General features: G+C 60.9%; 428 protein-coding genes, 2 tRNA genes, 8 pseudogenes and 1 riboswitch (2 of these 439 running past the window's edge). Of the genes and pseudogenes, 230 read left to right on the forward strand and 208 right to left on the reverse strand.

Going from position 1 to position 448,257, the window contains the following annotated elements:
* A protein-coding gene (gene mutS / locus RGV59_RS11785; RefSeq protein WP_026139756.1) for a DNA mismatch repair protein MutS crosses the window boundary here: on the reverse strand, positions 1–2,308 show its 5' portion. 284 nt of this gene lie to the left of the window's left edge; only the first 2,308 of its 2,592 coding nucleotides appear in the window; the start codon lies at positions 2,306–2,308; the stop codon falls past the left edge of the window.
* A 197-nt stretch (positions 2,309–2,505) separates the two neighbouring features.
* Here mutS and RGV59_RS11790 point away from each other — a divergent pair, with 197 nt between their 5' ends.
* The 24 genes from RGV59_RS11790 to recX all read left to right on the forward strand — a co-directional run bounded on the left by RGV59_RS11790 (position 2,506) and on the right by recX (position 17,827).
* Positions 2,506–3,240: a LexA family transcriptional regulator gene (locus RGV59_RS11790; protein WP_026139757.1), complete on the forward strand. Its 735-nt coding sequence runs from the start codon at positions 2,506–2,508 to the stop codon at positions 3,238–3,240.
* Between the two features lie 709 nt (positions 3,241–3,949).
* On the forward strand, positions 3,950–4,294 hold the full coding sequence (locus RGV59_RS11795; protein WP_017844641.1) for a phage holin family protein: 345 nt from the start codon (positions 3,950–3,952) through the stop codon (positions 4,292–4,294).
* 20 nt (positions 4,295–4,314) lie between these two features.
* Entirely contained in the window at positions 4,315–4,830 is a 516-nt protein-coding gene (locus RGV59_RS11800) for a hypothetical protein (protein ID WP_102617347.1), read from the forward strand.
* Between the two features lie 3 nt (positions 4,831–4,833).
* A complete protein-coding gene (locus tag RGV59_RS11805) occupies positions 4,834–5,445 on the forward strand; it encodes a phage baseplate assembly protein V (RefSeq protein ID WP_102617348.1) in 612 nt (203 codons plus the stop codon).
* Between the two features lie 9 nt (positions 5,446–5,454).
* Positions 5,455–5,787 (forward strand): phage baseplate protein, encoded by a 333-nt coding sequence (locus tag RGV59_RS11810; protein WP_017844644.1) that lies wholly within the window; start codon positions 5,455–5,457, stop codon positions 5,785–5,787.
* A complete protein-coding gene (locus RGV59_RS11815; protein ID WP_046384532.1) occupies positions 5,784–6,779 on the forward strand; it encodes a baseplate J/gp47 family protein in 996 nt (331 codons plus the stop codon). The genes RGV59_RS11810 and RGV59_RS11815 overlap by 4 nt, the downstream gene beginning before the upstream one ends.
* A complete protein-coding gene (locus tag RGV59_RS11820; RefSeq protein ID WP_104903830.1) occupies positions 6,776–7,414 on the forward strand; it encodes a phage tail protein I in 639 nt (212 codons plus the stop codon). The genes RGV59_RS11815 and RGV59_RS11820 overlap by 4 nt, the downstream gene beginning before the upstream one ends.
* A complete protein-coding gene (locus RGV59_RS11825; RefSeq protein ID WP_057005812.1) occupies positions 7,411–7,941 on the forward strand; it encodes a phage tail protein in 531 nt (176 codons plus the stop codon). The genes RGV59_RS11820 and RGV59_RS11825 overlap by 4 nt, the downstream gene beginning before the upstream one ends.
* Positions 7,942–8,060: 119 nt before the next feature.
* A complete protein-coding gene (locus RGV59_RS11830; RefSeq protein ID WP_126586115.1) occupies positions 8,061–8,777 on the forward strand; it encodes a hypothetical protein in 717 nt (238 codons plus the stop codon).
* A gap of 8 nt (positions 8,778–8,785) precedes the next feature.
* Positions 8,786–9,055 carry a hypothetical protein gene (locus tag RGV59_RS11835; RefSeq protein ID WP_057005811.1) on the forward strand — a complete coding sequence of 90 codons (270 nt, stop codon included), beginning with the start codon at positions 8,786–8,788 and terminating at the stop codon, positions 9,053–9,055.
* 90 nt (positions 9,056–9,145) lie between these two features.
* Positions 9,146–9,319: a hypothetical protein gene (locus tag RGV59_RS11840; protein WP_185833594.1), complete on the forward strand. Its 174-nt coding sequence runs from the start codon at positions 9,146–9,148 to the stop codon at positions 9,317–9,319.
* A 2-nt stretch (positions 9,320–9,321) separates the two neighbouring features.
* On the forward strand, positions 9,322–10,488 hold the full coding sequence (locus RGV59_RS11845; protein WP_017844650.1) for a tail protein: 1,167 nt from the start codon (positions 9,322–9,324) through the stop codon (positions 10,486–10,488).
* Positions 10,488–10,994, forward strand: coding sequence for a phage major tail tube protein (locus tag RGV59_RS11850; protein WP_017844651.1), 507 nt, complete (start codon positions 10,488–10,490; stop codon positions 10,992–10,994). The genes RGV59_RS11845 and RGV59_RS11850 overlap by 1 nt, the downstream gene beginning before the upstream one ends.
* A gap of 51 nt (positions 10,995–11,045) precedes the next feature.
* Entirely contained in the window at positions 11,046–11,618 is a 573-nt protein-coding gene (locus RGV59_RS11855) for a phage tail assembly protein (RefSeq protein ID WP_046384528.1), read from the forward strand.
* Positions 11,615–11,740 carry a hypothetical protein gene (locus RGV59_RS11860; RefSeq protein ID WP_260473885.1) on the forward strand — a complete coding sequence of 42 codons (126 nt, stop codon included), beginning with the start codon at positions 11,615–11,617 and terminating at the stop codon, positions 11,738–11,740. Before RGV59_RS11855 ends, RGV59_RS11860 begins: the two co-directional genes overlap by 4 nt.
* Positions 11,741–11,745: 5 nt before the next feature.
* Positions 11,746–12,948, forward strand: a complete 1,203-nt coding sequence (locus RGV59_RS11865; RefSeq protein ID WP_126586112.1) for a hypothetical protein — start codon at positions 11,746–11,748, stop codon at positions 12,946–12,948.
* Positions 12,948–13,331 carry a phage tail protein gene (locus RGV59_RS11870; protein WP_102617353.1) on the forward strand — a complete coding sequence of 128 codons (384 nt, stop codon included), beginning with the start codon at positions 12,948–12,950 and terminating at the stop codon, positions 13,329–13,331. The genes RGV59_RS11865 and RGV59_RS11870 overlap by 1 nt, the downstream gene beginning before the upstream one ends.
* On the forward strand, positions 13,324–13,536 hold the full coding sequence (locus RGV59_RS11875; RefSeq protein WP_046484907.1) for a tail protein X: 213 nt from the start codon (positions 13,324–13,326) through the stop codon (positions 13,534–13,536). The genes RGV59_RS11870 and RGV59_RS11875 overlap by 8 nt, the downstream gene beginning before the upstream one ends.
* Positions 13,537–13,548: 12 nt before the next feature.
* Positions 13,549–14,559, forward strand: coding sequence for a contractile injection system protein, VgrG/Pvc8 family (locus RGV59_RS11880; protein WP_126586110.1), 1,011 nt, complete (start codon positions 13,549–13,551; stop codon positions 14,557–14,559).
* Positions 14,560–14,581: 22 nt separating this feature from the next.
* Positions 14,582–15,139 carry a glycoside hydrolase family 19 protein gene (locus RGV59_RS11885; protein WP_126586108.1) on the forward strand — a complete coding sequence of 186 codons (558 nt, stop codon included), beginning with the start codon at positions 14,582–14,584 and terminating at the stop codon, positions 15,137–15,139.
* A complete protein-coding gene (locus tag RGV59_RS11890; protein WP_126586106.1) occupies positions 15,127–15,627 on the forward strand; it encodes a lysis system i-spanin subunit Rz in 501 nt (166 codons plus the stop codon). The genes RGV59_RS11885 and RGV59_RS11890 overlap by 13 nt, the downstream gene beginning before the upstream one ends.
* Positions 15,628–15,708: 81 nt before the next feature.
* Positions 15,709–16,209: a CinA family protein gene (locus RGV59_RS11895; protein WP_017844660.1), complete on the forward strand. Its 501-nt coding sequence runs from the start codon at positions 15,709–15,711 to the stop codon at positions 16,207–16,209.
* An 83-nt stretch (positions 16,210–16,292) separates the two neighbouring features.
* Entirely contained in the window at positions 16,293–17,351 is a 1,059-nt protein-coding gene (gene recA / locus RGV59_RS11900) for a recombinase RecA (protein ID WP_017844661.1), read from the forward strand.
* Positions 17,352–17,359: 8 nt separating this feature from the next.
* Positions 17,360–17,827 (forward strand): recombination regulator RecX, encoded by a 468-nt coding sequence (gene recX, locus RGV59_RS11905; RefSeq protein WP_017844662.1) that lies wholly within the window; start codon positions 17,360–17,362, stop codon positions 17,825–17,827.
* Between the two features lie 60 nt (positions 17,828–17,887).
* Here recX and RGV59_RS11910 read toward each other — a convergent pair whose 3' ends face one another.
* Positions 17,888–19,000 (reverse strand): TIGR00730 family Rossman fold protein, encoded by a 1,113-nt coding sequence (locus tag RGV59_RS11910; protein ID WP_104903823.1) that lies wholly within the window; start codon positions 18,998–19,000, stop codon positions 17,888–17,890.
* 379 nt (positions 19,001–19,379) lie between these two features.
* The gene (locus RGV59_RS11915) at positions 19,380–19,820 is read right to left on the reverse strand and encodes a PA3611 family quorum-sensing-regulated virulence factor (protein WP_017844664.1); all 441 of its coding nucleotides are present in this window, start codon (positions 19,818–19,820) and stop codon (positions 19,380–19,382) included.
* 198 nt (positions 19,821–20,018) lie between these two features.
* Between RGV59_RS11915 and RGV59_RS11920 the strand changes: the two genes are divergently transcribed.
* The 3 genes from RGV59_RS11920 to RGV59_RS11930 all read left to right on the forward strand — a co-directional run bounded on the left by RGV59_RS11920 (position 20,019) and on the right by RGV59_RS11930 (position 22,079).
* A complete protein-coding gene (locus tag RGV59_RS11920) occupies positions 20,019–20,738 on the forward strand; it encodes a tRNA-uridine aminocarboxypropyltransferase (protein ID WP_026139758.1) in 720 nt (239 codons plus the stop codon).
* Positions 20,739–20,990: 252 nt separating this feature from the next.
* Positions 20,991–21,641, forward strand: coding sequence for a response regulator transcription factor ErdR (gene erdR, locus RGV59_RS11925; RefSeq protein WP_102617357.1), 651 nt, complete (start codon positions 20,991–20,993; stop codon positions 21,639–21,641).
* 75 nt (positions 21,642–21,716) lie between these two features.
* Positions 21,717–22,079, forward strand: a complete 363-nt coding sequence (locus RGV59_RS11930; RefSeq protein WP_017844667.1) for a diacylglycerol kinase — start codon at positions 21,717–21,719, stop codon at positions 22,077–22,079.
* 3 nt (positions 22,080–22,082) lie between these two features.
* Here RGV59_RS11930 and RGV59_RS11935 read toward each other — a convergent pair whose 3' ends face one another.
* Entirely contained in the window at positions 22,083–23,009 is a 927-nt protein-coding gene (locus RGV59_RS11935) for a LysR family transcriptional regulator (RefSeq protein WP_017844668.1), read from the reverse strand.
* 125 nt (positions 23,010–23,134) lie between these two features.
* On the opposite strand from RGV59_RS11935, the gene fpr reads away from it, so the two are divergent.
* A complete protein-coding gene (gene fpr, locus RGV59_RS11940; RefSeq protein WP_017844669.1) occupies positions 23,135–23,914 on the forward strand; it encodes a ferredoxin-NADP reductase in 780 nt (259 codons plus the stop codon).
* A gap of 116 nt (positions 23,915–24,030) precedes the next feature.
* On the opposite strand, the gene tsaA is transcribed toward fpr, so the two are convergent.
* The 5 genes from tsaA to rimO all read right to left on the reverse strand — a co-directional run bounded on the left by tsaA (position 24,031) and on the right by rimO (position 27,971).
* Positions 24,031–24,726: a tRNA (N6-threonylcarbamoyladenosine(37)-N6)-methyltransferase TrmO gene (gene tsaA, locus RGV59_RS11945; RefSeq protein ID WP_046384504.1), complete on the reverse strand. Its 696-nt coding sequence runs from the start codon at positions 24,724–24,726 to the stop codon at positions 24,031–24,033.
* A gap of 3 nt (positions 24,727–24,729) precedes the next feature.
* Entirely contained in the window at positions 24,730–25,191 is a 462-nt protein-coding gene (locus RGV59_RS11950; RefSeq protein WP_017844671.1) for a DUF1456 family protein, read from the reverse strand.
* 68 nt (positions 25,192–25,259) lie between these two features.
* A complete protein-coding gene (locus RGV59_RS11955) occupies positions 25,260–25,970 on the reverse strand; it encodes an rRNA pseudouridine synthase (protein WP_126586104.1) in 711 nt (236 codons plus the stop codon).
* 71 nt (positions 25,971–26,041) lie between these two features.
* Entirely contained in the window at positions 26,042–26,515 is a 474-nt protein-coding gene (locus RGV59_RS11960) for a GNAT family N-acetyltransferase (RefSeq protein ID WP_126586102.1), read from the reverse strand.
* A 115-nt stretch (positions 26,516–26,630) separates the two neighbouring features.
* The gene (gene rimO / locus RGV59_RS11965; protein WP_126586100.1) at positions 26,631–27,971 is read right to left on the reverse strand and encodes a 30S ribosomal protein S12 methylthiotransferase RimO; all 1,341 of its coding nucleotides are present in this window, start codon (positions 27,969–27,971) and stop codon (positions 26,631–26,633) included.
* Positions 27,972–28,283: 312 nt separating this feature from the next.
* Here rimO and RGV59_RS11970 point away from each other — a divergent pair, with 312 nt between their 5' ends.
* From RGV59_RS11970 to RGV59_RS11980, 3 genes are all read left to right on the forward strand, one after another.
* Positions 28,284–30,185, forward strand: coding sequence for a potassium transporter Kup (locus tag RGV59_RS11970; protein ID WP_126586098.1), 1,902 nt, complete (start codon positions 28,284–28,286; stop codon positions 30,183–30,185).
* Positions 30,186–30,410: 225 nt separating this feature from the next.
* On the forward strand, positions 30,411–31,517 hold the full coding sequence (locus RGV59_RS11975) for an NADH:flavin oxidoreductase/NADH oxidase (protein WP_017844676.1): 1,107 nt from the start codon (positions 30,411–30,413) through the stop codon (positions 31,515–31,517).
* Positions 31,518–31,788: 271 nt separating this feature from the next.
* On the forward strand, positions 31,789–31,974 hold the full coding sequence (locus RGV59_RS11980) for a hypothetical protein (RefSeq protein WP_017844677.1): 186 nt from the start codon (positions 31,789–31,791) through the stop codon (positions 31,972–31,974).
* Between the two features lie 59 nt (positions 31,975–32,033).
* Here the strand turns inward: RGV59_RS11980 and RGV59_RS11985 are convergent, their stop codons facing one another.
* The 8 genes from RGV59_RS11985 to RGV59_RS12020 all read right to left on the reverse strand — a co-directional run bounded on the left by RGV59_RS11985 (position 32,034) and on the right by RGV59_RS12020 (position 42,124).
* On the reverse strand, positions 32,034–33,659 hold the full coding sequence (locus tag RGV59_RS11985; protein ID WP_026139759.1) for a glucan biosynthesis protein D: 1,626 nt from the start codon (positions 33,657–33,659) through the stop codon (positions 32,034–32,036).
* 355 nt (positions 33,660–34,014) lie between these two features.
* Positions 34,015–35,439 (reverse strand): gamma-aminobutyraldehyde dehydrogenase, encoded by a 1,425-nt coding sequence (locus RGV59_RS11990; protein ID WP_046484929.1) that lies wholly within the window; start codon positions 35,437–35,439, stop codon positions 34,015–34,017.
* Between the two features lie 80 nt (positions 35,440–35,519).
* Positions 35,520–36,329 carry an ABC transporter permease gene (locus RGV59_RS11995; protein ID WP_010563467.1) on the reverse strand — a complete coding sequence of 270 codons (810 nt, stop codon included), beginning with the start codon at positions 36,327–36,329 and terminating at the stop codon, positions 35,520–35,522.
* The gene (locus RGV59_RS12000) at positions 36,319–37,242 is read right to left on the reverse strand and encodes an ABC transporter permease (RefSeq protein ID WP_057005800.1); all 924 of its coding nucleotides are present in this window, start codon (positions 37,240–37,242) and stop codon (positions 36,319–36,321) included. The genes RGV59_RS11995 and RGV59_RS12000 overlap by 11 nt, the downstream gene beginning before the upstream one ends.
* Before the next feature lies 1 nt (position 37,243).
* The gene (locus RGV59_RS12005) at positions 37,244–38,278 is read right to left on the reverse strand and encodes an ABC transporter ATP-binding protein (protein ID WP_126586096.1); all 1,035 of its coding nucleotides are present in this window, start codon (positions 38,276–38,278) and stop codon (positions 37,244–37,246) included.
* A 120-nt stretch (positions 38,279–38,398) separates the two neighbouring features.
* Positions 38,399–39,550, reverse strand: coding sequence for a putative ABC transporter substrate-binding protein YdcS (gene ydcS, locus RGV59_RS12010; protein WP_017844682.1), 1,152 nt, complete (start codon positions 39,548–39,550; stop codon positions 38,399–38,401).
* A 73-nt stretch (positions 39,551–39,623) separates the two neighbouring features.
* A complete protein-coding gene (locus tag RGV59_RS12015) occupies positions 39,624–41,081 on the reverse strand; it encodes a gamma-aminobutyraldehyde dehydrogenase (RefSeq protein ID WP_017844683.1) in 1,458 nt (485 codons plus the stop codon).
* A 131-nt stretch (positions 41,082–41,212) separates the two neighbouring features.
* The gene (locus RGV59_RS12020) at positions 41,213–42,124 is read right to left on the reverse strand and encodes a LysR family transcriptional regulator (protein ID WP_017844684.1); all 912 of its coding nucleotides are present in this window, start codon (positions 42,122–42,124) and stop codon (positions 41,213–41,215) included.
* A gap of 168 nt (positions 42,125–42,292) precedes the next feature.
* Between RGV59_RS12020 and RGV59_RS12025 the strand changes: the two genes are divergently transcribed.
* Positions 42,293–43,003: a tellurite resistance TerB family protein gene (locus RGV59_RS12025; RefSeq protein WP_017844685.1), complete on the forward strand. Its 711-nt coding sequence runs from the start codon at positions 42,293–42,295 to the stop codon at positions 43,001–43,003.
* Between the two features lie 357 nt (positions 43,004–43,360).
* On the opposite strand, the gene RGV59_RS12030 is transcribed toward RGV59_RS12025, so the two are convergent.
* Together RGV59_RS12030 and RGV59_RS12035 are read right to left on the reverse strand one after the other, a co-directional pair.
* Positions 43,361–43,972: a hypothetical protein gene (locus tag RGV59_RS12030; protein ID WP_126586094.1), complete on the reverse strand. Its 612-nt coding sequence runs from the start codon at positions 43,970–43,972 to the stop codon at positions 43,361–43,363.
* On the reverse strand, positions 43,969–45,408 hold the full coding sequence (locus tag RGV59_RS12035; protein WP_322246951.1) for a PAAR domain-containing protein: 1,440 nt from the start codon (positions 45,406–45,408) through the stop codon (positions 43,969–43,971). Before RGV59_RS12035 ends, RGV59_RS12030 begins: the two co-directional genes overlap by 4 nt.
* 216 nt (positions 45,409–45,624) lie before the next feature.
* Here RGV59_RS12035 and RGV59_RS12040 point away from each other — a divergent pair, with 216 nt between their 5' ends.
* The 15 genes from RGV59_RS12040 (at position 45,625) to RGV59_RS12110 (ending at position 61,464) form a co-directional block, all read left to right on the forward strand.
* Entirely contained in the window at positions 45,625–47,247 is a 1,623-nt protein-coding gene (locus tag RGV59_RS12040) for a methyl-accepting chemotaxis protein (RefSeq protein WP_017844689.1), read from the forward strand.
* The gene (locus tag RGV59_RS12045) at positions 47,247–47,759 is read left to right on the forward strand and encodes a chemotaxis protein CheW (RefSeq protein WP_104903819.1); all 513 of its coding nucleotides are present in this window, start codon (positions 47,247–47,249) and stop codon (positions 47,757–47,759) included. The genes RGV59_RS12040 and RGV59_RS12045 overlap by 1 nt, the downstream gene beginning before the upstream one ends.
* Positions 47,756–49,015 carry a CheR family methyltransferase gene (locus RGV59_RS12050; protein ID WP_102617365.1) on the forward strand — a complete coding sequence of 420 codons (1,260 nt, stop codon included), beginning with the start codon at positions 47,756–47,758 and terminating at the stop codon, positions 49,013–49,015. The genes RGV59_RS12045 and RGV59_RS12050 overlap by 4 nt, the downstream gene beginning before the upstream one ends.
* Positions 49,008–49,709 (forward strand): chemotaxis protein CheW, encoded by a 702-nt coding sequence (locus tag RGV59_RS12055; RefSeq protein ID WP_017844692.1) that lies wholly within the window; start codon positions 49,008–49,010, stop codon positions 49,707–49,709. Before RGV59_RS12050 ends, RGV59_RS12055 begins: the two co-directional genes overlap by 8 nt.
* The gene (locus RGV59_RS12060) at positions 49,706–51,988 is read left to right on the forward strand and encodes a hybrid sensor histidine kinase/response regulator (RefSeq protein ID WP_102617366.1); all 2,283 of its coding nucleotides are present in this window, start codon (positions 49,706–49,708) and stop codon (positions 51,986–51,988) included. Before RGV59_RS12055 ends, RGV59_RS12060 begins: the two co-directional genes overlap by 4 nt.
* Entirely contained in the window at positions 51,985–52,995 is a 1,011-nt protein-coding gene (locus tag RGV59_RS12065; protein ID WP_026139760.1) for a chemotaxis response regulator protein-glutamate methylesterase, read from the forward strand. Before RGV59_RS12060 ends, RGV59_RS12065 begins: the two co-directional genes overlap by 4 nt.
* 51 nt (positions 52,996–53,046) lie before the next feature.
* Positions 53,047–54,048, forward strand: a complete 1,002-nt coding sequence (locus RGV59_RS12070) for a response regulator (RefSeq protein ID WP_017844695.1) — start codon at positions 53,047–53,049, stop codon at positions 54,046–54,048.
* Positions 54,049–54,288: 240 nt separating this feature from the next.
* A protein-coding gene (prfB, locus tag RGV59_RS12075) for a peptide chain release factor 2 (protein WP_098100956.1) occupies positions 54,289–55,384 on the forward strand; the annotation gives its coding sequence in 2 pieces (ribosomal slippage) (positions 54,289–54,360 and positions 54,362–55,384; 1,095 coding nt in all).
* 70 nt (positions 55,385–55,454) lie between these two features.
* Positions 55,455–56,957 (forward strand): lysine--tRNA ligase, encoded by a 1,503-nt coding sequence (gene lysS / locus RGV59_RS12080; RefSeq protein ID WP_126585653.1) that lies wholly within the window; start codon positions 55,455–55,457, stop codon positions 56,955–56,957.
* A 106-nt stretch (positions 56,958–57,063) separates the two neighbouring features.
* A complete protein-coding gene (locus RGV59_RS12085; RefSeq protein WP_017844698.1) occupies positions 57,064–57,780 on the forward strand; it encodes a TetR/AcrR family transcriptional regulator in 717 nt (238 codons plus the stop codon).
* Positions 57,781–57,795: 15 nt separating this feature from the next.
* A complete protein-coding gene (locus RGV59_RS12090; protein ID WP_017844699.1) occupies positions 57,796–58,344 on the forward strand; it encodes a hypothetical protein in 549 nt (182 codons plus the stop codon).
* A gap of 21 nt (positions 58,345–58,365) precedes the next feature.
* Positions 58,366–59,643 (forward strand): flavohemoglobin expression-modulating QEGLA motif protein, encoded by a 1,278-nt coding sequence (locus RGV59_RS12095; protein WP_017844700.1) that lies wholly within the window; start codon positions 58,366–58,368, stop codon positions 59,641–59,643.
* A gap of 104 nt (positions 59,644–59,747) precedes the next feature.
* Entirely contained in the window at positions 59,748–60,653 is a 906-nt protein-coding gene (locus RGV59_RS12100) for an alpha/beta hydrolase (protein ID WP_126585654.1), read from the forward strand.
* Positions 60,650–60,976 carry a hypothetical protein gene (locus RGV59_RS12105; RefSeq protein WP_017844702.1) on the forward strand — a complete coding sequence of 109 codons (327 nt, stop codon included), beginning with the start codon at positions 60,650–60,652 and terminating at the stop codon, positions 60,974–60,976. The genes RGV59_RS12100 and RGV59_RS12105 overlap by 4 nt, the downstream gene beginning before the upstream one ends.
* Positions 60,977–61,095: 119 nt before the next feature.
* A complete protein-coding gene (locus tag RGV59_RS12110; protein ID WP_126585655.1) occupies positions 61,096–61,464 on the forward strand; it encodes a hypothetical protein in 369 nt (122 codons plus the stop codon).
* Positions 61,465–61,511: 47 nt separating this feature from the next.
* Here the strand turns inward: RGV59_RS12110 and RGV59_RS12115 are convergent, their stop codons facing one another.
* From RGV59_RS12115 to RGV59_RS12125, 3 genes are all read right to left on the reverse strand, one after another.
* Complete coding sequence (locus RGV59_RS12115; RefSeq protein WP_017844704.1) at positions 61,512–62,297, reverse strand: OmpA family protein; 786 nt, start codon at positions 62,295–62,297, stop codon at positions 61,512–61,514.
* Between the two features lie 56 nt (positions 62,298–62,353).
* Positions 62,354–62,779, reverse strand: a complete 426-nt coding sequence (locus tag RGV59_RS12120; RefSeq protein ID WP_026139763.1) for a DUF4398 domain-containing protein — start codon at positions 62,777–62,779, stop codon at positions 62,354–62,356.
* A 284-nt stretch (positions 62,780–63,063) separates the two neighbouring features.
* Positions 63,064–63,408 carry a hypothetical protein gene (locus RGV59_RS12125; protein ID WP_017844706.1) on the reverse strand — a complete coding sequence of 115 codons (345 nt, stop codon included), beginning with the start codon at positions 63,406–63,408 and terminating at the stop codon, positions 63,064–63,066.
* 198 nt (positions 63,409–63,606) lie between these two features.
* On the opposite strand from RGV59_RS12125, the gene ppc reads away from it, so the two are divergent.
* The 6 genes from ppc to RGV59_RS12155 all read left to right on the forward strand — a co-directional run bounded on the left by ppc (position 63,607) and on the right by RGV59_RS12155 (position 70,131).
* Complete coding sequence (gene ppc / locus RGV59_RS12130; RefSeq protein ID WP_017844707.1) at positions 63,607–66,252, forward strand: phosphoenolpyruvate carboxylase; 2,646 nt, start codon at positions 63,607–63,609, stop codon at positions 66,250–66,252.
* 279 nt (positions 66,253–66,531) lie between these two features.
* A complete protein-coding gene (adk, locus tag RGV59_RS12135; protein WP_046384484.1) occupies positions 66,532–67,179 on the forward strand; it encodes an adenylate kinase in 648 nt (215 codons plus the stop codon).
* A 90-nt stretch (positions 67,180–67,269) separates the two neighbouring features.
* Positions 67,270–67,956 carry a tRNA (adenosine(37)-N6)-threonylcarbamoyltransferase complex dimerization subunit type 1 TsaB gene (tsaB, locus tag RGV59_RS12140; RefSeq protein ID WP_126585656.1) on the forward strand — a complete coding sequence of 229 codons (687 nt, stop codon included), beginning with the start codon at positions 67,270–67,272 and terminating at the stop codon, positions 67,954–67,956.
* A gap of 160 nt (positions 67,957–68,116) precedes the next feature.
* A complete protein-coding gene (locus RGV59_RS12145; protein ID WP_017844710.1) occupies positions 68,117–68,416 on the forward strand; it encodes a hypothetical protein in 300 nt (99 codons plus the stop codon).
* Positions 68,416–69,276 (forward strand): DUF72 domain-containing protein, encoded by an 861-nt coding sequence (locus RGV59_RS12150; protein WP_126585657.1) that lies wholly within the window; start codon positions 68,416–68,418, stop codon positions 69,274–69,276. Before RGV59_RS12145 ends, RGV59_RS12150 begins: the two co-directional genes overlap by 1 nt.
* Positions 69,277–69,303: 27 nt before the next feature.
* Positions 69,304–70,131 carry an isocitrate lyase/PEP mutase family protein gene (locus tag RGV59_RS12155; RefSeq protein ID WP_017844712.1) on the forward strand — a complete coding sequence of 276 codons (828 nt, stop codon included), beginning with the start codon at positions 69,304–69,306 and terminating at the stop codon, positions 70,129–70,131.
* 40 nt (positions 70,132–70,171) lie between these two features.
* Here the strand turns inward: RGV59_RS12155 and RGV59_RS12160 are convergent, their stop codons facing one another.
* Entirely contained in the window at positions 70,172–70,792 is a 621-nt protein-coding gene (locus RGV59_RS12160; protein WP_017844713.1) for a hypothetical protein, read from the reverse strand.
* 96 nt (positions 70,793–70,888) lie between these two features.
* Between RGV59_RS12160 and RGV59_RS12165 the strand changes: the two genes are divergently transcribed.
* On the forward strand, positions 70,889–71,671 hold the full coding sequence (locus RGV59_RS12165; protein WP_017844714.1) for a class I SAM-dependent methyltransferase: 783 nt from the start codon (positions 70,889–70,891) through the stop codon (positions 71,669–71,671).
* A gap of 18 nt (positions 71,672–71,689) precedes the next feature.
* Here RGV59_RS12165 and RGV59_RS12170 read toward each other — a convergent pair whose 3' ends face one another.
* Positions 71,690–72,349: a TetR/AcrR family transcriptional regulator gene (locus RGV59_RS12170; protein ID WP_046490153.1), complete on the reverse strand. Its 660-nt coding sequence runs from the start codon at positions 72,347–72,349 to the stop codon at positions 71,690–71,692.
* Positions 72,350–72,442: 93 nt separating this feature from the next.
* Between RGV59_RS12170 and RGV59_RS12175 the strand changes: the two genes are divergently transcribed.
* Positions 72,443–73,543, forward strand: a complete 1,101-nt coding sequence (locus RGV59_RS12175) for an efflux RND transporter periplasmic adaptor subunit (protein WP_017844716.1) — start codon at positions 72,443–72,445, stop codon at positions 73,541–73,543.
* 6 nt (positions 73,544–73,549) lie between these two features.
* The gene (locus RGV59_RS12180) at positions 73,550–76,621 is read left to right on the forward strand and encodes an efflux RND transporter permease subunit (protein WP_046490155.1); all 3,072 of its coding nucleotides are present in this window, start codon (positions 73,550–73,552) and stop codon (positions 76,619–76,621) included.
* A 125-nt stretch (positions 76,622–76,746) separates the two neighbouring features.
* Here the strand turns inward: RGV59_RS12180 and RGV59_RS12185 are convergent, their stop codons facing one another.
* The gene (locus RGV59_RS12185) at positions 76,747–77,202 is read right to left on the reverse strand and encodes an Lrp/AsnC family transcriptional regulator (protein WP_046490157.1); all 456 of its coding nucleotides are present in this window, start codon (positions 77,200–77,202) and stop codon (positions 76,747–76,749) included.
* Between the two features lie 406 nt (positions 77,203–77,608).
* On the opposite strand from RGV59_RS12185, the gene RGV59_RS12190 reads away from it, so the two are divergent.
* On the forward strand, positions 77,609–78,226 hold the full coding sequence (locus tag RGV59_RS12190; RefSeq protein WP_079442981.1) for a LysE family translocator: 618 nt from the start codon (positions 77,609–77,611) through the stop codon (positions 78,224–78,226).
* Positions 78,227–78,929: 703 nt separating this feature from the next.
* On the opposite strand, the gene RGV59_RS12195 is transcribed toward RGV59_RS12190, so the two are convergent.
* Genes RGV59_RS12195 through plsB form a run of 3 tightly spaced genes read right to left on the reverse strand, consistent with a single transcriptional unit; the run spans position 78,930 to position 82,618 of the window.
* The gene (locus tag RGV59_RS12195; protein ID WP_017844721.1) at positions 78,930–79,619 is read right to left on the reverse strand and encodes a DUF4197 domain-containing protein; all 690 of its coding nucleotides are present in this window, start codon (positions 79,617–79,619) and stop codon (positions 78,930–78,932) included.
* A gap of 27 nt (positions 79,620–79,646) precedes the next feature.
* Positions 79,647–80,048, reverse strand: a complete 402-nt coding sequence (locus RGV59_RS12200) for a YbaY family lipoprotein (protein WP_046384477.1) — start codon at positions 80,046–80,048, stop codon at positions 79,647–79,649.
* 50 nt (positions 80,049–80,098) lie between these two features.
* The gene (gene plsB, locus RGV59_RS12205; RefSeq protein ID WP_126585658.1) at positions 80,099–82,618 is read right to left on the reverse strand and encodes a glycerol-3-phosphate 1-O-acyltransferase PlsB; all 2,520 of its coding nucleotides are present in this window, start codon (positions 82,616–82,618) and stop codon (positions 80,099–80,101) included.
* 180 nt (positions 82,619–82,798) lie between these two features.
* On the opposite strand from plsB, the gene RGV59_RS12210 reads away from it, so the two are divergent.
* Entirely contained in the window at positions 82,799–83,008 is a 210-nt protein-coding gene (locus RGV59_RS12210; protein ID WP_017844724.1) for a cold-shock protein, read from the forward strand.
* Positions 83,009–83,089: 81 nt separating this feature from the next.
* Here the strand turns inward: RGV59_RS12210 and RGV59_RS12215 are convergent, their stop codons facing one another.
* From RGV59_RS12215 to RGV59_RS12230, 4 genes are all read right to left on the reverse strand, one after another.
* Entirely contained in the window at positions 83,090–83,467 is a 378-nt protein-coding gene (locus RGV59_RS12215; RefSeq protein WP_046490163.1) for a hypothetical protein, read from the reverse strand.
* Positions 83,468–83,538: 71 nt separating this feature from the next.
* Entirely contained in the window at positions 83,539–84,348 is an 810-nt protein-coding gene (locus RGV59_RS12220) for a putative RNA methyltransferase (RefSeq protein ID WP_017844726.1), read from the reverse strand.
* On the reverse strand, positions 84,348–85,499 hold the full coding sequence (gene dapE, locus RGV59_RS12225; protein ID WP_017844727.1) for a succinyl-diaminopimelate desuccinylase: 1,152 nt from the start codon (positions 85,497–85,499) through the stop codon (positions 84,348–84,350). Before dapE ends, RGV59_RS12220 begins: the two co-directional genes overlap by 1 nt.
* Positions 85,500–85,725: 226 nt before the next feature.
* Positions 85,726–88,317: a glycosyltransferase gene (locus RGV59_RS12230; RefSeq protein ID WP_017844729.1), complete on the reverse strand. Its 2,592-nt coding sequence runs from the start codon at positions 88,315–88,317 to the stop codon at positions 85,726–85,728.
* A gap of 218 nt (positions 88,318–88,535) precedes the next feature.
* Between RGV59_RS12230 and tcdA the strand changes: the two genes are divergently transcribed.
* Entirely contained in the window at positions 88,536–89,345 is an 810-nt protein-coding gene (gene tcdA, locus RGV59_RS12235) for a tRNA cyclic N6-threonylcarbamoyladenosine(37) synthase TcdA (protein WP_376741844.1), read from the forward strand.
* A 121-nt stretch (positions 89,346–89,466) separates the two neighbouring features.
* On the opposite strand, the gene RGV59_RS12240 is transcribed toward tcdA, so the two are convergent.
* The 4 genes from RGV59_RS12240 to RGV59_RS12255 form a co-directional block, all read right to left on the reverse strand.
* Complete coding sequence (locus RGV59_RS12240) at positions 89,467–89,874, reverse strand: SufE family protein (protein ID WP_046490170.1); 408 nt, start codon at positions 89,872–89,874, stop codon at positions 89,467–89,469.
* Positions 89,871–91,076 (reverse strand): aminotransferase class V-fold PLP-dependent enzyme, encoded by a 1,206-nt coding sequence (locus RGV59_RS12245; protein ID WP_126585660.1) that lies wholly within the window; start codon positions 91,074–91,076, stop codon positions 89,871–89,873. The genes RGV59_RS12240 and RGV59_RS12245 overlap by 4 nt, the downstream gene beginning before the upstream one ends.
* Positions 91,077–91,140: 64 nt before the next feature.
* The gene (dapD, locus tag RGV59_RS12250; RefSeq protein ID WP_017844733.1) at positions 91,141–92,175 is read right to left on the reverse strand and encodes a 2,3,4,5-tetrahydropyridine-2,6-dicarboxylate N-succinyltransferase; all 1,035 of its coding nucleotides are present in this window, start codon (positions 92,173–92,175) and stop codon (positions 91,141–91,143) included.
* A gap of 32 nt (positions 92,176–92,207) precedes the next feature.
* Complete coding sequence (locus RGV59_RS12255; protein WP_026139766.1) at positions 92,208–92,570, reverse strand: ArsC family reductase; 363 nt, start codon at positions 92,568–92,570, stop codon at positions 92,208–92,210.
* A gap of 212 nt (positions 92,571–92,782) precedes the next feature.
* Here RGV59_RS12255 and RGV59_RS12260 point away from each other — a divergent pair, with 212 nt between their 5' ends.
* On the forward strand, positions 92,783–94,426 hold the full coding sequence (locus tag RGV59_RS12260) for a Na+/H+ antiporter (RefSeq protein ID WP_046490176.1): 1,644 nt from the start codon (positions 92,783–92,785) through the stop codon (positions 94,424–94,426).
* A 196-nt stretch (positions 94,427–94,622) separates the two neighbouring features.
* On the opposite strand, the gene RGV59_RS12265 is transcribed toward RGV59_RS12260, so the two are convergent.
* From RGV59_RS12265 to map, 4 genes are all read right to left on the reverse strand, one after another.
* A complete protein-coding gene (locus RGV59_RS12265) occupies positions 94,623–95,336 on the reverse strand; it encodes a M12 family metallopeptidase (RefSeq protein ID WP_126585661.1) in 714 nt (237 codons plus the stop codon).
* Positions 95,337–95,425: 89 nt separating this feature from the next.
* The gene (gene dapC / locus RGV59_RS12270; RefSeq protein ID WP_126585662.1) at positions 95,426–96,625 is read right to left on the reverse strand and encodes a succinyldiaminopimelate transaminase; all 1,200 of its coding nucleotides are present in this window, start codon (positions 96,623–96,625) and stop codon (positions 95,426–95,428) included.
* Between the two features lie 39 nt (positions 96,626–96,664).
* Positions 96,665–99,367, reverse strand: a complete 2,703-nt coding sequence (locus RGV59_RS12275; RefSeq protein ID WP_017844738.1) for a [protein-PII] uridylyltransferase — start codon at positions 99,365–99,367, stop codon at positions 96,665–96,667.
* Between the two features lie 64 nt (positions 99,368–99,431).
* Positions 99,432–100,214, reverse strand: a complete 783-nt coding sequence (map, locus tag RGV59_RS12280) for a type I methionyl aminopeptidase (RefSeq protein ID WP_017844739.1) — start codon at positions 100,212–100,214, stop codon at positions 99,432–99,434.
* A 389-nt stretch (positions 100,215–100,603) separates the two neighbouring features.
* On the opposite strand from map, the gene rpsB reads away from it, so the two are divergent.
* The 23 genes from rpsB (at position 100,604) to ispD (ending at position 126,753) form a co-directional block, all read left to right on the forward strand.
* On the forward strand, positions 100,604–101,341 hold the full coding sequence (gene rpsB, locus RGV59_RS12285; protein ID WP_017844740.1) for a 30S ribosomal protein S2: 738 nt from the start codon (positions 100,604–100,606) through the stop codon (positions 101,339–101,341).
* A 191-nt stretch (positions 101,342–101,532) separates the two neighbouring features.
* Entirely contained in the window at positions 101,533–102,396 is an 864-nt protein-coding gene (gene tsf, locus RGV59_RS12290; protein WP_017844741.1) for a translation elongation factor Ts, read from the forward strand.
* A 209-nt stretch (positions 102,397–102,605) separates the two neighbouring features.
* On the forward strand, positions 102,606–103,349 hold the full coding sequence (gene pyrH / locus RGV59_RS12295) for a UMP kinase (RefSeq protein WP_003172271.1): 744 nt from the start codon (positions 102,606–102,608) through the stop codon (positions 103,347–103,349).
* Positions 103,346–103,903, forward strand: a complete 558-nt coding sequence (gene frr, locus RGV59_RS12300; RefSeq protein WP_017844742.1) for a ribosome recycling factor — start codon at positions 103,346–103,348, stop codon at positions 103,901–103,903. The genes pyrH and frr overlap by 4 nt, the downstream gene beginning before the upstream one ends.
* Positions 103,904–103,919: 16 nt before the next feature.
* On the forward strand, positions 103,920–104,675 hold the full coding sequence (uppS, locus tag RGV59_RS12305; protein WP_017844743.1) for a polyprenyl diphosphate synthase: 756 nt from the start codon (positions 103,920–103,922) through the stop codon (positions 104,673–104,675).
* Positions 104,675–105,481, forward strand: a complete 807-nt coding sequence (locus RGV59_RS12310) for a phosphatidate cytidylyltransferase (protein ID WP_126585663.1) — start codon at positions 104,675–104,677, stop codon at positions 105,479–105,481. Before uppS ends, RGV59_RS12310 begins: the two co-directional genes overlap by 1 nt.
* Positions 105,478–106,668: a 1-deoxy-D-xylulose-5-phosphate reductoisomerase gene (gene ispC / locus RGV59_RS12315; protein ID WP_126585664.1), complete on the forward strand. Its 1,191-nt coding sequence runs from the start codon at positions 105,478–105,480 to the stop codon at positions 106,666–106,668. The genes RGV59_RS12310 and ispC overlap by 4 nt, the downstream gene beginning before the upstream one ends.
* 53 nt (positions 106,669–106,721) lie before the next feature.
* Complete coding sequence (gene rseP, locus RGV59_RS12320) at positions 106,722–108,074, forward strand: sigma E protease regulator RseP (protein ID WP_126585665.1); 1,353 nt, start codon at positions 106,722–106,724, stop codon at positions 108,072–108,074.
* Between the two features lie 74 nt (positions 108,075–108,148).
* Positions 108,149–110,536, forward strand: a complete 2,388-nt coding sequence (bamA, locus tag RGV59_RS12325; protein WP_017844747.1) for an outer membrane protein assembly factor BamA — start codon at positions 108,149–108,151, stop codon at positions 110,534–110,536.
* A 44-nt stretch (positions 110,537–110,580) separates the two neighbouring features.
* Positions 110,581–111,084 carry an OmpH family outer membrane protein gene (locus RGV59_RS12330; protein ID WP_003172279.1) on the forward strand — a complete coding sequence of 168 codons (504 nt, stop codon included), beginning with the start codon at positions 110,581–110,583 and terminating at the stop codon, positions 111,082–111,084.
* Between the two features lie 3 nt (positions 111,085–111,087).
* A complete protein-coding gene (gene lpxD, locus RGV59_RS12335) occupies positions 111,088–112,143 on the forward strand; it encodes a UDP-3-O-(3-hydroxymyristoyl)glucosamine N-acyltransferase (protein WP_126585666.1) in 1,056 nt (351 codons plus the stop codon).
* Positions 112,144–112,253: 110 nt separating this feature from the next.
* Positions 112,254–112,694, forward strand: coding sequence for a 3-hydroxyacyl-ACP dehydratase FabZ (gene fabZ, locus RGV59_RS12340; RefSeq protein WP_003172281.1), 441 nt, complete (start codon positions 112,254–112,256; stop codon positions 112,692–112,694).
* Entirely contained in the window at positions 112,691–113,467 is a 777-nt protein-coding gene (gene lpxA, locus RGV59_RS12345) for an acyl-ACP--UDP-N-acetylglucosamine O-acyltransferase (RefSeq protein WP_046384462.1), read from the forward strand. Before fabZ ends, lpxA begins: the two co-directional genes overlap by 4 nt.
* A gap of 2 nt (positions 113,468–113,469) precedes the next feature.
* Positions 113,470–114,609 carry a lipid-A-disaccharide synthase gene (lpxB, locus tag RGV59_RS12350; RefSeq protein ID WP_017844750.1) on the forward strand — a complete coding sequence of 380 codons (1,140 nt, stop codon included), beginning with the start codon at positions 113,470–113,472 and terminating at the stop codon, positions 114,607–114,609.
* On the forward strand, positions 114,606–115,238 hold the full coding sequence (gene rnhB, locus RGV59_RS12355; RefSeq protein WP_017844751.1) for a ribonuclease HII: 633 nt from the start codon (positions 114,606–114,608) through the stop codon (positions 115,236–115,238). The genes lpxB and rnhB overlap by 4 nt, the downstream gene beginning before the upstream one ends.
* A gap of 76 nt (positions 115,239–115,314) precedes the next feature.
* Positions 115,315–118,836 carry a DNA polymerase III subunit alpha gene (gene dnaE, locus RGV59_RS12360; RefSeq protein WP_322246953.1) on the forward strand — a complete coding sequence of 1,174 codons (3,522 nt, stop codon included), beginning with the start codon at positions 115,315–115,317 and terminating at the stop codon, positions 118,834–118,836.
* Positions 118,837–118,974: 138 nt separating this feature from the next.
* On the forward strand, positions 118,975–119,922 hold the full coding sequence (locus RGV59_RS12365; RefSeq protein ID WP_017844753.1) for an acetyl-CoA carboxylase carboxyltransferase subunit alpha: 948 nt from the start codon (positions 118,975–118,977) through the stop codon (positions 119,920–119,922).
* Between the two features lie 159 nt (positions 119,923–120,081).
* The gene (tilS, locus tag RGV59_RS12370) at positions 120,082–121,401 is read left to right on the forward strand and encodes a tRNA lysidine(34) synthetase TilS (RefSeq protein WP_126585667.1); all 1,320 of its coding nucleotides are present in this window, start codon (positions 120,082–120,084) and stop codon (positions 121,399–121,401) included.
* Positions 121,402–121,674: 273 nt separating this feature from the next.
* Positions 121,675–123,306 carry a CTP synthase gene (locus tag RGV59_RS12375; RefSeq protein ID WP_026139768.1) on the forward strand — a complete coding sequence of 544 codons (1,632 nt, stop codon included), beginning with the start codon at positions 121,675–121,677 and terminating at the stop codon, positions 123,304–123,306.
* Between the two features lie 5 nt (positions 123,307–123,311).
* Positions 123,312–124,157, forward strand: a complete 846-nt coding sequence (gene kdsA, locus RGV59_RS12380; protein ID WP_126585668.1) for a 3-deoxy-8-phosphooctulonate synthase — start codon at positions 123,312–123,314, stop codon at positions 124,155–124,157.
* 152 nt (positions 124,158–124,309) lie between these two features.
* A complete protein-coding gene (gene eno / locus RGV59_RS12385) occupies positions 124,310–125,599 on the forward strand; it encodes a phosphopyruvate hydratase (RefSeq protein WP_017844757.1) in 1,290 nt (429 codons plus the stop codon).
* A 171-nt stretch (positions 125,600–125,770) separates the two neighbouring features.
* Positions 125,771–126,049 carry a cell division protein FtsB gene (ftsB, locus tag RGV59_RS12390; RefSeq protein WP_017844758.1) on the forward strand — a complete coding sequence of 93 codons (279 nt, stop codon included), beginning with the start codon at positions 125,771–125,773 and terminating at the stop codon, positions 126,047–126,049.
* Positions 126,046–126,753: a 2-C-methyl-D-erythritol 4-phosphate cytidylyltransferase gene (gene ispD, locus RGV59_RS12395; RefSeq protein WP_017844759.1), complete on the forward strand. Its 708-nt coding sequence runs from the start codon at positions 126,046–126,048 to the stop codon at positions 126,751–126,753. Before ftsB ends, ispD begins: the two co-directional genes overlap by 4 nt.
* 111 nt (positions 126,754–126,864) lie before the next feature.
* Here the strand turns inward: ispD and RGV59_RS12400 are convergent, their stop codons facing one another.
* Entirely contained in the window at positions 126,865–127,767 is a 903-nt protein-coding gene (locus RGV59_RS12400) for a LysR substrate-binding domain-containing protein (protein WP_079442990.1), read from the reverse strand.
* A 109-nt stretch (positions 127,768–127,876) separates the two neighbouring features.
* Here RGV59_RS12400 and RGV59_RS12405 point away from each other — a divergent pair, with 109 nt between their 5' ends.
* From RGV59_RS12405 to rpoS, 8 genes are all read left to right on the forward strand, one after another.
* Positions 127,877–128,989 carry an S-(hydroxymethyl)glutathione dehydrogenase/class III alcohol dehydrogenase gene (locus RGV59_RS12405; protein ID WP_017844761.1) on the forward strand — a complete coding sequence of 371 codons (1,113 nt, stop codon included), beginning with the start codon at positions 127,877–127,879 and terminating at the stop codon, positions 128,987–128,989.
* Positions 128,990–128,997: 8 nt separating this feature from the next.
* Positions 128,998–129,843 carry an S-formylglutathione hydrolase gene (gene fghA / locus RGV59_RS12410; protein ID WP_017844762.1) on the forward strand — a complete coding sequence of 282 codons (846 nt, stop codon included), beginning with the start codon at positions 128,998–129,000 and terminating at the stop codon, positions 129,841–129,843.
* 54 nt (positions 129,844–129,897) lie between these two features.
* Positions 129,898–130,371: a 2-C-methyl-D-erythritol 2,4-cyclodiphosphate synthase gene (ispF, locus tag RGV59_RS12415; protein ID WP_017844763.1), complete on the forward strand. Its 474-nt coding sequence runs from the start codon at positions 129,898–129,900 to the stop codon at positions 130,369–130,371.
* Positions 130,368–131,426, forward strand: coding sequence for a tRNA pseudouridine(13) synthase TruD (truD, locus tag RGV59_RS12420; protein WP_126585669.1), 1,059 nt, complete (start codon positions 130,368–130,370; stop codon positions 131,424–131,426). The genes ispF and truD overlap by 4 nt, the downstream gene beginning before the upstream one ends.
* Complete coding sequence (gene surE / locus RGV59_RS12425; RefSeq protein ID WP_017844765.1) at positions 131,414–132,163, forward strand: 5'/3'-nucleotidase SurE; 750 nt, start codon at positions 131,414–131,416, stop codon at positions 132,161–132,163. Before truD ends, surE begins: the two co-directional genes overlap by 13 nt.
* Before the next feature lie 41 nt (positions 132,164–132,204).
* Positions 132,205–132,840: a protein-L-isoaspartate(D-aspartate) O-methyltransferase gene (locus RGV59_RS12430; protein WP_169850588.1), complete on the forward strand. Its 636-nt coding sequence runs from the start codon at positions 132,205–132,207 to the stop codon at positions 132,838–132,840.
* Between the two features lie 209 nt (positions 132,841–133,049).
* Positions 133,050–133,886, forward strand: coding sequence for a peptidoglycan DD-metalloendopeptidase family protein (locus tag RGV59_RS12435; RefSeq protein ID WP_126585670.1), 837 nt, complete (start codon positions 133,050–133,052; stop codon positions 133,884–133,886).
* 105 nt (positions 133,887–133,991) lie between these two features.
* The gene (gene rpoS, locus RGV59_RS12440) at positions 133,992–134,996 is read left to right on the forward strand and encodes an RNA polymerase sigma factor RpoS (RefSeq protein WP_017844767.1); all 1,005 of its coding nucleotides are present in this window, start codon (positions 133,992–133,994) and stop codon (positions 134,994–134,996) included.
* A gap of 201 nt (positions 134,997–135,197) precedes the next feature.
* On the opposite strand, the gene RGV59_RS12445 is transcribed toward rpoS, so the two are convergent.
* Positions 135,198–135,407, reverse strand: coding sequence for a cold-shock protein (locus RGV59_RS12445; RefSeq protein ID WP_002554837.1), 210 nt, complete (start codon positions 135,405–135,407; stop codon positions 135,198–135,200).
* A gap of 399 nt (positions 135,408–135,806) precedes the next feature.
* On the opposite strand from RGV59_RS12445, the gene dcd reads away from it, so the two are divergent.
* Both dcd and RGV59_RS12455 read left to right on the forward strand, forming a co-directional pair.
* Positions 135,807–136,373, forward strand: coding sequence for a dCTP deaminase (gene dcd / locus RGV59_RS12450; protein ID WP_017844768.1), 567 nt, complete (start codon positions 135,807–135,809; stop codon positions 136,371–136,373).
* 107 nt (positions 136,374–136,480) lie between these two features.
* Positions 136,481–136,687, forward strand: coding sequence for a hypothetical protein (locus RGV59_RS12455; RefSeq protein WP_017844769.1), 207 nt, complete (start codon positions 136,481–136,483; stop codon positions 136,685–136,687).
* A gap of 232 nt (positions 136,688–136,919) precedes the next feature.
* On the opposite strand, the gene RGV59_RS12460 is transcribed toward RGV59_RS12455, so the two are convergent.
* The 10 genes from RGV59_RS12460 to RGV59_RS12505 form a co-directional block, all read right to left on the reverse strand.
* On the reverse strand, positions 136,920–137,684 hold the full coding sequence (locus RGV59_RS12460) for an ABC transporter ATP-binding protein (RefSeq protein ID WP_017844770.1): 765 nt from the start codon (positions 137,682–137,684) through the stop codon (positions 136,920–136,922).
* 13 nt (positions 137,685–137,697) lie between these two features.
* Complete coding sequence (locus tag RGV59_RS12465; RefSeq protein WP_126585671.1) at positions 137,698–138,816, reverse strand: succinylglutamate desuccinylase/aspartoacylase family protein; 1,119 nt, start codon at positions 138,814–138,816, stop codon at positions 137,698–137,700.
* Positions 138,817–138,825: 9 nt separating this feature from the next.
* On the reverse strand, positions 138,826–139,536 hold the full coding sequence (locus RGV59_RS12470) for an ABC transporter permease (RefSeq protein ID WP_017844772.1): 711 nt from the start codon (positions 139,534–139,536) through the stop codon (positions 138,826–138,828).
* Entirely contained in the window at positions 139,533–140,261 is a 729-nt protein-coding gene (locus RGV59_RS12475; RefSeq protein WP_017844773.1) for an ABC transporter permease, read from the reverse strand. Before RGV59_RS12475 ends, RGV59_RS12470 begins: the two co-directional genes overlap by 4 nt.
* A 57-nt stretch (positions 140,262–140,318) precedes the next feature.
* On the reverse strand, positions 140,319–141,098 hold the full coding sequence (locus tag RGV59_RS12480) for a transporter substrate-binding domain-containing protein (protein WP_046384451.1): 780 nt from the start codon (positions 141,096–141,098) through the stop codon (positions 140,319–140,321).
* A gap of 263 nt (positions 141,099–141,361) precedes the next feature.
* The gene (locus tag RGV59_RS12485) at positions 141,362–143,788 is read right to left on the reverse strand and encodes a penicillin acylase family protein (protein WP_126585672.1); all 2,427 of its coding nucleotides are present in this window, start codon (positions 143,786–143,788) and stop codon (positions 141,362–141,364) included.
* A 102-nt stretch (positions 143,789–143,890) separates the two neighbouring features.
* On the reverse strand, positions 143,891–144,091 hold the full coding sequence (locus RGV59_RS12490) for an SEC-C metal-binding domain-containing protein (RefSeq protein WP_003189235.1): 201 nt from the start codon (positions 144,089–144,091) through the stop codon (positions 143,891–143,893).
* Complete coding sequence (locus tag RGV59_RS12495) at positions 144,088–144,570, reverse strand: LEA type 2 family protein (protein ID WP_046384449.1); 483 nt, start codon at positions 144,568–144,570, stop codon at positions 144,088–144,090. Before RGV59_RS12495 ends, RGV59_RS12490 begins: the two co-directional genes overlap by 4 nt.
* A 21-nt stretch (positions 144,571–144,591) precedes the next feature.
* A complete protein-coding gene (locus tag RGV59_RS12500; RefSeq protein WP_017844777.1) occupies positions 144,592–145,062 on the reverse strand; it encodes a YchJ family protein in 471 nt (156 codons plus the stop codon).
* Between the two features lie 4 nt (positions 145,063–145,066).
* Entirely contained in the window at positions 145,067–145,564 is a 498-nt protein-coding gene (locus tag RGV59_RS12505) for a DUF6231 family protein (RefSeq protein ID WP_017844778.1), read from the reverse strand.
* Positions 145,565–145,754: 190 nt separating this feature from the next.
* Here RGV59_RS12505 and RGV59_RS12510 point away from each other — a divergent pair, with 190 nt between their 5' ends.
* Positions 145,755–146,450, forward strand: a complete 696-nt coding sequence (locus RGV59_RS12510) for an OmpA family protein (protein ID WP_046384448.1) — start codon at positions 145,755–145,757, stop codon at positions 146,448–146,450.
* Positions 146,451–146,621: 171 nt separating this feature from the next.
* Complete coding sequence (locus tag RGV59_RS12515) at positions 146,622–147,380, forward strand: hypothetical protein (protein ID WP_017844780.1); 759 nt, start codon at positions 146,622–146,624, stop codon at positions 147,378–147,380.
* Positions 147,381–147,481: 101 nt separating this feature from the next.
* Here RGV59_RS12515 and RGV59_RS12520 read toward each other — a convergent pair whose 3' ends face one another.
* Entirely contained in the window at positions 147,482–147,946 is a 465-nt protein-coding gene (locus RGV59_RS12520; protein ID WP_102617380.1) for a CopD family protein, read from the reverse strand.
* Positions 147,947–148,045: 99 nt separating this feature from the next.
* Between RGV59_RS12520 and dinG the strand changes: the two genes are divergently transcribed.
* From dinG to pdxH, 5 genes are all read left to right on the forward strand, one after another.
* Complete coding sequence (gene dinG / locus RGV59_RS12525; RefSeq protein WP_017844782.1) at positions 148,046–150,190, forward strand: ATP-dependent DNA helicase DinG; 2,145 nt, start codon at positions 148,046–148,048, stop codon at positions 150,188–150,190.
* A 98-nt stretch (positions 150,191–150,288) separates the two neighbouring features.
* The gene (locus tag RGV59_RS12530) at positions 150,289–152,586 is read left to right on the forward strand and encodes a beta-galactosidase (protein WP_126585673.1); all 2,298 of its coding nucleotides are present in this window, start codon (positions 150,289–150,291) and stop codon (positions 152,584–152,586) included.
* Between the two features lie 82 nt (positions 152,587–152,668).
* Complete coding sequence (locus tag RGV59_RS12535) at positions 152,669–153,814, forward strand: EstA family serine hydrolase (RefSeq protein WP_017844784.1); 1,146 nt, start codon at positions 152,669–152,671, stop codon at positions 153,812–153,814.
* Between the two features lie 142 nt (positions 153,815–153,956).
* Complete coding sequence (locus RGV59_RS12540; RefSeq protein WP_126585674.1) at positions 153,957–155,207, forward strand: OmpA family protein; 1,251 nt, start codon at positions 153,957–153,959, stop codon at positions 155,205–155,207.
* Between the two features lie 27 nt (positions 155,208–155,234).
* Positions 155,235–155,882 (forward strand): pyridoxamine 5'-phosphate oxidase, encoded by a 648-nt coding sequence (pdxH, locus tag RGV59_RS12545; protein ID WP_017844786.1) that lies wholly within the window; start codon positions 155,235–155,237, stop codon positions 155,880–155,882.
* Between the two features lie 54 nt (positions 155,883–155,936).
* Here the strand turns inward: pdxH and RGV59_RS12550 are convergent, their stop codons facing one another.
* Positions 155,937–156,179 carry a hypothetical protein gene (locus tag RGV59_RS12550; RefSeq protein WP_102617384.1) on the reverse strand — a complete coding sequence of 81 codons (243 nt, stop codon included), beginning with the start codon at positions 156,177–156,179 and terminating at the stop codon, positions 155,937–155,939.
* A gap of 157 nt (positions 156,180–156,336) precedes the next feature.
* On the opposite strand from RGV59_RS12550, the gene RGV59_RS12555 reads away from it, so the two are divergent.
* The gene (locus RGV59_RS12555) at positions 156,337–156,801 is read left to right on the forward strand and encodes a glycine zipper 2TM domain-containing protein (RefSeq protein WP_003189251.1); all 465 of its coding nucleotides are present in this window, start codon (positions 156,337–156,339) and stop codon (positions 156,799–156,801) included.
* 76 nt (positions 156,802–156,877) lie between these two features.
* Here the strand turns inward: RGV59_RS12555 and nhaA are convergent, their stop codons facing one another.
* The gene (gene nhaA / locus RGV59_RS12560) at positions 156,878–158,053 is read right to left on the reverse strand and encodes a Na+/H+ antiporter NhaA (RefSeq protein ID WP_017844788.1); all 1,176 of its coding nucleotides are present in this window, start codon (positions 158,051–158,053) and stop codon (positions 156,878–156,880) included.
* Between the two features lie 215 nt (positions 158,054–158,268).
* Here nhaA and RGV59_RS12565 point away from each other — a divergent pair, with 215 nt between their 5' ends.
* The gene (locus RGV59_RS12565) at positions 158,269–159,363 is read left to right on the forward strand and encodes a PLP-dependent cysteine synthase family protein (RefSeq protein ID WP_057004730.1); all 1,095 of its coding nucleotides are present in this window, start codon (positions 158,269–158,271) and stop codon (positions 159,361–159,363) included.
* Positions 159,364–159,421: 58 nt separating this feature from the next.
* Here the strand turns inward: RGV59_RS12565 and RGV59_RS12570 are convergent, their stop codons facing one another.
* The 3 genes from RGV59_RS12570 to RGV59_RS12580 form a co-directional block, all read right to left on the reverse strand.
* On the reverse strand, positions 159,422–161,035 hold the full coding sequence (locus tag RGV59_RS12570; RefSeq protein ID WP_017844790.1) for an NAD(P)/FAD-dependent oxidoreductase: 1,614 nt from the start codon (positions 161,033–161,035) through the stop codon (positions 159,422–159,424).
* A gap of 106 nt (positions 161,036–161,141) precedes the next feature.
* A complete protein-coding gene (locus tag RGV59_RS12575; protein WP_017844791.1) occupies positions 161,142–161,813 on the reverse strand; it encodes a COG3650 family protein in 672 nt (223 codons plus the stop codon).
* A 96-nt stretch (positions 161,814–161,909) separates the two neighbouring features.
* A complete protein-coding gene (locus tag RGV59_RS12580) occupies positions 161,910–162,509 on the reverse strand; it encodes a short chain dehydrogenase (RefSeq protein WP_017844792.1) in 600 nt (199 codons plus the stop codon).
* A 104-nt stretch (positions 162,510–162,613) separates the two neighbouring features.
* Between RGV59_RS12580 and RGV59_RS12585 the strand changes: the two genes are divergently transcribed.
* Positions 162,614–163,522, forward strand: coding sequence for a LysR family transcriptional regulator (locus RGV59_RS12585; protein ID WP_017844793.1), 909 nt, complete (start codon positions 162,614–162,616; stop codon positions 163,520–163,522).
* Here RGV59_RS12585 and RGV59_RS12590 read toward each other — a convergent pair.
* The 9 genes from RGV59_RS12590 to RGV59_RS12630 all read right to left on the reverse strand — a co-directional run bounded on the left by RGV59_RS12590 (position 163,519) and on the right by RGV59_RS12630 (position 171,201).
* Positions 163,519–164,004, reverse strand: coding sequence for a DoxX family protein (locus RGV59_RS12590; RefSeq protein WP_017844794.1), 486 nt, complete (start codon positions 164,002–164,004; stop codon positions 163,519–163,521). The genes RGV59_RS12585 and RGV59_RS12590 overlap by 4 nt on opposite strands.
* Positions 164,001–164,777, reverse strand: coding sequence for a DNA-binding domain-containing protein (locus tag RGV59_RS12595; RefSeq protein ID WP_126585675.1), 777 nt, complete (start codon positions 164,775–164,777; stop codon positions 164,001–164,003). The genes RGV59_RS12590 and RGV59_RS12595 overlap by 4 nt, the downstream gene beginning before the upstream one ends.
* A complete protein-coding gene (locus RGV59_RS12600; protein WP_017844796.1) occupies positions 164,774–165,652 on the reverse strand; it encodes a DUF692 domain-containing protein in 879 nt (292 codons plus the stop codon). Before RGV59_RS12600 ends, RGV59_RS12595 begins: the two co-directional genes overlap by 4 nt.
* A gap of 23 nt (positions 165,653–165,675) precedes the next feature.
* Positions 165,676–165,981, reverse strand: coding sequence for a DUF2282 domain-containing protein (locus tag RGV59_RS12605; RefSeq protein ID WP_017844797.1), 306 nt, complete (start codon positions 165,979–165,981; stop codon positions 165,676–165,678).
* Between the two features lie 223 nt (positions 165,982–166,204).
* Positions 166,205–166,906: an ABC transporter ATP-binding protein gene (locus RGV59_RS12610; protein WP_017844798.1), complete on the reverse strand. Its 702-nt coding sequence runs from the start codon at positions 166,904–166,906 to the stop codon at positions 166,205–166,207.
* Between the two features lies 1 nt (position 166,907).
* Entirely contained in the window at positions 166,908–167,675 is a 768-nt protein-coding gene (gene livG / locus RGV59_RS12615) for a high-affinity branched-chain amino acid ABC transporter ATP-binding protein LivG (RefSeq protein WP_017844799.1), read from the reverse strand.
* Positions 167,672–168,925 (reverse strand): high-affinity branched-chain amino acid ABC transporter permease LivM, encoded by a 1,254-nt coding sequence (locus tag RGV59_RS12620; protein WP_017844800.1) that lies wholly within the window; start codon positions 168,923–168,925, stop codon positions 167,672–167,674. Before RGV59_RS12620 ends, livG begins: the two co-directional genes overlap by 4 nt.
* A complete protein-coding gene (livH, locus tag RGV59_RS12625; RefSeq protein ID WP_003231100.1) occupies positions 168,922–169,845 on the reverse strand; it encodes a high-affinity branched-chain amino acid ABC transporter permease LivH in 924 nt (307 codons plus the stop codon). Before livH ends, RGV59_RS12620 begins: the two co-directional genes overlap by 4 nt.
* A 228-nt stretch (positions 169,846–170,073) precedes the next feature.
* Entirely contained in the window at positions 170,074–171,201 is a 1,128-nt protein-coding gene (locus RGV59_RS12630) for a branched-chain amino acid ABC transporter substrate-binding protein (RefSeq protein ID WP_017844801.1), read from the reverse strand.
* A 341-nt stretch (positions 171,202–171,542) separates the two neighbouring features.
* Here RGV59_RS12630 and RGV59_RS12635 point away from each other — a divergent pair, with 341 nt between their 5' ends.
* On the forward strand, positions 171,543–171,845 hold the full coding sequence (locus RGV59_RS12635) for a DUF2288 domain-containing protein (protein WP_017844802.1): 303 nt from the start codon (positions 171,543–171,545) through the stop codon (positions 171,843–171,845).
* Between the two features lie 221 nt (positions 171,846–172,066).
* On the opposite strand, the gene RGV59_RS12640 is transcribed toward RGV59_RS12635, so the two are convergent.
* Positions 172,067–174,244, reverse strand: coding sequence for a hypothetical protein (locus tag RGV59_RS12640; protein ID WP_026139772.1), 2,178 nt, complete (start codon positions 174,242–174,244; stop codon positions 172,067–172,069).
* A 313-nt stretch (positions 174,245–174,557) separates the two neighbouring features.
* A complete protein-coding gene (locus tag RGV59_RS12645; RefSeq protein ID WP_126585677.1) occupies positions 174,558–174,926 on the reverse strand; it encodes a YkgJ family cysteine cluster protein in 369 nt (122 codons plus the stop codon).
* A 253-nt stretch (positions 174,927–175,179) separates the two neighbouring features.
* Here RGV59_RS12645 and RGV59_RS12650 point away from each other — a divergent pair, with 253 nt between their 5' ends.
* Complete coding sequence (locus tag RGV59_RS12650; protein ID WP_017844805.1) at positions 175,180–176,532, forward strand: spinster family MFS transporter; 1,353 nt, start codon at positions 175,180–175,182, stop codon at positions 176,530–176,532.
* A 167-nt stretch (positions 176,533–176,699) separates the two neighbouring features.
* Here RGV59_RS12650 and rapA read toward each other — a convergent pair whose 3' ends face one another.
* A complete protein-coding gene (rapA, locus tag RGV59_RS12655; protein WP_126585678.1) occupies positions 176,700–179,546 on the reverse strand; it encodes an RNA polymerase-associated protein RapA in 2,847 nt (948 codons plus the stop codon).
* Positions 179,547–179,764: 218 nt separating this feature from the next.
* On the opposite strand from rapA, the gene RGV59_RS12660 reads away from it, so the two are divergent.
* On the forward strand, positions 179,765–180,106 hold the full coding sequence (locus tag RGV59_RS12660) for a hypothetical protein (protein WP_017844807.1): 342 nt from the start codon (positions 179,765–179,767) through the stop codon (positions 180,104–180,106).
* On the opposite strand, the gene RGV59_RS12665 is transcribed toward RGV59_RS12660, so the two are convergent.
* From RGV59_RS12665 to RGV59_RS12675, 3 genes are all read right to left on the reverse strand, one after another.
* On the reverse strand, positions 180,103–181,284 hold the full coding sequence (locus RGV59_RS12665) for an aminotransferase class V-fold PLP-dependent enzyme (protein ID WP_126585679.1): 1,182 nt from the start codon (positions 181,282–181,284) through the stop codon (positions 180,103–180,105). The genes RGV59_RS12660 and RGV59_RS12665 overlap by 4 nt on opposite strands.
* Entirely contained in the window at positions 181,281–181,556 is a 276-nt protein-coding gene (locus RGV59_RS12670) for a RidA family protein (RefSeq protein WP_126585680.1), read from the reverse strand. The genes RGV59_RS12665 and RGV59_RS12670 overlap by 4 nt, the downstream gene beginning before the upstream one ends.
* 89 nt (positions 181,557–181,645) lie before the next feature.
* Positions 181,646–182,518: a LysR substrate-binding domain-containing protein gene (locus RGV59_RS12675; RefSeq protein WP_126585681.1), complete on the reverse strand. Its 873-nt coding sequence runs from the start codon at positions 182,516–182,518 to the stop codon at positions 181,646–181,648.
* Positions 182,519–182,650: 132 nt separating this feature from the next.
* Here RGV59_RS12675 and RGV59_RS12680 point away from each other — a divergent pair, with 132 nt between their 5' ends.
* Positions 182,651–182,812, forward strand: coding sequence for a hypothetical protein (locus tag RGV59_RS12680; RefSeq protein ID WP_017844811.1), 162 nt, complete (start codon positions 182,651–182,653; stop codon positions 182,810–182,812).
* 143 nt (positions 182,813–182,955) lie between these two features.
* Positions 182,956–183,072 carry a cytochrome c oxidase subunit CcoM gene (gene ccoM / locus RGV59_RS12685; RefSeq protein WP_017844812.1) on the forward strand — a complete coding sequence of 39 codons (117 nt, stop codon included), beginning with the start codon at positions 182,956–182,958 and terminating at the stop codon, positions 183,070–183,072.
* A 176-nt stretch (positions 183,073–183,248) separates the two neighbouring features.
* Here the strand turns inward: ccoM and RGV59_RS12690 are convergent, their stop codons facing one another.
* Together RGV59_RS12690 and RGV59_RS12695 are read right to left on the reverse strand one after the other, a co-directional pair.
* Positions 183,249–184,724, reverse strand: coding sequence for an inorganic phosphate transporter (locus RGV59_RS12690; RefSeq protein ID WP_017844813.1), 1,476 nt, complete (start codon positions 184,722–184,724; stop codon positions 183,249–183,251).
* A 333-nt stretch (positions 184,725–185,057) separates the two neighbouring features.
* Positions 185,058–185,258 (reverse strand): hypothetical protein, encoded by a 201-nt coding sequence (locus tag RGV59_RS12695; RefSeq protein ID WP_003189295.1) that lies wholly within the window; start codon positions 185,256–185,258, stop codon positions 185,058–185,060.
* Between the two features lie 541 nt (positions 185,259–185,799).
* Between RGV59_RS12695 and pcaR the strand changes: the two genes are divergently transcribed.
* The 11 genes from pcaR to pcaC all read left to right on the forward strand — a co-directional run bounded on the left by pcaR (position 185,800) and on the right by pcaC (position 196,490).
* Positions 185,800–186,642: a pca regulon transcriptional regulator PcaR gene (gene pcaR, locus RGV59_RS12700; protein WP_017844814.1), complete on the forward strand. Its 843-nt coding sequence runs from the start codon at positions 185,800–185,802 to the stop codon at positions 186,640–186,642.
* Between the two features lie 144 nt (positions 186,643–186,786).
* Complete coding sequence (locus RGV59_RS12705) at positions 186,787–188,127, forward strand: MFS transporter (protein WP_102617391.1); 1,341 nt, start codon at positions 186,787–186,789, stop codon at positions 188,125–188,127.
* Between the two features lie 171 nt (positions 188,128–188,298).
* The gene (locus tag RGV59_RS12710; RefSeq protein ID WP_017844816.1) at positions 188,299–189,156 is read left to right on the forward strand and encodes a CoA transferase subunit A; all 858 of its coding nucleotides are present in this window, start codon (positions 188,299–188,301) and stop codon (positions 189,154–189,156) included.
* A complete protein-coding gene (locus RGV59_RS12715) occupies positions 189,156–189,935 on the forward strand; it encodes a CoA-transferase subunit beta (protein WP_017844817.1) in 780 nt (259 codons plus the stop codon). Before RGV59_RS12710 ends, RGV59_RS12715 begins: the two co-directional genes overlap by 1 nt.
* The gene (pcaF, locus tag RGV59_RS12720; RefSeq protein ID WP_173677806.1) at positions 189,932–191,137 is read left to right on the forward strand and encodes a 3-oxoadipyl-CoA thiolase; all 1,206 of its coding nucleotides are present in this window, start codon (positions 189,932–189,934) and stop codon (positions 191,135–191,137) included. Before RGV59_RS12715 ends, pcaF begins: the two co-directional genes overlap by 4 nt.
* Positions 191,138–191,154: 17 nt before the next feature.
* A complete protein-coding gene (gene pcaH, locus RGV59_RS12725) occupies positions 191,155–191,859 on the forward strand; it encodes a protocatechuate 3,4-dioxygenase subunit beta (protein ID WP_017844819.1) in 705 nt (234 codons plus the stop codon).
* Between the two features lies 1 nt (position 191,860).
* Positions 191,861–192,427, forward strand: coding sequence for a protocatechuate 3,4-dioxygenase subunit alpha (gene pcaG / locus RGV59_RS12730; RefSeq protein WP_102617393.1), 567 nt, complete (start codon positions 191,861–191,863; stop codon positions 192,425–192,427).
* Positions 192,428–192,614: 187 nt separating this feature from the next.
* A complete protein-coding gene (locus tag RGV59_RS12735; RefSeq protein ID WP_017844821.1) occupies positions 192,615–193,910 on the forward strand; it encodes an MFS family transporter in 1,296 nt (431 codons plus the stop codon).
* Between the two features lie 10 nt (positions 193,911–193,920).
* A complete protein-coding gene (locus RGV59_RS12740; RefSeq protein WP_102617394.1) occupies positions 193,921–195,285 on the forward strand; it encodes a 3-carboxy-cis,cis-muconate cycloisomerase in 1,365 nt (454 codons plus the stop codon).
* A 10-nt stretch (positions 195,286–195,295) separates the two neighbouring features.
* The gene (gene pcaD, locus RGV59_RS12745; RefSeq protein WP_102617395.1) at positions 195,296–196,087 is read left to right on the forward strand and encodes a 3-oxoadipate enol-lactonase; all 792 of its coding nucleotides are present in this window, start codon (positions 195,296–195,298) and stop codon (positions 196,085–196,087) included.
* A 10-nt stretch (positions 196,088–196,097) separates the two neighbouring features.
* The gene (gene pcaC, locus RGV59_RS12750) at positions 196,098–196,490 is read left to right on the forward strand and encodes a 4-carboxymuconolactone decarboxylase (protein ID WP_017844824.1); all 393 of its coding nucleotides are present in this window, start codon (positions 196,098–196,100) and stop codon (positions 196,488–196,490) included.
* Positions 196,491–196,578: 88 nt separating this feature from the next.
* Here pcaC and RGV59_RS12755 read toward each other — a convergent pair whose 3' ends face one another.
* From RGV59_RS12755 to RGV59_RS12795, 9 genes are all read right to left on the reverse strand, one after another.
* Positions 196,579–198,045 (reverse strand): M91 family zinc metallopeptidase, encoded by a 1,467-nt coding sequence (locus RGV59_RS12755; protein ID WP_102617396.1) that lies wholly within the window; start codon positions 198,043–198,045, stop codon positions 196,579–196,581.
* A gap of 137 nt (positions 198,046–198,182) precedes the next feature.
* Complete coding sequence (locus RGV59_RS12760) at positions 198,183–199,082, reverse strand: polysaccharide deacetylase family protein (protein WP_046490263.1); 900 nt, start codon at positions 199,080–199,082, stop codon at positions 198,183–198,185.
* A gap of 111 nt (positions 199,083–199,193) precedes the next feature.
* Positions 199,194–200,735 (reverse strand): M91 family zinc metallopeptidase, encoded by a 1,542-nt coding sequence (locus RGV59_RS12765; protein ID WP_260473869.1) that lies wholly within the window; start codon positions 200,733–200,735, stop codon positions 199,194–199,196.
* Positions 200,736–200,826: 91 nt separating this feature from the next.
* Entirely contained in the window at positions 200,827–202,077 is a 1,251-nt protein-coding gene (locus RGV59_RS12770) for an OprD family porin (protein ID WP_046490264.1), read from the reverse strand.
* Between the two features lie 143 nt (positions 202,078–202,220).
* Complete coding sequence (locus tag RGV59_RS12775) at positions 202,221–203,834, reverse strand: J domain-containing protein (RefSeq protein ID WP_102618811.1); 1,614 nt, start codon at positions 203,832–203,834, stop codon at positions 202,221–202,223.
* Between the two features lie 10 nt (positions 203,835–203,844).
* The gene (locus RGV59_RS12780) at positions 203,845–205,542 is read right to left on the reverse strand and encodes a molecular chaperone HscC (protein WP_046384419.1); all 1,698 of its coding nucleotides are present in this window, start codon (positions 205,540–205,542) and stop codon (positions 203,845–203,847) included.
* A gap of 166 nt (positions 205,543–205,708) precedes the next feature.
* The gene (adeC, locus tag RGV59_RS12785) at positions 205,709–207,166 is read right to left on the reverse strand and encodes an AdeC/AdeK/OprM family multidrug efflux complex outer membrane factor (RefSeq protein WP_102618810.1); all 1,458 of its coding nucleotides are present in this window, start codon (positions 207,164–207,166) and stop codon (positions 205,709–205,711) included.
* Complete coding sequence (locus RGV59_RS12790) at positions 207,163–210,324, reverse strand: efflux RND transporter permease subunit (RefSeq protein ID WP_017844833.1); 3,162 nt, start codon at positions 210,322–210,324, stop codon at positions 207,163–207,165. Before RGV59_RS12790 ends, adeC begins: the two co-directional genes overlap by 4 nt.
* A 3-nt stretch (positions 210,325–210,327) precedes the next feature.
* On the reverse strand, positions 210,328–211,476 hold the full coding sequence (locus RGV59_RS12795) for an efflux RND transporter periplasmic adaptor subunit (RefSeq protein WP_017844834.1): 1,149 nt from the start codon (positions 211,474–211,476) through the stop codon (positions 210,328–210,330).
* Between the two features lie 286 nt (positions 211,477–211,762).
* On the opposite strand from RGV59_RS12795, the gene RGV59_RS12800 reads away from it, so the two are divergent.
* Positions 211,763–212,395 (forward strand): TetR family transcriptional regulator, encoded by a 633-nt coding sequence (locus RGV59_RS12800; RefSeq protein WP_046490269.1) that lies wholly within the window; start codon positions 211,763–211,765, stop codon positions 212,393–212,395.
* A gap of 296 nt (positions 212,396–212,691) precedes the next feature.
* Here the strand turns inward: RGV59_RS12800 and RGV59_RS12805 are convergent, their stop codons facing one another.
* From RGV59_RS12805 to RGV59_RS12815, 3 genes are read right to left on the reverse strand one after another with little or no spacing between them, the layout of a single operon-like run.
* Positions 212,692–213,747: an alkene reductase gene (locus RGV59_RS12805; protein ID WP_102618809.1), complete on the reverse strand. Its 1,056-nt coding sequence runs from the start codon at positions 213,745–213,747 to the stop codon at positions 212,692–212,694.
* 27 nt (positions 213,748–213,774) lie between these two features.
* Positions 213,775–214,941 (reverse strand): MFS transporter, encoded by a 1,167-nt coding sequence (locus tag RGV59_RS12810; protein WP_102618808.1) that lies wholly within the window; start codon positions 214,939–214,941, stop codon positions 213,775–213,777.
* Between the two features lie 13 nt (positions 214,942–214,954).
* Complete coding sequence (locus RGV59_RS12815) at positions 214,955–215,281, reverse strand: ArsR/SmtB family transcription factor (RefSeq protein ID WP_017844838.1); 327 nt, start codon at positions 215,279–215,281, stop codon at positions 214,955–214,957.
* A 154-nt stretch (positions 215,282–215,435) separates the two neighbouring features.
* Between RGV59_RS12815 and RGV59_RS12820 the strand changes: the two genes are divergently transcribed.
* A complete protein-coding gene (locus tag RGV59_RS12820) occupies positions 215,436–216,020 on the forward strand; it encodes an ACP phosphodiesterase (RefSeq protein ID WP_017844839.1) in 585 nt (194 codons plus the stop codon).
* Between the two features lie 109 nt (positions 216,021–216,129).
* On the opposite strand, the gene RGV59_RS12825 is transcribed toward RGV59_RS12820, so the two are convergent.
* Together RGV59_RS12825 and olsB are read right to left on the reverse strand one after the other, a co-directional pair.
* Positions 216,130–216,921, reverse strand: a complete 792-nt coding sequence (locus RGV59_RS12825) for a lysophospholipid acyltransferase family protein (protein ID WP_057004749.1) — start codon at positions 216,919–216,921, stop codon at positions 216,130–216,132.
* Positions 216,921–217,676 carry an L-ornithine N(alpha)-acyltransferase gene (gene olsB / locus RGV59_RS12830; RefSeq protein WP_017844841.1) on the reverse strand — a complete coding sequence of 252 codons (756 nt, stop codon included), beginning with the start codon at positions 217,674–217,676 and terminating at the stop codon, positions 216,921–216,923. Before olsB ends, RGV59_RS12825 begins: the two co-directional genes overlap by 1 nt.
* A gap of 185 nt (positions 217,677–217,861) precedes the next feature.
* Here olsB and RGV59_RS12835 point away from each other — a divergent pair, with 185 nt between their 5' ends.
* From RGV59_RS12835 to RGV59_RS12850, 4 genes are all read left to right on the forward strand, one after another.
* Positions 217,862–218,944: a serine hydrolase domain-containing protein gene (locus RGV59_RS12835; RefSeq protein WP_046384412.1), complete on the forward strand. Its 1,083-nt coding sequence runs from the start codon at positions 217,862–217,864 to the stop codon at positions 218,942–218,944.
* Positions 218,941–219,255 (forward strand): hypothetical protein, encoded by a 315-nt coding sequence (locus tag RGV59_RS12840; protein ID WP_017844843.1) that lies wholly within the window; start codon positions 218,941–218,943, stop codon positions 219,253–219,255. Before RGV59_RS12835 ends, RGV59_RS12840 begins: the two co-directional genes overlap by 4 nt.
* Positions 219,256–219,354: 99 nt before the next feature.
* Positions 219,355–219,945, forward strand: coding sequence for a YceI family protein (locus tag RGV59_RS12845; protein ID WP_017844844.1), 591 nt, complete (start codon positions 219,355–219,357; stop codon positions 219,943–219,945).
* A gap of 1 nt (position 219,946) precedes the next feature.
* Positions 219,947–221,104 (forward strand): phospholipase D-like domain-containing protein, encoded by a 1,158-nt coding sequence (locus RGV59_RS12850; protein WP_102618806.1) that lies wholly within the window; start codon positions 219,947–219,949, stop codon positions 221,102–221,104.
* Between the two features lie 217 nt (positions 221,105–221,321).
* Here RGV59_RS12850 and bglX read toward each other — a convergent pair whose 3' ends face one another.
* Positions 221,322–223,613 carry a beta-glucosidase BglX gene (gene bglX / locus RGV59_RS12855; protein ID WP_046384409.1) on the reverse strand — a complete coding sequence of 764 codons (2,292 nt, stop codon included), beginning with the start codon at positions 223,611–223,613 and terminating at the stop codon, positions 221,322–221,324.
* A gap of 241 nt (positions 223,614–223,854) precedes the next feature.
* On the opposite strand from bglX, the gene RGV59_RS12860 reads away from it, so the two are divergent.
* From RGV59_RS12860 to RGV59_RS12875, 4 genes are all read left to right on the forward strand, one after another.
* Complete coding sequence (locus tag RGV59_RS12860) at positions 223,855–224,466, forward strand: LemA family protein (RefSeq protein ID WP_017844848.1); 612 nt, start codon at positions 223,855–223,857, stop codon at positions 224,464–224,466.
* A gap of 18 nt (positions 224,467–224,484) precedes the next feature.
* Positions 224,485–225,213: a TPM domain-containing protein gene (locus RGV59_RS12865; protein ID WP_017844849.1), complete on the forward strand. Its 729-nt coding sequence runs from the start codon at positions 224,485–224,487 to the stop codon at positions 225,211–225,213.
* Positions 225,214–225,244: 31 nt separating this feature from the next.
* Positions 225,245–225,862, forward strand: a complete 618-nt coding sequence (locus RGV59_RS12870) for a TPM domain-containing protein (protein ID WP_046490279.1) — start codon at positions 225,245–225,247, stop codon at positions 225,860–225,862.
* Between the two features lie 221 nt (positions 225,863–226,083).
* Positions 226,084–227,301, forward strand: a complete 1,218-nt coding sequence (locus RGV59_RS12875) for a class I SAM-dependent methyltransferase (RefSeq protein ID WP_126585684.1) — start codon at positions 226,084–226,086, stop codon at positions 227,299–227,301.
* A gap of 21 nt (positions 227,302–227,322) precedes the next feature.
* On the opposite strand, the gene RGV59_RS12880 is transcribed toward RGV59_RS12875, so the two are convergent.
* Positions 227,323–228,222 carry a DMT family transporter gene (locus tag RGV59_RS12880; protein ID WP_046384404.1) on the reverse strand — a complete coding sequence of 300 codons (900 nt, stop codon included), beginning with the start codon at positions 228,220–228,222 and terminating at the stop codon, positions 227,323–227,325.
* 187 nt (positions 228,223–228,409) lie between these two features.
* Between RGV59_RS12880 and RGV59_RS12885 the strand changes: the two genes are divergently transcribed.
* A complete protein-coding gene (locus RGV59_RS12885; RefSeq protein WP_102618437.1) occupies positions 228,410–228,991 on the forward strand; it encodes a DJ-1/PfpI family protein in 582 nt (193 codons plus the stop codon).
* Positions 228,992–229,009: 18 nt separating this feature from the next.
* Complete coding sequence (locus RGV59_RS12890; RefSeq protein ID WP_017844854.1) at positions 229,010–229,309, forward strand: ribbon-helix-helix domain-containing protein; 300 nt, start codon at positions 229,010–229,012, stop codon at positions 229,307–229,309.
* A gap of 7 nt (positions 229,310–229,316) precedes the next feature.
* On the opposite strand, the gene RGV59_RS12895 is transcribed toward RGV59_RS12890, so the two are convergent.
* From RGV59_RS12895 to RGV59_RS12910, 4 genes are all read right to left on the reverse strand, one after another.
* Positions 229,317–231,875 (reverse strand): TonB-dependent receptor, encoded by a 2,559-nt coding sequence (locus tag RGV59_RS12895; protein WP_126585685.1) that lies wholly within the window; start codon positions 231,873–231,875, stop codon positions 229,317–229,319.
* A 126-nt stretch (positions 231,876–232,001) separates the two neighbouring features.
* Complete coding sequence (locus RGV59_RS12900) at positions 232,002–232,970, reverse strand: FecR family protein (protein ID WP_046490287.1); 969 nt, start codon at positions 232,968–232,970, stop codon at positions 232,002–232,004.
* Entirely contained in the window at positions 232,967–233,506 is a 540-nt protein-coding gene (locus RGV59_RS12905) for an RNA polymerase sigma factor (protein ID WP_017844857.1), read from the reverse strand. Before RGV59_RS12905 ends, RGV59_RS12900 begins: the two co-directional genes overlap by 4 nt.
* Before the next feature lie 110 nt (positions 233,507–233,616).
* On the reverse strand, positions 233,617–234,633 hold the full coding sequence (locus RGV59_RS12910) for a DUF4917 family protein (RefSeq protein ID WP_046490289.1): 1,017 nt from the start codon (positions 234,631–234,633) through the stop codon (positions 233,617–233,619).
* Positions 234,634–234,756: 123 nt separating this feature from the next.
* On the opposite strand from RGV59_RS12910, the gene yiaY reads away from it, so the two are divergent.
* The gene (gene yiaY, locus RGV59_RS12915; protein WP_017844859.1) at positions 234,757–235,905 is read left to right on the forward strand and encodes an L-threonine dehydrogenase; all 1,149 of its coding nucleotides are present in this window, start codon (positions 234,757–234,759) and stop codon (positions 235,903–235,905) included.
* On the opposite strand, the gene RGV59_RS12920 is transcribed toward yiaY, so the two are convergent.
* Positions 235,872–237,074, reverse strand: coding sequence for an MFS transporter (locus RGV59_RS12920; RefSeq protein WP_322246954.1), 1,203 nt, complete (start codon positions 237,072–237,074; stop codon positions 235,872–235,874). The genes yiaY and RGV59_RS12920 overlap by 34 nt on opposite strands.
* Before the next feature lie 31 nt (positions 237,075–237,105).
* Between RGV59_RS12920 and RGV59_RS12925 the strand changes: the two genes are divergently transcribed.
* Positions 237,106–238,086 (forward strand): IS5-like element IS1384 family transposase, encoded by a 981-nt coding sequence (locus RGV59_RS12925; protein ID WP_010466230.1) that lies wholly within the window; start codon positions 237,106–237,108, stop codon positions 238,084–238,086.
* Positions 238,087–238,395: 309 nt separating this feature from the next.
* Here the strand turns inward: RGV59_RS12925 and RGV59_RS12930 are convergent.
* Positions 238,396–239,184 (reverse strand): annotated as a pseudogene (locus RGV59_RS12930) (aminotransferase class I/II-fold pyridoxal phosphate-dependent enzyme); the annotation flags it as partial.
* A 412-nt stretch (positions 239,185–239,596) separates the two neighbouring features.
* On the opposite strand from RGV59_RS12930, the gene RGV59_RS12935 reads away from it, so the two are divergent.
* Together RGV59_RS12935 and RGV59_RS12940 are read left to right on the forward strand one after the other, a co-directional pair.
* A complete protein-coding gene (locus RGV59_RS12935; RefSeq protein ID WP_126586189.1) occupies positions 239,597–240,664 on the forward strand; it encodes an IS630 family transposase in 1,068 nt (355 codons plus the stop codon).
* Positions 240,665–240,722: 58 nt separating this feature from the next.
* Positions 240,723–241,400 carry an NAD(P)H-binding protein gene (locus RGV59_RS12940; RefSeq protein WP_126585688.1) on the forward strand — a complete coding sequence of 226 codons (678 nt, stop codon included), beginning with the start codon at positions 240,723–240,725 and terminating at the stop codon, positions 241,398–241,400.
* On the opposite strand, the pseudogene RGV59_RS12945 reads toward RGV59_RS12940, so the two are convergent.
* A pseudogene (locus RGV59_RS12945) lies at positions 241,401–241,694 on the reverse strand (DMT family transporter); the annotation flags it as partial.
* On the opposite strand from RGV59_RS12945, the pseudogene RGV59_RS12950 reads away from it, so the two are divergent.
* The 4 genes and pseudogenes from RGV59_RS12950 to RGV59_RS12965 all read left to right on the forward strand — a co-directional run.
* A pseudogene (locus RGV59_RS12950) lies at positions 241,693–242,022 on the forward strand (LysR family transcriptional regulator); the annotation flags it as partial. The pseudogenes RGV59_RS12945 and RGV59_RS12950 overlap by 2 nt on opposite strands.
* 58 nt (positions 242,023–242,080) lie before the next feature.
* The gene (gene fos / locus RGV59_RS12955; RefSeq protein WP_017844864.1) at positions 242,081–242,491 is read left to right on the forward strand and encodes a fosfomycin resistance glutathione transferase; all 411 of its coding nucleotides are present in this window, start codon (positions 242,081–242,083) and stop codon (positions 242,489–242,491) included.
* Between the two features lie 54 nt (positions 242,492–242,545).
* Positions 242,546–243,187 (forward strand): LysE family translocator, encoded by a 642-nt coding sequence (locus RGV59_RS12960; RefSeq protein ID WP_046384396.1) that lies wholly within the window; start codon positions 242,546–242,548, stop codon positions 243,185–243,187.
* Positions 243,188–243,303: 116 nt separating this feature from the next.
* The gene (locus RGV59_RS12965; protein ID WP_017844866.1) at positions 243,304–243,831 is read left to right on the forward strand and encodes a DUF4142 domain-containing protein; all 528 of its coding nucleotides are present in this window, start codon (positions 243,304–243,306) and stop codon (positions 243,829–243,831) included.
* A 92-nt stretch (positions 243,832–243,923) separates the two neighbouring features.
* Here the strand turns inward: RGV59_RS12965 and RGV59_RS12970 are convergent, their stop codons facing one another.
* The 23 genes from RGV59_RS12970 to RGV59_RS13080 all read right to left on the reverse strand — a co-directional run bounded on the left by RGV59_RS12970 (position 243,924) and on the right by RGV59_RS13080 (position 263,594).
* Positions 243,924–244,424 (reverse strand): methylated-DNA--[protein]-cysteine S-methyltransferase, encoded by a 501-nt coding sequence (locus RGV59_RS12970; protein WP_046490294.1) that lies wholly within the window; start codon positions 244,422–244,424, stop codon positions 243,924–243,926.
* A gap of 224 nt (positions 244,425–244,648) precedes the next feature.
* Entirely contained in the window at positions 244,649–245,035 is a 387-nt protein-coding gene (locus tag RGV59_RS12975) for a type II toxin-antitoxin system HicB family antitoxin (protein ID WP_185833581.1), read from the reverse strand.
* A gap of 76 nt (positions 245,036–245,111) precedes the next feature.
* Entirely contained in the window at positions 245,112–245,417 is a 306-nt protein-coding gene (locus RGV59_RS12980) for a DUF6482 family protein (protein WP_126585689.1), read from the reverse strand.
* A 23-nt stretch (positions 245,418–245,440) separates the two neighbouring features.
* Entirely contained in the window at positions 245,441–245,965 is a 525-nt protein-coding gene (locus RGV59_RS12985) for a DUF3833 domain-containing protein (RefSeq protein WP_126585690.1), read from the reverse strand.
* Positions 245,966–246,313: 348 nt separating this feature from the next.
* Complete coding sequence (locus tag RGV59_RS12990) at positions 246,314–246,550, reverse strand: thioredoxin family protein (protein WP_017844871.1); 237 nt, start codon at positions 246,548–246,550, stop codon at positions 246,314–246,316.
* Between the two features lie 19 nt (positions 246,551–246,569).
* The gene (locus RGV59_RS12995) at positions 246,570–247,607 is read right to left on the reverse strand and encodes a permease (RefSeq protein WP_126585691.1); all 1,038 of its coding nucleotides are present in this window, start codon (positions 247,605–247,607) and stop codon (positions 246,570–246,572) included.
* Between the two features lie 27 nt (positions 247,608–247,634).
* Positions 247,635–248,714: an ArsO family NAD(P)H-dependent flavin-containing monooxygenase gene (locus RGV59_RS13000; protein ID WP_126585692.1), complete on the reverse strand. Its 1,080-nt coding sequence runs from the start codon at positions 248,712–248,714 to the stop codon at positions 247,635–247,637.
* A 225-nt stretch (positions 248,715–248,939) separates the two neighbouring features.
* Complete coding sequence (gene arsC, locus RGV59_RS13005; RefSeq protein ID WP_058410998.1) at positions 248,940–249,362, reverse strand: arsenate reductase (glutaredoxin); 423 nt, start codon at positions 249,360–249,362, stop codon at positions 248,940–248,942.
* 20 nt (positions 249,363–249,382) lie between these two features.
* A complete protein-coding gene (gene arsH, locus RGV59_RS13010) occupies positions 249,383–250,096 on the reverse strand; it encodes an arsenical resistance protein ArsH (protein WP_017844875.1) in 714 nt (237 codons plus the stop codon).
* A gap of 47 nt (positions 250,097–250,143) precedes the next feature.
* Complete coding sequence (locus tag RGV59_RS13015) at positions 250,144–250,614, reverse strand: arsenate reductase ArsC (protein WP_007247285.1); 471 nt, start codon at positions 250,612–250,614, stop codon at positions 250,144–250,146.
* A 16-nt stretch (positions 250,615–250,630) separates the two neighbouring features.
* On the reverse strand, positions 250,631–251,914 hold the full coding sequence (locus tag RGV59_RS13020; protein WP_017844876.1) for an arsenic transporter: 1,284 nt from the start codon (positions 251,912–251,914) through the stop codon (positions 250,631–250,633).
* A gap of 24 nt (positions 251,915–251,938) precedes the next feature.
* Positions 251,939–252,295, reverse strand: a complete 357-nt coding sequence (locus tag RGV59_RS13025) for a metalloregulator ArsR/SmtB family transcription factor (RefSeq protein WP_102618429.1) — start codon at positions 252,293–252,295, stop codon at positions 251,939–251,941.
* The gene (locus RGV59_RS13030) at positions 252,292–252,714 is read right to left on the reverse strand and encodes an arsenate reductase ArsC (RefSeq protein WP_017844878.1); all 423 of its coding nucleotides are present in this window, start codon (positions 252,712–252,714) and stop codon (positions 252,292–252,294) included. The genes RGV59_RS13025 and RGV59_RS13030 overlap by 4 nt, the downstream gene beginning before the upstream one ends.
* Before the next feature lie 540 nt (positions 252,715–253,254).
* Positions 253,255–253,328: transfer RNA gene (locus RGV59_RS13035), tRNA-Gly, on the reverse strand.
* A 238-nt stretch (positions 253,329–253,566) separates the two neighbouring features.
* Positions 253,567–254,451 carry an alpha/beta fold hydrolase gene (locus RGV59_RS13040; RefSeq protein ID WP_046490317.1) on the reverse strand — a complete coding sequence of 295 codons (885 nt, stop codon included), beginning with the start codon at positions 254,449–254,451 and terminating at the stop codon, positions 253,567–253,569.
* A 304-nt stretch (positions 254,452–254,755) separates the two neighbouring features.
* On the reverse strand, positions 254,756–255,448 hold the full coding sequence (locus RGV59_RS13045) for a pseudouridine synthase (RefSeq protein WP_017844881.1): 693 nt from the start codon (positions 255,446–255,448) through the stop codon (positions 254,756–254,758).
* Positions 255,448–255,660 (reverse strand): cysteine-rich CWC family protein, encoded by a 213-nt coding sequence (locus tag RGV59_RS13050; protein ID WP_017844882.1) that lies wholly within the window; start codon positions 255,658–255,660, stop codon positions 255,448–255,450. The genes RGV59_RS13045 and RGV59_RS13050 overlap by 1 nt, the downstream gene beginning before the upstream one ends.
* 59 nt (positions 255,661–255,719) lie before the next feature.
* Positions 255,720–259,343: an urea carboxylase gene (gene uca, locus RGV59_RS13055; RefSeq protein ID WP_126585693.1), complete on the reverse strand. Its 3,624-nt coding sequence runs from the start codon at positions 259,341–259,343 to the stop codon at positions 255,720–255,722.
* Between the two features lie 233 nt (positions 259,344–259,576).
* Positions 259,577–260,206 (reverse strand): urea amidolyase associated protein UAAP2, encoded by a 630-nt coding sequence (locus RGV59_RS13060; RefSeq protein ID WP_017844884.1) that lies wholly within the window; start codon positions 260,204–260,206, stop codon positions 259,577–259,579.
* Between the two features lie 9 nt (positions 260,207–260,215).
* A complete protein-coding gene (locus tag RGV59_RS13065) occupies positions 260,216–260,941 on the reverse strand; it encodes an urea amidolyase associated protein UAAP1 (protein ID WP_017844885.1) in 726 nt (241 codons plus the stop codon).
* Positions 260,938–261,702 carry an ABC transporter ATP-binding protein gene (locus RGV59_RS13070; protein ID WP_046490324.1) on the reverse strand — a complete coding sequence of 255 codons (765 nt, stop codon included), beginning with the start codon at positions 261,700–261,702 and terminating at the stop codon, positions 260,938–260,940. The genes RGV59_RS13065 and RGV59_RS13070 overlap by 4 nt, the downstream gene beginning before the upstream one ends.
* The gene (locus RGV59_RS13075; RefSeq protein WP_126585694.1) at positions 261,699–262,514 is read right to left on the reverse strand and encodes an ABC transporter permease; all 816 of its coding nucleotides are present in this window, start codon (positions 262,512–262,514) and stop codon (positions 261,699–261,701) included. The genes RGV59_RS13070 and RGV59_RS13075 overlap by 4 nt, the downstream gene beginning before the upstream one ends.
* A gap of 12 nt (positions 262,515–262,526) precedes the next feature.
* Positions 262,527–263,594 carry a putative urea ABC transporter substrate-binding protein gene (locus tag RGV59_RS13080; protein ID WP_046384382.1) on the reverse strand — a complete coding sequence of 356 codons (1,068 nt, stop codon included), beginning with the start codon at positions 263,592–263,594 and terminating at the stop codon, positions 262,527–262,529.
* Between the two features lie 60 nt (positions 263,595–263,654).
* Positions 263,655–263,756: riboswitch (guanidine-I (ykkC/yxkD leader) on the reverse strand.
* Positions 263,757–264,069: 313 nt separating this feature from the next.
* Here RGV59_RS13080 and RGV59_RS13085 point away from each other — a divergent pair.
* Both RGV59_RS13085 and RGV59_RS13090 read left to right on the forward strand, forming a co-directional pair.
* Positions 264,070–264,417: a hypothetical protein gene (locus RGV59_RS13085; protein ID WP_017844889.1), complete on the forward strand. Its 348-nt coding sequence runs from the start codon at positions 264,070–264,072 to the stop codon at positions 264,415–264,417.
* 154 nt (positions 264,418–264,571) lie between these two features.
* On the forward strand, positions 264,572–265,006 hold the full coding sequence (locus RGV59_RS13090) for a DUF3757 domain-containing protein (RefSeq protein WP_126585695.1): 435 nt from the start codon (positions 264,572–264,574) through the stop codon (positions 265,004–265,006).
* A gap of 3 nt (positions 265,007–265,009) precedes the next feature.
* On the opposite strand, the gene RGV59_RS13095 is transcribed toward RGV59_RS13090, so the two are convergent.
* Positions 265,010–266,122, reverse strand: coding sequence for an enoyl-CoA hydratase/isomerase family protein (locus tag RGV59_RS13095; RefSeq protein ID WP_017844891.1), 1,113 nt, complete (start codon positions 266,120–266,122; stop codon positions 265,010–265,012).
* A 136-nt stretch (positions 266,123–266,258) separates the two neighbouring features.
* Between RGV59_RS13095 and ung the strand changes: the two genes are divergently transcribed.
* The 4 genes from ung (at position 266,259) to RGV59_RS13115 (ending at position 273,957) form a co-directional block, all read left to right on the forward strand.
* Complete coding sequence (gene ung / locus RGV59_RS13100) at positions 266,259–266,951, forward strand: uracil-DNA glycosylase (RefSeq protein ID WP_017844892.1); 693 nt, start codon at positions 266,259–266,261, stop codon at positions 266,949–266,951.
* A 214-nt stretch (positions 266,952–267,165) separates the two neighbouring features.
* Entirely contained in the window at positions 267,166–269,133 is a 1,968-nt protein-coding gene (locus RGV59_RS13105) for a hypothetical protein (protein ID WP_126585696.1), read from the forward strand.
* Between the two features lie 297 nt (positions 269,134–269,430).
* The gene (locus RGV59_RS13110) at positions 269,431–271,392 is read left to right on the forward strand and encodes a hypothetical protein (protein WP_102651120.1); all 1,962 of its coding nucleotides are present in this window, start codon (positions 269,431–269,433) and stop codon (positions 271,390–271,392) included.
* Between the two features lie 318 nt (positions 271,393–271,710).
* Complete coding sequence (locus RGV59_RS13115) at positions 271,711–273,957, forward strand: autotransporter outer membrane beta-barrel domain-containing protein (RefSeq protein ID WP_026139779.1); 2,247 nt, start codon at positions 271,711–271,713, stop codon at positions 273,955–273,957.
* Between the two features lie 109 nt (positions 273,958–274,066).
* Here the strand turns inward: RGV59_RS13115 and RGV59_RS13120 are convergent, their stop codons facing one another.
* From RGV59_RS13120 to RGV59_RS13155, 8 genes are all read right to left on the reverse strand, one after another.
* A complete protein-coding gene (locus RGV59_RS13120; protein WP_126585697.1) occupies positions 274,067–277,630 on the reverse strand; it encodes a YncE family protein in 3,564 nt (1,187 codons plus the stop codon).
* Positions 277,631–277,930: 300 nt separating this feature from the next.
* Entirely contained in the window at positions 277,931–281,233 is a 3,303-nt protein-coding gene (locus tag RGV59_RS13125) for a YncE family protein (RefSeq protein WP_126585698.1), read from the reverse strand.
* A 146-nt stretch (positions 281,234–281,379) separates the two neighbouring features.
* Positions 281,380–284,790 (reverse strand): YncE family protein, encoded by a 3,411-nt coding sequence (locus tag RGV59_RS13130; protein WP_126585699.1) that lies wholly within the window; start codon positions 284,788–284,790, stop codon positions 281,380–281,382.
* A 146-nt stretch (positions 284,791–284,936) separates the two neighbouring features.
* On the reverse strand, positions 284,937–285,965 hold the full coding sequence (locus tag RGV59_RS13135) for an AbrB family transcriptional regulator (RefSeq protein ID WP_046490337.1): 1,029 nt from the start codon (positions 285,963–285,965) through the stop codon (positions 284,937–284,939).
* A complete protein-coding gene (locus RGV59_RS13140) occupies positions 285,958–287,472 on the reverse strand; it encodes a tripartite tricarboxylate transporter permease (RefSeq protein WP_017844900.1) in 1,515 nt (504 codons plus the stop codon). The genes RGV59_RS13135 and RGV59_RS13140 overlap by 8 nt, the downstream gene beginning before the upstream one ends.
* Before the next feature lies 1 nt (position 287,473).
* Positions 287,474–287,932, reverse strand: coding sequence for a tripartite tricarboxylate transporter TctB family protein (locus RGV59_RS13145; protein WP_017844901.1), 459 nt, complete (start codon positions 287,930–287,932; stop codon positions 287,474–287,476).
* 60 nt (positions 287,933–287,992) lie between these two features.
* Positions 287,993–288,982, reverse strand: coding sequence for a Bug family tripartite tricarboxylate transporter substrate binding protein (locus tag RGV59_RS13150; RefSeq protein WP_162231534.1), 990 nt, complete (start codon positions 288,980–288,982; stop codon positions 287,993–287,995).
* A 41-nt stretch (positions 288,983–289,023) separates the two neighbouring features.
* Entirely contained in the window at positions 289,024–290,316 is a 1,293-nt protein-coding gene (locus tag RGV59_RS13155; RefSeq protein WP_017844903.1) for an OprD family porin, read from the reverse strand.
* 234 nt (positions 290,317–290,550) lie between these two features.
* Between RGV59_RS13155 and RGV59_RS13160 the strand changes: the two genes are divergently transcribed.
* Together RGV59_RS13160 and RGV59_RS13165 are read left to right on the forward strand one after the other, a co-directional pair.
* Positions 290,551–291,222: a response regulator gene (locus tag RGV59_RS13160; protein ID WP_017844905.1), complete on the forward strand. Its 672-nt coding sequence runs from the start codon at positions 290,551–290,553 to the stop codon at positions 291,220–291,222.
* On the forward strand, positions 291,215–292,600 hold the full coding sequence (locus tag RGV59_RS13165) for a sensor histidine kinase (RefSeq protein ID WP_126585700.1): 1,386 nt from the start codon (positions 291,215–291,217) through the stop codon (positions 292,598–292,600). Before RGV59_RS13160 ends, RGV59_RS13165 begins: the two co-directional genes overlap by 8 nt.
* Here RGV59_RS13165 and RGV59_RS13170 read toward each other — a convergent pair whose 3' ends face one another.
* Together RGV59_RS13170 and RGV59_RS13175 are read right to left on the reverse strand one after the other, a co-directional pair.
* Positions 292,601–293,422: an HDOD domain-containing protein gene (locus RGV59_RS13170; RefSeq protein WP_017844907.1), complete on the reverse strand. Its 822-nt coding sequence runs from the start codon at positions 293,420–293,422 to the stop codon at positions 292,601–292,603.
* 36 nt (positions 293,423–293,458) lie between these two features.
* On the reverse strand, positions 293,459–294,400 hold the full coding sequence (locus RGV59_RS13175; protein WP_026139781.1) for a YgfZ/GcvT domain-containing protein: 942 nt from the start codon (positions 294,398–294,400) through the stop codon (positions 293,459–293,461).
* A 139-nt stretch (positions 294,401–294,539) separates the two neighbouring features.
* Here RGV59_RS13175 and RGV59_RS13180 point away from each other — a divergent pair, with 139 nt between their 5' ends.
* Both RGV59_RS13180 and RGV59_RS13185 read left to right on the forward strand, forming a co-directional pair.
* Positions 294,540–294,794 (forward strand): succinate dehydrogenase assembly factor 2, encoded by a 255-nt coding sequence (locus RGV59_RS13180; protein WP_017844908.1) that lies wholly within the window; start codon positions 294,540–294,542, stop codon positions 294,792–294,794.
* Positions 294,778–295,227, forward strand: coding sequence for a protein YgfX (locus RGV59_RS13185; RefSeq protein ID WP_017844909.1), 450 nt, complete (start codon positions 294,778–294,780; stop codon positions 295,225–295,227). Before RGV59_RS13180 ends, RGV59_RS13185 begins: the two co-directional genes overlap by 17 nt.
* Here RGV59_RS13185 and nadB read toward each other — a convergent pair.
* Positions 295,196–296,812 (reverse strand): L-aspartate oxidase, encoded by a 1,617-nt coding sequence (gene nadB / locus RGV59_RS13190; RefSeq protein WP_126585701.1) that lies wholly within the window; start codon positions 296,810–296,812, stop codon positions 295,196–295,198. The two genes, RGV59_RS13185 and nadB, sit on opposite strands and share 32 nt — an antisense overlap.
* A gap of 462 nt (positions 296,813–297,274) precedes the next feature.
* On the opposite strand from nadB, the gene rpoE reads away from it, so the two are divergent.
* The 4 genes from rpoE to RGV59_RS13210 all read left to right on the forward strand — a co-directional run bounded on the left by rpoE (position 297,275) and on the right by RGV59_RS13210 (position 301,130).
* The gene (gene rpoE, locus RGV59_RS13195; protein ID WP_003172477.1) at positions 297,275–297,856 is read left to right on the forward strand and encodes an RNA polymerase sigma factor RpoE; all 582 of its coding nucleotides are present in this window, start codon (positions 297,275–297,277) and stop codon (positions 297,854–297,856) included.
* 32 nt (positions 297,857–297,888) lie between these two features.
* Complete coding sequence (locus RGV59_RS13200; RefSeq protein ID WP_017844911.1) at positions 297,889–298,476, forward strand: sigma-E factor negative regulatory protein; 588 nt, start codon at positions 297,889–297,891, stop codon at positions 298,474–298,476.
* A gap of 16 nt (positions 298,477–298,492) precedes the next feature.
* Positions 298,493–299,455 (forward strand): MucB/RseB C-terminal domain-containing protein, encoded by a 963-nt coding sequence (locus RGV59_RS13205; RefSeq protein ID WP_126585702.1) that lies wholly within the window; start codon positions 298,493–298,495, stop codon positions 299,453–299,455.
* Between the two features lie 235 nt (positions 299,456–299,690).
* The gene (locus RGV59_RS13210) at positions 299,691–301,130 is read left to right on the forward strand and encodes a DegQ family serine endoprotease (RefSeq protein WP_126585703.1); all 1,440 of its coding nucleotides are present in this window, start codon (positions 299,691–299,693) and stop codon (positions 301,128–301,130) included.
* Between the two features lie 65 nt (positions 301,131–301,195).
* Here the strand turns inward: RGV59_RS13210 and RGV59_RS13215 are convergent, their stop codons facing one another.
* Positions 301,196–302,629: a M48 family metalloprotease gene (locus RGV59_RS13215; RefSeq protein WP_046384367.1), complete on the reverse strand. Its 1,434-nt coding sequence runs from the start codon at positions 302,627–302,629 to the stop codon at positions 301,196–301,198.
* A gap of 95 nt (positions 302,630–302,724) precedes the next feature.
* Here RGV59_RS13215 and RGV59_RS13220 point away from each other — a divergent pair, with 95 nt between their 5' ends.
* Entirely contained in the window at positions 302,725–302,964 is a 240-nt protein-coding gene (locus RGV59_RS13220) for a sulfurtransferase TusA family protein (RefSeq protein ID WP_017844915.1), read from the forward strand.
* 32 nt (positions 302,965–302,996) lie between these two features.
* Positions 302,997–304,067 carry an AI-2E family transporter gene (locus tag RGV59_RS13225; protein ID WP_017844916.1) on the forward strand — a complete coding sequence of 357 codons (1,071 nt, stop codon included), beginning with the start codon at positions 302,997–302,999 and terminating at the stop codon, positions 304,065–304,067.
* Positions 304,068–304,105: 38 nt separating this feature from the next.
* Here RGV59_RS13225 and RGV59_RS13230 read toward each other — a convergent pair whose 3' ends face one another.
* Positions 304,106–304,579: a peroxiredoxin gene (locus RGV59_RS13230; protein ID WP_046384366.1), complete on the reverse strand. Its 474-nt coding sequence runs from the start codon at positions 304,577–304,579 to the stop codon at positions 304,106–304,108.
* A 10-nt stretch (positions 304,580–304,589) separates the two neighbouring features.
* Positions 304,590–305,150: a glycine cleavage system protein R gene (locus RGV59_RS13235; protein ID WP_003172487.1), complete on the reverse strand. Its 561-nt coding sequence runs from the start codon at positions 305,148–305,150 to the stop codon at positions 304,590–304,592.
* Positions 305,151–305,423: 273 nt separating this feature from the next.
* Between RGV59_RS13235 and dapA the strand changes: the two genes are divergently transcribed.
* From dapA to RGV59_RS13265, 6 genes are all read left to right on the forward strand, one after another.
* A complete protein-coding gene (dapA, locus tag RGV59_RS13240) occupies positions 305,424–306,302 on the forward strand; it encodes a 4-hydroxy-tetrahydrodipicolinate synthase (protein WP_017844918.1) in 879 nt (292 codons plus the stop codon).
* 17 nt (positions 306,303–306,319) lie between these two features.
* Entirely contained in the window at positions 306,320–307,435 is a 1,116-nt protein-coding gene (gene bamC / locus RGV59_RS13245) for an outer membrane protein assembly factor BamC (RefSeq protein WP_017844919.1), read from the forward strand.
* A gap of 4 nt (positions 307,436–307,439) precedes the next feature.
* Positions 307,440–308,198: an MBL fold metallo-hydrolase gene (locus RGV59_RS13250; RefSeq protein ID WP_017844920.1), complete on the forward strand. Its 759-nt coding sequence runs from the start codon at positions 307,440–307,442 to the stop codon at positions 308,196–308,198.
* 27 nt (positions 308,199–308,225) lie between these two features.
* Positions 308,226–308,939 carry a phosphoribosylaminoimidazolesuccinocarboxamide synthase gene (gene purC / locus RGV59_RS13255; RefSeq protein WP_017844921.1) on the forward strand — a complete coding sequence of 238 codons (714 nt, stop codon included), beginning with the start codon at positions 308,226–308,228 and terminating at the stop codon, positions 308,937–308,939.
* An 83-nt stretch (positions 308,940–309,022) separates the two neighbouring features.
* A tRNA-Ser gene (locus tag RGV59_RS13260) sits at positions 309,023–309,112 on the forward strand.
* Positions 309,113–309,566: 454 nt separating this feature from the next.
* The gene (locus RGV59_RS13265) at positions 309,567–310,973 is read left to right on the forward strand and encodes a hypothetical protein (protein WP_322246955.1); all 1,407 of its coding nucleotides are present in this window, start codon (positions 309,567–309,569) and stop codon (positions 310,971–310,973) included.
* Between the two features lie 64 nt (positions 310,974–311,037).
* Here RGV59_RS13265 and RGV59_RS13270 read toward each other — a convergent pair whose 3' ends face one another.
* Positions 311,038–311,415, reverse strand: coding sequence for a hypothetical protein (locus tag RGV59_RS13270; protein WP_046071426.1), 378 nt, complete (start codon positions 311,413–311,415; stop codon positions 311,038–311,040).
* A gap of 962 nt (positions 311,416–312,377) precedes the next feature.
* On the opposite strand from RGV59_RS13270, the gene istA reads away from it, so the two are divergent.
* The 3 genes from istA (at position 312,378) to RGV59_RS13285 (ending at position 315,349) form a co-directional block, all read left to right on the forward strand.
* Positions 312,378–313,877, forward strand: a complete 1,500-nt coding sequence (gene istA / locus RGV59_RS13275) for an IS21 family transposase (protein ID WP_102619021.1) — start codon at positions 312,378–312,380, stop codon at positions 313,875–313,877.
* Positions 313,870–314,673 (forward strand): IS21-like element ISPsy20 family helper ATPase IstB, encoded by an 804-nt coding sequence (istB, locus tag RGV59_RS13280; RefSeq protein ID WP_029241171.1) that lies wholly within the window; start codon positions 313,870–313,872, stop codon positions 314,671–314,673. Before istA ends, istB begins: the two co-directional genes overlap by 8 nt.
* Before the next feature lie 334 nt (positions 314,674–315,007).
* Complete coding sequence (locus RGV59_RS13285; protein WP_017848706.1) at positions 315,008–315,349, forward strand: helix-turn-helix domain-containing protein; 342 nt, start codon at positions 315,008–315,010, stop codon at positions 315,347–315,349.
* Between the two features lie 370 nt (positions 315,350–315,719).
* Here the strand turns inward: RGV59_RS13285 and RGV59_RS13290 are convergent, their stop codons facing one another.
* Positions 315,720–316,658 (reverse strand): LysR family transcriptional regulator, encoded by a 939-nt coding sequence (locus RGV59_RS13290; RefSeq protein WP_017848707.1) that lies wholly within the window; start codon positions 316,656–316,658, stop codon positions 315,720–315,722.
* A 158-nt stretch (positions 316,659–316,816) separates the two neighbouring features.
* Here RGV59_RS13290 and RGV59_RS13295 point away from each other — a divergent pair, with 158 nt between their 5' ends.
* The 5 genes and pseudogenes from RGV59_RS13295 (at position 316,817) to RGV59_RS31705 (ending at position 322,631) form a co-directional block, all read left to right on the forward strand.
* Positions 316,817–318,136, forward strand: a complete 1,320-nt coding sequence (locus RGV59_RS13295) for an MFS transporter (RefSeq protein WP_046384359.1) — start codon at positions 316,817–316,819, stop codon at positions 318,134–318,136.
* A 13-nt stretch (positions 318,137–318,149) separates the two neighbouring features.
* Positions 318,150–319,379: a Zn-dependent hydrolase gene (locus RGV59_RS13300; protein ID WP_126586429.1), complete on the forward strand. Its 1,230-nt coding sequence runs from the start codon at positions 318,150–318,152 to the stop codon at positions 319,377–319,379.
* Positions 319,380–319,466: 87 nt separating this feature from the next.
* Positions 319,467–320,491 (forward strand): annotated as a pseudogene (locus RGV59_RS13305) (histone deacetylase family protein).
* Between the two features lie 514 nt (positions 320,492–321,005).
* A pseudogene (locus RGV59_RS31700) lies at positions 321,006–321,773 on the forward strand (MCP four helix bundle domain-containing protein); the annotation flags it as partial.
* Positions 321,768–322,631, forward strand: a complete 864-nt coding sequence (locus tag RGV59_RS31705; RefSeq protein ID WP_370737569.1) for a methyl-accepting chemotaxis protein — start codon at positions 321,768–321,770, stop codon at positions 322,629–322,631. The pseudogene RGV59_RS31700 and the gene RGV59_RS31705, both read left to right, overlap by 6 nt.
* A 36-nt stretch (positions 322,632–322,667) precedes the next feature.
* Here RGV59_RS31705 and RGV59_RS13315 read toward each other — a convergent pair whose 3' ends face one another.
* Together RGV59_RS13315 and RGV59_RS13320 are read right to left on the reverse strand one after the other, a co-directional pair.
* Positions 322,668–322,877, reverse strand: a complete 210-nt coding sequence (locus RGV59_RS13315) for a cold-shock protein (RefSeq protein WP_046384355.1) — start codon at positions 322,875–322,877, stop codon at positions 322,668–322,670.
* Between the two features lie 70 nt (positions 322,878–322,947).
* Complete coding sequence (locus RGV59_RS13320) at positions 322,948–323,160, reverse strand: cold-shock protein (RefSeq protein ID WP_017848713.1); 213 nt, start codon at positions 323,158–323,160, stop codon at positions 322,948–322,950.
* Between the two features lie 269 nt (positions 323,161–323,429).
* Between RGV59_RS13320 and RGV59_RS13325 the strand changes: the two genes are divergently transcribed.
* Entirely contained in the window at positions 323,430–324,332 is a 903-nt protein-coding gene (locus RGV59_RS13325; RefSeq protein WP_017848714.1) for a LysR family transcriptional regulator, read from the forward strand.
* On the opposite strand, the gene RGV59_RS13330 is transcribed toward RGV59_RS13325, so the two are convergent.
* Complete coding sequence (locus tag RGV59_RS13330) at positions 324,324–325,082, reverse strand: substrate-binding domain-containing protein (protein WP_104903764.1); 759 nt, start codon at positions 325,080–325,082, stop codon at positions 324,324–324,326. The genes RGV59_RS13325 and RGV59_RS13330 overlap by 9 nt on opposite strands.
* Positions 325,079–326,386: an MFS transporter gene (locus tag RGV59_RS13335; protein WP_046490376.1), complete on the reverse strand. Its 1,308-nt coding sequence runs from the start codon at positions 326,384–326,386 to the stop codon at positions 325,079–325,081. Before RGV59_RS13335 ends, RGV59_RS13330 begins: the two co-directional genes overlap by 4 nt.
* Positions 326,387–326,584: 198 nt before the next feature.
* Between RGV59_RS13335 and RGV59_RS13340 the strand changes: the two genes are divergently transcribed.
* The 7 genes from RGV59_RS13340 to RGV59_RS13370 all read left to right on the forward strand — a co-directional run bounded on the left by RGV59_RS13340 (position 326,585) and on the right by RGV59_RS13370 (position 333,103).
* On the forward strand, positions 326,585–326,731 hold the full coding sequence (locus RGV59_RS13340) for a hypothetical protein (RefSeq protein ID WP_017848717.1): 147 nt from the start codon (positions 326,585–326,587) through the stop codon (positions 326,729–326,731).
* A gap of 135 nt (positions 326,732–326,866) precedes the next feature.
* Positions 326,867–327,589 (forward strand): GntR family transcriptional regulator, encoded by a 723-nt coding sequence (locus RGV59_RS13345; RefSeq protein WP_126586423.1) that lies wholly within the window; start codon positions 326,867–326,869, stop codon positions 327,587–327,589.
* The gene (locus RGV59_RS13350) at positions 327,586–328,374 is read left to right on the forward strand and encodes an SDR family oxidoreductase (protein WP_126586422.1); all 789 of its coding nucleotides are present in this window, start codon (positions 327,586–327,588) and stop codon (positions 328,372–328,374) included. The genes RGV59_RS13345 and RGV59_RS13350 overlap by 4 nt, the downstream gene beginning before the upstream one ends.
* 80 nt (positions 328,375–328,454) lie before the next feature.
* A complete protein-coding gene (locus tag RGV59_RS13355; RefSeq protein ID WP_017848720.1) occupies positions 328,455–329,387 on the forward strand; it encodes a 3-keto-5-aminohexanoate cleavage protein in 933 nt (310 codons plus the stop codon).
* 65 nt (positions 329,388–329,452) lie between these two features.
* The gene (locus tag RGV59_RS13360; RefSeq protein WP_126586420.1) at positions 329,453–330,331 is read left to right on the forward strand and encodes an SMP-30/gluconolactonase/LRE family protein; all 879 of its coding nucleotides are present in this window, start codon (positions 329,453–329,455) and stop codon (positions 330,329–330,331) included.
* A 73-nt stretch (positions 330,332–330,404) separates the two neighbouring features.
* Positions 330,405–331,727: an MFS transporter gene (locus tag RGV59_RS13365; protein WP_017848722.1), complete on the forward strand. Its 1,323-nt coding sequence runs from the start codon at positions 330,405–330,407 to the stop codon at positions 331,725–331,727.
* 56 nt (positions 331,728–331,783) lie between these two features.
* On the forward strand, positions 331,784–333,103 hold the full coding sequence (locus RGV59_RS13370; protein WP_126586418.1) for an MFS transporter: 1,320 nt from the start codon (positions 331,784–331,786) through the stop codon (positions 333,101–333,103).
* Here RGV59_RS13370 and RGV59_RS13375 read toward each other — a convergent pair.
* A complete protein-coding gene (locus RGV59_RS13375) occupies positions 333,081–333,260 on the reverse strand; it encodes a hypothetical protein (protein WP_017848724.1) in 180 nt (59 codons plus the stop codon). The two genes, RGV59_RS13370 and RGV59_RS13375, sit on opposite strands and share 23 nt — an antisense overlap.
* Before the next feature lie 129 nt (positions 333,261–333,389).
* On the opposite strand from RGV59_RS13375, the gene RGV59_RS13380 reads away from it, so the two are divergent.
* Positions 333,390–334,313, forward strand: a complete 924-nt coding sequence (locus tag RGV59_RS13380; protein WP_017848725.1) for a LysR substrate-binding domain-containing protein — start codon at positions 333,390–333,392, stop codon at positions 334,311–334,313.
* Between the two features lie 55 nt (positions 334,314–334,368).
* The gene (locus tag RGV59_RS13385; RefSeq protein ID WP_017848726.1) at positions 334,369–334,731 is read left to right on the forward strand and encodes a 5-carboxymethyl-2-hydroxymuconate Delta-isomerase; all 363 of its coding nucleotides are present in this window, start codon (positions 334,369–334,371) and stop codon (positions 334,729–334,731) included.
* A 35-nt stretch (positions 334,732–334,766) separates the two neighbouring features.
* Here RGV59_RS13385 and RGV59_RS13390 read toward each other — a convergent pair whose 3' ends face one another.
* The 4 genes from RGV59_RS13390 to RGV59_RS13405 form a co-directional block, all read right to left on the reverse strand.
* Positions 334,767–335,702 (reverse strand): LysR family transcriptional regulator, encoded by a 936-nt coding sequence (locus RGV59_RS13390; RefSeq protein WP_032804835.1) that lies wholly within the window; start codon positions 335,700–335,702, stop codon positions 334,767–334,769.
* Positions 335,703–335,839: 137 nt separating this feature from the next.
* Positions 335,840–337,027: a cyanate transporter gene (locus RGV59_RS13395; protein WP_017848728.1), complete on the reverse strand. Its 1,188-nt coding sequence runs from the start codon at positions 337,025–337,027 to the stop codon at positions 335,840–335,842.
* A 141-nt stretch (positions 337,028–337,168) separates the two neighbouring features.
* Positions 337,169–338,611, reverse strand: coding sequence for an aldehyde dehydrogenase family protein (locus RGV59_RS13400; RefSeq protein ID WP_126586412.1), 1,443 nt, complete (start codon positions 338,609–338,611; stop codon positions 337,169–337,171).
* A complete protein-coding gene (locus RGV59_RS13405; protein WP_126586410.1) occupies positions 338,608–340,233 on the reverse strand; it encodes a 5-guanidino-2-oxopentanoate decarboxylase in 1,626 nt (541 codons plus the stop codon). Before RGV59_RS13405 ends, RGV59_RS13400 begins: the two co-directional genes overlap by 4 nt.
* A 111-nt stretch (positions 340,234–340,344) precedes the next feature.
* On the opposite strand from RGV59_RS13405, the gene RGV59_RS13410 reads away from it, so the two are divergent.
* Positions 340,345–341,217, forward strand: coding sequence for a LysR substrate-binding domain-containing protein (locus RGV59_RS13410; RefSeq protein ID WP_017848731.1), 873 nt, complete (start codon positions 340,345–340,347; stop codon positions 341,215–341,217).
* A 59-nt stretch (positions 341,218–341,276) separates the two neighbouring features.
* Here the strand turns inward: RGV59_RS13410 and RGV59_RS13415 are convergent, their stop codons facing one another.
* Both RGV59_RS13415 and RGV59_RS13420 read right to left on the reverse strand, forming a co-directional pair.
* Positions 341,277–341,891 (reverse strand): NAD(P)-dependent oxidoreductase, encoded by a 615-nt coding sequence (locus tag RGV59_RS13415; RefSeq protein WP_017848732.1) that lies wholly within the window; start codon positions 341,889–341,891, stop codon positions 341,277–341,279.
* 34 nt (positions 341,892–341,925) lie between these two features.
* The gene (locus tag RGV59_RS13420; protein WP_126586408.1) at positions 341,926–342,792 is read right to left on the reverse strand and encodes an MBL fold metallo-hydrolase; all 867 of its coding nucleotides are present in this window, start codon (positions 342,790–342,792) and stop codon (positions 341,926–341,928) included.
* Positions 342,793–342,897: 105 nt separating this feature from the next.
* Here RGV59_RS13420 and RGV59_RS13425 point away from each other — a divergent pair, with 105 nt between their 5' ends.
* Positions 342,898–343,803, forward strand: coding sequence for a LysR family transcriptional regulator (locus RGV59_RS13425; RefSeq protein WP_032804836.1), 906 nt, complete (start codon positions 342,898–342,900; stop codon positions 343,801–343,803).
* 99 nt (positions 343,804–343,902) lie between these two features.
* Entirely contained in the window at positions 343,903–344,079 is a 177-nt protein-coding gene (locus RGV59_RS13430; RefSeq protein ID WP_017848735.1) for a hypothetical protein, read from the forward strand.
* Positions 344,080–344,104: 25 nt separating this feature from the next.
* Here RGV59_RS13430 and RGV59_RS13435 read toward each other — a convergent pair whose 3' ends face one another.
* On the reverse strand, positions 344,105–344,992 hold the full coding sequence (locus tag RGV59_RS13435; RefSeq protein ID WP_046490390.1) for a helix-turn-helix domain-containing protein: 888 nt from the start codon (positions 344,990–344,992) through the stop codon (positions 344,105–344,107).
* A gap of 189 nt (positions 344,993–345,181) precedes the next feature.
* Between RGV59_RS13435 and pobA the strand changes: the two genes are divergently transcribed.
* Together pobA and RGV59_RS13445 are read left to right on the forward strand one after the other, a co-directional pair.
* On the forward strand, positions 345,182–346,366 hold the full coding sequence (gene pobA / locus RGV59_RS13440; protein WP_169884575.1) for a 4-hydroxybenzoate 3-monooxygenase: 1,185 nt from the start codon (positions 345,182–345,184) through the stop codon (positions 346,364–346,366).
* A gap of 65 nt (positions 346,367–346,431) precedes the next feature.
* Positions 346,432–347,949, forward strand: coding sequence for an MDR family MFS transporter (locus tag RGV59_RS13445; protein ID WP_126586406.1), 1,518 nt, complete (start codon positions 346,432–346,434; stop codon positions 347,947–347,949).
* Between the two features lie 69 nt (positions 347,950–348,018).
* Here RGV59_RS13445 and RGV59_RS13450 read toward each other — a convergent pair whose 3' ends face one another.
* Positions 348,019–348,858 carry a cache domain-containing protein gene (locus tag RGV59_RS13450; protein ID WP_017848739.1) on the reverse strand — a complete coding sequence of 280 codons (840 nt, stop codon included), beginning with the start codon at positions 348,856–348,858 and terminating at the stop codon, positions 348,019–348,021.
* 50 nt (positions 348,859–348,908) lie between these two features.
* A complete protein-coding gene (locus tag RGV59_RS13455) occupies positions 348,909–349,682 on the reverse strand; it encodes a transporter substrate-binding domain-containing protein (RefSeq protein ID WP_017848740.1) in 774 nt (257 codons plus the stop codon).
* A 410-nt stretch (positions 349,683–350,092) separates the two neighbouring features.
* Between RGV59_RS13455 and RGV59_RS13460 the strand changes: the two genes are divergently transcribed.
* The 5 genes from RGV59_RS13460 to RGV59_RS13480 all read left to right on the forward strand — a co-directional run bounded on the left by RGV59_RS13460 (position 350,093) and on the right by RGV59_RS13480 (position 354,752).
* Positions 350,093–351,463 carry a glutamine synthetase family protein gene (locus RGV59_RS13460; RefSeq protein WP_046384337.1) on the forward strand — a complete coding sequence of 457 codons (1,371 nt, stop codon included), beginning with the start codon at positions 350,093–350,095 and terminating at the stop codon, positions 351,461–351,463.
* 101 nt (positions 351,464–351,564) lie between these two features.
* Positions 351,565–352,164, forward strand: a complete 600-nt coding sequence (locus RGV59_RS13465) for a class I SAM-dependent methyltransferase (protein WP_017848742.1) — start codon at positions 351,565–351,567, stop codon at positions 352,162–352,164.
* 122 nt (positions 352,165–352,286) lie between these two features.
* Positions 352,287–353,420 carry a ribonuclease D gene (gene rnd / locus RGV59_RS13470; protein WP_046490395.1) on the forward strand — a complete coding sequence of 378 codons (1,134 nt, stop codon included), beginning with the start codon at positions 352,287–352,289 and terminating at the stop codon, positions 353,418–353,420.
* Entirely contained in the window at positions 353,417–353,710 is a 294-nt protein-coding gene (locus RGV59_RS13475) for a YcgL domain-containing protein (RefSeq protein WP_017848744.1), read from the forward strand. Before rnd ends, RGV59_RS13475 begins: the two co-directional genes overlap by 4 nt.
* Before the next feature lie 109 nt (positions 353,711–353,819).
* Positions 353,820–354,752 (forward strand): D-2-hydroxyacid dehydrogenase, encoded by a 933-nt coding sequence (locus tag RGV59_RS13480; protein WP_017848745.1) that lies wholly within the window; start codon positions 353,820–353,822, stop codon positions 354,750–354,752.
* Positions 354,753–354,797: 45 nt separating this feature from the next.
* Here the strand turns inward: RGV59_RS13480 and RGV59_RS13485 are convergent, their stop codons facing one another.
* A complete protein-coding gene (locus tag RGV59_RS13485) occupies positions 354,798–355,397 on the reverse strand; it encodes a nitroreductase family protein (protein ID WP_046490398.1) in 600 nt (199 codons plus the stop codon).
* Positions 355,398–355,550: 153 nt separating this feature from the next.
* Here RGV59_RS13485 and RGV59_RS13490 point away from each other — a divergent pair, with 153 nt between their 5' ends.
* Both RGV59_RS13490 and RGV59_RS13495 read left to right on the forward strand, forming a co-directional pair.
* Complete coding sequence (locus tag RGV59_RS13490; RefSeq protein WP_017848747.1) at positions 355,551–356,000, forward strand: YcgN family cysteine cluster protein; 450 nt, start codon at positions 355,551–355,553, stop codon at positions 355,998–356,000.
* Positions 356,001–356,013: 13 nt separating this feature from the next.
* Positions 356,014–357,234 (forward strand): hypothetical protein, encoded by a 1,221-nt coding sequence (locus tag RGV59_RS13495; protein WP_046490400.1) that lies wholly within the window; start codon positions 356,014–356,016, stop codon positions 357,232–357,234.
* Between the two features lie 65 nt (positions 357,235–357,299).
* Here the strand turns inward: RGV59_RS13495 and RGV59_RS13500 are convergent, their stop codons facing one another.
* The 4 genes from RGV59_RS13500 to RGV59_RS13515 form a co-directional block, all read right to left on the reverse strand.
* Complete coding sequence (locus RGV59_RS13500; protein ID WP_126586404.1) at positions 357,300–357,650, reverse strand: DUF2892 domain-containing protein; 351 nt, start codon at positions 357,648–357,650, stop codon at positions 357,300–357,302.
* Between the two features lie 68 nt (positions 357,651–357,718).
* Positions 357,719–358,186: an RNA methyltransferase gene (locus RGV59_RS13505; RefSeq protein WP_017848750.1), complete on the reverse strand. Its 468-nt coding sequence runs from the start codon at positions 358,184–358,186 to the stop codon at positions 357,719–357,721.
* Between the two features lie 199 nt (positions 358,187–358,385).
* Positions 358,386–358,760 (reverse strand): YajD family HNH nuclease, encoded by a 375-nt coding sequence (locus RGV59_RS13510; RefSeq protein WP_003210675.1) that lies wholly within the window; start codon positions 358,758–358,760, stop codon positions 358,386–358,388.
* A 60-nt stretch (positions 358,761–358,820) separates the two neighbouring features.
* Positions 358,821–359,507, reverse strand: coding sequence for a spermidine synthase (locus RGV59_RS13515; RefSeq protein ID WP_017848751.1), 687 nt, complete (start codon positions 359,505–359,507; stop codon positions 358,821–358,823).
* 78 nt (positions 359,508–359,585) lie between these two features.
* On the opposite strand from RGV59_RS13515, the gene RGV59_RS13520 reads away from it, so the two are divergent.
* On the forward strand, positions 359,586–359,864 hold the full coding sequence (locus RGV59_RS13520) for a hypothetical protein (RefSeq protein WP_017848752.1): 279 nt from the start codon (positions 359,586–359,588) through the stop codon (positions 359,862–359,864).
* A gap of 34 nt (positions 359,865–359,898) precedes the next feature.
* On the opposite strand, the gene RGV59_RS13525 is transcribed toward RGV59_RS13520, so the two are convergent.
* A complete protein-coding gene (locus RGV59_RS13525) occupies positions 359,899–361,953 on the reverse strand; it encodes a S9 family peptidase (RefSeq protein ID WP_126586402.1) in 2,055 nt (684 codons plus the stop codon).
* A 21-nt stretch (positions 361,954–361,974) separates the two neighbouring features.
* Here RGV59_RS13525 and RGV59_RS13530 point away from each other — a divergent pair, with 21 nt between their 5' ends.
* The 4 genes from RGV59_RS13530 to RGV59_RS13545 all read left to right on the forward strand — a co-directional run bounded on the left by RGV59_RS13530 (position 361,975) and on the right by RGV59_RS13545 (position 364,827).
* Positions 361,975–362,508 (forward strand): hypothetical protein, encoded by a 534-nt coding sequence (locus RGV59_RS13530; RefSeq protein WP_017848754.1) that lies wholly within the window; start codon positions 361,975–361,977, stop codon positions 362,506–362,508.
* A gap of 30 nt (positions 362,509–362,538) precedes the next feature.
* Entirely contained in the window at positions 362,539–363,315 is a 777-nt protein-coding gene (locus RGV59_RS13535; RefSeq protein WP_026140241.1) for a class II glutamine amidotransferase, read from the forward strand.
* 11 nt (positions 363,316–363,326) lie between these two features.
* Entirely contained in the window at positions 363,327–363,869 is a 543-nt protein-coding gene (locus RGV59_RS13540; RefSeq protein WP_017848756.1) for a DUF2937 family protein, read from the forward strand.
* Positions 363,870–364,086: 217 nt separating this feature from the next.
* Entirely contained in the window at positions 364,087–364,827 is a 741-nt protein-coding gene (locus RGV59_RS13545) for a 5-oxoprolinase subunit PxpA (protein WP_017848757.1), read from the forward strand.
* Between the two features lie 25 nt (positions 364,828–364,852).
* On the opposite strand, the gene RGV59_RS13550 is transcribed toward RGV59_RS13545, so the two are convergent.
* Together RGV59_RS13550 and RGV59_RS13555 are read right to left on the reverse strand one after the other, a co-directional pair.
* Positions 364,853–366,031 (reverse strand): vWA domain-containing protein, encoded by a 1,179-nt coding sequence (locus RGV59_RS13550; protein ID WP_046384330.1) that lies wholly within the window; start codon positions 366,029–366,031, stop codon positions 364,853–364,855.
* An 11-nt stretch (positions 366,032–366,042) separates the two neighbouring features.
* Positions 366,043–366,888, reverse strand: a complete 846-nt coding sequence (locus RGV59_RS13555; protein WP_017848759.1) for an AAA family ATPase — start codon at positions 366,886–366,888, stop codon at positions 366,043–366,045.
* Positions 366,889–367,144: 256 nt separating this feature from the next.
* Between RGV59_RS13555 and cysK the strand changes: the two genes are divergently transcribed.
* The gene (gene cysK / locus RGV59_RS13560) at positions 367,145–368,119 is read left to right on the forward strand and encodes a cysteine synthase A (RefSeq protein ID WP_017848760.1); all 975 of its coding nucleotides are present in this window, start codon (positions 367,145–367,147) and stop codon (positions 368,117–368,119) included.
* Positions 368,120–368,305: 186 nt separating this feature from the next.
* Complete coding sequence (locus RGV59_RS13565) at positions 368,306–369,244, forward strand: aspartyl/asparaginyl beta-hydroxylase domain-containing protein (RefSeq protein WP_017848761.1); 939 nt, start codon at positions 368,306–368,308, stop codon at positions 369,242–369,244.
* A 133-nt stretch (positions 369,245–369,377) separates the two neighbouring features.
* Here the strand turns inward: RGV59_RS13565 and acnA are convergent, their stop codons facing one another.
* Positions 369,378–372,119 (reverse strand): aconitate hydratase AcnA, encoded by a 2,742-nt coding sequence (gene acnA / locus RGV59_RS13570; protein ID WP_017848762.1) that lies wholly within the window; start codon positions 372,117–372,119, stop codon positions 369,378–369,380.
* A 195-nt stretch (positions 372,120–372,314) separates the two neighbouring features.
* Between acnA and rlmM the strand changes: the two genes are divergently transcribed.
* The gene (gene rlmM, locus RGV59_RS13575) at positions 372,315–373,391 is read left to right on the forward strand and encodes a 23S rRNA (cytidine(2498)-2'-O)-methyltransferase RlmM (protein WP_017848763.1); all 1,077 of its coding nucleotides are present in this window, start codon (positions 372,315–372,317) and stop codon (positions 373,389–373,391) included.
* A 27-nt stretch (positions 373,392–373,418) separates the two neighbouring features.
* Positions 373,419–373,670: a sulfurtransferase TusA gene (gene tusA, locus RGV59_RS13580; protein ID WP_017848764.1), complete on the forward strand. Its 252-nt coding sequence runs from the start codon at positions 373,419–373,421 to the stop codon at positions 373,668–373,670.
* Positions 373,671–373,828: 158 nt separating this feature from the next.
* On the opposite strand, the gene RGV59_RS13585 is transcribed toward tusA, so the two are convergent.
* Positions 373,829–375,223 (reverse strand): MATE family efflux transporter, encoded by a 1,395-nt coding sequence (locus RGV59_RS13585; protein ID WP_046490416.1) that lies wholly within the window; start codon positions 375,221–375,223, stop codon positions 373,829–373,831.
* Between the two features lie 180 nt (positions 375,224–375,403).
* Between RGV59_RS13585 and pdxB the strand changes: the two genes are divergently transcribed.
* Positions 375,404–376,546 (forward strand): 4-phosphoerythronate dehydrogenase PdxB, encoded by a 1,143-nt coding sequence (gene pdxB / locus RGV59_RS13590; RefSeq protein ID WP_017848766.1) that lies wholly within the window; start codon positions 375,404–375,406, stop codon positions 376,544–376,546.
* Between the two features lie 57 nt (positions 376,547–376,603).
* Here pdxB and RGV59_RS13595 read toward each other — a convergent pair whose 3' ends face one another.
* Entirely contained in the window at positions 376,604–376,777 is a 174-nt protein-coding gene (locus RGV59_RS13595; RefSeq protein ID WP_017848767.1) for a PA1571 family protein, read from the reverse strand.
* Positions 376,778–377,022: 245 nt separating this feature from the next.
* Between RGV59_RS13595 and RGV59_RS13600 the strand changes: the two genes are divergently transcribed.
* Positions 377,023–378,807 (forward strand): ABC transporter ATP-binding protein/permease, encoded by a 1,785-nt coding sequence (locus tag RGV59_RS13600; RefSeq protein WP_185833599.1) that lies wholly within the window; start codon positions 377,023–377,025, stop codon positions 378,805–378,807.
* 67 nt (positions 378,808–378,874) lie between these two features.
* On the opposite strand, the gene RGV59_RS13605 is transcribed toward RGV59_RS13600, so the two are convergent.
* Complete coding sequence (locus RGV59_RS13605; RefSeq protein WP_017848769.1) at positions 378,875–380,803, reverse strand: transglycosylase SLT domain-containing protein; 1,929 nt, start codon at positions 380,801–380,803, stop codon at positions 378,875–378,877.
* 213 nt (positions 380,804–381,016) lie between these two features.
* On the opposite strand from RGV59_RS13605, the gene RGV59_RS13610 reads away from it, so the two are divergent.
* Positions 381,017–382,936 (forward strand): ATP-binding cassette domain-containing protein, encoded by a 1,920-nt coding sequence (locus tag RGV59_RS13610; protein ID WP_017848770.1) that lies wholly within the window; start codon positions 381,017–381,019, stop codon positions 382,934–382,936.
* A gap of 121 nt (positions 382,937–383,057) precedes the next feature.
* Here RGV59_RS13610 and RGV59_RS13615 read toward each other — a convergent pair whose 3' ends face one another.
* The gene (locus tag RGV59_RS13615) at positions 383,058–383,495 is read right to left on the reverse strand and encodes a universal stress protein (RefSeq protein WP_102617703.1); all 438 of its coding nucleotides are present in this window, start codon (positions 383,493–383,495) and stop codon (positions 383,058–383,060) included.
* A 105-nt stretch (positions 383,496–383,600) separates the two neighbouring features.
* On the opposite strand from RGV59_RS13615, the gene RGV59_RS13620 reads away from it, so the two are divergent.
* The 7 genes from RGV59_RS13620 to RGV59_RS13650 all read left to right on the forward strand — a co-directional run bounded on the left by RGV59_RS13620 (position 383,601) and on the right by RGV59_RS13650 (position 392,085).
* Complete coding sequence (locus tag RGV59_RS13620) at positions 383,601–384,038, forward strand: hypothetical protein (protein WP_017848772.1); 438 nt, start codon at positions 383,601–383,603, stop codon at positions 384,036–384,038.
* Positions 384,039–384,531: 493 nt separating this feature from the next.
* Positions 384,532–386,679 carry a fatty acid oxidation complex subunit alpha FadB gene (fadB, locus tag RGV59_RS13625; RefSeq protein WP_126586398.1) on the forward strand — a complete coding sequence of 716 codons (2,148 nt, stop codon included), beginning with the start codon at positions 384,532–384,534 and terminating at the stop codon, positions 386,677–386,679.
* A gap of 29 nt (positions 386,680–386,708) precedes the next feature.
* Positions 386,709–387,884, forward strand: coding sequence for an acetyl-CoA C-acyltransferase FadA (fadA, locus tag RGV59_RS13630; protein ID WP_026140242.1), 1,176 nt, complete (start codon positions 386,709–386,711; stop codon positions 387,882–387,884).
* Positions 387,885–387,981: 97 nt separating this feature from the next.
* The gene (locus tag RGV59_RS13635) at positions 387,982–388,218 is read left to right on the forward strand and encodes a DUF1653 domain-containing protein (protein ID WP_010563748.1); all 237 of its coding nucleotides are present in this window, start codon (positions 387,982–387,984) and stop codon (positions 388,216–388,218) included.
* Positions 388,219–388,332: 114 nt separating this feature from the next.
* Positions 388,333–390,954, forward strand: coding sequence for a type I DNA topoisomerase (gene topA / locus RGV59_RS13640; RefSeq protein ID WP_046384322.1), 2,622 nt, complete (start codon positions 388,333–388,335; stop codon positions 390,952–390,954).
* Positions 390,955–391,144: 190 nt separating this feature from the next.
* Positions 391,145–391,666: a DUF6586 family protein gene (locus tag RGV59_RS13645; RefSeq protein WP_017848776.1), complete on the forward strand. Its 522-nt coding sequence runs from the start codon at positions 391,145–391,147 to the stop codon at positions 391,664–391,666.
* 185 nt (positions 391,667–391,851) lie between these two features.
* On the forward strand, positions 391,852–392,085 hold the full coding sequence (locus RGV59_RS13650; RefSeq protein ID WP_017254451.1) for a hypothetical protein: 234 nt from the start codon (positions 391,852–391,854) through the stop codon (positions 392,083–392,085).
* Positions 392,086–392,201: 116 nt separating this feature from the next.
* On the opposite strand, the gene sulA is transcribed toward RGV59_RS13650, so the two are convergent.
* Both sulA and lexA read right to left on the reverse strand, forming a co-directional pair.
* Positions 392,202–392,675 carry an SOS-induced cell division inhibitor SulA gene (gene sulA, locus RGV59_RS13655; RefSeq protein WP_017848777.1) on the reverse strand — a complete coding sequence of 158 codons (474 nt, stop codon included), beginning with the start codon at positions 392,673–392,675 and terminating at the stop codon, positions 392,202–392,204.
* Between the two features lie 10 nt (positions 392,676–392,685).
* Positions 392,686–393,294 (reverse strand): transcriptional repressor LexA, encoded by a 609-nt coding sequence (gene lexA / locus RGV59_RS13660; RefSeq protein ID WP_003172575.1) that lies wholly within the window; start codon positions 393,292–393,294, stop codon positions 392,686–392,688.
* A gap of 263 nt (positions 393,295–393,557) precedes the next feature.
* Between lexA and RGV59_RS13665 the strand changes: the two genes are divergently transcribed.
* Together RGV59_RS13665 and nagZ are read left to right on the forward strand one after the other, a co-directional pair.
* Positions 393,558–394,265: a TetR/AcrR family transcriptional regulator gene (locus RGV59_RS13665; protein ID WP_046384321.1), complete on the forward strand. Its 708-nt coding sequence runs from the start codon at positions 393,558–393,560 to the stop codon at positions 394,263–394,265.
* 143 nt (positions 394,266–394,408) lie between these two features.
* A complete protein-coding gene (gene nagZ, locus RGV59_RS13670) occupies positions 394,409–395,419 on the forward strand; it encodes a beta-N-acetylhexosaminidase (protein ID WP_126586394.1) in 1,011 nt (336 codons plus the stop codon).
* A 110-nt stretch (positions 395,420–395,529) separates the two neighbouring features.
* Here nagZ and RGV59_RS13675 read toward each other — a convergent pair whose 3' ends face one another.
* Genes RGV59_RS13675 through mfd form a run of 3 tightly spaced genes read right to left on the reverse strand, consistent with a single transcriptional unit; the run spans position 395,530 to position 402,260 of the window.
* Positions 395,530–398,223: a DEAD/DEAH box helicase gene (locus tag RGV59_RS13675; RefSeq protein WP_104903746.1), complete on the reverse strand. Its 2,694-nt coding sequence runs from the start codon at positions 398,221–398,223 to the stop codon at positions 395,530–395,532.
* A gap of 9 nt (positions 398,224–398,232) precedes the next feature.
* Positions 398,233–398,799, reverse strand: coding sequence for a CsiV family protein (locus RGV59_RS13680; RefSeq protein ID WP_017848781.1), 567 nt, complete (start codon positions 398,797–398,799; stop codon positions 398,233–398,235).
* 11 nt (positions 398,800–398,810) lie between these two features.
* Entirely contained in the window at positions 398,811–402,260 is a 3,450-nt protein-coding gene (gene mfd, locus RGV59_RS13685; protein WP_126586392.1) for a transcription-repair coupling factor, read from the reverse strand.
* A 340-nt stretch (positions 402,261–402,600) separates the two neighbouring features.
* Here mfd and RGV59_RS13690 point away from each other — a divergent pair, with 340 nt between their 5' ends.
* The 3 genes from RGV59_RS13690 (at position 402,601) to sthA (ending at position 406,945) form a co-directional block, all read left to right on the forward strand.
* On the forward strand, positions 402,601–404,064 hold the full coding sequence (locus RGV59_RS13690) for a glyceraldehyde-3-phosphate dehydrogenase (protein ID WP_026140244.1): 1,464 nt from the start codon (positions 402,601–402,603) through the stop codon (positions 404,062–404,064).
* Between the two features lie 287 nt (positions 404,065–404,351).
* Positions 404,352–405,362 carry an FAD:protein FMN transferase gene (locus RGV59_RS13695; RefSeq protein WP_126586390.1) on the forward strand — a complete coding sequence of 337 codons (1,011 nt, stop codon included), beginning with the start codon at positions 404,352–404,354 and terminating at the stop codon, positions 405,360–405,362.
* Positions 405,363–405,550: 188 nt separating this feature from the next.
* Complete coding sequence (gene sthA, locus RGV59_RS13700; protein WP_017848785.1) at positions 405,551–406,945, forward strand: Si-specific NAD(P)(+) transhydrogenase; 1,395 nt, start codon at positions 405,551–405,553, stop codon at positions 406,943–406,945.
* A 42-nt stretch (positions 406,946–406,987) separates the two neighbouring features.
* Here the strand turns inward: sthA and RGV59_RS13705 are convergent, their stop codons facing one another.
* Both RGV59_RS13705 and RGV59_RS13710 read right to left on the reverse strand, forming a co-directional pair.
* Positions 406,988–407,710, reverse strand: a complete 723-nt coding sequence (locus RGV59_RS13705; protein WP_017848786.1) for a glycerophosphodiester phosphodiesterase — start codon at positions 407,708–407,710, stop codon at positions 406,988–406,990.
* Positions 407,711–407,754: 44 nt separating this feature from the next.
* A complete protein-coding gene (locus tag RGV59_RS13710) occupies positions 407,755–408,339 on the reverse strand; it encodes a PilZ domain-containing protein (RefSeq protein ID WP_046490432.1) in 585 nt (194 codons plus the stop codon).
* Positions 408,340–408,433: 94 nt separating this feature from the next.
* Here RGV59_RS13710 and RGV59_RS13715 point away from each other — a divergent pair, with 94 nt between their 5' ends.
* From RGV59_RS13715 to RGV59_RS13725, 3 genes are read left to right on the forward strand one after another with little or no spacing between them, the layout of a single operon-like run.
* Positions 408,434–409,684 (forward strand): lipoprotein-releasing ABC transporter permease subunit, encoded by a 1,251-nt coding sequence (locus RGV59_RS13715; RefSeq protein WP_026140246.1) that lies wholly within the window; start codon positions 408,434–408,436, stop codon positions 409,682–409,684.
* Between the two features lie 7 nt (positions 409,685–409,691).
* Positions 409,692–410,375 (forward strand): lipoprotein-releasing ABC transporter ATP-binding protein LolD, encoded by a 684-nt coding sequence (gene lolD, locus RGV59_RS13720; protein ID WP_017477213.1) that lies wholly within the window; start codon positions 409,692–409,694, stop codon positions 410,373–410,375.
* A 60-nt stretch (positions 410,376–410,435) separates the two neighbouring features.
* Positions 410,436–411,680 (forward strand): lipoprotein-releasing ABC transporter permease subunit, encoded by a 1,245-nt coding sequence (locus tag RGV59_RS13725; RefSeq protein ID WP_017848789.1) that lies wholly within the window; start codon positions 410,436–410,438, stop codon positions 411,678–411,680.
* Between the two features lie 105 nt (positions 411,681–411,785).
* Here the strand turns inward: RGV59_RS13725 and RGV59_RS13730 are convergent, their stop codons facing one another.
* Entirely contained in the window at positions 411,786–413,141 is a 1,356-nt protein-coding gene (locus RGV59_RS13730) for a heavy metal sensor histidine kinase (protein ID WP_126586435.1), read from the reverse strand.
* The gene (locus RGV59_RS13735) at positions 413,138–413,818 is read right to left on the reverse strand and encodes a heavy metal response regulator transcription factor (protein WP_126586388.1); all 681 of its coding nucleotides are present in this window, start codon (positions 413,816–413,818) and stop codon (positions 413,138–413,140) included. The genes RGV59_RS13730 and RGV59_RS13735 overlap by 4 nt, the downstream gene beginning before the upstream one ends.
* 216 nt (positions 413,819–414,034) lie before the next feature.
* Here RGV59_RS13735 and RGV59_RS13740 point away from each other — a divergent pair, with 216 nt between their 5' ends.
* From RGV59_RS13740 to RGV59_RS13760, 5 genes and pseudogenes are all read left to right on the forward strand, one after another.
* A complete protein-coding gene (locus RGV59_RS13740) occupies positions 414,035–414,514 on the forward strand; it encodes a cupredoxin domain-containing protein (RefSeq protein WP_416152045.1) in 480 nt (159 codons plus the stop codon).
* A gap of 95 nt (positions 414,515–414,609) precedes the next feature.
* A complete protein-coding gene (queF, locus tag RGV59_RS13745) occupies positions 414,610–415,440 on the forward strand; it encodes an NADPH-dependent 7-cyano-7-deazaguanine reductase QueF (protein ID WP_046490437.1) in 831 nt (276 codons plus the stop codon).
* 115 nt (positions 415,441–415,555) lie between these two features.
* A pseudogene (locus RGV59_RS13750) lies at positions 415,556–415,777 on the forward strand (NADPH-dependent 7-cyano-7-deazaguanine reductase QueF); the annotation flags it as partial.
* 113 nt (positions 415,778–415,890) lie between these two features.
* Positions 415,891–416,112: pseudogene (locus tag RGV59_RS13755) on the forward strand (NADPH-dependent 7-cyano-7-deazaguanine reductase QueF); the annotation flags it as partial.
* 114 nt (positions 416,113–416,226) lie between these two features.
* Positions 416,227–416,448 (forward strand): annotated as a pseudogene (locus RGV59_RS13760) (NADPH-dependent 7-cyano-7-deazaguanine reductase QueF); the annotation flags it as partial.
* A 134-nt stretch (positions 416,449–416,582) separates the two neighbouring features.
* Here RGV59_RS13760 and RGV59_RS13765 read toward each other — a convergent pair.
* Both RGV59_RS13765 and RGV59_RS13770 read right to left on the reverse strand, forming a co-directional pair.
* Positions 416,583–416,849 (reverse strand): DUF4404 family protein, encoded by a 267-nt coding sequence (locus tag RGV59_RS13765; protein ID WP_017848895.1) that lies wholly within the window; start codon positions 416,847–416,849, stop codon positions 416,583–416,585.
* Positions 416,850–416,959: 110 nt separating this feature from the next.
* Positions 416,960–417,568 carry a hypothetical protein gene (locus tag RGV59_RS13770; RefSeq protein WP_017848894.1) on the reverse strand — a complete coding sequence of 203 codons (609 nt, stop codon included), beginning with the start codon at positions 417,566–417,568 and terminating at the stop codon, positions 416,960–416,962.
* 238 nt (positions 417,569–417,806) lie between these two features.
* Between RGV59_RS13770 and RGV59_RS13775 the strand changes: the two genes are divergently transcribed.
* Positions 417,807–418,445 carry a VacJ family lipoprotein gene (locus RGV59_RS13775; RefSeq protein WP_370737570.1) on the forward strand — a complete coding sequence of 213 codons (639 nt, stop codon included), beginning with the start codon at positions 417,807–417,809 and terminating at the stop codon, positions 418,443–418,445.
* A 60-nt stretch (positions 418,446–418,505) separates the two neighbouring features.
* Here the strand turns inward: RGV59_RS13775 and RGV59_RS13780 are convergent, their stop codons facing one another.
* On the reverse strand, positions 418,506–418,802 hold the full coding sequence (locus RGV59_RS13780; RefSeq protein WP_046384310.1) for a PilZ domain-containing protein: 297 nt from the start codon (positions 418,800–418,802) through the stop codon (positions 418,506–418,508).
* Positions 418,803–419,079: 277 nt separating this feature from the next.
* Between RGV59_RS13780 and rssB the strand changes: the two genes are divergently transcribed.
* Both rssB and rssC read left to right on the forward strand, forming a co-directional pair.
* Complete coding sequence (gene rssB / locus RGV59_RS13785) at positions 419,080–420,261, forward strand: two-component system response regulator RssB (protein WP_017848892.1); 1,182 nt, start codon at positions 419,080–419,082, stop codon at positions 420,259–420,261.
* A complete protein-coding gene (gene rssC / locus RGV59_RS13790) occupies positions 420,261–420,743 on the forward strand; it encodes an anti-sigma factor antagonist RssC (protein WP_017848891.1) in 483 nt (160 codons plus the stop codon). Before rssB ends, rssC begins: the two co-directional genes overlap by 1 nt.
* 125 nt (positions 420,744–420,868) lie before the next feature.
* On the opposite strand, the gene tal is transcribed toward rssC, so the two are convergent.
* Both tal and dusA read right to left on the reverse strand, forming a co-directional pair.
* Positions 420,869–421,795 (reverse strand): transaldolase, encoded by a 927-nt coding sequence (tal, locus tag RGV59_RS13795; protein ID WP_017848890.1) that lies wholly within the window; start codon positions 421,793–421,795, stop codon positions 420,869–420,871.
* A 208-nt stretch (positions 421,796–422,003) separates the two neighbouring features.
* On the reverse strand, positions 422,004–423,014 hold the full coding sequence (gene dusA / locus RGV59_RS13800) for a tRNA dihydrouridine(20/20a) synthase DusA (RefSeq protein ID WP_322246956.1): 1,011 nt from the start codon (positions 423,012–423,014) through the stop codon (positions 422,004–422,006).
* 103 nt (positions 423,015–423,117) lie between these two features.
* On the opposite strand from dusA, the gene RGV59_RS13805 reads away from it, so the two are divergent.
* Positions 423,118–424,263: a site-specific integrase gene (locus RGV59_RS13805; protein ID WP_322246957.1), complete on the forward strand. Its 1,146-nt coding sequence runs from the start codon at positions 423,118–423,120 to the stop codon at positions 424,261–424,263.
* Here the strand turns inward: RGV59_RS13805 and RGV59_RS13810 are convergent.
* The 12 genes from RGV59_RS13810 to RGV59_RS13865 all read right to left on the reverse strand — a co-directional run bounded on the left by RGV59_RS13810 (position 424,238) and on the right by RGV59_RS13865 (position 432,585).
* Positions 424,238–424,513 (reverse strand): pyocin activator PrtN family protein, encoded by a 276-nt coding sequence (locus RGV59_RS13810; protein WP_126589590.1) that lies wholly within the window; start codon positions 424,511–424,513, stop codon positions 424,238–424,240. The genes RGV59_RS13805 and RGV59_RS13810 overlap by 26 nt on opposite strands.
* Before the next feature lie 11 nt (positions 424,514–424,524).
* Complete coding sequence (locus RGV59_RS13815; RefSeq protein WP_322246958.1) at positions 424,525–424,776, reverse strand: hypothetical protein; 252 nt, start codon at positions 424,774–424,776, stop codon at positions 424,525–424,527.
* Positions 424,773–425,399 (reverse strand): hypothetical protein, encoded by a 627-nt coding sequence (locus RGV59_RS13820; RefSeq protein WP_322246959.1) that lies wholly within the window; start codon positions 425,397–425,399, stop codon positions 424,773–424,775. The genes RGV59_RS13815 and RGV59_RS13820 overlap by 4 nt, the downstream gene beginning before the upstream one ends.
* On the reverse strand, positions 425,392–427,386 hold the full coding sequence (locus RGV59_RS13825; protein WP_322246960.1) for a DNA cytosine methyltransferase: 1,995 nt from the start codon (positions 427,384–427,386) through the stop codon (positions 425,392–425,394). The genes RGV59_RS13820 and RGV59_RS13825 overlap by 8 nt, the downstream gene beginning before the upstream one ends.
* Positions 427,383–427,649 (reverse strand): hypothetical protein, encoded by a 267-nt coding sequence (locus RGV59_RS13830; protein WP_322246961.1) that lies wholly within the window; start codon positions 427,647–427,649, stop codon positions 427,383–427,385. The genes RGV59_RS13825 and RGV59_RS13830 overlap by 4 nt, the downstream gene beginning before the upstream one ends.
* Positions 427,650–427,707: 58 nt before the next feature.
* Complete coding sequence (locus RGV59_RS13835) at positions 427,708–428,019, reverse strand: hypothetical protein (RefSeq protein WP_322246962.1); 312 nt, start codon at positions 428,017–428,019, stop codon at positions 427,708–427,710.
* 62 nt (positions 428,020–428,081) lie between these two features.
* Entirely contained in the window at positions 428,082–430,880 is a 2,799-nt protein-coding gene (locus RGV59_RS13840; RefSeq protein WP_322247143.1) for a toprim domain-containing protein, read from the reverse strand.
* 11 nt (positions 430,881–430,891) lie between these two features.
* Positions 430,892–431,137 (reverse strand): hypothetical protein, encoded by a 246-nt coding sequence (locus tag RGV59_RS13845; RefSeq protein ID WP_079443088.1) that lies wholly within the window; start codon positions 431,135–431,137, stop codon positions 430,892–430,894.
* Between the two features lie 71 nt (positions 431,138–431,208).
* Positions 431,209–431,583, reverse strand: coding sequence for a hypothetical protein (locus tag RGV59_RS13850; RefSeq protein WP_322246963.1), 375 nt, complete (start codon positions 431,581–431,583; stop codon positions 431,209–431,211).
* Positions 431,580–431,873: an ogr/Delta-like zinc finger family protein gene (locus RGV59_RS13855; RefSeq protein WP_322246964.1), complete on the reverse strand. Its 294-nt coding sequence runs from the start codon at positions 431,871–431,873 to the stop codon at positions 431,580–431,582. The genes RGV59_RS13850 and RGV59_RS13855 overlap by 4 nt, the downstream gene beginning before the upstream one ends.
* On the reverse strand, positions 431,870–432,343 hold the full coding sequence (locus RGV59_RS13860; protein ID WP_079443091.1) for a YmfL family putative regulatory protein: 474 nt from the start codon (positions 432,341–432,343) through the stop codon (positions 431,870–431,872). Before RGV59_RS13860 ends, RGV59_RS13855 begins: the two co-directional genes overlap by 4 nt.
* Before the next feature lie 29 nt (positions 432,344–432,372).
* Positions 432,373–432,585 (reverse strand): DNA-binding protein, encoded by a 213-nt coding sequence (locus RGV59_RS13865; protein ID WP_079443092.1) that lies wholly within the window; start codon positions 432,583–432,585, stop codon positions 432,373–432,375.
* A gap of 86 nt (positions 432,586–432,671) precedes the next feature.
* Here RGV59_RS13865 and RGV59_RS13870 point away from each other — a divergent pair, with 86 nt between their 5' ends.
* The 3 genes from RGV59_RS13870 (at position 432,672) to RGV59_RS13880 (ending at position 433,643) form a co-directional block, all read left to right on the forward strand.
* Entirely contained in the window at positions 432,672–432,992 is a 321-nt protein-coding gene (locus RGV59_RS13870) for a helix-turn-helix domain-containing protein (protein WP_079444994.1), read from the forward strand.
* Positions 432,993–433,002: 10 nt separating this feature from the next.
* The gene (locus RGV59_RS13875; RefSeq protein ID WP_079443093.1) at positions 433,003–433,350 is read left to right on the forward strand and encodes a DUF2511 domain-containing protein; all 348 of its coding nucleotides are present in this window, start codon (positions 433,003–433,005) and stop codon (positions 433,348–433,350) included.
* 131 nt (positions 433,351–433,481) lie between these two features.
* On the forward strand, positions 433,482–433,643 hold the full coding sequence (locus RGV59_RS13880; RefSeq protein ID WP_161493716.1) for a hypothetical protein: 162 nt from the start codon (positions 433,482–433,484) through the stop codon (positions 433,641–433,643).
* A 49-nt stretch (positions 433,644–433,692) separates the two neighbouring features.
* Here the strand turns inward: RGV59_RS13880 and RGV59_RS13885 are convergent, their stop codons facing one another.
* The 17 genes from RGV59_RS13885 to RGV59_RS13965 form a co-directional block, all read right to left on the reverse strand.
* Positions 433,693–434,961: a phage late control D family protein gene (locus RGV59_RS13885; protein ID WP_322246965.1), complete on the reverse strand. Its 1,269-nt coding sequence runs from the start codon at positions 434,959–434,961 to the stop codon at positions 433,693–433,695.
* Positions 434,958–435,398, reverse strand: a complete 441-nt coding sequence (locus RGV59_RS13890) for a phage tail protein (RefSeq protein ID WP_321851134.1) — start codon at positions 435,396–435,398, stop codon at positions 434,958–434,960. Before RGV59_RS13890 ends, RGV59_RS13885 begins: the two co-directional genes overlap by 4 nt.
* Before the next feature lie 5 nt (positions 435,399–435,403).
* Entirely contained in the window at positions 435,404–438,079 is a 2,676-nt protein-coding gene (locus RGV59_RS13895; RefSeq protein ID WP_322246966.1) for a phage tail tape measure protein, read from the reverse strand.
* Positions 438,069–438,188 carry a GpE family phage tail protein gene (locus RGV59_RS13900; RefSeq protein WP_083207100.1) on the reverse strand — a complete coding sequence of 40 codons (120 nt, stop codon included), beginning with the start codon at positions 438,186–438,188 and terminating at the stop codon, positions 438,069–438,071. The genes RGV59_RS13895 and RGV59_RS13900 overlap by 11 nt, the downstream gene beginning before the upstream one ends.
* An 8-nt stretch (positions 438,189–438,196) precedes the next feature.
* The gene (locus RGV59_RS13905; protein ID WP_065945739.1) at positions 438,197–438,532 is read right to left on the reverse strand and encodes a phage tail assembly protein; all 336 of its coding nucleotides are present in this window, start codon (positions 438,530–438,532) and stop codon (positions 438,197–438,199) included.
* A 47-nt stretch (positions 438,533–438,579) separates the two neighbouring features.
* Entirely contained in the window at positions 438,580–439,095 is a 516-nt protein-coding gene (locus tag RGV59_RS13910) for a phage major tail tube protein (RefSeq protein ID WP_155003238.1), read from the reverse strand.
* 57 nt (positions 439,096–439,152) lie between these two features.
* Positions 439,153–440,328 carry a phage tail sheath protein gene (locus RGV59_RS13915; RefSeq protein ID WP_322246967.1) on the reverse strand — a complete coding sequence of 392 codons (1,176 nt, stop codon included), beginning with the start codon at positions 440,326–440,328 and terminating at the stop codon, positions 439,153–439,155.
* 132 nt (positions 440,329–440,460) lie between these two features.
* Positions 440,461–440,742 (reverse strand): phage tail protein, encoded by a 282-nt coding sequence (locus RGV59_RS13920; protein ID WP_213553647.1) that lies wholly within the window; start codon positions 440,740–440,742, stop codon positions 440,461–440,463.
* An 11-nt stretch (positions 440,743–440,753) separates the two neighbouring features.
* Positions 440,754–442,223 carry a phage tail protein gene (locus tag RGV59_RS13925; protein WP_322246968.1) on the reverse strand — a complete coding sequence of 490 codons (1,470 nt, stop codon included), beginning with the start codon at positions 442,221–442,223 and terminating at the stop codon, positions 440,754–440,756.
* A 21-nt stretch (positions 442,224–442,244) separates the two neighbouring features.
* Complete coding sequence (locus RGV59_RS13930; RefSeq protein ID WP_322246969.1) at positions 442,245–444,434, reverse strand: hypothetical protein; 2,190 nt, start codon at positions 444,432–444,434, stop codon at positions 442,245–442,247.
* A gap of 4 nt (positions 444,435–444,438) precedes the next feature.
* A complete protein-coding gene (locus RGV59_RS13935) occupies positions 444,439–445,104 on the reverse strand; it encodes a phage tail protein I (protein ID WP_322246970.1) in 666 nt (221 codons plus the stop codon).
* Positions 445,097–446,008, reverse strand: coding sequence for a baseplate assembly protein (locus RGV59_RS13940; RefSeq protein WP_213553651.1), 912 nt, complete (start codon positions 446,006–446,008; stop codon positions 445,097–445,099). The genes RGV59_RS13935 and RGV59_RS13940 overlap by 8 nt, the downstream gene beginning before the upstream one ends.
* Positions 446,005–446,349: a GPW/gp25 family protein gene (locus RGV59_RS13945; protein WP_213553652.1), complete on the reverse strand. Its 345-nt coding sequence runs from the start codon at positions 446,347–446,349 to the stop codon at positions 446,005–446,007. The genes RGV59_RS13940 and RGV59_RS13945 overlap by 4 nt, the downstream gene beginning before the upstream one ends.
* Entirely contained in the window at positions 446,346–446,918 is a 573-nt protein-coding gene (locus tag RGV59_RS13950) for a phage baseplate assembly protein V (protein WP_322246971.1), read from the reverse strand. Before RGV59_RS13950 ends, RGV59_RS13945 begins: the two co-directional genes overlap by 4 nt.
* A 194-nt stretch (positions 446,919–447,112) precedes the next feature.
* The gene (locus RGV59_RS13955) at positions 447,113–447,457 is read right to left on the reverse strand and encodes a helix-turn-helix domain-containing protein (protein ID WP_257236702.1); all 345 of its coding nucleotides are present in this window, start codon (positions 447,455–447,457) and stop codon (positions 447,113–447,115) included.
* Between the two features lie 257 nt (positions 447,458–447,714).
* Positions 447,715–448,173: a phage virion morphogenesis protein gene (locus tag RGV59_RS13960; RefSeq protein ID WP_322246972.1), complete on the reverse strand. Its 459-nt coding sequence runs from the start codon at positions 448,171–448,173 to the stop codon at positions 447,715–447,717.
* Positions 448,163–448,257 carry the end of a phage tail protein gene (locus RGV59_RS13965; RefSeq protein ID WP_213553657.1) on the reverse strand. Its footprint extends 388 nt past the window's final position, so 95 of the gene's 483 nt are visible here — the last part of the coding sequence; its start codon lies beyond the right edge, outside the window; its stop codon occupies positions 448,163–448,165. Before RGV59_RS13965 ends, RGV59_RS13960 begins: the two co-directional genes overlap by 11 nt.

Here is a 448,257-nt window from a genome sequence, read left to right on the forward strand (position 1 = left end):
TGGCCGGCCCTGGCAGCACATGGTGCAGGAACACGATACGTTCGTTGTGCTCGGTGGCATTGAGATGCACGTTGGCCACCAGCGGCTCGCTTTCCGGCAGCACGGTCAGTTCGAAGTAGTGGGTGGCGAACAGCGTATAGGCGCGCAGGTGCGCCAGGCGCTCGGCCGCCGCCCAGGCCAGGGACAGGCCGTCGAACGTGCTGGTGCCGCGACCGACTTCGTCCATCAGCACCAGGCTGCGCTCGGTGGCGTTGTGCAGGATGTTCGCGGTTTCGCTCATCTCCACCATAAAGGTCGAGCGGCCGCCGGCGAGGTCATCGCTGGAACCGATCCGCGTGAAGATGCGGTCCACCAGGGACAGCTCGCAACTGGCCGCTGGCACAAAGCTGCCGATATGCGCGAGCAACACGATCAATGCGGTCTGGCGCATGTAGGTGGATTTACCGCCCATATTCGGACCGGTGATCACCAGCATGCGGGTTTCGTCATCCAGCGACAGATCGTTAGCGACAAACGGCGTGGTCAATACCTGCTCCACCACCGGGTGGCGCCCCTGCACGATACGCATGCAGGGTTCGCTGACAAACCGCGGGCAGTTCAAGTCAAGGTTCAGCGCACGCTCGGCCAGGTTGCTCAGCACATCCAGCTCGGCCAGGGCGGCGGCGGTGTCTTGCAGTGGCGCGAGGCGGCTGATCAAGTCTTCGAGCAGTGCTTCATACAGCATCTTTTCCCGCGCCAAGGCACGGCTCTTGGCCGACAGCGCTTTATCTTCGAACGCTTTCAGCTCGGGGGTGATGAAGCGTTCGGCACCTTTAAGGGTTTGACGACGTTGATAGTCGATGGGCGCCTGCTCGGCCTGCTTGCTCGGCAACTCGATGAAGTAGCCATGCACACGGTTGTAGCCGACCTTCAGGTTGGCCAGGCCGGTGCGGGCTTTTTCGCGGGCTTCCAGGTCGATCAGGAACTGCCCGGCGTTTTCGCTCAGGGACTGCAGTTCATCCAGTTCGCTGTCGTAACCGGTCTTGAGCACGCCGCCGTCACGGATGATTGCCGGCGGGTTGTCGATAATGGCTTTTTCCAGCAGGGCCGCGAGGTCCGGGTAGGTGCCGGTGGTGACGGCCAGCTGTTGCAGGTGCGGCGTGTCCAGTTCGGTCATCGCCGCTTGCAACTGCGGCAGGGCGCCGAGGGCATCGCGCAGGCGCGCCAGGTCGCGCGGGCGTGCGTTGCGCAGGCCGATCCGCGCGAGGATGCGCTCGATATCGCCGATTTCTTTCAACTGCGGCTGCAGCTTTTCGAAGCGATAGCCGTCGAGCAGGCAGGTAATCGACGTCTGCCGCGCTTGCAGCACCGTCAGGTCGCGCAGCGGACGGTTCAGCCAGCGCGTCAGCAAGCGGCTGCCCATGGCGGTCTGGCAACGGTCGACCACCGATTGCAGCGTGTTGTCGCGCCCGCCCGCCAGGTTGGTGTCCAGCTCCAGGTTGCGACGGCTGGCGCCGTCGAGCACCACGGTATCGTCCAGGCGCTCATGGCGCAGGCTGCGCAAGTGCGGCAGGGCGGTGCGCTGGGTTTCCTTGGCGTAGCTGAGCAGGCAACCGGCGGCGCCGATGGCCAGGGTCAGGGTTTCGCAGCCGAAGCCCTTGAGATCCTGCACGGCGAACTGCTGGCACAGACTTTTCAGCGCCGAATCACGCTCGAAATCCCACGGCGCGCGACGCTTGGTCCCACGACGACGTTCCGCCGGCAGGTCCTTTGGCCAATCATCCGGGATCATCAGCTCCACCGGATTGATACGCTCCAGCTCCGCCAGCAGGTTCTCCCAGCCTTTGGTCTCCATCACGCTGAAGTTGCCGCTGGTGATATCCAGCACCGCCAGGCCGAACAAGCGCTCGTCGCCGAGCACCGCAGCGATCAGGTTATCGCGACGCTCATCGAGCAGCGCCTCATCACTCACCGTCCCCGGCGTAATAATACGCACCACCTGACGCTCAACCGGCCCTTTGCTGGTGGCCGGGTCGCCGATCTGCTCGCAGATCACCACCGACTCGCCCAGCTTCACCAGCTTGACGAGGTAGCCTTCCAACGAATGGTAAGGAATCCCACACATCGGAATCGACTGCCCCGCCGACTGCCCACGGGCGGTCAGGGTGATGTCCAGCAACTTGGCGGCTTTCTTCGCGTCTTCGTAGAAGATCTCGTAGAAATCGCCCATGCGATAGAACATCAACTGATCAGGGTGCTGGTTTTTCAGGCGCCAGTACTGCTGCATCATTGGGGTGTGGGAGGACAGATCGGAAGTGGTTTTACTCATCAGATAATTAGCGAATTCGTTAAAAAGAGTGGCAAAGGGGGCACTTGGCCCGGCTGATTTTGCGATGGCGGCAAGGTTAACACGCGAGGTCGACCCTTCGCAGGCCTGCTCAAAAGACACGGTAAGTGCATAAAAAATGCATGGTCAATGCAAATTAGCATTTGCCAAGCTTCAAATCTGTCGTCACTATCCGCTTTATGCAAAAACGCAACGTTTCTATCGTCTTAAGAGAACTGCTGGACCGCGACCGGATCTCCCCCACGGAGCTTCACCGGCGTACCGGCGTGCCTCAATCCACGCTGTCCCGGATACTCAGCGGCAAGATCGTTGACCCCTCGGACAAGCACATTTCGCGCATTGCCGAGTACTTCCGCGTCAGCACCGACCAACTGCGCGGGCGCGCGGCGGTGGGCGTTTCTCGGGATGAAGGGCGCGACCCGATGCATTCGGAACTCAAGGACATAAGCCTGTGGGATGACGACACCCCCGTGAATGACGACGAGGTGTCGATCCCCTTTCTGCGTGAGGTTGAATTGGCTGCTGGATCAGGAAGATTCGTCATCGAGGAAAGCGAGAAGGCCAGCCTGCGGTTCGGCAAGCGCAGCCTGCGGCATAACGGTGTGCAGTTCGACCAGGCCAAGTGTGTGACGGTGCGCGGCAACAGCATGTTACCGGTGCTGCGTGATGGCGCGACGGTGGGGGTGAATGCGGGCAAGAGTGCGATTGGCGACATCGTCGATGGTGACTTGTACGCCATCAATCACAATGGTCAGTTGCGGGTCAAACAGCTCTATCGCCTGCCTTCCGGGATTCGCCTGCGCAGTTTCAACCGCGATGAGCACCCGGACGAAGACTACAGCTTCCAGGACATCCAGGATGAACAGATCAGCATCCTCGGTCATGTCTTCTGGTGGGGCATGTACGCCCGTTAACCTTTTTGCGTAAGACGAAGCCCGCCAATGAGCGGGCTTTTTTTCGTCTGTAGAAAGGCATCAAACCCTTTGCCAGCAAGGCTTCCAATGCATCAGTGCATTTGTTTGGAAAAATAAATGCATTTGTGCATTGACTGTATATGCATACATGCATATTCTTTGTCTCAAGCCGGCCAACAAGGCTCGGTGGAGGCGGCAAGGATGCTGCCAGGAACGACAAGGAAGGCACGCAACATCGGCACGGACGCCATCGAAGCGATGGCAGGGATGCCAGGTAACACCGGCAAGGATGCCGACGCTCTTTAGTTTCACCGTTTTACAAGAACAGGCAGCGATGAACCGGCCTTGACGGTTCAGAGGGTTGGCAACTGACCCGGGTGTGCAGCGTAAAGCACCAGAAGCAGTTATCCGGCAGACAGGGATCGTGGTCGGAAAAACATTGAGGAAAGATCCGTACCGCGCCAGTAGCGCCGAAAGATCGAGTACCCAGCCTCACCCATACTGATCCTTTTGAAGGCGTCTTTTGTCGCCATGCGGCGTTGCCGCTCAACAACAGCCACTCCTCACAAGAGGATCGTATGGGTGAGGCTGGGCACAGGACCGCATTACTGAAAAGCCCGGGCAACCGGGCTTTTTGGAATGCCTACCTATAAATGGATTTACCCAAACGCCGGCATTTTGCCGGCATTGCTCAGCCAGGAGGCGTGACATGACAAACGAGCAGCAAGCGTTAGCGGAAATGCCTATCTGGCTGGTGATCGTACTGGCGCTGATCGGCGGAGTTTCTGGCGAAATGTGGCGCGCCGACAAGGAGGGCGCCCGTGGTTGGTCGCTGATCCGGCGCCTGGCACTGCGGTCTGGGGCGTGCATGGTCTGCGGGGTCTCGGCGTTGATGCTGTTGTACGCCGCCGGCATGTCGATCTGGACCGCCGGCGCCCTCGGCTGCCTGACAGCCATGGCCGGTGCAGACGTCGCCATTGGCCTTTATGAACGTTGGGCGGCCAAGCGCATTGGCGTCGACGAGGCCCCGCCCTCCCGCCCGGATCAGCAGTAACCGCTGCAAGGACGCGACTGATGACATCTATTGAAAAACCTTCCCAACTGCCCATCGCAATTGGCGAAGCGCTCAAGGGCGCCTTCCCACAATTGCGTGTGGGCAACCACCAGGACTTCCAGGGCACCGGGGATAAAACCGGCGTGCTGATTACCGTGGAACGCAACGGCCCCGGCGTTCGATCCCTTGAAGGACGTAAGGCCCATGCACTGTCGGTGTCACTCATGGCCAGGGTTGTCAGTGGTTCGGCGCCTTACGACGCCTGCGACCTGGCCAGTCAATTGATGGATTTGGCCCTCGATAATCGCTGGGGCCTGCCGTCGGACCAGTGTGACCTGCCAAGCGCCATCGTCGCGGCGCCGAGCCTACAGGGCAGTGCCGAAACCGACTACGACAGTTGGACAGTGTCCTTCACCCAAAACATCTACCTCGGCCCGCCGATACTCGAAGATCCCACCGGAAAACCGCTGTTTGCCTGCAGGTGGGAAGTCTCGAATATCGACGATCCTGACCAATACCGACCTTTGCAGGAGTAGTCCATGTTCGATGCTTTGTTACGCATGCAACTGGGACCGATCGTCGAGCGCCTGGCGGAAATGGAGGCCCAGCTCGAAGACCTGTACCGACGCGCTGAAAGCTTTTGTCGGATCGGCATATGCCAGCAGGTCGACGCCGCCAGCAATACCTGCATCGTCAGCCACGGCGATTTGCTTACCCCGGCGATTGGTTTTTTCAACCCCAGCGCGGGGGCGCAGACCGAAACGCGCATCCCGTCAGTGGGCGAGCAATGTTTGTTGCTCAACTATGGCGGTGGGGAAGGCGCTGCGCAGTCGGTAGCGCTTTTCGGCCTCAACAGTAGCCTGTTTCCGCCGGTCTCCAGCGTTGCATCGTTGACCCGGCGCCGCCACCAGGACGGGACGCAAAGTGACTATGACGACGCCAGCCACACATTCAACTGGACCAACGGGCCCACCGTGTTCAGCGGTTCCCGCGAACAGGTCGAGGCGAAGGTCGGCGCTGCCACGCTGCAGATGAGCGCCAAGCACATCACCTTGCAACTCGGCGCCGTCGGTGTGCTGCTGGATGCCGGCGGCGTGCATTTGAGCGGCCCGCTGGTGGATCACCAAGGCCGCGTGATCAGCACCGCATAAGGATTTGCCATGATCGGAATCGATAGGAATACCGGGGCAGCGGTCGATGACTGGCTGCAATTCGTACAGCGTGCCACCCGAGCGCTGACCACCCCCGTGGGCACTCGCCAGAAGCGCCCGTTGTACGGCTCGCTGATCCCCCAACTGCTCGGGCAGAACCTCGGCGACGACCTCTTGATCCTCGCCCAAAGCCACGCCGCCAAAGCGTTCTACAACGTCGAGAACGGCATCGCCGACTTTCAACCCCAGGTCATCGTCGCCAGTCGCCAGGGCGCCGGTCTGTTGCTGCGGTTTGCCGGCACGTGGAAAAACCGCCAACAATCCTTCGAGGTTATGACATGAGCATGCTGATCCCTGGCCAGAACCAACTGGCGGAGCCGGCTATCATTGCCGTCGACGCGTTCGAGCCGTTGCTGGCGCAATTCAAGGCGTTCGTCATCGACTACGTCGCCGCCCGCGCGCCACAAAGTGCCGCCAAACTCAAGGTCAGCCTCGATAACGAAAGCGAACTGCTGAGTCTGGCCCTGGAAGCGTTTTGCGTGCGTCTGCAAACCCACGAACGCCAGTACAACGCACGCATCAAGCAGATGCTGGCGTGGTGGGCCACCGGCAGTAACCTCGACGCACGCCTGGCCGATATGGGCCTGGAGCGCCAGGTGCTGGACCCCGGCGACCCGGCGGCCTTCCCGCCGGTGCCGCCGACATTGGAAAGCGACGACGACGCACGCTTGCGCTATTACTTGGCGCCCCACGCGCCGGCGGCGGGTTCTCGCATGCAGTATCGCCGCGAGGTGTTCACCCTCGGCGAACGACCTGCGGTTAACGTAGAAAGCGCGACACCGGGTGTGGTCACGGTCACCTATACCTTCGACCCGGATGGCTACGCAGCTCAGGTCAAGGATGGCAGCGGCCGACGCACCGCCCCCGGTGAGGTGATGGTGACGGTGCTCTCCAGGGACGGCGATGGAAGCGCTTCCGCCGATTTGCTTGACGGCGTGCGCAGACATTTCGCACGCCCCGATGTGCGGCCGGAAACTGATCTCGTCACTGTCCAAAGTGCGCAGATCCAACGCTACAAGATTCGCGTGGTGGCCAAGATCAACGCCGGCCCGGACTCGGGCCTGACCCAAGTGGCGGCGCAACGCTTGCTGCAAACCTACGCCGAATCCTGTCACCGCCTGGAAGGGCGCGTCGACCCGAGCTGGATCGACTACGCCATCCACAGTGCCGGAGCGGCGCAGCTGCAAATCCTCGAACCGCTGGCACCGATTGTCTGCTCGGCGTTCCAGGCGCCGTATTGCACGGGTGTCGAGGTGGAGGTACGCACGCTATGAGTGAGCCCAAACCGAGTCTGTTGCCCGCCAATAGCTCACCGCTGGAAAAAGCGTTGGACCTGGGGTTTGGCAGGTTGCTCGAGCGGATCATGCCGCCGTTTCCGGCCTTGATGAACCCGCTGCAAACACCCTCCGAATTCCTTCCTTACCTGGCCGCCGACCGAGGCGTCAGCGAATGGGACGCGGATGCCAGCGAAACGGAAAAGCGCCTCACCGTGGGCTTGTCCTGGCAGATCCAGCGCCAGGCCGGCACGCCCAAGGCTTTGAGTTATGCGGTGGAGTCGCTGGGTTTCAGCCCCAACATCAGCGCCTGGTATCAACAGCGGCCGCAGGGCTTGCCTTACACCTTCGATGTGCAGGCGATCATCGGGCGCAGTTGGTCCAGCGGTGACCATAACCGATTGATCCGCCGTATCGACGCCGCGAAGAGCGAGCGCGACCAGGCGACGATTACCGTGGTTCACCAGACACAAGCACGCCTTGGCCTGACCGCGATTGTCCACGCCCCGTTTAACGACAGCGAGTTAAGCCTGCAAGGCGCGTTACCCGAACTTGCCTTGGGCGCTCGACTTAACAGTGCTGGCGTTGCCCGGCACTACACCATTAACGACTACGACCTCAGGGCGCAGCCATGACAGATGACATTACGCGCCTGGTGCGCTTCACCTCCAAGGGTTTGGATGAAGTGCTGCAGGCAAAGAACCAGGGCTTGAAAGGCGAAATCACCCACATCGGCGCCGGCACCGGCCGCTACAACCCAGACGGCACGGAAGTGGCCTTGCGTGACGAGCGCCAGCGGGTGGCGATTGTGGATTACGAGGACTTGGGCGAGCGCCAACTCAGGATGGCCGCGCTGTTCGATGGCGATGGCGAGTATGAGATTGGTGAGTTCGGTTTTTACCTCGCCAGTGGGACGTTGTTGGCGGTGTATTCCGTCGCTGGGAAGTTGCTGACGTATAAAGCGGCGGCGGCTCGGGTGCTGCAGAAGTTTACGTTGGATGTTTCGCCGTTGCCGGCGGAGAGCGTGACGGTAGTTGTTGGTGTGGAAAATTTCAATGTGTTGTTAACCGAGGAGATAGCCCAACTCGCAACTGCTAGTGTTGACAATATGGCTCGGTATACGGGGCTTCTCTTTCGACTTGTCAAACTGGAGGGGAAATAGTGGCAGTGGGTGAGTTGAGCAAAAACGACACTCAGTGAGTATTTCGCTTGAGAAGTTTTCTGGGGTCAGCCGAGCTTGTGTAAAGGTGGAATTTAGATGGCTAATAGGATGAATTTAAAATGAGTTTGGAAACTACGATTGCAGGTCTTGTGGCAGCCGCAAATAAGTTGACGGATACCGTAAACTCAAAAATTTCGGTTATTGATAATGCAGTTTCTGAGGCCCAAGCTTCATTTGGGCTGTTTAAGACGTCGTCGCGCTCTGAATATCCAGCAGTAAATGTTTTGCCAAATGCGTCATTTTTTGCTGATGCAAATGCGGATGGTATCCCTGATAGTTGGGCTTTCTCTTCGGCGAATTACATGAACTTGCCTTCTGGAGCTGCTGTCTTGGTTCAAGCAAAACTTGAAACGTTGACGGCGCATCAGACAGAAATAGAGAAGCTTGGGAGGACTTCAAACTCAACCGGTTTTGTATATTTGAATGCCTTGCGTTTGAGTGTCAAAGGAGATGCGGTGAATGCTGTTTGGGCAAGGGTTCAGGCTTCTTTGGTTCAGGCGTTTGCAGGTTTGTATTCTGGCGGTTGCTTTATGAATATTACTAACCCAGGAGCGATCGTCGAGGCCGGCGTCGGTGGTGGCAACTACTATTCGCCTGGAATAACGCCTTATAATCTTTCCAAGGGGGGCTGGCAGTGGGTTAGCTCACCTCGAGGAATTGTTAGCTACCAAAAGGCACATTGTATTAATTTTAAGGTTAATCCTGGTATGAGTACAGATGTTCTCATTGCTATGCCGGTTGCTGTCGATGGTTACTTGGATCGTCCCGTTATTTGAGGTGTTGTATGGCTAGAGTTTTTTTTGAAGGGCAGGTGATCGCGCAAGGCGACATTGAACAGTTAGTCGAAATGCATTCTGTCGGTATGTTTCCGGAGGCCGCTGATCTGAGTGAGTTAAACCGTGAGAAAAGCCTTAAAGGGCGACGTAATGCTTACGCCTTAGAGTCTGACCCTCTGTATATCGAGTATCAGTACGATAATAGCGAAGAAAAGGAAAGAATCTGGCGAGAGAAGGTTCTCGAAATTAAAAAGCGATATCCGCTTACAGAAGAATGACATTCAGTTGCCGCGAAAGCGGTTTTTTTTCGTCTCCCCAAAGCCCCTCCCGCAGGGGCTTTGGTGTTTTCCACCCGGAGAATTCAACACATGCCCACTCGCCAAACCTACACCGTCCTAATCCCATTCCCCACCGGCGCCGGCCATTGGTCCACCGCCGGCCAGGAACTGGAACTGCTGGACGTCGAAGCATCCGCCCTGCGCACCGCTGGCCGCTTGGAACTGACCAACGTCCTCAATACCACCCCCAAGGAGGCTGAATAACCATGGCAGAAGTTCTGAACTTCGAGCACAACGGCATCACCGTCAATGCCACCGAATCCCCCGAGGCCATGGGCGGCCTTGGCGACAACGTCATCGGCCTGGTCGGCACCGCGCCGAATGCCCACGCGTCGATCCCGAAAAACGCCCCGTTCCGCATCAACAGCTTCACCACCCAGGCGCTGCTGGACCCTACCGGCAGTGAGGCGGGCACGCTGTTTCAGGCGGTGTACCAGATCCTCAAAGTGGTCAAGGTACCGGTCTACGTGGTGATCGTGGAGGAGGGCGCAACCCCGGCTGACACGATCAACCATGTGATCGGCGGTAACGAACCGGTCACCGGGCGCAAACTTGGCCTGGCGGCCCTGAGCAGTGTGCCGGAAGACCTGACCATCATCGGCGCCCCAGGCTTCACCGGCACCAAGGCCGTGGCGAGCGAGTTCGCCGCCTTCGGCAAGCGCATCAAGGCCCGTGTGGTGCTGGATGGCAAGGACGCTTCTGTTGCCGATCAGGTGACCTACAGCGGCGAACTGGGCGGTGCCGATCTCGGTTTCGACCGCTGCCTGCTGGTACACAACATGCCGTCGGTGTACTCCAAGGCCGCGAAGAAGAATGTGTTTCTTTCGCCGTCGTCCCTGGCCATCGCTGCACTGGCCAAGGTCAAGCAGTGGGAAAGCCCGGGTAATCAGGTGACCTTCGCCGAGGACGTTTCCCGCGTGGTCGAGTACAACATTCTCGACACGTCCACCGAAGGCGACCTGCTCAACCGCTACGGCGTGAGCTACTACGCCCGCACCATCCTCGGCGGTTTTTCGCTGCTGGGTAACCGCTCCATCACCGGCAAGTTCATCAGCTACGTCGGCCTGGAAGACGCCATCAGCCGCAAGCTGGTCAAGGCCGGCCAGAAGGCCATGGCCAAGAACCTCACCAAGTCCTTCATGGACCAGGAGGTCAAGCGCATCAACGATTGGCTGCAAACCCTGGTCGCCGACGAAACCATCCCCGGCGGCAGTGTGTACCTGCACCCGGAGTTGAACAGTGTCGAGAAGTACAAGAACGGCACCTGGTTCATCGTCATCGACTACGGCCGCTATGCGCCCAATGAACACATGATTTATCAACTCAACGCCCGCGATGAAATCATCGAGCAGTTCCTGGAGGACGTTCTCTAATGTTTACCAACCGAGTCAGACAGGCCATTGCGGCCACCCTCCAAGGCCTGCCGCTGTCCGCGACCGTGGAAGAGTTCACCCCGCCGAAGATCGAGTTCGACATGGAGTCCATGTCCGGCGGGCGCTTCATTGCCGAGGAAATGGCCAAGAGCGGCAAAGTGCTCAACGCCAAGCTGATCCTGCAAGGCGCCGGCCCGGAAATCATGCTGGCCCTGGGCGTGCGGATGGGGGACGACATTCTGCTGAACGTGCGTGAAGCCGGCCAGGACCAGGACGGCAAGACCTACTTCACCTACCACACCGTGGGCGGCAAGCTCAAATCCCTGGAGGAGGCAAAGCTGAAGATGGGCGAGAAGGCCACCACCACGCTGGAGTTGTCCTGCCGCACCTATAACCGCCTGGAAAACGGCATTTCGGTGATCGACATCGACGTGCGTACCCAGAAGTTCGTCCTCAACGGCGTCGATATTCTGGGCGACGCCCGCCGCGCGGTGTTGATGCCGTAACCCCTCGGGGGCGGGTTCGCTCGCCCCCATACTTGACCAAGGAATTGCCCCATGGCCTGGATGCCACCGCTGCACCTCCTGCTGGCCCCGATCACCGCCGACACCGGCGCGACGATCGAGCAGGTGCAACTCAAACCGCTGTACTACGCCGCGCAAAAAGACGCGCTGGCCCGGGCCGGTGATGACGAGGACGACCAGTTCTTCGAACTGGCGAAACTCGCCACCGGCCTGTCGGAAAAAGAGCTCGACCAACTCAAGCGCCCGGACTACGTGAGCATCGCCCAATACGTACATGAGATGTCGACGCGCCCGGCGTCATTCTTCCTGCAAGCGCCCGAAGCTGCGACCCACGACCAGCCCGTCCACTTGCTGTTGCCCCTCGACGCGGCCGGCCGCACCTGGACCGAGCTGCCCCTGGAAATGCCCGCCCTGCGCGCGACCAAAGTGATGAAAAAACTCGCCACCAACAAAGAGCGCGCCGAGTTCATCACCGCCCACTGCACCGGCCTGATGATCCCCGACCTGGCTGGCCTGACCGTGCCTGACTGGACGGAATTGCAGGAGCGCATCGATGATTTTTTAAACAAACCGGCGGACTTCTTTCGGAGCGCGACATCGAAGTGATCCTCGACGTGGTGCCGCTGATTTACTCGGTCAATGAAGCGGAAATCCTCGACTGGGACGCCGGAAAAGCACTGCGCCGCTACGACATCGCGATCAATCGCCTTGGCGTTAAACAGGAGTAAGCGGGATGCAAGAGACTCAATACGAGATCAGGCTCGCCGAAGAAGACAAGCGCTGGATGACCTTTGCGGCCCTGTCCAACGAGGCGACACTCAACAGTGTGCTGACCCCCCTTCCTGATAGTTTTGTCGGGCCTTCCAGCCTGGATGCCGAACCGCAGCCATCGTCGGAACTCGGCCTGGCGCTGGTCACGGTGAGCCTGGATATCAACGCCTTGACCCTTGAGCAAGTGCGGTTGCGCGAGACGTTGGAAACGCTCAACAGCACATTATTCATTACCAGTGATTCACTGGCGCTCAGGACGGTCGATAGCGCCTCGCAGGCGCAGAACAGTCAACCCAGGGAGCCGCCGCCGGCCGCCGACTCCTGGGTCGACAAAAGCCTGCAGTTCGGGGCCGATGCGGCGAAGACCATTGCCAAGGATGTGGGCTCGAGTTTGTGGGATACGGCCAAGAGCAGGGTCTCGGGCAAGGCCATCGATGCACTGGCGCAAAAGTTTCCCAAAGCCGGCAAGTGGCTTAAAGACGACAAAGACAAAGACAAAGACAAAGACAAAGACAAGGACAAGGACAAGGACAACGACAAGGACTGCTGCTGCCGCGGCGAGTCTCTTCGTGGCGCCGTTACCCCGAGCATCATCTTGCCGCCTGGCTATGAGCGTTCTGGCGGGAAAAAGACTTCCGCGAAAAAGACCGCCAAGTCGACGCGGTGGCGGGAGTTGCCCGTCCCCCGTGGCCTCGGCCCGTTGAAGTATGCCGACACCGCCATCAATGTGATCCAGGGCATACGCGATGGCGACGCAAAAGCAGTCACCACCGGCCTGTCTACGGCCGGTGGTGCCTGGGCCGGCGCCTCTGCCGGCGCGGCCATTGGCACCCTGGTTTTGCCTGGCATCGGCACGGCTGTAGGCGGCGCAATCGGCGGCTTGCTCGGCAGTGAAGCGGGCGCTTGGCTTGGGGACAAACTGTTCAGCCCCGCTGACCGCCTGCCCGCACCCAATGCCGTCAGCAAGGAACTCAACAGCGCATGCACGGACAATGTGCAAGTCACCCTGGCCCCCAGCATCCAGATCACCGGCGTCAACCCCGCCGATGCCCAGCAGGTGGTCAATCAGGTGATCCAGGCTCTGCAATTCCAATGCCTGCCGATGCTCTCCGACACCCTCGGGGTTCGGCGCAATGCGGCACTGGCCGATCCAGGAGGTGATTGATGCGACAACAGATGGTGCTGGGCGATTTTATTTTTGGGCTCGCCCGTGGGTTTGCCTATTCCTCGCTGACCCGTAACAGCGACGGCGGCTGGGCTGACCTGGCGATTATCGCGAGCAAACCGCAGTCGCGGCAGAACGGCCAGAAGCTGGAAAAACTCACCTTCAGCGGCACGGCGATGTACGGCGTGGGCATGCAACGCCTGGACGAGTTGCGCGCCCTGCAAAATCAACGCGTGCCGCTGCCTCTGGTGGATGGCATCGGCCGCAACTGGGGCCTGTGGCGGATCAATTCGGTGATGGAAACCCAAAGCAACGTGATCGATGACGGTACCGCCATGCTCATGACCTGGAGCCTTGAATTGGAGGAATTCATCAATGCGTAGAGTGCGAAGTATTGCCGGTGATTCGGTCAACCTGCTGCTCTACCGCGAGCTGGGGCGTTGCGATGACGCCGCGGAAGAAACCCTCTGGCGCTTGAACCCCACGCTTGCCGAATACGGCCCGGTGCTGCCGGCTGGCGTGTGGGTGATCGTGCCCGAAATGGCTTCGCGGCCGGCGGCGCTGCGCTTCGTTTCGGCGTGGGATTAAGAAGGAGGCTACATGGCTCAGGGATTTACGCCCATTGTGGAGTTCTATGGCGCCAACGCGGCGCTGCTCAATCAACGTCTGATGCACTGGAGCCATACCGACGCGGCGGGCCTTGAGTCCGACCGCCTTGAACTGACGCTCAACATCGAGGGCCTGGAGGGCCTGCCCAGTCTGAGTGGCAAGATCGGTTTGCGCGTCGGTTATCAAGAGTCCGGCTTGGTGGAAAAAGGCGAATTTGTCATTACCCAGCGCACGCCGGTGCTGTTTCCCATGCGCTTGCTGATCGTCGCCACCGCGGCGCCCTTCAGCGCGGGCGATGCCAGTGGTTACCGCCAGCGTCGATCCGCCAGTTATGGACCGATCACCCTGGGCGCGCTGTTTCGCCAACTGGTCAGCCGCCACGGCTATTCGCCGCGGGTGGCACCGGCGCTGGAGGGCATTGCGATTGCCCACATCGACCAATCCAATGAAAGCGACATGGCGTTCATCACCCGCCTTGCCAAACGTTATGGCGCCGTCACCAAACCGATCAACGAACTGTACGTGCTCGCCGAGGCCGGGCAGGTCAAGTCACTCTCCGGCCTGCAACTGCCGGACGTGAAACTGTCGGTTACCGAGGACAATCGCCCCGGCGATCAAGCATTCATCACCGCCAAGCTCGACGAAACCTCGCGCGCCAAATACCAGGGCAGCCGCGTCACCTGGTGGGATGCCGCCGCGGGCAAGCAGCGGGTGGTTCAGGTCGGGGTTGCGCCCTTCAAGACCTTGCGCCAGCGCTGCCAGAACGAAGCCGAGGCGCGGGCGGTGGCTGAGGGTGAATTGCGCCGCGTGGGCCGTGAAGACCTCAAGCTGCAGATCGATTGTCCGGGGAACCCGCTGTTATCGGCCGAAGGGCTGTTGCTGTTGGATGACACCTGGCCTTCCTACATGCAGGGGCGCTGGTCGATCACCAAGGTGACGCATGTCGGCGACCCGGTGACGGGCTATCGCAGTTCGGTCACGGCCGGCGGGTTGTCGGCGTAGTACCTTTTACGGAGTAGGCACCATGCTGATAACACTGCCCCAGCTTCTTTACATCATGCCGGGCGCTCGCCTCAGCGCGGGCATTTTTCTATCCCCGTTAAATGCGGCATTCGCTCGCTACGCGATCGACAATCCGAAACGCCTCGCCGCCTGCCTCGCCCAGATCGGCCATGAATCCGGCGAATTGCGCTACGTCCGCGAACTTGGCAGCGATCAATACCTGAGCAAATACGACACCGGCCCCCTGGCCGTTCGCCTGGGTAACACCGCCGACGCGGATGGCGACGGCCAGAAGTACCGGGGCAGGGGGCTGATTCAGGTCACCGGGCGTCGTAACTATTTAATCTGCAGCCAAGCGCTGTTTGGCGATGAGCGCCTGCTCCTGCAACCGGAACTGTTGGAGCAGCCGCAATGGGCCGCCGAATCCGTCGCCTGGTTCTGGCACAGCAACGGCCTGAACGAACTGGCGGACAACGACCAGTTCACCACCATCACCCGACGCATCAACGGCGGTCTCAACGGCCTGGAGGAGCGTTTGCGCTTGTGGACGCGTGCGAAGGCGGTGCTATGCGTTTCCTAGCGGCCTGGCGTCTGATCGGCGCGTGCCTGTTGAGCGCGCTCGTGTGGCAGGTGCAAGCCTGGCGTTATGGCGCGCAGCTTGAGGCGCAATCGGCGGCCCAGGCGCAGGCGCTCAGCCAGCAAAGCCAGGTAGCTTTGCGCCAGCAACAGGCGCAGCAGGACAAACGGCTGGCGCTTGAGCAACAACTCAGCGCCATCGACCAACAACATGCTCGGGAGTTGAGCGATGCACAACGTCATCAGGCCGCTCTGCGCGATCGCCTGGCCACTGCTGATGTGCGGTTGTCAGTCCTTCTCGACGCCAGCGACAGCGCCAGTGGTTGCGCAATGCCTGCCACCACCGCCGCCGGCGGCGTGGTTCATGCAGCCCCGCGAGCCCGACTTGACCCGGCGCATGCTCAGCGAATTATCGCCATCACCGACGACGCGGATAACGCCGTGATCGCCTTGCGCGCCTGTCAGGCGTATGTGCGGGCCATCGTGCGTTAGTGTCTTGATGCACGCTGCAACTTGCATGGCCGATGGGCTCATGTAGGGTAGGCCAATGCCCGCTCATTCCAGGAGACCTCCGTGAAAGAAATCACCCAACTGGCCGCTGAACTGGGTCGACGTCTACAGGTGCTCAATGCCCACGTCACCACCGCCGAGTCCTGTACCGGCGGCGGCATCGCCGAAGCCATCACGCGCATACCGGGGAGTTCGGCGTGGTTCGAGGCGGGATATGTCACCTATTCCAACCGGCAGAAAACTCGGCAGTTGGATGTGCCGGAGGCACTGTTCGGCAAAGTGGGGGCGGTCAGCCGCGAGGTGGTGGAGGCCATGGTCAGGGGCGCCCAGGAAAAAAGCCTGGCGCGCTTTGCCGTAGCGGTCAGCGGCGTGGCCGGGCCCGATGGCGGCTCGCCGGAAAAACCGGTGGGCACGGTATGGCTGGCGTTCGGCGTGGGTGACGAGGTCACGGCCGAGCGCCAGCACTTCCCCGGCAACCGCGATGAGGTCCGGCGACAAACGGTAAAGGCCGCGCTAGAGGGCTTGTTGCGACGAGCTGCAGCAGAAATAGAAAATCAGGGGTAGGCGATCTCCGATCTTTGTGGAACAATACTGTCTACTTATACAGGTGTTGGCCGTCAGGCCTTATTGATTACGTGAGGACTTTAATGGACGAGAACAAGAAGAAAGCCTTGGCTGCGGCCCTGGGTCAGATCGAACGTCAATTCGGCAAGGGTGCCGTAATGCGTATGGGCGATCACGACCGTCAGGCGATCCCGGCTATTTCCACTGGCTCTCTGGGTCTGGACATCGCGCTCGGCATTGGCGGCCTGCCAAAAGGCCGTATCGTTGAAATCTACGGTCCTGAATCTTCCGGTAAAACCACCCTGACGCTGTCGGTGATTGCCCAGGCGCAAAAGATGGGCGCGACCTGCGCGTTCGTCGACGCCGAGCACGCCCTGGACCCTGAATACGCCGGCAAGCTGGGCGTGAATGTTGACGACCTGCTGGTTTCCCAGCCGGACACTGGTGAGCAAGCCCTGGAAATCACCGACATGCTGGTGCGCTCCAACGCCATCGACGTGATCGTGGTCGACTCCGTGGCGGCCCTGGTGCCAAAAGCTGAAATCGAAGGCGAAATGGGCGACATGCACGTCGGCCTGCAGGCCCGTCTGATGTCCCAGGCGCTGCGTAAAATCACCGGTAACATCAAGAACGCCAACTGCCTGGTGATCTTCATCAACCAGATCCGGATGAAGATCGGCGTCATGTTCGGCAGCCCGGAAACCACCACCGGTGGTAACGCGCTGAAGTTCTACGCGTCGGTCCGTCTGGATATCCGCCGTACCGGCGCGGTGAAGGAAGGTGACGAGGTTGTCGGTAGCGAAACCCGCGTCAAAGTCGTTAAGAACAAAGTGGCCCCGCCATTCCGTCAGGCTGAGTTCCAGATTCTCTACGGCAAGGGTATCTACCTGAACGGCGAGATGATCGACCTGGGCGTGTTGCACGGTTTCGTCGAGAAATCCGGTGCCTGGTATGCCTACAACGGCAGCAAGATCGGTCAGGGCAAGGCCAACTCGGCCAAGTTCCTGGCGGACAACCCGGATGTCGCCGCCGCGCTTGAGAAGCAGATCCGCGACAAGCTGCTGACCCCCGCGCCGGACGTGAAAGCTGCAGCCAACCGTGCGCCGGTTGACGAAATGGAAGAAGTCGACACTGACGTCTGAAGCAAACGATGACCGTTGTGCTGGATACACTCGTCGCCGTTCGGCGCACTGCGATGGACCTGCTCGCGCGTCGCGAGCATGGTCGAGTCGAACTGACGCGTAAACTGCGTCAGCGCGGTGCGTCCGCCGAGATGATCGACACGGCCCTCGACCGGTTGACGGAAGAAGGGTTGTTGTCGGAAGCCCGTTACCTCGAAAGTTTTGTGTCCTACCGAGCGCGCTCCGGCTACGGCCCGGCGCGAATTCGTGAAGAGCTGAGCCAGCGTGGCCTGCAACGCGCCGACATCGACCTCGCCCTGCGCGAGTGCGGGATCAGTTGGCAGTCACAGCTGGAAGATACCTGGCGTCGCAAGTTCTCTGGGCATCTTCCGATTGATGCCAGGGAACGCGCCAAACAAGGGCGCTTCCTGAGTTATCGCGGGTTTTCGATGGAAATGATCAATCGGTTGTTCAGCGGTCGGGACATGGACGACTGAACAACGCAAAAAATAAAAGGCCCGCTATGAAAATAGCGGGCCTTTTTTTTTGCTCAAAAATCACGCCGGCTCCGGCGCCACCCGTTGTTGTGTCTTGCCCTGAGCCTGCGCCCAGTTCTCCGGCAAGTTGATGTAGTCCACCAACTCCCGCAACCGGCCCTGATCACGCCCGTTGAAGTTGAACACCAGTCGCGTCAGATGACTGAACTGCGGCTCATCGTGCTCTTCTCCGGTGTAGGCGAGCTGCTGAAAGTCTCCACTCAGTCGCAGGCTGGCGAACTCTTTTTGCACCTGAGCCAGCGCCCGCTCACTGAGCGGATGATTCATGCGTATCACAAACTCACGCTTCAGCCAGCGGGTAGAGTGGAAGTTGGCATAGAACTGGTTGATCTCGTCCACCGCGTCTTCAGCGCTGTACACCAGGCGCATCAGCTTCAGGTCGGTAGGCAGCACATAGCGATTGGCTTCCAACTGGCTGCGGATAAAGTCCAGGGCGCCTTGCCAGAAGCCACCACCTGGTGCATCGAGTAACACCACCGGCACCAGTGGGCTCTTGCCGGTCTGGATCAACGTCAACACTTCAAGCGCTTCATCCAGGGTGCCGAAACCGCCGGGGCACAACACCAGCGCATCGGCCTCCTTGACGAAGAACAGCTTGCGCGTAAAGAAGAAGTGGAACGACAGCAGGTTCTCGGTACCGTCGATGGTCGGGTTGGCATGCTGTTCGAACGGCAGAGTAATGTTGAAGCCCAGGCTGTGCTCCAGGCCGGCACCTTCGTGGGCGGCGGCCATGATCCCGCCGCCGCCGCCGGTGATCACCATCAGATCGGAGCGCGCCAGTGCCGCGCCCACTTCCCGGGCCAGGGCATAGATCGGGCTTTCCACCGGCGTGCGCGCCGAGCCGAATACCGTGACTTTGCGCCGCCCCTTGAACTGTTCCAGCACGCGGAAGGCGTGGTCCAGTTCGCGGATGGCTTGCAAGGTGATTTTGGCGTTCCAGCGGCTGCGGTCGTCCTGTGCCATGCGTAGCGCGGTGAGGATCATGTCGCGATAAAGGGGGATATTCGGGCTGTTGGGTGCGATCAACTGGAGTTGAGCTTCGACCTGCTGCGTGAGGTCGACCCCGTTTGCTTCAAAATGCTGGAGCAGGCGGTCATTCGGTTCGTAAGGCATTCAACTTCTCCTTCTTCACAGAGCCTGGGCGGGCGGCGAAATATTCGTCCGTGGCCACGACACTGCATGTGTCGCTGCATGCCCATGGCATTGCACAGTGTTCGCCAAGCGGCAAAGCGCGACTCTGTATGTTCCTTGTGATTTAAAAACCTTTGCACTGCACATGGCAGGAGGACAACTCTGTTTTGCCCTGAAAATGTTACAGAACAGCATGGGAACTGGGCTGAGCGGGTTGTGGGAATGAGACGATCATGGGCCGAAAAACCCTTGGCTGGCAACCGCTTATTGGTCTCACGTCACAGCGTGCAGCGTTCGGCGGCAAACACAAACGAGGGAATTGCGCGCCACTGGACAGCAGCGCGCGGGGGGCATGCGCGAGTTACTTTTTCTTCTTCGCCGCAGTCGGTGCCGGGCAGTCTGCTTCGACGAATTTCACCGAAGCCACCGGGCGGTTGGTCTTGTTTTCGGTGATCTCGTAGCGCATCACCGCGCCCTTGGCCATCAGCTCGCGGTAGCCGTGGTTCAGGCACACGCTTTGTCCGAGCTGGAAATACACCGCCTTGGGGTTGGCACGCATCTGTTCGGCACGATCAGGCTGCACGCTGAGGTGATCGATCAACTGCATGCCTTCAACGGTGTAGGCCACTTCCAGGGTTTTTTCATCGATTTCCCGGGGCAGGTCTTTGTTGCTTTCAGCCGCGACGCTTTGCAGCTTCTTGTTCATTTGGGCCTCCAGCAGCGAGGCCGCCTGGGCGCCAACAGGCAAGACCAGCGCGAGGGCGACGGATGGGGCGACAAGACGCAGCATGGAACGCAGCATGAAACTCTCCTGATTCGGTTACTGGTGCATAGACCAGCCACTGGGCTGTGCGTTCAGTGGCGCGCAATTATAGGTGAGCCCTGGCCGGTACAGCCAGGCGTATTGCTGGGAAGTGCGTGTGGCTCTGGTAAACTGCGGCCACTTAAGCCTTCCTCGAGTTCCCCCAGTGTCGATTTTCCTTTCCGTGCGGCGCATCCGATGAGCCACGCCGTCTCTCGTCTGCGTACCCAGCGCCTGGCGCGCGCCATCAGGCCTTTCGTCAATCGGGGTTCGCGTGCCGAGCGCTGCCCCGGCTGCCGGGTGATCCCCGCGTATTGCTTGTGTGCCTGGCGGCCCAAGGTCCAGGCCCGGTCTGCGATGTGCCTGTTGATGCACGACGTCGAACCGATGAAGCCCAGCAACACCGGCTGGCTGATCGCCGATGTGATTGACGACACCAGCGCGTTCGCCTGGTCACGCACCGAGGTCGACCCCGGGCTGCTCACTTTGCTGGCTGACCCGCAGTGGCAACCCTACATCGTGTTCCCCGGCGAATTCGTCGCGCCGGAACGGGTTGTCAGTGAGGTCAAGGTGGGGGAGGGCAAGCGCCCGCTGTTTATCCTGCTGGACGGCACGTGGAGCGAAGCGCGCAAGATGTTCCGCAAAAGTCCCTATTTGGAGCATTTGCCGGTCCTCAGCCTGGCCCCCGAGCAGTTGTCGCGCTACAAACTGCGTCGTTCCAAGCGGGATGATCATTTCTGCACCGCTGAAGTTGCCGCGCTGTGCCTGGAACTGGCCGACGACGGCGCGGCCAGCGAAGTGCTGGACGCTTACCTTGATGTGTTCAGCACCCATTATCTGGCCGCCAAGTTCCAGTTACCGCTGGACTCGACGGATATCGTCCATACTCGTCTAGCGCCCTACATCCCGGCGGTATAACCAGACGACGTTTGCATGATGGCACCGTAAATCCGACAACCGCTAAACTGCCCATTGGCGTAGTGCTTGACCACCCAGGCTGCGCTGGGCATGCTGGGCGCCGATCAGGGCGCAACCGTGAATTTCCAACGTCGTTTCAGGTGCTTTTGACGTTGAGCATGCCCTGTGGTGATGGCTGCCTGGCCGTTACCTTGTGTATTGGCGAACCCTGAACCCATCAGGGCTGCCATAAAAAACAGGATCATTTAATCAATGGCCACATACGAAATCCTGATAGCTGATGACCACCCGCTGTTTCGCAGTGCGCTGCATCAGGCAGTAACGCTGGGCTTGGGCCCCGATGTCCGTCTGGTTGAAGTGGCCAGCATTGCCGAGCTGGAAACCCGCCTCACCGAAAAATCCGACTGGGACCTGGTGCTGCTCGACCTGAACATGCCTGGCGCCTATGGGTTTTCGGGGCTGGTGCTGTTGCGCGGGCAATACCCGCAGATTCCCGTGGTGATGGTCTCGGCCCAGGAAGAAGCCGATGTAGTGGTGCGCTCCAAGGAGTTTGGCGCCAGCGGTTTCATTCCCAAGTCGAGCTCTATGGGAGAGATCCAGAAAGCCGTGCGCGCGGTGCTGGAGGGCGATGTGTCCTGGCCGCCGCAAGCGTTTGAAGAGATCAACGTGTCCGACGAAGCCAAGGCTGCCCGCGATGGCCTGGCCAGCTTGACGCCCCAGCAGTTCCGGGTGCTCACCATGGTCTGCGAAGGCTTGTTGAACAAGCAGATCGCCTACGAGTTGAGCGTGTCGGAAGCGACCATCAAGGCCCATGTCACCGCGATCTTTCGCAAGCTGGGGGTGCGAACGCGAACCCAGGCGGCGTTGCTCTTGCAACAACTTGAGTCAATTTCGCAGCATTAAGCTATTGTCGATTCACGCTTTTTTGACTTCGCGTGATCTAGTTTTCCCACTTCTTTGGTTCAGTTGCCTACATTTATGTCGCCTTTCAAGGGTCAAACCGGTATCAAACGTATCTTCAACGCAGGGGGCTATTCCCTGGATGGCCTGCGCGCAGCCTTCACCGGTGAGGCGGCGTTCCGTCAGTTGGTGTTGCTGAACGTCATCCTGATCCCGCTGAGTTTTTTCCTGCATGTCAGCCGCGTCGAACGGGCGCTGTTGATTGCGGTGTGCCTGCTTGCGTTGATCGTCGAGTTGCTCAACTCGGCCGTGGAAGCGGCCATCGACCGCATTTCCCTGGACCGTCACCCACTGTCGAAAAACGCCAAGGACATGGGCAGCGCCGCGCAATTCGTGGCACTGACCATGATCACCGTGGTGTGGGCCGTGATCCTGATCTAAGCCTCAGGCAATGTTCGGCAGTACGATTTCGTCGCTGCGCTGAACCCCGGCGGTGAAGGCGCGGCACAGCTCGAGAAACTCGCGCATCGCCGAGGTCTGGTACTTCTGCTTGTGCCAGATGAAGTAGAACTGCCGGGCCAGGTCCAGGTCCGGGGTTTCTACCGGCACCAGGCTGCCGCGGCGGAAGGCATCGCGCAGCGCCAGCCGGGAAATGCAGCCAATCCCCAGCCCCGACTCCACTGCACGCTTGATCGCCTCGGTGTGTTCCAGCTCGAGGCGAATGTTCAGCACGCTGCGATGATGGCGCATGGCCTGATCAAAGGTCAGGCGCGTGCCCGAGCCCTGTTCGCGCAGGATCCACGCTTCATGGGTCAATTCCTCCATGGTCGCTACGCCGCGCTGGGCCAGGTGATGCTGAGGCGCGCAAAATACCACCAGCTCATCTTCCACCCAGGTCTGCACTTCGATATCTGGGTGGCTGCAGTCGCCTTCGATTAGACCCAAGTCAATTTCATAATGCGCAACCTGGTGCACGATATGTGCAGTGTTCTGCACGTGCAGCTTCACCTGGCTCTCGGGGTGCTGCTGCATGAAGCTGCCGATCAGCAGCGTGGCCAGGTAATTGCCGATGGTCAGCGTGGCGCCGACGGCCAGTGAACCGAAGCCAGACTTGCCGTTGAGCAGGTCTTCGATCTCCTTGGCCTGGTCCAGCAGGGCTACCGCCTGGGGCAACAGCTGACGGCCGAGGGCGTTGAGGCTCAGGCGTTTACCCGCCCGGTCGAATAACTGGCAGCTGGATTGACGCTCCAGCTCGGTGATTGAGGTGCTGGCGGCGGATTGAGATAAGGCCAGAAGGCCAGCAGCGCGTGAGACGCTTTCCTGCTGGGCGACGGCGACGAAGACTTGCAGTTGACGGAGAGTAAATCGCATATCGATATAACCGATAACCCTTATCTTAATAATCCAGTTAACAGATATTGTCGCCGCCATTAGAATGCTGTGCAATTGCGCACTTATCATTTTGGCGCAGACCCATCTCCAGGAGTCCCCCGTACATGAGCAACATGAACCACGAGCGTGTCCTCAGTGTTCATCACTGGAACGACACTCTGTTCAGCTTCAAGTGCACCCGCGATCCGGGCTTGCGCTTCGAGAACGGTCAGTTCGTGATGATCGGCCTGCAACAACCCAACGGCCGCCCGCTCATGCGCGCTTATTCGATTGCCAGCCCGAACTGGGAAGAGCATCTGGAGTTCTTCAGCATCAAGGTGCCTGATGGCCCGCTGACTTCCCAGTTGCAGCATCTGAAGGAAGGCGACGAGATCATCATCAGCAAAAAACCGACAGGCACCCTGGTGCTTGACGATTTGAAACCGGGTAAACACCTGTACCTGCTCAGCACCGGTACCGGCCTTGCGCCATTTATGAGCGTGATCCAGGACCCGGAAACCTACGAGCGTTTCGAAAAAGTGATCCTGTGCCACGGCGTGCGTTACGTCAACGAAGTCGCCTACCGCGAATTCATCACCAAGCACCTGCCGCAGAATGAATTCTTCGGCGAAGCCCTGCGTGAAAAGTTGATCTACTACCCCACCGTGACCCGCGAACCGTTCGAAAACCAAGGCCGTCTGACCGACCTGATGCGCAGTGGCAAGCTGTTCCGCGATATCGGCCTGCCACCGATCAACCCCCAGGACGACCGCGCCATGCTGTGCGGCAGCCCAAGCATGTTGGACGAGACCAGCGAAGTGTTGAACAGCTTCGGCCTGAAAGTTTCGCCACGCATGCGTGAACCGGGTGACTACCTGATCGAACGCGCCTTCGTCGAGAAGTAAGCGCGGTCAAAAAAATGTGGGAGGGGCTTGCTCCCGATTGCTGAGTGTCAGTCAATGCATCCGGTGACTGACCCGCCGCTATCGGGAGCAAGCTCCCTCCCACATTGGTTTTTGGTTTATTTAGCTGCAATCACTTCCAGCACACAGATGACGCCCGCCTCGGGATAGTGCCAGCGCACATCCACGTCCCAGAACTGCGCGCCATATTCCCGCTCGGGCCCGGGCGTTTGATAGGCCGGCCGCGGGTCTTGCGCCAAACACTGTTCGATCAACGCCACCAGCGGTTCAGCAAGGCGCTGAGCGTGGCCTTGCGCCTGGTGCAGAGCCGTCTTCAGCCACTGCACGGGAATCAGTGGCGGCGTGCCATTGGCGATGCCGTTGGTGGCGTTGTCGACAATGTCGGCATACGGCACATACGGCTTGATATCCAGCACCGGCGTGCCATCGAGCAGATCGATCCCGGAGATCCACAACCGGCCCGGTTCGACCTTGTCCAGCTTCACCACCGACTGGCCAATCCCGTTGGGCCGATGGGTCGCACGGGTGGCAAACACGCCCATGGACTTATTGCCGCCCAGACGGGGCGGGCGCACTTTCAGGCGGGGTTTGTCTTCCAGGGCCTGGTGGAACAGAAACAGCAGCCACACATGGCTGACCTGCTCCAGGCCCTGCACCGCCTCGCCGTGGTCGAACGGCGCGACCAGCTCCAGCACGCCGCGGGCGGCAGGCGCCAGTTGCGGTTGGCGCGGGATGGCGAACTTCTCCTTGAAGCAGGAGCGCACGAAGCCGACGGGCGAGACCTGGTAACTCATGGCTTACGCGCGAACCCGCAGGGTCAGGCCCTTGAGGAAGTTGCGCAGCAACTGGTCGCCGCAGGTGCGGTAATTGGTGTGGCCGAACTTGCGGAACAGCGCGCTCAGCTCAGGCTTGGACACCGGGAACTCGGCAGCCTTGAGGATGGCGTGCATGTCGTCTTCCTTCAGTTCGAAGGCCACGCGCAGCTTCTTGAGGATGATGTTGTTGGTCACCGGGGTTTCGATCGGTTGCGGCGGACGGCTGTCGTCCTTGCCGCGCTTGAAAATCACCAGGCCGTCAAGGAAGTGCGCCATGACCTCGTCCGGGCAGAACACAAAGCCTTCTTCCTCGTCTTTCTTGAGGTAAGTCAGCAGGTCTTCCTTGGTCACGTCCATGCCGCCGAGTTTGATCAGCTCGACCATCTTGTTGTCGCTGATGTCGAGCATGTAGCGCACGCTGCGCAGTACGTCGTTGTGAATCATGGTGGGCAATCCTGGTTTTCAACGGTGGACACCGCCCACGCAGGCGGTGTCGAAAAAGGGGGAGTGGCTCAGAACTTCTCTTTGCCGGACAGGTAACGCCATTGGCCGACCGGCACCTTGCCGATGGACACGCCGCCGATGCGGATACGACGGATGGCGATGACTTTCAAGCCGACAGCTTCGCAGAACAAGGCGATCACCCCCGGTTGCGGGTTTTTCATCGCAAAGCGCAGGCGGTTTTCGTTCTGCCAGCTGGCTTTCACCGCCGGCAGCTCTTTGCCTTTGTAGGTCAGGCCATGGTTGAGGCGGTTCAGGCCGTGAGCAACCATGTCACCGTCGACCTCCACCACGTATTCCTGCTCGATCTTGGCGGCATCGGCGGTCAGTTTGCGCAGAATCTTCCAATCCTGGGTGAACACCAGCAGGCCGCTGGCCTTGGCTTGCAGGTCAGCGCTGGCGGTCAGGCGCAGGAAGTGGCCCTTGAGCGGGCGCTTGCTGAAGCGGTGTTCTTCCGACAGCGTTTCGGCGCTGATCGACGCCATTGCCGTCTCGGCATCCACGCCCACCGGCGCGTGCAGCAGGATGGTCACCGGCTCTGGCGCGGTGGCCTTGGCCTCGGGGTCCAGTTCGACCTTCTGGGTGGTGACCTTGAACTGTGGCTCGTCGATCACTTCACCGTCCACCGAGACCCAGCCGCCTTCGATAAACAGCTCAGCCTCCCGACGGGAGCAACCGACCAGTTCGATAAGGCGTTTGGAGAGGCGTATGGGGTCAGTCATGACAAGGGCCGTAGCAAAAGGGGGCCGCTATTGTACCTGTGTGGGCGCGGTTAATCCCGGCCCCATTTCATTTAGCCCTGACGCGCCTCTTGCTGCACCTGGCGCAAACGCATGTGCAGCAGCGGATAAGGCTGCCCCAGGCCATCATGCTCCGTGCGGCCGATGACTTCGAAGCCTTGCTTGAAGTAAAAGCCCAGCGCCTGCGGGTTCTGTTCGTTGACGTCCAGCTCATCGGCGTTCATGCGCTCGATCGCGTAACGCAGCAATTGCCGGCCGAGGCCCTGGCCACGGTGCTGCGGGTCGATGAACAGCATCTCGACCTTGCCCGCGGCCACCCCGGCGAACCCGGTGATGCGCTGGCGCGTGTCCTTGGTGCAGATCAGCATCACCGCATCGAGGTAGCGGGTCAGCACCAGGTTTTTCAGCAGCGTGATGTAGCTGTCCGGCAGAAAGTCGTGGGTGGCGCGCACCGACGCCTCCCAGATCCGCGCCAACTCGGCGTAGTCGCTGGTTTTTGGGGTGTGGATAACCGAATGCTGACGCATGCCCGCTGCCCTTTGTGGATGTTCGGTGTCGATGGGCAAAACGATAGACCCAAAAAAGCCCCGCATCTTGTCCAGAAGCAGGGCTTTTTCACTTTTTTATCCGCGCCTGATGCGATCAGTCGCGCTTTTCGGCCCACAGGTCGTATTCGTCGGCATCGGTTACCGTACACCAGACCTTGTCGCCGGGTTTCAAACCGCTGGCGTCGTCGATAAATACGTTACCGTCGATTTCCGGAGCGTCGAAGAAGCAGCGGCCTACGGCGCCTTGCTCGTCGACTTCGTCGATCAGCACTTCGATTTCCTTGCCGATGCGCAGTTGCAGGCGCGCCGAGCTGATCGCCTGCTGGTGCGCCATGAAGCGCTCCCAACGGTCCTGCTTGACGTCATCCGGTACTACGGGCAGGTCCAGCAGGTTGGCCGGGGCGCCTTCGACCGGCGAGTACTGGAAGCAGCCGACGCGGTCCAACTGGGCTTCGGTCAGCCAGTCGAGCAGGTACTGGAAGTCTTCTTCGGTTTCGCCCGGGAAGCCGACGATGAAGGTCGAACGGATGATCAGTTCCGGGCAGATCTCGCGCCAGTTCTTGATGCGCGCCAGGGTCTTGTCTTCGAAGGCCGGGCGTTTCATGGCCTTGAGCACTTTCGGGCTGGCGTGCTGGAACGGGATGTCCAGGTACGGCAGGATCTTGCCGGCGGCCATCAACGGGATCAACTCGTCCACGTGCGGGTACGGGTACACGTAATGCAGGCGCACCCACACGCCCAGGCTGCTGAGGGCTTCGCACAGCTCGGTCATGCGGGTTTTCACCGGCGCGCCGTTCCAGAAGCCGGTGCGGTATTTCACGTCGACGCCGTAGGCGCTGGTGTCCTGGGAGATCACCAGCAGTTCTTTCACGCCGGATTTGACCAGGCGCTGGGCTTCGTCCAGCACATCGCCCACCGGGCGGCTGACCAGCTTGCCGCGCATCGACGGGATGATGCAGAAGCTGCAACTGTGGTTGCAACCTTCGGAAATCTTCAGGTACGCGTAGTGGCGCGGGGTCAGCTTGATGCCTTGCGGCGGCACCAGGTCGATCAGCGGGTTGTGGTCCTGACGCGGCGGCACCACTTGATGCACGGCGTTGACCACCTGCTCGTACTGCTGCGGGCCGGTCACGGCCAGCACGCTCGGGTGTACGTTGCGGATATTGCCTTCTTCCACACCCATACAGCCGGTGACGATGACCTTGCCGTTTTCCTTGATGGCCTCGCCGATCACTTCCAGGGATTCCGCCTTGGCCGAGTCGATGAAGCCACAGGTGTTGACCACCACCACGTCCGCGTCCTGGTAAGTGGACACGACGTCATAACCTTCCATGCGCAGTTGCGTCAGGATGCGTTCGGAGTCGACCAGAGCCTTCGGGCAGCCCAGGGAAACAAAGCCGACCTTGGGGTTGGCTTTTGCGATGGTGGTGGACATGTCTAACCTCGGTATTGAATGACGCCGCCAGTCGGGCACGACAAGGCGGTAGACGGGCACTTGGCGCGCTCGTAAAAGAGCATGCTTTTGTGCCTCTGATCAAAAAGTGCGCAATTCTAGCGACGGGCAACGCACTTGACCAGCTTTATGCAGGGAAATACGACGAGTGCTGCGCTATGCTTCGCGCCGTTGCGAACGGGTGAAATCCTTGGGTCAACAAAACGTCTGTTACGAGAAGTAAAACAGCGCATGCTAAGGTCCGCTTAGATGCGTTGTTTATAAGAGACCTCAGGTATAGGGCAGGAGTGGTTGATGGGTCAGGCAAGTAGTCAGGCAGCGGGTGCCGAGCATTCCAATGCCAAGCCGATTGGCATGCTGGTGGCAGCGGTCGGGGTGGTTTATGGCGATATCGGGACCAGCCCGCTCTATACCCTTAAAGAGGTGTTCGGTGGAGGTTATGGGGTTCAGGTCAACCAGGACGGAGTCTTCGGGATCCTGGCGCTGATCTTCTGGTCGCTGATCTGGGTTGTTTCGATCAAGTACGTGTTGTTCATCCTGCGCGCCGACAACCAGGGCGAGGGCGGGATCATGGCCCTCACCGCGTTGGCGCGGCGAGCGGCGTCGCCGTATCCGAAGCTGCGCTCGGTGCTGGTGATTCTCGGGTTGATCGGCGCGGCGCTGTTTTACGGCGACAGCATGATCACCCCGGCAATCTCGGTGCTCTCGGCGGTAGAAGGCCTGGAACTGGCCTTCGAAGGGCTTGAACGCTGGGTCGTACCGCTGTCGCTGGTGGTGCTGGTGGGGCTGTTCCTGATCCAGAAACATGGCACCGACCGTATCGGCAAGCTGTTCGGGCCGGTCATGGTGTTGTGGTTCCTGGTGCTGGCGGGCCTGGGCGTGCATGGCATCAGCCAGCATCCGGAAGTGCTCAGCGCATTGAACCCGGTGTGGGGTGTGCGTTTCTTCATAGTCCACCCAGGCATGGGTGTGGCGATTCTCGGCGCCGTGGTGCTGGCATTGACCGGTGCCGAAGCGCTGTACGCCGACATGGGCCACTTCGGGCGCAAACCCATTGCGCGTGCCTGGTTCGCCCTGGTGCTGCCGGCGCTGGTGCTCAACTATTTCGGCCAAGGTGCGTTGCTGCTGGAAAACCCCGAAGCGGCGCGTAACCCGTTCTACCTGCTCGCACCGAGCTGGGCGCTGATTCCGTTGGTGGTGTTGTCTACCCTGGCCACGGTGATTGCGTCCCAGGCGGTGATTTCCGGCGCGTTCTCCTTGACCCGTCAGGCGATCCAACTGGGTTACATCCCGCGCATGCACATTCAGCATACGTCCAGCGCCGAACAGGGCCAGATCTACATCGGCGCGGTGAATTGGTCGCTGATGGTCGGGGTGATCCTGCTGGTGCTGGGTTTCGAGTCGTCCAACGCGCTGGCTTCGGCCTACGGCGTGGCGGTGACCGGCACCATGCTGATCACCAGCATCCTGGTGTCGGCAGTGATGCTGTTGCTGTGGAAATGGCCACCGGTGTTGGCGATTCCGGTACTGATCGGTTTCCTGTTGGTCGACGGGCTGTTCTTCGCCGCCAACGTGCCGAAAATCGTCCAGGGCGGTGCATTCCCGGTATTGGCGGGGATTGTGCTGTTTATCCTGATGACGACGTGGAAACGCGGCAAGGAACTGCTGATGGACCGCCTCGACGAGGGCGGCCTGCCGCTGCCGATCTTTATCAGCAGTATCCGCGTGCAGCCGCCCCATCGCGTGCAGGGCACCGCCGTGTTCCTCACCGCGCGGCCCGACGCGGTGCCCCATGCGCTGTTGCATAACCTGCTGCATAACCAGGTGTTGCACGAGCAAGTGGTGTTGCTGACGGTGGTCTACGAAGACATTCCCCGCGTTCCCGCCGCACGGCGCTTCGAGGTGGATGCCTACGGCGAAGGGTTCTTCCGCGTGATCCTGCACTTCGGTTTCACCGATGAGCCGGACGTGCCCGAAGCGCTGAAGCTGTGCCACCTGGATGATCTGGATTTCAGCCCGATGCGTACCACGTACTTCCTCAGCCGCGAAACGGTCATCGCCTCGCGCATCAAAGGCATGGCCCGCTGGCGCGAAGGCTTGTTTGCGTTCATGTTGAAGAACGCCAACGGCAACCTGCGGTTCTTCAAACTCCCGGTCAACCGGGTGATCGAGCTGGGTACCCAGGTCGAAATGTAAGCGGTTGTTGGACGGGAGCCGGCAATCGGCTCCCGCTTTGTCTTCTGAACCCTGTGCAATCCCTCGTTGTCGACTAGGCTCTAAGCACTGTTGTGTAGGAGCGGGCTTGCCCGCGAAAAACCTTAACGGTAACGCGTCGATCCTGGATAAACGCGGTGCCCATGAGGCTTTCGCGAGCAAGCTCGCTCCTACAGAAGTGCCCAAAAAGCCAAGAAGAGGTGCGCCATGAGTCAGTTGCTCGAACCGTATACCCTGCGCCAATTGACCCTGCTCAATCGCATTGCCGTGTCGCCGATGTGCCAGTACTCCAGCGTCGATGGCCTGGCCAACGACTGGCACCTGGTCCACCTCGGCAGCCGCGCTGTCGGCGGGGCGGGGCTGATTTTCACCGAAGCCACCGCCGTGACCGCCGAGGGCCGTATCACCGCCGAAGACCTGGGCCTGTGGAACGACGCACAGATCGCCCCGCTGCAACGCATCACGCGCTTTATCACTGCCCAGGGCGCCGTGGCCGGGATTCAACTGGCTCACGCCGGGCGCAAGGCCAGTACCCATCGGCCGTGGATCGGCAAACACGGCAGCCTCAAGCCGCAAGACGGCGGCTGGGTGCCGGTGGGGCCCTCGCCGATTGCCTTTGACCCGAACCACACGCAGCCCAGGTCGCTGGACGAGGCGCAGATCGAGCAAGTGATCGCCGACTTCGTCGCCGCCGCCAAGCGCGCGTTGACCGCCGGTTTCAAAGTGGTGGAGATCCACGCCGCTCACGGTTACCTGCTGCATCAATTCCTCTCGCCCATCAGCAATCAGCGTCAGGACCAGTACGGCGGCACCTTTGAAAACCGTATCCGCCTGGTGCTGCAAGTCACCGAAGCGGTACGCGAAGTCTGGCCGCAAGACCTGCCGCTGTTTGTGCGGGTGTCAGCCACCGATTGGGTGGAGGACGGCTGGAACCCTGATGAAACCGTGGAACTGGCACGTCGCCTGAAAGCTTTGGGAGTCGACCTGATCGACGTGTCCTCCGGCGGCACCGCCGCCAACGCCGAGATCCCCATCGGCCCCGGCTACCAGACGCGGTTTGCCGAGCGTGTGCGCAAAGAGTCGGGCATCGCCACCGGCACCGTGGGCATGATTACCGAGCCGGCCCAGGCCGAACACATCCTGCGTACCTGTCAGGCCGACATCATCTTCCTCGCCCGCGAGCTGCTGCGTGACCCGTATTGGCCATTGCATGCCGACGATGACCTGGGCGGGCGCAAGGCGACCTGGCCGGCCCAGTACCAGCGGGCGACCCATCGGGAGCAGCCGATTCATGAGTCTGATCTCAGGGATTGAGCCTTCTTAGGTTCCAACAAAACCCACCCTTATCCGGTGGGTTTTTATTGCCAGGCGCTGTGGGATAGGGCTGTAGGTATTTATTCCTGACCCAATTATTTAAGTGAATACTCTAAAAAAATCCCACACGTCATGAGATTGTTTCTACGCTTAGAGTACGCCTGATTTCTGGCCCAGGGAGTCAGTCGGTTTGTCTACCGAGGCATTGCGCTTCACGGCAGGCGGGTAATGGGCACACGGAGTTTTTGATCGATATCAGGAGAAACAGTCCATGGCCAAGTCCTATGGTGTAGCGGGTGTGGTGGCGTCTTTTCTGACCCGCAGGGTGTCCTTGCGTGCCCGAAGGTTGAGTTCCGATGAAGCTGAATTGCTCGCGCAGTATCGCGCCCTGACCGAGAACGATCAGGTGGCGATGCGCTATTTGATTGGGGCGATGAAGAGTGTGTCGCGGTTCTGAGCGGGCGGTTACCCCATGTGGGGGCGGGCAAGCCCGCTCTCACATGGTCGGTCACGGTGTCAGGTGTATTTACGCTGCTCCGGTGCCGGCGGGAAGTACTGATACAACCAGGTTTCACTCAAGGTGCGGTCCTGCGTGCGGATAAACAGGCGCAGTTCCACTGGCTCCACGCTGTCGCTGGTCGGGTACCAGTCGAAGAGGATGCGATAGCCCTTGATGCTGTCGAGCACCAGCACGCTGAAGTCTTTCACCTCGCCGTGGGAACAGGTCACCACCGGCTCGATCCCGGTGCCGGCTGCCAGGCGATCCAGGCCGCCGCCCTTGAAGTCCACGGCAAACCGCCGCGCCCAGACTGGCGGGTAATGTTCGCCCGGTGCCCAGCCTTCGGTGAAGCCGCCCATGCCTGAACGCGTGGCGTCGACTTGCGCCAACGGCGTGCTCACCGGTGGCAGGGCGCTCCAGTACAACTTGTAGCCATAGTTGAGCGAGTCACCGGCGGCCACGGGTTTTTTCGGGGTCCAGAAGGCTACGATATTGTCCAGGGTCTCGCCGGTGGTCGGGATCTCCAGCAGGTCGATCGAGCCTTCGCCCCACGCGGTGGTCGGTTCGACCCACAGGCTTGGGCGCTTGCTGTACCAGTCGACGGTGTCCTGGTAGCTGGCGAATTCATGGTCGGTCTGCACCAGGCCGAAGCCTTTCGGGTCGGTGTCGGCGAACGCATTGAATTGCAGCTTGGCCGGGTTGTTCAGCGGGCGGCAGATCCACTCGCCGTTGCCGCGCCACATCGCCAGGCGGTCCGAGTCGTGGATCTGCGGGTGGATGGTGTCGCACATGCGCCGCTCGTGGGTGCCGCAGCTGAACATGCTGGTCATCGGCGCGATGCCCAGTTGTTCGATGGCGGTGCGCGCATTGATATGGGCGTCGATTGCCATGACCACCTGGTTGGCCTGGCAGTCGATATCGAAACGGTAGGCGCCGGTGGCGCTCGGCGAGTCGAGCAGGGCGTAGACCACAAAGCGCGTGGCATTTTTATCCGGGGTTTCGAACCAGAACTGCGTGAAGTCGGGGAATTCCTCGCGCTTTTTCGCGTAGGTATCGATCGCCAGGCCGCGTGCGGAAAGGCCATATTGCCCCGTGGAATCCACCGCGCGGAAGTAACTGGCGCCGAGAAACGACAGCACGTCATGGCGATCCAGTTCCGGCGCCTTGAACAGCTTGAAGCCGGAGAAACCCAGGTCGCCGGTCAGTTGTTGGGTGTCGACCGTGGTTTTTTCATAGTTGAACAGCGAAGGGCGGAAATGCACTTCGCGGGCCTCACGGGTCGTGGGGTCGACGGCGTGCATGCGAACGGGCGTCTTGAAGCCCATGCCGACGTGGAAAAACTGCACGTCCAACTGGCCGTTCACTTCCTTCCACAGCGAGTGTTTGCCGTCGTAGCCGATGGCGTTGAAATTTTGCGGGGTCATGGTCGCCAGGGTGGGCGGCAGCACCTGTTTGGTGTCTTTATACGCGGTCCCGGCGAGTTGCCTGGCCTGGGTCTTTAGCGTTTCGAAATCGAACGCCACGGCCTTGCCGTCGGCGGCGCGGTTCCCGGCCCAGGCTTGCGCAGCCAACAGGCCGCTGGCTGATAAACCGGTGTAAGCCGCAATGGCCATGGACGCTTTAAGCAAATTCCTGCGGTGCATAGAGACAACCTGTCGTGAGCAAATCCCGCGCCGGCCCTGGCGCGTGCTGGATCAAAGATAACGGTTCGGACATGCCTTCGGCCAAACGCAACGGACATTAAACAGACGCCGCATAGCTTAAGCGGTTCGATGGCGTAGGAAAAATGATTGATGGCGGGATGATGGCTTGGCAAATGAGACAAGACATTTCCGGGCTTTAAGTGAGCACATTACCCAGGAATTATGAAGATCCAATGTGGGCGGGGGCTTGCTCGCGACAGGCGCCTGGACACCGCGTTTAATCGGATGCCCCGCATTATCGTTGGCGTTCTTCGCGAGCAAGCTTGCTCCTACAGTCAAGGCGTCAGGGCGAGGTTCAGTGCTTGAACATCACATGGCGCACGGTGGTGTAGTCCTCCAGCCCATACATGGACATGTCCTTGCCATACCCCGACAGTTTCTGACCGCCGTGAGGCATTTCGCTGACGAGCATGAAGTGGGTGTTCACCCAGGTGCAGCCATACTGCAAGCGCGCAGCCAAGCGATGGGCGCGTCCCACGTCGGCGGTCCATACGGATGACGCCAGACCGTAGTCCGAATCGTTGGCCCAGCCCAGCACCTGTGCCTCATCGGCGAACTTGGTCACTGACACCACCGGCCCGAACACCTCGCGGCGCACGATCTCGTCGTCCTGCTGCGCATCGGCCAAAACAGTCGGCTCAAAGAAGAAGCCGTTGCCTTCCACCGCCTTGCCGCCGGTGACCAGGCGGATATGCGGCTGCGCCACGGCACGTTCGACGAAACCGGCCACGCGGTCGCGGTGTTGCGCGGTGATCAGCGGGCCCAGCTCGGTGGTCGGGTCGTCCTGCAAGCCGTACTTGATACTGGCGACTGCCGCGCCGAGCTTCTCGACGAACGCGTCGTAGATTTCCGCCTGGGCATAGATGCGGCACGCCGCGGTGCAATCCTGGCCGGCGTTGTAGAAACCGAAGGTGCGGATGCCTTCCACCGCCGCGTCGATGTCCGCGTCGTTGAAGATGATCACTGGCGCCTTGCCGCCCAGTTCCATGTGCATGCGCTTCACGCGGTCGGCGGTGTTGGAAATGATGTTGGCGCCCGTGGCGATGGAGCCGGTCAGCGACACCATGCGTACTTTCGGGTGGTTCACCAACGGGCTGCCCACGGTGGGCCCACGGCCAAAGACCAGGTTGAGCACGCCGGCCGGGAAGATCTCCGACGCCAGTTCGACCATGCGCAATGCGGTCAGCGGGGTTTGTTCCGACGGCTTGAGCACCACGGTATTACCGGCGGCCAGGGCTGGGGCGATTTTCCAGGCGACCATCATCAGCGGGTAGTTCCACGGGGCGATGGAGGCGATCACGCCCACCGGATCGCGGCGGATCATCGAGGTGTGGCCCGGCAGGTATTCACCGCCGGCCGAGCCGCTCATGCAGCGGCTGGCACCGGCAAAAAAGCGGAACACGTCGGCAATCGCCGGGATCTCGTCGTTCAGTGCGGCGCTGTAGGGTTTGCCGCAGTTGTCCGATTCCAGCTTGGCCAGTTCTTCGCCGTGGGCTTCGATCACGTCCGCCAGTTTCAGCAGCAACAGCGAGCGATCCTTGGGCGTGGTCTGTGACCAGCTTTCAAACGCTGCATCGGCGGCCCGCACAGCGGCGTCGACCTGGGCTTCGCTGGCTTCGTTGATTTCCACCAGCACACGGCCCAACGCCGGGTTGAATACGGCCTGCGCCGGGCCTTCGCCTTCGACCAGTTGGCCGTTGATCAAGAGTTTGGTTTGCATGGTTCACTCCTCCAAAAAACTGTTGTTATTGCCCTGAAGAAACCGGCTCTGAGTGTGGGGGCACTTCTCCAATACCCACATTATTTGCCACCACTGCCTGCCACGCTTTCACCGCCGCGGGTCAGGTAATAGGCACCCAGAATCGGGAACATCGTCACGATCATCACCAGCATCGCCACCACGTTGGTCACCGGCACATCCCGTGGGCGACTCAACTGGTTGAGCAGCCACAGCGGCAAGGTGCGCTCATGCCCGGCGGTGAAGGTGGTGACGATGATTTCGTCGAATGACAGCGCAAACGCCAGCATGCCGCCGGCCAGCAGCGCCGAGCCGAGGTTGGGCATGATGATGTAGCGGAAGGTCTGCCAGCCGTCGGCGCCCAGGTCCATCGAGGCTTCGATCAGGCTGTGGGAGGTGCGGCGCAAGCGGGCGATGACGTTGTTGTAGACGATCACCACGCAGAAGGTCGCGTGGCCGACGATGATGGTGAACATCCCCGGCTCGATGCCCAGCGTCTTGAAGGTCGCCAGCAGGGCGATACCGGTGATGATCCCCGGCAGCGCGATCGGCAGGATCAGCATCAGCGACACACCTTGCTTGCCGAAGAACTCGCGGCGATACAGCGCGGCTGAAGCGAGGGTGCCGAGGACCATGGCGATCAGGGTGGCGATGGCCGCGATCTGCAGCGACAGCTTGATCGCTTCGAGCACGTCCGGGCGGGCGAAGGCCACGCTGAACCACCTCAGGGTGAAGCCCTGGGGTGGAAAGCTGAACGCCGCCTCTTCGGTGTTGAAGGCGTACAGGAAGATGATCAGGATCGGGAAGTGCAGAAACACCAAGCCGCCCCAGGCCGCGATCTTCAGGCCGATGGATGATTTCTCAGAGTGCATCGAAGGCCCCCAGGCGTTTGACGATGGACAGGTAAACCGCGATCAGCACGATCGGCACCAGGGTGAACGCCGCGGCCATGGGCATGTTGCCGATGGCGCCTTGCTGGGCGTACACCATGCCGCCGACGAAGTAACCCGGCGGCCCGACCAGCTGCGGCACGATGAAGTCGCCCAGGGTCAGCGAAAACGTGAAGATCGAACCGGCGGCAATCCCCGGCACCGACAGCGGCAGGATCACCTGCATGAAGGTCTGGCGCGGCTTGGCGCCCAGGTCGGCCGAGGCTTGCAGCAACGACGGCGGCAAACGCTCCAGCGACGCCTGGATCGGCAGGATCATGAACGGCAGCCAGATGTAGACGAACACCATGAACCGCCCCAGGTGCGAGGTGCTCAAGGTGCTGCCGCCCACGCCGGGGATTCCCAGCACGAACTGCAACAGCGGCTCCAGGCCCAGGTGCTGCACAAACCATTGCGCCACGCCGCCCTTGGCCAGCAGCAGGGTCCAGGCATATGCCTTGACGATATAGCTGGCCCACATCGGCATCATCACCGCGATATAGAAGAACGCCTTGGTCTTGCCCGTGGTGTAGCGCGCCATGTAATAGGCGATGGGGAAGGCGACGATGGCGCTGGCGAGCGACACCACGATCGCCATGCTCAGGGTGCGCAGGATGATGTCGAAGTTCGATGGCTGGAACAGTGCGGCGAAGTTGGCCAGGGTCAGGTCCGGCGTGACCGCCATGGTGAAGTCGTCGAACGTGTAGAAGCCTTGCCACAGCAAGGTCAGCAACGAGCCCAGGTAGATCGCGCCGAACCAGATCAGCGGCGGTATCAGCAGCATTGCCAGGTAGAGGTTGGGTCTGCGATACAGCAGGTTGGAAAACCTGCGCATCGGCGCTTGGGTCAGGCTCATGTCACACCTCGCCTGCGTGGTCGGTCAGGGTGGTCATGGCGGCCCGCTCCCAGCGTGCGGTGATGGGCTGGCCGACCTGATAGCCGTTGCTGATGTCCAGCCACTGGTTATTCGCCTGGCTGATGTTCAACGCCTGGCCGTTCGCCAGTTTCAGTTCGTAGCGGGTGGCGCTGCCCTGGTACTGGATGTCATGCAACAGGCCGCTGATTTCCACTTCGTCGGCCGCCAGCGGGCCTTCGGCAAAGCGCACGTGCTCCGGGCGGATCGAGAACGGCTGCGGGCTGCCGCTGAGGCGCTGGGCCAAATCGCCGCGAATCACATTGGAGGTGCCGACGAATTCGGCGACGAACGCGGTGGCCGGTTTCATATAGAGGTTGCGCGGGGTGTCGACCTGTTCGATGCGGCCCTTGTTGAACACGGCCACGCGGTCGGACATCGACAGCGCTTCGGTCTGGTCGTGGGTCACGAAGATAAACGTGATGCCGAGCTGGCGTTGCAGCTTTTTCAGCTCGCTTTGCATCTGTTCGCGCAGCTTGAGGTCGAGGGCACCCAGCGGCTCATCCAGCAGCAACACGCGCGGGCGATTGACCAGTGCGCGGGCCAGGGCGACCCGTTGGCGCTGGCCGCCGGAGAGCTGCACCGGCTTGCGCTCGCCGTAGCCGCCGAGGGCGACCATGGTCAGGGCTTCTTCGGCGCGGTCGAGGCGCTCGGTCTTGCCCACGCCTTTGACTTTCAGGCCGTAGGCCACGTTGTCGCGTACATTCATGTGGGGGAACAGCGCGTAATCCTGGAATACCGTGTTGACGTCACGCTGATACGGCGGCAAGCCGGCGGCTTCCTCGCCATGAATCCGGATCGAGCCTGCGCTCGGCTGCTCGAACCCGGCGATCAGGCGCAGGCAGGTGGTCTTGCCCGAGCCGGAAGGGCCGAGCATGGAAAAGAACTCGCCGTCCTGGATATCGATGGAAACCCGGTCAACGGCTTTCACTTCGCCGAACTGACGGGAAACGTGGGTGAATTGGACTGCAAGCGTCATGGTGCGGTGCTCCCAAAAGGCGCGGGTCGTCGCAGCGGCCCGGCCTGGACTTCTGAAAAAACAGAACATCTGTGAATGCGGTCAATGTGGGAGGGAGCAAGCCCCCTCCCACAGGGGGGATTAGCGCCCGCCCATGATCGCGATGTAATCCTGGGTCCAGCGGCTGTACGGCACGAACTTGCCGCCCTCAGCCTGCGGGGTTTTCCAGAAGGCGATCTTGTCGAACTGGTCGAAGCCGTTGGTCTTGCAGCCCTCGGCGCCGAGCAATTCGCTGCCGGTGCAGGCCGCCGGCACCGCCGGCAGGGAGCCGAACCAGGCGGCGACATCGCCCTGGACCTTCGGCTGCAGCGACCAGTCCATCCATTTATAGGCGCAGTTCGGGTGCTTGGCCTCGCTGTGCAGCATGGTGGTGTCGGCCCAGCCGGTGGCGCCTTCCTTGGGAATGGTCGAGGCAATCGGCTGCTTCTCGTTGATCAGGCCGTTGACCTGATACGGCCAGGCGCTGGAGGCGACCACGCCTTCGTTCTTGAAGTCACTCATCTGCACGGTGGTGTCGTGCCAGTAGCGGTGGATCAACGGTTGCTGTGCGCGCAACAGGTCGAGAACGGCTTTGTACTGGGTTTCGGTCAGTTCGTAGGGGCTCTGGATGCCCAGCTCCGGCTTGGTCGACTTGAGGTACAGCGCCGCATCGGCGATGTAGATCGGGCCATCGTAGGCTTGCACGCGGCCTTTGTTCGGCTTGCCGTCCGGCAGGTTCTGCGCTTCGAACAGCACATTCCAACTGGTGGGCGCGGTCTTGAACACGTTGGTGTTGTACATCAGCACGTTCGGCCCCCACTGGTACGGAGTACCGTAGGTTTGCTGGCCGACCACGTACCACGGCGCGTCTTTCAGGCGCGGGTCGATAGTCTTCCAGTTGGGAATCAACGCGGTATTGATCGGCTGCACCCGCTTGCCGACGATCAACCGCAGCGACGCATCGCCTGACGCGGTGACCAGGTCGTAACCGCCCTTGGCCATCAAGCTGACCATTTCGTCAGAGGTAGCGGCGGTTTTCACATTGACCTTGCAGCCGGTTTCCTTCTCGAAACCTGTGACCCAGTCGTAAGCCTTGTCGCTTTCGCCCCGTTCGATATAGCCGGGCCAGGCGACGATATCCAACTGGCCTTCGCCGGCGCCTACCGCTTTGAGCGGTTCGGCGGCCTGCAGGCTGGCGCTGGCCAGCAGCGCGGTGGTCAGGGCACTGAGCAGTGCGGTCTTATGCGCGGACATGGGGAATCCCTCTTCTTTAATTATGGTCGGGGCAGTTTTTTGCAGCCGGTGACGCTTGAGCTTAGTTGTTGTTTTAAAGGTGCTGGCCGTGGCGGGCCATGATGTGCCGCACCACGCTGTAGTCCTGTAGCGAATCGCTGGACAGATCTTTGCCATACCCGGAGCGCTTCAAGCCGCCGTGGGGCATTTCGCTGACCAGCATGAAATGGCTGTTGATCCAGGTGCAGCCGTATTGCAGGCGCGCCGCGACCTGCATGGCCTTGTCCAGGTTCTGCGTCCACACCGACGAGGCCAGGCCGTATTCGGAGTCGTTGGCCCAGTCCACCGCTTGTTCCAGTTCGTCGAAGCGGGTCACGGTGACCACCGGGCCGAACACTTCGCGCTGGACGATTTCATCACTTTGTTTACAGCCGGCGAGCAACGTCGGCTGATAAAAGAAGCCCGCGCCGGAATGCACGGCGGCGCCGGTGACGCGTTCGATATGCGGCTGGCCGAGGGCGCGTTCGACAAAGCTGGCGACGCGGTCGCGCTGGCGCGTGCTGATCAGCGGGCCGAGTTCGTTGTCGGCATCGCGCTTGCCGGCAAAGCGCAGGCTGCTGACCGCCGCGCCCAGGTCGGCGACCAATTTGTCGTGAATCCCCGCCTGGGCGTAGATGCGGCACGCGGCGGTGCAGTCCTGGCCGGCGTTGTAGTAACCGTAGGCGCGCACGCCTTCGACCACGGCTTGCAGGTCGGCGTCGTTGCATACGATCACCGGCGCCTTGCCACCCAGTTCCAGGTGCGTGCGTTTAAGGGTTTTCGACGCGGCTTGCAGGATCTTTTGTCCGGTGACGATATCGCCGGTCAACGACACCATCCGCACCTTCGGGTGGCTGACCAGATGGCTGCCGACGCCTTCGCCGCCGCCGCACACAATGTTGATCACCCCGCGCGGCAACAACTGGTTGAGCGCTGGAGCGAGGGCGAGGATCGACAGCGGCGTGTGTTCCGACGGCTTGAACACCAGGGTATTACCGGCGGCCAGGGCGGGGGCGATCTTCCACGCGGCCATCATCAGCGGGTAATTCCACGGCGCAATCGAGGCCACCACGCCAATCGGGTCACGCCGCACCATGCTGGTGTAGCCCGGCAGGTATTCGCCGCTGAGCTGGCCGGTCTGGCAGCGCACGGCGCCGGCAAAGAAGCGGAACACATCGACGGTGGCGCTCAAGTCATCCTGGCGGGCCAGGTGCAACGGTTTGCCGCAGTTCAGGGATTCGAGGCGGGCCAGGTAGTCGGCTTGGTGCTCGATGGCATCGGCGATGCCCAGCAGAATGTTCGAACGTTGCTGCGGCGTGGTGCGGGACCAGCCGGCAAATGCGCGGTGGGCGGCGAGGATCGCGGCTTCGACCTGTTCGATGCTGGCTTCGGCGATCTGGGTCAGCACTTCGCCCGTGGCTGGGTTGAGAATCGGTTCGACAAAGCCCTGGCCCTGGACCAGTTCGCCGTCGATCAGCAACGCAGTAAGCAGCGGGGTGGGCGCAGCGGACATTTTTCGCGATCTCTTTTCTTGTGTGGCCATGGGCGTTCTCTTACAAGGCGCCCGACTTCTCTTATGGATGCACAGAGACTAGAGGTCAGGCGCGAGGTCAACAAATACTAAATACTGAATGCAGCATTCGATTAAATAGATGGCTTGCGCGGGTGCGGCTGTTCCCGCGCCACGGTCAGGAACGGGTCGACCAGTGCCGGGCGCGCGGTGCCACGGCGCCAGGCGAGGCCGACGTCGAGGGTCTGGCTGAGGTCGGCGATGGGGCGCGCTTCGATAATGTCGCCCTCCAGGGACCAGGGGCGGTAGGTCATGTCCGGCTGGATCGACACGCCCAGGCCGGCGGCCACCAGGCTGCGCACGGCTTCGGTGGAGGCGGTGCGCAAAGTGACGTGTGGTTGCAGGCAGGCAGAGGCCCACATGCGTTGGGCGTTGTGGCCCATTTCGTCGACGTTCAGCTGAATCAACGGCTCACGCGCCACATCGGCCAGGTTGATGCTGTCGTGCTCCAGCAGCGGATGTTGCGCCGGCAGCCACAGGCGGTGGGGCGAGTGGGTGAGTACTTCGGTCTGCAGGGCGTGGCGGTCTTCGAGGTTGGAGAGGATCAACACGCCCACATCGATCTCGCCGCTGACCAGCAAATGCTCGATGTACGGGCGCTCATCCTCCATCACGCGGATTTCCACATTGGGGTAGGCGCGTTGGAAGCGGGTGAGCAGGTCGGCCAGGTAATAACCGGCCACCAGGCTGGTCACGCCGACGATCAATTGCCCGGCCACCTGGTCGGTGCTCTGCTGCAGGCTGCGCTTGGCGTTGTCGACGGTGGCCAGGATCAAGTGCGCCTGGCGCAGGAACTGATGGCCCTGGTGGGTCAGGGTCATGCCCTTGGCGTGGCGGTTGAACAGGTTGACGCCGATTTCCTGCTCCAGTTGCTGGATCGCCAGGGTCAGGGTCGACTGCGAAATAAACGCGGTTTGCGCAGCGGCGGAGATCGAACCGGTCTCGGCCACGGCGATGAAGTGGCGGATCTGACGCAAGGTCATCATGCTGGAATTACCAGTGGGGTGTTTTTATCGATTTGCTCGAGTGTATATCGATTTAACCGAAGGATAGCCGCGTTACATCTGGAAGCACTCTAGATCGGGGTTTTTTGGCGCTAAGTTTTACGCTGGGAGTCTATTGGTCTTATGAACCCTGGTGTCTGGAGGCTACGCATGAATACCCGTGGATTACTCGAACAACTGCTCAAGTCTGGTCAAGACATGTTGCAGAACAAGGCCGGCGGCCAGCGCAAATCCGACGACAAAGGCGCCCTCGGCGGCCTGCTCGGCAGTGGCGGGCTCGGCAGTTTGCTCGGCGGCGCTGGCGGCGGGGCCCTGGCCGCTGGGGCCATGGGCCTGCTGCTGGGCAATAAAAAGGCGCGCAAATTCGGCGGCAAGGCCCTGACCTATGGCGGGTTGGCGGCATTGGGCGTGATCGCCTACAAAGCCTATGGCAACTGGCAGGCGCAACAGGCCAGCGCGCCCCAAGGCGAGCCGCAGACCATCGACCGCCTGCCGCCAGCCCAGGTCGAGCAACACAGCCAGGGCATCCTCAAGGCGTTGGTGGCGGCGGCCAAGGCCGACGGGCATGTGGATGAGCGCGAGCGCGCGCTGATCGAAGGTGAATTCAACAAGCTGGATAACGACCGTGAATTGCAAAGCTGGCTGCACGGCGAGCTGAACAAACCCCTCGACCCGGCCGACGTGGCGCGGGCCGCCGGCACCCCGGAAATGGCCGCCGAGATGTACATCGCCAGTGTGATGCTGGTGGATGAGGAGAACTTTATGGAGAAGGCGTACCTGGATGAGCTGGCGCGACAGCTCAAGTTGGAGCCCGGTTTGAAGGTTGAATTGGAGAAACAGGTGCGCCAGGCGACGCTTTAGGGATCGTTCCTCCTCATAAATGTTCTTGCGCGACCGCAAGCAGGTCTCAAGCAACCACAACCCCCGGTCCTCACCTTACAAGGGCGATGGCTACTTGCATGATGCAAAAACCCCTCAAACCGCCGCCGACGGTCCCGCCAGCGGTGGTCTTGGCTCCTCGGGTAATGAAATAGCGGCGCATGCCAGCGGTGTCCTTTTGTTAGCAGGGACCAGCACGCTAGGCTCGGCGAGAAAAGCCTGGTAGTCGGACGTTGTAGGTTGGTTCTGGGAAAAGGGTGCCTCAGGCCACCCTCTAGGCATGCCTGCGCACGATGAAGATCGTTCTCACGTTCTGTGGAAACGATTTAACAAATCTATTTATGGCAGCCCCCACGGTCTGGATAATTCCAGTGTAATGAGGTACCGCTCTTCTGTGGGATGCCGATAGTCCTTGAAGCGCCCAACTACCAACATGACTTGGTATTTGTTTTCTGCCCGCCAGTAAGACTTGCCACCCCGGTTCACATTTCGCAATCGAGCACGCCATTCAGGTGTGTCGGCGAATGGAGGGTTGGAGGCGACTCGGATGGGCAGCCAGCCGGCATTGCTCCATTGTTTTTGCAAATACAGCACGACGTTGAGGGTGTCATCGAGCAATAGCGGTTCGATTTGGGGGGACATGCGGATACTGCCAACGCGCTCCTTGTCGAAACTTACCGCGAGGAAGCGGGCAGGCGGGGTAACGAATCCATATTGAGGGTCTATGAAGCGTAGACGGGCATCGGACTTTGGTAGCCTCCCCCATATTTCTCCGGGAATAGCAGGGGCGATTGCTGCACTGGAGCGCTGACGCATGTCTTCCCAAGGCTCCCCAAGCATCAGTGCGATTTCTGGCGTACTGGTGAAGAAACGTATCATTCCTACCAGTAGTACGGCAGCGAACAATACAAGTGCGGCATGTCGCCAGTTTACTTGTGAGGGCAGGTTCATCGCATGCCCCGACCTGCAGCGACGTCATCCAGCGCTTGTTCGATTCGATGCCGCTCACCGCTATTTAACAGCTTGTCAAATTGCGCGGCGGCCTTGAGCACGAAGGTCATGCGTTGATCGATATCGGCCAAGTTGGCGATGGGGTTGTTGCTGAACTCAATGGTCCTGCCGTCATCAACAGAGCGGCATTGGCTTGCCAGCGTTAGCTCAATGGCTTGCGCGACTCCGGACGGTATGCCCGTGACGTATGAAAGATGGTTGCTACGTAGCAGAGCCACTAATTTTTGGTCGGTATACATGGTTGGCTGAAGGATATTTTGCTGTTCATGCCAAGCCAGATACTTAACACTTTCGGCGATATTTCCTTCGTCAATGGCCTGAAAGGCTTGCAGAATGTAGTCGTGGTCAAGCCCAAACCTTAAATTTTCCTGCCCCACCGGCCACAACACCCGCTGCAGCCCATCCTCAAAAATGTTCTGGCGCGAGGACAGGCAGGTCTCAAGCAACCCCAACCCCCGCTCCTTATAAAACGCATGCAACGGAAACACATCCAAAAACAGCGTGGTATTGCCCATCGCCATCATCTCGTACACATGTTGATAAAGCTGCTGCACGCTCGATAGCGGTTCACCCTCGCGCCGCCAATCAACATCAGGCACCGGGTTATTACGGCTGGCCTGTTCATACTCCCGCAGGCGCCGCTCGTACTCCCGCAGCTTTGCCTGCCGTTCACGCTCCTCGGCGCTGAACAACCCCCAAACCCCTTTCCGGGCACTTCTTCGCAATTGCTCCGCCGCTTCAAATTCCGCCTGAATTTTCTCGATGGATTCTGCCGCGTGCAGCAAACCGCACCCCACTTGCTTGGAGGCAAACGCCGCAAGGCCCGCCCACTGAAAACGGTTGTCGAGGCGCCAGAGCTGGGCATACGCCGAGTTGATGAGCCGGTTGCGCAACCTGGGGTCGGCGATCAGCTTGCCGCCGGGGGCGATCACGTCTTCTGCCTGCTTCTGGTAGAAGCGCCAATTGCGCTCGCAGGCTGACTCGAGTATTTCGCTGAAAGCGGAAGGCGTTGAGCTCGGGGTAGGATTTTTCGCGGGCGCTGGTGCTTCCGATGCAGTCGCGCTTCGGCGGTGTACCGCGGAGTCTTCGGCGGTAAGGGTCTGAAACCGCTCGAACTGGTCGGCCAGCAGGCGCGGGGGCGGGTCGCATTGGCAGCGGCAGAGATCGTCCGAGAGCGCCACCCGTCGCCCTCGTGCCCACTGCTCCAGGCGCGGGCCAACACAAACTATGAGCCCGGTGGTTTTGCACACCGGGCAAAGCACCTCATGACCTTCAAGGGCGATATCCACTTGGGTGATGCGAAAGCCCGTCAAACCGCCGACGACGGTCCCGCCAGCGGTAGTTTTGGCTCCTCGGGTAATGAAATAGCGCCGCATGCCAGCCGTGTCCTTTTGTTAGCAGGGACCTGCACGCTAGGCTCGGCGAGAAAAGCCCGGTAGTCGGACGCTTCGCGGGTTTTTGTAGGTTGGTTCTGTAATTACCTTCAGGGATGTTTTTGCATTCTGTGGGCACCACGTCGAAACCCATTGATAAATGAAGGCTTGTGCTCAGCTATACTCCCCCCCATTTGAATGGCTCTTCGAGGAAACACTGTGAAGAATTGGACCTTGCGCCAGCGGATTTTGGCGAGCTTTGCGGTCATTGTCGCGATCATGCTGCTGATGGTTGTGGTGTCCTACTCGCGGTTGCTGAAGATCGAAGTCAGCCAGGAATCGGTCCGGGACGATGCGGTACCGGGGGTTTACCTCAGTTCGATGATCCGCAGCGCATGGGTCGACAGCTATCTGCTGACCATCGATATCATCGGCCTGCGCGCAGATAAAACCCTCACCAGTGCCGATAAGACGGACTTCAAGTCTTTCGAAGCGCGTATTGAACAGCAGATCGCCAATTACGAAAAAACCGTCAACAGCCAGGCTGATCGCATGGAGTTCGATAACTTCAAGGCGGCGCATATCAACTACAACAAGGCCCTCGCCGAGGTGCTGGCGCGCATTGAAGCCAATGATTTGCCGGGTGCGAGCGTCCTGGTCGAAGAGCAATTGACGCCGATCTGGATCGAAGGGCGCATGAAGCTCAATGACATCATCACCGAAAACAAGAGCATGTCTGACCGCGCCACTTCGGCCATCGACGAGTCGGTGCTGTCGGCCAAGCTCAGCATGGCGGTTTCGCTGATTATCGCCATCTTCGCCGCCGGCCTGTGCGGTCTGCTGTTGATGCGCGCAATCATGGCGCCGATGCAGCGTATCGTCGAGATCCTCGACGTCATGCGTACCGGTGACCTGAGCAAGCGCTTGAACCTGGAGCGCAAGGACGAATTCGGCGCGGTCGAAACCGGCTTCAACGACATGATGACCGAACTGACCGCCCTGGTGTCCCAGGCTCAGCGTTCGTCGGTGCAGGTGACTACCTCGGTCACCGAGATTGCCGCCACCTCCAAGCAACAACAGGCCACGGCCACGGAAACCGCGGCGACCACCACCGAGATCGGCGCTACTTCGCGGGAGATCGCCGCCACTTCCAAGGACCTGGTCCGCACCATGACCGAAGTTTCCACCGCCGCCGACCAGGCCTCGGTCGCCGCCGGTTCCGGCCAGCAAGGCCTGGCGCGCATGGAAGAAACCATGCACTCGGTGATGGGTGCGGCTGAGCTGGTCAACGCCAAGCTGGCGATCCTTAACGAGAAGGCCGGCAACATCAACCAGGTGGTGGTGACCATCGTCAAGGTTGCCGACCAGACCAACCTGTTGTCCCTCAACGCCGCCATCGAGGCCGAGAAGGCCGGTGAGTACGGCCGCGGTTTTGCCGTGGTGGCCACTGAAGTGCGCCGCCTGGCCGACCAGACCGCCGTGGCCACCTACGACATCGAGCAGATGGTGCGCGAGATCCAGTCGGCGGTGTCCGCCGGGGTGATGGGCATGGACAAGTTCTCCGAAGAAGTGCGCCGGGGCATGTTCGAAGTGCAGCAAGTGGGCGAGCAACTGTCGCAGATCATCCACCAGGTCCAGGCCCTGGCGCCGCGGGTGTTGATGGTCAACGAAGGCATGCAGGCCCAGGCCACCGGGGCCGAGCAGATCAACCACGCGCTGGTGCAATTGGGCGATGCCAGCAGCCAGACCGTGGAGTCCCTGCGCCAGGCCAGCTTTGCCATTGATGAACTGAGCCAGGTTGCGGTCGGTCTGCGCAGCGGCGTGTCGCGTTTCAAAGTCTGATGAGCGACCTCGCGGCTAAACACGGCGTCGTCCCGGCAGCAAAAAAGGCGTTGTTCCTGGTGTTCCACATCGGCCACGAACGGTATGCCCTCAAGGCCACCGAAGTGGCCGAAGTGCTGCCGCGCCTGCCGCTCAAACCCATCGCCCATGCACCGCTGTGGGTGGCGGGTATCTTTGCCCATCGCGGCGCGATGGTGCCGGTCATCGACCTCAGTGCCTTGACCTTCGGCGAGCCGGCCCAGGCGCGGACCAGCACGCGGCTGGTGCTGGTCAACTATAAACCTGAGCCCTGGCTCGAGGCGCGTTGGCTGGGACTGATTCTGGAGCAGGCCACCGAAACCCTGCGTTGCGACCCGGCGGAGTTCAAGCCCTACGGCCTGGACAATCCCCAGGCGCCCTACCTGGGACCGGTGCGCGAAGATGCCTTGGGCTTGATGCAATGGATCGGCGTCGCAGATATGCTCACCGATGACGTGCGCGCCTTGCTGTTTTCTGCCGAGCCGAGCCTATGAGCAACGACCCGCGCTTCTTTGCCTTCTTGAAGGAACGCATTGGCCTGGACGTGGCCTCGGTGGGCGAAGCCATCATCGAACGCGCCGTGCGCCAGCGCAGCCAGGCCGTCGCGGCCCACACGGCGGATGAGTACTGGCAGCACCTGCAGCACTCCCAGGACGAACAGCAAGCGCTGATCGAAGCGGTGATCGTGCCCGAGACCTGGTTTTTCCGTTACCCCGAATCCTTCGCGACCCTGGCCCGTCTGGCCAAGGCGCGCCTGGCCGAGATCAACCAGTTGCGCGCGCTGCGCATCCTCAGCCTGCCCTGTTCCACCGGCGAAGAACCCTATTCGATCGCCATGGCCTTGCTCGATGCCGGCCTGGCGCCGCACCAGTTCAAGGTGCAGGGCATGGACGTCAGCCCGCTGTCGGTGGAGCGTGCCCAGCGCGGCGTGTATGGCCGCAACTCGTTTCGCGGCGGCGACCTTGAATTTCGCGACCGCCACTTCACCGAGCAGGCCGATGGTTATCGCATCGAAGACCGTGTGCGCGAACAGGTGCGCCTGCAAGTCGGCAACCTGCTGGACCCGGGGTTGCTCGCCAATGAACCGAGCTACGACTTTGTGTTTTGCCGCAACCTGCTGATCTATTTCGACCAACCCACGCAAAAACAAGTGTTCGACGTGCTCAAGAACCTGACCCACGTGGACGGCGTGCTGTTTATCGGCCCGGCCGAAGGCAGCCTGTTGGGGCGTCATGGCATGCGTTCGATCGGCGTGCCGCAGTCGTTTGCATTCAGCCGGCACACCGAGCCGGTCAAGCCTGAGCCGGTATTCGTGCCGATACCCGCGCCCGCGCCTCGGCGCAGCATCGCAGCGATCCCGCCCAAGCCACGACCGTTCAGCACGCTCAACGCCCAGGTGGTGCCGATCAAGGCGCCGGCGTCGGAGGCCGGCGACCTGCTCAGCCAGATCGCGACCCTGGCCAACGAAGGCAAAAGCGCCGAGGCCCGTGCCGCCTGCGAGCGTTATTTAAGTCAACACCCGCCGGCCGCCCAGGTGTTTTACTGGTTGGGGCTGCTCAGCGATGTGGCCGGCAACGCCCTGGACGCCCAGGGGTTTTATCGAAAAGCCTTGTACCTGGAACCGCAGCACCCGCAGGCCCTGATGCAACTGGCCGCGTTGCTCGAAGCCCAGGGCGACATTGCGGCGGCGCGTCGGTTGCAGGCGCGGGCCGCGCGTAGCGAGCTGACAGTGAGCAAAAACCATGAGTAGCCCCAACGCGCTCGACACTGCGGGCCTGGCCCTGACGATGGACGACACCCAGGCCATCGACGATTGCTGGAACCGGATCGGCATTCACGGCGACAAGTCCTGCCCGTTGCTGGCGGACCATATCCATTGTCGCAACTGCTCGGTGTACTCCGCCGCCGCTACCCGCTTGCTGGATCGCTATGCGTTGCAGCAGGACGATCATCGCCCGGTCGCCGATACCCAGGCGAACGAAGACATCGTCACCCGTTCCCTGCTGATATTCCGCCTCGGCGAAGAATGGCTGGGGATCGCCACCCGATGCCTGGTGGAAGTGGCAACCCTGCACCCGATCCATTCCCTGCCGCACCAACGTTCCCGTGCATTGCTTGGCGTGGCGAACGTGCGCGGCGCGCTGGTGGCGTGCCTGTCGCTGGTCGAGCTGTTGGGCCTAGACGCCATCAGCCACGGCACGCCGGGCGGGCGCATCATGCCGCGCATGTTGATCATCGCCGCGCAGGATGGCCCGGTGGTGGTGCCGGTGGATGAAGTCGACGGTATCCATGCCATCGACGAGCGTACTTTGACGGCGGCGTCAGCCTCCGGCACCCAGGCCAGCGGCCGCTTCACTCAGGGCGTGTTGCAGTGGAAGGGCCGTAGCCTGCGTTGGCTGGACGAGGCTCAGTTGCTGTCTGCCGTGACCCGGAGCCTCACATGACCCCCGACCAGATGCGCGATGCCTCGCTGCTGGAATTGTTCAGCCTGGAAGCCGATGCCCAGACCCAGATACTGAGCGCGGGCCTGCTGGCCCTGGAGCGCAACCCGACCCAGGCCGACCAGCTCGAAGCCTGCATGCGCGCCGCGCACTCGCTCAAAGGCGCGGCGCGGATTGTCGGGGTGGACGCCGGGGTCAGCGTGTCCCATGTCATGGAAGATTGCCTGGTCAGCGCCCAGGAAAGTCGCCTGTATCTGCAGCCGGAACACATCGACGCGCTGTTGCAAGGCACCGACCTGCTGATGCGTATCGCCACGCCGGGCAATACCGTGGGGCCGGCGGATGTCGAGGCGTATGTGGCCTTGATGGAGCGCCTGCTCGACCCGTCGCAGCCCACCGCCAAGGTGGCGCCGCCGCCAACTGCGCCTGCTCCAGCGCCCACTCCGCTGATTGAAGCACTGCCCGCCGAACCCGAGCCTGCGCCGTCCCTCGGCAGCGAACCGCTGCGTCAGAACAAGCGCATGACCGAAGGCGGCGAGCGCGTACTGCGTGTGACCGCCGAGCGTTTGAACAGCCTGCTGGACCTGTCGAGCAAATCCCTGGTCGAAACCCAGCGACTCAAGCCATACCTGGCCAGCCTGCAACGCCTCAAGCGTGTGCAGGGTAACGGTGTGCGTGCGCTGGACCACCTCGATGGTCACCTCAAGACCCTCGACTTGAGCCTGGAAGCCCAGGAGTCCCTGGCCGATGCCCGCCGCTTGCTGAGCGAAGCCCAAGCCCTGCTGGCAGAAAAAACCGCTGAGCTCGATGAGTTCGGCTGGCAGGCCGGGCAACGCGCCCAGGTGCTTTACGACACCGCGCTGGCCTGCCGCATGCGCCCGTTTGCCGATGTGCTCGCCGGCCAGGTCCGCATGGTGCGCGACCTCGGCCGCAGCCTGGGCAAGCAGGTGCGCCTGGAGATCGAGGGCGAAAAGACCCAGGTCGACCGTGATGTGCTGGAGAAGCTCGAAGCGCCGCTCACCCACTTATTGCGCAATGCCGTCGACCACGGCATCGAAACGCCGGAACAACGCCTGCTGGCGGGCAAGCCGGCCGAAGGCTTGATCCGCTTGCGGGCCTCCCACCAGGCCGGTTTGCTGGTGCTGGAGCTGAGCGACGACGGGAATGGCGTCGACCTCGAACGCCTGCGTGGCACGATCGTTGATCGGCATCTGTCGACGGTGGAAACCGCCTTGAACCTCAGCGAGGAGGAGTTGCTGACGTTCCTGTTCCTGCCGGGCTTCAGCCTGCGCGACAAGGTCACCGAAGTCTCCGGGCGCGGCGTCGGCTTGGATGCGGTGCAGCATATGGTCCGCCAACTGCGCGGCGCGGTGGTGCTGGAGCAAGCGGCGGGGCAGGGCAGTCGTTTCCATCTGGAAGTGCCGTTGACCCTGTCGGTGGTGCGCAGCCTGGTGGTGGAAGTCGGCGAAGAAGCCTATGCCTTCCCGCTGGCGCATATCGAGCGCATGTGCGACCTGGCGCCCGACGACATTGTGCAGCTCGAAGGCCGCCAGCATTTCTGGCACGAAGGCCGGCATGTCGGCCTGGTCGCCGCCAGCCAACTGTTGCAGCGCCCGCCGGGGCAAGGTAATGACGAGACGTTGAAGGTGGTGGTGATCCGCGAGCGCGATGCGGTGTATGGCATTGCCGTGGAGCGTTTTATCGGCGAACGCACGTTGGTGGTGCTGCCGCTGGATGATCGGTTGGGCAAGGTCCAGGATATTTCCGCCGGGGCGTTGCTGGACGATGGCTCGGTGGTGTTGATCGTCGACGTCGAAGATATGCTGCGCTCGGTGGACAAGCTGCTCAATACCGGCCGCCTGGAGCGTATCGCCCGGCGCAGCCAGCAGGCCGCCGAAGCCCCGCGCAAACGCGTGCTGGTGGTGGACGATTCGCTCACCGTGCGTGAGTTGCAACGTAAATTGCTGCTTAACCGCGGTTATGAAGTGGCCGTCGCCGTCGATGGCATGGACGGCTGGAACGCCTTGCGTTCCGAGGACTTCGACCTGCTCATCACTGACATTGATATGCCTCGTATGGACGGGATCGAATTGGTCACACTCTTGCGCCGGGATGCTCGCCTGCAATCGTTGCCGGTGATGGTGGTGTCCTACAAGGACCGCGAAGAAGACCGACGCCGTGGACTCGACGCCGGCGCCGATTACTATCTGGCCAAAGCCAGTTTCCACGATGACGCCCTCCTTGATGCCGTGGTTGAACTGATCGGAGGCGCGCGGGCATGAGGATTGCAATCGTCAATGACATGCCCATGGCCGTGGAGGCGTTACGCCGCGCCGTGAGCTTCGAGCCCGCGCACCAAGTGGTGTGGGTAGCCAGTAATGGCCTGGAAGCGGTGCAACGTTGCGCCGAATTGACCCCGGACCTGATCCTGATGGACCTGATTATGCCGGTGATGGACGGCGTGGAAGCCACCCGGCGGATCATGGCCGAGAGCCCGTGCGCGATTGTGATCGTCACCGTCGACCGCCAGGCCAATGTCAGCCGGGTGTTCGAAGCCATGGGCCATGGCGCCCTGGATGTGGTGGATACGCCGGCCCTGGGCGTCGGTAATCCCAAGGATGCCGCCGCGCCGTTGTTGCGCAAGATCCTCAATATTGGCTGGCTGATCGGCCAGCGTGGCAGCCGTGTGCGCGCCGAAACCGCGCCGCCGCGCAGCACCGGCAAACGCCAGAGCCTGGTGGCGATCGGTTCTTCGGCTGGCGGCCCGGCGGCCCTGGAAGTCCTGCTCAAGGGCCTGCCCCGGGACTTTCCCGCCGCCATCGTGCTGGTGCAGCATGTGGACCAGGTGTTCGCCGCCGGCATGGCCGAGTGGCTGAGCAGCGCCTCCGGCCTGCCGGTGCGCCTGGCCCGCGAGGGGGAGCCGCCACAAAGCGGGGTCGTGCTGCTGGCCGGCACCAATCACCACATTCGTCTGTTGAAAAATGGCACGCTAGCCTATACAGCCGAGCCGGTGAACGAGATTTACCGGCCGTCCATCGATGTGTTTTTCGAAAGTGTGGCCAGCCACTGGAATGGTGATGCCGTCGGCGTGCTGCTGACCGGCATGGGTCGCGACGGAGCCCAGGGGCTCAAATTAATGCGGGACCAAGGATATCTGACCATCGCCCAGGACCAGCAGAGTTCGGCGGTGTATGGCATGCCCAAAGCGGCGGCGGCGATTGACGCTGCTGTTGAAATTCGCCCACTGGACAGAATTGCGCCCCGACTGCTGGAGGTATTTGCAAAATGATCAATATCCCCGGCGGTGCTGGTTTGCGGGCAGTAATTCAGGTGATTGCAGATGAATGATTTACAGATCGACGGCATCAAGACCGATGAAAATGCCGCCATGGTGTTGCTGGTCGACGACCAGGCCATGATCGGCGAAGCCGTGCGTCGTGGCCTGGCCCATGAAGAAAACATCGACTTCCACTTTTGCGCCGACCCGCACCAGGCCATCGCCCAGGCGATCCGCATCAAACCCACGGTGATTCTGCAGGACCTGGTGATGCCCGGCCTGGATGGTCTGACGCTGGTGCGCGAATACCGCAACCACCCGGCCACGCAGAACATCCCGATCATCGTGCTCTCCACCAAGGAAGACCCTCTGATCAAAAGCGCGGCGTTCTCGGCCGGCGCCAATGATTATCTGGTCAAGCTGCCGGACAACATCGAACTGGTGGCGCGTATCCGCTATCACTCGCGCTCCTACATGACCCTGTTGCAGCGTGACGCGGCCTATCGCGCGCTGCGCGTCAGCCAGCAGCAACTGTTGGACACCAACCTGGTACTGCAACGGCTGATGAACTCCGACGGCCTCACCGGGCTGTCCAACCGCCGGCATTTCGACGAATACCTGGAACTGGAATGGCGCCGCGCCATGCGGGACCAGACCCAATTGTCGCTGCTGATGATCGACGTGGACTTCTTCAAGACCTACAACGACAGCTTCGGCCACGTTGAAGGCGACGAAGCCCTGCGCAAGGTTGCCGCCAGCATCCGCGAAGCCAGCAGCCGGCCTTCGGACCTGCCGGCGCGCTACGGCGGCGAAGAGTTCGCCCTGGTGCTGCCGAACACTTCGCCGGGTGGCGCACGGCTGGTCGCCGAAAAACTGCGCATGGCCGTCGCCGCCCTGAAAATCCCGCACATCGCCCCGGCCGAGGGTGCGAGCCTGACCATCAGCATCGGCCTGTCGACCATGACGCCGGTGCAAGGCACCGATTGCCGCCAGTTGATCATGGCGGCGGACAAGGGGCTGTATACGGCCAAGAACAACGGGCGCAATCAAGTCGGTATCGAGTGATCCGAGGCCAGTGCAGGTCCACATGTGCGAGGGGCGGCGCGATGACTCGACTTGCCCCCCGATGGCGGTGTGACAGTCACCGGGTGTAGGGCTGACACACCGCCATCGGGGGCAAGCCCCCTCTCACAGTGGATTTTCATGGTTCTTGGGCCTGCCTTTTCGCCAAGCGGGCTGCCGTTTGCGCCTGTTTGTCGTTATACTCGTCGGCTTTCAAAAGTTCGCCAACGAGTGCTGCCCGCCATGGAAATCAACCCGATCCTTAACACCATCAAGGACCTGTCCGAGCGCTCCGAAACTATTCGGGGGTATCTTTGACTACGATCAAAAGCATGAGCGTCTGACCGAAGTCAATCGCGAGCTTGAAGATCCGAGTGTCTGGAACAAACCCGAATACGCCCAGGAACTGGGCCGCGAGCGCGCAGCGCTGGCGCAGATCGTCGACACCCTCGACGAACTGAACACCGGTCTGGCCGATTGCCGCGACCTGCTGGACATGGCTGTCGAAGAAAACGACGAAGGCGCGGTAGGCGATGTCGTCGCCGAGCTGGCCCGTCTCGAGGAAAACCTCGCCAAGCTTGAATTCCGCCGCATGTTCAGCCACGAAATGGACCCGAACAACGCCTACCTGGACATCCAGGCCGGTTCCGGCGGCACCGAAGCCCAGGACTGGGCCAACATCCTGCTGCGCATGTACCTGCGCTGGGCCGACAAACGCGGTTTCGACGCGACCATCATGGAGCTGTCGGCCGGTGAAGTCGCCGGCATCAAAGGCGCCACCGTTCACATCAAGGGTGAATACGCCTTCGGCTGGCTGCGTACCGAGATCGGTGTGCATCGCCTAGTGCGCAAGAGCCCGTTCGACTCCGGCAATCGTCGCCACACCTCGTTCTGCGCGGTGTTCGTCTCGCCCGAGATCGACGACAAGGTGGAAATCGAGATCAACCCGGCCGACCTGCGGATCGACACCTATCGCTCCTCCGGTGCCGGTGGCCAACACGTAAACACCACCGACTCGGCTGTACGTATCACCCACGTGCCGACCAACACCGTGGTCAGTTGCCAGAACGAACGTTCCCAGCACGCGAACAAGGACACCGCCATGAAAATGCTGCGGGCCAAGTTGTACGAGCAGGAAATGCAGAAGCGCAACGCCGCTTCCCAGGCGTTGGAAGACACCAAGTCGGATATCGGCTGGGGTCACCAGATCCGTTCCTATGTTCTGGACGCGTCGCGGATCAAGGATCTGCGCACTAACATCGAACGCAGCGACTGCGACAAGGTGCTCGACGGCGACATCGACGAATACCTGGAAGCCAGCCTGAAATCGGGGCTGTAAACCGCCAGCCCGACCTCAAGTCCCCCGTCAGTGGCGGGGGCAACGAACCTGTGATGGAAAATTTAAAGACATGAGCGACCAACAACTCGACCCGCAAGCCCTGCAACAGGAAGAAAACTCCCTGATCGCCCTGCGCAAGGAAAAGCTTGCTGCCGAGCGCGCCAAGGGCAATGCCTTCCCCAACGACTTCCGCCGCGATGCCTACTGCGAAGACTTGCAGAAACAGTACGCGGACAAGACCAAGGAAGAGCTGGCAGAGGCTGCGATCCCGGTCAAGGTGGCAGGTCGCATCATGCTCAACCGTGGCTCGTTCATGGTGATCCAGGACATGTCCGGGCGCATCCAGGTCTACGTCAACCGCAAGACCCTGCCGGAAGAAACCCTGGCCGCCGTGAAAACCTGGGACCTGGGCGACATCATCGCCGCCGAAGGCACCCTGGCCCGTTCCGGCAAGGGCGACCTGTACGTTGAAATGACCAGCGTGCGCCTGCTGACCAAATCCCTGCGCCCGCTGCCGGACAAGCACCACGGCCTGTCCGACACCGAGCAGCGTTATCGCCAGCGCTACGTTGACCTGATCGTCAACGAAGACGTGCGCCACACCTTCCGCGTGCGTTCGCAAGTGATTGCCCACACCCGCGCCTTCCTGATGAAGCGTGACTTCCTGGAAGTGGAAACGCCGATGCTGCAGACCATCCCCGGTGGTGCCGCAGCCAAGCCGTTCGAAACCCACCACAATGCGCTGGACATGGGCATGTACCTGCGGATCGCGCCGGAGCTGTACCTCAAGCGCCTCGTGGTCGGCGGCTTCGAAAAAGTCTTCGAGATCAACCGCAACTTCCGCAACGAAGGCGTCTCGACCCGGCACAACCCTGAGTTCACCATGTTGGAGTTCTACCAGGCCTACGCCGACTACGAAGACAACATGGACCTGACCGAAGAACTGTTCCGCGAACTGGCGCAGCTTGTTCTGGGGACTACCGACGTGCCGTATGGCGACAAGGTATTCCACTTCGGCGAGCCGTTCGTGCGGCTGTCGGTGTTCGACTCGATCCTCAAGTACAACCCTGAGCTGACCGCCGACGACCTGACCGACATCGACAAGGCCCGCGCCATCGCCAAGAACGCCGGCGCCAAGGTGCTGGGCTTCGAAGGCCTGGGCAAGCTGCAGGTGATGATTTTCGAAGAGCTGGTGGAGCACAAGCTGGAACAGCCGCACTTCATTACCCAGTACCCGTTCGAAGTGTCGCCGCTGGCCCGTCGCAACGATGACAACCCGAACGTCACCGACCGTTTCGAACTGTTCATCGGCGGCCGCGAAATCGCCAACGCCTACTCCGAGCTCAACGACGCGGAAGACCAGGCCGAGCGCTTCATGGCCCAGGTGGCCGACAAGGACGCCGGCGACGACGAAGCCATGCACTACGACGCCGACTTCGTGCGCGCCCTGGAGTACGGCATGCCGCCGACCGCGGGCGAAGGCATCGGCATCGACCGCCTGGTGATGTTGCTGACCAACTCGCCGTCGATCCGCGACGTGATCTTGTTCCCGCATATGCGGCCACAAGCGTAACCGTAGCGAAATCCGAAGCCGCCTTTTATAAGGCGGCTTTTTTATGTGGCGTAAATAAGCGTCAAGCAAACAGCGCCAGGTTTTGATCTTTTCAAGGATGTGTGTCGTGAACCGCGTAATCGCTCAGGAAGGAGCCGCTGGCATTGCCGCTGCCGTGGCTGAAAGTGTCCAGTACCAGGGCCGTAAGGCCAGTCGTCGGGGCAGCGAGCAACGCAGGCAAGATATTCTCGATGCCGCCATGCGGATCGTGGTGCGTGATGGCGTGCGAGCCGTGCGTCACCGTGCCGTGGCGGCGGAAGCTGGGGTGCCCCTGTCGGCGACCACCTATTACTTCAAGGACATCGATGACCTGCTCACCGATACCTTCGCCCAATACGTCGAGCGCAGCGCCGCATTCATGGGCAAGCTGTGGGTGCGTAACGAAGGTTTGTTGCGCGAGATGGTCGCGTATGGCGATGGCAGCCCGGAGTCGCGTTCGCAACTGGCCGATGACATTGCGCGGTTGACCGCCGATTACGTGCAGCGCCAATTGAGCAATCGTCGCGAGTACTTGATGGCCGAGCAGGCCTTTCGCCAGGAAGCCTTGCTCAACCCGCGCCTGGCCGAGCTGGTGCGTTCTCACCAGCAGATCCTGTTGCAAGGCACCGGGCAGTTTTTCCAGGTATTGGGCTCGCGCGAGCCGCAACAGGATGCCAAAGTGTTGACGGCGATTATCGGTCGGATGGAATATCAGGGCCTGCTGGACGGCGCGGAACCGCTGAGCGCTGACGACATGCTTGAGATCCTCAAGCGTTACATGCATTTGGTGTTGGCCTCGGTCTGACACCGGGAGTGTCCAATGAAAGCCTGGCGTGTCGCGGTCGTCGCCTTGTCGTTCCTCTTCCTCAGCGGTTGCCTGGTGACCTTCAAGGAACCGCTGCCGGCCAGCGAGGCGGCGCCCGCTGCGCTGGTGGGCCAATGGACGAGCAAGAATGCCTGGGGCGAGCCGCTCAACCTGCAGATCAGCCGCGCCGGCAAACACCGCTACAAAGCCGTGAGCTACCCTCAGGCCAAGCCCGGCCAGCGTGATGAGTACGTGTTCAGCGTCTCGCGCCATGGCAATCGCTGGTATCTGTCGGCGCCGTTGCCGGGCAAACTCGGTGGGCATTACGTTCTGGCGGGGTTCGAACTCGACGAAACGCACGAATTGGTGGTCTATAACCTCGACCTCGAGCAAATTCACCAGGCCATCGGGCAGCGGTCGTTGCACGGCAGCACCGTGGACACCGTGGAAGGCCCCGGTGTACTGGTCGACAGCCCGATGGACCAGGTGTTTGCCTACCTGGATGACCCGGCCAATGCCGATGTGTTCGTTGAAGCCGCGCGCTACCGGCGTGCGGATAAATAACGTTTAAAGAGGAAGTACCGGGTGGACGATTACCAGCAGACGATACGCAGTTTGTCCGATCGCATTGTGCTGGCGCAAACACCGATCCGCGTCCTCGACGCAGTGAAATGGGACGACAACATTCGCCAAGGCTTCCTCAAGGCCAAGGGCAAGGCAATGCCCGCGGTAGACCGCGATTACTACCTGAACCGGCCGCTGTCGTTCGATTCGAGCGCGGTGAAGCTGGAGTTCCAGAACATCGAGCGCGACATCACCCGCCGCCTCGGCCAGTTCAGCCCGGTGGGGCAGATCATGCGCCGCATGTGCCGGGAGTACCGCATGGTGGTGCGTATGCTCGAAGCGCGTGGCACCGAGGATTTCGGCCTGATTTCCCAGGAACTCTACGGCGCCGCCTCCGATGCCTTCCATGCCGGCGACCCGACCCTGGCCGACCTCGGCCTGATGCTCTCCGACTACCTGAACAATATCGACGTGCGTGGCGACCTGAAGGACGAGGCCAAGACCCTCACCGCCAAGGACGCGGTCAGCCTGCTGCAAACCCGTCTGAACAAGGTGTTTGGCGAGGCCGAGGAAACCATCCGCGTGTTCGAGTCCGACGGCATTGTCGCCGACGCAGCGGCGGGGGCCGACTACATCAAGATCCGCGCCGATGCGATGTTCAACGAGCGCGACGTGCGCGCCCTCGAAGTGCATGAAGGCCTGGTGCATGTGGGCACCACCCTCAACGGCCTGAACCAGCCGATCTGCACCTTCTTGTCCAAGGGCCCGCCATCGTCGACCGTGACCCAGGAAGGCCTGGCGATCCTGATGGAAATCATCACCTTCGCCTCCTACCCGAGTCGCTTGCGCAAGCTGACCAACCGCACCCGTGCCATCCACATGGTGGAAGAGGGCGCCGATTTCCTGCAGGTGTTCGAGTTTTTCCGCGAGCAAGGTTTTGAAATGGCCGAGAGCTACGGCAACGCCAGCCGGGTGTTTCGCGGCTCGGTGCCGAACGGTCTGCCGTTTACCAAGGATTTGTCCTACCTCAAGGGCTTTATCATGGTCTACAACTACATCCAGCTGGCCGTGCGCAAAGGCAAGCTGGAACAAGTGCCGTTGCTGTTCTGCGGCAAGACCACCCTGGAAGACATGCGTACCCTGCGCCAACTGATCGACGAAGGCCTGGTGGTGCCGCCCAAATACCTGCCGGAGCAGTTCCGCGACATGAACGCCCTGGCGGCGTGGATGTGTTTCTCCAACTTCCTCAACCATTTGAGCCTGGATCGGATCGAGGCGGATTACTCCAACATCCTGTAAAGGCTGAACTGACCCAACCGGTTCAACAAGGTGGGAGGGGGCTTGCTCCCACAATTGGACCTGCACACGCCTGAACATTTCGACCATCAGCGAGGCTTCAACGGATGAGAATCCTCGGCATTCTTTGCCTGTTACTCACACTGAACGGCTGCAGCTCCCTGCTGTTCTACCCGGAGCCCGGCTTGCCGTTCACGCCGCAAAAGGCGCACCTGGCGTATCGCGACGTCACGCTCACCACCGCCGATGGCGTCAAGCTGCATGCCTGGTGGCTGCCGGCCAAGCCGGGAGTGCCGCTCAAGGGCACGGTGCTGCACCTGCACGGCAACGGCGGCAACCTGGCCTGGCACCTGGGCGGCAGTTGGTGGTTGCCGGAGCAGGGCTATCAAGTGCTGTTGCTGGACTATCGCGGCTATGGGCTGTCGCAAGGCAAGCCGTCGCTGCCGGCGATCTATCAGGACGTCGACGCGGCTTTCAGCTGGATCGACAAGGCGCCCGAAACCCAGGGCCAGCCGTTGATCGTCCTCGGCCAAAGCCTGGGCGGCGCGCTGGCCGTGCATTACCTGGCGGCCCACCCCGAGCGGCAGGCCCACCTCAAGGCCCTGGTGCTGGACGGCGTGCCCGCCAGTTATCGTGATGTAGGACAATTCGCCCTGAGCACCTCCTGGTTAACATGGCCGTTTCAGGTGCCCTTGTCTTGGCTGGTGCCCGACGCCGACAGTGCGATCAATGGCATGCCCCAGTTGAGCGGAGTCCCGAAACTGCTGTTCCACAGCCTCGATGACCCGATCGTGCCGCTGGCCAATGGCATCCGCTTGTATCAGGCCGCGCCTGCACCCAGGGTGTTGCAACTGACCCGCGGCGGACATGTGCAGACCTTTGCCGACAAGACCTGGCAAACTGTGATGCTGCGTTATCTGGACGACCCGCAACACTTCAATGGCCTGCGTCGCCTGGGCGAGATTCCGAATTACCCTATTCCTAAAGTTGACTCATCAGAGAGCCCGCAATGAGCGAAGAACGCAACATGATCCCGCTGATCCTCACCGGTATCGGCACCATCATCGGCACCGTCGGCTGCCTGTGGTTTTATGGCTATCTGCATTTCGCCAAACCGGAAGACGCGTTGCTGCTCAGCGACTTCACCATGCTCAAGACCGTGCCCGGCGAGGACTACAAGATCTCCCTGACCCCGGCGGCGCAAGTGGCGCAATGCGTCGATGGCGTGCTGGTGATGTTCGATACCGAGCAAAAAGGCCTCAGCGGTGTGCTGGTGAACAACAAAAAGCAGGCCGTGCGTTGCGTCGGTCAGGAAACCCCACAGTTGCAGCAATAAACCGTTGCGCGCAGTACCGCCCGGCCTGAAATTTCTGGAACCGTTTTGCGTAAGACGCCACTGATTGGCTTGTCAGCGTTGCTGATAACAATCCTTACGAAAAAATCCGGGAGAGCGGTATGGCTATCAGTGCACTCGATAGAGCAATGGGCATGGTCAATGGGCAGAACAGCCTTGATCAGGGGGGCTTGCAAGAGGTTGGGCAGCAGCCGGGTAAGATGGGGGCCGAGCTGATCAAGAAGCTTCTGGAGAAACTGGAAGGCAGCAACGGTGCTCAGGGCGGTGGCGGTGCTCAAGGCGGTGGCGGTGCTCAGGGCAGTGGCGGTGCTCAGGGCAGTGGTGGTGCTCAGGGCGGTGGCGATTCCTCGGGCTCTGGCGGTTCCGGCGATCAACTGGATATGGAGAAATTGAAGAAGATGATGGCCGGGCGCCAAGGCATGGAAGCGATGATGCCGGACAGCGACAACGGTCGTAAGATCGGCGCCTGACAGGCAAAAAAAACCCACCGTTCAGGTGGGTTTTTTTCCAGCATCGATCAGTAAGCGACGGACGAACGTGGCTTGACCGGCTGGTTGTCGTTGGAGATGGTCACTTCAACGCGGCGGTTCATGGCGCGCCCGGAAACGCTGCCGTTATCGGCCACCGGGTATTCCTTGCCATAGCCCTGGGTCACGATGCGCGAAATGTCCACGCCTTGCTGGGCCAGTGCGCGCTGTACGGAGGCCGCACGGCGCTCGGACAGGCTCTGGTTGTACGAATCGGAACCGGTGCTGTCGGTGTAGCCTTCGACGATCACTTTACGGTCCGGGTTATCGCGCAGGAACTGCGCCAGTTTGGTGATGTTGACCAGGCCGTTGGACTTCAGGTCGGACTTGTTGGTGGCAAACAGCACGTCACCAAAGGTCACCAGGGTGCCACGCTCGGTCTGCTTGGCGTTCAGGCTGTCTTGCAGTTGCTTGATCTGCGCGTCGCGGGCATCGAGCAGGGCGCGGGCGCGCTCGTCACCGGCGTTTTTCAGTTTGGCTTCGGATTCGCGCAGCGCGATGGTGTCTTTGGCCACTTCAACGCGCTGGTTGGTCAGGTAGGCCAATTGGTCGACTTTCTTCTGGTCTTCCTTGTCGCGGTAAGCCTTGTCAGCCTTGTCCAGCCATTCGCTGGCGTCCTTGGTTTCCAGGGCCGCCACTTTGGTGGCTTGCGGGTTGGACTGCAGGGCCGAGAAGTTGGTCCGTGCATTTTCCAGGTTCGCGTTCGGCGGAGTGGAGCATGCTGCCAGAGCAACGCTCATCGCCAGCAGGGCAGGGATCATCAATTGTTTGCGCATAGTCGTGTCGTCCTTTCAATTCGATATCAGGTGCGATGCAGCCAAGGGGCGGCGGCTTATTTCTGTTGGATAGCAGCCGGGCGCATGCCTTCCTTGCGCAGTTCATCAACCGCTTTCTGCGAGTCCTTCACCGCCTGCTCGGCCTTGGCGGCCTGGGCTTTACGCTCAGCGACGCGGGCGTCCCATTCGGCTTGCTCGGCCAGGCGACGGGCTTCGTCATAGTTTTTGTCGTGCATGGCAATTTCGGCTTGCTTGAGCTTGTCCTGGGCCGACTTCATTTCCACGGCGGCGAACTCGGTGCCGCCGGCGCTGACTGCGCTGTTGACCGCAGACTGAGTCACCGCGTATTGCTCGGTCGGTGGGTTGCCCGCGCAGCCCGCCAGGACGAAGCTAGTGCCGATGGCCAACGCGGCCAGTTTGAGCCCGCGCAGGTGGTTAAACGTGGATTTGGCAGTGCTGGTCTTCATCGTCTTCAACTCCATTGGATAACGCCTCAAAAACATCAAAATCCATCGCACTGGTCAGCGGCTGCGGGCCCGGCGGTAAAGCACGAAACGCCTATTCAAACGGCCGTTCCAAGTGATGGCTTACTGGTTGTGACCTGCGGCTTTTTTCAAAAGTTCAGAGAAGATGGCTATTGGCCTGAAAAAATACCTGACTGATCGGTCAGCGCTTTTTGGCTTGAACTTTTGCCGCGCGCAGAGGTATGCCGGGCCCTTGTGAGGCCCGGAAATACGCGGGATGGAGGGTGTTTAAGAACGGCTGATCAGTGCTTCGGTTCGTCGGCGCCGGCCGACATGTCGTGCAGATAGCGGCGCGACAATGTCAGGAAGCGCGGGGTGGGGCCAACGTCTTCATACAACGGATCACCCTCTTCGTCGGTGGCAATCACATGCTGGCCCTTGATGTACGGAAAGCTGGTTTCCAGCTCTTCGAGGGCGGCGCCGATCAGCTCGCCGAGCAATTCTTCGGGGTGGCGCTTGGGGTACATCTCCGCGATGGCCGCCAGGCGGGCGGCGGATTCCACGTCCAGATGGATCGCGTACTCCGTCTTGGTCAGGCGACCCTTGGCGTTTTCTTCCCAATGCTGGGCCAGTTCTCGAATTTTCATGGCAACCTCAATAAAACCCTGGGTAACGGGCGGTGATGAGCGACCAGCCGCCAGCGTGGATAAACGCGGCGACTCACTCATGAGACTAGCTGTAAGCCACAAGGTTTAAAGTGGTTTGTGCTTGGCCTTGTCAGAAAGTGACGCGGGCGGCACTCTGGAAGGCCTGCGCGTCCCGGATTTCTGGCTGGAGATTGGCTGATGAGTGATATCGATGCACGCTTGCGTGAGGATGTTCACCTGCTGGGTGAACTGTTGGGCAACACCATTCGAGAGCAGTACGGCGATGATTTTCTCGACAAGATCGAGCAGATCCGCAAAGGCGCCAAGGCTGACCGGCGTGGCGCGGTGGCCGATCAGGCGGCGGGCGAGGAACTCAGCGCCAGTCTGAACCAACTGCAGGAAAACGAACTGTTGCCGGTCGCCCGGGCCTTCAACCAGTTCCTCAACCTGGCCAACATCGCCGAGCAGTATCAGTTGATTCATCGGCGCGATGAGTCGCAACCGGCGCCTTTCGAATCGCGGGTGTTGCCGGAGTTGTTGGCGCGCCTGCAACGCGAAGGCCACAGCAATGAATCCCTGGCCCGTCAATTGGGGCGCCTGGAGATCGAACTGGTCCTCACCGCGCACCCCACCGAAGTGGCCCGTCGCACCCTGATCCAGAAATACGACGCGATTGCTGCGCAACTGGCGCTGAAGGATCACCGTGACCTCACCACCGCCGAGCGCGAACAGATCCGCGAGCGCCTGCAACGGCTGATCGCCGAGGCCTGGCACACCGAGGAAATCCGCCGTACCCGGCCCACGCCCGTGGATGAAGCCAAATGGGGCTTCGCGGTGATCGAGCACTCGTTATGGCAGGCGATCCCGAATTACCTGCGCAAGGCCGACCATGCGTTGCAGGCCGCCACCGGCCTGCGCCTGCCTTTGGAAGCGGCGCCGATTCGCTTCGCCTCGTGGATGGGCGGCGACCGTGACGGCAACCCGAATGTCACCGCGCCGGTCACCCGCGAAGTCTTGCTGCTGGCGCGCTGGATGGCGGCCGATCTGTACTTGCGCGATATCGATCAGTTGGCCTCGGAGCTGTCGATGCAGCAGGCCAGCCCGGCGTTGCAGGCCAAGGTAGGCGACAGCGTCGAGCCGTATCGCGTGCTGCTCAAGCAACTGCGTGATCGCCTGCGGGCGACCCGCCAATGGGCCCAAGCCGCATTGAGCGCGACCATCCCGGCACCGGCGGATGTGCTGCAACACAACCGCGACCTGCTGGACCCGCTGGAGCTGTGCTACCAGTCGCTGCATGAGTGCGGCATGGGCGTGATCGCCGATGGTCCGTTGCTCGATTGCCTGCGTCGCGCCGTCACCTTTGGCCTGTTCCTGGTGCGCCTGGATGTGCGCCAGGACGCCAGCCGCCACACCGCAGCGATGACCGAAATCACCGATTACCTCGGTCTGGGGCGTTACGAAGACTGGAACGAAGAGATGCGTATCGGCTTCCTGATGAAGGAACTGGTCAATCGTCGACCGCTGCTGCCGGGCTATTTCAAGCCGTCGGCGGATACCGCCGAGGTGTTGAACACCTGCCGCGAAATCGCCGCCGCCCCGGCCGCGTCCCTGGGCTCGTATGTCATTTCCATGGCCGGCGCCGCGTCGGATGTGCTGGCGGTGCAACTGTTGCTCAAAGAGTCGGGCGTGCAACGGCCGATGCGCGTGGCGCCGCTGTTCGAAACCCTGGCCGACCTGGACAACGCCGGCCCGGTGATCGAAAAACTGTTGCTGCTGCCAGGTTACCGCGCGCGGCTGCAAGGCCCGCAGGAAGTGATGATCGGCTACTCGGACTCGGCCAAGGACGCCGGCACCACCGCCGCCGCCTGGGCGCAGTACCGGGCGCAGGAACGTCTGGTGGATATCTGTCGCGAGCAACAGGTGGAACTGCTGCTGTTCCATGGTCGCGGCGGCACCGTCGGACGAGGCGGCGGCCCGGCCCACGCGGCGATTCTGTCGCAACCGCCGGGCTCGGTGGCGGGGCGGTTCCGCACCACTGAACAAGGCGAAATGATCCGCTTCAAATTCGGCCTGCCGGACATCGCCGAGCAGAACCTCAATCTGTACCTGGCGGCGGTGTTGGAAGCGACGTTGTTGCCGCCGCCGCCACCGCAGCCGGCCTGGCGCCATTTGATGGATGAATTGGCAGCGGACGGCGTCAGCGCCTACCGCGCGGTGGTGCGGGAAAATCCGCAATTCGTCGAGTATTTCCGCCAGTCCACCCCGGAGCAGGAGCTGGGGCGCCTGCCCTTGGGCAGTCGCCCGGCCAAACGCCGTGCCGGTGGTATTGAAAGCCTGCGGGCGATCCCGTGGATCTTCGGCTGGACCCAGACCCGCCTGATGCTGCCCGCCTGGCTCGGCTGGGAAGCGGCGTTGAGCAAGGCGCTGGAGCGCGGGGAAGGCGAGTTGCTGGGGCAGATGCGCGAGCAATGGCCGTTCTTCCGCACCCGCATCGATATGCTGGAAATGGTGCTGGCCAAGGCCGATGCCGATATCGCGCGGCTCTATGACGAGCGCCTGGTGCAGCCCGAGCTGTTGCCGTTGGGCGCGCATTTACGCGACCTATTGTCGCAGGCCTGCCAGGTGGTGCTTGGCCTGACTGGCCAGTCTCAACTGCTGGCCCATAGCCCGGACACCCTGGAGTTCATCCGCCTGCGCAACACCTACCTCGACCCCTTGCACCTGTTGCAGGCCGAATTGCTGGCGCGCTCGCGTCGCCAGGAAGCGGCACAAGACAGCCCTCTGGAACAGGCGTTGCTGGTGTCCGTGGCCGGTATCGCCGCCGGCTTGCGCAATACTGGCTGAGGTTTTTTGCGTGTGCTCAACGGCTTGCAGATAACCCACGACGGCCGCCCTTAACAGGGCGGTCGGCGTTTAGGGGGGCGGGTTGCACTCAGGCACACCTCTCCTATGACGCATGCGTGGTGCGGGTTTTTCCTACTTTTGGCGGCTTGTGTGGTTAAGGCCTGCTGTGTATCTTGATCAGCCTTTGGCCGTTTGGGCGGCCTGGACCCACATTTTTACGAGATTGGCCCCCGCGGCGAATCCGAGCGTCATCTCTATAAAAAATTGAGGAGCACATCGATGCGCGTCATTCTGCTGGGAGCTCCCGGGGCCGGTAAAGGTACTCAGGCAAAGTTCATCACTGAAAAATTTGGCATTCCACAAATCTCCACCGGTGACATGCTGCGCGCTGCGGTAAAAGCAGGCACCGAGCTGGGCATTAAAGCCAAAAGCATCATGGATGCTGGCGGTCTGGTTTCCGATGACCTGATCATCGCGCTGGTCAAGGACCGTATCGCGCAACCCGATTGCGCCAATGGCTTCCTGTTCGACGGCTTCCCACGCACCATTCCCCAGGCAGAAGCCCTGGTGACGGCAGGTGTCGAGTTGGACGCCGTGGTCGAAATCGCGGTTGAAGACGAAGAGATCGTGCAGCGTATCGCCGGTCGCCGCGTTCACGAGGCCTCGGGTCGCGTGTACCACACCATCTACAACCCGCCGAAAGTCGAAGGCAAGGACGATGTCACCGGTGAAGACCTGGTGCAGCGTAAAGACGACACCGAAGAAACCGTGCGTCATCGTCTGTCGGTCTACCATTCCCAGACCAAGCCGCTGGTGGATTTCTACCAGAAGCTGTCGGCTGCCCAAGGCAAGCCGAAGTACAGCCACATCCCTGGCGTCGGCTCGGTGGAAGCGATCACCGGCAAGGTGCTGCAAGCACTGAGCTGATCGAACGATCGGCTTTACGCACAACGGCCCGCTTGCGGGCCGTTGTTGTTTATACTGGCGCACTTTTTTTCGACTTGGACACCGACACCGATGAGCACCCTGCTGGCCCTGGACACTGCGACTGAAGCTTGCTCGGTTGCCTTGCTGCACGATGGCAAGGTCACCAGCCACTACGAGGTGATCCCGCGCCTGCACGCGCAGAAGCTGTTGCCGATGATCAAGCAACTGCTGGAGGACGCCGGCACGAGCCTGTCGGCCGTGGACGCCATCGCCTTCGGCCGTGGCCCGGGCGCCTTTACCGGCGTGCGTATCGCCATCGGCGTGGTCCAGGGCCTGGCCTTTGCGTTGGAGCGCCCGGTGTTGCCGGTGTCCAACCTCGCCGTGCTGGCCCAGCGTGCGTTGCGTGAACACGGCGCACGGCAAGTGGCGGCGGCGATCGATGCGCGGATGGATGAAGTCTACTGGGGCTGCTACCGCGAAACCGACGGCGAGATGCGCCTGGCCGGCGTTGAGGCCGTGCTGCCCCCCGAAGCGGCGGAGTTGCCGAGCGATGCCAGCGGTGATTGGTTCGGTGCCGGTACGGGCTGGGGTTATGGCGAGCGCATCGGTGTGCCGCTGGTTGGCCAGGACGCCACACTGTTGCCGCATGCCGAAGACCTGCTGACCCTGGCGCGCTTTGCGTTCGAGCGCGGCGAAGCGATTGCTGCGGACCAGGCGGCGCCGGTGTATCTGCGCGATAAAGTCGCGCAGACCAAGGCCGAACGCGGGGTAATTTGACGTCAAAAATACGGGTGTTTTTGGCCAAAGCGCGCCAATCGTCAGAATTTGCCCCGGCGTTTAAACCTTTTTCCATTTATGTGTTCTAGTTATCACCAGAGCATTTGCGCGCTACGGATTGCGCCACTAAAATGCCATTACTGATACCGAGTTCGCATCGATGCGTATAGACGGCTTTTCCTCACAGTCCTACCCCCTCAAGCGTAAGCCGCGCAAGGCAAACGTCACGGTAGACGAGTCCGTCGAGGATTCGCCGGACTTCATCGAGGTCCAGTCCGAAGCGTCCAGCCCCCAAGGCGCTGCAAACGCGCGTACCAGCGGTCTTCCTGCCCGTCAGCAAGACATGGTCTTCCCGCGCTCCATGAGCAAAAGCGTTGCCACCGCCCTGGCCAGCTACCTGACCACCGCCGGCTTTGTCGAATGGGATATGGAAGTGCTGGGTCTCGACATCCACATCTAATGCGCCTGCCTTATTTCATCGGTTGCCCGTCCTGGAGTGAAAACGCCTGGCGCGAGTACCTGTACCCTGTCGATGCCCGTTCCAGCGATTACCTCGCCCTCTACTCGCAAGTCTTCAACGCGGTGGAAGGCAACACCACGTTTTATGCGCGCCCGTCAGCCGCCACCGTGCAGCGCTGGGCCGAGATCATGCCCGCGGATTTTCGCTTCACTGCCAAGTTCCCCGGTGACATCAGTCACGGTGGCGACCTGCGTGAGCAACTGCCGGCGGCACACAGTTTCGTCGACTTGATGAGCCCGTTGGGTGAGCGCGTTTCGCCGCTGTGGCTGCAATTGTCGGCCAGCTTTTCGCCGCAGCGCCTCGCTGAACTGGCCGGGTTTATCGACGGGCTGGAACGCCCCCTGGCCGTGGAAGTGCGCCACCCGCAATTCTTCGCCAAGGGTGATGCCGAGCGCATGCTCAACCGCCTGCTGCGCGACCGTGGCGTCGAACGGATCTGCCTCGACCCTCGCGCCCTGTTCAGTTGCACATCCACCTCGGCCGCGGTGCTGCATGCCCAGGCGAAAAAGCCCAAGGTACCGCCGCGTCCGGCGGCGTTGACGCTGTTTCCCCAGGTGCGCTTCATCGGCCACCCCGAGCTTGAGGCCAACGACCCCTTCCTGATCCCGTGGGTGGAAAAGATCGCCGGTTGGATCGAAGAGGGGCGCACCCCCTACGTGTTCCTGCACACCTCGGATAATCGCCTCGCCGCGCAACTGGCGCTGCGTTTTCACACCAAGCTGATGGCACGTTTGCCCGGCTTGCCCGCGTTGCCGACCTTGCACCGCGAACCCGTCGCGCAGCAACTGGGGTTACTCTAAGGCTCCTTTTCCCGCCAGGAGTCAGTCATGGATGCCCAAACCCTTCGCGCCGAAACCTTCAAGGCCCTGCATGCACGCGATCGTGCGTTTGTGATGCCCAACCCGTGGGACGCAGGCTCGGCGATCATGCTCGCCAGCCTCGGCTTCGAAGCCCTGGCCACCACCAGCGCGGGCTACGCATTCAGCCTGGGGCGCCCGGATGCCGAAGGGGCGCTGTCCCTGGAAGACACCCTGGTCAACGCCACGATGATCGCCAAGGCCACCGCGTTGCCGGTGGCCGCCGACCTGGAAAACGGCTTCAGCGACACCCCCGACGGCTGCGCCCGGACCATTTTGCGCGCGGCGGCCAGCGGTATCGTCGGTGGCTCCATCGAAGATGCCACGGGTATCGCCGTCGACCCGATCTATTCCTTTGACCTTTCCGTCGAGCGTGTGGAAGCTGCGGTCGTTGCTGCGCGCAGCCTGCCATTCCCGTTCATGCTGACGGCCCGTGCAGAAAACCTCCTGCATGGTCGCCTGGATTTGCCTGACACTATTCGCCGCCTACAGGCCTACGCCGAAGCCGGTGCGGACGTGCTCTATGCGCCGGGGCTACGCAGTGCCGAGGAGGTGCTGGCGGTGGTCAAGGCCGTGGCCCCCAAACCGGTGAATGTGTTGATGTCCGGCGGCCTGAAACTCAGTGTGGCGCAGTTGAGCGCGATGGGCGTCAAGCGCATCAGCGTGGGCTCGGCCATGGCGCTGGCGGCGTATGGCGAGTTTTACCGCGCGGCGCAGGAGGTGTACCAGTCCGGCACCTTTACCTTCACCGAGCGTTCGATGCCCTACAGCCAGGCCAGCCAATTCTTCAAGGATTAAGCGGCGCGTGTTCGCACGGCGTGGGGCGCGGCGTTGAGGCTTATGCCGCCAGGCGCAGGTTGTTGACGATCAACGGACGCGCCCAGTGGTAGTCGAAGTCCAGGGCCTTTTGTTGGGCGACCAGCTCTTCTTGCGGGAACGGCGTGGCGGCCGGTGGCAGCAGGTCCAGTTCGAACTCGGCGATCGGCAAATGTAATGGGCGCGGTTCCGGCGCAGCGCCGGGTTCCGGTAACGGTTGGCCGGCGCTCAGCACGATCGGGCGCACCCAAGTGCTTTCGAAATTCTGCTGGCGCTGCTGGGCGACGATCTCTTCTTGCGGGAATGGCGTGGCGGCCGGTGGCAACAACTCGGTTTCGAACTCGGCAATCGGCAGGAACAGCGGTTCAGGCGGGGCGATCTCGGTGTCTTTCACGTCGCACTCACGCTGGGTGAGGATCTGCGACAGCAGGTCAGCGCCAGCGCTGGGTTCCACCGCTGGGTCCAGCGGCGCTGGCGCCTTGGCCGCGAGCGCGTCCGGCGTTTCGCCGAGCTGCTCGGCCAACGCGCGGGCGAAGAAGTCCTGCCACACATGACTGACGCCGGCCAGCGCTTGAGTATTGCGCAGGCCGTAGTGGTTGTGGGTCGGCAGTACACCGATGGTTAGCGGAAGAATGTCTGACATTTTTCTCGGTCGACGCTCAGCTCTGGCAAAATACCTGATCCTTGTTTCTATCGGCCGTTGTTGGCCGATCCTTAATATTTTTGAGCGTAGCGATTCATGAGCGAACAACCAGCGGCCAGCCGCATCCAGGTCGAGGCCTTGGCCGACGGCTTCCAGGCCCGCGCCGAACAGTGGGCTGCGTTGCTGGGCTTGCCGCTACAGCTGGCGGATGCGGAGTTTTCCCTGCAAGTCGGGGAGCAGGGCCTGCAGTTGCAACAGCTCGGGCCTGACGCGCCAGGGCCGGTGCGCGTGGATTTCGTCGAAGGCGGCGCGGCGCATCGGCGGTTGTACGGCGGCGGCAGCGGGCAGATGATCGCCAAGGCCGTGGGCATCGCCCAGGGCGTGCGCCCACGGGTGCTGGACGCCACGGCCGGGCTGGGCAAGGACGCATTCGTGTTGGCCAGCCTGGGCTGCGAGATGAGCCTGATCGAACGTCAGCCGCTGATCGGCGCATTGCTCGAGGATGGCCTGGCACGCGCGGCGGAGGATTTTGAGGTGGCGCCGATCGTGGCGCGGATGACGCTGCTCAAGGGCAACTCCATCGAGGTGATGCTCAATTGGCAAGGCGAGCCGCCCCAGGTGATCTACCTCGATCCGATGTTCCCGCACCGTGAGAAAACCGCCCTGGTGAAGAAGGAAATGCGCCTGTTCCGCCCCTTGGTGGGCGACGATCCTGACGCACCGGCCCTGCTGGCGGCGGCGCTGGCCCTGGCCAGTCACCGCGTGGTGGTCAAGCGCCCGCGCAAGGCGCCGTGCATCGAGGGGCCCAAGCCGAGCCATGCGCTGGATGGTAAATCCAGCCGCTACGACATCTATCCGAAAAAGGCACTCAAGTCCTGAGCCTCGCGCTGCAAGCGGTCACCCGTTGCCGCTTGCAGCGGGTTCTCGGCGATAGGCCCGCATAAACAATCCCACCACATCCTGCACGTGGGCTTCGGCCGCTTCCTCGCTCAATTGACCGCCGCAGCCATACAGCAAGCAGAAGTTCGCCGTGCCCTTGAGCAGGCAGAAGAAGTGTTCGGCTGCGGTAAGGGGCTTGTCGATGCTCAGCGCGCCGCTCTGGTCGATGTGCCCGAGCAGACGCTCCATGCCTTGCAACATCCGCATCGGCCCGGCTTCGAAGAAGATCTGCGAGAGTTTCACGTCCTGATTGCCCGTGGTCATCATCAGGCGGTGCAGGTTCACCGATTCCTTGCTGTTGACCAGGCGATGGAAGCGGCGCCCGATATTCAGTAGCACCGTCTCCACAGGCACACCCTCGGGCAGCTCAAAGTACATCACCGGCAACTGTTCTTCGCACTTGGCCATCACGGCGGCGGTGAACAAGGTCTCTTTGTCGGTGAAGTGGCTGTAGACGGTCAGTTTCGATACGCCGGCCTCAAGGGCCACGGCATCCATGCTGGTATTTGCGTAACCGTTGCTCAAAAACAGGATTTTCGCTGCTTCGAGGATTGCCTGGCGTTTTGCCATGTCCTTGGGACGCCCAGGGCTACTGGTATTGACAAGATTGTCGGACATTTCCACCTTTAATACTGGACTGGTGAGTTTGGTATTAATAACATACTGCCCAGTATAATTATTCCTAGCATCATTTGCGAAAGGTCCTTCAGCATGCGCAGCATTCTCCTGCCCCTTGCGTTGCCTGCCAGCCTGGTCTTTCTACTCGCCGCCTGCGGCCATGAAGAATCGCCCCAGACTACCCTCCGCCCGGCCATGGTGGTGCAACCACAGCCTGCAGCGCAGATGATGGACAGTTATCCAGGCGAGGTGCGTGCCCGGTACGAGCCGGACCTGGCCTTTCGCATCGGCGGCAAGGTCAGCAAACGGCTGGTGGAGGAGGGCGAGCGGGTCAAGGCCAATCAACCGCTGGCGGAACTCGACCCTCAGGATGTGCGCCTGCAACTGGAAGCCACCCGCGCCCAGGTGGCCGCCGCCGAGGCCAACCTGCGGCTGGTGCGTGCCGAGCGTGACCGCTACAAGACCCTGATGGATCGTCAGTTGGTCAGCCGTTCCCAGTACGACAATGCTGAAAATCTGTACCGATCAGGTGAGGCGCGCCTCAAGCAGATCAAGGCCGAGTTCGATGTGTCCAGTAACCAGGCCGGTTATGCCGTACTCCGCGCTCCGCAGGATGGCGTGGTTGCCAAGCGCGCGGTGGAAGTCGGCCAGGTGGTGTCCGCCGGCCAGACCGTGTTCACCCTGGCCACCGATGGCGAGCGTGAAGTGCTGATCAGCCTGCCCGAGCAAGGCTTCGGCCGGTTCAAGATCGGCCAGCCGGTGTCGGTCGAGTTATGGAGCCAGCCGGGCCAGCGATTTGCCGGACGTATTCGCGAACTGTCGCCCGCAGCCGATCCGAAATCGCGCACCTTCGCTGCGCGCATCGCCTTCACCGGCGGTAAGGTTCCGGCCGAGTTGGGCCAGAGCGCCCGCGTTTTCATACAGGCAGACGGTGTTATTCCGCTGTCGGTGCCGCTGTCAGCCCTGAGCGCGGAGAACGGCGTGTCCTACGTCTGGCGCGTGCAGCCGGATGACACCCTTGTGCGTACCCCGGTACGTATCGGCGCCTTTGGCGAAAAAACCGTACCCGTGCTCGAAGGCTTGAGCCCTACCGACTGGGTGATTGCCGCCGGCGTTCATGTGCTCCATGAGGGGCAGCAAGTGCGCCCAGTGGATCGCTCCAACCGGGTGGTGAATCTGGCGGTCAAGGAGTAGTCCCCGATGGGTTTCAATCTTTCCGAATGGGCGTTGCGTAATCGCCAGATCGTACTGTTCCTGATGATCCTGCTGGCGGTGGTCGGCACTTTGTCCTACACCAAGCTTGGGCAAAGCGAAGACCCGCCGTTCACCTTCAAGGCCATGGTGATCAAGACCAATTGGCCCGGTGCCACGGCCCAGGACGTGTCGCGCCAGGTCACCGAACGCATCGAGAAAAAGCTCATGGAGACCGGTGAGTACGAGCGCATTGTGTCTTTCTCGCGCCCCGGCGAATCCCAGGTCACCTTCATCGCCCGCGATGCCATGCGCTCGGCGCAGATTCCCGAGCTGTGGTACCAGGTGCGCAAGAAGATCAGCGATATTCGCCAGACCTTGCCGCCGGATATCCAGGGACCGTTTTTCAACGATGAATTCGGCACCACCTTCGGCAATATCTACGCCCTGACCGGCGACGGCTTTGACTATGCCGTGCTCAAGGACTACGCCGACCGCATCCAGATTCAACTGCAGCGCGTGCCGGATGTGGGCAAGGTCGAACTGCTCGGCCTGCAGGATGAGAAGATCTGGATCGAGCTGTCCAACCTCAAACTCGCCACGCTCGGCTTACCGCTGGCCGCTGTTCAACAAGCGCTGCAGGAGCAGAACGCGGTCTCCACTGCCGGCTTCTTTGAAACCCCGACTGAGCGCGTGCAACTGCGGGTGTCGGGTAACTTCAAGAGTGTGGAAGAGATTCGCAGCTTCCCGATTCGCGTAGGCGACCGAACCTTCCGTATTGGCGATGTGGCCGACATCCACCGTGGCTTCAATGATCCACCGGCGCCGCGCATGCGCTTTATGGGCGAAGATGCGATCGGTCTGGCCGTCGCCATGCACGAGGGCGGCGACATTCTGGTGTTGGGCAAAGCCCTCGAAGGCGAGTTCGCACGCCTGCAGAAGAACCTTCCGGCGGGCATGCAACTGCGCAAGGTGTCGGACCAACCGGCGGCGGTGAAAACCGGTGTCGGAGAGTTCGTCCGGGTGTTGGCCGAGGCGCTGGGCATTGTCTTGCTGGTGAGTTTTTTCTCCCTCGGTATACGCACTGGCATGGTCGTGGCCCTGGCGATTCCGCTGGTGCTGGCGATGACCTTTGCCTGCATGTACTACCTCGGCATCGGCTTGCATAAGATCTCCCTCGGCGCGCTGGTGCTGGCCTTGGGCTTGCTGGTGGATGACGCGATCATCGCCGTGGAAATGATGGCGATCAAAATGGAGCAGGGGTACGACCGCCTTAAAGCGGCCAGTTTTGCCTGGACCAGTACCGCGTTCCCGATGCTGACCGGTACGCTGATCACGGCGGCCGGCTTCCTGCCGATTGCCACCGCGCAGTCGAGTACCGGTGAATACACCCGTTCGATCTTCCAGGTAGTGACCATCGCGTTGCTCGCCTCGTGGGTCGCGGCCGTGGTGTTCGTGCCGTACCTGGGCGAAAAACTCCTGCCGGACTTGGCGAAAATTCATGCGGCTAAACACGGCGCTGACGGTCCCGATCCCTACGGCACACCGTTCTACCAGCGTGTCAGACGTTTGCTGGAGTGGTGTGTCAGTCGGCGCAAGACCGTGATCGTGCTGACGCTGCTGCTGTTTGTCGGCTCGGTCGCACTGTTTCGTTTTGTGCCGCAACAGTTCTTCCCGGCTTCCGGCCGCCTGGAGTTGATGGTCGACCTGAAACTCGCCGAGGGCGCGTCCCTGAGCAACACCGCTGGCCAGGTCAAGCGCCTGGAAGCCCTGCTCAAGGAACACGCCGGCATCGACAACTACGTGGCTTATGTCGGCACCGGTTCGCCGCGCTTCTATCTGCCCCTCGACCAGCAACTGCCGGCCGCCAGCTTTGCGCAGTTCGTGGTGTTGGCCAAGTCCATCGAAGAGCGCGAAAGCCTGCGCATCTGGTTGATCGAAACCCTCAACGAGCAGTTCCCCGACCTGCGTTCACGGGTCACACGCCTGGAAAACGGCCCGCCCGTGGGTTACCCGGTGCAGTTTCGCGTGACCGGCGAGCATATCGACGAAGTCCGTGCCCTGGCGCGTAAAGTGGCGGCCAAGGTGCGCGAAAATATCCACGTAGCTAACGTGCATCTGGACTGGGAGGAACCGAGCAAGATCGTCTACCTCAATATCGACCAGGACCGTGCGCGCGCCCTCGGTGTGAGTACCGCCAACCTGTCGAAATTCCTGCAGAGTTCTCTGACCGGCGCCAGCGTCAGCCAGTACCGGGAAGACAACGAGTTGATCGAAATTCTCCTGCGCGGCACTGTCCATGAGCGCACTGAACTGTCGCTGCTGCCGAGCCTGGCCGTGCCGACCGACAACGGCAAAAGCGTCGCGCTGTCGCAGATCGCCACCCTCGAATACGGCTTTGAGGAAGGCATCATCTGGCACCGTAACCGCCTGCCCACCGTGACCGTGCGCGCCGACATCTACGGCAAGGAACAACCGGCGACCCTGGTTCAGCAGATCCTGCCGACCCTCGAAGGCGTGCGTGCCGAACTGCCGGACGGCTACCTGCTGGACGTCGGCGGTACCGTCGAGGACTCGGCCCGCGGGCAGAATTCGGTCAAGGCCGGTGTGCCGCTGTTTATCGTGGTGGTGCTGACGCTGCTGATGCTGCAGCTGCGCAGCTTCTCACGCACGGTAATGGTATTTCTCACGGCGCCTCTGGGGCTGATCGGGGTCACGCTGTTCCTGCTGGTGTTCCGCCAACCCTTCGGCTTCGTGGCCATGCTCGGCACCATCGCCCTGTCAGGAATGATCATGCGCAACTCGGTGATTCTGGTGGACCAGATCGAACAGGACATCAAGGCAGGGCTGGCGCCGTGGCAGGCGATTATCGAAGCCACTGTCCGACGCTTCCGGCCGATTGTTCTCACAGCCCTCGCGGCGGTACTCGCGATGATCCCGCTGTCACGCAGTGTGTTCTTCGGGCCGATGGCAGTGGCGATCATGGGCGGGTTGATTGTGGCGACGGCATTGACGTTGCTGTTCCTGCCCGCGCTTTATGCTGCATGGTTTCGTGTCAGGAAAACGGGTGACCAAGAGTAAGGAGAACAGGCGTATGTATATAAGTGCCTACGCCTGATGCACGCTGAAGAAAGTGTAAGGTGAGTGGGGAATGCCTGAAGCCGCGACAGCGGTTAATAGCGCCAGGATATCTCCCACAAGACTAATCAGAGGGCCGGCAGTTTCTTCTCGACGGTTTTTATAATCGATGTATTAGTGTCGGCCAGGGGGGCGATCTTTTGAAGGGTCAGGTCCAGGTGGGCAACTGAGTCGATATAAAGATGGCAGACAAAACTGTCGTCCCCGGTGATTTTGTAGCACACCACACATTCAGCCATTTGCGCGAGCAACTGTTCAACCTGTTGGAATTTTCCAGTCAGGGGTTTAACCCTGACCAGCGCTTGCAATGCAAAGCCCAGGGCCTGGGCGTCCAACTCCACGCTGAACCCGCTGATGACCCCCGAGCCTTCCAGACGCTTGAGGCGTTCGCTGCAGCCGGGGGCCGATAACCCCACCTGTCGGCCGAGGGCGCGAATAGACGCGCGGGCGTTCTGGTGGAGGGCGACAATCAGCGCGCGATCAATAGGGTCAAGTGTCTGGTCGCCCTTTGTAAGCTTTTTCATTAGATGGACCTTACGAATTTTGATGAAATCGCGTGAAAATCTTACATACCATACACGGATGAAAAAAGAATAGACCTTTTCAAGGTGCCCACCTATTGTTTGATCAGCGGGCCCTGCAATATTGCGCCGCTCACTTAACGCTGTGTTGTGATGTTTCTATTGCAACTTTATCTATATTGTCGAGGGCGCGAGATGAACTACATACTTGATGCAAGCTCGCTTGCAATCACTTCACAATAATAACTTCCCTGCCGAAAAAGTATTTTCGCTGCGTCATGAGTTTGCCCGACATAAGAGGATCCAATGGCGTGATCGACTTTATGAAAAACCACAGAACCGTCTACTACTGCCATGAACACGGGCTGCCTCGCTAAGCCGTCACGAATGTTCTTCAAAGGGGAAGCGTATGCCCGACATTGCACTGTCCGTTTACCAGGCGATATTTACCTTCGCCGTCGCCGCCATCGCGCTGCTTGCCAGTCCAGGCCCGGCGACCCTGGCGCTGGCGGCGAGTGGGGCTGCTTATGGCATGAGGCGTTCAACTCGGTTTTTCGTGGGGATCACGTTGGGCCTGGTGATCGCGATGGCATTGGTTGCTTCCGGCCTCTATGTGGTTCTGCACAGTTTTCCGATGCTGGCGACGGCGCTGACGGTCATCTCCATTGTTTATATTGTGTGGCTGGCCTACCAGATTGCTACCGCGCCGCCCATCAGGGATGAGCAGTCCGTGATCACGCCGGGCTGGGGCGCCGGGTTTGTGCTGGGTGTGGCGAATATCAAGGCCTATGCCGCATTCGCCGCGTTGCTGGGCAGTTTCACCCTGGGCGCCGCACCTGCCTGGGAGCAAGGTGCGAAAGCCTTGATCTGTCTGCTGGTGTGTGTGGTATTCGACGTTCTGTGGCTCTTTGCCGGCAGTCGAATGCGCAAGTTATTCATCCACCCCACTTGGAGCCGACGACTTAACGTAAGCTTCGCGATTTTGATGGTCGCGACGGTTGCCTGGTCAATCACGCTGACGCAATAGCGCTTTCGCTGGGAAGACCATTGAATAGTTCCGCCCGAGGATAGTTTTCATGTTTGGGGCCGTGTCTGCACTGCTGTTGACCCTGGCGCGGACTGCTTCTGCGGGTGGTACTTCTTCTGGCTGACGGTGATGAATCCCAATGGCCTGCTGACTGTTTCGTTTATTGCGCCGATCAACGCATTTGCCACGCTGCTACTGAGGCGCCTGGCCGATTCTATTTTCAACTGACGCGAGGCAGTATTTCACACGCAGGACGGAACCATTTTTGCCCTTGCTTCCACACAGGATTAGTCGACCGAGCGGTTCCCGCGTATGAGATGCGGGGCAGTGAGTTGGCGCTAATCTGAATAGGAAGGAGTGTGTATGCTTTTACTACCTTTGCTGGCGTTACCGATGCAAGTCGCGGGCTCGATGCTTGGGCTGGGAAATATGTTTGGACAGAATCAGCCAAACGCCAATCGCGATATCAATATTAATATCAACAACGATAGCCATAACTTCAATGCGTCGTCGTCCAGCTCTCATCACTCACACATGTCTCACGGTGGCGCCCGACGAGCGTCGCACATCCACTATTGAGCCTACTCATCGACGCTGCCGGGTGTGAGCGTGCGGCGCCTGGTTCGGGGGCCTGATAGACGGTTCGGCGAAAAAAAGGCCCTGACGATGTCAGGGCCTTTTTTTCAGCTCAGGTCGCGTGGCGTTACAGCGCGCCAAACACCTTCTTTGCCAGACTGGTCGCCGCTGCCGCCGGGTTTTTGCGAATGGTCTCTTCCTGCTGCGCAATCATCTTGAACAAACCATCCAGCGCTTGTTCGGTTACATAGTTTTCGACGTTGGCACTTTTGGCATCGACCGCGCCAAACGCCGCGGCCTTGCCGGCCAGGGCGTTGTACTGCTGCGCCACGCCGACCTTGTCGGTGGCGGCCTTGACGATCGGCAGGAACTTGGCGCGGATGGCTTCGCGGCTGCTTTTGTTCAGGTACTGGGTGGCCGAATCCTGGCCGCCGGTGAGAATGCCCTTGGCATCGCTCACGCTCATGTTTTTCACCGCGTTGACCAGGATTGGCTGGGCCTGGGTCACGGCGGTTTCGGCGGCTTTGTTCATGCTGGTTTCCAGTTGCTCGACCTGGTCACCCATGCCGAACATCTTCAGCTTGTCGGCAACTTTGCCCAGTTTTCCCGGCAGGCCGATCTTGACGTCGGGGTTGTTGCTGAAACCACCCGGTACACCCAGTTGTTTCACGGCGATCTGTGCGCCTTGGGTCAATGCATCCTTGAGGCCGCCGGCGGCGTCGCCCTGGGACAGGCTGCCAAGATCCAGGGCCATGGCGTTGGCACCGAGCAGCAGGCCGGCGCACAGGGCGGTGAGACGAAGGGAATTACGGAGCATGGGCGCTTCCTTATGATCTGGAAATAATCAGTGTGCGACCGCATCAACCCGCAGGCGCAGCGGTTGAACGTCTTGGCCATTGAGTTGCACAGGGTGCCGCTCGGTGGTGATGAACAGTAGCTTGCCCTCCACTTCGATGCGAGCGCTGACCGAGTAACTGTGGCCTGGCTTGACCTGGGCCGGGTCATAGCTCAAGTGGAACGGCAATGGCACCTGGCCTTTGACCGGGCCTTTCTGTTCGGCCAGGGTCACGGCCGGCGCGTCCATCAGCGATACGTCCTGCAGGCTGACGCTCAAGATGGCTGTCGGCGGCAGCGCGATGCGTTGCAGGTAGAACACTTCGCCATCGAGGCTGGCCTTGGGCGCGGGATTCATGGAATGGCAGGCGCCGAGCAGGGCGGTCAGGCCCAGGAGGATGATCTTTTTCATGGTGCAGCTCCTTTTCAACGGCGCCGTAACCCAGCGACGCCTTATTCAATTTAGCGGCTTTCTTCCGGTTTGCGGGCTTCGGCTTCGACCGGCGCTTCGGCCGCGCCGTCGACGCGGTGCAGGGCAACCTGGCGGATAGACAGGCGAATCTCAGCCGGCAGCACCCGTTTCGCCGCGCCTTCAGCCAGTTCGCCGAGCAGGTCGTGATAGCTCAACTTACCGGCTTCGTCGCGGCGCAGCACATCTTGCTCCAGCAACGTCTGAATAAAATGTCGGAAAAGGCTCTTGTCGAAGAACTCCGGGGCATTGAGGCCATGCAGGATCGATAGGCGCTGGGCCATGATCGTACACAGGTCTTCCAGCTCTTCGGCGCTGATGCTGTTCTGGCCGCTGTTGAGCAGCAGCGAAATCGCCATGTAGAAGCGTTGCAGGGTCTGGGCGATGCTCTTGGACAGCAGTGTCAGCAGCACAAAGTGCCGCGAACTCGGCGCCGGGCGCAGGTACACGTTGTTCTCGAAACGCAGCAGGCCTTGTTCGACAAACGCCTCCAGCCACTGGTCGATCACCGTGTCCAATTCCTCCAGCGACCAGCGGATAAACAGCTCTGACTGCAGGTATGGGTACAGCGCACGGGTGTAGCGCAGAATCTGCTCGCGGCTCATCCGCGAGCTGCTCTGGAAGAAGCTCGCCAGCAGCGCCGGCAAGGCAAAGATATGCAGCACGTTGTTGCGGTAGTAGGTCATCAGGACGGCGTTCTGCTCGTCCAGGTACAGAATCTTGCCGAGGGCATCGCTCTGTTCCGACAGCAGGTTCATGTCCTTGACGTGCTTGATCAACGCCATGCCATCCCCTTCGGGCAGGGTGGTATGCGGCGAGTAGGGCACCCGGCGCAGCAGCGCCAGGTACAGGTCCAACTGGCGGGCCATGGCCTGTTCGTCCAGGGCCAGGCGCGTGGTCGACAGCAGCGCCAGGGCCACCAGGTTCACCGGGTTGATCGCCGCCGCTTCGTTCAAATGGCGCGCCACCCGCTCGCCGAGGCGGTTGGTGGTTTGGTTGAGCCACGCCGGTTTGTAGTGCGGGCCCAGTTCCTGGGCGCGCCAGCCCGGTTGTTCGGCGTCGAGGAATTGCGCCAGTTTGATCGGTTCGCCGAAGTTGACCGCGACCTGGCCAAAGCGCTGCTTGAGCGCACCGACCACCTTGAAAATATCGAAGATCGACTCTTTCTTCTTGCTCGCGCCGCGCAGCTCACCGAGGTAGGTACGGCCTTCGAGCACACGCTCGTAACCGATATACACCGGCACGAACACGATCGGCATGCGCGAGGAGCGCAGGAAGCTGCGCAACGTGATCGCCAGCATGCCGGTTTTCGGTTGCAGCATGCGCCCGGTGCGCGAGCGTCCGCCTTCGACGAAGTACTCCACCGGGAAACCCTTGGTGAACAGGGTGTGCAGGTATTCGTTGAACACCGAGGTGTACAGCGGGTTGCCCTTGAAGGTGCGGCGCATGAAAAACGCACCGCCGCGGCGCAGCAGGCTGCCGATCACCGGCATGTTCAGGTTGATGCCGGCGGCGATGTGCGGTGGGGTCAGGCCGTTCTTGAACAGCAGGTAGGACAGCAGCAGGTAGTCGATATGGCTGCGGTGGCAGGGGACGTAGATCACCTCGTAACCCTGGGCAACCTGTTGCACACCCTCGATGTTATTGACCTTGATGCCGTCGTAGATCTTGTTCCAGAACCAGCTCAGCACCACTTCCAGGAAGCGGATCGCGGTGTAGGTGTAGTCCGAGGCGATTTCGTTGCCGTAGCGCAGGGCCAGGGCCTTGGCTTTTTCCGGGCTGATCTTCTCGCGTTCGGCTTCATCGAGGATGGCCTGGCGTACCAGCGGCATATTCACCAAGCCCTTCACCAGGTTGCGGCGGTGGGACAGGTCGGGGCCGATCACTGCGGTTTTCAGGTTGCGAAAGTGTACGCGCAGGATGCGTTGGGCCATGCGAACGGTGCGTTCGTGGCCTTTATTGTGCTCGATCAATTCACGCAGGTTGATAGGCGCGGAGAATTGTACGCGGGTCTTGCGCCCCAGGATCAGGATGCTCAGCAGCCGGCGCAGCCGCCCGGTGACGGCCCAACTGTCGGCGAACAGCAGTTTCCATGGGCTGGACTCGCTGTCGGGCGACTGCCCCCAGAACACGCTGACCGGAATGATTTGTGCATTCTCTTGTGCGTGTGCGCTGAGGGTATTGACCAGGCGGGTCAGGGTCGGCGGCGCGCCGCGTTTGTCCTGGCGGCCGAGCCAGTCCGGCTCTGGCGTGAGGTAGAAGAACGCCGCGGGTTCCAGCAACGGCCCGACCGCTACCGGCAGCACCGGGCGCGGCAGGCCGGCCTTGGTGCACTCGGTATCGACCACGGCCAATTCGGTGAGGGAGGGTGATTGCAGGACGTAGAACACCGGCCGGCTGCGGTCGAGGTTAAGGGTAAGGGACGACTGGTTGATCGTCTCTGAGCGAACCCAGAGGTACAACAGTCGGCGCAAGGTGCCAAACACCAGACGGCGGAACGGGGAGCGGGTCATAGGCGAGCTGCTTCAAGTGGAAAAAACCGAGCAGGTGCTCGGGTGGGTAGTGTGCCGTATTCACCGAAAATCGGCAAAAAAGCAGCGATGTAAAGTTGGGTTGATCGTTTTTGAGCCTGTCTTATACTCGGCAGTTCAACGCGACCGACTCGACAATAACAATCATGTGGGAGTGAACAGATGACAACGCGCGAAACCGGTAATGTGAAGTGGTTCAACGATGCCAAGGGATATGGCTTTATTCAGCGTGAAGACGGCAAGGATGTGTTCGTACACTACCGCGCCATCCGCGGTGAAGGGCACCGTTCCCTGGCCGAAGGCCAGCAGGTGGAATACGCCGTGGTGAGCGGCGAGAAGGGCTTGCAGGCAGAGGATGTGGTGGGTTTGTAATGCGGGTTTTTGTTACACCGTAGAACCCATGTGGGAGGGGGCAAGCCCCCTCCCACATTTGATTGGGTTCGCAATTGCGGATCAGGTGGTTTTCCAGGTGATCTGTTCTTCACCGTCTTCGCTGATGCGAATCCAGGTGTCGGCGCTTTCCTCGCCTTCTTCCTCAACCCAACTGCCCGGTGCGCAACGCACTTCGACGTTCAGCGCGGCAAAGGCGGCGCGGGCGCAGGCGATGTCGTCTTCCCACGGGGTCTGATCGCTTTCCAGGTACAGGCTGTTCCATTTGCCTACCGCCTTGGGCAACCAGGTGACAGGCACGTCGCCGGCCGTGCACTTGTAGGTCTGGCCGCGCTGGACCCAGGCGGTGCAAGGGCCAAGGGCAGCGCCCAGCCAGGCGGCGATGGCCTTGTGGTCGACGTCGGCGTCCTTCAGGTAAATCTCGATATCAGGTTGGCGCATGGATGTTCCTCGTTGCGGGATTCGAAAATCCATTCGCGGATTCAGGGTGGGCGGAGTGCCCGAAAAGTCGGTTATTGAAGCACGAAATAATCGTAGCGCATTGATACGCTGACCCGCAGCGGCTCGGCATGCTCGATCACTTCGGTGCGGCGCTCGGCGCTGGCGCGCCAGCCGTGAGGGGTCATGGCCAGCAGGTTGGCACGGTCTTTCGGGTCCGCCAGGCTCAGCGTGAACTCGAGGGTTTCGCTGTGCGCAAGGCTCATGCCGTCCGGCACCAGGGCCAGGTGTTTGTCGTCGGTGTACTCGCGCACTTCGTCGTACAGGCGCTCGCGCAGCTCCATCAGGTGGCCGCGGGTCGGGCCGACTTTCATCAAGCCGCCGCCGGGGCTGAGCAGGCGTTTGGCCTCTTGCCAGTCCAACGGGCTGAACACGCTGGCGAGAAACTGGCAACTGGCATCGGCCAACGGCACGCGGGCCATGCTGGCGATCAACCAGGTCAGCGCCGGGTTGCGCTTGCACGCACGCTTGACCGCTTCCTTGGAGATATCCAGGGCATAGCCATCGGCGTGGGGCAGGGCGTCGGCGATTTGTGCGGTGTAGTAACCCTCGCCACAACCGATGTCCACCCAGCGCTGCGGTGCTTGTTGCGCGGCCAGTTGCGCCAGGCGCTTGGCCACCGGGGCGTAGTGGCCGGCGTTGAGGAAGTCGCGGCGCGCCTCGACCATGGCGAGGTTGTCGCCCGGGTCGCGGCTGTTTTTGTGCTGCACCGGCAACAGGTTCAGGTAACCCTGGCGCGCGCGGTCGAAACGGTGTCCGACCGGGCACGCCACGCCATTGTCCACCGCGTGGAGCGGTGCGCTGCAAATGGGACAGGCCAGCATCAGGCGAGCAACTTGATCAGGGTCTGGTAGTAGATCTCGGTCAGCACGTCGAGGTCGCTGGCCAGAATGCGCTCGTTGACCTGATGGATCGTCGCGTTGACCGGGCCCAACTCGACCACCTGGGTGCCGAGGGTTGCGATGAAGCGCCCGTCGGACGTACCGCCGCTGGTGGACGCCTGGGTCTCGCGACCGGTGACCGCCTTGATGCTGGCGGACACCGCATCGAGCAAGGCCCCCGGTTCGGTGAGGAACGGCAGGCCGGACAGCGCCCAGTCTACGTGCCAGTCCAGGGCGTGTTTGTCGAGGATCGCGGCAACGCGCTGTTGCAGGCCTTCCACGGTGGATTCGGTAGAGAAGCGGAAGTTGAACACCGCTGTCAGGTCACCGGGGATCACGTTGGTCGCGCCGGTGCCGGCGTTGAGGTTGGAGATCTGGAAGCTGGTCGGCGGGAAGAAGGTGTTGCCGTCGTCCCAATGCTCGGCGGCCAGTTCCGCCAGTGCCGGGGCAGCCAGGTGGATCGGGTTCTTCGCCAGGTGCGGGTAGGCCACGTGACCTTGCACGCCGCGCACGGTCAGGGTAGCGCCGAGGGAGCCGCGACGGCCGTTCTTGACCACATCGCCGACCAGGCTGGTGCTGGACGGTTCGCCGACGATGCACCAGTCCAGACGCTCCTTGCGCGCGGCCAGGCGTTCGATCACGGCCTTGGTGCCGTGGTGCGCCGGGCCTTCTTCATCGCTGGTGATCAGAAAAGCCACCGAGCCCTTGTGGTCCGGGTAGTCCTGCACGAAGCGCTCCGACGCCACTAGCATCGCCGCCAGGCTGCCTTTCATGTCCGCTGCGCCGCGGCCGCAGAGCATGCCGTGGTCGTCGATCAGCGCGTCGAACGGATCGTTCTGCCAGGCCTGTACCGGCCCGGTCGGGACCACGTCGGTGTGGCCGGCAAAGCACAGCACCGGGCCGTCGTGCTTGCCGTGGGTGGCCCAGAAGTTATCTACGTTTTCGATACGCATCGGCTCAAGCTGGAAACCGGCGTCGCCCAGGCGCTGCATCATCAGCTTCTGGCAATCGGCGTCGATCGGCGTCACCGAGGGACGGCGGATCAGGTCGATGGCAAGTTGAAGGGTCGGCGAAAGGTCGGCATGAGCCGTCATGGGAAACTCCGGAAATCGAGGCGGCGACGTTCTAATTGACTGTAGGAGCGAGCTTGCTCGCGAAAAACGCAAGAGCACCGCGTTCATTCAAGATGTTCGCGTGATCGTTGACGATTTTCGCGAGCAAGCTCGCTCCTACAGTGATATGTGCAAGGCTTACAAAACGGCCGTTATCTTATAGCAAAACGGCGGCCAGAGGCCGCCGTTTAGTGCATTGCACACGTTTTTACAGCGCGGTGGCCGGCTCTGCCTTCGGCGCCGGTTTGGGCAGCGACGACAGGAACGCCATGATCAACGCCGCCACATACGGTAGCGACTGCACCAGCAGCATCACCACCCAGAAGCGCATGTCGGCGCTCGGCAGGCCCTGCACCAGGTAGATCCCCAGCGCCGCGCCCCACAACAGCAGCATGATGAACATCTCTTCGCGGGCTTCGGAAATCGCTACCCAGAAGCCGTGGTTATCCGCGTTTTTCGGTGTACGAAAGAACGGAATGCTGGTGGTGAAGAAGCCATACAGCACCGCTTTGGCGATGGTGTGGGACAACGCCAGGCCGGCCAGCGCCGCACAGAACGCGTCCTTGAGGTTTACCCCCACGGCACGGCGGTACAGGAAGATGATCTTGCCCACCTTGAACACGAACAACGCCAACGGCGGGATCGCGAAAATCAGCAACGGCGGGTCGACCCGGGTCGGCACGATGATCATCGCCGCCGACCACAACAGCGCGCCGACGGTGAAGAAGATGTTCATGCCATCCGCCACCCACGGCAACCAGCCCGCGAGGAAGTGGTAACGCTGGCCACGGGTCAGCTCGGTGTCCTTGCCGCGCAGCAGGCTGGCGGTGTGACGCTTGATGATCTGGATCGCGCCATAGGCCCAGCGGAAACGCTGTTTCTTGAAGTCGATGAAGGTGTCGGGCATCAGGCCCTTGCCGTAGCTTTCGTGGTAATACGCGGCCGACAGGCCTTTCTCGAACACGCGCAGGCCGAGTTCGGCGTCTTCGCAGATGCACCAGTCGGCCCAGCCCAGCTCTTCGAGCACCGAGCGACGGGTCATGGTCATGGTGCCGTGCTGGATGATCGCGTCGCGGTCGTTGCGGGTGACCATGCCGATATGGAAGAAGCCTTTGTATTCGGCGTAGCAGAGCTTCTTGAAGGTGCTTTCGTTCTGGTCGCGATAATCCTGCGGCGACTGCACCACGGCGATTTTCGGGTCGGCGAAGTGCGGCACCATGTGCTTGAGCCAGTTCGGCGACACGCAGTAGTCCGAGTCGATCACCGCGATCACTTCGGCATCCTTGGCGGTGTGGGGGATCAGGTAGTTCAACGCGCCGCCCTTGAAACCGGCCAGGGGCGCGACGTGGAAGAACTTGAAGCGCGGGCCCAGGGTTGCGCAGTAGTCGCGCACCGGTTCCCACACCGCCGGGTCCTTGGTGTTGTTGTCGATGATCAGGACTTCGTAGTCCGGGTAGTCGAGGGCGGCCAGGGCATCGAGGGTCTGTTTGACCATCTCTGGCGGCTCGTTGTAGCACGGCACATGGATCGACACTTTCGGGCGGTAGTCCGAGTCCCCCACGACCGGCAGGAATTCACGCCGACGTTTGTGGGTCCAGACCGCTTCCGCCAGTTCATGGGCTTCGGCCAGCAGCACGATAAACACGCCCAGGGCGCCGAGCGCCAGGAGGAAGCCGACCGTCAGGCTGAACCAGGTGCTGTATTGCTGGCTGTAGTCGTAGCCGATCCACACCAGCACCGAACCGCACAGGAACGCGATAAAGGTCAGGAAGGTCCGGCCGCGTTGGCGCAGGGCCGAGCCGTCGATCATCAGCAGGGTCAACGACAGCAGTGCAAGCACCACCGAACCGATGGCCAGCACGCGCCATTGCGGGATCGCGACCACCGGTCCTTCGAAGTTGAATTTCTGCTGACGCGCGGCGTTGTACACGCCCCAGTAGGCGCCGACCGAGCCTTCGTCGCTGGCTTTCCACGGTTGGTCGAAGGCCTCGATCACGAAGTAGTTGAAGCCCTGGCGGTTCAGCTTGTTCACCAGCGTGCGCAGGTAAATTGCCTGGTCGGCGGGAGACGCATCAGCACCGCCACGCATGCGGCCGTTGCTCGGCCAGCCGACTTCCGACAGCAGCAGCGGCTTTTTCGGGAAGGTCTTCTTCAGATCCCGTGCGCGGTCGAGTACGAATTGGCCCGCCTGGTCCACCGGAATATGTTCCCAGTACGGCAGGATGTGCGCGGCGATCAAGTCGACGTGCTTGGCCAGTTGTGGGTTGTGCTCCCAGATGTGCCATTGCTCGGAGGTGGTCACCGGCACCTTGACGGCCGCGCGCACGCGATCCAGCAACACGATCAGTGCTTCGGGGGTGATCTCTTTACGGAACAACGCTTCGTTGCCGACCACCACGCGCACGACGCTGCGCGAGCTGTTGGCGATCTCGATGGCGCGCTGGATCTCGCGTTCGTTGCGTTCCAGGTCCGGGCTGATCCAGATCCCCAGGGTGACGCGCAGGCCGAACTCTTCCGCCAGCTTGGGGATGTCTCCCAGAGTGCCGTCGACCGAGTAGGTCCGGATGTTGTCCGTCAACTTGCTCATGATCTCCAGATCGCGACGCATCTGGTCGTCGGTCGGGTACTGGTCTTTCTGTGGGTACTGGCCTTGTTGAAACGGCGAGTAGGAAAAACCGGAGATCTGTTCAGGCCAGTTGGGGGCAGTGACCGGGCGGTTGATCAGCGCCCAGAAGCCGGTGAACAGCGCGGCAATTGCCAGCACCACCACCAGGTTGAGTCCAAATTTACGCGATGACATGGCTATTTCGGGTTCCAAAAGGTGTGGAACGAAAAGAGGTGTCGGCCTACGCCGAACGGCGCGCATCCTACACCGGCCCTTCCCTGAGCGTACAGCAGACTGAGAAAAGCCGGACGTTAGTCCGCGAATCTCCAGCTAAGTTCTTTACGTGTATCGCGAAGTTTCGAACTTGTCCTGGCAAAGCCCTATAATGCGCGCCGGTTTTTGGGGTAATGGTCATGAGTACAGAAGATCCGCGGTTTGCAGGCGTCGCCCGCTTGTATGGCGTTGAAGGCCTGGAGCGCTTGAAAGCGGCCCATGTGGCGATCGTCGGCGTCGGCGGCGTAGGCTCATGGGCGGCGGAAGCCATCGCCCGTTGTGGGGTGGGCGAGATCTCGTTGTTTGATTTGGATGATGTCTGCGTCAGCAACAGCAACCGTCAGCTGCATGCCCTCGACAGCACCGTGGGCAAACCCAAGGTCGAGGTGATGGCTGAGCGCCTGCGCGGTATCAACCCGGACTGCACGGTGCATGCCGTGGCGGATTTCGTGACCCGCGAGACCATGGCCGAGTACATCACCCCCAACATCGACTGCGTGATCGACTGCATCGACGCCGTCAACGCCAAGGCGGCACTGATCGCCTGGTGCAAGCGCCGCAAGATCCAGATCATCACCACCGGCGGCGCTGGCGGGCAGATCGACCCGACGTTGATCCAGGTCTGCGACCTGAACCGCACCTTCAACGATCCGCTCGCCTCGAAAGTGCGCTCCACCCTGCGCCGTGACTATGGCTTCTCGCGCACGGTGACCCGCCATTACAGCGTGCCGTGTGTGTTTTCCACCGAGCAACTGCGCTATCCGAAGCCGGACGGCAGCATCTGCTTACAGAAGAGTTTTGTTGGCGACGGGGTAAAGCTGGACTGCGCCGGCGGGTTTGGCGCGGTGATGATGGTCACTGCAACCTTCGGCATGGTGGCGGCGACCAAGGCGGTGGACAAGATCGTGGCCGGGGTGCGCCGGCCTTCCGATCGGGTCAAACCTTCTTAAACCTCAAGGCCTTGCACCATTCAAATGTGGGAGGGGCTTGCTCCCGATAGCAGAGTGCCGGTCACTGAATATATTGACTGAACCACCGCTATCGGGGGCAAGCCCCCTCCCACATTGGGTTTTATGTACGGCTTAGTTCGCGCATGCGCTGCAGCACGGCGTTCAGGCCATTGCTGCGCGACGGCGACAACTGGCGGGACAGCCCCAGTTGATTGAACCAGTCCGGCAAGTCGACCGCCTGCAACTCGGCGGCCGACAGCCCGTTGACCCGCGCCAGCAGCAACGCCACCAGCCCACGGATCATGCGCGCTTCGCTGCTGGCGGCGAACTGCCAGTGGCCGTCGGATAAGCGCCCGACCAGCCATACCAGGCTCTCGCAGCCCTGCACCAGATTGGCCTCGACCTTGTCTTCGTCCGCCAGTGGCGGCAGCTGTTCGCCCCATTGCATCAGCAGACGTGCGCGTTGCTCCCAGCTGCCCACCGCCTGAAACGACTCAAGCGCGCCGACAGCCTCGGCCGGCAGGCTCATCGCAGCATATCCAGGGCCTGGTCCAGCGCTTCGAAGAATCGCTCCAGATCATCGGAATTGTTGTACAGCGCCAGGGACACGCGAATCGCTCCCGACAAGTGCATCGCCTTGAGCAGCGGCATTGCGCAATGATGGCCGGCGCGCACGGCAATGCCCTGCTCGGTCAGCAAGTGCGCAAGATCGGCGTTATGCACGCCTTCCACCACAAAACTGACCAACGCCACCTGCGGCGCGCCCAGTACGCGCACGCCATTGCGCGCTTTCAGCCCGCGCAACAGGTACTCGTGCAGGGCGGCTTCGTGGGCGATGAGCGCCGGTTGATCCAGTGAATTGAGGTAATCCAGGCTGGCGCCCAGGCCGATCACGCTGGCAATCGGTGGGGTGCCGGCCTCGAACCCCAGCGGCGCGGGGCGGAAGCTGGCGCTGTGGTAATCGGCCTGTTGCACCATTTCGCCGCCGAACTGCCAGTGGCGCAGCTGATGCAGGGCTTGGGTGCGGCCGTACAGCACGCCGACGCCGTCCGGGCCGTAGAGTTTGTGGCTGGAAAATACGTAGAAGTCGCAGCCCAGCGCTTGTACGTCGTGGCGGCCGTGGACGATGCCCTGGGCGCCATCGACCACGGTCAGTGCGCCCTCGGCCTTGGCCATGGCCAGCAAGGGGGCCAGTGGCTGCCAGGTGCCCAGCACGTTGGACAGTTGGCTCACCGCCAGCAGGCGCGTGCGCGGGCCGATCAGCGTGGTGGCGGCCTGAAGGTCGATCATGCCGTCGTCGCCAACCGGCAGGATCACCAGTTCCAGCGCGCGACGTTTGGCCAGTTGCTGCCAGGGCAGCAGGTTGGCGTGGTGTTCCAGGGCGCTGATGACTAGTTCATCGCCCGCATTGAATAAGTGCTCGAGGCCGTAGGCCAAGAGGTTCAGCGCCGACGTCGCGCCATGAGTGAAGACGATGTGCCCGCTGTCTCCTGCATTCAACCACTGCGCGACCTTGTTGCGACTGTCCTCGAAAGCCTGGGTCGCGTGGGCGCCCGGCAAATGCTGGGCACGGTGAACGTTGGCGGCGCCATTGGCGTAGTAATGGCTGATCGCGTCCAACAGGGCTTGAGGTTTTTGCGCGGTGGCGGCGCTGTCCAGATAGGTCTGGTCTTGCCGTTGCAGAGCGGCGATGGCCGGAAAGTCGACGCGCCAGGGAGAGGGCACAAGCATGGTGTTCAAGACTCGTATAAACGGGCCCCAGGATCGGGGCCCGCGAGTGGCATCGAGTCGCTGCTTAGTTGTGAGCGTGCAGCGCTTCGTTCAGTTCGATGGCCGACTTGTGGGTTTTGCACTCCACGGCACCGGTCTCGGAGTTACGGCGGAACAGCAGGTCCGGCTGGCCGGCCAGCTCGCGCGCCTTGACCACTTTAACCAGCTGGTTGCGCTCGTCGAGCAGGGCAACCTTGGTCCCGGCGGTGACATACAGGCCCGATTCCACGGTGTTGCGGTCGCCCAGCGGGATACCGATACCGGCGTTGGCGCCGATCAGGCAGCCTTCGCCGACTTTGATCACGATGTTGCCGCCACCCGACAAGGTGCCCATGGTGGAGCAACCGCCGCCCAGGTCCGAACCCTTGCCGACAAATACGCCGGCCGAGACACGGCCTTCGATCATGCCCGGGCCTTCGGTGCCGGCGTTGAAGTTGACGAAACCTTCGTGCATCACGGTGGTGCCTTCGCCCACGTAGGCGCCCAGGCGGATACGCGCGGCGTCAGCGATACGCACGCCGCTGGGTACGACGTAATCGGTCATTTTCGGGAACTTGTCCACCGAGAACACTTCCAGCAGCTCGCCACGCAGGCGCGCTTCGAGTTGGCGTTCGGCCAGCTCATTGATGTCGATCGCGCCCTGGCTGGTCCAGGCCACGTTCGGCAGTTGCGCGAATACACCGGCCAGGCTCAGGCCGTGGGGCTTGACCAGGCGGTGGGACAGCAGGTGCAGCTTGAGGTAGGCCTCAGGCGTGGAAGTCAGTGCGGCGTCTTCGGCCAGCAGGGTGGCGACCAGCGGGGTATGGCTTTCAGCCAGGCGGGTCAGCAGGGCTGCCTGGGTCGCGTCGACGCCTTTGAGCGCGTCAGCCAGTTGCAGGGCTTGGGCGACGGAGAAGGTGATCGCCTGGTTGCCTTCGCTGTAACCGAGGATCGGCGCGATGGCGGCGACGACTTCCGCCGACGGGTTGAGCACGGGTTGTGCGTAAAACACTTCCAGCCAAGCACCTTGGCGGTTCTGAGTGCCGACGCCGAAGCCCAGGCTGAACAGGGAATTGGACATGCTGTTACCTCTACAAAAATGGGATGGCCAGCCTACTTGAGGGCTGCCGAATAAGTATCTGGCTTGAAGCCAATCAGGGTTCTGTCTCCGAGATCAAGCACCGGGCGCTTGATCATCGAGGGTTGTGCGAGCATCAATTCAATGGCTTTCGACTGATCGAGATCGGCTTTGCGTTCGTCTTCGAGTTTGCGAAAGGTGGTGCCCGCACGGTTCAAAACCACCTGCCAACCGTGCTCGTTGCACCATTGGGTCAAGTGTTCGCGGTCGATACCGACGGTTTTGTAGTCATGGAACTCGTAGCTCACGCCGTGCTCGTCGAGCCAGGTGCGGGCTTTTTTCATGGTGTCGCAGGCTTTGATGCCGAAAAGGTGCAAGGTTTTACTTGATACGGTCAAGGAATTGCCCCCCTTTGGACCAATGAAGATGAAAGGTCTGGGATTATGCCACGACCAGCGGGTTTGGGTGCCGCTCGTCTCTAGCGTGGATTGCCCCGTGCGACTATTGTGCGAAAGCCATCGCGCAGCATAGGCGGCTAATATGGCACTTCAATGGTGAGTTGTTGCCTGATGTGTGTCGTTGCAAGTCGATTGTCCGGGAAAACCGCGTTATGCAAACCGCCTACACCGTTCTTATCTTGCTGATGCTGGTCAGCGTTTCGCGTCTGGTCTGGCGAGTCATCCCACTGCCGTTACCGCTGGTGCAGATTGTCGCCGGGGCCTTGCTGGCCTGGCCCACGTTGGGGCTGCATGTCGCGCTGGACCCGGAGTTGTTTCTGTTTCTGTTCCTGCCGCCGCTGTTGTTCTCCGATGGCTGGCGCATGCCCAAGCGCGAACTGTGGCGCCTGCGCGGGCCGATTCTGACGTTGGCAGTGGGGCTGGTGCTGTTCACCGTGGTCGGCGCTGGCTACTTCATTCATTGGTTGTTGCCTTCGATTCCATTGCCGGTGGCCTTTGCCCTGGCGGCGGTGTTGTCGCCGACGGACGCCGTGGCGGTGTCGGCCATTTCCCAGAACCGTTTACCCACGCCGTTGATGCATATGCTCCAGGGCGAAGCCTTGATGAACGATGCCTCGGGCCTGGTGACCTTCAAGTTCGCCCTGGTGGCAGCCTTGACCGGGGTGTTTTCCCTGGCGGATGCCAGCCTGACCTTTGTACTGGTGGCCATCGGCGGTCTGGCGGTCGGGATCGCGTTGAGCTGGCTGGTGGGGCGCTTGCGTGTCTGGATGATTGCGCGAGGCTGGGACGACCCGGCCACCCACGTTGTGTTCATGTTGCTGCTGCCGTTCGCCGCCTATGTTCTGGCCGAACGCCTGGGCGCATCGGGGATTCTTTCGGCCGTGGCGGCGGGCATGATGCAAAGCTGGCTGGACCTGCTGCCCCGCCAGACCAGCACGCGCTTGCTCAATCGCAGTGTGTGGTCGCTGCTGGAGTTTGCCTTCAATGGCTTGATCTTCCTGCTGTTGGGGCTGCAACTGCCGGACATCGTCAAGGCGGTGGTGAGTCATGAAACCACGCTGTGGCCGACCCTGCTGTATCGCTGCCTGGACGTGGTCGCGATCTTCCTGGTGTTGTTGGTATTACGCTTCATCTGGGTGCAAAGCATCTGGCGTCTGTCGGGCGTGCTCCGGCGCCTGCGTGGGAAAAGCGAGCTTACCCTGGTGCCGACGGCGCGTTCCTGCTGGCTGTTGACCGTGGGCGGTGTGCGCGGGGCGGTGACGTTGGCCGGTGTGATGTCGGTGCCCTTGCTGCTGGCGCCGGGCAAGGCGTTCCCGGAACGCGATCTGCTGATCTTTATCGCGGCCGGGGTGATCCTGCTGTCGCTCGTCGCTGCCTGTATTGCGTTGCCGCTGCTGCTGCGCGGCATTGAAAAAAGCCCCGATGAAAAACACCACAATGAAGTGCGCGAGGCGTGGAAAAAGACTGCCGTGGCGGCGATCCATGCGCTTGAGGTCGAAGAACCCACCGAGAGCCCTCCCGCGGACGCCGCCCAGGCCGCACTGGCTACCGAGCTGAAGGCGCGACTGATGTCGGAATACCGGCATCAGTTGGACGTCTTCAACGACTCCGCCGAAGCCCAGGCGCTGGCGTCGCAGATGGACCAACTGGAGCGAAAGCTACGGCTCAAGGCGCTGCGGGCGCAGCGCTTGGAGTTGTATAGCCTGAGCCGTCATCACCGGATTGGGGATGACGTGTTGAGGGAGGTGTTGGACGATCTGGACATGAGTGAGGCGAACCTGGGGTCGCCGAAGTAGGCAATTGGGGGCCGCCGTGCCGCCGGCGCTGAGTGTGTGGTGCCTTAAACGGTGCAGTCTGAGTCGGCATCACGAAAGCGTGGATGACGGATCACGGCGGGCATGGGGACGAGACACTGGTTGATTCGTGCCAATTGCAGGAAAGTTCCCGGCGGTGTTGAGTGAATACGTGAGCCGATGTTTACTCCTGGGCCCGCTACGTCGGGTTGACCGGGGGGTACAGCATTCTGATCGTTCGCTTGTCGCCCGCGGAAAGGGTTGTGTTTTTAGGAATGGCCTGGCCGTTGCGCCTCAATGCTGCCGGAATTTCATAATGCATCACGGACTGTGGATCGTATGGGGTGATCTGCAGGCCGGGCCGGTTGTCTGGCTCAAGGATATGCTCGCGTACCATGGCTTCGTTGAAAGAGTCGCTGGTGTAGTAGTCATACACTTGGGGGCTGTCCCAATCCAGGCTGTTCTGCGGGTGTTGGTGTTCGTGCAGTAACCCGAGGGCGTGGCCGAATTCGTGCAGAGCCGTACTGCGCAACTTCTTCGAGTCGTCGGTCCGGTTGAGGTGCATCGTGGGTTGATCTTCATCGATGCGCTTGGCCTCTGTGCCAATGGCGGACCAATTGCCCTTGAGCCCTTCATCGTCAGAAATACGAATATCGCCCGTCTTGCCTTCGACGATATTGAAGCGCAGGGCTGGCGTGTGGTGGGCCCATTCGCGGATAGCGTCCACCACCAGCGCTTTGCTTTTTTCGCTGCTCAGGTCGAGCGCAACGGTGACCACGCCGGCCGGCCAGCGCTTGTCGCTGTCGGCGATGCCTCTTTTGGTTCGCCCGGCGGATTCGGGAGGGGAGGTGTGGTTATTCGGGAGCGGCTCATAAGCGGGGGGAGGGGCGAGCGGCGGGGTGATTAGGCTCATAGGCATTACTCGTAGGAAGTTTGCCTATTGGTGGTGAGCGAGTGAACAAGGTTCCCGCACTGTGCGACACAGTGCGGGATGTGGCGAGGTTACTTCCTGCGTTGAATGAAATCGCGAATGCGCTCAGCCGCTTCCACGCACTCCGCCAGTGGTGCAACCAATGCCATGCGAACGCGCCCGGCGCCTGGGTTGACGCCGTCCACCTCCCGCGACAGGTACGAGCCGGGTACTACGGTCACGTGTTCTTGCACAAACAGATCGCGACAGAAGGCGGCATCGTCACCCTCTACATTCGGCCACAGGTAGAAACCACCATCGGGGGCTTGTACGTCCAGCACCGGCTTGAGGATCGCCAGCACGGCGTCGAATTTTTCCCGATACAGGTCGCGGTTGGCCTGGACATGGGCTTCGTCCTGCCAGGCGGCGATGCTTGCCAGTTGGGTTTGCACGGGCATCGCGCAGCCGTGGTAGGTGCGGTACAGCAGGAAGGCCTTGAGGATGTCGGCGTCGCCGGCCACGAACCCGGAACGCAGGCCCGGCAGGTTGGAGCGCTTGGACAGGCTGTGGAACACCACGCAGCGTTTGAAGTCCTGGCGGCCGAGTTCGACGCAGGCGCTCAACAGGCCCGGCGGCGGGCTTTGTTCGTCGAAGTACAGCTCGCTGTAGCACTCGTCGGCGGCAATCACGAAGTCGTATTCGTCGGCCAGGGCGATGAGCTTTTTCAGGGTGTCGACCGGGATCAGCGCGCCGGTCGGGTTGCCGGGGGAGCACAGGAACAGGATCTGGCAGCGCTTCCAGACGTCTGGCGACACGGCGTCGAAATCCGGGTTGAAGCCATTGGCGTCCAGGCACGGCAGGTAGTGCGGCTTGGCGCCGGCCAGGAACGCGGCGCCTTCATAGATCTGGTAGAACGGGTTCGGGCTTACCACCAGCGCGTCGTCACTGCGATTGACCACGGCTTGGGTGAAGGCGAACAGTGCCTCGCGGGTGCCGTTGACCGGCAGGATGTTACGCGCCGGGTCCAGCCAGCCCTTGGGTACATTGAAGCGGCGTTCGCACCAGGCTGCGATGGCCTCGCGCAGCGCCGCAACGCCCAGGGTGGTCGGGTACACCGCCATCTGGTCGAGGTTATTGCTCAACGCCTCAGCGACGAAGGTCGGCGATTTATGCTTGGGCTCGCCGATGGACAACGCGATCGGACGTTTGTCCGGGGTCGGCGTGACGCTGCCGAGCAGGGCGCGCAGTTTTTCGAACGGGTAGGGCTGCAACTGGTTCAGGGCGTTGTTCATCGGTGGATCTCGTGCAAGGCGTTAAAAACTGGGCGGGTATCAAATCGTCAGGCGCGTCAGCTCGACCCCGGGCTCCTGGTGAACGCTCAACTGCTGGACGATTGCATCCTGCAGGCGGCGGCACAGTTCGGGGTCGGATAGCGGCTGGTTGTCGGCGTCGGTAATGAAGAACACGTCTTCCACGCGCTCGCCGAGGGTCGCAATCTTGGCGTTCTGCAACGACAGGTCGAACTCCAGGAAAATCCCGCCGATCCGCGCCAGCAGGCCCGGGCGATCCGGCGCGCTGAGTTCCAGCACCGTCACCGGGCGCTGGGCGTCGTTGGAAATGGTCACCTGGGGCGCAAACGCAAAATGCTTGAGCTGGCGTGGCACGCGGCGCTGGATGATGGTCGGGTAGTCGTCCGGGTTGCGCAACGCCTCGGTCAGGCCTTCGCGGATCTTTTTCACCCGCGCCGGGTTATCGCCGATGGACTCGCCTTCGGTGTCGAGCACGATGTAGGTGTCGAGGGTGAACTGGCTGCTGGAGGTGATGACCCGGGCGTCGTGGATGTTCAGGTTGAGCTGGTCCATGGCCGCCACGGTCACGGCGAAGAAGTCGTGCTGGTCGGGGGCGTAGATGAAGATCTGCGTGCCGCCTTCGAACTCGCGTTGGGTCGTCTCTTTGATCAGCACCAGCGGGCCGCCATCGGCCGGTTGCTGCAGGATTGCATCGCTGTGCCAGGCCACGTCGCCGGCGGTGTGGCGCAGGAAGTAATCGTCGCCCAGTTGCGACCACAATTGTTCGACGTCGTCCGGGTCGTTGCCGCCGCGCACCAGGATATCCAGGGCCGCGCTTTGGGTGCGGCGGATCTGTTCTTCGCGGTCCACCGGGTTTTCCAGGCCCCGGCGCAGGGCGCGCTTGGTCTCGGTGTACAGCTGGCGCAACAGGCTCGCGCGCCAGGAGTTCCAGAGGGTCGGGTTGGTGGCATTGATATCGGAAACGGTCAGCACATACAGGTAGTCGAGACGGGTTTCATCGCCGACGATCCCGGCGAAGTCGTGGATCACCTGCGGGTCGGACAAGTCCTTGCGCTGGGCGGTCGTCGACATCACCAGATGGTTCTGCACCAGCCAGACAATCAGGCGGCTGTCCCACAACGGCAACTGGTGACGCTGGCAGAACGCCTCGGCATCGACTGCACCGACTTCCGAGTGATCGCCGTGGCGGCCTTTGCCGATGTCGTGGTACAGGCCGGCCAGGTAGATCAGTTCGGGTTTGGGCAGCTTGGCCATCAGTTTACTGGCCAGCGGGAATTTCTCTGACACCTGGGTGTACTGCAGCTTACGCAGGTGCTTGATCAGGTTCAGGGTGTGGGCGTCGACGGTGTAGATGTGGAACAGGTCGTGCTGCATCTGCCCGACGATAAAGCCGAACTCCGGCAGGTAACGCCCGAGGATGCCGTAGCGGTTCATCCGCCGCAGGTTGCGGTGGATGCCGATCTTGCACTTGAACAGCTCGATGAACAGGCTGGTGTTGCGGATGTCGTTGCGAAAGTCATCGTCGATCAGGTGACGGTTTTCTCGCAGCAGGCGAATCGTGTCGGCACGCACGCCTTTGATTTCCGGCTGCTGGGCCATCAGCACGAAAATTTCCAGCATGGCAAACGGCGTGCGGCGGAACACGTTGTCGTTGCGCGCCTCGATATAGCCGTCGTGCAGCTGGAAACGCGGGTTGATCGGCTGCGGCGGTGCTTCGTCTTCCGGGGCCAGGATCACTTCTTCGAAGTGCTGGATGATCAGGTCGCTGAGCTGGGCGATGCTCATGACCACCCGGTAGTACTGCTGCATGAAACTTTCGATGCTGGTCTTCGCATCTTCGCCCTCGAAACCCAGCAGGGTGGCGATGGAGCGCTGATGGTCGAACAGCAGGCGGTCTTCGGCACGCCCGGCGAGCATGTGCAGGGCGTAGCGCACTTTCCAGAGGAATTCCTGGGACGAGGCGAGCAGGGCGTTTTCGCTTTCCACCAGAAAGCCTTCACCGGCCAGGGCGCGCAGGTTCAGGGTGCCGTACTGGCGACGGGCGACCCACAAAATCGTCTGGATATCGCGCAAGCCCCCGGGGGAGCCTTTGACGTTGGGTTCCAGGTTGTATTCGGTGTCGTTGTACTTGTGGTGCCGGGCTTTCTGCTCGGCGCGCTTGGCCAGGAAGAACTCCTTGCTCGGCCACATGTGCGCGGTGCTGGTGACTTCGAGCATGCGTTGGCGCAGACGCTCGGGGCCGGCGATGGTGCGGCTTTCCATCAGATTGGTGATGACGGTGAGGTCGGCGCGGGCTTCTTCGCCGCATTCGGCCACCGAGCGCACGCTCTGGCCGACTTCCAGGCCGATGTCCCACAGCAGCGTCAGAAAACGCTCGATGGAATCGCGAAAGATCTCATGGTCGGCGCTGTCCAGCAGGATCAGCAGGTCGATGTCCGAGTAGGGGTGCAGCTCGCCGCGACCGTAGCCGCCGACCGCCACCAGGGCGATATCGGCGTCTTCGCTCCAGTTGAACTGTTCCCAGGCCTTTTGCAGGATGTTATCGACGAACCAGGCGCGGTCCTCGATCAGCCGACGGATGTCCCGGCCGCTGCGAAAGCGCTCGTCGAGCACCTCGCGGGCCTGGCGGATAGCCTTCTTGAAGGCGGCGATAGGGCTGGCCTTCAGCGCCAGTTCGGCCTGGAACTGGCCACGGTCGAAGAGTTCGGGATCCACCTGGGGCATCGTTCGGCTTTCCTTTCTATCTATCAGTCAGTCACAACACAGTCTGGGAAAACCAGGGCAGCCGTTACGCCGAGATGCGTGGGATGGTGTCGTCCGCGCGCAGGGTGAAGATCTCGTAGCCGGTGTCGGTGACCAGCAGGGTGTGTTCCCACTGGGCGGAGAGCTTGCGGTCTTTGGTGATGGCGGTCCAGCCGTCGCCCAGCACCTTGGTGTCGGCCTTGCCCTGGTTGATCATCGGCTCGATGGTAAAGGTCATGCCGGCTTTGAGTTCCATGCCGGTGCCGGCGCGGCCGTAGTGCAGGATCTGCGGCTCTTCGTGGAACACCTTGCCGATGCCGTGGCCGCAGAACTCACGGACCACCGAGAAGCCGTTCTTTTCAGCATGCTTCTGGATCACTTCACCGATATCGCCCAGGCGGCAGCCGGGTTTGACGATTTCAATGGCCTTGTACATGCATTCCTGGGTCACCTGGGACAGGCGCTCGGCCCAGACCGGCACGGTGCCGACATGGAACATGCGGCTGGTATCGCCGTGGTAGCCGTCTTTGATGACGGTGACGTCGATGTTCAGGGTGTCGCCGTCTTTCAGCGGTTTGTCGCCGGGAATCCCGTGGCAGACCACATGGTTGATCGAGGTGCAGATCGACTTGGGGAAGCCCTTGTAGTTCAGCGGGGCAGGGATAGCTTTTTGCACGTCGACTATATAGTCGTGGCAAATGCGGTCCAGCGTTTCAGTGGTGACGCCGGGCTTGACGTGTTCGGCAATCATTTCCAGCACGTCGGCCGCCAGTTTGCCGGCAACGCGCATGCCGGCAATGTCTTCGGCGGTTTTCAAGGTAACGGTCATACAGGCTCTCTCTCTAGCGCGAGGCGCTGAAATCAATACGGTTTACGGGTGTGCGACAAAAGGTTGCAGAATTCGCACAAGCCCTGAAAAACGCGATTCTACCAGACGCGGGCGGCAAACCATGAGCGTCTGGCCATCGGTTATCTCTATAAGGTGGGGCTATAGTGGCGCGATTCAAAGGGTTGCGCAAAAGTCGTTGGCGGCAAATGTGATTGCGGGTTTCGTTTTTTCCCTTCGTGTGGTATAAAATGCGCCGCTTTCCGGGGATACCCCGCGAAGCTTAAATCCACACACGTGTCGACACGATGACCTGGGTGCCGGAGGCCTTGATGCCGCTGGTTGGTCATTGGGATACGTGGAGGCCAAACCCGACTTATTAAGGAACTATCATGTCCCAAGTCAACATGCGCGATATGCTGAAGGCCGGTGTGCACTTCGGTCACCAGACCCGTTACTGGAACCCGAAAATGGGTAAATACATTTTCGGCGCGCGTAACAAGATCCACATCATCAACCTTGAAAAAACCCTGCCAATGTTCAACGAAGCTCTGACTTTCGTAGAGCGTCTGGCCCAGGGCAAAAACAAGATTCTGTTCGTCGGCACCAAGCGTTCCGCTGGCAAGATCGTTGCTGAAGAAGCAGCACGTTGCGGTTCGCCGTACGTCGATCACCGCTGGTTGGGCGGCATGCTCACCAACTTCAAAACCATCCGTGCTTCCATCAAGCGTCTGCGTGACCTTGAAGTGCAAGCCGAAGACGGTACTTTCGCCAAGCTGACCAAGAAAGAGGCGCTGATGCGTACTCGCGACCTGGAAAAGCTCGATCGTTCCCTGGGTGGTATCAAGGACATGGGCGGTCTGCCTGACGCACTGTTCGTTATCGACGTTGATCACGAGCGCATTGCGATCACCGAAGCCAACAAGCTGGGCATCCCTGTTATCGGCGTAGTCGATACCAACAGCAGCCCAGAAGGCGTTGACTACATCATCCCAGGCAACGATGACGCCATCCGCGCTATCCAGCTGTACATGGGTTCGATGGCTGACGCTGTCATCCGCGGTCGCAACCACGTTGCTGGTGGTACCGAGCAGTTCGCTGAAGAAGCTCCGGTAGCCGCAGCTGAGTAATTGACGCCCTGGCGTTGACTCAGTAAGCAAAAAGGGGGCTTGGCCCCCTTTTTGCCCCCTCGAAAACCATTTGTCGGCAGCGCAGCTACAACATCTGTAACGTGCAGCGGCCTACAAGGGTGATTCGGGAAGAATTGATCGCCCGTTTGATCGGGTGGAATGGTTGAAAACCTATCCAAGAGGATTTTGAAATGGCAGAGATTACTGCGGCGTTGGTTAAAGAACTGCGTGAGCGTACCGGCGAAGGCATGATGGATTGCAAAAAGGCCTTGACCAAGGCTGGCGGCGACATCGAAAAAGCCATTGATGACATGCGTGCTTCGGGCGCCATCAAGGCTGCCAAGAAAGCAGGCAACGTTGCTGCTGAAGGCGCCATCGCGCTGAAAGAAGACGGTAAATCCGCAGTTCTGCTGGAAGTGAACTCGCAGACCGACTTCCTGGCTCTGCAGGACGACTTCAAGGCATTTGTTGCTGCCAGCATTGAGAAAGCGTTCGCTGACAAGCTGACTGACGCCGCTCCGCTGATCGCCGCTCAAGAAGCTGATCGCCTGGTACTGGTCGGCAAGGTTGGCGAAAACGTCAACATCCGTCGCCTGGCTCGCGTTGAAGGTGATGTTGTCGGTGGTTACCTGCACGGCAACAAGATCGGCGTTGTGGTTGCCCTTAAAGGCGGCAGCGTTGAGCTGGCCAAAGACATCGCTATGCACGTAGCGGCCAGCAACCCTGAATTCCTGCTGCCATCGGAAGTGTCCGCTGAAGCCATCGAACGCGAAAAAGCCGTGTTCCTGAGCCTCAACGCTGACAAGATCGCGGGCAAGCCAGAAAACATCGTTGAAAACATGATCAAAGGCCGTATCAGCAAGTTCCTGGCTGAAGCGAGCCTGGTTGAGCAGGCGTTCGTCAAGAACCCTGAAGTCAAGGTTGGCGAACTGGCCAAGAAAGCCGGTGCTGAAATCGTTTCCTTCACTTACTACAAAGTAGGCGAAGGCATCGAGAAGCCGGTCGACAACTTCGCTGAAGAAGTTGCTGCCCAGCTGGCTGCCGCCAAGCAATAAGACGGTTTTCAACTGTCGCCCGAAAGAGGCTGCCCGCTCACGCGCGCAGCCTCTTTTCAAATGGGAAGGCTAATTTATTTGGCTTCCCTTCGGAACTGGCTTACAAAGCCGTGTTCCGATGGCGCTGTGATAGCGTCCAGCTAGAGTGAACGCAAGCCGTAAACGGCTCGCCAAGAATTTTTTAAAATACGCCGCAGGAGAGATTCGCAATGGCTCAGCAGGGCAGTGGTTATCAGGCTCGCTATAAACGCATTCTACTCAAGCTCAGCGGCGAGGCCCTGATGGGCTCGGAAGAGTTCGGGATCGATCCCAAGGTACTCGACCGCATGGCGCTGGAAGTTGGCCAATTGGTCGGCATCGGCGTGCAGGTCGGCCTGGTGATTGGCGGTGGCAACCTGTTCCGCGGTGCCGCACTGAGTGCGGCGGGCATGGACCGGGTCACCGGTGACCACATGGGCATGCTGGCCACTGTGATGAACGCCCTGGCCATGCGCGATGCCCTGGAGCGCGCCAACATCTCGGCGATCGTGATGTCGGCTATTTCCATGGTAGGCGTGACCGATCACTATGACCGTCGCAAAGCCATGCGCCACCTGAACGCCAAGGAAGTGGTCATCTTCGCCGCCGGTACCGGCAACCCGTTCTTCACCACCGACTCGGCCGCATGCCTGCGTGCGATTGAAATCGATGCTGACGTCGTGTTGAAAGCGACCAAAGTCGACGGCGTATACACTGCAGATCCATTCAAAGACCCGCATGCCGAGAAGTTCGATCATCTGACCTACGATGAAGTGCTGGATCGCAAGCTGGGCGTGATGGACCTGACGGCAATTTGCCTGTGCCGCGACCACAAGATGCCGCTGCGCGTATTTAACATGAACAAGCCCGGCGCCCTGCTGAACATCGTACACGGCGGCGCGGAAGGCACTCTGATCGAGGAAGGCCAACAATGATCAACGAAATCAAGAAAGACGCCCAAGCGCGTATGCACAAATCCCTGGAGTCTCTGGCCCATGCATTCGGCCAGATTCGTACAGGCAAGGCGCACCCCAGCATTCTGGGTAGCGTGATGGTGCCGTACTACGGTACCGACACCTCCATCACCCAAGTGGCCAATATCACCGTAAAAGACTCGCGCACCCTGCAAGTCGTCGCCTTCGAGCGCAACATGCTCGCGGCGGTCGACAAGGCGATCCAGAGCGCCGGCCTGAACCTCAACCCGACCAACCTGGGCGAGTTGCTGCTGATTTCCATGCCAGCCCTGACTGAAGAAACCCGCAAGGGCTTCACCAAGCAGGCGCGCAGCGCAGCAGAAGATGCACGTGTTGCCGTGCGCAACATCCGTCGCGATGCCCTGGGCGAGCTGAAGAAGCTGGTCAAGGACAAGGAAATCAGCGAAGACGAAGAGCGCCGTGCGGCGGCTGATATCCAGAAGCTGACCGACAAGGCCGAAGCTGATATCGATGCGGCCACCAAGCAAAAAGAAGCGGACTTGATGGCCGTATAAGGGTCAGGGCGCTTTCATGGAAAAGACCAAGCAGACTGTGCCCTCCGTGGTGCCGCGCCATGTCGCGATCATCATGGATGGGAATAATCGCTGGGCGAAAAAACGCTTCCTGCCTGGCGTCGCCGGGCACAAAGCGGGTGTCGATGCGGTACGGGCAGTGATCGAGGTGTGCGCCGAGGCCAAGGTCGAAGTGTTGACCTTGTTCGCGTTTTCCAGTGAAAACTGGCAGCGCCCGGCCGAGGAAGTCAGTGCCTTGATGGATCTGTTCTTCAGGGCCCTGCGTCGTGAGGCCAAGCGCCTCAACGACAACAACATCACGCTGCGCATCATTGGTGATCGCTCGCGGTTCCACCCGGAGCTGCAAGCAGCCATGCGTGAGGCTGAAGCCATTACCGCCGGCAGTAACCGTTTTGTGCTGCAGATTGCCGCCAACTACGGTGGTCAGTGGGACATCGCCCAGGCTGCGCAACGGCTTGCCCGCGAAGTGCAGGCCGGCCACCTGCAGCCGGACGAGATCACGCCCGAACTGTTGCAGACCTGCCTGGTTACCGGCGACCTGCCGCTGCCGGACTTGTGCATCCGTACCGGTGGCGAGCACCGCATCAGTAATTTCCTGTTGTGGCAGTTGGCCTATACCGAGCTGTATTTCTCCGACCTGTTCTGGCCGGACTTCAAACACGATGCCATGCGTAAAGCGCTGGCCGATTTCGCTTCCCGTCAGCGTCGCTTCGGTAAAACGAGCGAGCAGATCGAAGCTGGAGCCCGGGTTTAATGCTTAAACAACGAATCATCACTGCACTGATCCTGCTGCCGATTGCCTTGTGTGGCTTTTTTCTGCTCGACGGATCCGGCTTTGCGCTGTTCATCGGCCTGGTCGTGACGCTCGGTGCCTGGGAATGGGCGCGTCTGGCCGGCTTCAGTGCGCAGTTGCCGCGGGTGGTGTATGCCGTCATCGTGGCGCTGTTGCTGTTCCTGATGTACATCCTCCCCGATCTCGCTCCTTGGGTGTTGGGTGCGGCGGTGCTGTGGTGGGCGTTGGCGACCTTCCTGGTGTTGACTTATCCGCGCACCAGCAGCCAGTGGTCCAGCGTTGCCTGCAAGCTGGTGATCGGCTTGTTGATTCTGCTGCCAGCGTGGCAAGGGCTGGTGGAGATCAAGCGTTTTCCGATCGGCAATGAGTTGATCCTGGCGGTGATGGTGTTGGTCTGGGGTGCCGATATCGGTGCCTACTTCTCCGGTCGGGCCTTCGGCAAGCGCAAGCTGGCGCCGGCGGTCAGCCCGGGCAAGAGCTGGGAGGGCGTGTACGGCGGCCTGGCCTTGACCTTGGTGATCACGCTCGTGGTCGGTGTTGTGCGTGGCTGGTCGGTGAAAGAGCTGTGCCTGGCCTTGCTGGGCGCGGCCATCGTCGTATTGATCTCGGTCGTGGGCGACCTCACCGAGAGCATGTTCAAGCGCCAGGCCGGGATCAAGGACAGCAGTAATCTGTTGCCGGGCCATGGCGGCGTGCTGGACCGTATCGACAGTCTGACCGCTGCGATCCCGATCTTTGCCGTGCTGTTGTGGATGGCTGCGTCGTGAGCCGCCTGCAACAGGTCACCGTGCTGGGTGCGACCGGCTCGGTAGGGTTGAGCGCCCTGGATGTGATCGCGCGCCACCCGGAACGCTATCAAGTTTTCGCATTGACCGGCTTCTCTCGCCTGACTGAGCTGCTGGCGTTGTGCGTGCGCCATGCGCCACGTTTTGCCGTCGTGCCTGGGGTCACTGCCGCGCGAGGATTGCAGGATGACCTGCGCGCCGCCGGCCTGGCCACTCAGGTGCTGGTGGGCGAGGAAGGGTTGTGCCAGGTGTCGGCCGATGCCGAGGTGGATGCCGTGGTGGCGGCCATCGTCGGCGCCGCTGGCTTGCGCCCGACCCTGGCCGCCGTCGATGCGGGCAAGAAGATCCTGCTGGCTAATAAAGAAGCGCTGGTCATGTCCGGCACGCTCTTTATGCAGGCGGTGCGCAAGAGCGGGGCGGTATTGCTGCCGCTCGACAGTGAGCACAACGCGATTTTCCAGTGCATGCCTGGCGATTTTGCCCGCGGCCTGAGCCAGGTCGGTGTACGCCGGATTTTGCTGACAGCATCCGGTGGGCCTTTTCGCAAAACTCCGCTGGCGGACCTGGAGCATGTGTCTCCGGATCAGGCGTGCGCCCATCCGAACTGGTCCATGGGGCGCAAGATCTCCGTGGATTCGGCCAGCATGATGAACAAGGGCCTGGAGTTGATCGAGGCCTGCTGGTTGTTCGATGCGCGGCCCGATCAGGTCGAGGTGGTGATTCATCCGCAAAGTGTGATCCATTCCCTGGTCGACTATGTGGATGGCTCGGTGCTGGCGCAGTTGGGTAACCCCGACATGCGAACGCCGATCGCCAATGCCCTGGCCTGGCCTGAGCGGATCGATTCCGGTGTTGCACCGTTGGACCTGTTCGCGATTGCACGCCTGGACTTCGAGGCGCCGGACGAGCAGCGCTTTCCATGCCTGCGCCTGGCGCGGCAAGCCGCGGAGGCGGGCAACAGCGCGCCGGCGATGCTCAATGCGGCTAACGAGGTGGCGGTGGCGGCGTTTCTCGAACAGCGCATCCGCTTTCCGCAGATCGCGAGTATCATCGAGGATGTTCTGAGTCTTGAGCCCGTGGTGGCTGTGAATGATCTGGGGGCAGTGTTCGAGGCGGATGCCAAGGCCCGTGCCCTGGCCGAACAATGGTTGAACCGCAACGCGCGTTAGTCTTTGGGCGTGTTTGCGTCTTCAGGCACTGGATTGGAATGCGGAGAAATTAGATGAGTGCGCTTTACATGATTGTCGGCACCCTGGTTGCTCTGGGTGTGCTGGTTACCTTCCACGAATTCGGCCACTTCTGGGTGGCGCGTCGTTGCGGCGTCAAGGTACTGCGCTTTTCCGTTGGTTTCGGCATGCCGTTGCTGCGTTGGCACGACCGCCGTGGCACCGAGTTCGTGATCGCGGCCATCCCCTTGGGCGGCTACGTCAAGATGCTCGATGAGCGCGAAGGCGAAGTGCCGGCGGATCAACTGGATCAGTCCTTCAATCGCAAGACCGTTCGTCAGCGCATCGCTATCGTCGCCGCCGGCCCGATCGCCAATTTCCTGTTGGCCATGGTGTTCTTCTGGTTCCTGGCCATGCTCGGCAGCGAACAGATACGTCCGGTGATCGGCGCGGTTGAAGCGGACAGCATGGCGGCGAAGGCGGGATTGGTCGCCGGGCAGGAAATTGTTTCCATTGATGGCGAACCAACTACCGGTTGGGGCGCGGTCAATTTGCAGTTGGTACGTCGCCTGGGCGAAAGCGGCACCGTCAAGGTGGTGGTGCGCGAGCAGGATTCTTCCGCCGAGACCCCGCGTGAACTGGCCCTCGACCATTGGCTCAAGGGGGCCGATGAGCCGGACCCGATCAAGTCCCTGGGTATTCGCCCATGGCGCCCGGCCTTGCCGCCGGTGCTCGCCGAGCTCGACCCGAAAGGCCCGGCCCAGGCCGCAGGTCTGAAAACCGGCGACCGCCTGCTGGCCCTTGATGGCCAGGCGCTGGGCGACTGGCAGCAAGTGGTCGACCTGGTGCGTGTACGGCCTGATACCAAAATTGTGCTGAAAGTTGAGCGCGATGGTGCTCAAATCGACGTCCCCGTGACCCTGGCGGTTCGCGGGGAAGCCAAGGCGGCCGGGGGTTACCTCGGTGCCGGCGTGAAAAGCCCGGACTGGCCGCCGTCGATGATGCGCGAGGTCAGTTTCGGGCCGTTGGCGGCAATTGGCGAGGGTGCGAAACGCACTTGGACCATGAGCGTGCTGACTCTCGAATCGCTCAAGAAAATGTTGTTCGGCGAGCTCTCGGTAAAAAACTTGAGTGGGCCGATAACCATTGCTAAAGTGGCGGGCGCTTCTGCCCAGTCGGGTGTCGCGGATTTCCTGAATTTCCTGGCTTATCTGAGTATTAGCCTTGGGGTTCTGAATTTGTTGCCCATTCCAGTATTGGATGGGGGGCATCTGTTGTTTTATCTGGTCGAGTGGGTGCGTGGTCGCCCCTTGTCGGATCGGGTGCAGGGTTGGGGGATACAGATCGGTATCAGTTTGGTGGTCGGGGTGATGTTGTTAGCCTTGGTCAACGATCTGGGACGACTGTAACGCTTCGCTGAATTGCGAATCTGCCGCATTTTGCGGCAGTTTGTTTATTGCCAGTTGGAATAAGAAAGGACTTCATGAAACGTCTGCTGCTAACTGCGGTTCTCACCGTATTGATGATCGCCGAAGTTCACGCCGAGTCCTTCACTATCTCCGATATTCGCGTCAACGGCCTCCAGCGGGTTTCCGCGGGTAGCGTCTTTGGTGCCTTGCCGTTGAACGTCGGGGAACAGGCTGATGACCGTCGCCTGGTGGAATCCACTCGTGCGCTGTTCAAAACCGGGTTCTTTCAAGATATCCAACTGGGTCGCGAAGGTAACGTCCTGGTCATCACCGTCGTCGAGCGACCTTCCGTCGCCAGTATCGAGATCGAGGGTAACAAGGCGATCTCCACTGAAGACCTGATGAAGGGCCTCAAGCAATCCGGCCTGGCCGAGGGCGAGATCTTCCAGCGCGCCACCCTCGAGGGTGTGCGTAACGAGCTGCAACGCCAGTATGTTGCCCAGGGCCGCTACTCCGCGACCGTGGAAACGGAAGTGGTCCCGCAGCCTCGTAACCGTGTCGGCCTCAAGGTCAACATCAACGAAGGCACCGTGGCGGCCATTCAGCACATCAACGTGGTGGGCAACACGAAGTTCCCTGATGAAGACCTGATCGGCCTGTTCGAGCTCAAGACCACCAACTGGCTGTCGTTCTTCAAGAACGACGACAAGTACGCCCGTGAAAAACTCTCCGGTGACCTGGAGCGCTTGCGTTCCTACTACCTGGACCGTGGCTATATCAACATGGATATCGCTTCGACCCAGGTGTCCATCACCCCTGACAAGAAGCACGTGTACATCACCGTCAACGTCAACGAGGGTGAGAAGTACAAGGTCCGCGACGTCAAGCTCAGCGGCGACTTGAAAGTGCCTGAAGACCAGGTCAAGGCCCTGTTGCTGGTGCAGAAAGACCAGGTGTTCTCGCGCAAGCTGATGACCACCACGTCCGAACTGATCACCCGTCGCCTGGGTAACGAAGGTTATACCTTCGCCAACGTCAACGGCGTGCCGACCCCGCACGATGACGACCACACCGTGGACATCACCTTCGTGGTCGACCCGGGCAAGCGTGCCTACGTGAACCGCATCAACTTCCGTGGCAACACCAAGTCTGCGGACGAAGTGCTGCGTCGTGAAATGCGTCAGATGGAAGGTGGCTGGGCGTCGACCTACCTGATCGACCAGTCCAAGACCCGTCTTGAACGTCTGGGCTTCTTCAAGGAAGTCAACGTCGAAACCCCGGCCGTACCGGGTGTGGACGACCAGGTTGACGTGAACTACGCCGTTGAAGAACAAGCCTCGGGCTCGATCACCGCCAGCGTCGGTTTCGCACAGAGTGCCGGCCTGATCCTCGGTGGTTCGATCACCCAGAACAACTTCCTCGGTACCGGTAACAAGGTTTCCATCGGCCTGACCCGCAGCGAATACCAGAGCCGCTATAACTTCGGTTATGTCGACCCCTACTGGACCGCTGACGGTGTGAGCCTGGGCTACAACGCCTTCTATCGCACCACCGACTACAAAGACCTCGACGTTAACGTTGCCAGCTATGCGATCGACAGCCTGGGTGCCGGCGTCAACATCGGTTACCCGATCAGTGAGACCTCGCGTCTGACCTTCGGCCTGACCGCGCAGCAGGATGAGATCAAGACCGGTGTGTACACCGTGGATGAGATCTTCGACTTCACCCGTCGCGAAGGCGACAAGTTCCTGAACTTCAAGGCGTCTGCCGGCTGGTCCGAGTCGACCCTGAACAAAGGCGTACTGGCCACCCGCGGTCACTCCCAGAGCGTGACCCTGGAAGCCACCACGCCGGGCAGCGACCTGTCGTTCTTCAAGCTCGACTACCGTGGCCAGCTGTTCCAGCCTTTGAGCGACAACTACACCATGCGCCTGCACACTGAGCTGGGCTATGGCGACGGTTATGGTTCGACCAACGGCTTGCCGTTCTATGAGAACTACTATGCAGGTGGTTTCAACTCGGTTCGCGGCTTCAAGGACAGCACCTTGGGTCCTCGTGGTACCCCTAGCCGTGGCGCTGGCGTGACCGGTAACACCGGTACCGTGGCGGATACGGACACTAGCGCACTGCCATTCGGTGGTAACGTGCTGATCCAGGGTGGTGCCGAGATCCTGTTCCCACTGCCGTTCGTGAAAGATCAGCGGTCCCTGCGTACTTCGGTTTTCTGGGATGTGGGTAACGTATTCGACTCCAAGTGCGATCAGGTCACTAACCCGACTGGCGTGAAGTCCAATACCCAGTGTAACGAAGTAAGCCTCAGCAACCTGGCGAGCTCCGTAGGTGTTGGCGTGACGTGGGTGACTGCGCTTGGTCCGTTGAGCTTTGCTCTGGCTATGCCAGTCAAGAAACCGGATAACGCTGAAACCCAGATTTTCCAATTCTCCCTCGGCCAGACGTTCTAAGCGTCTGACCCAAGATAACGACAACGGATCTGTAGGAGTACATCGTGCGTAAGTTGACTCAATTGGTTCTGCTGGCCACTGTGCTGGTAACCACCCCGGCCTTCGCCGAGATGAAAATCGCCGTCCTGAACTATCAGATGGCCCTGCTGGAATCCGACGCGGCCAAGAAGTACGCGGTGGATGCCGAGAAGAAGTTTGGTCCGCAACTGACCAAGCTCAAAACGTTGGAAAGCAGTGCCAAGGGCATCCAGGATCGTCTGGTAGCCGGTGGCGACAAGATGCAGCAAGGCGAGCGCGAGCGCCTGGAGCTTGAATTCAAGCAAAAGGCCCGTGACTACCAGTTCCAGTCCAAGGAGCTGAACGAAGCCAAGGCTGTTGCCGACCGCGAAATGCTCAAGCAGCTCAAGCCGAAACTCGACAGCGCTGTGGAAGAAGTCATCAAGAAAGGTGCCTTTGACCTGGTGTTCGAGCGCGGCGCCGTGATTGACGTCAAGCCTCAATACGACATCACCCGCCAGGTGATCGAGCGCATGAACCAGCTGAAGTAAGCCATGACCGCGACTATCAAGCTCGGCGAGTTGGCCGAGTTCCTGGGAGCCACCTTGCGTGGTTCCCCGGAGAAAGAAATCACTGGGCTAGCCACCTTGCAGGAGGCTGGCCCATCTCAGTTGAGCTTCCTCGCAAATCCCCAATACCGTAAATACCTGGCCGATAGCCAAGCCGCAGCCCTGCTGCTGAAGGCTGCTGACGCCGAGGGTTACGCCGGGGATGCGCTGGTGGTGCCTGATCCGTACCTCGCTTATGCGCGGGTATCCCACCTGTTCGATCCGAAACCCAAGGCGGCTGGAGGGATCCACCCGACGGCGGTGATCGCCGATGATGCCCAGGTTGATCCTGCGGCGAGCATTGGCGCCTTTGCCGTGATCGAAAGTGGCGCGCGCATTGGCGCCGGTGTCACCGTGGGCGCTCAGTGCTTTATCGGCGAACGCTGTGAAATCGGTGCCGATGGCTGGCTGGCGCCCCGCGTGACCCTGTACCACGATGTGCGTATCGGGCAGCGGGTGGTCATTCAGTCGGGCGCGGTGATCGGTGGCGAAGGCTTCGGTTTTGCCAATTCGAAAGGCGTTTGGCACAAGATTGCCCAGGTCGGCGGCGTATTGATCGGCGACGATGTGGAAATCGGCGTCAATACCGCTGTTGATCGCGGGGCTTTGGCCGATACCGTGATCGGTAATGGCGTGAAGCTCGATAACCAGATCCAGATTGCCCACAACGTACAGATTGGCGATCACACCGCCATGGCGGCCTGCGTAGGCATATCCGGCAGCACCAGGATCGGCAAGCATTGCATGCTCGCCGGTGGCGTAGGGCTGGTTGGGCACATCGATATTTGCGACAACGTCTTCATCACCGGCATGACCATGGTCACCCACTCGATTACCGAGCCCGGTGCCTATTCGTCCGGTACCGCCATGCAGCCTGCGGCTGAATGGCGCAAGAGTGCAGCGCGTTTGAGGCACATCGACGACATGGCTCGACGTCTCAAACAGCTGGAAAAGCGTGTTGGGGACGTGACCCCTGGCGGTAATGCTTCATCAGAAGGCTGATACCATTTCCATATCAAGTGTGCACAGCCGCTAGACTGCCTCCTTGATTTGCTAGCGGGGCGTGCGTTTAGTCGCCCGCCCCCAATCTTTATTACAGGCTTCCCCCCGAAATGATGGACATCAACGAGATTCGCGAATACCTGCCTCACCGTTACCCGTTCCTGCTGGTGGACCGTGTAGTGGACCTCAATGTTGAGGAAAAGCGCATTCGTGCCTACAAGAATGTCAGCATCAACGAACCGTTCTTCAATGGTCACTTTCCCGCGCATCCGATCATGCCGGGCGTGTTGATCATCGAAGCAATGGCCCAGGCTGCCGGTATCCTTGGTTTCAAAATGCTCGACCTCAAGCCTGCCGACGGCACGCTTTATTATTTCGTGGGCTCCGACAAGTTGCGTTTCCGCAACCCGGTCACCCCGGGTGACCAGTTGATCCTGGAAGCCAAGTTCATCAGCTGCAAGCGCCAGATCTGGAAGTTCGAATGCCAGGCCTCGGTGGATGGCAAGCCGGTGTGCTCCGCCGAAATCATCTGCGCGGAACGCAAACTATGAGTTTGATTGACCCTCGCGCAATCATCGATCCGTCGGCCGTACTGGCCGCCGACGTTGAGGTCGGCCCTTGGTCGATCGTCGGCGCAGGTGTGGAAATCGGCGAGGGGACTGTCATCGGGCCGCACGTGATCCTCAAGGGACCGACCCGCATTGGCAGGCACAATCGCATCTATCAGTTTTCCTCGATAGGCGAAGACACCCCCGACATGAAGTACAAGGGGGAAGAAACACGCCTGGTAATCGGTGATCACAACATCATTCGTGAAGGCGTGACCATTCACCGTGGCACCGTGCAGGACCGTGCCGAGACCACGTTGGGTGATCACAACCTGGTCATGGCTTACGCGCATATCGGCCACGACAGCGTGATCGGCAACCACTGCATCCTGGTCAACAACACCGCGTTGGCAGGCCATGTACACGTTGACGATTGGGCGATCCTGTCCGGTTTCACCCTGGTGCATCAGTACTGCCACATCGGCGCCCATAGTTTTTCCGGCATGGGCACGGCTATCGGCAAGGATGTCCCGGCGTTCGTCACGGTGTTCGGCAACCCTGCCGAAGCCCGCAGCATGAACTTCGAAGGCATGCGCCGTCGTGGTTTCAGCGACGATGCGATCCACGCCCTGCGTCGCGCCTACAAGGTGGTTTACCGCCAGGGCCTGACGGTTGAGCAGGCATTGGCCGAACTGACCGAGCCGGCAATGTTGTTCCCGGAAGTCGCGGTGTTCCGTGACTCGATCCAGGCGTCGACCCGCGGCATCACGCGCTGATCATGGCCAATCTGCGTATCGCATTGGTCGCCGGGGAAGCTTCCGGCGATATCCTGGGCGCGGGGCTGATGCGGGCGCTCAAGGCCCAGCATCCGGCGGTCGAGTTCATTGGCGTGGGCGGCCCGTTGATGCAGGCCGAGGGCCTCACCTCCTACTTCCCCATGGAACGCTTGTCGGTCATGGGGTTGGTGGAAGTGCTGGGCCGTCTGCGTGAGCTGCTGGCACGGCGCAAGCTGCTGATTCAGACCCTGATCCAAGAAAAACCTGACGTGTTCATCGGAATCGACGCGCCGGATTTCACCCTCAATATCGAGCTCAAGTTGCGTCAGGCCGGGATCAAGACCGTGCATTACGTCAGCCCGTCCGTGTGGGCGTGGCGGCAGAAGCGCGTGCTGAAGATCCGCGAAGGCTGTGATTTGATGCTGACCTTGCTGCCGTTCGAAGCCCGTTTCTACGAAGAGAAGGGCGTGCCGGTGCGGTTTGTCGGGCACACGCTGGCCGACACCATCCCGCTGCACGCCGATCGTGCTGCGGCGCGTGCCGAACTGGGCTTGCCGGACGGCCCGCTGGTCGCGCTGATGCCGGGCAGTCGGGGTGGCGAAGTGGGCCGCCTGGGCGCGCTGTTTTTTGATGCCGCCGAGCGCCTGCTGATCATGAAGCCTGGCGTGCGCTTTGTGCTGCCGTGTGCGAGCCCGCAACGTCGCGCACAGATCGAAACCTTGCTGCAAGGGCGCAACCTGCCGTTGACCCTGCTCGATGGTCAGTCGCACCTGGCCCTGGCGGCGTGCGACGCGGTGCTGATCGCCTCGGGTACCGCGACCCTGGAGGCGTTGCTGTACAAGCGTCCGATGGTCGTGGCTTACCGCCTGGCGCCGCTGACCTTCTGGATTCTCAAGCGCATGGTTAAAAGCCCCTACATCTCCTTGCCCAATCTGCTGGCCCAGCGCCTGTTGGTGCCGGAATTGTTGCAGGACGATGCAACGCCCGCAGCCCTGGCGCAGACGCTACTCCCCTTGATCGACGGCGGCGAAGAGCAGACCCGCGGCTTTGACGAGATCCACCGCACCCTGCGGCGCGATGCGTCAAACCAGGCGGCGGATGCCGTGTTGACCTTGATCGGCCATAAACAGGAAGCCCTATGACGACGCAAATGGGGCTGGATTTCAGCCTGGTCGCGCAAGCCCACGAACTGGTGGCCGGCGTGGATGAAGTCGGGCGCGGCCCGCTCTGTGGTGCCGTGGTGACGGCGGCGGTGATTCTTGACCCGAACCGGCCAATCCTCGGCCTCAACGACTCGAAGAAACTCACCGAAGCGCGTCGGGAAAAACTCTTCGACGAGATCTGTGAAAAAGCCCTGAGCTGGCATATCGCCCGGGCCGAAGTCGAAGAAATCGACGAGTTGAATATCCTCCACGCCACCATGCTTGCCATGCAGCGCGCCGTCGAGGGCCTGCATATCACCCCGAAACTGGCGATGATCGATGGCAATCGCTGCCCGAAACTGGCGATGCCGGCTGAAGCGGTGGTCAAGGGTGATAGCAAGGTGCCTGCCATCGCGGCCGCCTCGATTCTGGCCAAGGTCAGCCGTGACCGTGAAATGGCTGCGTTCGAATTGATCTACCCCGGCTACGGCATCGCGGGCCATAAAGGCTACCCGACGCCCGTTCATCTGGAAGCACTGGCCCGTCTCGGCCCGACGCCGATCCACCGCCGCTCGTTCGCCCCGGTGCGCCTGGCTTACGAACAGCGCGAGAGCCTCAGCGAGGTTTAGTCGCGAGGCTGATGTTTTTGCCCAGGCCCGGTACAATCCCGGGCCTTGTTGTTTCTACGTTTAAGACAGGATCACTATGCCGGCTTCATTCGTTCACCTACGCCTGCACACTGAATACTCCCTGGTCGACGGCCTGGTACGGATCAAACCGCTGGTCAAAACCCTGGTGGGCATGAACATGCCTGCCGTCGCGGTCACCGATCAGAACAACATGTGTTCCCTGGTCAAGTTCTACAAGAACGCCATGGGCTCCGGCATCAAGCCGATCTGCGGCGCCGACCTGTGGCTGTCGAACAAAGACCCGGATAACCCTCTGAGCCGCATCAGCCTGTTGGCGATGAACGGCGTCGGTTATCGCAACCTCACCGAACTGATTTCCCGTGGCTTCATCGACGGCCAGCGCAACGGCGCGGTGATCATCGAGCGTGAGTGGGTGGCCGAGGCCAGCGAGGGCGTGATCATGCTCTCGGCGGCCAAAGAGGGCGAAATCGGGATCGCGCTGCTGGGCGGCAACCCGCAGGAAGCCGAAGTGCTGGCCCGCGAGTGGATGGCCGTGTTCCCTGACCGCTTCTACCTGGAAGTCCAGCGCACCAACCGCCCCAACGATGAAGAACATCTGCACGCCGCCGTGGCCCTGGCCGACAAGCTGGGCGCGCCGCTGGTGGCGACCAACGATGTGCGCTTCATCAAGAAAGAAGATTTCGAAGCCCACGAAACCCGCGTGTGCATCGGCGAAGGCCGGGCCCTGGATGACCCGCGCCGCTCGAAAAACTACAGCGAAGAGCAATACCTCAAAAGCGCCGAGGAAATGGCCGAGCTGTTCAGCGACCTGCCCGAGGCCCTGGAAAACTCCGTCGAGATCGCCAAGCGCTGCAATATCGAAGTGAAGCTGGGCAAGCACTTCCTGCCCAACTTCCCGATTCCCGAAGGCATGACCATCGATGAGTATTTCCGCAAGGTGTCGTTCGATGGCCTGGAGGAACGCCTCTCGGTCCTGCTGCCCAAGGACACCACCGAAGATTACGAAGCCAAGCGCCAGGTCTACGTCGACCGGCTGAATTTCGAGCTGGATATCATCATCCAGATGGGGTTCCCCGGTTACTTCCTGATCGTGATGGACTTTATCCAGTGGGCCAAGAGTAACGGCGTGCCGGTCGGTCCTGGCCGGGGCTCGGGTGCCGGCTCGCTGGTTGCCTATGTGCAGAAGATCACCGACCTCGACCCGCTGGAATATGACCTGCTGTTCGAACGCTTCCTTAACCCGGAACGGGTCTCCATGCCCGACTTCGACGTCGACTTCTGCATGGACGGTCGCGACCGCGTGATCGAATACGTGGCCGATAAGTATGGCCGCAACGCCGTGAGCCAGATCATCACGTTCGGTTCCATGGCGGCCAAGGCGGTAATCCGCGACGTGGCCCGGGTGCAGGGCAAGTCCTACGGCCTGGCGGATCGCCTGTCGAAGATGATCCCGTTCGAAGTCGGCATGACCCTGGAAAAGGCCTACGAGCAGGAAGAAATCCTGCGCGACTTCATCAAGGTCGACGAAGAAGCCGCCGAAATCTGGGAGATGGCGCGCAAGCTCGAAGGCGTGGTGCGTAACGTCGGTAAACACGCCGGTGGCGTGGTGATCGCGCCGACCAAGCTCACCGACTTTTCGCCGATCTATTGCGACGAAGAAGGCGATGGCCTGGTGACCCAGTTCGACAAGGACGACGTGGAGGCGGCCGGCCTGGTGAAGTTCGACTTCCTCGGCCTGCGGACTCTGACAATCATCGACTGGGCGCTCAAGACGATCAACCGCGACCGTGCCAAGGTCGGCGAAGCACCGCTGGACATCGCGTTTATCCCGCTGGATGACAAGCCGACCTACAGCCTGCTGCAAAAAGCCGAAACCACGGCGGTGTTCCAGCTGGAATCCCGCGGCATGAAAGAGCTGATCAAAAAGCTCAAGCCCGACTGCCTGGAAGACTTGATCGCACTGGTCGCCCTGTTCCGTCCGGGCCCGCTGCAATCGGGCATGGTGGATGACTTCATCAACCGTAAGCACGGTCGCGCCGAACTGGCCTACCCGCACTCGGACTACCAGTACGAAGGCCTCAAGCCGGTACTGGCACCGACCTACGGCATCATCCTGTACCAGGAACAGGTGATGCAGATCGCCCAGGTCATGGCCGGTTACACCCTCGGCGGTGCGGACATGCTGCGTCGCGCCATGGGTAAGAAAAAGCCCGAGGAAATGGCCAAGCAGCGCGGCGGTTTCATCGAGGGTTGCGCCACCAACAATATCGACGCCGACCTTGCCGGTAACATTTTCGACCTGGTGGAAAAATTCGCCGGTTATGGCTTCAACAAATCCCACTCCGCTGCCTACGGCCTGGTGTCGTACCAGACCGCCTGGCTGAAGGCCCACTACCCGGCGCCGTTCATGGCCGCGGTACTCTCGGCGGATATGCACAACACCGACAAGGTCGTGACCTTGATCGAGGAAGTGCGAACCATGAAGCTGCGCCTCGACGCGCCGGACGTGAACGCCTCGGAGTTCAAGTTCACCGTGAACGACGAAGGCCGCATCATCTATGGCCTGGGGGCGATCAAGGGGGTGGGCGAGGGCCCGGTGGAAGCGATCACCGAGGCGCGCCAAAACGGCCCGTTCAAGGATCTGTTCGATTTCTGCGCGCGGGTCGACCTCAAGCGCATCAACAAACGTACCCTCGATGGCTTGATCCGCAGCGGCGCCCTCGACCGTCTCGGCCCGTATTTCCATGATGAGCCGAAGGCCTACCAGGCGAATATCGACCGCAATCGCGCGGTGCTGCTGACCGCCATGGAAGAAGCGATCAAGGCCGCCGAACAGACCGCCCGCACCCACGACAGCGGTCACGCCGACCTGTTCGGCGGGTTGTTCGTCGAAGAAGACGCGGATGTCTACGCCAACCATCGCAAGGCCAAGGAGCTGACCCTCAAGGAACGCCTCAAAGGTGAGAAAGACACCCTGGGCCTGTACCTCACCGGTCACCCGATTGACGAATACGAAGGGGAAATTCGTCGTTTCGCCCGTCAGCGCATCATCGACCTGAAACCGGCGCGCGACACCCAGACCGTCGCCGGCATGATCATCGCCCTGCGGGTGATGAAAAACAAAAAGGGCGACAAGATGGGCTTTATCACCCTCGACGACCGCTCCGGCCGGATCGAGGCGTCGCTGTTTGCCGATGCGTTCCATTCGGCGCAGTCGCTGTTGCAGACCGACGCCATGGTGGTGGTGGAGGGGGAGGTCAGTAACGACGACTTCTCCGGCGGCCTGCGCCTGCGGATCAAGCGCGTGATGAGCATGGAAGACGCGCGCACCAACCTGGCCGAAAGCCTGCGCTTGAAGGTCAAGACCGAGGCGCTCAAGGGCGATCAGCTGCGCTGGTTGGGGGACTTGCTCAAACGCCACCGTGGCGCATGCCCGGTGACCATGGAATACACCGGTAACGACGCCAAGGCCATGCTGCAGTTCGGCGAGACCTGGCGAATTGATCCCGCTGATGGCTTGATTCAAGCATTGCGTGACCAGTTCGGTCGTGACAACGTCTTCCTCCAATACCGTTGACGATCAGGTGATGGCAAATAGCCTGATCTCGACCAAACATTTAATCTCGACCTAGACGCGCCTCTCCCTTAAGGTAGGGCGCGAATAGACAACCGGCTGGCCAGGCACTCCTTGGCCGTCGACCCAAGACGGACGCTTATGAACCCGAATTTTCTTGATTTCGAACAGCCGATCGCTGACCTGCAAGCCAAGATCGAAGAACTGCGCCTGGTCGGCAATGACAACTCGCTGAATATCGGCGATGAAATCGCTCGCCTGCAAGACAAGAGCAGCTCGCTCACCGAAGACATCTTCGGCAAGTTGACCAGCTGGCAGATCGCGCGCCTGGCCCGCCATCCGCGCCGTCCGTACACCCTGGACTACATTCAGCACATCTTCACCGAGTTCGACGAGCTGCACGGCGACCGCCACTTCTCCGACGACGCGGCCATCGTGGGCGGTATCGCTCGCCTGGACGACCAGCCGGTGATGGTGATCGGTCACCAGAAAGGCCGTGAAGTGCGCGAGAAAGTCCGCCGTAACTTCGGCATGCCGCGTCCGGAAGGCTACCGCAAGGCTTGCCGCCTGATGGAAATGGCCGAGCGCTTCAAGATGCCGATCCTGACGTTCATCGACACCCCGGGCGCGTACCCGGGTATCGACGCCGAAGAGCGCAACCAGAGCGAAGCGATCGCCTGGAACCTGCGCGTCATGTCCCGCCTGAAAACCCCGATCATTGCCACCGTGATTGGTGAAGGTGGTTCCGGCGGTGCGTTGGCCATTGGTGTCTGCGACCAATTGAACATGCTGCAATATTCGACCTACGCGGTGATCTCGCCGGAAGGTTGCGCTTCGATCCTGTGGAAAACCGCCGAGAAAGCGCCGGACGCTGCCGAAGCGATGGGCATCACCGCCGATCGCCTCAAGGGCCTGGGGATCGTGGATAAAGTCATCGCCGAACCATTGGGCGGCGCCCACCGCGACCCGGCCGCCGCTGCCGCGACCATCCGTGCCGAACTGGGTTCGCAACTGGCGATGCTCAAGAAGCTGGATACCGAAGCACTGTTGGCCCGGCGTTACGAGCGCCTGATGAGCTACGGTCTCTAAACCGCAGCCGTAAAAAATGTGGGAGGGGCTTGCTCCCGATTGCTGAGTGTCAGTCAATGCATCTGGTGACTGACCTGCCGCTATCGGGAGCAAGCCCCTCCCACATTTGCTTTGTGTATGCTTGGCCAACGTATTCCAGGTTTGCGGCGGTAACATCTGATGAAACCATTACTTTCCGCCAAACTCCTGCAAACCCTGGCCCCCTGGCGCAACGCTCCGGCCTGGCATATCGCTTTTTCCGGCGGGCTTGATTCCACCGTCCTGCTGCACCTCCTGGCAAATCTCGCCAAAACCGAGAAGCTTCCTACGCTCGGCGCTGTTCATGTCCACCATGGCCTGCAAGCTGCAGCCGATGCCTGGCCCGCTCATTGTCAGTCGGTCTGTGACGCCCTTGGCGTACCCTTGAAGGTGATGCGCGTGCAGGTGCGGGCTGGCGCAAGCCTGGAGCGCGCGGCCCGTGATGCGCGCTATCAGGCATTCAGTGAGGTGGTCGGGGCAGGGGAAGTGTTGCTCATCGGCCAGCACCGCGACGATCAGGCCGAAACCTTGCTGTTTCGTCTGTTGCGCGGCGCGGGGGTGCAAGGGTTGGCGGCCATGCCGATGCAGCGTGCGCTGGCGGGCGGTCATCTGCTGCGGCCGTTGCTGCGCAGTTCACGCGCGCAGCTGCAGGTCTACGCCGAGGAGCACCAGTTGACGTGGATCGAAGACCCTTCCAACGCCGATCCCCGCTTTTCGCGCAATTACCTGCGCCATCGTGTATTCCCGCGGCTGACCGAGCGCTGGCCCCAGGCCGTGGCCAACCTGGCCCGCGCCGCTGAACATTTGAGCGAAGCCCAAGGCCTGTTGGACGAGTTGGCGCACATCGACCTGCAAGCCGCCGAGCAGCCTTCGCCTTTTCCGTGGCTGCCCTTGCCGTCCTTGGTCCTGGCGCCGCTGTGTGAGCTTTCCGACGCGCGTCAACGCAACGCCCTGCGCCATTGGCTGAGCCCGCTCACGCGTTTACCCGACAGCGACCACTGGGCCGGCTGGCATTCCCTGCGTGACGCCAAGCTCGATGCGCAACCCCTGTGGCGCTTGGCCAACGGCGATCTGCACCGTTGCGGCGAGCGCATCTGGTGGCTGCCCTCCAGTTGGTCGGAGTTTTCCGACGCATCGGTGAGCTGGGCACAGCCGCAAAACCCGCTAGAGTTACCGGGTAATGGCCAACTCCGGTTGATCGGTCGGGTTCCCGAGGGCGTGTTGCAGGTTCGCTATCGCCAGGGCGGCGAAATCATCGACATTCCGGGGCGCGGTCGGCGCGATTTGAAGCGTCTGCTCAACGAAAGTGGGCTGCCGGGTTTTGTCCGTGGCAGATTGCCGCTGCTGTATCGGGGCGAGCAATTGCTGGCTGTGCCCAGCCTTGCAGGGCTTTGGAAGACGTCGAATGACGGCTGGCAATTACATTGGATGCCACAGACCTGCGATCAAGGTTTGAGCTGATAGCGCCTTTCCGGTAGACTACGCTCCCTTCTTGATACAACTTCTGTGGATTCGCCTGAATCGCAGCAGTTGCCGATTACCAAGCAGTCTTTGCTGGGCGATTCCAAAAAATGTGTAGCGATCAACGTACCGGTGTTTCATTGCTGGTCTGTCACCACGCGGCGGTTTTTTTGAAAGGTGCACTGTGATTAATGCAGGTGATCGGGGGCTTCGGCCTTCCTTCGCTTTCCCCGGCGGCTCGGACCGCTTTAACGCAGACTTCTAGGGTTTTTCATGACGCGCTACATATTCGTCACGGGCGGTGTTGTTTCTTCATTGGGGAAAGGCATTGCCTCCGCTTCATTGGCGGCCATCCTGGAGGCGCGGGGACTTAAGGTCACCATGCTCAAGCTGGACCCGTACATCAACGTTGACCCGGGCACCATGAGCCCGTTCCAGCACGGTGAAGTGTTCGTCACCCACGACGGCGCCGAGACCGACCTGGACCTGGGCCACTACGAGCGGTTCATCCGCACGACCATGACCCAGAACAACAACTTCACCACCGGCCGTGTCTACGAACACGTGCTGCGCAAGGAGCGTCGTGGTGACTACCTGGGTGCAACCATCCAGGTGATCCCGCACATCACCGACGAAATCAAGCGCCGCATCATCAAGGGCGCGGGCGATGCCGACGTGGCGATGGTCGAGATCGGTGGCACCGTGGGTGACATCGAATCCCAACCGTTCCTCGAAGCCATCCGCCAGTTGCGTTTCGAAGTCGGCGCCAAGCGCGCGATGCTGATGCACCTGACACTGGTGCCCTACATCGCCACCGCTGGCGAAACCAAAACCAAGCCAACCCAGCACTCGGTCAAGGAACTGCGTTCCATCGGCCTGCAGCCGGACGTGCTGGTGTGCCGTTCCGATCACCCGATCGATATTTCCTCGCGTCGCAAGATCGCGCAGTTCACCAACGTTGAAGAGCGTGCGGTGATTGCCCTGGAAGACGCCGACACTATCTACAAGATCCCGGGCATCCTGCATTCCCAGGGCCTGGACGATTTTGTGGTCGAGCGTTTCGGCCTGCAATGCGGCGGCGCGGATCTGTCCGAGTGGGAAGCCGTGGTCGACGCCAAGCTCAACCCTGAGCACGAAGTCACCATCGCCATGGTCGGCAAGTACATGGAGCTTTTGGACGCGTACAAGTCGCTGATCGAAGCGATGAGCCACGCCGGCATCAGCAACCGTACCAAGGTCAACCTGCGCTATATCGATTCCGAAGACATCGAGAACCAAGGCACCGCGCTGCTCGAAGGCGTCGACGCGATCCTCGTTCCAGGCGGTTTCGGCCTGCGTGGCGTGGAAGGCAAGATCACCGCCGTGCAGTACGCTCGTGAGCACAAGGTGCCGTACCTGGGGATCTGCCTGGGCATGCAAGTGGCCGTTATCGAGTTCGCTCGTAACGTGCTGGGTTGGAAAGACGCCAACTCCACCGAGTTCGATCATTCCAGCGGTCACCCGGTCGTAGGCCTGATCACCGAGTGGGAAGACGCCACCGGCGCCGTTGAAACCCGTACCGAATCGTCCGACCTGGGCGGCACCATGCGCCTCGGCGCGCAAGACTGCCTGCTGGAGCCGGGTTCGCTGGTCCACGACTGCTACGGCAAGGACGTGATCGTCGAGCGTCACCGTCACCGCTACGAAGTGAACAACAACCTGCTGCCGCAGATCAAGGCAGCCGGCCTGAAAGTCTCCGGTCGCTCCGGTGACGGCAAGTTGGTCGAAGTGGTCGAGGCGCCGGATCATCCATGGTTCGTGGCCTGCCAGTTCCACCCTGAGTTCACCTCGACGCCGCGCGACGGTCACCCGTTGTTCAGCGGTTTCGTTAAAGCAGCACTGACGCAACATCAGAAGAAGGCGTGAAGCTGATGGCCCAGAAGATCATTCGCGTAGGCGACATCGAGATTGCCAACGACAAGCCCATGGTGCTGTTCGGCGGCATGAACGTGCTGGAAAGCCGCGACATGGCGATGCAGGTCTGTGAAGAGTACGTCAAGGTTACCCAGAAACTGGGTATCCCTTATGTGTTCAAGGCCAGCTTCGACAAGGCCAACCGTTCGTCCGTGACCTCCTATCGCGGCCCGGGCCTTGAAGAAGGCATGCGGATCTTCCAGGACATCAAGCAAGCCTTCGGCGTGCCGATCATCACCGACGTCCACGAGCCGGAACAGGCTGTCGTGGTCGCCGAGGTGTGCGACATCATCCAGTTGCCGGCCTTCCTGTCGCGCCAGACCGACCTCGTGGTCGCCATGGCCAAGACCGGTGCGGTGATCAATATCAAGAAAGCCCAGTTCCTCGCGCCCCAGGAAATGAAGCACATCCTGAACAAGTGCGTGGAAGCGGGTAACGACCAGTTGATCCTCTGCGAGCGCGGTTCGAGCTTCGGCTACAACAACCTCGTGGTGGACATGCTCGGTTTCGGCATCATGAAACAGTTTGAATACCCGGTGTTCTTCGACGTGACCCACGCGCTGCAAATGCCGGGTGGTCGCGCCGATTCCGCTGGCGGGCGTCGTGCCCAGGTATTGGACCTGGCCAAGGCCGGCATCAGCCAGTCCCTGGCCGGCCTGTTCCTGGAAGCCCACCCGGACCCGGACAACGCCAAATGCGATGGTCCTTGCGCCCTGCGCCTGGACAAACTGGAGCCATTCCTGGCCCAGCTCAAGCAGTTGGACGAGCTGGTCAAGAGTTTTCCGACGGTAGAGACCGCGTAAGCGCCATTTCTCCGTGCAGGAGCCGAGCTTGCTCGCGATGAGGCCCGAGAGGGCACTATTACTGGCAAGTTTGTTCCAAATATTGCAATGTGCGCGACAAGTTAAATCGAGCGGTATAGAGCGTTTTCGTCAACTTTGGAGTGTTTACAACAATGGCAAAAATCGTCGACATCAAAGGTCGTGAAGTTCTCGACTCCCGTGGCAACCCCACCGTCGAAGCCGACGTGCTTCTCGATAACGGCATCATCGGCAGCGCTTGCGCGCCGTCCGGTGCTTCCACAGGTTCCCGCGAAGCGCTGGAACTGCGTGATGGCGACAAGAGCCGTTACCTGGGCAAGGGTGTCCTCAAGGCGGTAGCCAACATCAACGGTCCGATTCGTGACCTGTTGCTGGGCAAAGACCCGCTGGACCAGAAAGCCCTGGACCACGCGATGATCAAGCTCGACGGCACTGAAAACAAAGGCAGCCTGGGTGCCAACGCCATCCTCGCCGTATCCCTGGCCGCCGCCAAGGCCGCCGCGCAGGACCAGGACCTGCCGCTGTACGCCCACATCGCCAACCTCAACGGCACACCGGGTGTGTACTCGATGCCGGTGCCGATGATGAACATCATCAACGGCGGCGAGCACGCCGATAACAACGTCGACATCCAGGAATTCATGGTGCAGCCGGTTGGCGCCAAGACCTTCTCCGAAGGCCTGCGCATGGGCACCGAGATTTTCCATCACCTCAAGGCTGTGCTGAAGGCCCGTGGCCTGAGCACCGCCGTGGGTGACGAAGGTGGTTTCGCGCCGAACCTGGCGTCCAACGAAGATGCACTGAAAGTCATCTCCGAAGCCGTGGCCAACGCCGGCTACACCCTGGGCACCGACGTGACCCTGGCCCTGGACTGCGCCGCCAGCGAATTCTACGAAGACGGTAAGTACAACCTGTCCGGCGAAGGCCAGGTGTTCAACTCCGAAGGGTTTGCCGAGTACCTCAAGGGCCTGACCCAGCGCTACCCGATCATCTCGATCGAAGACGGCCTGGACGAGTCCGACTGGGACGGCTGGAAAATCCTCACCGACAAGATCGGCGAAAAAATCCAGCTGGTGGGCGACGACCTGTTCGTGACCAACACCAAGATCCTGAAAGAAGGCATCGACAAGAAGATCGCCAACTCGATCCTGATCAAGTTCAACCAGATCGGCACCCTGACCGAAACCCTGGAAGCCATCCAGATGGCCAAGGCCGCGGGCTACACCGCCGTGATCTCGCACCGCTCCGGCGAAACCGAAGACTCGACCATTGCCGACCTGGCCGTGGGCACGTCGGCGGGCCAGATCAAGACCGGCTCGCTGTGCCGTTCCGATCGCGTGTCCAAGTACAACCAATTGCTGCGTATCGAAGAGCAACTGGCGGGTAAAGCCAAGTACAACGGTCGCAGCGAGTTTCGCGGCTGATCAGTAAATGGTAAAAAGTCGGCAGATTGTGTCGGAAAAATCACGAGAGTGTGCAATTCGACGCTAATCTGATGACGATCAAGCACAAGCCTGGGTCTTCCAGGCTTCGTGCTATCCGTTGCTGCAAAAGTTTTGTATGGCGGTCTTTTTTCACTGGATACCCGATATTCGATGCGCAGTCCCAATTGGTTGTTCCTCGTCTTGCTCTTGTTGCTGGCTGGCCTGCAGTACCGCCTATGGGTGGGTAATGGCAGCTTTGCGCAGGTAAAAGACCTGACCCAGCAAATTGCCGACCAGCACGCCGAAAACGAACGCCTGCTGGAGCGCAATCGCGTTCTCGATGCCGAGGTGCTTGAGTTGAAAAAGGGCATGGAGACCGTCGAAGAGCGGGCTCGCCATGAATTGGGCATGGTCAAGGAGGGCGAAACCCTCTACCAGTTGGCCCAATGAATCACCGTTTGCCGGCCTTCTGGGCCGTGATTCCTGCCGCGGGCATCGGTGCCCGTATGGCTGCGGACCGTCCCAAGCAGTACTTGCAACTGGGCGGGCGCACTATTCTCGAACACAGCCTTGGCTGTTTTCTCGACCACCCCTCGCTCAAGGGCCTGGTGGTCAGTCTTGCTGTTGATGACCCTTACTGGCCTCACCTCGCGTGTGCCGCTGACCCGCGTATCCAGCGGGCGGACGGTGGCTCGGAGCGTTCGGGCTCGGTACTCAATGCGTTGCTGCAGCTCAATGCCCTGGGCGCCAGCGATGATGATTGGGTCTTGGTGCATGATGCGGCGCGGCCTAACCTGAGTCGTGACGATCTCGACAAACTGCTCGCCGAACTCGCGGACGATCCGGTGGGTGGCCTGCTGGCTGTGCCGGCCCGCGATACCCTCAAGCGTGTAGACAAGCATGGTCGCGTCATCGAGACCGTTGACCGCAGCTTGATCTGGCAGGCCTACACGCCGCAGATGTTCCGCCTGGGTGCGCTGCACCGTGCACTGGCCGACAGCCTTGTGGCCGATGCGGTCATTACCGACGAAGCGTCGGCCATGGAATGGTCTGGCCAGGCGCCGCGCCTGATCGAAGGGCGCTCGGACAATATCAAGGTGACCCGGCCCGAGGACCTGGAATGGCTGCGACTACGCTGGGCCAATCGGCTGTAGGAGCGAGCTTGCTCGCGAAAAACGTCAACGATAACGCGGACAATCTGGATTGAAGCGGCGCTCTCAAGTTTTTCGCGAGCAAGCTCGCTCCTACATAAACGATAAACGCCATCAATGCTCAGCACCGTACTCGGGCCGTTCGGCCAACCCTGCCTTTAAATAATCCACCAGCTTCCTGACCTTCGGCGACAAATGCCGCTGCTGCGGATACAACGCCCACACCGCCGTATTCGGCGGCTGATGCGCTTCCAGTAACGACACCAGCGCGCCACTGTGCAAATGCTCGAGCACGTAATAGTCCGGCAACTGACACAAGCCCACCCCTTGCAACGCCGCGTCCAACACCGCCTGCCCACTGTTGCAGCGCCAGTTGCCCTGCACCCTTTGGGAAAATTCGCGCCCGTCCTGGGCCAGTTGCCAGATGTCCGAGCTGCCGATCAGGCAGTTGTGCCGAGTCAATTCCGACAAACTGTGCGGCCGCCCATACCGCGCCAGGTAGGACGGCGACGCGCACAAGTACATGCGGCGCGGCGCCAGGCGGCTGGCGACCATGCGCGAGTCTTGCAGGCGTCCCAGGCGAATCGCCAGGTCGAGGCCTTCGTGTACCAAGTCCAACTGACGATTGCTCAGTTCGATGTCCACCCGCAGTTGCGGGTAAAGCCCCATGAACCGCGTCACCAACGGCACGATGAATCGTTCGCCATACGCCACGGCGCAGGTCATGCGCAGCATGCCCTTGGGCTCGCTGGCGAGGTCGCCGACGGCGCGCAGGGCCTCTTCGCGGCCATCCTGCAGGCGCTGGCAGTGTTGCAGAAAGGTCTGGCCGGCTTCGGTCAGGGTCACCTTGCGCGTACTGCGATACAGCAAGCGCGTTTGCAGCCGTTCTTCCAGGCGAGCCACTTGCCGGCTGATGTGCGACGAAGACACCCCAAGGCGTTCCGCCGCGGCGGTGAATTGGCTGCATTCAGCGACGGCGACGAACTCATCGATGCCTTCCCAGCGGTTTTCCAGCATGGCGATTATCCCTGTACAGCAATAAAGTTTTGCTTTTGCCTGGATTATTAATCAGCGGGGCATGTTTTACACTCGCCGTCTTAGTTTTTAACTCCCAGGAGAAACCCGGATGATCAAGTCCCGCGCCGCCGTAGCCTTCGAAGCCAAGAAGCCCCTCGAGATCGTAGAAGTGGATGTCGCCATGCCCAAGGCCGGCGAAGTGCTGTTGCGCGTGGTTGCGTCCGGCGTGTGCCATACCGACGCCTACACGTTGTCGGGCGCCGACCCGGAAGGCATCTTCCCGTCGATTCTCGGCCATGAAGGCGGTGCGGTGGTTGAGGCGATCGGCGAGGGCGTGACCTCGGTTGCAGTCGGCGACCATGTGATCCCGCTCTACACCCCGGAGTGCGGCAAGTGCAAATTCTGCCTGTCGGGCAAGACCAACCTGTGCCAGGCGATTCGTGCTACCCAGGGCAAAGGCCTGATGCCCGATGGCACCACGCGTTTCTCCTACAAGGGTCAGCCGATTTTCCACTACATGGGCACCTCGACCTTTTCCGAGTACACCGTGCTGCCGGAAATTTCCGTGGCGAAGATTCCTAAAGACGCGCCGCTGGAAAAAGTCTGCCTGCTCGGCTGTGGCGTCACCACCGGTATCGGTGCGGTGATCAACACCGCCAAGGTCAAGCCCGGCGATACCGTCGCCATCTTCGGCTTGGGCGGTATCGGCCTGTCGGCGGTAATCGGCGCGGTAAAAGCCAAGGCCGGTCGCATCATCGCCATCGACATCAACCCGGCCAAGTTCGAAATCGCCAAGCAACTGGGCGCCACCGACTGCATCAACCCGAAAGACTACGATCGCCCGATCCAGGACGTGATTGTCGATTTGACTGACGGCGGCGTGGACTTTTCCTTCGAGTGCATCGGCAACGTGCAACTGATGCGCGCCGCCCTCGAGTGCTGCCACAAAGGCTGGGGCGAGTCGGTGATCATCGGCGTTGCCGGTGCCGGCCAGGAAATTTCCACCCGTCCATTCCAGCTGGTGACCGGCCGCGTCTGGCGCGGTTCGGCCTTTGGCGGCGTGCGTGGTCGCAGCGAGCTGCCCAGCTACGTGGAAATGGCCCAGAGCGGCGAGATCCCGTTGGACACCTTTATCACCCACACCATGGGCCTGGAAGACATCAACAAAGCGTTTGATCTGATGCATGAAGGCAAGAGCATTCGTACCGTCATTCACTTCTGAGGTCGGCCATGAGTCTGGAAAACCTGTCGTGCCAGAAGAGCTTCGGCGGCTGGCATAAACGCTACAAGCATCATTCCGAGGTGCTCGGTTGCGACATGACCTTCGCCGTCTACCTGCCGCCGCAAGCGGAGCAGGGCGGCAAGCTGCCGGTGGTGTACTGGCTGTCCGGGTTGACCTGCACCGATGAAAACTTCATGCAGAAAGCCGGCGCCCAGCGCATGGCGGCCGAACTGGGGCTGATCATTGTTGCGCCGGACACCAGCCCGCGTGGTCCTGGGGTGCCGGGCGATCCGGACAACGCCTGGGATTTCGGCCTGGGGGCCGGTTTCTATCTGAATGCCACCCAGGAACCCTGGGCCAAGCACTATCGGATGCATGACTACGTGGTGCAGGAATTGCCGGCGTTGGTTGAGGCGCATTTCCCGGCTTCGCAGAAGCGCGGTATCAGCGGCCACTCCATGGGCGGCCACGGTGCGCTGGTATGTGCATTGCGCAACCCCGGGCGTTACCTATCGGTGTCGGCGTTTTCGCCGATCAACAACCCGATGGATTGCCCATGGGGCCAGAAAGCCTTCTCCCGTTACCTGGGCGAAGAGCGCTCGAAGTGGCGCGAGTGGGACGCTTGCGTGCTGATCAGCGAAGCCGCGGAAAAGCTGCCGTTGCTGGTGGACCAGGGCGACCGCGACGACTTCCTCGCGGTGCAGCTCAAGCCCGAAGCCCTGCAGCAAGCGGCGAAAGCGGCCAACCATCCGCTCGAACTGCGCCTGCAACCGGGCTACGACCACAGCTACTTCTTTATCGCCAGCTTCATCGAAGACCATTTGCGACATCATGGCCGTGCTTTGCTCGGTTAATATGCGACAAAAGTAGGTAGAATCACGCCCTGAATTAAATCGGGGCGTTTTTTTATGCGTATTGGCCACGGCTACGATGTGCACCGTTTCGCTGAAGGCGATTTCATCACCCTGGGCGGCGTGCGGATCGCGCACCACCATGGGTTGCTGGCTCATTCCGACGGCGATGTCCTGCTGCACGCGTTGAGCGACGCCTTGCTCGGCGCCGCGGCGCTCGGCGATATCGGCAAGCACTTTCCGGACACCGACCCGACCTTCAAGGGCGCGGACAGCCGGGTATTGCTGCGCCATGTGGTCGGCCTGATCCACGCCAAAGGCTGGAAGGTCGGCAACGTCGATAACACCATCGTGGCCCAGGCGCCGAAAATGGCCCCCCACATCGAGTCGATGCGCGCGTTGATCGCGGCGGATCTGCACATTGAATTGGATCAAGTGAACGTGAAAGCCACCACCACCGAAAAGCTCGGGTTTACCGGTCGTGAAGAGGGCATCGCGGTACATTCCGTCGCTTTGTTGCTGCGCGCATGAATGACTTGCAACTGCTGGGCCCACGGGCCTATGGCGAGGCCTTGGGCAGCGCCGTGCTGAAGGCTACCGCGGAAGATTTCCAGGTCGACGAAGTGCTCGATATCCCGCTGAGCGGTGAGGGTGAGCACCTGTGGCTGTGGGTGGAAAAGCGTGGCCTCAACACCGAAGAAGCCGCGCGCCGGATCGCCAAGGCCGCCGGCGTGCCGTTGCGCACCGTCAGCTATGCCGGGCTCAAGGATCGCCAGGCGTTGACCCGCCAGTGGTTCAGTGTGCAACTGCCGGGCAAGGCCGATCCGGACCTGAGCGGCGCGGAAAACGACACCCTCAAGATCCTCAAGACCGGCCGCCACAAGCGCAAGCTGCAACGCGGTGCTCATTCGGCCAACGGTTTTACCTTGCGCCTGACGCAACTGGCGGGGGATCACGCGGCCATCGATGCGCGCTTGCAACTGATCGCCCAGCACGGCATTCCCAATTATTTCGGCACCCAGCGCTTTGGCCACAACGGCGGCAATGTGGTGGATGCGCGTGAGTGGGCGGCCCGCAAGGCCTTGCCGGAGCAGCGCAACGTGCGTTCGCGGTTGCTGTCGACGGCGCGCAGTTACCTCTTCAACAAAGTGTTGGCGGCCCGTGTCGCGGACGGTTCCTGGCAGCGTGCGCAGGTCGGCGATCTGCTGGCCTTCACCGACAGCCGCAGTTTTTTCCCGGCGGGGGAGGCTGAATGCAGCGACCCGCGCCTGGCGATCCTCGATCTGCACCCCACCGGACCGCAGTGGGGCGAAGGCGATTCGCCAGCCAGCGGTGCAACCCATGCGCTGGAGCAGGCGGTTGCTGACAGTGAGGCCGACCTGCGCGATTGGCTGGTGAATGCCGGCATGAGCCAGGAACGTCGCATTCTGCGACTGCCCATTGGCGGGTTGACGTGGCATTATCCCGGGCCTGACATTCTGCAATTGGAATTCGTCCTGCCGGCCGGATGCTTCGCCACTGTCTTGGTGCGCGAGCTTGTTGATCTGGTGCCGGTGGGGCAGACGGACAGCCCATGCGTATTCTGATATCAAATGACGACGGTGCCACCGCACCCGGCCTCGCCGCGCTTCATGCTGCGCTGGCGGATTACGCCGAGTGCGTGGTGGTTGCCCCCGACCAGGACAAGAGCGGCGCCAGCAGTTCGCTGACGCTCGACCGTCCGCTGCACGTACACGTTCTGGCCAATGGCTATATCAGCGTGAACGGCACCCCCACCGACTGCGTACACCTGGCGATCAACAGTTTGTTGGATCAGGAGCCGGACTTGGTGGTGTCGGGCATCAACCTCGGCGCCAACCTGGGGGATGACGTGCTGTATTCCGGCACGGTGGCGGCAGCCCTGGAAGGGCGTTTCCTGGGGCGGACCTCGTTCGCCTTTTCGTTGACCTCGCGTCAGTTGGACAACCTGCCGACGGCCGCGCATTTCGCGCGCAAGCTGGTCGAGGCCCACGGTTCCCTCGATCTGCCACCCCGGACGGTGCTTAACGTCAATATCCCCAACTTGCCCCTCGAGCATATTCGCGGTATCCAGCTCACGCGCCTGGGCCATCGCGCCCGCGCGGCGGCGCCGTTGAAGGTGGTCGACCCGCGTGGCAAGGAAGGTTATTGGATCGCCGCTGCGGGCGATGCCGAAGACGGTGGGCCGGGCACTGACTTTCATGCGGTGATGCAAGGCTATGTATCGATTACCCCGTTGCAGCTCGATCGCACCTTCAGTGATGCCTTCAGTAGTCTCGATGGCTGGCTGGAGGACTTGCGCTGATGGCTCGTGAACAAGACGACCTGTTGCGTCGCGGCATCGGGATGACCTCCCAGCGCACCCGCGAGCGTCTGATCCAGCGCCTGTACGAAGAGGGCCTGTCCAACGCCCAGGTACTGGAAGTGATCCGGCGCACGCCCCGGCACCTGTTTGTCGATGAGGCCCTGGCCCATCGCGCCTATGAAGACACGGCGTTGCCGATCGGGCATAACCAGACCATTTCCCAGCCGTATATGGTTGCGCGCATGAGCGAGCTGCTGCTGGCGGCGGGCCCGTTGGACAAGGTGCTGGAGATCGGCACCGGTTCCGGCTACCAGACTGCCGTGCTGTCGCAGTTGGTGGAGCGCGTGTTCTCGGTGGAGCGTATCAAGGTGCTGCAGGACCGCGCCAAGGAACGCCTGGTGGAACTGAACCTGCGCAACGTGGTGTTCCGCTGGGGCGATGGCTGGGAAGGCTGGCCGGCGCTGGCGCCGTATAACGGCATCATCGTCACCGCGGTCGCCACCGATGTACCGCAGGCGTTGCTCGATCAACTGGCCCCCGGCGGTCGGCTGGTGATCCCGGTGGGTTCCGGCGAAGTGCAACAATTGATGCTCATTATCCGTGAAGACGAAGGCTTTTCCCGGCATGTGCTCGGCGCCGTGCGTTTCGTGCCGTTGCTCAATGGCCCGCTGGCCTGATCATTTATTCGCGAGCAGTGAATTCTGTTGGCAGTGATGTGTCTTACGGCGGGGTCTATAGAGTCAACATGATCGGTCGTTGGTTTTAAACGCGATGAATCTTTAGTTTCAGTCGTGTGCCAGTAAAAAGCCAATGCCCAGTTATACTTACGACATATTTCAAGCCTGATACAGGCATTCATGTTCAGCCACCACAAAGGGAGCGGCGGGTGAGTCTCACAGGTCTTGCGCAGCGTATGAGTAAAACAAGCTTTCAGCGACTGGTGCTTGGCCTTGTCTTGAGTTCCTTATTGGCGGCTTGTTCGAGCACGCCTTCCGGGGGCGCGAGGGTGGTTGATCGCACGAATGCCGCGCCGCAGAAGCCGACCGTGACCACGGGGCAGTATGTGGTGCGCAAGGGCGATACGCTGTTTTCGATTGCCTTCCGCTATGGCTGGGACTACAAGGCGCTCGCCGCGCGCAACAATATTCCGGTGCCCTACACGATACATCCGGGTCAGACGATTCGCTTCGATGGGCGCACCGGTTCAACACCGACGTCAGTGGTGACAAACACCACATCTTCGCCCTCGTCCTCGAGCAAAACCACGATCATCACGCGGCCTGCAGGCAGCGCCGCGCCTGCGGTTGCGAGCAAACCAGCAGCCACGCCGCTGCCGCCTGCGGGGCCTGCGCCGACCGGCTGGGGATGGCCGTCGAACGGCGTATTGATTGGAAAATTCTCTTCAAACGGTAGTTTGAATAAAGGCATTGATATCGCCGGGGATTTGGGACAGCCTGTTTTAGCTGCATCTGATGGGACAGTGGTGTACGCCGGGAGTGGTTTGCGGGGCTACGGCGAGCTGGTCATCATCAAACACAGCGATACCTACGTCAGTGCTTACGGCCACAACCGTAGGCTGTTGGTTCGGGAGGGGCAGCAGGTCAAAGTCGGACAGACAATTGCCGAAATGGGGTCAACTGGTACAGACCGGGTGAAACTGCACTTTGAGATTCGCCGCCAAGGGAAACCTGTAGATCCTCTGCAATTCCTACCCCGTCGTTGATGTGTTGCCAGCCTGTTCCCTCACGTAGAAGGAACAGGCTCTAGCGTTGCCAAGGATAAAGGCGTCGCTTGAGCTTGAGGTCGAACTCACCAAAGGACTATAACAATGGCTCTCAGTAAAGAAGCGCCGGAGTTTGACATCGACGATGAGGTTCTCCTTACGGAGACCGGCATCGCTATGGAATCGATGTCGAATGAGGGAATGGCTGTACCTTCAGTTCGCACCAAATCCAAGAACTCCACTGCGTTAAAGCAACATAAGTACATTGACTACACGCGGGCGCTCGATGCGACCCAGCTGTACCTCAATGAAATCGGCTTTTCCCCTCTGCTGACTCCCGAAGAAGAAGTCCATTTTGCGCGCTTGTCGCAAAAGGGCGATCCGGCTGGGCGCAAGCGCATGATTGAAAGCAACCTGCGCCTGGTGGTGAAAATCGCCCGACGCTACGTCAATCGCGGGCTGTCCCTGTTGGACCTGATCGAGGAGGGCAACCTGGGCTTGATCCGGGCGGTGGAGAAGTTCGACCCCGAACGCGGCTTCCGCTTCTCGACTTATGCCACCTGGTGGATTCGTCAGACCATCGAACGGGCGATCATGAATCAAACCCGCACGATCCGGTTGCCGATCCATGTGGTCAAGGAGCTCAACGTCTACCTGCGGGCGGCGCGTGAGCTGACACAAAAACTCGATCATGAACCCTCTCCCGAAGAAATCGCCAACCTGCTGGAAAAACCGGTGGGCGAGGTCAAACGCATGCTCGGTCTTAACGAGCGCGTGTCTTCGGTTGACGTCTCGCTGGGCCCGGATTCGGACAAAACCCTGCTGGACACCCTGACGGATGATCGCCCGACAGACCCTTGCGAGCTGTTGCAGGACGATGATCTTTCCCAAAGCATTGACCAGTGGTTGTCGGAGCTTACGGACAAGCAGCGCGAGGTGGTGATTCGCCGCTTCGGCCTGCGCGGTCATGAGAGCAGCACCCTGGAGGATGTAGGCCTGGAGATCGGCTTGACCCGTGAGCGGGTGCGGCAGATCCAGGTAGAAGGGCTCAAGCGCTTGCGTGAGATCCTGGAGAAGAACGGCTTGTCGAGCGAGTCGTTGTTTCAGTAACGACGCAGTCTGAATGTGGGAGGGAGCTTGCTCCCGATGGCAGTGGATCAGTCACTGGATGTATTGACTGACCCACCGCCATCGGGAGCAAGCCCCTCCCATATTTTTTGCGCATGGCGTTTTACTCATGCATGCCCAAATCCAAGGCATAAAAAAACCCCGCTTTTAAGGGCGGGGTTCTTTCGACTGAGTCAGTACAAGTTAGATAACTTGAACTTCTTCAGCTTGCATGCCTTTCTGACCGCGGGTAGCGATGAAAGAAACCTGTTGGCCTTCTTTCAGGCTTTTGAAGCCGTCGGATTGGATAGCTTTGAAGTGAACGAACAGGTCGTCACCGGATTGTGGAGTGATGAAGCCGAAGCCTTTTTCATCGTTGAACCACTTAACGGTACCAGTTTGGCGATTAGACATGGTGTATCTCCTTGGACAAAGTTAACTGCGACTCAGGAAAAGCCCTGGCCGAGACTGAGTGCAAAGAGCAGGAAAAATTCTTGGAGATGGTTGGATCGAAATTCAACATATCGTGTAGAGATTCTCAGTGACACAAGCAGCACAGTGGCGCCACCTTAACCCTTTTTCCGGAACGTGCCAATGGTATTTCCGAAGGTTTCTCTAATTTCGTGACTGGCGGTGGTATTTACGTCCGTCGCGCACGCCGATTCGGGTCCCGGCCCCAATGGGCGCGGCTTGTACAAGGCGGGCATTGATCAACACATTCGTCAACAAAAGCCCCACGCCCTTTGAACCCCAACGCCTGCCCCGGTAAGATGCCCAACAGAATTTTTCCACCTCGCTATCAGGACACCCGCCATGAGCATCAAATCGGACAAGTGGATTCGCCGCATGGCGCAAGAGCACGGCATGATCGAACCGTTCGTTGAGCGCCAGATCCGTGGTGACGACGCCGATCGCGTGATTTCGTATGGTGTTTCCAGCTACGGCTACGACGTGCGTTGTGCCGATGAGTTCAAGGTGTTCACCAATATCAACTCGGCGATCGTCGATCCGAAGAACTTCGACGAAAAGAGCTTCGTCGACGTCAAGAGCGACGTGTGCATCATCCCGCCCAACTCCTTCGCCCTGGCGCGCACCGTGGAGTTCTTCCGTATTCCCCGCGACGTGCTGACCATCTGTCTGGGTAAAAGCACTTACGCGCGCTGCGGCATCATCGTCAACGTGACGCCGCTTGAGCCTGAGTGGGAAGGTCACGTCACCCTGGAGTTCTCCAACACCACCACCCTGCCAGCGAAGATCTACGCCAACGAAGGCGTGGCGCAGATGCTGTTCCTGCAGTCCGATGAGGCCTGTGAAGTGTCCTACAAGGACCGTGCTGGCAAGTACCAGGGCCAGCGCGGCGTCACCTTGCCACGCGCTTGATCGAAAGCTCCTACGCGTAAAGGGAATTAGTCTGCGGAAAGTGACTCTATTGGGTGTACTGCTTCGGTGCGTGCAATGCGCGCCGAGCCACGCTTGAGGAGTACCTTATGAAACTCGACCCGCGAATCAGCGCCGAACTCGCCCGGCTTGAACCCAACCAGATTGGTGTTCTGGCCTGGTCCCTGATGGCCGACCCTGCTTATGCGGGTGGTATCCCCGGTCAACCTGAGCCCGATTCCCCGTACCCTACCGAACCCGACGAACCTGGCGAACCGACCCTTCCGGACGAGCCGCCACCCGCGCCGATGGCCTGATGCCTGCAGATTGGAATGTGGTCAGTCCTTCCGCGGGCTGGCCATCTCTCCTGGCGGCCGATCACAAATATCTGCCGTGTTGCACTCAGTATCCCCAGCAAAGCCCCAAAACGCGGGCAGCGGGCCGCCTGCGCGCTTATCGTGGATTGCCGCGCTCAAGCGCATGGGCCGGCTGGGCGGGCTCTCAGAGCGCTTAGGCGGCGCAGGGGCGTGCGGGAAGATCAGCGAAGGCTTACTTCAGATTGCCACTCAGGAACTGTTGCAGGCGCTCACTCTTCGGGTTGCCCAGCACATCCTCCGGCGTGCCTTGCTCTTCCACCAGGCCCTTGTGCAGGAACAGCACCTGGCTCGACACCTTGCGCGCAAAGCTCATCTCGTGGGTCACCATGATCATGGTGCGGCCTTCCTCGGCCAGGCCCTGGATCACCTTCAGCACTTCGCCCACCAGCTCCGGGTCGAGGGCCGAGGTGGGTTCGTCGAACAGCATCACTTCCGGTTCCATCGCCAGGGCGCGGGCGATGGCCACGCGTTGCTGCTGGCCGCCGGAGAGAAATGCCGGGTATTGATCGGCCACGCGGGCCGGCAGTCCGACTTTGTCCAGGTAGCGACGGGCACGGTCTTCGGCGTCTTTCTTACTGCAGCCCAGCACCCGGCGCGGGGCCATGGTGATGTTTTCCAGCACGCTCATGTGGCTCCACAGGTTGAAGTGCTGGAACACCATCGCCAGGCGTGTGCGCAGGCGCTGCAGCTCGTCATCGTCGGCCACGCGCATGCCGTGGCGGTCGCTGACCATGCGGATCGGCTTGTCATCGAGGGTCATCGCGCCGTCGTTGGGGGTTTCCAGAAAGTTGATGCAGCGCAGGAAGGTGCTCTTGCCCGAGCCGCTGGCGCCGATCAGGCTGATCACGTCACCGGTCTTGGCCTTGAGCGAGACGCCTTTGAGCACTTCATTGTCGCCATAGCTTTTATGCAGGCCTTCAACGGTCAGTTTGTACATGGGGCGTGCATCCTCAAGGCGAAAGTAGGTAGCCGCTGCGGTAGGCCTCTGAGCCTGCGACATGGCCGATGACCATCCCTGCAGTGGCCATGCGCCGTAGCGAACGGGCGTAAAGCAGGCCGGCGTTTTGACAATGCACAGGCGTTACGCGGTCAGTAATGGGGTCGATGATTTCGGCGATCAGTTGCCCGGCTTCGAGGTACTCGCCGGGCAAGGCACTGAACACCAGCAGGCCGCCGACCGGCGTCGCCACCGGTTCGACTCCCGCCAGCGGGGTGGCCGGGTAGGGCAGGGCGGGCAGCGGTGCCACGTCGCCGGCAATCGCGCCGAAGTGAATCAGGTAGTCGATGATCGCCTGGCAGTCGAGGCCGGCCAGGCCGTGGTTGACGTCACCCTGGCCGCGCAGCTCGACGGTCACCGAAAAGCTGCCCATGGGGATCGGGAAGCGCTCGCCGAAGCGTTGCTGCAATTGCCACCACACCAGGCTGAAGCACTCATCGAAAGATTGCCCGCCGGAATCGGTGGCCAGCAAGTTGGCCTCCGAGCCGATATAGCGCGCCAACGGCTCCACCTGCGGCCAGGCCTCGGGCGTGGTGTACAGGTGCGCCACGGCTTCGAAATCGCAATGCAGGTCGAGCACCATGTCGGCATCGCAGGCCAGGCGTTGCAGCACCAGGCGCTGGGACTGCAACTGCGTCGCGGCGGTTTGTGCGGCCAGCGCGGTGGACAGTGCCGTGCGGATCAATTCGACGTTGCGCTGGGGATCATCCCCGAGCAAATCCTTGACCCGATCGCTCACCTCTTCACTGAGGTCGACAAACAGGCGATTGAAGTTCTGCCCGCTTTCCAGCTCATAGCGGCCCAGCGGGATGTCCATCAACACTTGTTCAAGGCCCGCCGGGTTGGCGATCGGCACCAGCACGATCTCGCTGCGCAAGCGCCCGGCGGCGGCCAGTTGCGCCAGGCGCGCCTTGAGGTGCCAGGCCACCAGCATGCCCGGCAATTCATCGGCATGCAGTGACGACTGGATGTAGACCTTGCGTTCGGCCAGTTCCGGGCCGAAGTGGAAACTGTGAATCTGCCGTGCCGTGCCAGGCACGGGCGCGATCAGTTCATGAACCTGATGACGCATGAAGGCTCCTTAGTGGCTCGGCCCGAGGAAGGCCAGCCAGCGGCGCTCCGCCAGACGAAACAGACCGACCAGGGCAAAGGTCACGGTCAGGTAGATCAGCGCAGCGATGCCGAACGATTGAAAGGTGAGGAACGTGGCCGAGTTGGCGTCCCGGGCCACTTTGAGAATGTCCGGGATCGTCGCGGTAAACGCCACTGTCGTCGAGTGCAGCATCAAAATCACTTCGTTGCTGTAGTACGGCAATGAACGGCGCAGGGCCGACGGCATGATGACATAGGCGTACAGCTTCCAGCCGCTGAGGCCGTAGGCTTTGGCCGCTTCGACTTCGCCGTGAGCCATGCTGCGGATCGCCCCGGCGAAAATCTCGGTGGTGTAGGCGCAGGTGTTGAGGGCAAACGCCAGGACCGTGCAGTTCATCGCATCGCGAAAGAACGCATCCAGCACCGGTTGGGCGCGCACGGCGGCGATGCTGTAGATACCGGTGTAACAGATCAGCAATTGGATATAGAGCGGCGTGCCGCGAAACAGGTAGGTGTAGAACTGCACCGGCCAGCGCACCAAGGGATTGCGCGACACCCGGGCGATGGACAGCGGAATCGACACCAGGAAGCCGATCACCAGCGAGGCGCTGAGCAACCACATGGTCATGGCCAGGCCGGTGATGTGCTGGCCATCGCTGTAAAGGAATGGGCGCCAGTATTCCTGCAAGAGTTCGATCATCGCACGGCCTCCCGCGAGCCTGCCGAATAGCGACGTTCAAGACGGCGCAGGACAAAGTTGGACGCACTGGTGATCAGCAGGTAGATCAGTGCGGCGACCACCAGGAAGTAAAACAGCTGATAGGTGCTCTTGCCGGCGTCCTGCGCGGCCTTGACCAGATCCGCGAGGCCGATGATCGACACCAGTGCGGTGGCCTTGAGCATCACCATCCAGTTGTTGCCGATGCCCGGTAGGGCAAAGCGCATCATTTGCGGGAAGGTCACGTAGCGAAACCGCTGCCCGCGCTTGAGGCCGTAAGCCGTGGCGGCTTCCAGTTGGCCGCGGGGCACCGCGAGGATCGCGCCGCGAAAGGTTTCGGTGAAGTACGCACCGTAAATAAAGCCCAGGGTGATCACCCCGGCGCTGAATGGGTCGATTTCGATGTATTCCCATTCCATGAAGTCGGTAAGACCGGTCAGCCAGGTTTGCAGGCTGTAGAAAATCAGCAGCATCAGCACCAGGTCGGGCACGCCACGAATCAACGTGGTGTAGAGCTGGGCGGGAATGCGCAGGAACGGCAGGCTGGACAGTTTGGCGCTGGCGCCGAGCAGGCCCAGCAACACGCTGACGGCCAGGGACAGCACCGACAACTTGATGGTCATCCAGGTGCCTTGCAGCAACAGCGGGCCGAAACCCTTCAAACTGAACGCGCTCAGCCCGAGGGTTTGCAACAGTTCTTCGAACATAAATCAGGACCTATGGCGATAAAACAGCGCCCCTCGCGGGAAGGGGCGCCCCAGGCATTATTTGCCGCTGTACAGGTTCAGATCGCCAAAGTGTTTCTTCTGGATGCTGGCGTAGGTGCCATCATCGTGTAACGCTTTGATACCTTTATCCAAAAGGGCCTTCAGCTCAGTGTTACCTTTTTTGATACCGACCGCGGTTTTCGACGGCAGCAATGGGTCGTCGATGGCCGCGCTGACTTCGTAACCGGCACCGGCCGGCGACTTCAGGAAGCCCAGTTCGGCTTGCAGCATGTCCTGCACGGAGGCGTCGAGACGGCCGGAGGTCAGGTCAGCGTAGACCTGGTCCTGGTTGGCATAAGCCTTGGTCGTCACGCCGGCCTTGTCCAGCACGGCCTTGGCGTAGGCTTCCTGGATGGTGCCTTGCTCGTAGCCCACGGTTTTGCCCTTGAGCGACTCAGGCGTGGAGTAGCCGGCGCCCTTCTTGAATACCAGCGAAGTCGGGCCGGAGAACAGCTCGTTGGAGAAGTCGATGGCCTTCATGCGGGCTTCGGTGACGGTCATGGACGAAATCACACCGTCGAATTTGTTGGCTTTGAGGCCCGGAATCATGCCGTCGAAGTCGCTTTCGACCCACTTGCACTTGACCTTCAGTTCGGCGCAGATCGCATTGCCCAGGTCGATGTCGAAGCCCACCAGGCTGCCGTCAGCGGCTTTGGACTCGAACGGTGCGTAGGACGGATCGACACCAAAACGCAATTCCTTGTATTCCTTGGCCAAGGCGGAACCAGCGGCCATGCACAGAGCCAGTGCAGAAAGGGTCAGCAATGCTTTTTTCATTATGTAATCCCTGGAAACCAAGATAAGCGCTTGTGGCGCGTTTAGGACTGTTACTGAACGGTGTCAGACGGATCACAAGTAGCAATTTCTGCACCATAGTTCCGAATGCAGCTCCGAATGATCGTTTTAAAAGGCGGGAAGAGGGAGCTATGAGTATAGGAGGTGCCCGAAAATGGGCATGAAAAATAGGCTGCACTATTTTGGATCGAGCGCAGATTAAAAAATGTGGGAGCAGGCAAGCCTGCTCCCACCTGTTGGTACGGTTATTTGCCGGGCGTGAGGGTCAGCCTGGCTTTCCCATACACCTTGTCAAAGTTCTGCGGCTGCATCGGGAAGCTCAGGTATTGCGCCTTGAGCGACGGATCGATGCCATTGGCATAGTTCGGGCTGACCGGGTTGCCGGACTGGCCCGTCATCGGTTCTGCCTGGCCGAAGTCGACAATCATGCGCAGTGCCGGCACTTGGGTGGTGTCGAAACTCTCCCCCCAGTTGTACGGCGCCGGGTTCAGGGTGTTGTGGTCGCCGCCGCTGGCCAGCGGGCCGCGGATCACCTGGCCATTGCGGTTCTTCCAGGTGGTGCTGTGCAGTTTGCCCCACTGCCAGGCCTTGTGATCGGTACCCAGTTGGCTGTCGCCGGCAGTGATCGCAGCGGCCAGGCTGCGGGCGAGGATCGTCGGCTTGTCTTCTTTCTGCGCGGTGCGGACATCGTCCCAGAACGGGCTGTCTTCACGGCCTAGCAGGTGGTCGGCCTGGGCGGCGTAGGACAGGCTCGCGTTGCTGACAAAGGCTTTCCAGCTGGCGCTGTTTTGCGGGCCGAGTTCGTCGAGGAAGATCTGTTTGCTGCTTTCCTGCAGGAACAGCTCATACATCGCTGCGTCGGCGGACGTCGGCGTCAGGCGGCCGTCAAACGCCATCAGACGATTCAGCGCTTCACGGGCCTTGGCCTGTTCGGCCGCGGGCAGCGCAGCGATCGCCTGTTTCAGCGGCTGCGCCATGCCCGGCGCCTGGAACATGTTCTTGAGCTTGGCGGCGAACGTGGTGGTCTGGTCGTATTGCATGGCGATCATGCTGCGGCTGTCATGCTTGCCGGCATTGGCCAATTGCGCCAGGCGCTCGCTGCGCTCCGGAGCGTCCCAGGAGTTGGACAGTTGCATGCCATAACCGCGCGGCGCGGTACGTTGGTTGGCGGTGCCGATCCAGCCTTGGGCCGGGTCCTGGTCATAAGGGTGCAGCATCGCGTCGGCGTAACCGTCCCAGTCGAAGCGCGCATCCCAGCCCGGCGAGGGCAGCAGGCCTTCGCCTTCGCGGCGGTTGGGGAAGCGCCCGGTAACCTGCCAGCCGATGTTGCTGGCGTCGGCGAACACCATGTTCAAGGCGATGGCGCGGATTTCCCGGGTCGCATCCGAGGCCTTGGCGGCGTTTTGCGCGCGGGACAGGTCGAAGAACGCATCAAGGCTCTTGTCGTCCTTGAAGTCCGCCGTTTGCAGGGCCAGGCCCAGCCCGCTGGTCAGCGCCTGGCTGCTGTTGAGCAGGGCGCCGTGGCGGGTTTCGTACACCACCTCCCGAATCGAGCGTTGGCCTTTGATGAAAAAGGTCTCGTTGCGCACAGCAGCCGGTAGCCATTTACCGTTGTTCTCGTAGTACAGCGCGCTGCCCTGGCGTTTGACCTTTTCCAGGAACAGGTCCTGGGTGTCGCCTTTGACCGTGCTCATGCTCCACGCCACTTTGCCGTTGAAGCCGGACAACAGGGTCGGCAGGCCGGCGATCGAGGCGCCGACGGCCTGGTATTTCGGTGCGCGGATCTGCACGTAGTTCCATGGCGACGGGGCTTGCGGCTGGGCCGCGAGGTCATTGGCCAGCAGGCTCTTGCCGCTGCGGCTGCGTTGCGGGCCGATGGCCCAGTTGCTCGAAGTGGTCACCGCCAGTGAGTTGAGGCTGCTCAGTTGCTGGCTGACCGTGTCCAGCCCGGCCAGGCCGGTGATCTGGCTCAGGTTCACGCCCTTGAGCTTGTCGGCTTCGGCCAGGGGGATCGGCTCATCCGGCGCGCTTGGGGTGAGCCAGGCGAGTTTGTCGACACCGACCTTTTGCGCCAGCACCAGCGACGACAATTCTTCCTGCAGGTTGGCCGACTCGCTGAAATTCAGCAGGCAGAACAACAGCGCCGAATCTTCCGGCTTCCAGTACTCGGGTTTGTAACCTGTCTGGGCCAGGTCCGGCGGCAGCTTGTCGCGGTAGCGGAACAGGTAGGCGTTGACGCCACGGGCATACACTTCAAAGAAGCGCTTGAGGCGCGGCGACGAGGCGTTGTAGAGCTCGCCGGCGCTTTTTTTCAGGTTGACCGCGCGCATGAAACGGTCGACATCCAGCACCTCGGGGCCGGACATTTCCGCCAGACGGCCCTGGGCCAGCAGGCGCAACGTGACCATCTGCGTGATGCGGTCGCTGGCATGCACATAGCCGAGGCTGAACAGCGCGTCGTGGAAGGTATTGCTTTCAATTAGCGGCATGCCCTGGGCATTGCGGCGTATCGAAACATTCTGCGCGAGGCCCTTGATCGGCTGGACGCCGGTAACGGGTGGCAGGGTGTCCTGGGTGCTCTGGAGCTGGCAACCGGCCAGGCTTAATGCACTGGCCACTGCCGCGGCAACGCCGAACCGGGGAAGAAAATGTGAAAGGGCTGGCGAGGCCATGGCAAAGCTCCTGCGGGGGGTAGCGTCAGTAAAGGCGCTACGTTAGTGAGCGCGGTGAAACGACGCAAGCAGGAGCTAAAGCTTATTTTCAGTAGCCAGGTTTCAAGCGCCGTGGCACTTCTTGAATTTCTTCTCGCTGCCGCACGGGCATGGATCGTTGCGGCCAACGTCTTTCAGGGCGTTGCGCACCGGCTCCTGGTGAGCGTGGCCGCAGTTCGGGCCGTGGACATGGCCGTGGTCGTGATCATGGTGATCGTGATCGTGGTTGCAGTCAGGACCATGGACATGGGGTTGCTGAGTCATCGATGTCGCTCCGGAATAAAATCGCCGGGGATTATCTCGCCATTGTGGTCCACGCGCACGTCATTACCGATGAATAATCCGGTTTTCAGCTCGCCTTCCAACCGATAAGGCACGGGCCGGTCGGGGTTTTTCAGCATCTGCACGACGTCACGGATCTGCGGCCAGAGGTTGGTGCGTACCGAGATCTTGAAAAAGGCGTGGCCACGCGGCGGCACGGTGAGCCATTCGTTGGATTCGCCTTCGGTCAGCAGCAAGCGACCCAGGGTGACCTTGTAGATCAGGCCGCGCACCGTGAGGTCGGCGTCGTCGCGGTTATCCACGCGGAAATACAGCTTGAACTTCTGTTCGAGCAACTTGGCCCGCACCACTTCGACCTTCACCAGGGCGACGTGGGGCGGTGGGGCGTCGTCCTCGAACCATGAGGCGCAGCCGCTCAAACCAAGGGTCAACGCCAGCAACAAGCTGTAAGTGCGGAGCATGGCGCGATCCCTGTGAGGTGGTTAGAGGTAGCTGGAGCAACACTTCTTGAACTTCTGCCCACTCCCGCAGACGCATGCGTCGTTGCGTCCGGCCTTCACTTCCACGGTGGGGTCGATGAAGTACCAGTGTCCCTCATTCTGTACGAAAGAGGACTGTTCGCGGTGGCTGTGTTCGCCGGTGCTGTCATGCCAGCGCGCGGTAAACGTCACGAACGCATGTTCCGGCTGGCCGCCGAACACCTCGGAGCTTTCCACTTCCAGGCCGAGCCAGGTGCTCTGGGCGCTCCAGGTGGCGATGGCATCACGGTCCAGGCCGGCCTGCTGCGCAGGCAACGTGGTAGCCACCAGGTAGTCCACCAGGCCCAGTACGTAGGCGCTGTAGCGCGAGCGCATCAGCGCGGTGGCGCACGGCGCCGGGTGGCCGGCGTGATAATGGCCGCAGCACGCGTCCAGCAGGTTGCCGCTGCCGCAGGGGCAAATGGATGTACTCATCGGGTTACCACCAATACTTTCCGAAGTTTTCCGGGTTGGCCCAGAAGCGGGCGTTGAGCCAGTCCGGCACCTGTTTATAGTCAAGCAGATCATAGGTAAACAGCGTCAGTACCTGCTCATCGCGCTGGAAGCGCTCGCCGGCCTGCAGGGCCAGGGAGAAGAAGTCAGTGTCTTTCCAGTCGCAGGCGCCCAGGTCGACCAGCACCGCAATGCGGCTGGCATTGAGGTTGCGGATGCCGCCCAGCAGGGTCAGGCCTTGTGGTTTTGACAGGTGCTCCAGGCAATCGACCACCAGCGCCAGGTCAAAACGCTGCGCCGCGAGGTCCGCCGGCAGCGCGCCAGGCGTCGCGACGGACACCTGAGTCTCAGGGTGCGCCTTTTGAAAGGCCTCCAGCGCCGGGAACTGGCTGGCACCCAACAGCAACAGGCGTTTGGGCTGGTGCAAATCGAGCAAGGCAGCCAGGGCTTGCTGGGGTGTACGGGAAGAAATACCAGCGGTCATCAGAGATCCTCACATCAGGACCCTAGAGACTAGCGCGGCTGAGCGTGCGGGCCTAGAGCGGGTGGTTGCGAAAAGTCCTTCAAGTACGCCCATCCTCAATGAATCCGGGGGTGTGACGTACTGGCGCAGTTGAAAGGAGCGGTCTTTACTCCACCCATCGGCCCCTGCCGATCCCCTCAGGAGAAATCAAATGAGCATCATGCGGACAGCTCTACCCTTGGTTCTGCTCACCGGAGTATTGACAGGTTGTGCAGGTTTGCAAAAAACCGATTGGCCCACCTGCGCCGCCGTGGGCGGCGTGACCGGTGCGGCGATCGGTGCGACGGAAAGCTCAGCCTATGCCGGCTACGGCGCGTTGTTGATCGGCGGCATGGCCGGCGCCTATTGCTGGGTACATGGCGATGGTGACGAAGACGGCGACGGCGTGCCAGACAGCCGCGACAAGTGCCCCGGCACGCCGAAAGGCGTACAGGTCGATGCCAATGGTTGTCCACCTGCGCCACCCGCGGCGGTGGTTGAAGAGGTGGTTGTGGTCAAGGAAGAAACCATCGTGATTCGCGATGTCCACTTCCAGTTCGACTCGGCGAAGCTGACGGCGGCGGATAAAACCGCGCTCGACACCATCGCCACCCGCCTGAAACGCGAAGCCCCGAGCGCCCAGTTGCGGGTCAGCGGGCATACCGACAGCGTCGGCAAGGACGCCTACAACCAGAAACTCTCGGAAAAACGCGCACATTCGGTGACGGACTACCTGATCGGCGCCGGTGTGCCTCGCAGTAACTTCGTGTCGGTGACCGGTGCGGGCGAAAGTCATCCGGTGGCTGACAACAAAACCGCTGAAGGCCGTGCCCTGAACCGCCGCGTAGAAATCCAGATCAACCGCTGACAGGCCTTGCCCCTGTGGGATTCCACAGGGGCATCGTTGGCGATCCTCGCTGAAACTGCCGCCTTCTCAAGTTTTTTGATCCTTCACTGGCAAATCGCCTGTAGAAGTCGTTACTGTGCGCCCAAAGAAAAATTTGAAATAACAAATTCCCCATCACTCAGGAGCCCCATGATGCGTAAGGTTTTTCTGTTGGCCCTGTTGGTCAGCCCCGTTGCCCTGGCCCAGAGCGTGAGTGTTGAAACCAACTCGTTGATGCGCTTGCCCAGCAGTACCGGCGTATTGCAGCTGGAACGCCTGGACGTCGCGGACTACGGCACGTTGCTCATCCCGGCCACGATCAGCCAGATCTCGGTGGATGAGTTGCACCTGGGCCGCGAAGCACGCATCGCCATCGCTCCGGGGAGCACCGGGCTGCAATTGCAGGCGCGGCATGCGCAACTGGAACATGGCAGCCAGATCACCTCGCGTGGCGCTCCCGGTACCCACGAAAAACCAGCCAGGGCCGGACGTGACCTGACCTTGCGCATCAATGCCCTGACGGCGCAGGAACTGTCGGTGGATGCCCGTGGTGGCGCTGGCGCCCAAGGTTATGCCGGGCTGGACGGCGCCAACGGCGAAGACCCTGGTTGCACTTGGGGCTCCGCTGGGCGCGGCGCCAACGGTGATAACGGTGGCGACGGGTTGCCTGGCGCGGCGGGTGCGCAGGTGCGGGTCGAACTGCCGCAGGACTTCCCAAGCGACAAGATCAAGGTCTGGGTCGATGGCGGCGCGGGCGGTTTGGCGGGGACGGCGGGCAAGCCTGGGCGTGGTGGGCAATCCAAGGGTTGCCTGGTGTACCGCGCCGATGGTGGCGAGAAAGGCCGGCCAGGGGTGGAAGGGCAGCCGGGACCGGCCGGGCCTGCGGGAACTGTGACCATTCAGCGACTTTGAGTCGTTCGATCTGACGTCATCGGGAGCAAGCCCCTCCCACATTTGGAATGCATTTCAAATGTGGGAGGGGGTGTGCTCCCGATGGCCGTTTAAGGCCCGTCTCAGAACATCGGCCGCGCCGACGCAATCGCGACCAGCAGCAACCCAACGATCAGGTTAATGCCCACCAACTTGCGGATCTGCCCCAGTGCAGCCGCACCCGCCGGCCAATCCTCAGCCGCCACCGCTGTGCGCAATTCGGGGAACTTCAACGCCTGGATGCGGATGAACAGCGCCGTCATCACCACATACAAGCCCATCATCACCTGCACGTAACGCGGTGCGGTTTCAAACCCGCTGAAGCGCAGTTGCAACAGGCCGACACCGCTGATCGGCAAAACCAGCACCGCCACCCAAACCCACACGAAAAAACGTTGAAACACATTCGCCCACAGCTTGAGCCGGGCAGGGCCCTCGAGGGCCGCCACAGCGGCCGGGCGCAGGATCATCCAGGCGAAAAACATGCCGCCGACCCAGATCAGGGCGGCCAATACATGCAGGGTGTAAACGAGGCTGAACACGGTCATTGCGGTACTCCGTTCTGCGCGGGATTAATTAGCGGGGTATGATAGCGGTCGATCCGAACCACTGAAAATTTATCCAGCGTTTTTTGCGCCCGACTATCCATGATCAGCACTGAACTCAAAACCACGATCCAGGGCGCCTATTCGCGTTTTCTCGAAGCCAAGAGCTTGAAACCGCGCTACGGCCAACGCCTGATGATCGCCGAAGTGGCCAAGGTCCTCGGGGATATCGACACCGACGACGAAGGCCGGCGCAGCGGTGACCCCGCGGTCGTGGCCGTCGAGGCCGGCACCGGTACCGGCAAGACCGTGGCCTACAGCCTGGCGGCGATTCCCACCGCCAAGGCCGCCGGCAAGCGCCTGGTGATCGCCACCGCCACCGTCGCCCTGCAGGAGCAGATCGTCTACAAAGACCTGCCCGACCTGATGCGCAACAGCGGCCTGAACTTCACCTTCGCCCTGGCCAAGGGCCGTGGCCGCTATATGTGCCTGTCCAAGCTCGACGTGCTGCTGCAGGAAGGCCACGCGCAAACTGCCACGGCCTCCTTGTTCGAAGAAGAAGGCTTCAAGATCGAAGTCGATGAAGTCAGCCAGAAGCTGTTTACCAGCATGATCGAAAAACTGGCCGGGAATAAATGGGACGGCGACCGCGACAGCTGGCCCACCGCCCTGGAAGACGCTGATTGGGCGCGCCTGACCACCGACCACAGCCAATGCACCAACCGGCATTGCCCCAACTTCGGCCAGTGCGCCTTCTATAAAGCGCGCGAAGGCATGGGCAAGGTCGACGTGATCGTCACCAACCACGACATGGTCCTCGCCGACCTGGCCCTGGGCGGCGGCGCCGTGCTGCCGGACCCGCGCGACACGCTCTACGTATTCGACGAAGGCCACCACCTGCCCGACAAGGCCATCGGCCACTTCGCCCATTACACGCGCCTGCGCTCCACCGCCGACTGGCTGGAGGCCACCGCCAAGAACCTCACCAAACTGCTGGCCCAGCACCCGCTGCCCGGCGACCTGGGCAAGCTGATCGAACAGGTGCCGGAACTGGCGCGGGAGATCAAGACCCAGCAGCAGTTCATGTTCAGCGCCTGCGAGCAGGTCGCCGACTTCAAGCCCGGCGAAGACGTCGAAGGCCGCGAGCGCCCGCGCCATCGCTTTGTCGGCGGGCTGATCCCCGAGCACATGCGTGAAATGGGCGTCGAACTGAAGAAGGGTTTTTCGCGCCTGACCGACCTGTTCACCCGCCTGACCGACCTGCTCAAGGAAGGCATGGACGGCGAGGTCAACATCGGCATCGCCAGCAACCAGGCCGAGGAATGGTACCCACTGTTCGGCAGCCTGTTGTCCCGCGCCCAGGGCAACTGGGAGTTGTGGACGGCCTTCACCGTCGAAGACCCGGAAGACAACCCGCCCATGGCCCGTTGGCTGACCCTGTCGGAAAGCGGTGCGCTGTTCGATATCGAGGTCAACGCCAGCCCGATCCTTGCGGCGGAAATGCTGCGGCGCAACCTGTGGAACGTGGCGTATGGCTGCCTGGTCACCTCGGCCACGCTGACCGCTCTGGGCACCTTCGACCGCTTCCGCATGCGCGCCGGCCTGCCGAAAAAAGCCGTCACCGCCGTGGTGCCGAGCCCGTTCCATCACGCTAACGCCGGTGTGCTGCGCGTGCCTGACCTCAAGGCCGACCCTCGGGATGCGCCGGCCCACACCGCCGCGATCATCCGTGACCTGCCGGAGCTGGTCGAAGGTTCACGCGGCACCCTGGTGCTGTTCTCGTCGCGCAAACAGATGCAGGACGTGTTCGACGGCCTCGACCGCGACTGGCGCAAGCAGGTGTTTATCCAGGGCAACCTGTCCAAGCAGGAAACCCTGAACAAGCACAAGGCGCGGGTCGATGGCGGCGATTCCAGCGTGCTGTTCGGCCTGGCGAGCTTTGCCGAAGGCGTGGACTTGCCCGGTGCCTACTGCGAACACGTGGTGATCGCCAAGATCCCGTTCTCGGTGCCGGATGACCCGGTCGAGGCCGCGTTGGCCGAGTGGATCGAGGCCCGTGGCGGCAACCCGTTCATGGAAATCTCGGTGCCGGATGCGTCCCTGAAGCTGGTGCAGGCCTGCGGGCGCTTGCTGCGGACCGAAGAAGACCGGGGCACCATCACCTTGCTGGACCGCCGTCTGGTCACGCAGCGCTATGGCAAGGCCATCCTGAATGCCTTGCCGCCGTTCCGGCGCGAAATTTCTTAAGCCACAGTGGGCAAAATCGCCCACTTCGTGGTCTATCTCACTGCCATCGCATTATGTCATCAGGCCATTTATCGGCCGTTTGGGAGAACCTTGCTCGTATGATTCGCACGCTGCCCGCCCTTTTTGCCCTGCTGTTCGCTGCGCCGCTGCTGGCCGCGCCCGCCGGGCAACAAACGTTGTTCAACTTCGTCCGACCTGCCGATGTGGTCAAAGTGGCGACCCAGGACGCCAGCCTGCCGCAATACAACGCCGAACAAACCCCTGAAGGCGAGGTGCTGCGCCGCATCACCTTCAACCCGGCCGCCGAGCCGAGCCTGGTGCTCAGCCCGCAGACCGGTGCCTGGGACTGGTCGCAATCCGGTGCCATGAGCCTGCGTATCCAGAGCGCCATGGACTGGGCGCTGACCCTGTACGTCAAGGTGCAGAGCAATGACGGCAGGACGCTGGTCAGCCGCGTCGACCTGCCGGCCGGTCCGGCCCAGACCCTGTTGATCCCGCTGCAAGCCAACTCGCCGTTGAGCCAGGGCATGAAAGCCGGCCCGCCGATGCCGATCAGCGTCGATGGCCAGCGCGTGTTGCTGGCCAGCAGCGCCGGGGAAATCGACCGCAGCCAGGTGGTGTCGGTGACCCTGTCGATGATCAAGCCGAATGTCGCCCAAAGTATTCTGCTGGAACGCTTTGGCGTGCAGGACAGCGAGCCGGTGCTGAAGGCGGCCTACAGCGAACTGGTGGATGCCTATGGCCAGTCCACCCGTGCGCGCTGGCCGGAAAAGGTCAACAGCGACGAGCAACTCAAGGCCGCCGCCACCAAGGAGCAGCAACAGCTCAAGGCTTGGCTGGCCGAGCGGGATAAATCCTCCCTGGACCAGTACGGCGGTTGGAACAAAGGCCCGGCGTTCGACGCCAGCGGCTTTTTCCGCACCGAGAAGCGCGATGGTCGTTGGTATCTGGTGACGCCGGAGGGGCATCCGTTCTATTCCCTGGGCGTCAACACCGTGGCTTCGGATAACAACCAGACCTACGTGGCGGGCCGTGAATGGATGTTCGCGGCGCTGCCCAAGGCCGGGGAACCCTTTGACAAGTACTACGGCAGCGGCGACAACCGCACCGGTAACGGCGCCGGCGAAGGGCGTAGCTTTGGCGCCGGGCGTTGGTACGATTTCTACCGCGCCAACCTGCAGCGCACGTATGACACTGACGGTTTCGACCAGAAGCGCTGGGTCAGCCACACCCTCGACCGCCTGCAGGCCTGGGGTTTCAACACCGTCGGCAACTGGAGCGCTGCACAACTGGCCAGCGCGGACCGCGTGCCGTACACCTTGCCGCTGTCGATCGTCGGCGATTACGCCAGCATCAGCACCGGCACCGACTGGTGGGGCGGCATGCCCGACCCGTTCGACCCGCGTTTCGCCATGGCCACCGAGCGCGCCGTGGCCATCGCTGCCCGCGATCATCGTGACGATCCTTGGCTGATCGGTTTTTTTGCCGATAACGAACTGGCCTGGGCCGGTCCCGGTGACGATGCAAAATCCCGTTACGCCCTGGCCTATGGCACCCTGCGCATGACCACCGATGTACCGGCCAAGCGCGCGTTCCTCAAGCAACTGCGCGACAAATACCGTAACGAAGAAGGCCTGTCGAAAGCCTGGGGCATCCACCTGGCAGGCTGGGAACTGATGGAAGACCCGGGCTTCGAACCGCCGATGCCCAACCCTGAGCACCCGGAAATCGAAGCCGACTTCAAACACTTCCAGAAGACCTTCGCCGATACGTACTTCAAGACCATCTCCGATGCACTCAAATGGCACGCGCCCAACCAGTTGCTGCTGGGCGGGCGTTACGCGGTGAGTACGCCGGAGGCGGTGGCGTCTTGTGCGCAGTATTGCGACGTGTTGAGCTTCAACCTGTACACGCTCAAACCCCAGGACGGCTATGACTTCGCCGCGTTGCGCGCGTTGGACAAGCCGGTGTTGATCACCGAATTCAACTTCGGCTCGGCGGACCGCGGCCCGTTCTGGGGCGGTGTGACCCAGTTGGCCAAGGAAGAAGATCGCGGCGCCGCGTATGCCAACTTCCTCAAGCAGGCCATGGCCGAGCCGTCGATTGTCGGCGTTCACTGGTTCCAGTACCTGGACCAGCCCGTGACCGGGCGTCTGCTGGACGGCGAAAACGGCCACTTCGGTCTGGTCGGCATTACCGATGTGCCGTTCCAGGGCTTTGTCGACAGCGTGCGTCGAAGCAACCTGGCGGCGGTCGACCAACTGGGCAAGGAAGCCGAAAAGGCCAAGGCGGCCCGCGCGGTTCGCGAGCATGAAGGCAGCAAGCCCGGGCATGACGGTAAAGGTGCGGGGCAGGGCGCCGGACACTCCGGTGGGCATGCCGGAAATGGTCACTGATTCAGTGTTGACGGGTTCACAAATCCTACAAGGGCTGGAACAATGTCGGCCACTTTTTACAGCGTTTTCCGAGGGGGCTTAGGTGCAGGTTCAGGGGCATTACGAACTCCAGTTCGAAGCGGTACGTGAAGCGTTCGCCACGTTGTTCGATGACCCGCAGGAACGTGGTGCGGCGCTGTGCATCCAGATCGGCGGGGAGACCGTGGTCGACCTGTGGGCCGGCACCGCCGACAAGGACGGGGCACAGGCCTGGCACAGCGACACCATCGTCAACCTGTTCTCCTGCACCAAGACTTTCACCGCCGTTGCGGCCCTGCAATTGGTGGCCGAAGGCAAGCTGCAACTGGATGCGCCAGTGGCCAACTACTGGCCGGCATTTGCCGCGGCCGGTAAAGAAGCGATCACCTTGCGCCAGTTGCTCTGCCACCAGGCCGGGTTGCCGGCGATCCGCGAGATGCTGCCCACCGAAGCGCTGTACGACTGGTCGTTGATGGTCGACACCTTGGCCGCCGAAGCGCCGTGGTGGACGCCGGGCCAAGGCCACGGCTACGAGGCGATCACCTATGGCTGGCTGGTCGGGGAATTGCTGCGCCGTGCCGACGGGCGTGGGCCGGGCGAGTCTATCGTGGCGCGGGTTGCACGCCCGTTGGGGCTGGATTTTCATGTGGGCCTGGCCGACGAAGAATTTTATCGCGTGGCCCATGTAGCACGCGGCAAAGGCAACATGGGCGATGAAGCCGCGCAACGTTTACTGCAAGTAATGATGCGTGAACCCACGGCCATGACGACGCGGGCATTTGCCAATCCGCCGTCTATTCTGACCAGCACTAATAAACCCGAATGGCGGCGTATGCAGCAGCCAGCGGCAAACGGTCACGGTAATGCGCGTAGCCTGGCGGGTTTTTATAGTGGTTTATTGGACGGTAGTTTGCTGGAAAGCGACATGCTCGAACAATTGACCCGGGAACACAGTATCGGGCCCGATAAAACCTTATTGACCCAAACCCGTTTCGGCCTGGGCTGCATGTTGGATCAACCGCAATTGCCGAATGCGACCTTCGGCCTTGGCCCGCGTGCATTTGGACATCCTGGTGCGGGCGGTTCGCTGGGGTTTGCCGACCCCGAACATGATGTAGCGTTCGGTTTTGTGACTAATACGCTGGGGCCCTACGTACTTATGGACCCACGTGCGCAGAAGTTGGTCAGAATATTGGCCGGTTGTCTGTAAACCCCTTGCTGTTTCACGTTTTTTTGTTACAAATGCAAGTATAAGAAGACGCTGAGCAAAATATTGTAACTTTAATGTTCTGGACGCGTCTGTTTAACGGGTCATTCAGGCCCTCGGTTTTTTCTCATTTTGTGGATATCTCATGTTATCGAACAAGTCCTTGGCACTGGCGCTGTGCCTATCTATTACTGGCTGCGCACAAACACCACAAAATGATGCCGAAGGCGGGCATTGGTGGTCATTTGGATCTGACAAGGCTGCTACCAAGGACGCAGTGAGCCAAACCGACGCCAAGCCGGACGTCAAACCGGACGCCAAACCCGCCGCGGGCGCCAAACCTGCCGCACCGGTAGCGGCTGCTGCCAGCGCCAAGCCGGCTGCACCGGTAGCTGCCGCTGCTGGCGCCAAGCCTGCCGCACCGGTAGCCACCGCTCCTGCGCCAGCCCCGGTGGCCAAAGCGGATACCGGCTCCAGCTGGTGGCCGTTCTCCTCCAAGAGCGCCGACGAAAAGGCCGCCGATGCCAAGGCTGACCTGAAGGCCGACCTCAAGGCCGCCACCCCGGCGCCAGCCGCTGCTCCTGCCGCCCCCGCCGTGGCCAAGACCGACTCCGAGACTCACTGGTGGTGGCCGTTCGAAAGCACGTCCAAGCCTAAGCCATTGGCCAAGGTCGACGTGACCAACGTGCCAATGCCCGACCCGAAAATCACCCAGGCCTGGCTGGACGACTATGAGCCGCGCCTGCGCGCCGCGATCAAGGACAGCAACCTGCAACTGGAACGTCGCGACAACGTACTGGTGGTGATTGCCCCGGTAGACGGTTCCTACAACCCGAAACGCCCGGCGATGTTGCTGCCGGTCACCCTGGGCCCGTTCACTCGCGTCGCCAAGGCTGTTGAAGCCGACCCGAAGACCGCCGTACTGGTCCTCGGTCACGTTGATGCCACCGGCGCGGCCCCGGCGAGCCAGGCGCTGACCAAAGAACGCGCGCAATCCATCGCATCGATTTTCAGCCTCAGCGGCCTCAAGCAAGACCGTCTGATGCTGCGTGGCATGGGCGACATGATGCCGCGTGCCGCCAACGACAGCACCCAAGGCCGTGCGCTGAACCGTCGCATGGAAATTATGTTTACTCAGCGTACAACTATGTTGGCCTTGCTGAGCAAGTACAACTCGGGCAAGACCCCGCCTGTGGCTGAAATGGTTGCCGTGCAGGACGTTCCCGCGCCTGCGCCGGTCGCAAAAGCCTCGGCGAAAAAGACGGTCGCGAAAAAATCCGCTGCCAAGCCAGCCGCGAAAAAGGCTCCGGCCAAGGCAGCCGCCAAGAAACCTGCTGCGGCCAAAGCCAAGGCCAAGGCTGCTGCACCGGCTGCGAACGACCAGGCCAAAAACTGATCCGCTGAACCAGAAGGATAAAGTCGCATGACCCAGGTGTTGGCTGATATGCGCCGTGACTACACACGGGATGGTTTGAGCGAGGCCCAGGCCCCGAGCGAGCCGTTTGCCTTGTTCCACCAGTGGTTCGGCGATGCGGTGAAAACCGAGCAGCCGCCGGTGGAGGCCAATGCCATGACCCTGGCCACGGTCGACGAGGACGGTCGCCCGCACTGTCGCATCCTGTTGCTCAAGGGCCTGGATGCGCAGGGCTTTACCTTCTTCACCAACTATGAGAGCGCCAAGGGCGATCAGCTTGCGGCGCGGCCCTTCGCGGCCATGACCTTTTTCTGGCCGACCCTGGAGCGTCAGGTACGCATCGAGGGCCGGGTGGTCAAGGTCACGCCGGAAGAGTCGGATGCCTATTTCCAGGTGCGCCCCTTGGGCAGCCGCCTGGGCGCCTGGGCTTCCCCGCAGAGCAAGGTGATCCGTGACCGCGAAGAATTGCACGACTTGCTCAAGGTCACCGAACAGCGGTTCAGCGACACTCAGCCGCACTGCCCTGAACACTGGGGCGGCTATCGCTTATTGCCCGAGCGCATCGAGTTCTGGCAAGGCCGCGCCAGCCGCCTGCATGACCGCCTGAACTACCGCTTGCACGGGGCCGACTGGACCCGTGAGCGCCTGGCGCCCTGATCGTCGTCTTGCGTCACCCTTTCTGACTGTTGCTCGTCACCCCGAAGCCTCTGTTCAAGAGGCCTCGGGCGTGTACTGCTGCGCCGCATTTTTCAACCAGTCCGGCAGCTCGCGGCGGTTGATCTTCAGGGCACGGGCTTTTTCCAGCTGTTGCAGCATGAAGGCCCGCTTGTGCAGGTCGTTGCCCGCCAGGGAGAGCGCCAGGTCGCGATCGATCCAGCGGCGGATGCGCAGGTATAACCAGCCATGGAAATACAAGCCGGCTACGGTCGTGACTATAATGATGAAATAATCCATGAGCGTCCTGTTTACGAGATGAGAGCTACCGTTTGTCGTCTGTTTTGGTGCTGGCACTCTGTACTAGGGCTGAATGAAAGCAATTTTCTGCGGAGCTTGCCGTGACAGGCGTCAAGCGGCCGCGTCTAATGAACACCTGTCCTTTGGAGTTGATGCTATGCGTAAGTCCGTTTTACTAGTTGCCTGCTTTACTACCCTGTCGTTGTTGTTGGGTGGCTGCGCCTCGAGTCTGACCGGCGACTCATACTCCCGTGACGAAGCGCGTCGCGTGCAGACCGTTCGCATGGGGACCATTGAATCCCTGCGTCCGGTGAAAATCGAAGGCACCAAGACCCCAATCGGCGGTGCGGCCGGTGCCGTCATTGGCGGCGTGGGCGGCAGCGCCATCGGTGGCGGCCGTGGCAGTATCGTGACCGCCGTGATCGGCGCCGTCGCCGGCGGCCTGTTGGGTTCGGCCACCGAAGAAGGCCTGACCCGCACCCAGGGCGTGGAAATCACCGTTCGCGAAGACGACGGCAGCATGCGTGCTTACGTGCAGGCCGTGCAGGAGAATGAAATCTTCCGCATCGGTGATCGCGTTCGCATCATGACCGTTGATGGTACCAGCCGCGTGACTCGCTAAGCGTTAAGCCGCGAGCAAAGAAAAACCCCAGCCGGGTGACCGGCTGGGGTTTTTTGTGCGCGGTGTTTTGTGCGAGTCAGGCTTTCTTGCGACTCGCCATCGCCGTCACCGCATAACCGATACACGCCGCGAGTATCGACCCGGTCAGAATCCCCATTCGATCTTCCCCGGCAAATTCGCTGGCGCCCGGCACGAACGCCAGGGAGCCGACAAACAGGCTCATGGTGAAGCCGATGCCGCACAGGATCGCTACGCCGAACACCTGGCCCCAACTGGCGCCGCTGGGCAGCGCGGCGAGGCCGGTCTTGATGGCGAGCCAGGTCAGGCCGAACACGCCGATGGTCTTGCCGATCAGCAGGCCGAGGGCGATGCCCAGCGGTACGTGGTGGGTGAAGCTCTCGAGGCTGACCCCGCTCAGGGACACACCGGCGTTGGCGAACGCGAACAGCGGCAGGATGCCATAGGCCACCCATGGATGCAGGGCATGTTCGAGCGTCAACAGCGGCGAGGTTTCGGCGTTTTTGGTACGCATCGGGATGCAGAACGCCAGCGTCACGCCGGCCAAGGTGGCATGCACGCCACTTTTCAGTACGCAGACCCACAGGATCAGGCCGATGATCAGGTACGGCCCGAGCTTGATCACGCCCAGGCGGTTCATGGCAATCAAGGCGATCAAGCAGGCGCCCGCGCCCGCCAGGGCGGCGCCGGACAGGTCGCTGGAATAGAACACGGCGATCACGATGATCGCGCCCAGGTCATCGATGATGGCCAGGGTCATCAGGAACAGTTTCAGCGACACCGGCACGCGCTTGCCGAGCAGCGCCAGGACGCCCAATGCGAAGGCGATATCGGTGGCCATGGGGATCGCCCAGCCGGAAAGCGCCGCCGGGTAATCCTTGTTGATTGCCCAGTAGATCAATGCCGGCACGACCATGCCGCCGATCGCCGCAGCGCCTGGCAGGACGACTTGCGAAGGCTTGGACAGGTGGCCGTCGAGCAGCTCGCGCTTGACCTCCAGGCCAATCAGCAGGAAGAACAGGGCCATCAGGCCGTCGTTGATCCACAGCAACGCGGGCTTGGCGATCTTCAGCGCGCCAATCTGCGCCACCACGGGCACGTCGAGGAACGCGCTGTAGAGGTGCGACAACGGTGAGTTGTTGACGATCAGCGCCAACGCGGCTGCGGCGATCAACAATAGACCGCTGGCGGCTTCCAACTGGAAGAAACGGGTGAACGTGCTACGCAGAGCCAAGGGGTGCTCTCCAATCCAGATTCAATAGATGCGTACCCTAACCCGTACCGTTAGTTGTTAAAACAAAAGTTATATTCTTATTTGTTATAAGAAAGGAGCGCGGTCGGAGTTGGGGCGGAGCCAAGCAATTGTGTGTCCGATTGAGTCGTTACTGTATCTGTGTGTGGCGTAGGAAACATCCTAAGATTCAGGCTGAAATCCTTAGAGATCCTCTCATGAGCGACCACCGTCCCTGGGCCCGCGAAGCCATTCGTATCATTGAAGCCGACTTCCAGCGCAGCGCCGACACCCACCTGATCCCTTTGGCGCTGCCCGGCTTGCCGGGTATCGAGTTGTACTTCAAGGATGAGTCCAGTCACCCCACCGGCAGCCTCAAACACCGGCTGGCGCGCTCGCTGTTCCTGTACGCGCTGTGCAATGGCTGGCTGAAGCCGGGAGCGCCGGTGATCGAAGCCTCCAGCGGTTCGACGGCGATCTCCGAAGCCTACTTCGCGCGCTTGCTCGGCCTGCCGTTTATCGCCGTGATGCCGGCCACCACCTCCCAGGAAAAGATCGCCCAGATCGGCTTCTATGGCGGCAAGAGCCATCTGGTACAAGATCCGACGCAGATCTACGCCGAATCCGAACGCCTGGCGCAGGAAAGCGGTGGTCACTTCATGGACCAGTTCACCTACGCCGAACGCGCCACCGACTGGCGGGCGAACAATAATATCGCCGAGTCGATCTTCCAGCAGATGCGCTTCGAGCGTCATCCGGAGCCGAGCTGGCTGATTTCCAGCCCCGGCACGGGTGGTACCACCGCGACCCTGGGACGCTATGTGCGTTATCGCCAGCATTGCACCCGCGTGTTGTGTGCCGATGCCGAGCGCTCGGTGTTCTTTGACTACTACCTGAGCGGTGATGCCGGCTTGCGCCTGGAGTGCGGCTCGCGGATTGAAGGTATTGGCCGACCGCGGGTCGAAGCGTCGTTTTTGCCCAAGGTCATCGATGCGATGGTCAAGGTGCCGGACGCGCTGTCGCTGGCGGCCATGCATTACCTGGCCGAGCGGTTGGGGCGGCGGGTCGGCGGCTCCAGCGGGACCAACCTGATTGGTGCCCTGATGGCGGCGCAACAGATGAAAGCGGCGGGGGAGTCGGGGTCGATCGTGGCGATCTTGTGTGACGGGGGCGAGCGATATGCCACCACCTATTACGATCAGGCGTGGCTGGCAGGGCAGGGGTATGAACTGCAGGGCTTGATAGCCGCGGTGGCGGCCAGCGTCGAGCGCGGTGAGCCACTGCCCGATGACATCTTGCGCGCGAATATCTGACACGCCACAAAAACCAATGTGGGAGCGGCCGCGCTCCCACCTTTGGACGGCGCTGTTTTCAGGCCTCGATACCTAACATATCCCGCGCCAACGCCTCGGCAATCCGAATGCCGTCGACGCCCGCCGACAGAATCCCACCGGCATAACCCGCGCCTTCGCCGGCCGGGAACAGGCCTTTGACGTTCAGGCTCTGCATCGATTCGTTACGGGTAATCCGCAACGGCGATGAGGTGCGTGTCTCGATCCCGGTCAAGACGGCATCGTGCAACGAGTAGCCCTTGATCTGCTTCTCGAACGCCGGCAAGGCTTCACGGATCGCTTCGATGGCGAAGTCCGGCAGTGCCAGGGCCAGATCGCCCATGGATACCCCAGGTTTGTAGGACGGTTCCACGCTACCGATGGCCGTGGACGGCTTGCCGGCGATGAAATCACCGACCAGTTGCGCCGGGGCTTCGTAATTGCTGCCGCCGAGGATGTAGGCGTGGGATTCCAGGCGCTCCTGCAGCTCGATGCCGGCCAGCGGACCGCCCGGGTAATCGACCTCAGGCGTGATGCCGACGACGATGCCGGAGTTGGCGTTGCGCTCGTTGCGCGAGTACTGGCTCATGCCGTTGGTCACCACGCGATGCGGCTCGGACGTCGCGGCCACCACGGTGCCACCGGGGCACATGCAGAAGCTGTAGACCGAACGGCCATTCTTGGCGTGGTGTACCAGTTTGTAGTCGGCCGCGCCGAGTTTCGGGTGCCCGGCGTATTTGCCCAGGCGCGCGGCATCGATCAGCGACTGTGGGTGTTCGATACGGAAACCCACGGAAAACGGCTTGGCTTCCATGTACACGCCACGGCCGTGGAGCATGCGGAAGGTGTCGCGGGCGCTGTGGCCGAGGGCGAGGATCACGTGCTTGGAGAGGATCTGCTCGCCGCCGTCGATGACCACGCCGTTCAGTTGACCGTCTTCGATCAATACGTCGGTCACCCGTTGCTCGAAGCGCACTTCACCGCCCAGGGCGATGATTTGCTCGCGCATGTTTTCCACCACGCCGGTCAGGCGGAACGTACCGATGTGCGGCTTGCTGACGTAGAGGATTTCTTCCGGCGCGCCGGCCTTGACGAACTCGTGCAGCACTTTGCGCCCGTGGAATTTCGGGTCTTTGATCTGGCTGTAGAGCTTGCCATCGGAAAAGGTCCCGGCGCCGCCCTCACCGAACTGCACGTTGGACTCCGGGTTGAGCACACTTTTGCGCCACAGGCCCCAGGTGTCCTTGGTGCGCTGGCGCACTTCCTTGCCGCGCTCGAGGATGATCGGCTTGAAGCCCATCTGCGCCAGCAGCAGCCCGGCGAAAATCCCGCACGGGCCAAAACCGACGACGATCGGACGTTCAACCAGATCCGCGGGCGCCTGGCCCACCACCTTGTAGCTGACGTCCGGCGCCGGGTTGATGTTGCGGTCGTCGGCAAACTTGAGCAGCAGGGCGGCTTCACCCTTCACGTTCAGGTCGACGGTGTAGATGAAGCACAGCTCCGACGATTTCTTGCGGGCGTCGTAGCTGCGCTTGAACAGGGTGAAATCGAGCAGGTCATCACTGGCGATGCCCAGGCGCTGCACGATGGCGGGCCGCAGGTCTTCTTCGGGATGGTCGATGGGCAGCTTGAGTTCGGTGATTCGTAACATGACAGGATCCGGTGTGCGGCGTTTGGTGGGGCCGGCAGTTTTGCAAACCGGCGATTATAAGCCCCAACGGCAGGTTCCCGTCATGTTAAAACAGCGCGGGCCCGCATCAATCGTCGCGCGAACCGCCGAAAGCCGCGCAGCCACGCTGGACTTGACCGTTGACCCGCAACTCGGCGGTCATGTGTTGCAGGCTGCCGCTGGCACTGTCGACACAGCGCTGGGGGGCCACCCACAGTTCGATGTGCTGGTTATTGGCTTCGGTCATCAGGTTGAAACGCCCGTCACCCAGTTGTTCCTCGACATAGGGAACCGGCAGCGGCGGCTGGCCTTCGCGCTCCAGCACCATGCCCTTGGCGGTGACGTTCAGCGCCCAGGCCGGCTTGTGGCCGTTGGCACGCAGGATCATGCGCTTGAAGTCGGGATCATCGCAGGCCGAGGTCGAGCGCTCGACGCGGTACAGCTGTTGCAGCTCCACTTCGCCCTGGGTGCCGGCAGCGACGCCGGAGAACTTGCCGCGCAGGTCGGCAAACAGTGCGCCTTGCTGGCCGGCCAGGGACGCGGCTTCCTGCAGGATGCTGGTGCCGCCGGTGTCCTTGACCACGTAGTTGCGCTGGTCGTGGCACGGTTGGAACAACAGCTTGCCGGCGACTGCCGTGAGCTCGCCCTGCATGCGGGTCAGCCCGGCGGTGGACGGTTTGGCCGGCTCGCTTTCGAACAACTGGCAGGCGGTGAACAAGGGGAGCAAGGCAAACAGCATGAGGGTACGGGCGGCACGCATTATCGGGTCTCCTGACAAGTGCCGCCACGTTACGCAGGCTGGCGGTGCATCACAAGCCCACGCGCCAGCTTCAGGCATTTCTTACAGCTTTGGCGTTCAACCTACGATAAAGGTTTGGCCGGTCTGCAAGCCCTCGACGCTTTTCGCGTAGGCCAGTGCCACATCGGCGCCCGCAGCCGGTTTGTACCCGCGAAAGTACGGTGCATAGCTGCCCATGGCTTCCAGCAGCACTGTCGGGCTTACGGAATTGACGCGCAGGCCCCGTGGCAATTCGATTGCCGCGGCTTTCACAAATGCATCCAGTGCGCCATTGACCAGTGCCGCCGAGGCGCCGGTGCGAATCGGGTCGCGGTTGAGGATGCCGCTGGTAAAGGTGAACGAGGCGCCGTCGTTGGCGTACTCGCGGCCGATCAGCAGCAGGTTGACCTGGCCCATCAGTTTGTCGCGCAGGCCCAGTTCGAAATCGGTTTCGCTCATCTCACCCAGCGCGACGAAATTCACACTGCCTGCGGCGCAGACCAAGGCATCGAACCGGCCGGTCTGCTCGAACAGCCGACGGATCGAGGCGCTGTCGCTGATATCCACCTGGAAGTCGCCGCTGCTGCGACCAATACTGATCACCTCGTGACGCTGCGCCAGTTCCGCCTTGACCGCCGAGCCCACGGTGCCGCTGGCACCAATCAATAGGATTTTCATCGTGCTGTTTCTCCAGTGGGTAAGTGAGGGTTCAGTCTAGTGTGGCTTTTCAAGTGGATAAACGTGCTAATAGGCAACCTTTGGTTTTCAAATGGAAACAATCCATGAGCGAGATGGATGACCTGGCGGCGTTTGCCGTATTGATCGAGGCCGGCAGTTTCACTGTGGCGGCTGAGCAACTGGGCTGCAGCAAAGGGCAACTGTCCAAGCGCATCAGCCAGCTGGAGGCGGGGTACTCGGTGGTGTTACTGCATCGCACCACGCGCAAGCTCAGCCTGACCGCTGCCGGCGCTGCGTTGTTGCCCCAGGCGCAGGCGTTGGTGGCGCAGGTCGAACGGGCACGTCAGGCGCTGGCCCGGCTCAAGGACGACTTGGCCGGGCCGGTGCGTATGACGGTTCCGGTGTCGTTGGGCGAAACCTTCTTCGACGGCTTGTTGCTGGAGTTTTCCGAGCACTACCCGCAGGTGCAGATCGAACTGGAGCTGAACAACAGCTACCGCGACCTGGCGCGGGATGGCTTTGATCTGGGGGTACGCTCGGGCGCCATCGAAAATCAGCGCCTGGTGGCCAAGCCGTTGTTGGCCTGGCACGAGATGACCTGTGCCAGCCCGGCCTACCTGGAGCAGCACGGCGAACCGCTGACCCCAGCCGATCTGGCGTCCCACACCTGCCTGCTGAACAGCCACTACAGCGGCCGCGAAGAGTGGCTGTACCACCAGCAGCACGAGCTGCTACGCGTGCGGGTGAGCGGGACCTTCGCTTCCAATCACTACAACCTGTTGAAAAAGGCCGCCCTGGTGGGCGCTGGTATTGCGCGGCTGCCTTCCTACGTTTTACCGGCGGAACTGGCTGACGGCCGATTGCGCTGGCTCCTGCGGGATTATCAGACGCGGAGCCTGCCGATGTACCTGGTGCATCCCTATCAGGGCGGCTTACCGCGACGCACCCAAGTGTTGGCCGACTACCTGGTGGACTGGTTCAAGCGCAGCGGCGAAGCCCTCGACCGACTCTAGCGATAGCGGCGGGCGATCAGGTGGTCGACGGAGAGGCGACCCGGGCCTTTGGCCACTAACAGCAGTAGGACGGCCAGCCAGGTGCCGTGGGTCGGGTAGGCATCGGGGTACACGAACAGTTGAATGGTCAGGGTCATGCCGATCAACGCCAGGGCCGAGAAGCGTGTGGCCAAGCCCAGCAGGATCAGCACCGGGAAGAAGTGTTCGGCAAATGCCGCCATGTGCGCGGCCACTTCCGGTGACAGCCAGGGCAGCTTGTATTCGCTGCGAAACAGCGGCAGCGTCGAGGCGGCGAGGCGCGGCTCGCCCAGTTGGAAGGTGCCGCTGATCAAGTCGATGGCAAAGCCTTCGACTTTGGTTTGCCCGGACTTCCAGAACACCGCCGCGATGGAGAAGCGTGCGAGAAAGGCGATCAAGCTGTAGGGGATTTTTTCGAAAAGCTGGATGGCCCGGTTGATCAGGCGCGTTGATCGAGGGTTCATGGCGATACCTTGTGTTCCAGAGACAGATGAGTGATGGCGGCTTGGTTGATCAGCAACGCCAGGCATTGGTGCAGGTCGAACTCGGCTGAGGCCTCGAGTGCGTGCGCGAGCGCCTTCTCCAGCACCGCGCCCTGGTTCAGGCTGTCGATAAACGCCACCGAGCCGCTGTCGATGGCGAACACCTTGACCTCCAGGCCCCGGCGCAACACGAGGGCGCCCTGGGCATGCCAGGGATTCAACGTGGCAATCGCGCCCTCGGTCTGGTGCGCCGCCCACACCGCGACGACGGCGTAGCGCGAGTCCAGCGTGGCCAGGGATGGGTGCAGTTGCAGGTGCAATGTGCCCAGCTCGGTGTGCGTTTGCAGTTGCTGCAGAACAGCCTGCGGTTCCAGCGCGGGGGCATCCGCCGCGTGATAGGCACGGACCCGCAAGCGTTCCAGGCGCGCTACATCCGCCAGGTAAGGCACGCTCGCGGCCGGTTCAAAGCCCTGGATAAAACCGGAAAATGTCGCGCCGTATTCGCTGATCAATGGGCTGCCGGGCGGGCATGCCTGTACGTAGCAGCCGGCCATGGCGCGGAAAAACGCATCGCCCACCAGTTGCAACGTCACCGGGTAAGCAGTCGCCAGCGCGTTGATCAACGAGCCGTGGACATTGTTGCGATACACCGCAAATCGGCTGGCCGGGTCGGCGCCGTTGCTGCTGAACAGGCCGGCCGGGCAGGCTTGGTCCGGCGCCAGCAGGGCGGCGGCAAAGTCTTCGAGAAGGCTCATGGGCGGCCCCGCGACAAGTGCCGTTCGGCCTGCTGTGCCTCGGCCAGCAGCACGCTGAAGGCCGGTACCTGGTTATCCCTTTCGATCAGCGTGGCCACCGGGCCGGTACGCGCGAGCACGTGTTCGTACAACTGCCAGACAGCGTTATCGATGGGCGCGCCGTGATCGTCGATCAGCAGGCGCTCACCCAGGCTGTCGGTGTCTTCGGCAAAGCCTGCCAGATGAATCTCAGCCACGGCGTGCAAGGGCAGCGCGTCGATGTAGGTCAACGGATCGCGCTGATGATTGATGCACGACACATAGACGTTATTCACGTCCAGCAGCAGGCCGCAACCGGTGCGGCGGATGATTTCGCCGATGAAGTCCGTTTCGTCGAGCGTCGAGCGCTGGAACTGCAGATAGGTCGATGGGTTCTCCAGCAGCATTGGCCGCTTGAGGGTGCTCTGAACCTGATCAACGTGTTCGCACACTCGATTGAGGCTGGCGACATCGTAGGCCAGGGGCAGCAAGTCGTTGAGAAACACCGGGCCGTGGGTCGACCAGGCCAGGTGCTCGGAAAAGGCCTGGGGTTGATAGCGCTCGATCAGTGTTGCCAGCCGTGCCAGGTGCTCACGGTTCAGCGGGCTTTCGCCGCCGATGGACAGGCCTACGCCGTGCAGCGACAGCGGGTACTGCGCGCGAATCAAACCCAGGTAGTGATGAAACGGGCCGCCGGCCACCATGTAGTTTTCGGCATGCACTTCAAAAAAACCGATATCGGGGCAGGTGTCGAGCACTTCGGTGAAGTGCTCGTTTTTCAGCCCCAGCCCGGCCCGCAGGGGGAGGCCGGGCACCTGAGCCGCTGAGGGCGTTTGCAGGAACGAAAGCGTCATCATCAGTACTCAGGCTGCGGGCTGCTTCAGGACTTGGCGGTAAAGGCCGCTTCCTGGCCGAAGCCAGTCGACGAGGTGGTGCTTGGGGTTTGGGTGCAGGTGCCGGCCGGGACCAGTTTCCAGGCGTTGGCCTGATCCTTGGTTTTGGAGGTGCCGGCGCAGGAAGTGCCAGCGCCGGCGGCGCAATCGTTCTTGCCGGCTTCGGCGACGCCGAAGCATTTCTGCATGTCGTCGGCCGCGTGGGCGCTGGTGCTCAAGGCGGACAGGCTCAGGGCGGAACTCAGGGCGAGGACGAGGGAAGCAGCGGACAGCGAACGGTGTTTAACGGTCATGGTGTATCTCCAGCAGTGGGATGAGTCGGCGGGCATGATTGCCTGCTTGTACCACTAGAGGCTGGACGCTGGAATTCGTTACAAGCCGTTTGAAAAAATTTCAGCGATCACCCGAAACAAATGTGGGAGGGGCTTGCCCCCGATGACGGTATATCAGCCACATATTCTGTGCCTGACATGGCGCCATCGGGGGCAAGCCCCTCCCACATTTAGCAACCGGGTGTTAACCGCCGAGGTACGCCTCACGCACCTTCGGATCGGTCAGCAACTGCTCACCCGTGCCCTGCATCACCACCCGGCCGTTTTCCAGCACATAGGCACGGTCGGCGATTTTCAGCGCCTGGTTGGCGTTCTGTTCGACCAGGAACACCGTCACACCGTCCTTGCGCAGCTGTTCGATGATGTCGAAGATCTGCTGGATGATGATCGGCGCCAGGCCCAGGGAGGGTTCGTCGAGCAGCAACAGCTTGGGCTTGCTCATCAGCGCGCGACCGATGGCGAGCATTTGCTGCTCGCCGCCGGACATGGTGCCGCCGCGCTGGCTGAAGCGTTCCTTGAGCCTGGGGAACAGGTGCAGCACCTTGTCCATTTGCTCCTGGTAGTCGCCCTTGTCGGTGAAGAACCCGCCCATGGCCAGGTTCTCTTCGACGGTCAGGCGCGAAAACACCCGTCGACCTTCCGGCACCACGGCAATGCTCTTACGCATGATGTGCGACGACTGCTGGCCCACCAGCTCTTCACCCATGTAGCGGATGCTGCCGCTGTGGGCCTGCGGCGAACCGCACAGGGTCATCAGCAAGGTCGACTTGCCGGCACCGTTGGCGCCGATCAGCGTGACGATCTCACCCTGGCGCACTTCGACGTTGACGCTGTGCAGGGCCTGGATCTTTCCGTAGAAAGTGGAAACGTTTTCGAATTGCAGCATTTTACGCTTCCCCCAGATAGGCTTTGATCACTTCAGGATTGTCGCGGATCTGCTCCGGCGTACCGTCGGCCAGGGGCGTGCCCTGGTTGATCACCACGATGTGGTCGGAAATGCTCATGACCAGTTTCATGTCGTGTTCGATCAACAGCACGGTGGCGTTGTTTTCCTCACGCAACACGCCGATCAGCGCCTTGAGGTCTTCGGTTTCCTTGGGGTTCAAACCGGCGGCCGGTTCGTCGAGCATCAGGATCCGCGGGCGGGTCATCATGCAGCGGGCGATTTCCAGGCGACGTTGCTGCCCATAGGCCAGGGTGCCGGCGGGGCGGTTGGCGAACTCGGTGAGGTTGACCTTGTCCAGCCAATACTCCGCGTATTCCATGGCCTCGCTCTCGCTCTTGCGGAACGCTGGGGTCTTGAACAAACCAGCGAAGAAGTTGGTGTTCAAGTGACGGTGCTGAGCGATCAGCAGGTTCTCGACCGCCGTCATGTCCTTGAACAACCGCACGTTCTGGAAGGTCCGCACCACGCCCTTGCGGGCGATCTCGTGACCGGCCAGGCCCTGGATCGGCTGGCCGTCGAGCAGGATGCTGCCACCACTGGGCTTGTAGAAACCGGTGAGGCAGTTGAACACCGTGGTCTTGCCGGCGCCGTTGGGGCCGATCAGCGCAACCACTTGTTTTTCCTTCACGGTCAGGGCCACGCCATTGACCGCCAGCAAGCCGCCGAAGCGCATGCTCAAGTTTTCGACTTTCAGGATCTCGCGGCTCATTTGCGCAGCTCCATGTGTGGACGTTGCATGGGCAGCAGGCCTTGAGGACGCCAGATCATCATCAGCACCATCATGGCGCCGAACATCAACATGCGGTATTCGCTGAACTCACGCATCATTTCCGGCAGCAGGATCATCACGATCGCCGCGAGAATCACGCCCAACTGCGAGCCCATGCCACCCAGTACCACGATGGCAAGGATGATCGCCGACTCGATAAAGGTGAACGACTCCGGTGTCACCAGGCCTTGGCGAGCGGCGAAGAAGCTGCCGGCAAAACCGGCGAACGCGGCGCCCAGGGTGAACGCAGACAGCTTGATGATGGTCGGGTTCAGGCCCAGGGCCCGGCAGGCGATTTCATCTTCGCGCAGCGCTTCCCACGCACGGCCGATCGGCATGCGCAGCAGGCGGTTGATCACGAACAGTGCGGCCAGGGCCAGCAACAGCGCCACCAGGTACAGGAACACCACTTTGCTCACCGGGTTGTAGGCAATCCCGAAGTACTCGTGGAAGGTCTGCATGCCTTCGGCCGCGGAGCGCTCGAACGACAGCCCGAAGAACGTCGGCTTGGGAATGCTGCTGATGCCGTTGGGGCCACCGGTGATGTCGGTCAGGTTACGCAGGAACAGTCGGATGATTTCCCCGAAGCCCAGGGTCACGATGGCCAGGTAGTCACCGCGCAGACGCAGCACCGGGAAGCCCAGCAGGAAGCCGAACGTCGCCGCCGCCATGCCGGCCAGGGGCAGGCAGATCCAGAAGCTCCAGCCCAGGTAGTGCGAGAGCAGCGCATAGGTGTAGGCGCCCACGGCGTAGAAACCCACATAACCCAAGTCGAGCAGGCCGGCCAGACCGACCACGATGTTCAGGCCCAGGCCCAGCAACACGTAGATCAGGATCAGGGTGGCGATGTCGACCGCACCGCGCGAACCGAAGAACGGCCAGATCAGCGCGGCCACGATCAGGCCGATGATGATGTAGCGCTGGGTGCGCGGCAGGGTCAGGAATTGGCTGACCTTGGGCGATACCAGCGGGCCACGGTTGCCCTTGAACAACGCGCCGACCTGCCGGGTGAACAGCACGCGCAGGAACATCAGCACCGAACACAGGGCGATGATGGTCAGGGTCACGGGACCGGTGCCATGCACTTCCAGGTTGATGCCGACAATGCTCAGCTTGAGGCCGAGTACCGGGAACGCCACGGCCCACACCAACAGGGCGCTGAAAAACGCCGATTTAAGATATCTGCTCATACTTTCTCAACCTCCGGACGGCCCAGGATGCCGGTCGGACGGAACAACAGCACCAGAACCAAAAGGCCGAACGCCACGACGTCCTTGTACTGGTCGCCGAAGATATCGGCGCCAAACGCTTCGGCCACACCCAGCACCAGCCCGCCGAGCATCGCGCCCGGAATGCTGCCGATGCCGCCCAATACCGCTGCGGTAAAGGCCTTGAGGCCGACCAGGAAACCGGCGTTGGGGTTGATCACGCCGTACTGCATGCTCAGCAACACGGCGGCGACGGCCGCCAGCGCGGCACCGATGACGAAGGTCAGGGCGATGATGTTGTTGGTGTTGATGCCCAGCAGGTTGGCCATCTTGATGTCTTCGGCGCAGGCCCGGCAGGCGCGCCCCAGACGGGAGCGGGAAATGAACAGGGTCAGGCCCAGCATGGCCACCAGGGTGACGACGAAGACCAGGATCTGCATGTACGAAATCAGCACTTCTTGTGCGCCGCCCGGGCCGAAGGAGAAGCTCCCCGGGATCAGGTTGGGAATGGACTTGTCCTTGGAGTCCTGGGACAGCAATACGGTGTTCTGCAGGAAAATCGACATGCCGATGGCGGAAATCAGCGGGATCAAACGGTTGCTGCCACGCAAGGGACGATAGGCAACCCGTTCGATACTGTAGCCATAGGCACTGGTTACGACGATCGACGCCAGGAACGCGGCGGTCATCAACAACGGCAGGGAGTGGATCCCCATCATGGCCAGCCCGGCAAGGGCAATGAAGGCCACGTAGGAACCAATCATGTAGACCTCGCCATGGGCGAAGTTGATCATTCCAATGATGCCGTAAACCATTGTGTAGCCAATGGCTATCAAGGCATAGGTGCTGCCAATGGTCAGGCCATTAACCAGCTGTTGGAAAAAATGATAGATCTCAGGCATTACAACGCTCCTAAAAACCCGATACGCATTTCACTGGTGGAGTCATGTTCCGGCCCTGCGCTGTGTTCTGTGAGCACATTTGCGCAAAGCGTTTGCCAGCGAACCGCTGGTGACGGTTTTAAGATTTTCAGGTGAGCCAGCGCCCGGATCGCGGGTGACAGGCCCATAAACCTCGTAAAACAAAGCCCACTGCTCTCACAGTGGGCTTGTTGACCAGTAACGCCTGGCTTACTGAGGGGAAACTTCGGTTTTCGGTTTGCCGAAGTGCCACTCGTAGACCACGAACTTGAAGTCCTTCAGGTCGCCCTTGGCGTCGAAGCTCAGATCGCCGGTAGGGGTCTTGAAGGTGCCCGCGTGGATGGCTTCGGCCACTTTGGCGGTGTCTTCGCTTTTCGCGGCTTTGATACCACCGGCGATGACTTCAATGGCCGAATAGGCCGGGAACACGAACGGACCGGTTGGGTCCTGCTTGTTCTTGGCGAACTCTTCAACGATGGCTTTGTTGGCCGGGTCGGTGTCGAAGGATTTCGGCAGGGTCACCAGCAGGCCTTCGGAAGCGCCCTGGGCGATTTGCGAGATGGAGTCGTTGCCGACGCCTTCTGGGCCCATGAACTTGGCGTTCAGGCCTTTTTCCTTGGCTTGGCGCAGGATCAGGCCCAGCTCAGGGTGGTAGCCGCCGTAGTAGACGAAGTCGACGTTGGCTTGCTTGAGTTTCTGGATGATCGAGGAGAAGTCCTTGTCACCGGCGTTCAGGCCTTCGAAGACGGCAACCTTGGTGCCTTTCTTCTCGAGGGTCTGTTTAACGGCAGTGGCGATGCCTTCACCGTATTGCTGCTTGTCGTGCAGCACGGCAACGATCTTCGGCTTCACGTGGTCGGCGATGTAGTTGCCGGCCGCCGGGCCCTGGGCGCTGTCCAGGCCGATGGTGCGGAAGATCAGCTTGTAGCCACGGGCGGTGATTTCCGGGCTGGTGGCTGCCGGGGTAATCATGATCACGCCTTCGTCTTCATAAATGTCGGACGCTGGCTGAGTGGAGCTGGAGCACAGGTGACCGACCACAAACTTGACGCCGTCGTTGACCACTTTGTTGGCGACGGCCACGGCTTGCTTGGGATCGCAGGCGTCGTCGTATTCCTTGGCTTCGAGCATTTTGCCATCGACGCCGCCCTTGGCGTTGATGTCGGCGATCGCTTGCTTGGCACCCATGAACTGCATGTCGCCATATTGTGTGACAGGACCGGTTTTAGGCCCGGCGATGCCGATCTTGATGGTATCGGCTGCGAACGAATGGCTGGCAACCCCGGCCAGGACCATAGCGGCAAACAGTTTGGAAATCTGCTTAGTAGCCTTATTCATAGTGCTCCACTCTTACTGTTGTCTTTTTTATAGTTCTAGCGGCCTTGTGAGCTGCAGAACCGGATCAGATATCTTGAATATCCCCCCGGCAGCGCCCTGGCAACTGTACCGGTACAGTGTAGAGCGCCGGTTGATCGCTTGAAAAGCTGGCTGCTGGGGGCAATACCCGGGCGTGTCGCTTAAATGAAAGAAAAAGACAGAATTGCGCCGGGACGCTGCCGCAGTGGCGGACAATCCGTGGCTTTCCTGACGCTTTCAATCGCTCACTCATTTGCAACTGGGTTTTTCTACGAGAGACACGACGTTATGATTGCGCCGATTTTTTCCCAAGGTGAATCCCCATGACGCAAGAACCTAGCACCCTCTATGCCAAGCTGCTCGGTGAAACCGCCGAAATCTCCTGGAAGGAGCTCGAACCGTTCTTTGCCAAGGGTGCCCTATTGTGGGTCGACGCCGGCCTGGATTTGATCGAGGCGGCCGAAGGCATGGCCGAGGATCAGCGCGATAAAGTCGCTGCCTGGCTGGCCTCGGGGAGCCTGGGCGAAGTGTCTGCGACGCGGGCATTGGACCTGCTGGAGCGTGATCCGAGCCTGTGGGCGGTGGTGGTTTCGCCGTGGATTCTGATCCAGGAAAGGGCAGCGTAAGAAAAGCCTGCACGAAAATGGTGCGCAGTTTGCGCCGCTGCAAGTGTGTAGCGGAGTAACCGCTGATGCGGTGATGGCATCTTGCCGTGGAGAAAGGTCACAGCTGCGGGTGACGTGCGCGTCACGGGAACAGTTTTGCCGACGGCGAAATGCCCGGGGAATTGTTTCTTGGTGTTAGCAGATCGCTGTGGCGAGGGAGCGTGCTCCCTCGCCACAGACAACTAGGCGGTTTTGCCGGTATGGTTGTTCAACGAAATAATCTTCGTCTTGCCGATCCGATGACGGTAAATCTCACGCAAGTACTTGATCGCCTTCTTCACGCAATCCCGTGACAGGCGAATGTCATTGATCGAGACAAACTTATCTTTGTCATTGATCAACTCACGGTACTTCTTCTCATACATCGGCTTGATCGCGTACCAGTTGGTGTCGAGGATCTTCGCCGGGTTTTCAAACTCATTGAGCAGTTCGTCGATACGCTCTTCGTCGAAATCCTCGTGGATGATGAAGTCCAGGATCGAGTTGTCCAGCGTGTCGTCGAAACGGTACGGGTTGCGCGCAAAGCAGCGTTTGATGAACGCCACGATCAGCGTCAGGAAATCATCCGACAGGCACGGGCTCTTGGCGATCAGGGTGGTCAGCGACAGGTTGGCCGACGCGCCGATCACCAGGGCGTAGCGCTTGAGCGTGGTGTTGGGGAACAGGCTGTTGAGGTGGGTCTTGAGGCGGTTCAGGTCCATGTAGGACAGTTTGTAGTCCTTGGGCAGCGACACGATCGACACCACCGACGAGCAGTTCTTGAAGAAGTGCAGGTCGTGCAGCGCCGCCGCGTCATAGCCGGAGTTCTTGTACTGCTCCAGGGAAGCCTTGTAGCGCTTGGACTCGATCGGCAGCAGGCTGATGCCTTCGATGGCCTGGGTGACTTTGTTGAAGTGCGGCAGGTCGATGGAGCGGAAGAACAGGTCGTCGATGTTCAGGCGCTGCGGCTCTTTGTCGAACACCTTGAACTTGTCACCCGACGGCGCCGGGGTTTCCGGGACCACCGATTCGGCGTAGGCAATCGCCACCGGGCCGGCCAGGCTCATGAACAGGTCGTTGGCATCCAGGCGGATGGTTTCGCCGATGTCGATACCGGCGCGACGGAAGTAGTTCTGGTCGTAGTCGGTGGTGACCGCCTGGGCGGTAAGAATGTTGAAGATCTGTTGCGAGATATACTGGTTGGCGTGCTTTTCCATGGCATTGACATCAATGTTCTGGATATTGCCGTCATCGCTCTCTTCGGCGTAACGCATGATGTCGTTGGAGATCAGCATCATCGCGTTCCACGGGCGGATACGGCCCTTGACGCTGGCTTCGCTGCTGTCTTCATTGGCGAAGTTGTACGAGAAATCCCATTCTTCCGACAGATACTTGCAGAGCAGCCGCCCGGCGTTGATGTGCAGCGCCTCGGACATTTCGCTGCGGTGGTCGGAGATGTTCGGCAGCACGCAGATGCCGCTGGTGAAGATCGGTTCGAAAACGAAGGCGTGGCCGCTTTTGCTGTCGTGCTCGTCGGCCGGCTTGGTGTCGAACGTCTTGTTCATGTACGAATGCTGCTGGGCCAGGCCGAATTCCGACGCCATGCCCGAGCCGGTGCCGCCGCCGGCGCTGAAGATCGAGAAATACAGGCGCGACTGGTTGGCCTTGATGCCGCAGGAGTCGATCAGGTACGAATGGATCATCTTCCAGTCGGGGCTGGAAAAACGCTGGGTGTCTTTATTGAGGATGATCTTGGCCAGGTACTGGCCGAGGATCGGCGCGTTACCGGCGCCACCGGCATGGACTTCCGAGAGGTCCATGATTTTCATCTTGCTGTAATCGCGCAGGAAGCCGCTTTTTTCGCCCTTGCGCGAGAATCGGATGCGCCCGGCGATGTCTTTGTCCAGGTCGCCCAGCATCACCAGCGGCTCCACCAGGAACACCGGTTTGCTGGCCTTGCCGACGCCCAGGCGCAGGTTGTTGCGAATCCATTGGGCGGGGCTGTAGCCCTTGTCTGTCGACTTGTCTTCGGTACTGAATTCGTTCAGGTAGAACTTGCGTGCGTTATAGACCAGCTCGGCCACGTCCAGCGCAATGTTCGAACCGCAGCGGCCCAGGCCGATCAGGCACACCGAGGGGAATTCCTGTTCGCTGCGCGGCTCGCCATCGACTTCCTGATGGGGCAGGCGCGGGAACACCATGTCGCGCAGGCCGTCGAGGTTGTCGAGGATGCGGTCGGTATTGGTCTCGGTGAAGTACAGGTATTGCTGGGTCGCCAGTGGACGGGGGCTGCTCAATGACTTCGAACCTGAAGGTTTTTCCGCAGGAGCTGTCGGCAACACATCGGAGACCACGGTGGCAGAGTTATTTTTAGAAGTCATTGTGCGCCATGTACCTGGGCGGATGGCTGTGAAATGTTAAAAAGCCATCACTGAGTGGGAGTTCGCGACTTTACAGTGCGTCCGGGTCCGGGGCGATAGGTTTAACCCTAGCGTTTCAAGGGGAAATCCCGGCCCGACTCTGATGAATCGGCCGTTTACCGGCATTCTTTAGATAAATGATGGCGAAATGCCAAAGATTCGGCGTCAGCGAATTGCTCTGGCAGGCAAGTGGGCGCCGCTGCGGGCAGCGGAAATGTTCATGATCGCGCTGGCGGGCAGCTCACCCGGACCGACATCACGGCCCTGTTGGCGGCTAAGCGCTGATGGGCAGGTCCAGCTCGAAAGGTGGTGGCTCCAGCGGCGCCAGACCAAATGCTGCGCGCGCGGCATCGCAATCGGTGTTTTGCACACCTTGGCTCCAAGAGGAGTCGAACTCGCGGCACACGCTGGAGCGCTGCTCATAGATCGTGCAATGAGTGCCTTTGCCCACTTCGCCCTCAAGGCTGCAGCAGCGCGCGGGTTTCTGGTCGGTCCCGATCATCGCCACGCGTGTGGGGTTGATCTGCACCACCAGGTCGTCGGGCACCGTGCCCCCCGCCGAGGCGCACTCACCCCAGAAGAAAGACACACGGAAGTGTGAACAGCAGGCACCGCAATTCAGACACGGACTGGCTTCGGACATGGGCGTCTTCGATAAGGAAAGTAAGAAGGGTTGCGACAGGAAGGCTCGCCATTCTAATCGCGCCATGGCCGTTGGGAAGAGCAGGGCACACTTATATTTTTCGTAGGGAAAGTCCCGTAGTTTCGGGTGAAATCATGCCCTATCAGCGTTACGAATCATTACAGACAAGCGTCGTCGGCCTGACTATGTTGCAGATACCTGAGCAGGATGCATCGGGCATCGCAGCTCTCATAACAATAAAAGAGACGGACCCATGCAGAACTCGACCCAAGCGGCGAATGCCTGGCGCATTCTGTTCCTGCTGTTCCTCGCCAACCTGTTCAACTTCTTCGACCGCACCATTCCGGCGATCATCATCGAGCCGATCCGCATGGAATGGCACCTGAGCGACTTTCAGCTGGGCATCATCGGCACCGCCTTCACCATCGTCTATGCCATTGCCGGCCTGCCGCTCGGGCGCCTGGCCGATACCGGTTCGCGCAGCAAACTCATGGGGTGGGGCCTGTTCGCGTGGAGCGGGTTGACGGCGATCAACGGCATGGTCGGCAGTTTCTGGACGTTCCTGTTGGTGCGTATGGGCATCGGCATCGGCGAAGCCAGCTACGCGCCGGCGGCCAACTCGCTGATTGGCGACCTGTTCCCGGCCCACCGCCGTGCGCGGGCCATGGGCATTTTCATGCTGGGCCTGCCATTGGGCCTGTTACTGGCGTTCTTTACCATTGGCGCGATGGTCAAGGCGTTCGACAGCTGGCGCGCACCGTTCTTTATCGCAGCCGTGCCGGGGCTGATCCTCGCGGTCTTCATGTTCTTTATCAAAGAACCCAAGCGCGGCGCGGCAGAAACCGTGCAAGTCTCCCAGGAACGCGTCGACCGCCCGATCCGCCGCGTGCTGGCGGTGCCGACCTTTCTCTGGTTGGTGCTGGCCGGGCTGTGCTTCAACTTCGCAACCTATGCGTGTAACTCGTTCCTGGTGCCGATGCTGCAGCGCTATTTCCTGATGCCGTTGCAGGACGCGGCGGTTGCCACCGGGGTGATCGTCGGGTTGACCGGGCTGGTCGGCCTGACGTTGGGCGGCTGGGTTGCCGACAAGATCCATCAACGGGTTGCCAATGGCCGCCTGTTGTTTGCCGCGTTCAGCCTGATCATTTCCACCGTCACCACCGCCTGGGCCTTGCACGCCGGGCGTATCGAGATCGGTGTGTTTGTCGCGCTGTTCAGTGTGGGTTGGTTGTTTGCCTACAACTTCTACACCTGTGTGTACACGGCGATCCAGGACGTGGTCGAGCCGCGCCTGCGGGCCACGGCGATGGCGCTGTTCTTTGCCGGCCTGTACTTGCTGGGCGGCGGCATGGGGCCGGTGGTGGTGGGGGGCCTGTCCGATCACTTTGCCCATTCGGCGATGTATGCCGCCGGGGCGGAGCAGATGACCGAGGCTTATAAAGCGGTGGGGTTGCATGACGCCATGTACTTGATTCCGGTGGCGCTGTTCTTGACCATGCTGTTTCTGTTTCAGGCGTCGCGCAGTTTTGTGCGGGATGCCAAACGGATGAAAGACGGGCTGGTGGCGGTGGAGGTGGCAGTGCCGGCTGCTGCTGCGACGGCTTGAGATCGTGTTGACGCCATCGGGAGCAAGCTCCCTCCCACACTGGAACTGCATTCCAAGTGTGGGAGGGGGCTTGCTCCCGATGAGGCCATGACTGGCGAAGACCTTCTTCAGTGAATAAAAAAGACCCGCATTGCGCGGGCCTTCTTTTTAGCTGAGCAACGCAGCAATCAACCCGCCACCAACACCCGGATCGCTTCCAGGCGCAGGGCGGCCTTGTCGAGCATGGCCAGGCCTTGCTCGCGCTGTTGGCGCAGGGCAACCAGTTCGCTGTCGCGCACGGTCGGGTTGACCGCTTGCAACGCGGTCAGGCGCGCCAGTTCTTCGTCGGTGTCGGCTGCCAGGCGACGCTTGGCCTCGGCCACGCGCTCGGCGTGGCGCGGGGTGATCTTCTCTTCGCCGGCGTTGATGCGCGGCGTCAGCTGGTCGCGCTGGGCCTGGACGAACTTGTTGGCGCTGGCCCGTGGCACGCTTTCCAGCTGGTCGTTCAAGGTTTCGAACGACACGCGGCCGGACAGGTCGTTGCCGTTGGCGTCCAGCAGGCAGCGCAGGGCGGCCGGCGGCAGGTAGCGGCCCAGTTGCAGCGAACGCGGGGCAACCACTTCGCTGACGTAGAGCAGCTCCAGCAACACGGTGCCGGGCTTGAGCGCCTTGTTCTTGATCAGCGCGACGGCGGTGTTGCCCATGGAACCGGACAGCACCAGGTCCATGCCGCCCTGCACCATCGGGTGTTCCCAGGTGATGAACTGCATGTCTTCACGCGACAGCGCCTGGTTACGGTCGTAGGTGATGGTCACCCCTTCGTCGTCGCCCAGGGGGAAGCTGGCGTCGAGCATTTTTTCGCTGGGCTTGAGGATCAGCGCGTTTTCCGAATGGTCTTCGCTGTCGATACCAAACGCATCGAACAGGGTTTCCATATAGATCGGCAGGGCGAACTGGTCGTCTTGCTCGAGGATGTCTTCCACCAGCGCATCGCCTTCACCCGCGCCGCCGGAGTTGAGCTCCAGCAGACGGTCGCGGCCGGTGTGCAGTTCCTGTTCCAGGCGCTCGCGCTCGGCACGGGCTTCGTCGATCAGGGCTTGCCACTCGCCGTCGTCGGCGTTTTCCAGCAGCGGCAGCAGGCGTGGGCCGAACTGATGCTGCAAGGCGTTGCCGGTCGGGCAGGTGTTGAGGAACGCATTCAGCGCTTCGTGGTACCACTGGAACAGGCGCTCTTGCGGGCTGGTTTCCAGGTACGGCACGTGCAGTTCGATCACATGTTTCTGGCCGATCCGGTCCAGACGGCCGACCCGCTGTTCCAGCAGGTCGGGGTGGGACGGCAGATCGAACAGCACCAGGTGGTGGGAAAACTGGAAGTTGCGGCCTTCGCTGCCGATTTCCGAACAGATCAGCACCTGGGCGCCGAATTCTTCATCAGCGAAGTAGGCGGCGGCGCGGTCACGTTCGAGGATGTTCATGCCTTCATGGAACACCGTGGCCGGGATGCCGGAGCGCACGCGCAGGGCGTCTTCGAGGTCCATCGCGGTTTCGGCGTGGGCGCAGATCACCAGGACCTTGGTGCGCTTGAGCATTTTCAGCTGGTCGATCAGCCATTCAACCCGTGGGTCGAAGCGCCACCAGCGATTGTCTTCCTCGATATCCGGCTGCGACTGGAAGCTGACTTCCGGGTACAGCTCGGCATGTTCGCCCAGCGGCAATTCGAGGTATTCGTCCGGGTTCGGCAGCGGGTAGGCGTGCAACTTGCGCTCCGGGAAGCCCTGCACCGCGGCGCGGGTGTTGCGGAACAGTACGCGGCCGGTGCCGTGGCGGTCGAGCAGCTCGCGCACCAGGCGCGCGCTGGCTTCGGTGTCGCCATCGTTGACGGCGGTGAGCAGCGCTTCACCTTCGTTGCCGAGGAAACCCTGGATGGTGGTGTGCGCGGCCGGGGAGAGACGGCCCTTGTCCAGCAGTTCCTGCACCGCTTCGGCCACCGGGCGATAGTTCTCGCTTTCGGCGCGGAACGCTTGCAGATCGTGGAAACGGTTCGGGTCCAGCAGGCGCAGGCGCGCGAAGTGGCTGTCCTGGCCCAGTTGTTCCGGGGTGGCGGTGAGCAGCAGCACGCCAGGGATGACCTCGGCCAGCTGTTCGACCAGCGAGTACTCGGCGCTGGCATTGTCTTCATGCCAGACCAGGTGATGGGCTTCGTCGACCACCATCAGGTCCCAGCCGGCGGCGAACAGTGCGTCCTGGGCCTTCTCGTCGTCCACCAGCCACTCCAGGGCCACCAGGGCCAGCTGGGTGTCTTCGAACGGGTTGGCGGCATCGCTTTCGATGAAGCGTTCTTCGTCGAACAGCGCCACTTGCAGGTTGAAGCGCCGGCGCATTTCCACCAGCCATTGGTGCTGCAGGTTTTCCGGAACCAGGATCAGCACGCGGTTGGCGCGCCCGGACAGCAACTGGCGATGGATCACCAGGCCGGCTTCGATGGTCTTGCCCAGGCCCACTTCGTCGGCCAGCAATACCCGTGGCGCGATACGGTCGGCGACTTCACGGGCGATGTGCAACTGGTGGGCAATCGGTTGCGCCCGCACGCCGCCCAGGCCCCACAGCGAAGATTGCAACTGGCGGCTGGTGTGTTCCAGGGTGTGATAGCGCAGCGAGAACCAGGCCAGCGGGTCGATCTGCCCGGCGAACAGACGGTCGCTGGCCAGGCGGAACTGGATGAAGTTCGACAGTTGGGTTTCCGGCAGGGTGACCTGCTCGTTCTGCCCATTGAGGCCGTGGTAGACCAGCAGGCCGTCGACGTCGTCGACTTCTTGCACGGTCATTTTCCAGCCTTCGAAATGGGTGATGCTGTCGCCCGGCGAGAACCTCACGCGGGTGAGGGGCGCATTCCGTAGCGCATACTGGCGCGTGTCGCCAGTGGCCGGATAGAGCACGGTCAGCAAGCGGCCGTCCTGTGCCAGAACGGTGCCTAAACCCAGCTCTGCTTCGCTGTCACTAATCCAGCGTTGCCCCGGTTGATACTGCTGCGCCATGCTGCCTGACTCCCGCCGTGAAAAAGCCGACTATCTTAACGGAACAAGGCCCTCATCCAAAGGACTCTGACAAAAACTACGCGGTTTGCGCCGTGCATCGAATGTTGAGTCGACAGATGGCGGGCACTTGTGAGTGTCGACTGGGTCACAGGTTGGCAAGCCTGCGCTCAAGTCCGCCCGCCGCCCGCCGACAGCCTGCTGACAGGAGAACAACTATTATGCTGCCACCTATGCTGCCCGTCAGCGTTGTGCCGGTCACGTCGCAACTCGACCCGGTGCGTCAAAAACCCGATATTCCGCCCGTGGTGCCCGTACAAGCGAGTTCCAACGAGAGCACGATCGACCTGAAAAAAGGCGATGCCGAGCAGTCGACGTTTTTGCTGCGCGAGGAGCAACGTCGCCAGCAGGAGCAGCAGAAACGCCGGCGCGAAGCCGATGACGACCCGGAGGCGCACTTGGCGATCCCCGGCGACGAGCTCAACGCCGATAACACCGTGCCCGTGGCGCCGCTGATCGAAGACGCGCCGCGCCAGGGGTTGTGGGTGGACGTCGAGGTTTAATCGCGCAGTTCGCGCAAGGCCGCCATCAGCCGTTCAATGTCCTGATCGGTGTTGAGCGGGCTGACGGAGATTCGCGCAATGCTGGCCAGGCCTCGTGCCTGCATATCCAGTGGGGTATACGCCACATCGTTGGCGCCGATATTGATGCGCTTGAGCTCCAGGCGACGCTTGAGCTCGAAGGCGTCCCAGCCGGTGAGGTTGAAGGCGATCAAGCCTGAGTGGCTGGTGCCCAAGTCATGCAGGGAGATTCCCGGAGTCTGACGCAACGTTTCGCGGATTCGCTCGCTGGTCTGCCGGACCCGGTCCCACACCCGCTCAATCCCCAGTTGATTGAGTTCCTGCAACGCATTGCCCAAACCTGCGAATAAGGCGTAGGACGTTTCGCTGGTTTCAAAGCGTCGGGCATCGTTGCGCAGGCCGAACCCCTGGGCGCTCCACGGTGCTGAAAACACATCGCGCTGCGCAGGGTTCAACCGCGCCAGAAAGTCCGGCCGCACGTACAGCAGCGCCGTGCCCCGCGGCCCGCGCAGGTGCTTGCGGCCCGCCGACTTGAGCACGTCGCAGTGCAGCGCCTGCACATCCACCGGCACCTGGCCGACCGCCTGGCCGGCATCGATGAAGTAGGGGATGCCATGCCGCCTGGCCACTTCACCAATCGCCTGGGCGGGGTTGATCAGGCCGCCATTGGCGGGGAGCCAGGTCAGGTCGATCAGTTTCACGCTTGCGTCGATCATCGCTTCCAGGGCTACCGGGCAGACTGCACCGGTTTCATCGCAGGGGATCACCTCGATTCGCGCACCGGCCTGCACCGCCAGTTCCATGCTCGCCAGGTTGCCGCCCCATTCGTGGCGCCCCACCAGAATCCTGTCGCCCGGCTGCCACCGGCCCAGCGCCTGGAACGCCAGGCTCCAGGCGGTCGAGCCGCTGCCGGCAAAGGCAATCGACGCGGTGGGTGCATTGAGCAACTGGCCGGCGGCGCGGCGGGCTTTTTCCACCAGGATGGCGCCATGCTCGCTGGCCTCCATCGGGCCGTCGCACGCTTCGCGTTGCAGTTGCTCGATGATGGTGTCGAGGGTCGCCTGGCTCGGCAATGCAGCACCGGCCGTGTTGAAGTGTACGAGACCGGACCGACAACCCGGCGTGGCCTCGCGCAGGCGCTGGACGTCGAGCGGGCTCATGGCTGCAGCTCGAACACGGCGTCGACTTCCACCGCCACGCCCCCCGGCAGGCTGGACACACCGACAGCCGTGCGTACATGCCGGCCTTTGTCACCGAGGGATTCGCCCAGGCGGCCGACATAGGCCGGTTTGCCGTCCAGCAACGGGATTTGCCCGGAGATAAACAACTGATTCCGGCTGATCACATGGTTGATGTAATTGGCAATCGGCTGGCTGGGCGTCGGCAGCGTGAGGCCGAGGGCCTGCACGCGTTGGCGGATGGAATCGCGCATGTTGAATCCTCTGGGTTGAGAGGTTTCAGCATGTTGATCAAGGTGATGGACGACAAACGCATAGATATCATCCGACGTATCTAAATAACTCACGCGTCGGCGCAGGCAGCCTTCAACCACGCGCTGAAACATTCGGCCGCCGCGCTGGCGGGGCCTTGAGGCGCGATCAGCCAGTAGCCGATTTCGCTGCGATACGGCGGCCAGTCGAAGGCTTCTACCAGGCTGCCGTCCTGGAGCCGGCGCTCGATCAAGCGGTGACGGCCCATGGCGATACCTTGGCCGGCCACGGCGGCTTCGACCACGATGTTGTAGTCATGCAGCACCACGCGCGGATGCGGGCTGAGGTCGACTTGATAATGGCCGGACCAATCCGTCCATTCGAACGGGCGGTGCGAGGTGGCCATCAGCAGAGCGCCGTTGTGCTGCCGGCTGGCCTTGAACGCCGGGCTGCACATGGGGGAGAGCACTTCCGGCATCAGCCGCGTGGCTTGCACGTCGGGCCAGTCGCCCTTGCCATAGCGGATGGCCAGGTCGACCTCGGCCGCCGCGACGTTCGCCAGTTGAATCGCTGGCACCAGCTCCACCTGGATCTGCGGGTAGCGTTGCAGAAAACCGGCCAGGCGCGGCGCCAGCCATAAGGTGGCAAAGGACGCGAGCAAGCCGATGCGCAACACCGTGACGCTGGACGCCACCCGTTGGCTGCGGGTGGCGGCGGCGATCAGGTCGAGGGCAGGGCGGATTTGCTCGTAGTAGTGTTGGCCGTCTGCGGTCAGATCAATCGCGCGGGTGCGTCGGACAAATAGTGGTTTGCCCAGGTACTGTTCGAGCTTGTGTACCTGGTGGCTGAGCGCGCTCTGGGTCACTGACAACTCATGGGCCGCCTTGATAAAGCTCAAGTGCCGCGCCACGGCCTCGAAGGCGCGCAGGGCCAGCAACGGCGGAAGGTCCTTGTGCAGTGCCACCTGTGTGCGCCTCTTGGGTAAGGGGGAAGTGCCGATTTTGGGCGATGACCTGCATTTTGTCGCCCGCTGATTTGCTGTCGGGCAAGTGAGGCCGCATTATTAAGCGATCCCCGCCACGACGTAAGCCAAGCCATGAGTGATGACGACAAACTGATCGACCTGAACGCCGAACGCGCTAAACGGGTGCATGACCTCAACGACAAACGTCTGAATGAGGTTCGCCAGGCGTTTGAACAGGCGATGCCGCTCGGAAAAGTTAAGAAAAAACCGAAAAACAAACCGAAAAAGCGTTGAAACAGCCTGCATCTATTGATGCAGGTCAGTTATTTCCCTTCTTTACGCCCCGTCGTGGGCGACATTGATCCTCGTCAATTTCCCATCCCGCCTTCTCCTTTAACTTAGCCCTATCGCAACAAGGCAACAGCAGGAGGCCAGTCATGTTTTTCGATAATGTGGTATTTGCCGGAGTGCTGACAGTTGGCCTCATGGTGCTGTTCTTCGTAGGGTTTGGATTTTTTATCTGGAGAGACGCGAACAAGCGTAAAAAACCATAGGTTTTTCCAGGTTACATGAGCACGCAAGGCATTTTGGGCGACTTCGGTCGCCCTTTTTTTTGCCCGCGATTTAATCAACACCGCTCTCACTTCTGAACGGCGTTCGGCTTGAGATCGACCGCATAAAAAAAGGTGCGACCCTCGCGGATCGCACCTTTGTCATGGCCAGCGGGCTATCAGCTGCCCAGCGCCTTGGACGCCATCCAGAACAACCCGGCCGACAGGCCTACGGTCGCCGGCAGGGTCAATACCCAGGCCATCAGGATGGTCTTCACCGTGCCGCCTTGCAGGCCGCTCTTGTTGGCAACCATGGTGCCGGCAACACCGGACGACAACACGTGGGTGGTCGATACCGGCAGGCTGAAGATGTTGGCCAGAGCGATCATGCTGGCGGTGGTGATTTGCGCTGACATGCCTTGGGCATAGGTCATGCCCTGCTTGCCGATCTTCTCGCCGATGGTCAGTACCACGCGCTTCCAGCCGACCATGGTGCCCAGGCCCAGGGCGAGTGCGACCGCGATAATCACCCAGAACGGTGCGTATTCGGTGGTGGCGGTCAGGTCTTTGCGCAGCTTGTCGAGGTCGGATTTCTCACGGGCGTCCAGGCCTGGCAGCTTGCCGACTTTCTTCGCGGTGTCGTCCAGGCACAGCAGGTAGCGGCGTACCTCAATGCGCTGGTCGGACGTCAACGAATGGTAGTCGGAAACACCTTTCAAGGTGTCGAGCAGCGCGTTGATGGTCGGTTCAGTCTGCTGTGGGTTGCAGCGGAACTTGCCCGGCAGGTCGTCCTTCACGCTTTTGCCCAGAGCCAGGAATTCGCCCAGGGTTACTTGATTGCGCTGGTAGAACTGGTTCAGGTGCAGGGTGGCGTCGCGGGTACGCTCGATCTGGTAAGTGGTGCTGCCCAGGTCAAGAACGAACTGCGCCGGCACGATACCGATCAGCACCAGCATGATCAGGCCGATACCTTTTTGCCCATCGTTGGAGCCGTGGACGAAACTCACGGCCATGGCGGAAATCACCAGAACCAAGCGGTTCCAGAACGGCGGGCGCTTCTTCTCGTCGACCTTGCGGCGCTCGTCCGGAGTTTTATGCATCTTGGACAGCGGACGCCACCACTTCAGGCTGATCAGCAACAGGGCTGCGACCAGAAAACCGGCCATGGGCGAGAACACCAGGGACGCACCGATATCGATCGCCTTCTGCCAGTTCACCCCGTCAGCCAGGGGAATGTCGTTGATCAGCGCATTCGCGAGGCCGACACCCAGGATCGAGCCGATCAGGGTGTGAGAGCTGGAGGCGGGAATACCGAAGTACCAGGTGCCCAGGTTCCAGGTGATCGCCGCGGCCAATAATGAGAAGACCATCGCCAGACCATGGCCGGTGTTCACATTGATCAGCAATTCCACCGGCAGCAAATGCACGATGGCGTAGGCGACACCGACACCGCCGAGCAATACGCCGAGGAAGTTGAACAACCCGGAGAAGAACACGGCCAGATGCGGCGGCATGGCTTTGGTATAGATGACTGTGGCCACCGCGTTAGCGGTGTCATGAAAGCCATTGATGAACTCGAAGGCGAGGACAAAGGCCAGGGCGAGCAGCAGGCTCACGAGAACCCAAGCATCCAGTCCGCTGAATAAATCGATCATGAAGGTTTTCTGACCCGGTCGTAAGGGGGCGCGATTATGCCAGAAAACCTCGGTAATCGATGCACTAGCTGCTCATCGGTAACAATCTTCATTGAAAAAAAGCCGGGCAGCAGCGCGCATCCCAGGGTTTTCGGGGGCTCGGCAAGTCTTTGATTTACAAAGCGCGGCGTCGTAGAGGTGGGTTTTTGTCACCTAAACGTCATCTCTGAAACATTTGTACGAAATTTCGTTGGTCGCAGCAGGACGCTGAATAATTGACCCACGAGCGAGGTGCCCTCCGCCGGCGGTGAGCCGGCGGAGACAGCAGAACCCGTTGGACTCAAACCTTGATGCTTATGGCTCTTCGGTTTTGAGTTCCTGTTCAATCTTTTGGATCTCCTGGGCAAAGGCCTGATCGAGCAGACTCGCTCGTTTGCGCCATGGCTTGCGCTCTGGTTCAGGCTGAGCGGCGTAGGTGGTGACTTCCCCGCCGTATACGTCCTTGTAACGTTGCTCCTGGCGCTCAAGTTCCGCGCGCAGTTCATCTTTCGTCACAGTGTTACCTAATTTGAGTTGAGTTTAATTAACGTGCAGTGCTACACCCGAATATTGCCCTCGGCATGTTTTAAGTTGAGCAGGTGAACCCTTCAACTTTAGACGAATTGCCAGCGGTGACTTCCTTGAACCGGTATTTATAAACGGCAGCATAATCAACATACGATGCCGGGCGAGCTCCCATCCCGATATGGATATCGGGCTGACCTCTGCACAGGTTGCATTATAGCGGCGCATTTTAATAACACTATCATCATAAAGTTAAAAAGCGTCAACGTTGTGTGAGGCTTTTGTTACATGCACGCGTCAGTCTTGGTTGGGAAGTGGCCGACATAAATGCCGCCGTAAGCCCAATGCTGTCATGCGATCCGGTTTTTATGATCGCGCCGGCAAAATTGCGATAATCGCATGATCGTCCGATAATCGCCCAACGTTGCTGGCTCAACCTTGTGTCTCCCAGTCGGGGCGGCTTTCAATAGCGAGCAACCTTCGCGGTTGCCGATAAGCGCCAGCGGTTGAAAATAATAAAGAGGACCTTGAAATGAACGATCAATTGCGCAACTCCTTTGCGTCAGCGGCGCCGCCGATCGTGGCTTCACCGGCCAAACGCATCCAGGCATTCACCGGTGATCCGGACTTCATGACCTCCCTGGCCCGTGGCCTGGCCGTGGTGCAGGCGTTCCAGGAACGCAAGCGTCACTTGACCATCGCCCAAATCAGCCACCGTACCGAAATCCCCCGCGCCGCCGTGCGCCGTTGCCTGCACACCTTGATCAAGCTCGGCTACGCCACCACTGACGGGCGCACCTATTCGCTGTTGCCCAAGGTGCTGACCCTCGGGCATGCCTATCTGTCCTCGACGCCGTTGGCGGTCTCCGCTCAACCGTACCTGGACCGCATGAGCGAGCAGCTTCACGAAGCCTGCAACATGGCCACCCTGGAAGGCGACGACATCCTCTATATCGCCCGGTCGGCCACCACGCAGCGCCTGATTTCCGTGGACCTCTCGGTAGGCGGGCGCTTGCCGGCGTACTGCACTTCCATGGGCCGCATCCTGCTGGCGGCGCTGGACGATGCGTCGCTGCAGGACTACCTCGACCACGCCGACCTGCAAACCAAGACCAGCCGCACCCTTACCACGCCTGAAGCCTTGTTCGAGTGTCTGCAACACGTGCGCCAGCAGGGCTGGTGCATCGTCGATCAGGAGTTGGAACAAGGCCTGCGCTCCATTGCGGTGCCGGTGTATGACGCGTCCGGCCAGGTGCTGGCGGCGCTCAACGTGAGTACCCATGCCGGTCGTGTCAGCCGTAGCGAACTGGAGCAGCGCTTCCTGCCGAGCATGCTCAGCGCCAGCCGTGAGTTGAGTGCGCAACTGTTTGCCTAAGCTGTTCGGTGACCGCACAGATCCCGGTTCGATCAATTGACGTTGTTTCCCCTGGGTTATTACTGTGCGGCAGCGCTCTGAGCGCCGCCCAATAATAATGACGACCCCAGGTCGTTGGCCCGCCATCGGTGTGGAATAACAATAATGAATCAACCTTCTGTCGCTACCACCCTGGACGTGCAGTCCTTCATCAACGCCCAGCCACTGTCACGCTATCAGTGGCGTGTGGTGATCCTGTGTTTCCTGATTGTCTTTCTCGATGGCCTCGACACCGCCGCCATGGGCTTCATCGCGCCCGCGCTGTCCCAGGACTGGGGCATTGACCGCGCCAGCCTCGGCCCGGTGATGAGCGCCGCGCTGATCGGCATGGTATTCGGCGCCCTGGGTTCCGGCCCGCTGGCGGACCGTTTCGGGCGCAAAGTGGTATTGGTGAGTGCGGTGCTGGTGTTTGGCGCCTTCAGCCTGGCCTCGGCCTACAGCAGCAACGTCGATCAGTTGCTGGTGTTGCGCTTCCTCACCGGCCTGGGGTTGGGCGCCGGTATGCCGAATGCCACCACGCTGCTGTCCGAATACACCCCCGAACGCCATAAATCGCTGCTGGTGACCAGCATGTTCTGCGGTTTCAACCTGGGCATGGCCGGTGGCGGGTTTATCTCGGCCAAATTGATCCCGGCATTCGGCTGGCACAGCTTGCTGCTTATCGGCGGTATTTTGCCGTTGATCCTCGCGGTGGTGTTGTGGGGATGGCTGCCGGAATCGGCGCGCTACCTGGTGGTGCGCAACCGCGGCACCGACAAGGTGCGCAAAGCCTTGTCACCCATCGAGCCCGGCATCGTCGCCCAAGCCAGCGGTTTCAGCGTGCCCGAGCAAAAAACCGTGAAGGCGCGCAACGTATTCGCGGTGATCTTCTCCGGCACCTACAGCGCCGGCACCTTGTTGCTCTGGCTCACCTACTTCATGGGCCTGGTGATTGTGTACCTGCTGACCAGTTGGCTGCCCACGCTGATGCGCGACAGTGGCGCGAGCATGGAACAGGCCGCGTTCATCGGTGCGCTATTCCAGTTTGGTGGCGTGTTGAGTGCGGTCGGGGTGGGCTGGGCGATGGACCGGTTCAACCCGCACAAGGTCATCGGCACGTTCTACCTGCTGGCCGGGGTATTTGCCTACGCGGTAGGGCAGAGCCTGGGCAATATCACCGTGTTGGCGACCTTGGTGCTGGTCGCCGGGATGTGCGTCAACGGTGCGCAATCGGCGATGCCGTCCCTGGCCGCACGCTTCTACCCGACCCAGGGCCGCGCCACCGGCGTGTCATGGATGCTCGGTATCGGCCGCTTCGGCGCGATCCTCGGCGCGTGGATGGGCGCCACCTTGCTGGGCCTGGGCTGGAACTTCGAGCAGGTGCTCACCGCGCTGGTGATCCCCGCCGCATTGGCCACGGCCGCCGTGGTGATCAAAGGCATGGTCAGCCATGCCGACGCCACCTGAAGACACGCGCAATTCCTGTGGGCGCAAGAAAGATTAGCTAGACAACAATTGGTTCGATAATCGAACACTGTGTCGATTATCGGATTGTTTGGCTTTTTGCCCCGGCTTAACCTTCAAGTACTTCGGCGCCACCTTCGCGCCTTTTTCGATCCACACCGGGAGCCCGAACCCATGGCTGAAATTCTTGCGCTGCGTGACGCGGTGAAGCGATTCGTGAACGACGGCGATACTGTCGCACTGGAAGGCTTTACCCACCTGATCCCTACGGCAGCGGGTCATGAAATCATTCGTCAGGGCAAGAAAGACCTGACGCTGGTACGTATGACGCCTGACCTGATCTACGACCAGTTGATCGGCGCCGGCTGCGCCCGCAAGTTGATTTTTTCCTGGGGCGGCAACCCTGGCGTGGGTTCCCTGCATCGCCTGCGTGATGCGGTCGAGAAACACTGGCCGCAACCCCTGGAGATTGAGGAACACAGCCACGCCGACCTGGCCAATGCCTACGTCGCCGGTGCTTCCGGCCTGCCGTTCGCGGTGTTGCGTGCCTACGCCGGTTCCGATCTGCCCAAGGTCAACCCGCTGATCAAGACAGTCACCTGCCCATTCACCGGCGAAGTGCTGGCGGCGGTGCCGTCGGTACGTCCAGACGTCAGCGTGATCCACGCGCAAAAGGCCGACCGCAAGGGCAACGTGCTGCTCTGGGGCATTCTTGGCGTGCAGAAGGAAGCAGCGCTGGCCGCCAAGCGTTGCATCGTCACCGTCGAAGAAATCGTCGACGACCTCAACGCGCCGATGAACAGCTGCGTGCTGCCGACCTGGGCGCTGACGGCGGTGTGCCATGTGCCTGGTGGCGCGCACCCGTCCTATGCCCATGGCTATAACCAACGCGATAACCGTTTCTACCAGGCCTGGGACCCGATCGCTCGCGATCGTGGGACGTTTACCGCCTGGATCGACGAATACATCCACGGCACTGCCGATTTCAGTGAATTCCAGGCCAAGCTGGCCGCCGCGCAGGAGGCCAAGTAATGGCTTACTCGACCAATGAAATGATGACCGTCGCCGCTGCACGCCGTCTGAAGAATGATTCGGTGTGTTTTGTCGGCATCGGCCTGCCGTCCAAGGCGGCCAACCTGGCGCGCCTGACGTCTTCGCCGGATGTGGTGCTGATCTACGAGTCCGGCCCGATTGGCGCCAAGCCCAGCGTATTGCCGCTGTCCATTGGTGACGGCGAGTTGGCCGAGACTGCCGACACTGTCGTCCCCACCGGTGAGATCTTTCGCTACTGGCTGCAGGGCGGGCGCATCGACGTCGGTTTTCTCGGCGCGGCCCAGGTCGACCGTTTCGGCAATATCAACACCACTGTGGTCGGCGATTATCACCAGCCCAAAGTGCGCCTGCCGGGTGCCGGTGGCGCGCCGGAGATTGCCGGCTCGGCCAAGAGCGTGCTGATCATTCTCAAGCAGTCGGCGCGTTCGTTTGTCGACAAGCTGGACTTCATCACCTCCGTCGGCCACGGCGAGGGCGGCGATTCACGCAAGCGCCTGGGCCTGCCCGGCGCCGGTCCTGTTGGGATTATTACCGACCTGTGCATCATGGAGCCGGAAGAGGGCAGCCATGAGTTCGTGGTCACCGCGCTGCACCCCGGCGTGACCCGCGAGCAAGTGGTCGCGGCCACCGGCTGGGCGATCCGCTTTGCCGATCAGGTCAGCACCACCGCGGAACCGACGGCAGTCGAGCTGACCGCCCTGCGTGATCTCGAAGCCCGCACAGCGGCCGCCCACGGCCAAGCACCCGGAGAAGCCTGATGCGCGACGTATTTATCTGTGATGCGATTCGTACCCCCATCGGCCGTTTCGGCGGTGGCCTGTCCACGGTGCGTGCCGACGACCTGGCGGCACTGCCGATCAAGGCGCTGATCAAACGCAACCCTAGCGTGGATTGGCACGCAGTCGATGAAGTGTTCCTCGGCTGCGCCAACCAGGCCGGTGAAGACAACCGCAACGTCGCGCGCATGGCGCTGTTGCTGGCGGGCCTGCCGTCGAGCATTCCCGGCGTGACCCTCAACCGTTTGTGCGCTTCGGGCATGGACGCGATCGGCACCGCCTTTCGTGCGATTGCCAGCGGTGAAATGGAATTGGCGATTGCCGGCGGCGTCGAGTCGATGTCCCGCGCGCCGTTCGTGATGGGCAAGGCTGACACGGCGTTTTCGCGCAACATGAAGCTCGAAGACACCACCATCGGCTGGCGCTTCATCAACCCGCTGATGAAGGCCCAGTACGGCGTGGATGCGATGCCGCAGACCGCCGATAACGTCGCCGACGACTACCATGTGTCCCGCGCCGACCAGGACGCCTTCGCCCTGCGCAGCCAGCAACGCACCGCCGCCGCCCAGGCCGCCGGGTTCTTCGCCGAAGAAATCGTGCCGGTGCGGGTCGCCCATAAAAAAGGCGAAACCGTGGTGGAACACGATGAGCATCCACGGGCCGACACCACCCTGGAAACCCTGGCCCGGCTCAAACCGGTCAATGGCCCGGACAAGACCGTCACCGCCGGCAATGCGTCGGGTGTGAACGACGGGGCGGCGGCGCTGATTCTTGCGTCTGCCGAGGCCGTGAAAAAACATGGCCTGACCGCCCGTGCCCGAGTGCTGGGCATGGCCAGCGCCGGTGTCGCGCCACGGGTGATGGGCATCGGCCCGGTGCCGGCGGTTCGCAAGCTGGTGGAACGCCTGGGCCTGGCCGTCACCGATTTCGATGTGATCGAACTCAACGAGGCCTTCGCCAGCCAGGGCCTGGCGGTGTTGCGTGAATTGGGCATCGCCGACGATGCGCCCCAGGTCAACCCGAACGGCGGCGCCATCGCCCTCGGCCATCCTCTGGGCATGAGCGGTGCGCGACTGGTGCTGACGGCTCTGCATCAACTTGAAAAAACCGGCGGCCGCAAAGGTCTGGCGACCATGTGTGTTGGAGTGGGCCAGGGCCTGGCGCTGGCGATTGAACGCATCTAATAAGAGAGGACCGCTCCATGAGTGACAAGCCCGGTTACCGGCGCCCGCAAGCGGGCACTCAACCTGATTACCTGCACCCGGCCTACCAGTCGACGAACCTGCGTTCGCCGTCTCAGCCGTTGGTGTTCCTGCCCCATTCCCTGTCGGAAATCACCGGCCCGACCATCGGCGCCGAGCGCATCAACGAGAAGGACAACGACCTGACTGCGCAGCACGACGGCGAGCCGCAGGGCGAGCGCATCATCGTTCACGGGCGCGTGCTCGATGAAAACGGTCTGCCGGTACCGGGCATCCTCGTGGAGATCTGGCAGGCCAACGCGGCCGGCCGCTACAACCACGCGCGCGATCTGCACGACGCGCCGCTCGACCCGAACTTCACCGGCACCGGGCGTACCGTCACCGACGCCGAGGGCTGGTACCAGTTCCAGACCATCAAGCCCGGCGCCTACCCGTGGGGCAACCACCACAATGCGTGGCGCCCGGCGCATATCCATTTTTCGCTGTTCGGCCCGAGCGTGCTGACGCGCCTGGTCACGCAGATGTATTTCCCCGGCGACCCGCTGCTCGAGTACGACCCGATCTACAACTGCGTACCGGACACCTCGGCCAAGCAACGCCTGATCGCCACGTTCGACCTGGAAAAAACCATTCCTTCCTATGCCCTCGGCTACCGCTGGGACATTGTCCTGCGCGGCCGCGACGCCACGCCGATGGAGAAATGAGATGAGCCTTTACGCGACCACGTCCCACACCGTCGGGCCGTATTACCACATCGGCCTGACCTGGCTGAACCGCGAAGCCCTGGCCAACGCCGCGACCCTTGGCGAACGCGTGGCGATCAGCGGGCAAGTGGTGGATGGCAACGGTGATGTCGTCAACGACGCCATGCTGGAAGTCTGGCAGGCCAATGCCGCCGGCAAGTACGACCACCCGGAGGACGACCAGGACAAAGCGCTGGACCCGAACTTCGAAGGCTTCGGCCGGGTGCCGGTGGATGCTGAAGGGCGCTTCCGCTTTACCACCGTCAAGCCGGGCAGCGTGCCGGGGCTGGCGGGCACGACCCAGGCGCCGCACCTGGTGGTGCTGGTATTTGCCCGTGGCCTGGTGAAACACTTGCTCACGCGGATTTATTTTGACGGTGAGGCGCTGAATGCGGATGACCCGTTGCTCGCGCGCGTGCCCACAGAGCGGCGCAGTACCTTGATTGCCAAGCCGGATGCGGACGGTGTGCATCAGTGGAATGTGGTGTTGCAGGGGACAGATAAGGAAACGGTGTTCTTTGATTACTGAGTTGGCTTGAGAACCTATCGGGGGCAAGCCCCCTCCCACCTTTGATGTGTGAATACATTCAAGTGTGGGAGGGGGCTTGCCCCCGATGAGGCCATTTCAGGCAACACCTATGTAAATGTCTACAAGCGGAACATGGTTGTTGCAAAGTGTGTCTAGGCTATAACCGTTCCCACTGAGTGAAAAAAACATGACAACAACAACCAGTCACTACACCGGAGAAGAACGCAGCAAACGGATTTTTGCGATTGTCGGGGCATCCTCCGGCAACCTCGTCGAATGGTTCGACTTCTACGTCTACGCCTTCTGCGCCATTTACTTCGCCCCGGCGTTTTTCCCCTCGGACGACCCCACGGTGCAACTGCTCAACACCGCCGGAGTGTTCGCCGCCGGGTTCTTGATGCGGCCCATCGGCGGCTGGCTGTTTGGCCGGGTGGCCGATAAGCACGGGCGCAAGAACTCGATGATGATCTCGGTGCTGATGATGTGCGCCGGTTCCCTGGTCATCGCCTTCCTGCCCACCTACAAAGACATCGGCGCCTGGGCCCCGGCGTTACTGCTGGTGGCGCGGCTGTTCCAGGGCTTGTCGGTGGGCGGCGAATACGGCACCACCGCGACCTACATGAGTGAAGTGGCGCTCAAGGGCCAGCGTGGGTTCTTCGCCTCCTTCCAGTACGTGACCCTGATCGGCGGGCAACTGCTGGCGGTGTCGGTGGTGGTGGTCCTGCAACAGATCCTCAGCGAAGACGAATTGCGCGCCTGGGGCTGGCGGATTCCGTTCGTGATCGGCGCCATCGCGGCGGTGATCTCCCTGCTGCTGCGTCGTAGCCTGAAAGAAACCACCAGCAAGGAAATGCGCGAAGACAAGGACGCCGGCAGCATCGCCGCGCTGTTCCGTGACCATAAAGCGGCCTTTATCACCGTGCTCGGCTATACCGCCGGTGGCTCGCTGATTTTCTACACGTTCACCACCTACATGCAGAAGTACCTGGTGAACACCGCCGGAATGCACGCCAAGACCGCCAGCTACATCATGACCGGCGCGCTGTTCCTTTATATGTGCATGCAGCCGCTGTTCGGCATGCTGGCCGACAAGATCGGTCGCCGTAATTCGATGCTGTGGTTCGGCGCGCTGGGCACCTTGTTTACGGTGCCGATCCTGCTCAGCCTGAAAACCGTCAGCAGTCCGTTCCTGGCGTTTGTGCTGATCACGCTGGCGTTGGCCATTGTCAGTTTCTACACCTCCATCAGCGGCCTGGTGAAAGCGGAAATGTTCCCGCCCCAGGTGCGCGCCCTGGGTGTGGGCCTGGCTTATGCGGTGGCCAACGCAATCTTCGGCGGCTCGGCGGAATACGTGGCCTTGGGTTTGAAATCCTTGGGCATGGAGAACACCTTTTATTGGTACGTCACCGGCATGATGGCGGTGGCTTTCCTGTTCAGTCTGCGCCTGCCGAAACAGGCGGCGTACCTGCATCACGATTTATAAAGGAGGCGGTATGACGCTGCGCACGAGCAACCAACTGTTCGACGCTTACTTCAGCGCTGAGAGCATGGCCGAGGTGTTCTGCGACCAGGGGCGCCTGCAGGGCATGCTGGATTTCGAAGCCGCACTGGCACGGGCCGAGGCCCAGGTCGGGTTGATCCCGCAGGCGGCCGTCGCGCCGATTGCCCAGGCGTGCCTGGCGTCGCTGTATGACGTCGATGCCCTCGGCGTGGCGATTGCCTCGGCGGGCAATTCGGCGATTCCGCTGGTGAAGGCGCTGGGCAAGTGGGTGGCCGGTGAAGACCCGAGTGCCGAACGCTATGTGCATTTGGGCGCGACCAGCCAGGATGTGATGGACACCGGCCTGGTCCTGCAACTGCGGCGCGCGCTGGCGTTGATCGAAGCCGACCTGGCTCGCCTCGGCGATATTCTGGCAGCCCAGGCCCAGCGGTATGCGGCTGTACCGTTGGCCGGGCGGACGTGGTTGCAGCATGCCACGCCGGTCACCCTGGGCATGAAAATCGCCGGTTGGTTGGGCGCGGTGACCCGCAGCCGCCAGCGCTTGATCGAGCTGAAACCGCGCTTGCTGGTGCTGCAATTCGGCGGCGCTTCCGGCACGCTGGCCGCGCTTGGCGAACAGGCAATGCCCGTTGCCCAAGCGTTGGCGGCGCAGTTGCAACTGACGTTGCCCGAGCAACCCTGGCATACCCAGCGTGATCGCCTGGTGGAGTTCGCTGCCGTCCTCGGGTTGATCGCCGGCAGCCTTGGCAAGCTGGGCCGCGATATCAGCCTGCTGATGCAGACCGAGGCGGCGGAAGTATTCGAGCCGGCGGCGCCCGGCAAAGGCGGCTCGTCGACCATGCCGCACAAACGCAACCCGGTGGGCGCCGCCGTGCTGATCAGCGCCGCGACCCGCGTGCCCGGCCTGGTGGCGACGCTGTTCAGCGCCATGCCCCAGGAACACGAACGCAGCCTGGGCCTGTGGCATGCCGAATGGGAAACCCTGCCGGAGATTTGCCGCTTGGTCTCTGGCGCATTGCAACAGGCGCTGCTGGTGAGTGCAGGGCTGGAAGTCGACCCCGAGCGCATGGCGCGCAACCTCGACCTGACCCAGGGCCTGGTGTTGGCCGAAGCCGTCAGCATCGTGCTCGCGCAGCGCCTGGGCCGCGACACCGCGCACCACCTGCTGGAGCAGTGCTGCAAACGCGCGGTGGCCGAACAACGCCATCTGCGCGCCGTCCTCGCCGATGAGCCGCTCATTACCGCCGAGTTGTCGGCGACAGACCTGGACCGCCTGCTCGACCCGGCACACTACCTGGGCCAGGCCCAAACCTGGGTCAGCCGCGCTGTAACCGAACACTTTGCACTGACTGCCTGAGGAGATTGCTGTGGCTTTTGTACAACTCGCCGAGGGCGAACTGCATTACCAACTGGATGGCCCCATCGATGCACCGGTGCTGGTGCTGTCCAATTCGCTGGGCACCGACCTGAATATGTGGGACACCCAGGTCCCGGCCTTTGCCGAGCACTTTCGCGTGCTGCGCTTCGATACCCGTGGCCACGGCCAATCCCTGGTGACCGAAGGCCCCTACAGCATCGAACAACTCGGCCGCGACGTGATTGCGCTGCTGGACGCGCTGGACATCCCGCGCGCGCATTTCTGCGGGCTGTCCATGGGCGGGCTGATCGGCCAATGGCTGGGGATTCACGCGGAGGATCGTTTGCAGCGCCTGGTGGTGTGCAACACTGCGGCCAAGATCGGTACATCAGACGTGTGGAACCCGCGTATCGAGATGGTCCTGCGCGACGGTGCGGCCGCGATGGTGGCGCTGCGCGACGCGTCGATTGCGCGCTGGTTCACCGCCGATTTCGCGGCGGCCAACCCGCAGCAGGCCAAGCGCATTACCGACATGCTCGCGGCCACCTCGCCCCAGGGCTACGCTGCCAATTGCGCAGCGGTGCGCGATGCAGACTTTAGCGAGCAACTGTCGGCGATCCACGTGCCGACCCTGGTGATCGCCGGCACTGAAGACGCTGTCACACCGCCCGCCGGCAGCCACTTTATCCAGCGTCAGGTACAGGGGGCCGAGTACGCCGAGTTCTACGCCGCCCACCTGTCCAACGTGCAAGCCGGTGCGGCGTTCAGCGACCGGGTCATTCAATTTCTGCTGGCCCGCTGAGGAGTCTTTTGTGGACGAGAAACAACGTTACGCCGACGGCCTGCAAGTGCGCCGCGAAGTGCTGGGCGACGCGCATGTCGACCGCAGCCTGAATGCCTTGACCGAGTTCAACAGCGAATTCCAGGACATGATCACCCGCCACGCCTGGGGCGATATCTGGACCCGCCCCGGCCTGCCCAGGCACACCCGCAGTTTGATCACCATCGCCATGCTGATCGGCATGAACCGCGGCGAAGAACTCAAACTGCACCTGCGCGCCGCCGCCAGCAATGGCGTGACCCGTGCCGAGATCAAGGAAGTGCTGATGCAAAGCGCGATCTACTGCGGGATTCCGGCGGCGAATGCGACGTTTCATCTGGCCGAATCGGTGTGGGATGAATTGGGGGTCGAGTCGCGCGCTTAGTGCGACTCGGCACTGCACTCCTGGCGAGAGGCAACAGGTTGTCGAGGAGCGGTCGCTGACCGTCACGGGGCTGAGCGGTCAGCTCGACTCACAGGGAGCCGTAGCTTTTTCGCAGGGGCAGGCCCATTTCTTCTCGTAACGCGTTTTCGGTCAGTGGGTAAGGATTTGACGTGGTTGGCGCGGTTGCGGGGTCGTTGTCAAAGTCGAAGGGCGGACTGGCAGTTTCCAGGCCGACGACCTGGCGTTCATCATTGGGCTCCTGGGTGCGTGTGCCGTCCGGGCGGATAATTTCCGTATTGCCGAAAAATGTGCTGCCTGTGGCTGCGTTATAAGCGTGACCCAGTTCGTGGTACAGGGTCGTGGTGGTCGGCAGAAACACACGCGACTCGTCCGAGGCTTCTCTGGGGATGACCGGGTTATAGGTCACAAACGATTCTGTCGTGCCCGCGCCACGGATCCCATCGCGGATGATCGTGGGGTCCTGCCATTCTTCCAGGGGAACGCCCTCCGGCGGCACGACGATGTGAGTATCAGTGATATCTTGCATTATCGTGACTTTGGCTCCGCTGCGCTCTGCGGCGGCGTCCAGTTCATTCAACATGTGCTGGCTGTTGGGAGAGCCTCGGTAAAACTCCAGGTCATCCTCAACCCGTTGCTTGAATGCCGGGGAACCTTCGATATCAATCGCCTTGCGCCCTGCATTTTCGGGCAATGGCACGGTCTCGATAAACTTGAATCCGAATGGCAATCCCAGGTGATCGCTGCGTTTACCGTACACAACGTCGTCGCTTGAGTTGGAATAGACGCTGTCTTGACCTCTACCCGTGTAGATATGGCTTCGGCCATAAGCGTTTATCTGATCATTGCCTTTGCCGCCGTGCATGATGTTGTGGCCGCTTCCGCCGTGCATCAGGTCGTCATCGTTTCCCCCGTCCATGTAGCTGGTTTTGCTGTCAGGACCGTAACCCGCGTACATGCGGTCGTTGCCGTTCCCGCCGTACATGGTGTGATTGCCTGTGCCGCCCATCATGGTGTCATCGCCGTCGTCACCGCCGGCGTAACTGCTTGCGCTGCCCAGTTGGATGATGTCATTACCCGCGCCGCCGTAAACTTGGCTTTTACCACCTCCGGTCTGTATATGATCGTTACCTTCACCTCCATGGATTAGGGTGTAAGCCATCACATCAGGATCAATGCGAACGGTGTCGTCACCCTTGTTCGCCCTGATGGCTATCGCTGTCGCATCGCTGTTAGCAGCGGGCAGTAAATAACTTTTGCCATTTATCACGGCATTGAGTTGGCCGCGTTCGCCTTTGCTGATGTGAATGTCGTCCGCGCCATCGGCAGTATCGATTTTTAGAATCGTCACATTTTTTTTCCCGCTTTCCCCCTGATACGACGTGGTTGTCAGTGTGATATCGACATTTTTGTCACTGACAATCTTGCTGGTCTGGGGGGGAGGGCTGTTTATGAGTGCAGGGGCGCCTGGAGCTGGCGATCCGCCGGGGAGGGCATTAGGTTCGGGCGCTTTAGGCGCAACGGAAGAGGTTTGCATCGTCAATACTCTTTCTTGTGAGCGTCGGTGATTTACCGCCGATCAGTGGTGAAAAAGTTGGAGGGGTTCCCGCATGACGATAACTACTTCATTACAGCATGCATGAAAAAAGACAATGCACAGCCCGATAACGCACATCAGTTGGAATCGGCGTCCCACACCCAATTCCACACCCCGGGCAGATGCACTTCTTCACTCGCTTGCTTCACGGTACGCGCCAATGCCGCCCGCTCCAGTGCTGCGTGAGCGGTGTAGAACGGCTCGGCGGCGGTCTTCAGGCCGTCGATCCGGGCGCTGTCCATCAGGATCTGCAGGTACTCTTGCAGATGCCGTGCGGTGTAGCGGTTGATGTCGTGGAAGGTCACCACCACCGGTATCACGCCGTCGACTGTCGGCAATTCCCCCAAGGCGATGCGTTCGCGCACCACCGACAGCTGGCGGATCAGGTTCTCGCGGCGGCGCGGGCTGGCGTTGAAGCCCCAGATCTTGCCGTCGTTGGCGCTCAGGTCGGTCAACAACACCTTCATGCCGTGGCGCTGGTAGGCGGCGAAGGTGCGCCGGTCATAGTTCCAGAAGGGCGGGCGCACCAGCGTCGGCGACACGCCGGTGATCGCGGCGATATCCGCAGCGCCCTGGCTGAGGGTGCGTTCAAGCTCAGCGTCGCTCAACCAGCGATGGTTGGTATGAAAGGCTGTGGCCGTGTGGAACGCCAGCACATGCCCGGCCGCGAACTCACGTTCCATGGTCTTGCGGCCCCGTGAACTGCCGCCGGAGCGCGAGGCTTCGGTCTGCAGAAAGAACACCGCCTTGATGCCCGGCAATACCGGGTTGTTTGCCAGGTCGGCCATCACCGAGCGGGTCGGGTTGTTGTACCCCGAGGCGCTGGGACCGTCATCGAACGTCAGCAGAAAACGGATCGGTGCCTGGGCCTGCAGGCGTTGTTCGGTCTGTGGCGTCAGCGCGATGGGCGCGCTGATGCAGCCGCTGAGGCTCAAGGCCAGGGCGAGCAAGGCGGATGCGATGGCGAAAGATTTCATGGGTGCGCAGGCTCGAATAAAACCCGCTGCTGGATGGGTCAGCAGCGGCAGGCGCGCACGATACCGCAAGATGCTCGACGTGGGGTTAAAGGCTGACAAACGCGATCTGGTTTAACCTACGTATTGCGCTCGCAGTGGCCTACCCATTTCCTCGTTCAAAGCGTTTTCAGTGAAGGGCTTGGGGTTGGTGGTGATGGCTGGCGTGGCAGGGTCGTTGTCAAAATCAAAGGCGGCTGCGCTGCTCTCAAGGCCGACGGCCTGGCGTTCACTGTTAGGCACTTCGTGCGCCTGCCCCTCGAATACTTCCTGCGTGGAACCCGTGAAGGCGGTGCCGTTGGCGGCGTTATAGGCGTGAGCCATTTCGTGGTAGAGCCCGATGATGGGCGGGTGAGTCGTGCCCGCCGAGGGGTTCAGTTGGGACCGGTTGTATTCAATGCGCGCGCGGTCAGCCCGAGACCCGGGTACTCCGTCGACCATGAACCCCCACTTGGGATCGTCGCCGACTACCGGCGCACGTTCGTCCTGCAGCAGGGCCTGGAGTTCCTGGCTGCCGTAGATGTACCCGCTGCCGTTCTCCTGCCGATCTTCCACAATCGTTACCGGGGCGCCGTTGCGATCGGCAGCCGCGTCCATCTCTGCGAGCATCTGCTGGCCTTGGGGAGAGTGGCGTAACAGCGCCAAATCGTCTTCGACCCGTTGGATGAGCGCGGCAGATCCCTTGATCGCAAACCCCTTGATTGGGCCGGCGTGGGCAGGCACGGCCGTCAATAGCGAGCCATTGAGAGGGTTGATCGAATCGCCGGGCTGGGCGTAGATCCGGTCGCCCGGTCGATTGGCAATAACGGTGTCGTAACCGTCGCCGGTGTAGAAGGTGCTTCGGTCGTGGCCGATCAAGCGATCGTGCCCGGTGCCGCCATGCAACACCGTGTGGCCGGAGCCGGCGTACAGCCGGTCATTGCCGTTGCCGCCATCCAGATAGCTGGCTTTTCGGCGCGATCCCGCGCCCGCATAGAGGCGGTCATTGCCGTTGTTGCCATAGAGCACGCTGTCGCCGCTGCCGCCCATGAGCAGGTCGTCACCGTCATTGCCCTCGGCGTAGCCAAGGCCGCTGCCAAGGCGCACGACGTCGTTACCGTTGCCGCCGACTACACGGGTGTCACCACCGCCGGCCTGGATTCGGTCATTGCCGTCCCCCGCTTCAATCACGATGGGCTGCATGACGTTGGCGTCAATGTGTACGTGGTCATTGCCGCCGTGGGTCTTCAGGTACAGGGTCAGCGGTTTGCCATCGTTATCGTGGCTGGCAAAACGATACAACCGGCCATTGAGGCGAATGTTCAACTGATCGTCAGAAGCCTGGCTGATGTGGACCTGGTCCGCGTCGTTGCCGGTTTCCAGGAGCAGGCTGTTGTTCAGGCTGAAGGAATAGCCGTGCTCCCATATCGACTGCCCGCTGGCTTTTAGATTGCCGTCATTCAGGAACGGGTGCAGATAAGTCTGGATCGACGTGCCTGGGAGGAACTGCAAATGGGCAGGTTTGGCCAGCCCGTAGTGACCAGTGTCGAACGTTGCTACTGGACGCACTGCAGGTAAGGGCGGTACGCCATCGAGGAGGCGTGGGAGAGGGCGGGTACTACCGTTGAAAACATCCATGTGTGGTCCTTGTTTAAGCGCCAGGTATCAGCCCTGGCGCTTAACAGTGACCACCCGCAGCAAATCGTTCCCGCCAAGGTGTAATACGGCTTTACAGCAGACTGAGCGGGTAGCTGACGATCAAGCGGTTTTCATCGAACTCATTGTTGCTGAAGTCGCGGCGGATGCTGGAATTGCGCCAGCGCAGCGTGAGGTTTTTCAGGGCGCCGCTCTGCAGCGTGTAGCCCAATTCGCTTTCGCGGCCCCACTCCTTGCCGTCGGTGATGGTGCCGGTATGCACGTTGCTGCCGCTGATATAGCGGTTCATCAAGGTCAGGCCCGGTACGCCGAGGGCGGCAAAGTTATAGTCGTGCCGCACTTGCCAGGATTTCTCCTGGGCGTTGTCGTAGCTGGAGTTGTAACTGTCGTTGGCCAGGGTGCCGCCGCTGGTGCCGTTGACGCGCATCCACGCGCTGTTGCCGGTGAGTTTTTGCAGGCCGACGTAGAAGGTGTTGCCGCCGTACTTGGCCGAAAACAGGCCGGACCAGGTTTTGTTGTCCAGCTCGCCTGCGCGGGCGCTGCCGTCGTCCTTGCCGTAGAAGAACCCGAGGTTGGCGCCCAGGGTCCAGTCGCCCACGGGTTGGCTATGGACCAGGTTGACGAACTGCTGGCGGTAGATGTCTTTGAGCTGGGCATTCCACAGGCCGACCTGGGTGCGTTTGTCGTTGAACGTGTATTCGCCGCCCTGGAAGTTGAAGCGGTCGGAGGTGAAGGCGGCTTTGCCGAACATCGACATGTCCGACATGCTGCTGTCGTCCCGCGGGCTATTGGCGCGGAACTGGCCGCCGTAGAGGGTCAGGCCGTCGATTTCCTTCGAGGTGATCTGCCCGCCGCGCAGGGTTTGCGGCAGGGAACGGCCGTCGTCGGCGCGCAGGATCGGCAGCGTCGGCATCCATTCGCCGACCTTCAGTTCGGTCTTGGAAATACGCGCCTTGAACGCCACACCCAGGCGCCCGAAATCGTCGGCGGGGCGGCCGTCATGGTCCAGCGGCAATAACTGTGAACCGCCAGTGCCGCGCCCGCCATCAAGCTTGAGCGAGTACAGCCCCAGTACATCCACGCCAAAACCCACGGTGCCCTGAGTGAAGCCGGACTTGGCGTCGAGGATGAAACTTTGCGTCCACTCCTGCGCGCCGCCCTGGGCTTTGGTCGGGTTGGTGAAGTTACGGTTGATGAAGAAATTGCGCAGGTTGAGGTTGGCGCTGGCGTCCTCCATAAAGCCGTGTTCTTCGGCGACGACGGGAAACGCAAGGCTGGCGACTGCGGTGGCCAGCAATAGCTGGCGAGGGTGAAAAGTGCTCATGGCATTGGGCCTGTTGTTATTGGGGTTATGCAGGTGGCGGCCATGGTGCGGGGCAGTGCGGGGGCTGGTTCAATCGGGGGAGGGCGGGTTTTGGGCGATGATCGAACGCAAGTTGCCGGGCGCTGAGGCCCGGCATTTACGGGTTATCGTTTGGGCAGGTCGAAGTGGGTCCAAGGCACCGCTGGCAGGTAGTGTTGCGCAGCTACGATCAGCGCCACCATCACCACCAGGAATACCACTTGCAGGGGGCTCCAGAAGGCCCAGTGCAAACCGTTCAGCCACGGGTAGCCTTCGCTGAATTTCTGGCTCATCTGACCGATACGCGTCTTGTGCAACAGGTTGATCAGGACCATACCCGCGTAGGTGAACATGCCCAGCACGCCGAGCATCAAGCCGCAGGCCACCAGCATGATCGCCTGCGGTACGCCGTGGCGAATGACCAGCCAGTAGTCATTGGGGTTGATTCGCTTGGGGATCAGGTACTGGCTCAGCCACACATCCAGAACCCGATAGGTTGAACTCATCCCGGCCCACATTTGGGTGACGCGAAAGCCAACGGCCGCCGGCACGAGCGCCATCAGCATGAAAATGACCAGCGACATCCCGTCCATTCTGTCTGGCTTATCGTGGGCGATGCTCAGGCCAAGCCCCAGGGCGAAGACGGCCCATAGCCGGATAAACACCTGTGTGTAGATCGGCCGAGGTACGAATTTGCGCCAAAAGAACAGATCTGTTTGAGGCAGGCGCTCGACCAGTTGCGGATAGCGCCAGGTCAGTGTTTGCGCCAGGTGCTGGCAGGCGTTCCACTCGTTTTCGCCAAACCCATCGATCATGCGTTTGTGTTGCGTGGCGGACATCGGCGTCAGCAGCAGGCGCGCGGCCAGGGCATCGGCTGATGTGCGCCGCGTGTCCTGGGCCTTGTCTTGCAAGTTGGCGTAGAAACTTTCCTGCTCGCAACGCGACACCAATTCGCGCCATATCCACGCCGGTTCCGGGTACACGCCTTTCTGGTCGTCCCAGCCGAATGCCTGGCACACCCGCTCGAACAGCGGCACGCTCCATTGGGTTTCATGCAGCAGGTGCAGGACGATGCGCTGCCACTGCTGTTGCAGGTCGAACACCCGCAGCCAGGGTTGGTTGGTGTATTGATTGAGCTGGGTGATGAACTCGCGCTCGGCCTTTTGCTCCAGCAGTTCCAGCAAGGTGCGGCGGTAGTCTTGCAGCAGTTCGCCGGTCAGCGCTTCGTATTGCCAGGACGTCATCGCCACTTGCTGCCAGGGCGTCAGCCATTCCAGGTGTTGGGCAGCCCAACCGGCGATGGCGCTGCGTTCACCCGGTGCTTCGAAACAATGGCGCAACAGGCCGGCCTGGAACGCATCGGTGCAGCCCTGTTGCCGAGCCTGGACCCAGCGTTCATCGAGGTTACGCGCGTTGAGGTCGTCGAGCAGTGCCTGGGCCGGGTCCGGTGTGTGGGCTTCGAAGGGCGCAGGGCTGACGGGGCTGATGTTCATCAGTTCGGCCAGGTCATTCAGGTTTGCGTAGACCGCTTCGGCCACGGGCGCCTGGACGCGTTCTTCCTCTTCGTTATCAGCCCGCCAGCGTGCTTCACTCAGGGCGTGTTCATAGGCCTCGCGCAGGCGCTGGAAGCCTTGGGCGTCGTCGTCCGGGCGGCAGCTTTTCAGCAAGCGCGCATAGCTGCGCTTGATGCTGCGCTCGTCGGCGTCATCTGGCAGTTGCAGTACGGTCCAGCAATCCATCGGTGTTCCCTCAGCGCCAGAACCCGTTGTCGAGTTGCTCAAGTTGACGGGTCAGTTCGCTGCGAGCTTCGCGGATGCGGCGTTCGTCCTGGGTGTCGAGTACCTGCTGGAACTGTGCCGCCCAATGCCCTAGCTGTTCGCGCAGCTCGCCGAGGTTTTCCTGGTAGAGCCGTTCGAGGCGGGCGACGAGCACGGTGTTGACCTGCTGGTCGCGTGGGTGGACCTTCAATTGCGCCAGGGCTTGCAGGCGTTGCTGGATCTCCTGCGGGTTGAGCACGCCGGGGTTGTTCTCGATCACCAGCGAATGTTGCTCGCCGGTCAGCGGGATATTCACCTGGGCTTCCAGCAAACCGTTGTTGTCGTAGGTGAAGCGCACGTCCAGGGAGACTTCACCGGCCTTGCGCTTGGGCACGGGAATATCCAGTTGGCCCAGCTCGATGTTGTCTTTGACCAGGCGGCTTTCACCCTGGTAGATCTTCAGCAGCACGCGGGTCTGGTCATCGTGCAGGGTGACCACGCTTTTGACCCGGCTCACCGGCACGCTGCTGTTGCGTTCGATCAACGGCAGGTAATGGCCGCTTTCGATATGGCCGCCGTACTGGTTCGAGGTTTCGATGCCCAGGGTGTAGGGGCAAACGTCAGTCAGCACCACTTCTTCGAGGGCGGCAGAGCGCGCCTTGAGTGCGGCCTGGATCGCTGCGCCGTGGGCCACCACCTGGTCGGGATCGAGGCTGATGGACGGGAAACGCCCGAACAGGCCTGCGGCAAGCTTACGTACCAGTGGCATGCGCGTGGTACCGCCCACCAGCAGGATTTCATCCAGGTCGCCAACCCGAATCCGCGCATCGCGCAGGGCGCGTTCGATCGGCGCGCGCAGGCGCTCCAGCAGCGGCGTGTAGAGCTTGGCCAGTTCCTGTTGGGTGATGGTTTTCACCCATTGCTGGCCGTCGACACGCAGGGCGAATTCAGCACTGTCATCCTGGCCCAGGGCTTTGCGCACGCGCTCGGCTTCGCGGCGCAGGGCTTGCAGCACAGTGCTGGTGGGCGGGAAACCCGTGGCGTTACGTTGGCTGTCGACAAAGTGTTCGAGCAACAGGGTGTCGAAGTCTTCGCCACCGAGGAAGTTGTCGCCGGCGCTGGCGCGGACTTCCATCACCCCGTCGAACAGCTCGATGATCGACACGTCAAAGGTGCCGCCGCCGAGGTCGAAAACCAGGAACGAGGTTTCTTTATCACGCTGATGCAGGCCGTAGGCGAGGGCCGCGGCGGTCGGTTCGTTGATCAGTTTTTCAACGGTCAGCCCCGCCAATTCACCGGCGATGCGCGTGGCCTTGCGTTGGCCGTCGCTGAAGTAGGCGGGCACGCTGATCACCGCGTCGGTGACCGTTTGGCCGTAGGTACGCTCGATGTCCTCCTTGAGGCTTTTGAGCACCAGCGCCGAGAGTTCTTCGGGGCGAAACGAGCGGTCGCCCAGGCGCACTTCGGTGGCGCTGCCCATGTAGCGCTTGAACAGCGAGGTGGTCAGGTGCGGGTGGGTATGCAGGCGCTCTTTGGCGGCCTGGCCTACCAGGACGCGGCCTTGGTCATCCAGCCCGACCACGCTTGGGGTCAGCAACTGGCCCAGGGCGTTGGGCACCATTTCGGCGGCATCGCCGCGCCAGACTGCCGCAAGACTGTTGGTGGTCCCCAGGTCGATTCCTACGATCATTACGACAAGCTCCCTCTGTGGTCTGTAAGAATCTGTTACTGATTTTACCCTGAAAGGTTGAGCGATAGGCAAGGCGGGAGAGCGTTGTGGTCATAGCAAACACCGATGACCAGGCATAAAAAAACCGCTTCCAGTGAGGGAAGCGGTTTTGTCTACAGCGGTGTGATCAGAACAACTTCATCTTTGGCGCTTCTTCTTTCAGCGGCTGGTTATTCGCCGCCTGTTCGTTCCAGCCACCGCCGAGGGCCTTGTACAGGTTGACCTCGCTGGTCAACTGCGCGAGGCGGTCGGTGATCAGCGATTGCTGGGCACTGAACAGCTGGCGCTGGGCGTCGAGGAACGTCAGGTTGCTGTCGACACCAATGCGGTAGCGACGCTCGGCCAGGCGGTAGTAATCCTGGTTGGCGGCGACGAAACCACGCTGGGCCTCCAACTGCTCCTTGTAGGTCTCACGCGCGGCGAGGCCGTCGGAAACTTCCTGGAAGCCGGTCTGGATGGCCTTCTCGTAGTTCGCCACGTTGATCTCTTTCTGGATCTTCGAGTAGTCCAGGCTGGCGCGCAGGCTGCCGGCGTTGAAGATCGGGATGTTGATCTGCGGGGCGAACGACCAGGTGCCCGAGCCGCCTTTGAACAGACCGCCCAGGTCCGGGCTCAGGGTCCCGGCGTTGGCTGTCAGGCTGATGCTCGGGAAGAACGCCGCACGGGCGGCGCCGATGTTGGCGTTGGCCGCCTTGAGGTTGTACTCGGCCTGCAGGATGTCGGGGCGACGCTGCAACAGGTCCGATGGCAACCCGGCTGGCACTTCGCTGAGCAGGTTATCCGACAGCGGCTTGCTGACGAGATTCGCCGGCAGGCCGGTGCCGAGTAGCAGGGTCAGGCTGTTTTCGTCCTGGGCCACCTGGCGGGTATAGCGTGCCAGGGCCACCCGGGCGTTTTCCACCGAGGTGCGCGCTTGGCTCAGGTCGAGGGCCGAGGCCACGCCGACTTCGTTGCTGCGCGAGGTCAGCTTGTAGCTTTGCTCGTATGCGCCCAGGGTTTCCTGGGTCAGCTTGAGCAATTCCTTGTCGGCCTGCCAGGTCAGGTAGGCGTTGGCCACACTGGCCACCAGGCTGATCTGGGTGCTGCGCCGCGCTTCTTCGGTTGCGAAGTATTTCTGCAGCGCTTCCTCGCTCAGGCTGCGGACACGGCCGAACAGGTCCAGCTCATAGGAGCTGATGCCCAGGGTGGCCGAGTACGAACTGCTGATGCCTGCTTTACCGGTTTGCGACATGCGTGCCGGTGTCCGCTGGCGGCTGCCGCTGCCAGTGGCCGATACGGCTGGGAACAGGTCGGCGCGCTGGATGTTGTACTGCGCTGCGTAGGCATCGATGTTCAAGGCCGCGACGCGCAGGTCGCGGTTGTTCACCAGTGCGGTCTGGATCAGCTGTTGCAGGGCAGGGTCATGGAAAAACTGCTTCCAGCCCTGTTCGGCGGCGGCCTGGTTCGGAGCCTGGGCCGACGAATACGCCGGGCCCTGCGGGAACTGCGCGGCCACCGGCGCCTCGGGGCGCTGATAGTCAGGTATCAGCGAGCAGCCACTGAGCACGAATGCCGTGACGGCTAAGGAAAGTAGCGACTTGCTCATTGGCCAGCCTCTTTAGGAGTTTGCTTGGGTTCAGTCTTTTTGCGTTCGCCCATGGCGGACACCGTTGCGAAGAACAGGGGCACCCAGAATATCGCCAGGACCGTGGCGGTGATCATACCGCCGATAACGCCGGTACCGATCGCATGCTGGCTGCCTGAGCCGGCGCCCGAGGAGATCGCCAGCGGCAATACGCCGAGGATGAACGCCATGGAGGTCATGATGATCGGTCGCAGACGCATGCGCGACGCTTCGATCGCCGACTCGACAATGCCTTTGCCTTGTTCGTGAAGCTCTTTGGCGAATTCCACGATCAGGATGGCGTTCTTCGCCGCCAGGCCCACCGTCACCAGCAAGCCCACCTGGAAGAACACGTCGTTGGACAAGCCACGCAGGCTGGTGGCGATCAACGCACCCACCACACCCAGCGGCACGACGAGTACCACCGCGATCGGGATCGACCAGCTTTCGTACAGCGCCGCGAGGCAGAGGAACACCACCAGCAGCGACAGGGCGTACAGCGCAGGTGCCTGGGAGCCGGACAGGCGTTCTTCATACGACAGGCCCGTCCAGGCGTAGCCGACACCCGCCGGCAGTTGCTTGGCGATGCGTTCGACTTCGGCCATGGCTTCACCGGTACTGTAGCCCGGTGCCGGGGTACCGAGGATTTCCATCGCCGCCACACCGTTGTAGCGCGAGAGTTTCGGCGAACCGAAGATCCACTTGCCCGAAGCGATGGCCGACAACGGCACCATCTTCCCGGAGCTGCTGCGCACGAACCATTTGTTCAGGTCTTCAGGGGACATCCGGCTGGCGGCCTCACCCTGCACGTACACCTTCTTCACTCGACCACGGTCGATGAAGTCGTTGACGTAGCTGCCACCCAAGGCAATCGCCAGGGTCTGGTTGATGCTCGACAGCGTAATGCCCTGGGCACTGGCCTTCTCGTCGTCGACGGTGAGCTCGTACTGCGGCTCATCGTTCACGCCGTTGGGGCGCACACCGGCGAGGATCTTGCTCTGGGCGGCCATGCCCAGGAACTGGTTGCGCGCAGCCATCAACTTGTCATGGCCGACGCCGCCCTGGTCCTGCAGGAACACGTCGAAACCGGTCGCGTTACCCAACTCCAGTACAGACGGTGGCACGATGGCAAACACCATGGCGTCCTGGAACGTCCGCATGAAGTACCCTTGGGCGCGCTTGGCGATCTCGAACACCGAGGTGGACGCGTCACGCTCATCCCACGGTTTGAGCATCACGAATGCCAGACCCGAGCTTTGACCACGCCCTGCGAAGTTGAAGCCGTTCACGGTAAAGACCGATTTCACGCCCTTGCCTTCGCCGGGTTCGCCTTCCTTGTCGTTGAGCAGGAAGATACGCATGTCGTCGATGACTTTCTGCGTGCGCTCGGCCGTTGAGCCGACCGGCGTCTGCACCTGGGCAAAGATCACGCCCTGGTCTTCGTCGGGCAGGAACGCTGCCGGGATCCGCATGAACAACCAGATCATGCCGGCAAAGATCAGCACGTAAACGAGGAACGCCGGAATCTTGTGCCTGATCATGTTCCCCACGCCGCGCTCGTAGCTCAGTACGCTACGGTCGAAGGTGCGGTTGAACCAGCCGAAGAAACCACGCTTGGGTTGGCCGTGCGTCTCGGGGTCGATCGGCTTGAGCATGGTGGCGCACAAGGCCGGGGTGAAGATCAGCGCAACCAGTACCGACAACGCCATGGCCGAAACGATGGTGATGGAGAACTGTTTGTAGATCACACCGGTGGAGCCGCCGAAGAATGCCATCGGCAACAGTACCGCCGACAGCACCAGGGCAATACCCACCAGGGCGCCCTGGATCTGGCCCATGGACTTGACCGTCGCCTCTTTCGGCGACAGGTGCTCCTCGGCCATCACCCGCTCGACGTTTTCCACCACGACGATGGCGTCGTCCACCAGCAAGCCGATGGCCAGGATCATGCCGAACATGGTCAGGGTGTTGATGGTGAAGCCGAACGCGGCCAGGATCCCGAAGGTGCCCAGCAATACCACCGGTACGGTCATGGTGGTGATGATGGTGGCGCGGAAGTTCTGCAGGAACAGGAACATCACCAGGAACACCAGCACGATCGCCTCGACCAGGGTGTGTACCACACCGGAAATCGATTCGGTCACCACTGGAGTGGTGTCATACGGCACCACCGCCTTCATGCCTGGCGGGAAGAACGGTTCCAGGGACGCGACCGTGGCACGGATGGCCTTGGCGGTGTCCAGGGCGTTGGCGCCGGAGGCCAGCTTGATCGCCATACCGGACGCCGGGTTGCCGTTGAACTGCGCGCTGATGCTGTAGGTCTGGCCGCCCAGCTCGATACGCGCGACGTCCTTCAAGCGAACCTGTGAACCGTCGGTGTTGACCTTCATCAGGATATTGCCGAACTGCTCAGTGGTCTGCAGGCGGGTCTTACCGATGATGGTCGCGTTCAATTGGGTGCCGGGCAAGGCAGGCAGGCCGCCCAATTGGCCGGTGGCCACTTGTACGTTCTGGGCCGAGATCGCGGTGCTGACGTCTACCGGGGTCAACTGGTAGTTGTTCAGCTTGGCCGGATCGAGCCAGATACGCATGGCGTACTGCGAACCGAATACCTGGAAGTCACCTACACCCGCAGTACGGGAAATCGGGTCCTGGATGTTGGACACGATGTAGTTGGACAGGTCGTCCTTGGTCATGCTGCCGTCTTCCGACACCAGACCGATCACCATCAGGAAGTTCTTCACCGACTTGGTCACGCGGATACCCTGCTGCTGCACTTCTTGCGGCAGCAGCGGGGTCGCCAGGTTCAGCTTGTTCTGAACCTGGACCTGGGCGATGTCCGGGTTGGTACCCTGGTTGAACGTCACGGTGATGGTCATGCTGCCGTCGGAGTTACTGTCCGATGACACATAACGCAGGTTGTCGATACCGTTGAGCTGTTGTTCGATCACCTGCACCACGGTGTCCTGCACGGTTTGTGCGGATGCACCTGGGTAGGTCACCTGGATATCAATGGCGGTCGGCGCAATCGCCGGGTACTGGTTGATGGGCAACTTCAGGATCGACAGAGCCCCGACCAGCATGATCACCAGGGCAATCACCCAGGCGAAAATGGGACGGTCGATAAAAAATTTCGACATGGGTTACTCCCCTTTGCCAGCAGCAGCGGCAGCAGGAGCGGCGGTACCGGCAGGCTGGGCGTTGTCGGCGTCCTTGACCTTGACCTGGACGCCCGGCTTGACGTACTGCAAGCCTTCGGTGATCACACGGTCACCGGCGTTCAAGCCTTTTTCCACCAGCCAGTAAGCGCCGGCGGTGCGGTTGGCGACCAGCACGCGCTGCTCAACTTTGTTGTCCGCGTTGACCACCAACGCCGTCGGGATACCCTTGAGGTCTCGGGTCACGCCTTGCTGCGGTGCCAGGATCGCCTTGCTGTTCACACCGGCTTGCAACTGGGCGTGTACGAACATGCCGGGCAGCAGGGTGTGGTCAGGGTTGGGGAACACGGCGCGCAGAGTGACCGAACCGGTGGTCTGGTCAACCGACACTTCGGAGAACTCCAGTTTGCCGTCCAGGCCATAGCTGCTGCCGTCTTCCAGGGTCAGCTTGACCTTGGCGGCATTGGCGCCGGCTTTCTCCAGTTGGCCGCTTTCCAGGTCGCGGCGCAGCTTCAGCATTTCAGCCGAAGACTGCGTGACGTCGACGTAGATCGGGTCCAGTTGTTGGATCACCGCCATGGCATCGGTCTGGCCATTGCTGACCAGCGCGCCTTCGGTGACCGAGGAACGCCCGATACGCCCGGAGATCGGCGCGAACACCTTGGTGTAGCGCACGTTGATTTGGGCGGTTTGAACGTTTGCTTCGGAAGTCATGCGGTTGGCGACGGCGGTGTCGTATTCCTGGCGGCTGACGGCCTGCTCGTCGACCAACTGCTTGTAGCGGTCGGCGATCGACTTGGTCTGGGACAGGCTGGCCTGTGCGCTTTTCAGGGTGGCGTCATAGACCGACGGATCGATCTGATAAAGCTGCTGGCCTTCTTTCACATCCCCGCCTTCCTTGAACAGGCGCTTGAGGATGATGCCATTGACCTGCGGACGGACTTCCGCGATGCGGTAGGCGGTGGTGCGGCCTGGCAGCTCGGACGTCAGGGTAAAGGCTTGCGGTTGAAGGGTGACCACGCCGACCAGAGGAGTTTGCGCGGGCGGAGCCGCCTCTTCCTTTTTGCATCCGCTGAGCAGCGATGCCAGGGCGACGGCAGTGACCAGAGCGGTAACAGCTGGCTTAAGTTGCATGAAGATCCTCGGGTCAGGCGCGCAGACTGCGCACAAGAAGGGTGGAAGGGTAAAAAACAAGCTGTGAGTAGATAAGTAGCTTGCTACGCAATATACTTACGTTCATGGTTGTTTGTAAACTCTTGACAGGCTTCGCGCAGTGTTGACACAGCATCGCCCCGAGCCTCGATTTTAGTACGTTCGGCGCCCATGACGGTGTCGTCCCACAATTATTCAGATGCTCGTTAGCGCCTATTAAAGCAGCGTTACCGATAGTCCCACATGTTTTGATTGAGGTTTTATTGCCATGGTCCGTCGCACCAAAGAGGAAGCTCAGGAAACGCGCAGCCAGATTCTCGACGCTGCTGAGCAGGCCTTTTATCAGCGGGGTGTAGCGCGGACCACACTGGCGGACATCGCCGCGCTGGCCGGGGTAACGCGAGGCGCCATCTATTGGCACTTCAGCAATAAGTCCGACCTGTTGCAGGCATTGCTCGACACCCTGCACGAACCCCTGGACGAGCTGGCCAGGGCCAGTGAAAGCGAGGATGAAGTCGACCCGCTGGGGTGTATGCGCAAGCTGCTGATTCATCTTTTTCATCAAGTGGCCCTGGATCCGAAAACCCGGCGCATCAACGAAATCCTGTTTCATAAGTGCGAGTTCACCGATGAGATGTGCGACATGCGCCGCCAACGCCAGACCCACAGCCTGGAGTGCAACCTGCGTATCAGCCTGACCTTGCGTAACGCGGTGCATCGCGGGCAACTCCCGGAAAACCTCGACACCACGCGCGCAGCGGTATGCATTCATGCCTATATCAATGGCTTGTTGGGCCAATGGCTGCTGGTGCCGGACAGTTTTGAGCTGCACCAGGAAGCTGAGCGTTGGGCCGATGCAGGGCTGGACATGCTGCGCTTGAGCCCTAGCCTGCGCAATTAAGTCAAAATATGTAATTGCATCCAATTGTTTCAACAGTAAAGCCTAAGGGCGGGCAATCGTCCTGCTGACTTATTGGTGGGATGACTTTATATACGGGCTGGCGAGTGGTTGAAAGATAGCCGCCTAAGTATTTTGTAGCGTTTTTGTTGCAAGGCTGTGAAGGAATGTTTCTCCGGACCGCTGAGATCAAATGTGGGAGGGGGCAAGCCCTCTCCCACATTTGATCCGCGGTGTGTTCCCGATCGGCGAAAAAAAGCCCCGGTTCTTGCGAGCCGGGGCTTTTTCGTTTCAGGCGATCAGAGTGCCAGCGTCGGGTAGTCGATGTAACCGACCGGGCCCTTGGCATAGAAGGTTTCCGGGTGCGCCTGGTTCAGCGGCGCATCGGCTTTCAAGCGTGCCGGCAGGTCCGGGTTGGCAATGAACGGTACGCCAAAGGCCACCGCATCCGCCTTGCCCGAGGCCAGCCAGGCGTTGGCGCTGTCCTTGGTAAAGCGTTCGTTGGCGATGTACACGCCGCCAAAGGCTTCTTTCAATTGCGGGCCGAGGCTGTCAGCGCCTTCTTTTTCACGCGAGCAGATAAAGGCGATGCCGCGTTTGCCCAGTTCGCGGGCGACGTAGGTGAAGGTTTCGGCCAGGTTGTCGTCACCCATGTCGTGGGAATCGGCGCGCGGTGCCAGGTGGACGCCCACGCGGCCGGCGCCCCAGACTTCGATGGCGGCGTCGGTCACTTCCAGCAGCAGGCGCGCGCGGTTTTCCAGGGAGCCGCCGTAGTTGTCGGTGCGATGGTTGGTGCTGCTTTGCAGGAACTGGTCGAGCAGGTAGCCGTTGGCGCCGTGGATTTCCACGCCGTCGAAACCGGCGGCCTTGGCGTTCTCGGCAGCGGTGCGGTAGGCGTCGACGATGTCGGCGATTTCAGCGGTTTCCAGGGCGCGAGGCGTTGGGTAGTCGGCCAGCGGGCGGACCAGGCTGACGTGGCCTTTAGGCTGGATCGCACTCGGCGCCACCGGGGTTTCACCGTTCAGGTAAGAAGGGTGGGAGATCCGGCCGACGTGCCACAGTTGCAGGAAGATCTTGCCGCCCGCGGCATGTACGGCCTTGGTCACATTGGCCCAGCCGCGTACCTGATCGTTGGACCAGATGCCCGGGGTGTCCGGGTAGCCCACGCCCATCGGCGTCACGGACGTGGCTTCGCTGAGGATCAGCCCGGCGGAGGCACGTTGTACGTAGTACTCGGCCATCAGCGCATTGGGCACGCGACCGGCGTCGGCACGGCAGCGGGTCAGCGGCGCCATGATGATGCGGTTCGACAGTTCCAGGTCGCCCAGTGTGATCGGATCGAAAATAGTCGTCATGGGATAACACCCTTCTCTTTAAGTTGATCAGTTGGTCGCAGGGGCCAGGTCGGCATCGCCGCTCTGACGGAAAGTGATCAGGGTCACCAGCAGCGCGAGGATCGCCAGGGCCGCGGCGGCCAGGGGCACGCTGGTCAGGCCGAAACCGTGGGCAATCACGCTGCCGCCGACCCAGGCGCCGAGGGCATTGCCGATGTTGAAGGCGCCGATGTTCAAGGTGGACACCAGGTTCGGCGCGGCCTTGCCGAAGGTCACCACGTTGATCTGCAGCGCGGGCACGGCGGCAAACGAGGCGGTGGCCCACAGGAACAAGGTGATTTCGGTCGGGATCACCGCGATGCTGGTCCAGGTCAGCGCGGTGGAGACCACCGCCATGCTGATGAACACGCCGATCAGGGTGGCGGCCAGGCGTCTGTCCGCCAGCTTGCCGCCGATGATGTTGCCCACGGTGAGGCCCAGGCCGATCAGCAGCAGGGTCCAGGTCACGCCCTTGGGCGATACGCCGGTGACGTCGCCGAGCAGCGGCGCGACATACGTGAAGAGGGTGAACATGGACGCGGCGAACAGCGCAGTCATGGTCAGCGACAACCAGATGCCGGCGCCCTTGAGGGCGGCCAGTTCGGCGCGCATGTCGAGTTTTTCTTCATCGCGCTTGGCCGGCAGGAAGCGGATCAGGCCGATCAACGCGATCACGCCGATCACGGTCACCGCCCAGAAGGTCGAGCGCCAGCCGGCTTCCTGGCCCAGCGCCGTACCCAAGGGCACGCCCAGTACGTTGGCCAGGGTCAGGCCGGTGAACATCAAGGCCACGGCGGACGCACGCTTGTTGGCCGGCACCAGGTTGGCGGCGACCACCGAACCGATCCCGAAGAACGCACCGTGGCACAGCGCAGTGACCACGCGGGCAAACATCAGCACGTTGTAGTCGCTGGCCAGGGCGCAGAGCAGGTTGCCGATAATGAAAATGCCCATCAACGCGACCAGCGCGGCCTTGCGTGGCAGCCTGGCGGTGGCCAGCGCCATGAACGGCGCGCCGATGGCCACGCCGAGGGCGTAGCCGGTCACCAGCCAGCCGGCGCCGGGAATCGACACGCCCAAGTCCGCCGCCACATCGGGCAGCAAGCCCATGATGACGAACTCGGTGGTGCCGATGGCGAAGGCGCTCAGGGCGAGGATGAGGAGCGAGAGGGGCATGTGCGTGTCCTTGTTACAGTGGTGCGCGGATTTCAGAACTGAGCTCAGTGATGAGCGCAGTGAGGAAGGCTTGGATCGTTTCCTCGTTGCGTTTGAAAAAGTGCCACTGCCCGGCCTTCTGGCTGCTGATCAATCCCGCCCGTTGCAAGGTCGCCAGGTGGGCCGACACGGTCGACTGGGACAAGCCGCAGCGCTGGTCGATCTGCCCGGCGCAGATGCCGTATTCGTGGTTGTGCAGTTGCTCGGGGAACTGCACTTTCGGGTCTTTCAGCCAAGTGAGGATGTCTCGCCGTACTGGGTGCGCCAGGGCTTTTATTATTTCGTCGAGGTCGATGGACATGGCGGTTGCTCGGTGTCGTAAAGCGTTATATCGCGATGAGGCGAACTTTAAATCGGTATATCTCGATATTCCAATATGATTTCGGTCTTAGGCCAGACTGAATCGGTATATCGGGTTATAACGATGCGTTGACGGCAGTGATAGACTGCACACCATGAATTATCTCGCACATCTGCACCTGGGCGGCCAACTTCCTGCGCAACTGCTGGGCAGCCTGTATGGCGACTTCGTCAAAGGTCGCCTGCAAGGCCAGTTCAGCCCGCCGATCGAAGCGGCCATCCAGTTGCATCGCTCAATCGACCGTTTCACCGACAGCCATCCGCAGGTCGGCGAAGCGTTGTCGCGCTTTAGCCTGACGCGCCGGCGTTATGCCGGGATCGTCCTCGATGTGTTTTTCGATCACTGCCTGGCGCGGGATTGGGCGCTGTATGCCGAGCAGCCCCTGGAACACTTCACCTCCCAGGTGTACCGCGTGCTGGCGGCCGAACCGCAGTTGCCGGGGCGGCTGGCGCAGATTGCGCCGTACATGGCGGCGGATGATTGGCTGGGCTCATACCGCGAGTTCGCGGTGATGGAGCCGGTATTGCGGGGGATCTCGCGGCGCCTTACGCAGCCTGAGGAATTGGGCCATGCGATGCAGGAATTGCGCACGTTATACGAACCGTTGAGTGAAGACTTCCGGCTGTTCTATCCAGAGCTGCAAAAATTTGCCCAAACCCAACTGACCACTGAGATCTGAATGTGGGAGGGAGCTTGCTCCCGATGGCGGTGGTTCAGTCAGCACATGCATTGACTGACACACCGCCATCGGGGGCAAGCCCCCTCCCACATTGTTGACTGTGCTCGCTTCAGGCGGCGAATGCCGGCCGAACCGCAATCTGTTCTGCTTCCGGCAGCGGCCCGAACAACGCCTTCTGCACCGCCTGCTGCGCCTGGAACGCCAGCGCCGCGCGTTCCTGCCCGGCACAGGCAATCGGCGTGAGCACATGGATTTCCACATCGCCCTGGTCGTTGGCAAACAGGCGCATCAGGTGCGAGAGCAAATCGTCATCGCCAATGAACGGCGCCAGCGGGTCCACTTGCCCATCGCGCAGATACCGGATCGCCACCGGTTGCAGCGACACATCCGCCTCGATCGCACTGGCCAGCAGGCGCCCGTGAAAGGTACGCAGGCTGCGCCCGTCGGTGGTGGTGCCTTCGGGGAACATCAGCAGCGGGTGTTGCTGCTCCAGGTGACGGGTCATCTGTTTGCGGATCAGTTGGCTGTCGCCTGAGCCGCGGCGAATAAACAGGCTGCCGGCCTTCGCCGCCAACCAGCCGGCCACCGGCCAGGTGCGGACTTCGGCCTTGGACAAGAACGACATCGGCGTGACCATGCCCAGCAGCGGGATGTCGGTCCAGGACACGTGATTGCTCACCCACAGCATCGGTGTCTGCGGCAATTCACCGTGTACCGTCACGCGAAAGGGCAGGGCGTTGGTCAGCCGCGACATAAAGAACCGCGACCAACGCTGACGGCGCACCATCGAGTTGGCCACTCCCAGGCGCTCGAACACACCGAACACACTGGCCATGCTCAGGCCCAGCGCCACCACCAACAGTACCCGGGCGATCCGCGCGTACACGCGCACGCGGCCCATCACATGGCCGCCTTGAAGTGGCGCGCATAACGCGGGCACAGCTCATCGCGCTTGAGCAGAATGAACACGTCGGCCACCTGGAAATCTTCATCCCAGCACGGCTCGCCGCAGATCTTCGCGCCCAGGCGCATATATGCCTTGAGCAGCGGCGGCATTTCCGCGATGACGTTGGACGGCAGGTCCAGCGCCGGCAGCGGTTTTTTCGGCTCGGCGCGCAGGTGTTCGTTGCACAGGTAGCGTTCGCGCAGGCGCTGCATGATCGCGTGGGCCTGGATGCCGCCATCGTGCATCGGGATACTCGCGCAACCCATCAGGTAGCTGTAGCAGCCCTCGTTGAGCACTTCGGCCAACTCGCCCCACAGCACTGCAATGGTGCCGCCGTTGCGGTAGGCCGGGTCGACGCAGGTGCGGCCGATTTCCAGGATCGGGCCCTGCAAGTGCAGCAGGCCATGCAGGCTGAATTCTTCTTCGCTGTAGAACCGGCCCAGGGTGCTGGCGGCCTGGTGATCGAGCAAACGGGTGGTGGCCACCAGTCGACCGCTGTTCAAATCCCGCACGCCGATGTGGCTGCAGTGAACATCATAGTCATCCATGTCCAGGCCCAGTTCCGCGCCTTTCAGCTTGGCGTTGAACTCGCCGCTGAACACGTTGAACCGCAGGGCCTGTGCTTCTTGCAAAGCCTGGGCGCCGATCAGGCGTTCGGCTTGCAGACGGCGTTCATTGCCGGTGTCGCTGATGCGGGCGATCTGAGTCATGGCGAATCTCCGAGTGCCAGCCACGTTCCGGCCGGTCGACTTGTTTGTCCAAACTCAGGCTATGTAGGCTCGGTGTCATCTCCATGAAGTTACGGTGACGCTTAGATGACAGGCACTTATGTCGCCAATCTGTCATCGGCCTCGGCTAGGCTCGCGGGCTTGAATGCCCCCTTGAGTTCGTGTCCATGGTCAGAGGCTTGTTGTGCGTTGCCCTGTTGTTAGCCACCGTCACCACCCGCGCCGAAACCTGGCCTGACAAAGACTGGGCCAAGGGCACGCCGATCGAAGGTCCCGCTGTCGATGCCCTGAATGCCTATGCGTTTCCCCGGCGTGACGACGCCACGCGCCAAGGCATCCGCACCGACGCGCTGCTGGTGATCCGCGATGGCGAAGTCATCTACGAGCGCTACGCCATGCCCACCACCGCGAGCACGCCGCACCTGACCTGGTCGGTCAGCAAAAGCCTGATGGCCACCGTGCTGGGCGTGGCCTACGGTGAAAGCCGCTTCAAACTGAGCGACCCCGCCGCACGTTTCTACCCGCCGATGAAACAGCATCCAAGCGTGACGATGGCCGACTTGCTGCACTGGGCCTCGGGCCTCGATTGGCAGGAAGATTACGAATATGCCCCGCTGAAATCCTCGGTCGTCGCCATGCTCTACACCCGCGGCCGCGCCGACATGGCGGAGTTCGTCGCCGGCATGCACACCGCCCGCGCGCCGGGCGAGGCCTTCCGTTATTCCAGCGGCGACAGCAACCTGCTCTCCGCCGCGCTCAAGGGCATGCTCGGCCACAAGGCCTACATGAGCTACCCGTGGGATGCGCTGTTCAAGCCGCTGGGCATTCACAACGCCACTTGGGAAACCGATGCCGATGAAACCTTCGTCGCCTCGTCCTACGCCTACCTCACCGCCCGCGACCTGGCGCGCGTCGGCCTGCTGATGGCGCGCGACGGTCGCTGGCGGGAGCAACAACTGGTGCCGAAAGCCTGGGTCGATTTCAATCGGCAACCGTTCGATCACTACAAGGCCGGCCAGGACGAAGCCATGCCCGGCGGCCATTGGTGGCTCAACCGCGCCGTGCAGGGCGCCCCAAGACCCTGGCCCGACGCCCCCGCCGACACCTTCGCCGCCCTCGGCCACTGGGGCCAGGCGCTGTACGTCATGCCCGACGAACACCTGGTGATCGTGCGCTACGGCGATGACCGCGATGACAGCTACCGCCACAATGAACTGCTCAAACGCGTGCTGGCGGCGGTGCAGCCATGATCCGTCGTCGGCCGTTTACCAGTCTTTTCCTGCTGCTGTTGCTCGCCGTGCTGGGCTGGGGCTGGCACGAGCGCGTCAACCTGCAAGCCTTCCCCGACATCATCGCGGCGTATACGGCCAAGGAGTACTGCTCGTGCCGGTATGTGCAGAATAATCCCGCCGAGTATTGCCGGGGGTATGTGAAGCAGTACGTACCGATCAGTGCGTTCACCGATGACCCGGAGCGCAGTGAAGTCAGCGCCAGTGGATTGGGGCGTACCCATACGGCCAGATGGTTGGGCGAACATCAGGGCTGCCGCCTCAACCCCTGACACGTCATCTCCGCGGTGGGGGCGGCTTTGTCAGCTACATTGCGCCCGGCAGGCGGCACAGTTAAGGTTCGTTCAGGTTTTCCGCCCCACGAGTCTTTAATGTTCAACGCGTCTGTCATCAAACCCCTGGCCTTCGCCCTGCTGGCCGCCGCCGCCGTGCCTGCCCACGCGGACTGGTACCTGGACAACGAGTCCTCGCGGCTGTCGTTCGTCACCACCAAAAACACCGAGATTGCCGAGGTGCAGCGCTTCCTGGTGCTGCACGGCAAGGTCGACCGCAACGGTGCGGCGCAGGTGGAAGTGGAGTTGGAGTCGGTCAACAGCGGCATCCCGCTGCGCGATGAGCGCATGCGCAATCAACTGTTCGAGATCAAGACCTTCCCCGAAGCGCTAATCAGCACGCAGATCAACCTGCAACCGATCAACGACCTGGCCCCCGGCGCGCAGTTGGAGTTGCGCCTGCCATTGAGCGTCACGCTGCATGGCAAGACCCACACCTACAACGCCGAGCTGTTGGCCACGCGCCTGGATGATCGGCGTTTCCAGGTGGTGACCCTGGAACCGCTGGTGTTGCGCGCCGAGGATTTTGAGCTGGTGCCGGGTGTGACGGCGTTGCGCAACGCGGCTGGGCTGGCGTCGATCAGTTTGGCGGTGCCGGTGGGTGCGGTACTGATCTTTACGGCGCGCTGACATGAGCGGCGCAGTGTTCCCGTGGCGCAGCGCCAACCGTTTCGAGTTGTTGATCGACGGGCCGAGCTTTTTTCCGCAAATGCTGGTGGACATTGCCCGGGCAGAGCATCAGGTGGATCTGGAGTTATACCTGGTGGAAGCCGGCGCCTGCGCCGAAGTCTTGGTGCAGGCGCTGGCGCAGGCGGCTGAGCGGGGCGTGCGGGTGCGCTGTCTGTTCGATGATTACGGCAGCCTGGCGTTCGCCCTCAGGTTGCGTAAGCGCCTGACCGACGCCGGTGTGGAACTGCGCTTTTACAATCGCCTGGAATGGCGGCGCTGGATGGGCAACCTGTACCGCGACCACCGCAAATTATTGCTGGTCGATCAAGGCATCGCCGTGGTCGGCGGCACCGGCGTCACCGATGAGTTCTGGACACCGGGGCAGGACAGCGCCGACTGGCATGAAGTGATGGTGCAGATCGACGGCCCGCTGGTGCTCGACTGGCAAGCGCTGTTCGACCGGCAATGGTTGGCCAACGACGACCGCCGCGCCTGGAAACCGGCCACCCATTTCGGCTTGCCGCACTTGCCCAAAGTACCGCCGACCGGGTCTGGTCTCGGCCGTGTGGCCTATGCCGACGCGCGCCAGCACCGCGATATTCTGCACTCGCTGATCCGCGCGCTGAGCAGCGGCCACCGGCGCATCTGGTTGGCGACCCCGTATTTCCTGCCCACCTGGGGCGTGCGTCGGGCCTTGCGCCGGGCGGCGGGGCGCGGCGTGGACGTGCGCTTGCTGCTGACCGGCCCGCGTACCGATCACCCGTCCGTGCGCTACGCCGGGCACCGTTATTACCCGCGTTTGCTGCGCTCGGGTGTGCAGATCTTTGAATACCAGCCGTGCTTCCTGCACCTGAAGATGGTCTTGGTGGACGATTGGGTCAGCATTGGCTCGTGCAACTTCGACCACTGGAATTTGCGCTTCAACCTGGAAGCCAACCTCGAAGCGTTGGACCCTGCGCTGACGCTGGCCGTGGCCGGCAGTTTCGAACGGGATTTTGCCCAGAGCCAGGCGGTGAGCCTGGAGGCATGGAAGTCGCGGCCGTTGTGGCGGCGGGTGAAGCAGCGGGTGTGGGGGTGGATTGATCGGTTGGTGGTGAACCTGCTCAATCGACGCGGCTGACGCGCTCAACTCGCCCAACGCGCTCAACTCGCTTAACTCGCTCAACGCGCTCAACGCGCTCAACGCGCTCAACGCGCTTAATTCGCTCAATTCGCTTAACTGTAGGAGCGAGCTTGCTCGCGAAAAACCTGAGAACAACGCGTTCATTCAGCATGAGCGCGTCATCGTTAACGGTCTTCGCGAGCAAGCTCGCTCCTACAGAGGGCGGGGGCGGGCGTTAGAGCAGCTCGAAGGTCTGCTGCTGCACATCCTGGGAGTCCAAGCCGATCTGCACATTGAACTCACCCGGTTCCGCCGCGAACTTGAGCTGGCTGTTGTAGAACTTCAAGTCCTCTTCGGTAATGGTGAAGTGCAACGTGCGCTCTTCGCCGGCCTTGAGCATGACTTTCTGGAAGTTCTTCAGCTCCTTGATCGGGCGGATCATCGAGCCGGCCACGTCCTGGATATACAGCTGCACCACGGTTTCGCCGTCGACCTTGCCGGTGTTTTTCACGGTGACGCTGGCGTCGAGCTTACCGCTCTTGTTCAGGGTGGTGGACGACAGCGCCATGTCCGACAGGCTGAACGTGGTGTAGCTCAAGCCATAGCCGAACGGGAACAGCGGCCCGGTGGTGTCATCGAAGTACTGCGAGGTGTAGTTGCCCGGCTTGCCTGGGGTAAACGGCCGGCCGATGGTCAGGTGGTTGTAGTAGGTCGGAATCTGCCCCACCGAACGTGGGAACGTGATCGGCAGCTTACCCGACGGGTTGTAGTCACCGAACAGCACGTCGGCGATGGCGTTGCCGCCTTCGGTGCCGGCGAACCAGGTTTCCAGGATCGCGTCGGCTTGCTGGTTTTCTTCGAGAATCGACAGCGGACGGCCGTTCATCAGCACCAGCACCAGTGGCTTGCCGGTGGCTTTGAGGGCCTTGATCAGGTCGCGCTGGCTTTGCGGGATGTTCAGGTCGGTGCGGCTGGATGATTCGTGGGACATGCCACGGGACTCGCCCACGGCAGCGACCACCACATCGGCATCCTTGGCGGCCTTGACCGCTTCGTCGATCATCACCTGGGCCGGGCGGGTGTCATCCACCACTTCCGGGGCATCGAAGTTGAGGAAGTTGAGGTAGTCGACCACGGCCTTGTCGTTGGTGATGTTGGCGCCACGGGCATAGATGATCTTGCCCTTTTCACCGATCACCGCGTTGAGGCCGTCGAGCAGGGTCACCGATTGTGCCGGCTTACCGGCGGCGGCCCAGCTGCCCATCATGTCGATGGGGGCCTTGGCCAGTGGGCCGACCAGGGCGATGGTCGCGGATTTTTTCAGCGGCAGGGTGTCGTTCTGGTTCTTCAGCAGGACCATGCTGCGGCGTGCTATGTCACGTGCATCGGCGCGGTGCAGACGGCTTTCGGCGTTGGTGTCGGCCGGGTCGTCCTCGGCCTTGCCGATGCGCAGGTACGGGTCTTTGAACAGGCCCATGTCGTACTTGGCGCCGAGCACTTCACGCACGGCGTTGTCGATGTCGCTCTGCTCGATCTCGCCGGACTTGAGCAGCCCCGGCAATTCCTTGCCATACAGCGAGTCGTTCATGCTCATGTCGATGCCGGCCTTGATCGCCAGCTTGGCGGCTTCACGCCCGTCCTTGGCCACGCCGTGCTTGATCAGCTCGAAGATCGCGCCGTGGTCGCTGACGGCCAGGCCCTTGAAGCCCCAGTCCTTGCGCAGCAGGTCGTTCATCAGCCAGGTGTTGGCGGTGGCGGGCACGCCGTTGATCGAGTTGAGCGCGACCATCACACCGCCGGCACCGGCCTTGATCGCCGCGTGGTAGGGCGGCAGGTAGTCCTGGTACATCTTGACCGGGCTCATGTCGACCACGTTGTAGTCGCGACCGCCTTCCACCGCACCGTACAGGGCGAAGTGCTTGACGCTGGCCATGATGCTGTCGGCATTCGCCGCGCTGCTGCCCTGGAAGGCCTTGACCATCACTTCGGCGATGCGCGACACCAGGTAGGTGTCTTCACCGAAGCCTTCGGAGGTGCGGCCCCAGCGCGGGTCGCGGGAGATGTCGACCATCGGCGCAAAGGTGATGTCGAGGCTGTCGGCTGCAGCTTCCTGGGCAGCAATGCGCCCGGAGCGCCCGATGGCGTTCATGTCCCAGCTGGACGCCAGGGCCAGGCTGATCGGGAAAATCGTGCGGTGGCCGTGGATCACGTCGTAGGCGAAGAACATCGGGATCTTCAACCGGCTGCGCATGGCCGCGTCCTGCATCGGACGGTTTTCCGGGCGGGTGATAGAGTTGAAGGTGCCACCGATGCGGCCGGCGGCGATTTCCTTGCGGATCAGCTCGCGGGGCATTTCCGGGCCGATGCTGATCAGGCGCAATTGGCCGATCTTTTCATCGAGGGTCATCTGCTTGAGCAGGTCGCTGACGAAGGCGTCCTTGTCTTTAAGCGCAGCAGGCTTTGTTTCTGCCCAGACGGGGTGGGTGGCCAGAGTGGCAACAAGGCCGAGCAAACACAGCTTCTTCATGAATATCCTTTTTCGGCGCACTGCACAGCGGTTAGGCTGATCGGCCAAAATGTGGGGAGCGTCTATTGTTGTTCGGGTGTCGTTCAGAAAAATGCAGCACACTCTGAACTCTTTATCGCGCTGGGCATCTTTTTAGCTGATTGGCTCGATGCATTCCAGTAGTGGGGGCGGATTATGCCCCATGTGCGCGGTTTATAGGGCGAGTCGTCAAATTCCATCAAGGTTGGGCAGGAGAAACACCATGCAAGCAGCACAAGGTTACCGCTGGGGCTTGAAGGCCGCGGCTTTGCTATTGATCAGCACAGTGCTGAGCGGTTGTGGCATCAACACCATTCCGACCCTGGATGAACAGGCCAAGGCGGCCTGGGGCCAGGTGCAGAACCAGTATCAACGGCGTGCCGACCTGATCCCCAACCTGGTGGAAGTGGTCAAGGGTTACGCAACCCATGAACAAGACACCCTCACCGCGGTGATTGAAGCGCGGGCCAAGGCCACGTCGATCCAGGTCGATGCCAGCACCCTCGACAACCCGGAAAAACTCAAGCAGTTCCAGCAAGCCCAGGACGGGTTGAGCAGTGCGCTCAGCCGCTTGATGGTGGTGTCCGAGCGCTACCCGGACCTGAAGGCCAACCAGAACTTCCTGGCCCTGCAGTCGCAACTGGAAGGCACGGAAAACCGTATCGCCGTGGCGCGTCGCGACTTTATCCAGGCGGTGCAGGCATACAACACCGAGATCCGCACGTTCCCGGGGCGCCTGTGGCACAGCGTGATGTACAGCGATCTGCCGATCCGCGCCACGTTTGAAGCCACCACTGCCGATGCCGATAAAGCGCCGCAAGTGAAGTTCAAATAAAGCTGCATTGAGGTGTCGATGCGTTTATTACGGATAGGCCTGGCGCTGTGGCTGTTGGCCTGCGCGGGCGTGGCCCAGGCGGCGTTGACCTTCCCGGCATTGACCGGGCGGGTGGTGGACACCGCGCAGATGATCGACCCGGCGGTGCGCGAGCAGTTGACCCAGCAATTGCAGGCGCTGGAGCAAAGCCGTGGCGACCAGATTGTGGTGGTCACCGTGCCTGACCTGCAGGGCGTGCCGATTGAAGACTACGGTTATCAGTTGGGGCGCCAGTGGGGCATCGGCCAGAAGGGCAAGGACAACGGTGCGCTGTTGATCGTCGCCCGCGATGAGCGAAAATTGCGCATCGAGGTCGGTTATGGCCTGGAAGGCACGCTGACCGATGCACAGTCGTGGGTGATCATCAATCAGGTGATTGCGCCCAAGTTCAAGGCCGGCAAGTTCAGCCAGGGCATCAGCGACGGCGTCGCCGCGATGATCCAGGTGGTGGGCGGCGAGCCGCTGGCGGTGCCGGCCCATGTGGCGGATGCCAACTTCGCCAAGGATAATCCGGGGTTTTCCATCGGTTTGTTTATCCTGCTGATCGGCGTGTTGTGGCTGTGCAATCGCCTGGGCCTGCCGGTGTGGGCGATTCTGTTGGCGATTCTCAGCAGCAGCGGCCGAGGCGGCCGGGACGGTGGCGGTGGCGGCGGTTTTCGCGGCGGCGGTGGCGGTTTCGGCGGTGGCGGGGCTTCGGGCGGCTGGTGATGACAATAACTAAAAACGAGCGTTTACAACCATGGCACTACTGACTGAACACGAACAACGCCAGGTCGCCGAAGCGATCGCCCGGGTCGAGCGACAGACCGACGCCGAGCTGGTGACCGTGCTGGCCGCGCGTGCCGACGATTACGCCTACATCCCATTGCTGTGGGCCAGCCTGATCGCGTTGGTGGTGCCGGGGGTGGTGCATTACTTCTCGGGCTACCTGAGCATGTACACCTTGTTGTTGGCGCAGTGGTCGACGTTTATCGTGCTGTGCCTGGTGTTTCGCCTGCCCAAGGTCACCACGCGGCTGATCCCCCGCTCGGTGCGCCACTGGCGCGCGTCGAACCTGGCGCGGCGTCAGTTCCTCGAGCAGAACCTGCACCACACGCTGGGCGGCACCGGGGTGTTGATTTTTGTCAGCGAGGCCGAGCGCTATGTGGAGATCCTGGTGGATGACGGGATTTCCAAACGCCTGGATGACAGCAGTTGGGATGGTATCGTCAAGGCGTTTACCCAGCAGGTGAAACAGGGCCAGACGTTGGCCGGGTTCATTGCCTGCATCGAAGCCTGCGGTGAGTTGCTCAAGGTGCATGTGCCGCTGACGCACGCGCGCAATGAGTTGCCCAATCGCCTGATCGTGCTCGAATAACCCAACCAGTGCCGAACCCAATGTGGGAGGGGGCTTGCCCCCGATAGCGGTGCATCAGCTGCAGATGAGCTGACTGACACACTGCCATCGGGGGCAAGCCCCCTCCCACATTTGGATCTGCGGTGGGGCCCCCAATCTTACCGTTGATCAAATAACCCCGTGCCCTCAGCCCCCATCCCCCCTAAAATGCCCGGCATTCCCAGCCCGAGGCGTTTTTGTTCATGTCCGTCACCGCTCAACCTGCCCGCCCTGCGCCGGATCATCACGCCCAGTTCATCGAACTGCTCAGCGCAAGCCTTGCGCACAACGCCTTTATCAAACTGGTGCTGGCCAAGTACGTCGGTGAGGAAGCCGAGCTGCAACGGCTGATCATCAAGGCGGTGACGGTCAAGGAGCAGCCCTGCCTGTCCTTCGTCTACCGCTACAAAACCCGCGACATCACCAAAAACCTCCCGGTGGCCGACGGTGTGGCGGCGATTGCCGAGTTGTTGCCGACCTCGTTCAAGAACGCACACTTGCTGGCGCTGACCGACGAAGCCCAGCTGGAATACAGCAAGAAGAACAAAAGCTCGCTGTTCAAAAGCAAGCCGCAGCAATTGCGTGAGGCGCCGTCGGCCGAGCACAACCGCGAGAAGAACCGCTTCCTCGACCTGAGCCGGCCGTTCCTCGCCGACCTGGGCGTGACCGACGCCAAGCACGCGCTGATCCCGTCGATGTCGCGCAAGTGGAAGCAGATCAACAAGTTCATCGAAGTGTTCAGCCATGCGCTGATCGCGTCCCCGCTGAGGCTGGACCAACCGGTGCGCGTCGCTGATTTCGGCTCGGGCAAGGGCTACCTGACTTTCGCCATCCACGACTACCTGCGCAACACCCTCAATGTCGAGGCCGAGGTCACCGGTGTTGAACTGCGCGAAGACATGGTCAGCTTGTGCAACGCCGCCGCCGCCCGCCTCGAACACCCGGGGCTGGTGTTCACCTGCGGCGACGTGCGCAGCGTCGCGCCCAGCGAGCTGGACGTGATGATCGCCCTGCATGCCTGCGACATCGCCACCGATTATGCGATCCACACCGGTATCCGTTCCGGCGCGTCGATCATCATGTGCTCGCCGTGCTGCCACAAACAGATCCGCCTGCAGATCCAGAGCCCGGTGCTGTTGAAGCCGATGCTGCAATACGGTTTGCACCTGGGCCAGCAGGCGGAAATGGTCACCGACAGCCTGCGCGCGTTGTTCCTGGAGGCTTGCGGTTATGAGACCAAGGTGTTCGAGTTCATCTCTCTGGAACACACCAACAAGAACAAGATGATCCTTGCGGTGAAACGCGCCGAACCGGTGGACAACGCGCAGCTACTGGACAAGATTCAGGCACTCAAGGACTTCTATCACATCACCGAGCACTGCCTGGAAACCCTGTTGCGCTCCGACGGTTACCTCGGCTGAACACGAAGCCCCCTCCCTCCGTTAAATCGCATTGGCCTTTGTAATTGGCGCGGGCTGCACCGCAGTCTTGCGCCCCAGCATCACCGTCACGATCACCCCGCAGGCGAACAGCCAGGTGATCGGCTCGATGTGTTCACCAAAGAACAACGCCGAAAACGCGATGGTGAAGAAGATCTGCAACAGCTGAATCTGGCTGACCCGCGCAATGCCGCCCATGGCCAACCCGGCGTACCACGCAAAGAATCCCAGGAACTGCGAGAACAGCGACACATAACCGAACGCCCACCAGGTGCCCATGGAAATCGCGCCTTGATGCTGCACCGCCAGGTAAGCCACCGGGCCGATCAACAGCGGCGTCGACAGCACCAGCGCCCAGCAGATCACCTGCCAGCCGCCCATCTCCTTGGCCAAGCGCCCACCTTCGGCATAACCCAGGCCGCCCACGGCAATCGCGCCGAGCATCAACAGATCCCCCGCTTGAATACTGCCGGCACCGCTGATCAACGCATAACTCAGTACCAGCGCGCTGCCCAAGGCGGCGCAGGCCCAGAAGGCTTTCGACGGCCGTTCATGGGACAGCCACGCGGCGTACAGCGCCACGCACAAGGGTTGCAGGCCATTGACCAGCGCGCCGTGGGACGCTGGCAGCGTCTGCATCGCCCACGCCGACAACACCGGAAAGCCCAAGATCACCCCGGCAATCACCAGGCACAAGCCGCGTACCTGGCGCCAGCTCGGCCAGCGCTCGCGGCGCCACAGCAACAGCGCCGCCGCCGGGATCGCGGCGAACAACGCACGGCCCAGACCGTTGAGCAGCGGGTGGATTTCCTGCACCACGATACGCGTGAAGGGCAGGGTCAGGCTGAAGATGATGACGCCCAGCAGGCCGAGGGCCATGCCGGTGTTTTCGCGCGAGCTCATGGCGGGAACCGGAATCGAGTGGTCGGAAGTGGACGATCATCTAGCCACAACCTCCGCGAATCGGGGGTCTACAGCTGGGTGCGGATTGATCCGTACAGTTGTAGTAGCGGGGGATTACCCGGCCCGTCGGCACGCGTCTATCTTGGCTACTCTTGTCTGCCCAACCGTTGAACTGGAGGAATGCCCCATGGCTGCGAAAAAGATCCTGATGCTGGTCGGCGATTATGTCGAAGACTATGAAGTGATGGTGCCCTTCCAGGCGCTGCTGATGGTCGGTCATATCGTCCACGCGGTGTGCCCCGACAAGTCGGCCGGCGAGACCGTGCGAACCGCGATCCATGACTTTGAAGGCGATCAGACCTACAGCGAAAAGCCCGGTCACCTGTTCGCCCTGAATGCGGATTTCGCCCAGGTCGAAGCCGCCGACTACGATGCGCTGCTGGTGCCCGGTGGTCGTGCGCCGGAATACCTGCGCCTGAATGAAAAAGTCCTGCGACTGGTGCGCGCCTTCGATCAAGCCGGCAAGCCGATTGCTGCGGTGTGCCATGGCGCGCAACTGCTGGCGGCGGCCGGTATCCTCGCCGGTCGCGAGTGCAGTGCCTACCCGGCCTGCGCCCCGGAAGTGCGCCTGGCGGGCGGTTCGTTCATCGATATTCCAGTGACCCACAGCCACGTTCAAGGCAATCTGGCCACGGCGCCGGCCTGGCCGGCGCACCCAAGCTGGCTGGCCGGGTTCCTCGGCCTGCTGGGCACGACAATCACCTTGTAAGCAACGGAGGTCATCGCCATGTGCGAGCTGTACGTCAAGGCCGACCCGATTCTCTATGAGTCTCGCTCGCGCTCCCTGCGCATCTGCGGCGTCGTCACCACCGTGCGCCTGGAGAACCAGTTCTGGGACATCCTCAGCGAAATCGCTAGCGTGGATGGCATGACCACCAATCAACTGATCACCAAGCTGTACGAGGAAGTCATGGACTACCGCGGCGAGGTGGTCAATTTTGCCTCGTTTCTGCGCGTCAGCTGTACCCGCTACTTGAGCAAGCAGCGCACACCGACGGCCGAGTTGAGCCTGGTGCGCAACCGCTAGGTCGCTGTCAGAAGAACCGTGTCACGCTGATCTTCGCGTCGCGCCCCTTGGTGTAGGCACGGTCGCCGCTCAGCGCCGGACGGAAGTTGTTGTTGAACAGGTTGTCCACGGTGAAGTTCACCACGGTGCCTTTCAGGTAAGCCTGTTGCGGCGCCCATTTGGCGAACAGGCCCTGGGTGTTGTAGCGCTTGTTGCCGTACTGGTCGTAGAACAAGTCGCCGACGCCGGAGCCGGGGCCGCCGGAGTATTTATCGCTGGGCAGGCGATCGGTCGCGCCGATGAATTGCCCCATCCATCCCACCTGGGCATCCCAGGCCGGGATGTGGGTGCCCATGACCAGCACCCATTTGGTCGGTGGAATGTCGCGGGCCGACACATCCGGGCCCCATGGGTTGGTGTAGGCGCCTTCGTGCTTGCCGGTGGCGTAGGCGAACGATACCGAGCCGAACAGGTAGGTGGAGTTATAGAACGATTCCAGCTCGAAACCCTTGATGGTCAGGCCGCCGATGTTGCGGTAATTGGACCTCGGCCCCGGCGGGCACGCGGTGGCGATGGTGCCGCCGTTGATAGCCTGGTTCTGGCAGCCCACGCCCGTGGCCTTGAAGATTTCGTCTTCGACTTTGTTGTGGAACAGGGTGGTACGCAGTTGCAGGTTATCGTCCTGGGCGATCAGGTTGTCGAAGCGGGTGATGTTGCCCACGGTGATCGAGGTGATGCGCTCGGGGTCGAGGTCGACGCTGGTGGCGGTGCGGCTGCCCAGGCCCTGCACTTCGTACTGTTCGTCGATCACCGGGGCGCGCCAGGTCTGGCTCCAGTTGGCGAACAGGGCGACGTTCGGAGTGACGGTCCAGAACAGCGCGAGGCGCGGCGACCAGCCGGTGTAGGTGCGATCGCTGTAGTCGTGGCCGACGGCCGGGTCGGGGTTGCTGTAGTACGGCGCATCGTTGGCCTCGCCGCGGTTGCGCACATGGTCGTAGCGCAGCGATGGCGTGACGGTCACGTCGCCCAGGGTCAGCGCATCCTGGATGAAGAAGCTGTTGGTATCCACCTTGCCATGGGGCATGAAGCTCGGCTGGAAATGCCCATAGTTATAGTGCGGCGTGTTGTAGGTGGCGCTGGGCATCCACATCTCGGTTTCGCGGGTGTGCTTGCGGATTTGCCCGCCGACCGTCAGCGCGTGTTGCAACGGCCCGGTGTCGAACAGGCTGACGTTGCGGATGTCGAGATGTTTGTCGGTGTAGGCCGTGTCCATTTTGCGCCCGCCGGTGGCCAGCTGGAAAAACGCGGTGGCGTCGCGCTCGTCGGTCTGCTGGGTGTCGGACTGTGAATATTTGACGGTCAGGTCCACCAGCGGGTTGTCCAGGGGCTGGTATTCATACTTGCCCGACCAAGTGGTGTCGAGCGTGTCGCGGTTGGCCAGGAAACGTTTCAACGCGCCTTCGTAGCCGTAGCGGTCGATGTTGGCCTGGGTCGGTGGCGTCGGGTAGCTCGCGGCGGAAAACGGCGTCCACCGGTTGCTGCGGGCGCTCGAGTAAGACAGGCCGACACTGTGCTCATCGGTGAAGTGCGCGTTGACCTTGAACAGCTTGCCGTCCACATCCTGGGCGGTGTTGGGCAGGCGCTGGAGGTTGATCGGGTACTGGTTGTTCTCGTTGGGCAACTTGGCGGCCACCTTCATGTCGCCGCCGTCGCGCTGGGTCAGGTAGGCCAGGGCTTCGAACCGGCCGTCGTCGGTGCGGCCATACACGGCGCTGCTGTAGACCTGTTCGTGGTCGTTGCTGGAATAACCGTACTTGAGCATCGCGCCGCTGTTGCGGCCGTCCTTGAGCAGGTCCGGGGCATCCTTGGTGGTCATGTTCACCGTGCCGCCAAAACCGCCGTTGCCGCTGAACGGTGAGTTGGGGCCTTTCTCCACTTCGATGCTCTTGATCAGCTCGGGCTCGATGAACACCGTGCCTTGCTGGTAGCGCTCGAAGCCGCTCTTGGTGGCGCCGTCGACGGTCAGCGGGACGTCTTCGGCGTCACCGAAACCGCGGATGTTGATGGTCTGGCCGCCGGGTTTGAGCGAACCGCCCTGGCTGATCCCAGGCAACGTCTGCAGCAGGCTGGGGATGTTGTTGGCCTGGTAGCGGTCGATGTCCGCCTGGCTCAGGGTCGAGCGGCCGACGGTGCTGGAGTCGACTTGATTGCCGGTGCCGATCACGCTCAAGGCGTCCAGCTGGATCGCGCCGCTGCTGGTGGTCTTGCCCTCATCGGGGCGCACGACGTAGGTGCTGCCGACCTTGATCAGGGTGAACGCGCCATTGTTCAGCAGGGTACGAATTGCCACTTCTGCGGTGAAGTCACCGTCGAGCGCCGGCGCCTGGACGTTCTTGAGCTGCTTTTCATCGAACAGCAGCTGGATTTTCGCCTGTTGCGCGACCTGGCTCAGGGACGTGGCCAACGCCTGGGCGGGCAGTTGCAGCGTGAACGACTGCGCATGGGCGCTGAGGCTGAAGGCCAGGCATGTCGCCATTAGGCTCGGTCGAAAAAGCAGGTGCGAAGCGTGGCAAGGCGCGCGAAACATGAAATCCCCCGGGGTGGCCAAACAGCCAAAAAGGTGTGCGGATCGAACACAATCAGGAGGAAGACGGGGCTGAGGAAAAAAACCACACATGCGAATGAAAAATATTCTCATGTGTTTGCTTCAGGGTTATTTTCGGGGTTCGATCCGGACAATGCCATCGGCCGAGGTCACGGTTTTCACCGGCAACAAGGCGGGCAGGGCGTTGAGCAAGGCATCCGGGTCATGCACATCCAGGTTGCCTGACACCTTCAGGTGCGCCACGGCGTGACTCACCTGCAGCGGGGGTTGGGGACGGTACAAACTCAATTCATCGATCAGGCTGGCCAGCTCGCGATTGCGGAACGACAAGTGCCCGCTGCGCCAGTCGGCAACCTCCTCGGCGGTGAGGGTTTGTTGTTGCACGGTGCCCTTGGCGTAGTCGAAGGTGGCGCGTTGCTGGGCGCCGAGCAACGCGACCGGTTTGGTCGCATCCGGCGCGAACGCCACCTGGCCGTGGGCAACACTCACCACCAGTTGCTGCTGGCCGCGTCGCACATCGAAAGCGGTGCCCACCACGCGCACCGTCGCTTCGCCGGCTTGCACGTACAGCGGCCGTTCCTTGTCGGCCGCCACTTCGATATACAGCTGGCCCTTGTCCAGGTGAACGATGCGTTGGTGGGCGCTGAAATCTACGCGCAGGCGGGTGTTGGCATTCACGTAGAGGCGGCTGCCATCGGGCAGGTTCAGGGTACGCATGCCCTTGGCGTGGGCTGCGACCTGGGTGTGATACAACTCGCGCGGCGCGCCGAGGGGCGTGGTCAGTACCGCGCAGAGCAGGGCGGCCGCCACGGCCAGGGCCGGGCGCCAGATCACGGCGGTGCGCTTGGGCAGCGCCACGGGCGTGTTCAGTTGCTGCAACTGGGCGAGGTCGGCCCACAGTTGTTCGAATTCGGCATAGGCTTGGGCATGGGCCGGCACCGCCTGCCAGGCGGCGAAGGCCTTGCGGTCGGCGCGTGCGGTGGCGTTGCGGTTGCGTGCAAACCAGCTGGCGGCTTGGGCATCGACGGCGTCGCTCGTTTCGATGTCCGGGGCGTCGATGTCGCTCAGGCGGTTCATGCTGGCTGCTCCGTGCCGGGGTCAGGTTGAAGGCGTCGCTTGCAATGCAGCAGGGCAAAAGCGATGTGCTTTTCCACCATGCTGGTCGAAATACCCATGCGCTCGGCGATCTGCGCCTGGCTCAAGCCTTCGAAGCGATGCAGCATAAGGGCTTCTCGCCTGCGCGGCGAGAGTTCGGCGAGGACTTCTTTCAACTGTTCCAGGCGTTGCAGGCGAAGCGCGGCGGCCATCGGCGGGTTGTGCTCGTCAATGACCGGCTCGGCATCCCTTTCAACCTGATCGGCGTGGACGGCCTGCCGTACCTTCTGTTTGCGCCAGTGATCGCGCAACAGGTTGCGCGCCATCTGGAACAGAAACGCCCGTGGCTGCTCGACCTTGGCCCGGTCGCGGTAGTCCAGCCATTGGGTGAAGACATCCTGGGTCATGTCCGCCGCGTCGCTGGCGTTGTCCGTGCGCTTGCGCAGGAAATACAGAATGTCTGCATAAAACCCGCGAAAGGCATCGTCCGACAGCGGGTCGGATTTGGGACGCGACATGGATATCCTTCTTGGCGAAGCACGACGTAGAAAAGTCGTGAATGATATCGAGAATTATTGTCGTTTGTCTCCAGGCAAATACACTGACCCTGCGCAAGCGGCTCAGGACCTCAGCGTTCGACCGGCACCGACAGTGCCGGATGCCCCAGCGCATGGGTGCGCGCGGCAAAGAATCTCAACGCCACCCCGCTGCCATCGAACAACTGCGAATACCGCCGCTTCTGCTGGCGGATAAACCCATCGCTGCGCCCCGATACCGCGATCGCCAGGGTCGTCACCCGCGCCTGGCGAATCGCATCCACCAAGTGTTTATCCTGCGCTCCCAGGTCGTGGCCGAAGATGCACAGTGCCCCTTCATGGCCGAGTAACTGCTCGTAGCAGAACGACAGATAATCCGAGCTGCGGATGGTCTTGAGCTTCTCTTCCACCTTGCCCTCGCTGACAAACAACGGCACATCGTCCAGGGTCTTGATCGTGTTGTTGATCGCAAAACTGCTGAGCAGGGTGCTGTCGGTGGTCGGCAATTTGCGTGCGGTGCCGTCGAGGTTGCGCACCAGGTGCAGGCCGCCGTGCAGGTAAAGGATGCGCGTGGCGTCGGTGCGGGTGTCGCGCAGGTCGAAGCTGGCGTCGGCGCTGCGGAACAGGTCGTCGATGCCGGGGGTGTGCAGGATCGCCCAGTAGTTGAGCAAGTCGTAGTTGCTGGTGAATACCGTGGAGTAGCTGGCCAGTTCCGCGTTGATCGTCGCCAATGTCGACGGCTGCACCAGGCGCCACGGGATGTGTACGGCGTGGATGGTGTTGATCAATGCTTCCTTGATCGCATAGTAGCGATTGCGCGGCGCCGCCGAACTGACCGCCAGGGCTTTGTTGACCCGGCTGGTGGTCTTCAGCGCGCTCAGGGCCTGCTCGAAACTGCGGGTCTGCAGGGCGTCGAACACGCTCAGCTCGGATTGGCTCAAGGGTTTTTCTTCAACGGTGCGTGCGTTTTCGAACAGCGAGTCGTAGGCAAAGTCTTCCCAAATCGCTCGGCTGGCGCCGTTGCCGATCAGAATTCCACTGAAGTCGATGGCGCTGCGCAGTGCGCTCCAGTCTTCAAGGTGGGCGTCAATATCCTGAAAATCCTTCATCGCGGCGGGTCTACTCGAAATCGGCGGGTCGGTGACTTTATCACGAGCGAGGGTTGATCCTGATCAAGGTGGGCCCTGTGATGAACGTTGATGCTGTCGGCATAACGCCTCTGAGGATTCGCCATGAGCAGTACCTTCTTCATCCCCGCCGTTAACATCATGGGCACTGACTGCCTTGACGACGCGATGGTCGCCATTCGCAACTACGGTTTTCGCAAGGCCCTGATCGTTACCGACGCCGGTCTGGCGAAGGCGGGCGTGGCCAGCATGATCGCCGAGAAACTGGCGATGCAGGACATCGATTCGGTGATCTACGACGGCGCCAAGCCCAACCCCAATGTGGACAACGTCGAGAAAGGCCTCGCGCTGTTGCAGCAGAGCGCCTGTGATTTCGTGGTGTCCCTGGGCGGCGGTTCGCCCCATGACTGCGCCAAGGGCATCGCACTGTGTGCGACCAATGGCGGGCATATCGGCGACTACGAAGGCGTCGACCAATCGAGCAAGCCGCAACTGCCGCTGGTGGCCATCAACACCACCGCCGGCACCGCCAGCGAGATGACCCGTTTCTGCATCATCACCGACGAAACCCGTCACGTGAAAATGGCCATCGTCGACCGCAACGTCACGCCGCTGCTGTCGGTCAACGACCCGTCGCTGATGGTCGGCATGCCCAAGGGCCTCACCGCCGCCACCGGCATGGACGCCCTGACCCACGCCATCGAAGCCTACGTATCCACCGCCGCCACGCCGATCACCGACGCCTGCGCGATCAAGGCCATCGAACTGATCAGCGCCAACCTGCGCCTGGCGGTACGCGACGGCACCGACAAGGCCGCGCGGGAAAACATGGCCTATGCGCAGTTCCTCGCCGGCATGGCGTTCAACAACGCCTCCCTGGGTTTCGTGCATGCCATGGCCCACCAACTGGGCGGCCTGTACGACCTGCCCCACGGCGTGTGCAACGCGGTGCTGCTGCCCCATGTGCAGAGTTTCAACGCCAGCGTCAGTGCCAAGCGCTTGAGCGACGTCGGCCGTGCGCTGGGTGCGGACATCAACGGCAACTCGCCGGAAGAGGGCGCCCAAGCCGCCATCGCTGCCATCCGTACCCTGTCCCAGGACGTCGACATCCCCGCCGGCCTGCGCGAACTGGGCGCCAAGTTGCAGGACATTCCGCTGCTGGCCACCAACGCGTTGAAAGACGCCTGCGGCCTGACCAACCCACGCCGGGCTGATCAGCGTCAGATTGAGGAGATTTTCCGCAGCGCGTTCTGATCCGACCGGCAGCAGGCGACACACGCACATGCGCCGCCCGCCAAGGCCACGCACAACAGCGCCAACGGCCATGCCTGCTGACTCACTAGCAGGCTTGCCACACCACCGATCAATGCCGCTATCAACTGATGCATAAAGCCGCTCAACGCCATGGCGTAGGAGCCGCTGATCGGTGACTCATCATTGGCCACGGACAAACTGATGGGGTAACTCATTGATTGCCCCAGCACCGCCAGGCAATACGGTAACCACAGCAGCAATGCGAGCCCGCTGGCAAACACACTGCCAAGCAGCATGATCGCTGTGCCGAGCAACACTAACCCCACGCCCCAGCCCATCATCATCAAACGGTCCGTGTGCGCGACGAAGCGATTGACCATCAACGCTCCCGCCAGATACGCCCCGCTGATCGGCCAGCCCAGCCAGCCGTACTGCGCGGCACTCCACTCGAAACGCCCCTGCAGAATCATCGGCGCACAGGTGTTGAACGCAATGATCACCGCATAACCCAACCCACCCGCTAATGCTGCATGCAGGAACGCGGGGTGTCGCAGAATCCGGGTGTAAATGCGCCAGGCTGACGCCGACGAATCGGCCTTCACCAATGTTGGAAAAATCACGCGCGGCAACACCAGCATCAATATGACGGCGCCGATCGCTAGGCTATAAAAGATCGCCTTCCAGCCAAATGCTGCCTGCAACAGCGAACCCAGGAATTGGCCGATGCCCAGGGCGATCACAAAGGTCATCCCCAACCACGACAAGCCTTTGGCCAACAGCGTGCCGCTGAAACTGTCCCGCACCAATACTCGCGCCATCACCGATATGCCGCCCGCGCCCAGGCCTTGAATCAGGCGCAGTGCCAGAAAAGACTCAACATTGAACGCCGACGCAATCGCGACACTCGCCGACGCATACACCGCCAGCGCCACCAGCAACACCGGCTTTCTGCCAAAGCGTTCGCCCAGGCTGCCCCACAGCAACATCGGAAGTGCCATGCCCACCAGATATGCTGCCAAGGCCAGGGCGACCTGATCTTCGGCGGCCGGTAGAGACTGGGCGATGGCCGGGACTGCCGGCAGGTAGCTGCTGATGCCCACTTGGGAAAGGAATGCGGCGCTGCAGGCGAGGGCTAGGGAAACTCTGAAAAAGACTTTCTGATTTGGCAAAATACCGCGACCCCACCCACCGAGTTTCCCGATGAAGCAGATGACCTTCGCCGACGCCGAGTACGCTGGCAAGCGCAAGCAAACCCGCAAGGAGTTGTTCCTGATCGAGATGGATCGGGTGGTGCCGTGGAAGGGCTTGATTGCTTTGATCGAGCCACATTATCCGAAAGGTGAAGGTGGCCGTCCGGCCTACCCGTTGATGGCGATGCTGCGTGTGCATCTGCTGCAGAACTGGTTCGGCTACAGCGATCCAGCGATGGAGGAAGCGCTGTACGAAACCACGATCCTGCGCCAGTTTGCCGGGCTGAACCTGGAGCGCATCCCCGACGAAACCACCATTCTCAACTTCCGCCGCTTGCTGGAGAAACACGAGCTGGCGGCCGGCATCCTCGCTGTCATCAATGGCTATCTGGGCGACCGCGGCCTGTCGCTGCGCCAGGGCACCATCGTCGATGCAACGCTGATCAATGCGCCCAGTTCGACCAAGAACAAGGACGGCAAGCGCGACCCGGAAATGCACCAGACCAAGAAGGGAAACCAGTATTATTTTGGCATGAAGGCCCACATCGGCGCCGATGACGAATCGGGTCTGGTGCACAGCGTAGTGGGCACGGCGGCCAATGTGGCGGATGTCACCCAGGTGGACAAATTGCTGCATGGCGACGAAAACGTGGTCTGCGCCGATGCAGGCTACACCGGTGTCGAAAAGCGGCCCGAGCATGAAGGACGTGAAGTTATCTGGCAGGTGGCGGCACGCCGCAGCACCTACAAAAAACTCGATAAGCGCAGCGTGCTGTACAAAGCCAAGCGCAAGATTGAAAAGGCCAAGGCTCAGGTGCGCGCCAAGGTCGAGCATCCGTTCCGGGTAATCAAGCGCCAGTTCGGTTACACCAAGGTGCGCTTTCGCGGCTTGGCCAAAAACACGGCGCAACTGGTGACACTGTTCGCTCTGTCGAACCTGTGGATGGCGCGCCGACATTTACTGACGAATGCAGGAGAGGTGCGCCTGTAATGCGGGAAATGGCCACCGGAGTGGGGTCCGGGTGGCGAAAACGTAAGAAATACTCGTCGAATTGATTGTTTTTTGATCATTTGGCGAGTTTAAAAGTTGCGCTAGGTGGTATGCCGGGGAAATACATGGCTACTTCAGACCATCCCTAGGGGGGTGGTATTTTTCAATAAGTATTGTCCTTCACTCCAGGTTTCAAGGGGATTGTTATGCGTCTTATAGGATTATCGTGGTGTTCACAGGTGCCTGGTTTTTAGAGGGGTTAATAATCAATGCGAGTAAGTGAATGTTGTTTTTTAGCTGGTGTGAGTGTTAATTATTGATTTCGTGCTTGTTCAGTAGAGTGGTGAGGTACGAGCAAAATAATATTATTGTTGCAGGGTCCATGTCTGCTCGAAGAGTGACGCGTATTGCAGCTTTTCCTCTTGGCACCACTGGGAAAAATACGGAGGATGTAAAAAAGCCTTTTTCCGCAAGATGAATGGTGAGGGTGTTTGCTTTTTCCGCTTTGCCACAGGTGATCAGCCGTATTGCAGCATTTGTACCGGATTGGTCGGTATGTATCAGGCTGTCAAATAATTTTATGTTGAGTAGGAGTTTCTCTTGAAGTGAACACAGCTCTTCCGTTTGATGTATTTTTATTGAGGCTAGTCCTGCACCTATAGCTGCCGAATTTAGGCTTTGAGACCAGTTGCTAGGGCCTCCGTATCGGTGCATCAGGGTCTTTTGTCTTTCGCTACCAAACATGATTAATCCCCCACTAGCACCAAAGGATTTACCTAGAGAGGCTACAATTAACGTCTGATCGTCTAGCGTTTGTATGCGCGACCGGATGAAACCTCTTCCTCTCTCTCCGAATGCCGATAGCGCATGGGAGTCGTCCATGTAAAGAAATAGTCCGTAACGCGATTTCAAATAAAGTAACCCATCGATGTCCGCAATTCCGCCCATGCTATATATTCCATCGCATACATAGGCGACCTTCTTTCGTTTTTTACATAATTCCTCAATGAAGGAAAGATCATTATGTGGCGCTGTTTTAACTTCGGTCTCATCAGCGCATGAGGCTTTGATATGGTTCATGGAATAGTGAGAATGCTTGAATTTGTTTGTGAATGATGTACTTTCCATTTGCCTATTCGTCCTTGGGCGTTGGCGGAAAACAGTAGCGGGTAAACCATTGTGAAATAAGTCAGATATTTCCCGTGCTCGTAACTCAAAATGGAGTTATTTGTGTGAGTAAGGTCCTACTTTTTATGATGGCGAATAGATGTCTCGGTAGACGCTTTCTAATCTGTGCCCTTTGCGTCAGAGGAGTATTAGAGTGTGGCGTTTTCGTGGGGGCATGTAATTTATTCAGGTTGTGCGTCACGCGATTAGGTAAGGTGTCAGCGTGCAAACGGATGTGCCGATAGCGTTCAAAAGACTTGTCTGTCGGCTAGTGTGCTGTCTCTGAAATAAGTTTCTAACCTGAGCTATGCTTCTGTGGTCAGTCAGTGCTTGGAGTGATCACATGAACTCTCAGGACATCGTGCTCAGTGAAGACGAACAAACTGAACTGAGTCGGCGCATAAGATCAGCCACGATCAGTCAGCGTGACGGTCGTCGGGCGCGGGTGATTTTGCTAGCCGCTCGAGGTTGTTCTCGTAACGAGATCGCCCAGTTGACCGGTCTCTCCGTTGTTTCAGTCACCCGCTGGTGCAAGCGTTTTCAAGAGCTGCGTCTACAAGGCCTGGTGGATCTGCCCGGGCGAGGTCGTAAGCCGTCCCTACCGGCCGAAGCGTTGAAACGGACCCTTGAGCAAGTCACTCAGCCGCGTATTGGCCAGCCTCGCTGGAGCTGTCGAAGCATGGCGCGAGTGGCCGGTATCTCACCGGCCAGCGTCCAGCGTATATGGGCCGCCAACGACATAAAACCGCACCTGACACGCACCTTCAAACTGTCCAACGATCCAAACTTCGAAGAGAAATTTTGGGACGTCATTGGGCTGTATCTGGATCCGCCGGATAAGGCACTGGTGCTCTGTTGCGATGAAAAAAGCCAGGTTCAGGCCCTCGAACGCACTCAGCCTGGACTGCCTTTGGGAATTGGGCATATCCGCACGCAATCGCACGATTATGTCCGCCACGGCACCGTTACCTTGTTCACCGCGCTGGATTATCTTCAGGGGCATTTGATCAGCAGCATTGAGCGCCAACATCGGCATCAGGAGTGGCTGGAGTTTCTCAAAAAGATCAATCGAGAAACGCCCAAGCATCTTCAGCTGCATTTGATCGTCGACAACTATGCCACGCACAAGCATCCAAAAGTGAAGGCGTGGCTGGAAAAGCATAAACGCTTCCACATGCATTTCACTCCGACTGCCAGTTCATGGATGAACATGGTTGAACGCTTCTTTCGCGACATCACGGTGTACCTGCGTGACGGCAGTTTCAGTTCGGTTCGCGAACTGGAGAGCTCAATCACCATGTTCCTGGCACTGCGAAATGCACAGCCAACTCGCTACGTCTGGAACGCCAAAGGAGAAGACATTTTGAACAAGATACAGCGAGCCCGTGAGGCAATGGCCTCACAGGCATGAGGAGCTTTATTTGTGAGACGGCGCACTAGGTAAATCTAGCGGGATGAAGGAGGATTTGATGAGAGTTCTGTTATTCGGTGCCACTGGCATGATCGGTCAAGGCGTTCTGCGCGAGTGCCTGCTGGCCGCCGACGTGCAGGAAGTCGTCGCCGTCGGCCGCACGCCGTTGACCCTGGAGCACCCCAAACTGCATCAGGTGCTGCACGCGGACATGCTGGATTTGCAGGCTCTGGAGAACTTGCTGCAAGGTTTCGATGCCTGCTTCTTTTGCCTCGGTGTTTCATCGGCGGGGATGAATGAAACCCGCTACACCCATCTTACCTATGATCTGACCCTGGTCGCCGCCAGCACCCTGGCGCGGCTCAATCCGCAAATGACGTTTATCTATGTGTCTGGCGCCGGCACCGACAGTTCCGAAACGGGCCAGTCGATGTGGGCGCGGGTCAAGGGCAAGACCGAAAATGCCTTGCTGCGCCTGCCGTTCAAGGCGGTGTATGTGTTCCGGCCGGGACTGATTCAGCCGTTGCACGACGTGCGTTCGAAGACGCCTTTGTACGCGTTGTTCTATACGGTACTCGGGCCGTTGCTCTCGTTGGTGCGTCGGATAAAGCCAGGTTGGGTAGTCAGCACCGAGACCGTTGGCCGTGCGATGTTGGCTGTGGTGCGTCACGGCGCGCCACAGCCGGTGGTGGAGCAAGCCGAGATCCATCGGCTGGCCTCTCTGAACAACCGCTGATCAGCTCGCCGTCGCGAGTGCGCGGGCGGGGGTGGCGCTGAACTGAATCAACGCGACGCCACCGATCAACAGCAACGCGCCCAGTACCTGGGGCGTTGTCAGCGGGCGTTCCACCAGGCCGAACAGGCCGAAGTGATCGAGCAGCAGCGAGGCGAGAAGTTGCCCGGCCATGGCCAGCGCGATAAAGCCCGATGCGCCCAGCTTGGGCAGCAACATCAATGCCAACGAGATAAAGCACACGCCAAATGCACCGCCGGCCCACATCCACAGCGGCGCCTTGCCGATAAACGCCAGCCTGCCACCCAACGGCACGCTCGACCTGCCCACCTACCTGTCGCGGCCCCATGTGCTCTTGGAAATGCGCGGCAGCGGCACCCCGGAAATCGAGCGGGCGCTGAGCGTGATCCGTGAGCGACGGCATGTGGCGATCAGCCTGCCGCATTGGGGCGTGGCGCCGCAGTTGATCGAGGGCACGGACCTGATCCTGACCGTCTCGTCGAGGGGCGTGCTCAACATCGACCGTGAGCGGCTGTCGACGGTGCCGCCGCCGTTTCATATTCCGTCGTTCGCCTTTGAGCTGGCGTGGCATGCGCGGCGGGGAGGGGATTCTGGGTTGCAGTAGTTGAAGGCGCAGGTGCAGGGTGTATTGTCCGAAGGTTGCCACTAACAGGAACGACCCCATGCTCACCGGTCTTAACCACTTGACCCTGGCCGTCACCGATCTGCCGCGCAGCGTCAGCTTCTACCATGACCTGCTGCAACTTCGCCTCGACGCCACCTGGGACAACGGCGCCTACCTGTCATTGCCCGGCTTGTGGCTGTGCCTGTGCCTCGACCCACTGCGCCCGTCGGTGCCGGCGGCTGAATACACCCACTTTGCCTTCACGGTAGGCGCGAGCGACTTCGCCGCGCTGGTGCAACGCCTGCGAGCCGCCGGCGTAGCAGAGTGGCGCGACAACCGCAGCGAGGGCGCTTCGTTCTATTTTCTCGACCCCGATGGCCACAAGCTCGAAGCCCATGTCGGTGATCTGGCCTCGCGCCTGCAAGCCTGTCGCGCCAAGCCTTATGCCGGCATGCAGTTTTACCCGTAGCGCGGGAACGTGCAGAATCCTTCCACCTCTCAACCGTCAGTCAGAGCCACGCCCATGACCCCATCCTTGCTGCTCGCCGTCCTCGCTTCGGGTTTTATCTACGGTATTACGCCTGGTCCGGGGGTGTTGGCCGTGTTCGGTATCGGCGCGGCCCGGGGGCGTCGCGCCGGGGCCGGTTTTCTGTGCGGGCATTTGCTCGGCGATGTGCTGTGGTGCAGCACCGCGCTGATTGCGATCGTGGGGGCGCGGGAAGTCGGCAGCACTGCGTTCGATGTGCTGGGCGTGCTCAGTGGCGCGTACTTGTTCTGGCTGGGCTGGCGCGCGATCCGTACCCAGCGCCGCAGTAGTGAGGCACCCCAGGGCGCGGCGCGACATCCGTTCTGGCACGGCATCCTGTTCGGCCTGACCAACCCCAAGGCCTACCCGGTGGCCGTCGCCACGTTTACCGCCTTGCTGTCCAGCCGTGCCGAGCTGCTGACCTGGGCGATGCTGCCATCGTTGATCTTGCTGAGCTTTATCGGCGGGCTGTTGGCCTACGCGATTCTGATCGGCGTGGTGGGCGCACAGCGGGTACGCACGGTGTATCAGCGTCACGAAATCCTCATCACCAAGCTCTGTGGGGTGATGTTCATCGGCTTCGCCATCAATGCGCTGGCCCACGCGTTGCCGGGCCTGTTCGGCAGTAAACCGGCGTGAGGCGGCGACCGTTCGTCGCACTGGCAAGCTTTTTCTAAACCTTTGCGGCGGTTAAAATTCGAATTCAGAGCGGGGCGTATGTTCTCGCACCTATTTTTGCCCTGGAGGAACCCATCATGAGCCGCATGGCTATCCGGTTACGCACCGCCAGTTTCGCGATGCTGCTGGGCCTCGGCGCCAGCAATGCTTTCGCCCAGTCGCCGGCTGAATTCATCGAGCAGGCTTCGGCCAAAGGCATGGCCGATATCGAAACCAGCCGCATGGCCCACGCCAAGACCTCGTCCCAGGAAATCAAGGACTACACCATCGAGGTGATCAACGAGCGCACCCTGGCCAACCAGCATCTGGCGGCCATCGCCAAGAAGCTCGACCTGCCCGTGGCGCCGCGCGAGAAGATCGTCGACAAAGCCGAAACCCTCATGCCCGAGCTCAAGGACGGTGATTCCTTCGATGCTGCCTACACCGCGCAACAGGTCAAGGAAAACGAAGACGCCATCGCGCTGTTCAAGCAGGAAGGTGCCGCGTCGGATGTCCCGGAAATAAAAGCGCTGGTGGATGAGACGCTGCCCAAGCTGGAAGAGCGTCTGCAAAAGGCCCGCGCCCTGGCATCCACCTACGGTAAAGGCCGTCAAGGCGACGGTTGAGGCTTGCACTCGATATGCAAAACGGCGGTTGGCGCCCATCCAACCGCCGTTTTTTTATGCCGGGTTCAAGTCGGTCCTGGTCGCCGGCGCACTCAGAACCGCAGTTCCGCCTGGCCTGTGCCTTCCAGTGCGAGCAGATACTGCTTGGCCGCAAGCCCGCCGGCAAACCCGGTCAAGCCGCCCGATGCACCAATGACCCGATGGCACGGCGCAATGATCGAGATCGGATTACGCCCATTGGCCGCGCCCACGGCGCGCACGGCTTTCGGGTTGCCGATCTGCTGGGCGATCTGGCTGTAGCTGCGGGTTTCGCCGAAGGGGATGGTCAGCAGTGCCTGCCAGACTTGTTTCTGAAAATCGGTGCCGGTGAAGTCCAACTCCAGCTCGAACCGATGACGGGCACCGGCGAAGTATTCCTGCAACTGGCGCTCGGTTTCCAACAGCACGGGGTTGTCTTTCACTTCGCGCAATTCCCCCAGGCGTACACGGTTCGCGCGCTCTGTTTCCCATAGGATGGCGCTGAGTTTGCCATGGCGGGACACCAGGGTCAGTTCGCCGACGGGGGAGGGCATGAGTGTGTATTCGTAGGCCATCAACGGGCTCCTCGGAGAACGGACGTAAAAGGGTACAGCGCTACGGTAGTTCCATCGACCTGGAGGAAAACTACGTTTCTTGCGGTCAAATTCCACCGACTGGACGTTCCAGTCGAGGCATTCAGAAAAATAGCGAAACCCGGTGATGCGGGGAAGCGCCATGAGCCGTGAGGCGGATGGGGCGACATCCGCCGGAACGAGTCTGTCGGCGCATTCAGATGCCGCTATCGATCCTGTTGCAGCACCTTGAGCGCTGCGGACGCGAGGAACCCCGAACGGCTTTTTTCCTCGGGATGATGCAGTACGTATTCATCGATACGATTGAGCAAATAGCCTGGCAGGGTGATGTTGAGTTTCTGCGCCTTGCCCAGGTATTTGGTGACATCGATGTCCACCACTGCCCACATGCAACCAGCGTACTTGGGGTTGGCTGCATGCAGGGTGACTTTCTGCGCGCGGGGAATCGGCGCACCGTCTTCGGCGAGAATTTCGAAGTGGCCTTCAATCGCTTCACGGGCCATGGCCATGGCGTCGTCCAAGTCGTCACCGACGGAGTAGTAACCAGGAATGTCCGGGACTTCCACGCCCCAGGCATGTGACAGAAGCGGCACAGGATCGCGTGCGATAGGTTTCCCTTTCCAGGCCACCCATACCAAGGGGAAGGCCAGCCAAAGAATGAAATGCACCCTAGAAGGACTGGGCCAACGTAAACGGAATACGCAACGCACCGATGGGGTCTTCACGTGTACCGCACATTTCATCGTGGACGCAGTGCTGCACCAGCACACAAGGAAACGCCGGAACCCGTTGCAACAGGTCGCGCAAATGTGTGGTCGAGCCGATACGCATCGGTTTCGCATCCTCGTTCAGCAGCGTCATCGCCGTATGCTCGAGCCTGACGCGCGCGATGTAGAAACCGCCCTCCAGCGACAGCAGCTCCAGCTCGCGTATCTCACCCTTCACGGCCAGTTCGGTCAGCATTTGCATGTTCATGATTCAGCCTCGCAGTGGGTCGTTCATTGGCGACGAAAGAACAGCGTGACCTGGCCCCATTCGACGCCAAACTTGGACATGCTCGACCGGTTGATCAACGTGTCTTCGTCCATCAAGTACATCCAGTCGTCAAAACTGACTTCGTAGACCGAGCCATCCACCGCCAGGTTGAGGCGGTAGCGCCAACGCAATGCGTTGCCGGCCACCTCGCCGATAGCCTCGCCAACCACATCCCCCGCGCGCCCGCGCCAGCGCCCGGGGCCATCCGGTGTCAACGTCCACACCCGCTGCTGGCGCGTGCCATCGCTGTAGAGAAAACGCTCGTCGAGAATCAACGCATCGCCCTCGCGTCGGCTGACGATATCTACCTCAAAGCGCTTGGCCACTTCCCCCGAACGCTTCTGGAATATGCCCCAGGCCTTGACGGGTTTGCTGAAGAAACGCTCCAGGTCCAACTGCGGTTGCTGGTCGGCGTAGTGGTCGACCTCTACGTTGCCGCAGCTGCACAGGCTCAATACCAGAAGCAGTGAAACCAGTAGGCGTGCCATGGACCGGCTCCTTGATCGAGTGGGGCGGGGTGCTGAGATTCAAGGACTGATAGTTGTACAAAAATATTGTTTTGTACATGTTTTGCGGTGTTTATTTTGAAGGCTTCCGAGGCGTTGAAGCGCCCGACTCTATATTTCACTCATAAAACCGGCCACCAAGGACCGGTTTTTTACATCCCCCGTCAAAACCATCCTGACGCGAGACCAATATCTGAGTGGAGCGGGTGAAGGGAATCGAACCCTTAATGGACAAGGAGGTACGAAGGTTGTGTAGGTGTGTAGGTAGGCGAGCTGCGTTCTCAGCCAGCAGCGGTCACCCCACTGTGGCCTGAGGAGCCTCTAGTCCCTCTAAGCGCTGAGCCACTCTTCAACCTTGTCACGGGTCGGGATGCCCCCTGAGTGAACAACCTTTCCATCAATCACAACACTCGGGGTGGACATGACCCCGTAGCTGACGATCTGTTGCATGTCTTCGATTTTTTCCAGCTTTACGGGGATGCCTTTCGCACTCGCCACTTGTTCGATGATGGCGACTGTCGATTTGCATTTTGCACAACCGGTGCCCAGAACCTTGATGTCTTTCATAAAAACCTCGGTAGGTGGATTACAAAGCGAAGTTGAAGACGTAACCAACGATGAGAATGCCGACGGCGACGACCCCAATGAAGGTGGCTATCAGGCGAACTTTAAGCACCTTGCGCAAAATCACCATCTCCGGAAGAGATAGAGCGATGACACTCATCATGAAGGCCAGCACAGTGCCCAGTGCCGCGCCCTTTGCGAGTAGTGCCTGCACAATGGGGATGATGCCTGCCGCATTGGTATACATGGGGATGCCGATAAGAACCGCGAGCGGAACCGACCACCAGGCTTCCTTGCCCATGAAACTGGCCATGAAATCCTCTGGCACATACCCGTGAATGCCCGCGCCAATGGCAATACCGGCGAGGATGTAAGGCCAGACTTTTCCGACGATTTCACGCACGCTGCCAAACCCGGCACTTATCCGCTCATACAGGGGCATGCGGGTGTCCCCGGCAGTTGCCTGGATCCTGGGCATGTCACGAACCCAATCTTCCAGATAGGCCTCCATTTTCAGGCGGCCAATGACCCAGCCAGCCACAATCGCAATAAACAACCCTAGGCTGAGATACAGCAACGCAACTTTCCAGCCGAACAAGCCAAGCAGCAGTGTCAGCGCGACCTCATTCACCATGGGCGCAGAAATGAGGAAGGAGAACGTTACCCCCAGGGGCACGCCAGCTTGAACAAAACCTATAAAAAGAGGAACGGCTGAACACGAGCAAAATGGGGTAAACACACCGAGCGAGGCCGCCATGACATTGGCTGTGCCCTCGCTTCGCCCTGCCAATATTGCGCGGGTGCGTTCAGGCGTGAAGTGGGAGTTGAGCATGCCCATCAAGAACACGATGCCAGTCAACAGCATCAACACTTTGGGCGTGTCGTAGAAAAAAAACTGTAAGGCGCCTCCAAGGTGGCTATTTCGATCAACCGGAAGCGCTGCGACCAAAACCTCTGAAACAGGTATCAGGGCTTCATACAATCCGAACCAGACAAGCGCTGCAACCGCTAAAAACAGGCGGGGATTGCGCTTCGGCCAGCGCACGATCATTTCATTCATGTCCTCTACTCCTGGGGTGTAGGCGCACTAGGCCACGGACGGCTCGTCAAGATAGGTCGCGATCTGATTGACTGTGCTGCGTGCTGTGCGTGTTACACCGATCAGTGTGGCGGAAGCCGAACCTGTCCACTCGCCATAGCCCACCAGCCATAGTCTTGGTTCCTGGATCGAGTGAGTGCCGTCGACCTCAACACGACCTTCAGTGTCGATCACCCCCAGCGTATTCAGATGCTGAAGTGCGGGCCTGAATCCGGTACACCAGATCACTACATCCACTGCAGATTCGGAGCCGTCGGCCCACATCACACCGTCGCGAGTGAAGCGTTCAAAAGGGCGTACAGACTTGAGAACTTCACGCTCACGGGCTTCTACAACTGGCGGCACCATGACAATGTCTCCCAACCCGCCGACGGGCTGATCAATGACACGCCCCTCCTGCTGAGCTTTCAAGCGCTGAGTGGCACGTTCGAATAGCACCCGCCCATCCACTTCATCAGGCAAAAACACCGGCTCAGTAGGAGTCACCCAAGTGGTCTCAGCGACCTTGGAGACTTCTGCCAAAATCTGCGCTCCTGAATTGCCACCACCCACCACCAAAACCTTCTTGCCAGCAAACGCTTGTGCATCGACATAGTTCGCGGAATGCAATTGCCGACCGGCGAATAACTCGGCATCAGGGTAGTGAGGGATATACGGATTGCTCCAAGTGCCGGTAGCGCTGATTACAATCTTGGCATCCCAATACTTGGCGTCAGAACGCACTCGTAAGCCAGACTCTATACGCTCTACAGAAACGACGCGAACCGGGCGCTCAACCGGGAATTGATAGCGCTGCTCATATTGGCTGAGATAGTCGATCACATGATTTCGCGTTGGATACCCTTCCTGCGCAGGAGGCATCATCCAGCCTGGGATCGAACTCCAAGTGGACGGGGAGAATAAACGCAGCGAGTTCCAGCCATGCCGCCATGCACCACCGGGCTCTTCCTCGGCGTCGAGGATGACGAACGAAAGTTGAGTTCGGCGCAGGAAATACACTACCGCCAAGGCTGACTGCCCCCCACCGATAATGACTACATCTCGTTGGTCGCTGGGCGAAGGAGTCATGGGAAAACCTTGAGTCGATGTTGGGCGGTAGCCAGTATAGCGAGCCAAGTTTGAACCCAACTGATCTAGCTCATATGTTGAGGATGCTAAAGCTGCCATTGGCCAGCCGGCAATTAGGCCTCATGCAAACGGTGAGCGCGGATTGGCCACCGCCAATGACCACTGCATCAAATTTCGAGTTTTGATTCACCAGCATCCCTCCAGGCCCATCTGCTTCACATCCGTTTAAACCCTACGGCCATTCTCATCAATGACGACTTGTCCGTCTTCTTTGACGAAGCTGCCGCGCTGCTCTTGCGGCAGAAGGTCGAGGACTGCCTCTGACGGACGACACAAGCGTGTCCCCAAGGGCGTCACGACGATGGGGCGATTGATCAGAATGGGGTGAGCCATCATGGCATCGATGAGCTGGTCATCAGTAAGTGACGTATCACCGAGTCCCAGCTCCTCGTAGGGGGTGCCTTTGATACGAAGCAGGGCCCGCACCTCGATACCCATATCCTTGATCAACCTGACAAGCGTGGTGCGGTCAGGTGGGGTCTGTAGGTACTCGATAACAGTCGGCTCTTCTCCGCTGTTGCGGATCAGCTCCAAGGTGTTGCGAGAGGTGCCACATTGCGGGTTGTGGTAGATCGTTATCTGACTCATACAGTTTCCTCGCGGTGACGTTAAATGGAGCGCTGGTTGACGCGCTTGGACAGCTCTTCAGCGGACTCTTTACGCTCGGAGTAGCGATCAACCAAGTAGTCCTGGCGACCCCGCAACAGCAGCGTGAACTTCATTAGCTCTTCCATCACATCCACCAGTCGGTCGTAGTACGAGGACGGCTTCATGCGGCCTACCTCGTCGAACTCGGTGAACGCCTTGGCCACCGAAGATTGGTTTGGGATGGTGAACATCCGCATCCATCGACCCAGTACGCGCAGCTGATTGACCACGTTGAAAGATTGCGAGCCGCCGCAGACCTGCATCACAGCAAGGGTTTTGCCTTGCGTAGGTCGTACAGCGCCAATCGCCAGCGGAACCCAGTCAATTTGGGCTTTGAATACTGCACTCATCGAGCCGTGACGCTCAGGGGAGCACCACACCTGCCCCTCAGACCATTGCATCAGCTCGCGCAGCTCAGCGACCTTGGGATGTGTATCGGGAGCGTCATCCGGCAGCGGCAGACCCGATGGGTCAAAGATCTTGGTTTCAGCGCCAAACTCATTCAGCAGGCGTGCCGCCTCTTGCGTGACTAACCGGCTGAAAGAGCGCTCTCGCGTCGATCCGTACAAAAGCAGAATTCGAGGCTTATGGAGTGACGGTGTACGCGGCTCCAGTTGTTCCAACGACGGAATGTCGATCAGGTCGGTGTGTACGTTCGGCAATGTATCTTGCATATAAACTCCTACCACGGCGCCGGCTAGGACGCCGCCTCGGTTGATCTTTAAAGCGAACCGATGCGGTTCAGTTCAGCTTTCAGTTGGTCAGGGCTCATGGTCTTGAGCGGCAGTGCAAGAAACGCACTCACGCGTTCGTGAATTTTGGCCAGTGTGGCTTCAAACGCTGCGGTGATCTCGGCTTCCGACCCGCTAGCCTCAGACGGGTCGGCCAGCCCCCAATGCGCCTTCAAAGCTGGCCCAAAGAAGATTGGGCATGCTTCACCCGCTGCCCGGTCGCAGACAGTGATCACGATGTCTGGAGGCGAGCCTTCAAAAGCATCCGAAGCCTTGCTGCTCAAACCCACCGTGGAAATACCCGCCGCCTCCAGCGTTTGCAATGCCCGTTGATTCACCCGGCCACTGGGAAAGCTTCCTGAACTGACGGCTTCTACACCCTCGGGCGCCAAGTGGTTGAAAAGCGCCTCGGACAGAATGCTGCGGCAGCTGTTGTGGGTACACATGAACAAGACTTTCATCAGACGATTCCTTGATTCAGAAACTGAGGCGCAGTGCCAGGGCGGACAATGTGGCGACGAGGATGGGCACGGTCAGCACGATCCCGGTCTTGAAGTAGTAACCCCAGCTGATCGTTATGTTTTTCCGGGCCAGCACGTGCAGCCACAACAGAGTGGCCAAGCTCCCAATTGGGGTGATCTTCGGGCCCAGGTCGCAGCCGATGATGTTGGCGTAAACCATCGCTTGCTGGACTACACCATCGACTTCGGCGGCATGAATGGATAAGGCGCCTACCAGAACGGTGGGCATGTTGTTCATGATCGATGACAGCAACGCTGTTAGCAGCCCTGTACCCAGGGACGCGCCCCAAACGCCATAACCGGCGAACACGTTCAGGATTTGCGCGATGTGGTCGGTCAGGCCGGCGTTCTTCAGGCCATACACAACCAGGTACATACCCAAAGAAAAAATCACCACCTGCCATGGCGCCTCTTTGAGCACCTTGCTTGTGTTGATGGCGTGACCACGAGCCGCGATGACATAGAGAATGAACGCACAGACCGCTGCAATGGCGCTGATTGGTACCCCCAATGGCTCAATGACAAAGAAGCCGATCAGGAGTAGTGCCAGCACCCACCAGCCGGCTACAAAAGTGGCCCGGTCGTGGATTGCCTCGTCCGGATTGTCCAGTTGGTTGAGGTCATAGGTCTTTGGTAAATCTTTGCGGAAAAACCACAGCAGCATGGCTAATGTCGCCGCCACGCTGACGATGTTTACCGGCACCATGATCGAAGCATATTCGTTGAAGCCGATATCGAAGTAGTCGGCAGAAACGATGTTGACCAGGTTGGAAACCACCAGCGGTAAGCTCGCCGTATCGGCGATAAAACCGGCGGCCATGACGAATGCCAAAGTAGCCGCAGGAGAAAAACGCAACGCCAGCAACATCGCGATCACAATGGGTGTGAGGATCAATGCTGCTCCGTCATTGGCGAACAGGGCCGACACCGCTGCGCCCAGCAGGACGATAAATGCGAACAGCTTGCGGGTGCTCCCGCCTCCCCATCGGGCCACATGCAGCGCAGCCCATTTGAAAAAGCCTGCCTCATCAAGCAGCAAACTGATGATGATGACCGCAATGAAAGTCCCGGTAGCATTCCAGACGATGCGCCAGACCTCGGGTATGTCTGCAAGAGTAACGACGCCTGCCAGCAACGCCACGATGGCACCCAACGTGGCACTCCAACCAACTCCGAGCCCCTTGGGCTGCCAGATGACGAGCACGATGGTGGCGATAAATATCAATACGGCAATCAGCATTTTGTTAATCCGGTTGGGTGTGAATCAACTGCACACGGCCTGATTGATCGGACGGTCGTTCATACCGCACAGGCGTTTAGTCTCGGTTTCCAGCCATTGCTGATTGGCGTCTACGACTTCTTTCAAAACCGCAGTTACCCACGCAGGCAAATCGGGATTCAGGCGGTAGTACACCCACTGACCCTGGCGACGATCCATCAGCAAGCCTGCTGAACGAAGCAGCGCCAAGTGACGAGAAATTTTGGGCTGATTCATCTCAAGAGCGGCTGTCAGCTCGCAGACACATAACTCGCCTTCACTCACGACGAGCATCGTAATTTTGGTTCGGGTGTCGTCTGCCAGGCACTTGAATAGCGTGATGGGGTTCATGGGGTCTGTCATAGATCCTCCAAGTGTTTGGTCTTAAGCAAAACGAAGAGCTTGATGCGCTCGTGGATGTTGTGGAGCGTGTGGCGAAATGCGCCGGGATCATCGCTATTTACTGGGTCAGGAAAGTCCCAGGCAATGACTTCACCTGCGCTGGGCATTGGTAGGCACTCGCTTGCGGATTTATCACAAAGAGTGATTACGTAATCGAATCGATCAGCTTGAAACTCGCTGATGGACTTGCTGCGCAGGCCCGTTGCATCGACTCCAACTGCCTCCAATGCTTGAGTCGTGCGCGGATCAACCTCAGACGGTTCGGACCCTGCGCTGAAGGCCTCGAAGCGCGGGTCGGTGTGCCGCAGCAAAGCCTCTGCAAGCAGGGAGCGGGCTGAGTTGGCAACGCACACGAAAAGCACTTTGATCGCAGGGCTCATGGTTGAACTCGATGTATATGGAAAATCGAATATACGCTTTAGCGAATATTCGGTAAAGCGAATATGATGAATGCTGCTTCGGCTTGAGCCGTAACAGTCCATGTAAAGCGGCATAAAGGAGATAAAAGCATGGAGAGGAAGATGATGATCCAGTCCACGGAGATAGCCAGAGAGCAATGGCAACGCTTTCGCGCTGCGTTGGAATCTGCTGACCTTCCAGCAGACGATATTGATCTTCCAGGCCGAACCTTTTTTGAGTTCACACGATGGCTTTGGTCTGATGCGCGGCGTAGTTAATCTATGATTTCCTGCCTCATGCAGGTCTCACTGCCTAGCGCGTATTCACCGTGTCCGATAGTTGACCGTTTGGCGTGCGTTTTCAGAGTTTCTTTATTCACAACCTAATGTGATCGCGGATGGTCGTTCATTGGCACGGAGGGGAGGGGCTGTGCGATTGGAAAGTAGGTCGGGATGGAGGGAATGCTGATCAGGGATGAGGGGAGGGGCAATCCATATTTGCTGGGGCGTGGTGCTGTGTTGTGGAGCGGGTAGAGGGAATCGAACCCTCAACTAAAGCTTGGGAAGCTTTCGTTTTGCCACTAAACTATACCCGCATTACACATATTTCTTTGCTCACAAAACGGGGTGTCCTATTAGAACCCTCGTTATCAGCTTGGGAAGCTGGAGTAATGCCATTATACGACACCCGCTCAGAGCGGCTGACTTTGTACCAGATGTGCGCCGCGATTTGAAGTTTTTCTTTGAGAAATGTGCAGGTTGCGCGTGTTTGCGTAGGCAACGAGCCGACCGACTGTAGGAGCGGGCGTGCTCGCTCCTACAGTCGGCTGTGTTTCAGAGCGCAAAGGCATGCTGCGCCTGGCCCTGGTGATAGCGCAATCGGTGGGTCTGCCGCGCGGGCTTCAGAAAGCCGACCACGGCGTCGCGGCTGTCGCGGCTGGCCGCTTTGTGCTCCATGTCCAGAAAATGCCCGGTCGCCTGGATCGTGCTGAAGCTGCTGTTTGGCACGTATTGCCCGAACAGCTGGGCATCCGCGGCGCTGGTGTATTCGTCCCATTCACCGTTCATGAACAGCACCGGCACGGTGATCTGGCGCGCGGCCTTGAGGTAGCACAGCCGGTCGCTGTTGAGTACGTGGCTGATGTGGAAGTGCATCTGCCCGTATTCGTGCTCGGCCAGGCTGCTGACGTGGCGGTAGTTGAAGCGCTTGAACAGCGACGGCAGGTGTTTGCCGATGGTGCTGTTGACCAAGTGGCCGACGCGGTCGCGGTCGAGCTTGCCGAGGTAGTCGACGCCGCGTTCGAGGTAGTCGCGCATGGGCGCGTTGATCACCGGCGAGAACGAGCTGATCACCGCCTTTTCCACGCGGCGCGGGCGCTGGGCGAGGGCGACGAGGGTGGCGGCGCCGCCCCAGGAGAAGGACAACACGTGTTCGGCGGCGAAGTGGTCGATGAGTTCCAGGAGGATCTGGCCTTCGACTTCCTTCGTCAGCATCTGCTCATGGCGGTTATGGATTTTGGAGCGACCGGCGTAGGGCTGGTCGTACAAAACCACATTGAACTGCGGGTACAGGCTTTTCACGGTTTGGGCGAAGGAGGCCGTGGTGGCCATGGAGCCGTTGACCAGGATGATGGTCTTTTCAGCCGCGTCCGCGCGATAGAACTCCGTGTAAACCCGATACTGACCCTGTATATCCAACACAGCGATTTCTGGCCTCATGTCGTAAGACTCCTGGCAAGCGGGTAGGGCGCGCAGATCACTCTGCACGAGCTTTGTGACAGGTAGGCATACGCCTTGAAGATGAGCGCCCATGTCGCGCCGATGACGGCTGGCCGACGGGTGTTACCAGGGCGGGTTGTTTGCCGGGAAGGCCCGTGGATCAAGCGCGGGCGCGGCAAGGTGTTTCTTGGAGGTTATAGGCGACTCGCCAGTCATCTTTTGGCTGACGTTTTGATTCAAGCAGTCGGTTCGGGATGTCGCAAGTCGCAGGGATGGGTTTTAGCCATCACCGGCCGAACGGTCGTCAGACCTGGCGGATTTCATCGGCGCTCAACGCTCGATACTCACCGGGCGCCAGCGCGTCATCCAACGCCAGCGGCCCCATGCGTTCCCGATGCAAGCGCAGCACCTTGTTGTCGAAGTGCCCGAACATGCGCTTCACCTGGTGATAGCGACCTTCGATGATGCTCAAGCGTGCCAGGCGAGGCGCCAACAGCTCCAGCTGGGCCGGTTGAGTCGTCAGGTCTTCAAACGCGAAATACACGCCCGCCGCGAAGGTGGCGGCGTATTCCGCGCCGATCGGTTGTTCGGTCTCCACCAGGTAGACCTTGGGCAGTTTGGTCGTCGGTTGCGTCAGGCGCCGCGACCACTGGCCGTCGTTGGTGATCAGCATCAGCCCGGTGGTGTTGAAGTCCAGGCGGCCGGCGATGTGCAGCTCGTCCTTGTCCGGTTCGTCCAGCCAATCCAGCACGGTCGGGTGCTGGGGGTCACAGGTGGCGCTGACGCAGCCCTGGGGTTTGTGCAACATGAAATAGCGCGCCGGTTTACCCGCCTGCAGCACCTCATCGTCCACGCACACCCGGCTGAATTCGCGCACCTCGTGGTGAGGATCGCTGACGGGCACGCCATCGACGCTCACCCGCCGTTCCACCAACAGCAGGCGCACTTGCTGGCGATTGAAACGCGGCAGGTTGCTGAGGAATCGATCAACCCGCATTACAACGGCTCAGCCCCGCGCAACTGTGCATCGACCTGGGCACAGCGCGGGCACAGGCAGGCCTGGTTGCGTAATGCATCGGGCAGGGCTTCGAGCACCGCCGGGTCGATGGTGACGCTGTAGCACCAGCAGGCCTGGTCGGCGGTGCGCGGGTCGGCCAGGGTGCAGTCGTTGCGGGCGCCGCAGGCGGGGCAGAGGGTGGCTGTGGTCATCGTTCGGTTCAGGCTGGATCGGGCAGGGCGCCGAAGGTCCCTGCACGATACAGCGCCGCTCAGTCCCGTTCCAGCACCACGACCCGCTGGCCGGCGCCAATCGCGCTGCCGGGCTGCACGGTGATTTCCCGCACCACTGCGGCGAACGGCGCCGGCAGCGCGATCTCCATTTTCATCGACTCCAGCACCACCAGCACATCGCCGGCCGCGACGCGTTCGCCCACCGCCACCCGGACCTGCCACAGATTGCCCGCGATATGGCTGTCGATGCTGTGCTCGTTGGCCTTCAGCGGCGTGTCCTGCGCGAGCGGCGCTGGCGCTTCCTCGCTGTCGAAGTGCGCCTGGCCGCTGGCGATCCAGCGTTCGCGCTCGGCATTGAACGCCTGTTGCTGGTGCTCACGAAACGCATCGATACCGGTGGCTTCACGCGCCAGAAAATCCTGGTAGTCCGCCAGGTTCAACACGCTGTCCTCGATGTGCAACGCAAAGCGCCCCAGCGGAAAGTCCCGACGAATCTTTACCAGTTCTTCGGCACTCACCGGGTAGAAGCGGATCTGGTCGAAAAACCGCAGCAGCCACGGCTTGCCGTCGAAGGCCGCGACTTCGCGATAGCGGTTCCACATCTGCAACGTGCGCCCGACGAACTGATAACCGCCGGGGCCTTCCATGCCGTACACGCACAAATACGCGCCGCCGATGCCCACCGAGTTCTCGGCGGTCCAGGTGCGGGCCGGGTTGTATTTGGTGGTCACCAGGCGATGACGCGGATCCAGCGGCGTGGCCACCGGGGCGCCGAGGTAGACATCGCCCAGGCCCATCACCAGATAGCTCGCTTCGAACACGGTGTGGCGCACCGCGTCGAGGTCGGCGAGGGCGTTGATGCGACGGATGAACTCCAGGTTGCTCGGGCACCACGGCGCGTCCTTGCGCACGGTGGTCATGTATTTGTCGATGGCCAACTGGCACGCCGGGTCATCCCAGGACAGCGGCAGGTGGACGATGCGCGAAGGCACTTGCAGGTTGGGCGTGGCGCACACGGCCGTCCATTCGCCGCTGATCAGCGCCAGTAGGTCGGCCAGGGGCAATTGTTCCGGCTGGTAGTGGACCTGCAGCGAGCGGATGCCCGGCGTCAGGTCGATCACGCCGTGCCGTGCGTGGGTTTCGAGGGCCTGCATCAGCGCGTGGGCGCGAAAGCGCAGCACCAGGTCGAGCTCGGGCGCGCCGATTTCCAGCAGCAGGTGGGTGTCGCCGGCCAATCGGGCAACCAGACGCGTATCTTCCTGGCCGATATCCAACACCACAGGCGACGCGGGCCAATGTGGGCGCGGGCTTGCTCGCGATGGCATCGCCTCGGTGTTGCTGTGAGCGCGCGTCGCCTGCATCGCGGGCAAGCCTGGCTCCGGCATTTGATCCCATTTCAGCGCGAGATCGCGGGCGGTCTCGAGGTTCACCGCTTCGAAGCGCAGTTTGTCGCCGGCCTTGAGTTGCCCGAGTTGCCACAGGTCGGCTTCGATCACCGTCACCGGGCACACGAACCCACCCAGGCTCGGCCCGTCCGGCCCGAGGATCACCGGCATGTCCCCGGTGAAATCCACCGCGCCGATCGCATAAGGGTTGTCGTGGATATTCGACGGATGCAGCCCGGCCTCGCCGCCATCGGTGCGCGCCCACAACGGCTTGGGGCCGATCAACCGCACGCCGGTGCGGCTGGAGTTGAAATGCACTTCCCACTGTGTGGCGAAGAAGGTGTCGATGTACTCGGGCCGGAAGTATTCCGGCGCGCCGTGGGGGCCGTAAATCACCCGTAGCGTGCGGACCTGCGCCAGCGGTTGCGCGACCAGTTGTTGCCCTGCGGTGACGTCGACCAGCGGCAACAGATGCAGCACGTCGCCCGCGCGCAACGCGCGCCCGCCGTGCCCGCCGAACTGGCCCAGGGTGAAGGTGCTTTGGCTGCCCAGGTAGTCCGGCACCTGCAGCCCGCCGCGCAGGCACAGGTAACTGCGCGCGCCGGCCCCGGCGAGGGTACCGAGGTTCAACAGCGATCCGGCTTCGATCCGCAGCGCGGTATTCATCGGCACGGGGTGATCGTCCAGCAGCAGCGGAATCTCCGCCCCCGTCACCGCCACCACGGCGGCGCAGTTGAAGCGCAACAGCGGCCCGCTCATGGTGATCTCCAAGGCTGCCGCGCCTTCGCGATTGCCCAGCAGACGATTGCCCAGGCGCAGCGCGCGGCTGTCCATCGGCCCCGACGGCGGTACGCCCACGGCCCAATAACCGAGGCGTCCGGGATAGTCCTGCACGCTGGTTTGCGTGCCCGCGCTGAGCACTTCGAACGTGTGGGCAACGTAGACCAGATCTTCCAGGCAGCGCGTCCACGGATGGCCACCGGCAAAGGGCGCGGCGAGCAGGATCTGGCGCAGGTAATCGCGGTTGGTTTCCACGCCGTAGAGCTGGCTGTCGCTCAAGGCGCGATGCAAATCCAGGCGCGCCTGTTCGCGGGTGGGCGCCCAGGTGATGAGCTTGGCGATCATCGGGTCGAAGTACGGCGGGATCTCACAACCGGCCTCGACCCAAGTGTCGATGCGCAAGCCTTCGGCCTGCGGAAAATCCACGCAGGTCAACAGCCCTGGGCTCGGCTGGAAATCGCGGCCTGGATCTTCCGCATACAAGCGTGCCTGGATCGCATGGCCCTGGGGCTTCAACGCCAACTCACTCAATGGCCGCATCTCTCCCGCCGCCAGTTGCACCATCCAGCGCACCAGGTCCACGCCCCACACTTGTTCGGTGACGCCGTGTTCCACCTGCAACCGCGTGTTCACTTCCAGGAAGTAGAAGCGACTGTCTGCGCTATCGAAGATGAATTCCACGGTGCCGGCGCTGCGGTAGTTGACCGCCTTGGCCAGGGTGATGGCGGCCGAGCACAGGGCTTCGGCCATGCCTTCGGGCAGGTTCGGCGCCGGGGTTTCTTCGAGGACTTTCTGGTTGCGCCGCTGCACCGAACAATCGCGCACGCCAAGGGCGATCACCTCGCCCGCGCCGTCGCCGAACACCTGCACCTCCAGGTGGCGAGCGTGCTCGATGTACTTCTCGATAAACACGCCGGCATCGCTGAAGTTGTTCTGGCCCAGGCGCTTGACGGCGTCGAAGCACTCGTTCAACTCCGCGGCGTGGCGGCATACGCGCATGCCGATGCCGCCGCCGCCGGCGGTGCTCTTGAGCATGACCGGGTAGCCCACGCGGTCGGCGGCGAGCATGGCGGCGTCGAGGTTGTCGAGCAGTTCGCTGCCTTCGAGCAAGGGGAGGTGGTGTTGCTTGGCCAGCGCCCGTGCGGTGTGCTTGAGGCCGAATACGCGCAGCTGTTGCGGGGTCGGCCCGATAAAGGCGATGCCGGCGTTTTCGCAGGCTTGCGCGAAGGCGGCGTTTTCCGAGAGAAAGCCGTAGCCGGGATGAATCGCCGTGGCGCCGCTGGCCTTGGCGATGGCGAGGATTTTGTCCACCGCCAGGTAGGTGCCGGCCGCGGCGCCTTCACCGAGGCTGTAGGCTTCGTCGGCGTGTTGGATGTGCAGGCTGGCCGCATCGGCTTCGGCGTACACGGCGACGCCCTTTACATGCAGCTCGCGCAAGGTGCGCAGGATGCGGCAGGCGATGGCGCCACGGTTGGCGATCAAGAGTTTTTCGAACATGGCAAAACCCTGCGGGCCGTCCCGCAAAGTGAAGGAGCACTACGGTCGTCCGCAGTGCATGTCGTGAGTGTGGGAGGGGGGGCTCCCGATGGTGGTGAGCCAGTGGGGGCGTGTTTGGCTGACTTGCCGCCATCGGGGGCAAGCCCCCTCCCACAGGGTTCAGTGGTTTTGAAGACACTGCCCGGCTCGGGCCTGGCAGAGGGCGAATAGCCAACTGCGCAAGCGCTTGAGTGTCAGTTCCATACGAGTAACTCCGCAGGCGTCGGGTTGTAGGCGTTGCACGGGTTGTTCAATTGCGGGCAGTTGGAGATCAGCACGATCACGTCCATCTCGGCGCGCAGGTCGACGTACTTGCCGGGGGCGGAAATGCCGTCTTCGAAGGTCAACCCGCCGTCGGCCGTGACCGGCACATTCATGAAGAAATTGATGTTCGGGCCAATGTCGCGTTTGCCCAGGCGACCGTCATGGGCGCAGGCCCGCAGGTAGTTGTCGCGGCAGCTGTGCATGTAGCGTTTTTCCAGGGCGTAGCGCACGGTGTTGCTCTCTTGGGCGCAGGCGCCGCCGAGGGTGTCGTGGCGCCCGCAGGTGTCTGCGACGAGGGTCAGCATCGGCTGGCCGAGGTTGGAATAGAGCACGCTGCCGGCGCCCAGGTAGACGCTGTTCTGGCGGCGCAAGGTGCGTTGCACGTCGTAGCGCTCGCGCGGGTTTTTCACGCTGAAGAACAGCGTGTCGACCGCCTGGTTGCCCTCCAGGTCAAGGATGCGCAGGGTCTGTCCGGCCTTGACCTCCATCAGCCACGGCTCGCCGGCGGGAATGGTGGCGCGGTACACCGCCGTGTCGGGTTGTTTCAGTGCGATAGACATGGCAGCTCCTCAGGCGAACAGACGGTCGGTGTTGATAAAACCGCGCGCGTTTTCCGGGCGCGAGGTGCGGCAGTGTTCGGCGACGCTTGGGTCGGCGTTCATCCAGCTCAGTTTCAGCGGTTGGGGGGCGTAGTCGGGGTTGGGGTCCATCGGATGCTGCAGCGCGGTGAGCACCACCAGGGTGTCCATCGGTGCGTAGAGTTCGATGTAGTCGCCCGCCTTGGAATTGCCCGGCACGAAGTGCAGGCCACCGTTGTCGTCCACGCTGACTTTGCTGAACAGGTTGAGGGTCATCAGCAGGTCGGAAAGCCCCAGGCCCCACTTGCCCAATTCCACCAGCAGGTTGTCGGTGCCGTTGCGATAGAAACCGTTGCGCAGTTCCTGATAGCGCCCCTGGCCGTACTTCTCGGCCACTTCGGCCGCGCACAGCACGCCGCCGATGCTGTCACTCCAGCCGCAGGTGTCGGCGGTGATGGCGGCCAGCACGCGGCCCATGTCCGAGTACAGGCAATGGCCGCGGGTGAGCTTGGCGGTGTGTTGGCATTTGAGGCTGTCGGGCAGGTTCAGGCGTTCGGTTTTTTCGTTCGCGTTGAGCAGGGTCAGGCTGACGTTGGCGCCGCCGCGCAGGTCGGTGAGGCGCAGCAGTTGACCGCGCTTGAGCACGAAGGAACGGTGGCCGCCGCCGGGCAGTATTTCTTCGGCGAACGGCGGGAACAATTGAGTCGAATCGGTCATTTGGAAGTCGCTCCAAGTTCGGCGGCGAGCGCCTTGCGCCGCTCGCTGTTCAAAGGGATGTCGTAGGTGATACGGGCGCCATAGGCGCCGGGGGCGTGGGGGTCGACGCGGACCTTGTCGAACACCAGCAGGCGCGTGCCGAGGCTGAAGCCTTCGCTGAGGTCGTGGGTGACCATGAACACCGTCAGCCGGGTTTCGCGCCACAGTTCCAGCAGCAACTGGTGCATGTCTTTGCGGATGCCCGGGTCGAGGGCGCCGAAGGGTTCGTCCAGCAGCAATACGCGCGGTTTCATGATCAGGGCCTGGGCGATGGCCAGGCGTTGTTGCATGCCGCCGGAGAGCTGCGCCGGGTACTTGTCCAGCGCGTGGCCGAGGCCGACTTTGTGCAGCAGCGCGGCGGCCTGTTCGCGCGCGGCTTTTTTGGCTTTGCCGAACAGCCGTCCGAGCAACGGCGCGCGCGGCAGTTCGAGGCCGAGGGCGACGTTGTCGAGCACGCTCAGGTGCGGGAACACCGAGTAGCGCTGGAACACCACGCCACGGCTGGCGTCCGGTTCGCCGGCCAGCGGTTGGCCGTCGAGCAGGATGTGGCCCTTGCTCGCGGTTTCCTGGCCCAGCAGCAGGCGCAGAAACGTCGATTTACCACAGCCGGAGGTGCCGACCAGGGTGCAGAATTCGCCCTCGGCGACCTGCAGATTCAAACCCTCCAGCACCACCTGATCGCCGTAGCGCTGCCACACATTGTTGACGCTGATAAAGCTCATGCCCGCGCTCCTTCGTACCACGGGAACGCGCGCCGGGTCAGGACCTTGAGGCCCCAGTCCATCAGCCAGGCGAGCAGGGTGATCCACACCACGTAGGGCAGGATCACGTCCATCGCCAGGTAGCGGCGCACCAGGAAGATCCGGTAGCCCAGGCCGTCGGTGGAGGCGATGGCTTCGGCGGCGATCAGGAACAACCACGCCGAGCCCAGCATCAGCCGCAGCGAGATCAGCAGGCGCGGCAACAGTTGTGGCAACACCACGCGCAGCATCAGGGTCCAGGTCGACGCGCCGAGGGTCTGTGCCTTCACCAGCAGTTCCACAGGAATTTCGCGTGCGCGCTGTTCCAGGTCGCGGGCCAGGCACGGGGTGACGCCGATGACGATGAGCATCACCTTGGACAATTCCCCCAGGCCAAACACGATGAACAGGATCGGCAGGATCGCCAGCGGCGGCACCATCGACAGTACCGTCAGCAACGGTGACAACGGCGCGCCGAACAATGGCAACGTCCCGGCGGCGATGCCCAGGCACAGGCCGGCGAGGGCACTGATGCCCAGGCCGAGCGCGAGGCGGCGCAGGCTCGACGCGCTGTCCTGCCACAGCACGTATTCGCCGGTGCGGCTGTCGGCGCTGAATGCCAGGCGCTTGACCGCCTCGAACATTTGCCCGGCACTGGGCAGCAGTTTGTCGTTGGGGTTATCCGCCAGGCGCTCGGCCGAGCCCACGAAGTAGGCGAACAGCAGCATGGCGAACGGCAGCAGCACCAACAACAGGCGGCTGGAGCGGTCCGGGTGACGGTTGATCAGGCGCATGGCCGGGTCCTCTTACAACGTGCCGTCGGCGGCCATCTGCACGTAGCGGGGGTCGAACTGCAGCTTGAGGTTGGCCTTGTCGCCGCTGGTCACGCCATTGGCGAAGCTCATGCCCACGGCGCTGGTGTCCTTGGCCCCTTCGCCGAGCAGGCCGTGTTCAAACGAGAACTCGGCGACCTTGCGCATGGTCGCTGGCAGCTGCGCGCTGGTGGCGAAGGCCAGGGCTTCCTTGGGCGTGGCGAACAACTTGGTGGTGTCCAGTTGCGACTGGAACCCCTTGAGGTCGGTGCCCGAGGCCTTGGCCATGTGTTCCAGGGCTTCGCTGCTGGCGGCGCCTTTGGCGTTCATCAGGGCGACCACTTCGAACCAGGCGCCGGTGAGGGCTTTGCCCAGGGCCGGGTTGTCTTTGAGGGTCTGGGTGTTGACCACCATCATGTCCATGATTTCGCCGGGCACTTTGCTGGAGTCGAACACCTGGGTGACGCCGGGTTTGGCGTTGATCGCAGAGAGCATCGGGTTCCAGGTCGTCACCGCTTGCACCTGGTCGGTGTTGAAGGCGGCGGCGATGTCGGCGTCGGAGGTGTTGACCACTTTCAGGTCTTTTTCGGTGAGGTCCGCCGACTCCAGCGCGCGGGCCAGCAGGTAGTGGGACACCGACAGTTCCACCAGGTTGACGTTCATGCCCTTGAGGTCGGCGACGGTCTTGCCGCTGCCTTTGATCACCACGCCATCGTTGCCGTTGGAGAAGTCGCTGACCACCAGCGCGGTGCTGTCGACGCCACCGGCGGCGGGGATGGTCAGGGCGTCCATGTTGGTCATGGTGCAGCCGTCGAACTGGCCGGCGGTGTACTGGTTGATGGACTCGACGTAGTCATTGAGTTGCACCACGTCGATGGTGATGCCGTACTTCTTGGCCCACTTGTCGAGGATGCCTTGGCTGCCGGCGTACTCCCACGGCATCCAGCCGGCATAGATTGTCCAGCACACGCTGAAGTGGTCTTTGACGGCGGCCTGGGTCTGGACGCTCAGCACAGCGGCAAAGGCGGCGGCGAGCAGGGCGGGTAAACGGATTGAGGGCATGGGGCTTCTCCAGTTGATCGAGGGCGAGCAGGAGCAATGCGGCACCGTGAACGGTGGCTTGTCTCCCGGGCTTTTATCCCGCCGTGTAACCTCAACTGGAGGTCGCCGACTCTCGGACCAGCCACTCGCGTTTCGCGAGCCGGAACCCTAGTCAGCCATTGCAAATTGTGGTGCCGCGAACCTGTGATGAATCCTGCACGCAAGAGGCTAAGCGAGAGTCATGCCAAGTAGGGCGCGGGCGTGTAGGTCGCGGGTTTGCGCGCAACGCCCGACGCTCGAGTGCGTGCGGCTGCGTTGCAGTGGTGCGCCGTCGCACTGCAATGAGGCATTCGGCTCGTCCGAAACAGATGTTTCAGTCTGTGTCGAAATCGCACCAGTTTCGCTTTTTGATGTCAGATATTTCGTCATTCAGCAAAAGTTGAATGCCGCCCCCCAGCGTCGCTGGCGGTGCTCTTTCGCGGTCCAGGAGGCCGCCATGTATCGACGACTGCTTCTTATCGCTGTGCTCGGTCTATCCCTTTCTGCGTGCGTGCCCTATTACGATGGAGGCCCAGGTTATTACCGTTCCGAGGTCTATACCGCGCCCGCGCCGGTGTATTACTACGGCGGCGGCCCGGCGTATCAATATCGGCGTGGCTATTACCCGGCGCCGCGTTACTACGCGCCGGCGCCGCGTTATTACCAGCCGGTGCCACGTTATTACCAGCCGGCGCCCCGCATGGGTTACCGGGCTTATCCAAACCAGGGTTGGGGGGATCGCTGGGGCAATGGCGGGCACGGTCGCGGTGGCGATCGTGGCGCTGGTCGCGGCGGTCATCGTTGACCGCTCTTGAAGGCAAGTGGCGCAGGCAGCGCCGCTTTTTCGTAGCATTTAGCAGTACTGTCAGATTTAACAGCTATCGTTTGGGTTTCTGGTGCATTCAACTGGGAGCGGCCGTTGCGCCTCTTCGACCGCCCAGTGAGCGAAGGAACCCCCGATGATCAGACAATTGATGTGTGTTTTACTCCTCATGGTCGGCGGCGTTGCACACGTGCAAGCGGACCAAGGCTGCCCTTATTCCTCGGCAATCAAGTACGTCGATGGCCACTTCCAGGCGACGGCGGGAACACTCGTCTGGCAAAGCCCGAAGATCGGCTATCGGGACTTTGTCGACCAATTTATTGGCGCCATTTTTACCCCGGGCAAGGAACAGGATCGGGAAAACGGCTATGTAGACAAGTGCAGCTACCTGACCAGTGACGGTCAGAGAGTGGACTTGCGGTACGGCAAATCGGCAGAGGTGGAGACGATGTCGCTGACCGGTACTTTGCATTGGCACCTTGCCAGCGACCCCTTCGGCCTGCCGGTGTATATCTGCCAGGACAGTCAGCCGGACAATTGCGCATTCACGGTTAAAAAGCCAAAAAACTGACTGTCAAAAGTAGGAAAAATCCGCGAGCGGATGGCGGCCTTCCCAGGCTTTGTTGAAATGCGCCTGCACCACGGCCTGCGGAATGGCATTGATATCCGGCCAATGCCAATGAGGCTGCTGGTCTTTGTCGATCAACCGCGCGCGGACCCCTTCGCTGAATTCCGGGTGACGGCAGCAATTGAGGCTCAGGGTGTATTCCATCTGGAACACCTCGGCCAGCGACAGGTGGCGGGCGCGCTGGAGCTGTTCCCACACCAGGTGCGCGGTCAGCGGGCAGCCTTCGCTGAGGGTCTTGCCGGCGCGGCTGAGCAACGGGTCGGCGTGCTCGCGCAATGGGCTCAAGGCCCGCCAGGCACTGCGCACGTCACTGACATCCAGCCACTCATCGATCTGCGCCCGGCGTGGTAGCCATTGCGCTTCGGGTTGCTGGTCGATGGCTTCCTGGGCCAAGGCCTTGAGCAGGCTGTTGAGCTGCATCGCGGTCTGTTCCTGCCAGTTCAGTTGCAACAGGCCTTCGAGCAGTTCGTCTTGCTGGTCGTCGCGCATGAAGCGGTCGGCCAGGCCCAAATCGAGCGCGTCGCGGCCGTTGATGTGCGCGCCGGTCAGGCCAAGGAACAACCCCAGTTTGCCCGGCATGCGTGACAGGAACCAACTGGCGCCCACATCCGGGTACAGGCCGATGCTGATCTCGGGCATGGCCAAGCGGCTGCTGGGGGTGACGATACGCACCGAGGCGCTTTGCAGCAGGCCCATGCCGCCGCCCAGCACATAGCCGTGACCCCAGCAGATCAACGGTTTGGGGTAGGTGTGCAGGCGATAGTCGAGGCGATATTCCGCGGCAAAAAACTGCGCGGCCAGCTCCGGCACGACGCCGGGTTGTTCGCGGCAGGCCATGGCCAGGCTGCGCACTTCGCCGCCGGCGCAAAATGCCTTGGGGCCCTTGCCGCGCAACAGCACGCAGACGATGTTCGGGTCTTTGGCCCAGGCGTCCAGGCGATCGCCCAGGGCCAGGATCATCGGCAGGGAGAGGGCGTTGAGGGCCTTTTCGGCGTCCAGGCTGGCGATGCCGATGCGCGCGCCGCCGCTGCCGGTCAGCTCTTCGAAGTGCAGGTTCATCGTGACCTCAATCGGGAAGGTGAAGGTTGAGTATGATCCCTTCATGGGAAAGTGCCGGTTGTGTGTCAGATCAATTGACAAGCGGGGTCGGCTTTCCTAGGGTTCGCCTCATTCTTTTTTACAAGACCAGTCAATCATGAGCGAAGGCGACCGTATCAAACTCGAACCCAGCTGGAAACACGCCCTGCGCGATGAGTTCGAGCAGCCCTACATGGCCCAGTTGCGTGAGTTCCTGCGCCAGGAACACGCGGCCGGCAAGGAGATCTACCCGCCTGGCCCGCTGATCTTCAACGCGCTCAATTCCACGCCGCTGGACAAGGTCAAGGTGGTGATCCTCGGCCAGGACCCCTACCACGGCCCCGGCCAGGCCCACGGCCTGTGCTTCTCGGTGCAACCGGGCGTGCCGGCGCCGCCGTCGCTGGTCAATATCTATAAAGAGCTCAAGCGCGACCTGAATATCGACATCCCCAACCACGGTTGCCTGCAAAGCTGGGCCGACCAGGGCGTATTGCTGCTCAATACCACCATGACCGTGGAGCGCGCCAACGCCAACGCCCATGCGGGCAAGGGCTGGCAGTTCTTTACCGATCGGATCATCGAAGTCGTCAGCGAGCACCAACCGCACCTGGTGTTCCTGCTGTGGGGCGCGCATGCACAGAGCAAGCAGAAGCTGATCGATGCGACCAAGCATCTGGTGCTGACGTCGGTCCACCCGTCGCCGTTGTCGGCATATCGCGGCTTTCTGGGCTGCGGGCATTTCAGCCGCACCAACAAGTTTCTTGAGCAGAATGGCGAGACGCCGATTGATTGGGTGTTGCCACCGGTCTGAACCATTCGCTGCGATGTGTCACCCGCTTGATTCGCAGCGCGCGTGGCTAACTGCGCCCCCTTGATATGCGCGAATCAAGGGGGGTACCTGTTATTTCTGACAGTATCCGACCGTCTTGTATCAGCATTAAATGATCTCCCTGGCCTCGTCGGTCTCATGCCGGCCGGCGCGTTTGTCAATGGTCAACCTGTGACTCATTGCGAGGAGAGTAGAAATGTCTGATTCGAAAGTATCTTCAACCGCCGAGTCGATTGCTTCAGAACCCGTCGACGTCCCCCAACGCAAGCGTTCGGCTTCCATCCAGACTCTCGACGTACCCTTGGTGCCTGAAGCCTTGCCACTGCTGTCGGACGAGGCTGCGTACACGATTCCGTTAGCCCTTCAGAATCAGCCATTGATGGTGACGATCGAGAGGGTTTGGCCGGTAAATTTCGCTAACGTCTCGATGACGACATTGGTTCAGTATCTCTGGCAGGGCCTTGAGGTTCACCGCCATGAGATCTTTGGCCCTTACGAGCCGGACGTCGAATTTCCATTGGTTCAACTGTTGCCGGCCAGTGTGCTGTCTACGGGGGGGATTCGCCAGCTCACGTATCGGGTGAGTGCTCCGCTGCTGACGACGACTGACTCTTTCCGAACAATGGTCAATGTCGACAAGAATGCGCCCAATAATGGCAATCAAGGGCCGGCGCTGATTTTTGCCCCTGAAGTGATAAGCGACGGGGTGAGCGACGACTACCTTGTGGCGCACAACGGTGTCGATGCAGAAGTTGTGCGTTGGCCGGATATTCGCCTTGAGGACCGGATTGAGTTCTTTTGGGGGGAACTTCCCAACGTCCGTTCTGCGGGCACGCTGAGCATCGGGTTGGGGCATATTGCTGGCGCGCCGATAGAAATACATTTTGATGAGGCCTTTATTCGCGACAGTGGGGAGGGCCGAAGGTTTGCCTCCTATCAGCTCACTGACCGTGCGGGCAATGTCGGGCCGTTTTCCACGGTGAACGAAATAAACGTCAACCTGCAGGTTTTGCCGGATCTGCCACGGCCTGAAGTACCCTTGGCGGAGTTCGATGGCCTGATTGACCTGGACGATGCACGTACCGGCGTAGTTATCGAAATTCCTCAGATTTTTGGGGCGCAGGAAAACGACCGGCTTGTCATCTTTTGGAATACCCACTCGCTGCCCCCTATTACGGTCGGTGCAGGGCAAGCGTGGCCCATCCGTGTTCCTGTTTCTTGGGAGATCCTCTCTGCCGGTGGTTTTGCGCAGTCGATTCCCGTGCGCGTGCGTTACCTGTTTCAGCGCGGTACTGCGTCGAGAAACTCGCCCAACAACTTTTTTATTCAGGACCTCAGTGTGGCCGGGCCAGACCCGCAAGGCCCCGACCCGATCAATACCCAGTTGGCGCGGGTTGTCGTGAAAGGTGTCACAGGGGACGACGTTGTCACCGAGTTGGATGCCCCGGGGCCCGTCCGTGTAGAGGTGCCGCTATGGAGCACTCCCGCCCCGGTACCTGGGCACCGGCTGGAATTGTTCTGGGGCGGTGAGGCTGCATTTGTAGGCGACTACGAGATCCAACCCACAGACCTGCCCGGCCAAACGGTGGCTTTTTTTGTGCCCTGGATCGTGATCATGGGCGCCGCGTCCGGCCAGATACCGGTGTATTACTGGACGGATAATTCCGTCAACCGCCAACGCAGCCCCACCAAACTGGTGCGGGTGGAACTCGATACACTCAGGGGCTTGGAAAAGCCTGTATTACTGAACGACAGCACCCGTGATTTCGTTGCCTGTGATACCCGCCCGGAACCTTGGACAGGTGTCTTCATCGGGGTGCTCTGGGATGTGACCCATTTCGAGGTGGGTGACAGGATTCAAGTGTACTGGAGCAGCTATCCCACAAAATCCGGCAATGGTGATCCTTTCCCGGGAACGAGTGTCACGTTCGACGTCGTGTTGACCGAGGATCATAGGAACGCCGGACGAGTAGATGTTCTCATCACACCCTTTGACCCATTGTTTACCCGTCCAGGGCTAGTCAGTGATTTTGGCTCAGGCGTGACTTACTACCGGCTGTTCAAAGTTTCGGGGGCAACAGGTGTGTCGTCTAAAAAACTGATTTTCATTAATCTGAAAAGACCGCTTGGTGGCGTGTGCCTCGGACCTGTCCGTACGTCATGAATCATTGAAAAACAGCGGAGCGAAAGAGGGCATTACACCTAATGCCCTCTTTTTTATAGTCGGCGTTTTCATCACCACTTAGACTTTATGTTGCTGATAGTTGGACTGTTGATTTTGATCGGTTATTAAAACGCTATGTATTGATTGAATCAGCGCGGATACACGCTTTATTGGTTTACGCACCTGTGAAGTTTGACAGGTGCGCGCCTTGCAAGACGCAGATTTAATAGGGCTGTCACTCGGCCCAGTTAGATGTCGGAGAACGAGCCATTCTCTATCCTGCGAGAGTAACTAGCTATGGCGAAGTCCAAAAAAAACCAAGCACCTCAATTAAAGGCCCGGAGCACAAAAAAAACGGCAGTGGCGCCCGATTCCCCCCTGCTGGTACGGCCGCCGTGGGCTCGAACCCCTGTGGGGCCGCTGGTGTTGAGTGATTTGCGGGTGATGAATGCACTGCCGCCAGTGACGAACGGGCAGCCGAACTTGATGGACATCAGTGAGTTGTACGCTGAGGGTGTTCAGTGCGAAATCGACATGTGGATTGAGATCCTGCCTTTTGGCAACGACGGCTTGGAGGTCTTTATCAATAATGTCCTGTATGGCAGTCGCATCCCGTTCAGTAAACCGTTGTCTGCCCATACCTGGCCCTACCGTTTCTCGATACCGGAGGAGGATATTGGCGAACATGGGCTGAAGAACCTGACGTATGAAGTGTTTTCATCTAACGGTTCGACAGATGGCCCTGCCGCGCCTACCCCTGTCACCATCGACCGCCGAGATCCTAACGCAGGTATCAGGCCTGGCTCGGTGACGTTACCAAGTTGGGTCGGCAATTTCGTGACGCTGCAGGACCTGGACGCTAATGGCGGCGCCATGGTGATCGAGGTTCCACGTCGGTTGGACCCGCAAGTGGGCGACAAACTGGAGATCTACACAGAGTTTCCAAGTGATACCCCCTCATTGACCATTGATGATTTACCGCGCACCACGGCTCCCGTGATGGTGAGTCTGACCAAAGCGCTGCTTGAGGCGAGTGGCGGCGGCGTGAAGCAGCTCAACTATGTCTACACGGATCGTGCCGGTAACCCAACCAGCTACCCGAGCTCGTTTCGAGAGTTCACATTGGTAACGGAAGATCTTCCCGAGAACCTGCGTGACCCCGAGTGCCCCGAGGCGCCGCTTGACCTGCTTGACGCCCAATTGAACCGCGCCGAGATCTGGATCCGCGAATACGACAACGCACTTGCTGGGGACCGCGTTCTTGTCGAGTTCAATACCCTGCTGCTCGTTGGCATTGTGAATATGGTCTGGCCGCTCAGGGTGACAATCCCATGGGACGTGCTTCGCGATGGCGGTCTTGACGCGCCTTACGAGGCTGACGTGCTTTACAACATTGATCGTGGCGGGGTCATCACCGGGCCTTCCGACACCATCACGGTGGATGTCGACTTGAGGTCGGCGGGTGGGCGTCCGGAAGATCCGGGGCCTGTCAACCCTGACCTTGATCCGGTGGAGGTGACTTCATCCGAGGGGCTGACCAATCAGATCGGCCCAGGCGACATGGACGACGCGACGGCGCGGTTTGACGTGTACACGGGGGCGACGGCGGGGCATCTCATTCAACTGTGGTGGAAAGGCCTGCCTTGTTATGACCCTCCTTACGAAGTCACTCTTGCAGATGAGAGCGCTACTGAGTTTGTGCTTACGGTTCCCGCTGCGGTGATCAAGGACGCAGGCAACGGTGATATTCCCACCTGGTACACGCTCAATAACGGCGCGAACGATAACGTCATCGACTCCGTGGAAACAACGGTGTCAGTCAGCGCATTTGCGGTGGATAACCTATTGCCCATCAACTATCCGGATGGGTTGTCCTTCGGTGATGGCCGATTTGCGCTCACCTGCGCGCAAGGGATTCCCAGTGGGATCAGAACCGTTATCAAGGACCCTGCAAACCTGCGGGCGGGCGATCGGATTACGCTTCATTGGGTCATCTTTGGCCCGGATGATTTCGAGTCCACGGTCATTACGGTTGATGAGTCCTTCCCTAGCGTGACGATTACTCACAATCACGACAATCCGGGCCATCCAGGAGAGCTTTTTACCGTACCGTTCCCGACCTATATCCAGCCTGTCCTGGTCGGGCGTATTGAAGCGACCTATCACGTATTAAAAGCGGATGGCGTAACTGAAGGCAATTCACCGGCCACCATTGTGCTGATGACACGGCGCCAGACAGATGGCACCACCTGCGGTTAGTACCCAGTGTGAATGCGTTGAGCCAATAGGCCGCTACCTGGTCGCGAAAGCGTCCGGGTAGCGGTCTATTGGCTCTGATCTGGTGAGGCCCCGCCATTTTGCGGGATCGGAACCATGGTTTTGATACACGAGAAGGAGGTGCTACGCGCGTTAAATTTTAGTGGGCGCATTCTTAAGGAAAGTCCTACAAGGCACTGGAATTGCCCTACATGAAGTTCCCCTCTAGGTCCGTACTCTTGGCGCCGCTGAGAGCCTGAGGCGATAGATCTGTTAATCGCTTGGCTTGTTCAGTCACCCGACTAGAGGTTTATCACCCCCATGACTAATGTTAAAACGTTCACCCCTTCTCGACTGGCGACCGCTATTAAGGTACTGGCACTGATGCCACTGTCGTTGGCCGCTACGAAAGCAGCTGCACTCGAAATTTTTCCAGGCCATGAACTGACAATTGACGCCAGTTCGCCTTTTGACCGCTATCAATTGAGCGGTGATGCAAAACTCATCTCCAATGGCGCCAGGATCGTCAGTGTCCTTGCCCGCGACTCGACATTCGAAATGAATGGCGGCCGGGTACAAGCCGGTAATGAAGTCGGTGTTTCGCTCTACGGTAGTAACGCCACCATTCGTGATGCACATATTTCCAGTGGACGATCCACGGGCTTGATCGTCGGCACCGTGGATAACCGGGCGTCGACCGCTACTGTTTTCAACACCTCGATCGAAGGCGCCACGCAAGGCGTCATCTTGAACGGCTCCAGTGTGCTGTCGTTGAATAACAGTGAGGTCAGAGGGGGCGAGCAGGGCTTGTTGGCCGTCGACGGCCAATTGATCGCAAACCAGAGTCGCATCACTGGCGCCACCAACGGCATTGAAATCTATCGTCATCCGATAACCCCAGACTCGGCCTCCTTTACGTTCAACCAGACGGCTGTGGTCGGTGAGACCGGAGCGGCCATTGTGGTGAATGCTCCCGGCACGGTTGAAATCGATGTCAACAATGGCTCCACCCTGGTGGGCGGTAACGGCAACATGCTGGAACTGACCGCGGGTGGCTCGGCCAACATGCGCGTCAACAACAGCGCTCTGAGCGGCAATATCCAGGTTGGCAGCCTCAGTGAGTTGGACCTTAACCTTGATCGCGCCATCATGAACGGTGACGTGATCAACGGTGGCGGTACCGCCAGTGTGGGGCTGAACAACGGCTCGGTCCTCACCGGTCGCCTGGAGCACGTCGATAAACTGGCGATCAACAGCGACGCCACCTGGGTGATGGTCGACCATCAGCAGGTGGGTGACTTGTCCCTGAGCGGCGGCAACGTCAAGTTCGGCGAGACCGGTACGTTCTACCAGCTGGACGTGGCCAACCTATCGGGCAACGGCACCTTCATCATGAGCGCGGATTTCGCCACCCTGAGCAGCGATTTCCTTAATGTGACTGGCACGTCGTCGGGCGACCACAAACTGCTGATCGCCAGCAGCGGTGCCGACCCGTTGAGCGACGACCGCCTGCATGTCGTACACACCGCCGACGCTGGCGCCCAGTTCAGCCTGATCGGCGACCGCGTGGATATCGGGACCTATTCCTACAGCCTGATCAATGACAACGACGGCAAGGACTGGCTGCTCGACCCAGGCAGCAAGGTGATCAGCCCGAGCACCAACTCGGTGTTGGCGTTGTTCAACGCAGCCCCCACTGTGTTGCTGGGTGAAATGACCACCCTGCGCACCCGCATGGGTGAACTGCGCTTTAGCGAAGGTCAGTCGGCTGGGCTGTGGACCCGCGCCTATGGCAACAAGTATGAGGTGTCCAATGACAAGACCGGCCTGGGCTACAACCAGTCGCAACGCGGCTTCACCCTTGGTGCCGACGTGCCGGTATCGGGTGGCGACGGCCAGTGGTTGATCGGTGCAATGGCCGGTCACAGCACCTCGGACCTGGACCTGAACCATGGCAGCAGTGCAACGGTCAACAGCTACTATGTCGGCGGTTACGCCACCTGGCTGGATGCCGAGAGCGGGTTCTACTTTGACGGTGTGCTCAAGTTCAACCGCCTGCACAACGAGTCCAATGTGGCCATGAGCGACGGCAAGAAAGCCAAGGGCAACTACACGCAAAACGCGGTGGGCGCATCGGCGGAAGTCGGTCGCCACATCACGCTGGACGACGGTTTCTTCGTTGAACCATATGGCCAGTTGTCTGCGGTGATTACCCAGGCCCAGAGCTACACGCTGGACAATGGCCTGGACGCCAAGGGTGACCGCTCCAGTACGGTGATCGGTGAACTCGGTACTACCGTGGGGCGCAATATCCAGTTGGAAAGCGGCGGCGTCTTGCAGCCGTACTTGAAGGCGGCGGTGGCCCACGAGTTCGATCAGAGCAACAAAGTGTTCGTCAACGACAATTCGTTCAACAACGATTTGTCGGGTTCGCGCCTGAAGCTGGGTGCGGGTGTGGCGATGTCGGTATCGCAGAACCTGAAGTTGCATGCGGATCTGGAACACAGCACGGGCAAGAACATCAAGCAGCCGTATGGGGTTAACCTGGGCTTGCGCTACGATTTTTAACGGGCGGGATGTATAGCGCGGTAGCGGTATAAACCGTGCGGGTAATGAAAATGCCCCGTCTCGAAAGAGGCGGGGCATTTTTTTGCTTTAAGGCAGGGCGGGGTGGTTTTTAAATGCTCACCACCGCCACGGTCGTGTTGCCAGAGTTGCAGACCAGCAAGTATTGGCCATCGGGTGTGCAAGCAAGACCGTTAGGCTGATCAAAACCGTTAATCGTGCCAATCAGTGTTTCACTGTTCATGTCAATGACTCTGACGCGGTTGCCGGCAAGTTCTGAGACATATGCCAATGGTCGAGTTGGATGAAAGGCAATACCTCGTGGATCACTGAGGCCTGTGAGGGATTTGATGAATGTGAGGCTATCGTTTTCGGTGTTGTAAATATCAAGTTTGTTTAAGCCTGATACGGACACATAGAGTCGTTCGAGCGGTGCATCAAACCCGGTGTGGGCAAGTTCCTGAGCAACTGCGCCGTTAACGACAGTATGGGTGCGGACGCCACTGCTGAGTGTGTACCGTTCCGTGTTGTAGCCTGTTGTAAATATGGCTGTGCCTTGTGGATTAGTTACTATCGATCGGGGGCCAGCTGTTCCACCGAAATTTGTCACATATTGGCCACTTGTTGTGTCAAAGACGGAAAAAGCCAAAGAGCTGCCGCTAGCGAGTAGGCCTATAAACATTCGCGACCCGGTGGGGTTTATGCCTATTGCGTAGGCCGCTGAGTAACTGAAGGCGAAGGGGTAACTAAACGTGAAAGTACTGAGATTGAGGACTGGCGCTTGGTAATTAGCGCCAAGTCCGGTGTTGGCCGAGAGAAAGAGCCTTGGCTCCGTAGGGTGCAATGCAAGTCTATAAACATAGTTATAAGCTAGTGTTCTGATCGCGCCACTTGCGAAATTAATGACCGAAACCGAATATGCACGCGCATTCAGGACACACACTGTGTTGCCATCTCGACTGATTGCGATTTGATTCGGACCGTTCCCCACAGTGATGTGACGAATGATCTCGCCTGACCCCTTACGCGTCACATAAGTAGGCACCTTGAAGTACTTGGCCGTCTCCAGGCTGTTGGAACCGTCCAGCGATACCCAGGCTTTGACCGCAACCTCGCTGTTGTTCTCCAAGCCCGACAAATAGCTGGCGGGTATCAGGTCGAGCGTGCGTCCGGCATTGAATTCCGCGGATGTCACGCCGACCGCAAGCCGCAGGTCGCGATTGGTCGTGCTGAGTAACTGAATCCACACGGGTTGCCCGGCCCTGAAGAACGGCCATTTATCAATCCGCACGTTGTTCGCCACCGCCGTATTGATCGTCCCACCCGAGGCTTCAGGGATAGTGACCAGGTCCAGCAACGAACTCGGCAGCGCCAGGACCTCTACTGTCAGGTCGCCGGAAATCGTCGTTCCTGAGGATTCAATGAGTTGGTACGACACCGTGAACTCACCATCCAGATAAGCCGCAACAAAGTCGCTCGACAGCTCGAAGCGTGTGTAGTTCTCACCCGCTTCAGGCACGGCCGGTTTCGCAGGAATGTTTGGATTACCAATCCCCGATTTGCCTTTGATATTGACTTTGATGTCTGCATCACGCGGGAGTTTGTCTGAGATCACGCGAATTTCAATCGTTTGTGGTTGAGGTGCAATCACGTGTGTGGGGTTGAGTTCAACGCGAGTGTCCGAGATGAATGTGGTTGGCACTACTTGGGGCAGCAGCAGGGTGCGAGGCGTGCCTATTTTGATAAGCAGGTCGAGAGAGAAACGGTTCGGACCGCTAATGGGCTTGAGCTCGTAGTACAAGCGCGCCGTGCCATCGTCATTGTTCAGGACAATATTGCGAGGGACGGTGAAAGGGATCTCGGCGTCTTCCCAGTTGATGTCGACCGCGAACCAGGGGCTGGTGAAACTGCCGCCGGGTGCCGACCCCACAAAGATCAGCCTGAGTTCGGTGCCTGCGACGATGGCGGGGTGCGGACGCACCCTGACGTTCAAGTTAGCCTTGTGAATCAATGGGTTGAAGGTGAAGTCAGGCGCCACCGCCTGTAATGTGGTGGGCGCTGGCAGGTCCTCCAGGGCATCGCCGACGGGCACGCTTGCCTTTTCTGAGGCGGGTCTTGGATTACCTCGATTGATCAGGTAATGCGCCTCGAAATAACCACCGCTGAGTGCGGTAAAGAAGGCGTTGTCCAACAAGAATTCAACATCGCCATTGCCGGCCATTTCCGTGTATTCGGCATAAGTGGACGTACCATTGGCGGAGTGCCCCAGTACGATCAAGTCAACGCGGTCGTTGGGGTTCTGCCCGAAGTAGTGCGGGACCACGATGCGGACTGGGTTGGTATCTTCTGGCAGTGCGCCATTGACCAGGTCCTGTACCTCTGGAGGCGGCAGTCGTTGACTGACGGGGTCGCCGAAAATGTTATATAGCGCCCCTTCGGAGTGGCGGTCGGGAGTTCCAGGGCGAACGCGTTTGTAGGTGATCAGGATACGACCACCTGCCAGGGGCCGCAGGAAGGAAAGGGGCAGCGGGATAAGCGCCCGGATCACGTTGATAGATTGTACGTCGTATTCGAGGGTGATTTCGGTACGCACGCCGTCTGCGCTGAGTCCGCTGACGGTCAGGATAACCTTGTCGTTGACGCTATACCCCTGGCCGCGTATCGGCAGTTCAATGGTCGCGTCGCCATCGAGGTCCGGCACATTGATGAAGTCTTGTTCGCTGTCCGGGTCGTAATCGGACTCGGTGACATGCACAGGCGACAGCAGAGGTTCAACGCCACTCCCGACCCGCAGTTCGATCATTCGGGAGGGGGAGAAACCCGGTGATTTATTACCTGCCTTGTCGACGACGAACCATTCGACAAGGTGCGCGCCGTTGGGCAACTGGTTCCAGGTTCCGAAATACGCCGTGATTGTTATCGGGTTATTGCCAGAGGCCTCGAAAGACGTGACGGTGTGCTTGATGATCACGCCACCGATACTCAGGTGAATGACGTCATCCTCTTTGCGGTGGTGAACTTGAGGCTCTGCCCTGTCAAGTGGGTAATTACCAATCTGTATCTTCACGCCCGCGCTGATATCGGCATCGGTAATTACCCTGAAGTCTTCGATTTGCGGGTTGGTAAACCTGACGGGACTCATGTTGTCGTTATACGGCGTGCTGACGATCGGGTCCCTGCCGACAGGTGGCTCGCGATCAGCGAGATAATTGAACCGGCGGGTGCTATCAGTGGTGCCGCTCAGATGTTCGACGAAGACTTGCACCGTATTATTCGCCTGGTCAATAAAACGGCCGGCGTCCATAAACAGGAGGGTGAGTTGGTCAAGGTCGATTTCTTCTTGGGTAACAGTGTGGATAGGCCCCCGCACTCCGTTGATTTCAATCCAGATAAAGTCATGTTCGGCTTTATTCAGATACCCCGGCAGCAGACAGATGACGCCGTTGGTGTTGACCGTCAATGCCGCTGCGTTGAACGCTGCATCATGGCCGCTAACCGGCTTTGTTTCAGTGGGGAAAAGCACCACCAGGTCGCTGAACGGCCGGATGCCGGAGGTTGCATCGTCGGGGAACAGTTCATTGGGCATAAGCCCGCCGGGCCGGTGGTGGGAGGGGGCGATGAGCGCGGGTAGAGTGTTGTCGTCTGAGATGGCGTCAGTGTCTTGATCGAAGGTCATGATCATCGTCCTGTCTGGGCAATAGGCGTGGGCGCAATGTTCCGTGGGGAGGAGGAGGGCGCTTCAGTATTGATTCAACGCCCCGTGCAATGGGCTGCCTAGCTGTGAGAAATGACAGTGCCGACGAATGGTAAAACCCTGGAGATATTGCGCGGGTAAACATATTGAACCGCCGCCGGGCGTGCGCGGTTGGGTGGCGATGTTAAAAGCGTGAGCGTATAGCCCGAAGGAAACTCAACATGCTGGGTAATGAAAAAATGCCCCGTCTCGGAAGAAACGGGGCTTTTTATGTTTACAGTGTTAGTAAATCGCTAAACCATCGAAGCTGTTAGTTGTACTACCCCACTGCATGTCATTAGGTGGCCACCCCCGGTTTCCATAAATGTTGACAAAGCAATAAGCCAGCCCAGGTTGCGGTTGGCCAGGTGCTTGTTCAGTGGTCCATATATTACCCATCGATGGCCAGCGCCCACTGTATTGGCCACTAAGCTCAACAGCGATACTGAAGTTAGGAAGTACGCCGCCCCATGCAGCGGCTGCACTCACCATGGAATGCCATTGCCCTGTCCCCACAAACCGGCATCTGCGGAAGGACCCGTTGACAGTCACGTTATAGCTGGCTGTTTGCGCGGGTTGCGCACTGTCCCGAACTGTGATCGTCGCGGTACCTGCGGCAGTGATGTGAACGCGGCCCCCCGCATTGACGGAAATGGCTCCTGGATTATTGGAACTGTAGGTGTACGGTGGTACGCCGCCAGTGGCAGTCCGAGCTGAGCCAAAGTAAAAGATCTCATTGAAACCACCGAAAAAGTTCACCAGCAAGTAACCATTGAGATTTAGAAACCTTGGGCTGGTATCCATTGCCAGAGCGGGCGTAGTTCTGACCGTATAGCTGACGTCTTCCAGGTTCAAGGCGCTAGCCTCGCCATTGGTACCGTCCACGGATACAGAGCCTTTGACGTGCAGCTTGCTGTTTGCAAGCAGCTGGCTCAAATAGGCACTCGGTACGGGCTCCTGTACGAACCTTTGATCAAACTCCTGTTGATTAAGAGCCTTGCTAGCATCTCGCAAAGTGAGCAAGTGGGGTTGATTCCCGGCTTTGACACCTTCCAGATAGATCCACGAGGATTGTCCTACTGCATAAAAGGGCCAGGCAGCGGTTCTGACGGTGGCGGCGTTTCTGATATCAATGACACCTGCCGTGGCCTCAGGAACGCTCAACAAGTCTAATGCTTGTGCCGGCAGAGGCTCCACCTCGAGGGTCAGTGGTACCGACCCAGTGGTATTGCCGCTGCGGGTAACCTCGAAATACACCTCGCAAGAGTCCCCCAGGTAGGCGGCGACAAAATCGCTGAAATGTTCGAATCTAATATAGTCTTCGCCAGGCTCCGCAATGCCGGGTTTTGACGGAATGTCGGGAGTCCCCAAGCCTGATTTGCCCACGACCCTCAGTTTGACGTCATCGCTGTCGAGCATCGGGAAGTATTTCACCCTGAACTCTACTTCGACCGGAGGCAGCACGTGCAACGGGTTCAGGCGCGACAGGCTTGGCGTAATTGCGGTGGCCTGCACAACAACCGGCGGCTCGGACAGTTCCAGCTTAATGCCGATGTAGATCACAAGCTCCTGGGAAAACCGGGAAATTGCACCTGGCGTCTTAGGCCTTACCTCGTAGGAAAGCGTCATCGTGCTGTTGAGATTGGCCAGGACGATAGTTCTCGGAATAGTGAAAGGGATGACCGCGTCCTCCCAGTTGATATCGACATTGAACCAGTCAGTCGTAATGCTGCCGCCTGGACGGGTACCTGTGGCGATCACTCTGATCTCTACGCCTTCTACAATGAACGGATGGGGGTCAATCCTGACATTGAGGTTGGCCAGGTTGGTACCGGGGTCGAACACAAAACCGGGCGGTAACGCTTGCAATGTCCTGGGGGGCGGTAATGTTGCCCTTGCATCACCGACAGGCACCGTTACCTGTTCAGAGGCTGGCCTTGTTACGCCACCATTGATCAAGTAATGAGCAGTAAAATACCCACCGCTCAGTGCATTGAAGAATGCACTCTCCAACAAGAAAACAACGTCACCGATACCTGCCATTTCGGTGAATTCGGCATAGCTGGGCACGTTATTGGCGCTACGGCCGACCACTATTAGGTCGACTCTGTCATTTTCATGCTGCCCGAGGAATTTAGGCACCAGAATGCGTACCGGATTGGTATGGTCGGGTAGAGAGCCGTCACTGTCCAAATCCAGGACTTGTGGTGGTGGTAAACGGGTTCCGACCGGGTCACCGTAGATCGCGTAGAGCGAGCCTCTGGAGGGACGATCTGCAACGCCTGGACGAATCCGTTTGTAAGTGATGAAGATGTGCCCACCCGGCAGGGGCAGCAGAAAGTCAGCAGGCAGGGGGATGTTGACCCTGATTGGAGTGATCGAGGTCACCCGATGGTCGATGGTTATTTCGACTGGCACGCTGCTGGCGCTGAGGCCCTTTATCGTCAGGCGCACCGTATCGCTGACGGCGTATCCGTTATTGCGTATGGGCAATTCGATGTTTGCGTCGCCATCGAGATCACGGATATCGATAAAGTCCTGATCGTGCTCCTCGTCGTAGTCGGACTCGGTTACAAACACGGCGGGCAGTATTGGTTCGCTGCCACTCCCCAATTGCACTTCAATGAGCCTGCGAGGCGAGAAGCCTGGGGAATGATTACCCACCTTGTCGAGCACATACCATTCCACAATATATTCGCTGTCAGGTAGCGCTTCCCATGTGCCGAAATAGGCCCAGACACTAATAGGCAAGTTGCCTGAGGCTTCAAAATTGGTAACCGTGTGTTTGATCAGCAAGCCGCCGATACTTACGAAAATTACGTCGCCTTCTTTACGGTGATGTTTCGTGGGAACTGCGGGATTCAGTGGATAGTCTTCAATCAATATCTCGACCCCAGCGATGGCATTTTCCTTCGTGATCACGCCGAAGGCCTCGATCTGTGGGTCTGCAAACTTCACGGCAGCCATATTTTCGTTGACGTTGGGCGTGCTGACGATAGGGTCCGGGCCGACTGGGTGCTCACGATCAACGTAGATTGTGAACAGCTTGCTTTTATCAATTGTGCCGCTCAGTTGTTCGACAAAGGCCTGTACCTTATTGTTTGCCTGATCGATAAAGCGGGTGCTTTCTATAAACAGGACAATTTGCGTGCCCAAGTCGGCTTCGTCAGCGCTGACGGTATGGAAGGCTACTTGCACGCCGTTGAGTTCCAGCCAAATGAAGTCATTTTCAGCTTGTTCCAGATACGGCAGAAGGATGCAGATGACCCCCGAAGGGTTTACCTTCAAGGCGGCATCATTGAAGCCACCGTCAGCACCTGCGACAGGTTCCCATAACGTTGGGAAATACAGGGGCAAGTCGGAAAATGGAGTGTTGATAAATGTTCTTGAGTTCAATGCAACGTCGGTTGGCGGTGGTGAGGTGAAGCCTTTGCGACGCAGGTCATTGGGGTGAAGCACACCGAGTGTATCGCTGGAGGAAATATCAAGGGCCTCCGGGAAATTCGACTGGTTGTCGATGGGGTCAGGGGCTTGATCGTATGTCATGATTAGGATTCCTTGTCATAGGGAAAACGATCGGAAACCCGTCACACAAGTGGGTCTCTGGCTTGATTCAGCGCCCGTCATCTATCGCCTGCCTAGCTGTGAGAAATGACAGTGCCGACGAATGGTGAACCCGACTTGTCCGTCAGCTAAAACACCACCAACGACACTGAATCCCCGCCGATATTGGCCACGTAGCCGTGGGAATCGTCTGGGGCCACCACCAGCCCGCGCGGCTTGTTAAACCCGGCATAGCTGCCAATCACCTGTCGCGAGCGCGTATCGATAATGCCCAGCAGGTCGCCATCGGTCTGCGACACGTAGGCCCGATCACGCCCGCGTTCGAAGGCGATGTCGTAGGGGCCCAGCAACCCGGTCAAGGTCTGCTCGATGCGCTGGGTCGAGGTATTGCCGATCGTGACGCTGCCGCCTTCGCGCGCGCTGATATACACCTGAGAGCCACGGGGGTTATGGGCGATGGCGACGGGGGCGGAGCGGGTGTCGGCGCTGTTGATCAGGCTGTTGGTCGGCAGATTGATGATGGACCAGTCGAAGAATGTGGCCACGTGTGCGCGGTTGTTATCGGGGCTGACGGCGACATCGATGGGCGCGCGCACCGGGATCGAAGCCACGCGTTGGTGGTTGCTTGTGTCGATGACGACCAGGCGCGATGCACCTTCATCGGCCACATACAGGCGCGAGCCGTTGGCATTGAAGCGAATGCCTCGGACGGTGGTGAACCCGGTCAGCGTGTCGATCAGCGAATAGTCCCGCGTGCTGTAGAGGCGAATCGGGGTATTGGTGGCGCTGCTGTTGTCGGTCACATACAGATGCTCGGCCGTTGGATGAATGGCCAGGCGCAACGGCGAGCCCGGCACGTCGAAGCTGTCGATGACGCGGTTACGCAGGGTGTCGATGACCCAGATCGAAGTGCGGCCGAAGGTGCAGGCGACGTAGAGCCGCGTACCGTCCGGGCTGAGCGCCAGGGCGTTCGGCGAATTGCCCACCGGGATCGTGGCGAAGATGCCCACGGTGTTGCTCATGCGGTAGTCGACAGGGCGAAAGGCGATAGCGAAATCCTTATGGGCGCTGCCGTTCAGCGATACCCGCGCCTCAACCCGCAGGGTGCTCTGGGTCGGCAAGGAACGCAGATAATCGGCGGGTAAGCGGACTTCCACGCGTTTGGCATTGAATTCCGCGGCGCTCAGCGGTGTGCCGTCGCGCAGCACCCGATTGGCCGCGGCCTTGATTTCGAGCCACACCGGCTGCCCGGTCCGCATGAACGGCCATGCCTGAATCACTGCACTGTGCGTCACGTTGGCGTTGATGATGCCGTTCGACGCCTGGGGCACGTTGACCAGGTCCAGCGCTTGTTCAGTCAGCGGGTCGATGGTCAAGGTCAGCACCTGGGAGGCGCTGGTGGCACCGGCGCGGGTCACGGTATAGGACAATGCAGCGTCTCTGCCCAGGTTGGCGGCAATCACCCGATTACTGATGATGAAGTCGACATAACCCTTCAGCGGGTCGCCTGGCCGTGGATTGATGACGGGCGTTCCGAGCCCGTAGGTGCCGATGAATCTGGGCTGGATATCATCGCCGGCGAGCATCGGCTTGTAGCTCACCCGAAACGTACAGACCGGCGGCTCCAGCACATGTTGCGGGTTGAGCCGGGCGGTGGAGGGGTCGGCGATGTTGATCGTGCTTTCCAGAATATGCGGCACCGGCAGTTGCAGGCCGCTACCGACGGTCATCACCAACGCCTGGGAATAACGGGTGCGCTGGCCGGTGTGCTCCACCCGATAGTAAATGCGCGCCGAGCCGTTGAGGTTGGCCACGACAAACACCCGTGCGATGACAAACGCCAGGTCCTGCCCGACCCACGGCCGGGTGATGGGGAACCGGTCCGGTGGGGCGCTGCCGCCCATGGCGCTGCCTTCGACGTACAGGGTGACCGTGGCGCCTTCCGTGAAAGCGGCATGCGCCGCAACCCTCACGTTGGCATTGCCTCGGGATTGCTCGGGGTCGAAGTTGAAGGCGGGGGCGGGGGCTTGCAACACCTCAGGCGCGGGCAGGGCGTCCTGGGGCTCGCCGATGTTGAGTTGCAGAATGGCCGACGGTGGGCGCCCCCCGGCGGTGTTGATGTAGTAGTAGAGCATCAGCTCGCCGCCATCGAGCTGGCGGATGTCACCGTCGATCCCATTGTGCAGTTCGAACACGACGCTGCCTTCGCCGGCCGGCAACCCGTGCTCCTGATAAAAACGGTGGCCGTTGGCGTAGGTGCCTTCCAGCACCAGCGTGACACGGTCAAAGGGCTTTTGGCCGGTGTAAGCCGCGATCGTAACGGTCACCGGGTCGGTCAAGGGATGCAGGACGCCGCCGCTGGCGGCGGGCACTTGCGGTGCTACGAGGCCGGTTTGTTCGGGGGTTCCGCTCACTTGGACGAAGGTGTTTTCCGAGGGCCGGTTGACTTGTCCTGTGCGAATTCGCTCATAACTCAGTTGGATCAAGGCGCCGATAAGCATACGCACGTCAGCATTGGGCCATGGGACGTCGACGAAAGGCGTTGTGGTCGATGTGATACTGGCATCGTAGGTCTGTTCGACATCGACACCTTCCGGCAAACGCCCGCGAATGGTCAGTCGAAGACCGTCGCCCGACGCCCAGCCTTTTCCCTCGACCGCCACCCTGAGGGTTGCGTCTTTGCCTGCCAGCGTGTCCGCGTCCAGCGTGCCGGTCGGTGCTTCGACAATCTGGGCGGCGTCCAGCAACCGTTCGTTGGGATCCAGCCGCACTTCGATCAGTTGCATCGGCGAGCGCCCCGACGCGTAGTTGCCGACCTCATCGATGACATCGTAGGCGCAGGCCTGAAAGCCACTGCCGATGCGCAGCCAGGTGCCGTAATAGACCGTGATTGAAATCGGGTTGCGGCTGCTGGCCTCATTCTCTGTGACGATGTGCTCGATGATTTGCTCGCCGATGATCAAGCGAATGCGATCGCGTACCGCCCGGTAGGTACTGGGAGGCCGGTTGAGGTCCAGCGGGTAAAAGGGGATTCTCACCACCACCCCGCGCCCGGCTGCGGCCGAATCGATCAGGAACTGCGCGGGTTGCGGTCGCGACAGTTGTTCATTGACCCAGGGTGGGCGGGTAATGGGGTCGCTGCCGGTTGGTGCCACGGTGTCGATCTTGAGGGTCAGGCGTTGGGTTTCTTCTAAGCGGTGATCGAGGTGCGTCACCCGGAAAAATACGGGGCCGGCCGCGCCGTCGGCCAAGCGGGCCATGGAGATGTGCAGGGTAATCGGCTTCGCTTCGCGCGCTTCTTGCTCGGTTACGGTATGGAAGTCGACCGGGACCAGCAGGTCGCTACAGAACAACTCGATGAAATCGCCTTCAAGCTGGCCTGCGTAGGTGCGCAAGATGCAAATCAGGCCCGTGCTGCCATGGTTCTCCAACAGCAGTTGATACACACCGCCGGAGAATCCTACGACCGGGGTCGTCAGGCCGGGAATATAAGGCGACAACTGCGCGACGAAAGGGGGCGCGTTGAGCTCTGGAGTCATGCTTGTCACCTCGTGCAAGGCAAAGGAGCCGAAAAGGTCCGGGGCACACAAGGATTGAACACAGAAGGGCAGCGAGCAGGCTAGCTGTTAGAAATGACAGTGCCGACAGGCGGTAGCGGCCCAGGGCGGGCCGCCCTCGGTAGCCGCTAGGCTTGGCGGTTCCAATGCCTGAACAGCGGCTCCGCCAGAAACAACACGAACAACAAGCGCATCACCTGCATTGCCGTCACCAACGGCACCGACAGTTGCAGGGTTTCCGCGGTCAAACTCATCTCGGCAATGCCACCGGGCATCATGCCCAGGGTCAATGAACGCAGGTCCAGTTGGGTCATCGCACTCAAGCCCACGGCGGCCAGCGTCGCCAGCAGCATGGTCAAGGCGGTGCCGATCAAGGTGCGCGCCATGAACGACGGCGCACTGCGGAAGAACTGACGATTGAAGTGGCAGCCCAACCCGCTGCCGATCAGCCACTGGCCGATCTGGCTGCCGCCGTCGGGCAGGCCGATGTGCAGGTCCCACGCCACACTGGCGGTGGCACTGACCAACAGGGGCCCGAACAGCCACGGGTTCGGCTGACGCAAGCGCTGCCAGCCCCAGGCCACCAGCGCACCGGCGGGAAACAGCAGCGCCAGCCAGGCCCAGCTCACGGGGGCGGGATGAAACTGCGGCGCGCCACCGTCCAGCACGTACTTGAAGATCGCCGGTACGCACAGCACCACCACCAACACCCGCAGGCTTTGCCCCGCCGCGACCCGGCTGAGCACCGCGCCATTGCGTGCGCCGAGGTTGACCATCTCGCCGGAACCGCCGGGCATGCTGGAGAAAAACGCGGTGGCGCGGTCTTCGCCGCTGCGGCGCATCAACCACACGCCGACCACGCTCGACAGGCTGGTGACCAGCGCGCCGAAGAAGATCAAACCGAAGTGGCTCATCACCTGTTCGATCACCAGCGGAGTGAAGTGCAGGCCGATGCCGATGCCCACCACCCATTGGCCGCCTTTGCGCCCGCCGGGAATCTCCGCCAACTGCCACGGCGTGAGGCAACGCACGAGAATGATCGCCAGTAGCGAACCGACCATATACGGCAACGGCCAGCCGACCAGGCTGGCCAGGTAACCGCCGACCAGGCCGACCAGCGGTGTTCCCCACCAGTGTTTAAAGCTGGCCTCAGACATCGGCCACGGCACGACGCTGCAACGCACGTTTGCGGTAGATGCGCGCCAGCGGTAACAGCAGCATCACGGCGGTCAATACCCAGACACCGAAGGTGATCGGGCTGGACCACAGGATCTCCAGCGCACCGTTGGAGATCGACAGCGCGCGGCGCAGGTTCTGCTCCATCAGGCCGCCGAGGATAAAGCCCAGCAACACCGGTGACAGCGGGAAGTCCAGCTTGCGCAGGATGTAGCCGAAGATGCCGATACCGATCATCAGGAACAGATCGAACGTGGTGGCGTGAACCGCGTACACGCCGATCGCGGTGATGATCGCGATCACCGGCACCAGCGCCCAGTTCGGCACGGCGAGGATGCGCGTGAAGATGCGGATCATCGGGATGTTGAGGATCACCAGCATGATGTTGGCGATGAACAACGAGGCGATCAGGCCCCAGACGATATCCGGTTGCTGTTGGAACAACAGCGGGCCCGGCGTGATGTTGTACAGCGACAGGGCGCCGATCATCACCGCGGTGGTGCCCGAACCCGGCACGCCCAGGGTCAGCATCGGCACCAGCGCACCGCAGGCGGAGGCGCCGATGGCGGTTTCCGGTGCCGCCAGACCACGCATGTCACCCTGCCCGAATTTACCGCTGGCCCCGGCCAGGCGTTTCTCGGTCATGTAGGCCACGGCTGACGCCAACGTCGCGCCAGCGCCGGGCAATACGCCCATGATGAAACCGAGCAGGCCGCACCGGATGTTCACCGCAAATACCGACGAGGCTTCCTTCAGGTTAAACATCATCCGCCCGGTGGCTTTCACCGCTTCCTGGCCACGGTGGGTTTTTTCCAGCAGCAACAGGATCTCGCTGATGGAGAACAGGCCCAGCACCAACACCACGAACTGGATGCCGTCGGTCAGGTGGATGTTATCGCCGGTAAAGCGGTACACGCCGCTGTTGGCGTCGATGCCCACCGCTGACAGGAACAGGCCGATCAGCGCCGCGACAAAGGTCTTCAGCGGTTTATCGCCGGCCATGCCGCCGAGGCAGACAATCGCGAACACCATCAGTACGAAATATTCCGCCGGGCCGAAGGCAATCGCCCATTTGGCCAGCAGCGGGGCAAACAGCACCATGCCGCAGGTGGCGATAAACGCGCCGATGAACGAACTCCACGCCGACAATGACAACGCCACACCGGCCAGGCCTTTGCGGGCCATCGGGTAACCGTCGAGGGTGGTCATCACGGTGGAGGCTTCACCCGGGATGTTCAGCAGGATCGAGCTGATACGCCCACCGTATTCGCAGCCCAGGTACACGGCCGCCAGCAGGATCAACGCCGACTCCGGCGGCAGGCCCAGGGCGAACGCGATGGGGATCAACAGCGCCACGCCGTTGATCGGGCCCAGGCCCGGCAGCAGGCCGACCACGGTGCCGATCAAGGTGCCGCACAGCGCGGTCACCAGGTTGTAGGGGGACAGTGCCACGCCGAAGCCCTGGCCCAAATAGCCGAAAGTATCCATATCAGTTCTCCAGAACGTCGAGCAGGCCGAGGGGCAGCGGAACATCCATGGCTTTATCGAACAGCAGATAAAGGCCGACGCTCATCAAGGTGATAATCACCGCACCGGGCAACCAGCGGCCGCCATACAGCCGTGCCATCGGAATGCCGATCAACATGCTGCTGAGAATGAAACCGAGGGATTCGAAGGTGGCGGCAAACACGATCAATAGCGCCACGCAGATGCCGATCTTGATCAGGGTGGCGCGGTCCAGCGCGGGTTCTTCCTCGGTATGCTGGGTCGGCTGCGGGCGAAACAGCATGTAGATCAGCGCCAGGCTCATCAGCCCGAGCATCAGCAGCGGGTAGGCCCGAGGCCCCACGGGTTCGTAGGAAAACGACGCCTGGTAGGGCCAGGCCATCAAGGCCAGGCCCGCGCAGGCCAGCAGCAGCGCGGCGGCGAATATGCGTTGTAAGAGCATGTTGAACTCCTGGGCCACGCCCCTGGTTCAGCAGGGCGTGGCCGCGCGACAGAGGGGCGATTACTGGATCAGGCCGAACTCTTTGGCCAGCACTTTGTAGTCCGCTACCTGCTTCTTCACGTAGGTGTCCAGCTCCGGGCCGGTCATGGCGAACGGGAACAGCTCGCGCTGGTCACGCAGCTTGGCGAAGTCTTCGGAGGCCAGCAGTTTGTCGAAGGCGTCTTTCCACCAGGCGTAGTCGGCATCGCTGACTTTTGGCCCAAGGTAGAAACCGCGCACCACTGGCCAGACGATGTCGTAGCCTTGCTCTCTGGCGGTCGGAATATCCTTCATTTCCGGCTCGTCCAGGCGCGCTTCGGAGAACACCGCGAGCAAGCGCATGTCGCCACTCTGGATATGGGGCATGGAATCGGAGATGTCGGTACTGCCCACCTGGATGTGGTTGCCCATCAGCGCGGTGACAATTTCACCGCCACCTTCCAGCGCCACATAGCGCAGGTCGCGCGGGTTGATCCCGGCGGCCTTGGCGATCAGCGCGGTTTGCATCCAGTCCTGGCTACCCACGGTGCCGCCGGAACCGATAACCACTTTGCTCGGATCTTTCTTCAGCGCCTGCACCAGGTCGTCGAGATTTTTGTAAGGCGAGTCGCTTTTCACCGCGATGGCGCCGTAGCTGGTACCGACTGCTGCCAGCCAACGCACGGCGCTTTCATCGAAGCGCCCGAACTTGCCCTGGGCCAGGTTCAACAGCGAGCCGCTGGACCAGGCCACCAGGGTGCCGCCGTCTGCAGGGCGCTGTGCGACCACGGCGTTGTAGGCCACTGCGCCCACGCCACCAGGCATGTAGGTCACGCGCATCGGCTTGCTCAGCAGCTTCTCGTTGACCAGCGCGCTTTGCGCCAGTTTGCAGGTCAGGTCAAAACCACCGCCAGGGGAGGCCGGGGCGATGCATTCCGGGCGCTTGGGTTCGTCGGCGGCCAGCAGTTGGCCGGCGAACAGCATGCAGCCGGCGGCGAGGGCGAATTTACGCAATGAAAGGGTCATGGTTATCTCCGTCGTTGTTGTTATGAGTGGCTATTACCAGGCACTGCTTACCAGAGCGCGACGCTGTAACTGACCAGCAGGCGTACTTCATCCGCATCACGCGCTGAATAGTTGGAACGATACGTCGCATTGCGCAGGCGCACGGCGACATCCTTGAATGTGCCGCTTTGCACCACGTACTTGATCTCGCTGTTGCGTTCCCACTCCTTGCCGGTCTCGCCGTTCTTGAGCTTGATATGGTCACCCGACAGGTAACGGCTCATGAAACTCAGGCCGGGAATCCCCAGCTTGGCGAAGTCATAGTCGTAGCGTGCCTGCCAGGAGCGCTCCTCGGCGCCGGCAAAGTCGTTGATCTGCACGAAGTTGACCAGGTACGGGTCGCTGCCATCCACATACGGAAACGCGCTGTCGCCGGACATGTGCTGGTAGCCGGCGCTGAGCTTATGGCCGTTGAGGGCATAGCTGAACAGGCCATTGAGGGAGGTGTTGTCGATCTTGCCGCCGCGGGCGGCGCCGGTGTCGTCGCTGATCGCCAGGCGCAGATCGGTGGCGAAGGTGCCGGGGCCCATCGGGCGCGCCGCCACCAGGCCGAGGAAGTGCTGGCGGTACACGTCGTCGAGTTGGGCGAAGTGATAGCTGCCGGTGATCTTGTCGGCGAACTTGTAGTCCACGCCGCCGAAATTGAAGTGCTTGCCGGTGGCGCCGCTGAGGAAACGGCTGTTCTTGTTGTTGAGGGCGATGTCCTCGTAGTTGGTGTCGTCGCGGTCCTTGGCCTTGTCGAGACGGCCACCGGTGAACACTAGGTTCTTGAACTCTTTCGAGGTGATCAGGCCGCCGTTGAAGGTTTGCGGCAGGATGCGGCCGTCGTTGGGCTTGAGGATCGGCAGTTCGGGGATCAGCGCGCCGACTTTCAGTTCGGTGGCGGAGATCTTCACTTTGCCGGTCAGGCCCAGCTTGGAATACTCGTTGGCGGCGCGGCCATCGTCGTGGGTGGGCAGCAGGCCGCTGCCGGTGCGGTCGGGGCTGGAGTCGAGCTTGACGCCGAGCATGCCCAGCGCATCCACGCCAAAGCCGACGGTGCCGTCGGTGTAGCCCGATTGCAGGTTGAGCATGAAGCCCTGGGCCCATTCGTCGCGCTTGGATTGCTGGGCGCTGGTGCCGTCGCGAAAGTCGCGGTTGAAGTACATGTTGCGGGTTTCCAGGGTCGCGCTGCTGTCTTCGAAGAAGGCGGCTTGGGCAAGCGGCGAAAAGCCGGCAAGGGTGGCGGCGCTGGCAAGGGCGGTCTGGGTCAGGCGGGAAAAACGCACAGGCGTGCAAGCCTGGGGCTGTGTCGACAGCATCGTTGAGTACTCCGTTATTGTTCTTATTTGACGAAAACGCTTCGAGGCGTTTTTCGGGTGCTACGGATCAGGCAGCTCGGCGGGCATGGCCTACCGTGGCTGGATGCTAAAGGGTGAAGCTTTCACTAACCTTTCAGTTGCCTTTCAATGTTTTCGGGCTTCACAGCCCAGGCCGCGCCTGTAAACTGCCTCGCAGAGCGTGGCGCCGACCACCCCCGAATGAGGTAGAAATCCATGCGTGTCCTCCTGGTTGAAGACCATTTGCAACTGGCCGAAAGTGTCGCCCAGGCGCTCAAGAGCACGGGTCTGACCGTCGATGTGCTGCACGACGGAGTGGCCGCGGACCTGGCCTTGGGCAGTGAGGAATACGCCGCGGCGATCCTCGATGTGGGCTTGCCGCGCATGGACGGTTTCGAGGTGTTGGCGCGCTTGCGGGCGCGTGGGAAAAATCTGCCGGTGCTGATGCTGACGGCGCGCAGTGATGTGAAAGACCGTGTGCATGGCCTGAACCTGGGCGCCGACGATTACCTGGCCAAGCCGTTCGAGCTGACGGAACTGGAGGCGCGGGTCAAGGCGCTGTTGCGGCGCAGCGTGCTCGGCGGCGAGCGCCAGCAGGCCTGCGGCGTGCTGGTCTACGACCTCGACACCCGCCGCTTCACGGTCGGCGGCGAGTTGCTGACCCTCACGTCCCGCGAGCAAGCCGTGCTTGAAGCGCTGATCGCCCGCCCGGGCCGGGTGATGAGCAAGGAGCAACTGGCCGCCCAGGTGTTCGGCCTCGACGAAGAGGCCAGCCCGGATGCGATCGAAATCTACATACACCGCCTGCGCAAGAAACTCGACGGCCAGCCCATCGCCATCGTCACCTTCCGTGGCCTCGGCTACCTGCTGGAAGCGCGCGATGCATAAGCCCAGCAGTCTGCGCTGGCGGCTGCTGTGGAACCTCGCGCTGTTGCTGGTGCTGTTGATGGTCGCCAGCGGCATGAGCGCCTACTGGAACGGCCGCGAAGCCGCCGACACCGCCTATGACCGCACCTTGCTGGCCTCGGCACGCACGATTGCCGCCGGCCTGACCGAGGTCGACGGCAGCTTGAGCGCGAATGTGCCGTATGTGGCCCTGGACACCTTTGCCTACGACAGCGCCGGGCGGATTTATTACCAGGTCAATGACATCGACCAGAAGCTGATTTCCGGTTACGAAAACCTCCCCGGCCCGCCGCCTGGCACGCCGCGCACCGATGATTACCCGGCATTGGCACGGTTTTACAACGCCACGTACCAGGGCCAGGCCGTGCGCGTGGTGAGCCTGCTCAAGGCGGTTTCCGAACCGAACATGAACGGCATGGCGGAAATCCGCGTGGCCGAGACCGATGAAGCCCGCTTCAGCATGGCCCGCAGCCTGATGGCCGATACCTTGCTGCGCCTGGGCATGCTCGCCATCGGCGCGCTATTGCTGGTGTGGTTTGCCGTGAGCGCGGCGTTGCGCCCGCTGGAGCGCTTGCGCACGGCCGTGGAAGAGCGCCAGCCCGACGATCTGCGGCCGTTGCCGCTGGTCGAGGTGCAGCTCGAGTTCGGCCCGCTGGTGCGTTCCATCAACCATTTCACCGAACGCCTGCGGGGCCAGTTCGAGCGCCAGGCGCAGTTTATCGCCGATGCGGCCCACGAACTGCGCACGCCGCTGGCCGCGCTCAAGGCGCGCCTGGAACTCGGCCTGCGCGCCGAAGACCCGGCCACCTGGCGCAGCACCCTGGAAACCGCCGCGCAAGGCACCGACCGCCTGACCCATCTGGCCAATCAATTGTTGTCCTTGGCGCGCATCGAAAACGGCGCACGGGCGATTGCCGAAGGCGGGGCGCAATTGCTCGACCTCAGCCAGCTGGCCCGCGAACTGGGCATGGCCATGGCGCCGTTGGCCCATGCGCGTGGAGTCGCGCTGGCGCTGGAAGCCGACGAGCCGGTGTGGCTGCGCGGCGAACCGACGCTGCTCAACGAGCTGTTGAGTAACCTGGTGGATAACGCCCTGGCGCATACGCCGCCTGGCGGCAATGTGATCCTGCGCGTGACGGCACCGGCGGTGCTGGAAGTGGAAGATGATGGCCCGGGCATCCCGCTGGACGAGCGCGACCGCGTGTTTGAACGCTTCTATCGCCGCAGTCAGCAGGGCCTGGGCTCCGGTCTGGGCCTGGCGATTGTCGGCGAAATCTGTCGCGCGCATCTGGCCCAGATCAGCCTGCATGATGGTGAACCGACGGGCTTGAAAGTGCGCGTCAGTTTTGTCGCCGGTTGATCAGTAGAACATCGACCGCGCTTCATCCAGTTCCGCACGCACGCTGTCGCTGTAAAGGTCCAGGCGCAGTTTTTTGACTGCCGGCAGGTTGGTGATCGGTACATCCGCCAGCGGATGCGCGGTGCCGCGATGGCAATACAGCACGGCGACTTGCACCAGGTCGATATAGTCGAGGCTGGCGGAGTCGCGTTCCAGGTCCAGGTATTGGCCCGGCAGCTTGACCAGCATCTCCGGGAAGTCCCAGCCACGCAGGAGTTTGTCGCCGAGCATTGGGTGGCTTTTCTCGATCATGTGGTTGAGGCTGACCGGGTCAGAGAGCAACTCGTAATGGTCTTCGGCATAGGTCAGGATCGGCAGCACACCGATCTGGTGCACCAGGCCTCCGAGCGCTGCCTGGTCCGGCTTGAGCTGGCTGTGGCTGCGGCACAGCGCGTAGCTGACGCCCGCCACTTCCAGGCTGCGGCGCCAGACGTCGCGCATTTTCTGTTCGATCACTTCGGAACGGGCGTGGAAGATCTGCTCCATCACCAGGCCGATCGCCAGGTTGCTGCTGTAGTTGGTGCCCAGCCGGGTGATGGCGGTGTGCAGGTCGGTGACTTCCTGCGTGGCCCGCAACAACGGGCTGTTGACCACTTTGATCAAGCGCGCCGACAGCGCGGTGTCGCGACCGATCACTTTGCTCAAGTGGCTGATGCCGATTTCCGGGTCTTCGGCGGCCTGACGAATGCTCAGGGCCACTTCCGGTAATGTCGGCAGAACCAGGTCATCGTTGTCGATGGCCGCAATCAAAGCCTGTTGGACTTTTTCCGCCAGCTCGTTCATTCATGCTCTCTAAGGTGTTGCAAAGGGGTGCGACGATCAGTGCTGGATCTCTCGATCACGATCCAATTGGTAGGGCAGGTCAAGTAGCTGCAAAGCGGGACCTTCGAGGGTGCCTAAATGCACATCACCACTCTCGGCTGCTTCGGCTTGCAGAACCGCCAGAAGTTCCACCATTTGGTCAGCTTTTGCCGCGATCACCACCTCGCCGATCGAGCTGTTGTGGCTGGGAGAAAACAGCGGCGTGCCGGGCTCGGGCAATTCAGCGGCATTCAGGCTCAGGCGGTACAGGCGACGCTTGAGTTTGCCCAGGTATTGCATGCGCGCGACGATTTCCTGGCCGGTGTAGCAGCCTTTCTTGAAACTGACACCGCCCACGGCCTGCAGGTTGAGCATCTGCGGGATAAACAGCTCGCGGGTCTGCGGCATGACCTGGCCGATACCGGCGCGGACCTGGCCCAGCAGCCATTCGTTCAAGTCAGCCGGTTGCAACTGCGCGGCCAATTGGCTGCGCACGGCTTCGGCTTGCTCGGCGGGCGCCCAGAGTTCGACGCGACCAGGGGATACGCGGATGGCGATCAATTGTTCGCTGCGGGCGACGCTGTCGGTCGCGGCCGGCAGCTCCAGGCCCAGGCTCGCCAGGGCCTGATCCGCGTTCGCCAGGCCAAAACGTGCCCAGGCGGCGCTTTCGTCGGTGAGTTTGGATTTGGAGAACACCGCGTATTTCTTCAGGTCGGCCAGTTGCGGTTCCAGCAGCTCGGTGGCCATGGCCAAGAGCACGCCATCACCTTGCAGCAGGATGCGAAAGCTCGACTGCATGCGGCCTTTTTGCGTGCAGCGCGCGCCGAGGCTGGCCTGGGTGTCGCTCAGGTAGTTGAGGTTGCAGGTGAGTTGGCCCTGCAGGAACTTGGCAGCGTCGGCGCCGCGGACGGCGAGAACGCCTTCGTGGGTCAGTGGGCAGAAGAAAGCAGAGTCGGCCATGGGTCATCGCAGGTCAAAAAGTCTAGGTGCATCATAGAGGGGCGCCCGACAAATGGATAGTTTCTGTAGGGGGCGACCAAAGCCGACTGTTCCGCTGCCTTGGGGCCTGTATACTTGCAATCTATTTGAGGAGCGTTCCATGGTCGAAGATGTAGAACTCAATCGCCTCTACTGGCACAGCCGTCGCGGCATGCTTGAGCTGGACGTGTTGCTGGTGCCATTCGTCAGAGAGGTTTACTCGACCCTTAACGAGGCGGATCGCAACTGTTACGTGCGCCTGCTGGAATGCGAAGACCAGGACATGTTCGGCTGGTTCATGGAACGCTCCGAATCGGAAGACCCGGAGCTGCAGCGCATGGTTCGGATGATCCTGGATCGTGTCCAGCCCAAGTAATCCCGCCTTCGAATGCCGCTGGCAGGCCTCGCGGCTGTTGCTGGCGGCCTATCTCCTGGCCCAGTCGTCCGCACTGGGTGCGCTGCTGCTTGTCGATTTGCCTTATTCAAGCCTTGGCCTGTTGCTGTGCCTGGCTCACGCCGCCTGGGTTATCCCGCGCCATATCCGGCTGACTCACCGTTCGTCGATTCGCGGCCTGCGCCGTGACGAAAGCGGGTGGCAGTTGTGGAGCGAAGCGCGCGGCTGGCACCGCGTGCAACTGCGTCCCGACAGCCTGGCGTTGCCGTTGATCGTGGTGCTGCGCTATCGGGTGCAGGGCGAATGGGCGGTGCGGTCGATCTGTGTGCCCAAGGATTCGCAGGCCGCCGATGTACACCGGCGCCTGCGGGTTCGCCTGAAGTTCAGTCGGCGTAGGTGGTTGGCACCAGAATAGTATCGCGGGCCTCGGGCAGCATCTGCGGGTAGTCGAGGGTGTAATGCAGGCCCCGGCTTTCCTTGCGCTCCATGGCCGAGCGGATCATCAGCTCCGCCACTTGGGCCAGGTTGCGCAATTCGATCAGGTCGCGGCTGACTTTGTAGTTGCTGTAGAACTCGTCGATCTCATCCAGCAACAGTCGCACGCGGTGTTGTGCGCGTTGCAGGCGTTTGTTGGTCCGCACGATCCCTACGTAGTCCCACATGAAGCGTCGCAGTTCGTCCCAGTTGTGGGCGATGATCACGTCTTCGTCCGAATCGGTCACCTGGCTCGCGTCCCAGCGGGGCAGGGCGGCCGGGACGGGGATCTGCGGCAGTTGTTCAAGGATGTCTGCCGCCGCCGAACGCGCATAGACAAAACATTCGAGCAGCGAGTTGCTGGCCATGCGGTTGGCGCCGTGCAGGCCGGTGAAGCTGGTTTCGCCGATCGCGTACAGGCCGGGCACGTCGGTGCGCCCGTGTTGGTCGACCATCACGCCGCCGCAGGTGTAGTGCGCGGCCGGCACCACCGGGATCGGGCCTTTGGTGATGTCGATATTGAAGGCCAGGCAGCGCTCGTAGACCGTCGGGAAGTGAGTCTTGATGAACGCTTCGGGCTTGTGGCTGATGTCCAGGTAGACGCAGTCGATGCCCAGGCGCTTCATTTCATGGTCGATGGCGCGGGCGACGATATCGCGCGGGGCCAGTTCGGCGCGCGGGTCGAAGCGTTGCATGAAGCGCTCGCCATTCGGCAGTTTCAGGTGCGCGCCTTCGCCGCGCAGGGCTTCGGTGATCAGGAAGCTCTTGGCCAGCGGGTGATACAGGCAGGTGGGGTGGAACTGGTTGAATTCCAGGTTGGCCACCCGGCAGCCCGAGCGCCAGGCCATGGCGATGCCGTCGCCACAGGCACCGTCGGGGTTGCTGGTATAGAGGTAGACCTTGGCCGCGCCGCCCGAGGCGAGAATGGTGAAGCGCGCGCCGCAGGTGTCGACTTCGCCGCTGTTGCGGTTGAGCACATAGGCGCCGAGGCAGCGCTCGCCCGACAGGCCCAGGCGTTTCTCGGTGATCAGGTCGACGGCGACCCGTTGCTCAAGCAGTTCGATGTTCGGGCGTTGGCGGGCTTGTTCGAGCAGGGTCCTGAAGATCGCGGCCCCGGTGGCGTCGGCGGCGTGGATGATGCGGCGATGGCTGTGCCCGCCTTCGCGGGTCAGGTGGAACTCGAAGCCGCCGTCATCGCTGCCCGCGTGATCATCACGGGTAAACGGCACGCCCTGGTCGATCAGCCATTGAATGGCTTCGCGGCTATGTTCGACGGTAAAGCGCACCGCATCTTCGTGGCACAGGCCGCCGCCGGCGTTGAGGGTGTCTTCGACGTGGGACTGCACCGTGTCGGTGTCGTCCAGCACGGCGGCAACACCGCCCTGGGCCCAGAATGTCGAGCCATTGGCCAGGTCGCCTTTGCTCAGCACCGCAATGCGCAGGTGGCTGGGGAGGGTCAGCGCAAGGCTCAGGCCGGCTGCGCCGCTGCCGATCACCAGGACATCGTGTTGAAACTGTTGGCTCATTTGAAGGATTCCGCAAAAAGCGATCCACAGGGGCTGGCGCAAACAGGACGCCTGGATCGGCGAATCAAAGGGTCACACGGGCTACTAGTATATAGAGGGGGGGAGCGGCACAATAGCCGCGCATTCGTGGCAATGTGAAATTACGGTGCACGGCCAAGGTAAATGGACCGGTTATTGAAGTGGGAACTTTTTGCATAAGCCCCGACTCAATAGCAGGTTGCCCGAAAGCTGGGAAAACGTTGAGTTTATTGGCCCGTCGGGAGCATTGGACGCGTCAGGAAACCGGCGACAAGATTATTCGCGCAGCCGGCATTGCCCGCGCTGCGTTTTTCGTGTGTGCCAAATCAGTGCATGCCGGAAACTTGCTTGGAGGGGAGAACTTTTGCGGAAAGTCCGAGTCTATGTTTGCAAGCCTGATCGTTCAGTTATGCAAGCCTCCTTCAAGTACAACGAGGAGTGTTCATGCTAACCCAGGAAGAGGATCAGCAGTTGGTCGAGCGCGTTCAACGCGGCGACAAGCGAGCTTTTGATCTGCTAGTGCTGAAATACCAGCACAAAATTCTCGGGTTGATCGTGCGGTTTGTGCACGACACCCATGAAGCGCAGGACGTTGCACAGGAAGCCTTTATCAAGGCATACCGTGCGCTGGGCAATTTCCGCGGTGACAGCGCGTTTTACACGTGGCTCTACCGCATCGCCATCAACACGGCGAAGAACTATCTGGTGTCTCGCGGACGCCGCCCACCAGATAGCGATGTCAGTTCGGAAGATGCTGAATTTTACGATGGTGATCACGGCCTCAAAGATCTCGAGTCGCCGGAGCGTGCATTGCTGCGCGACGAGATCGAAGGCACCGTTCATCGCACTATTCAGCAACTGCCAGAAGATTTACGGACGGCGTTAACTTTACGTGAATTCGATGGTCTGAGTTATGAAGACATTGCGAGCGTCATGCAGTGTCCGGTGGGGACTGTAAGGTCACGGATTTTCCGGGCCCGGGAAGCCATCGATAAAGCCTTGCAACCGTTGTTGCAGGAAAACTAAAGACAGCGGCGACAGCCAAGAGAGGAACCGCCATGAGTCGTGATGCCCTGCAGGAATCGCTGTCCGCAGTGATGGATAACGAAGCGGATGAACTGGAACTTCGTCGGGTGCTCAATGCATTCGGTGATGCCGAAACCCGTGATACCTGGTCTCGTTACCAAGTCGCTCGGGCGGTGATGCACAAGGATCTTCTAATCCCTCGTCTGGATATTGCTGCGGCCGTTTCTGCTGCACTGGCTGATGAAGCCGTTCCGGCAAAAGCTGCGCGGGGGCCATGGCGTAGCCTGGGTCGCCTGGCAGTGGCCGCTTCGGTAACTGTTGCCGTTCTGGCTGGTGTTCGCCTGTACAACCAGGACGAAATCGCCGGTACCGAACTGGCCCAACAGACTCAGCAACCGATCATGGCTGGCCCGCAAGTCAAGGGCCCCGCCGTACTGGCAGGCTACAAGGAAAGCTCCGACACTACCGGCCCGATGGCGAACGGTGTGCTTCAAGGGCAATCCGGCTGGCAGGATCAGCGTCTTCCAGGCTACCTGCGCCAACACGCACAGGAATCGGCCTTGAAAGGTACTGAAAGCGCTCTGCCTTATGCTCGCGCGGCAAGCCTGGAAAACCGTTGAACCGTTGAGGAGCACTATGCGCGCCATACCGCTCCTTACGCTTTTGCTCAGTGGTTGGTTTGCACTCCCCGCCCACGCCGATGATGCCCAAGACTGGTTGACTCGACTTGGGCGTGCTGAGCAACAGCAAAGCTTCCAAGGTACGTTCGTCTACGAGCGTAACGGCAATTTTTCTACCCACGACATCTGGCATCGTGTCCAGGACGGTCAGGTTCGCGAGCGGCTTTTGCAGCTCGACGGCTCGGCTCAGGAAGTCGTGCGGGTAGACGGTCGGACGCAATGCGTCAGCGGCACTCTTGTCGCCGGCCTCAGCAATTCGCGTGATGCCCCTTCACGTGCGCTTGATCCGCAAAAAATCGCGCAATTCTACGAACTGGCCGTCATCGGCAAGTCTCGCGTGGCCGGTCGAAATGCGGTGATTGTGTCGATCACCCCGCGTGACCAATACCGCTATGGTTTTGAGTTGCACCTGGACCGCGAAACCGCGTTGCCCCTTAAATCCCTGCTGGTGAACGATCAGGGGCAGTTGCTGGAGCGTTTCCAGTTCACGCAATTGAACACCTCGGTCACGCCGGATGATCGCGACTTGCAACCCACTGGCGATTGCACGCCCATTGCAGTGGCCACGGCTAAAGCGCCAGAGGTGCAACCTGCCCAGGACTGGCATCTGGAATGGTTGCCGCCGGGTTTCCAGTTGACCAGCAGCAATGCGCGCAAAGACACCCAGACCAAAGCGACGGTCGACAGTCGGATGTATGAAGATGGGCTGGCGCGTTTTTCGGTATTTCTTGAGCCGATCGGCGAATCCGGCGTTACCGAAACCCGTACCCAGTTGGGCCCGACGGTGGCGGTGTCGCGTCGGCTGAATACGGTGGATGGCGAAATGATGGTCACGGTAGTGGGCGAAATCCCCATGGGCACCGCCGAGCGCATCGCGCTGTCGGTGCGCGGTGAAAAAAAACCAGCCGCCAAGCCGTGAATCGTTAATCTTATGTTCATCCTGGCCTTTCACCCTACGTCCATGCGAGGTTGGTTGCCGAGCGTAATGAAATGTCTGGATCAGCATTTTCACTTGCAAAAATCTCTCATATTTTTTATAGGTCAGGGCTTGTCGGCGCTGACCATGTTTTGTTCGCGGAACGGAGATGTCGGTCACAGTTTCCGGCGTTTCCAGAACCCTGTCGCCCAACCCTGCTCGTCGTAACGGGAGCTGTATGTCGATACCACGCTTGAAGTCCTATTTATCCATAGTCGCCACATTGTTGGTGTTGGGTCAGGCCGTGCCCGCGCAAGCGGTCGAGCTGCCTGATTTCACCCAATTGGTCGAGCAGGCCTCGCCTGCCGTGGTGAACATCAGTACCACGCAAAAACTGCCCGAGCGCAAAGTCTCCGACCAGCAGATGCCGGACCTGGAAGGCCTGCCGCCGATGCTGCGCGAGTTCTTCGAGCGTGGCATGCCGCAACAACGCGCGCCCCGTGGCGGTGGCGGTGGCCAGCGTGAAGCGCAGTCCCTGGGCTCGGGCTTCATCATCTCGCCCGATGGCTACATCCTGACCAACAACCATGTGATTGCCGACGCTGACGAGATCCTCGTCCGTCTGGCTGACCGCAGCGAGCTGAAAGCCAAGCTGGTCGGCACCGACCCACGTTCCGACGTGGCGTTGCTGAAGATCGACGGCAAGGACCTGCCTGTGCTGAAACTGGGCAAGTCTCAGGACCTGAAAGCCGGGCAATGGGTCGTGGCGATCGGTTCGCCGTTTGGCTTTGACCACACCGTGACCCAAGGCATCGTCAGCGCCATCGGCCGCAGCCTGCCCAACGAAAACTACGTGCCGTTCATCCAGACCGACGTACCGATCAACCCGGGTAACTCCGGTGGCCCGCTGTTCAACCTGAACGGCGAGGTGGTCGGCATCAACTCGCAGATCTACACGCGCTCCGGTGGCTTCATGGGCGTGTCGTTCGCCATCCCGATCGACGTGGCCATGGACGTTTCCAATCAACTCAAAAGCGGCGGCAAAGTCAGCCGTGGCTGGTTGGGCGTGGTGATCCAGGAAGTGAACAAGGACCTGGCCGAGTCCTTCGGCCTCGACAAGCCGGCCGGTGCGCTGGTCGCTCAGATCCAGGACGACGGCCCGGCAGCCAAGGGCGGCCTGCAAGTCGGCGACGTGATTCTGAGCATGAACGGCCAGCCGATCGTCATGTCGGCAGACCTGCCGCATTTGGTGGGCGCGCTCAAGGCGGGCAGCAAAGCCAAGCTGGAAGTGATCCGTGAAGGCAAACGCCAGAACGTTGAACTGACCGTCGGCGCCATTCCGGAAGAAGGCTCGACCCTCGATGCCCTCGGTAGCACCAAGCCGGGCGCCGAGCGCAGCAGCAATCGCCTGGGTATTGCCGTGGCCGAGCTGACGGACGAGCAGAAGAAGGCCTTCGACCTGAAAAGCGGCGTGGTGATCAAGGAAGTGCAGGACGGTCCTGCCGCGTTGATCGGCCTGCAGCCAGGCGATGTGATCACTCACCTGAACAATCAGGCCATCGACAGCACCAAGCAGTTCACCGACATCGCCAAGGCGCTGCCGAAGAACCGTTCGGTCTCGATGCGCGTCCTGCGTCAGGGCCGTGCCAGCTTCATTACCTTCAAGCTGGCTGAGTAACGTCGGCGCATCAAAAAGCCCCGCCTTCGTTTAACGAGGGCGGGGCTTTTTTGTGGGCGGTGGGTTTAGCCCATCATTCCTTTCACCAAGCGTTCCTGTTCGATCAGCTCACGCTGGCGTGCGTCGATACGTGACGACAGTGGGAAGTTGCTGCCGGCACGGCGCTTGGCGAAGTCCAGTTGTTGAATGGCTTGCTGGAAGTCGCCGACCAGGGCGAAGTACTCGGCGCGCGCCTGGTGCAGGCCGATGATATTGCCGGACAAGCCGCGCGTTTCGGCGACCTGGTACCACACGTCCGGATCGTCCGGGCGCGACTTGAGCAAACCGTCCAGGGCCTTTTCCGCATCGGCGGTGCGGTTCTGTTTGAGTAAAAGGTCCACTCGCACCTGGTTCAGCGGATAGTTGCCGGGGTACTGGGTGAGCATCCGGTCAGTGCGTTGCTGGGCATCCGGCAAGCGGTTGTTGGTGATGTCCAGCTCGATCTGCGCCAGGTTGTAGGTAATGTCGTTGGGCGACTTGGCCAACAGCGGGGCCAGGTTTTCCCGGGCTTCCTTGAGCTTGGTTCCCTTGATTTGGGCGATGGCCAGACCATAGCGCGCCACGTCGCTTTTCGGGTTTTCGTCCAGTTGGGCCTGGAAGCGCTTGGCGGCGAGGCCTGGCGTGTCTTCGTATTTCAGCTGCACCCGTGCGCGAATCAATTGATAACGCAGGCTGTCTTCGGTGCCGCCGAGCTTGGCCTGTTCGGCGCGGTTGCGGGTGTCGGCGATGCGCGATTCGGTCACCGGGTGAGTCAGCAGGAATTCCGGCGGCTTGGCGTCGAAGCGGTATTGACGCATCAGGCGCTCGAACATGGTCGGCATGGAGCGTGGGTCGTAACCGGCTTTCTCCAGGTTGAGGATGCCGATGCGGTCGGCCTCTTGTTCATTCTGGCGCGAGAAGCGCCGTTGTTCCTGGATCGCCGCGGCCTGGGTGCCGGCAATTGCAGCAATGCCGGCGTCGCCCGCACCGGCTGCGGCGGCAATGATGCCGCCGAGCATCGCGGCCATCATCGGGATCTGCATGCGCTGTTGCGCTTCGACGCCGCGGGCGAAGTGGCGCTGAGACAAGTGAGCCAATTCGTGGGCCAGCACCGAGGCGTATTCACCTTCGGTCTGGGCGTTGAGGAACAGCCCGCCGTTGACCCCGACGATACCGCCAGGCGCGGCAAAGGCGTTGAGCTGCGGGCTGTCGATCAGGATGAATTCCAGGCGGCGGTCATTGACCTGGCTGGTCTCCACCAGTTTGTACACGCTGGATTCGACGTAATCCTTGAGCTGCGGATCGTTGAGCTGCGCGACCTGGCCACGCAAATAGGCAAGCCAGGCGCGACCCAGTTGGTATTCCTGTTGTGGCGAGACAATGGCTGAGCTGGCGTCGCCAAGTGACGGCAGGTCGTCGGCAAAGGCCGGGGAGGCCAGCAGGCAGGCCAGCGTCAGCAGGGTGGGGCGCAAAAAAGTCATGCACAGAGCCTTTCGACAAAGAGCTTACTGTAGCCGGACACTGAGCGTCGGACCAGATATTCTAAGCAGCCTGAACGCTTGCCCGGAGTAAAACCATGACCGACGCTGTAGCCTTTGATGCCGAACTCGATGCCAGCGGCCTCAATTGCCCGTTGCCTTTGCTCAAGGCCAAACTCGAACTCAATCGATTGGCCAGCGGCGCGGTGCTCAAAGTCATCGCCACGGATGCCGGTTCCCAGCGTGATTTCCGCACCTTTGCCAGGCTGGCCGGTCATACCCTGGTGCATGAAGAAGACGCCGCCGGTGTCTACCGTTATTGGTTGCGCAAGGCCTGAAGCGTCCGCTTCCCACCACCCGAGGTTGATTGATGTTCAAAGTGTTACGAGACTGGATTCAGCGCTACTTCTCCGACGAGGAAGCCGTGGTGCTGGCGGTCCTGCTGTTCCTGGCCTTTACCGCCGTCCTCACCCTGGGCGGCATGCTCGCTCCGGTGCTGGCGGGGATGGTGCTGGCCTACCTGATGCAGGGGTTGGTCACCACCCTGGAGCGTCTGCGCTTACCGGGTGCGGCGGCAGTGGGGCTGGTATTTGCTTTGTTCATGGGGCTGTTGCTGGTATTTATCGTGGTGGTCGTGCCACTGCTGTGGCACCAGTTGATCACCCTGTTCAATGAGTTGCCCGGCATGCTCGCCAAATGGCAGTCGCTGTTGCTGCTGTTGCCGGAGCGCTACCCGCATCTGGTGTCGGATGAGCAGGTATTGCAAGCCATCGAAGTGGCACGCGGCGAGATCGGAAAGTTCGGGCAATGGGCGGTGACCTTTTCCCTGTCCAGCCTGCCGTTGCTGGTCAACATCATGATCTACCTGGTGCTGGTGCCGATCCTGGTGTTTTTCTTCCTCAAGGACCGCGCGATGATCGGCCGCTGGGTAAGTGGCTATCTGCCGCGTGAGCGTGCGCTGATCACCCGGGTGGCCGAGGAGATGAACCGGCAGATCGCCAATTACATCCGCGGCAAGGTGATCGAGATCATCATCTGTGGCGGCGTGACCTACATCGCCTTTATTGCCCTGGACCTGAACTACGCGGCGCTGCTGGCATTGCTGGTGGGCATTTCAGTGGTGGTGCCGTATGTCGGCGCGGTGGTGGTGACGGTGCCGGTCACGTTGATCGCCCTGTTCCAGTGGGGCTGGAGCGACCAGTTCATCTACCTGATGGCGGTGTACGGCATCATCCAGACCCTGGACGGCAACGTACTGGTGCCGCTGCTGTTCTCGGAGGCGGTCAACCTGCATCCGGTGGCGATCATCTGCGCGGTATTGTTGTTCGGCGGGTTGTGGGGGTTCTGGGGCGTGTTCTTTGCGATCCCCCTGGCGACGCTGTTCAAGGCGGTGCTGGATGCATGGCCGCGGCAGGAACCGGTGGTGGCGCCCTTACTCTGAAGCGAGGGGAGGGCGCGTGCGCCCTCTCCCGATGGTGCTCACGCGTTATGCAAAGCCTGGGCGGCCGCCAGCACGGCGTCCACATGCCCTGGCACTTTCACGCCACGCCATTCCTGGCGCAGTACGCCATCCTTGTCGATCAGGAAGGTGCTGCGATCCACGCCCAGGTATTCCTTGCCATACAGCTTCTTCAGCTTGATCACGTCAAACAGCTGGCAAACCGCTTCGTCCTTGTCGCTGATCAGCTCGAACGGGAATTCCTGCTTGCCCTTGAAGTTCTCATGGGACTTCACGCTGTCGCGCGACACGCCAAACACTTCGGTGTTGGCTGCCTTGAACGCTGCGTACTGGTCACGGAAACCCTGGCCTTCGGTGGTGCAACCCGGGGTGCTGTCCTTCGGGTAGAAGTAGATCACCACTTGCTTGCCCTTGAGGGCTGCGAGGCTGAAGGTCTGGCCGCTGGTGGCCTGGGCTTCGAAATCGGCTACGGGTTTGTCGATGACTACCGCCATGGGGGCTTCCTTACATTGGGTTCTGTGGGCGCCACGGCTCGATTAAGGCGTCGAGGTTCAGGGCATCGGCGAAGTCCAGGAACTGATCGCGCAGCCAACTGATCTGCACGCCGGCCGGCAAGGTCACGGTAAACGTGGCGTTGAGCATGGTGCCGCCGGTTTGCGGTGCCTGGTAGGTGTCGCAGGTGAGGTTTTCCAGCTCGACGTTATGGTCGATGAAGAACTGGCACAACTCGTTGACGATGTCCGAGCGGTAGGCCGAACTGACATACGCCACATAAGGCAGGGCCTGCGGGCGGTTTTCCAGCGCGGCGCTGCGTACCACATTGACGGTGAAGTCGTGCTTCTTGGCCAGGCCCGGCAGGCCGGTCTCCAGGCGTGCCAGGGCGTCCCAGGTGCCGGAAATCTGCAGCACCAGCGCACTGCACTCGCCATGGCGGGTGAGACGGGAGGTGACGACGGCGCAGCGGTTTTCATGGCTGGCGCGGCACAGGACGTTGGTCAGCTCCATGGGGTTGGCGCCGAGGGCACTGATAACAAGGAATTGTTCGCGAACTGTGGGGGTGGACATGCAGCCTTCCTAAAACGATGAGCGGTCGATACGGTGAGGGCTGTATCGATCAAAGCATGAAGGGTAGCGAAAAGCGTCGCCAAGGGATAGGAGGTGGCGTTTTCATTGCGTGATCGGCGGGTTTTTACCCCGTCTCGACCCGCACTTTCGCGCAATGATGGCAATGCCCGTCGTTTAGTTGCGCCAGAACGCATCCTCAGGCGGTACTTCGCTTGTACAAGCATCTTGGCGCCAGTACCATTACGGCTCTCTTTTTCCGGCAGGAGCGGTTGCATGATTGCGGGCAGTATGGTGGCACTGGTCACACCCATGGATGCACAAGGTCGTCTCGACTGGGATAGCCTGGGCAAACTGGTGGACTTCCACCTGCAAGAGGGCACCAACGCCATTGTGGCGGTCGGCACCACAGGTGAGTCGGCCACTCTCGACGTGGAAGAACACATCCAGGTCATCGAGTTCGTGGTCAAGCGTGTCGCGGGCCGTATCGCCGTGATCGCCGGTACGGGCGCCAACTCGACGCGTGAAGCGATCGAGCTGACCAGGAACGCCAAGAAAGCCGGCGCCGACGCCTGCCTGTTGGTGACCCCGTACTACAACAAGCCGACCCAGGAAGGCCTGTATCAGCACTTCCGCACCATTGCCGAAGCGGTCGATATCCCGCAGATCCTCTATAACGTGCCAGGTCGCACCGCGTGCGACATGAAGGCCGAGACCGTGATCCGCCTGTCCACCGTGCCGAACATCATCGGCATCAAGGAAGCCACCGGCGACCTGCAGCGCGCCAAGGACATCCTGGCAGGCGTGAGCAGCGACTTCCTGGTGTATTCCGGCGACGATGCCACCGCTGTCGAGCTGATCCTGCTGGGCGGCAAGGGCAACATCTCGGTGACCGCCAACGTGGCCCCGCGTGCCATGAGCGACATGTGCGCCGCCGCCCTCGCCGGCGATGCCGTGACCGCACGTGCGATTCACGAAAAACTGATGCCGCTCAACAAGACACTGTTTATCGAATCCAACCCTATTCCCGTGAAATGGGCGCTGTTCGAGATGGGCATGATGCCGGACGGTATCCGTCTGCCGCTCACCCGCCTCAGCGAAGCCTGTCACGAACCGCTGCGACAGGCCCTGCGCCAGTCCGGCGTCCTGGTTTAATTGAGGAAGCACTACGCATGAAGCGATTGGCCGGACTTTCCGCACTTGCCTTGATTATCTCCAGCACCAGCGGCTGCGGTTGGATCTGGGGCCCGGAAGGCTACTTCCGTGACCGCGGCAGCGATTACCTGGAAGCACAAGCAACCAAACCGATGCAACTGCCGCCGGACGTCAACGTCGCCAAGCGCCTTGACCCGTTGCTGCCGATTCCGCGCAATGTCGCCGACGACACCGCCAAGGGTGAGTACGTGGTGCCGCGTCCACAACCGATCTTGGCCGTGGCGAATACCAGCGACTACAGCCTGCAGAAGAGCGGCGACTCGCGTTGGATCGTGGCACAGCGCCCACCTGCCGAAGTCTGGCCGGTGGCGGTGCAGTTCTTCCAGGACAACGGCTTCCGCATCGACGAGCAGCGCCCGCAGACCGGTGAGTTCACCACGGCGTGGCAGCAAGGCAGCGAGCTGTCCGCCAGCATGGCCAAGCGTTTGCAGTCTGGCGGTATCGCCGCTGACAGCGAAGCCCGTGTACGTGTACGCATCGAGCCTGGCGTGCAGCGCAATACCAGTGAAGTCTATGTGGTCAGCGCCGAGCGTCCTGCCGGCAGCACATCCAACGTCGAGTTCACCAACCGCTCGGTCAACACCGGCGTCGACGCCGCACTGGTCGACGAGATGCTGGCCAGCATGAGCCGCATTTCCGAGAAGGGCGGTTCGATCTCCCTGCTCGCCGCACGCGATTACGACACCCCGAGCCGCGTCAGCCTCACCGAAGACGGCAGCGGCAACGTGGTGCTGAACCTGGGTGAAGACCTGGATCGTGCCTGGGCCAGTGTTGGTCGCGCGTTGGAACAAGGCCCCTGGCGTGTTGAAGACATCAACCGCAGCCTGGGCCTGTACTACATCAACGTGGCGGAAAAAGCCGAGAAGAAAGACGCCGAGCCAGGTTTTTTCAGCAAATTGTTCGGCAGCGCGCCGACCAAGGAAGAGATCGAAACCCGCGCCGAGCGTTATCAGATTCGTTTGAGCAAGGTTGGCGAAAGCGTGCAAGTCACCGTCGAGAAGAACATCAACACCGTTGCGCCAGCTGAAACAGCGCGCAAGGTGTTGGGCGTGATTCAGGACAACCTGGGCTGATCCGATGCGTTTTGCCGTTCTCGGCAGCGGTAGCCAAGGGAACGGCACGCTGGTCGCTCAAGACGACACGTATGTGCTGGTGGATTGTGGTTTCTCGTTAAGAGAAACCGAGCGGCGCCTGCTGCGCCTGGGGGTTCACCCCTCGCAGCTGAGCGCGATTCTGGTGACCCACGAACATGCCGACCATGTGCATGGCGTGGGTTTGCTGTCTCGGCGCTACAATCTTCCGGTGTACCTGAGTCGCGGCACCTTGCGCGGGATGCGCAAACCCATTGAACCCGCAGGCTTCCTGGCCGGTGGCGAGCAGTTGCAGATCGGTGCCTTGAGCATCGATGTGATTGCCGTGGCGCATGACGCCCAGGAGCCGACGCAGTATGTATTCAGTGGCGGCGAGCGACGTTTCGGCGTACTCACCGACCTGGGCTCCTACTGCGCCAAGGTGCTGGACGGTTACCGGGATCTCGATGCATTGATGATCGAGTCCAACCACTGCCGAGACCTGTTGGCTCGCGGTCATTACCCGTACTTTCTCAAGCAACGGGTGGGCGGCGAACTCGGGCATTTGAACAACCACCAGGCGGCGTACCTGGTGTATGAGTTGGGCTGGCAAGACCTGCAACACCTGGTCCTGGCCCACCTGAGCAGCAAGAACAACCTGCCGCAGCTGGCCCGGCAATGTTTTGTCGATACCCTTGGGTGCGACCCGGACTGGCTGCAACTGGCCGATCAAGATTCAGGGCTCGACTGGCGACACATCGCCTAGCCCACCTCACTCAAAGCGGAGCCCATCATGGAAAAACGTGAAGAACTCTACCGCGGCAAAGCCAAGTCGGTATACAAGACCGACGACGCCAACCGCCTGATCCTGCTGTTTCGCAACGACACTTCGGCGTTCGACGGCAAGCGCATCGAACAACTGGATCGCAAGGGCATGGTGAACAACAAGTTCAACGCCTTCATCATGCAGAAACTCGAAGCGGCCGGCATTCCGACCCAATTCGATAAACTGCTGAGCGACAACGAGTGCCTGGTCAAGAAGCTGGACATGATCCCGGTCGAATGCGTCGTGCGTAACTACGCCGCTGGCAGCCTGGTCAAGCGCCTGGGCGTGGAGGAGGGCCTCAAGCTCAACCCTTACACGTTCGAGCTGTTCCTGAAGGACGACGCCAAGGGCGACCCGTTCATCAACGAATCCCACGTCGTGGCGTTCGGCTGGGGCACCGCCGAGCAACTGGCGCGCATGAAGGAACTGTCCCTCAAGGTCAACGACGTGCTGAGCAAGCTGTTCGACGACGCCGGCCTCTTGCTGGTCGACTTCAAGCTTGAATTCGGCGTGTTCCACGACGGCTCCATCGTCCTGGGCGACGAATTCAGCCCGGACGGCTGCCGCCTGTGGGACAAAGACACCAAGAAGAAGATGGACAAAGACCGCTTCCGCCAAGGCCTCGGTGATGTGATCGAAGCCTACGAAGAAGTCGCCAAGCGCCTCGGCGTACCGCTGTAATCGACGCAAGCATCTGATAGCACGGAAAAAAATCGCTTCGGCGCTTTGCTTTCCAGAGACAGGCTGTTATGATGCGCGCCGTTGGAGAGATGCCAGAGTGGCCGAATGGGACGGATTCGAAATCCGTTGTACCTTCACCGGTACCTAGGGTTCGAATCCCTATCTCTCCGCCATTATTAAAAAGTCCTTATAAATCAATGATTTAGAAGGATTAGAAAATGGCGATTTGTAGCAGTCATTTGTAGCAAAATTTGTAGCGAATTTTGATTGCAAGCTGACCTACAGATCGCCATTTTTTTTCGCCTGCCGTTTGACCTTTCTGCTGCTCGTTCTGAGCTTCTTTGGCCTCCGTGGCTACCTATGCCTATTTGCTGATGTTCTGGTGCCTCTAGAGAGGCTCTGAGCCGTTATCCTGCTTGGTTCTGGATCGAGGTCGCTGAAGGTGCGGGGACTTGTACCCGTGCCTTTGGGGGCCGAAAAGCAGATCTATTTCGGATATGGTATCTCTGCCAGTGGGCAGACGTGCAAAAGCTGCACTGGCGTATGGGCCGTATCATCTGATACGACTTTTCTATTCCTCAAGGTAATACAGTAGACGTTTAAACGACTTGAAAGTTGGAGAAATGAATGGACAAGGAATATGTAGTGGATTTTGATGAGTGGGTAAAACCATTCGGTAAAGTTTCTCAACATTTGGATGAGGATTTTTCAAGTCTATTGACAGAGCTGTTACACCTAATTAGGGGGACTAACGTCACACATAGTTCCGATAAAACAAACATCGAAGACAGCAAGATGAAGTTTGTGGCGAATATACATGCTGAATGGAAAAAGGCTGAAAAGCTGATTTCTTCGAATGTTTATGTTTGTCTTTGTGATATTGAAGAGATTGAGAAGAGGAAAATAAAATTTCACATTGATAAAGATTTCGAAAATAAGAAAATATGTATCAGGCAAATAAAGGATAAGTCTGTGCGTATTAGGATATTAAGGCGTTTTTATGATGCGATAGTTTGGTCGTTTATGCGAGGGGAACACTCTACTATAAGGAGGTTCTTTACTCCGTCTAATATTGATAATCTATCCAAGAAAAATATTGAAGATGGTTCTGGCTTTTTAGAAAAAGCTAACGCTGATAGATTTAATATTGCTATAAATGCCGATATTACTACGTTTATGCATTCTGGTGATGCTCTTGTATTCAATCCGTTCAAAGGGACTACTTTGGTTGAAGTAAAGACCGGTCATAAGAACAGTAAAATATGCGAAGATGTAAGGAAGTATACCTCTCCCGAAAATCTTTCTCAGGTTGATGAGTTTGTTGCCGGCTTAAATGAGAAAGATAGGCAGCAGTTTGGTAGGATAAGAAAGCAGTTAGAGCTAAGCCGTAGTATTGTAGATGTATTAAATAACGGGATAGGGGTGGATTACAGCACGGGACAAAATGTGGTCACACCAACAACAAGTATCGCCTCGGATTTTTTTTCAACGGAAATTGTTTCTCTTTATGAGTCACTTTCCGAAAAGAAAACGTGGGCAATTGATGTTATAGATGAATGCCTGTATTTGGGAGTGTACTCGGACCAACGCTCGGCTATTTTAGGGTTTAACGGCTGGATGGGGGTGATGGAGTGTAAGTCTCCAGTCTTTAACATACTTGATTTTTTGAAGGACCCACTGGCACCGCCTCTACCTTATTTGGATTTACCGACACCATTGCTCGACGACATAATGAAAGATAAGGTTGTGGTTGTGATGTGTCTCGATGTTGTAAGTTTTATTGAAAAGGTGAATGAAAAATACGGTGATTATCTGTTTTTTCTAGAAAAGAAAGAAAGTAGAAAGCATTTGGATAGCTTGAATGCAATGTGGTCATATAAAGGTCGGGTGGTTGGTTATAAAAACGGCACAGGTACCGGAGTGTTGGGTTATGGGGTAGTTACCCGAATTCTTTACGATTTTCAAAGACCGTTGAATATGATTGCCCAGCTCAAAGATTTAGACGCTAGGTCAGGCTCTGTCGGCGGAGCTTAATCACTCTAAGCATGTGTGGAATATATACGTTAGGTCATTCCTACGGCGTAGGAATGATATTTTATTATGGCTTCATTTTTTCCATTATGCATTTTTTGTATTCGTCTGCGTCTGTATCTATTTTTGTTTTTGCTGCTTCCCAATGCTCTTTGTAAGTCGCCCTGTATCGCTCAATTAGTGTAAGGGTAATATTGTTAAGGTTTTGTTGTTTTACTTTATTGTCGGGTCTGCCGAACTCTCGCACTAATACATCGTTGGAGATTGATTTGCAGCCAGAAAACCCTGCTATCAGTTTCTTGGCGAGGCTTGAGGTCAATCTTAAATCAGGAAATTCCTCCATTTCTACCAATTTTATAAAAATAACTAAAAATTTTTGACGCTCTCTTCTTTTGAAACCGCCAACTAGACCGCCTATTTTTCCTGCATACTCCGCCTTATTCATGTTAGAAATCCTCTATTGTTCTTATACAATTACCATAGGTTTTGTATAAGTCAATGCTTCAAGGTTATATCTCCGAACCTATAACATTGCTTCGGGGATATGATTTGTAGGAAGTTGGATATTCTCATTATTTTCAATTTTGAACGTGACCAATACCCTGCGTTTTTTTGTGAAATTCATGTGAGGGCGATTTTTGAGTTTTTTCGCTGTCGTTTTTTGCTCTGCTTTGTGGCAAATATCAACTAAGTGATTTACTTAAGGTTGACCCCTATTTAACTATTAAGGTTGAACCTTATATTTATTTTGATTTTGCTATTGACAAGGTATTTTGCTGTTTTTAAGCCATAAATCGACGGCCGAAAAATGCGATATATCCAAAAATATGATATAAAGTTGTAAAATTCTTTAAGCGTGTTTTTAAAGAAATTACGGTTTCCTAAAAGCTGGTTTTTTGGTGCTGGGCCAAATTGCTTTCGGGATATATTGGCTCATCCGCTCAGTGGATATCATTCACCGAACTTGATGAATGACAAAAGTGTGAAATTTTCATCAGGAAAGAAAGTTGATATGTATTATATATAATACATATAGGTTGGGGGATATATCTCCGAAGCATAGTAAGCTATGGGGTAGGGTTGGGCACGTGATTATGTATTTTAAGTGGGTCGTTTAACTTTGTGGTGTCTTCGTATCAATCGAGTAAATCCAAGCCGCTTTTGACCATTTCCGTGCGTTCTATGGCTATCGGCATATAGGTCTTAGGTGTAGGTATGTGGTTCGGATGGAAGGGAAGGGGGATGGGGTGGAAAGAAGAAACACCCTCACCGGGTGCTATTATCTGATATAGTGTTGCCGCTGACCGAAAACTGACCCAGTAGAGGCTCTTCTGCCGACTGAAAACTGACCCAGGTGTTCAACTGCTTCTGCTCACTTTTCGAGCAGGAGAACACAGGGTGATCAGCATGGAAATGTTGGGAAAAATCCGGCGGATGTACTTCCGCGACAAGCTCTCGCTGCATCAGATAGCCAAGCGTACCGGGCTGTCGAGAAACACCATCCGAAAATGGGTCAGAGCGCCCGAAGCCATTCAGCCAGCGTACCAACGGTGCGCAACCTTCAATAAGCTCAGCCCTTTTCACGAGACCCTGGAGCAGGCGCTCAAGGCCGATTCGTTCCGGCCAAAACACAACCGCAGGAGCGCCAAAGCACTTTTTGAGCAGATCAAAGCCGAGGGTTATGACGGCGGTTACAGCCAGCTCACGGCGTTTGTGCGCTCTTGGCGAGGCGAGCAAGGCAAGTCTTTACGCGCTTTTGTACCGCTGACGTTTGCGCTCGGTGAGGCCTTTCAATTTGACTGGAGCGAAGAAGGTCTGCTGATCGGTGGTCTTTTTCGACGTATCCAGGTCTCCCACATGAAGCTGTGTGCCAGCCGCGCATTCTGGTTAGTTGCGTACCCCAGCCAAGGCCACGAGATGCTGTTTGATGCCCACACCCGTTCGTTTGGAGCGTTGGGTGGTGTGCCGCGTCGCGGCATCTACGACAACATGAAAACGGCTGTCGACAAGGTCAACAAAGGCAAAGGGCGCACGGTCAACGCCCGGTTTTCCGTGATGTGCGCGCACTATCTGTTCGATCCGGACTTCTGCAACGTGGCCTCTGGCTGGGAAAAAGGCATCGTCGAAAAGAACGTTCAGGACAGCCGGAGGCGAATCTGGCTCGATGCTCAAAACTGTATGTTTCACACCTTCGAGGAACTGAATGTCTGGCTCGGCCAACGTTGTCGGTCGCTCTGGAGCGAACTGGTGCATCCGCAGTACAACGGGCTGACGGTGGCCGAGGTCTTAGAGCTGGAGCAGGTCGAAATGATGCCAATGCCGACGGCATTTGATGGCTACGTCGAGCGTACCGTGCGGGTCTCCAGCACCTGCCTGATCAGCGTGGCGCGAAATCGCTATTCAGTGCCATGTGAGCGCGTCGGCCAGTGGGTCAGTAGCCGTTTGTACCCTTCGCGGATCGTGGTCATTGCTGACGAAACGGTGATCGCCAGTCACGAGCGCCTCTTTGATCGAGATCAGGTCAGTTTTGACTGGCAGCACTACATCCCACTCATCGAACGCAAGCCTGGTGCATTGCGCAACGGTGCGCCATTTGCTGATCTGCCAAAACCGTTACGGCTTCTCAAACGAGGACTGAGGCGTCACACCAACGGTGATCGAATCATGATGCAGGTACTGGCTGCTGTGCCAATTGCGGGGCTCGAACCTGTGCTGGTGGCGGTGGAGCTGGTACTTGAATCGGGAAGTCTGAGCGCCGATCACATCCTCAATGTCCTTGCCCGCCTGACCTCCACCGCACTACCTCCCAGTGTAGAAACCAGCCTGCAACTCAAGGTCGCGCCTGTTGCCAATACAGCACGCTACGACCGGCTCCGTGCGACCGATGAGGAGAATCGCAATGCGTGACCTAATGACTGAACTCAAAGAACTTCGCCTGCACGGCATGGCCAGTGCTTGGGAAGAACTGGTCTCTCAAGGAACAGCGTCGACGGCTTCATCGAAATGGCTGCTGGAACATCTGCTTCAGCAGGAACATGCGGATCGCGCGGTGCGCTCGGTGAATCATCAGATGAACATGGCAAAACTCCCCATGCACCGTGACTTAGCTGGCTTTGACTTCAGCGCTTCCAGCGCTGATGCCCGGCTGGTCAGCGATCTATCCAGCTTAGCGTTCACTGAAACGGCGCAGAATGTCGTGTTCATTGGCGGCCCTGGAACCGGGAAAACACACCTGGCCAGTGCCTTGGCTGTATCCGGAATCACGGCCCACAACAAACGCGTGCGCTTCTTTTCCACGGTGGATCTGGTGAATCTGCTGGAGCGTGAGAAGTACGATGGCAAGGCAGGGCGAATCGCCCAGGGACTGCTTCGCACAGACCTGGTGATACTGGATGAGCTGGGATATTTGCCCTTTAGCCAAAGCGGCGGTGCCCTGTTATTTCACCTGCTGTCCAAACTGTACGAACACACCAGCGTGGTCATCACCACCAACCTCAGCTTCTCGGAATGGTCGAGTGTGTTTGGCGACGCCAAGATGACCACCGCGTTGTTGGATCGGCTGACACATCACTGCCACATCGTCGAAACGGGCAACGAGTCCTACCGCCTACAACACAGCACCTTGGCCGCCCAGACAAAGATCAAGTCACGGGAACGAAAGCGCAAGGACGGAGATGATGTCGAGGACGATGAGCCATTTTGATCCGCACCATAAATACCCTGCTGCATGCCTACATGCGGTGGGGGTTGATGCGTCTTGAATCGGCCCACTGCTGCTAAGCTTATCCACAATTGCTGGGACAGAAATCAGCAATCCGTCCTGGGTCAATTTTCAATCGGCAGGGTGGGTCAGTTTTCAATCAGCGCCAACAAATTTTCGGCGTCCATGGGAAAATTCCTTAGCAATTCAACATCGTTCAGATAGTCAAAAAATGACTATACTGAAATTGGCTAGAAAATAATAGCAATCTAGCCTTTTTATGATCTTCCTGGGGAGGTGAATAGGTGTAAGCATTTGATTTTAAGTGATATTTCAGATGAAGCAAAGTGCCACTATACGTATAGGCAAGCGAATCAAGCACTTACGACTAGACAATAAATGGACACAGGCCGCCCTTGCCGAAGCACTGGGGTGTGAGTCGATGACAGTGAGTCGTTACGAGAGGGGCGAATACGCCCCTAGCATCGAGATGTTGGAGCGAATCGCTGACGTCCTGGGCGTGGGACTGGATGCTTTTTTCACGAGCCGGGATCACGCTGAACCAACCGCCGCGAGCCTTCGCCACTGCCTATGCGACATTGCCTATCAAGCAGATGAAATGTCGCTGAAAGAAATTATTGGCGCCGCAAAAAGGATCTTGAAGAATCGAGAGCAATAGCAGTGCTCGGTTCAATTCACCTGATAGGTGGCGCAGGATACTGAGTAGAGTCAGGCGCGGTTCATTATTTTTTGAAGGTGGTTGTTTAAGCTTCATTAAGTATAGGAACGTATAATGTTATTTCTGTTCCTGCTGCTAGATGAGTGCATCAGAGATGTGTTCGTTGGTATTGATGAACTTTTTTAAAGTTCGGCCTGGCCGGTGTGACAGGTGTCATTAATTGGCGAAGCAAAAACAATATTTTCAACGAGCTGAACTTTAGTTGACGAGGAAAGAGTCTACAAAGTTCGCCGAAGTCCAGGATGAACAAGCCAAGGCCTTATTGAGGTCGCCTGAGAGAACCGTCTGATAAATCGCTGAATACATTCGACTACCGCGCCAGACGAGCCAGCAGACTGTCGATAAACACTGTTTCTGCGCGACTCATCTTCTGCTCCCGATGCCACAACACATGGATATCTACATCCGCAATCCCCTCATCCGGCGGTAATCGCCAGAGCAGTCCGTTCTGCACATCCTCCGCCACCACATGAATCGGCAGGCAGCCCAGGCCAAACCCGGCGATGACCAGGCGGCGCACTTCTTCCAGGCTGGATGACGACGCCACGATCCGCCCGCTGAACCCCTGCTGATCGCGGAATATGGTCAACGGCGAGAGCATCCCGCCGATCTGGTCGCTGGTAAAACTGACGAAGTTTTCCGACTGCAAGTCCCCTTCGGCCAAGCCGCTGCGGCCGAACAGTGGGTGGTGTTTGCCGCAGAAAAAACCATAGCGCTGGTGCAGGAACAGATGTTGTTCCAGGCGCGGCTGTGGCCGGCGGTTGAGGCTCAGGCCCAGGGTGGCGGTTTTTTCCAGCAGGGCGGCGACGATGTCGGAGCTGCGCATTACCTCGACCTCCAGGTCGACCCGCGGGTGTTCGCGGTGAAACTCGGCCAGGAACTCATCGAAGGTGTTGGAGTTGATGCGGCTGATCATCAGCAGGCGCACTTTGCCGATCACTTCATCGCCGGGTTTTTGCAGGGCGTTGCTCATCTGCGAGACCTGGCCGTACATCTCGCCGGCGATGGCGAAGATCTGTTCGCCGGCCTCGGTCAGTACGAAGCGCGGGCCACGGCGGGCGATGAGTTGGCAGTCGAGTTGTTCTTCCAGGCGTTTGAGGGCCTGGCTGATGGCCGGCTGAGTCAGGTGCAGGCGTGCGGCGGCGCGGCTGATGCTCAGTTCCTGGCCAATGACGCGGAAGGTGCGCAGCAGGTTCCAGTCCAGGCGGTCGTTGAGCAGCGGGTGAATATCGCGACGGGTTTCGGGCATGGCGCGGCTCAATAATAAGCAGGATTTATAATTGGAATAATAAATAGAAAATTGACTAATCATAGCCCCGCGACGATAAATCACCCTCAACAAGCGCCATCAGAGCGCATGCGTTCGACCTTTCTCCTGCCAAAAAAATAACCAAAGGAGCCCGCCCCATGAAGCCTTCCGCTTCGCCCCAGCCTCGCCGTGCTGCGGCCGCCGCTTTCATCGGCACCATGATCGAGTGGTACGATTTTTATATCTACGCCACCGCCGCCGCGTTGGTGTTCGGTCAGCTGTTTTTCCCTTCCGAAGATAAATTGTTCAGCACCATGGCCGCGTTCGGCACCTTTGCCGTAGGCTTTTTCGCGCGGCCGTTGGGCGGCATTGTGTTCGGGCATATCGGCGATCGCATCGGCCGCAAGAAGTCGCTGGTGATCACTCTGGTCATGATGGGCGTGGTCACGGTGTGCATCGGGTTGTTGCCGAGCTACGCACAGATCGGCGTCGCGGCGCCGGTCCTGCTGGTGCTGTTGCGCATCGTGCAGGGCATCGCCGTCGGTGGCGAGTGGGGCGGGGCGGTGTTGATGGCCGGCGAGCATGCGCCAAAGGGCCGCCGCAATTTCTTTGCCTCCTTTGCTCAGTTGGGCAGCCCGGCGGGGCTGATTCTGTCGCTGCTGGCGTTCAGCGCGGTGACCCGTTTGCCCGAAGAAGACCTGCTCAGTTGGGGCTGGCGTCTGCCGTTCCTGGCCAGCGCCTTGCTGTTGATCGTTGGCCTGGCGATTCGCCTGGGGGTGAACGAGTCGCCTGAGTTCCTCGAAGACAAAGCCTTGGCCGAAAAGGCACGGGCGCTCAAGCCGGACCAGGCCCCGGTGATCGAGGTGCTGAAAACCGCCTGGCGCCCGCTGCTGCTGTGCATCGGTGCCAACACGCTGGGCATCGCCGGCGTGTATTTCACCAACACTTTTATGATTGCCTACAGCACTCAGCAACTGGGCCTACCGCGCTCGTTGATTTTGGAGTGCCTGTTCGTCGTCGCCATCATCCAGTTCTGCGTACAGCCCCTGGCGGCCTGGGTCGCGGAGAAGGTCGGCGCCACGCGTTTCCTCTGCGCGATGACGGTGCTGGCGATGGCGTCGCCTTACCCGATGTTCGTGCTGGTCAGCAGCGGTGAGGCGCCGTTGATCATCCTCGGCATCGCCCTGGCGGTGGTGTGCATGGCCTCGTTTTATGCGGTGATCGCGGGCTTTGTCAGCGGCCTGTTTGAAACCCGCGTGCGCTACACCGCGATTTCCCTGGCCTATCAGGTGTGCGGTGCGCTGGCCGGTGGCCTGACGCCGTTGATCGGCACCTGGCTGGCCCACGAATACCAAGGCCAATGGTGGCCGATGGCAGTGTTTTACAGCCTGATCGCGGCGGTCTCGCTGGTGAGCGTATTGGCCTTGTCGCGCCGCCACGCCACCGCCCACCGCCTGGAAATGGCCCCTGGTGTTTAATGGAGCGGGTGCAATGTTGAAGATTAAGGGTGAGCGTTTATGGGCCAACCTGATGGCCATGGCCGAAGTCGGTGCGACCGCGCGCGGCGGCAGTTGCCGCCTGGCGTTGAGCGCCGAAGACCACGCCGGTCGCGAGCTGTTCAGCCACTGGTGCAAGGCCGCCGGGCTGAGCCTGAGCATGGACGCCATCGGCAACCTGTTCGCCCGGCGTGCCGGTGCGGATAAGGACGCCGCGCCGGTGATGATCGGCAGTCACCTCGACACCCAGCCGGAAGGCGGCCGCTTCGACGGTGTCTACGGCGTGCTGGCCGGCCTAGAGGTGATGCGCAGCCTCGACGACCATGGCATCCAGACCCGCAAGCCGCTGGAAATCGCGGTATGGACGAACGAGGAGGGCGCCCGTTTCACCCCCGCCATGCTCGGCTCCGCCGTGTTCACCGGTGCCTTGGCGCTGGACCAAGCCCTGGCCACCACCGATGCCGACGGCATCAGCGTGGCCGACGCCTTGCGCACACTCGGCTGCCACGGCAAGCGTGCCCTGGGCGGGGCGGTGGATGCGTATTTCGAAGCCCATATCGAGCAAGGCCCGATCCTTGAGGACCACGCCAAGAGCATCGGCGTGGTCAGTGGTGGCCAGGCGATTCGCTGGCTCGATGTGCGGGTCGAAGGGCTGGCCGCGCATGCTGGCACCACACCGATGCCGCTGCGCAAGGACGCGCTGTATGGCGCCGCGAAAATGATCCAGGCCCTGGAATGCCTCGCCATGGATTTCGCCCCCCAGGGCCTCACCACCGTCGGCGAGTTGAGCATTGCCAAGTCTTCGCGCAACACCATTCCCGGTTTGCTGACCTTCACCGTCGACCTGCGCCATCACTGCGACGCCGACATTGAAGCGATGGAGCAGCAGGTCAGGGCGCGCTTGCAGGCCATCGCGCAGAAGCGCGGCCTGAGCGTCACCATCAGCCCTCACTGGGTCAGCCCAGCGACGCCGTTCGATGCCGAATGCGTGGCCTGCGTGCAAGCCGCGGTGGACGCCCTGGGTTACAGCCAGCAGCCCATCGTCAGCGGCGCCGGCCACGATGCCATCCACCTCGCACGCTATTGCCCGACGGCGATGATCTTCATCCCCTGCGTCGGCGGCCTCAGCCACAACGAAGCCGAAGACGTACTGCCCGAGGACGTGCGCCAGGGCGCCGATGTTTTACTCAACGCCGTGTTGAAGCGTGCCGGCCAAGCCAACTGACCGCCTCATTCAGGACGACTGAAGACGACCTGCCGGGCCGCAGGCAAGCCAGCGCCCACCGGCAGCGTGTTCACTCAGGAGATTCCCATGCAAACGTTCTTCCACCCCGAACAACTCCTGCATCATCCGCGCAGCTACTACTCCCGTGGTCAGATGCGAACGCCGCAGGAAGTCCCCGAGCGCGCCCGCAACCTGCTGCGGGCCGCGCAAACCCTGGGGTTTGAGATTGTGTCACCCGAGGACCACGGCCTTGAGCCGCTGCTGGCGGTACACGCTGCGCCCTACCTGACCTTCCTTCAGGAGGCTTACCCGCGCTGGAAGGAAATCCCGGAAGAGTGGGGCGACGAAGTCATGTCTAACATCTTCGTGCGTGAACCCAACGCCCTGCGCGGCATCCTCGCCCAAGCCGCACGCTACCTGGCGGATGGCAGTTGCCCGGTCGGCGAACGGACCTGGCGCTCGGCCTATTGGTCGGCCCAAAGCGCCGTCGCTGCCGCCAAGGCCGTCCTCGATGGCGCGCCCGCCGCCTACGCGCTGTGTCGCCCCCCGGTCATCACGCACGCTTCGATGCGGCGGGCGGCTTCTGCTACATCAACAATGCCGCGGTGGCGGCGCAGGTGTTGCGCGAAGACTTCCAGCGCGTCGCGGTGCTGGATACCGATATGCATCACGGCCAAGGCATTCAGGAGATTTTCTACGACCGCGACGACGTGCTCTACGTGTCGATCCACGGCGACCCAACCAACTTCTACCCGGCTGTCGCCGGTTTTGCCGACGAGCGCGGCAACGCGGCCGGCGAAGGTTTCAACCTCAACCTGCCGATGCCCCACGGTGCCAGTGAGGCGGTGTTCTTTGAACAGCTCGAACTGGCCCTCAAGGCGCTGAAGGACTTTTCTGCGGATGTGCTGGTGCTCTCCCTGGGCTTCGATATCTACGAACTGGACCCGCAAAGCAAAGTCGCGGTGACGCGGGACGGGTTTGCGCGCTTGGGTGAGCGCATCCGCGGCCTGGGGTTGCCCTGTGTGATCGTGCAGGAGGGCGGGTATCACCTGGAGACGTTGGACAGCAATGCGCAGGCGTTCTTCAGTGGCCCGCAGGCTTGGGCGAAGTAACCGAGTATCGGTTTTGTGGAGGTGTGATATCTTTATGCCATCATATGTCGCGACGATCACGGAGGATGGTATGAAGAAGCTGTTATTGGTCGGGGTTTTGGTGGTGTTGGCGTGTAGCCCGTTTTTTGCCGCGGCGTGTCCGAAGGGGACACATCCGGTCGGGGGCACGGGGTCGCACCACAAAGGTGGGACTTGTCAGTAGTCGATGGATCGACAAGGCGTGTGAAGTCGCGGTTCGAGCGTCAACCCCGTGCGGGTGCGCTTGAGGGCGGTTGACCGATACCCGCAGCGAAAAGCCTGCCGAACCGAGCGTTCTGCAGGCTTTTTCGTTTCAGATGGAGAGATCAGGTTCTTTCCCGTGCAGGGATTTTTCCGCATACGCAAATCTCCCTGTGACCCTGCATGACTGATCGCAGGCGCACGCGGGGAAATGGATGACGTCTCTAAAGTCCTGATCCTGGCGGCCGAAATGCTCTTGTATGACATCTGATCACTAATAAGAGAGCCTCGAAAAATGTCCTTACGTAGCCTGTCCATCGCCCGTCGCGCGGGCCTGGGTTTTGCCCTGATTGCTTTGCTGGTGGCCGTACTCGGTTTTTTTGCGCTCTCGAACATGGCCAGCATTCGTGAAAGTGCGGTCCAGGTCGAGCGTGGGCTGGTGCCTAAAATGCGTCTGGTCTCGGATATCCGCGAGATTATGTTGCGCATTCGGACCATCTCTTTGCGCATGGCGCTGGACCCGAACCCGGCAAGCATCCCGCAGTACCGCAGCCAGATGGACACGCGCAGCCAGGACCTGAGCAAAAAGCTGGCCGACCTCGAGGCCGTGATCGATAGCGCCGAAGTGCGCGCGTTGTATGAGCAGTTCCAGGTCTCGCTGCGCCAGTACCAGCAAGGGCTGACCCGCTCGTTTGCGCTGGCCGACCAGCAACAGGGGGCTGAGCTCAACAAGTTGCTGTTGGTGGATATGAAAACCGTGGTCGATGGCTCCGGTGCCCAGCTCAACGCATTGGCCGACTACTACAACGCGCAGATCAACCAACAGGGGCAGGCGGCCGAGGCGCAGTATGGCCGTTCGCGCACGATGGTCTTCGGCTTTGTGCTCCTGGCCGCCTTGAGTACCGTGGCGCTGGCCTGGCTGCTGACACGCAGCATCGTCGGCCCGCTGAGCCATGCGGTGCGGACCGCGGAAAACGTCGCCCGTGGCGACCTGACCGAAACGGTGGCAGTGACCGGCGACGACGAAGTGACCCGCCTGCTCGTGGCGCTGCAGAGTATGCAAGCCAGCCTGCGCGGCACTTTGCAGCTGATTCGCCAGTCGGCCGGGCAGTTGGCGTCGTCGGCTACCGACCTGAACGGCATCACCGATCAAAGCAGCCGCAGCCTGCAAAAGCAGACCGCGGAAATCGAGCTGGCCGCCACTGCCGTCAATGAGATGACTTCCGCGGCTGACGAGGTGGCGCGCAACGCGGTGTCCACCTCCGAGTCCACGCGGGTGTCCAATGAAACGGCGCGCGAAGGCCAGCATCGCGTGGGCGAAACGGTCAGCGCGATTCAAGCCCTGAGCAGCAACATCGGCGAGACCTCGACCCTGGTGCAACACCTCGCCGAGCAATCGCGGGATATCGGCAAGGTACTCGACGTGATTCGCTCCATCGCCGAGCAGACCAACCTGCTGGCCCTCAATGCCGCCATCGAAGCGGCGCGGGCCGGGGAGTCCGGACGCGGTTTTGCGGTCGTGGCCGACGAAGTACGCGCCCTGGCGCACCGCACCCAGCAATCGACCCTGGAAATCGACCAGATGGTCAGCGCCATGCGCGCGGGTTCCGACCACGCACTGACCTCGATGCAGTCGAGCACCGCACGCGCCACCGACACCCTGGCGTTGGCGGAGGGCGCCGGCGGTGCCTTGAGCCAGATCACCGATTCCATCGACCAGATTCACCAGCGCAACCTGGTCATCGCCAGTGCCGCCGAGGAGCAGGCCCAGGTCGCCAAGGAAGTCGATCGCAACATCGTCAACATTCGCGACTTGTCGGCGCAATCGTCTTCCGGCGCCGGGCAGATCAACGGCGCGAGTCGGGAACTGGCGCAACTGGCGGTCGCACTGAACGAGGCGGTGGCACGCTTTCAGCTGTAGTGAAGTGCGCCGCGAGTGGCGGCGCGCAGGATGGCGCTAATTCAGCGTCGGTTCTTCCACGATCCTGATATTGACCGCTTGCCACTCGCCCCCCGGCCCCCGTTCCAATTCGTAGGTGACGGTTTGCCCTTCGCGCAGCACCTGACCACCCTGGGCGGTGCTGCTGCGAAAGAAAACGTCCTGTGCATCGTGGGCGGCAGTTTCGCTGCTGATGAAGATTGCAGTCTGTGGAGTCTTTCTGGACATGGCCGTTCTCCATTTTCAGTGCAATACATGGCCCAGGGTGGGCGGGGTGACGCGGTGAGTCGCAGGCTTATCAGCTGATCAATTGGACTTTGTCCGCCTGCATGCCTTTTTCCCCTTTTACCGTTTCGAAGCTGACTTTCTGCCCTTCTTTCAATGATTTGAATCCAGTGCCCTCAATCGCCCTGAAGTGTACGAACAGGTCAGCCCCGCTATCCGGAGTGATGAACCCATAGCCTTTTTCATCGTTGAACCACTTCACCGTGCCGTTCTGTCTGTCGCTCATTGTTCGTATCCTCTAAACCCTGATGTCCTACTGCGCACCGACGCAGTGCGACATGCTTAATAAAAGCCCCGCGCCAGCCCGTCGTCAACACTGCGCAAGACCAGCGGTACTGTCATTCCTGACAGGTTCGCGGGCCGTCAAAACGCGCCATACTGCGCAGTTTCATGCTGACAACCTGGCGTATCCGGGCGCCGGTCCTTACGCACATGGCGCCCCGTCACCTGCCATACGATAATGCCCTCCATCCCGATTCCCACTGGCTTCCTACCGTGATCATCAACTTCGACCTCAACGACCTCCAAGCCTTTCGCGCCGTAGTAGACAAGGGTAGTTTTCGCGGCGCCGCCGATGCCATCCGGATCTCGCAGCCGGCGCTCAGCCGGCGCATCGAAAAGCTCGAAACCGCCCTCGACGTGAAGCTGTTCGAGCGCACCACGCGCCGCGTCAGCCTGACCATGGTCGGGCGCGCCTTCCTGCCGCAGGTCGAGCGTATCCTCGATGACCTCGACATCGCGCTGATGGGCATCAGCAACGTCGCCTCCACGCGGATGGGCGATGTGACCATCGCGTGTGTGCCGTCCACCGCGTATTACTTCATGCCTCACGTGATCTCGGCATTCCACAAGCTCTACCCCAAGATTCGCCTGCGGGTGCTGGATGCCAGTGCCGGCGAGGTGTGCAATGCGGTGGAAAGCGGCGAGGCGGATTTCGGCGTGAGTTTCAGCGGCAGCCTGGCCGATGAGGTGGAGTTCGAGTTGCTGTTTCAGGAGCGTTATGTGCTGGCCTGCCGCCGCGATCACCCGCTGGCCGAGCGCGCCAGCGTGAGCTGGGCCGAGGCCTACGAGCATGACTACATCACGGTGGACAAAACCTCGGGCAACCGTTTTCTGCTGGACCAGGCCCTGCGCGGCGTGCGGGTGAAAAAGCCGAGTATCTGCGAGACGCACCACGTGACCACCATGATCGGCTTGGTCGAGGCGGGGCTGGGTGTGGCGATGGTGCCGTCGATTGCCATGCCGGGCACTGAACACCCGATCCTGCTGAGTGTGCCGCTGGTGGAACCGCAGGTGATGCGCAATGTGGGCTTGATCAAGCGCCGCGGGCGGACGTTGCCGCCAGCGGCGCTGGAGTTGGAGCGGTTGGTGCGGGAGCTGCCGTTTCGGTCAGCGTGATACCGAGTCCAGGCCGGTGGATTGCACCACCGCTTGCGCCTCGGGCGAGGCCAGGTAGTGCAGCAGCGCCCTGGCCTGCGCCGGGTGTTCGGCGTTGACCGGAATACCCGCGGCGAAGCGCGTCACCGATTGCACGTCTTCAGGGATCTTGCCGACGTAAGTCACCCCCGGCACCGGTAACAGTTCCGCCACCTGCTGCAAGCCCACCTCGTAGTCACCCTTGGCGACCTGTTCGGCCACGGGGATGCGTTCGATCATGGTGCCCTTGGCCGGCATGCCGAGTTTCTTGAACAGTTCCTTCTCGACATACACGCCGCTGGCGCTGTCCGAATACGCCACGGACTTGGCCTTGAGCAACACCGCTTTGAGTTCGGCATCGGTGCCGATGGCCGGTTTGGCCGCGCCGGCTTTCACCACCAGGCCGATTCGCGAATCCGCCAGTTCCACGCGGGACGCTTTGTCGACCTTGCCCTGTTTGATCAGCTCATCCAGGGCGTAGCCGACCATGATCACCACATCCGCGTGTTCGCCACGGGCCAGGCGGTTGGGAATCGCTTCCGGCGCCTTGCCCATGGACGGGCCGAGGACGGTGTCGAGGGTGTCGCCGCTGCGCTGGGCGTATTGCGGGCCCAGCAGCTTGTAGGCAGCGGTGAAGCCACCGGAGGTCATCACCTTGAGTTGTTCGGCCTGGGCCGTCAGTGCCAGGGCACCGAGGGCCAGGGCCGTCAGGGTTTGCGACAGCGCTTTCATTGCGCCGCCTCGAGCATGACTTGCCCGCGGGTATTGGCGCGGTGATACAGCGCGAGGGTCGAGCACAGGGCGCACAGGGCGGCGAACATCAACCAGTAGGCCGGCGAAGCTTTGTCGTCGGTGATGTGAATGAACCAGGTGGAGATCGCCGGAGTGAAACCGCCGAAGATCGCAGTCGCCAGGCTATAGGCCAGGGAGAAGCCCGCCACGCGCACTTCCACCGGCATGATTTCGGTCAGCGCCGGGATCATCGCGCCGTTGTACATGCCGTACAGGAAGGAGAACCACAGCAGGGTTTCCAGCATATGCGCAAAGCTCGCAGCGTTTACCACGTAGGACAGCGCCGGATAAGCCGTGAGCACCGTCAGCGCGGTCATCGCGACCAGCACCGGTTTACGCCCGAAGCGGTCGCTCAGGCTGCCGCCGATGGGCAGCCAGACAAAGTTCGAGATCGCCACCAACAGGGTCACCAGCAACGCATCGGACGTGGTCAGTTGCAGCACGGTCTTGCCGAAGGTCGGCGCATACACGGTGATCAGGTAGAACGCGGTGGTGGTCATGGCCACCATCAACATGCCGCCGATGACCACGGACCAGTTTTTCGCCAGGGTCGCCAGCACTTCACGCATGCTCGGGCGATGTTTGCGGTTGGCGAACTCTTCGGTTTCCTCAAGGTTGCGCCGCAGCACAAAGATGAACGGAATGATCACGCAACCGACGGCGAACGGAATGCGCCAGCCCCAGTCGGCCACGACCGACGGCTGCATCCACACGTTCAGGCCATAGCCCAGCGCAGCGGCGACCACGATGGAGATCTGTTGGCTGCCCGACTGCCAACTGGTGTAGAAACCTTTGCGGCCGGGGGTAGCCATTTCAGCGAGGTACACCGACACCCCACCCAGTTCCGCACCGGCCGAGAAGCCTTGCAGCAGACGGCCGAGCAACACCAGCGCCGGAGCCCACAGGCCAATGGTGTGATAACCCGGCACCAGCACGATCAGCAGCGTACCGCTGGCCATGATCGCCAGGGTCACGATCAACCCTTTGCGCCGCCCCACATCGTCGATGTAGGCACCCAGGATGACCGCACCCAACGGACGCATCAGGAAGCCCGCGCCGAACACGGCAAAGGTCATCATTAATGACGCAAACTCATTAGCGGCGGGGAAGAACGCGGCAGCGATGTAGGTGGCGTAGAAGCCGAACAGGAAGAAGTCGAACTGTTCGAGGAAGTTGCCCGAAGTAACGCGGAAAACCGCACCAATTTTCGAACGGGCAGAGTCGGGGCGGGTAGGGCTAGTCATGCTTTTGTGTCTCCAGCGTTCTTTTTAAAGTGCTTGTTTCGCTTAAGGCCAAGGATAGTGGCTGACACATTTAGAAATGATAAGTGAATATTTTTGATCTATTGATGCGTTTTGATTATCAGTGGTCAGTGCAGGCCCACGGCGGCGTCCTTGTTCTATGCTTGCAGGCGTAACCAATTCTTACGGTCGGGGGTGCCTATGACTGACGAACAGAAACAGCGGGACGAACGGGAGCAGGAGCGACGCAGGCGGCAATTGGAGGAAGAAAAGCCGCAGACCTGGAAGCATCCCGACGACGGCACGGAGCTTTCGGAGCGGGATCGGGAAATTCCGCTGAAACCCTGATGCGTGATCGGTGGGGGCGGGCATGCCCGCTCCCACATGTGCAACGGGCGTTCCTCGGGAAGAGGCAAACTATTTGACATATTTGATTTGTGATCACATATTGGAGGCATAAGAACCACAACACAGGTTTGCCTCATGACAGATGGTCCGCTCCTCCTGCCCACCCTGCGCCAGGTGTCCCGCGATACCTTGCAAGACCAGGTCTACCGCCAGATCCGCGAAGCGTTGATGAGTGGCCGTTTCCAGCCTGGCCAGAAACTCACCATCCGTGGCCTGGCCGAAGCGCTCGGCTCCAGCCCGATGCCGGTGCGCGAAGCCCTGCAACGCCTCAGCGCCGAAAACGCCTTTGAAGTCACCGAAACCTCGCGTCTGCGGGTCCGCATGATGACTGTCGAGCGCCTGCGCGAAATCCGCGATGCGCGGGTTGCTCTGGAAGGCTTGCTGGCCGAGAAGGCGGTATTGCTCCTGAAAAAAGCCGACCTCGACGAAATCACCGACCTGTGCCAGCAAATGCAGCACGCCGCCGACGAAGTCGATGTGTCGCGCTACCTGTGGACCAACTTCGCCTTCCACCGCCGGATTTACGCAGTGGCCCAGGCCGAGCTGACCATGGCCGCCGTGGAGAATTTCTGGCTGCACATGGGGCCGTGCTTTGCCCTGGTCGCCCCCGATAAAGCTCACCTGCAACGCTCGATGGAGGCGCATACGCGCATCGTCGAAGCCCTGGCCGCCCGCGACGGCGCTGGCGCACGGGCGGCGGTGACCGATGACATCATGCAGGCCGCCGATTCCCTGGCGCGCCTGCTCGTCAAGAACGACCGTTCGCGGTCGTCTGCTTCAGGAGGTAAACGTGCATGAGTGTCCTACAGCGGCTACAGCCCTATCCTGGGTTGCGTGTATTGATTTCCGGTGGGGCTGCCGGCATCGGTGAAGTGTTGGCCGCGGCGTACCTTGAAGCCGGTGCCCAGGTGCATGTGTGTGATGTCAGCGAACCGGCCCTGGCGGCGTTTCGCGACAAATACCCAGGCAGCGTCGCCACCCGCGCCGATGTCAGTGATGCCGCGCAGATCGCGGCGGTGTTCGAGGTGCAGCGCGAGCATTTCGGCGGCCTCGACGTGCTGGTCAACAACGCTGGCATCGCCGGCCCCACTGGCGGTATCGACGCGATCAGCGACGCCGAATGGCAAGCCACCATCAACGTCAACCTGACCGCGCAATACCGTTTTGCCCACCATGCGGTGCCGATGCTCAAGCAATCGTCCCACGGCCATCTGTTGCATATCGCCTCGGTGGCCGGGCGTCTGGGCTACGCGTGGCGCACGCCGTATGCGGCGACGAAGTGGGCGATTGTCGGCCTGATGAAATCCCTGGCCTCGGAGTTGGGCGAGAGTGACATCCGCGTCAATGCCTTGCTGCCCGGCATCGTCGAAGGCCCGCGCATGGACGCGGTGATTCGCGCCCGTGCCGAGCAGGTTGGCGTACCCGAACCCGAGATGCGCCAGGAATACCTCAACAAAATTTCCCTCAAACGCATGGTCACCGCCGAAGACGTCGCGGCCATGGCGCTGTTCCTCTGTTCGCCCGCCGCCCGCAACGTGACCGGCCAGGCGATCAGTGTCGACGGTAACGTCGAGTACCTGTAGGACGCGGCGCCAGTCGCCAAGGAAGAACCCCGAGCTGTACCCAGGATTTTTTTCATAAGAATAAAAGTCGGAGAATCGTCATGTCCAAAAAACGTCCTGTGATCATTACCTGTGCCGTGACCGGTGCCATCCATACGCCGTCGATGTCGCCGCATTTGCCCATCACCGCCGAGGAAATTGCCGCCGCCGCCATCGGCGCCGCCGAAGCCGGCGCGGCGATTGTTCACCTGCATGCCCGTGACCCCAACGACGGCCGCCCCAGCCAGGACCCCGCGCTGTTCGCCGAATTCCTGCCGCAGATCAAGGCCGCCAGCGACGTGGTGATCAACATCACCACCGGCGGCGCGCCGACCATGGGCGTGGAAGAACGCCTACAGCCGGTGATGCAGTTCAAGCCGGAATTGGCCTCGCTGAACATGGGCTCGATGAACTTCGGCCTGTACGAAATGCTCAACCGCTTTACCGAGTTCAAGCACGACTGGGAGCGTCCATACCTGGAAGAGAGTGACGATCGGATCTTTCGCAACACCTTCCGCGACATTGCCCACATCCTCAATTCCTGCGCCGAGAACCGCACCCGTTTTGAGATCGAGTGCTACGACATCGGCCACCTCTACACCGCCGCGCACTTCCTGGAACGTGGCCTGCTCAAGCCGCCGCTGTTCATCCAATCGGTGTTCGGCCTGCGCGGCGGCATCGGCGGGCACCCGGAAGACCTGGCGCACATGCGTCGTACCGCCGATCGCCTGTTTGGCGACGATTATGTGTGGTCGATCCTCGGTGCCGGGCGTGGGCAAATTCCGCTGGCGACCATGGGCCTGTCCATGGGCAGCCATGCCCGGGTCGGCCTGGAAGATTCGTTGTGGGACGGGCCGGGCAAATTGGCCGCTTCGAACGCCGATCAGGTACGGCGCATTCGCAGCGTGATCGAAGCCCTCGGCCATCGCGTCGCCACGCCGGATGAAGCGCGGGACATCCTCGGGCTCAAGGGGCGCGACCAGGTCAATTTCTAACCGACGACACGGCCGCGTGCTGGCGCGGCCCGAATCCCGCACAACAACAATAAGGGGATCACACCATGCGTATCGAAGTGCTTGTGGACGTCAAGACCACCCTGGGCGAAGGCCCGGTGTGGGACGTCGAACAACAGCGGCTGTATTGGATCGACAGCGCCGACGGCCGCATCCTGCGTTGCACCGACGACGGCCGCGAACTGCGCGCCTGGGACGTGGGCCAGAAAATCGGCTCCATGGCCCTGCGCCACAACGGCGCGGCGGCCATCGTCGCCCTGCAGAATGGCGTACACACTCTGGACCTGGCCAGTGGCGAACTGGCGCTGATCGAAGACCCTGAACCGCACCTGCCGAACAACCGTCTCAACGACGGCAAGGTCGACCGCCAGGGCCGCTTTGTCTTCGGTTCCATGGACACCCAGGAAGACCGCGCCAGCGCCAGACTCTACCGCCTGGACCCGGACCTGCGCCTGCACATCCTGGACGAAGGCATCATCGTTTCCAATGGCCCGTGCTGGAGCCCGTCCGGGGACACCTTGTACTTTTGCGACACCTGGTCGGGCGAGATCTGGGCCTATGACTACGACCTCGCCAGCGGCAATGTCAGCAACCGGCGCACCTTCGCCAAGGTCGACACCTCGGGTGGCGGCGCCGCGGACGGTTGCACCGTGGACGCCGAAGGTTGCCTGTGGCAGGCCCTGGTCTATGCCGGGAAGCTGGTGCGCTACACCCCCGATGGTCACGTCGACCGGATCATCCAAATGCCGGTGAAGAAGGTCACCAGCCTGACCTTCGGCGGGCCGAACCTCGACACCCTGTTTGTGACCTCCATGGCCAAGCCGCCGCTGCCGCGTTTTCCGCACGACGGCCAGCAGCGCGGCGCGCTGTTCGCCATTACCGGGTTGGGCGTGCAAGGAATAGCCGAGCGACGGTTCGCCAGCTAGCGCGTGTGTTCGATCAGCAACATTCCTTCGCAACCTTGTGTCAGTGCGCGCCCTCGCGCGCCTGGAGAGGCTCATGGCAACTTTAAAAAAAGCGTCGCTGCGCAGCATTCACCGGCATTCCTGGGTGTCGCTGCTGGTTTGCTGGATGATCTGGATTCTCAACGCCTACGACCGTGAGATCGTGTTGCGCCTGGGGCCGACCATCTCCAAGCATTTCGATTTGTCCGCCGATCAGTGGGGCACCGTGGCCACGGTGATCATGCTCGCCCTGGCCCTGTTGGATATCCCGGGTTCGATGTGGAGCGACCGCTACGGCGGCGGCTGGAAGCGCGCGCGGTTCCAGGTGCCGTTGGTGCTGGGCTACACGGCGATCTCGTTTCTGTCCGGGTTCAAGGCGTTGAGCGGCAACCTCGCGACGTTTATCGCCCTGCGTGTCGGGGTCAACCTCGGCGCGGGCTGGGGCGAACCGGTGGGCGTGAGCAACACCGCCGAATGGTGGCCGGTGGAACGCCGCGGTTTTGCCCTTGGCGCGCACCACACCGGTTACCCGATCGGCGCGATGCTCAGCGGCATTGTCGCCAGCTTTGTGATCAGCACCTTCGGCGAGGACAACTGGCGCTACGTGTTCTTCTTCGCCTTCGTGGTGGCCTTGCCGCTGATGATCTTCTGGGCGCGGTATTCCACGGCCGAACGCATCACCGCGCTGTACGTCGACATCGCCGCCAAAGGCATGACGCCACCGGACAATGCCCCGGCCAGCCAGATCAAGGGCGACGCCTGGCGCACCTTTGTCGCCACCCTGCGCAACCGCAATATCGCGCTGACGGCGGGGAACACCCTGCTCACGCAGGTGGTGTACATGGGCGTGAATATCGTGTTGCCGGCCTACCTCTACAACATCGTCGGGCTGTCGCTGGCGCAGTCGGCGGGGATGAGCGTGGTGTTCACCCTGACCGGGATTCTCGGGCAACTGGTGTGGCCGTCGTTGTCGGACATCATCGGCCGCCGTACCACCCTGATCATCTGCGGGCTGTGGATGGCCGCCAGTGTCGGCGCGTTCTACTTCGCCAGCACCCTGACCCTGATCATCGTCGTGCAGTTGCTGTTCGGCCTGGTCGCCAATGCGGTCTGGCCGATCTACTACGCGGTGGCCTGCGACTCGGCCGAGCCGTCGGCCACCTCCACGGCCAACGGCATCATCACCACCGCGATGTTCATCGGCGGCGGCCTGGCGCCGGTGTTGATGGGCAGCCTGATCGCGATGGGCGGCGGCTGGACCACGCTGCATGGCTACACCGTGTGCTTTTTCGTGATGGCCGGCTGCGCCCTGGGCGGCGCGCTGCTGCAACTGTTTTCCCATCGCCCGCAGGCGTTGGTTGTGCAACTCGAACCCTAGAACAACATTGATGCACCCCCCAGCCGCGCTGGCGGGGCGCCAAGAGGAACTGCCCGATGACTACTGCCACCCAGGCCCGTGAACCGCAGGTGCTGAACAAATTGATGTTCGCCAAGTTGATGCCCTTGTTGATCATCGCCTACATCCTGAGCTTTCTGGACCGCACCAACATCGCCCTGGCCAAGCACCACCTGGACGTCGACCTGGGCATCTCCGCCGCGGCCTACGGGCTGGGCGCGGGCTTGTTCTTCCTCACGTATGCACTGTCGGAAATCCCCAGCAACCTGATCATGCACAAAGTCGGCGCGCGCTTCTGGATCGCGCGGATCATGGTGACCTGGGGCCTGATCTCGGCGGCCATGGCGTTTGTGCAGGGCGAGACCTCGTTCTACGTATTGCGCCTGCTGCTGGGCATCGCCGAAGCGGGCCTGTTTCCCGGGGTCATGCTCTATCTGACCTACTGGTTCAACCGCGAACAACGCGCACGGGCCACCGGCTATTTCCTGCTCGGCGTGTGCTTTGCCAACATCATCGGTGGCCCGGTGGGCGCAGCGTTGATGCGCCTGGACGGGCTGCTCGGCTGGCATGGCTGGCAATGGATGTTCATGCTCGAAGGCTTGCCGGCGGTGGCGTTCGCCTGGGTGGTGTGGCGCAAGTTGCCGGACCGCCCGAGCCAGGCGCCGTGGCTGACGGCGGCGGAAGCGCAGGGTATCGAACAGCGCATTGCCCAGGAAACCGAGGAAGGCGCCGGGGAGGGCGGCCACGCGTTGAAAAACTGGCTGACTCCGCAGATCCTGCTGGCGATCTTTGTGTATTTTTGCCATCAGATCACGGTCTACACGGTGATCTTTTTCCTGCCGAGCATCATCAGCAAATACGGTGAATTGAGCACCATGAGCGTGGGGTTGCTGACCTCGCTGCCCTGGATCGCCGCCGCCTTGGGCGCAGTGTGGCTGCCGCGTTTTGCGACCACACCCACCCGCGCGCGGCACCTGTTGATCAGCGGGTTGCTGACCATGGCGCTGGGGTTGGGCATCGCGTCGGTGTCGGGGCCGGTGTTCAGCCTGCTGGGCTTTTGTCTGTCGGCAGTGATGTTTTTTGTGGTGCAGTCGATTGTGTTCCTCTACCCGGCCTCGCGTCTCAAGGGCGTCGCCTTGGCGGGCGGGCTGGGTTTTGTCAATGCCTGCGGGTTGTTGGGCGGGTTTGTCGGGCCGTCGGTGATGGGCATGATTGAGATGAGTACCGGCAACGCGATGAATGGCCTGAAGGTGATTGCCGTGGTGCTGGTGGTCGCGGCGTTGGCCGCGCTGCGTTTGCGCCAGGGCCAGGAACAGGCGCCGGCCCCTCGGGTCGTTATGAGACCAGCAACGAAATAGGATAACCCGACGCCAAGACCAGGTACGCCACCACCGCCGCCAGGCACAGGCCGACGAATACCCGCAGCAACGTGCGGGCGGTGGGGTGCGCGATAAACTGGATGACCCAGATGCAGAACCCGGCCAGGAGGAAGGCCGCGGCGAGAATAACCAGCACGATAGTGTTCCTGCGACCGTGAAGAGCTGAATATATAGTCGTAAAGCCGCCCAATGAACAGTGCGCGCATAGACGCAGCCCCTCGGGCTTTCTAAACTGCGGCTTGTCGTGGGGAAAGGGCAGGTGCCGATGAATCGCAATGAATTACGCAAGGCCGACATCAACCTGATGGTGGTCTTCGAGGCACTGATGCTCGAGCGCAATGTGACGCGGGTGGCGGAGAAGTTGTTTCTCGGCCAGCCGACCATCAGTTCGGCGCTCAACCGGTTACGCACCTTGTTCAACGATCCGCTGTTCATTCGCGTCGGCCACCGCATGGAACCTACCGCACGGGCCGAGGAAATCATCCGGCACCTGTCGCCGGCCCTGGACTCTCTTTCATCGGCGCTGAGCCTGACCCACGATTTCGACCCGTCCGTCAGCACCATGACCTTCCGGATCGGCCTGTCCGATGACGTCGAGTTCGGCCTGTTGCCGCCGTTGCTGCGCGCCTTGCGCCAGGAAGCGCCGAAGGTGGTGTTCGTGGTGCAGCATGTGGATTACTGGCGGATTCCCGATCTGCTGGCATCCGGTGATATCACCGTCGGCATCACCCAGACCCGTGGCCTGCCGGCGAACGCCAAGCGCAAGTTGCTGCGCCATATCCACCCGCGCTTGCTGCGCGCCGACGCGTCCGACCGGCCGCTGACCCTCGATGAATATTGTGCGCGGCCCCATGTGCTGGTGTCCCACACCGCCAACGTATCCGGGTTTGCCGATGAGTGGCTGGCGGAAATCGGGCGCAAGCGCCATGTGGTGCTGTCGGTGCCGCAATACAGCGCGCTGCCGGCGCTGCTGGCCGGCACCGACCTGATCGCCAGCCTGCCGGACTACACCGCCGAAGCCATGACGCTGTCGGGCAATCTGTTTTGTGAGCCCTACCCATTCGAGACGCCGACCCTGGATCTGTCCATGGTCTGGCTCAGCCATGTGGACACCGATCCGGCCGAGCGCTGGGTGCGTTCGCGGCTGGAGGCGTTCATGAGCGACCGCGGGCTGGCGAAAAAGGTCTGATGCTTTTATCCGTGGTATATCTAGGAATCTTCCTATCGATACTTCGGAGACTCCCATGCCACACCTGCACCTGGAATACACCGCCAACCTGACGCAACTGGACACCGACAAGGCCCTGTTGCGTCTGAACCATGCATTGGTGGCCTCCGGTCAGTTTGGCGCCGAGCTGGATATCAAGAGCCGTTCACTCAAGGTCGAGAGTTTTCGCGTGGGCACCGGCATGAACCCGCGGGGTTTTGTCGCCGTGCGCCTGGCGTTGCTCAGTGGACGCTCGGCGCAGGTCAAGAAGCAGCTGTCAGAAAGCCTGCTGGCCGTGGTGCAGGAACTTGGGCCATGGCCGGAAGGTGTGCAGGTGCAACTGAGTGTCGAATTGCTGGATATCGATCGCGATTCCTACAGTAAGGTCGCGATCGGCTAAGCGCTTCCATCCACCACGACCGTCGATGCGTAAGGTCAGAGTAATCCCTGTTCAGCGCAGACTTTGACCACCTGCTCCCTGAACCAGGTATTGGCGCTGTCCTGTTCACTGGTTTCGTTCCACTGCATATCCAGGGTGAACCCCGGCAACCCGTGGGGCGCCTCGCAGTGGCCGAACACCGACGCCGGGGCCAGCAGTTTGTGGACGCGGCGGGGCAGGGTCACGATGAAGTCGGTGCCGGTGATCATCTTCAACGCCGCGCCATAGCTGTTGGCCCGTGCGACCACCTGGCGCTTGTGGGCCTGACGCGCCAGCCAGCCGTCGACCATGTTGGTGTCGGAGGTCCACGGCGTGGGAAACACGTGGCGCCGCTCGACGAACGACTGCAGGCTGAACGCCGCCTCGCGGGGTGCCGCGCGCTTGTCGAAGACACACACCAGATCATCTTCCAGCAACATCTGGGTCTTGAAGTCTTTATGCGCGCGGTGAAAGTGCGGGCCAAAGCAAATCACCAGGTCGAGGCGGCCTTCGCGCAGGTCGTCGGCAGGGATCTCGGTTTCCAGCTTGCGCACATTGACGATCACCGGCAGGTTCGCGCGGTCGAAGTGTTTCAACAGGCGCGGCAGGATCAGTTGCTCGAAATACTCCGGGGCGCACACGTTGAAGGTCACGGCTTTCTGGGTGGGGTCAAAGGCTTGGCCACCGGCGTGGCACAGGTTGATGCTTTCGAGGATTTTCTGCACATGGCCGTACATGGTGCTGGCCTTGTACGTCGGACGCATACCCGCCCGCGTGTTGATGAACAGCTCATCCTCGAAGCTGGTGCGCAGCTTCTTCAAGCTGTAGCTCACGGTCGACTGGCTGACGAACAGCGTTTCTGACACCTCGGTAACGCTGCTCTGGTCGTAGACGGCGATAAACACCATCAAATCCTGCATATCGAGCTTTCTGAGCAAGTTACTGTTTAGCATCCATTCCATCCGGTAAGCCTTGGCACTGTGGCAGCGCGCGACAAGGGCAAAAGCTTAACGGAACGGGAGTGCCAATAGAAAGCTCTGTAGGGTGTTTCAGTGTTGTGCGTGGGACAAAAAGTGTTTGCAACACGACGTCAGCGGATGTGGTCTGCGTAATGCTTCGGATTGAAGCGCGTGACGATCAGCAGCATCACCCCGATCACCGCCGCCAGCGACCACCATGCCCATTCGAAACTGCCCAACTGATCGCGGATCATCCCGGCGATCAGCGGCGACAGGCCGGCAATCAGGTAACCGATGCCTTGCACGAACGCCGTCAGGCTACCGGCGCGGCGCGGGTGGTCGAGGTGGTCGAGGGACAGGATCAAACTCATCGGGAACAGGCCGCCGATGCCCAGGCCGAGCAGGCAGGGCCACAGCAGGCTCAGGTGTTGGGGCGCGAGGATCAGGCCGCAGAACCCGAGGATGATCAGCACCAGCAACACGGCCAACACTCCGCGTTTATCCCGGCGGCGGTTGGCGAGGGCGGGGGTGACCAGGCCCGAGATGACTTCCATCGCGGTGAGGAAACCCAGGAGCAAACCGGCATGCTGTTCGCTCCAGCCTTGTTCTACGTAGTACGGCGCCAGCCACGCCAGTACGCAGGTGTAGGAGGCTGTACCGAGGCCAAAAAAGATCGCCAGCAACCAGGCGCGGCCGTTGCCGAAAAATCCTTCCTGCTTGTCAGAACCTGCCTGGGGCAGAACCGGCAGCGCCGCACGCTGGGCGGACCAGCACACCAGGGCGAGCACGGCCAGCCCCGCCCAGATCGCCAGGCCGATGCGCCAGCTACCAGTCTGCACCAGCACGAACGGGGAGAACGACGCCGCCAGCGCCGCGCCGCCCATGATCGCCGTGACGTACAAGCCCATGAACAATGAAACGTCGGCGCTGAAGCGCGACTTGATCAGCGCCGGCATCACCGCCTGGATCATCGCGATGCCGACCCCCGCAGCGATGGCGCTGACGATCAACTCCAGCGCCGAATCGAGGAACAACCGCGACAGCGTCGCCACGCCGATCACCAGCAGCGACACCACAATGCTGCGATGTTCGCCGAAGCGCTTGGCCAGGCCCATGCCGAAAAACATCGCCAGGCCCATGGCCATGACCGGCAACATGGTCAGCAGCGCCGCGCTGCTGAAACTCAACGGCACCTCGCCGCGAATCGACGCTAACAACGGCCCTACGGCCGCCATCGACGGGCGCAGGTTAAGCGCGACCAGCACGACGCTGATCATCAGCCATACGGCGGTGGTGGGTTTTGCGTGAACGTTTTCCATGGGCCTGCCTTGAGTGAACAAGGGCGAATCAGGCCACGGGCGGGGGAGTGGGGCAAATGAGAAAGTCGCAGGGGCTATCTAAAAAATGCAGTTAACTGAAATACCGCACATTGGTCCACATTCCATCGGGAGGCTGCGTCGTCAGTTAGACCGGATTACATGCTTGATCTCCTGAAACGCCGCCAGCCCCCACGGGCCCAGTTCGCGGCCGATGCTGCTCTGCTTGTAACCGCCCCACGCCGTTTGCGGGAAGATCACCTGCGGCGCGTTGATCCACACCATGCCGGCCTGCAAGGCATTGGCCACGCGTGCGGCGGTTTCGTCGTTGCGGCTGACCACGCTGGCCACCAGGCCGAAATCGCTGTCGTTGGCCAGGGCGATGGCCTCGGCCTCCGTGGTAAAGCGTCGTACACACAGCACCGGGCCGAAGATTTCTTGCCGCCATAACGCGCTGTCCAGCGGCACGTCGGTGAACAGCGTGGGGCGAATGAAATAACCCTTCGTCAAGTGCGCCGGGCGCTCGCCGCCGCACAGCAAGCGGGCACCGTCCTGCACGCCGCGCTGGATATGCGCCAACACCCGTTGGTACTGGGCGCGGTTGATCAACGCGCCCATTTCCACGTCGTCGGCAAATGGGTCGGCGACGCGAATCCCTTCAGCCCGCGCAGTTAAACGCTGTAGGAATTCATCCGCGAGACTGTCTGCCACCAGCACACGACTGGTCGCTGAACACATCTGCCCGGCGTTGAAAAAGCCACCTCCACAGGCCAGCTCAAGCGCCAGGTCGAGGTCGGCATCTTCCAGCACCAGCAGCGAGGATTTGCCCCCCAGTTCCAGGCTCACGCCCTTGACGGTTTCGGCGGCGCGTTGCATCACCTGCACGCCCACCGCATTGCTGCCGGTGAAGGAAATCTTCGCCACGCGAGGGTCCGCCGCCAGCGGGGCGCCCACGGCCAAGCCGGTGCCGCAGACCAGGTTGAACACCCCCGCCGGGAAGCCGGCCGCGGCGATGATCTGCGCCAGTTGCAACTCCGCCAGCGGCGTCACTTCCGACGGTTTGAGCACCACGCAACAGCCGGCGGCCAGCGCCGGGGCGAGTTTCCAGGCGGTGGTGACCATGGGGAAATTCCACGGCACGATCAGCCCCACCACGCCGCAGGGCTCGCGGCGCAGGCGGGCGCTGAAGGCATCAGTGGGCAGCGCCACCGCGTGGTCTTGCTCGGCGTCGAGCGCCTCGGCGAGACCGGCGTAGTACTCGAAGGTGGCGATGACATCGTCCACATCGATTCCCGCTTCGAACAACGGTTTGCCGCTGTTGCGCGACTGTACACGCATCAACGGTTCGCGCTGCTCGCTCACGCCTTGAGCCACTTTGCGCAGCAGGGCGCCGCGCTCGCGGCCGGTGCTTTGCGACCAGCCGACACACGCCGCACTGGCGGCGTCGACCGCCTGGGTCACGGCGCGGGCATCGCCGACGCTGACCTGGGCGAGTATTTCCTCGGTGGCCGGGTTGATCACGTCCAACACGTCATGGCCCGCACGACACGCACCATTGATATACACACCGTTTACGACCGCACTCATACCGCTACCTCCTGCACCCAACGTTCCTGGTCGATTTCAATCAGCGTCGGCCCCTGGCGATCCGCGGCGGCACGCAAGGCCACGCGCAGTGCGTCCAGGCCCTGGATGCGTTCGGCGGCACAACCGAGGGCCGTGGCCACGCCGATGAAGTCCGGCGTGTAAATGTCGACGCCGACCGGTTCGATGGCCCGGTTGACCATGTACTTTTTGATCTCCTCGTAGCCCTGGTTATTCCACAGCAGCACGATGATCGGCGTGCGTGCCTCCACGGCGCTGGCCAGTTCCGGCAGGGTGAATTGCAGCCCGCCGTCGCCGATCAGGCACACCACCGGCTGGCCATCGCCACGCCCCAACCAGGCGCCGATGGCCGCGGGCAGGGCGTAGCCCAGGGTGCCGTAGCCGGTGGACGCGTTGAACCAGCGGCGCGGGTGGTCAAGGTTCAGGGTCAGGTTGCCGCTGTACACCGGCTGTGTGGAGTCGCCCACCAGCACCGCGCCGGGCAGTTCCTCCAGCACGGTGTGGAGCATGCGGGTTTGCGCGCGGGTGGCGGCGTCCCAGGTCGGCGTCAATTCGGCCCACAGGCGGGCGACGCGCTGGGCGCCCCAGGCACTGTGGCGAGGCGCCAGCGGTTGGCGCTGGAGTTCGGCGAGCAAGGCGTCGGCGGCGATCTGCGCGGCGGCCACCAAGGCCAGCTCGGGCGGGTAATTGCGCACGGTCTGGTCGGGGTCGATATCGATGCGCAGCAGTGCGCCGGGAATCTCGAAACCGCCGGCGAAGGTCACGTCGTAGTCGGTCTCCGCCAGCTCCGTGCCGATCGCCAGCACCACATCGGCTTCGGCGACCAGGGCGCGGGTGGCGAGCAGGGACTGGGTCGAGCCGATCAGCAGCGGGTGGGCCGCGGGCAGCAGGCCTTTGGCGTTGATGGTCAGCGCCACGGGGGCGCCGAGGGTTTCGGCCAGGCGGGTCAACGCCGCGGCGGCCTCGATGGCGCCGCCGCCGGCCAGGATCAGCGGGCGTTGGGCGGCGGCGAGCCGTTGGCTCATCTGTGCGACCGCCACTGGCGCCGCACCGGCACGCGCCACGCTGATGGGGGAGGTGCCGAGCAACGCATCGGCGTTTTCCACCAGCACATCCAGCGGGATTTCGATGTGTACCGGGCGCGGGCGCCCTGCCTGGAACAGCGCAAACGCCCGCGCCAGCACGCCGGGCAATTCTGCTGCCGACATCACGGTGTGGGAGAACGCCGCCACGCCGGCGACCAGCGCGCTTTGGTTCGGCAGTTCATGCAACTTGCCGCGCCCGCCGCCCAGCTGGCTGCGCGCCTGCACGCTGGAGATCACCAGCATCGGGATCGAGTCGGCATAGGCCTGGCCCATGGCCGTGGTGATGTTGGTCATGCCGGGGCCGGTGATGATCAAACACACGCCGGGCTTGCCGCTGGTGCGCGCATAGCCATCGGCCATAAAGCCCGCGCCCTGTTCGTGGCGCGGGGTGACGTGGCGGATGTTCGAGCGCGCCAGGCCGCGATACAACTCCACGGTGTGGACGCCAGGAATACCAAACACCTGGTCCACGCCGTAGCTTTCCAGGAGCTTGACCAATACTTCGCCGCAGGTCGCCATACATGTCGCTCTCAGGTTGAGGTGAGGCGGTATTGGACCGGCTGGCCCGTAGCGGCAACAATCGATAAAAAGTCATACTAGCCATGTCCTCACGTCATGGCTGCTTGCCCTATGAAACGCCTCCCGCCGCTGCCCGCGCTGCACACCTTCTGGGTCACCGCCCAGTGCTGCAACTTCACCCACGCTGCCGCGCAGTTGCACATCACCCAAGGCGCGGTGAGCCGGCAGATCGCCGGGCTGGAAAGCCACTTGGGCTATGCCTTGTTCCAGCGCCAGGCGCGGGGCCTGAGCCTGACCGAAGAAGGTCGCGAGTGGTCGCTGAGGGTGCAGCAGGTCTTTGGCCTGATCGGTGACGCGCTGGAGCAGATCGGCCGCCGCCGCGACACCTTGCAGCTCAAGGCCTCCACCTGCGTGATGCGCTGGCTGCTGCCGCGCTTGATGCAATGGCAGCGGGAGCGCCCGGATGTGCCGGTGGAGCTGACCACGACCGTGGCCTACACCGTGGACTTTCGTCGCGAGCAATTCGATGCCGCGGTGATCTATGCGCCCAGCGCCGAACAGTCGGCCGAGGCTCGGCATCTGTTCGACGAACAACTCACCCCGGTGTGCGCGCCGGCCTTGCTGGGCGCGCTGAATACGCCAGCGGACCTGCAGCAACAGGTGCTGCTGCACCCCACGCGGGACGAGCGGGACTGGGCGTTATGGCTGAACGCGGCGAAGACGCGCTTGAGCAATGTGAGCCAGGGCCATCATTTCGAGACGCTGGATCTGGCCATGACAGTGGCGTCCCAGGGTTCAGGCGTGGCGATTGGCGACAGCGCGTTGATTGGCGAGGACGTGAGCGCGGGGCGCTTGGTGACGCCGTTTGAATTGCGGGTGCCGACGGGGATGGGCTATTACCTGGTGTATCCGCCGGGGACAAAGCCGTCCGCCGGGCTTGAAGCGTTGATGGAGTGGTTGGTCAACCAGGCGCAACAGGCGTAACGCTGAAGATCCACCTGTGGGAACCGGCAAGCCAGCTCCCACAGGTGGATCGTGTCGGCTCAATAACCGACGGTGAAACGCTGGCGCGAATGCTTCGGTGTTTCCACTTCATCAATCATCGCGATGGCGAAGTCGGCGAAGCTGATCCAGCTGCGGCCTTCGCGGCTCACCAGCAAATCATCCTGGCCCAGGCGGAAGGTGCCGGTGCGCTCGGTTTCAACGAATTCGGCCGATGGCGACAGGAAGGTCCAATCCAGTTCCTGTTCCTGACGCAACGCCTCGAGGAACGTCGCGCCGGCACTGGCTTCAGCCTTGTACGCCTCTGGGAAACCCTCGCTGTCGATCACCCGAGTGCCGCCCGGCAGCAGCAGCGAACCCGCGCCGCCCACCACCAGCAGGCGTTTGACCCCGGCTTTTTTCACCGGGCCGATCACCGCGCTGGCGGGCAGGGTGGCGAAATGCGCCGCGCTGATCACCACATCGCTGCCGCTGATGGCCTGTTGCAAGGCCTCGGCATCCAGCGCATCGACCTGTTTGACGCTGACGCCAGGACGCACGGCGAGCTTGTCAGTGTTGCGCGCGATGGCGGTGACGCTGTGCCCGCGTCGCAGCGCTTCTTCCAGCAGTTGGCTACCGGCGCGGCCGGTGGCCCCAATGATTGCGATCTTGCTCATGACATTCTCCAGTACGGTTAAGGTTTGAAACGCTTCACCACTTCATTTCGCCCTTGGCGACTTTGGCGCTCAGTTCCAGCGAACTTTCGTCGGCGAGGGTCGGGTAACGCTTTTTCATCGCCGCGATCAGGGCGGCGGAGTCCTTGGCCTTGGCGGTTTCTTCGTCAAAGGCCTGGATGTAGTCGGCGGTAAAGGCCACGGATTGCAGCGACGGGTTGCCGAGGAAATGCCCCGGAACCACCGTGCGCGGCTGCAGTTCGGCGATGCGTTGCAGGGTGGCCAGCCAGTCTTTATGGGACTGTGCGCTCTGAGTATCGGCCATCCACAGGTGGATGTTGTCGGCGACGACCACACCGCCGACCACGGCCTTGATCGACGGCACCCATACAAAGCTGCGATCCGGCTGCGGGCCGTCGAGGCCGATCACTTCCAGCGGTTGCCCTTCAAGCGTCAGGCGGTGGCCGTCGAGCACCTGCGGCACGATGGTTTTGCCTGGCTTGTCGGCGCCCATTTTCGGGCCCCAGAACGCCAGTTTGCCGGCGACGGTGGCGTTGATGTGGTCGACCACCGCTTGCGGGGCCAGCACCTTGGCGTCGGGGAATGCGGCGGTCAGGGTGTCGAGGCCGAAGTAGTAGTCCGGGTCGCCGTGGCTGATGTAGATGGTCGTCAGGTGTTTGCCGCTGGCGCGGATCTTCTGCACCAGGTGTTCGGCCTGGCTTTTGCCGAACTGCGCGTCGACCAGGATCGCGTCTTTCGCGCCGCTGACCAGCACCGAACTGACCGGGAAGATCGCGGCCTCGCCGGGGTTGTACACCTCGAGGGTCAGCTCGGCGGCGGCCGCCTGGACGGCGAAGGCCAGGGCGGCGGTCGCCAGGGTCAGGCGCTTGAGGGTGGACAACATCGGGCAACTCCGGCAATCGGTAAGGGATGCGCAGAGCTTAGTTGCACCAAACACCACAAAAAATGCGATGCTGGGACATAGTTTGTTTCTAAAATCGGGCAGATCATGGATCGTCTTCAAGCAATGCGCGTGTTTGTGACGGTGGTGGATCTGGGCAGCCAGTCCGCCGCCGCCGACCATCTGGACCTGTCGCGCCCGGTGGTCTCGCGCTACCTGGCCGAGCTGGAAGACTGGGTCGGCGCGCGCTTGCTGCATCGCACCACGCGCAAACTCAGCCTGACGGCTGCCGGCGGGGAAACCCTGCCACGTTGCCGGCAATTGCTGGAACTGTGCGGCGACATGCAGGCCGCCGTCAGCGAACCGGATGACGCGCCCCGTGGCCTGCTGCGCCTGAGTGTCAGCACCTCGTTCGGCCAGGCGCAGTTGGCCGAGGCCATCGCCGAATACGTCAGGCGCTACCCCTTGGTGACGGTCGACCTGCAGATGCTCGATCGCACGGTCAACCTGGTGGATGAGCGCATCGACCTGGCCATCCGCACCAGCAACGACCTGGACCCCAACCTGATCGCGCGGCGCCTGACGGTCTGTCGCTCGGTGGTGTGCGCGACCCCGGCCTACCTGCTTGAGCATCCGGCGCCGCAAAAGGTCGAGGACCTGGCGCGACACAACTGCCTGACCCACTCGTACTTCGGCAAAAGCCTGTGGCATTTCGAGGAAGGCGGCGAACACGTTTCGGTGCCGGTCCACGGCAATATCACCGCCAACGAAGCCAGCACGCTGTTACGCGTGACGCTCGCCGGGGCGGGGGTGGCGATGCTGCCCAGTTATCAGGCCGGCGAGCACATCCGCCGTGGCGAACTGGTGCGCCTGTTGCCCGCGGCCGAACCGCGGCAGATGAACATCTACGCGGTGTACGCGTCGCGCAAACACATGCCGTCGGCGCTGCGCAGCCTCCTGGATTTCCTGGTGCTGAGGTTTCCGGAAACGCCGGAGTGGGACCGGGGCCTGTGACCCGACAGACAGATGTTGAATGGCGTCCAATAATGGCAACTCGCCCTGGCTGACCTATGCTTTAAACAGCACCGAGTAGGTCCTTCAGAGGTCTGTGCCATGACCGTCAAAACCAGAAAGTACCTGAAAATTTTCATCCTTTGCGCCTTGGTCAGCGCGCTGTACGGCACCGCTGCCTATCGCGTCGAGCAGGCCCGCATGCAGCCGAGCTTTGCGATCAGTTGCCATCAGGATCAATGCATTCCGCGCACCGGCAGTTTCAGCGCGTTGCGCTAATGGCCAACCAAGGACGATCCCGCGTTTAATCCTCGGGTGTTTCGGCCTTGAGTCGTTCGCGAAATGCCTTGGGCGAAAACCCGACCCGGCGGCGGAATAGCCGCGAGAAGTTGGTCGGGTCGGAAAAGCCCAATACCTCCGACATTTCATTGATGGTCATGCTGGTGTAGGTCAGCAGGCGCTTGGCTTCCAGCAATTGGCGGTCGTGCATGATCTGTAGCGCGGGTTGCCCACCCAATTCCCGACATGTGCCGTTCAGGTGTGAGACCGAGATACCCAGCTTGTGGGCCAGGTCTTCAATCTTCGGGTGTTCGCGATAATGCTGTTCGACCAATTGGGTAAAGCGCCGGAAATACTCGCGCCCACGCGGTGCCCGCGGGTGGCGGCGCTGGATGGCCTGGCGGCTGATCCACACCAGCAACACGCTGACCAGGGCGTGCATCAGCATGTCCCGGGCCGGCTGCTCATCGGCGTATTCGTCCTGCAGGCGGGCGAACAGGTTGTTGAGATAGTCGCTGTCCTTGCCTGCCGGGTAACTGCCCAGCACCTGCAGGCCGTCCACCGTTGCGCCCAATTGCGCTTGCAGGTGGCTGACCAGCGGTGCCGCCAGGGTCAGCACGTAGCCTTCGACATCTTCCGCAAACCGGAATCCGTGCACACACAGCGGCGGCAGCACCTGCAAGGTCGCTTCGTTGAGGGTGGTGCGCTGGCCTTCGATTTCCAGTTGCGCCTGGCCTTGGTGGACGTACAGCAACTGGCACAGATCCGCGTGCCGGTGGGGCTGGATTTCCCACTGGTAGTCCCGGCTGCGTCGGGAAATCGTTTCGCAGTGCAACAAATCCGGCGTCGGCCATTGCTGGTTTTCCCCGTACAGCTTGAACACCGGAATCGCGGAACTGGCAGTTTTGGTCATAGTTTCAATCCGATACTCAGGCAAGTGGTTCGGTAATCGCCCCGATTGGCAAAAAGCGCAGGCTTTGGCGCAGTTTTCACCTTCTTATAGCGCCCACTCAAGTGAAAAATGTCAGCAATAAGACCAATGACAACTCTTTCACCTTATCCGTTCGGGTGAATTTTTCGGACCATAAAAATAATGAAAACGCTGAAAACTCAAGTCGCCATCATCGGCGCCGGTCCTTCGGGACTGTTGCTCGGCCAACTGTTGCAGCAGGCCGGTATCCAAACCCTGATTCTAGAGCGCCAGAGCGCCGATTACGTGCTGGGGCGCATCCGTGCCGGGGTGTTGGAGCAAGGCATGGTCGACCTGTTGCGCGAGGCCGGCGTCAGCCAGCGCATGGACGCGGAAGGCCTAGTCCATGATGGCTTCGAACTGGCGCTTAATGGCCAACTGACTCACATCGACCTCAAGGCGCTCACCGGCGGTCAATCGGTGATGGTCTACGGCCAGACCGAAGTGACCCGCGACCTGATGGCCGCACGCGCCGCCACCGGTGGCGTCACCTTGTATAACGCGCGTGAGGTGCAACCCCACGGGCTCAAAACTGATCAACCCTGGCTGACGTTCGAACATGAAGGCGAAGCCTTTCGCCTGGAGTGTGATTACGTGGCCGGTTGCGACGGTTTTCACGGTGTCGCCCGGCAATCGATCCCGGCCGAGTCGCTGAAGGTCTTCGAGCGGGTGTATCCCTTCGGCTGGCTGGGCATCCTGGCCGACACGCCGCCGGTCCATCCTGAACTGGTGTACGCCAAGCATGCGCGCGGGTTTGCCTTGTGCAGCATGCGTTCGCCGACGCGCAGCCGTTACTACCTGCAAGTACCCGTCGAGGAGTCGGTCGATGAGTGGTCGGACCAGCGTTTCTGGGCTGAACTGAAAACGCGCCTGCCAAGCCAGTTGGCCGAGCAGTTGGTGACCGGGCCGTCGATCGAAAAAAGCATCGCGCCGCTGCGCAGCTTCGTGGTCGAGCCGATGCAGTACGGGCGTTTGTTTCTGCTGGGGGATGCGGCGCACATCGTCCCACCCACCGGGGCCAAGGGCTTGAACCTGGCGGCGAGCGACGTGAGCACGCTGTTTCGCATCTTGCTCAAGGTCTACCGCGAGGGGCGCGTGGAGTTGCTGGAGAAATATTCGGAAATCTGCCTGCGACGCGTGTGGAAGGCTGAGCGGTTTTCCTGGTGGATGACGTCGATGCTGCATCAGTTTCCCGAAGCGGACGGGTTCAGCCAGCGCATTGCCGAGAGCGAACTGGCGTACTTCATCCACTCGCACGCCGGTCGCACCACCATCGCGGAAAATTACGTCGGGCTTCCTTACGAAGCTATCGAATAGCCTGCTATCGTATCGAGCATGCCCGCAGGTCGCCTTTTCCTGCGGGCCTTGCTCGAAGGTTTACCGTGACTCAGCTCAATCAGCCTACTCCAGCCGTACCTGCCGTGCGCAGCATCCTCGTCTCGTTGATGATGGCGATCTTCCTCGGTGCCTTGGACCAGACCATTGTCGCCGTGTCCATGCCGGCCATTTCCGCGCAGTTCCACGACGTCAACCTGCTGGCCTGGGTGATCTCCGGCTACATGGTGGCGATGACAGTGGCGGTGCCGATCTACGGCAAGCTCGGCGACCTGTACGGGCGGCGGCCGATGATGCTGATCGGCATGGGTCTGTTCACCCTGGCGTCGCTGTTCTGTGGCATGGCGCAAAGCATGGAGCAACTGGTGCTGGCGCGGGTGCTCCAGGGCATCGGCGCCGGCGGGATGATTTCGGTGAGCCAGGCGATCATCGGCGACATCATCCCGCCGCGCGAGCGCGGGCGTTACCAGGGCTATTTCAGCGGCATGTACGCGGTGGCCAGCGTGGCCGGGCCGGTGCTGGGCGGTTATATGACCGAGTACCTGTCCTGGCGCTGGGTGTTTTTGATCAACCTGCCGTTGGGCGCCGGCGCCTGGTACGTGGCCCATCGCAGCCTGGTCGGGCTGCCGTTGCCGCAACGCAAGCCGATCATCGATTACCTCGGCACCGTGCTGCTGATCATCGGCTTGAGCGCCTTGCTGCTGGGCATCACCGAAATCGGCCAGGGCCATGATTGGCGCAATGACTCGGTGCTAGCGTTGCTGGCCTGCGCGCTGGTGGCGCTGAGCATATTTGTCTGGCATGAGCGGCGTGCGCGGGAACCGTTGTTGCCGATGCACCTGTTCGCCAACCGCAGTGCTGTGCTGTGCTGGTGTACGATGTTTTTCACCAGTTTCCAGGCGATTTCCCTGACGGTGCTGATGCCTTTGCGCTTTCAGACCGTGACCGGCTCCGGCGCCGACAGTGCCGCGCTGCACCTGCTGCCACTGGCGATGGGCTTGCCGATGGGCGCCTACTTTGCCGGGCGCATGACCTCGGTGACCGGGCGCTATAAACCGCTGATCCTCAGCGGCGCCGTGTTGAGCCCCTTGGCGATTCTCGGCATGGCCTACAGTGCGCCGCAGGCGATGGGGCTGACGGCGATGTTCATGCTGCTGTGCGGCATCGCTGCCGGCATGCAGTTCCCGACCTCGCTGGTGGGCACGCAGAACTCGGTGGAACAGCACGATATCGGCGTCGCCACCAGCACCACCAACCTGTTCCGTTCCCTGGGCGGGGCGGTCGGGGTGGCGTGCATGTCGGCGTTGTTGCTGGCGCTGTTGCAGGACTCCAGCTTTGCCCACCTGGCCAGCGGCGCGCTGGTGGTCGAGGGCGGTTCCGGCAGCGTTTTGCTCGATGGCCTGAACGCCGCCCCAGGCCCGGCGCAGGATGCCCTGCGTGGAGAACTGGCGGTGACGTTCCGGCATTTGCTGATGGTCAGTGCGGCGGTGTCGTTGCTGGGGTTGGCGGCAGCGATTGCGATGCCTGATCGCATGCTGCGCGGCCGTGAAGACAAGGCCCGCTGACGGGCCGGCTGGAGATCCAAATGTGGGAGCGGGCTGGCCCGCTCCCACCGGTTTGACCGCCTGTGCAATTCAAGGGCTGTAAGAACCGACCGCCACCATGAAATGCCCGGTTTTGCGCAAATACGCATGCTTGTTCTCGACCTTGCCGGTCACCGGGTTTTTCCAACGGTACGTGTACTCACCCTGATCCTGCTCCGCCATCAACTTGAGGATCGGTGCGCCCACCGGCTTGCCGTCGGGGTCCTTGATCTTGCTGAAGTCGGTGTTGATCAGCCGCAGGTTGGTGCCATGGGCGGCATAGCGCCGGGTATCGAGGTCGACCACGAACACGTAGAGATCGTCCTGCAGGAAACCGCCCTGCAATGAGTTGATCGCCTTCAGCGTGCCGGCTTCATCCTTGACCAGCGCCTTGACGGCCTGGTCCCGCAGCGCTCGCGCCTGTTCCGGCGTGGCCCGTGGCAGGTAATAGCCCACCGCGAGGATGCGTTCGCCGACACGCTGATAAAACACATGCTTGTGTTCGATCTTGCCGTCGTTCCAGTTCTGCCAGCGGTAGTCGGCCTGCTGGATGCCCTGGCCTTCCGGCGCCTTGAGCGCGTCCTTGAACGACTGGCGCAAATCTGCCCCGAGCACTTCGGACACATCGCGGCCGATCAAGGCGGAGGAGGGCCCGCCGCTGGCCAGCAACACGCCCTGGGTGTCGACCACGAACACATAGCGGTCATGGTCGACGAACTCGCCCTGGCGGCTGAAGGCGGCGAAGGCCTTGTCGCCATTGCTCTGGTAGTAGGCCAAGGCTTTCCCCAGCAGAGCCTTGGCCGCCTGGGCTTCCTCCTCCGGCAAGGCGGCGGCGTGTACCTGGCTGAAACCCAACAGCAACAGCCAGCTGAATCGGAGCAGTCGCTTCATTATCCGTGCCTCGTTCTTATGGATGTGAGCACAGCTTAGACGGCTGCGGCTCAGGGCGCCGCCAGCCATTGATTAACGATGCCGTCGTACACCCCGGTGGCCACGCTCAGGTGCAACCACTGGTCGACGTAACTTTTCCAGGCTACATCGTCGCGGGGCAGCAGGAAGGCTTTCTCGCTGTACTGCATCTGCCGCTGCGGGTTGACCGCACACAGCCCCGGCTTGAGTTTCTGCTGGAAGCGCGCCTCGCTGGCGTCGGTGATCATCACATCGGCCTTGCCCGCCAGCAGTTCGTCGAAGATGGTCACGTTGTCGTGCAGGCGCAGTTGCGCCTGGCCCAGGTGCGCCCGGGCGAACACTTCGTTGGTGCCGCCCGCCGGTTCGATCACCCGCACCTGTGGCTGGTTGATCTGCTCGACGCTCTGGTAACGCTGCACATCGGCGCAGCGCACCAGCGGGATCTTGCCGTCGACGCCGAGGGACTGGCTGAAGAACGCCTTTTTCTGGCGTTCCAGCGACACCGAAATACCGCCCACGGCGATGTCGCAGCGGTGCGCGAGGAAGTCCGGCATCAGGCTTTTCCAGGTGGTGGGCACCCAGGCGATCTTGGCGTTGAGGCTCTTGGCCAGGGACTCGGCCATGGCGATATCGATGCCTTCGTAGCGGCCATCGGCACGCAGGAAGGTGTAGGGCTTGTAGTCGCCGGTGGTGCAGACGGTGAGCGTGCCGCTGTCGAGCACGTTGTCCAGGCGCGAGGGGGGCGTGTCCGCGAGGGCGGGTGTCGCCAGACTCACCAATACACACAGGGCTAAAGGAGCTTTCATGCGGTCGAGTCCTTGGGCATGATCGGGCGGCCATTATTTCCAGCAAGATGGCGGGGTGGCAAGGACGGCGAATGTTTAGCCAACGTGCAACCAAACTCCGTCAACCCTGAATTGACGCCCCTGACCCGGCGTGTGACGCTGCCAGGCATCTCCCTCACTGTGATTCGCCCATGGACGGTTACCCCGACACTTACCCCGAGACACTGCCTGGCGTCGTCGCGCCGAGCGGTCCGGCGGATGTCGAGGCGTTGCCCTCCGCGCTGGCTTTCTGGGCCCTGTTCCACTGTCGACATGCGCGCCCACCAGATACCTCTCGCCTACGTTGATCTATCCGATGGATGACGCGCACCTGCGCGCATCCGCCCGGCGGCGCCTGTGCGCCTGCCTGACGCAAACGTATGAGAATTGCCATGAGTGTTTTTGCCAGCCTGCACGAAGCCCGCTCTTTCCTTGAGCAGAACCCGGACATCGAGATGTTCGAGCTGTTCATCCTCGACAACAATGGCGTGCCGCGTGGCAAGTTGCTGCATCGCGACGAACTGCTGGCGGTGTATGAAAGCGGCCGCCCGCTGCCCAGCACGATCCTTGGCCTGACCATCCATGGCGATGACGTGGAAAACTCCGGGCTGGTGTGGGAGGTGGGCGATATCGACTGTCGCGCCTACCCGATCAGCGGCAGTTTGCAGCGCATGCCATGGCGGCTGATTCCGACGGCGGCGGTGCAAGTCAGCATGCACCCCACCGAAGGCTTGCCCGCCACCGTGGCCGACCCCCGGCACGTGCTGGCCAGGGTGATCGACGGGCTCAAGGCCGATGGTTATTACCCGGTGATGGCGGCGGAACTGGAGTTCTACCTGCTCGACCAGAAACCCGACCACAACGGCCGCCCGCAACCGGCGCGCGACATGGACGGCGGCCGCCCGCGTGCGACCCAGGTCTATGGCCTGCGCGAGCTGGAGCAGATCGAGCCGTTTCTCGCCGACCTTTACAGCGCCTGCAAACTGCAAGGTATCCCGGCGCGCACGGCGATTTCCGAATACGCGCCGGGCCAGGTCGAAATCACCCTCGAACACCGCACCGATGCCCTGCAAGCGATGGACGAAGCGGTGCGCTACAAACGCCTGGTCAAAGGCGTGGCGCACAAACACGGGATGACGGCGTGCTTCATGGCCAAACCGTTCGACGACCTGGCCGGCACCGGCATGCACATGCATGTCAGCCTGGCGGACGCCGAGGGTCATAACCTGTTCGCCAGCGAGGCCGCCGACGGTACGCCGCTGCTGCGCCAGGCCGTGGGCGGCATGCTCAGCACCTTGCTCGATTCGCTGCTGATGTTCTGCCCCAACGCCAACTCCTATCGCCGCTTCCAGACCAACAGCTATGCGCCGCTGGCCGCCACCTGGGGCGTCGACAACCGCACCGTCAGCCTGCGTGTGCCGGGTGGTCCGGCGCCGTCGCGGCACATCGAACACCGCCTCTGCGGCGCCGACGCCAACCCCTATCTGGCGGCGGCGGCGATCCTCGCCGGTATCCACCGCGGCATCCGCGAACGACTTGACCCCGGCGCTCCGGTGGAAGGCAACGGCTACGCCCAGGCCAACGCGTTGCTGCCCACCGATTGGCTCACCACCCTGCGCGCCCTGGAAGACTCCAGCTGGGCACGGGAGGCGTTCGGCAGTGAGTTCCTGGGCGTGTACCTGGCGGTGAAACGGGCTGAATATCGGCAGTTCATGGGCGAGGTGGGCGAGCAGGATTGGCGCTGGTATCTGCACTCGGCGTGAACGGATTGACGGTGGTGGTTTTTTCGACCTTTTTTTCACGTTGCACTGGTTAAGCTGCGAATCAAGGTCGTTCACTACCGTTCCACTCACATGAGCCCGTGATGTTGTCACCACCACTTTCGTCCATCGAGATCGAATACGCCGAACGCTGTGACCGTGAGCACGCCAGGGTCTGCGGCGATACGCGCCCGCCTGGACTGCGCCGGCGTCTGGCGGCGTGGCGTGACGGGCGGCTGGTGCGCAATGCCCTCAAGGTGGCCGGCGAGCCCGGTCTGATCCTCGACCTGGCCTGCGGTTCGGGGCGGTTCTGGCCGGTGTTGGCCGAACACGTCAACCGGGTCATCCTCGCCTCGGATAACTCCCAGGACATGCTCGACCACGCCCGCACCCATCACCCGGCGGCGCTGCTCAAGCGGGTCAAGACCTTTCAGGGCTCGGCATTTTCCATCGGCTTGTCGGCGAACGCGGTAGATTGCATTTTCTGTCTGGAATTGTTTCGCCACGTGCCCAGCCGCGAAGGGCGCCAAGCGCTGCTGCAGGAGTTTCATCGGGTCAGCCGCGACACCGTGATCGTGTCGGTCGCCTCCCGGACGCCAGTGGAGGGGGAGTTCTGCCAGGCGGGGTTCCAGGTCCTGAATCACCAGGAGTTCATTCCTGGCTCCAGCGTATGGCGTGTCTACGTTCTACGTAAGATGGGATAACTCCAATCTGTCCGACTATTCTTCACATGCTGTCGGAGTTTTCATGATTGCGTGTGCACTGCGGATGCTCGCAAGTCCCTTCCGCGATATATACTGCGCGCCATTCTTCAAGGGAGAGCCGTGTGGCCATCGATATTCACTGGATCTGCGACAACGATAGCCTCGGCCAGCATTGCGCCGAATGGCAGCAGTTGCCATTCGTCGCCCTCGACACCGAGTTCATGCGGGTCGACACCTTTTATCCCATTGCCGGGCTGATCCAGATCGGTGATGGCGTTCGCGCTTACCTGATCGACCCCCTGACCATCGACAACTGGCAACCGCTGGCGGCGTTGCTGGAAAACCCGGCCGTGATCAAAGTGGTCCACGCCTGCAGTGAAGACCTGGAAGTGTTGCTGCGCCTGACCGGCAGCCTGCCAGTGCCGTTGTTCGACACCCAACTGGCCGCGGCTTACCTGAACCTCGGCTTCTCCATGGGCTATTCGCGCCTGGTGCAAGCCGTGCTCGATATCGACTTGCCCAAGGGCGAAACCCGCTCGGACTGGCTGCAGCGCCCGTTGTCCGAGACCCAGGTGAGCTACGCCGCCGAAGATGCGGTCCACTTGGCCGAGGTCTTCATTCGCCTGCGCCCGCGGCTGTCGGACGACAAGTACGCCTGGGTCCTGGAAGACGGTGCCGAACTGGTGGCCAACCTGCGCCGCGAAGTCGACCCTTACGAGGTGTACCGCGAGGCCAAGCTGGCGTGGAAACTGTCCCGTGCCCAACTCGCCGTGCTGCGTGAACTGTGCGCCTGGCGCGAGCAGCAAGCGCGTGCCCGTGACCTGCCGCGCAATCGCATCATTCGTGAACACTCGCTGTGGCCCCTGGCCAAATCCCAGCCGGATAACCTCGCCGCCCTGGGCAAAATCGAAGACATGCACCCGCGCACCGTGCGTCAGGATGGCCAGTTTCTGCTGGACCTGATCAAGCGCGCCGGCAGCGTGTCCATGGACCAATGGCCGCCCGCCGTGGCTGAACCGCTGCCGGTGGACGCCGCGACGCTGATCAAGCACCTGCGCGCCTTGGGCCAGGCGCAAGCCGAACGTCTGGAGATGGCGCCGGAACTGATGCTGCGCAAGAAAACCCTCGAAGCCCTGGTCAAAAGTGGCTACCCCGACGGGCCTTACCAATTGCCAGACTCGCTGCGTGGCTGGCGCCGCGAGTTGATGGGCCAGGCGCTGCTCGACAGCCTGGCCACTGCCGGAGAACAGCCTTGAAACGTATTTGCTCCATCTATCGCAGCTTGAAACGCAACGAAATGTATCTCTACGTGCTGAAAAGTGATGCCCTGGAGCGCGTGCCGGAACCCTTGATGGAAGCCTTCGGCAAGGCCCATCACGCCTTCGACATGGTGCTGACGCCCGAGCGCAAGCTGTCGCGCGAGGACATCGCAGTGGTCCTGGAAAACCTCGAAAAGCAGGGCTACCACCTGCAAATGCCACCGGCCGAGGACGAGTACATCGAACACTTGCCCGAAGAGCTGCTGCGCCGCAACGACCCGATGTGATCGTGGCGTGCCCTGCCCGGGGCGCATTCTTTTCCATGGAATCGTATTAATGGATGGTGGCCGTAAGGATGCGGGCGGCCGTCCGCATTGTTTTTGAAAGGTTTGAACCATGCGTGTTCTGATTGCTGAACAGGATCACCCGCTCTACGCCCGGTTGCTGAGCGAAGCGGCCCCGGACCTCGAGGTGTTGACCAGCGGCGACTCGGCCGAACTCTCGCGCCTGGCCGCCGATTGCCCGGTGTGGCTCGGCCAGCCGGACCTGCTCGCCACCCTGTTGCGCCAGGGGCACCAGCCGCAGTGGCTGCAATCGACCTGGGCCGGCATCACGCCGCTGCTGGCCGACGGCCTGCCCCGCGACTATCGCTTGACCCGTGCGGTGGGGATTTTTGGCCAGGTCATGGCGGAATTTATCCTCACCTACATGCTCGGCCATGAACGCGAAGTCTTGGCGCGCCTGGTCAGCCAGGTCGAGCGCAAGTGGGACAACCGCATGGGCCAGAGCCTGGCGGGGCGCACGGTGCTGATCGTCGGCTGCGGTGATATCGGCCAGCGCGTGGCGCAGTTCCTCGTGCCGTTTGGCGTCAAGCTGTACGGCATCGCCAGCCAGGCGCGCGAGCAGGCGCCGTTTGTCGAAGTGGCCGCGCTCGATCAACTCGGCCGGCTGGTGGGCGAAGCGGACTACGTGATCAACCTGTTGCCCAACACGCCGAACACCCACGACCTGTACGACGCGGCGCTGTTCAAGCAATTCAAGCCGAGCGGGTTGTTTATCAACGTCGGCCGCGGCGTCGCGGTGGTTGATGCGGATCTGGTCGAAGCGTTGAAAGAAGGGCACCTGGCTGGCGCGGTGATCGACGTGTGCCGCCAGGAACCGTTGCCGCAGCGCCACCCGTTCTGGACCGCCTGGGGCCTGCTGCTGACCGGGCACAGCTCGGCGCCGACCTCGCCATCGATGATGGTGCAACTGTTTCTGGAAAACGTGCGCGCCTACCAGGCCAAGCAAGTGTTGCGCGGTGAAGTGGATTTCGAGCGCGGCTACTGACACCGCGTCGAACCACAGGTGGGGGCTGGCGAGCCAGCTCCCACGTCAGTCCTGGAGACTGAAATCGCCTTGCGAAACCAGCTCGCTCAACGGCTTGCGCGGGCTTGGGGTCTCACGGCCTTGCAGGTACTCGGGCAAGCTTGACTTGTCGCCCAGCTTGCCAATCGCGACCGCCGCATGCAGCGCATAACCCTCGGGAATCTTCAGCTCTTTGCGCGTCAGTGCCTGATCGAAGCCGGCCATGCCATGGCTGTGCCAGCCGCTGAGGCTGGCCTGCAGCGCGAGGTAGCCCCAGGCCGAACCGGTGTCGAAGGTGTGCCACAGCGCCGGGGTTTCTTCGCTGGCGCCGGGGGCGATGAAGTCGGTTTTCGAGGCGATGATCACCAGGGCCGACGCATGCTGCGCCCAGTTGCGGTTGAATTCGTTCAACAGGCCGAGGAAACGCTCCCAGTCCGGCGTGTCACGGCGCGCATAGAGAAAACGCCAGGGCTGCGAGTTGTAGGCCGATGGCGCCCAGCGCGCGGCTTCGAAAAAACTCAGCAGGGTTTCCTGCGGGATGCTCTCGCCGGTAAAGGCGCGGGGCGACCAGCGCTCAGTGAACTGGGGGTTGATCGGGTAATCGGCAGCGCGGGGGTTGGTGCTCATGGGCAGTTCCTGATCGTCAATTCGGCGCTCAAAGCTACTGCGCTCCCACTAGACTGACAAGTCTTGCAACACCGCCAGTCGTAAGCGCTTGGCCCCAGTGGCCTTGGGCACTAGACTGGCGGCCTTTTCACCCACCGATACCGATGTAGAACCATGGCCGCCAAAGTCGAACCTTTCTGGATACGCAAAACCCTTGAACACCTCGATCAGGAGGAGTGGGAGTCGTTGTGCGACGGCTGTGGCCTGTGCTGCCTGCAAAAGCTCGAGGATGAAGACGACAACAGCGTCTATTACACGCGCATCGCCTGCAAACTGCTCGACCTGAAAACCTGCCAGTGTACCGATTACCCCAACCGCCGCGCGTCGGTGCCCGACTGCATCCAGCTCACCCCGGGCCAAGCCGACCAGTTCAAGTGGTTGCCGCCCACCTGCGGTTACCGCCTGGTCAGCGAGCGCAAGGACTTGCCGCTGTGGCATCACCTGGTCTGCGGCGACCGTGACGCCGTGCATCACGAACGCATTTCCCAGTCCGGACGCATGCTCCGCGAAGGCAGCGTGCCCGAAGAAGACTGGGAGGATTACCTGATCTTCCGCGCTGGCTGAACAAGGAGCGAGTATGAAGGGCCTGACCCGGCTGGCGGCCAGCCTGGTGTTGCTGGCGCTGAGCACACCGGCGTGGTGCGCGAAGAAAGTCGACCTGGACTATCACGTCAAACTGCTGCCCCAGAGCGATCAGGCTGAGGTGCGCGTGAGTCTGTCCCAGGGTTCGGCGGTGCGCAGCCTGGATTTCGAGCTGGGTCGCGACGGTGACTACAGCGATTTCAAGGCCGATGGCCAATGGAAAGTCAGTGGCCATCGCGGCCTTTGGCAACCCAGCGCCGACAAGGCCAGCCTGACCTACCGTGTACGCCTCAGCCATGCGCGCAAGCCGGGTATCTATGAAACGCGCATGACGCCGGGTTGGGCGCTGTTTCGCGGGGAAGACCTGGTGCCGACCGCGCACCTCGACCAGCAGGACGGCGTCGAGCTGGTCTCGCGCCTGGTGTTCGAGCTGCCGACGGGCTGGAAAAGCGTCGAAACCGCCTGGCCGCGTATCGGCAAGCACACCTTCCGGATCAACAACGTCTCGCGCCTGTTCGACCGGCCCACCGGCTGGATGCTCGCCGGTAACCTCGGCAGCCGCCGTGTGCGCCTGGGCGAAACCGACGTCACCGTGACCTCGCCCAAGGGCCAGGCCATGCGCCGTATGGACGTGCTGACGTTGCTGACTTTCGTCTGGCCGCAGGTGGAAGCCGCGTTCCCGCGTCACCCCGCCAAGCTATTGATTGTCGGCGCCAGCGACCCGATGCGCCGTGGCGCCTTCTCGGCGCGCGACTCGGTCTACCTCAACAGCCGCACGCCGCTGGTCAGTGAAAACGGCAGCAGCCCGTTGATCCGCGAAGTGGTGCATGCCATCGGCCGCTTCAGTGACCATGATGCCAGCGACTGGATCAGCGAAGGCCTGGCGGAGTATTACGCGATCGAACTGCTGCGCCGTGGCGGCGGGATCACCGATGAGCGCTATGCGGCGATACAGGCGCGGTTGACCCGCGAAGGCAAGGACGTCACCAGCCTGCGTGGCGAGCACGTCAGCGGCGCAACCGTGGCGCGGGCAGTGGTGGTGATGCAGGAGCTGGATCGCGAGATCCGCGTGAAAACCCACAACAAGCGCTCGCTGGATGATCTTGCGCAAGTGGTGATGCGGGCGAACAGCGTCAGCACCCCAGAGTTTGTGCGACTGGCCCAGAGCATCATCGGCGAGTCGTCGGTGGTGCTGGACTCCAAGCTGTTGCGCTGACCCAGAATAAAGGTGGGAGCAAGCTGCCTCCCACATCTGGATCAGCAACAGGCAGAAGACTTGGCTCAGCCGGTGGTTTTTGTGGCCTCTTCGGCCCCCGCTTGCGCCTTGGTCTTCAGGTTCTTCAACTCGTCACCGGCCCGCTCGATTTTCGTGCGCAGGCTGTTCATTTCCTGGCGACCTTGTTCCAGCTTGTCCTTGAGCGAACTGTGCCCGGTAAACCCACGCGTCAGCGCCACGCCGCCAATCGCCACCTGGAGCAGCCCGAAAATCCCGCCACGGCGCAGGCCTTTGCCGACCATGATCACGCCGCCGGCCACCGAGCCGATGCGCTCCCAGCCGTGTACGTTCTGCGTGGGGCGGGCCTGGCGTGGGGTGGATTCAATGACAGGTCGCAGGGTTTTGCTGTCGCTCATGATCGGTCTCCAACAAGGGCTAGTGATACGCAACTGACTGTGTGCAGGCGCCGGATGTTCCCGGCAACTCAGTATTTGGGCCCCGAGCGGGTGTTATTGCCCTTGGCCAGGCGGTCGTAGAGCACCACGTTGACGGTGGCGGCGAGGTTCATGCAGCCGGTGGTCGGGATGTACACCACGTCTTCACACCAGTCGCGAATCTCTTTGTCGAGGGAGCCGTCCTCGGGGCCGAAGATGTACAGCGCGCGGTCGGGGTGGGTGTATTCGGGCAGCGGGCGGGCGCCGTCCACCAGTTCGACGGCGACCGGGATGCAGCCCAGCGGCAGGATTTTTCTCAGGTCATCGATGCCGATCAGCGGAATGTCGTGGTGGACCTTCTTGGTGTCGGTGATGAAATCCCGGGCGCGCTCGTAGCGTTTGCCGGTGTAGAACACCGAGGCCACGCCGTAGCAACCGGCGGCGCGCATCACCGAACCGACGTTTTCGGGGGATTTGGGGTTATACAGACCGATGCAGCTGTAGCGTTTATTGCCCACGGGGAAGGGTGCCTTGGAGAAAAGCGGCGATTATACGGGGATTGGTCGGGCTGTGGTCGCTATCGAGCGCTGCGCCGCTGGCACTGCTGCCTTCGCGAGTAAGCCCGCTCCCACATTGGTCCGTGTCCATGCTCTGGAATGCGGTCAAGGGTAGGAGCGGGCTTGCCCGCGAAGAGGGCGGGGCAGCCCGCGTGCAACTTCAGTCGTCTTTCTTCATCAACCCTGCCAACGCCGCGAACGGGTTGTGCGTGGCCTTGGCGATCGTCGGGCTGCTGGTGGAGCCTTCGCCGAAGTACTGCTGGTCGGTGTAGCGCGAGTGCTCGTTGTCGTGGCAGTACAGGCACAGCAACTCCCAGTTGGACCCATCCTGGGGATTGTCGTCATGGTTGTGGTTGCGGTGGTGTACGGTCAGTTCGCTCAGGCGCTTGCCGGCGAATTCACGGGCGCAGCGGCCGCACACGTGGGGGTACATTTTCAGGGCTTTGTCGCGGTAGCCCATTTCCCGGTCGCGCTGGGCATCGGCGAGGATGCGGTCGAGCTTGGCGGTGTGGGAGGGCGGGTTGGTCGAGCTCATCATGGCTCCTGTCTTCGGGTGGTTCACGGATAGGGTTGATTCTAGCCAATCGCGGCGCAATTAGCCCTTGAGCTTTTCCGCAATCCAGATGGTGTGCCGCGTGCCCTTGTTGCCATGGGCGAACACTTGCACTTCCTCGGCCTTGAAACCGGCCTTGCGCAGCTTGTCGCTGAACAGCTTGTCGGCGCTGGCCGACCACACCGCAAGTACGCCCTTGGGGCGCAGGGCCTTGGCGCAGGCGGCCAGGCCACCGGCGGAGTAGAGCCAACTGTTGGCTTTTTGCGTAAGGCCTTCGGGGCCGTTGTCCACGTCGAGCATGATCGCATCAAAGCCCTGGGGCTCGGCTTGCAGCACCTTGGCCACGTCTTCCATGCGGACCACGGTGCGCGGGTCAAGCAGCGGGCGCCCGGCCTTTTCGCCCAAAGGGCCACGGTTCCACTCCACGACACCGGGCACCAGTTCTGCCACCACCACTTCGGCGGTCTTGCCCAGGTGCTTGAGGGCCGACGCGAGGGTGAAACCCATGCCCAGCCCGCCGATCAATACCCGCGAACCGGGGCGGCCGGCGACTTTGCGACAAGGGATTTCTGCCAGCGCGTCTTCGGAGCCGTGCATGCGCGTGTTCATCAACTGGCCGCCGTCGCCGCCCTGGATCTTGATGACAAAGTCCTCGCCGTATTCGAACAGGCACAAGGCACCGCCGTTGTCGGGGATCGGGGTGGTGTCCAGCAGAACGAAACGTTTCATGGAGATCTCATTGGGAAGGGCATTCTTGCGCGGTTGGGAGTAGCCTTACGACATTCCGGTCAGGCCATGGAGCCATCGATGAAGTGCAGCATTCTAACGGTCATTGTGTTGGGCGCGCTCACATTGGGTGTGGCGCAGGCTCAGGAGTTGCAAACCGTACCGGTCGCGCCGGCGCCAACCCCAGGCGCGCCGGGCACCCCCACCCCGACGCTGTATCCGCAAGTCACCCCGCCGGCGGTGCCCAAGACGAACGGCTCGCCGCCGCTGGTGCCTATTGTGTTACCTGCGCCACCGAAGGACCAGACGGTCCCCGGCGTGCCACCGAACGACAGCAAGCCGAAGACACCCGGCGGTTAACCGCGTCGAGCGCTCCAGCGTTCAGCCAGGACCGCTAAACCAGCCCCAGCGCCTTGAACACAAATGCATATTCGAGCGCTACGTCACGTAATCCCTGGTAACGCCCGCTCATGCCGCCATGGCCGGCCCCCAGTTCGGTCTTGAGCAGCAGCAGGTTGTCGTCCGTCTTGGTGTCGCGCAGCTTGGCCACCCACTTGGCCGCTTCCCAGTACTGCACGCGGCTGTCGTTGTAGCCGGCGATCACCAGCAGGGCCGGGTAGGCCTGGGCGCGCACGTTCTCATACGGCGCATACGCCTTGATGCGCGCATAGACCTCGGGCTCCTGCGGGTTGCCCCACTCGTCGTACTCGGTGACGGTCAGCGGCAGGTCCGGGTCGAGCATGGTGTTGAGCACATCGACGAACGGCACTTCGGCAATCGCCGCCTGGAACAGTTCCGGACGCTGGTTGAGCACCGCGCCGATCAACAGGCCACCGGCACTGCCGCCGCTGATCACCATCTGTTTGGCGCAGGTCAAACCCTGTGCGATCAGGTGTTCGGCACAGGCGATAAAGTCGTTGAACGTGTTCTGCTTGTGTTCCTGTTTGCCATTGCGATACCAGGCTTCGCCCAGCTCGCCGCCGCCGCGCACATGCGCAATGGCAAACGCGACGCCACGGTCCAGCAGGCTCAGGCGCGCGTGGGAGAACCACGGATCGAGGCTCTGGCCGTAGGCGCCATAGCCGTAGAGGTACAGCGGCGTCGGTTTGCCGAGCTGGTCGCGCTTGACCACCAGGCTGATCGGCACCTGGGTGCCATCGGCGGAGGTTGCCCACAAACGCTGGCTGACGTAATCGTCGGCGTTGAAGACGCCGAGTACCGGGGTTTCCTTGAGCACCTGTTGCGCGCCGCTGGCCAGTTCCAGCTGGCGCACCTGGGTCGGACGGTTCAGGGCTTCGTAGCGCAGGCGGATCTTGTCGCTGGGGAATTCCAGGCTGTTTTGTACGTAGAGGCTGTAGGCAGCGTCAGGCAATTCCACACGATAGGTCGGTAGACCCTGGGGATGCACTTCGATGACCGGCAGGCCGCCGATGCGCAGGCTCAAGGTCATGGCGCCGGCATTCAGGCTCACGCCGTCGAGCATCACCTCATCGCTGTGGGGGATCAGGTTTTTCCAGTCGGCCTGGGTCGGCACGCGGCCGGTGTCGGCGGCGACGAACAGGGCGTAGTTGATGCCGTCGCGGTTGCTGCGGATGAACCAGGTCCACGCACCGTCGAGCTGGCCGTGGTCGACGTCGTACTCGTGGTCTTCGACCCGTGGCGCCAGGCAGGTGAAGTCCAGGTGCGGCTGGTCGGCGTCCAGCGCCCAGATTTCACTGGTGGTCTTGCTGCCCAGGGCCACCAGCAACTGGCGCTCGGAGCTGGAGCGGTAGCAGTGCAGGAAGAAACGCCCGTCGGTCTCGTGGAACACTTCCTGCGCGGCGGTGCCGTCCAGACGATAGCGGTAGAGTTTGTGCGGACGATGGGTGTCGTCCAGTTCGCCGAAAAACAGGGTCAGGCTGTCATTGGCCCAGGTCATGCTGCCGTCGCAGTTATCGAACGCCAGTTCGCTGACTTTGTCGGTGGCCAATTCCTTCACGTATAGGGTGTAGATCTCTTCGCCATTGGTATCGAGGCTGTAGGCCAGGCGCTGATGGTCGGGGCTGATGCTGAACGCACCGAGGGAGAAAAAGCCGCCGTTGGCCAGCACGTTGGGGTCGAGCAACAGCTCCTCGCTGCTGTCATCCACCTGGTTGCTGTCGTCGGCCGGGCGGCGGCAGCGGTAGTGGCGGGCGTATTCGTCGCCGGCGGTGGTGCGCGTGTAATACAGGTACGGGCCCCAGGGGGAGGGCAGCGACAGGTCGGTTTCGAGGATACGGCCCTTGATCTCTTCGAACAGGGTTTCACGCAGCGCCTGTTGCCCGGCGAGTTGGGCTTCCTGCCAGGCGTTTTCGGCTTTCAGGTAATCCATCACTTCTGCGCTGTCACGTACTTGCAGCCAGGCGTAGGGGTCCTGGCCTGGGGCCTTGCGGGCAATCGGGGCGGCAGTGATGGGGGTCGATGGCGGCATGGAGCACTCTCTGTCTGGCGGATGGTGGCAGGCATTGCAGCCGCGACACGCAAAAGCCGTTATCATAGCGGCCTGTTTGCCTACCTTGCCATGGACACCATGACCGAGAACGATTATCTGACCGCTTGGGGCCTTTACGCCTTCGCCGCTTTGGGCTGCCTGTTGGTGTGGTGGCGCATGACCCGCTGGATCTGGCGCTGGTTGCGCGAGCCACTGCAATTGCTGATGGCCGTGCTGCTGTTGAGCCCGACCATTGTCGACCCGGTCAAGACCCAGTTCGCGCCGGCCGTGGCGATTACTGCGCTGGACCTGGTGCTCAAGGTCGGCAATAACGCCTGGCGGGCCGTCTCCGACTTGTTCATGTACACGATGATCGCCTTTGGCGTGTACCTCGTGTTTGTGTTGATCCGCTGGCCCATCGAGCGCGCCGCCAATGCCCGCCGTGAGCGCAAGGCCGCCGCTGATGCCGCCTTGGCCGCCGAGCCCGAAGACGATGACGAGCCGTTCCGTCGCCCGGCGCCTGTGGGCGGTATGCGGGTCGAACCGCGCCTTTAACGTTGTCTGCCCTGCAGCGAGAGCCCTGGCATGTGTGAATTATTGGGCATGAGTGCCAACGTCCCCACCGATATCGTGTTCAGCTTTACCGGGCTGATGCAGCGCGGTGGGCGTACCGGCCCCCACCGCGACGGTTGGGGCATCGCGTTCTATGAAGGCCGTGGCCTGCGCCTGTTCCAGGACCCGGCCGCGAGCAGCGAATCGGAAGTCGCGCGGTTGGTGCAGCGTTATCCCATCAAAAGTGAAGTGGTGATTGGCCATATCCGTCAGGCCAACGTGGGCAAGGTGTGCCTGTCCAATACCCACCCGTTCGTGCGCGAGCTGTGGGGGCGTAACTGGTGCTTTGCGCACAACGGCCAATTGGCCGACTTCACCCCGCGCGCCACGTTTTACCGGCCGGTGGGCGACACCGACAGCGAAGCGGCGTTCTGCGACCTGCTCAACCGCGTCCGCGAGGCGTTCCCGGAGCCGGTGGAGATCGAACAGATGCTGCCGGACCTGATCGCCGCCTGCACCGAATACCGCAGCAAAGGCGTGTTCAACTGCCTGCTCAGCGACGGCGATTGGTTGTTCTGCTACTGCACGACCAAATTGGCCCAGATCACCCGGCGCGCTCCGTTCGGCCCGGCACGCTTGAAAGACGTCGACGTGATCGTCGATTTCCAGGCCGAAACCACGCCCAACGATGTGGTAACGGTGATCGCCACCGAACCCCTGACCGACAACGAAAACTGGACCCGCTACGAACCGGGCCAGTGGAGCCTGTGGCGGCGCGGTGAATGCGTCAGCCAGGGCATTACCGAGTAAGGAAGTCGACTATGTTGCTCAGCTATCTGCGGTTGGTGTTGTTTGCCATTGGCTTGTTGGTCGGTGTGCAAGTGCCGGGGTTCATCAATGACTATGCCAAGCGCGTCGAAGCCCACCTGATCGAGGCCCAGACCGGCCTGCGCGGCTTTGAATCCACCGCGCAACAGTTCTTCAACGGAGACTTGCAGGCCCTGGTCGCCCACTACCGCGCCAGCGACGACCCGGTGTTTCGCAGCGATGCCAACAGCCTCGGCACGTTGTTGGATCGTCAGTTGGCGCTGGACAAGCAATTCCAGGCCATGCAAGGCCCCTGGTACATTCGCGCATTGCAGGTAGCGGTGGCGGCCGACCCGGCGATTCGCCTGGAAACCTGGAACGGCTACAGCTACCAGATCCTGCTGACCCCCGAAGCCATGGGCTGGGGCCTGGGCGGGGCGATGTTGTTGTCGTTCGGCCTGGAGTGCCTGTTCCGCTTGATCGACTGGGTGGTGCTGGGCGGCAAGCGCCTGCGCCAGAGCCGGCCGATCGAAGAGCGTGATTTGAAAGGGCTGTAGAAAGGCCTGTAATGGTGGGAGGGGGCTTGCTCCCACCGTTTTAATCGCGTTCCTTCAACTTCATGGGGTCGACCTTTATGGGGTGGACACCGTCCCGGACACACGCCAAAAATCGCGCCGTTTCACGATAAGTGTCGCTGGGACGGTGGGATAAGTTGCGAGTCTTGTGTAAAAGATCCCACACTACAAAAAAACAAAGCCTACAGGAGCACTCAGCGTGAGCCGTCTGCTATTGAATTGCGACATCGGCGAAAGCTATGGCAACTGGAACCTGGGTCTGGACGCTGAGGTCATGCCGTTCATTGATTGCGCCAACGTGGCCTGCGGCTTCCATGCCGGCGACCCGAGCATCATGCGCAAGACCGTCGGCCTGGCGCTCAAGCATGGCGTGCTGGTCGGGGCGCACCCGGCGTATCAGGACCTGCAAGGTTTCGGCCGCCGTTCCATGGCCTACACGCCCGAAGAAATCCAAGACCTGTTGCACTACCAGATCGGCGCGCTCGACGGCATTTGCCGCGCCCAGGGCGGACGGGTCAGCTACGTCAAACCCCATGGCGCGATGTACAACGACATGATGGCCAACCCCGCGCAGTTGCGTGCGGTGATCCAGGCCGTTGCCGCTTACGGCGAACTGCCGCTGATGCTGCTGGCCACCCGCGACAACCGTGCGGCCCAGGCGCTGGGCGACGAATACGGTGTGATCCTGTGGTTCGAGGCGTTCGCCGACCGTGCCTACGACAACAAGGGGCACCTGGTTTCCCGCCAATTGCCCGGCGCGGTACACCACGATACCGAAGCCATCATCCAGCAATCCCTGACCATTTCCCGTGGCGAACCCTTGACCGCCAGCGATGGCAGCCCCTTGGTCCTGCGGGCCAATACCTTGTGTGTGCATGGCGATAACGCCAGTTCGGTGGCCTCCGTGCAGCGCATTCGCGAGGCGTTGAAGTGCCAGTGACGCCACGCCTATGGGAGATATCGGGTTACTTGGAAAGGAACCGCATGCCTTCTTCGAGCCCGCGCAAGGTCAGCGGATACATCTGGTCTTCGACCAACTCCCGCACGATCCCGGTCGACGCCGTATAGCCCCAGGTGTCCTTCGGATACGGGTTTATCCAGATCAGCTTCTTGTACTTGGCCATGAAGCGCTGCATCCACACATACCCCGGCTCCTCGTTCCAATGCTCGACGCTGCCGCCGGCCTGGGTGATTTCATACGGCGCCATCGAGGCATCGCCGATAAAGATCACTTTGTAATCGGCGCCATATTTGTGCAGCAGGTCTTGGGTGGAGGTGCGCTCCGACGTGCGGCGCTGGTTGTTCTTCCACACCGACTCGTACACGAAGTTGTGGAAGTAGAAGTATTCCAGGTGCTTGAACTCGGTCTTGCACGCGGAGAACAGTTCTTCGCAGATCTTCACATGGGCGTCCATCGAGCCGCCGATGTCGAACAGCAACAGCAGCTTGATGGTGTTGCGCCGTTCCGGGCGCATCTGGATATTCAGCAAGCCGGCATCGCGGGCGGTGTGGTCGATGGTGCCGTCGATGTCCAGCTCTTCCGCCGCACCCTGGCGCGCGAACTTGCGCAGGCGGCGCAGGGCGATCTTGATGTTGCGCGTGCCCAGTTCCACCTGATCGTCGAGGTTCTTGTACTCGCGCTGGTCCCAGACTTTCACCGCCTTGCCCTGGCGCTTGCCCGCATCGCCGACGCGGATGCCTTCCGGGTTGTAGCCGCCGGAGCCGAACGGGCTGGTGCCGCCGGTGCCGATCCACTTGTTGCCGCCGGCGTGGCGCTCTTTCTGTTCTTCCAGGCGTTTCTTGAACTCTTCGATCAACTTGTCCAGGCCGCCGAGGGACTGGATCTGCGCGCGTTCTTCGTCGCTCAGCGAACGTTCGAACTCCTTGCGCAGCCAGTCTTCGGGGATCAGCGCCTGCAGGTGGTCGTCGAGCTTTTCCAGACCGTTGAAATAGGCGCTGAAGGCGCGGTCGAACTTGTCGAAATGGCGTTCGTCCTTGACCAGGATCGCCCGGGCCAAGTAGTAGAACTCGTCCATGTCGGCGAAGATCACCCGCTGTTTCAGGGCGTTGATCAGGTCGAGCAGCTCGCGCACCGACACCGGCACCTTGGCTGCACGCATTTCATTGAACAGGTTGAGCAACATGGCAGGCGCCCTTATCGGTTACCGCGACGGCTCATGAACGCCAGGCGTTCGAGCAATTGCACGTCCTGCTCGTTCTTCACCAGCGCACCGGCCAGGGGCGGGATGGCCTTGGTCGGGTCGCGTTCGCGCAGTACCGCTTCGCCGATATTGTCGGCCATCAGCAGCTTGAGCCAGTCGACCAGTTCGGAGGTGGAGGGCTTTTTCTTCAGGCCCGGCACTTTGCGCACGTCGAAGAACACGTCCAGCGCTTCGCTGACCAGGTCTTTCTTGATGTCGGGGTAATGCACATCGACGATCTTCTGCAGGGTGGCGCGGTCGGGGAAGGCGATGTAATGGAAGAAGCAGCGGCGCAGGAACGCATCCGGCAGCTCTTTTTCATTGTTGGAGGTAATGATGATGATCGGGCGTTTCTTGGCCTTGATGGTCTCGTCGATTTCGTAGACGTAGAACTCCATCTTGTCGAGTTCTTGCAGCAGGTCGTTGGGGAACTCGATGTCGGCCTTGTCGATTTCGTCGATCAGCAGGATCACCCGTTCCTCGGCCTCGAAGGCTTCCCAGAGCTTGCCCTTCTTCAGGTAGTTGCGCACGTCATGCACCTTGTCCACGCCCAGCTGCGAGTCGCGCAGGCGGCTGACCGCATCGTACTCGTACAGGCCCTGGTGGGCCTTGGTGGTGGACTTGATGTGCCAGGTGATCAGCTTGGCGCCGAAGGATTCGGCCAACTGCTCGGCGAGCATGGTCTTGCCGGTGCCCGGCTCGCCCTTGACCAGCAGCGGCCGCTCCAGGGTGATGGCCGCGTTGACGGCCAGTTTCAGGTCATCGGTGGCAACGTAGGCCTGGGTGCCTTCGAACTTCATCGGTCATTCCTCGAATTCATCAATGCCCGACTATACCGTGCGGCCCCGGCGACTGTGAACGCAGACGGGTTATTCAGTCTCTGAATGACCAGTCACGCGTGCGCTCAGTCGATCGAAGGCGTGGTCGTTCCCGGGGCTGTTCTGCGGGCTTGTAGGAAATTGACTATTGCGATGTCTCCGACGTTCCGCTGACTGGACGCTTTGGAAGACGAGGCATACCCTTGGGGCTTTCTTCAAGCCGCCTCAAGGACCCGTCATGAGCCGCATTTTTGCAGACAACGCGCACTCCATCGGTAACACGCCTCTGGTTCAGATCAACCGCATCGCACCGCGTGGCGTGACCATCCTGGCCAAGATCGAAGGGCGTAACCCGGGTTATTCGGTGAAGTGTCGCATTGGCGCGAACATGATCTGGGACGCGGAAAGCACCGGCAAACTCAAGCCGGGCATGACCATTGTCGAACCGACCTCGGGCAACACCGGTATCGGCTTGGCGTTCGTCGCCGCGGCCCGTGGCTACAAACTGGTGCTGACCATGCCTGCGTCGATGAGCATCGAGCGCCGCAAAGTGCTCAAGGCCCTGGGCGCCGAGCTGGTGCTGACCGAACCGGCCAAGGGCATGAAGGGCGCAATCGACAAAGCCGCGGAAATCCTCGCCAGCGACCCGGCCACCTACTACATGCCGGCGCAGTTCGAAAACCCGGCCAACCCGGCGATCCACGAAAAAACCACCGGCCCGGAAATCTGGAACGACACCGACGGCGCCGTCGACGTGTTGGTGGCGGGCGTGGGCACCGGCGGCACCATTACCGGGGTGTCGCGCTATATCAAGAACACTGCGGGCAAGCCGATTCTGTCGGTGGCCGTCGAGCCGATCGTCTCGCCGGTGATCACCCAGGCGCTGGCCGGTGAAGAGATCAAGCCGAGCCCGCACAAGATCCAGGGCATCGGCGCCGGGTTCGTGCCGAAGAACCTCGACCTGTCGATGGTCGACCGCGTGGAACTGGTGAGCGACGACGAATCCAAGGCCATGGCCCTGCGCCTGATGCGGGAAGAGGGGATTCTGTGCGGGATCTCCTGCGGCGCGGCGATGGCGGTCGCCGTGCGCCTGGCCGAGAAGCCGGAGATGCAGGGCAAGACCATCGTGGTGATCCTGCCGGACTCCGGCGAGCGCTACCTGTCGAGCATGCTGTTCAGTGATTTGTTTACCGATCAAGAAAACCAGGCTTGATGCAAATCAGCGTGAGAGCGGGGGCCTTATGCATAATTGGCCTACCCTCGCGCCGTTTTAAACGCTGATTGTTGGACTGCGCGGGTTTTTCCCGAGGTCCGGAGTGTTTATCATGGCCGGCTGCTACGCCTGGTTTCCCCTCGACGGGAGGTTGTTGGCCAGGCGCTTATTTCCAGGAGTTGCTGCATGACCTTTTCTTTGGCCGCCAAACTGTCGGTGTTGCTGGTGTTTATCGGCAGCACGCTGTACGTACACCTGCGCGGCAAGGCCCGTTTGCCGATGTTGCGCCAGTTCGTCAACCACTCGGCGCTGTTTGCCCCGTATAACGCCTTGATGTACCTGTTCTCGGCCGTGCCGTCCAAGCCGTACCTGGACCGCAGCAAGTTCCCGGAACTGGACGTGCTCAAGGACAACTGGGAAGTGATCCGCGAAGAGGCCATGCACCTGTTCGACGAGGGTTACATCCGCGCCGCCGAAAAGAATAACGACGCCGGCTTCGGCTCGTTCTTCAAGAAGGGCTGGAAGCGTTTCTACCTCAAGTGGTACGACAAACCGCTGCCCTCGGCCGAGGCCCTGTGCCCGAAAACCGTGGCCCTGGTCAGCAGCATCCCCAACGTCAAGGGCGCGATGTTCGCGCTGTTGCCGGGCGGCAGTCACCTCAACCCGCACCGCGACCCGTTTGCCGGTTCCCTGCGTTATCACCTGGGCCTGTCCACGCCGAACTCTGACGACTGCCGCATTTTCGTCGACGGCCAGGAATACGCCTGGCGCGACGGTGAAGACGTGATGTTCGACGAGACCTACGTACACTGGGTGAAGAACGAGACGGAAAAGACCCGCGTGATCCTGTTCTGCGACATCGAGCGCCCGCTGAGCAATCCGCTGATGACCCGCATCAACCGCTGGGTCAGCGCGCAACTGGGCCGCGCCACCGCGCCGCAGAACCTGGACGACGAACGCGTCGGCGGCATCAACCAGGCTTATGCCTGGAGCAAGTCGTTCAGCGACAAGATCAGCAGCGTGGTCAAGCAGTGGAAGCGCAAGCATCCCAAGGCCTACCGCATTGCGCGGCCGGTGCTGGCGGTTGTCGTCTTGGTACTGCTGTGGAAGTGGCTCTTCGGCTGACTTGAAGTTTTAAATGCGGTCAAAACTGTGGGAGGGGGCTTGCCCCCGATGGCGGTGTGTCAGTCATCAGATGTATCGACTGATCCACCGCCATCGGGGGCAAGCCCCTCCCACATTTGGCCTTCAGCGACCTTTAGCTGGCGATCAACTGGCGCAGCACATAGTGCAGGATGCCGCCCGCTTTGAAGTATTCCACTTCATTGAGGGTGTCGATCCGGCACAGCACGTCGATCTTCTCGCTGCTGCCATCCTCGCGGGTAATCACCAGGGTCAGGTTCATGCGCGGCACGAGCTGCGCGTCGCTGAGGCCCAGGATGTCGATCTTCTCCTTACCGGTGAGTTTGAGCGCCTTGCGGTTCTGGTCCAGCTTGAACTGCAACGGCAGCACGCCCATGCCCACCAGGTTGGAACGGTGAATGCGCTCGAAGCTTTCGGCGATCACTGCCTTGACCCCTAGCAGATTAGTACCCTTGGCCGCCCAGTCGCGGCTCGAGCCGGTGCCGTATTCCTGGCCGGCGATCACCACCAGCGGTGTGCCGGCGGCCTGGTACTTCATGGCGGCGTCGTAGATCGGCATTTTCTCGCCGGTGGGCACATACAGCGTGTTGCCGCCTTCCTCGCCGCCGAGCATTTCATTGCGGATACGGATATTGGCGAAGGTGCCGCGCATCATCACTTCATGGTTGCCGCGGCGTGAGCCGTAGGAGTTGAAGTCGCGCGGTTCCACGCCTTGTTCGCGCAGGTAATGGCCGGCCGGGCTGTCGGCCTTGATGTTGCCGGCGGGGGAGATGTGATCGGTGGTCACCGAATCGCCCAGCAGGGCCAGGACGTTGGCGCCGTGGATGTCCTTGATCACTGGCAGCGGCCCGGCGATGTCGTCGAAGAACGGCGGATGCTGGATGTAGGTGGAATCCTTCTGCCACACGTAGGTTGCGGCCTGCGGCACTTCGATGGCTTGCCACTGTGCGTCGCCGGCGAACACCTCGGCGTATTCCTTGTGGAACATACCGGTGCTGACCTGGGCGACCGCGTCGGCAATCTCCTGGCTGCTTGGCCAGATGTCCTTGAGGTAGACCGGATTGCCGTGTTGATCGTTGCCCAACGGTTCGCGGCTGATATCGATGCGTACCGTACCGGCCAACGCATATGCCACCACCAGCGGCGGCGAGGCCAGCCAGTTGGTTTTCACCAGCGGGTGGACGCGGCCTTCGAAGTTGCGGTTGCCGGACAGCACCGACGCCACGGCCAGGTCGGCTTTCTGGATGGCCTTTTCAATTGGCTCGGGCAACGGGCCGGAGTTGCCGATGCAGGTGGTGCAGCCATAACCCACCAGGTCAAAACCGAGCTTGTCCAGGTATTGGGTGAGGCCGGCCGCCTTGTAGTAGTCGGTGACCACTTTGGAGCCGGGGGCCAGGGAGGTTTTTACCCAGGGTTTGCGGGTCAGGCCTTTTTCCACGGCCTTTTTCGCCACCAGCCCGGCGGCCATCATCACGCTGGGGTTGGAGGTGTTGGTGCAGGAGGTGATCGCGGCGATCACCACGGCGCCATTTTTCAGACGATAGGTCTGGCCGTCGTACTCGTAATCGGTTTCGCCCACCAGATCGGCATTGCCCACGGCCACACCGCCGCCGCCTTCGCTTTCCAGGCGGCCTTCTTCCTTGTTGGTCGGTTTGAATTGCAGGTCGAGGAAGTCACTGAACGCCTGGCCGACATTCGGCAGCGACACGCGGTCCTGCGGGCGTTTCGGCCCGGCGAGGCTGGCTTCGACGCTGCCCATGTCCAGGGCCAGGCTGTCGGTGAACACCGGCTCCTGGCCGGCGTTGCGCCACAGGCCTTGGGCCTTGGTGTAGGCCTCGACCAGTTTGACGGTCTGCGCCGGGCGACCGGACAGGCGCAGGTAGTCCAGGGTCACCTCATCCACCGGGAAAAAGCCGCAGGTGGCGCCGTATTCCGGGGCCATGTTGGCGATGGTGGCGCGGTCAGCCAGGGGCAGGTCGGCCAGGCCGTCGCCGTAGAACTCGACGAATTTGCCGACCACGCCTTTCTTGCGCAGCATCTGGGTGACGGTCAGCACCAGGTCGGTGGCGGTGATGCCTTCTTTCAATTTGCCGGTGAGCTTGAAGCCGATCACTTCCGGAATCAGCATCGACACCGGCTGGCCGAGCATCGCCGCTTCCGCTTCGATCCCGCCCACGCCCCAGCCGAGCACGCCGAGGCCGTTGATCATGGTGGTGTGGGAATCGGTGCCGACCAGGGTGTCGGGGAAGGCGTAGGTGCGGCCGTCTTCGTCCTTGGTCCACACGGTGCGGCCGAGGTATTCGAGGTTGACCTGGTGACAGATGCCGGTGCCCGGCGGCACCACGCTGAAGTTGTCGAAGGCGCTCTGGCCCCAGCGCAGGAAGGCGTAGCGTTCGCCGTTGCGCTGCATTTCGATGTCGACGTTTTGCCCGAACGCGGCGGTGGTGCCGAACTTGTCGACCATCACCGAGTGGTCGATCACCAGGTCCACCGGCGACAGCGGGTTGATGCGCTGCGGGTCGCCACCGGCCTTGGCCACGGCGGCGCGCATGGCGGCCAGGTCGACCACGGCGGGCACCCCGGTAAAGTCTTGCATCAGCACGCGGGCCGGGCGGTACTGGATCTCGCGGTCGGACTGGCGCTCTTTGAGCCAGGCGGCGATGGCCTTGAGGTCGGCGCCGGTGACGGTTTTGTTGTCTTCCCAGCGCAGCAGGTTTTCCAGCAGCACCTTGAGGGACATCGGCAGCTTATCCAGGTCACCCAGGCGCTTGGCGGCTTCGGGCAAGCTGAAATAGTGATAAGTCTTGTCGTCGATTTGCAGGGTTTTAAGGGTTCTCAGGCTATCAAGGGATGACATTACATGACTCCTTATGGTCCGCACGGCTACGGACCTGACGGGACGAACAGAACTATCAAACTAGCCCTGTTTTCAGTAGCTGGCTAATTACTGGACTCTATGGACAGATCCAAGGTTCCGAAGTCAGTTATCATGCGCGCGTTTTCATGACAGACATTGCGATAGCGCAAGTCCGTTGGGTCGCCAGGAGAGTCGATGAACACCCTTTTTATGCACTGCCGCCCGGGTTTTGAAGGCGAGGTCTGTTCCGAGATCGCGGAACACGCCGCGCGCCTGAACGTTTCCGGCTACGCCAAGGCCAAGACCGGCAGCGCCTGCGCCGAATTTGTCTGCACCGAGGAAGACGGTGCCCGGCGCCTGATGCACGGCCAGCGTTTTGCCGAGCTGATCTTCCCGCGGCAGTGGGCGCGCGGGGTGTTCATCGACCTGCCGGAAACCGACCGCATCAGCGTGATCCTCGCGCACCTGCGCGAATTCCCGGTGTGCGGCAGCCTGTGGCTGGAGATGGTCGACACCAACGACGGCAAGGAGCTGTCGAACTTCTGCAAGAAATTCGAAGTTCACCTGCGCAAAGCCCTGCTGAACGCCGGCAAGCTGGTGGACGACCCGAGCAAGCCGCGCCTGCTGCTGACCTTCAAGAGCGGCCGCGAAGTGTTCATGGGGCTGGCCGAGTCGAATAACTCGGCGATGTGGCCGATGGGCATCCCGCGCCTGAAATTCCCCCGCGATGCGCCCAGCCGCTCGACCTTGAAGCTGGAAGAGGCCTGGCACCACTTCATCCCCCGCGACCAGTGGGACGAGCGCCTGCACGGCGACATGACCGGCGTCGACCTGGGCGCCGCTCCGGGCGGCTGGACCTGGCAACTGGTCAACCGGGGCATGCTGGTGACCGCCATCGACAACGGCCCCATGGCCGAAAGCCTGATGGACACCGGCCTGGTGCAACACTTGATGGCCGACGGTTTCACCTTCGTGCCCAAGCAGCCGGTGGACTGGATGGTGTGCGACATCGTCGAAAAACCGGCTCGCAACGCCGCCTTGCTGGAAACCTGGATCGGCGAAGGCTATTGCCGTGAAGCGGTGGTCAACCTGAAACTGCCGATGAAGCAGCGTTACGCCGAGGTCAAGCGTTTACTCGAGCGCATCGAAGACGGCTTCAAGGCGCGCGGTATTCGTGTGGAAATCGGCTGTAAGCAGCTGTACCACGACCGTGAGGAAGTGACCTGCCACTTGCGTCGGCTGGTGGATGTGAAGAAAACCAAGGCCCGTTAAACTGAGCGCCTGCCGTAGGAGTTATCAATGAGCGATATGACCGACACTGCCGTCGACGGCACCCTCGACGCTACCGGCCTGAACTGCCCGGAGCCGGTGATGATGCTGCACCAGCACATCCGTGACCTGCCGCCTGGCGGCTTGCTCAAGGTGATCGCGACCGACCCGTCGACCCGCCGCGACATTCCCAAGTTCTGCGTGTTCCTTGACCATGAACTGGTGGCTCAGCAGGAACAGGCCGGTACGTACCTGTACTGGATCCGCAAGAAGCTCGACTAAGCCCCCGATTCCTGTAGGAGCGAGCTTGCTCGCGAAAACTAAGCCCCCGACTCCTGTAGGAGCGAGCTTGCTCGCGAAGACCCCGAGAGCGCCACGTCAAACCAGGCAAGCTGCGTTATCGCTGGCGACCTTCGCGAGCAAGCGCGGGTGTGTGCTGCTTAACCCCGCGCCTTGTCCCGGCGAATGCGTCGGCGTGCGCTGCGCGCCAGGCGCACCAGCAACATCCCCGCCGCGCAGCTCAGGCCCACGATCAGCCCCTGCCACAAACCGCTGGGGCCGCTCGCCGCGCCCAGCCAGTCGGTCAGCCCCAGGGCGTAACCCACCGGCAACCCCACGCCCCAGTAGGCGAACAGGGTCAGCACCATGGTCACGCGGGTGTCCTGATAGCCGCGCAGGGCACCGGCGGCGGTGACCTGGATCGAGTCGGAAAACTGGAACAGCGCGGAAAACACGATCAGCGTCGACGCCAGGTGGATCACCACCGGGTCCGGGGTGTAGATCGCCGCGATCTGCTCGCGAAACACCAGCATCAGGCTGCAGGACAGGCAGGCATACGCCAGCGCCGTGCCCATGCCGACCCCGGCAGCGAAGCGCGCTTCACGCGGCAGGCCACGGCCGAGGGCCTGGCCGACGCGCACGGTGACGGCCGTGCTCAGGGAGTAGGGGATCATGAACACCAGGGAACTGACGTTCAGGGCGATCTGATGGCCGGAGACCACCGTGGCGCCCAAGCTGCCGATCAGCAGGGCGATCACCGCGAAGATGCTCGATTCGGCAAAGATCGCGATGCCGATCGGCAGGCCGATGCCCAATACGCGCTTGATCACCGCCCATTGCGGCCAATCGAAACGCTTGAACAGTTCGCTGCTCTGGTACGCCGGCCCCCAGCGCGTCCAGCCCGCCAGGCCGAGCATCATCACCCACATCGCAATGCCCGTGGCCCAGCCGCAGCCCACGCCGCCCATGGCCGGCACGCCGAAATGGCCATAGATGAAGATGTAGTTCAGCGGGATATTCAGCGCCAACCCACACAGGCCCAGGACCATGCTCGGGCGTGTGCGGCCCAGGCCGTCGCTGAAACAACGCAACACGTAATACAGGGCAACGGCCGGCATGCCTGCGGCGATGCCGTGCAGGTAGCCCATGGACGGTTCGATCAGGTCGGGTTCAACCTTCATCGCGTGCAGGATCGGTTCGGCGCTGAGCAGCAGCAGTGACGCGATGATGCCGACCACCACCGCCAGCCACAGGGATTGGCGTACCAGCGGCCCGATCTCGCTGTAGTGACCGGCGCCATAGCGCTGGGCGACTTTCGGCGTGGTGGCCAGCAAGGTGCCGGTCATCAGCAGGTACACCGGAATCCAGATCGAATTGCCCAGGCCCACCGCCGCCAGATCCTGCGGGCTGACGCGCCCGGCCATCACCGCATCGACGAAGCTCATCGCGGTGGTTGCCAGTTGGCCGATCATGATCGGCACGGCGAGTGTCAGCAGGCCGCGCACTTCCCGGCTGATGCGGGCGGGACGGGTGAGGGTGGCGGTGGCGGTGTTCACGTGCAGATGTCCAAAGAAGAGCGCAGGACGGCGGATTCTACGCGTTGACGCAGCGGTCAGGAAAAAACCTGTGTTAGCTATTTGTAAGCGATCTTCCAGGCGCCGCAGCGTCCACCTTCGATCTGCGGTGGAACACCGATCGCATCCCTGTACACTGCTGTTCCGCCAAAGGAGCCTGCCATGCTGATTGTTGCCGACGAAAATATTCCGCTGCTCGATGCTTTCTTCCAAGGATTTGGCGAAATACGCCGGGTGCCCGGCCGTTCCATTGACCGCGCCACCGTCGAGCAGGCCGATGTGCTGCTGGTGCGCTCGGTGACCAACGTCAACCGGGCCTTGCTCGAAGGTTCCAAGGTGCGCTTTGTCGGCACCTGCACCATCGGCACCGATCATTTGGACCTCGACTATTTCCAGCGTGCCGGCATTCAATGGTCCAGCGCGCCCGGCTGCAATGCCCGTGGCGTGGTGGACTATGTGCTGGGCAGCTTGCAGACCCTGGCCGAGATCGAGGGCGCCGACCTCAACCAGCGGACTTACGGTGTCGTCGGCGCCGGTGAAGTGGGCGGGCGTTTGGTCAAGGTGCTCAAGGGCCTGGGCTGGAACGTGCTGGTCTGCGACCCGCCGCGGCAGATCGCCGAAGACGGTGACTACGTCAGCCTGGAGCAGATCATCGAGCAATGCGACGTGATCAGCCTGCACACGCCGTTGACCAAGTCCGGCAACGGCTCCACCTGGCACTTGTTCGACCGCGAGCGCCTCAATCGCCTCAAGCCTGGTGCCTGGCTGATCAACGCCAGCCGTGGCCCGGTGGTGGACAACGCCGCCCTGCGCGACGTGCTGCTTTCGCGTGAAGACCTGCAAGCGGTGCTGGATGTGTGGGAAGGCGAGCCCGAAGTGGATGTCGACCTGGCCGACCTCTGCGTGCTGGCCACCCCGCACATCGCCGGTTACAGCCTGGACGGCAAGCAGCGCGGCACGGCGCAGATCTACCAGGCGTTCTGCGCGCATCTGGGCCAGGCGCCGGCGATTGAACTGAGTGATTTGCTGCCGCCGCCGTGGCTGGCCGAGGTCCACTTGAATGCGTCTACCGACCCGGCCTGGGCGCTGGCGACGTTATGCCGCAGCGTGTACGACCCGCGTCGCGACGATGCGGATTTCCGTCGCAGCCTCGTGGGAACGGTGGACGAGCAACGCAAGGCGTTCGATCTGCTGCGCAAGCACTATCCGGAGCGCCGTGAGATCGATGGCTTGAAGGTGCGTATCCATGGGCAATCGGCGCTGTTGTCCGGCATCGTCGAGGCATTGGGCGCTGAGCTGCTGTAGGAACGAGGTCACAAAAAAACCGGCCATCAAGGCCGGTTCTGAAAGAGCGTGGGCGCTTCAGCCTTGCTGGGCAGGCTTGACCAGTCGCTGTTCCAGCTCGCGGCACGCTTGCTGGATCATGTCTTCGGTAATCTGCACTTCGCGGCCTTGGGCGTCGATGACGGAGCAAGGCAGGTATTGCGGTTGGCGGATTACTTCAATCTTGGCATCGCTGCTGTTTTGCAAGGTCATGGCCTGTCTCCTCATCAGGTTGTGTACCAACTTTAACCCCCCCGCGTGACCGAGCTGTTACAACTCCTTGCAAGATCATCGCTTCGAATACTCAGTCCACCAGAAACCGTTACAAATTTCCAGCCGGGTGTTAGACCGATAACCTCTAGGGGGCAGAGTGGGCGGGCATAATTAACCCGACTCATTGTTATTTACCCAAGTTCCCCCAATGTTGTCTGTAGGTTCCGATCTCCCCTCATCAGGTGATGCCCCCCATGTTCTCAGTCCGACAACGCCGTGCAATTCGCCTGGCCAGCCGCTTCATTGCGCCCTATCGCTGGCAGGCGCTCGGCGCGCTGGTGGCGCTGATCGTCACCGCCGGCATCACCTTGTCCATGGGCCAGGGCATTCGCCTGCTGGTGGACCAGGGCTTCATGACCCAGTCGCCACACTTGCTCAACCAATCCATCGGCCTGTTCATGATCCTGGTACTGGGCCTGGCCGTCGGCACGTTTGCGCGGTTTTACCTGGTGTCGTGGATCGGCGAGCGGGTGGTGGCGGACATTCGTCGGCAGGTGTTCAACCACCTGATCTACCTGCATCCGGGCTTCTATGAAAACAACCGCAGCTCGGAAATCCAGTCGCGGCTGACCACCGACACCACATTGTTGCAATCGGTGATCGGCTCCTCGCTGTCGCTGTTCCTGCGCAATGCGTTGATGGTCATCGGCGGCATCGTGCTGCTGTTTGTCACCAACCCCAAGCTCACCAGTATCGTGGTGGTGGCGCTGCCGCTGGTGTTGGCGCCGATCCTGATTTTCGGCCGCCGCGTGCGCAGCCTGTCGCGCTTGAGCCAGGACCGTATCGCCGACGTCGGCAGCTACGTGTCCGAGACGCTCGGCCAGATTAAGACCGTGCAGGCCTATAACCACCAGGCGCAGGACGAACAACGCTTTGCCGTGACCGTCGAGGACGCTTTCAGCACCGCACGTAAGCGCATCGCCCAGCGTGCCTGGCTGATTACCCTGGTGATCATGCTGGTGCTCGGCGCTGTCGGGGTGATGCTGTGGGTCGGCGGCATGGATGTGATCAGCGGGCGCATTTCCGGCGGTGAACTGGCCGCGTTCGTGTTCTACAGCCTGATCGTCGGCAGCGCCGTCGGCACCTTGAGCGAAGTGCTCGGCGAGTTGCAGCGCGCCGCGGGGGCGGCAGAGCGGATCGGCGAGTTGCTGCAGTCGCACAACGAGATCCAGGCGCCCGTCGCCGGCGGCGTGCAATTACCGCCACGCGTCAGCGGCCGCATGGAGCTGCAAGACCTGCGCTTTTCCTACCCGTCGCGGCCGGACACTTACGCCATCGACGGTTTGAACCTGACCATCAACCCCGGCGAAACCCTCGCGCTGGTGGGCCCGTCGGGCGCGGGCAAGTCGACGATTTTCGACCTGTTGCTGCGCTTCTATGATCCCCAGCACGGCCGCATCCTGCTCGAAGGCCAGCCGCTGACCGAACTCGACCCCCAGGACCTGCGCCGCCACTTTGCCCTGGTGTCCCAGAGCCCGGCGCTGTTCTTTGGCAGTGTCGAAGACAACATCCGCTACGGCAACCCGAGCGCCACCCGCGAGCAGGTCGAAGCCGCGGCGCGGATTGCCCATGCCCACGACTTCATCCTGCAAATGCCCGATGGCTACCAGACCCACCTCGGCGACGCCGGCATGGGCCTCTCCGGCGGCCAACGGCAACGCCTGGCGATCGCCCGCGCGTTGCTGGTAGATGCGCCGATCCTGCTGCTGGACGAAGCCACCAGCGCCCTCGACGCCCAGAGCGAACACCTGATCCAGCAGGCGCTGCCACAACTGATGCAGGGCCGCACCACGCTGGTCATCGCGCATCGGCTGGCGACGGTGAAGCATGCGGACCGGATCGCAGTGATGGACCAGGGCAAGCTGGTGGCGATCGGCACGCATCAGCAGTTGATCGCGAGCAACCCGCTGTATGCGCGGTTGGCGGCGTTGCAGTTCAGTGATGGCGTGGAGGAACAGGCTGCGCACTGAAATCACCGCGCATAAATAAAAATGCCCGCATCCTTCGATGCGGGCATTTTTGTGTGTGCGTCACGCTTTATTGATCGTCGAAATACCGCTCATGCCAGTCCACCAACGGCTGTGGCGAATTGAGCTTCTGCCCGTAGATCACCGAATAAGACAGCACGTTCTGCACGTACTGGCGGGTTTCGTCGAACGGGATGCTTTCCACCCACACGTCGAAACTCAGGTGATCGGCGCCGCGCAGCCACTGGCGCACGCGGCCCGGGCCGGCGTTGTAGGCGGCGGAAGCGAGGACGCGGTTGCCGTTGAACTGGCTGTGTACCTGGCTCAGGTAAGCGGCGCCGAGCTGGATGTTTTTATCCGGATCGAGCACCTGGGCCGGGGAGGCCAGCGGGATGCTGAACTTGCGCGCGGTGTCTTTGGCGGTGCCGGGCATCAGTTGCATCAGGCCGCTGGCGCCGACGCCGGAGCGGGCGTCGTCCATGAACGCGCTTTCCTGGCGGGTGATGGCGAACACCCAGCTCGAATGCAGACCACGCACCTTGGCTTCGCGCACCAGGGTGTCGCGGTGGGCCATTGGGAAGCGGATGTCGAGGTCATCCCAGTACTGCGCCTGGCTGATGGTACGGATCGCCGGGAAGTACCACTTCATGTCGTAGGCCAGCCTGGCCTGGGCGACCATTTCGTCGCGGTTGAAGTGACGGCTGACGTGGTACCACTCGCGGCGGCCATCGACCACCTGGCCCCGCGCATAGAACTCCAGGGCGCGGCGCACGCCGGGGGTGTTGCGCACTTTGTTGATCAGCGCCTGGCTCATCAACAGCGGCTTGTTCATCAGTTGGTACGGCGCTTTGGAGCGGTCGGCGGCGAGGAATCCGTAGAAATCGCGCTCCCGCGACAGGTTCTTGTACAGCACCAGGGCTTGCGGGTTTTTCGGCTCGGCCAGTTCCAGGCTGCGGGCCTGCCAGTAGCGCCAGCGGTTGGTGGTGGCCAAGTCCTGCGGGAGTTTGCGCGTGAGTTGGTAGGCGTCTTCCCAACGGGCCAGGCGCAACAGCAGGCGCAGGCGCCATTCGGACACGGTGTTGTCGCGCAGTTCCGGGTCGTACTTGGTCATCACCTCAAGGGCGCGTGGGTCAAAGCGCTTGGCCAGGGTCAGGCCGATCTCGCGGGCAATCGCCACTTTTTCGTCACGGGAGAAGTGCATGCTGCTGGCATAGCCGTCGAGCATGGCCATAGCCTTGTCCGGGTCCTGGCGCGCCAGGCGGCGCAGGCCCAGGCCCACGGCGTCAGACATGGCCTCGGTGGCCGGCAGGAAGCGCGATGGGTCGTTGAGCATCTCCGGCTTTTGCGCCACGTCCACCATCAGGCGGCCTTGGGCGCCGAGGGTCGGCAGGCTTTTTACCAGGCTGTTGGCCAGCGCGTAGTTGCGGGCTTCGGCGGCGAGCTTGGCGCGGTCCCAGATTTTCTGTTCGGTGAGTTGGCCATCTGCGGCCCACTGCGCGAACGTGGCATCACAGGCGGACGGTTGCGATTTACCGGTCAGCCAGAGTTTTTCGGTGGTTTTGTAGCCTTCGGCCTTCAGATTGTGCGTGAGCTGGAACTGGCCATGCAGGCAATCGAGCTCGACGAAATTGAGCTTGGGGTCGTAGTACTTTTCAAAGGTCTGCCAGTCGCCACGCTCGGCCAGCCAGCGCAACCAACGCAGTTTCATCCAGTTGGCCTGGGGCAGGTCGCCGTTTTTGGCGAGGAATTGTTCGATTTCCTCGTTGCTCGCGGTCTTCAGGCGTGCGGTCAGCTCGTCGTAGGCCAGGTACGGCGTCAGCGGATAGTCGGCCAAGGCCTGACTGTATTGCATGTAGGGCCCGGTATCGCCCTTGGCCAGGGCGCGTTTGGCTTCATCGTAATATTGACGTTGGGTGGTTATGTCCACGGCCAGGGCGGATTGAGCGGCAGTGGCGGTAAGAAGCAGACAAGATAAAAAGTTGAAAAGGCGACTGCGCATGAGACGTCCGTGCAGAGAAATCACGACTAGCGCCGGCACCGCCGACACTCATTGCCTCTAGCTTAGCCTTTTGCCAGCGGCCGGTGAAAGCTTTGCCGACCTGTTCGTTCAAGTTCGCAGGAATTGTCTTACAGAACCCACCCGTAGCGAAAATGCCGGCCGCATCCCACCCTCAACTCAGGTAGAATGCGCGCCCAGTTTTTGGAGAAGCGTATGACCCTGCTCAAATTCAGCGATGTGTCCCTTGCTTTCGGCGCTATGCCGTTGTTGGACAAGGTGTCCTGGCAGATCGCCCGTGGTGAGCGGGTGTGCATCATCGGCCGCAACGGCACCGGCAAGTCCAGCATGATGAAGCTGGTAAAAGGCGACCAGAAGCCCGATGACGGCTCTGTATGGCGCGCCCCGGGCCTCAAGATTGGCGAATTGCCGCAGGAACTGCCGGTGGCCGACGGACGGACAGTGTTCGACGTGGTCGCCGAAGGCCTGGACGGCGTCGGTGAGTTGCTTGCGCAATACCATCACCTGGCGCAGAACTGCGTCACCGAAGAAGACCTGGACAAGCTGATGCACGTCCAGCAAGACCTCGAAGCCCGCGACGGCTGGCGCCTGCAGCAACTGGTGGACAGCACCCTGAGCCGCCTGCAACTGCCGGCCGACAAGACCCTCGCCGAATTGTCCGGCGGCTGGCGTCGCCGCGTCCTGCTGGCCCAGGCCCTGGTGTCCGAGCCGGACCTGCTGCTGCTCGACGAACCGACCAACCACTTGGACATCGGCGCGATCGCCTGGCTCGAAGAAGCCCTCAAGGATTTCCAGGGCGCCGTGCTGTTCATCACGCACGACCGGTCCTTCCTGCAGAACCTGGCGACCCGCATCCTCGAGCTGGACCGTGGTGGCCTGATCGACTGGAACGGCGACTACGCCAGCTTCCTGGTCCACAAAGAAGCCACCCTGGCCGCTGAAGAAACCGCCAACGCCTTGTTCGACAAGCGCCTGGCCCAGGAAGAAGTGTGGATCCGCCAGGGCATCAAGGCGCGCCGCACCCGTAACGAAGGCCGTGTACGCGCACTCAAAGCCCTGCGCGTTGAACGCAGTGAGCGTCGCGAGCGCACCGGCAAGGCCAACATCATGCTGGAAACCGCCGACAAGTCGGGCAAGCAGGTGATGGTGCTGGAGAACGTCAGCTTCCATCACCCGGACGGTCCGTTCCTGATCAAGGACTTCTCCATGGTCCTGCAGCGCGGCGACCGTATCGGCCTGCTCGGCGCCAACGGCACCGGCAAGACCACGTTGCTCAAGCTGATGCTCAACGGCCTGCAACCGACCAGCGGTAAAGTGGAAGAGGGCACGCGCATTGACGTGGCCTACTTCGACCAGTTGCGTCACCAGTTGGACCTGGAAAAAACCGTGATCGACAACGTCGCCGAAGGCCGCGACTTTATCGATATCGACGGCCAGAGCCGCCATGTGCTGAGCTACCTGGGCGACTTCCTGTTCAGCCCGCAGCGCGCGCGCACGCCGGTCAAGGCCTTGTCCGGTGGTGAGCGTGCGCGCTTGTTGCTGGCCAAGCTGTTCAGCAAGCCGGCCAACCTGCTGGTCCTCGACGAACCGACCAACGACCTCGACGTGGAAACCCTCGAGCTGCTGGAAGAGGTCCTGCTGACCTTCAACGGCACTGTGCTGATGGTCAGCCACGACCGGGCATTCCTCGACAACGTGGTCACCAGCACCCTGGTCTTCGAAGGTGAAGGCAAGGTGCGCGAGTACGTCGGTGGTTACCAGGACTGGCTGCGCCAGGGCGGCTCGCCGCGCCTGCTGGGCGTGACCGAGAGCAAGTCCGGCAAGGCCGACTTGACCTCCGCCGTCGTCGCCCCCGTGGCCGCCGCTGCACCGGCGCCGGAAGCCGCGCCTGCCGCGAAGAAGAAACTCAGCTACAAGCTGCAGCGTGAGCTGGAAGCCCTGCCGGGTGAAATCGACGCCAAGGAGCAGCAGATCGCTGCGGTCGAAGCGCAAATGGCTGACGCGGGTTTCTACCTGCGTCCGGCGGCGGAAACCGCCGAGGTCATCGCGTCCCTGGAAACCTTGAACCAGGAGCTGGAAGTGTTGGTTGAACGTTGGGCCGAGCTGGACGCCTGATTGATTCCAGTGCATTAAAAAACCCGGTGTTCATTTCAATGAGCACCGGGTTTTTTATATGAGCTGCAGCTCAACATGTGGGAGGGAGCAAGCTCCCTCCCATATTGGATCTCGATCGGTCCTACGCGCCTTTTACCAGCTTCACCGCCAGCACATCGCACGGTGCGCCGTGCAGGACGTCATTGGCGGTGGAGCCCAGCAGCAAGGCCAGGCCGTGACGGCCATGGCTGCCGACCACGATCAGGTCGCAGCCCTGTTCCTTGGCCAGGTGATGGATTTCCTGGCGTGGCTGACCATAGGTCAGGTGGCTCTGATCTTTTTTCAGGTTCGGGTACTTGGTGATCAGGCGCTCAAGGCGTTCCTTGGCTTGATCGAATTGCTGCTGTTGCAGTTGTGACAGGTCCATCGGCACGTCGCCGCCAAAGGCCATGGCCATCGGTTCGACGATATGCACCAGGGACAGTTTGGCAGTGGTGCCAGCCAGATCCACGGCGCGTTTGATCACTGGATCGCACTCTTCGGTCAGGTCTACGGCGACCAGAATATGTTCGTATGACATGGGGCGTTCCTCCAGGGGACTGCAATAAGTTCAGTATGGCTGCTTTCAAGCGGATGGGGTTGCGTCAGGTCAAATCCGCTTATCTAAAAATTCGGGAGTACACATATGACGGTCTGGATAGTGGTGTCAATCCTTGCGGTGGTTTTGAGCCCCCTGGCATGGCTGCGCCCGTCGCGCCATCAGAGTGGGCGCATGGCCCTGCGCATGGAGGCGCGCCGCATGGGCCTGGCGATGCAACTGGCGCCCCAGGCGTGGCCGCACTGGCTCAAGCAGGAGCCGCCGAGCCCGTGCGCGCAATACCACCGGCCACGGCGCGGCAAGGTCCCTGCACTATGGAGTTATTGGCAGCTGGAGCCTGGCGTGTGGGTCAACCAGTGGCAGGAAGCCTGCGTGGACGAGCAATTGCTGGCGCATTTTGCGACGCTGCCGGCCAACGTCTACAAAGTCGAGGCAGACCGGCAAATGATCGCGTTGTGCTGGGGCGAGAAGGGTGAGGTGAGCGACCTGCAGGCCATTGATACGTTGCTCAAGGCCCTGGCCTGAACGTCGGGCAATAAAAAGCCCGACATCATCATCGGGCGGGGTTGGCCAGGCAGGCCGGTAAAACTGTGTGTTTCACGCCGGGTATTCACCCAGGCATTTTGACTATTCTGTAATGGCTGCCGCAAGCGTAGCCGGATATCCGGATCTGTACAGTCTTTTCCTACGCTGTATTCATTATTGATTTGGTGAATAGTTGAATATTGGCGAAGCGTGGGCCAAGGGTTGGGGTTCTGAAATGACTGGAAAGTCGCGTTTTTCCTAGCGCTTTCGAGCGATTGACAATTGCCCGGAATTGGATGAAGGTGGCGTACCCAAATCAAACGGGCGTATGAATTGAGCGTTTGTCTGTCAGACGTCTCATACAGAATCCCGACTATCGCATTGGCGGGTGTGCCTGGCGCATTGGGGTGAGCATTGACGAAATCATCAATGTCCAACCAGAGGCCAGCGTCCGATGTGTACTGTTCAGCTTCCATATCGTGGAGATCAGTTGATGATTTACGAAGGTAAAGCCATCACGGTTAAGGCTCTTGAAAGTGGCATCGTCGAACTGAAATTCGACCTCAAGGGTGAGTCCGTCAACAAGTTCAACCGTCTAACCCTGAACGAACTGCGTCAGGCCGTAGACGCCATCAAAGCAGATGCTTCGGTCAAGGGCGTGATCGTCTCCAGCGGCAAGGACGTGTTTATCGTCGGCGCCGACATCACCGAATTCGTCGAGAGCTTCAAGCTGCCCGATGCCGAGCTGGTGGCTGGCAACCTCGAAGCCAACAAGATTTTCAGCGATTTCGAAGACCTCAACGTGCCGACCGTTGCCGCGATCAACGGCATCGCGCTGGGCGGCGGCCTGGAAATGTGCCTGGCCGCGGATTTCCGCGTCATGTCGGCCACTGCGAAAATCGGCCTGCCGGAAGTCAAGCTGGGCATCTACCCAGGTTTCGGCGGCACCGTGCGCCTGCCGCGCATCATCGGGGCCGACAACGCCATCGAGTGGATCGCCGCCGGCAAGGAAAACAAAGCTGAAGACGCGCTGAAAGTCGGTGCCGTCGATGCCGTGGTTGCCCCGGACAAACTGGCCGAAGCCGCGCTGAACCTGATCAAGGGCGCCATCAGCGGCGAATTTGATTACAAGGCCAAGCGTCAGCCGAAGCTGGAAAAACTCAAGCTCAACGCCATCGAACAAATGATGGCGTTCGAAACCGCCAAAGGTTTCGTGGCTGGCCAGGCCGGCCCGAACTACCCGGCGCCGGTTGAAGCGATCAAGACCATCCAGAAAGCCGCGAACTTCGGTCGCGACAAAGCCCTGGAAGTGGAAGCGGCAGGTTTCGTCAAACTGGCCAAGACCTCCGCTGCCCGGAGCCTGATCGGCCTGTTCCTGAACGATCAGGAACTGAAGAAAAAGGCCAGGGCCTACGATGAAGTCGCCAAGGATGTGAAACAGGCCGCCGTACTCGGTGCCGGCATCATGGGCGGCGGTATCGCCTATCAGTCGGCGTCCAAAGGCACGCCGATCCTGATGAAAGACATCAACGAACACGGCATCGAGCAAGGCCTGGCGGAAGCGGCCAAGCTGCTGGTAGGTCGGGTTGATAAAGGTCGCATGACCGCGGCGAAAATGGCTGAAGTGCTCAACGGCATTCGTCCTACGCTGTCCTACGGCGATTTCGGCCACGTCGACCTAGTGGTCGAAGCGGTTGTCGAAAACCCGAAGGTCAAGCAAGCGGTACTGGCGGAAGTGGAAGCCCAGGTCAAAGACGACACCATCCTGGCGTCCAACACCTCGACCATTTCCATCACGCTGCTGGCCAAGGCCCTCAAGCGTCCGGAAAACTTCGTCGGCATGCACTTCTTCAACCCGGTACACATGATGCCGCTGGTGGAAGTGATCCGTGGTGAGAAGTCCAGCGAGCTGGCCGTCGCCACTACCGTTGCCTACGCCAAGAAAATGGGCAAGAACCCGATCGTGGTCAACGACTGCCCGGGCTTTTTGGTCAACCGCGTGCTGTTCCCGTACTTCGGCGGTTTCGCCAAGCTGGTCAGCGCCGGTGTGGACTTTGTGCGTATCGACAAGGTGATGGAAAAATTCGGCTGGCCGATGGGCCCGGCGTACCTGATGGACGTGGTCGGCATCGACACCGGCCACCACGGTCGCGACGTGATGGCTGAAGGCTTCCCGGACCGCATGAAAGACGACCGCCGCTCGGCGATCGACGCGCTCTACGAGGCCAAGCGCCTGGGCCAGAAGAACGGCAAGGGCTTCTACGCCTACGAGACCGACAAGAAGGGTAAGCAGAAGAAGGTTACCGATCCGTCGGTCCACGAAGTGCTCGCGCCGGTCATCTATGAACAGCGTGAGGTGTCCGACGAGGACATCATCAACTGGATGATGATCGCCCTGTGCCTGGAAACCGTGCGTTGCCTGGAAGACGGCATCGTCGAAACCGCCGCCGAAGCCGACATGGGCCTGGTGTACGGTATTGGTTTCCCTCCATTCCGTGGCGGTGCGCTGCGTTACATCGACTCGATCGGTGTGGCCGAGTTCGTTGCCCTGGCTGATCAATACGCTGATTTGGGCCCGCTGTACCACCCGACCGCGAAGCTGCGTGAGATGGCCAAGAACGGCCAGAGCTTCTTCGGTTAAGCGTCCCATACACTTGAGCGAGAATATTTATGAGCTTGAATCCAAGAGACGTCGTGATTGTCGACTTCGGTCGCACGCCGATGGGCCGCTCCAAGGGCGGCATGCACCGCAACACCCGCGCCGAAGACATGTCGGCGCACCTGATCAGCAAATTGCTGGAGCGTAACGTCAAGGTCGACCCGAACGAAGTCGAAGACGTGATCTGGGGCTGTGTCAACCAGACCCTGGAGCAGGGCTGGAACATCGCCCGCATGGCTTCCTTGCTGACCCAGATCCCACACACCGCGGCCGCCCAGACGGTCAGCCGCCTGTGTGGTTCGTCGATGAGTGCATTGCACACGGCCGCCCAGGCGATCATGACCGGCAACGGTGATGTATTCGTGGTCGGTGGCGTGGAGCACATGGGCCACGTCAGCATGATGCACGGTGTCGATCCCAACCCGCACATGTCACTGCACGCGGCAAAAGCCTCGGGCATGATGGGCCTCACCGCGGAAATGCTCGGCAAGATGCACGGCATTACCCGCGAAGCCCAGGATGCGTTCGGCCTGCGTTCCCATCAGCTCGCCCACAAGGCGACCGTGGAAGGCAAGTTCAAGGATGAAATCATCCCGATGAACGGCTACGACGAGAACGGTTTCCTGAAACTGTTCGACTACGACGAAACCATTCGTCCGGATACCACCCTGGAAAGCCTGGCCGCCTTGAAACCGGCGTTCAATCCAAAGGGCGGCACCGTGACAGCCGGCACTTCGTCGCAAATCACCGACGGTGCCTCGTGCATGATCGTGATGTCGGCGCAGCGTGCCAAGGACCTGGGTATCCAGCCGATGGCGGTGATTCGTTCGATGGCCGTAGCGGGTGTGGACCCGGCGATCATGGGCTATGGTCCGGTACCGGCGACACAAAAAGCCTTGAAGCGCGCGGGCCTGACCGTCGCCGATATCGACTTCTTCGAGCTCAACGAAGCCTTCGCCGCACAGGCCCTGCCGGTGCTGAAAGATTTGAAAGTACTCGACAAGATGAACGAGAAGGTTAACCTGCACGGCGGCGCGATCGCCCTGGGCCACCCGTTCGGTTGCTCCGGCGCGCGAATCTCCGGCACTTTGCTCAATGTGATGAAGCAAAATGGCGGCAACCTCGGGGTTGCAACCATGTGCATTGGTCTCGGCCAAGGCATTTCCACCGTCTTCGAACGCCTTTAAGCGTTGGGTTGACGGAAGCCGGGGCCCAGTGCCCCGGTTTTTGTTTTTCGGTAGTTTTATTATTTTTTTTTAACAAATTTTGTAAGGTGGCCAGAGCATGAAAGTCGAACCAGGGCTCTACCAACATTATAAAGGTCCGCAGTACCGCGTTTTTAATGTGGCGCGGCACTCCGAGACCGAAGAAGAAGTGGTGTTCTACCAAGCACTGTATGGCGATTACGGCTTTTGGGTGCGCCCGTTGAGCATGTTCCTAGAGTCCGTCGAAGTTGACGGCGAACAGGTCCCACGCTTTGCTTTGGTGCAGGCCGAACCCAGTCTTTTTTCAGGGCAATAACGGCAGGCTGCGCAGAATGCTGCGCTTGACCTCACCCGGTTGCCACTATATATAGCGTTGCCGCGTCAGGCGCCAACTGCCTTTCACTTCTCGAATTCAGGAATTTTCCGATCCATGGGCAAATCGCTGGTCATTGTGGAATCCCCGGCTAAGGCCAAGACCATCAACAAGTACTTGGGCAACGAGTACGTGGTGAAGTCGAGTATCGGCCATATCCGAGACCTGCCCACCAGCGGTTCGGCTAGCGCCAGCAAGGAGCCTGCCGCCAAGCGCGGCAAGGCGGCTGCGGGCGAAGGTCCGGTGCTCACGCCTAAAGAGAAAGCGCGCAAGCAGCTGGTCTCGCGCATGGGTGTGGACCCGGAACATGGCTGGAAGGCCAAGTACGAAATCCTTCCGGGCAAGGAAAAGGTCATCGAAGAGCTGCGCCGGCTCGCCAAAGATGCCGACACCATCTATCTCGCAACGGACTTGGACCGCGAAGGGGAAGCCATTGCCTGGCACCTGCGGGAAGCCATCGGCGGTGATGACAGCCGCTACAAGCGTGTGGTGTTCAACGAAATCACCAAGAAAGCCATCCAGGAAGCCTTCTCCAAGCCGGGCGAACTGGATATCGACCGCGTCAACGCTCAGCAGGCCCGCCGTTTCCTCGACCGCGTCGTGGGTTACATGGTCTCGCCACTGCTGTGGGCCAAGATTGCCCGTGGCCTGTCTGCTGGCCGTGTGCAATCGGTCGCGGTCAAGCTGGTGGTGGAGCGTGAGCGCGAGATTCGTGCGTTCAACCCTGAAGAATACTGGGAAGTCCACGCCGACCTCGGCACCGCCAAGGGCGCCAACGTGCGCTTTGAAGTGGCCCGTGAAAAAGGCGAGGCCTTCAAGCCGCTGAACGAAGCCCAGGCCATGGCCGCGCTGGAGAAGCTCAAGTCTTCCAGCTACAGCATCGTCAAGCGCGAAGACAAACCGACCAGCAGCAAGCCGTCAGCGCCGTTCATCACGTCCACCCTGCAACAGGCCGCGAGTAACCGCCTGGGCTTCGGCGTGAAGAAAACCATGATGATGGCCCAGCGTCTGTACGAAGCCGGCTACATCACCTATATGCGTACCGACTCCACCAACCTGTCGCAAGACGCGGTGGCGATGGCGCGCACGTATATTGAAAGCGAGTTCGGCAAGAAGTACCTGCCGGAGAAGCCAAACGTCTACAGCAGCAAAGAAGGCGCCCAGGAGGCTCACGAAGCGATTCGTCCTTCCGACGCCAACACCGAGCCGAGCAAGCTGAGCGGCATGGAACGTGACGCTGAGCGCCTCTATGAGCTGATCTGGCGCCAGTTCCTGGCCTGCCAGATGCTGCCGGCGCAATACCTGTCCACCACCGTCAGCGTGGGCGCAGGCGACTTCGAGCTGCGTGCCAAGGGCCGTATCCTCAAGTTCGACGGCTACACCCGCGTGATGCCGCAAATCGCCAAGCCAGGCGACGACGACGTACTGCCGGACATGGCTCAGGGCGACACGTTGAAGCTGATCAAGCTCGACCCGTCCCAACACTTCACCAAGCCGCCGGCACGTTATTCGGAAGCCAGCCTGGTGAAAGAGATGGAGAAACGCGGTATCGGTCGTCCTTCGACCTATGCGGCGATCATCTCCACGATCCAGGACCGTGGCTACGTGGCGCTGCACAACCGGCGTTTCTATTCGGAAAAAATGGGCGACATCGTCACCGAGCGTCTGTCCGAGAGTTTCTCCAACCTGATGGACTACGGCTTCACCGCCGGTATGGAAGAGAACCTCGATGACGTGGCCCAGGGCGAGCGCGACTGGAAGAGCGTGCTCGACGAGTTCTACGGCGACTTCAAGAAAAAACTCGAAGTGGCCGAAAGCCCGGACAGCGGCATGCGTGCCAACCAGCCGGTGATGACTGACATCCCGTGCCTGACCTGCGGCCGGCCGATGCAGATTCGTACCGCGTCCACCGGCGTGTTCCTCGGTTGCTCGGGCTACAGCCTGCCGCCGAAAGAGCGCTGCAAGGCCACCGTCAACCTGGTGCCGGGCGATGAAATCGCCGCCGACGACGAGGGTGAATCCGAATCGCTGGTGCTGCGTGGCAAGCACCGCTGCCCGATCTGCAGCACGGCGATGGATGCCTACCTGCTGGACGAGAAGCACAAGTTGCACATCTGTGGTAACAACCCGGATTGCGACGGCTACGAGATCGAAGAGGGCAGCTACCGCATCAAGGGCTACGAAGGCCCGAGCCTGGAATGCGACAAGTGCGGCAGCGAGATGCAACTCAAGACCGGCCGTTTCGGCAAGTTCTTCGGTTGCACCAACCCGACGTGCAAGAACACCCGCAAACTGCTGAAAAGCGGTGACGCGGCGCCGCCGAAGATGGACCCGGTGAAGATGCCCGAACTCAAGTGCGAGAAGGTCAACGACACCTATATCCTGCGTGATGGCGCTTCGGGGCTGTTCCTGGCTGCCAGCCAGTTCCCGAAAAACCGCGAGACCCGTGCGCCGCTGGTGCTCGAGATCGTGCCGCACAAGGATGAGATCGATCCGAAGTACCACTTCCTGTGCGAAGCGCCGAAGAAGGACCCGGACGGTCGCCCGGCCGTGATCCGCTACAGCCGCAAGACCAAGGAACAGTACGTGCAGTCCGAAGTGGATGGTAAGCCGACCGGTTGGAAGGCGTTCTACGACGGCGGCAAGTGGAAGGTCGAGGACAAGCGCCAGGGCGCTTGATCGGTTAATCTGATAACGCTAAAAGCCGTCTGCATAGACGGCTTTTGCTTGCTGTAGGAGCGAGCTTGCTCGCGAAGGTCGCTAACGATTACACGAAAAACCTGATGCCCCACGGCGCCCCCAGGTTTTTCGCGAGCAAGCTCGCTCCTACATACCAGCATTACGCCTATTCGTTGTGGAGATTGCCGTCATGGCCAACGAACTCTATACCCGTACCAACCAGAAAATTTACTTCGCGGGTTTATCCCTGGAAGCCCTTGGCCGTGCCGAGGAAGGGAAGGAGATGAACGCCATCGCGCTGGTCCAGGCGGGGCGTGAGGCGGCCCTGTTCCACCTGTACGGCGCCTTGCTGGGGCTGTGTCATGAAATCGCCGGGTTCTACCGTTTGCCCCAGGCCGGTTCACCGCGTGCGGAAATGATCATGAATCGCGAAGTGCTGGACGCCATGGCGATCCCTGAACTCGCCGAATTGGTGGAAATGGCGCAAAGCCCCGACAGTTGGGTGGCACGCCTGCTCAAGGCGCATGCCGATATGTTCCAGCCGCCACGTGTTCCCCATGTGCCCAAGGGCGATGTGACCCAGCCGTTGATCGTGGCGCTGTCGCTGGAAGAGGATGAGCCGAAGCCGTTGAGCCGCGAAGAGCTTGAAGGCTGGCGCCAGGAGCTGAAAAACATGGCGCTGCGGTTTCGTGAAGGTTTGAACGAGTGCTGAGACACGCTCGTTGAGCCGGTGATCATTGCGAGCTGACAGCCAAGGCACCTGCGCAGATGGGTGCCAATCAAAATTGTGGCTCACTAAGCACCATTCATCCAGCCGTAAAGAAACCTCGCCAGATCCACTGCGAGGCCCGGCAGATGACTGATATAATCCCGGCCTTTCGTGGAGAACAGACTTTTATGCCAACGTCCTTTCTGGAAATTGTTGAATTGCCTGACGGCCGAATCGAGCTGCGCCGGGCTGAGGACGAGGGTTCTCTGGTTATCTTGGACTTTTCCGAAGATGCCAAGGCGTTCCTGCAAGGCCAGCACGTGGAAGTGGCAAAAGCCATGTTGAGCGTTGGCGTACAGATGGCAGGCCGCCTGGCGGAAGGCGAACCGGAGAAAGAAGACGGTCCACGGGTTCTGCACTGAGTGTGGCGTGGGAGCTTGCTCCCGCTGGGGCGCTAAGCGGCCCTGAACATGCGATTGCTGCACCGTCCAATGGGAGCAAGCTCCCTTGCCACAGGGCTAGCCTGCGGCACCTCGAATTACCCCAAACGAATATTCAAGCTCTGCGCATCGCCGGTACGCGCAGCGCTGATCAACTGTTGCTTGGCGTTGGCATTCAGCGGGTTCAACCAGCTCACCACTGTATGGCTGCGGCCCAGGCGCAGGGCTTCGCAGGTCAACTGCTGGGCACTTTGTGCGCCGCGTGGTTGCAGCAACAGGATGCGCTCGCGGTTGAGACCGGCGTCCCGCAGCCAGGCCTGGGTCAGGCTGGCGGGTGGGGCGATCAGCGTCAACCAGCGTGCATCCTGTTCCTCGCTCAGTTCACGCAGGATCGGCGCCAGCAGGCTCAGGCAGCTCCCGGCCGCACCGCGCAACGACAGTTCACTGAACGCCTCAGGCTCGGCGCACCAGGGCGCCTCGACCGTTTCCTTGAGGATGGGCGCAAGGGGTTGGGCCATGAAGGCCTCGAACAGCGACAGTTGTGTGTGTTGTGGGGTGTGCACGAGCTGCATGATGCCTCCTTTAGCGGCGAATGACGCCGACGCTCAGGCCTTCGATCACCAGGTCCTGGTCTTTCAGGTTGACTTCGATCGGGGCGAACTCAGGGTTCTCGGCCAGGAGCCAGACCTTGCTGCCTTCGCGCTTGAAGCGTTTGACGGTGACTTCATCGCCGATGCGGGCGACGACGATCTGGCCGTTACGGGCTTCACGAGTGGTGTGGACGGCCAGCAGGTCACCGTCGAAAATGCCCACGTCCTTCATGCTCATGCCATGCACCCGCAACAGGTAGTCGGCGCGAGGGTGGAAGAAGGTCGGGTTGATGTTGCAGGATTCCTCGACGTGCTGTTGCGCCAGGATCGGCGCGCCGGCAGCGACGCGGCCGATGATCGGCAGGGTCGATTCGTCGGCCTTGGCTTCGAAACCGGGGATGCGAATGCCCCGCGAAGCGCCCGGGGTCATCTCGATCGCGCCTTTGCGAGCGAGGGCCTTGAGGTGTTCTTCGGCGGCGTTGGGGGATTTGAACCCCAGTTCCAGCGCAATTTCCGCGCGCGTCGGCGGGTAGCCGTTGTCGTCGAGGCAGCGCTTGATAAAAGCCAGAATCTCAGCTTGGCGTGGCGTCAGTTTTAGCATGTTGATCGCTCTGTCTTTTTATACAGTGACTGGGATTATATACAGTGGACTGCGCTTGGCAATCATCCTTTTTTGCGCGTCCGCTGGACGGTCATTCGTCAGCCCTCCTACAACGCAAAGACAGCGCTGCCTACAGAGTTGAAAGGATGTGATTAAATAGCGTTCAAATAGATGACTGCCCGGCCGGAAAGCGAACCCGCAGGCTTGACAAGACACAAGCTGAAACGTATGTTTCAAACAAGTGTTTGTCAGGCGGAGTAGCCATGGCCCAGTCGGAAACCGTTGAACGCATTCTCGATGCTGCCGAGCAATTGTTCGCGGAAAAAGGATTTGCTGAAACCTCATTGCGGCTGATCACCAGCAAGGCCGGGGTCAACCTCGCCGCCGTGAACTACCATTTCGGCTCGAAAAAAGCCCTGATCCAGGCGGTGTTCTCGCGTTTCCTGGGGCCGTTCTGCGCCAGTCTCGACCGTGAGCTCGAACGCCGCCAGGCCAAGGCCGACCATAAGCCAAGCCTGGAAGAACTGCTGGAAATCCTCGTTGAGCAAGCGCTGGTGGTGCAGCCACGCAGCGGCAACGACCTGTCGATCTTCATGCGCCTGTTGGGCCTGGCGTTCAGCCAGAGCCAGGGCCACCTGCGCCGCTACCTGGAAGACATGTACGGCAAGGTGTTCCGCCGCTATATGTTGCTGGTCAACGAAGCCGCCCCGCGCATCCCGCCGATCGAATTGTTCTGGCGCGTACACTTCATGCTCGGCGCGGCGGCATTCAGCATGTCCGGGATCAAGGCCTTGCGGGCGATTGCCGAGACCGACTTTGGCGTCAACACCTCCATCGAGCAGGTGATGCGCCTGATGGTGCCGTTCCTCGCTGCCGGCATGCGCGCCGAAACCGGCGTGACCGACCAGACCATGGCCGCCGCGCAATTGCGTCCGCGCAGCAAATCGACGCCAATCCCCGCGAAGGTTTGACCGCCCCGGGTGTGCGCGGCCGCCAGCATCCGCTAAGCTAGCCGCCCATGCCGAATTCAGCTATTTACTCGCAACCCATTGTTCTTGCCGCGCCCGCCGCGCCGCGAGGGCAATGGGTTGTGTGCGTTATTTAAGGAAGGTTTATGACTGCTGCCCTGCAAGGTTCTTTGATGGTCGACGTTGCCGGCACCTGGCTGACGGCCGAGGATCGCCACCTGTTGCGCCAGCCTGAGGTGGGCGGCCTGATCATTTTTGCGCGCAATATCGAGCATCCGCGCCAGGTGCGGGAATTGAGCGCGGCGATTCGTGCCGTGCGCCCGGACCTGCTGCTGGCGGTCGACCAGGAGGGCGGTCGCGTGCAGCGCCTGCGCCAGGGTTTTGTGCGCCTGCCGGCCATGCGTGCGCTGGCGGATCACCCTAACGCCGAATACCTCGCCGAACAGTGTGGCTGGATCATGGCCACTGAAGTCCTGGCCGTCGGCCTGGACCTGAGCTTCGCCCCCGTGCTGGACCTGGACTACCAGCGCAGCGCTGTGGTCGGCAGCCGTTCCTTCGAGGGCAACCCCGAGCGCGCCGCGGTGCTTGCCGGGGCGTTTATCCGTGGCATGAACAGCGCCGGCATGGCCGCCACCGGCAAGCACTTCCCGGGGCACGGGTGGGCTGAGGCCGATTCCCACGTTGCGATTCCCAATGACGAACGCAGCCTGGAACAGATTCGCGCCAATGACCTGGTACCTTTCGCGCGCCTGAGCCGGCAATTGGCTGCGGTGATGCCAGCCCACGTCATTTACCCGCAAGTCGACGCCCAGCCGGCCGGTTTCTCGCGCCGCTGGTTGCAGGACATCCTGCGCGGCGAATTGCAATTTGACGGGGTGATTTTCAGCGACGACCTGTCCATGGCTGGTGCCCACGTGGTCGGGGATGCGGCCAGCCGTATTGAGGCCGCACTGACGGCGGGTTGTGACATGGGCCTGGTGTGCAACGATCGGGCGGCTGCCGAACTGGCGCTGAGCGCGGCCCAGCGGATGAAGGTCACGCCATCGGCGCGGATCGCACGGATGCGTGGGCAGGCGGTTGCGTCGATGGAGTATAAGCAAGACCCGCGTTGGCTGGTGGCGCTCGGCGCGTTGCGGGATGCGCAGTTGATCGATTGAGACGGCGGCGCGCCTATCGCGGGCAAGCCCGCTCCTACACTTGATTGTGTACATTCTGTCGAAGTGCGGTTGAATGTGGCGATGCGCTGGCCGCGAGGGCGATCTAACCGTCAGCGTTTTTCTTGTTTGTTGGGCAGCGGCGCAAACAGCGCCTCGATCTCTTCGTTGCCCAACTGCCAATCCCCGGTGGTCCGCCCGTCCAGCACGCCCGCTGCAAGGTCGGACTTTTCCTTCTGCAGGTGCTGGATTTTCTCCTCCACCGTGCCCCGTGCAATCATCTTGTAGACGAACACCGGTTTCTCCTGGCCGATGCGATACGCACGGTCGGTGGCCTGGTTTTCCGTGGCCGGGTTCCACCACGGGTCATAGTGGATCACTGTGTCGGCTTCGGTCAGGTTGAGTCCTACGCCACCTGCCTTCAGGCTGATCAGAAAGATCTGCAGCTTGCCGCTCTGGAAGTCTTTCACCGGCGTGCGCCGATCGCGGGTCTGGCCGGTCAGCAGCGCGTAGGCGACACCGCGTTTTTTCAGCTCGAGTTCAATCAGGCTCAGCATCGAGGTGAACTGGGAGAACAACAGAATCCGGCGCCCTTCGGCAAACAGCTCTTCGAGCATTTCCATCAAGCTGTCGAGCTTGCCCGAGCTGCTGCCGCGCGTCGGCAGGGTGGCATCGTTGACCAGGCGCAAATCGCAGCACACCTGGCGCAGCTTGAGCAGCGCTTCAAGAATGATGATCTGGCTGCGCGCCACGCCTTTGCGGGTGATCTCATCGCGGACTTTTTTGTCCATGGCCAGGCGCATGGTTTCGTACACATCGCGCTGGGCCTCATTGAGCTCGACCCAGTGGATGATCTCGGTTTTCGGCGGTAATTCCGTCGCCACCTGTTCCTTGGTGCGACGTAGCAGGAACGGTTTGATCCGACCGTTCAGGTGCTGCAATCGTACATCGCTGGCGCGTTTTTCAATCGGCACGCGGTAGTCGCGGTTGAAGCTTTTCACGTCGCCCAACCAGCCCGGCAACAGGAAGTGGAACAGCGACCACAGCTCGCCCAGGTGGTTTTCCAGTGGGGTGCCGCTCAGGCACAGGCGCTGCCGTGCGTTCAGCTCACGCGCCGCCTGGGCCGCCTTGCTCGAAGGGTTCTTGATGTACTGCGCTTCGTCGAGGATCAGCACATGCAAGGGCAGGGCGGCGAGTTGCTCGATGTCTTTGGGCAGCAACGCATACGTGGTCAGCAGCAGGTCGTAGTCCTGCAGGTTCGCGAAGTGCTTTTTGCGGGTGGCGCCATACAGCGCCAGGACCTTGAGTTGCGGCGTGAAGTGCGCGGCCTCGTCGAGCCAGTTGGGGATCAGGCTGGTGGGCATCACCACCATGCACGGGCGGTCCAGGCGCCCGGCGATCTTCTCGCTGAGAATATGCGCCAAGGTCTGTAAGGTTTTGCCCAGGCCCATGTCGTCCGCAAGAATGCCGCCCACTTCCAGCTGGCGCAGTGACTGCATCCAGCTCAAGCCCTCCAGCTGATAGGGGCGCAAGGTCGCGTTCAAGCCTTCGGGCGCGACGCAGGTGAAATCCTTGATGTCGCGCAGGCGCTGGGCGAAGGTGCGGATCTTCTCGCCGCCTTCCCATTGCAGCGGCAGGTCTTCCAGCGGGTTGAGGCGGATCGCGTCGGCCTTGGCCAGGCGCAGCGTGGTGGTGCCGGGTTCCTGAAGGTAGAACTCGCCGAGGGTGGCCAGGACGGGTTTCAGACGGCCGTAGGGCAGCGCCACTTGCAGCGGGCCGTGGCCACCGTTGGGCAGGCCGGGGATGTTGACCAGGATCAGCTCGTCATCGCGGCGGCGTGCGAGTTTTTCCGGGTTGAGGATTTCGGTGTGCGAACGCATCAGGTTGAGCAGGATCGGCAGCAGGCTCAGGCGTTCGCCGTTGACGATGATCCCCAGTTCCAGGTCGAACCAGTCGCGCTCCGGCCCTTCGTCGACGGTGGCATACCAGTCGTCCACCGGGCTCAGGTCGAAGCCGAAGTCGTCGTCGATCTGCAACTCCCAGCCTTCGGCCCGCAGTGTCGGCGATGCGTTGAGGGTGAAGTTCAGCCAGGCGCTGTCATTGACCATCTCGAACAGTTCGCCGGCACTTTCCGGCAACGCTTTGCTCTGGCGCGTGGCGATCTTGAAACCGAGCAGGCGCAGTTGTTCGCGATAGCGCTGTTCCAGCTCGGGGTGCCGCTTGATCCGCAGGCTCTGGGTTTCCTGGCGGACGATGATGTCGGCGTTCTTTTGCCCGCTGACGTAGTTGCCCAGATAGTTGAACGACAGCGCCGCACGGTGCTGGATATAGCGCTGCATCTTGCCGTTGCGCGGCTCGAACGCGCTGAACGCGACACTGGCCAGCCACAGGCGCGGCACGGGCAGCACGTCGTCCATCACCACTTGCGGCAGCACCACGCGGTTGTCCAGCACGGCCTGGAGTTTTTCCAGCAGTTCGGCGTCCTGGGCCGCCGCCGGGTAGGCCAGGGTTTCCTGGACCTTGAGCAGCACCGCCGCGATGTGTTTGCAGTTGGTGTGTACCGGGCAGGTGCAGCGGCTGTCCACCAGGATCAGCGTGCCCTTGGCCGATTCGCGCAACGAGATGGTCTGCCGGTAGACGTTGCTGCCCGAGCCTTCGCAACTGGCGATGATGGTGCTGTCGCCCGACTCGACGATGCGTACCCGGTTCTCCAAGGCATAGCGCCGCCCGCGCTCCAGGCTTTGTTCTTTGAAGCGATTGGCCCACGAAGGGGCCAGGGGCTTGGTGAGCGGCGACGTCAGGGGCATGGCGCTGGATCAGTCCTGAAAGTCGACGGGCGGTGCGCTGGGCTGTTTGGCGGTCAACGAAGTGATCTTGATCAGCAGCGCCAGGTGGCCGCCATCCAGGTAGTTGAGCTGGTTGTTCTTGGTCCGCACGTCTTTTTGTGCCAGGTGCTCGCTGGCGATGACGCTGCCGTTGCCGTCGAACTGGTTGATCCAGAAGTCCGCGTCGATATCGGTAAAGCGCCCCAGTTGCAGGCTCAGTACACCCTCGAGGGGAAACTGACCGAACTGCTCCCGGCCGTCGGTGATCGCGATTTTTACCGGCTGCTCACCGAGGTTCTGTTCCCAGGCCTTGTGCGCCAGCACCGTGTAGTTGGCGTCTGCGCGGAGTTTGTCGACGATCGTGCCCAGGCGCGCCGGGCTGCTTCTGTCGCCCAGGCGCTCGGCGCCGGCATCCCAGTCTTCCGGCGCGGCGCGGCTGTTGATCACCGGCTCCGCGTTCTGGCGCACCAGGACCATTTCCACTTGGTACAGGCTGTCGGCAAACGCCGAAGGTGCGAGTACCACTAATAACAAGCTCAGAATGCGAAACACGCGCATTGGGGCGTCCTTCAAACAGATTTCGGGATGAGGCGCTCAAACAGCGCCTCCAAGGTATTGAAGCGTTCTTCGGCACGTTCCATCGGCACCATGAACTTGAACAGCGTAGCCCCTTCGAACTTGTACCGGTTGGGCTGGCCCTGGATCAGCTTGATCAGCACCAACGGGTCCACCGGCGTCTGCGCTTCGAACTCGATGCGCCCGCCCTGCGGCCCGGCGTCGACCTTCTTGATCCCCAGTTGCTCGGCCTGCAATTTGAGCAGGGTCAGGCGCACCAGGTTCTTGGTCGGTTCCGGCAACAGGCCGAAGCGATCGATCATCTCCACCTGCAGGTCCTTGAGGCCTTCTTCGTCGGTGGCCGAGGCGATGCGCTTGTACAGGATCAGTCGCGCGTGGACATCCGGCAGGTAGTCTTCGGGGATCAATGCCGGCAAGCGCAGGTTGATCTCCGGACCGCCGCCCAGGGGTTGGTCGAGGTTCGGTTGCTCGCCCTTGCGGATGGCTTTCACCGCGCGTTCGAGCATCTCCATATATAAGGTGAAGCCCACGGCCTGGATCTGCCCGCTCTGGCCGTCGCCGAGCAGTTCGCCGGCGCCACGGATTTCCAGGTCGTTGGTGGCCAGCACAAAGCCGGCGCCCAGGTCCTGGGTGTTGGCGATGGCTTCCAGGCGTTTTTCCGCGTCGCCGGTGATTTGCTGGCGCGGTGGCGTCAGCAGGTAGGCGTAGGCCTGGTGGTGACTGCGTCCGACGCGGCCGCGCAGTTGATGCAGTTGTGCCAGGCCGAACTTGTCGGCGCGCTCGATGATGATGGTGTTGGCGCTCGGCACGTCGATGCCGGTCTCGATGATGGTCGAGGCGATCAGCACGTTGAAGCGCTTGTGGTAGAAGTCGCTCATCACCTGTTCGAGGTCGCGCTCGCGCATTTGCCCGTGGCCGATGGCGATGCGTGCTTCCGGCACCAGTGCGGCGAGGTCGGCGGCGCATTTCTCGATGGTTTTCACATCGTTGTGCAGGTAATACACCTGCCCGCCGCGCAGCAATTCGCGCAGCAGCGCTTCCTTGACCGTGCTGTTGTTCTGCTCCATCACGAAGGTGCGTACCGACAGGCGCCGCGCCGGTGGAGTGGCGATGATCGACAGGTCGCGCATGCCCGACACCGCCATGTTCAGCGTGCGCGGAATCGGCGTGGCGGTGAGGGTCAGAATGTCGACTTCGCTGCGCAGGGCCTTGAGCTGTTCTTTCTGACGCACCCCGAAGCGGTGTTCTTCGTCGATGATCACCAGGCCCAGGTTCTTGATCTTCACATCGTCCGACAGCAGCTTGTGGGTGCCGATCACGATGTCGATCTTGCCCTCCGCCAGGTCGGCGACGGCGGCGTTCACTTCCTTGGCGGATTTGAAGCGGCTCATCACTTCCACGGTCACCGGCCAGTCGGCAAAGCGGTCGCGAAAGCTGTTGTAATGCTGTTGGGCGAGCAGGGTGGTCGGCACCAGGATCGCCACTTGCTTGCCGCCATGCACCGCGATGAAGGCTGCGCGCATCGCCACTTCGGTCTTGCCGAAGCCCACGTCGCCGCACACCAGGCGGTCCATCGGTTTGGGCGCGAGCATGTCGGCGCGCACGGCTTCGATGGTGGTTTGTTGGTCCGGGGTTTCTTCGAAGGCAAAGCCGGCGCTGAACGTGGCGTAGTCGGCTTTCGGGTCGGCGAACGCATAACCCTCGCGGGCGGCGCGACGGGCATAGATGTCGAGCAGCTCGGCGGCGACGTCGCGCACCTGTTCGGCGGCCTTGCGCTTGGCTTTCTGCCAGGTCTCGGAACCCAGGCGGTGCAACGGCGCCAGGGCGTCGTCGCTGCCGGTGTAGCGGGCGATCAGGTGCAGGTTGGCCACCGGCACATACAGCTTGGCGCCTTCGGCGTATTCCATGGTGAGGAATTCGGCGGCCTGGTTGTCGATTTCCAGCGTTTGCAGGCCCAGGTAGCGGCCGACGCCGTGGTCAATATGCACCACCGGCGCGCCTTCGCGCAGTTCGGTGAGGTTTTTGATCACCGCGTCGTTGTTGGCGTCGGCGCGTTTTTCGCGGCGACGGCGCTGCATCACCCGTTGCCCGAACAGCGGGCTTTCGGCGATCAGCGCCAGGGCCGGATCGTCCAGCAACAGGCCTTCATCCAGCGGCGCAATGGTGATCGCCAGGCGATCTTTGCCGGCGACGAAGTCCGGCCAGCTGTCGACGGTTTTCGGGCGCAGCTTCAGGCGTTCCAGCAGCTCCAGCAGCACTTCGCGGCGCCCGGCCGATTCGGCGGTAAACAACACGCGCCCGGCGAAATCGCCGAGGAAGTTGGACAGCGCTTCGAGCGGCTGGCTGGCCTTGGCTTCAATCGCCAGGTTCGGCAGGTTTTGCGCGGGGAAGCGCGTGCGGCCGCTGCCTGCGTCCACATCCTCTTGGCTGGCGACCACGCGCGGCCAGTTTTTCAGGCGGGCGAAGCAGTCTTCCACCGGCAGGAACAGTTCGGCGGGCGGTAATAAAGGGCGGGACGGATCGACGCGACGCTCTTCATAGCGGTTGCGCACGTCGCTCCAGAAGTTTTCCGCCGCCTGCTCGATGCCCGGCAGCGAGAACACCTGGGTGTCCTGGGGCAGGTAGTCGAACAGGGTGGAGGTTTCGTCGAAGAACAGCGGCAGGTAGTACTCGATACCGGCGGGGGTAATCCCGCTGCTCAAGTCCTGGAAGATCGGGCAGCGGCGGAAGTCGACGTCGAAGCGTTCGCGAAAGCGCGCCTTGAAGCGCGTCACCGCGTCTTTCTGCAGTGGGAATTCCCGTGCCGGCAGCAGTTTGATCGACTCGACTTTGTCGATGGAGCGCTGGTTTTCCGGATCGAAGGTGCGCAGGGTCTCGATTTCGTCATCGAACAGGTCGATGCGGTACGGCAACTTGCTGCCCATCGGGAACAGGTCGATCAGCGCACCGCGCACCGCGAATTCGCCGTGCTCGTACACCGTGTCGACGCAGCGGTAGCCGCTGGCTTCCAGGCGTGTACGCATTTGCTCCACGTCGAGCTTCTGGCCGATATCCAGCACCAGGCTGCTGCCCAGCAGGAACTTGGTCGGCGCCAGGCGGTGCAGCGCCGTGGTGATCGGCACCACCAGCACGCCGTGGACCAGTTCCGGCAGACGGTACAGGCTGGCGATGCGCTGGGAAATGATGTCCTGGTGCGGCGAGAACAGGTCGTAGGGCAGGGTTTCCCAGTCGGGAAAATGCAGCACCGGCAAATCGGGGGCGAAGAAGCTCAGCTCCTGCTCCAGCCGTTCGGCGCTTTGGCTGTCGGCGGTAAGCAGCAGGGTAAAGCGCTTGGCTGCGCTGGCAGCCTCGGCGATGGCCAGGCTCAGGGCGGCACCGGGCAAATTGCCCCAGTGCTGTTTACCTGCCGCGGCAGGGAGTTGCGGTAGACGCAGAACGGGCACGGAAGGTTGAGCTCCAAGCGTTGCGACAAAGTCGGTAATTGTAACGGCCCGAGGTGCCGCCTGTCAGTTGCTGACTGAGCCTATTACGGTTTGCGGGAAATGTGGTGGCTAAGACAAACAATGGCGCGTTTTGACTCAATATGTAGTGCCAAAATGCATATAGTTTTCGGAGGGTTACGGACAAGTCGTGCTGCCCGCTCCACTAGTGGCCTTCTGGAACCCGCGTATTTACTGGGCTGCAGCGAGGTGGCTTTTTTGGGTAAGCGCGTTTTGTTGTAGGACGCGCATTGCTCCGGGGGCGGCCGGACGGCATAATGTAGCCCCTTTTTTCAGCCCCTACATGTGGAAGGTTCCCGTGACTCAGAAGCCCGACCAGTGTCTTGGTGAATGGATCGACCGTGAAGCACTCGCTGAAGCGATGATCCCGCTTATCGGTCAGCTGTACCGCAATAACAATGTGGTGAGCTCGATCTATGGCCGCAGTCTGATCAACCAGTCAGTCATCGCGATTCTCAAGGCGCATCGCTTTGCTCGCCATCGTTCGACCAACGACAGCGAACTCTCCGTCCACGAAACATTCCCTCTGCTCAAAGCCATGAGCGAGCTCAAGCTCGGCGCGGCTTCGGTAGACCTGGGCAAGTTGGCCGCCAAGTTCCGCGCTGAAGCCAACGGCCGTTCCGTCGAGCAATTCGTGCGTGAAGAAATGGCCGACGTGGTCGGCAAGCAGAACGCCTCCGCCCGTAAAGGCACTGACGTTGTGCTCTACGGCTTCGGTCGCATCGGCCGCCTGCTGGCACGCATCCTGATCGGTAAAACCGGTGGCGGCGACGGCCTGCGCCTGCGCGCCATCGTGGTACGCAAGGGCGCCGAGAACGACCTGGCCAAGCGCGCGAGCCTCTTGCGTCGCGACTCGGTACACGGTCCGTTCAACGGCACCATCGTCATCGACGAAGAAAACAACACCATCACCGCCAACGGTAACCTGATCCAGGTGATCTACGCGAAGAACCCGACCGAGGTGGATTACACCCAGTACGGCATCAAGGACGCCCTGCTGGTGGATAACACCGGCGTATGGCGCGACGCCGAAGGCCTGGGCCAGCACCTGACCTGCCCGGGCGTTGCCCGCGTTGTCCTGACCGCGCCTGGCAAAGGCAAGCTGAAGAACATCGTTCACGGCATCAACCACATGGAAATCACCGCTGACGACAAGATCGTGTCCGCCGCTTCCTGCACCACCAACGCCATCGTGCCGGTGCTGAAGGCAGTCAATGACAAGTTCGGCATCATCAACGGCCACGTCGAAACCGTTCACTCGTACACCAACGACCAGAACCTGATCGACAACTTCCACAAGGGCAATCGCCGTGGTCGCAGCGCCGCGCTGAACATGGTGATCACCGAGACCGGTGCCGCCACCGCTGCCGCCAAGGCCCTGCCTGAGCTGGCCGGCAAGCTGACCGGTAACGCGATCCGCGTGCCGACGCCTAACGTGTCGATGGCCATTCTCAACCTGAACCTTGAGAAAGCCGCTACCCGCGACGAGATGAACGAGTACCTGCGCTACATGGCGCTGCACTCCGATCTGCATAAGCAAATCGACTTCGTCAACTCCCAGGAAGTGGTCTCCACCGACTTCGTTGGCTCGCGCCACGCCGGTGTGGTGGACGCGGAAGCGACCATTACCCAGGACAACCGTGTTGTGCTGTACGTGTGGTACGACAACGAGTTCGGCTACAGCTGCCAGGTCGTTCGCGTGATGGAAGACATGGCTGGGGTCAACCCGCCTGCATTCCCGCGCTAAGCGTCCAGGTTGAATGAAAAAGCCCCGACTGGTTCGGGGCTTTTTTCTGTCTGTGGGTTTTGGGTGTGTGGGAGGCATCGCGCGCAAGCCTGCGCCTACAGGGGAATGCATTTTTTCAGGCGATACGCCGTCAACTGTGGCCGGCCAAGGTGGGACGATCCGCCTCATTGGTGAGCGCCGGGAGTGCGAACATCAGCCATGAACAGATAACGGCATGCCGCATAATGGGCGGTCCTGCCAGGGTGTGTGCCTGCGGGTTAATTCACTTTTCGACGGCGATCAGGTTTATGGGCAATCTGCGACAGATAGCGATGGTGTGCGGTTTTGCGGCGCTGGCCGGCTGTGGCGGCGATACGCTGGAGCAGTTTGGGGGGCCGACCATGGGCAGCACCTATTCGATCCAGTATGTCAGAAGCTCGACGGCACCTACGCCGAAAGAGCTGCAGCGCCAGGTGGAAAAAATCCTGGGGGATGTCGACCGACAGCTGTCGACCTACCGCAGCGACTCGGATATCGAGCGTTTCAACAATCTGCCGGCCAATAGCTGCCAGCCGATGCCCGCACCGGTGCTGCAACTGGTGCGTACCGGCGAGCAACTGTCCCAGGCCAGCGCGGGTGCGTTCGACCTGACGGTGGAACCGCTGCTGAACCTGTGGGGGTTCGGGCCCCAGGCCCGGCAACTCAAGGTGCCGGACGCCGCGACGCTGGCCGAGGTGCGTCAACGGGTCGGTCACCAGCATCTGCGCATCGACGGCGAGCAACTGTGCAAGGACGCCGCCGTCGAGGTCGACTTCAACAGCATTGCTGCCGGTTACGCGGTGGATCGTATCGCCGAGCTGTTGAGCGGCCTGGGTATCCATCACTACCTCGCCGAAGCCACCGGCGAACTCAAGGCTGCCGGCCACAAACCGGATGGTTCGCCCTGGCGCGTCGCGCTGGAAGAGCCTCGCGATGACCAGCAGGTCGCCGAAAAAATCATCCGTGTAGACGGCTTTGGTGTGTCCACATCGGGTGACTATCGTAATTATTTCCAGCAGGGTGGTCGGCGCTATTCCCACACCCTGGATGCGCGGACCGGCGCGCCGATTACCCATCAACTGGCATCGGTGACAGTGTTGCACCCGTCGGCGCTGATGGCCGATGGACTGTCGACGTTGCTGTTGATCCTTGGGCCGGAGCAAGGCTGGGATTACGCCGAACAGCACCAGATCGCCGCGTTTTTTGTGCAGCGCGAGGGGGACGTTTTCGTCACGCGCAGTAATCAGGCGTTCGAACAGATGACCGCTGTGAAACCGTAATCCACGTTGTGTAGTAAAGGCAAAACTGGCCTACGACGCGACCAAGGGTTAATGTGCGCGGCGTTGAGCCTTATATAGACTGTGCCCGGGTTCACACACTTGAGCCAAATTGTCCTTCATGACCGCTGGCCGCGGCATGATTTAGCCAGGCGTCAAACCGCGCGCCTGGCCTGTTCTGAGGAGTACGCATGGCTGTCTACAACTACGACGTGGTAGTACTGGGTTCCGGCCCGGCTGGAGAAGGTGCGGCGATGAACGCCGCGAAGGCTGGGCGCAAGGTGGCAATGGTCGATAGCCGTCGCCAGGTCGGCGGAAACTGCACCCACCTGGGTACCATCCCGTCCAAGGCCTTGCGTCACTCAGTGCGCCAGATCATGCAGTTCAATACCAATCCGATGTTCCGGGCCATTGGCGAGCCGCGTTGGTTTTCGTTCCCGGACGTGCTCAAAAGCGCGGAAAAAGTCATCGCCAAGCAGGTGGCGTCGCGGACCGGCTACTACGCCCGTAACCGTGTCGACCTGTTCTTCGGCACCGGCAGCTTCGCCGACGAGCAAACCGTCGAAGTGGTCTGCTCCAACGGTGTGGTTGAGAAACTGGTGGCCAAGCACATCATCATCGCTACCGGGTCGCGCCCGTATCGCCCGGTGGATATCGATTTCCTCCACCCGCGTATCTACGATAGCGACACCATCCTCAGCCTGGGCCATACCCCGCGCAAACTGATCATCTATGGCGCCGGCGTGATCGGCTGCGAATACGCCTCGATCTTCAGCGGCCTGGGGGTGCTGGTAGAGCTGGTGGACAACCGTGAGCAGTTGCTGAGCTTCCTTGACTCGGAAATTTCCCAGGCGTTGAGTTATCACTTCAGCAACAACAACATCACTGTGCGCCACAACGAAGAGTACGAGCGCGTCGAAGGCCTGGACAACGGTGTGATCCTGCACCTCAAGTCCGGCAAGAAGATCAAGGCCGACGCCTTGCTGTGGTGCAACGGTCGTACCGGCAACACCGACAAGCTGGGCATGGAAAATGTCGGGGTCAAGGTCAACAACCGTGGCCAGATCGAAGTGGACGAGAACTATCGCACCTGCGTGTCGAATATCTACGGTGCCGGCGACGTGATCGGCTGGCCAAGCCTGGCCAGCGCCGCCCATGACCAGGGCCGTTCGGCCGCCGGCAGTATTGTCGACAATGGCAGCTGGCGCTATGTGAACGACGTGCCGACCGGGATCTACACGATTCCGGAGATCAGCTCGATCGGTAAGAACGAACACGAACTGACCAAGGCCAAGGTGCCTTATGAAGTGGGCAAGGCGTTCTTCAAGAGCATGGCGCGTGCGCAGATCGCCGGCGAGCCGCAAGGCATGCTGAAGATTCTGTTCCACCGTGAAACCCTGGAAGTCCTCGGCGTGCATTGCTTCGGCTACCAGGCTTCGGAGATCGTCCACATCGGCCAGGCCATCATGAACCAGCCGGGCGAGCAAAATACCCTCAAGTATTTCGTCAACACCACGTTCAACTACCCGACCATGGCGGAAGCCTATCGGGTCGCGGCCTACGACGGCCTCAACCGGCTTTTTTGAGCGGCTCCGGCCGGTGGCCTGAGCCGGCCGGGGAGACCGATTTCAGTAATTCTCGAGCGTGGCAGTGGCCAAACCGGGAAAGTCTGTAATCAGGCTATCTACGCCGAAGTCGGCGAGCCTGCGCATCAGCGCAGGTTCGTTGACTGTCCACACCGACACGTGCAATCCCTGGCGCTGGGCTTTTTCCAGACGCTCGGGGGTACACAACGTCCAGTTCAACGCCAGAAACTCACAGCCATAGTTTTGCGCGACCTTCAGCGGGTCGAGCCAGGCGTATTCGGCCACCAGCCCGCGCGACAGGTCCGGGGTGAGTTCCACCGCCGCTTTCAATACTTCCCGTGAGCTTGAGGTCACTGTGACCTTGTCCATGAGGCCGAAGCGCACGGCCATTTCCCGGATCGCCAGCACGGTGGTCGCGGCGCGGGTGCGCGAGGCGCTTTTGACTTCCAGTTGCCAGTGATCGAAGTCGCACTTTTCGAACAGCTCTTCCAGGCGCGGGATCGGGCAGGGGTTGATCCAGCCGGGGCCGCCTTTGCGGGCGTCCATCTTCACCAGGTCTGCCGCCGAATACTCGACGACTTTGCCGCGCCGGTCGGCGGTGCGCTTGAGGGTCGGGTCGTGGATGACCATCAGTTCGCCGTCCATGGACAGGTGCAAATCCAATTCGCAACGGCGTACACCGTGCTTGAGGCATTGCTGGAAGCTGGTCAGGGTGTTTTCTGGTGCTTCGCCTTTGGCACCGCGGTGGCCGTAGATCAGGGTCACAGTTGCTCCTTTGCGCCAGGTCGTCTGGCGGGGTGAATACGAATTCAGGTGTCTTTGGCGTCGCTCTGTTCCCGCGCCAGGCGCCGTTGCTGCGCCTGTTTCTGCAGGATGTAGCGTGCCAGCAGTTGGCGTTGGGCGTCGGTCATCGATTCGAATTCCGTGCCAATGGCAAAAGCGCCGCCCTTGGCATCGCAATGGGTGACCCGCGCCCGTAACAGCAGGCCCAGCGCCTGGGGCATCAGCACCAGCTTGACCGCCAGGTGGGCGTCGAGTGCCAGGGGCGTCGGGTGCTGGAAGTCGATGCCGCCTTCGGAAATGATCACCGGCTGCGGTGCGCCGACTTCATCCAGCAGGCCGCGCGCCATGATCTGGCTGAGCAGATCCAGGCGTTTGTTCTGGATTCGGAGGAGGGCGGCCAGGCTGCGATCTTTCTCGCTGAGCTGGCGCAACAGGTGTTGGGCTTCGAATTCGCTCAGGTGCAGTTCACTGAGTAGATTGAATAGCGGCGAATCATCCAGCAACACTTCCTTGCTCGCCGCTTCGGGGGCGGACAGGCTTTTGATTTGAAGTGCGATCATGTCGTCGATACGGTAGTATTCGCGGCGTTCTTCTTCATCTAATGTCGACATGGCGAACCCAAAGTAGCGGTAATGGTCTGAGTGTAAAGCTGCTTACCAGACCCCGCCACCGGGACGTCTTCTTTTCCTCCGAACAAGCCCCGACATGTTCAGACCTCTCTTCGTATTTATTGGCACGCGTTATACCCGTGCAAAGCGTCGCAATCATTTTGTGTCGTTCATTTCCTTGACCTCGATGATCGGTCTCGCCCTTGGCGTGGTCGTGATGATCGTGGTGTTGTCGGTGATGAACGGCTTCGATCATGAGATGCGTACCCGCGTGCTGGGCATGGTGCCCCACGCGACCATCGAGTCGGGTGAACCGATCAGCGACTGGCAAAGCCTGGCCGACAAGGTCAAGCAGAACCCCAAGGTCGTGGCCGTGGCGCCGTTCACCCAGATGCAAGGGTTGCTGACCCATGACGGCAAGGTGCAGAAAATCCTGCTCAATGCCATCGACCCGGTCCAGGAGCGCAAGGTCTCGATCATCGACAAGTTCATGCTGCAGGGCAAACTCGACGACCTGGCGCCCGGCAGCTTCGGTATCGTCATCGGCGACAAGGCCGCGGCCAAGCTCGGCGTGGGCATCGGCGACAAGCTGACCTTCGTCGCCCCGGAAGTCACCGTGACCCCGGCCGGCATGTTCCCGCGCATGAAGCGCTTTACCGTGGTCGGCACCTTCCACGTCGGCGCTGGCGAGATCGACGGCTACCTCGGCCTGACCAACCTCACCGACCTGGCGCGTCTGCATCGCTGGAAGCCGGACCAGGTGCAGGGCCTGCGCCTGAAGTTCAACGATTTGTTCGACGCCCCGCGCGGCGCCTGGGAAATCGCCCAGCACCTGGGTGAAAGCCAGTACTACGCCCGCGACTGGACCCGTACCCACGGCAACCTGTACCAGGCCATCCGCATGGAAAAAGCCATGATCGGCCTGCTGTTGCTGCTGATCGTCGCCGTCGCGGCCTTCAACATCATCTCCACCCTGGTGATGGTGGTGAACGACAAGAAGGGCGACATCGCCATCCTGCGCACCCTGGGCGCCACGCCGGGGCAGATCATGGCGATCTTCATGGTGCAGGGCACGGTGATCGGCGTGGTCGGCACCTTGATCGGCACCGCGCTGGGCATTCTGGCTGCGCTCAACGTCAGCGCTGCCATCGCCGGCCTCGAAACCCTGATCGGCCACAAGTTTCTCAATGCCGACGTCTACTTTATCGATTACTTGCCGTCCCAGGTTCAGGCCCAGGACGTGCTGATGGTGGGCGGCGCTGCGTTGGTCCTGAGTTTCCTTGCCACCCTGTATCCAGCCTGGCGCGCGGCACGTACCCAGCCAGCACAGGCCTTACGTTATGAGTGAATCGGGCATGAGTGAAAAAGCAATCCTGAGCTGCCGCAACCTGGGCAAGTCCTACGAGGAAGGTCCGGAATCGGTGGTGGTGTTGTCCAACCTGCAACTTGAGCTGCACCCCGGCGAGCGCGTGGCGATCGTCGGCAGTTCCGGTTCCGGCAAAAGTACCTTGCTCAACCTGTTGGGCGGCCTCGATACGCCGTCCCAGGGCAGCGTGTGGCTGGCCGGCGAAGAACTCTCGGCCCTCGGCGAAAAGGCCCGCGGCCAACTGCGCAACCGTTCGTTGGGTTTCGTGTACCAGTTCCACCACCTGTTGCCGGAGTTCACCGCCCTGGAAAACGTGTGCATGCCGCTGCTGATCGGCAAGACCGCGATCCCAGAGGCGCGCCAGCGTGCCAAGGCTTTGCTGGAGCGCGTTGGCCTCGGCCATCGCCTGGAGCACAAACCGGCCGAATTGTCCGGCGGTGAGCGCCAGCGTGTGGCGATTGCCCGTGCCCTGGTGAACAACCCGGGCCTGGTGATGCTCGACGAGCCGACCGGCAACCTCGATTCCCACACCGCCCAGGGCATCAAGGACTTGATGCTCGAACTGAGCACCCAGATGCGTACCGCGTTCCTGGTGGTGACCCATGACATGAGCATGGCCCGGCAGATGGACCGCGTACTGCACCTGCAGGAAGGTCATCTGGTCGCCATCTGACCTGTTTCAAGCCCGGTGCATGACGCCGGGTTTTTTCATTTTTTCAGGCGGTGCAAGCGAATGTTCAGACCGTTATCGATTTTCATCGGCACGCGCTATACCCGCGCCAAGCGCCGCAACCGTTTTGTTTCGTTTATCTCGATGACCTCGATGATCGGCCTCGCCCTGGGCGTGCTGGCGATGATCGTGGTGTTGTCGGTGATGAATGGCTTTCAACGCGAAATGAGCTCGCGCATCCTCGGCATGGTGCCTCACGCCACCATCGTCGGCGTGAACCCGATCGACAACTGGCAGCCGGTGGCCGCGGCCGCGATGAAGAATCCCGAAGTGACCGCCGCAGTACCGTTCACGCAGATGGACGGTATGTTCTCCTACAAGGGCGCGATGCAGCCGATCGAGATCAGCGGCGTCGACCCGGCCCAGGAAGGCAAGGTGTCGATCGTGGCCCAGCATATCGTCCAGGGCAAACTGGAAGACTTGAAACCCGGCGAGTTCGGCGTGGTGGTCGGTGAAATCACTGCGCGGCGCTTTCGCCTGAACGTGGGCGATAAGCTGACCCTGATCGTCCCGGAAATCAGCAGTGCGCCGGGTGGCATCACCCCGCGCATGCAGCGATTGAACGTGGTCGGTATCTTCAAGGTCGGCGCCGAGCTGGACGGTTCGATGGCGTTGATCCATATGGCCGACGCGGCAGAAATTCAGCATTGGCAGCCGAACCAGGTGCAGAGCGTGCGCCTGGCGGTGAAGGACTTGTACGCGGCGCCCAAGGTCTCGGCGGACATCGCCGCCAGCCTCGGTGCGGCCTACAAGGCGGATGATTGGACCCACACCCAGGGCAGCCTGTTCAGCGCGATGAAGATGGAAAAAACCATGATCGGCCTGCTGTTGCTGATGATCGTCGCGGTGGCGGCGTTCAACATTATCGCCACGTTGATCATGGTGGTGAACGACAAGGGCGCGGACATCGCGATCCTGCGGACCATCGGCGCCACGCCACGGCAGATCATGGCGATCTTCATGGTGCAGGGCACGGTGATCGGTATCGTCGGCACCCTGATCGGCGGTGTGCTGGGCGTGATTGCGGCGCTGAACGTCAGTGAACTGGTGGGTTGGCTGGAGCGCGTGACCGGGCAGCATATCTTCAGTTCGGACGTGTACTTCGTCAGCAACCTGCCCTCGCAATTGCAGGGTGGGGATGTGCTGCTGATCTGCTCGGCCGGGTTTGTGTTGAGCTTTTTGGCCACGGTTTACCCGGCGTATCGGGCGGCGAAGATCGAGCCGGCGCATGCCCTCAGGTATTCGTAGGATTTAAGACCGCTATCGGGAGCAAGCCCCTCCCACATTTTGATCTGTGAATACATTCAAAATGTGGGAGGGAGCTTGCTCCCGATAGCGCCGGCACAGCTTGCATCACCCCCCCCCTGGCAACTCGATCACAAACCGCGTCCACCCCGGCTCAGATTCGCAATAAATCCGCCCGCCATGCGCTCGCACAATCGACTGGGTAATCGCCAGCCCCAGCCCTGCGTGTTCACTGCTGCCTTCATGCCGCGCCGGGTCGGCCCGGTAGAAGCGGTCGAACAACCGCGGTAACACCTCCGCCGGAATGCCTTCGCCGCTGTTCTCCACTGTCAGCGTCACGCCTTGTGCGCCCTGCGCCAGATGCACCCGTACTTCGCCGCCCGCGGGCGTAAAGCGCAGCGCGTTATCCAGCAGGTTCGACAATGCCCGGCGCAACATGCCGCGATCGCCGGTTGTGTGAGCCATACCCTCGCGCACCAGGCTGACGTGCGCGTCTTCCGCCAGCAAGACGAAGAACTCCAGCAGTGCGTCCACTTCATCCGCGAGCTTCAACGGTTCGCGCGTGGGCGCCAACAGCCCGTGATCGGCCTTGGCCAGGTACAACATGTCGTTCACCAACTGCGCCATCCACTGCAACTCTTCCAGGTTGCTGTGCAGCGCCTCGCGGTAATCCTCCAGCGGGCGTGGCTGGGTGAGGATGACTTGGGTGTGGGTCAACAGGTTCGACAGGGGCGTGCGCAGTTCGTGGGCGATATCGGCGGAGAACGCCGAGAGGCGCTGGAACGCGTCGTCCAGTCGGCTCAGCATGGCGTTGAAGGCCTGGGCCAGTTCCGCCAGTTCCACCGGCATGCCCTGCTCGGGCAAACGCTGGGTCAGGGAGTGGGCCGACACGCTGGCGGCCACTTCGCCCATGCGCCGCAACGGTCGCAGCCCGCTGCGCGCCGCCCAGGCGCCGAGCAGCGCGGTGGCCAGGGCCGAGAGGCTGACTGTGAGCCAGATCAAATGCTGCATGCGCTGCAGGAAGTGCTGATGGTGGGTGATGTCGAGCATCAGGCTCAGTTGCGGCGAGTCGGGTTGGCCCGGCCTTAGCGGCGCGTTGTACACGCGGTAGTCGGTGCCGGCGTTCTGCAGGCTGTGCAGGCCGGGTGACTCGGGCAGGGCAATGGCCGGCGCGCCGTCAAACCAGCGCTGGCCGGCGGCGGTGATGCGTACTGCGAGGTCGGGCTGGCGATTGAGCTCGGCACGCAGTTGCGCTTCGCGCTGGGCGAATAGCTGCGGTGAGTCGACGCCCTGCAAGGTGCTGCGCAGCGCCACCAGTTTGCTTTCGAGCAGTTGCTGGTCCAGCTCGACAAAATGCGCCTCGCTGGCGCGGTTGAACAGCACGCCGGCGAGCAACGAGACCACCGCGGTGCAGGCCGCAAACAGCAGGGCCAGGCGGCTGGTCAGGGACAGGCGCTTGATCAACTGCATCGCTCCTCCAGCACATAACCCATGCCGCGCACGGTGTGGATGAGTTTATTGGGGAAGTTGTCGTCGACTTTCAGACGCAGGCGGCGGATCGCCACTTCGATGATGTTGGTGTCGCTGTCAAAGTTCATGTCCCACACCTGGGATGCGATCAGCGACTTGGGCAGTACTTCGCCCTGGCGCCGCAGCAGCAGTTCGAGCAGGGCGAACTCCTTGGCGGTGAGGTCGATGCGCTGGCCGTCGCGCTCGACGCGGCGGCGGATCAGGTCCAGGCGCAGGTCGGCCAGTTGCAGGGTGGTTTCCTGTGGTGCGCTGCTGCCACGGCGCAACAGGCTACGCACCCGCGCAAGCAGTTCGGAGAAGGCGAACGGCTTGACCAGATAATCGTCGGCGCCCAGTTCCAGGCCGTGTACGCGGTCTTCCACTGCGTCGCGGGCGGTGAGAAACAGCACCGGGACGTCGAGGCCGGCGCTGCGCACGGCCTGTAGGATCTGCCAACCATTGCGACCGGGCAGCATCACATCGAGGATCAGCAGGTCGTAATCGCCGGTCAGCGCCAAGTGTTGGCCGCTGGTGCCGTCGGCCACCAGTTCGGTGGTAAAACCGGCTTCGGTCAGGCCTTGGCGCAGGTAATGGCCGGTTTTGGGTTGGTCTTCGACGATCAGCAGTTTCATGGGCAGCTCTTGGCGGCGGGTCACGTCAGGCTTTATACCGTGGTGGCCAGGGGAGGGGCGCAACCTGACAAAGTTGTAATCTAGCAGTCAGCTGGCTGGCAGCGCTGCAATCTTAGAGTGGTCCTCAGACTGATCCCACACCTTTGGAGAATTGAGATGGCATTGCGTACCCCCTTGTTGTTGGCGGGCTGCCTGTTGGCGTTGAGTGTCGGAGCAATGGCCGGCACGGCCCACACCTATGCGTTCGGCCAGCCGGCATCTGCCGATAAGGCCACGCGCACCGTGGAAGTGGTGCTGCAGGATATGTCCTTTTCGCCCAAGTCCCTGGACGTAAAGGCCGGTGAGACTGTGCGCTTTGTGCTGGTCAACAAAGGCCAGTTGCTCCATGAGTTCAACCTGGGCGATGCGGCCATGCATGCGGAGCATCAGAAGCAAATGATGCAGATGCAGGCCAGCGGCATGCTGAACGCCACCGGCATGGGCAAGATGGACCACGGCGCCATGGGTCACGGCGATATGAGCAATATGAGCAATATGGGCGGGATGAAGCACGATGACCCCAACAGTGTTCTGGTCGAACCGGGTAAAACCGCTGAGTTGACCTGGACCTTCAGCAAAGCCACCGGGTTGGAGTTTGCCTGCAATATTCCCGGGCACTACCAGGCGGGCATGGTCGGCAAGATCAACGTCGATTGAGCCGCTGCGGCGATTGACGGTGTCGATGCGGCGGTTGTTAGAGGCGGGGGCAAAGGCTGGTAGACTGGTGGGGTTAATTTAGCCAGGTTTCCGCCATGCATCCCGCAGCCGAACATTCGCCGCTGGGCAAGTCCAGTGAATACATCTCCACCTACACCCCTTCGTTGCTGTTCCCGATTCCACGCGCCGCGAAATGGGCCGAGCTGGGCCTGAGCGCCGAGACCCTGCCGTACACGGGCGTGGATTTCTGGAACTGCTTCGAACTGTCCTGGCTGCTGCCGTCGGGCAAGCCGGTGGTGGCCATCGGTGAATTCAGCATTGCGGCCGACTCGCCGAATATCATCGAGTCCAAGTCCTTCAAGCTGTACCTCAACTCGCTGAACCAGACCGTGTTTGCCGATACGCAAAGTCTGGAGGCGACGTTGCGCACCGACCTCAGCGCTGCTGCCGGCAAGCCGGTGGGCGTGCGCGTGCGCAGCCTGGCCGAGGTTGAAGCCGAAGGCGTGGTGGCGTTGCCGGGAGTGTGCATCGATGACCTGGATATCAGCGTCAGCAACTACGAACATCCGCGTCCGGAACTGCTGCGTTGCGATGACTCGCGCATTGTCGAGGAGAGCGTGTACAGCCACCTGCTCAAATCCAACTGCCCGGTCACCAGCCAGCCCGACTGGGGCAGCGTGGCGGTGCAATACCGCGGCGCACAGCTGGATCACGCCAGCCTGTTGGAGTATCTGGTGAGCTTTCGCCAGCACTCGGACTTCCATGAGCAGTGCGTGGAGCGGATCTTCCTGGACTTGCAGCGCCTGCTGAAGCCGGAGAAGTTGACGGTATATGCGCGGTATGTGCGGAGGGGCGGGTTGGATATCAACCCGTATCGCAGTACTGAGGCGGTGCCGTTCCAGAACCTGCGCCTGGCGCGCCAGTAACCTTTACACAAACCAAAATGTGGGAGGGGGCTTGCCCCCGATAGCGGAGTGTCAGTCACAGTCTCTGTGCCTGACCCACTGCAATCGGGGGCAAGCCCCCTCCCACATCGCACAGCTGGATCACGCCAGCCTGTTGGAGTATCTGGTGAGCTTTCGCCAGCACTCGGACTTCCATGAGCAGTGCGTGGAGCGGATCTTCCTGGACTTGCAGCGCCTGCTGAAGCCGGAGAAGTTGACGGTATATGCGCGGTATGTGCGGAGGGGCGGGTTGGATATCAACCCGTATCGCAGTACTGAGGCGGTGCCGTTCCAGAACCTGCGCCTGGCGCGCCAGTAACCTTTACACAAACCAAAATGTGGGAGGGGCTTGCCCCCGATAGCGGAGTGTCAGTCACAGTCTCTGTGCCTGACCCACCCCTATCGGGGGCAAGCCCCTCCCACATCGCACAGCTGGATCACGCCAGCCTGTTGGAGTATCTGGTGAGCTTTCGCCAGCACTCGGACTTCCATGAGCAGTGCGTGGAGCGGATCTTCCTGGACTTGCAGCGCCTGCTGAAGCCGGAGAAGTTGACGGTATATGCGCGGTATGTGCGGCGGGGTGGGTTGGATATCAACCCGTATCGCAGTACTGAGGCGGTGCCGTTCCAGAACCTGCGCCTGGCGCGCCAGTAACCTTTACACAAACCAAAATGTGGGAGGGGGCTTGTCCCCGATAGCGGAGTGTCAGTCACAGTCTCTGTGCCTGACCCACTGCAATCGGGGGCAAGCCCCTCCCACATCGCACAGCTGGATCACGCCAGCCTGTTGGAGTATCTGGTGAGCTTTCGCCAGCACTCGGACTTCCATGAGCAGTGCGTGGAGCGGATCTTCCTGGACTTGCAGCGCCTGCTGAAGCCGGAGAAGTTGACGGTATATGCGCGGTATGTGCGGCGGGGTGGGTTGGATATCAACCCGTATCGCAGTACTGAGGCGGTGCCGTTCCAGAACCTGCGCCTGGCGCGCCAGTAACCTTTACACAAACCAAAATGTGGGAGGGGCTTGCCCCCGATAGCGGAGTGTCAGTCACAGTCTCTGTGCCTGACTCACCCCTATCGGGGGCAAGCCCCTCCCACATTGGGTTCTGTGCTTGGTTTGGGCGCGGGTTAAATGCCGATGTTGCCCAGGGTGATCACGATATTGCGCAGCGTCCCGGCAATGCCCGGATGGTCTAACTCGAAACCTTCTACCGCCCGGTTCACATCGTCTACGATGCTGGGCGGCTGGGTGGCCGGTTCCAGTTCAAGTTGTACTTCAAACTTGGCCAGCAAGGCTTCCAGCGCTTCACGTTTTTCGGGTGGCAGCGGTGGTTCCTGATTCAGTTGCTCGCGCAGGATATTGACCTGTTCTTGCAGTTTTTCGCGGGCAGGCATGGTGTTGTTCCTTTTATCGATAGGCACTGGCATAGACCACGGCACGCCGAGAAAGGTCTACGAGAGGAGCTGTAGATTAATCTACCGGCGCCGTCTGTGCATGATCTCAATCAGGGCTTTTCGCCTTTGAGCTGGCGCAGGCTGATGTCTGCCAGGCAGGTGCCGAGCTCGCCGAGGTGATCGATTACCGAATGCACCCCCAGCCCATACAACGCCACGGTGGCCTTGCCGCGTTTGTATTCGCGTTGTTGGTCGGTCAGTGCCTGCCATTGCTCGGGCGCCAGGCCGCACAGCGAACCGCAGGACGCCAGGCCGATAGTCCACAGCCCGGCATTCAGGCCCGATTGCAGCAGGCGCGGCTCACCGCTGACCAGCACGCAGCCTTCCAGGCGTTCGATGTTCAATTCCATCAAGGCTTGCCAGCATGCATGAGGGGCAGGCCAGCGGATGGAAGAGGGCGATGCGGCCTTGAGCCAATCGGGCAGCGCAGCGGCCAGCGGGGTCGTCACCGAGGGCGGCAGTTCATCCAGCCAGGCGCAGGGCACGCCTTGTTCCTGGAGGCTGCGCAGGACCTTCAACGCACCTGGCGTGGCTTCGGCGTGCGGGGAGGGTGAATCGGTACGCGCCTGGGAACCGAAATCGACCAGGCAGCCACTCAGGCCGAACAACACGGCGGTCAAGGTGGGGGCAGTGGCGACGGCAATCTCGGCGTGAGGCATTTCGACATCCTTGAAATAGCTGTGACGCTATCGGAGTGGCGTGACAAGCCCATGACACTTTGTAGGGTTTTTGTACATTCTCTGTATGTCGTTTCTTAGCATCTGCCCAAAAAGGACACTTCCGTCATATACTGGCGCCTTATTCAGGGCATAGCGCCCATGACAGACTATTCAAGGAGCAAAAGCTATGCGCTGGAGCCACTACTTCGCTCAGTTTTCGGTGTGTGCCGTTATCCTGATGGCCCCTTTCGCCGCACAGGCCGCGTCGGAAGATGATCCATGGGAAAGCATCAACCGCCCGATCTTCACCTTCAACGACACCGTTGATACCTACGCCCTCAAACCATTGGCCCAAGGCTATCAGTTTGTGACCCCGCAATTCGTGCAGGACGGCGTGCACAACTTCTTCCGCAATATCGGCGATGTCGGCAACCTGGCCAACAACGTGTTGCAACTCAAGCCACACGCGGCCGGCGTGGACACTGCCCGCCTGTTGATGAACACCACCTTCGGCGTGCTGGGCTTTATCGACGTCGGCACCAAAATGGGGCTGCAACGCAGCGATGAAGACTTCGGCCAAACCCTCGGTTACTGGGGTGTCGGCAGCGGTCCTTACGTGATGCTGCCGCTGCTGGGCCCAAGCACCCTGCGCGACGCGCCGTCCAAATACGTGGACAGCTACACCCAACCGTACCGCTACATGAACGACATCGGCTGGCGCAACAGCACCTTCGGCCTGAACATCGTCGACACCCGTGCCAGCCTGCTCGACAGCGAGAAGTTGATCACCGGCGACAAGTACACCTTCATCCGCAACGCCTACCTGCAGAACCGCGAGTTCAAGGTCAAGGACGGCAAGGTTGTCGACGACTTCTAGGTCGAGACCTCTTGAAACGAAAAAAGGCGACCATGTGGTCGCCTTTTTTGTGCGCGGGTATTAGCGCATTTTCAGGATCTTCAGCCCCAGATGCTGGCCGTCGCCCTCGTTCCTCGCCCATACCACCTGGGTGTCCGCTTCCAGGCCCGCGAGGGCCGCGTGCTCCGACTCGATACGCACGGTCAGCAGATCGCCCACCGTGAACTGGCGAGGTGCCTGCACCTGCATGCCGGAGCTGGAGAGGTCCACGCAAACCCCGTCAATTTCTTGCCCTGCATGGATCAAAGAGACATTGGCATCCACTCGCATGCGGATGAAATCGCGCTTTTCAGCGTAGTCGCGCTCGTGTTCGCTCACAGCTTCCATCCTTACTTTGTGTTGTGGTGATGGCTGTTCTTATAACTCCCGGTGATTTGCGATGTAAAGACGTTCGGCGACCATCGGCATGAGCTTGAAACCCCTGTCGGATGGGAGTACCGTCTGCGCCTTAGAAGGGCACCTCTGCTTTACCTTTGTGCGTGGGCAAAAAGCCTATGCTTTGTAGGACAGAGAGGCTAGAAAGCGAATCCAGTAGCGTGAGCCCGGCCATTGCCGAGCCGCCTACGCCAACCTAATTCTGGCGCCGTTTGCCCACATGCCAAAAACCAGTGCCACGCTGCTGATAATCGATGACGACGAAGTAGTGCGCGCAAGCCTTGCGGCCTATTTGGAAGACAGTGGCTTCAGCGTCCTGCAGGCCAGCAATGGCCAACAGGGTCTCCAGGTATTCGAGCGCGACAAGCCCGACCTCGTGATCTGCGATCTGCGCATGCCCCAGATGGGCGGCCTCGAACTGATTCGCCAGGTGACCGAGCTTGCTCCGCAGACGCCGGTGATTGTCGTGTCAGGTGCCGGGGTGATGAACGATGCCGTCGAGGCCCTGCGCCTGGGCGCCGCCGACTACCTGATCAAGCCCCTGGAAGACCTGGCGGTGCTGGAGCACTCGGTGCGCCGTGCCCTGGACCGCGCACGCCTGCTGGTGGAAAACCAGCGCTACCGCGAAAAGCTCGAAACCGCCAACCGCGAACTCGAAGCCAGCCTGAACCTGCTCCAGGAAGACCAGAACGCCGGTCGCCAGGTGCAGATGAACATGCTGCCGGTCAGCCCGTGGACCATCGATGAGTTCAAATTTGCGCACCAGATCATCCCGTCGCTGTACCTGTCGGGTGATTTTGTCGACTATTTCCGCGTAGATGAGCGGCGGGTGGCGTTTTATCTGGCCGACGTGTCCGGCCACGGCGCGTCCTCGGCATTTGTCACCGTGTTGTTGAAGTTCATGACCACACGGCTGCTGTTCGAATCCAAGCGCAATGGCACCTTGCCGGAGTTCACCCCCTCCGAGGTGCTGGGCCACATCAACCGAGGCCTGATCAGCTGCAAGCTGGGCAAGCACGTGACGATGGTGGGCGGCGTGATTGATGAAGAAACCGGTCTTTTGACCTACAGCATCGGCGGTCACCTGCCGATGCCGGTTTTATACACTCCTGACAGTGTGCGCTACCTGGAAGGGCGTGGTCTGCCCGTCGGCTTGTTCAATGAAGCCACCTACGAAGACCACATCCTGGAGCTGCCGCCGACCTTCAGCCTGACGCTGATGTCCGATGGCATCCTCGACCTTCTTCCAGAGCCTACACTCAAAGAGAAAGAAGCCGCCTTGCCCCAACGGGTCAAGTCGGCGGGCGGCAGCCTGGATGGCCTGCGGCAGGTTTTTGGATTGGCCACGCTAGGGGAGATGCCGGATGATATCGCCCTATTGGTGTTGAGCAGGAATCTTTGATGAGTACCGGAAGAATCCAATTCGCCGAGCAAGACGGGACGTTTGTCCTGAAGTTTGTCGGTGAAGTGCGCCTGACCTTGTGTTCGGCGCTGGATGCAACGATTGAGCGGATCTTCACAGCGCTGAATTTCTCGGCGATCGTGATCGATCTGACCGAAACCCGCAGCATCGATAGCACCACGCTTGGGCTGTTGGCCAAGTTGTCCATTCTGTCTCGGCAGAAGGTCGGCCTGTTGCCCACTGTCGTCACCACCCACGAAGACATCACCCGTCTGCTGCAGTCCATGGGCTTCGATCAAGTGTTCAACATCGTTGACCGCCCGATCCCCTGCCCGGAATGTCTGACCGACCTGCCGTCCCAGGACCAATCCGAGGAAATCGTGCGGATCAAGGTGCTGGAAGCGCACAAAATCCTGATGGGCTTGAACGAGTCCAACCGCGAAGCCTTCCACGACCTCGTCAACGCCCTCGAACGCCACTGATACTCCCCGGGTGTGGGAGGGGGCTTGCTCCCGATTGCCCCAGACCTGTCAGTACATGCCTAACGGATTGACGCAAAAAAAGGGCGGAACCCTCACAGGTCCCGCCCTTTTTGCTGCCGCCGCTGTTACAGCTTGGCAGCCAGCAACGCCTCCAGCTTCTCCTGGTCGCGGGCAAACTGACGAATCCCCTCGGCCAGCTTCTCGGTCGCCATCGCATCCTCGTTGGACTCCCAACGGAACTGCGCTTCAGTCAGATGCACCCGCGCTTCACCGGCATGGCCTGGCGACAACTTGCGCTCCAGCTTGCCGGTATCGGCCGCCAGTTTCTCCAGCAGGTCCGGGCTGATGGTCAGGCGATCACAGCCGGCCAGCTCTTCGATCTGGCTCAGGTTGCGGAAACTCGCCCCCATTACCACGGTCTTGTAGCCATTGGCCTTGTAGTAGTTGTAGATGCGCGTCACCGACTGCACGCCCGGATCGTCGGCGCCGGTGTAGTCGTTGCCGTTGGCTTTCTTGTACCAGTCGTAGATACGGCCCACGAACGGCGAAATCAGGAACACGCCCGCTTCGGCACAGGCCACGGCCTGGGCGAAGGAGAACAGCAGCGTCAGGTTGGTCTGGATGCCTTCTTTTTCCAGCTTCTCCGCCGCGCGGATACCTTCCCAGGTGGACGCGATCTTGATCAGCACGCGATCACGGCCAACCCCGGCTTTTTCGTACAGGTCGATCAGACGGTGCGCGCGCTTGAGTACGGCGTCAGTGTCGAACGACAAGCGTGCATCCACTTCGGTGGAGATACGGCCGGGCACCACTTTCAGGATCTCTTGACCCACCGCCACCGCAAAACGGTCGCTGGCCAGGCCGACATCACCGTTGCAGTCCTTCACGCACTCATCCAGCAACTTGGCATAGCCCGGGATCGACGCGGCCTTGAGCAGCAGGGAAGGGTTGGTGGTGGCATCTTGCGGCTTGAGATTGGCGAGGGCCGCAAAATCGCCGGTATCGGCGACGACGGTGGTGAACTGTTTGAGTTGTTCCAGCTTGGAAGTCATGAGCGTGCTCTGTCCTATGGGTCTGATGACATTACCCGAGCGCTGGCAGGCGCTCAAGGGCGCAAATGCGTTCGATCGTTTGCGAGGGCAACAACCTGAAAACAGCCGTTTGAATGACTGGCCTTGCTGGTAAATAGGAGGGCAAAATCGCCCGCAGGTTCAACCCGACAGCTCGATGAACACCGCGATCAACCTGTGGGCGCCGGTTTCAGCGGCCCTCCAACAACCCCGCCGCCTGATCCAGCAACGCCAGCGGGTCACTCGCTTTATGAATATCCACCGACAACAACTGCCGGAACTTGCGCGCCCCAGGGAAACCCGTGCCCAACCCCAGCACATGCCGCGTAATGTGATGCATCGAGCCACCGCTTGCCAAATGCTCCGCGATATAAGGCCGCAACTGCGCCAACGCCTCTGCCCGACTGATCACCGGCCGCGCACTGCCAAACAACTGCTGATCCACCTCCGCCAGTAAATACGGATTGTGATAAGCCTCCCGGCCCAGCATCACCCCGTCAAACGTCTGCAAATGCTCATGGCACTGCTCCAGCGTCTTGATCCCGCCGTTGAGAATAATCTCCAACTCGGCAAAATCCCGCTTCAACTGCGCCGCCACGTCATAACGCAACGGCGGAATGTCGCGATTCTCCTTCGGCGACAACCCCTCCAGAATCGCAATCCGCGCATGCACGGTAAAACTGGTACACCCCGCGTCCTTCACCTGTCCGACGAAATCGCACAATTGCGCATAACTGTCCCGCCCATTGATCCCGATACGGTGCTTCACCGTCACCGGAATCGACACCGCATCGCGCATCGCCTTCACGCAATCCGCCACCAACGCCGGATGGCCCATCAGACACGCGCCGATCATATTGTTCTGCACCCGATCGCTGGGGCAGCCGACGTTCAGGTTCACTTCATCGTAACCGGCAGCCTCGGCCATACGGGCACAAGCGGCCAGATCGGCGGGAACACTGCCGCCCAGTTGGAGGGCGAGAGGATGCTCAGCGTCGTTGTGGCGCAGGAAGCGCTCGTGATCGCCGTGGAGGATCGCGCCGGTGGTGACCATCTCGGTGTAGAGCAGGGCGTGTTTGGAGAGCAGGCGCAGGAAGAACCGGCAGTGGCGGTCGGTCCAATCCATCATGGGTGCAACGCTAAAGCGCCGAGACAGTGCGGGGATTGATTCTGCTGGGCTAAAGCTCTGTTTTTGAATCATTTTACTCAACGTGTATTCGGCAGGTTTTAGGGCGTTTTCAGGCCTTTTTTAAGGCTCGGTGGTACGATGTACCACCCAAAAACTGACGCGTACCACTTTCGATATGGCGACTATCAGGGCAAGAAAACTGGCGGATGGGACTGTGAGCTACACGGCTCAGATCCGTATCAAGCGCGACGGAGTGCAAGTCTACCAAGAGAGCCAGACCTTCGCCCGAAAACAGGCCGCCCAGGCCTGGGCGCGTAAGCGCGAGTCTGAGCTGGATGAGCCTGGTGCGATCGAGCGGGCAAACCGTAAGGACGTCACCGTCAAAGAAATGATCGAGCAGTATCTGTTGGAAGTGGAGAAGGCCCGTCCGCTGGGCAAAACCAAGAACAGCGAAGCCATCGGCAAGATGGACATCGGCAAGCTGAACGATACAAACATCAATACCCAACGCCTGGTCGACTTTGCCCTTTGGCGCATGAGCAAGGCGGGCGGCGGGGTCCAACCCCAGACCGCCGGCAACGACCTGGCGCACCTCGGCGCTGTTCTGGCGATTGCCAAAGACGCATGGGGTTACCAGGTCGATCCACTCGCGATGAGCGGCGCCCGACGAGTGCTACGGAAACTCGGCTACAACCTCAAAAGCCGCGAGCGTGACCGCCGGCCGACGTTGGACGAACTGGGAATGGTGCTGACGCACTACCAAGCCATGCAGGCGAGGCGCCCGAGCGTCACTAATATGCTGAAGGTCGTGGGTTTTGCCCTGTTCTCCACGCGACGGCTGGATGAAATAACCCGTATCCGTTGGGCGGACGTCGACGAGCCTGGCCAGCGGGTGCTGGTGCGCGACATGAAGAACCCCGGGCAGAAGATCGGCAACGACGTTTGGTGCTACCTGCCGGATGAGGCGTGGCAGATCCTCCAAACAATGCCGAAGGCCGGCGAAGACATATTCCCCTACAGCCCTGAATCTATATCCACCTCCTGGGCGAAAGCCTGCAAGTTTTTGAACATCGCGGACCTGCACTTTCACGACCTTCGACATGAAGGCGTCAGCCGCCTGTTTGAGATGGACTGGGACATTCCGCGTGTGGCTAGTGTTTCCGGCCACAGGGATTGGAATTCGATGCGTCGATACACCCACCTGCGCGGCAAGGGTGACCGCTATGTGGGCTGGGAATGGCACGAGAAAATTCTGAGGGCGCCCGTCCAACTGGGCGCCGCATCACAGAAGTGGCTTAAAAGGCGTGTTTTAACCCGTTGAGCTGGTTGTGCTCTTTAACCGCGGCGGCGCGCTGTCGATCTAGATATGCGGCCAGGTCAGTGAGATGAACGCCCTTGGCCGACTTCTGGCTCGGCTCCAGGCGTGTGATGGGAATCTTGATCTGACCACTCATCACCTTGCGCTGGAACATTTCCGGCGTCAGGTGCGTGAAGTAATCCCGGCAAACCTGCTCCAGCGAGATGATTGCCTGGCCGTCGTATTGGGCCATCAGGATAAAGGCTGTGTTCATTATGGACCCCCTCACATCCTAAACGATTGGTGAATGAGCGCTCGCTGAGCCCTATGTTCTGCGGGTTTTGCCCTGTCCGCCTGAATCTCGCACACGAACAGGTGCCGTTCACGGTTGGGCGCAGTCAGCGCCTCGGTCAGGCCTGGCACTACGTCAATGCATCGCTCGTAGGCTTGAGGCCCGTTCCAGCTATCAGCCCTGACCACCTGGCAATCCGTATGGGTCGCATCCGCGCACAGGTAAAGCAAAAGAAATACGGTCATGGTGCGTTCCTCGCGCCGCAGTTCGGGCAGTCGTCGAAGCGTTGACGCTCGCTGAGGAAGCGGCCGCAGCCTTCGCAGTTGGTGAGATTGCTGTATGTCCTTGTGCGCTCGACCTTGATCTTGGGCAACCGCAGGCCGGCAGCTCGGAGCGCCTGTTTGTGATCGAGCAACGAGGCCCGCACAACCGGTCGCGAACGAGCGGCAATGTAGCCGCAAGGCCAGAGATCAAAGCCCTGTGACCGGTAACTAAAAGCACGCTCACCACCGGGGTGAATTGCGCTTTCCAGATTGGCTGTCGGACCAGACCCACCGAGCCAGACCAGATCGTTTCCATCCCAGTCGCGTGCATAGGCCACATAGAAACGGCCGTCCGTGTTGCGGTAGGTGTCAGCTTCGGAGCGGTTTAGGTACTGGCAATCAACTCCCGTTTCTGACCGAGCCTGTGTGTAGTTCACGGGCAACGGCAGATCGGTTTGTCTGCTCTCGTACTGCTTTAATGCGCGTTCCCGTGTGAATTGCTCTGCCTCGTTGAGATTCGAGGTGTAGCCGCCTCCGTTGCGCCAAAACATCGCCCGGCTACCGACGTTACTGCGGCTGTCCTGCAAGAAAAAGAGGTCAGACATGGCCAACCTCCTGCTGAGCCACGCTCAGCGCAATCGCTACCGGCTTCACCCAAATCGACACGTTGCTGAGCATGAAGGTCTCCCCAGCCTCGGAAAGCAGCAGCGTCATGCCGAACACATCAGCCATTGCCCTTGCAGCCGCGCGCGGTACCGCGTTGCCGATCCGCTCCCGGTGGTTGCCGTCGTTGATGCCGTCCAGCATGAAAACTCCTGCCTGTTCGATCTTGCGAACGCGCTGCATTCGTTCGATCTCGCGTGCGGTCTGCGGATCCGCTGACCAGTAGTCCTCTGGATCAAACAGCGATTGCAGCGCGGCCAGCTCCAGGGTGGTGAACGGACGGTGCCAGGTGCCGTCGAGACTGGTGATCATGCAGGTCAGCCGGTCGTTGGGCGCCGGCATGCGCTGATCGGCAACCGACCACCGGCCATTGTCGTGGCAGGCACTGGCAGAAACGGCGCCGGCCGGGGCGTTGTAGTCGACCACACCGTAATGCCCGCCAGTCAGGTAAGCATCGCCCTTGCTGCGTGACATGCCCGGACGCGGGTCTGCGATCGATAAAGCACCGCTGGCGACCTGTTGCGAACCGGTCACGGTCTTGGCGCTTTCGCACCAGGGGGTGATCCGCAGCTTTTGAGTGCTGGCGTTCGGGTGCCAGTTTTTGTAGGCGGGATCTGCCACGGCGAAAGCGCCTTGCCCGGTTGTGCTGCCGGCGATCACGGTGCCGGCGGGCTTGCTGTAGTCGGTGACCAGGTACTTGCCGAAGCCCTTGGACGGTTGTCGAGGGTCGGCCACTACCTGCCCACCGGAGCTTGGGCCGTGCCCTGCGGTGATAGTGCCGGCGGCTTGGTTGTTGCGCATCACGCGGAATACGTTGTTGTGGCGCTCGCCGCTTGTACGCGGGTCTGCAACGCTGAACGTCCCTTGCCCTGGGCTGCGTTGGCCGGTGACTACGCCGCAGTGGCGGTCATAGGGCAGCACACCGTATTGGGTGTATTCGAATTTGCTCGTAGGCCGAGGGTCGGCCACCGAGAATTTGCCGTTGGTCGGGCTCGACCGGCCGGCGACCGTGCCGGCGGTGTCCTGCCAGTCATGAACACCGAGATAACCGGCGCGGTATTCCGGCACGATCACAAAGTCACGTAGGTGACCGTCCTCGATCGCAAACCGACTCAGGCTGCGCCAATCTTTCCCGGCCTCCACCAGGGCCAGGCGTACCCACGTTTTCCACTGCAACGCCGGCACCCGGTGCATCGGTCCCGCCTGATCGATATCGCCGGCCAGCGGCATACGGCTCAGCACGTCACCGACTGCGCGCAGGCTGCGTTTTTCCGGTTCGTACAGGAACGCCGGCACCTTCTCGATATGCCTGGCCACCATCAGGAAGCGCTTCCGACTTTGGGCCAGGTTACCGATTTCGCCGCAGTCGTGGGTGGTCTCCGCCACTGCATAGTTGTAGTGCCTGAACAGCTTGGTGATCTGGTCCAGCAGGTACCGACCACGGGTAGCTAAGCGCGGGACGTTTTCGAACACGATCAATGACACCGGGTTGTGCTTCCAGGCCTCAAGCATCAACCACACACAGCGCAACGTCAGCTCGTTGAGCGCCCGGTACTTGGGCGTCTGGCTCATAGTCTCGGACAAAAGGCCCGAGGCGCCCTTGCAGGGACTGCTGATGAACACTGCATCCGGATCTTCGTTGCCGGCAGCGCGGCGCAAATCCTCGGCGGTGGCTTCTTTCCAGCCGGCGGGCGGCTGCTGGCCGTGGAACGCTGTGTATTGCTCGCGGGTGAACAGGTCTATCAGCGTGCCAGGCACACCGGTCATCATCTGAAAGTCGCGTAAGCCGGCCGGGTCGACGTCGACGCCGCCCAGGCAGCGCCATTCAGCTTGCACGGGGCCCAGGACTGGTTTGGAGTCGCTGAAGCCAGCGGCGCCGCTGCCGAGGCCACAGCAGAGGTGGAAGTGGGTGAGGGTGCGCTTGATCATGAGCGGCCCTCCATCAGCATGCGCGTCAGCGCATTGGGCTGGCCAGTGGGTGTCAGCTTGTCGAGTGGTTGGGTGATGCATCTGCCATTCGAGGTGCGCAAGGTCGCAACATTGCCATCGATCTTGATGATCACGCCTGTACGCGCGCTGAGACGGTACTCCCTACCTCCACCGGACATTGCGACGTAGCTGACGGTGTCGCCGATAGCCAGTGGGGTTGTGGTAGCCTCTGCGATGCCGCCTTGGGGTTGATTCACTTGCATGGTGCTTCTCCTTTGGGTGGTCGGTGTCGAGGGGTTGCAGCCCCTCGACACCACCTTCCTAACGGCTTTCGCCGGTTGGGTTTTGCTTCCGCACCAGGTGCAGCAGCAGATTCTCAAACTCAACAACCTCATCAGTTGCTGACTGCCATTCCAGGACTGCCTGGATCTGTTCCCGGCTGCACTCCAGCACCAGGATTTCTTTATCGCTTACCGCACGAACCTCCAGGATCGCGATCAATCCGGCGGGGTCATAGGCCTCGGCGTGAACAATCTTCCCTGACTCGTTGAACCAGGCCTTCAGCTCTTTCAGATGTCGTAGGCGGTTGGTTTCCCCCTTTTCGCCGTCGCCGGTGATGACTTGTACGTGCATGGTGCTTCTCCTTTGGGTGGTGGCCGGCGTTGCAGCGCCTGGCGGGTGTTGCTGTTGATTGGTCAGGCCTGGAAGTGCCAGCACTTCACGATGGGTTGTTTGGTGATGACTGCATTGCTGGTCTTGGCCTGGTGAGCCCGTACCGCGCTGTCGGTGGCTTTGTTGATGTCGAGTAGCTTCCGGGAGCGGGAGTCTTTCAGGCGCTCGCGCAACTCGCTGACGTCGGCGATCTTCTGGCGATGCTCGGCCGCGCACTTCACAAAGTCGTTGAGGTTGATGGCAATGATGTTGTCTTTCTTGCTGTGGTTGACCACTGGGCCGTCGGCGTCGAGACCTTCGAGGTACTCGTACACTTCCCAGAATTCAGCCACTACCGGGTGGTCGGAGCTGATCGAAGACTGGCGCTCGATCGCCATGCGAATAATCTGCGTGCGGGTGTGGCTGATCTGCGGTTCAGTTAGAGGCACCACCATGCACAGGCAGTCGAGCAGGGCGAGCAACTGGGCGTGGTTCTTATTGATCCGCTCCACGCGGATGTAACCGCGCAGCTTGTTGCCACAGTGGTGACAATCGCTTTGCTCGTCGTGAAACGGGGTCTCGCAGGCGAAGCAATGCGAATGCAGATTGCGCAATTTCGCCTCGTAGCCAGGGATGCGCTGGGCGAACAGGTCCATCACTTCCAGCTCTTTGCGAACGGCCTGTAGAACAAAGTTGCTGAGTGTTGAGCCTTCCAGGGCATTCAGACGGTCTGCCGCCGCGCGGCTCTCAGGCGTCACGTTCGGACGCACAAAATGCAGTTTCACGATCCGGGTCATGATCGCTTCAGACGCTACGACAGGGGCGTTCTGGCTGATGGCGATCGTGCCGCGAAATGGGGGCTCGTAGGTCTCATTGCCGGCGGTTTTGACGCCCTTGGTCGCCAGCGTGCCGCCGCCGTAGTAGTCCTTGAGTTCGTCCCACTCAAAGGTCTTGGCGTGGGCCTTGTCGTCGCCACTGCGGTCAGATTCCAGCAGCACGATGGGCATGCCGGAGACCTGGCCCATCAAGCGGCTGCGACCGGCCTTGGTGGATTTGGACGGGTCGAACCCTTCGTAACCGTCCCGGCCCGCCAGTTTCCAGAGCAGGGTGAGCAAGGTGGTCTTGCCGGCGCCGGCTTCGCCCGTGGCTTCAAGAAACGGAAACGACTGGTACCGAGCGCGGATCTGTTCGGCGAACAGTGAGCCAAACCAGAAAGTCAGTGCGACGATGCCCTGAGCGCCGAAGCACTGCCACAGAAGTCCTAACCACTGCTGATCGTATTTTTTGCCATCCTTCTCCAGATCGATCTTCACGCCCTTTTGCAGGGTCTTGAGTTTCAGCTTGCCCATCTCAAAAAACTCCTCTTCGTTGATGTGGATGACCTGGCCCTCGCGGACGGCGACGTCGTTGAACACGTAGCAGTGGTATTCCTTGCTGTAGCCCACGTAGTCGATGGTCTGAACGGTCTTGATGCCGAAAAGCTGGTCTTTCATGAGTTTGTCCAACTGTTGTCCACTGCCGGTGAACACGGCCCCGGCGCCCATGCCGAGAAGTCTTTTCTTGAATTCGCTGGCGGCGGCAACCTGGCCGCCGGTGAAGGTGTTTTTCACCGAGCCACCGTCGTGCGGGAAGTCGACCCGGAAGAAGTACCAAGACTCGTCGGTGATCTCGTTGCGCTGGAAATAGAGGGCCTTGGGGTAGCAGTTGGCGATTTCGACGACGCAGCCGGCCACGTTCAGCGCTTTCTCCCTGAGCTGCTTTTCGTTCAACACCTGGGTTTCTTGGTCATCGCTTTTATCCAGTGCTTGTTTGGCGCTGTTGTATTTCGCGATATCCAATTTCCACCAGTACAGGCGGGAGTCGAAACAGAAATGGAATTCCTCCCGCTCCCGCCACTGGTACATGAGCATTGCCTTGTCGCTGGCACTCTCAGCAATGAGCAGGGCGCCCTGGTGACGAGCTTCTTTCAGGTCTTTGTCGATGCGCTCGGCACGGGCTTTCTCGTCGTCGATAAACGCCCATCGCTGATGCAGATCGTTCCAGTCAACCTTGCGCGCATCTGGCTGCGATACCTGGGCGGCGTCGCAGGTGAAGCCGAGTTCGCGGGCACGTTTCACCCAGCTGCGTGTGTATTTGTGAGCGCCTGGCTCGTTGTCCAAGGCCCAAACCAACTTGGGTGTTTTACCGCCGCGTGCTGTGGCGAGTGCCTTCAGCGACTCTTCTGGAAACGCGTTTGACGACAGGGCGGCAACAGCAGATATACCGTTCTGAACGAGCGCGATGGCATCGAAAATGCCTTCAACAATCCACAGCTCGTCTACCTCCAGCAGGTCCAGGCACGGCGGGCACCACCAATGCCCCCTGTAGCTCTTGAGAGGCTGGAAGCGGGCCTTCTTCTTGCCGAAGCGGGAAGGCTGGTCAATCAAGCGCTCCCAGTACCCACCATGCTCCAGGGGAAAGCGGACGGTTGCTGAGCCGATGTTCAGGTCGCGATCGAAGTAGCTCTCCTGGGTGTACCAGCCCTCAATCAGCTCGACGCGAAAACCTCGGGCAAACGACAGGTACGCCTTGGCACTGGCAGCAGGCTGATCACTGGTGGCCGGCGCACGCTTGCTCCAGTCGTCGAACAGGTCCGGGTACAGCTCCTTGGTCGGAGCCATGTACCGGCATTTTTCCTCGCGGCCACAGCGTATGAACCAAGGTTCGTCGTGGCGGGAAAACAGGCGTTTCTGATTGCACTGCGGGCAGGTGCCCTTGCGCATGTAGTGCGTGCCGACCATGTGCTGCAGGCCGTAATCAGATTCCAGACGCTGAAGTACATCAGCGCGGATCTGTTGCTCCATGGGCTTGCGATTCACTGCGCATGCTCCGCAACAGCCACGACGAGCTGCTTTTTCAGCTCGCTGCGCGTCTTGCAGATGCCGGCCAGGTAGGGCAAGTCCTCAAGCACCTTCGGTGCCCGCTGACCGCTCGGCACATTCCGGTAGCGATCGGAGTACCAAATATCAGCCATGGTGACTTCGTACTGAGTGGTCAACCACAGCAAGTATTGCTGCGCCTGCTGTTCGTCCAGCTCCAGTTTTATGGTGATTTTGCTCATTTCGGCCACCAGTAAGTTGCAAATTTCCCCTACCCACGCGGCGCGGGCATCAATCAGGGATGGGGTTCGGATTAGTGCGGGAGGTTGCGAGTCAGCAGCAGGCGTGTGGGGAGCAAACGTGCTGAAACGGGGTGTCGCTGTTGGGTGCAGTTATCGAGCAGCCAGATGACAGGCCGGTACGCGCCGCTGTTGGGATGAACGCCCAGCCAGGCAATACGCTTGCAGGTCATGCTCTCGAATTCGGCGACGGCCAACTCAGCGATGCGCTGCACCAGGTGCTGGGGGACTTCAAGAGACAGCGTCAGGTACCGGGCGCAGTTCTCGAGCAGTTGGCTGTCACCGGCCAGATGCTCACAACGGTGGCGGTAGAGGTAGGCCACTGCCGCTTGTTGCATCGCCGCGCGGTAGTCGCTGGTGGGGTTGGTAGTCAGGGCGATGGTTTTCATACGGTTGTGGCCTCCATTTCCAACTGGTCCAACAGATCGGGTTGATCGTTGGCTGTTTTCATTGCCTGGCGACGAATGACCACGTCCGCAATCGGCAGCTTTACAGCTGGGTTGGGCATGCCGCTGGGGCTGAGTTCGTGGGTCATTTGAAATTCAGAACGCACCGACCAGCCGCATGCTTCGTTGGTGCATTGCATGTAGGCGATGCGCAAAAAAATGTGCTGGCCTTCGCTGGTACGGATACGCATGCGGCCGTGGCAATGGGGGCAGACAAGTTTGTAGGTGCTCACTGTACGGTCCCCTTGCTGTGCAGCTGGATCGTGGCAAGTACTTCTGAGTGGCGGGCAGACATATAGCGGTTATGGGCTGCGATGATTGCCTCGGCTTCATCTGGCTCAATCACTCCATCGTCCAGCGCCTTGGCGATGATCTGGTCGACGACGCCCCGCTTGGCAGCCGCATTGACGGAGCGGCTGTAGAGGTCGACGTTGTCCAGCTTCTCTGGCTTGGCCAGGGGAACGAACATGCCGCCATACAGCGCCGCGATGTACTCCGGCAGGTGCGTAGTTCCTGCGTCCTGTTCCAGGCAGTGGATTTGCTCGTCCGTCAAAGGCCGGCTGCCGGCGTTTTCGTAGATGTGGTTATCGAACTTTTTGAGTTCGTAACCGAGGCGAGCTGCTGCGCATTCACGACCACCTTTGTAGTCGTTGATCACAGCGCTCATTACTTGCCGCTTGGTCGCTAGAACTGGGCGTTTCATCTTCTGGTTTCCCCTTGGAGCCAGAGGCCCTAGTTTGTGATCACGCCGTCTTTAATTCCGAGCAGCACGGCCGCCCGGTGAGCTTCACCGCGCAGACACTTTTTCTGTCCGTTCAAAACCGCGTAGACCGTCGATGGGTTGAATTCATTTTTTTGGGCCCAGTCTTTGGCCGTGATCCCGAGACGTGCGAGACGATCACGGGCCTCTTGGCATGCTTGCTCGATGGGGGATGCGTTCGGCATAGTCTCGTTTCGTGTGGTTTCGTGTGATGACAGGGGAAGAATATTCAACGAGCGTTGAATAGTCAACTCAATAAGGGGTCGTTTTGTTGAATATTGGTGAAAGGCTGAGGGAAGAGCGCGTCCGCTTAGGTTTCAATCAATCGGATTTCGCCGCGATCGCGGGCGTGGCAAAGACCTCTCAGTTCAACTACGAAAAAGGCGATCGAAGCCCAGACGCGGACTACCTCGCCGCTGTGGCGGCCGAAGGTGTGGATATCCTTTACGTGGTTATTGGTCAGCGGCTGCCAGTTGCAGAACCAACCCTGTCGGCTGATGAAATCGAGATGCTCGAACATGTGCGGTCGCTCGACGACGACGACAAAGGTGCGGTGAAACGGCTCCTGCGGGCGTTCAATCAAAAAAAATAGGGAAGTGAGAATGAACCAAGGAATCAAGGTTTTGGCGCTGATGGCTGCTCTGGCTTTTTCTGCTACTGCAATAGCGGGGGCGAAGGTGCATACAGTCTCAAGTGATGAATTTGGCGACGTCTGGCCATTCACTGTTGAAAGTGTCGATCTGATGTGCGAAGGCCCTTCGCCTAAGGCCTTGGCAAAGACCTCAGACGGAACCGTCTATGCGCTAAATGGGAGTGCCCGAAGCCAGGCCAAAAGTCGCGGCTGGGCGGACGGACAAGACATTACGAAGCCAAACCCCTCTATGCCAGCCATAAAGATGGACTACAGCAACTTTGTACAAATTGCGCAGGATTTATGCTCTAAGCCCTGATCCATTTTCTGAGAACTCTTACGTAGGCTGGTGGCACACCTATACGCGCTGAAAATTCCTCGCCCCTCCGGGTGCTTTGGTTGGCACCTAGGTTGGTGCCGGGCATCCGGATGTGTTGAAGGGAGTAACACATGTCCGCGAGTAACGAGGTGCAAGCCAAGCAGTCGGAGAGCGTTGAGTTTGAGAGTTTGAATCAACGCGAGAGATTGGTTTTGCAGATGTTCAGGCAACTTGATCAGCAGCAGCAAAAGGACATTCTGCGGTTTTTCGATGTGCTGTTAAACGCGAAGTGACGGAGGAACCCGGCAATGCCGGGTTTTGTTTTTTGGGGCGGGTGAATCTTTATGTGCCTACGGTCTGCATTTTTTTCCATTCTCGATCCACTGCCCGCTTGGCCGTCTTCTCGCTCGCGTATAGCCACCGCAACCGTCTCGGTTTCGACTGATCTCCCGCCGTAATCGTCTTTTCCTTCCCGGTTTTATGGTCCCGGTAGTACGCGATGATCCCCGTGTAATCCCCTTTGTTCTCTTCTGTCAGGTCTTCAACATTGTCCTCCGGCAGCTTGCTCTCCAGCTCCAGGCTCACCGTGTACCCGCCGTCAGCACTCAGGCTGTGATGCACGTTGCCGCCGTACCAGATGATCTCGTCGATTTCCACTTTCACGCCTTGGAGCGTGTACGTCAGCTCGGGGATCAGATCCGGCCGGCCCATGGCCAGGTTGTAACTGAGCGTGGCACTGCCGCGTTGCAGGCGTCGGAATTCAGACCGGGCGGCGCGCAGGGCTGACTGCTGGTCGCTGTAGGTATGGCGCAGGTCTTTGAGATTGTCGCCGCCGCCGGCTATGGCCTCCTGTTTCTTGGCGCTGTTCACGTCGTAGTAGTACGCGCGCACGCCGTCGTAGCTGTCGCGGTCGGCCTGCAGGTATCGGTGCTGGTCACCATCGGCGCGGGTGAGGGTGATGTGTGGCAGATCCAGGCCTCTGGCGGTTTTGCCTCCGCCGGCCGGTAGGCACAGCAGGCAACCGGCTTTGACGCTGGCCACCGCGTCGAATTCTTCGCCCAGGCGGCTGATCAGGTTGGCGTCGGATTCGTTGGCCTGGTCGAGCTGCAGGATGGGCAAACCGTCGAGTGCGCCGGCAATGGTGGCGCTGAGGCCGTTGCCGATGGCGATATCGCCCAGGACTTTGCCGAGGGTGGTGTTGCTCCAGCTGCGCTCGCGTTTGGTTTTCAGGCCCTTGCGCAGGTCTGCCGATCGAGCGCGGATGCTCAGCACATCCGGCGCGCCGCTGTGTTCGGTTTCGTCGACGGTATAGGTGCCTTTGTCCACCAGGCCGGTGTCGCTCCAACCCAGCCACAAACGCAACACCGCGCCTTTGGGCGGGATCGCCAGCAGGCCGTCGTGGTCGCTGAGGGTGATGCTGAGTTGATCCGCCTCGACGCCGCGGTTGTCGGTCAGCTCCAGGCTCATCAGGCGCGGGCTGACCAGTTGCGCGATGTCCCGGCCGTCGACGGTGAGCCTGAAGGCCGGCACGGGATAGGCCGCATCACGGACATACTGCTCGGCGGTGCTACGCACGTAGCCGGTGACTTTGGATATGACCGATTCGATCACAGCAGGCCTCGCAGGATGTTGACGCCAGTACTGGTAGCCGCACCGAGCAGGTCGATGCGGTCGTCGTCGGTGCGCTTCAGGCTCAGGGTGAACTCGATGCGCCGTGGGGTGCCGTCGCTGAAAAAGATGGTTTTGGTCTCGCTCATGCTTTCGATCACCCACAGGCCATAGATCCGGCCACTGCCTTCGACCATGGGCCAGGCCTTGCCGGTATTTGCCATCAGGCGCAGGGCGTCAAGGCTGAGGGCGCTGCCGGCCAACTCCGGCAGGATGATGCCGGGGAGGGTGATAGTGTCTTCGCCACGGCCGACGAATTGCCGCGCGGGAGCGGCGCCGATGCGGTTGTTGCTGGCGTGGCGCCAATCGGTTTGGCGTTGTAGCTCCTGGTAGGCGGCGGTTCTGAGGCTGAACACGAACATGCCGAGGGCCATCATCATGGTGGTTATTCCAGGTCCGAAAGTTTGCTGCGCTGACGCGCTTTCTTTTCGTTTTCGATGCGGGCCAGCATGGCGCGCACGGTCTTTTCCAGGCTTTGCAGGTCTGTGCCAGGCCCGGCGGTGATGGAGAATTCGTAGGTGTCGTGGCTGTCGTAAACGGCTGCGGCGGGCGCACTGCTGATGGGTGGCGTGTTATCCACGGCAAACGCCGGCATGGCGGTGGCGCCCAGGGCCAAGGTGCCGGCGGCGGTCAGCTGTTTGCTCATGCTGGTCAGCGCGTTCAGCGGGCCTTTCTGCCCACCTTCCAGGCCTTGGGTGAGACCCGCCATGGTGAACCCGCCCAGCTCCGCGAACACCCGTGACGGGCTGTGGATGCCGAGCTTTTCCTTGAACCAACCGATGCTGGCGTCGCCGATCGAGCTGATGGTGTCTTTGACGGCGCCGAGACCGGCTGTCAGCCCATTGACCAGACCATTCACGATCATGCTGCCGAACTCGGTAAAGCGGCTGGGGAGTTCGATGCCCAGGTAACTCAGCACGCCGGAAAAGGCCTGGTAGAGCAGGCCGAGAGGGCTGAAGTTGACCAAGGTGGTGATGATGCCGCCGATTCCTCCGTCGAAGCCTGCCTTGATTTCTGTCCAGGCGTTGGCGAAGTAGTTCTTCACCGCGTCCCAGTTTTTGTAGATCAGGTAGGCGCCGCCAGCCAGCGCCGCAACGACGGCGGCAATGACCAGGACAATCGGGTTTGCTGCCAGGCCCCACAGCGCGATGCCTACCGTGCGCAGGGCGGTGACCAGGGCGCCGCCCATTGTCATGGCGAGCATACGAACGCCCTGCGCAAACATCGGGAACACGTTGCGAGCCAGACCGGTCAGCGTGGGGAGCAACCGGCCGAGCATTTTGGTGATGCCGCCACCCTGGAGACCGAACATGGTCATGCCGTAGCGCAGCACGGCGAACGGTCCCAGCATGCTCGCCATGGTCAACGCCAGGCCACCGAACACGAATGCCAGCGCAGCGATCGCGGCCACGACCTTGACCAGGCCGCCGGCCAATTTCGGATTCTCCCGGGCCCAGGCTCCGATGCTGTTTGCGATCTCGCCCAGGGTTTTGATCAGGTCCTTTAGCTCCGGCGCAACGGCCGCGCCGAACTCTGCCATGGCGTTGGTGAAGCTGCCTTCTGCGGCCTCCATGACGTTGGTGAGGGTGCCTAGCTGTTCATTCACACGGGTGCGTAGGTCGGCTTGAGTTTGCAGCTTCTGCTGGACTTCCCGATATCCCGCCAGACCCTTGTTCATCATGGCGTCCAGAGTCGACATCGTCTCCGCATCATCACCGAACAACGTCTGTTTTATTTCTGTTCGATCGGTATCGTTCAGGCCCTTCAGCTTCTCAATTTGTGCATACAGATTTTCCAGTCCAGCAAAGTTGCCCTTGTCATCCGTGAACTTGAACGACATCCCCGGTTTAGATTTCGCGAGCGCTTTGTTCGCTTTGTCGACTTTGTCTTGATTCAGCCCCGCTTGGAAAATTTTGCGGAAGGCGTTGCCTGCGGAACCACCGTCCATAGCTGCCTGGTCCATCATGATTAGCAGCGGCGCCAGTTCCTTAGCAGCATCGATCCCTGACTTCTTGATTACGTCCATCACTGGGGCGATCTTGCTGAAGCCCTGTAGCATGTTTGTTGGGTCAACACCGGCATAGAAACCACGCTGGATGGTATCCATCAGCCCCATCATGTCTTTTTCGCTGGTACGCGTGGCGTCCTGCATCTTGGCCGCGAATTCAGCCGCCTCTGTGGCTCCCATATTCAACTGGATGCCGAGGTATGCTGCGGCTTCACCGGTACCACCGAGGATGCTCTGAGCGCTGATGCCCTGGCGCCGGAGCATCGTCATCATGTTCTGGAAGTCAGCCGTGGTGCCTGGCAAGCGGTCGCCCAGCTTGGTGGCCAGATCCGTGATCTTCTGGAAGTCCTCGGAGACCTTGCCGGTGTTGTCCATCATCGACACTTTGAGCTGTGTGGCGGAATCCTCATTGGGCGCAAAGGCCTTCACTGCTGCAGCTACGGGGCGGCTGGCTGCGTAGCCAACACCCAAGCCGGCGGCGCCGTTCACGGCAAGGTTGCCGGCGGCGCGCTGGGACTTCTCCATTTGGCTACGAGCCAACGCTGCGCGCTTGTGCTGGGCGCTCAGCTCGGCCATGCGCTTGCCTTGCGTGCTGATGCTGGCGTTGGTGGCGTTGATTTGCTCGCGCAGCTGGCGCTCAAGGGTGCCGAGATTTTTAGTGCTGATGCCGGCGTCGTAGAGCTTCGATCGCAGCCCTTGCAACTGAACGCTCTGTTGCTGGTGCTGCTGCTTGAGTCGGGTGGCCTCGCGCACTGCTGCCTGGAAGCTGCGGGTCATTGCCCTGGTCGGCGCGTCGGTGGCGGCGAGTTCCTGGCTGAGGGATTTGACTCGATCACGTGCAGCAGTGAGCGATGCACCGGTTTGTTCGGCTGCTGCTCGCTGAGCCCGCCAGGCGCTGACGTCTTTCTGTTGGGAGGTGAGTTCTTTCAGGCGGTCGCGAGCAGCCTTGAGGGCACGCGCTGTCTCGATGCCCCCTTCGCTGATGTGCTTCAGCGGGCGGGTTGCCTTGTCGATGGTACTGAGCAGCACCTGAAGTCTCAGATCATTTGCCATCGGTGGAGCTCCGCACCCTGGCGCGCTCGCGCCAGTCCATCAGTTCCTTCAGGCCCAACTGATCCATATCAGCCGGTGCCCAGTGAAAAACCACGGCCAGGTCGGCCATGGCGTCCTCTACGCAACGAGGGATGCGTCCGTCTTCATCGATTTCTGTAACAAAAAACCGCACACCTTGGTGCCGAGCGCGAACAGATCGGCAGGGTCCATCGACGTGACTTCAATGGCAGTGAGGGTTGGACTGCTGATGCGCGGCACCACCTTCACCAGGCTGTTGACGTCCATCTGCAACAGCTCGGACAGGCTCACGCCACGCAGTTCGCCCGAGTTGGGCTTGCGCAGGGTGATGCTGTCGATGCTGGTGGTGCCACGGCGGATTGGCGTGTCGAGGATGACGGTGTTGTCGTCGGCCAGTGGTTTCACGTCGGGTTGTTCGGTGGTTTCAGTCTTCATGGGTAAAGCTCCTGGTGATGAAGGGGGTTAGCGATCGATGCCGGCGATCAAAGGCCGATGGCGCTGCGCTGTTTCTCCAGCATGTCGACGCCGCCGACCTTCTCGATGAAATTCAGCAGGTCGATTTCGATGATGTCTTCGTTGTCGACGGTCAGCTTGTAGTAGCTGCAGGTGGTGGTGATGGAGTGCTCGGTGTCTTCACCAGGTGTGGCGTCACCCATTTCAATGGTTTCGTGACGGCCGCGAACGGTCACCTCTACGGCGCTGATTTCACCGGTGTCGTCCTGCTGGAAGGCACCCGCGAAGCGCAGAGCAACACCCGCTGCGTTGACGGCGCCGAATTGCTTGAGCACGATCAGATCCAGGCCACCCAGCTTCCATTCCAGCTGGATACCGTCGTCGGACATGCCCAAGTCAGCCTTGACCGGGCCATTCATGCCGGCGGCGCGCCAGGCTTCCATCTTGCGGCCCAGAGAGGGCAGGGTGACGGTTTTGACTTTGCCTTGGTAGCTGCCGCCGTCGTTGAACAGGTTCATGTTTTTCAGTTTGTGAGGCATGGCCATGGCGGGAATCTCCGGGGTTATGGCACAGGGTTAACTCCCCTTGCGAGGAGGCCCGGTTTAAGCGTTGACGGCGGCGGCGAACTGCATCAGGTAGCGGTCGGTGATGCGCTGACGCAAGGTGAGGTCTTCCAGGGGCGGCACAGGGGTGTAGTCGTAGTCGAGGGTCAGCTTGCCGGCCTTGAGGGTGTCCTTGTCGTTGATGTCTTCCGGGTACCAGCAGCTGCCGCCGATCAGGTAGCCCTGGTTGACCAGTTCGCGGAATTTGGCGTTGATCCCGTTGATGATGTCTTTGACCAGGGAGGCGTGCATGGGCTTGTCCATGGCCCACATGTGCGCCTCGGCCATGGTGTCGGCGATGATCTGCGCGGTACGGGTGTAGTTTTCGAAGGCGAACAGCGGGTCGTCGCTGCACGTGCGGCTACCCCAGAAGCGGAAGCCACCCTCGTTGATCAGGGTGGTGACCTCGTTGCTGTTGAGGTAGTTGGCGTCGGTGGCCGGGTTCTGCAGGTCCCAGAACACGTCGGCGCTGATACCGGTCACGCCGTTGACGGCGACGTTGGAGATGGTTTTGTGCCAGCCGATGTCTTTGTCGATCAGCGCCCGTAGGCCTAGCGCACGGGCTACTGCCGACGCGGTGACGGTCGCGCTGGTGACCGTGTCCCAGTTCTGGAACTCCGGCCAGATCACCATGACTTCGCGGGCGCCGAAGTTTTCGCGGTAGGCGACCACCTCTTCCTTGGTTTTGCAGTCCCACGCACTGACGTAGGCGAAGGCGCGCAGGTCTTTGGCGATCGATACCAGTGCGGTGGCCACCGGCTGACTGTCGAGGCCTGGCACACCGAGAATGCGTGGTGTCATGCCCACGCGGGCCTTGGCCGCGAGCAGAGCTTTCATGCCGGTGTATTTGCCGTCGGCGGTGGTGGTTCCGATCAGGGCGGTGGTGGTAGCAGCTGCGTCTGCGCCTTCCTTTACCCGCACCACGATGGTGTAGGGCTTAGTCTGGTCGGCAATGGCCTGCAGGCTCTTCGCCAGGGTGCCTTTGACGCCGGCTTTGGCGATGGCAGTTTGTACATTGGTCAGCAGGACAGGTGTGTCCAGAGGGAAAGCGAGCGGGTCCGCATCTTCAGCCGTACATACCAGGCCGATGACTGCGGTTGCGATGGTGCGAATGGGGCGGGTGCCGTCGTTGAGTTCGAGAACCCGCACGCCGTGGAGATAGTCTGAACCGGCCATGGGTGGTTGCCTGCGCTGTGATGAAATGACAGTGCACAGGCTGCCGCGCGCGCGCCGGATGGGCGAGCGGTGGGCCTTGTAAGAAGCGCTGTTACAGTTCGATAGGTATGTTAACGACCAGCCAATAGCGAACTATTTACGCGGAGTGCTGAGCAGCGCGGCGACATCTGGGTTTTGCGCAAGAAAGTCGGCCAACTTAGCGATCGGATCGTCTCTATCTGCTGGTTGTGGTCGATTGACGAGATCCCAACTGACGCCATTCCAACGCGGCCAGCGTTCGTCCGGAACTTCAACCGGCGGCGCTACGAAAGTGCTGTTGGCCGGCAGCAGATACACGCCTGGCTCCAATGGCGATTCGTCAGCCTGACTGTTGCTTTGATAGAGGCCTGCACGGTCGTAGTGGTAGGCGATCATGAGTGTGCTCCTCAAAATTTAATACATGCCAAAAGGGCAATGTTACGTGGCCGTGCTTCGGTACCACCACTGGTATTGATGGTGATTGCATGGTTATGGCTTCCCGCAGCTTCGATCGCCAACGTGTGGTTATGGTCGCCGGCTGACCCCATATTGCCGGTGATCCAGTCCGGCCATCCGCGTCCCTCTTCGAATCCTGTTTGGTTACCGCCATATGCGGTAGCAAGTGTGCCGCTGTGGGTGTGGGCCCCTGCATTATTGGTTGATCCAGTGTGAGTGTGATTACCCGCATCAGCTGCGGTAGCGCCGTGGCTGTGACTCTGGTTTGAACCGAGCTGGCCACTGCCGAGTTCGCGACCTCCATCTACGCCACGCCCATCATCCCACCCGCGTACGAACTCTCCGCGCAGGTCTGGTACGTTAAAAGTCGTGAACCCATCACCGCCCCCGTAGGTAGTGCCGACAGCGGCATACAGTTCTGCGTATACGCTGCGGCTGATGGCTGCACCATTGGCTTTAAGCCAACCTGCCGGTGCATTGCTACGTGCAAAGTGGCCGATGATTCCGACGGGTGCCATTTGCCGCGTTTCGGATTTGCTGAAGATCTCCAAGTTATCGCGGGCTTTGGCCTTGTCGAAGACATCAGCAAGATTTTGGCTACGTTCCAGCGGTGCTGGAGCGCTACCGGCCGGTTCATTGTTGACCAGCGTAATACGGGTGCCGGCCGCATAGCTCTGACCAAGGTGCAGACGCGTCGGAATATCCTGGTCGGCCGTCCATTCGATAGCACTTGTTCCGACGTCTATTCGTAGCCCTTCGATGTAAACCGCCAGGCCATAGGTGGTGGTTATTGAGAGGTCCACGACAGTCTGGTCTTGAGCCAGAATCTGCTTTTCAGCAACTGTGTCGACGGTAACGTTGATCGCGGAGGGGCTCTCCCATTTGAAGTCACCGTCCGCGTTGCTGGCTTTGCCAAGCAACTGCCCCACGGTTCCGCCGGGGATTACCTGAGCTGCGGTCATGTTGTTGATGACCCAGGCCTGCGAGGCAACCGCAACATTCGGGTCTACCATAAGTGTTACGACGCTAGCATTGCTGACCACAAACTCCAGACGCACAACTGCATCGGCAAAAGCGCCTTCAGATGCCGTCGGCTTGTAGGTCTCTGGCAAATTACCCACAGCAAACAGGGAGCCTGATGCATCGAACACACCAATCTCACGCATGACCCAACCGCCTGCACTGGCGGGAATGACCAACTCAACTGTGAAATGAGTGGGGTCATTGGGCGATTGATAGACACGGTTGACCGTATTGCGATACCGCTCGCGGATCAGACCCGTCTGCATCCAGTCGGGTGTCGTCGGTGAGCCGTTGCCGTCCCCTACCGCCATATGGATGAGGTTGATCGGCGTGCCACTGGCCTCAGCGCGTGCCATGGCGACTAGGCCGTATTGGGTATGAATGGTCTTAAATGCCATGCATCAAACTCCCGACATTGATCAAAGTGGCACAACGGCGAGGCCGATCAGGCCCGTCTCTTGTGACGTCTGTGAGGTAATAACGAACTCGAAAATGCTCCCAGCCGGCACATCGGATGGGTTACCTGATGCGAGTGAAGCGCCACTGGCATTTGCTGAAATGGTGAAGCTGCCAACCAATGTGCGCGTAGGCCACTTGGGTCGATAGAGCTCTACCGTGACGTCTTGCGCGATGATTTCTGTTAGGAATATCTGGAGGGTTGCACCATCGGACATTCGGGCTGGGCAATGCACAAAACCACGGGCATTTTTGGCATGGGGCACTACACCACGCTGTGTGAAAACGGCTTCCTGCGCGCGTGGACTCGGTGCGGCGTCGTCGAATACCAGGGCGCATGTCTTGTTGCTATAGGTGGTGTAATCACCGGTTTTTAGAAGACGAAACACTCGCTGTGTTGATGTGCCTGCGCGCGCCACGGCGAAACCTGCAAGTGAAACGGCCGTGTCCGTACCTCCACCGATCAACAGCTTTCCACCCAGCACTCCTTCGATGTATTTGGTCGAAAGACGGCCTTCCACGGCGTCCAGTGTGACATCGATATAGCCTGAACCAGCCCCCGAAATCTTGCCGATATACGATTCGCGAGGGCGTAGGGTTGCAAGTTGGGAGACAAGGTAACTGTCCAGCGTCTTACCTGTCCCGGCGTATTGGAAAACTTCAATCTCACCTATAGCTGCTTGCATGGCCGCCGAGGGCGCGATGCCTGTCAGCCGGGTATTGGCCCCGGTCGCACTCGGCGCGTAGATTGTGAAACTTTGCGCGGCTGCATTGCCAATGGCTACATAGATCGGCTTCGAAGTGTCCACCAAATTGAAGAATGTGGCGGGGTCAACTGACAGATCAAGATGACTTTGACCAATTGACACCCATGTTGATAGGCGGAGCACTTTTTTGTATGCCGGGTTGTCCCGGAAGTAGTGCGGATAGTGCGCCCAAGCATCGCCGCCCACCGCTGTCGCTCGCTGCTCTGCTTCCATACGTCGCGATGGTTTTCCGTTGGCTTCCGGTGCAAGCAGGTTAACCAAGGCGTCGACGAGTCGGACATAGCCCGGGCCGCTCGGATGAACCAGGTCCCCCATGTACTTGAGTTCAGTGCCTGCAATGAGGGTGGTATTGGAGTTACCAAACGCAGCTTCCCAGGTGTCGAACAAAATCGTTCGGGGGAAACTGGCGCGGATGTGGAGGTAAGCACTGCGCAATGCTTGGTTCCACTTTTCTACCAGCGCCTGGTCGTTGGCCACGCTCTTGCCGAAGTCGGGGTAAGCAGCCTGAGAGGGGAAGCCTGCTGAAGGGTTGTAAGGCCGTGCCGTCATCGGATTCGGCATCCGTAGGACAATTTCATCGCTCGGAAAAACGGCGTTTATCCGTGTCACTGCGGTGCGTAGACGCTGCGCAATGTAGGCGGTGATCTCGTCCTGTGCGAGGTTGCCTACAGCCGCATTTAGGATGCAGTCATTGATGCCGAATCCAACGACCCAGAGCACTTTGACAGGTTGTTGCGCCCGCCAAACCATGGCGGTACTGAGGCTTATGGCACCGGTCGGTTTATGTCCGTAATAGTCCCAGGCACCAACGCCAGCGTTACTCTGATTTTGGATGACCGGCGGTGGTACCTCTGGGCCATTTACGAAGAGGTCGAGCGGATAACCAGAACCACCAAAATTGATCGTGCCAAGTATCTTGGAGAATCGCCCGCCATTCTTTCGATGCAGCGTGGTGATCCTATCGAAACCATAACCTGCACCGGCCATCTGTTCGGTAGTCGAGTCACCGCAGAAAATCATGAGTTTGTTATCGACGCTGAAATCGCCCATCCCTCCGGCGGATAAGCTTTGCACGGCTGATGCTAGGTCGCTTTTTGTTGCGCCATTCCCTGCAGGCATGTAGCCAACGCGTTTCGAGGCATCGCTTTCTGAAAGCGCCCCCACGGCTTGATGAGAGTCGCGTGCGGCGGCTTCAGCGGCTACAACGTTCTGCGCCGTTTCACTGCGGGCTACCTGGCTATCGTATTCAGCTAGCGCTCTGGCGAAAGTTCGCACAGGGCCGCCATCGGTTCCGACCGTTTCTTCTGCAGAGCCATGAATTATTTTGTGGGCGATATCGAGATCGGCTTCAAACGACGCGACAAGGCTTTTGAGGGAGTCGGACATGAGGTCACCAGTAAGACGAGGTCAGTCGGCTATGTAAAAGGGTATTCAGACTGTCAATGGCTGCGACGGTGGAGGTCATGCCGTGCTCAGCAGCATCAGTGAGCAGGTCTAGGGCGGGGCTACCACTTGAGTAACGCGGCGCGTCGTAAGTGATGTGCAGGTCATTCCCAAGGCTCGCCGCTACGGCGGTGTTGATTGCCGTGCGGCTAGTGACGGACTGCAGAACCGTCTCTAGATGAGAGCGCAGGTTTTTGGTGATCTCGACGACTTCGAGAATTTTGGAAATACCACTTTGGGTCAGCGGCTGTTGGTCGATCTCAATTAGCAAGCGGAAGGTATAGGGGGCGCCTGCGGGGCTTTGGTTAAACCATTCCTGTACGCGAGCAGGAACGCCGAGGGCCGCCAGTGCCTGGCGTACCGCGCCAATGGTGCCTTTAACACGCTGCACCGCAATTGCCTGCTTGATGGTGTCGCGTTTCTGACGTTCGAACCAATCGTTCTGCCAGGCATCGACCGACCATGCCCAGGCGAGCCATGGGAGCAGGTCAGCTGGGCAGCTTTCGGCATTCCAGATTTCGCGAGTGATCACCGACAAATCGCTGACGCGGGCCCCCGCAAGTACTGCGGCTCGCTCAAGTTGAGTGCTGTTGATGGGCAGGAGGCTAGACATCAGTTTGTCCCACGACGGTCAGCGTAATTTCTGTGCAATAACTCGCTTCACCGTTACCTATGACCAGGTTGGTCAAAGGCATCAAGAGTTCCACGCGTTGTACGCCTGGCTGATGCAGCGCGGCGTAGACACCCGACAAACTGATATCTCGCCGCATGGCATGCTGTGCCTTTGCGTAGGCCAATGCCGCAGTCATTGCAGCTGCGCGAACGACCTCTGAATCAGGTCCCGGCAAGATGACCAGCTCCGCTTTGATGCTGTAGTTGACGATGCTCGCAGATTGCACTGTGACCTTGTCGGTCATAGGCCGTATATCTTCTTGGTTCAGTTTGGCAGTAACCGCCGCGAGTAGTCTGTCCGAGGCCGCGCCATTTCCGCTACGTGAGAGCACATACACCGTTACTGCACCTGGTACAGGGCTGACAGCGCTTATATCTGCGACATCTGCATCGGCAGAAAGCCCATGGAACACGTAGCTTTGTTCGCTACCGGCGGTGGTGTATCCCTCTGGGGACAATTGAATACGTCTACGGAAATCATTGTCTCTTTCGTAAACCGGAGCTCGGGGAGGGCTCGCGGTCAAATCTCCAACGTCGAGTGTGAGCCGATAGACGTTGTAGTTGGCGCCAATTTGGTCGAGATCAGCCTCTTGAGCGTGAGCAAGCATCACTGCGCGGGCTGCGTCGTTAATTCGCTGACGCAGTAGCAACTCTCGGTAGGCGCTCTCCTGCAGCAGTTTGGTGAGCGGCTCGGACTCCAGCGCTAAGCGATTGGACATTTCGGCTTGTTGTTCTTCCGGGTAAAGACGGAGGAATGCTTCCTTACGGGCGGTAAGAATGACTTCGAAGTCGAGCAGCTCGACCACTTTCGGAGAGGGCAACTGCGACAGATCAATTTCAGTCATGAACTTGACCCCAGCTGCAGTGGAATACTCAGGCTGAACGCCTCATTGCTATCGATAACGGTGCCCTCAATATCCAGCACCGACTGTCCCTGTAGGTTTGCACCCAAGAACTGCACGCGGCTGAGGCTGATGCGCGGCTCCCAGCGCATCAATGCCATGACAGTGCCCGCACACACGCGCAAACGCGTGGCATCGTTGAAGGGGTGATCCACAAGCTCGGGCAGCAAGCTGCCGTACTCGCGGCGCATCAATCGGGTACCGATACGCGTAGTCAGGATGTCGGTCATGGATTGGGATATATGGCCAAGCGTGCCGATGCTGGCTCCGGTTTCTCTATTCATGTTGGCTTACCTGATTGATCGTCGCCCTGCTTGACGCCAGTGGTCAGATGGTTGACCAAACTGATGTTGGCCGCGATCACATCTTCGGAGACGGTCACCAGACCAACCACGTTCTGGTTGCCGGTTTGGTTGTAATCGCCCTGGTGATTGATCGGCCCGATAATGTTGATCCCGCCTTTGCTGACCAGCCTTGTGGTCCCGCTATCGGGCAGTGTGGCGTTCAGGTGATGCTGGATGCTGTCGTACTCGATCACGGCGCCGTCGGCATAGGTGCGACGGTGCAGACCGGGGCGGTTGCCGTTGGCGGGGACGTGGTCACTGAATAGGCCTGTTACGGCAATGCCGTTGGCGAGCTGGCCGGATGGGCTGAACAGGATCACCTGTTCGCCCTCGGTGGGCGGATCCCATTCCTGGTCAGCTCCCGCGCGCAGGGCGAGCCACGGTAGCCAAGCGGTCAACAGTTTTCCGGTTTTTACCTGCACGCGGGGAGGCTCCATCTGTACAGCGGCAATGACGCCGAGGCGGATGAGGTTTTCGAGCATGCGGGAGAGGGCGGCGAAGTCGTTCATGGCGCCGATAATGTAGGTTTTTCGCGCGCTCGTAAGGTATTCGAGGTTGTAGGAATGAAGCGTACAAGAATTTGAAAGCCGTCGTGAGGCGTGTAGCCGGGGCTTTGATTAATATTCCTGAACCCCAAGTAGTTTGGAGTATCAGAGCGCCCCTTTTTGAATAAAAAACCAACGGTTGTCTTGTCTGTAGGGTTTTAGTTTTTGAGTTGGTCAGTATCGATTATGATTTTTTGAGTTAGGCAATATCCACGATTTCTTACCGATATTATTAGCCTTTCCCCATTGGATGCAGATTTGAATTTCCGCTGTAGTCTACTTATAGACATAAATAGTCCCTTGTATTGATCAGGTTCCTTTTTGAGGTGCTCAATAATCGAGTGTGTGCTTATAACGGGATGCAAGTGTCTTGCGAGTAAATCTAGAATTCGGTACTCCATGTTGGTTAAGGCTATAGAAATGTAACTATTTGTCAGTGTTCTGTTATTTTTCAGTATCCATGCGTCATTTTTAATAAAGTTTTTTTTTTTCGGTTTTTTCAAAGTGATTCATTGTTTAACAAGGGTCTTTAAATTTTTTGGAGGGTGCCTTCCTATGCGAAGGCTCACTTAGGTTGGCTGGTTTTAGGTCGTTCAGAGAACGGGGCATATGCGGTGGGAGGCTGAAGTATCAAAATTTTTCAATATGTGATTAGCGGTGCATTCTTGTACATATAGTGCTTAAATGTATATGTTTTGTTACATTTTGTCAGTGTTTTTCAGGTTGCGAATTTCCTTAGTGTGATTGTCCTGAGAAAACGTCACTGAGCTAGGAAAGCTAAGAGTCTGTCGCGAATCAGGTCGAGGTCTAACGCTCTAAACCCTAATATTTCACGCTGTTCATAACGTACATCCGGTGCGCCACGTTCCGCGCGATCCTTCAAACCGTATTGGTGAACCCTAGCAATCCGGGCTACTCGACCGGTGAAGCCCACGCTTATGGCAGTACCATCACCTTTAGCCTTCAGGTATGTCACCTTGCGCAGCTTCTTAAACATCGCCAGCTTCCGTTTTACCCGCCCCTGTTTCCCTCGCAGATCCCTGTGTTTACGAGGAGCGTACTTGCTCCCGTCCGGGTTTTCCTGCGCAATCACGCGCTTCTGCTGACTGCGGCGCAGCTCCTGCCCAATGCTCCGGGCCAGTTCGCTGCGCTCCCCTGGCTCCAGGCGATCCAGTAGCACCGCTGCCCAGGTCTCCAGCGCTTCCAGATTATTTGCCATCAGGCACTATCCATTCACTGGTGTTGCCCTGGGCTCCAGGCTTCCAGTTCGGGTCGAGGTAGCTCGGCACGTATTGTGGTTCGT

The sequence above is a fragment of the Pseudomonas sp. FG1 genome (assembly GCF_034313875.1).
GTDB classification, from domain to species: Bacteria; Pseudomonadota; Gammaproteobacteria; order Pseudomonadales; family Pseudomonadaceae; genus Aquipseudomonas; species Aquipseudomonas veronii.

What these genes read in the sequence shown, in the direction of transcription:
- RGV59_RS11790 (WP_026139757.1), top strand. Translation starts at nt 2,506, where the DNA reads ATGCAAAAACGCAACGTTTCTATCGTCTTAAGAGAACTGCTGGACCGC.
- RGV59_RS11795 (WP_017844641.1), top strand. Translation starts at nt 3,950, where the DNA reads ATGACAAACGAGCAGCAAGCGTTAGCGGAAATGCCTATCTGGCTGGTG.
- RGV59_RS11800 (WP_102617347.1), top strand. Translation starts at nt 4,315, where the DNA reads ATGACATCTATTGAAAAACCTTCCCAACTGCCCATCGCAATTGGCGAA.
- RGV59_RS11805 (WP_102617348.1), top strand. Translation starts at nt 4,834, where the DNA reads ATGTTCGATGCTTTGTTACGCATGCAACTGGGACCGATCGTCGAGCGC.
- RGV59_RS11810 (WP_017844644.1), top strand. Translation starts at nt 5,455, where the DNA reads ATGATCGGAATCGATAGGAATACCGGGGCAGCGGTCGATGACTGGCTG.
- RGV59_RS11815 (WP_046384532.1), top strand. Translation starts at nt 5,784, where the DNA reads ATGAGCATGCTGATCCCTGGCCAGAACCAACTGGCGGAGCCGGCTATC.
- RGV59_RS11820 (WP_104903830.1), top strand. Translation starts at nt 6,776, where the DNA reads ATGAGTGAGCCCAAACCGAGTCTGTTGCCCGCCAATAGCTCACCGCTG.
- RGV59_RS11825 (WP_057005812.1), top strand. Translation starts at nt 7,411, where the DNA reads ATGACAGATGACATTACGCGCCTGGTGCGCTTCACCTCCAAGGGTTTG.
- RGV59_RS11830 (WP_126586115.1), top strand. Translation starts at nt 8,061, where the DNA reads ATGAGTTTGGAAACTACGATTGCAGGTCTTGTGGCAGCCGCAAATAAG.
- RGV59_RS11835 (WP_057005811.1), top strand. Translation starts at nt 8,786, where the DNA reads ATGGCTAGAGTTTTTTTTGAAGGGCAGGTGATCGCGCAAGGCGACATT.
- RGV59_RS11840 (WP_185833594.1), top strand. Translation starts at nt 9,146, where the DNA reads ATGCCCACTCGCCAAACCTACACCGTCCTAATCCCATTCCCCACCGGC.
- RGV59_RS11845 (WP_017844650.1), top strand. Translation starts at nt 9,322, where the DNA reads ATGGCAGAAGTTCTGAACTTCGAGCACAACGGCATCACCGTCAATGCC.
- RGV59_RS11850 (WP_017844651.1), top strand. Translation starts at nt 10,488, where the DNA reads ATGTTTACCAACCGAGTCAGACAGGCCATTGCGGCCACCCTCCAAGGC.
- RGV59_RS11855 (WP_046384528.1), top strand. Translation starts at nt 11,046, where the DNA reads ATGGCCTGGATGCCACCGCTGCACCTCCTGCTGGCCCCGATCACCGCC.
- RGV59_RS11865 (WP_126586112.1), top strand. Translation starts at nt 11,746, where the DNA reads ATGCAAGAGACTCAATACGAGATCAGGCTCGCCGAAGAAGACAAGCGC.
- RGV59_RS11870 (WP_102617353.1), top strand. Translation starts at nt 12,948, where the DNA reads ATGCGACAACAGATGGTGCTGGGCGATTTTATTTTTGGGCTCGCCCGT.
- RGV59_RS11875 (WP_046484907.1), top strand. Translation starts at nt 13,324, where the DNA reads ATGCGTAGAGTGCGAAGTATTGCCGGTGATTCGGTCAACCTGCTGCTC.
- RGV59_RS11880 (WP_126586110.1), top strand. Translation starts at nt 13,549, where the DNA reads ATGGCTCAGGGATTTACGCCCATTGTGGAGTTCTATGGCGCCAACGCG.
- RGV59_RS11885 (WP_126586108.1), top strand. Translation starts at nt 14,582, where the DNA reads ATGCTGATAACACTGCCCCAGCTTCTTTACATCATGCCGGGCGCTCGC.
- RGV59_RS11890 (WP_126586106.1), top strand. Translation starts at nt 15,127, where the DNA reads ATGCGTTTCCTAGCGGCCTGGCGTCTGATCGGCGCGTGCCTGTTGAGC.
- recA (WP_017844661.1), top strand. Translation starts at nt 16,293, where the DNA reads ATGGACGAGAACAAGAAGAAAGCCTTGGCTGCGGCCCTGGGTCAGATC.
- recX (WP_017844662.1), top strand. Translation starts at nt 17,360, where the DNA reads ATGACCGTTGTGCTGGATACACTCGTCGCCGTTCGGCGCACTGCGATG.
- RGV59_RS11910 (WP_104903823.1), bottom strand. Translation starts at nt 19,000, where the DNA reads ATGCCTTACGAACCGAATGACCGCCTGCTCCAGCATTTTGAAGCAAAC.
- RGV59_RS11915 (WP_017844664.1), bottom strand. Translation starts at nt 19,820, where the DNA reads ATGCTGCGTTCCATGCTGCGTCTTGTCGCCCCATCCGTCGCCCTCGCG.
- RGV59_RS11920 (WP_026139758.1), top strand. Translation starts at nt 20,019, where the DNA reads ATGAGCCACGCCGTCTCTCGTCTGCGTACCCAGCGCCTGGCGCGCGCC.
- erdR (WP_102617357.1), top strand. Translation starts at nt 20,991, where the DNA reads ATGGCCACATACGAAATCCTGATAGCTGATGACCACCCGCTGTTTCGC.
- RGV59_RS11930 (WP_017844667.1), top strand. Translation starts at nt 21,717, where the DNA reads ATGTCGCCTTTCAAGGGTCAAACCGGTATCAAACGTATCTTCAACGCA.
- RGV59_RS11935 (WP_017844668.1), bottom strand. Translation starts at nt 23,009, where the DNA reads ATGCGATTTACTCTCCGTCAACTGCAAGTCTTCGTCGCCGTCGCCCAG.
- fpr (WP_017844669.1), top strand. Translation starts at nt 23,135, where the DNA reads ATGAGCAACATGAACCACGAGCGTGTCCTCAGTGTTCATCACTGGAAC.
- tsaA (WP_046384504.1), bottom strand. Translation starts at nt 24,726, where the DNA reads ATGAGTTACCAGGTCTCGCCCGTCGGCTTCGTGCGCTCCTGCTTCAAG.
- RGV59_RS11950 (WP_017844671.1), bottom strand. Translation starts at nt 25,191, where the DNA reads ATGATTCACAACGACGTACTGCGCAGCGTGCGCTACATGCTCGACATC.
- RGV59_RS11955 (WP_126586104.1), bottom strand. Translation starts at nt 25,970, where the DNA reads ATGACTGACCCCATACGCCTCTCCAAACGCCTTATCGAACTGGTCGGT.
- RGV59_RS11960 (WP_126586102.1), bottom strand. Translation starts at nt 26,515, where the DNA reads ATGCGTCAGCATTCGGTTATCCACACCCCAAAAACCAGCGACTACGCC.
- rimO (WP_126586100.1), bottom strand. Translation starts at nt 27,971, where the DNA reads ATGTCCACCACCATCGCAAAAGCCAACCCCAAGGTCGGCTTTGTTTCC.
- RGV59_RS11970 (WP_126586098.1), top strand. Translation starts at nt 28,284, where the DNA reads ATGGGTCAGGCAAGTAGTCAGGCAGCGGGTGCCGAGCATTCCAATGCC.
- RGV59_RS11975 (WP_017844676.1), top strand. Translation starts at nt 30,411, where the DNA reads ATGAGTCAGTTGCTCGAACCGTATACCCTGCGCCAATTGACCCTGCTC.
- RGV59_RS11980 (WP_017844677.1), top strand. Translation starts at nt 31,789, where the DNA reads ATGGCCAAGTCCTATGGTGTAGCGGGTGTGGTGGCGTCTTTTCTGACC.
- RGV59_RS11985 (WP_026139759.1), bottom strand. Translation starts at nt 33,659, where the DNA reads ATGCACCGCAGGAATTTGCTTAAAGCGTCCATGGCCATTGCGGCTTAC.
- RGV59_RS11990 (WP_046484929.1), bottom strand. Translation starts at nt 35,439, where the DNA reads ATGCAAACCAAACTCTTGATCAACGGCCAACTGGTCGAAGGCGAAGGC.
- RGV59_RS11995 (WP_010563467.1), bottom strand. Translation starts at nt 36,329, where the DNA reads ATGCACTCTGAGAAATCATCCATCGGCCTGAAGATCGCGGCCTGGGGC.
- RGV59_RS12000 (WP_057005800.1), bottom strand. Translation starts at nt 37,242, where the DNA reads ATGAGCCTGACCCAAGCGCCGATGCGCAGGTTTTCCAACCTGCTGTAT.
- RGV59_RS12005 (WP_126586096.1), bottom strand. Translation starts at nt 38,278, where the DNA reads ATGACGCTTGCAGTCCAATTCACCCACGTTTCCCGTCAGTTCGGCGAA.
- ydcS (WP_017844682.1), bottom strand. Translation starts at nt 39,550, where the DNA reads ATGTCCGCGCATAAGACCGCACTGCTCAGTGCCCTGACCACCGCGCTG.
- RGV59_RS12015 (WP_017844683.1), bottom strand. Translation starts at nt 41,081, where the DNA reads ATGTCCGCTGCGCCCACCCCGCTGCTTACTGCGTTGCTGATCGACGGC.
- RGV59_RS12020 (WP_017844684.1), bottom strand. Translation starts at nt 42,124, where the DNA reads ATGATGACCTTGCGTCAGATCCGCCACTTCATCGCCGTGGCCGAGACC.
- RGV59_RS12025 (WP_017844685.1), top strand. Translation starts at nt 42,293, where the DNA reads ATGAATACCCGTGGATTACTCGAACAACTGCTCAAGTCTGGTCAAGAC.
- RGV59_RS12030 (WP_126586094.1), bottom strand. Translation starts at nt 43,972, where the DNA reads ATGAACCTGCCCTCACAAGTAAACTGGCGACATGCCGCACTTGTATTG.
- RGV59_RS12035 (WP_322246951.1), bottom strand. Translation starts at nt 45,408, where the DNA reads ATGCGGCGCTATTTCATTACCCGAGGAGCCAAAACTACCGCTGGCGGG.
- RGV59_RS12045 (WP_104903819.1), top strand. Translation starts at nt 47,247, where the DNA reads ATGAGCGACCTCGCGGCTAAACACGGCGTCGTCCCGGCAGCAAAAAAG.
- RGV59_RS12050 (WP_102617365.1), top strand. Translation starts at nt 47,756, where the DNA reads ATGAGCAACGACCCGCGCTTCTTTGCCTTCTTGAAGGAACGCATTGGC.
- RGV59_RS12055 (WP_017844692.1), top strand. Translation starts at nt 49,008, where the DNA reads ATGAGTAGCCCCAACGCGCTCGACACTGCGGGCCTGGCCCTGACGATG.
- RGV59_RS12060 (WP_102617366.1), top strand. Translation starts at nt 49,706, where the DNA reads ATGACCCCCGACCAGATGCGCGATGCCTCGCTGCTGGAATTGTTCAGC.
- RGV59_RS12065 (WP_026139760.1), top strand. Translation starts at nt 51,985, where the DNA reads ATGAGGATTGCAATCGTCAATGACATGCCCATGGCCGTGGAGGCGTTA.
- RGV59_RS12070 (WP_017844695.1), top strand. Translation starts at nt 53,047, where the DNA reads ATGAATGATTTACAGATCGACGGCATCAAGACCGATGAAAATGCCGCC.
- lysS (WP_126585653.1), top strand. Translation starts at nt 55,455, where the DNA reads ATGAGCGACCAACAACTCGACCCGCAAGCCCTGCAACAGGAAGAAAAC.
- RGV59_RS12090 (WP_017844699.1), top strand. Translation starts at nt 57,796, where the DNA reads ATGAAAGCCTGGCGTGTCGCGGTCGTCGCCTTGTCGTTCCTCTTCCTC.
- RGV59_RS12100 (WP_126585654.1), top strand. Translation starts at nt 59,748, where the DNA reads ATGAGAATCCTCGGCATTCTTTGCCTGTTACTCACACTGAACGGCTGC.
- RGV59_RS12105 (WP_017844702.1), top strand. Translation starts at nt 60,650, where the DNA reads ATGAGCGAAGAACGCAACATGATCCCGCTGATCCTCACCGGTATCGGC.
- RGV59_RS12110 (WP_126585655.1), top strand. Translation starts at nt 61,096, where the DNA reads ATGGCTATCAGTGCACTCGATAGAGCAATGGGCATGGTCAATGGGCAG.
- RGV59_RS12115 (WP_017844704.1), bottom strand. Translation starts at nt 62,297, where the DNA reads ATGCGCAAACAATTGATGATCCCTGCCCTGCTGGCGATGAGCGTTGCT.
- RGV59_RS12120 (WP_026139763.1), bottom strand. Translation starts at nt 62,779, where the DNA reads ATGGAGTTGAAGACGATGAAGACCAGCACTGCCAAATCCACGTTTAAC.
- RGV59_RS12125 (WP_017844706.1), bottom strand. Translation starts at nt 63,408, where the DNA reads ATGAAAATTCGAGAACTGGCCCAGCATTGGGAAGAAAACGCCAAGGGT.
- ppc (WP_017844707.1), top strand. Translation starts at nt 63,607, where the DNA reads ATGAGTGATATCGATGCACGCTTGCGTGAGGATGTTCACCTGCTGGGT.
- adk (WP_046384484.1), top strand. Translation starts at nt 66,532, where the DNA reads ATGCGCGTCATTCTGCTGGGAGCTCCCGGGGCCGGTAAAGGTACTCAG.
- tsaB (WP_126585656.1), top strand. Translation starts at nt 67,270, where the DNA reads ATGAGCACCCTGCTGGCCCTGGACACTGCGACTGAAGCTTGCTCGGTT.
- RGV59_RS12145 (WP_017844710.1), top strand. Translation starts at nt 68,117, where the DNA reads ATGCGTATAGACGGCTTTTCCTCACAGTCCTACCCCCTCAAGCGTAAG.
- RGV59_RS12150 (WP_126585657.1), top strand. Translation starts at nt 68,416, where the DNA reads ATGCGCCTGCCTTATTTCATCGGTTGCCCGTCCTGGAGTGAAAACGCC.
- RGV59_RS12155 (WP_017844712.1), top strand. Translation starts at nt 69,304, where the DNA reads ATGGATGCCCAAACCCTTCGCGCCGAAACCTTCAAGGCCCTGCATGCA.
- RGV59_RS12160 (WP_017844713.1), bottom strand. Translation starts at nt 70,792, where the DNA reads ATGTCAGACATTCTTCCGCTAACCATCGGTGTACTGCCGACCCACAAC.
- RGV59_RS12165 (WP_017844714.1), top strand. Translation starts at nt 70,889, where the DNA reads ATGAGCGAACAACCAGCGGCCAGCCGCATCCAGGTCGAGGCCTTGGCC.
- RGV59_RS12170 (WP_046490153.1), bottom strand. Translation starts at nt 72,349, where the DNA reads ATGTCCGACAATCTTGTCAATACCAGTAGCCCTGGGCGTCCCAAGGAC.
- RGV59_RS12175 (WP_017844716.1), top strand. Translation starts at nt 72,443, where the DNA reads ATGCGCAGCATTCTCCTGCCCCTTGCGTTGCCTGCCAGCCTGGTCTTT.
- RGV59_RS12180 (WP_046490155.1), top strand. Translation starts at nt 73,550, where the DNA reads ATGGGTTTCAATCTTTCCGAATGGGCGTTGCGTAATCGCCAGATCGTA.
- RGV59_RS12185 (WP_046490157.1), bottom strand. Translation starts at nt 77,202, where the DNA reads ATGAAAAAGCTTACAAAGGGCGACCAGACACTTGACCCTATTGATCGC.
- RGV59_RS12190 (WP_079442981.1), top strand. Translation starts at nt 77,609, where the DNA reads ATGCCCGACATTGCACTGTCCGTTTACCAGGCGATATTTACCTTCGCC.
- RGV59_RS12195 (WP_017844721.1), bottom strand. Translation starts at nt 79,619, where the DNA reads ATGCTCCGTAATTCCCTTCGTCTCACCGCCCTGTGCGCCGGCCTGCTG.
- RGV59_RS12200 (WP_046384477.1), bottom strand. Translation starts at nt 80,048, where the DNA reads ATGAAAAAGATCATCCTCCTGGGCCTGACCGCCCTGCTCGGCGCCTGC.
- plsB (WP_126585658.1), bottom strand. Translation starts at nt 82,618, where the DNA reads ATGACCCGCTCCCCGTTCCGCCGTCTGGTGTTTGGCACCTTGCGCCGA.
- RGV59_RS12210 (WP_017844724.1), top strand. Translation starts at nt 82,799, where the DNA reads ATGACAACGCGCGAAACCGGTAATGTGAAGTGGTTCAACGATGCCAAG.
- RGV59_RS12215 (WP_046490163.1), bottom strand. Translation starts at nt 83,467, where the DNA reads ATGCGCCAACCTGATATCGAGATTTACCTGAAGGACGCCGACGTCGAC.
- RGV59_RS12220 (WP_017844726.1), bottom strand. Translation starts at nt 84,348, where the DNA reads ATGCTGGCCTGTCCCATTTGCAGCGCACCGCTCCACGCGGTGGACAAT.
- dapE (WP_017844727.1), bottom strand. Translation starts at nt 85,499, where the DNA reads ATGACGGCTCATGCCGACCTTTCGCCGACCCTTCAACTTGCCATCGAC.
- RGV59_RS12230 (WP_017844729.1), bottom strand. Translation starts at nt 88,317, where the DNA reads ATGTCATCGCGTAAATTTGGACTCAACCTGGTGGTGGTGCTGGCAATT.
- tcdA (WP_376741844.1), top strand. Translation starts at nt 88,536, where the DNA reads ATGAGTACAGAAGATCCGCGGTTTGCAGGCGTCGCCCGCTTGTATGGC.
- RGV59_RS12240 (WP_046490170.1), bottom strand. Translation starts at nt 89,874, where the DNA reads ATGAGCCTGCCGGCCGAGGCTGTCGGCGCGCTTGAGTCGTTTCAGGCG.
- RGV59_RS12245 (WP_126585660.1), bottom strand. Translation starts at nt 91,076, where the DNA reads ATGCTTGTGCCCTCTCCCTGGCGCGTCGACTTTCCGGCCATCGCCGCT.
- dapD (WP_017844733.1), bottom strand. Translation starts at nt 92,175, where the DNA reads ATGTCCAATTCCCTGTTCAGCCTGGGCTTCGGCGTCGGCACTCAGAAC.
- RGV59_RS12260 (WP_046490176.1), top strand. Translation starts at nt 92,783, where the DNA reads ATGCAAACCGCCTACACCGTTCTTATCTTGCTGATGCTGGTCAGCGTT.
- RGV59_RS12265 (WP_126585661.1), bottom strand. Translation starts at nt 95,336, where the DNA reads ATGAGCCTAATCACCCCGCCGCTCGCCCCTCCCCCCGCTTATGAGCCG.
- dapC (WP_126585662.1), bottom strand. Translation starts at nt 96,625, where the DNA reads ATGAACAACGCCCTGAACCAGTTGCAGCCCTACCCGTTCGAAAAACTG.
- RGV59_RS12275 (WP_017844738.1), bottom strand. Translation starts at nt 99,367, where the DNA reads ATGCCCCAGGTGGATCCCGAACTCTTCGACCGTGGCCAGTTCCAGGCC.
- map (WP_017844739.1), bottom strand. Translation starts at nt 100,214, where the DNA reads ATGACCGTTACCTTGAAAACCGCCGAAGACATTGCCGGCATGCGCGTT.
- rpsB (WP_017844740.1), top strand. Translation starts at nt 100,604, where the DNA reads ATGTCCCAAGTCAACATGCGCGATATGCTGAAGGCCGGTGTGCACTTC.
- tsf (WP_017844741.1), top strand. Translation starts at nt 101,533, where the DNA reads ATGGCAGAGATTACTGCGGCGTTGGTTAAAGAACTGCGTGAGCGTACC.
- pyrH (WP_003172271.1), top strand. Translation starts at nt 102,606, where the DNA reads ATGGCTCAGCAGGGCAGTGGTTATCAGGCTCGCTATAAACGCATTCTA.
- frr (WP_017844742.1), top strand. Translation starts at nt 103,346, where the DNA reads ATGATCAACGAAATCAAGAAAGACGCCCAAGCGCGTATGCACAAATCC.
- uppS (WP_017844743.1), top strand. Translation starts at nt 103,920, where the DNA reads ATGGAAAAGACCAAGCAGACTGTGCCCTCCGTGGTGCCGCGCCATGTC.
- RGV59_RS12310 (WP_126585663.1), top strand. Translation starts at nt 104,675, where the DNA reads ATGCTTAAACAACGAATCATCACTGCACTGATCCTGCTGCCGATTGCC.
- rseP (WP_126585665.1), top strand. Translation starts at nt 106,722, where the DNA reads ATGAGTGCGCTTTACATGATTGTCGGCACCCTGGTTGCTCTGGGTGTG.
- bamA (WP_017844747.1), top strand. Translation starts at nt 108,149, where the DNA reads ATGAAACGTCTGCTGCTAACTGCGGTTCTCACCGTATTGATGATCGCC.
- lpxD (WP_126585666.1), top strand. Translation starts at nt 111,088, where the DNA reads ATGACCGCGACTATCAAGCTCGGCGAGTTGGCCGAGTTCCTGGGAGCC.
- fabZ (WP_003172281.1), top strand. Translation starts at nt 112,254, where the DNA reads ATGATGGACATCAACGAGATTCGCGAATACCTGCCTCACCGTTACCCG.
- lpxA (WP_046384462.1), top strand. Translation starts at nt 112,691, where the DNA reads ATGAGTTTGATTGACCCTCGCGCAATCATCGATCCGTCGGCCGTACTG.
- lpxB (WP_017844750.1), top strand. Translation starts at nt 113,470, where the DNA reads ATGGCCAATCTGCGTATCGCATTGGTCGCCGGGGAAGCTTCCGGCGAT.
- rnhB (WP_017844751.1), top strand. Translation starts at nt 114,606, where the DNA reads ATGACGACGCAAATGGGGCTGGATTTCAGCCTGGTCGCGCAAGCCCAC.
- dnaE (WP_322246953.1), top strand. Translation starts at nt 115,315, where the DNA reads ATGCCGGCTTCATTCGTTCACCTACGCCTGCACACTGAATACTCCCTG.
- RGV59_RS12365 (WP_017844753.1), top strand. Translation starts at nt 118,975, where the DNA reads ATGAACCCGAATTTTCTTGATTTCGAACAGCCGATCGCTGACCTGCAA.
- tilS (WP_126585667.1), top strand. Translation starts at nt 120,082, where the DNA reads ATGAAACCATTACTTTCCGCCAAACTCCTGCAAACCCTGGCCCCCTGG.
- RGV59_RS12375 (WP_026139768.1), top strand. Translation starts at nt 121,675, where the DNA reads ATGACGCGCTACATATTCGTCACGGGCGGTGTTGTTTCTTCATTGGGG.
- kdsA (WP_126585668.1), top strand. Translation starts at nt 123,312, where the DNA reads ATGGCCCAGAAGATCATTCGCGTAGGCGACATCGAGATTGCCAACGAC.
- eno (WP_017844757.1), top strand. Translation starts at nt 124,310, where the DNA reads ATGGCAAAAATCGTCGACATCAAAGGTCGTGAAGTTCTCGACTCCCGT.
- ftsB (WP_017844758.1), top strand. Translation starts at nt 125,771, where the DNA reads ATGCGCAGTCCCAATTGGTTGTTCCTCGTCTTGCTCTTGTTGCTGGCT.
- ispD (WP_017844759.1), top strand. Translation starts at nt 126,046, where the DNA reads ATGAATCACCGTTTGCCGGCCTTCTGGGCCGTGATTCCTGCCGCGGGC.
- RGV59_RS12400 (WP_079442990.1), bottom strand. Translation starts at nt 127,767, where the DNA reads ATGCTGGAAAACCGCTGGGAAGGCATCGATGAGTTCGTCGCCGTCGCT.
- RGV59_RS12405 (WP_017844761.1), top strand. Translation starts at nt 127,877, where the DNA reads ATGATCAAGTCCCGCGCCGCCGTAGCCTTCGAAGCCAAGAAGCCCCTC.
- fghA (WP_017844762.1), top strand. Translation starts at nt 128,998, where the DNA reads ATGAGTCTGGAAAACCTGTCGTGCCAGAAGAGCTTCGGCGGCTGGCAT.
- ispF (WP_017844763.1), top strand. Translation starts at nt 129,898, where the DNA reads ATGCGTATTGGCCACGGCTACGATGTGCACCGTTTCGCTGAAGGCGAT.
- truD (WP_126585669.1), top strand. Translation starts at nt 130,368, where the DNA reads ATGAATGACTTGCAACTGCTGGGCCCACGGGCCTATGGCGAGGCCTTG.
- surE (WP_017844765.1), top strand. Translation starts at nt 131,414, where the DNA reads ATGCGTATTCTGATATCAAATGACGACGGTGCCACCGCACCCGGCCTC.
- RGV59_RS12430 (WP_169850588.1), top strand. Translation starts at nt 132,205, where the DNA reads ATGACCTCCCAGCGCACCCGCGAGCGTCTGATCCAGCGCCTGTACGAA.
- rpoS (WP_017844767.1), top strand. Translation starts at nt 133,992, where the DNA reads ATGGCTCTCAGTAAAGAAGCGCCGGAGTTTGACATCGACGATGAGGTT.
- RGV59_RS12445 (WP_002554837.1), bottom strand. Translation starts at nt 135,407, where the DNA reads ATGTCTAATCGCCAAACTGGTACCGTTAAGTGGTTCAACGATGAAAAA.
- dcd (WP_017844768.1), top strand. Translation starts at nt 135,807, where the DNA reads ATGAGCATCAAATCGGACAAGTGGATTCGCCGCATGGCGCAAGAGCAC.
- RGV59_RS12455 (WP_017844769.1), top strand. Translation starts at nt 136,481, where the DNA reads ATGAAACTCGACCCGCGAATCAGCGCCGAACTCGCCCGGCTTGAACCC.
- RGV59_RS12460 (WP_017844770.1), bottom strand. Translation starts at nt 137,684, where the DNA reads ATGTACAAACTGACCGTTGAAGGCCTGCATAAAAGCTATGGCGACAAT.
- RGV59_RS12465 (WP_126585671.1), bottom strand. Translation starts at nt 138,816, where the DNA reads ATGCGTCATCAGGTTCATGAACTGATCGCGCCCGTGCCTGGCACGGCA.
- RGV59_RS12470 (WP_017844772.1), bottom strand. Translation starts at nt 139,536, where the DNA reads ATGATCGAACTCTTGCAGGAATACTGGCGCCCATTCCTTTACAGCGAT.
- RGV59_RS12475 (WP_017844773.1), bottom strand. Translation starts at nt 140,261, where the DNA reads ATGTTCGAAGAACTGTTGCAAACCCTCGGGCTGAGCGCGTTCAGTTTG.
- RGV59_RS12480 (WP_046384451.1), bottom strand. Translation starts at nt 141,098, where the DNA reads ATGAAAAAAGCATTGCTGACCCTTTCTGCACTGGCTCTGTGCATGGCC.
- RGV59_RS12485 (WP_126585672.1), bottom strand. Translation starts at nt 143,788, where the DNA reads ATGGCCTCGCCAGCCCTTTCACATTTTCTTCCCCGGTTCGGCGTTGCC.
- RGV59_RS12490 (WP_003189235.1), bottom strand. Translation starts at nt 144,091, where the DNA reads ATGACTCAGCAACCCCATGTCCATGGTCCTGACTGCAACCACGATCAC.
- RGV59_RS12495 (WP_046384449.1), bottom strand. Translation starts at nt 144,570, where the DNA reads ATGCTCCGCACTTACAGCTTGTTGCTGGCGTTGACCCTTGGTTTGAGC.
- RGV59_RS12500 (WP_017844777.1), bottom strand. Translation starts at nt 145,062, where the DNA reads ATGAGTACATCCATTTGCCCCTGCGGCAGCGGCAACCTGCTGGACGCG.
- RGV59_RS12505 (WP_017844778.1), bottom strand. Translation starts at nt 145,564, where the DNA reads ATGACCGCTGGTATTTCTTCCCGTACACCCCAGCAAGCCCTGGCTGCC.
- RGV59_RS12510 (WP_046384448.1), top strand. Translation starts at nt 145,755, where the DNA reads ATGAGCATCATGCGGACAGCTCTACCCTTGGTTCTGCTCACCGGAGTA.
- RGV59_RS12515 (WP_017844780.1), top strand. Translation starts at nt 146,622, where the DNA reads ATGCGTAAGGTTTTTCTGTTGGCCCTGTTGGTCAGCCCCGTTGCCCTG.
- RGV59_RS12520 (WP_102617380.1), bottom strand. Translation starts at nt 147,946, where the DNA reads ATGACCGTGTTCAGCCTCGTTTACACCCTGCATGTATTGGCCGCCCTG.
- dinG (WP_017844782.1), top strand. Translation starts at nt 148,046, where the DNA reads ATGATCAGCACTGAACTCAAAACCACGATCCAGGGCGCCTATTCGCGT.
- RGV59_RS12530 (WP_126585673.1), top strand. Translation starts at nt 150,289, where the DNA reads ATGATTCGCACGCTGCCCGCCCTTTTTGCCCTGCTGTTCGCTGCGCCG.
- RGV59_RS12540 (WP_126585674.1), top strand. Translation starts at nt 153,957, where the DNA reads ATGTTATCGAACAAGTCCTTGGCACTGGCGCTGTGCCTATCTATTACT.
- pdxH (WP_017844786.1), top strand. Translation starts at nt 155,235, where the DNA reads ATGACCCAGGTGTTGGCTGATATGCGCCGTGACTACACACGGGATGGT.
- RGV59_RS12550 (WP_102617384.1), bottom strand. Translation starts at nt 156,179, where the DNA reads ATGGATTATTTCATCATTATAGTCACGACCGTAGCCGGCTTGTATTTC.
- RGV59_RS12555 (WP_003189251.1), top strand. Translation starts at nt 156,337, where the DNA reads ATGCGTAAGTCCGTTTTACTAGTTGCCTGCTTTACTACCCTGTCGTTG.
- RGV59_RS12565 (WP_057004730.1), top strand. Translation starts at nt 158,269, where the DNA reads ATGAGCGACCACCGTCCCTGGGCCCGCGAAGCCATTCGTATCATTGAA.
- RGV59_RS12570 (WP_017844790.1), bottom strand. Translation starts at nt 161,035, where the DNA reads ATGTTACGAATCACCGAACTCAAGCTGCCCATCGACCATCCCGAAGAA.
- RGV59_RS12575 (WP_017844791.1), bottom strand. Translation starts at nt 161,813, where the DNA reads ATGCGTGCCGCCCGTACCCTCATGCTGTTTGCCTTGCTCCCCTTGTTC.
- RGV59_RS12580 (WP_017844792.1), bottom strand. Translation starts at nt 162,509, where the DNA reads ATGAAAATCCTATTGATTGGTGCCAGCGGCACCGTGGGCTCGGCGGTC.
- RGV59_RS12585 (WP_017844793.1), top strand. Translation starts at nt 162,614, where the DNA reads ATGAGCGAGATGGATGACCTGGCGGCGTTTGCCGTATTGATCGAGGCC.
- RGV59_RS12590 (WP_017844794.1), bottom strand. Translation starts at nt 164,004, where the DNA reads ATGAACCCTCGATCAACGCGCCTGATCAACCGGGCCATCCAGCTTTTC.
- RGV59_RS12595 (WP_126585675.1), bottom strand. Translation starts at nt 164,777, where the DNA reads ATGAGCCTTCTCGAAGACTTTGCCGCCGCCCTGCTGGCGCCGGACCAA.
- RGV59_RS12600 (WP_017844796.1), bottom strand. Translation starts at nt 165,652, where the DNA reads ATGATGACGCTTTCGTTCCTGCAAACGCCCTCAGCGGCTCAGGTGCCC.
- RGV59_RS12605 (WP_017844797.1), bottom strand. Translation starts at nt 165,981, where the DNA reads ATGACCGTTAAACACCGTTCGCTGTCCGCTGCTTCCCTCGTCCTCGCC.
- RGV59_RS12610 (WP_017844798.1), bottom strand. Translation starts at nt 166,906, where the DNA reads ATGCTGCAATTCGAAAACGTTTCCACTTTCTACGGAAAGATCCAGGCC.
- livG (WP_017844799.1), bottom strand. Translation starts at nt 167,675, where the DNA reads ATGAGCCGCGAGATCCTGAAAGTCGAAAACTTGAGCATGCGCTTCGGC.
- RGV59_RS12620 (WP_017844800.1), bottom strand. Translation starts at nt 168,925, where the DNA reads ATGAGCAGATATCTTAAATCGGCGTTTTTCAGCGCCCTGTTGGTGTGG.
- livH (WP_003231100.1), bottom strand. Translation starts at nt 169,845, where the DNA reads ATGCCTGAGATCTATCATTTTTTCCAACAGCTGGTTAATGGCCTGACC.
- RGV59_RS12630 (WP_017844801.1), bottom strand. Translation starts at nt 171,201, where the DNA reads ATGAATAAGGCTACTAAGCAGATTTCCAAACTGTTTGCCGCTATGGTC.
- RGV59_RS12635 (WP_017844802.1), top strand. Translation starts at nt 171,543, where the DNA reads ATGACGCAAGAACCTAGCACCCTCTATGCCAAGCTGCTCGGTGAAACC.
- RGV59_RS12640 (WP_026139772.1), bottom strand. Translation starts at nt 174,244, where the DNA reads ATGACTTCTAAAAATAACTCTGCCACCGTGGTCTCCGATGTGTTGCCG.
- RGV59_RS12645 (WP_126585677.1), bottom strand. Translation starts at nt 174,926, where the DNA reads ATGTCCGAAGCCAGTCCGTGTCTGAATTGCGGTGCCTGCTGTTCACAC.
- RGV59_RS12650 (WP_017844805.1), top strand. Translation starts at nt 175,180, where the DNA reads ATGCAGAACTCGACCCAAGCGGCGAATGCCTGGCGCATTCTGTTCCTG.
- rapA (WP_126585678.1), bottom strand. Translation starts at nt 179,546, where the DNA reads ATGGCGCAGCAGTATCAACCGGGGCAACGCTGGATTAGTGACAGCGAA.
- RGV59_RS12660 (WP_017844807.1), top strand. Translation starts at nt 179,765, where the DNA reads ATGCTGCCACCTATGCTGCCCGTCAGCGTTGTGCCGGTCACGTCGCAA.
- RGV59_RS12665 (WP_126585679.1), bottom strand. Translation starts at nt 181,284, where the DNA reads ATGAGCCCGCTCGACGTCCAGCGCCTGCGCGAGGCCACGCCGGGTTGT.
- RGV59_RS12670 (WP_126585680.1), bottom strand. Translation starts at nt 181,556, where the DNA reads ATGCGCGATTCCATCCGCCAACGCGTGCAGGCCCTCGGCCTCACGCTG.
- RGV59_RS12680 (WP_017844811.1), top strand. Translation starts at nt 182,651, where the DNA reads ATGAGTGATGACGACAAACTGATCGACCTGAACGCCGAACGCGCTAAA.
- ccoM (WP_017844812.1), top strand. Translation starts at nt 182,956, where the DNA reads ATGTTTTTCGATAATGTGGTATTTGCCGGAGTGCTGACAGTTGGCCTC.
- RGV59_RS12690 (WP_017844813.1), bottom strand. Translation starts at nt 184,724, where the DNA reads ATGATCGATTTATTCAGCGGACTGGATGCTTGGGTTCTCGTGAGCCTG.
- pcaR (WP_017844814.1), top strand. Translation starts at nt 185,800, where the DNA reads ATGAACGATCAATTGCGCAACTCCTTTGCGTCAGCGGCGCCGCCGATC.
- RGV59_RS12705 (WP_102617391.1), top strand. Translation starts at nt 186,787, where the DNA reads ATGAATCAACCTTCTGTCGCTACCACCCTGGACGTGCAGTCCTTCATC.
- RGV59_RS12710 (WP_017844816.1), top strand. Translation starts at nt 188,299, where the DNA reads ATGGCTGAAATTCTTGCGCTGCGTGACGCGGTGAAGCGATTCGTGAAC.
- RGV59_RS12715 (WP_017844817.1), top strand. Translation starts at nt 189,156, where the DNA reads ATGGCTTACTCGACCAATGAAATGATGACCGTCGCCGCTGCACGCCGT.
- pcaH (WP_017844819.1), top strand. Translation starts at nt 191,155, where the DNA reads ATGAGTGACAAGCCCGGTTACCGGCGCCCGCAAGCGGGCACTCAACCT.
- pcaG (WP_102617393.1), top strand. Translation starts at nt 191,861, where the DNA reads ATGAGCCTTTACGCGACCACGTCCCACACCGTCGGGCCGTATTACCAC.
- RGV59_RS12735 (WP_017844821.1), top strand. Translation starts at nt 192,615, where the DNA reads ATGACAACAACAACCAGTCACTACACCGGAGAAGAACGCAGCAAACGG.
- RGV59_RS12740 (WP_102617394.1), top strand. Translation starts at nt 193,921, where the DNA reads ATGACGCTGCGCACGAGCAACCAACTGTTCGACGCTTACTTCAGCGCT.
- RGV59_RS12755 (WP_102617396.1), bottom strand. Translation starts at nt 198,045, where the DNA reads ATGCAAACCTCTTCCGTTGCGCCTAAAGCGCCCGAACCTAATGCCCTC.
- RGV59_RS12760 (WP_046490263.1), bottom strand. Translation starts at nt 199,082, where the DNA reads ATGAAATCTTTCGCCATCGCATCCGCCTTGCTCGCCCTGGCCTTGAGC.
- RGV59_RS12765 (WP_260473869.1), bottom strand. Translation starts at nt 200,735, where the DNA reads ATGGATGTTTTCAACGGTAGTACCCGCCCTCTCCCACGCCTCCTCGAT.
- RGV59_RS12770 (WP_046490264.1), bottom strand. Translation starts at nt 202,077, where the DNA reads ATGAGCACTTTTCACCCTCGCCAGCTATTGCTGGCCACCGCAGTCGCC.
- RGV59_RS12775 (WP_102618811.1), bottom strand. Translation starts at nt 203,834, where the DNA reads ATGGATTGCTGGACCGTACTGCAACTGCCAGATGACGCCGACGAGCGC.
- RGV59_RS12780 (WP_046384419.1), bottom strand. Translation starts at nt 205,542, where the DNA reads ATGATCGTAGGAATCGACCTGGGGACCACCAACAGTCTTGCGGCAGTC.
- adeC (WP_102618810.1), bottom strand. Translation starts at nt 207,166, where the DNA reads ATGAGCAAGTCGCTACTTTCCTTAGCCGTCACGGCATTCGTGCTCAGT.
- RGV59_RS12790 (WP_017844833.1), bottom strand. Translation starts at nt 210,324, where the DNA reads ATGTCGAAATTTTTTATCGACCGTCCCATTTTCGCCTGGGTGATTGCC.
- RGV59_RS12795 (WP_017844834.1), bottom strand. Translation starts at nt 211,476, where the DNA reads ATGCAACTTAAGCCAGCTGTTACCGCTCTGGTCACTGCCGTCGCCCTG.
- RGV59_RS12800 (WP_046490269.1), top strand. Translation starts at nt 211,763, where the DNA reads ATGGTCCGTCGCACCAAAGAGGAAGCTCAGGAAACGCGCAGCCAGATT.
- RGV59_RS12805 (WP_102618809.1), bottom strand. Translation starts at nt 213,747, where the DNA reads ATGACGACTATTTTCGATCCGATCACACTGGGCGACCTGGAACTGTCG.
- RGV59_RS12810 (WP_102618808.1), bottom strand. Translation starts at nt 214,941, where the DNA reads ATGCCCCTCTCGCTCCTCATCCTCGCCCTGAGCGCCTTCGCCATCGGC.
- RGV59_RS12815 (WP_017844838.1), bottom strand. Translation starts at nt 215,281, where the DNA reads ATGTCCATCGACCTCGACGAAATAATAAAAGCCCTGGCGCACCCAGTA.
- RGV59_RS12820 (WP_017844839.1), top strand. Translation starts at nt 215,436, where the DNA reads ATGAATTATCTCGCACATCTGCACCTGGGCGGCCAACTTCCTGCGCAA.
- RGV59_RS12825 (WP_057004749.1), bottom strand. Translation starts at nt 216,921, where the DNA reads ATGGGCCGCGTGCGCGTGTACGCGCGGATCGCCCGGGTACTGTTGGTG.
- olsB (WP_017844841.1), bottom strand. Translation starts at nt 217,676, where the DNA reads ATGACTCAGATCGCCCGCATCAGCGACACCGGCAATGAACGCCGTCTG.
- RGV59_RS12835 (WP_046384412.1), top strand. Translation starts at nt 217,862, where the DNA reads ATGGTCAGAGGCTTGTTGTGCGTTGCCCTGTTGTTAGCCACCGTCACC.
- RGV59_RS12840 (WP_017844843.1), top strand. Translation starts at nt 218,941, where the DNA reads ATGATCCGTCGTCGGCCGTTTACCAGTCTTTTCCTGCTGCTGTTGCTC.
- RGV59_RS12845 (WP_017844844.1), top strand. Translation starts at nt 219,355, where the DNA reads ATGTTCAACGCGTCTGTCATCAAACCCCTGGCCTTCGCCCTGCTGGCC.
- RGV59_RS12850 (WP_102618806.1), top strand. Translation starts at nt 219,947, where the DNA reads ATGAGCGGCGCAGTGTTCCCGTGGCGCAGCGCCAACCGTTTCGAGTTG.
- bglX (WP_046384409.1), bottom strand. Translation starts at nt 223,613, where the DNA reads ATGAAGAAGCTGTGTTTGCTCGGCCTTGTTGCCACTCTGGCCACCCAC.
- RGV59_RS12860 (WP_017844848.1), top strand. Translation starts at nt 223,855, where the DNA reads ATGCAAGCAGCACAAGGTTACCGCTGGGGCTTGAAGGCCGCGGCTTTG.
- RGV59_RS12865 (WP_017844849.1), top strand. Translation starts at nt 224,485, where the DNA reads ATGCGTTTATTACGGATAGGCCTGGCGCTGTGGCTGTTGGCCTGCGCG.
- RGV59_RS12870 (WP_046490279.1), top strand. Translation starts at nt 225,245, where the DNA reads ATGGCACTACTGACTGAACACGAACAACGCCAGGTCGCCGAAGCGATC.
- RGV59_RS12875 (WP_126585684.1), top strand. Translation starts at nt 226,084, where the DNA reads ATGTCCGTCACCGCTCAACCTGCCCGCCCTGCGCCGGATCATCACGCC.
- RGV59_RS12880 (WP_046384404.1), bottom strand. Translation starts at nt 228,222, where the DNA reads ATGAGCTCGCGCGAAAACACCGGCATGGCCCTCGGCCTGCTGGGCGTC.
- RGV59_RS12885 (WP_102618437.1), top strand. Translation starts at nt 228,410, where the DNA reads ATGGCTGCGAAAAAGATCCTGATGCTGGTCGGCGATTATGTCGAAGAC.
- RGV59_RS12890 (WP_017844854.1), top strand. Translation starts at nt 229,010, where the DNA reads ATGTGCGAGCTGTACGTCAAGGCCGACCCGATTCTCTATGAGTCTCGC.
- RGV59_RS12895 (WP_126585685.1), bottom strand. Translation starts at nt 231,875, where the DNA reads ATGTTTCGCGCGCCTTGCCACGCTTCGCACCTGCTTTTTCGACCGAGC.
- RGV59_RS12900 (WP_046490287.1), bottom strand. Translation starts at nt 232,970, where the DNA reads ATGAACCGCCTGAGCGACATCGACGCCCCGGACATCGAAACGAGCGAC.
- RGV59_RS12905 (WP_017844857.1), bottom strand. Translation starts at nt 233,506, where the DNA reads ATGTCGCGTCCCAAATCCGACCCGCTGTCGGACGATGCCTTTCGCGGG.
- RGV59_RS12910 (WP_046490289.1), bottom strand. Translation starts at nt 234,633, where the DNA reads ATGAAGGATTTTCAGGATATTGACGCCCACCTTGAAGACTGGAGCGCA.
- yiaY (WP_017844859.1), top strand. Translation starts at nt 234,757, where the DNA reads ATGAGCAGTACCTTCTTCATCCCCGCCGTTAACATCATGGGCACTGAC.
- RGV59_RS12925 (WP_010466230.1), top strand. Translation starts at nt 237,106, where the DNA reads ATGAAGCAGATGACCTTCGCCGACGCCGAGTACGCTGGCAAGCGCAAG.
- RGV59_RS12935 (WP_126586189.1), top strand. Translation starts at nt 239,597, where the DNA reads ATGAACTCTCAGGACATCGTGCTCAGTGAAGACGAACAAACTGAACTG.
- RGV59_RS12940 (WP_126585688.1), top strand. Translation starts at nt 240,723, where the DNA reads ATGAGAGTTCTGTTATTCGGTGCCACTGGCATGATCGGTCAAGGCGTT.
- fos (WP_017844864.1), top strand. Translation starts at nt 242,081, where the DNA reads ATGCTCACCGGTCTTAACCACTTGACCCTGGCCGTCACCGATCTGCCG.
- RGV59_RS12960 (WP_046384396.1), top strand. Translation starts at nt 242,546, where the DNA reads ATGACCCCATCCTTGCTGCTCGCCGTCCTCGCTTCGGGTTTTATCTAC.
- RGV59_RS12965 (WP_017844866.1), top strand. Translation starts at nt 243,304, where the DNA reads ATGAGCCGCATGGCTATCCGGTTACGCACCGCCAGTTTCGCGATGCTG.
- RGV59_RS12970 (WP_046490294.1), bottom strand. Translation starts at nt 244,424, where the DNA reads ATGGCCTACGAATACACACTCATGCCCTCCCCCGTCGGCGAACTGACC.
- RGV59_RS12980 (WP_126585689.1), bottom strand. Translation starts at nt 245,417, where the DNA reads ATGAACATGCAAATGCTGACCGAACTGGCCGTGAAGGGTGAGATACGC.
- RGV59_RS12985 (WP_126585690.1), bottom strand. Translation starts at nt 245,965, where the DNA reads ATGGCACGCCTACTGGTTTCACTGCTTCTGGTATTGAGCCTGTGCAGC.
- RGV59_RS12990 (WP_017844871.1), bottom strand. Translation starts at nt 246,550, where the DNA reads ATGAAAGACATCAAGGTTCTGGGCACCGGTTGTGCAAAATGCAAATCG.
- RGV59_RS12995 (WP_126585691.1), bottom strand. Translation starts at nt 247,607, where the DNA reads ATGAATGAAATGATCGTGCGCTGGCCGAAGCGCAATCCCCGCCTGTTT.
- RGV59_RS13000 (WP_126585692.1), bottom strand. Translation starts at nt 248,714, where the DNA reads ATGACTCCTTCGCCCAGCGACCAACGAGATGTAGTCATTATCGGTGGG.
- arsC (WP_058410998.1), bottom strand. Translation starts at nt 249,362, where the DNA reads ATGAGTCAGATAACGATCTACCACAACCCGCAATGTGGCACCTCTCGC.
- arsH (WP_017844875.1), bottom strand. Translation starts at nt 250,096, where the DNA reads ATGCAAGATACATTGCCGAACGTACACACCGACCTGATCGACATTCCG.
- RGV59_RS13015 (WP_007247285.1), bottom strand. Translation starts at nt 250,614, where the DNA reads ATGAAAGTCTTGTTCATGTGTACCCACAACAGCTGCCGCAGCATTCTG.
- RGV59_RS13020 (WP_017844876.1), bottom strand. Translation starts at nt 251,914, where the DNA reads ATGCTGATTGCCGTATTGATATTTATCGCCACCATCGTGCTCGTCATC.
- RGV59_RS13025 (WP_102618429.1), bottom strand. Translation starts at nt 252,295, where the DNA reads ATGACAGACCCCATGAACCCCATCACGCTATTCAAGTGCCTGGCAGAC.
- RGV59_RS13030 (WP_017844878.1), bottom strand. Translation starts at nt 252,714, where the DNA reads ATGAGCCCTGCGATCAAAGTGCTTTTCGTGTGCGTTGCCAACTCAGCC.
- RGV59_RS13040 (WP_046490317.1), bottom strand. Translation starts at nt 254,451, where the DNA reads ATGAGGCCAGAAATCGCTGTGTTGGATATACAGGGTCAGTATCGGGTT.
- RGV59_RS13045 (WP_017844881.1), bottom strand. Translation starts at nt 255,448, where the DNA reads ATGCGGGTTGATCGATTCCTCAGCAACCTGCCGCGTTTCAATCGCCAG.
- RGV59_RS13050 (WP_017844882.1), bottom strand. Translation starts at nt 255,660, where the DNA reads ATGACCACAGCCACCCTCTGCCCCGCCTGCGGCGCCCGCAACGACTGC.
- uca (WP_126585693.1), bottom strand. Translation starts at nt 259,343, where the DNA reads ATGTTCGAAAAACTCTTGATCGCCAACCGTGGCGCCATCGCCTGCCGC.
- RGV59_RS13060 (WP_017844884.1), bottom strand. Translation starts at nt 260,206, where the DNA reads ATGTCTATCGCACTGAAACAACCCGACACGGCGGTGTACCGCGCCACC.
- RGV59_RS13065 (WP_017844885.1), bottom strand. Translation starts at nt 260,941, where the DNA reads ATGACCGATTCGACTCAATTGTTCCCGCCGTTCGCCGAAGAAATACTG.
- RGV59_RS13070 (WP_046490324.1), bottom strand. Translation starts at nt 261,702, where the DNA reads ATGAGCTTTATCAGCGTCAACAATGTGTGGCAGCGCTACGGCGATCAG.
- RGV59_RS13075 (WP_126585694.1), bottom strand. Translation starts at nt 262,514, where the DNA reads ATGCGCCTGATCAACCGTCACCCGGACCGCTCCAGCCGCCTGTTGTTG.
- RGV59_RS13080 (WP_046384382.1), bottom strand. Translation starts at nt 263,594, where the DNA reads ATGCCCTCAATCCGTTTACCCGCCCTGCTCGCCGCCGCCTTTGCCGCT.
- RGV59_RS13085 (WP_017844889.1), top strand. Translation starts at nt 264,070, where the DNA reads ATGTATCGACGACTGCTTCTTATCGCTGTGCTCGGTCTATCCCTTTCT.
- RGV59_RS13090 (WP_126585695.1), top strand. Translation starts at nt 264,572, where the DNA reads ATGATCAGACAATTGATGTGTGTTTTACTCCTCATGGTCGGCGGCGTT.
- RGV59_RS13095 (WP_017844891.1), bottom strand. Translation starts at nt 266,122, where the DNA reads ATGAACCTGCACTTCGAAGAGCTGACCGGCAGCGGCGGCGCGCGCATC.
- ung (WP_017844892.1), top strand. Translation starts at nt 266,259, where the DNA reads ATGAGCGAAGGCGACCGTATCAAACTCGAACCCAGCTGGAAACACGCC.
- RGV59_RS13105 (WP_126585696.1), top strand. Translation starts at nt 267,166, where the DNA reads ATGTCTGATTCGAAAGTATCTTCAACCGCCGAGTCGATTGCTTCAGAA.
- RGV59_RS13110 (WP_102651120.1), top strand. Translation starts at nt 269,431, where the DNA reads ATGGCGAAGTCCAAAAAAAACCAAGCACCTCAATTAAAGGCCCGGAGC.
- RGV59_RS13115 (WP_026139779.1), top strand. Translation starts at nt 271,711, where the DNA reads ATGACTAATGTTAAAACGTTCACCCCTTCTCGACTGGCGACCGCTATT.
- RGV59_RS13120 (WP_126585697.1), bottom strand. Translation starts at nt 277,630, where the DNA reads ATGACCTTCGATCAAGACACTGACGCCATCTCAGACGACAACACTCTA.
- RGV59_RS13125 (WP_126585698.1), bottom strand. Translation starts at nt 281,233, where the DNA reads ATGACATACGATCAAGCCCCTGACCCCATCGACAACCAGTCGAATTTC.
- RGV59_RS13130 (WP_126585699.1), bottom strand. Translation starts at nt 284,790, where the DNA reads ATGACTCCAGAGCTCAACGCGCCCCCTTTCGTCGCGCAGTTGTCGCCT.
- RGV59_RS13135 (WP_046490337.1), bottom strand. Translation starts at nt 285,965, where the DNA reads ATGTCTGAGGCCAGCTTTAAACACTGGTGGGGAACACCGCTGGTCGGC.
- RGV59_RS13140 (WP_017844900.1), bottom strand. Translation starts at nt 287,472, where the DNA reads ATGGATACTTTCGGCTATTTGGGCCAGGGCTTCGGCGTGGCACTGTCC.
- RGV59_RS13145 (WP_017844901.1), bottom strand. Translation starts at nt 287,932, where the DNA reads ATGCTCTTACAACGCATATTCGCCGCCGCGCTGCTGCTGGCCTGCGCG.
- RGV59_RS13155 (WP_017844903.1), bottom strand. Translation starts at nt 290,316, where the DNA reads ATGCTGTCGACACAGCCCCAGGCTTGCACGCCTGTGCGTTTTTCCCGC.
- RGV59_RS13160 (WP_017844905.1), top strand. Translation starts at nt 290,551, where the DNA reads ATGCGTGTCCTCCTGGTTGAAGACCATTTGCAACTGGCCGAAAGTGTC.
- RGV59_RS13165 (WP_126585700.1), top strand. Translation starts at nt 291,215, where the DNA reads ATGCATAAGCCCAGCAGTCTGCGCTGGCGGCTGCTGTGGAACCTCGCG.
- RGV59_RS13170 (WP_017844907.1), bottom strand. Translation starts at nt 293,422, where the DNA reads ATGAACGAGCTGGCGGAAAAAGTCCAACAGGCTTTGATTGCGGCCATC.
- RGV59_RS13175 (WP_026139781.1), bottom strand. Translation starts at nt 294,400, where the DNA reads ATGGCCGACTCTGCTTTCTTCTGCCCACTGACCCACGAAGGCGTTCTC.
- RGV59_RS13180 (WP_017844908.1), top strand. Translation starts at nt 294,540, where the DNA reads ATGGTCGAAGATGTAGAACTCAATCGCCTCTACTGGCACAGCCGTCGC.
- nadB (WP_126585701.1), bottom strand. Translation starts at nt 296,812, where the DNA reads ATGAGCCAACAGTTTCAACACGATGTCCTGGTGATCGGCAGCGGCGCA.
- rpoE (WP_003172477.1), top strand. Translation starts at nt 297,275, where the DNA reads ATGCTAACCCAGGAAGAGGATCAGCAGTTGGTCGAGCGCGTTCAACGC.
- RGV59_RS13200 (WP_017844911.1), top strand. Translation starts at nt 297,889, where the DNA reads ATGAGTCGTGATGCCCTGCAGGAATCGCTGTCCGCAGTGATGGATAAC.
- RGV59_RS13205 (WP_126585702.1), top strand. Translation starts at nt 298,493, where the DNA reads ATGCGCGCCATACCGCTCCTTACGCTTTTGCTCAGTGGTTGGTTTGCA.
- RGV59_RS13210 (WP_126585703.1), top strand. Translation starts at nt 299,691, where the DNA reads ATGTCGATACCACGCTTGAAGTCCTATTTATCCATAGTCGCCACATTG.
- RGV59_RS13215 (WP_046384367.1), bottom strand. Translation starts at nt 302,629, where the DNA reads ATGACTTTTTTGCGCCCCACCCTGCTGACGCTGGCCTGCCTGCTGGCC.
- RGV59_RS13220 (WP_017844915.1), top strand. Translation starts at nt 302,725, where the DNA reads ATGACCGACGCTGTAGCCTTTGATGCCGAACTCGATGCCAGCGGCCTC.
- RGV59_RS13225 (WP_017844916.1), top strand. Translation starts at nt 302,997, where the DNA reads ATGTTCAAAGTGTTACGAGACTGGATTCAGCGCTACTTCTCCGACGAG.
- RGV59_RS13230 (WP_046384366.1), bottom strand. Translation starts at nt 304,579, where the DNA reads ATGGCGGTAGTCATCGACAAACCCGTAGCCGATTTCGAAGCCCAGGCC.
- RGV59_RS13235 (WP_003172487.1), bottom strand. Translation starts at nt 305,150, where the DNA reads ATGTCCACCCCCACAGTTCGCGAACAATTCCTTGTTATCAGTGCCCTC.
- dapA (WP_017844918.1), top strand. Translation starts at nt 305,424, where the DNA reads ATGATTGCGGGCAGTATGGTGGCACTGGTCACACCCATGGATGCACAA.
- bamC (WP_017844919.1), top strand. Translation starts at nt 306,320, where the DNA reads ATGAAGCGATTGGCCGGACTTTCCGCACTTGCCTTGATTATCTCCAGC.
- RGV59_RS13250 (WP_017844920.1), top strand. Translation starts at nt 307,440, where the DNA reads ATGCGTTTTGCCGTTCTCGGCAGCGGTAGCCAAGGGAACGGCACGCTG.
- purC (WP_017844921.1), top strand. Translation starts at nt 308,226, where the DNA reads ATGGAAAAACGTGAAGAACTCTACCGCGGCAAAGCCAAGTCGGTATAC.
- RGV59_RS13265 (WP_322246955.1), top strand. Translation starts at nt 309,567, where the DNA reads ATGGACAAGGAATATGTAGTGGATTTTGATGAGTGGGTAAAACCATTC.
- RGV59_RS13270 (WP_046071426.1), bottom strand. Translation starts at nt 311,415, where the DNA reads ATGAATAAGGCGGAGTATGCAGGAAAAATAGGCGGTCTAGTTGGCGGT.
- istA (WP_102619021.1), top strand. Translation starts at nt 312,378, where the DNA reads ATGGAAATGTTGGGAAAAATCCGGCGGATGTACTTCCGCGACAAGCTC.
- istB (WP_029241171.1), top strand. Translation starts at nt 313,870, where the DNA reads ATGCGTGACCTAATGACTGAACTCAAAGAACTTCGCCTGCACGGCATG.
- RGV59_RS13285 (WP_017848706.1), top strand. Translation starts at nt 315,008, where the DNA reads ATGAAGCAAAGTGCCACTATACGTATAGGCAAGCGAATCAAGCACTTA.
- RGV59_RS13290 (WP_017848707.1), bottom strand. Translation starts at nt 316,658, where the DNA reads ATGCCCGAAACCCGTCGCGATATTCACCCGCTGCTCAACGACCGCCTG.
- RGV59_RS13295 (WP_046384359.1), top strand. Translation starts at nt 316,817, where the DNA reads ATGAAGCCTTCCGCTTCGCCCCAGCCTCGCCGTGCTGCGGCCGCCGCT.
- RGV59_RS13300 (WP_126586429.1), top strand. Translation starts at nt 318,150, where the DNA reads ATGTTGAAGATTAAGGGTGAGCGTTTATGGGCCAACCTGATGGCCATG.
- RGV59_RS31705 (WP_370737569.1), top strand. Translation starts at nt 321,768, where the DNA reads ATGCAAGCCAGCCTGCGCGGCACTTTGCAGCTGATTCGCCAGTCGGCC.
- RGV59_RS13315 (WP_046384355.1), bottom strand. Translation starts at nt 322,877, where the DNA reads ATGTCCAGAAAGACTCCACAGACTGCAATCTTCATCAGCAGCGAAACT.
- RGV59_RS13320 (WP_017848713.1), bottom strand. Translation starts at nt 323,160, where the DNA reads ATGAGCGACAGACAGAACGGCACGGTGAAGTGGTTCAACGATGAAAAA.
- RGV59_RS13330 (WP_104903764.1), bottom strand. Translation starts at nt 325,082, where the DNA reads ATGAAAGCGCTGTCGCAAACCCTGACGGCCCTGGCCCTCGGTGCCCTG.
- RGV59_RS13335 (WP_046490376.1), bottom strand. Translation starts at nt 326,386, where the DNA reads ATGACTAGCCCTACCCGCCCCGACTCTGCCCGTTCGAAAATTGGTGCG.
- RGV59_RS13340 (WP_017848717.1), top strand. Translation starts at nt 326,585, where the DNA reads ATGACTGACGAACAGAAACAGCGGGACGAACGGGAGCAGGAGCGACGC.
- RGV59_RS13345 (WP_126586423.1), top strand. Translation starts at nt 326,867, where the DNA reads ATGACAGATGGTCCGCTCCTCCTGCCCACCCTGCGCCAGGTGTCCCGC.
- RGV59_RS13350 (WP_126586422.1), top strand. Translation starts at nt 327,586, where the DNA reads ATGAGTGTCCTACAGCGGCTACAGCCCTATCCTGGGTTGCGTGTATTG.
- RGV59_RS13355 (WP_017848720.1), top strand. Translation starts at nt 328,455, where the DNA reads ATGTCCAAAAAACGTCCTGTGATCATTACCTGTGCCGTGACCGGTGCC.
- RGV59_RS13360 (WP_126586420.1), top strand. Translation starts at nt 329,453, where the DNA reads ATGCGTATCGAAGTGCTTGTGGACGTCAAGACCACCCTGGGCGAAGGC.
- RGV59_RS13365 (WP_017848722.1), top strand. Translation starts at nt 330,405, where the DNA reads ATGGCAACTTTAAAAAAAGCGTCGCTGCGCAGCATTCACCGGCATTCC.
- RGV59_RS13370 (WP_126586418.1), top strand. Translation starts at nt 331,784, where the DNA reads ATGACTACTGCCACCCAGGCCCGTGAACCGCAGGTGCTGAACAAATTG.
- RGV59_RS13380 (WP_017848725.1), top strand. Translation starts at nt 333,390, where the DNA reads ATGAATCGCAATGAATTACGCAAGGCCGACATCAACCTGATGGTGGTC.
- RGV59_RS13385 (WP_017848726.1), top strand. Translation starts at nt 334,369, where the DNA reads ATGCCACACCTGCACCTGGAATACACCGCCAACCTGACGCAACTGGAC.
- RGV59_RS13390 (WP_032804835.1), bottom strand. Translation starts at nt 335,702, where the DNA reads ATGCTAAACAGTAACTTGCTCAGAAAGCTCGATATGCAGGATTTGATG.
- RGV59_RS13395 (WP_017848728.1), bottom strand. Translation starts at nt 337,027, where the DNA reads ATGGAAAACGTTCACGCAAAACCCACCACCGCCGTATGGCTGATGATC.
- RGV59_RS13400 (WP_126586412.1), bottom strand. Translation starts at nt 338,611, where the DNA reads ATGAGTGCGGTCGTAAACGGTGTGTATATCAATGGTGCGTGTCGTGCG.
- RGV59_RS13405 (WP_126586410.1), bottom strand. Translation starts at nt 340,233, where the DNA reads ATGGCGACCTGCGGCGAAGTATTGGTCAAGCTCCTGGAAAGCTACGGC.
- RGV59_RS13410 (WP_017848731.1), top strand. Translation starts at nt 340,345, where the DNA reads ATGAAACGCCTCCCGCCGCTGCCCGCGCTGCACACCTTCTGGGTCACC.
- RGV59_RS13415 (WP_017848732.1), bottom strand. Translation starts at nt 341,891, where the DNA reads ATGAGCAAGATCGCAATCATTGGGGCCACCGGCCGCGCCGGTAGCCAA.
- RGV59_RS13420 (WP_126586408.1), bottom strand. Translation starts at nt 342,792, where the DNA reads ATGTTGTCCACCCTCAAGCGCCTGACCCTGGCGACCGCCGCCCTGGCC.
- RGV59_RS13425 (WP_032804836.1), top strand. Translation starts at nt 342,898, where the DNA reads ATGGATCGTCTTCAAGCAATGCGCGTGTTTGTGACGGTGGTGGATCTG.
- RGV59_RS13430 (WP_017848735.1), top strand. Translation starts at nt 343,903, where the DNA reads ATGACCGTCAAAACCAGAAAGTACCTGAAAATTTTCATCCTTTGCGCC.
- RGV59_RS13435 (WP_046490390.1), bottom strand. Translation starts at nt 344,992, where the DNA reads ATGACCAAAACTGCCAGTTCCGCGATTCCGGTGTTCAAGCTGTACGGG.
- RGV59_RS13450 (WP_017848739.1), bottom strand. Translation starts at nt 348,858, where the DNA reads ATGAAGCGACTGCTCCGATTCAGCTGGCTGTTGCTGTTGGGTTTCAGC.
- RGV59_RS13455 (WP_017848740.1), bottom strand. Translation starts at nt 349,682, where the DNA reads ATGAAAGCTCCTTTAGCCCTGTGTGTATTGGTGAGTCTGGCGACACCC.
- RGV59_RS13460 (WP_046384337.1), top strand. Translation starts at nt 350,093, where the DNA reads ATGAGTGTTTTTGCCAGCCTGCACGAAGCCCGCTCTTTCCTTGAGCAG.
- RGV59_RS13465 (WP_017848742.1), top strand. Translation starts at nt 351,565, where the DNA reads ATGTTGTCACCACCACTTTCGTCCATCGAGATCGAATACGCCGAACGC.
- RGV59_RS13480 (WP_017848745.1), top strand. Translation starts at nt 353,820, where the DNA reads ATGCGTGTTCTGATTGCTGAACAGGATCACCCGCTCTACGCCCGGTTG.
- RGV59_RS13485 (WP_046490398.1), bottom strand. Translation starts at nt 355,397, where the DNA reads ATGAGCACCAACCCCCGCGCTGCCGATTACCCGATCAACCCCCAGTTC.
- RGV59_RS13490 (WP_017848747.1), top strand. Translation starts at nt 355,551, where the DNA reads ATGGCCGCCAAAGTCGAACCTTTCTGGATACGCAAAACCCTTGAACAC.
- RGV59_RS13495 (WP_046490400.1), top strand. Translation starts at nt 356,014, where the DNA reads ATGAAGGGCCTGACCCGGCTGGCGGCCAGCCTGGTGTTGCTGGCGCTG.
- RGV59_RS13500 (WP_126586404.1), bottom strand. Translation starts at nt 357,650, where the DNA reads ATGAGCGACAGCAAAACCCTGCGACCTGTCATTGAATCCACCCCACGC.
- RGV59_RS13510 (WP_003210675.1), bottom strand. Translation starts at nt 358,760, where the DNA reads ATGAGCTCGACCAACCCGCCCTCCCACACCGCCAAGCTCGACCGCATC.
- RGV59_RS13515 (WP_017848751.1), bottom strand. Translation starts at nt 359,507, where the DNA reads ATGAAACGTTTCGTTCTGCTGGACACCACCCCGATCCCCGACAACGGC.
- RGV59_RS13520 (WP_017848752.1), top strand. Translation starts at nt 359,586, where the DNA reads ATGAAGTGCAGCATTCTAACGGTCATTGTGTTGGGCGCGCTCACATTG.
- RGV59_RS13525 (WP_126586402.1), bottom strand. Translation starts at nt 361,953, where the DNA reads ATGCCGCCATCGACCCCCATCACTGCCGCCCCGATTGCCCGCAAGGCC.
- RGV59_RS13530 (WP_017848754.1), top strand. Translation starts at nt 361,975, where the DNA reads ATGGTGGCAGGCATTGCAGCCGCGACACGCAAAAGCCGTTATCATAGC.
- RGV59_RS13535 (WP_026140241.1), top strand. Translation starts at nt 362,539, where the DNA reads ATGTGTGAATTATTGGGCATGAGTGCCAACGTCCCCACCGATATCGTG.
- RGV59_RS13540 (WP_017848756.1), top strand. Translation starts at nt 363,327, where the DNA reads ATGTTGCTCAGCTATCTGCGGTTGGTGTTGTTTGCCATTGGCTTGTTG.
- RGV59_RS13550 (WP_046384330.1), bottom strand. Translation starts at nt 366,031, where the DNA reads ATGTTGCTCAACCTGTTCAATGAAATGCGTGCAGCCAAGGTGCCGGTG.
- RGV59_RS13555 (WP_017848759.1), bottom strand. Translation starts at nt 366,888, where the DNA reads ATGAAGTTCGAAGGCACCCAGGCCTACGTTGCCACCGATGACCTGAAA.
- cysK (WP_017848760.1), top strand. Translation starts at nt 367,145, where the DNA reads ATGAGCCGCATTTTTGCAGACAACGCGCACTCCATCGGTAACACGCCT.
- RGV59_RS13565 (WP_017848761.1), top strand. Translation starts at nt 368,306, where the DNA reads ATGACCTTTTCTTTGGCCGCCAAACTGTCGGTGTTGCTGGTGTTTATC.
- acnA (WP_017848762.1), bottom strand. Translation starts at nt 372,119, where the DNA reads ATGTCATCCCTTGATAGCCTGAGAACCCTTAAAACCCTGCAAATCGAC.
- rlmM (WP_017848763.1), top strand. Translation starts at nt 372,315, where the DNA reads ATGAACACCCTTTTTATGCACTGCCGCCCGGGTTTTGAAGGCGAGGTC.
- tusA (WP_017848764.1), top strand. Translation starts at nt 373,419, where the DNA reads ATGAGCGATATGACCGACACTGCCGTCGACGGCACCCTCGACGCTACC.
- pdxB (WP_017848766.1), top strand. Translation starts at nt 375,404, where the DNA reads ATGCTGATTGTTGCCGACGAAAATATTCCGCTGCTCGATGCTTTCTTC.
- RGV59_RS13595 (WP_017848767.1), bottom strand. Translation starts at nt 376,777, where the DNA reads ATGACCTTGCAAAACAGCAGCGATGCCAAGATTGAAGTAATCCGCCAA.
- RGV59_RS13600 (WP_185833599.1), top strand. Translation starts at nt 377,023, where the DNA reads ATGCCCCCCATGTTCTCAGTCCGACAACGCCGTGCAATTCGCCTGGCC.
- RGV59_RS13605 (WP_017848769.1), bottom strand. Translation starts at nt 380,803, where the DNA reads ATGCGCAGTCGCCTTTTCAACTTTTTATCTTGTCTGCTTCTTACCGCC.
- RGV59_RS13610 (WP_017848770.1), top strand. Translation starts at nt 381,017, where the DNA reads ATGACCCTGCTCAAATTCAGCGATGTGTCCCTTGCTTTCGGCGCTATG.
- RGV59_RS13615 (WP_102617703.1), bottom strand. Translation starts at nt 383,495, where the DNA reads ATGTCATACGAACATATTCTGGTCGCCGTAGACCTGACCGAAGAGTGC.
- RGV59_RS13620 (WP_017848772.1), top strand. Translation starts at nt 383,601, where the DNA reads ATGACGGTCTGGATAGTGGTGTCAATCCTTGCGGTGGTTTTGAGCCCC.
- fadB (WP_126586398.1), top strand. Translation starts at nt 384,532, where the DNA reads ATGATTTACGAAGGTAAAGCCATCACGGTTAAGGCTCTTGAAAGTGGC.
- fadA (WP_026140242.1), top strand. Translation starts at nt 386,709, where the DNA reads ATGAGCTTGAATCCAAGAGACGTCGTGATTGTCGACTTCGGTCGCACG.
- RGV59_RS13635 (WP_010563748.1), top strand. Translation starts at nt 387,982, where the DNA reads ATGAAAGTCGAACCAGGGCTCTACCAACATTATAAAGGTCCGCAGTAC.
- topA (WP_046384322.1), top strand. Translation starts at nt 388,333, where the DNA reads ATGGGCAAATCGCTGGTCATTGTGGAATCCCCGGCTAAGGCCAAGACC.
- RGV59_RS13645 (WP_017848776.1), top strand. Translation starts at nt 391,145, where the DNA reads ATGGCCAACGAACTCTATACCCGTACCAACCAGAAAATTTACTTCGCG.
- RGV59_RS13650 (WP_017254451.1), top strand. Translation starts at nt 391,852, where the DNA reads ATGCCAACGTCCTTTCTGGAAATTGTTGAATTGCCTGACGGCCGAATC.
- sulA (WP_017848777.1), bottom strand. Translation starts at nt 392,675, where the DNA reads ATGCAGCTCGTGCACACCCCACAACACACACAACTGTCGCTGTTCGAG.
- lexA (WP_003172575.1), bottom strand. Translation starts at nt 393,294, where the DNA reads ATGCTAAAACTGACGCCACGCCAAGCTGAGATTCTGGCTTTTATCAAG.
- RGV59_RS13665 (WP_046384321.1), top strand. Translation starts at nt 393,558, where the DNA reads ATGGCCCAGTCGGAAACCGTTGAACGCATTCTCGATGCTGCCGAGCAA.
- nagZ (WP_126586394.1), top strand. Translation starts at nt 394,409, where the DNA reads ATGACTGCTGCCCTGCAAGGTTCTTTGATGGTCGACGTTGCCGGCACC.
- RGV59_RS13675 (WP_104903746.1), bottom strand. Translation starts at nt 398,223, where the DNA reads ATGCCCCTGACGTCGCCGCTCACCAAGCCCCTGGCCCCTTCGTGGGCC.
- RGV59_RS13680 (WP_017848781.1), bottom strand. Translation starts at nt 398,799, where the DNA reads ATGCGCGTGTTTCGCATTCTGAGCTTGTTATTAGTGGTACTCGCACCT.
- RGV59_RS13690 (WP_026140244.1), top strand. Translation starts at nt 402,601, where the DNA reads ATGTGGAAGGTTCCCGTGACTCAGAAGCCCGACCAGTGTCTTGGTGAA.
- RGV59_RS13695 (WP_126586390.1), top strand. Translation starts at nt 404,352, where the DNA reads ATGGGCAATCTGCGACAGATAGCGATGGTGTGCGGTTTTGCGGCGCTG.
- sthA (WP_017848785.1), top strand. Translation starts at nt 405,551, where the DNA reads ATGGCTGTCTACAACTACGACGTGGTAGTACTGGGTTCCGGCCCGGCT.
- RGV59_RS13710 (WP_046490432.1), bottom strand. Translation starts at nt 408,339, where the DNA reads ATGTCGACATTAGATGAAGAAGAACGCCGCGAATACTACCGTATCGAC.
- RGV59_RS13715 (WP_026140246.1), top strand. Translation starts at nt 408,434, where the DNA reads ATGTTCAGACCTCTCTTCGTATTTATTGGCACGCGTTATACCCGTGCA.
- lolD (WP_017477213.1), top strand. Translation starts at nt 409,692, where the DNA reads ATGAGTGAAAAAGCAATCCTGAGCTGCCGCAACCTGGGCAAGTCCTAC.
- RGV59_RS13725 (WP_017848789.1), top strand. Translation starts at nt 410,436, where the DNA reads ATGTTCAGACCGTTATCGATTTTCATCGGCACGCGCTATACCCGCGCC.
- RGV59_RS13735 (WP_126586388.1), bottom strand. Translation starts at nt 413,818, where the DNA reads ATGAAACTGCTGATCGTCGAAGACCAACCCAAAACCGGCCATTACCTG.
- RGV59_RS13740 (WP_416152045.1), top strand. Translation starts at nt 414,035, where the DNA reads ATGGCCGGCACGGCCCACACCTATGCGTTCGGCCAGCCGGCATCTGCC.
- queF (WP_046490437.1), top strand. Translation starts at nt 414,610, where the DNA reads ATGCATCCCGCAGCCGAACATTCGCCGCTGGGCAAGTCCAGTGAATAC.
- RGV59_RS13765 (WP_017848895.1), bottom strand. Translation starts at nt 416,849, where the DNA reads ATGCCTGCCCGCGAAAAACTGCAAGAACAGGTCAATATCCTGCGCGAG.
- RGV59_RS13770 (WP_017848894.1), bottom strand. Translation starts at nt 417,568, where the DNA reads ATGCCTCACGCCGAGATTGCCGTCGCCACTGCCCCCACCTTGACCGCC.
- RGV59_RS13775 (WP_370737570.1), top strand. Translation starts at nt 417,807, where the DNA reads ATGGCCCCTTTCGCCGCACAGGCCGCGTCGGAAGATGATCCATGGGAA.
- rssB (WP_017848892.1), top strand. Translation starts at nt 419,080, where the DNA reads ATGCCAAAAACCAGTGCCACGCTGCTGATAATCGATGACGACGAAGTA.
- rssC (WP_017848891.1), top strand. Translation starts at nt 420,261, where the DNA reads ATGAGTACCGGAAGAATCCAATTCGCCGAGCAAGACGGGACGTTTGTC.
- tal (WP_017848890.1), bottom strand. Translation starts at nt 421,795, where the DNA reads ATGACTTCCAAGCTGGAACAACTCAAACAGTTCACCACCGTCGTCGCC.
- dusA (WP_322246956.1), bottom strand. Translation starts at nt 423,014, where the DNA reads ATGATTCAAAAACAGAGCTTTAGCCCAGCAGAATCAATCCCCGCACTG.
- RGV59_RS13805 (WP_322246957.1), top strand. Translation starts at nt 423,118, where the DNA reads ATGGCGACTATCAGGGCAAGAAAACTGGCGGATGGGACTGTGAGCTAC.
- RGV59_RS13810 (WP_126589590.1), bottom strand. Translation starts at nt 424,513, where the DNA reads ATGAACACAGCCTTTATCCTGATGGCCCAATACGACGGCCAGGCAATC.
- RGV59_RS13815 (WP_322246958.1), bottom strand. Translation starts at nt 424,776, where the DNA reads ATGACCGTATTTCTTTTGCTTTACCTGTGCGCGGATGCGACCCATACG.
- RGV59_RS13820 (WP_322246959.1), bottom strand. Translation starts at nt 425,399, where the DNA reads ATGTCTGACCTCTTTTTCTTGCAGGACAGCCGCAGTAACGTCGGTAGC.
- RGV59_RS13825 (WP_322246960.1), bottom strand. Translation starts at nt 427,386, where the DNA reads ATGATCAAGCGCACCCTCACCCACTTCCACCTCTGCTGTGGCCTCGGC.
- RGV59_RS13830 (WP_322246961.1), bottom strand. Translation starts at nt 427,649, where the DNA reads ATGCAAGTGAATCAACCCCAAGGCGGCATCGCAGAGGCTACCACAACC.
- RGV59_RS13835 (WP_322246962.1), bottom strand. Translation starts at nt 428,019, where the DNA reads ATGCACGTACAAGTCATCACCGGCGACGGCGAAAAGGGGGAAACCAAC.
- RGV59_RS13840 (WP_322247143.1), bottom strand. Translation starts at nt 430,880, where the DNA reads ATGGAGCAACAGATCCGCGCTGATGTACTTCAGCGTCTGGAATCTGAT.
- RGV59_RS13845 (WP_079443088.1), bottom strand. Translation starts at nt 431,137, where the DNA reads ATGAGCAAAATCACCATAAAACTGGAGCTGGACGAACAGCAGGCGCAG.
- RGV59_RS13850 (WP_322246963.1), bottom strand. Translation starts at nt 431,583, where the DNA reads ATGAAAACCATCGCCCTGACTACCAACCCCACCAGCGACTACCGCGCG.
- RGV59_RS13860 (WP_079443091.1), bottom strand. Translation starts at nt 432,343, where the DNA reads ATGAAACGCCCAGTTCTAGCGACCAAGCGGCAAGTAATGAGCGCTGTG.
- RGV59_RS13865 (WP_079443092.1), bottom strand. Translation starts at nt 432,585, where the DNA reads ATGCCGAACGCATCCCCCATCGAGCAAGCATGCCAAGAGGCCCGTGAT.
- RGV59_RS13875 (WP_079443093.1), top strand. Translation starts at nt 433,003, where the DNA reads ATGAACCAAGGAATCAAGGTTTTGGCGCTGATGGCTGCTCTGGCTTTT.
- RGV59_RS13880 (WP_161493716.1), top strand. Translation starts at nt 433,482, where the DNA reads ATGTCCGCGAGTAACGAGGTGCAAGCCAAGCAGTCGGAGAGCGTTGAG.
- RGV59_RS13890 (WP_321851134.1), bottom strand. Translation starts at nt 435,398, where the DNA reads ATGATGATGGCCCTCGGCATGTTCGTGTTCAGCCTCAGAACCGCCGCC.
- RGV59_RS13895 (WP_322246966.1), bottom strand. Translation starts at nt 438,079, where the DNA reads ATGGCAAATGATCTGAGACTTCAGGTGCTGCTCAGTACCATCGACAAG.
- RGV59_RS13900 (WP_083207100.1), bottom strand. Translation starts at nt 438,188, where the DNA reads ATGGCCGACCTGGCCGTGGTTTTTCACTGGGCACCGGCTGATATGGAT.
- RGV59_RS13905 (WP_065945739.1), bottom strand. Translation starts at nt 438,532, where the DNA reads ATGAAGACTGAAACCACCGAACAACCCGACGTGAAACCACTGGCCGAC.
- RGV59_RS13910 (WP_155003238.1), bottom strand. Translation starts at nt 439,095, where the DNA reads ATGGCCATGCCTCACAAACTGAAAAACATGAACCTGTTCAACGACGGC.
- RGV59_RS13915 (WP_322246967.1), bottom strand. Translation starts at nt 440,328, where the DNA reads ATGGCCGGTTCAGACTATCTCCACGGCGTGCGGGTTCTCGAACTCAAC.
- RGV59_RS13920 (WP_213553647.1), bottom strand. Translation starts at nt 440,742, where the DNA reads ATGATCGCCTACCACTACGACCGTGCAGGCCTCTATCAAAGCAACAGT.
- RGV59_RS13925 (WP_322246968.1), bottom strand. Translation starts at nt 442,223, where the DNA reads ATGGCATTTAAGACCATTCATACCCAATACGGCCTAGTCGCCATGGCA.
- RGV59_RS13930 (WP_322246969.1), bottom strand. Translation starts at nt 444,434, where the DNA reads ATGTCCGACTCCCTCAAAAGCCTTGTCGCGTCGTTTGAAGCCGATCTC.
- RGV59_RS13935 (WP_322246970.1), bottom strand. Translation starts at nt 445,104, where the DNA reads ATGTCTAGCCTCCTGCCCATCAACAGCACTCAACTTGAGCGAGCCGCA.
- RGV59_RS13940 (WP_213553651.1), bottom strand. Translation starts at nt 446,008, where the DNA reads ATGACTGAAATTGATCTGTCGCAGTTGCCCTCTCCGAAAGTGGTCGAG.
- RGV59_RS13945 (WP_213553652.1), bottom strand. Translation starts at nt 446,349, where the DNA reads ATGAATAGAGAAACCGGAGCCAGCATCGGCACGCTTGGCCATATATCC.
- RGV59_RS13950 (WP_322246971.1), bottom strand. Translation starts at nt 446,918, where the DNA reads ATGAACGACTTCGCCGCCCTCTCCCGCATGCTCGAAAACCTCATCCGC.
- RGV59_RS13960 (WP_322246972.1), bottom strand. Translation starts at nt 448,173, where the DNA reads ATGGCAAATAATCTGGAAGCGCTGGAGACCTGGGCAGCGGTGCTACTG.